This window comes from Pseudomonas sp. HPB0071 (assembly GCF_000478505.2).
GTDB classification, from domain to species: Bacteria; Pseudomonadota; Gammaproteobacteria; order Pseudomonadales; family Pseudomonadaceae; genus Chryseomonas; species Chryseomonas luteola.
On sequence record NZ_KI517367.1, the window covers coordinates 299973 to 760038 of the forward strand.

Annotated in this window: 445 protein-coding genes, 23 tRNA genes, 1 other RNA gene and 5 pseudogenes (1 of these 474 running past the window's edge); 220 read left to right on the top strand and 254 right to left on the bottom strand. The window is 55.4% G+C overall.

Annotation, left to right across the window (positions count from 1 at the left end):
• From HMPREF1487_RS01540 to HMPREF1487_RS01550, 3 genes are all read left to right on the top strand, one after another.
• The coding region (locus tag HMPREF1487_RS01540) for an IS5/IS1182 family transposase (RefSeq protein ID WP_010794836.1) at positions 1–233 on the top strand (233 nt) is incomplete at its 5' end.
• A gap of 184 nt (positions 234–417) precedes the next feature.
• Positions 418–714 (top strand): hypothetical protein, encoded by a 297-nt coding sequence (locus HMPREF1487_RS01545; RefSeq protein ID WP_154982400.1) that lies wholly within the window; start codon positions 418–420, stop codon positions 712–714.
• 539 nt (positions 715–1253) lie between these two features.
• A complete protein-coding gene (locus tag HMPREF1487_RS01550; RefSeq protein ID WP_010794839.1) occupies positions 1254–1673 on the top strand; it encodes a hypothetical protein in 420 nt (139 codons plus the stop codon).
• 176 nt (positions 1674–1849) lie between these two features.
• Here HMPREF1487_RS01550 and HMPREF1487_RS01555 read toward each other — a convergent pair whose 3' ends face one another.
• Positions 1850–2593, bottom strand: a complete 744-nt coding sequence (locus tag HMPREF1487_RS01555) for a class I SAM-dependent DNA methyltransferase (protein ID WP_010794840.1) — start codon at positions 2591–2593, stop codon at positions 1850–1852.
• A 328-nt stretch (positions 2594–2921) separates the two neighbouring features.
• On the opposite strand from HMPREF1487_RS01555, the gene HMPREF1487_RS01560 reads away from it, so the two are divergent.
• The 12 genes and pseudogenes from HMPREF1487_RS01560 to HMPREF1487_RS01605 all read left to right on the top strand — a co-directional run bounded on the left by HMPREF1487_RS01560 (position 2922) and on the right by HMPREF1487_RS01605 (position 11555).
• Positions 2922–3347, top strand: coding sequence for a hypothetical protein (locus tag HMPREF1487_RS01560; RefSeq protein ID WP_010794841.1), 426 nt, complete (start codon positions 2922–2924; stop codon positions 3345–3347).
• A 57-nt stretch (positions 3348–3404) separates the two neighbouring features.
• A complete protein-coding gene (locus HMPREF1487_RS01565; protein ID WP_010794842.1) occupies positions 3405–3875 on the top strand; it encodes an NUDIX hydrolase in 471 nt (156 codons plus the stop codon).
• Between the two features lie 213 nt (positions 3876–4088).
• Positions 4089–5507, top strand: coding sequence for a glycoside hydrolase family 28 protein (locus HMPREF1487_RS01570; protein ID WP_010794843.1), 1419 nt, complete (start codon positions 4089–4091; stop codon positions 5505–5507).
• 90 nt (positions 5508–5597) lie between these two features.
• Entirely contained in the window at positions 5598–6314 is a 717-nt protein-coding gene (locus tag HMPREF1487_RS01575; RefSeq protein ID WP_010794844.1) for an rRNA pseudouridine synthase, read from the top strand.
• Positions 6315–6360: 46 nt separating this feature from the next.
• Complete coding sequence (locus HMPREF1487_RS01580) at positions 6361–6822, top strand: YehS family protein (protein ID WP_010794845.1); 462 nt, start codon at positions 6361–6363, stop codon at positions 6820–6822.
• Between the two features lie 48 nt (positions 6823–6870).
• On the top strand, positions 6871–7911 hold the full coding sequence (locus tag HMPREF1487_RS01585; protein WP_010794846.1) for an RNA methyltransferase: 1041 nt from the start codon (positions 6871–6873) through the stop codon (positions 7909–7911).
• Between the two features lie 103 nt (positions 7912–8014).
• Positions 8015–8239, top strand: coding sequence for a hypothetical protein (locus tag HMPREF1487_RS26210; protein WP_010794847.1), 225 nt, complete (start codon positions 8015–8017; stop codon positions 8237–8239).
• 138 nt (positions 8240–8377) lie between these two features.
• Positions 8378–8623 (top strand): annotated as a pseudogene (locus HMPREF1487_RS26215) (hypothetical protein); the annotation flags it as partial.
• Positions 8595–8675: a hypothetical protein gene (locus HMPREF1487_RS28270; protein WP_371106367.1), complete on the top strand. Its 81-nt coding sequence runs from the start codon at positions 8595–8597 to the stop codon at positions 8673–8675. The pseudogene HMPREF1487_RS26215 and the gene HMPREF1487_RS28270, both read left to right, overlap by 29 nt.
• 128 nt (positions 8676–8803) lie before the next feature.
• Positions 8804–9208 carry a hypothetical protein gene (locus HMPREF1487_RS01595; protein ID WP_010794849.1) on the top strand — a complete coding sequence of 135 codons (405 nt, stop codon included), beginning with the start codon at positions 8804–8806 and terminating at the stop codon, positions 9206–9208.
• A 204-nt stretch (positions 9209–9412) separates the two neighbouring features.
• A complete protein-coding gene (locus HMPREF1487_RS01600) occupies positions 9413–11071 on the top strand; it encodes a nitrite/sulfite reductase (protein WP_010794850.1) in 1659 nt (552 codons plus the stop codon).
• The gene (locus HMPREF1487_RS01605; RefSeq protein ID WP_010794851.1) at positions 11055–11555 is read left to right on the top strand and encodes a DUF934 domain-containing protein; all 501 of its coding nucleotides are present in this window, start codon (positions 11055–11057) and stop codon (positions 11553–11555) included. Before HMPREF1487_RS01600 ends, HMPREF1487_RS01605 begins: the two co-directional genes overlap by 17 nt.
• A gap of 45 nt (positions 11556–11600) precedes the next feature.
• Here the strand turns inward: HMPREF1487_RS01605 and HMPREF1487_RS01610 are convergent, their stop codons facing one another.
• Positions 11601–12593: a YhdH/YhfP family quinone oxidoreductase gene (locus tag HMPREF1487_RS01610; RefSeq protein WP_010794852.1), complete on the bottom strand. Its 993-nt coding sequence runs from the start codon at positions 12591–12593 to the stop codon at positions 11601–11603.
• Between the two features lie 38 nt (positions 12594–12631).
• Complete coding sequence (gene sohB, locus HMPREF1487_RS01615; RefSeq protein ID WP_010794853.1) at positions 12632–13657, bottom strand: protease SohB; 1026 nt, start codon at positions 13655–13657, stop codon at positions 12632–12634.
• 243 nt (positions 13658–13900) lie between these two features.
• On the opposite strand from sohB, the gene HMPREF1487_RS01620 reads away from it, so the two are divergent.
• The 3 genes from HMPREF1487_RS01620 (at position 13901) to HMPREF1487_RS01630 (ending at position 15889) form a co-directional block, all read left to right on the top strand.
• Positions 13901–14212: an SCP2 sterol-binding domain-containing protein gene (locus HMPREF1487_RS01620; protein ID WP_010794854.1), complete on the top strand. Its 312-nt coding sequence runs from the start codon at positions 13901–13903 to the stop codon at positions 14210–14212.
• A gap of 50 nt (positions 14213–14262) precedes the next feature.
• Complete coding sequence (locus HMPREF1487_RS01625) at positions 14263–15027, top strand: SDR family oxidoreductase (protein ID WP_010794855.1); 765 nt, start codon at positions 14263–14265, stop codon at positions 15025–15027.
• Between the two features lie 82 nt (positions 15028–15109).
• A complete protein-coding gene (locus tag HMPREF1487_RS01630; RefSeq protein WP_010794856.1) occupies positions 15110–15889 on the top strand; it encodes a TSUP family transporter in 780 nt (259 codons plus the stop codon).
• Here the strand turns inward: HMPREF1487_RS01630 and nudC are convergent.
• The 6 genes from nudC to HMPREF1487_RS01660 form a co-directional block, all read right to left on the bottom strand.
• Positions 15857–16687, bottom strand: a complete 831-nt coding sequence (gene nudC / locus HMPREF1487_RS01635; RefSeq protein ID WP_010794857.1) for an NAD(+) diphosphatase — start codon at positions 16685–16687, stop codon at positions 15857–15859. The genes HMPREF1487_RS01630 and nudC overlap by 33 nt on opposite strands.
• Positions 16684–18372 (bottom strand): FimL-related protein, encoded by a 1689-nt coding sequence (locus tag HMPREF1487_RS01640; protein ID WP_010794858.1) that lies wholly within the window; start codon positions 18370–18372, stop codon positions 16684–16686. The genes nudC and HMPREF1487_RS01640 overlap by 4 nt, the downstream gene beginning before the upstream one ends.
• Positions 18373–18408: 36 nt before the next feature.
• Positions 18409–19221 (bottom strand): crotonase/enoyl-CoA hydratase family protein, encoded by an 813-nt coding sequence (locus HMPREF1487_RS01645; protein WP_010794859.1) that lies wholly within the window; start codon positions 19219–19221, stop codon positions 18409–18411.
• 280 nt (positions 19222–19501) lie between these two features.
• Positions 19502–20245, bottom strand: a complete 744-nt coding sequence (gene dnaQ, locus HMPREF1487_RS01650; protein WP_010794860.1) for a DNA polymerase III subunit epsilon — start codon at positions 20243–20245, stop codon at positions 19502–19504.
• Between the two features lie 13 nt (positions 20246–20258).
• Positions 20259–20711, bottom strand: coding sequence for a ribonuclease HI (rnhA, locus tag HMPREF1487_RS01655; RefSeq protein WP_010794861.1), 453 nt, complete (start codon positions 20709–20711; stop codon positions 20259–20261).
• Positions 20704–21471 (bottom strand): methyltransferase domain-containing protein, encoded by a 768-nt coding sequence (locus tag HMPREF1487_RS01660; RefSeq protein ID WP_010794862.1) that lies wholly within the window; start codon positions 21469–21471, stop codon positions 20704–20706. The genes rnhA and HMPREF1487_RS01660 overlap by 8 nt, the downstream gene beginning before the upstream one ends.
• 270 nt (positions 21472–21741) lie before the next feature.
• Here HMPREF1487_RS01660 and gloB point away from each other — a divergent pair, with 270 nt between their 5' ends.
• The 7 genes from gloB (at position 21742) to fabI (ending at position 30705) form a co-directional block, all read left to right on the top strand.
• Positions 21742–22518: a hydroxyacylglutathione hydrolase gene (gene gloB / locus HMPREF1487_RS01665; RefSeq protein WP_010794863.1), complete on the top strand. Its 777-nt coding sequence runs from the start codon at positions 21742–21744 to the stop codon at positions 22516–22518.
• Between the two features lie 74 nt (positions 22519–22592).
• Complete coding sequence (locus HMPREF1487_RS01670) at positions 22593–24176, top strand: LysM peptidoglycan-binding domain-containing protein (protein ID WP_010794864.1); 1584 nt, start codon at positions 22593–22595, stop codon at positions 24174–24176.
• A gap of 155 nt (positions 24177–24331) precedes the next feature.
• Positions 24332–26161 carry an extracellular solute-binding protein gene (locus HMPREF1487_RS01675; protein WP_010794865.1) on the top strand — a complete coding sequence of 610 codons (1830 nt, stop codon included), beginning with the start codon at positions 24332–24334 and terminating at the stop codon, positions 26159–26161.
• Positions 26161–27243 carry a microcin C ABC transporter permease YejB gene (locus tag HMPREF1487_RS01680; protein ID WP_010794866.1) on the top strand — a complete coding sequence of 361 codons (1083 nt, stop codon included), beginning with the start codon at positions 26161–26163 and terminating at the stop codon, positions 27241–27243. The genes HMPREF1487_RS01675 and HMPREF1487_RS01680 overlap by 1 nt, the downstream gene beginning before the upstream one ends.
• Complete coding sequence (locus tag HMPREF1487_RS01685) at positions 27243–28265, top strand: ABC transporter permease (protein WP_010794867.1); 1023 nt, start codon at positions 27243–27245, stop codon at positions 28263–28265. Before HMPREF1487_RS01680 ends, HMPREF1487_RS01685 begins: the two co-directional genes overlap by 1 nt.
• On the top strand, positions 28243–29892 hold the full coding sequence (locus HMPREF1487_RS01690) for an ABC transporter ATP-binding protein (RefSeq protein WP_010794868.1): 1650 nt from the start codon (positions 28243–28245) through the stop codon (positions 29890–29892). Before HMPREF1487_RS01685 ends, HMPREF1487_RS01690 begins: the two co-directional genes overlap by 23 nt.
• 18 nt (positions 29893–29910) lie before the next feature.
• Entirely contained in the window at positions 29911–30705 is a 795-nt protein-coding gene (fabI, locus tag HMPREF1487_RS01695; protein WP_010794869.1) for an enoyl-ACP reductase FabI, read from the top strand.
• Between the two features lie 43 nt (positions 30706–30748).
• On the opposite strand, the gene HMPREF1487_RS01700 is transcribed toward fabI, so the two are convergent.
• The 5 genes from HMPREF1487_RS01700 to pcsA all read right to left on the bottom strand — a co-directional run bounded on the left by HMPREF1487_RS01700 (position 30749) and on the right by pcsA (position 33599).
• The gene (locus tag HMPREF1487_RS01700; protein WP_010794870.1) at positions 30749–31579 is read right to left on the bottom strand and encodes a formate/nitrite transporter family protein; all 831 of its coding nucleotides are present in this window, start codon (positions 31577–31579) and stop codon (positions 30749–30751) included.
• 13 nt (positions 31580–31592) lie between these two features.
• Positions 31593–31838: a hypothetical protein gene (locus HMPREF1487_RS01705; RefSeq protein ID WP_010794871.1), complete on the bottom strand. Its 246-nt coding sequence runs from the start codon at positions 31836–31838 to the stop codon at positions 31593–31595.
• Between the two features lie 191 nt (positions 31839–32029).
• Entirely contained in the window at positions 32030–32404 is a 375-nt protein-coding gene (locus tag HMPREF1487_RS01710) for a response regulator (RefSeq protein ID WP_010794872.1), read from the bottom strand.
• A 92-nt stretch (positions 32405–32496) separates the two neighbouring features.
• The gene (locus HMPREF1487_RS01715) at positions 32497–32703 is read right to left on the bottom strand and encodes a hypothetical protein (protein WP_010794873.1); all 207 of its coding nucleotides are present in this window, start codon (positions 32701–32703) and stop codon (positions 32497–32499) included.
• Between the two features lie 188 nt (positions 32704–32891).
• Positions 32892–33599 carry a phosphatidylcholine synthase gene (gene pcsA, locus HMPREF1487_RS01720; protein ID WP_010794874.1) on the bottom strand — a complete coding sequence of 236 codons (708 nt, stop codon included), beginning with the start codon at positions 33597–33599 and terminating at the stop codon, positions 32892–32894.
• Positions 33600–33970: 371 nt separating this feature from the next.
• On the opposite strand from pcsA, the gene dusA reads away from it, so the two are divergent.
• The gene (gene dusA / locus HMPREF1487_RS01725) at positions 33971–34981 is read left to right on the top strand and encodes a tRNA dihydrouridine(20/20a) synthase DusA (protein WP_010794875.1); all 1011 of its coding nucleotides are present in this window, start codon (positions 33971–33973) and stop codon (positions 34979–34981) included.
• A 45-nt stretch (positions 34982–35026) separates the two neighbouring features.
• On the top strand, positions 35027–35950 hold the full coding sequence (gene tal, locus HMPREF1487_RS01730) for a transaldolase (protein ID WP_010794876.1): 924 nt from the start codon (positions 35027–35029) through the stop codon (positions 35948–35950).
• Between the two features lie 12 nt (positions 35951–35962).
• On the opposite strand, the gene rssC is transcribed toward tal, so the two are convergent.
• Entirely contained in the window at positions 35963–36445 is a 483-nt protein-coding gene (gene rssC, locus HMPREF1487_RS01735) for an anti-sigma factor antagonist RssC (RefSeq protein ID WP_010794877.1), read from the bottom strand.
• Complete coding sequence (rssB, locus tag HMPREF1487_RS01740) at positions 36442–37626, bottom strand: two-component system response regulator RssB (RefSeq protein ID WP_010794878.1); 1185 nt, start codon at positions 37624–37626, stop codon at positions 36442–36444. The genes rssC and rssB overlap by 4 nt, the downstream gene beginning before the upstream one ends.
• Positions 37627–37850: 224 nt before the next feature.
• Here rssB and HMPREF1487_RS01745 point away from each other — a divergent pair, with 224 nt between their 5' ends.
• Positions 37851–38150 (top strand): PilZ domain-containing protein, encoded by a 300-nt coding sequence (locus HMPREF1487_RS01745; protein WP_010794879.1) that lies wholly within the window; start codon positions 37851–37853, stop codon positions 38148–38150.
• A gap of 56 nt (positions 38151–38206) precedes the next feature.
• Here HMPREF1487_RS01745 and HMPREF1487_RS01750 read toward each other — a convergent pair whose 3' ends face one another.
• Positions 38207–38854: an MlaA family lipoprotein gene (locus tag HMPREF1487_RS01750; protein WP_037030381.1), complete on the bottom strand. Its 648-nt coding sequence runs from the start codon at positions 38852–38854 to the stop codon at positions 38207–38209.
• 215 nt (positions 38855–39069) lie between these two features.
• Here HMPREF1487_RS01750 and HMPREF1487_RS01755 point away from each other — a divergent pair, with 215 nt between their 5' ends.
• Positions 39070–39336, top strand: coding sequence for a DUF4404 family protein (locus tag HMPREF1487_RS01755; RefSeq protein ID WP_010794881.1), 267 nt, complete (start codon positions 39070–39072; stop codon positions 39334–39336).
• Between the two features lie 2 nt (positions 39337–39338).
• Here HMPREF1487_RS01755 and queF read toward each other — a convergent pair whose 3' ends face one another.
• The 3 genes from queF to HMPREF1487_RS01770 all read right to left on the bottom strand — a co-directional run bounded on the left by queF (position 39339) and on the right by HMPREF1487_RS01770 (position 41946).
• On the bottom strand, positions 39339–40172 hold the full coding sequence (gene queF / locus HMPREF1487_RS01760; protein WP_010794882.1) for an NADPH-dependent 7-cyano-7-deazaguanine reductase QueF: 834 nt from the start codon (positions 40170–40172) through the stop codon (positions 39339–39341).
• A gap of 65 nt (positions 40173–40237) precedes the next feature.
• Positions 40238–41017 (bottom strand): ABC transporter permease, encoded by a 780-nt coding sequence (locus tag HMPREF1487_RS01765; protein WP_010794883.1) that lies wholly within the window; start codon positions 41015–41017, stop codon positions 40238–40240.
• Positions 41014–41946: an ABC transporter ATP-binding protein gene (locus tag HMPREF1487_RS01770; RefSeq protein ID WP_010794884.1), complete on the bottom strand. Its 933-nt coding sequence runs from the start codon at positions 41944–41946 to the stop codon at positions 41014–41016. Before HMPREF1487_RS01770 ends, HMPREF1487_RS01765 begins: the two co-directional genes overlap by 4 nt.
• A 163-nt stretch (positions 41947–42109) precedes the next feature.
• Between HMPREF1487_RS01770 and HMPREF1487_RS01775 the strand changes: the two genes are divergently transcribed.
• Entirely contained in the window at positions 42110–42520 is a 411-nt protein-coding gene (locus tag HMPREF1487_RS01775) for a PA2817 family protein (protein WP_010794885.1), read from the top strand.
• A gap of 84 nt (positions 42521–42604) precedes the next feature.
• On the opposite strand, the gene HMPREF1487_RS01780 is transcribed toward HMPREF1487_RS01775, so the two are convergent.
• The 6 genes from HMPREF1487_RS01780 to HMPREF1487_RS01805 form a co-directional block, all read right to left on the bottom strand.
• Positions 42605–42680, bottom strand: a tRNA-Gly gene (locus HMPREF1487_RS01780).
• 3 nt (positions 42681–42683) lie between these two features.
• Positions 42684–42759 (bottom strand) — tRNA-Glu (locus HMPREF1487_RS01785).
• A 67-nt stretch (positions 42760–42826) separates the two neighbouring features.
• Positions 42827–42902 (bottom strand) — tRNA-Gly (locus tag HMPREF1487_RS01790).
• 3 nt (positions 42903–42905) lie between these two features.
• A tRNA-Glu gene (locus tag HMPREF1487_RS01795) sits at positions 42906–42981 on the bottom strand.
• Between the two features lie 67 nt (positions 42982–43048).
• A tRNA-Gly gene (locus HMPREF1487_RS01800) sits at positions 43049–43124 on the bottom strand.
• A gap of 3 nt (positions 43125–43127) precedes the next feature.
• Positions 43128–43203 (bottom strand) — tRNA-Glu (locus HMPREF1487_RS01805).
• A gap of 208 nt (positions 43204–43411) precedes the next feature.
• Between HMPREF1487_RS01805 and HMPREF1487_RS01810 the strand changes: the two genes are divergently transcribed.
• Positions 43412–44170: a hypothetical protein gene (locus tag HMPREF1487_RS01810; RefSeq protein WP_010794886.1), complete on the top strand. Its 759-nt coding sequence runs from the start codon at positions 43412–43414 to the stop codon at positions 44168–44170.
• A gap of 40 nt (positions 44171–44210) precedes the next feature.
• Here the strand turns inward: HMPREF1487_RS01810 and HMPREF1487_RS01815 are convergent, their stop codons facing one another.
• The 4 genes from HMPREF1487_RS01815 to msrB form a co-directional block, all read right to left on the bottom strand.
• Positions 44211–44693: a GAF domain-containing protein gene (locus tag HMPREF1487_RS01815; protein ID WP_010794887.1), complete on the bottom strand. Its 483-nt coding sequence runs from the start codon at positions 44691–44693 to the stop codon at positions 44211–44213.
• Positions 44686–45582: an ATP-binding protein gene (locus HMPREF1487_RS01820; RefSeq protein ID WP_019365804.1), complete on the bottom strand. Its 897-nt coding sequence runs from the start codon at positions 45580–45582 to the stop codon at positions 44686–44688. The genes HMPREF1487_RS01815 and HMPREF1487_RS01820 overlap by 8 nt, the downstream gene beginning before the upstream one ends.
• A 76-nt stretch (positions 45583–45658) precedes the next feature.
• Positions 45659–46174: a glutathione peroxidase gene (locus HMPREF1487_RS01825; protein WP_010794889.1), complete on the bottom strand. Its 516-nt coding sequence runs from the start codon at positions 46172–46174 to the stop codon at positions 45659–45661.
• Positions 46167–46565: a peptide-methionine (R)-S-oxide reductase MsrB gene (gene msrB / locus HMPREF1487_RS01830; RefSeq protein WP_010794890.1), complete on the bottom strand. Its 399-nt coding sequence runs from the start codon at positions 46563–46565 to the stop codon at positions 46167–46169. Before msrB ends, HMPREF1487_RS01825 begins: the two co-directional genes overlap by 8 nt.
• 196 nt (positions 46566–46761) lie before the next feature.
• Between msrB and HMPREF1487_RS01835 the strand changes: the two genes are divergently transcribed.
• The 24 genes and pseudogenes from HMPREF1487_RS01835 to nuoN all read left to right on the top strand — a co-directional run bounded on the left by HMPREF1487_RS01835 (position 46762) and on the right by nuoN (position 74229).
• The gene (locus tag HMPREF1487_RS01835) at positions 46762–47973 is read left to right on the top strand and encodes a pyridoxal phosphate-dependent aminotransferase (RefSeq protein ID WP_010794891.1); all 1212 of its coding nucleotides are present in this window, start codon (positions 46762–46764) and stop codon (positions 47971–47973) included.
• A 4-nt stretch (positions 47974–47977) separates the two neighbouring features.
• Positions 47978–48418 (top strand): hypothetical protein, encoded by a 441-nt coding sequence (locus HMPREF1487_RS01840; RefSeq protein ID WP_010794892.1) that lies wholly within the window; start codon positions 47978–47980, stop codon positions 48416–48418.
• A gap of 93 nt (positions 48419–48511) precedes the next feature.
• Positions 48512–49387: a protease HtpX gene (htpX, locus tag HMPREF1487_RS01845; protein ID WP_010794893.1), complete on the top strand. Its 876-nt coding sequence runs from the start codon at positions 48512–48514 to the stop codon at positions 49385–49387.
• Positions 49388–49885: 498 nt separating this feature from the next.
• Entirely contained in the window at positions 49886–52114 is a 2229-nt protein-coding gene (locus tag HMPREF1487_RS01850) for an NADP-dependent isocitrate dehydrogenase (RefSeq protein ID WP_010794894.1), read from the top strand.
• Between the two features lie 92 nt (positions 52115–52206).
• Entirely contained in the window at positions 52207–52647 is a 441-nt protein-coding gene (locus HMPREF1487_RS01855) for an NUDIX hydrolase (protein WP_010794895.1), read from the top strand.
• Between the two features lie 57 nt (positions 52648–52704).
• Positions 52705–53823 (top strand): tRNA 2-thiouridine(34) synthase MnmA, encoded by a 1119-nt coding sequence (gene mnmA / locus HMPREF1487_RS01860; RefSeq protein WP_010794896.1) that lies wholly within the window; start codon positions 52705–52707, stop codon positions 53821–53823.
• On the top strand, positions 53820–54440 hold the full coding sequence (gene hflD, locus HMPREF1487_RS01865; RefSeq protein WP_010794897.1) for a high frequency lysogenization protein HflD: 621 nt from the start codon (positions 53820–53822) through the stop codon (positions 54438–54440). The genes mnmA and hflD overlap by 4 nt, the downstream gene beginning before the upstream one ends.
• 89 nt (positions 54441–54529) lie before the next feature.
• Positions 54530–55900, top strand: a complete 1371-nt coding sequence (gene purB, locus HMPREF1487_RS01870; protein ID WP_010794898.1) for an adenylosuccinate lyase — start codon at positions 54530–54532, stop codon at positions 55898–55900.
• Between the two features lie 57 nt (positions 55901–55957).
• Positions 55958–57130, top strand: a complete 1173-nt coding sequence (locus HMPREF1487_RS01875; protein ID WP_010794899.1) for a ribosomal protein uL16 3-hydroxylase — start codon at positions 55958–55960, stop codon at positions 57128–57130.
• Positions 57123–57542 (top strand): annotated as a pseudogene (locus tag HMPREF1487_RS27840) (GNAT family N-acetyltransferase); the annotation flags it as partial. The gene HMPREF1487_RS01875 and the pseudogene HMPREF1487_RS27840, both read left to right, overlap by 8 nt.
• Positions 57543–58051: 509 nt before the next feature.
• Positions 58052–58840, top strand: a complete 789-nt coding sequence (locus HMPREF1487_RS01885; protein ID WP_010794901.1) for a secretin N-terminal domain-containing protein — start codon at positions 58052–58054, stop codon at positions 58838–58840.
• Between the two features lie 482 nt (positions 58841–59322).
• Positions 59323–59736 carry an NADH-quinone oxidoreductase subunit A gene (locus tag HMPREF1487_RS01890; RefSeq protein ID WP_010794902.1) on the top strand — a complete coding sequence of 138 codons (414 nt, stop codon included), beginning with the start codon at positions 59323–59325 and terminating at the stop codon, positions 59734–59736.
• 10 nt (positions 59737–59746) lie between these two features.
• Complete coding sequence (locus HMPREF1487_RS01895) at positions 59747–60421, top strand: NuoB/complex I 20 kDa subunit family protein (RefSeq protein WP_010794903.1); 675 nt, start codon at positions 59747–59749, stop codon at positions 60419–60421.
• Between the two features lie 45 nt (positions 60422–60466).
• Positions 60467–62248, top strand: a complete 1782-nt coding sequence (gene nuoC, locus HMPREF1487_RS01900) for an NADH-quinone oxidoreductase subunit C/D (RefSeq protein WP_010794904.1) — start codon at positions 60467–60469, stop codon at positions 62246–62248.
• Positions 62245–62745 carry an NADH-quinone oxidoreductase subunit NuoE gene (gene nuoE, locus HMPREF1487_RS01905; protein WP_173869050.1) on the top strand — a complete coding sequence of 167 codons (501 nt, stop codon included), beginning with the start codon at positions 62245–62247 and terminating at the stop codon, positions 62743–62745. The genes nuoC and nuoE overlap by 4 nt, the downstream gene beginning before the upstream one ends.
• A complete protein-coding gene (nuoF, locus tag HMPREF1487_RS01910) occupies positions 62742–64091 on the top strand; it encodes an NADH-quinone oxidoreductase subunit NuoF (protein WP_010794906.1) in 1350 nt (449 codons plus the stop codon). Before nuoE ends, nuoF begins: the two co-directional genes overlap by 4 nt.
• 151 nt (positions 64092–64242) lie before the next feature.
• Positions 64243–66960 (top strand): NADH-quinone oxidoreductase subunit NuoG, encoded by a 2718-nt coding sequence (gene nuoG, locus HMPREF1487_RS01915; RefSeq protein ID WP_010794907.1) that lies wholly within the window; start codon positions 64243–64245, stop codon positions 66958–66960.
• Positions 66957–67952: an NADH-quinone oxidoreductase subunit NuoH gene (nuoH, locus tag HMPREF1487_RS01920; protein WP_010794908.1), complete on the top strand. Its 996-nt coding sequence runs from the start codon at positions 66957–66959 to the stop codon at positions 67950–67952. Before nuoG ends, nuoH begins: the two co-directional genes overlap by 4 nt.
• Positions 67953–67963: 11 nt before the next feature.
• Entirely contained in the window at positions 67964–68512 is a 549-nt protein-coding gene (nuoI, locus tag HMPREF1487_RS01925; RefSeq protein WP_010794909.1) for an NADH-quinone oxidoreductase subunit NuoI, read from the top strand.
• 10 nt (positions 68513–68522) lie between these two features.
• The gene (gene nuoJ / locus HMPREF1487_RS01930; protein ID WP_010794910.1) at positions 68523–69035 is read left to right on the top strand and encodes an NADH-quinone oxidoreductase subunit J; all 513 of its coding nucleotides are present in this window, start codon (positions 68523–68525) and stop codon (positions 69033–69035) included.
• Positions 69036–69054: 19 nt separating this feature from the next.
• A complete protein-coding gene (nuoK, locus tag HMPREF1487_RS01935) occupies positions 69055–69363 on the top strand; it encodes an NADH-quinone oxidoreductase subunit NuoK (RefSeq protein WP_010794911.1) in 309 nt (102 codons plus the stop codon).
• A complete protein-coding gene (nuoL, locus tag HMPREF1487_RS01940) occupies positions 69360–71207 on the top strand; it encodes an NADH-quinone oxidoreductase subunit L (RefSeq protein ID WP_010794912.1) in 1848 nt (615 codons plus the stop codon). Before nuoK ends, nuoL begins: the two co-directional genes overlap by 4 nt.
• A gap of 30 nt (positions 71208–71237) precedes the next feature.
• Positions 71238–72770 (top strand): NADH-quinone oxidoreductase subunit M, encoded by a 1533-nt coding sequence (gene nuoM, locus HMPREF1487_RS01945; RefSeq protein WP_010794913.1) that lies wholly within the window; start codon positions 71238–71240, stop codon positions 72768–72770.
• A gap of 7 nt (positions 72771–72777) precedes the next feature.
• Positions 72778–74229 carry an NADH-quinone oxidoreductase subunit NuoN gene (gene nuoN, locus HMPREF1487_RS01950; RefSeq protein ID WP_010794914.1) on the top strand — a complete coding sequence of 484 codons (1452 nt, stop codon included), beginning with the start codon at positions 72778–72780 and terminating at the stop codon, positions 74227–74229.
• A gap of 53 nt (positions 74230–74282) precedes the next feature.
• On the opposite strand, the gene HMPREF1487_RS01955 is transcribed toward nuoN, so the two are convergent.
• The 7 genes and pseudogenes from HMPREF1487_RS01955 to HMPREF1487_RS01980 all read right to left on the bottom strand — a co-directional run bounded on the left by HMPREF1487_RS01955 (position 74283) and on the right by HMPREF1487_RS01980 (position 79826).
• Entirely contained in the window at positions 74283–75332 is a 1050-nt protein-coding gene (locus HMPREF1487_RS01955; RefSeq protein ID WP_010794915.1) for an AI-2E family transporter, read from the bottom strand.
• Between the two features lie 108 nt (positions 75333–75440).
• Complete coding sequence (locus HMPREF1487_RS28275; RefSeq protein ID WP_371106368.1) at positions 75441–76196, bottom strand: methyl-accepting chemotaxis protein; 756 nt, start codon at positions 76194–76196, stop codon at positions 75441–75443.
• Between the two features lie 102 nt (positions 76197–76298).
• Positions 76299–77114: pseudogene (locus tag HMPREF1487_RS28280) on the bottom strand (cache domain-containing protein); the annotation flags it as partial.
• Positions 77115–77204: 90 nt separating this feature from the next.
• Positions 77205–78542: a sensor histidine kinase gene (locus tag HMPREF1487_RS01965; RefSeq protein WP_010794917.1), complete on the bottom strand. Its 1338-nt coding sequence runs from the start codon at positions 78540–78542 to the stop codon at positions 77205–77207.
• The gene (locus tag HMPREF1487_RS01970) at positions 78539–79204 is read right to left on the bottom strand and encodes a response regulator transcription factor (RefSeq protein ID WP_010794918.1); all 666 of its coding nucleotides are present in this window, start codon (positions 79202–79204) and stop codon (positions 78539–78541) included. The genes HMPREF1487_RS01965 and HMPREF1487_RS01970 overlap by 4 nt, the downstream gene beginning before the upstream one ends.
• Positions 79204–79503: a PepSY domain-containing protein gene (locus HMPREF1487_RS01975; RefSeq protein ID WP_371106363.1), complete on the bottom strand. Its 300-nt coding sequence runs from the start codon at positions 79501–79503 to the stop codon at positions 79204–79206. The genes HMPREF1487_RS01970 and HMPREF1487_RS01975 overlap by 1 nt, the downstream gene beginning before the upstream one ends.
• A 14-nt stretch (positions 79504–79517) precedes the next feature.
• Entirely contained in the window at positions 79518–79826 is a 309-nt protein-coding gene (locus HMPREF1487_RS01980) for a PepSY domain-containing protein (protein ID WP_010794920.1), read from the bottom strand.
• Between the two features lie 173 nt (positions 79827–79999).
• Here HMPREF1487_RS01980 and HMPREF1487_RS01985 point away from each other — a divergent pair, with 173 nt between their 5' ends.
• Positions 80000–81082 carry a patatin-like phospholipase family protein gene (locus HMPREF1487_RS01985; RefSeq protein ID WP_010794921.1) on the top strand — a complete coding sequence of 361 codons (1083 nt, stop codon included), beginning with the start codon at positions 80000–80002 and terminating at the stop codon, positions 81080–81082.
• 62 nt (positions 81083–81144) lie between these two features.
• Positions 81145–82254, top strand: coding sequence for a DNA topoisomerase IB (locus HMPREF1487_RS01990; RefSeq protein WP_010794922.1), 1110 nt, complete (start codon positions 81145–81147; stop codon positions 82252–82254).
• 16 nt (positions 82255–82270) lie between these two features.
• Here HMPREF1487_RS01990 and prmB read toward each other — a convergent pair whose 3' ends face one another.
• The 4 genes from prmB to HMPREF1487_RS02010 all read right to left on the bottom strand — a co-directional run bounded on the left by prmB (position 82271) and on the right by HMPREF1487_RS02010 (position 85968).
• Positions 82271–83179: a 50S ribosomal protein L3 N(5)-glutamine methyltransferase gene (prmB, locus tag HMPREF1487_RS01995; RefSeq protein WP_010794923.1), complete on the bottom strand. Its 909-nt coding sequence runs from the start codon at positions 83177–83179 to the stop codon at positions 82271–82273.
• Between the two features lie 73 nt (positions 83180–83252).
• Positions 83253–84116 (bottom strand): rhomboid family intramembrane serine protease, encoded by an 864-nt coding sequence (locus HMPREF1487_RS02000; RefSeq protein ID WP_010794924.1) that lies wholly within the window; start codon positions 84114–84116, stop codon positions 83253–83255.
• On the bottom strand, positions 84113–85084 hold the full coding sequence (locus HMPREF1487_RS02005) for a metallophosphoesterase (RefSeq protein WP_010794925.1): 972 nt from the start codon (positions 85082–85084) through the stop codon (positions 84113–84115). Before HMPREF1487_RS02005 ends, HMPREF1487_RS02000 begins: the two co-directional genes overlap by 4 nt.
• Entirely contained in the window at positions 85084–85968 is an 885-nt protein-coding gene (locus HMPREF1487_RS02010; protein ID WP_010794926.1) for an NAD(+) kinase, read from the bottom strand. The genes HMPREF1487_RS02005 and HMPREF1487_RS02010 overlap by 1 nt, the downstream gene beginning before the upstream one ends.
• Positions 85969–86071: 103 nt before the next feature.
• On the opposite strand from HMPREF1487_RS02010, the gene HMPREF1487_RS02015 reads away from it, so the two are divergent.
• Positions 86072–86968, top strand: a complete 897-nt coding sequence (locus HMPREF1487_RS02015) for a DUF1853 family protein (protein WP_010794927.1) — start codon at positions 86072–86074, stop codon at positions 86966–86968.
• Between the two features lies 1 nt (position 86969).
• Here the strand turns inward: HMPREF1487_RS02015 and HMPREF1487_RS02020 are convergent, their stop codons facing one another.
• From HMPREF1487_RS02020 to HMPREF1487_RS02030, 3 genes are all read right to left on the bottom strand, one after another.
• Positions 86970–87875 (bottom strand): 1-aminocyclopropane-1-carboxylate deaminase/D-cysteine desulfhydrase, encoded by a 906-nt coding sequence (locus HMPREF1487_RS02020; protein WP_051370204.1) that lies wholly within the window; start codon positions 87873–87875, stop codon positions 86970–86972.
• Positions 87876–87904: 29 nt separating this feature from the next.
• Positions 87905–89245, bottom strand: a complete 1341-nt coding sequence (locus HMPREF1487_RS02025) for a hypothetical protein (protein WP_010794929.1) — start codon at positions 89243–89245, stop codon at positions 87905–87907.
• A gap of 221 nt (positions 89246–89466) precedes the next feature.
• Positions 89467–91500, bottom strand: a complete 2034-nt coding sequence (locus tag HMPREF1487_RS02030) for an NADPH-dependent 2,4-dienoyl-CoA reductase (RefSeq protein ID WP_010794930.1) — start codon at positions 91498–91500, stop codon at positions 89467–89469.
• Between the two features lie 217 nt (positions 91501–91717).
• Here HMPREF1487_RS02030 and HMPREF1487_RS02035 point away from each other — a divergent pair, with 217 nt between their 5' ends.
• Both HMPREF1487_RS02035 and HMPREF1487_RS02040 read left to right on the top strand, forming a co-directional pair.
• A complete protein-coding gene (locus tag HMPREF1487_RS02035; RefSeq protein ID WP_010794931.1) occupies positions 91718–92713 on the top strand; it encodes a carbon-nitrogen hydrolase family protein in 996 nt (331 codons plus the stop codon).
• Complete coding sequence (locus HMPREF1487_RS02040) at positions 92710–93747, top strand: AraC family transcriptional regulator (RefSeq protein ID WP_010794932.1); 1038 nt, start codon at positions 92710–92712, stop codon at positions 93745–93747. The genes HMPREF1487_RS02035 and HMPREF1487_RS02040 overlap by 4 nt, the downstream gene beginning before the upstream one ends.
• 140 nt (positions 93748–93887) lie before the next feature.
• Here HMPREF1487_RS02040 and HMPREF1487_RS02045 read toward each other — a convergent pair.
• From HMPREF1487_RS02045 to leuC, 17 genes are all read right to left on the bottom strand, one after another.
• A tRNA-Asp gene (locus HMPREF1487_RS02045) sits at positions 93888–93964 on the bottom strand.
• A gap of 100 nt (positions 93965–94064) precedes the next feature.
• The gene (locus HMPREF1487_RS02050) at positions 94065–94817 is read right to left on the bottom strand and encodes an SDR family oxidoreductase (RefSeq protein WP_010794933.1); all 753 of its coding nucleotides are present in this window, start codon (positions 94815–94817) and stop codon (positions 94065–94067) included.
• A gap of 14 nt (positions 94818–94831) precedes the next feature.
• A complete protein-coding gene (locus tag HMPREF1487_RS02055) occupies positions 94832–96043 on the bottom strand; it encodes an O-succinylhomoserine sulfhydrylase (RefSeq protein WP_010794934.1) in 1212 nt (403 codons plus the stop codon).
• Between the two features lie 11 nt (positions 96044–96054).
• Positions 96055–97560, bottom strand: coding sequence for an amidophosphoribosyltransferase (gene purF, locus HMPREF1487_RS02060; RefSeq protein ID WP_010794935.1), 1506 nt, complete (start codon positions 97558–97560; stop codon positions 96055–96057).
• 53 nt (positions 97561–97613) lie between these two features.
• Positions 97614–98153 carry a CvpA family protein gene (locus HMPREF1487_RS02065; RefSeq protein ID WP_037030388.1) on the bottom strand — a complete coding sequence of 180 codons (540 nt, stop codon included), beginning with the start codon at positions 98151–98153 and terminating at the stop codon, positions 97614–97616.
• Positions 98154–98208: 55 nt separating this feature from the next.
• Positions 98209–98871 (bottom strand): SPOR domain-containing protein, encoded by a 663-nt coding sequence (locus HMPREF1487_RS02070; RefSeq protein ID WP_010794937.1) that lies wholly within the window; start codon positions 98869–98871, stop codon positions 98209–98211.
• A gap of 3 nt (positions 98872–98874) precedes the next feature.
• Entirely contained in the window at positions 98875–100161 is a 1287-nt protein-coding gene (folC, locus tag HMPREF1487_RS02075) for a bifunctional tetrahydrofolate synthase/dihydrofolate synthase (RefSeq protein ID WP_010794938.1), read from the bottom strand.
• Positions 100161–101030 (bottom strand): acetyl-CoA carboxylase, carboxyltransferase subunit beta, encoded by an 870-nt coding sequence (gene accD / locus HMPREF1487_RS02080; RefSeq protein ID WP_010794939.1) that lies wholly within the window; start codon positions 101028–101030, stop codon positions 100161–100163. The genes folC and accD overlap by 1 nt, the downstream gene beginning before the upstream one ends.
• Positions 101031–101306: 276 nt before the next feature.
• Positions 101307–101927 carry a phosphoribosylanthranilate isomerase gene (locus HMPREF1487_RS02085; protein WP_037029594.1) on the bottom strand — a complete coding sequence of 207 codons (621 nt, stop codon included), beginning with the start codon at positions 101925–101927 and terminating at the stop codon, positions 101307–101309.
• 55 nt (positions 101928–101982) lie between these two features.
• Complete coding sequence (truA, locus tag HMPREF1487_RS02090) at positions 101983–102840, bottom strand: tRNA pseudouridine(38-40) synthase TruA (protein WP_010794941.1); 858 nt, start codon at positions 102838–102840, stop codon at positions 101983–101985.
• 2 nt (positions 102841–102842) lie between these two features.
• Positions 102843–105635, bottom strand: a complete 2793-nt coding sequence (locus HMPREF1487_RS02095; protein WP_010794942.1) for a motility hub landmark protein FimV — start codon at positions 105633–105635, stop codon at positions 102843–102845.
• A gap of 132 nt (positions 105636–105767) precedes the next feature.
• Positions 105768–106778: an aspartate-semialdehyde dehydrogenase gene (locus HMPREF1487_RS02100; protein ID WP_010794943.1), complete on the bottom strand. Its 1011-nt coding sequence runs from the start codon at positions 106776–106778 to the stop codon at positions 105768–105770.
• 110 nt (positions 106779–106888) lie between these two features.
• On the bottom strand, positions 106889–108001 hold the full coding sequence (asd, locus tag HMPREF1487_RS02105) for an aspartate-semialdehyde dehydrogenase (RefSeq protein ID WP_010794944.1): 1113 nt from the start codon (positions 107999–108001) through the stop codon (positions 106889–106891).
• 57 nt (positions 108002–108058) lie between these two features.
• Positions 108059–109141: a 3-isopropylmalate dehydrogenase gene (gene leuB / locus HMPREF1487_RS02110; protein ID WP_010794945.1), complete on the bottom strand. Its 1083-nt coding sequence runs from the start codon at positions 109139–109141 to the stop codon at positions 108059–108061.
• A gap of 54 nt (positions 109142–109195) precedes the next feature.
• On the bottom strand, positions 109196–109960 hold the full coding sequence (locus HMPREF1487_RS02115; RefSeq protein ID WP_010794946.1) for a class I SAM-dependent methyltransferase: 765 nt from the start codon (positions 109958–109960) through the stop codon (positions 109196–109198).
• A gap of 10 nt (positions 109961–109970) precedes the next feature.
• A complete protein-coding gene (gene leuD, locus HMPREF1487_RS02120) occupies positions 109971–110615 on the bottom strand; it encodes a 3-isopropylmalate dehydratase small subunit (RefSeq protein WP_010794947.1) in 645 nt (214 codons plus the stop codon).
• A gap of 10 nt (positions 110616–110625) precedes the next feature.
• Positions 110626–112050: a 3-isopropylmalate dehydratase large subunit gene (leuC, locus tag HMPREF1487_RS02125; RefSeq protein WP_010794948.1), complete on the bottom strand. Its 1425-nt coding sequence runs from the start codon at positions 112048–112050 to the stop codon at positions 110626–110628.
• A 124-nt stretch (positions 112051–112174) separates the two neighbouring features.
• Between leuC and HMPREF1487_RS02130 the strand changes: the two genes are divergently transcribed.
• Complete coding sequence (locus HMPREF1487_RS02130; RefSeq protein ID WP_010794949.1) at positions 112175–113047, top strand: LysR family transcriptional regulator; 873 nt, start codon at positions 112175–112177, stop codon at positions 113045–113047.
• Positions 113048–113103: 56 nt separating this feature from the next.
• Here HMPREF1487_RS02130 and HMPREF1487_RS02135 read toward each other — a convergent pair whose 3' ends face one another.
• The 23 genes from HMPREF1487_RS02135 to HMPREF1487_RS02245 all read right to left on the bottom strand — a co-directional run bounded on the left by HMPREF1487_RS02135 (position 113104) and on the right by HMPREF1487_RS02245 (position 134990).
• A complete protein-coding gene (locus tag HMPREF1487_RS02135; protein WP_010794950.1) occupies positions 113104–113574 on the bottom strand; it encodes an Hsp20 family protein in 471 nt (156 codons plus the stop codon).
• Positions 113575–113702: 128 nt separating this feature from the next.
• Entirely contained in the window at positions 113703–114668 is a 966-nt protein-coding gene (locus tag HMPREF1487_RS02140; protein WP_010794951.1) for a tRNA dihydrouridine synthase, read from the bottom strand.
• Positions 114669–114685: 17 nt separating this feature from the next.
• The gene (locus HMPREF1487_RS02145; protein ID WP_010794952.1) at positions 114686–115123 is read right to left on the bottom strand and encodes an acyl-CoA thioesterase; all 438 of its coding nucleotides are present in this window, start codon (positions 115121–115123) and stop codon (positions 114686–114688) included.
• Between the two features lie 82 nt (positions 115124–115205).
• Positions 115206–115282 (bottom strand) — tRNA-Arg (locus HMPREF1487_RS02150).
• Between the two features lie 68 nt (positions 115283–115350).
• Positions 115351–115427: transfer RNA gene (locus HMPREF1487_RS02155), tRNA-Arg, on the bottom strand.
• Positions 115428–115535: 108 nt separating this feature from the next.
• Positions 115536–115626 (bottom strand) — tRNA-Ser (locus HMPREF1487_RS02160).
• A gap of 59 nt (positions 115627–115685) precedes the next feature.
• Positions 115686–115871: a carbon storage regulator CsrA gene (gene csrA / locus HMPREF1487_RS02165; protein WP_010794953.1), complete on the bottom strand. Its 186-nt coding sequence runs from the start codon at positions 115869–115871 to the stop codon at positions 115686–115688.
• Between the two features lie 164 nt (positions 115872–116035).
• Positions 116036–117271 (bottom strand): aspartate kinase, encoded by a 1236-nt coding sequence (locus HMPREF1487_RS02170; RefSeq protein ID WP_010794954.1) that lies wholly within the window; start codon positions 117269–117271, stop codon positions 116036–116038.
• A gap of 97 nt (positions 117272–117368) precedes the next feature.
• Positions 117369–119993: an alanine--tRNA ligase gene (gene alaS, locus HMPREF1487_RS02175; RefSeq protein WP_010794955.1), complete on the bottom strand. Its 2625-nt coding sequence runs from the start codon at positions 119991–119993 to the stop codon at positions 117369–117371.
• A gap of 120 nt (positions 119994–120113) precedes the next feature.
• Positions 120114–121118 (bottom strand): low-specificity L-threonine aldolase, encoded by a 1005-nt coding sequence (gene ltaE, locus HMPREF1487_RS02180; RefSeq protein WP_010794956.1) that lies wholly within the window; start codon positions 121116–121118, stop codon positions 120114–120116.
• Between the two features lie 55 nt (positions 121119–121173).
• Positions 121174–122193 carry a succinylglutamate desuccinylase gene (astE, locus tag HMPREF1487_RS02185; RefSeq protein ID WP_010794957.1) on the bottom strand — a complete coding sequence of 340 codons (1020 nt, stop codon included), beginning with the start codon at positions 122191–122193 and terminating at the stop codon, positions 121174–121176.
• A gap of 28 nt (positions 122194–122221) precedes the next feature.
• Complete coding sequence (locus tag HMPREF1487_RS02190; RefSeq protein WP_010794958.1) at positions 122222–122506, bottom strand: hypothetical protein; 285 nt, start codon at positions 122504–122506, stop codon at positions 122222–122224.
• 8 nt (positions 122507–122514) lie between these two features.
• Positions 122515–123861 carry an N-succinylarginine dihydrolase gene (astB, locus tag HMPREF1487_RS02195; RefSeq protein ID WP_010794959.1) on the bottom strand — a complete coding sequence of 449 codons (1347 nt, stop codon included), beginning with the start codon at positions 123859–123861 and terminating at the stop codon, positions 122515–122517.
• Positions 123858–125321: a succinylglutamate-semialdehyde dehydrogenase gene (gene astD / locus HMPREF1487_RS02200; RefSeq protein WP_010794960.1), complete on the bottom strand. Its 1464-nt coding sequence runs from the start codon at positions 125319–125321 to the stop codon at positions 123858–123860. Before astD ends, astB begins: the two co-directional genes overlap by 4 nt.
• A gap of 11 nt (positions 125322–125332) precedes the next feature.
• Positions 125333–126343, bottom strand: a complete 1011-nt coding sequence (gene astA, locus HMPREF1487_RS02205) for an arginine N-succinyltransferase (protein ID WP_010794961.1) — start codon at positions 126341–126343, stop codon at positions 125333–125335.
• A 94-nt stretch (positions 126344–126437) separates the two neighbouring features.
• Positions 126438–127454: an arginine/ornithine succinyltransferase subunit alpha gene (gene aruF, locus HMPREF1487_RS02210; protein ID WP_010794962.1), complete on the bottom strand. Its 1017-nt coding sequence runs from the start codon at positions 127452–127454 to the stop codon at positions 126438–126440.
• Positions 127455–127529: 75 nt separating this feature from the next.
• Positions 127530–128750 carry an aspartate aminotransferase family protein gene (locus tag HMPREF1487_RS02215; RefSeq protein WP_010794963.1) on the bottom strand — a complete coding sequence of 407 codons (1221 nt, stop codon included), beginning with the start codon at positions 128748–128750 and terminating at the stop codon, positions 127530–127532.
• Positions 128751–129027: 277 nt separating this feature from the next.
• A complete protein-coding gene (locus HMPREF1487_RS02220) occupies positions 129028–129501 on the bottom strand; it encodes an outer membrane lipoprotein (RefSeq protein WP_010794964.1) in 474 nt (157 codons plus the stop codon).
• A 188-nt stretch (positions 129502–129689) separates the two neighbouring features.
• Positions 129690–130835: a glycerate kinase gene (locus HMPREF1487_RS02225; protein WP_010794965.1), complete on the bottom strand. Its 1146-nt coding sequence runs from the start codon at positions 130833–130835 to the stop codon at positions 129690–129692.
• 49 nt (positions 130836–130884) lie between these two features.
• Positions 130885–132243, bottom strand: a complete 1359-nt coding sequence (locus HMPREF1487_RS02230) for a GntP family permease (protein WP_010794966.1) — start codon at positions 132241–132243, stop codon at positions 130885–130887.
• Between the two features lie 134 nt (positions 132244–132377).
• Complete coding sequence (locus HMPREF1487_RS02235; RefSeq protein WP_010794967.1) at positions 132378–133481, bottom strand: sugar diacid recognition domain-containing protein; 1104 nt, start codon at positions 133479–133481, stop codon at positions 132378–132380.
• Between the two features lie 29 nt (positions 133482–133510).
• Positions 133511–134158 carry a pyridoxamine 5'-phosphate oxidase gene (pdxH, locus tag HMPREF1487_RS02240; RefSeq protein ID WP_010794968.1) on the bottom strand — a complete coding sequence of 216 codons (648 nt, stop codon included), beginning with the start codon at positions 134156–134158 and terminating at the stop codon, positions 133511–133513.
• A gap of 124 nt (positions 134159–134282) precedes the next feature.
• Positions 134283–134990: an OmpA family protein gene (locus tag HMPREF1487_RS02245; RefSeq protein ID WP_010794969.1), complete on the bottom strand. Its 708-nt coding sequence runs from the start codon at positions 134988–134990 to the stop codon at positions 134283–134285.
• 293 nt (positions 134991–135283) lie between these two features.
• Here HMPREF1487_RS02245 and HMPREF1487_RS02250 point away from each other — a divergent pair, with 293 nt between their 5' ends.
• Complete coding sequence (locus tag HMPREF1487_RS02250) at positions 135284–136141, top strand: formate/nitrite transporter family protein (protein ID WP_010794970.1); 858 nt, start codon at positions 135284–135286, stop codon at positions 136139–136141.
• A 63-nt stretch (positions 136142–136204) separates the two neighbouring features.
• Here the strand turns inward: HMPREF1487_RS02250 and HMPREF1487_RS02255 are convergent, their stop codons facing one another.
• Positions 136205–137362: a serine hydrolase domain-containing protein gene (locus HMPREF1487_RS02255; RefSeq protein WP_010794971.1), complete on the bottom strand. Its 1158-nt coding sequence runs from the start codon at positions 137360–137362 to the stop codon at positions 136205–136207.
• 56 nt (positions 137363–137418) lie between these two features.
• On the bottom strand, positions 137419–139566 hold the full coding sequence (gene dinG / locus HMPREF1487_RS02260; protein WP_010794972.1) for an ATP-dependent DNA helicase DinG: 2148 nt from the start codon (positions 139564–139566) through the stop codon (positions 137419–137421).
• A 226-nt stretch (positions 139567–139792) separates the two neighbouring features.
• Between dinG and HMPREF1487_RS02265 the strand changes: the two genes are divergently transcribed.
• Entirely contained in the window at positions 139793–140218 is a 426-nt protein-coding gene (locus HMPREF1487_RS02265; protein WP_010794973.1) for a CopD family protein, read from the top strand.
• Position 140219: 1 nt separating this feature from the next.
• On the opposite strand, the gene HMPREF1487_RS02270 is transcribed toward HMPREF1487_RS02265, so the two are convergent.
• A complete protein-coding gene (locus HMPREF1487_RS02270; protein WP_010794974.1) occupies positions 140220–140489 on the bottom strand; it encodes a DUF1145 domain-containing protein in 270 nt (89 codons plus the stop codon).
• Positions 140490–140580: 91 nt separating this feature from the next.
• Positions 140581–141222, bottom strand: coding sequence for an OmpA family protein (locus tag HMPREF1487_RS02275; protein ID WP_010794975.1), 642 nt, complete (start codon positions 141220–141222; stop codon positions 140581–140583).
• A gap of 142 nt (positions 141223–141364) precedes the next feature.
• On the opposite strand from HMPREF1487_RS02275, the gene HMPREF1487_RS02280 reads away from it, so the two are divergent.
• Both HMPREF1487_RS02280 and HMPREF1487_RS02285 read left to right on the top strand, forming a co-directional pair.
• Positions 141365–141862, top strand: coding sequence for a DUF6231 family protein (locus tag HMPREF1487_RS02280; RefSeq protein WP_010794976.1), 498 nt, complete (start codon positions 141365–141367; stop codon positions 141860–141862).
• Between the two features lie 2 nt (positions 141863–141864).
• Positions 141865–142338 (top strand): YchJ family protein, encoded by a 474-nt coding sequence (locus HMPREF1487_RS02285; RefSeq protein ID WP_037029600.1) that lies wholly within the window; start codon positions 141865–141867, stop codon positions 142336–142338.
• A 9-nt stretch (positions 142339–142347) separates the two neighbouring features.
• Here HMPREF1487_RS02285 and HMPREF1487_RS02290 read toward each other — a convergent pair whose 3' ends face one another.
• Positions 142348–142887 (bottom strand): hypothetical protein, encoded by a 540-nt coding sequence (locus HMPREF1487_RS02290; RefSeq protein WP_010794978.1) that lies wholly within the window; start codon positions 142885–142887, stop codon positions 142348–142350.
• A 257-nt stretch (positions 142888–143144) separates the two neighbouring features.
• On the opposite strand from HMPREF1487_RS02290, the gene HMPREF1487_RS02295 reads away from it, so the two are divergent.
• From HMPREF1487_RS02295 to HMPREF1487_RS02305, 3 genes are all read left to right on the top strand, one after another.
• Positions 143145–143639 (top strand): LEA/WHy family protein, encoded by a 495-nt coding sequence (locus HMPREF1487_RS02295; RefSeq protein ID WP_010794979.1) that lies wholly within the window; start codon positions 143145–143147, stop codon positions 143637–143639.
• Between the two features lie 3 nt (positions 143640–143642).
• Positions 143643–143840 carry an SEC-C metal-binding domain-containing protein gene (locus HMPREF1487_RS26660; protein ID WP_010794980.1) on the top strand — a complete coding sequence of 66 codons (198 nt, stop codon included), beginning with the start codon at positions 143643–143645 and terminating at the stop codon, positions 143838–143840.
• A gap of 110 nt (positions 143841–143950) precedes the next feature.
• Positions 143951–144598 carry a glutathione binding-like protein gene (locus HMPREF1487_RS02305; protein ID WP_010794981.1) on the top strand — a complete coding sequence of 216 codons (648 nt, stop codon included), beginning with the start codon at positions 143951–143953 and terminating at the stop codon, positions 144596–144598.
• 48 nt (positions 144599–144646) lie between these two features.
• Here the strand turns inward: HMPREF1487_RS02305 and HMPREF1487_RS02310 are convergent, their stop codons facing one another.
• Positions 144647–146260, bottom strand: a complete 1614-nt coding sequence (locus HMPREF1487_RS02310; protein WP_010794982.1) for an APC family permease — start codon at positions 146258–146260, stop codon at positions 144647–144649.
• A gap of 283 nt (positions 146261–146543) precedes the next feature.
• On the opposite strand from HMPREF1487_RS02310, the gene HMPREF1487_RS02315 reads away from it, so the two are divergent.
• The 3 genes from HMPREF1487_RS02315 to HMPREF1487_RS02325 all read left to right on the top strand — a co-directional run bounded on the left by HMPREF1487_RS02315 (position 146544) and on the right by HMPREF1487_RS02325 (position 150985).
• Entirely contained in the window at positions 146544–149021 is a 2478-nt protein-coding gene (locus HMPREF1487_RS02315) for a penicillin acylase family protein (protein WP_010794983.1), read from the top strand.
• Positions 149022–149184: 163 nt separating this feature from the next.
• Entirely contained in the window at positions 149185–150390 is a 1206-nt protein-coding gene (locus tag HMPREF1487_RS02320) for a CmpA/NrtA family ABC transporter substrate-binding protein (protein ID WP_010794984.1), read from the top strand.
• 19 nt (positions 150391–150409) lie between these two features.
• Positions 150410–150985 carry an ANTAR domain-containing response regulator gene (locus tag HMPREF1487_RS02325; RefSeq protein WP_010794985.1) on the top strand — a complete coding sequence of 192 codons (576 nt, stop codon included), beginning with the start codon at positions 150410–150412 and terminating at the stop codon, positions 150983–150985.
• 6 nt (positions 150986–150991) lie between these two features.
• Here HMPREF1487_RS02325 and HMPREF1487_RS26225 read toward each other — a convergent pair whose 3' ends face one another.
• On the bottom strand, positions 150992–152704 hold the full coding sequence (locus tag HMPREF1487_RS26225) for a diguanylate cyclase (protein WP_010794986.1): 1713 nt from the start codon (positions 152702–152704) through the stop codon (positions 150992–150994).
• Positions 152705–152923: 219 nt separating this feature from the next.
• Here HMPREF1487_RS26225 and HMPREF1487_RS02335 point away from each other — a divergent pair, with 219 nt between their 5' ends.
• The 4 genes from HMPREF1487_RS02335 (at position 152924) to HMPREF1487_RS02350 (ending at position 157218) form a co-directional block, all read left to right on the top strand.
• Positions 152924–153118: a hypothetical protein gene (locus HMPREF1487_RS02335; protein WP_037030397.1), complete on the top strand. Its 195-nt coding sequence runs from the start codon at positions 152924–152926 to the stop codon at positions 153116–153118.
• The gene (locus HMPREF1487_RS02340; protein WP_010794988.1) at positions 153119–153895 is read left to right on the top strand and encodes a hypothetical protein; all 777 of its coding nucleotides are present in this window, start codon (positions 153119–153121) and stop codon (positions 153893–153895) included. It abuts the gene before it with no gap.
• A gap of 376 nt (positions 153896–154271) precedes the next feature.
• Positions 154272–155483, top strand: a complete 1212-nt coding sequence (locus tag HMPREF1487_RS02345; RefSeq protein WP_010794989.1) for a nitrate/nitrite transporter — start codon at positions 154272–154274, stop codon at positions 155481–155483.
• Between the two features lie 64 nt (positions 155484–155547).
• Positions 155548–157218 (top strand): bifunctional protein-serine/threonine kinase/phosphatase, encoded by a 1671-nt coding sequence (locus HMPREF1487_RS02350; protein WP_010794990.1) that lies wholly within the window; start codon positions 155548–155550, stop codon positions 157216–157218.
• Positions 157219–157259: 41 nt separating this feature from the next.
• On the opposite strand, the gene HMPREF1487_RS02355 is transcribed toward HMPREF1487_RS02350, so the two are convergent.
• Positions 157260–158945, bottom strand: coding sequence for a phosphoethanolamine transferase (locus tag HMPREF1487_RS02355; protein WP_010794991.1), 1686 nt, complete (start codon positions 158943–158945; stop codon positions 157260–157262).
• A 207-nt stretch (positions 158946–159152) separates the two neighbouring features.
• Here HMPREF1487_RS02355 and HMPREF1487_RS02360 point away from each other — a divergent pair, with 207 nt between their 5' ends.
• The 7 genes from HMPREF1487_RS02360 (at position 159153) to HMPREF1487_RS02390 (ending at position 169548) form a co-directional block, all read left to right on the top strand.
• Positions 159153–159653: a thioesterase family protein gene (locus tag HMPREF1487_RS02360; protein WP_010794992.1), complete on the top strand. Its 501-nt coding sequence runs from the start codon at positions 159153–159155 to the stop codon at positions 159651–159653.
• A gap of 283 nt (positions 159654–159936) precedes the next feature.
• Positions 159937–162378, top strand: a complete 2442-nt coding sequence (gene nirB, locus HMPREF1487_RS02365; RefSeq protein WP_010794993.1) for a nitrite reductase large subunit NirB — start codon at positions 159937–159939, stop codon at positions 162376–162378.
• A gap of 95 nt (positions 162379–162473) precedes the next feature.
• The gene (gene nirD, locus HMPREF1487_RS02370; protein WP_010794994.1) at positions 162474–162827 is read left to right on the top strand and encodes a nitrite reductase small subunit NirD; all 354 of its coding nucleotides are present in this window, start codon (positions 162474–162476) and stop codon (positions 162825–162827) included.
• A 51-nt stretch (positions 162828–162878) separates the two neighbouring features.
• Positions 162879–165614 carry a nitrate reductase gene (locus HMPREF1487_RS02375; protein ID WP_010794995.1) on the top strand — a complete coding sequence of 912 codons (2736 nt, stop codon included), beginning with the start codon at positions 162879–162881 and terminating at the stop codon, positions 165612–165614.
• A gap of 293 nt (positions 165615–165907) precedes the next feature.
• Positions 165908–166666, top strand: coding sequence for a uroporphyrinogen-III C-methyltransferase (gene cobA, locus HMPREF1487_RS02380; RefSeq protein ID WP_010794996.1), 759 nt, complete (start codon positions 165908–165910; stop codon positions 166664–166666).
• Positions 166667–166851: 185 nt separating this feature from the next.
• A complete protein-coding gene (locus HMPREF1487_RS02385) occupies positions 166852–168438 on the top strand; it encodes a putative bifunctional diguanylate cyclase/phosphodiesterase (RefSeq protein ID WP_010794997.1) in 1587 nt (528 codons plus the stop codon).
• Between the two features lie 93 nt (positions 168439–168531).
• Positions 168532–169548: a ligase-associated DNA damage response exonuclease gene (locus tag HMPREF1487_RS02390; RefSeq protein ID WP_010794998.1), complete on the top strand. Its 1017-nt coding sequence runs from the start codon at positions 168532–168534 to the stop codon at positions 169546–169548.
• A gap of 39 nt (positions 169549–169587) precedes the next feature.
• Here HMPREF1487_RS02390 and HMPREF1487_RS02395 read toward each other — a convergent pair whose 3' ends face one another.
• Positions 169588–170829: a DUF2254 domain-containing protein gene (locus tag HMPREF1487_RS02395; RefSeq protein ID WP_010794999.1), complete on the bottom strand. Its 1242-nt coding sequence runs from the start codon at positions 170827–170829 to the stop codon at positions 169588–169590.
• Between the two features lie 222 nt (positions 170830–171051).
• Between HMPREF1487_RS02395 and HMPREF1487_RS02400 the strand changes: the two genes are divergently transcribed.
• Positions 171052–172770, top strand: a complete 1719-nt coding sequence (locus HMPREF1487_RS02400) for an ATP-dependent DNA ligase (RefSeq protein ID WP_010795000.1) — start codon at positions 171052–171054, stop codon at positions 172768–172770.
• A 26-nt stretch (positions 172771–172796) separates the two neighbouring features.
• Here the strand turns inward: HMPREF1487_RS02400 and fecA are convergent, their stop codons facing one another.
• The 7 genes from fecA to HMPREF1487_RS27845 all read right to left on the bottom strand — a co-directional run bounded on the left by fecA (position 172797) and on the right by HMPREF1487_RS27845 (position 178894).
• Positions 172797–175181 carry a TonB-dependent Fe(3+) dicitrate receptor FecA gene (fecA, locus tag HMPREF1487_RS02405; protein WP_010795001.1) on the bottom strand — a complete coding sequence of 795 codons (2385 nt, stop codon included), beginning with the start codon at positions 175179–175181 and terminating at the stop codon, positions 172797–172799.
• A gap of 83 nt (positions 175182–175264) precedes the next feature.
• Complete coding sequence (locus HMPREF1487_RS02410; RefSeq protein ID WP_010795002.1) at positions 175265–176230, bottom strand: FecR domain-containing protein; 966 nt, start codon at positions 176228–176230, stop codon at positions 175265–175267.
• Positions 176203–176715, bottom strand: a complete 513-nt coding sequence (locus HMPREF1487_RS02415) for a sigma-70 family RNA polymerase sigma factor (protein ID WP_010795003.1) — start codon at positions 176713–176715, stop codon at positions 176203–176205. Before HMPREF1487_RS02415 ends, HMPREF1487_RS02410 begins: the two co-directional genes overlap by 28 nt.
• A gap of 148 nt (positions 176716–176863) precedes the next feature.
• Complete coding sequence (locus HMPREF1487_RS02420) at positions 176864–177577, bottom strand: DUF2726 domain-containing protein (RefSeq protein ID WP_010795004.1); 714 nt, start codon at positions 177575–177577, stop codon at positions 176864–176866.
• 148 nt (positions 177578–177725) lie between these two features.
• A complete protein-coding gene (locus tag HMPREF1487_RS02425) occupies positions 177726–177983 on the bottom strand; it encodes a hypothetical protein (RefSeq protein WP_010795005.1) in 258 nt (85 codons plus the stop codon).
• Positions 177984–178057: 74 nt separating this feature from the next.
• Complete coding sequence (locus tag HMPREF1487_RS02430; protein ID WP_010795006.1) at positions 178058–178735, bottom strand: M15 family metallopeptidase; 678 nt, start codon at positions 178733–178735, stop codon at positions 178058–178060.
• 24 nt (positions 178736–178759) lie between these two features.
• Positions 178760–178894, bottom strand: a complete 135-nt coding sequence (locus HMPREF1487_RS27845) for a hypothetical protein (protein ID WP_256205441.1) — start codon at positions 178892–178894, stop codon at positions 178760–178762.
• Between the two features lie 251 nt (positions 178895–179145).
• On the opposite strand from HMPREF1487_RS27845, the gene HMPREF1487_RS02435 reads away from it, so the two are divergent.
• The 8 genes from HMPREF1487_RS02435 to pdeM all read left to right on the top strand — a co-directional run bounded on the left by HMPREF1487_RS02435 (position 179146) and on the right by pdeM (position 187854).
• The gene (locus HMPREF1487_RS02435; protein WP_010795007.1) at positions 179146–179925 is read left to right on the top strand and encodes a transporter substrate-binding domain-containing protein; all 780 of its coding nucleotides are present in this window, start codon (positions 179146–179148) and stop codon (positions 179923–179925) included.
• A gap of 77 nt (positions 179926–180002) precedes the next feature.
• Entirely contained in the window at positions 180003–180743 is a 741-nt protein-coding gene (locus HMPREF1487_RS02440) for an ABC transporter permease (protein ID WP_010795008.1), read from the top strand.
• On the top strand, positions 180740–181450 hold the full coding sequence (locus tag HMPREF1487_RS02445) for an ABC transporter permease (protein WP_010795009.1): 711 nt from the start codon (positions 180740–180742) through the stop codon (positions 181448–181450). Before HMPREF1487_RS02440 ends, HMPREF1487_RS02445 begins: the two co-directional genes overlap by 4 nt.
• Positions 181451–181510: 60 nt before the next feature.
• A complete protein-coding gene (locus HMPREF1487_RS02450) occupies positions 181511–182623 on the top strand; it encodes a succinylglutamate desuccinylase/aspartoacylase family protein (protein WP_010795010.1) in 1113 nt (370 codons plus the stop codon).
• 100 nt (positions 182624–182723) lie between these two features.
• The gene (locus HMPREF1487_RS02455) at positions 182724–183488 is read left to right on the top strand and encodes an ABC transporter ATP-binding protein (protein WP_010795011.1); all 765 of its coding nucleotides are present in this window, start codon (positions 182724–182726) and stop codon (positions 183486–183488) included.
• 108 nt (positions 183489–183596) lie between these two features.
• On the top strand, positions 183597–186236 hold the full coding sequence (locus HMPREF1487_RS02460; protein WP_112297855.1) for a ligase-associated DNA damage response DEXH box helicase: 2640 nt from the start codon (positions 183597–183599) through the stop codon (positions 186234–186236).
• Between the two features lie 91 nt (positions 186237–186327).
• Positions 186328–187110 (top strand): class D beta-lactamase, encoded by a 783-nt coding sequence (blaOXA, locus tag HMPREF1487_RS02465; protein WP_010795013.1) that lies wholly within the window; start codon positions 186328–186330, stop codon positions 187108–187110.
• 87 nt (positions 187111–187197) lie between these two features.
• A complete protein-coding gene (pdeM, locus tag HMPREF1487_RS02470; RefSeq protein ID WP_010795014.1) occupies positions 187198–187854 on the top strand; it encodes a ligase-associated DNA damage response endonuclease PdeM in 657 nt (218 codons plus the stop codon).
• Positions 187855–187894: 40 nt separating this feature from the next.
• Here the strand turns inward: pdeM and HMPREF1487_RS02475 are convergent, their stop codons facing one another.
• Both HMPREF1487_RS02475 and HMPREF1487_RS02480 read right to left on the bottom strand, forming a co-directional pair.
• Positions 187895–188119 (bottom strand): hypothetical protein, encoded by a 225-nt coding sequence (locus HMPREF1487_RS02475; RefSeq protein ID WP_010795015.1) that lies wholly within the window; start codon positions 188117–188119, stop codon positions 187895–187897.
• Positions 188120–188193: 74 nt separating this feature from the next.
• On the bottom strand, positions 188194–189087 hold the full coding sequence (locus HMPREF1487_RS02480) for a polyprenyl synthetase family protein (RefSeq protein WP_010795016.1): 894 nt from the start codon (positions 189085–189087) through the stop codon (positions 188194–188196).
• A 158-nt stretch (positions 189088–189245) separates the two neighbouring features.
• Here HMPREF1487_RS02480 and fni point away from each other — a divergent pair, with 158 nt between their 5' ends.
• The 6 genes from fni (at position 189246) to HMPREF1487_RS02510 (ending at position 195940) form a co-directional block, all read left to right on the top strand.
• Positions 189246–190295, top strand: a complete 1050-nt coding sequence (gene fni / locus HMPREF1487_RS02485; protein ID WP_010795017.1) for a type 2 isopentenyl-diphosphate Delta-isomerase — start codon at positions 189246–189248, stop codon at positions 190293–190295.
• Positions 190296–191573 (top strand): glycosyltransferase, encoded by a 1278-nt coding sequence (locus HMPREF1487_RS02490; RefSeq protein WP_010795018.1) that lies wholly within the window; start codon positions 190296–190298, stop codon positions 191571–191573.
• Entirely contained in the window at positions 191570–192751 is a 1182-nt protein-coding gene (crtY, locus tag HMPREF1487_RS02495; RefSeq protein WP_010795019.1) for a lycopene beta-cyclase CrtY, read from the top strand. The genes HMPREF1487_RS02490 and crtY overlap by 4 nt, the downstream gene beginning before the upstream one ends.
• On the top strand, positions 192748–194265 hold the full coding sequence (locus HMPREF1487_RS02500; protein WP_010795020.1) for a phytoene desaturase: 1518 nt from the start codon (positions 192748–192750) through the stop codon (positions 194263–194265). The genes crtY and HMPREF1487_RS02500 overlap by 4 nt, the downstream gene beginning before the upstream one ends.
• Positions 194262–195188 carry a 15-cis-phytoene synthase CrtB gene (gene crtB / locus HMPREF1487_RS02505; protein WP_010795021.1) on the top strand — a complete coding sequence of 309 codons (927 nt, stop codon included), beginning with the start codon at positions 194262–194264 and terminating at the stop codon, positions 195186–195188. The genes HMPREF1487_RS02500 and crtB overlap by 4 nt, the downstream gene beginning before the upstream one ends.
• Before the next feature lie 179 nt (positions 195189–195367).
• Entirely contained in the window at positions 195368–195940 is a 573-nt protein-coding gene (locus HMPREF1487_RS02510; RefSeq protein WP_010795022.1) for a gluconate 2-dehydrogenase subunit 3 family protein, read from the top strand.
• A gap of 55 nt (positions 195941–195995) precedes the next feature.
• Here the strand turns inward: HMPREF1487_RS02510 and HMPREF1487_RS02515 are convergent, their stop codons facing one another.
• The 4 genes from HMPREF1487_RS02515 to moaB form a co-directional block, all read right to left on the bottom strand.
• Complete coding sequence (locus HMPREF1487_RS02515) at positions 195996–196496, bottom strand: sterol desaturase family protein (RefSeq protein ID WP_010795023.1); 501 nt, start codon at positions 196494–196496, stop codon at positions 195996–195998.
• A 61-nt stretch (positions 196497–196557) separates the two neighbouring features.
• A complete protein-coding gene (gene yegS / locus HMPREF1487_RS02520) occupies positions 196558–197511 on the bottom strand; it encodes a lipid kinase YegS (protein WP_010795024.1) in 954 nt (317 codons plus the stop codon).
• Positions 197512–197652: 141 nt separating this feature from the next.
• Positions 197653–198849 (bottom strand): molybdopterin molybdotransferase MoeA, encoded by a 1197-nt coding sequence (gene glp / locus HMPREF1487_RS02525; RefSeq protein WP_010795025.1) that lies wholly within the window; start codon positions 198847–198849, stop codon positions 197653–197655.
• The gene (gene moaB / locus HMPREF1487_RS02530; RefSeq protein ID WP_010795026.1) at positions 198846–199385 is read right to left on the bottom strand and encodes a molybdenum cofactor biosynthesis protein B; all 540 of its coding nucleotides are present in this window, start codon (positions 199383–199385) and stop codon (positions 198846–198848) included. Before moaB ends, glp begins: the two co-directional genes overlap by 4 nt.
• 149 nt (positions 199386–199534) lie before the next feature.
• Here moaB and mobA point away from each other — a divergent pair, with 149 nt between their 5' ends.
• The 4 genes from mobA (at position 199535) to HMPREF1487_RS02550 (ending at position 201596) form a co-directional block, all read left to right on the top strand.
• A complete protein-coding gene (mobA, locus tag HMPREF1487_RS02535; RefSeq protein WP_010795027.1) occupies positions 199535–200137 on the top strand; it encodes a molybdenum cofactor guanylyltransferase MobA in 603 nt (200 codons plus the stop codon).
• Between the two features lie 44 nt (positions 200138–200181).
• On the top strand, positions 200182–200403 hold the full coding sequence (locus tag HMPREF1487_RS02540) for a YgdI/YgdR family lipoprotein (RefSeq protein ID WP_010795028.1): 222 nt from the start codon (positions 200182–200184) through the stop codon (positions 200401–200403).
• Positions 200404–200483: 80 nt separating this feature from the next.
• Positions 200484–200560 (top strand) — tRNA-Pro (locus tag HMPREF1487_RS02545).
• A 211-nt stretch (positions 200561–200771) separates the two neighbouring features.
• Complete coding sequence (locus HMPREF1487_RS02550; protein ID WP_010795029.1) at positions 200772–201596, top strand: molybdate ABC transporter substrate-binding protein; 825 nt, start codon at positions 200772–200774, stop codon at positions 201594–201596.
• Between the two features lie 35 nt (positions 201597–201631).
• Here HMPREF1487_RS02550 and HMPREF1487_RS02555 read toward each other — a convergent pair whose 3' ends face one another.
• The 4 genes from HMPREF1487_RS02555 to HMPREF1487_RS02570 all read right to left on the bottom strand — a co-directional run bounded on the left by HMPREF1487_RS02555 (position 201632) and on the right by HMPREF1487_RS02570 (position 204282).
• Positions 201632–201871, bottom strand: coding sequence for a hypothetical protein (locus HMPREF1487_RS02555; protein ID WP_010795030.1), 240 nt, complete (start codon positions 201869–201871; stop codon positions 201632–201634).
• 128 nt (positions 201872–201999) lie between these two features.
• Positions 202000–202314 (bottom strand): hypothetical protein, encoded by a 315-nt coding sequence (locus HMPREF1487_RS02560; protein ID WP_010795031.1) that lies wholly within the window; start codon positions 202312–202314, stop codon positions 202000–202002.
• A gap of 86 nt (positions 202315–202400) precedes the next feature.
• The gene (locus tag HMPREF1487_RS02565) at positions 202401–202616 is read right to left on the bottom strand and encodes a hypothetical protein (protein ID WP_010795032.1); all 216 of its coding nucleotides are present in this window, start codon (positions 202614–202616) and stop codon (positions 202401–202403) included.
• A gap of 856 nt (positions 202617–203472) precedes the next feature.
• Positions 203473–204282 (bottom strand): SDR family NAD(P)-dependent oxidoreductase, encoded by an 810-nt coding sequence (locus HMPREF1487_RS02570; RefSeq protein WP_010795033.1) that lies wholly within the window; start codon positions 204280–204282, stop codon positions 203473–203475.
• 296 nt (positions 204283–204578) lie between these two features.
• On the opposite strand from HMPREF1487_RS02570, the gene ssrA reads away from it, so the two are divergent.
• The 10 genes and pseudogenes from ssrA (at position 204579) to HMPREF1487_RS02605 (ending at position 210236) form a co-directional block, all read left to right on the top strand.
• Positions 204579–204932: a transfer-messenger RNA gene (gene ssrA / locus HMPREF1487_RS26665) on the top strand.
• Positions 204933–205386: 454 nt separating this feature from the next.
• Positions 205387–206181 (top strand): hypothetical protein, encoded by a 795-nt coding sequence (locus HMPREF1487_RS02575; protein ID WP_010795034.1) that lies wholly within the window; start codon positions 205387–205389, stop codon positions 206179–206181.
• A gap of 10 nt (positions 206182–206191) precedes the next feature.
• A complete protein-coding gene (locus HMPREF1487_RS27205; RefSeq protein ID WP_125912954.1) occupies positions 206192–206599 on the top strand; it encodes a hypothetical protein in 408 nt (135 codons plus the stop codon).
• Positions 206600–207036: 437 nt separating this feature from the next.
• Positions 207037–207321 carry a DUF4224 domain-containing protein gene (locus HMPREF1487_RS28285; protein ID WP_010795036.1) on the top strand — a complete coding sequence of 95 codons (285 nt, stop codon included), beginning with the start codon at positions 207037–207039 and terminating at the stop codon, positions 207319–207321.
• Positions 207308–207583, top strand: a complete 276-nt coding sequence (locus HMPREF1487_RS26230; RefSeq protein ID WP_051370155.1) for a hypothetical protein — start codon at positions 207308–207310, stop codon at positions 207581–207583. The genes HMPREF1487_RS28285 and HMPREF1487_RS26230 overlap by 14 nt, the downstream gene beginning before the upstream one ends.
• 158 nt (positions 207584–207741) lie before the next feature.
• Positions 207742–208029 (top strand): hypothetical protein, encoded by a 288-nt coding sequence (locus HMPREF1487_RS02590; protein ID WP_010795037.1) that lies wholly within the window; start codon positions 207742–207744, stop codon positions 208027–208029.
• A 64-nt stretch (positions 208030–208093) separates the two neighbouring features.
• Positions 208094–208249 (top strand): annotated as a pseudogene (locus HMPREF1487_RS27855) (site-specific integrase); the annotation flags it as partial.
• 42 nt (positions 208250–208291) lie between these two features.
• Positions 208292–209146: a hypothetical protein gene (locus HMPREF1487_RS02595; RefSeq protein WP_010795038.1), complete on the top strand. Its 855-nt coding sequence runs from the start codon at positions 208292–208294 to the stop codon at positions 209144–209146.
• 239 nt (positions 209147–209385) lie between these two features.
• A complete protein-coding gene (locus HMPREF1487_RS02600; RefSeq protein ID WP_010795039.1) occupies positions 209386–209874 on the top strand; it encodes a hypothetical protein in 489 nt (162 codons plus the stop codon).
• 158 nt (positions 209875–210032) lie between these two features.
• Complete coding sequence (locus HMPREF1487_RS02605; RefSeq protein WP_010795040.1) at positions 210033–210236, top strand: hypothetical protein; 204 nt, start codon at positions 210033–210035, stop codon at positions 210234–210236.
• Positions 210237–210435: 199 nt separating this feature from the next.
• Here HMPREF1487_RS02605 and HMPREF1487_RS02610 read toward each other — a convergent pair whose 3' ends face one another.
• Positions 210436–210906 carry an Hsp20 family protein gene (locus tag HMPREF1487_RS02610; RefSeq protein WP_010795042.1) on the bottom strand — a complete coding sequence of 157 codons (471 nt, stop codon included), beginning with the start codon at positions 210904–210906 and terminating at the stop codon, positions 210436–210438.
• Between the two features lie 376 nt (positions 210907–211282).
• On the opposite strand from HMPREF1487_RS02610, the gene HMPREF1487_RS02615 reads away from it, so the two are divergent.
• A complete protein-coding gene (locus HMPREF1487_RS02615) occupies positions 211283–212371 on the top strand; it encodes a hypothetical protein (protein ID WP_010795043.1) in 1089 nt (362 codons plus the stop codon).
• Positions 212372–212553: 182 nt separating this feature from the next.
• Complete coding sequence (locus HMPREF1487_RS02620) at positions 212554–212886, top strand: hypothetical protein (protein WP_010795044.1); 333 nt, start codon at positions 212554–212556, stop codon at positions 212884–212886.
• Positions 212887–213005: 119 nt separating this feature from the next.
• Here the strand turns inward: HMPREF1487_RS02620 and HMPREF1487_RS02625 are convergent, their stop codons facing one another.
• Together HMPREF1487_RS02625 and HMPREF1487_RS02630 are read right to left on the bottom strand one after the other, a co-directional pair.
• Positions 213006–214277, bottom strand: a complete 1272-nt coding sequence (locus tag HMPREF1487_RS02625) for a cytochrome P450 (protein WP_010795045.1) — start codon at positions 214275–214277, stop codon at positions 213006–213008.
• A 135-nt stretch (positions 214278–214412) separates the two neighbouring features.
• Positions 214413–214970 carry a DNA-3-methyladenine glycosylase gene (locus tag HMPREF1487_RS02630; RefSeq protein ID WP_230382093.1) on the bottom strand — a complete coding sequence of 186 codons (558 nt, stop codon included), beginning with the start codon at positions 214968–214970 and terminating at the stop codon, positions 214413–214415.
• A 216-nt stretch (positions 214971–215186) separates the two neighbouring features.
• Between HMPREF1487_RS02630 and HMPREF1487_RS02635 the strand changes: the two genes are divergently transcribed.
• The 3 genes from HMPREF1487_RS02635 to sstT all read left to right on the top strand — a co-directional run bounded on the left by HMPREF1487_RS02635 (position 215187) and on the right by sstT (position 221738).
• Entirely contained in the window at positions 215187–216971 is a 1785-nt protein-coding gene (locus HMPREF1487_RS02635) for a putative bifunctional diguanylate cyclase/phosphodiesterase (protein ID WP_010795047.1), read from the top strand.
• Between the two features lie 132 nt (positions 216972–217103).
• On the top strand, positions 217104–220166 hold the full coding sequence (locus tag HMPREF1487_RS02640) for a PAS domain S-box protein (protein WP_010795048.1): 3063 nt from the start codon (positions 217104–217106) through the stop codon (positions 220164–220166).
• Between the two features lie 357 nt (positions 220167–220523).
• Entirely contained in the window at positions 220524–221738 is a 1215-nt protein-coding gene (gene sstT, locus HMPREF1487_RS02645; RefSeq protein ID WP_010795049.1) for a serine/threonine transporter SstT, read from the top strand.
• 51 nt (positions 221739–221789) lie between these two features.
• Here the strand turns inward: sstT and HMPREF1487_RS02650 are convergent, their stop codons facing one another.
• The gene (locus HMPREF1487_RS02650; protein ID WP_010795050.1) at positions 221790–222116 is read right to left on the bottom strand and encodes a hypothetical protein; all 327 of its coding nucleotides are present in this window, start codon (positions 222114–222116) and stop codon (positions 221790–221792) included.
• 222 nt (positions 222117–222338) lie between these two features.
• On the bottom strand, positions 222339–222572 hold the full coding sequence (locus tag HMPREF1487_RS02655; protein WP_010795051.1) for a hypothetical protein: 234 nt from the start codon (positions 222570–222572) through the stop codon (positions 222339–222341).
• A gap of 158 nt (positions 222573–222730) precedes the next feature.
• Here HMPREF1487_RS02655 and HMPREF1487_RS02660 point away from each other — a divergent pair, with 158 nt between their 5' ends.
• The 3 genes from HMPREF1487_RS02660 to HMPREF1487_RS02665 all read left to right on the top strand — a co-directional run bounded on the left by HMPREF1487_RS02660 (position 222731) and on the right by HMPREF1487_RS02665 (position 226781).
• Positions 222731–223279, top strand: coding sequence for a hypothetical protein (locus HMPREF1487_RS02660; protein ID WP_010795052.1), 549 nt, complete (start codon positions 222731–222733; stop codon positions 223277–223279).
• 98 nt (positions 223280–223377) lie between these two features.
• On the top strand, positions 223378–224463 hold the full coding sequence (locus tag HMPREF1487_RS27775) for a hypothetical protein (RefSeq protein ID WP_051370157.1): 1086 nt from the start codon (positions 223378–223380) through the stop codon (positions 224461–224463).
• Entirely contained in the window at positions 224391–226781 is a 2391-nt protein-coding gene (locus HMPREF1487_RS02665) for an ATP-binding response regulator (RefSeq protein ID WP_051370159.1), read from the top strand. The genes HMPREF1487_RS27775 and HMPREF1487_RS02665 overlap by 73 nt, the downstream gene beginning before the upstream one ends.
• A gap of 231 nt (positions 226782–227012) precedes the next feature.
• On the opposite strand, the gene HMPREF1487_RS27210 is transcribed toward HMPREF1487_RS02665, so the two are convergent.
• The 3 genes from HMPREF1487_RS27210 to HMPREF1487_RS02680 all read right to left on the bottom strand — a co-directional run bounded on the left by HMPREF1487_RS27210 (position 227013) and on the right by HMPREF1487_RS02680 (position 230800).
• Positions 227013–227219 carry a hypothetical protein gene (locus tag HMPREF1487_RS27210; RefSeq protein WP_010795055.1) on the bottom strand — a complete coding sequence of 69 codons (207 nt, stop codon included), beginning with the start codon at positions 227217–227219 and terminating at the stop codon, positions 227013–227015.
• Positions 227220–227436: 217 nt separating this feature from the next.
• On the bottom strand, positions 227437–229848 hold the full coding sequence (locus HMPREF1487_RS02675; RefSeq protein WP_010795056.1) for a glycoside hydrolase family 65 protein: 2412 nt from the start codon (positions 229846–229848) through the stop codon (positions 227437–227439).
• The gene (locus HMPREF1487_RS02680) at positions 229841–230800 is read right to left on the bottom strand and encodes a PfkB family carbohydrate kinase (RefSeq protein ID WP_010795057.1); all 960 of its coding nucleotides are present in this window, start codon (positions 230798–230800) and stop codon (positions 229841–229843) included. Before HMPREF1487_RS02680 ends, HMPREF1487_RS02675 begins: the two co-directional genes overlap by 8 nt.
• Before the next feature lie 144 nt (positions 230801–230944).
• Here HMPREF1487_RS02680 and HMPREF1487_RS02685 point away from each other — a divergent pair, with 144 nt between their 5' ends.
• The 3 genes from HMPREF1487_RS02685 (at position 230945) to HMPREF1487_RS02695 (ending at position 232598) form a co-directional block, all read left to right on the top strand.
• Positions 230945–231616, top strand: a complete 672-nt coding sequence (locus HMPREF1487_RS02685; RefSeq protein ID WP_010795058.1) for a haloacid dehalogenase type II — start codon at positions 230945–230947, stop codon at positions 231614–231616.
• Positions 231617–231809: 193 nt separating this feature from the next.
• Positions 231810–232088 carry a DUF3509 domain-containing protein gene (locus HMPREF1487_RS02690; RefSeq protein WP_010795059.1) on the top strand — a complete coding sequence of 93 codons (279 nt, stop codon included), beginning with the start codon at positions 231810–231812 and terminating at the stop codon, positions 232086–232088.
• 15 nt (positions 232089–232103) lie between these two features.
• Entirely contained in the window at positions 232104–232598 is a 495-nt protein-coding gene (locus HMPREF1487_RS02695; protein ID WP_010795060.1) for a hypothetical protein, read from the top strand.
• Positions 232599–232755: 157 nt separating this feature from the next.
• Here HMPREF1487_RS02695 and HMPREF1487_RS02700 read toward each other — a convergent pair whose 3' ends face one another.
• Together HMPREF1487_RS02700 and HMPREF1487_RS02705 are read right to left on the bottom strand one after the other, a co-directional pair.
• On the bottom strand, positions 232756–233016 hold the full coding sequence (locus HMPREF1487_RS02700; RefSeq protein WP_169715110.1) for a DUF3509 domain-containing protein: 261 nt from the start codon (positions 233014–233016) through the stop codon (positions 232756–232758).
• Between the two features lie 251 nt (positions 233017–233267).
• Positions 233268–233510: a glutaredoxin family protein gene (locus HMPREF1487_RS02705; protein WP_010795062.1), complete on the bottom strand. Its 243-nt coding sequence runs from the start codon at positions 233508–233510 to the stop codon at positions 233268–233270.
• A 193-nt stretch (positions 233511–233703) separates the two neighbouring features.
• Here HMPREF1487_RS02705 and HMPREF1487_RS02710 point away from each other — a divergent pair, with 193 nt between their 5' ends.
• From HMPREF1487_RS02710 to HMPREF1487_RS02735, 6 genes are all read left to right on the top strand, one after another.
• Entirely contained in the window at positions 233704–235659 is a 1956-nt protein-coding gene (locus HMPREF1487_RS02710) for a monovalent cation:proton antiporter family protein (RefSeq protein WP_010795063.1), read from the top strand.
• Between the two features lie 96 nt (positions 235660–235755).
• On the top strand, positions 235756–236136 hold the full coding sequence (locus HMPREF1487_RS02715; protein WP_010795064.1) for an ElaB/YgaM/YqjD family protein: 381 nt from the start codon (positions 235756–235758) through the stop codon (positions 236134–236136).
• 16 nt (positions 236137–236152) lie between these two features.
• Entirely contained in the window at positions 236153–236548 is a 396-nt protein-coding gene (locus HMPREF1487_RS02720) for a phage holin family protein (RefSeq protein ID WP_010795065.1), read from the top strand.
• On the top strand, positions 236545–236898 hold the full coding sequence (locus HMPREF1487_RS02725) for a hypothetical protein (RefSeq protein WP_010795066.1): 354 nt from the start codon (positions 236545–236547) through the stop codon (positions 236896–236898). The genes HMPREF1487_RS02720 and HMPREF1487_RS02725 overlap by 4 nt, the downstream gene beginning before the upstream one ends.
• A gap of 134 nt (positions 236899–237032) precedes the next feature.
• Positions 237033–238211, top strand: a complete 1179-nt coding sequence (locus HMPREF1487_RS02730) for an EAL domain-containing protein (protein WP_010795067.1) — start codon at positions 237033–237035, stop codon at positions 238209–238211.
• Positions 238212–238321: 110 nt separating this feature from the next.
• On the top strand, positions 238322–239653 hold the full coding sequence (locus HMPREF1487_RS02735; RefSeq protein WP_010795068.1) for a deoxyguanosinetriphosphate triphosphohydrolase: 1332 nt from the start codon (positions 238322–238324) through the stop codon (positions 239651–239653).
• Between the two features lie 42 nt (positions 239654–239695).
• On the opposite strand, the gene HMPREF1487_RS02740 is transcribed toward HMPREF1487_RS02735, so the two are convergent.
• Genes HMPREF1487_RS02740 through HMPREF1487_RS02765 form a run of 6 tightly spaced genes read right to left on the bottom strand, consistent with a single transcriptional unit; the run spans position 239696 to position 250704 of the window.
• Complete coding sequence (locus HMPREF1487_RS02740) at positions 239696–240724, bottom strand: family 8 glycosyl hydrolase (RefSeq protein ID WP_037029628.1); 1029 nt, start codon at positions 240722–240724, stop codon at positions 239696–239698.
• Positions 240714–241175 carry a cellulose biosynthesis protein BcsD gene (bcsD, locus tag HMPREF1487_RS02745; RefSeq protein WP_010795070.1) on the bottom strand — a complete coding sequence of 154 codons (462 nt, stop codon included), beginning with the start codon at positions 241173–241175 and terminating at the stop codon, positions 240714–240716. The genes HMPREF1487_RS02740 and bcsD overlap by 11 nt, the downstream gene beginning before the upstream one ends.
• Positions 241175–245146: a cellulose biosynthesis protein BcsC gene (locus HMPREF1487_RS02750; RefSeq protein WP_010795071.1), complete on the bottom strand. Its 3972-nt coding sequence runs from the start codon at positions 245144–245146 to the stop codon at positions 241175–241177. Before HMPREF1487_RS02750 ends, bcsD begins: the two co-directional genes overlap by 1 nt.
• 2 nt (positions 245147–245148) lie before the next feature.
• Complete coding sequence (bcsA, locus tag HMPREF1487_RS02755; RefSeq protein WP_010795072.1) at positions 245149–249522, bottom strand: UDP-forming cellulose synthase catalytic subunit; 4374 nt, start codon at positions 249520–249522, stop codon at positions 245149–245151.
• A gap of 10 nt (positions 249523–249532) precedes the next feature.
• Positions 249533–250324 carry a cellulose biosynthesis protein BcsQ gene (gene bcsQ, locus HMPREF1487_RS02760; protein ID WP_010795073.1) on the bottom strand — a complete coding sequence of 264 codons (792 nt, stop codon included), beginning with the start codon at positions 250322–250324 and terminating at the stop codon, positions 249533–249535.
• Entirely contained in the window at positions 250315–250704 is a 390-nt protein-coding gene (locus tag HMPREF1487_RS02765; protein WP_010795074.1) for a hypothetical protein, read from the bottom strand. The genes bcsQ and HMPREF1487_RS02765 overlap by 10 nt, the downstream gene beginning before the upstream one ends.
• 268 nt (positions 250705–250972) lie before the next feature.
• Here HMPREF1487_RS02765 and dacB point away from each other — a divergent pair, with 268 nt between their 5' ends.
• The gene (gene dacB / locus HMPREF1487_RS02770; RefSeq protein WP_010795075.1) at positions 250973–252433 is read left to right on the top strand and encodes a D-alanyl-D-alanine carboxypeptidase/D-alanyl-D-alanine endopeptidase; all 1461 of its coding nucleotides are present in this window, start codon (positions 250973–250975) and stop codon (positions 252431–252433) included.
• 22 nt (positions 252434–252455) lie between these two features.
• Here the strand turns inward: dacB and HMPREF1487_RS02775 are convergent, their stop codons facing one another.
• The 12 genes from HMPREF1487_RS02775 to HMPREF1487_RS02835 form a co-directional block, all read right to left on the bottom strand.
• Positions 252456–252869, bottom strand: a complete 414-nt coding sequence (locus HMPREF1487_RS02775; RefSeq protein ID WP_010795076.1) for a hypothetical protein — start codon at positions 252867–252869, stop codon at positions 252456–252458.
• 350 nt (positions 252870–253219) lie between these two features.
• Entirely contained in the window at positions 253220–253378 is a 159-nt protein-coding gene (locus tag HMPREF1487_RS26675; protein ID WP_010795077.1) for a DUF3309 family protein, read from the bottom strand.
• A 174-nt stretch (positions 253379–253552) separates the two neighbouring features.
• Entirely contained in the window at positions 253553–254176 is a 624-nt protein-coding gene (locus tag HMPREF1487_RS02790) for a 3'-5' exonuclease (RefSeq protein ID WP_010795078.1), read from the bottom strand.
• Positions 254176–255975, bottom strand: a complete 1800-nt coding sequence (locus HMPREF1487_RS02795) for a DUF294 nucleotidyltransferase-like domain-containing protein (RefSeq protein ID WP_010795079.1) — start codon at positions 255973–255975, stop codon at positions 254176–254178. The genes HMPREF1487_RS02790 and HMPREF1487_RS02795 overlap by 1 nt, the downstream gene beginning before the upstream one ends.
• 61 nt (positions 255976–256036) lie before the next feature.
• Positions 256037–257695 carry a cation acetate symporter gene (locus HMPREF1487_RS02800; protein WP_010795080.1) on the bottom strand — a complete coding sequence of 553 codons (1659 nt, stop codon included), beginning with the start codon at positions 257693–257695 and terminating at the stop codon, positions 256037–256039.
• The gene (locus tag HMPREF1487_RS02805; protein WP_010795081.1) at positions 257695–258003 is read right to left on the bottom strand and encodes a DUF485 domain-containing protein; all 309 of its coding nucleotides are present in this window, start codon (positions 258001–258003) and stop codon (positions 257695–257697) included. Before HMPREF1487_RS02805 ends, HMPREF1487_RS02800 begins: the two co-directional genes overlap by 1 nt.
• A gap of 295 nt (positions 258004–258298) precedes the next feature.
• Positions 258299–259201 (bottom strand): efflux RND transporter periplasmic adaptor subunit, encoded by a 903-nt coding sequence (locus HMPREF1487_RS02810; RefSeq protein ID WP_010795082.1) that lies wholly within the window; start codon positions 259199–259201, stop codon positions 258299–258301.
• A gap of 42 nt (positions 259202–259243) precedes the next feature.
• A complete protein-coding gene (locus HMPREF1487_RS02815) occupies positions 259244–259447 on the bottom strand; it encodes a DUF1656 domain-containing protein (protein WP_010795083.1) in 204 nt (67 codons plus the stop codon).
• Positions 259434–261428 carry an FUSC family protein gene (locus HMPREF1487_RS02820; protein ID WP_010795084.1) on the bottom strand — a complete coding sequence of 665 codons (1995 nt, stop codon included), beginning with the start codon at positions 261426–261428 and terminating at the stop codon, positions 259434–259436. Before HMPREF1487_RS02820 ends, HMPREF1487_RS02815 begins: the two co-directional genes overlap by 14 nt.
• A 92-nt stretch (positions 261429–261520) precedes the next feature.
• A complete protein-coding gene (locus tag HMPREF1487_RS02825; RefSeq protein WP_010795085.1) occupies positions 261521–262663 on the bottom strand; it encodes an MFS transporter in 1143 nt (380 codons plus the stop codon).
• 118 nt (positions 262664–262781) lie between these two features.
• Positions 262782–263108 (bottom strand): Grx4 family monothiol glutaredoxin, encoded by a 327-nt coding sequence (gene grxD / locus HMPREF1487_RS02830; RefSeq protein ID WP_010795086.1) that lies wholly within the window; start codon positions 263106–263108, stop codon positions 262782–262784.
• A 230-nt stretch (positions 263109–263338) separates the two neighbouring features.
• Positions 263339–263770, bottom strand: a complete 432-nt coding sequence (locus HMPREF1487_RS02835; RefSeq protein WP_010795087.1) for a hypothetical protein — start codon at positions 263768–263770, stop codon at positions 263339–263341.
• Between the two features lie 331 nt (positions 263771–264101).
• Between HMPREF1487_RS02835 and argF the strand changes: the two genes are divergently transcribed.
• Both argF and HMPREF1487_RS02845 read left to right on the top strand, forming a co-directional pair.
• Positions 264102–265019 (top strand): ornithine carbamoyltransferase, encoded by a 918-nt coding sequence (argF, locus tag HMPREF1487_RS02840; protein ID WP_010795088.1) that lies wholly within the window; start codon positions 264102–264104, stop codon positions 265017–265019.
• Positions 265016–266050 carry an ABC transporter ATP-binding protein gene (locus tag HMPREF1487_RS02845; RefSeq protein WP_010795089.1) on the top strand — a complete coding sequence of 345 codons (1035 nt, stop codon included), beginning with the start codon at positions 265016–265018 and terminating at the stop codon, positions 266048–266050. Before argF ends, HMPREF1487_RS02845 begins: the two co-directional genes overlap by 4 nt.
• 2 nt (positions 266051–266052) lie before the next feature.
• On the opposite strand, the gene HMPREF1487_RS02850 is transcribed toward HMPREF1487_RS02845, so the two are convergent.
• Both HMPREF1487_RS02850 and ybaK read right to left on the bottom strand, forming a co-directional pair.
• Positions 266053–266838 (bottom strand): PhzF family phenazine biosynthesis protein, encoded by a 786-nt coding sequence (locus HMPREF1487_RS02850; protein WP_010795090.1) that lies wholly within the window; start codon positions 266836–266838, stop codon positions 266053–266055.
• 318 nt (positions 266839–267156) lie between these two features.
• Positions 267157–267627 carry a Cys-tRNA(Pro) deacylase gene (ybaK, locus tag HMPREF1487_RS02855; protein WP_010795091.1) on the bottom strand — a complete coding sequence of 157 codons (471 nt, stop codon included), beginning with the start codon at positions 267625–267627 and terminating at the stop codon, positions 267157–267159.
• Between the two features lie 303 nt (positions 267628–267930).
• Between ybaK and HMPREF1487_RS02860 the strand changes: the two genes are divergently transcribed.
• The 5 genes from HMPREF1487_RS02860 to metR all read left to right on the top strand — a co-directional run bounded on the left by HMPREF1487_RS02860 (position 267931) and on the right by metR (position 273950).
• Positions 267931–268824, top strand: a complete 894-nt coding sequence (locus HMPREF1487_RS02860; RefSeq protein WP_010795092.1) for an MIP/aquaporin family protein — start codon at positions 267931–267933, stop codon at positions 268822–268824.
• 14 nt (positions 268825–268838) lie between these two features.
• Entirely contained in the window at positions 268839–270344 is a 1506-nt protein-coding gene (glpK, locus tag HMPREF1487_RS02865) for a glycerol kinase GlpK (RefSeq protein WP_010795093.1), read from the top strand.
• Positions 270345–270472: 128 nt separating this feature from the next.
• Positions 270473–271228: a DeoR/GlpR family transcriptional regulator gene (locus HMPREF1487_RS02870; protein WP_010795094.1), complete on the top strand. Its 756-nt coding sequence runs from the start codon at positions 270473–270475 to the stop codon at positions 271226–271228.
• 153 nt (positions 271229–271381) lie between these two features.
• Positions 271382–272923 (top strand): glycerol-3-phosphate dehydrogenase, encoded by a 1542-nt coding sequence (glpD, locus tag HMPREF1487_RS02875; protein ID WP_010795095.1) that lies wholly within the window; start codon positions 271382–271384, stop codon positions 272921–272923.
• Positions 272924–273032: 109 nt separating this feature from the next.
• Positions 273033–273950: a transcriptional regulator MetR gene (gene metR / locus HMPREF1487_RS02880; protein WP_010795096.1), complete on the top strand. Its 918-nt coding sequence runs from the start codon at positions 273033–273035 to the stop codon at positions 273948–273950.
• Between the two features lie 3 nt (positions 273951–273953).
• Here metR and HMPREF1487_RS02885 read toward each other — a convergent pair whose 3' ends face one another.
• Positions 273954–274931: an SDR family oxidoreductase gene (locus HMPREF1487_RS02885; protein WP_010795097.1), complete on the bottom strand. Its 978-nt coding sequence runs from the start codon at positions 274929–274931 to the stop codon at positions 273954–273956.
• Positions 274932–275051: 120 nt separating this feature from the next.
• Positions 275052–275318, bottom strand: a complete 267-nt coding sequence (locus tag HMPREF1487_RS02890; RefSeq protein WP_010795098.1) for a type B 50S ribosomal protein L31 — start codon at positions 275316–275318, stop codon at positions 275052–275054.
• Positions 275319–275585: 267 nt separating this feature from the next.
• On the opposite strand from HMPREF1487_RS02890, the gene HMPREF1487_RS02895 reads away from it, so the two are divergent.
• The 4 genes from HMPREF1487_RS02895 to HMPREF1487_RS02910 all read left to right on the top strand — a co-directional run bounded on the left by HMPREF1487_RS02895 (position 275586) and on the right by HMPREF1487_RS02910 (position 280649).
• Positions 275586–277358, top strand: coding sequence for an N-acetylglutaminylglutamine amidotransferase (locus HMPREF1487_RS02895; protein WP_010795099.1), 1773 nt, complete (start codon positions 275586–275588; stop codon positions 277356–277358).
• 18 nt (positions 277359–277376) lie between these two features.
• Positions 277377–279119, top strand: a complete 1743-nt coding sequence (gene ngg / locus HMPREF1487_RS02900) for an N-acetylglutaminylglutamine synthetase (protein ID WP_010795100.1) — start codon at positions 277377–277379, stop codon at positions 279117–279119.
• On the top strand, positions 279116–280306 hold the full coding sequence (locus tag HMPREF1487_RS02905; protein WP_010795101.1) for an osmoprotectant NAGGN system M42 family peptidase: 1191 nt from the start codon (positions 279116–279118) through the stop codon (positions 280304–280306). Before ngg ends, HMPREF1487_RS02905 begins: the two co-directional genes overlap by 4 nt.
• A 91-nt stretch (positions 280307–280397) precedes the next feature.
• Positions 280398–280649: a YheU family protein gene (locus tag HMPREF1487_RS02910; RefSeq protein ID WP_010795102.1), complete on the top strand. Its 252-nt coding sequence runs from the start codon at positions 280398–280400 to the stop codon at positions 280647–280649.
• Positions 280650–280662: 13 nt separating this feature from the next.
• On the opposite strand, the gene HMPREF1487_RS02915 is transcribed toward HMPREF1487_RS02910, so the two are convergent.
• The 9 genes from HMPREF1487_RS02915 to HMPREF1487_RS02955 all read right to left on the bottom strand — a co-directional run bounded on the left by HMPREF1487_RS02915 (position 280663) and on the right by HMPREF1487_RS02955 (position 284401).
• Positions 280663–280995: a YnfA family protein gene (locus tag HMPREF1487_RS02915; protein WP_010795103.1), complete on the bottom strand. Its 333-nt coding sequence runs from the start codon at positions 280993–280995 to the stop codon at positions 280663–280665.
• Between the two features lie 11 nt (positions 280996–281006).
• Positions 281007–282134 (bottom strand): GNAT family N-acetyltransferase, encoded by a 1128-nt coding sequence (locus HMPREF1487_RS02920; protein ID WP_010795104.1) that lies wholly within the window; start codon positions 282132–282134, stop codon positions 281007–281009.
• A gap of 177 nt (positions 282135–282311) precedes the next feature.
• Positions 282312–282387 (bottom strand) — tRNA-Glu (locus HMPREF1487_RS02925).
• 42 nt (positions 282388–282429) lie between these two features.
• Positions 282430–282505, bottom strand: a tRNA-Ala gene (locus HMPREF1487_RS02930).
• Between the two features lie 35 nt (positions 282506–282540).
• Positions 282541–282616 (bottom strand) — tRNA-Glu (locus tag HMPREF1487_RS02935).
• Positions 282617–282658: 42 nt separating this feature from the next.
• Positions 282659–282734 (bottom strand) — tRNA-Ala (locus HMPREF1487_RS02940).
• A 35-nt stretch (positions 282735–282769) separates the two neighbouring features.
• Positions 282770–282845, bottom strand: a tRNA-Glu gene (locus tag HMPREF1487_RS02945).
• A 43-nt stretch (positions 282846–282888) separates the two neighbouring features.
• Positions 282889–282964: transfer RNA gene (locus tag HMPREF1487_RS02950), tRNA-Ala, on the bottom strand.
• Positions 282965–283279: 315 nt separating this feature from the next.
• Positions 283280–284401 (bottom strand): beta-ketoacyl-ACP synthase III, encoded by a 1122-nt coding sequence (locus tag HMPREF1487_RS02955; protein WP_010795105.1) that lies wholly within the window; start codon positions 284399–284401, stop codon positions 283280–283282.
• A gap of 354 nt (positions 284402–284755) precedes the next feature.
• Between HMPREF1487_RS02955 and HMPREF1487_RS02960 the strand changes: the two genes are divergently transcribed.
• Positions 284756–286030, top strand: coding sequence for a putative porin (locus HMPREF1487_RS02960; RefSeq protein WP_010795106.1), 1275 nt, complete (start codon positions 284756–284758; stop codon positions 286028–286030).
• A gap of 72 nt (positions 286031–286102) precedes the next feature.
• Here HMPREF1487_RS02960 and HMPREF1487_RS02965 read toward each other — a convergent pair whose 3' ends face one another.
• The 3 genes from HMPREF1487_RS02965 to HMPREF1487_RS27215 form a co-directional block, all read right to left on the bottom strand.
• Entirely contained in the window at positions 286103–286429 is a 327-nt protein-coding gene (locus HMPREF1487_RS02965) for a hypothetical protein (protein WP_010795107.1), read from the bottom strand.
• A gap of 120 nt (positions 286430–286549) precedes the next feature.
• The gene (locus tag HMPREF1487_RS02970) at positions 286550–287542 is read right to left on the bottom strand and encodes a TRAP transporter substrate-binding protein (protein ID WP_010795108.1); all 993 of its coding nucleotides are present in this window, start codon (positions 287540–287542) and stop codon (positions 286550–286552) included.
• 335 nt (positions 287543–287877) lie between these two features.
• Entirely contained in the window at positions 287878–288054 is a 177-nt protein-coding gene (locus HMPREF1487_RS27215) for a hypothetical protein (protein WP_010795109.1), read from the bottom strand.
• A gap of 140 nt (positions 288055–288194) precedes the next feature.
• On the opposite strand from HMPREF1487_RS27215, the gene HMPREF1487_RS02975 reads away from it, so the two are divergent.
• On the top strand, positions 288195–288974 hold the full coding sequence (locus tag HMPREF1487_RS02975) for a transporter substrate-binding domain-containing protein (RefSeq protein WP_010795110.1): 780 nt from the start codon (positions 288195–288197) through the stop codon (positions 288972–288974).
• Positions 288975–289028: 54 nt separating this feature from the next.
• Here HMPREF1487_RS02975 and HMPREF1487_RS02980 read toward each other — a convergent pair whose 3' ends face one another.
• Complete coding sequence (locus HMPREF1487_RS02980; protein WP_010795111.1) at positions 289029–289358, bottom strand: DnaJ family domain-containing protein; 330 nt, start codon at positions 289356–289358, stop codon at positions 289029–289031.
• A 173-nt stretch (positions 289359–289531) separates the two neighbouring features.
• On the opposite strand from HMPREF1487_RS02980, the gene HMPREF1487_RS02985 reads away from it, so the two are divergent.
• Positions 289532–290362 carry an AraC family transcriptional regulator gene (locus HMPREF1487_RS02985; protein WP_010795112.1) on the top strand — a complete coding sequence of 277 codons (831 nt, stop codon included), beginning with the start codon at positions 289532–289534 and terminating at the stop codon, positions 290360–290362.
• A gap of 15 nt (positions 290363–290377) precedes the next feature.
• Here the strand turns inward: HMPREF1487_RS02985 and HMPREF1487_RS02990 are convergent, their stop codons facing one another.
• Both HMPREF1487_RS02990 and HMPREF1487_RS02995 read right to left on the bottom strand, forming a co-directional pair.
• Positions 290378–290965 carry a LysE family translocator gene (locus HMPREF1487_RS02990; protein WP_010795113.1) on the bottom strand — a complete coding sequence of 196 codons (588 nt, stop codon included), beginning with the start codon at positions 290963–290965 and terminating at the stop codon, positions 290378–290380.
• 87 nt (positions 290966–291052) lie between these two features.
• Positions 291053–292372: an FAD-dependent oxidoreductase gene (locus HMPREF1487_RS02995; protein ID WP_010795114.1), complete on the bottom strand. Its 1320-nt coding sequence runs from the start codon at positions 292370–292372 to the stop codon at positions 291053–291055.
• 218 nt (positions 292373–292590) lie between these two features.
• Between HMPREF1487_RS02995 and HMPREF1487_RS03000 the strand changes: the two genes are divergently transcribed.
• On the top strand, positions 292591–292992 hold the full coding sequence (locus HMPREF1487_RS03000; protein ID WP_010795115.1) for a DUF4878 domain-containing protein: 402 nt from the start codon (positions 292591–292593) through the stop codon (positions 292990–292992).
• Positions 292993–293051: 59 nt separating this feature from the next.
• Positions 293052–293660, top strand: coding sequence for a YiiX/YebB-like N1pC/P60 family cysteine hydrolase (locus tag HMPREF1487_RS03005; RefSeq protein ID WP_244965925.1), 609 nt, complete (start codon positions 293052–293054; stop codon positions 293658–293660).
• Between the two features lie 47 nt (positions 293661–293707).
• Here the strand turns inward: HMPREF1487_RS03005 and hrpA are convergent, their stop codons facing one another.
• Positions 293708–297736, bottom strand: coding sequence for an ATP-dependent RNA helicase HrpA (gene hrpA / locus HMPREF1487_RS03010; RefSeq protein ID WP_010795117.1), 4029 nt, complete (start codon positions 297734–297736; stop codon positions 293708–293710).
• Positions 297737–297895: 159 nt separating this feature from the next.
• Positions 297896–299581 carry a long-chain-fatty-acid--CoA ligase FadD1 gene (gene fadD1 / locus HMPREF1487_RS03015; protein ID WP_010795118.1) on the bottom strand — a complete coding sequence of 562 codons (1686 nt, stop codon included), beginning with the start codon at positions 299579–299581 and terminating at the stop codon, positions 297896–297898.
• A gap of 325 nt (positions 299582–299906) precedes the next feature.
• Here fadD1 and HMPREF1487_RS03020 point away from each other — a divergent pair, with 325 nt between their 5' ends.
• A complete protein-coding gene (locus HMPREF1487_RS03020) occupies positions 299907–300371 on the top strand; it encodes a MaoC family dehydratase (RefSeq protein WP_010795119.1) in 465 nt (154 codons plus the stop codon).
• Positions 300372–300410: 39 nt separating this feature from the next.
• Here the strand turns inward: HMPREF1487_RS03020 and HMPREF1487_RS03025 are convergent, their stop codons facing one another.
• A complete protein-coding gene (locus HMPREF1487_RS03025; protein WP_026004140.1) occupies positions 300411–301259 on the bottom strand; it encodes a glycine betaine ABC transporter substrate-binding protein in 849 nt (282 codons plus the stop codon).
• A gap of 185 nt (positions 301260–301444) precedes the next feature.
• Here HMPREF1487_RS03025 and HMPREF1487_RS03030 point away from each other — a divergent pair, with 185 nt between their 5' ends.
• From HMPREF1487_RS03030 to HMPREF1487_RS03045, 4 genes are all read left to right on the top strand, one after another.
• On the top strand, positions 301445–301933 hold the full coding sequence (locus HMPREF1487_RS03030) for a GNAT family N-acetyltransferase (RefSeq protein ID WP_010795121.1): 489 nt from the start codon (positions 301445–301447) through the stop codon (positions 301931–301933).
• Between the two features lie 88 nt (positions 301934–302021).
• Positions 302022–303329 (top strand): alpha/beta fold hydrolase family protein, encoded by a 1308-nt coding sequence (locus tag HMPREF1487_RS03035; protein WP_010795122.1) that lies wholly within the window; start codon positions 302022–302024, stop codon positions 303327–303329.
• Positions 303322–304110: an MlaA family lipoprotein gene (locus HMPREF1487_RS03040; RefSeq protein WP_010795123.1), complete on the top strand. Its 789-nt coding sequence runs from the start codon at positions 303322–303324 to the stop codon at positions 304108–304110. Before HMPREF1487_RS03035 ends, HMPREF1487_RS03040 begins: the two co-directional genes overlap by 8 nt.
• Positions 304111–304269: 159 nt before the next feature.
• Positions 304270–305121 carry a pirin family protein gene (locus tag HMPREF1487_RS03045; protein ID WP_010795124.1) on the top strand — a complete coding sequence of 284 codons (852 nt, stop codon included), beginning with the start codon at positions 304270–304272 and terminating at the stop codon, positions 305119–305121.
• On the opposite strand, the gene HMPREF1487_RS03050 is transcribed toward HMPREF1487_RS03045, so the two are convergent.
• Both HMPREF1487_RS03050 and HMPREF1487_RS03055 read right to left on the bottom strand, forming a co-directional pair.
• The gene (locus HMPREF1487_RS03050) at positions 305115–306344 is read right to left on the bottom strand and encodes a patatin-like phospholipase family protein (RefSeq protein ID WP_010795125.1); all 1230 of its coding nucleotides are present in this window, start codon (positions 306342–306344) and stop codon (positions 305115–305117) included. The genes HMPREF1487_RS03045 and HMPREF1487_RS03050 overlap by 7 nt on opposite strands.
• 16 nt (positions 306345–306360) lie before the next feature.
• Positions 306361–307293 (bottom strand): lipid A biosynthesis lauroyl acyltransferase, encoded by a 933-nt coding sequence (locus HMPREF1487_RS03055; protein ID WP_010795126.1) that lies wholly within the window; start codon positions 307291–307293, stop codon positions 306361–306363.
• Positions 307294–307416: 123 nt separating this feature from the next.
• Here HMPREF1487_RS03055 and minC point away from each other — a divergent pair, with 123 nt between their 5' ends.
• The 4 genes from minC to HMPREF1487_RS03075 all read left to right on the top strand — a co-directional run bounded on the left by minC (position 307417) and on the right by HMPREF1487_RS03075 (position 310114).
• Positions 307417–308178 (top strand): septum site-determining protein MinC, encoded by a 762-nt coding sequence (gene minC, locus HMPREF1487_RS03060; RefSeq protein WP_010795127.1) that lies wholly within the window; start codon positions 307417–307419, stop codon positions 308176–308178.
• A 167-nt stretch (positions 308179–308345) separates the two neighbouring features.
• Positions 308346–309161 carry a septum site-determining protein MinD gene (gene minD / locus HMPREF1487_RS03065; protein ID WP_010795128.1) on the top strand — a complete coding sequence of 272 codons (816 nt, stop codon included), beginning with the start codon at positions 308346–308348 and terminating at the stop codon, positions 309159–309161.
• The gene (gene minE, locus HMPREF1487_RS03070; protein WP_010795129.1) at positions 309158–309418 is read left to right on the top strand and encodes a cell division topological specificity factor MinE; all 261 of its coding nucleotides are present in this window, start codon (positions 309158–309160) and stop codon (positions 309416–309418) included. Before minD ends, minE begins: the two co-directional genes overlap by 4 nt.
• Before the next feature lie 60 nt (positions 309419–309478).
• Positions 309479–310114, top strand: a complete 636-nt coding sequence (locus tag HMPREF1487_RS03075; protein WP_010795130.1) for an RluA family pseudouridine synthase — start codon at positions 309479–309481, stop codon at positions 310112–310114.
• 59 nt (positions 310115–310173) lie between these two features.
• Here HMPREF1487_RS03075 and HMPREF1487_RS27860 read toward each other — a convergent pair whose 3' ends face one another.
• Complete coding sequence (locus tag HMPREF1487_RS27860) at positions 310174–310347, bottom strand: hypothetical protein (protein ID WP_230382098.1); 174 nt, start codon at positions 310345–310347, stop codon at positions 310174–310176.
• On the opposite strand from HMPREF1487_RS27860, the gene HMPREF1487_RS27865 reads away from it, so the two are divergent.
• From HMPREF1487_RS27865 to lpcA, 3 genes are all read left to right on the top strand, one after another.
• Complete coding sequence (locus HMPREF1487_RS27865) at positions 310261–310545, top strand: hypothetical protein (protein ID WP_230382114.1); 285 nt, start codon at positions 310261–310263, stop codon at positions 310543–310545. The two genes, HMPREF1487_RS27860 and HMPREF1487_RS27865, sit on opposite strands and share 87 nt — an antisense overlap.
• A gap of 223 nt (positions 310546–310768) precedes the next feature.
• Entirely contained in the window at positions 310769–312055 is a 1287-nt protein-coding gene (locus HMPREF1487_RS03080; RefSeq protein ID WP_010795131.1) for a M18 family aminopeptidase, read from the top strand.
• A gap of 18 nt (positions 312056–312073) precedes the next feature.
• A complete protein-coding gene (lpcA, locus tag HMPREF1487_RS03085) occupies positions 312074–312661 on the top strand; it encodes a D-sedoheptulose 7-phosphate isomerase (protein WP_010795132.1) in 588 nt (195 codons plus the stop codon).
• A 44-nt stretch (positions 312662–312705) separates the two neighbouring features.
• Here the strand turns inward: lpcA and HMPREF1487_RS03090 are convergent, their stop codons facing one another.
• Positions 312706–313434: a UTRA domain-containing protein gene (locus HMPREF1487_RS03090; protein ID WP_037029642.1), complete on the bottom strand. Its 729-nt coding sequence runs from the start codon at positions 313432–313434 to the stop codon at positions 312706–312708.
• A 239-nt stretch (positions 313435–313673) separates the two neighbouring features.
• On the opposite strand from HMPREF1487_RS03090, the gene HMPREF1487_RS03095 reads away from it, so the two are divergent.
• From HMPREF1487_RS03095 to HMPREF1487_RS03120, 6 genes are read left to right on the top strand one after another with little or no spacing between them, the layout of a single operon-like run.
• Positions 313674–314732 (top strand): ABC transporter substrate-binding protein, encoded by a 1059-nt coding sequence (locus HMPREF1487_RS03095; protein WP_010795134.1) that lies wholly within the window; start codon positions 313674–313676, stop codon positions 314730–314732.
• Positions 314733–314736: 4 nt separating this feature from the next.
• A complete protein-coding gene (locus tag HMPREF1487_RS03100) occupies positions 314737–315534 on the top strand; it encodes an alkaline phosphatase family protein (RefSeq protein ID WP_010795135.1) in 798 nt (265 codons plus the stop codon).
• Positions 315531–316361 carry an ABC transporter permease gene (locus HMPREF1487_RS03105; RefSeq protein ID WP_010795136.1) on the top strand — a complete coding sequence of 277 codons (831 nt, stop codon included), beginning with the start codon at positions 315531–315533 and terminating at the stop codon, positions 316359–316361. The genes HMPREF1487_RS03100 and HMPREF1487_RS03105 overlap by 4 nt, the downstream gene beginning before the upstream one ends.
• A complete protein-coding gene (locus HMPREF1487_RS03110; RefSeq protein WP_010795137.1) occupies positions 316348–317142 on the top strand; it encodes an ABC transporter permease in 795 nt (264 codons plus the stop codon). Before HMPREF1487_RS03105 ends, HMPREF1487_RS03110 begins: the two co-directional genes overlap by 14 nt.
• On the top strand, positions 317139–318128 hold the full coding sequence (locus tag HMPREF1487_RS03115) for an ABC transporter ATP-binding protein (RefSeq protein WP_010795138.1): 990 nt from the start codon (positions 317139–317141) through the stop codon (positions 318126–318128). Before HMPREF1487_RS03110 ends, HMPREF1487_RS03115 begins: the two co-directional genes overlap by 4 nt.
• Entirely contained in the window at positions 318125–318775 is a 651-nt protein-coding gene (locus HMPREF1487_RS03120; RefSeq protein ID WP_010795139.1) for an HAD family hydrolase, read from the top strand. The genes HMPREF1487_RS03115 and HMPREF1487_RS03120 overlap by 4 nt, the downstream gene beginning before the upstream one ends.
• A gap of 41 nt (positions 318776–318816) precedes the next feature.
• Here the strand turns inward: HMPREF1487_RS03120 and HMPREF1487_RS03125 are convergent, their stop codons facing one another.
• Complete coding sequence (locus HMPREF1487_RS03125) at positions 318817–319779, bottom strand: NAD(P)H-quinone oxidoreductase (protein WP_010795140.1); 963 nt, start codon at positions 319777–319779, stop codon at positions 318817–318819.
• Positions 319780–319896: 117 nt separating this feature from the next.
• On the opposite strand from HMPREF1487_RS03125, the gene HMPREF1487_RS03130 reads away from it, so the two are divergent.
• Complete coding sequence (locus HMPREF1487_RS03130) at positions 319897–321987, top strand: carboxy terminal-processing peptidase (RefSeq protein WP_037029645.1); 2091 nt, start codon at positions 319897–319899, stop codon at positions 321985–321987.
• Positions 321988–322072: 85 nt separating this feature from the next.
• Positions 322073–323824 (top strand): bifunctional diguanylate cyclase/phosphodiesterase, encoded by a 1752-nt coding sequence (locus HMPREF1487_RS03135; protein ID WP_010795142.1) that lies wholly within the window; start codon positions 322073–322075, stop codon positions 323822–323824.
• 1 nt (position 323825) lies between these two features.
• Here the strand turns inward: HMPREF1487_RS03135 and HMPREF1487_RS03140 are convergent, their stop codons facing one another.
• From HMPREF1487_RS03140 to HMPREF1487_RS03170, 7 genes are all read right to left on the bottom strand, one after another.
• Positions 323826–324191: a hypothetical protein gene (locus HMPREF1487_RS03140; protein ID WP_010795143.1), complete on the bottom strand. Its 366-nt coding sequence runs from the start codon at positions 324189–324191 to the stop codon at positions 323826–323828.
• 85 nt (positions 324192–324276) lie between these two features.
• Positions 324277–324738: a YkvA family protein gene (locus tag HMPREF1487_RS03145; protein ID WP_010795144.1), complete on the bottom strand. Its 462-nt coding sequence runs from the start codon at positions 324736–324738 to the stop codon at positions 324277–324279.
• A gap of 146 nt (positions 324739–324884) precedes the next feature.
• Positions 324885–325664, bottom strand: a complete 780-nt coding sequence (locus tag HMPREF1487_RS03150; RefSeq protein WP_010795145.1) for a BamJ family beta-barrel-assembly machinery protein — start codon at positions 325662–325664, stop codon at positions 324885–324887.
• Positions 325665–326015: 351 nt separating this feature from the next.
• Positions 326016–326092, bottom strand: a tRNA-Asp gene (locus HMPREF1487_RS03155).
• A gap of 13 nt (positions 326093–326105) precedes the next feature.
• Positions 326106–326181: transfer RNA gene (locus HMPREF1487_RS03160), tRNA-Val, on the bottom strand.
• 80 nt (positions 326182–326261) lie between these two features.
• Positions 326262–326338, bottom strand: a tRNA-Asp gene (locus HMPREF1487_RS03165).
• A 15-nt stretch (positions 326339–326353) separates the two neighbouring features.
• Positions 326354–326429, bottom strand: a tRNA-Val gene (locus tag HMPREF1487_RS03170).
• 307 nt (positions 326430–326736) lie between these two features.
• On the opposite strand from HMPREF1487_RS03170, the gene rdgC reads away from it, so the two are divergent.
• From rdgC to sugE, 3 genes are all read left to right on the top strand, one after another.
• Positions 326737–327657: a recombination-associated protein RdgC gene (rdgC, locus tag HMPREF1487_RS03175; protein WP_010795146.1), complete on the top strand. Its 921-nt coding sequence runs from the start codon at positions 326737–326739 to the stop codon at positions 327655–327657.
• 62 nt (positions 327658–327719) lie between these two features.
• Positions 327720–328664, top strand: coding sequence for a bile acid:sodium symporter family protein (locus HMPREF1487_RS03180; protein ID WP_010795147.1), 945 nt, complete (start codon positions 327720–327722; stop codon positions 328662–328664).
• 118 nt (positions 328665–328782) lie between these two features.
• Positions 328783–329097 (top strand): quaternary ammonium compound efflux SMR transporter SugE, encoded by a 315-nt coding sequence (gene sugE / locus HMPREF1487_RS03185; protein WP_010795148.1) that lies wholly within the window; start codon positions 328783–328785, stop codon positions 329095–329097.
• 51 nt (positions 329098–329148) lie between these two features.
• Here sugE and HMPREF1487_RS03190 read toward each other — a convergent pair.
• Positions 329149–330435: pseudogene (locus tag HMPREF1487_RS03190) on the bottom strand (MFS transporter); the annotation flags it as partial.
• Positions 330436–330552: 117 nt separating this feature from the next.
• On the bottom strand, positions 330553–331119 hold the full coding sequence (locus HMPREF1487_RS03195) for a GNAT family N-acetyltransferase (protein WP_010795150.1): 567 nt from the start codon (positions 331117–331119) through the stop codon (positions 330553–330555).
• Positions 331120–331388: 269 nt separating this feature from the next.
• Between HMPREF1487_RS03195 and HMPREF1487_RS03200 the strand changes: the two genes are divergently transcribed.
• A complete protein-coding gene (locus HMPREF1487_RS03200) occupies positions 331389–334865 on the top strand; it encodes a hybrid sensor histidine kinase/response regulator (protein WP_010795151.1) in 3477 nt (1158 codons plus the stop codon).
• Positions 334866–335265: 400 nt separating this feature from the next.
• Here the strand turns inward: HMPREF1487_RS03200 and codA are convergent, their stop codons facing one another.
• Positions 335266–336507: a cytosine deaminase gene (gene codA, locus HMPREF1487_RS03205; protein ID WP_010795152.1), complete on the bottom strand. Its 1242-nt coding sequence runs from the start codon at positions 336505–336507 to the stop codon at positions 335266–335268.
• Positions 336508–336574: 67 nt separating this feature from the next.
• On the bottom strand, positions 336575–337849 hold the full coding sequence (codB, locus tag HMPREF1487_RS03210; protein WP_010795153.1) for a cytosine permease: 1275 nt from the start codon (positions 337847–337849) through the stop codon (positions 336575–336577).
• A gap of 349 nt (positions 337850–338198) precedes the next feature.
• Between codB and HMPREF1487_RS03215 the strand changes: the two genes are divergently transcribed.
• Positions 338199–338423, top strand: coding sequence for a hypothetical protein (locus HMPREF1487_RS03215; protein ID WP_010795154.1), 225 nt, complete (start codon positions 338199–338201; stop codon positions 338421–338423).
• A gap of 174 nt (positions 338424–338597) precedes the next feature.
• Here the strand turns inward: HMPREF1487_RS03215 and HMPREF1487_RS03220 are convergent, their stop codons facing one another.
• The 8 genes from HMPREF1487_RS03220 to HMPREF1487_RS03255 all read right to left on the bottom strand — a co-directional run bounded on the left by HMPREF1487_RS03220 (position 338598) and on the right by HMPREF1487_RS03255 (position 345436).
• Positions 338598–339344, bottom strand: coding sequence for a TerC family protein (locus HMPREF1487_RS03220; RefSeq protein ID WP_010795155.1), 747 nt, complete (start codon positions 339342–339344; stop codon positions 338598–338600).
• A 137-nt stretch (positions 339345–339481) separates the two neighbouring features.
• On the bottom strand, positions 339482–340312 hold the full coding sequence (locus HMPREF1487_RS03225; RefSeq protein WP_010795156.1) for a quaternary amine ABC transporter ATP-binding protein: 831 nt from the start codon (positions 340310–340312) through the stop codon (positions 339482–339484).
• Complete coding sequence (locus tag HMPREF1487_RS03230; protein ID WP_010795157.1) at positions 340309–341160, bottom strand: ABC transporter permease; 852 nt, start codon at positions 341158–341160, stop codon at positions 340309–340311. The genes HMPREF1487_RS03225 and HMPREF1487_RS03230 overlap by 4 nt, the downstream gene beginning before the upstream one ends.
• Before the next feature lie 66 nt (positions 341161–341226).
• Positions 341227–342174, bottom strand: a complete 948-nt coding sequence (locus HMPREF1487_RS03235) for an ABC transporter substrate-binding protein (RefSeq protein ID WP_010795158.1) — start codon at positions 342172–342174, stop codon at positions 341227–341229.
• Positions 342175–342309: 135 nt separating this feature from the next.
• Complete coding sequence (locus tag HMPREF1487_RS03240) at positions 342310–343098, bottom strand: phosphate/phosphite/phosphonate ABC transporter substrate-binding protein (protein WP_125912864.1); 789 nt, start codon at positions 343096–343098, stop codon at positions 342310–342312.
• Positions 343099–343108: 10 nt separating this feature from the next.
• The gene (locus HMPREF1487_RS03245) at positions 343109–344137 is read right to left on the bottom strand and encodes an ABC transporter substrate-binding protein (RefSeq protein WP_010795160.1); all 1029 of its coding nucleotides are present in this window, start codon (positions 344135–344137) and stop codon (positions 343109–343111) included.
• Between the two features lie 111 nt (positions 344138–344248).
• Positions 344249–345001 (bottom strand): carbon-nitrogen hydrolase family protein, encoded by a 753-nt coding sequence (locus tag HMPREF1487_RS03250; protein ID WP_010795161.1) that lies wholly within the window; start codon positions 344999–345001, stop codon positions 344249–344251.
• 123 nt (positions 345002–345124) lie between these two features.
• Positions 345125–345436, bottom strand: a complete 312-nt coding sequence (locus HMPREF1487_RS03255; RefSeq protein WP_010795162.1) for a hypothetical protein — start codon at positions 345434–345436, stop codon at positions 345125–345127.
• 223 nt (positions 345437–345659) lie between these two features.
• Between HMPREF1487_RS03255 and treA the strand changes: the two genes are divergently transcribed.
• Complete coding sequence (gene treA, locus HMPREF1487_RS03260) at positions 345660–347315, top strand: alpha,alpha-trehalase TreA (protein ID WP_037030426.1); 1656 nt, start codon at positions 345660–345662, stop codon at positions 347313–347315.
• Positions 347316–347444: 129 nt separating this feature from the next.
• Positions 347445–347681, top strand: coding sequence for a hypothetical protein (locus HMPREF1487_RS03265; protein ID WP_010795164.1), 237 nt, complete (start codon positions 347445–347447; stop codon positions 347679–347681).
• A gap of 51 nt (positions 347682–347732) precedes the next feature.
• Here the strand turns inward: HMPREF1487_RS03265 and HMPREF1487_RS03270 are convergent.
• The 5 genes from HMPREF1487_RS03270 to dapA form a co-directional block, all read right to left on the bottom strand.
• Positions 347733–347822 (bottom strand) — tRNA-Ser (locus tag HMPREF1487_RS03270).
• Between the two features lie 96 nt (positions 347823–347918).
• A complete protein-coding gene (gene purC / locus HMPREF1487_RS03275) occupies positions 347919–348629 on the bottom strand; it encodes a phosphoribosylaminoimidazolesuccinocarboxamide synthase (RefSeq protein ID WP_010795165.1) in 711 nt (236 codons plus the stop codon).
• A 29-nt stretch (positions 348630–348658) separates the two neighbouring features.
• Positions 348659–349417 carry an MBL fold metallo-hydrolase gene (locus HMPREF1487_RS03280; protein ID WP_010795166.1) on the bottom strand — a complete coding sequence of 253 codons (759 nt, stop codon included), beginning with the start codon at positions 349415–349417 and terminating at the stop codon, positions 348659–348661.
• A complete protein-coding gene (bamC, locus tag HMPREF1487_RS03285) occupies positions 349356–350537 on the bottom strand; it encodes an outer membrane protein assembly factor BamC (RefSeq protein ID WP_010795167.1) in 1182 nt (393 codons plus the stop codon). The genes HMPREF1487_RS03280 and bamC overlap by 62 nt, the downstream gene beginning before the upstream one ends.
• A 14-nt stretch (positions 350538–350551) precedes the next feature.
• Complete coding sequence (dapA, locus tag HMPREF1487_RS03290) at positions 350552–351430, bottom strand: 4-hydroxy-tetrahydrodipicolinate synthase (protein ID WP_010795168.1); 879 nt, start codon at positions 351428–351430, stop codon at positions 350552–350554.
• 153 nt (positions 351431–351583) lie between these two features.
• Between dapA and HMPREF1487_RS03295 the strand changes: the two genes are divergently transcribed.
• Positions 351584–352144 (top strand): glycine cleavage system transcriptional repressor, encoded by a 561-nt coding sequence (locus tag HMPREF1487_RS03295; RefSeq protein WP_010795170.1) that lies wholly within the window; start codon positions 351584–351586, stop codon positions 352142–352144.
• 27 nt (positions 352145–352171) lie between these two features.
• Positions 352172–352642 carry a peroxiredoxin gene (locus HMPREF1487_RS03300; RefSeq protein WP_010795171.1) on the top strand — a complete coding sequence of 157 codons (471 nt, stop codon included), beginning with the start codon at positions 352172–352174 and terminating at the stop codon, positions 352640–352642.
• A gap of 31 nt (positions 352643–352673) precedes the next feature.
• Here the strand turns inward: HMPREF1487_RS03300 and HMPREF1487_RS03305 are convergent, their stop codons facing one another.
• Positions 352674–352925: a sulfurtransferase TusA family protein gene (locus HMPREF1487_RS03305; protein ID WP_010795172.1), complete on the bottom strand. Its 252-nt coding sequence runs from the start codon at positions 352923–352925 to the stop codon at positions 352674–352676.
• Between the two features lie 104 nt (positions 352926–353029).
• On the opposite strand from HMPREF1487_RS03305, the gene HMPREF1487_RS03310 reads away from it, so the two are divergent.
• Positions 353030–354463: a M48 family metalloprotease gene (locus HMPREF1487_RS03310; RefSeq protein WP_010795173.1), complete on the top strand. Its 1434-nt coding sequence runs from the start codon at positions 353030–353032 to the stop codon at positions 354461–354463.
• Between the two features lie 25 nt (positions 354464–354488).
• Here HMPREF1487_RS03310 and nadA read toward each other — a convergent pair whose 3' ends face one another.
• The 16 genes from nadA to aspS form a co-directional block, all read right to left on the bottom strand.
• Positions 354489–355547 carry a quinolinate synthase NadA gene (gene nadA / locus HMPREF1487_RS03315; RefSeq protein WP_010795174.1) on the bottom strand — a complete coding sequence of 353 codons (1059 nt, stop codon included), beginning with the start codon at positions 355545–355547 and terminating at the stop codon, positions 354489–354491.
• An 84-nt stretch (positions 355548–355631) separates the two neighbouring features.
• Positions 355632–355707 (bottom strand) — tRNA-Lys (locus tag HMPREF1487_RS03320).
• 46 nt (positions 355708–355753) lie between these two features.
• Positions 355754–356443 (bottom strand): 7-cyano-7-deazaguanine synthase QueC, encoded by a 690-nt coding sequence (queC, locus tag HMPREF1487_RS03325; RefSeq protein ID WP_010795175.1) that lies wholly within the window; start codon positions 356441–356443, stop codon positions 355754–355756.
• A 1-nt stretch (position 356444) separates the two neighbouring features.
• Positions 356445–357095, bottom strand: a complete 651-nt coding sequence (gene queE / locus HMPREF1487_RS03330; RefSeq protein WP_010795176.1) for a 7-carboxy-7-deazaguanine synthase QueE — start codon at positions 357093–357095, stop codon at positions 356445–356447.
• Positions 357096–357179: 84 nt separating this feature from the next.
• Positions 357180–358001 carry a tol-pal system protein YbgF gene (ybgF, locus tag HMPREF1487_RS03335; RefSeq protein WP_010795177.1) on the bottom strand — a complete coding sequence of 274 codons (822 nt, stop codon included), beginning with the start codon at positions 357999–358001 and terminating at the stop codon, positions 357180–357182.
• 5 nt (positions 358002–358006) lie between these two features.
• Positions 358007–358522, bottom strand: a complete 516-nt coding sequence (gene pal / locus HMPREF1487_RS03340; RefSeq protein WP_010795178.1) for a peptidoglycan-associated lipoprotein Pal — start codon at positions 358520–358522, stop codon at positions 358007–358009.
• Positions 358523–358576: 54 nt separating this feature from the next.
• Positions 358577–359875 (bottom strand): Tol-Pal system beta propeller repeat protein TolB, encoded by a 1299-nt coding sequence (gene tolB / locus HMPREF1487_RS03345; RefSeq protein WP_010795179.1) that lies wholly within the window; start codon positions 359873–359875, stop codon positions 358577–358579.
• Positions 359872–360981, bottom strand: a complete 1110-nt coding sequence (tolA, locus tag HMPREF1487_RS03350; RefSeq protein ID WP_112297631.1) for a cell envelope integrity protein TolA — start codon at positions 360979–360981, stop codon at positions 359872–359874. Before tolA ends, tolB begins: the two co-directional genes overlap by 4 nt.
• Positions 360978–361427: a protein TolR gene (gene tolR, locus HMPREF1487_RS03355; RefSeq protein WP_010795181.1), complete on the bottom strand. Its 450-nt coding sequence runs from the start codon at positions 361425–361427 to the stop codon at positions 360978–360980. Before tolR ends, tolA begins: the two co-directional genes overlap by 4 nt.
• Before the next feature lie 12 nt (positions 361428–361439).
• A complete protein-coding gene (gene tolQ, locus HMPREF1487_RS03360) occupies positions 361440–362132 on the bottom strand; it encodes a protein TolQ (protein ID WP_010795182.1) in 693 nt (230 codons plus the stop codon).
• A gap of 14 nt (positions 362133–362146) precedes the next feature.
• The gene (ybgC, locus tag HMPREF1487_RS03365; RefSeq protein WP_010795183.1) at positions 362147–362581 is read right to left on the bottom strand and encodes a tol-pal system-associated acyl-CoA thioesterase; all 435 of its coding nucleotides are present in this window, start codon (positions 362579–362581) and stop codon (positions 362147–362149) included.
• A gap of 51 nt (positions 362582–362632) precedes the next feature.
• The gene (gene ruvB / locus HMPREF1487_RS03370) at positions 362633–363685 is read right to left on the bottom strand and encodes a Holliday junction branch migration DNA helicase RuvB (protein ID WP_010795184.1); all 1053 of its coding nucleotides are present in this window, start codon (positions 363683–363685) and stop codon (positions 362633–362635) included.
• 2 nt (positions 363686–363687) lie between these two features.
• Positions 363688–364293, bottom strand: coding sequence for a Holliday junction branch migration protein RuvA (gene ruvA / locus HMPREF1487_RS03375; RefSeq protein ID WP_010795185.1), 606 nt, complete (start codon positions 364291–364293; stop codon positions 363688–363690).
• Between the two features lie 11 nt (positions 364294–364304).
• Positions 364305–364829, bottom strand: a complete 525-nt coding sequence (gene ruvC, locus HMPREF1487_RS03380) for a crossover junction endodeoxyribonuclease RuvC (RefSeq protein ID WP_010795186.1) — start codon at positions 364827–364829, stop codon at positions 364305–364307.
• 114 nt (positions 364830–364943) lie between these two features.
• Positions 364944–365690: a YebC/PmpR family DNA-binding transcriptional regulator gene (locus HMPREF1487_RS03385; protein ID WP_010795187.1), complete on the bottom strand. Its 747-nt coding sequence runs from the start codon at positions 365688–365690 to the stop codon at positions 364944–364946.
• Between the two features lie 58 nt (positions 365691–365748).
• Entirely contained in the window at positions 365749–367524 is a 1776-nt protein-coding gene (gene aspS / locus HMPREF1487_RS03390) for an aspartate--tRNA ligase (protein WP_010795188.1), read from the bottom strand.
• A gap of 328 nt (positions 367525–367852) precedes the next feature.
• Here aspS and HMPREF1487_RS03395 point away from each other — a divergent pair, with 328 nt between their 5' ends.
• Complete coding sequence (locus tag HMPREF1487_RS03395; RefSeq protein ID WP_010795189.1) at positions 367853–368323, top strand: Dps family protein; 471 nt, start codon at positions 367853–367855, stop codon at positions 368321–368323.
• 193 nt (positions 368324–368516) lie between these two features.
• Entirely contained in the window at positions 368517–369143 is a 627-nt protein-coding gene (locus HMPREF1487_RS28290; protein ID WP_037029655.1) for a cold-shock protein, read from the top strand.
• 42 nt (positions 369144–369185) lie between these two features.
• Here HMPREF1487_RS28290 and HMPREF1487_RS03405 read toward each other — a convergent pair whose 3' ends face one another.
• Both HMPREF1487_RS03405 and HMPREF1487_RS03410 read right to left on the bottom strand, forming a co-directional pair.
• Positions 369186–369392, bottom strand: a complete 207-nt coding sequence (locus HMPREF1487_RS03405; RefSeq protein WP_010795191.1) for a SlyX family protein — start codon at positions 369390–369392, stop codon at positions 369186–369188.
• Entirely contained in the window at positions 369382–369813 is a 432-nt protein-coding gene (locus tag HMPREF1487_RS03410; protein ID WP_010795192.1) for an HIT domain-containing protein, read from the bottom strand. The genes HMPREF1487_RS03405 and HMPREF1487_RS03410 overlap by 11 nt, the downstream gene beginning before the upstream one ends.
• A 381-nt stretch (positions 369814–370194) precedes the next feature.
• Here HMPREF1487_RS03410 and HMPREF1487_RS03415 point away from each other — a divergent pair, with 381 nt between their 5' ends.
• The 3 genes from HMPREF1487_RS03415 to HMPREF1487_RS03425 all read left to right on the top strand — a co-directional run bounded on the left by HMPREF1487_RS03415 (position 370195) and on the right by HMPREF1487_RS03425 (position 374326).
• Complete coding sequence (locus tag HMPREF1487_RS03415; RefSeq protein ID WP_010795193.1) at positions 370195–371496, top strand: OprD family porin; 1302 nt, start codon at positions 370195–370197, stop codon at positions 371494–371496.
• Between the two features lie 158 nt (positions 371497–371654).
• Complete coding sequence (locus HMPREF1487_RS03420) at positions 371655–373370, top strand: proline--tRNA ligase (protein WP_010795194.1); 1716 nt, start codon at positions 371655–371657, stop codon at positions 373368–373370.
• Positions 373371–373378: 8 nt separating this feature from the next.
• Positions 373379–374326, top strand: coding sequence for a hypothetical protein (locus tag HMPREF1487_RS03425; RefSeq protein ID WP_010795195.1), 948 nt, complete (start codon positions 373379–373381; stop codon positions 374324–374326).
• 15 nt (positions 374327–374341) lie between these two features.
• Here HMPREF1487_RS03425 and HMPREF1487_RS03430 read toward each other — a convergent pair whose 3' ends face one another.
• Genes HMPREF1487_RS03430 through HMPREF1487_RS03440 form a run of 3 tightly spaced genes read right to left on the bottom strand, consistent with a single transcriptional unit; the run spans position 374342 to position 376325 of the window.
• Entirely contained in the window at positions 374342–374617 is a 276-nt protein-coding gene (locus tag HMPREF1487_RS03430; RefSeq protein WP_010795196.1) for an acylphosphatase, read from the bottom strand.
• Complete coding sequence (locus tag HMPREF1487_RS03435; RefSeq protein WP_010795197.1) at positions 374614–375078, bottom strand: TlpA family protein disulfide reductase; 465 nt, start codon at positions 375076–375078, stop codon at positions 374614–374616. The genes HMPREF1487_RS03430 and HMPREF1487_RS03435 overlap by 4 nt, the downstream gene beginning before the upstream one ends.
• A complete protein-coding gene (locus HMPREF1487_RS03440; RefSeq protein WP_010795198.1) occupies positions 375075–376325 on the bottom strand; it encodes a YihY family inner membrane protein in 1251 nt (416 codons plus the stop codon). The genes HMPREF1487_RS03435 and HMPREF1487_RS03440 overlap by 4 nt, the downstream gene beginning before the upstream one ends.
• A 118-nt stretch (positions 376326–376443) precedes the next feature.
• Between HMPREF1487_RS03440 and arsC the strand changes: the two genes are divergently transcribed.
• Together arsC and wrbA are read left to right on the top strand one after the other, a co-directional pair.
• A complete protein-coding gene (arsC, locus tag HMPREF1487_RS03445) occupies positions 376444–376797 on the top strand; it encodes an arsenate reductase (glutaredoxin) (protein ID WP_010795199.1) in 354 nt (117 codons plus the stop codon).
• Positions 376794–377396 (top strand): NAD(P)H:quinone oxidoreductase, encoded by a 603-nt coding sequence (gene wrbA / locus HMPREF1487_RS03450; protein WP_010795200.1) that lies wholly within the window; start codon positions 376794–376796, stop codon positions 377394–377396. The genes arsC and wrbA overlap by 4 nt, the downstream gene beginning before the upstream one ends.
• Before the next feature lie 35 nt (positions 377397–377431).
• Here the strand turns inward: wrbA and hda are convergent, their stop codons facing one another.
• From hda to HMPREF1487_RS03465, 3 genes are all read right to left on the bottom strand, one after another.
• A complete protein-coding gene (gene hda / locus HMPREF1487_RS03455) occupies positions 377432–378136 on the bottom strand; it encodes a DnaA regulatory inactivator Hda (RefSeq protein ID WP_010795201.1) in 705 nt (234 codons plus the stop codon).
• Positions 378133–379224, bottom strand: a complete 1092-nt coding sequence (locus tag HMPREF1487_RS03460; RefSeq protein WP_010795202.1) for an AI-2E family transporter — start codon at positions 379222–379224, stop codon at positions 378133–378135. Before HMPREF1487_RS03460 ends, hda begins: the two co-directional genes overlap by 4 nt.
• A 113-nt stretch (positions 379225–379337) precedes the next feature.
• Positions 379338–380402 (bottom strand): DUF2066 domain-containing protein, encoded by a 1065-nt coding sequence (locus HMPREF1487_RS03465; RefSeq protein WP_010795203.1) that lies wholly within the window; start codon positions 380400–380402, stop codon positions 379338–379340.
• A 293-nt stretch (positions 380403–380695) separates the two neighbouring features.
• On the opposite strand from HMPREF1487_RS03465, the gene purM reads away from it, so the two are divergent.
• The 4 genes from purM to HMPREF1487_RS27670 all read left to right on the top strand — a co-directional run bounded on the left by purM (position 380696) and on the right by HMPREF1487_RS27670 (position 383493).
• Positions 380696–381754 (top strand): phosphoribosylformylglycinamidine cyclo-ligase, encoded by a 1059-nt coding sequence (purM, locus tag HMPREF1487_RS03470; protein WP_010795204.1) that lies wholly within the window; start codon positions 380696–380698, stop codon positions 381752–381754.
• Positions 381754–382404, top strand: a complete 651-nt coding sequence (gene purN, locus HMPREF1487_RS03475; protein WP_010795205.1) for a phosphoribosylglycinamide formyltransferase — start codon at positions 381754–381756, stop codon at positions 382402–382404. Before purM ends, purN begins: the two co-directional genes overlap by 1 nt.
• Positions 382405–382416: 12 nt before the next feature.
• Positions 382417–383133 carry a DUF3108 domain-containing protein gene (locus HMPREF1487_RS03480; RefSeq protein ID WP_010795206.1) on the top strand — a complete coding sequence of 239 codons (717 nt, stop codon included), beginning with the start codon at positions 382417–382419 and terminating at the stop codon, positions 383131–383133.
• A gap of 222 nt (positions 383134–383355) precedes the next feature.
• Complete coding sequence (locus tag HMPREF1487_RS27670; RefSeq protein WP_010795207.1) at positions 383356–383493, top strand: hypothetical protein; 138 nt, start codon at positions 383356–383358, stop codon at positions 383491–383493.
• Between the two features lie 73 nt (positions 383494–383566).
• Here HMPREF1487_RS27670 and HMPREF1487_RS03485 read toward each other — a convergent pair whose 3' ends face one another.
• Genes HMPREF1487_RS03485 through HMPREF1487_RS03495 form a run of 3 tightly spaced genes read right to left on the bottom strand, consistent with a single transcriptional unit; the run spans position 383567 to position 387284 of the window.
• Positions 383567–385774, bottom strand: coding sequence for a xanthine dehydrogenase family protein molybdopterin-binding subunit (locus tag HMPREF1487_RS03485; RefSeq protein ID WP_010795208.1), 2208 nt, complete (start codon positions 385772–385774; stop codon positions 383567–383569).
• Positions 385771–386760, bottom strand: coding sequence for an FAD binding domain-containing protein (locus HMPREF1487_RS03490; RefSeq protein ID WP_010795209.1), 990 nt, complete (start codon positions 386758–386760; stop codon positions 385771–385773). The genes HMPREF1487_RS03485 and HMPREF1487_RS03490 overlap by 4 nt, the downstream gene beginning before the upstream one ends.
• A complete protein-coding gene (locus tag HMPREF1487_RS03495; protein ID WP_010795210.1) occupies positions 386757–387284 on the bottom strand; it encodes a (2Fe-2S)-binding protein in 528 nt (175 codons plus the stop codon). Before HMPREF1487_RS03495 ends, HMPREF1487_RS03490 begins: the two co-directional genes overlap by 4 nt.
• Positions 387285–387554: 270 nt before the next feature.
• On the opposite strand from HMPREF1487_RS03495, the gene HMPREF1487_RS03500 reads away from it, so the two are divergent.
• On the top strand, positions 387555–387875 hold the full coding sequence (locus HMPREF1487_RS03500; RefSeq protein WP_010795211.1) for a DUF3509 domain-containing protein: 321 nt from the start codon (positions 387555–387557) through the stop codon (positions 387873–387875).
• A 38-nt stretch (positions 387876–387913) separates the two neighbouring features.
• Here HMPREF1487_RS03500 and HMPREF1487_RS03505 read toward each other — a convergent pair whose 3' ends face one another.
• Together HMPREF1487_RS03505 and HMPREF1487_RS03510 are read right to left on the bottom strand one after the other, a co-directional pair.
• Positions 387914–388468, bottom strand: coding sequence for a DJ-1 family glyoxalase III (locus HMPREF1487_RS03505; RefSeq protein WP_010795212.1), 555 nt, complete (start codon positions 388466–388468; stop codon positions 387914–387916).
• 389 nt (positions 388469–388857) lie between these two features.
• Positions 388858–389091 carry a hypothetical protein gene (locus HMPREF1487_RS03510; protein WP_010795213.1) on the bottom strand — a complete coding sequence of 78 codons (234 nt, stop codon included), beginning with the start codon at positions 389089–389091 and terminating at the stop codon, positions 388858–388860.
• Between the two features lie 339 nt (positions 389092–389430).
• Between HMPREF1487_RS03510 and HMPREF1487_RS03515 the strand changes: the two genes are divergently transcribed.
• Positions 389431–390840 (top strand): DHA2 family efflux MFS transporter permease subunit, encoded by a 1410-nt coding sequence (locus HMPREF1487_RS03515; RefSeq protein ID WP_010795214.1) that lies wholly within the window; start codon positions 389431–389433, stop codon positions 390838–390840.
• A gap of 7 nt (positions 390841–390847) precedes the next feature.
• On the opposite strand, the gene HMPREF1487_RS03520 is transcribed toward HMPREF1487_RS03515, so the two are convergent.
• The 3 genes from HMPREF1487_RS03520 to HMPREF1487_RS03530 are packed head-to-tail and all read right to left on the bottom strand — an operon-like array spanning position 390848 to position 394643.
• Positions 390848–391528: a Fe2+-dependent dioxygenase gene (locus tag HMPREF1487_RS03520; protein ID WP_010795215.1), complete on the bottom strand. Its 681-nt coding sequence runs from the start codon at positions 391526–391528 to the stop codon at positions 390848–390850.
• 11 nt (positions 391529–391539) lie between these two features.
• Complete coding sequence (locus tag HMPREF1487_RS03525; protein WP_230382099.1) at positions 391540–392328, bottom strand: tetratricopeptide repeat protein; 789 nt, start codon at positions 392326–392328, stop codon at positions 391540–391542.
• 17 nt (positions 392329–392345) lie between these two features.
• Positions 392346–394643: a TonB-dependent receptor gene (locus tag HMPREF1487_RS03530; protein ID WP_010795217.1), complete on the bottom strand. Its 2298-nt coding sequence runs from the start codon at positions 394641–394643 to the stop codon at positions 392346–392348.
• 191 nt (positions 394644–394834) lie between these two features.
• Between HMPREF1487_RS03530 and HMPREF1487_RS03535 the strand changes: the two genes are divergently transcribed.
• Complete coding sequence (locus tag HMPREF1487_RS03535) at positions 394835–396130, top strand: NCS2 family permease (protein WP_010795218.1); 1296 nt, start codon at positions 394835–394837, stop codon at positions 396128–396130.
• Positions 396131–396347: 217 nt separating this feature from the next.
• On the top strand, positions 396348–397436 hold the full coding sequence (gene trmA / locus HMPREF1487_RS03540) for a tRNA (uridine(54)-C5)-methyltransferase TrmA (RefSeq protein WP_010795219.1): 1089 nt from the start codon (positions 396348–396350) through the stop codon (positions 397434–397436).
• A gap of 34 nt (positions 397437–397470) precedes the next feature.
• On the opposite strand, the gene HMPREF1487_RS03545 is transcribed toward trmA, so the two are convergent.
• Together HMPREF1487_RS03545 and HMPREF1487_RS03550 are read right to left on the bottom strand one after the other, a co-directional pair.
• Positions 397471–398400, bottom strand: a complete 930-nt coding sequence (locus HMPREF1487_RS03545) for a Gfo/Idh/MocA family protein (RefSeq protein ID WP_010795220.1) — start codon at positions 398398–398400, stop codon at positions 397471–397473.
• A 93-nt stretch (positions 398401–398493) separates the two neighbouring features.
• Complete coding sequence (locus HMPREF1487_RS03550) at positions 398494–399378, bottom strand: putrescine utilization regulator PtrR (RefSeq protein ID WP_010795221.1); 885 nt, start codon at positions 399376–399378, stop codon at positions 398494–398496.
• A 107-nt stretch (positions 399379–399485) separates the two neighbouring features.
• Here HMPREF1487_RS03550 and HMPREF1487_RS03555 point away from each other — a divergent pair, with 107 nt between their 5' ends.
• Positions 399486–400631 carry a YbfB/YjiJ family MFS transporter gene (locus HMPREF1487_RS03555; RefSeq protein WP_010795222.1) on the top strand — a complete coding sequence of 382 codons (1146 nt, stop codon included), beginning with the start codon at positions 399486–399488 and terminating at the stop codon, positions 400629–400631.
• A 3-nt stretch (positions 400632–400634) separates the two neighbouring features.
• Here HMPREF1487_RS03555 and HMPREF1487_RS03560 read toward each other — a convergent pair whose 3' ends face one another.
• Positions 400635–401072 (bottom strand): DUF4345 family protein, encoded by a 438-nt coding sequence (locus tag HMPREF1487_RS03560; protein ID WP_010795223.1) that lies wholly within the window; start codon positions 401070–401072, stop codon positions 400635–400637.
• 195 nt (positions 401073–401267) lie between these two features.
• Here HMPREF1487_RS03560 and HMPREF1487_RS03565 point away from each other — a divergent pair, with 195 nt between their 5' ends.
• Positions 401268–401693, top strand: coding sequence for a DUF411 domain-containing protein (locus HMPREF1487_RS03565; RefSeq protein WP_010795224.1), 426 nt, complete (start codon positions 401268–401270; stop codon positions 401691–401693).
• Between the two features lie 63 nt (positions 401694–401756).
• A complete protein-coding gene (gene pdxY / locus HMPREF1487_RS03570; protein WP_010795225.1) occupies positions 401757–402653 on the top strand; it encodes a pyridoxal kinase PdxY in 897 nt (298 codons plus the stop codon).
• Positions 402654–402707: 54 nt separating this feature from the next.
• On the opposite strand, the gene HMPREF1487_RS03575 is transcribed toward pdxY, so the two are convergent.
• Together HMPREF1487_RS03575 and HMPREF1487_RS03580 are read right to left on the bottom strand one after the other, a co-directional pair.
• Entirely contained in the window at positions 402708–403091 is a 384-nt protein-coding gene (locus tag HMPREF1487_RS03575; protein ID WP_010795226.1) for a hypothetical protein, read from the bottom strand.
• 82 nt (positions 403092–403173) lie between these two features.
• Entirely contained in the window at positions 403174–404232 is a 1059-nt protein-coding gene (locus HMPREF1487_RS03580; protein WP_218186941.1) for an SDR family oxidoreductase, read from the bottom strand.
• 133 nt (positions 404233–404365) lie between these two features.
• Between HMPREF1487_RS03580 and HMPREF1487_RS03585 the strand changes: the two genes are divergently transcribed.
• Together HMPREF1487_RS03585 and HMPREF1487_RS03590 are read left to right on the top strand one after the other, a co-directional pair.
• Entirely contained in the window at positions 404366–405271 is a 906-nt protein-coding gene (locus tag HMPREF1487_RS03585) for a PhzF family phenazine biosynthesis protein (RefSeq protein WP_010795228.1), read from the top strand.
• 65 nt (positions 405272–405336) lie between these two features.
• Positions 405337–406203 (top strand): KPN_02809 family neutral zinc metallopeptidase, encoded by an 867-nt coding sequence (locus tag HMPREF1487_RS03590; RefSeq protein WP_010795229.1) that lies wholly within the window; start codon positions 405337–405339, stop codon positions 406201–406203.
• Between the two features lie 45 nt (positions 406204–406248).
• Here HMPREF1487_RS03590 and HMPREF1487_RS03595 read toward each other — a convergent pair whose 3' ends face one another.
• Positions 406249–406845, bottom strand: coding sequence for an HAD family hydrolase (locus HMPREF1487_RS03595; protein WP_010795230.1), 597 nt, complete (start codon positions 406843–406845; stop codon positions 406249–406251).
• An 88-nt stretch (positions 406846–406933) separates the two neighbouring features.
• Between HMPREF1487_RS03595 and HMPREF1487_RS03600 the strand changes: the two genes are divergently transcribed.
• Both HMPREF1487_RS03600 and HMPREF1487_RS03605 read left to right on the top strand, forming a co-directional pair.
• Positions 406934–407671, top strand: coding sequence for a haloacid dehalogenase type II (locus HMPREF1487_RS03600; protein WP_010795231.1), 738 nt, complete (start codon positions 406934–406936; stop codon positions 407669–407671).
• A complete protein-coding gene (locus HMPREF1487_RS03605; RefSeq protein WP_010795232.1) occupies positions 407668–408507 on the top strand; it encodes an NAD(P)-dependent oxidoreductase in 840 nt (279 codons plus the stop codon). The genes HMPREF1487_RS03600 and HMPREF1487_RS03605 overlap by 4 nt, the downstream gene beginning before the upstream one ends.
• A gap of 31 nt (positions 408508–408538) precedes the next feature.
• Here the strand turns inward: HMPREF1487_RS03605 and HMPREF1487_RS03610 are convergent, their stop codons facing one another.
• The 8 genes from HMPREF1487_RS03610 to HMPREF1487_RS03645 form a co-directional block, all read right to left on the bottom strand.
• Complete coding sequence (locus tag HMPREF1487_RS03610; RefSeq protein ID WP_010795233.1) at positions 408539–408979, bottom strand: S24 family peptidase; 441 nt, start codon at positions 408977–408979, stop codon at positions 408539–408541.
• A gap of 68 nt (positions 408980–409047) precedes the next feature.
• Complete coding sequence (locus HMPREF1487_RS03615; protein WP_010795234.1) at positions 409048–410778, bottom strand: ABC transporter ATP-binding protein; 1731 nt, start codon at positions 410776–410778, stop codon at positions 409048–409050.
• Between the two features lie 9 nt (positions 410779–410787).
• On the bottom strand, positions 410788–411735 hold the full coding sequence (locus tag HMPREF1487_RS03620; RefSeq protein WP_010795235.1) for an acetamidase/formamidase family protein: 948 nt from the start codon (positions 411733–411735) through the stop codon (positions 410788–410790).
• On the bottom strand, positions 411736–413343 hold the full coding sequence (locus HMPREF1487_RS03625) for an ABC transporter substrate-binding protein (protein WP_010795236.1): 1608 nt from the start codon (positions 413341–413343) through the stop codon (positions 411736–411738).
• A gap of 24 nt (positions 413344–413367) precedes the next feature.
• A complete protein-coding gene (locus tag HMPREF1487_RS03630) occupies positions 413368–414294 on the bottom strand; it encodes an ABC transporter permease (RefSeq protein WP_010795237.1) in 927 nt (308 codons plus the stop codon).
• The gene (locus HMPREF1487_RS03635; RefSeq protein WP_010795238.1) at positions 414294–415142 is read right to left on the bottom strand and encodes an ABC transporter permease; all 849 of its coding nucleotides are present in this window, start codon (positions 415140–415142) and stop codon (positions 414294–414296) included. The genes HMPREF1487_RS03630 and HMPREF1487_RS03635 overlap by 1 nt, the downstream gene beginning before the upstream one ends.
• Positions 415139–415735 (bottom strand): ANTAR domain-containing response regulator, encoded by a 597-nt coding sequence (locus HMPREF1487_RS03640; RefSeq protein ID WP_010795239.1) that lies wholly within the window; start codon positions 415733–415735, stop codon positions 415139–415141. Before HMPREF1487_RS03640 ends, HMPREF1487_RS03635 begins: the two co-directional genes overlap by 4 nt.
• Positions 415732–416874, bottom strand: a complete 1143-nt coding sequence (locus tag HMPREF1487_RS03645; protein WP_010795240.1) for a transporter substrate-binding protein — start codon at positions 416872–416874, stop codon at positions 415732–415734. The genes HMPREF1487_RS03640 and HMPREF1487_RS03645 overlap by 4 nt, the downstream gene beginning before the upstream one ends.
• A gap of 496 nt (positions 416875–417370) precedes the next feature.
• On the opposite strand from HMPREF1487_RS03645, the gene HMPREF1487_RS03650 reads away from it, so the two are divergent.
• Positions 417371–417592, top strand: a complete 222-nt coding sequence (locus tag HMPREF1487_RS03650; RefSeq protein ID WP_037029664.1) for a hypothetical protein — start codon at positions 417371–417373, stop codon at positions 417590–417592.
• A gap of 222 nt (positions 417593–417814) precedes the next feature.
• On the opposite strand, the gene HMPREF1487_RS03655 is transcribed toward HMPREF1487_RS03650, so the two are convergent.
• Together HMPREF1487_RS03655 and HMPREF1487_RS03660 are read right to left on the bottom strand one after the other, a co-directional pair.
• Entirely contained in the window at positions 417815–418285 is a 471-nt protein-coding gene (locus HMPREF1487_RS03655) for a copper chaperone PCu(A)C (protein WP_010795242.1), read from the bottom strand.
• Between the two features lie 81 nt (positions 418286–418366).
• Positions 418367–418762: a DUF2946 domain-containing protein gene (locus tag HMPREF1487_RS03660; RefSeq protein ID WP_010795243.1), complete on the bottom strand. Its 396-nt coding sequence runs from the start codon at positions 418760–418762 to the stop codon at positions 418367–418369.
• Positions 418763–419181: 419 nt separating this feature from the next.
• Between HMPREF1487_RS03660 and leuA the strand changes: the two genes are divergently transcribed.
• The 5 genes from leuA to HMPREF1487_RS03685 all read left to right on the top strand — a co-directional run bounded on the left by leuA (position 419182) and on the right by HMPREF1487_RS03685 (position 425094).
• The gene (gene leuA, locus HMPREF1487_RS03665) at positions 419182–420840 is read left to right on the top strand and encodes a 2-isopropylmalate synthase (RefSeq protein ID WP_010795244.1); all 1659 of its coding nucleotides are present in this window, start codon (positions 419182–419184) and stop codon (positions 420838–420840) included.
• Positions 420841–420999: 159 nt separating this feature from the next.
• Positions 421000–421947, top strand: a complete 948-nt coding sequence (locus tag HMPREF1487_RS03670) for an aldo/keto reductase (RefSeq protein ID WP_010795245.1) — start codon at positions 421000–421002, stop codon at positions 421945–421947.
• A 282-nt stretch (positions 421948–422229) separates the two neighbouring features.
• Positions 422230–423345: an N-acetylglucosaminyl phosphatidylglycerol synthase gene (locus HMPREF1487_RS03675; RefSeq protein ID WP_010795246.1), complete on the top strand. Its 1116-nt coding sequence runs from the start codon at positions 422230–422232 to the stop codon at positions 423343–423345.
• Positions 423338–424102 carry an N-acetylglucosaminyl phosphatidylglycerol deacetylase gene (locus HMPREF1487_RS03680; protein WP_010795247.1) on the top strand — a complete coding sequence of 255 codons (765 nt, stop codon included), beginning with the start codon at positions 423338–423340 and terminating at the stop codon, positions 424100–424102. The genes HMPREF1487_RS03675 and HMPREF1487_RS03680 overlap by 8 nt, the downstream gene beginning before the upstream one ends.
• On the top strand, positions 424099–425094 hold the full coding sequence (locus HMPREF1487_RS03685) for a glucosaminyl phosphatidylglycerol flippase (RefSeq protein ID WP_010795248.1): 996 nt from the start codon (positions 424099–424101) through the stop codon (positions 425092–425094). The genes HMPREF1487_RS03680 and HMPREF1487_RS03685 overlap by 4 nt, the downstream gene beginning before the upstream one ends.
• Here HMPREF1487_RS03685 and HMPREF1487_RS03690 read toward each other — a convergent pair.
• A complete protein-coding gene (locus tag HMPREF1487_RS03690) occupies positions 425063–425245 on the bottom strand; it encodes a hypothetical protein (RefSeq protein ID WP_010795249.1) in 183 nt (60 codons plus the stop codon). The two genes, HMPREF1487_RS03685 and HMPREF1487_RS03690, sit on opposite strands and share 32 nt — an antisense overlap.
• A gap of 16 nt (positions 425246–425261) precedes the next feature.
• The gene (gene purU, locus HMPREF1487_RS03695; RefSeq protein WP_010795250.1) at positions 425262–426113 is read right to left on the bottom strand and encodes a formyltetrahydrofolate deformylase; all 852 of its coding nucleotides are present in this window, start codon (positions 426111–426113) and stop codon (positions 425262–425264) included.
• Between the two features lie 228 nt (positions 426114–426341).
• Here purU and mvaT point away from each other — a divergent pair, with 228 nt between their 5' ends.
• The gene (mvaT, locus tag HMPREF1487_RS03700) at positions 426342–426728 is read left to right on the top strand and encodes a histone-like nucleoid-structuring protein MvaT (protein WP_010795251.1); all 387 of its coding nucleotides are present in this window, start codon (positions 426342–426344) and stop codon (positions 426726–426728) included.
• Between the two features lie 63 nt (positions 426729–426791).
• Here the strand turns inward: mvaT and sbcB are convergent, their stop codons facing one another.
• The gene (gene sbcB / locus HMPREF1487_RS03705; protein ID WP_010795252.1) at positions 426792–428225 is read right to left on the bottom strand and encodes an exodeoxyribonuclease I; all 1434 of its coding nucleotides are present in this window, start codon (positions 428223–428225) and stop codon (positions 426792–426794) included.
• Positions 428226–428588: 363 nt separating this feature from the next.
• Between sbcB and HMPREF1487_RS03710 the strand changes: the two genes are divergently transcribed.
• The 6 genes from HMPREF1487_RS03710 to HMPREF1487_RS03735 are packed head-to-tail and all read left to right on the top strand — an operon-like array spanning position 428589 to position 435376.
• Positions 428589–429281 carry an RDD family protein gene (locus tag HMPREF1487_RS03710; RefSeq protein WP_010795253.1) on the top strand — a complete coding sequence of 231 codons (693 nt, stop codon included), beginning with the start codon at positions 428589–428591 and terminating at the stop codon, positions 429279–429281.
• Complete coding sequence (locus HMPREF1487_RS03715; protein ID WP_010795254.1) at positions 429278–430264, top strand: stage II sporulation protein M; 987 nt, start codon at positions 429278–429280, stop codon at positions 430262–430264. Before HMPREF1487_RS03710 ends, HMPREF1487_RS03715 begins: the two co-directional genes overlap by 4 nt.
• Entirely contained in the window at positions 430251–431813 is a 1563-nt protein-coding gene (locus HMPREF1487_RS03720) for a DUF4129 domain-containing protein (protein WP_010795255.1), read from the top strand. Before HMPREF1487_RS03715 ends, HMPREF1487_RS03720 begins: the two co-directional genes overlap by 14 nt.
• Entirely contained in the window at positions 431810–432988 is a 1179-nt protein-coding gene (locus HMPREF1487_RS03725) for a DUF4350 domain-containing protein (protein WP_010795256.1), read from the top strand. Before HMPREF1487_RS03720 ends, HMPREF1487_RS03725 begins: the two co-directional genes overlap by 4 nt.
• Positions 432989–433031: 43 nt before the next feature.
• Positions 433032–434033: an AAA family ATPase gene (locus tag HMPREF1487_RS03730; RefSeq protein ID WP_010795257.1), complete on the top strand. Its 1002-nt coding sequence runs from the start codon at positions 433032–433034 to the stop codon at positions 434031–434033.
• Between the two features lie 11 nt (positions 434034–434044).
• Positions 434045–435376 carry a DUF58 domain-containing protein gene (locus HMPREF1487_RS03735; protein WP_010795258.1) on the top strand — a complete coding sequence of 444 codons (1332 nt, stop codon included), beginning with the start codon at positions 434045–434047 and terminating at the stop codon, positions 435374–435376.
• A gap of 24 nt (positions 435377–435400) precedes the next feature.
• Here the strand turns inward: HMPREF1487_RS03735 and HMPREF1487_RS03740 are convergent, their stop codons facing one another.
• Positions 435401–435760, bottom strand: coding sequence for a PilZ domain-containing protein (locus tag HMPREF1487_RS03740; protein ID WP_010795259.1), 360 nt, complete (start codon positions 435758–435760; stop codon positions 435401–435403).
• Positions 435761–435852: 92 nt separating this feature from the next.
• Positions 435853–436242: a tetratricopeptide repeat protein gene (locus HMPREF1487_RS03745; protein ID WP_010795260.1), complete on the bottom strand. Its 390-nt coding sequence runs from the start codon at positions 436240–436242 to the stop codon at positions 435853–435855.
• 227 nt (positions 436243–436469) lie between these two features.
• On the opposite strand from HMPREF1487_RS03745, the gene pyk reads away from it, so the two are divergent.
• On the top strand, positions 436470–437921 hold the full coding sequence (gene pyk / locus HMPREF1487_RS03755; RefSeq protein WP_010795261.1) for a pyruvate kinase: 1452 nt from the start codon (positions 436470–436472) through the stop codon (positions 437919–437921).
• A gap of 42 nt (positions 437922–437963) precedes the next feature.
• On the opposite strand, the gene HMPREF1487_RS03760 is transcribed toward pyk, so the two are convergent.
• Together HMPREF1487_RS03760 and HMPREF1487_RS03765 are read right to left on the bottom strand one after the other, a co-directional pair.
• Positions 437964–438902 carry an iron-sulfur-binding ferredoxin reductase gene (locus tag HMPREF1487_RS03760; RefSeq protein WP_010795262.1) on the bottom strand — a complete coding sequence of 313 codons (939 nt, stop codon included), beginning with the start codon at positions 438900–438902 and terminating at the stop codon, positions 437964–437966.
• Position 438903: 1 nt separating this feature from the next.
• Positions 438904–440013: a GGDEF domain-containing protein gene (locus tag HMPREF1487_RS03765; protein ID WP_010795263.1), complete on the bottom strand. Its 1110-nt coding sequence runs from the start codon at positions 440011–440013 to the stop codon at positions 438904–438906.
• A 303-nt stretch (positions 440014–440316) separates the two neighbouring features.
• Between HMPREF1487_RS03765 and HMPREF1487_RS03770 the strand changes: the two genes are divergently transcribed.
• On the top strand, positions 440317–441840 hold the full coding sequence (locus HMPREF1487_RS03770; RefSeq protein ID WP_010795264.1) for a fumarate hydratase: 1524 nt from the start codon (positions 440317–440319) through the stop codon (positions 441838–441840).
• Between the two features lie 61 nt (positions 441841–441901).
• Here HMPREF1487_RS03770 and HMPREF1487_RS03775 read toward each other — a convergent pair whose 3' ends face one another.
• The 6 genes from HMPREF1487_RS03775 to HMPREF1487_RS03800 all read right to left on the bottom strand — a co-directional run bounded on the left by HMPREF1487_RS03775 (position 441902) and on the right by HMPREF1487_RS03800 (position 448916).
• Positions 441902–442486: a DJ-1/PfpI family protein gene (locus tag HMPREF1487_RS03775; RefSeq protein WP_010795265.1), complete on the bottom strand. Its 585-nt coding sequence runs from the start codon at positions 442484–442486 to the stop codon at positions 441902–441904.
• 96 nt (positions 442487–442582) lie between these two features.
• On the bottom strand, positions 442583–443860 hold the full coding sequence (locus HMPREF1487_RS03780; RefSeq protein ID WP_010795266.1) for an acyltransferase family protein: 1278 nt from the start codon (positions 443858–443860) through the stop codon (positions 442583–442585).
• A 65-nt stretch (positions 443861–443925) separates the two neighbouring features.
• Positions 443926–445086, bottom strand: coding sequence for a phospholipase D-like domain-containing protein (locus HMPREF1487_RS03785; RefSeq protein ID WP_010795267.1), 1161 nt, complete (start codon positions 445084–445086; stop codon positions 443926–443928).
• A gap of 26 nt (positions 445087–445112) precedes the next feature.
• The gene (locus HMPREF1487_RS03790; protein WP_010795268.1) at positions 445113–445697 is read right to left on the bottom strand and encodes a YceI family protein; all 585 of its coding nucleotides are present in this window, start codon (positions 445695–445697) and stop codon (positions 445113–445115) included.
• Positions 445698–445896: 199 nt separating this feature from the next.
• Positions 445897–448062 carry a putative bifunctional diguanylate cyclase/phosphodiesterase gene (locus tag HMPREF1487_RS03795; RefSeq protein WP_010795269.1) on the bottom strand — a complete coding sequence of 722 codons (2166 nt, stop codon included), beginning with the start codon at positions 448060–448062 and terminating at the stop codon, positions 445897–445899.
• Positions 448063–448235: 173 nt separating this feature from the next.
• Entirely contained in the window at positions 448236–448916 is a 681-nt protein-coding gene (locus HMPREF1487_RS03800) for a YiaD family glycine zipper/OmpA-like lipoprotein (protein WP_010795270.1), read from the bottom strand.
• 361 nt (positions 448917–449277) lie between these two features.
• Between HMPREF1487_RS03800 and HMPREF1487_RS03805 the strand changes: the two genes are divergently transcribed.
• From HMPREF1487_RS03805 to HMPREF1487_RS03815, 3 genes are read left to right on the top strand one after another with little or no spacing between them, the layout of a single operon-like run.
• Entirely contained in the window at positions 449278–449574 is a 297-nt protein-coding gene (locus HMPREF1487_RS03805; protein WP_010795272.1) for an ArsR/SmtB family transcription factor, read from the top strand.
• A gap of 28 nt (positions 449575–449602) precedes the next feature.
• Complete coding sequence (locus HMPREF1487_RS03810) at positions 449603–450766, top strand: MFS transporter (protein WP_010795273.1); 1164 nt, start codon at positions 449603–449605, stop codon at positions 450764–450766.
• Positions 450767–450787: 21 nt separating this feature from the next.
• Complete coding sequence (locus tag HMPREF1487_RS03815; protein WP_010795274.1) at positions 450788–451837, top strand: alkene reductase; 1050 nt, start codon at positions 450788–450790, stop codon at positions 451835–451837.
• A 44-nt stretch (positions 451838–451881) separates the two neighbouring features.
• Here the strand turns inward: HMPREF1487_RS03815 and HMPREF1487_RS03820 are convergent, their stop codons facing one another.
• From HMPREF1487_RS03820 to HMPREF1487_RS03830, 3 genes are all read right to left on the bottom strand, one after another.
• Positions 451882–452793 carry a hypothetical protein gene (locus tag HMPREF1487_RS03820; RefSeq protein WP_010795275.1) on the bottom strand — a complete coding sequence of 304 codons (912 nt, stop codon included), beginning with the start codon at positions 452791–452793 and terminating at the stop codon, positions 451882–451884.
• A 100-nt stretch (positions 452794–452893) separates the two neighbouring features.
• Positions 452894–453847 (bottom strand): NAD-dependent epimerase/dehydratase family protein, encoded by a 954-nt coding sequence (locus HMPREF1487_RS03825; RefSeq protein WP_010795276.1) that lies wholly within the window; start codon positions 453845–453847, stop codon positions 452894–452896.
• Between the two features lie 12 nt (positions 453848–453859).
• Entirely contained in the window at positions 453860–454750 is an 891-nt protein-coding gene (locus HMPREF1487_RS03830) for a LysR family transcriptional regulator ArgP (protein WP_010795277.1), read from the bottom strand.
• 87 nt (positions 454751–454837) lie between these two features.
• On the opposite strand from HMPREF1487_RS03830, the gene HMPREF1487_RS03835 reads away from it, so the two are divergent.
• The 5 genes from HMPREF1487_RS03835 to HMPREF1487_RS03855 all read left to right on the top strand — a co-directional run.
• Positions 454838–455236, top strand: coding sequence for an ACT domain-containing protein (locus tag HMPREF1487_RS03835; protein WP_010795278.1), 399 nt, complete (start codon positions 454838–454840; stop codon positions 455234–455236).
• Between the two features lies 1 nt (position 455237).
• A complete protein-coding gene (locus tag HMPREF1487_RS03840) occupies positions 455238–455840 on the top strand; it encodes a LysE/ArgO family amino acid transporter (protein ID WP_037029672.1) in 603 nt (200 codons plus the stop codon).
• Positions 455841–455999: 159 nt separating this feature from the next.
• Positions 456000–456581 (top strand): superoxide dismutase, encoded by a 582-nt coding sequence (locus HMPREF1487_RS03845; protein ID WP_010795280.1) that lies wholly within the window; start codon positions 456000–456002, stop codon positions 456579–456581.
• Positions 456582–456733: 152 nt separating this feature from the next.
• Positions 456734–458800, top strand: a complete 2067-nt coding sequence (locus HMPREF1487_RS03850; protein ID WP_010795281.1) for a putative bifunctional diguanylate cyclase/phosphodiesterase — start codon at positions 456734–456736, stop codon at positions 458798–458800.
• A gap of 104 nt (positions 458801–458904) precedes the next feature.
• Positions 458905–460066, top strand: partial view of an imelysin family protein gene (locus HMPREF1487_RS03855; RefSeq protein WP_010795282.1) — the 5' portion only. The gene runs 179 nt beyond the window's last position; the window shows 1162 of its 1341 coding nt (coding positions 1–1162); the start codon lies at positions 458905–458907; its stop codon lies off the right edge, out of view.

Below are 460066 nucleotides of genomic sequence, written 5' to 3' on the forward strand. Positions count from 1 at the left end.
ATAAACGCAGCGCCCTGTACAAAGCCAAGCGCAAGATCGAGAAGGCCAAGGCACAAGTGCGAGCGAAGGTCGAGCACCCGTTTCGAGTGATCAAGCGCCAGTTCGGTTACGTGAAGGTGCGCTTCCGTGGCCTGGCCAAGAACACCGCTCAGCTGGTGACGCTGTTCGCGCTGTCAAACCTATGGATGGCGCGCCGACATTTGCTGACTACCGCAGGAGAGGTACGCCTGTAATGCGGGAAATGGCTGCTGCGAGGTGCTCGCGGCGGCCAAAAACGGAGAACTGAGCGGGTTACCTGGTCGATTTTGATCGACGGCCCGCTTTCAAAAGCAGCGAGGGCTGAAGTCGACCGGAAATACAGGGCTACTTCAGACCTTCCTTAGTGATCTTGCAACGGCACTTAAGCCATCATCAAGTTTGTCCAAGCAAGCTATTTCCATACTTATTCAATTTGAAAACTCCAAGGCATCCAAGGCATCCAAGGCATCCAAGGCATCCAAGGCTTTAGAAATGAAAATGCTTGGCGGCTGCTTATATCAATTTCTAGATGGCGAAGGCGGACAAATTGATATAGATGAGCAACGCTTCGTAGAAGACGACTTCAAAACATTAGTAGAGCTCGGCCTACTGCGGCACGACTACAACAGCAAGGGCAGCAATCTATATATTTTTACGAGACAAGGTGCATCCCTTGTATCGGAGGTGAGCTTATAACTACTGGTTCAAACCGTTCGCTTCGCTCACTGGGACGGGCTAAAGCACGCCCCTTAACCAAACGTTAGGCCAATAATATGACAAACGCCGACGAAGACTGTATTTCCTACTTCATCGTCGTGGATGGAATAGAGGAAGAGACAACAAGTCTTATACGAGAGTATTTTCCAAATGTACGGAGCGGAGTAAGGCCTGACACCTTAATACCCTATCGTTCCATACCTTGCGAGATAAACGAAATTGAAAACACCTTAGCGTGGATCACCAAGAATCTAACGAATAGTCACTCGGAAACCTGCCTTATTATTAGTATTAATTCATTAAGAAACTGGGCAAATTTCTACGTGCCACACCAACTAATAGGGCTAGTTCAAAAATACCAAATCGATCTTAAAATTTCATTTCTTTCGCCAGCCCGAAAGAGAAACAGCGATAGTCCGGCCGAGGCCTAACTATCGGTTTAAGTCGTTCGCTTCGCTCACTTGGGACGGGCTAAAGCCCGCCCTTTAACCAAACGTTAGCCTAGGCTTATATCCGCTATGAAAAATTGGGTAGCCAATACAAAACTTAATACTCTACTAGACGACGGCTTCCGTAATCTAGATGGCGAGCAAGTCAGGCGGCTTCTAATAGAGTACTGCCAAAGATATCAAGAAATTTATCCTTTTGAGATTTTAGAAAAGCCACTTGCATATTTAACCCAGTACAAAGGTTCAAAAACAAGCTACGAGACAGCCCATGCAGAACTAAGCATTGCAGCTGGAGAGTATTGCTTCAGCCTTAATGAAGCTGCCGAAGCCCTTCTTGAGTTAATTGACACAAAGCATCTTACTGTGGCACAGGCAAAGAAAGTCATTAACCATATTTTCGAGGCATACTCCTGCAATGAAAGCCCTGAAGAGTTCATCGAAAGAGAAGACGCATATTTATGCGAAAAGCTATCTTCCATCACCGGCTAACAACTGGTTGAAACCGTTCGCTTCGCTCACTGCGCGAGCTAAAGCCTACTCCTTAGTTAGTCAGACTTGACTGAAGCCAGCATCTGACCGCTAATGCTGAGCAAAAGCATAGGCTTTTTTACTATCTCAACCACACAACAATTCCCTGTCATGAATAGCCGCTATCTCATACATCGTTAAGTCTTTACACAAACAAAAATCGCATTCCCAGAAGCCCCATCCCAAGGAATGATCTTCTCATAATCATGTTCCAGAACATGAACCTCAAAATACGGCTGCAATAGCGTCTGTAACTCGTCAAAACTTACAGCCACCATAGGGTGTTCGTCGTGCCATACCTGGCGCTCATCAGCTGTCGTTTTTTCGATGCGAAGTTTTAGCGATTGCTGCTCGCCCTCTCCCCTGTAATTCCAGCATGAGCTGAAATTAAATAAGCCGTCAGGGTGATTTGCGGTGTGCGATACAAATGAGTTGTTGTCGATAGTGTTCTTGTCGACCGCGTTGAAGCAGAAGATCCCATGATTGGCCAATGCGCCATATACGCTGGCGATACAGGCCTTCAGCCTTTCAACACTTGCGCTGTAATGAATGGAATACAAAAAGCAGGTAATGAGGTCGACCGGCTCCTCTATCATGAAGCCGCACATGTCTTGCAAGGAAAACTGAGCTTCCGGGCAGCGAGTGGATGCTCTATCCAGCATGGGCTGATTGATGTCGAGCCCTGCACTTTGATAGCCAGCATCAATAAAATGCCGAACATGCGGCCCTGTTCCGCAGGCCAGATCGAGATGCCTGCTTCCGCCATTTCCGAATAACTGATGCAACCGATGAACACAGTGGCTTTGCGCCTGATAGTTGATATCGGCGCACATGAGATCGTAGTAACCCGACAGATCGGTATAAAGGGCGTTGCCGGGCATGATGACCTGATTTGAGTACAGCGTTGAGGGGCGCGCATCATATCCGAAGCGGGTCATCGTAAGAATGGGCGCTGTGGAAGTAAATCGGCCTCTACGGGCCTATTGTGCGCGATAGCGAGCTTGACTCGCATCGCTTGGAGCGCTCAGAGCAGCATGCTAGATGCCTTGCTGGCTTAACGTTTAAAGAATCTGTCATCCACGCCCTATACCGTAACCCTGGTAAGCAGCGCGTCTCCAGATCGTGTTCAGGCAAAAAGTGTTGAGGCCCTCTCCTTCACTCAAGCTTTATATCACCCAGGAAACGCTCCGCCTCAACAGGAGAGCCAAGATGACAAGGAGCGCTGATGCCCCTTCGAAAGATCAGCTTATTCGTGACCTTACCAAGGCCCGTACCGGCCTGATCCACACCTATGTAATGCATGTTGTGTGGTTTGGGGTCATGTGTGTTTTCTTCTCGCTGCAATGGGAAAAGCACGGCATGCAGGCGTCAGTTCTGCTTACACTCGTCACGCTTCCACCTGTGCTGTTCTACACCGTGCGGGTTCACAGGCTCTGCCGCAGCATCGAGCCCAAGGCGCGTACGGTCGGGCTGATGACCGCGTTGATCACAACGTTTGTATTGAGCCCTTTTGAATCAGGATTGGTTCTTCCAGCCAAGAACCTGATGGCTGCAAACAAGATTCTCAAGGCTCATCAGCAGGTGACGACTCTGGCTCCTGTCGCCAAAACAGCCAAACAGCTGGGGCAAGCCTGAGCGGTCTACCTTTACCAGATACCATGCCCGGCTCTTACCCGACAAAGGCAATGACTCATGATCTCTGTCGATATTGACGGCTACCGCTTCCAGGTGCGTGCAGCGGCCGTTGTGGAACACGACAACCATATTCTGCTACACCGAGGCGTGAATGACTCATTCTGGGCATTACCTGGAGGCCGGGTTGAGCCAGGTGAAAACGCCCAGGCCACACTTGTTCGCGAAATGATGGAGGAGCTTGACGAGCCTATCGTTTGTGGCGAGCTACTATATTTGGTTGAAAACTTCTTTGATTACCTAAACCAGCCAAATCATGAAATCGGCTTGTACTTTCGCGCTCAGCTTCGCAGCCACTCTACCCTTCTCGATAAGTCGCGTACCCATAACGGCACAGAGGCTGGAACATCATTAGAGTTTCGATGGTTTCCCAGGGCATCCCTTCATGATGTAGATCTGCGCCCTGCCTTTTTGCGTGAATCGCTTTCCTTATCGACGCTTAACTTTCTGCATGTTGTGCAGCGAGGTTAAACCCTGCTTGGCTATACCCTTTCTCCCCTGAGCAACGTGTACGGTTGGTCTTGCACTCATTTGGCTTGCACGTTGAACCGTGCCACCCCATTTCACTACCTACCTTAGTAGCCTCATAGCCTCGCGCCGCTTCGATTGCGTCTATAGTGGAAGGGCCGCGTATCGCGGCATCACCTGAAGCAAACAACTCGAATAAGGAATTGCTGAGTGAGCATGTTTAGTCGACGTCGTATTCTGGCGTCCATGGCAGGAGGGGCTGCGGGCCTTGCGCTGATCAATCTTCAAGGGTGCTCGTCGTTCGGGTCAGGCGGTTCTGGCCAGACCAACGATTGGGCCATGGCCGATGCGATCCGCCGCAAGACCACCGTCCCCCGCTTTCCAAACGTAGACTTCGATATCCGCCGCTATGGCGCGGCAGGCGATGGTCGTACCGATAACTCCAAGGCTTTTGCCGCCGCCATTCAGGCCTGCTTCGCTGCTGGTGGTGGTCGGGTACTGGTAACCGGTGGCGATTACTTGACCGGCCCCATCCACCTCAAGTCCAACATCAACCTGCATATCGAAGAAGGCGCAAAGATTCGCTTCATCACCAATCCCAAGGCTTATTTGCCTGCGGTGTTTACCCGCTGGGAAGGCATGGAGCTGATGGGTTATTCCCCACTGATCTACGCGTACCGCCAAAAGAACATTGCCATTACCGGCAAGGGCGAACTGGACGGCCAGGCGGACCGCACTACGTGGTGGCCCTGGAAAGGCAACAAGGAGTGGGGTGTGGAGGGCTATCCTTCTCAGGATGCTGGCCGCGAAGCGTTGATGAAGGATGTGGAGGCTGGCGTACCGCCAGAGCAACGGCTGTATGCCGAAGGCTACTATTTCCGTCCACCTTTCGTGCAGCCTTACCTATGCGAGAACGTGCTGATCGAGGATGTGCGCATCATACGGGCACCCTTCTGGCTCTTGAATCCAGTGCTGTGCGAAAACGTGACCGTGCGCGGCGTGCACCTGGAAAGCCTGGGCCCGAACTCGGACGGCTGCGATCCTGAGTCCTGCCGCAACGTAGTGATCGAGAATTGCTTCTTCAATACCGGTGACGACTGCATTGCCATCAAGTCCGGACGTAATGCGGATGGACGCCGGATTAATCGACCTGCCGAGAATATTGTCATCGCCAACTGCAAGATGGAGGCAGGCCATGGCGGTGTCGTAATTGGCAGCGAGATCTCGGGCGGCGCACGAAACATCTTTGTCGAGCATTGCAGCATGAGCAGCCCCGATCTGGAGCGCGGTATCCGCTTCAAGACCAACTCCATACGCGGCGGCGTAATCGAGCATATTCGCTATCGGGATATCACCATTGGTGAGGTCCAGAATGCGATCGTCATAGACTTCCACTACGAGGAAGGCGATGCCGGGAAGTTCGACCCAACGGTGCGCGATATCGAGATTCGCAACCTCGTCTGCCAACGTGCCGATCAGGTGTTTCAGGTTCGCGGCTTCGAACGGGCACCTATAAAAGACCTACGACTGGTGGATGTTCATTTCCAGAAGGCAGGTGGCATTGGTGTGCTTGAGCACGTGGAGGGTCTGACTGCACAGAACGTCACCATCAACGGGCAACCGTTTACCAGATAGCGGCATAAGATCAGGGCGGGTCGGATAAGTCCCGCCCTTTTCGTGCATCCCAGGTAAACTAGTCTTCTTTTCTGACGTTTGCCTCTCCTCATGACTGACTCCATTCGCCTTTCCAAACGCCTCATTGAACTGCTGGGCTGCTCGCGCCGTGAGGCTGAGCTGTATATCGAAGGGGGTTGGGTTACGGTCGATGGCAATGTTATCGACGAGCCGCAATTTCAGGTTCACGCCGAAACGGTGGCATTGCTACCAGGCGCTTCGGCTACCCCGCTGGAGCCTGTAACGTTTCTGGTCTATCAGCCCGCTGGCATCACCTCACTGCCAGACGCTGACAAGCATCTGCTTAGCCGTGAAACGCACTGGGCGGAAGACCCAAGCGAGCGGCCGGTACTCAAGGGGCATTTTGCTCGCTTAAAGCCAGGGCTGGCATTGCAACCCGGCGCGGAAGGGTTGGCGGTTTATAGCCAGGACTGGCGGACGCTGCGCAAACTGACTGAGGATGCCGCCAAGCTTGAACAGGAATATGTCGTTGAAGTCAGCGGTGAGATAGCGCAGAACGGGCTGGAACGCCTCAAACGCGGTCATACCCATAAAGGCCAGACACTTCCTGCCTGCAAGGTCAGCTGGCAGAACGAGACACGCTTGCGTTTCGCCATGAAGAATCCCGCACCTGGAATCATTCAGCGCCTTTGTGAAAGCGTTGGGCTAAAGGTAGTCAGCATGAAGCGTCTGAGAATAGGCGGCGTTTCGATGGGCAAGCTCCCCTTGGGGCAGTGGCGCTACCTTTCACTTCAGGAACGCTTCTAACCGCGCTGCTCTTTACGTCTTTCACGCTTACCCAAGGATCACCCGCATGCTCAATAACGATGTATTACGTAGCGTTCGCTACATGTTGGATATCAATGACCGGAAGGTTGCCGATATCTTTAAATTGGCTGGCAAAACGGTCAGCTCAGATGACATTACCGCTTTTCTCAAGCGAGATGATGAGGCCGGGTTCGAGCTGTGCCCGGACGAGTTGATGGCCAGCTTTCTGGATGGTCTGGTCTTCCACCTACGCGGCAAGGACGAGAGCCGCCCTGCCCCTCCGCTTGAGCTGCCGGTTACGAACAACCTGGTAATGAAAAAGCTGCGCGTAGCTTTCGAACTCCGGGAAGAAGACATCCTGCAGATTTTGCAATCCGTAGACTTCACTATCACCAAGCCAGAGCTCAACGCAGTGTTTCGCAAGTTTGGACACAGCAACTACCGCACCTGTGGCGATCAGTTATTACGAAATTTCCTGAAGGGCCTGACGTTACGCGTGCGAGACTGATCCACCCGTAGCAACCGTATTCCGCCCTATGAATCAGTAGTCTATTTCATGCGCATCCACGACGTTCAAAACCGCCTTGCCGACCTCGGCGCCAAACCCATGCACATCGGACGCGTCAGTCGCGCCTGGCTGAAAGGCCTGCCACTCGACACCGGGACACGGCATCAGCAAACGGAAAACTTTCTGCCGCTGACCGTTCGTGAAGGGCTACCTGAGCTTGCCCGCACGCTCGACGGGCTTGCTCGATTGAAATCAGAGCACCCTGCTGCCGATGGCTCAGCGCGCCTGCTCGTAGAGCTGACCGACGGGCAGATGGTGGAAAGCGTACTGTTGCCTCGGGATGGTCTGTGCGTCTCTACACAAGTGGGATGTGCAGTGGGCTGTGTATTCTGCATGACGGGCAAGAGCGGTTTGCTGCGCCAGGTGGGTAGTGCTGAAATCGTGGCCCAGGTTGCGCTGGCTCGTCGTTTCCGGTCGGTCAAGAAAGTGGTCTTCATGGGGATGGGCGAGCCGGCCCATAATCTGGACAACGTACTGGAAGCGATCGATCTGCTCGGCACAGAGGGCGGCATCGGCCACAAGAACCTGGTGTTTTCAACCGTAGGAGACATGAGGGTATTTGAGCGTCTGCCTCAGCAAACTGTCCGTCCAGCCCTAGCGCTCTCGCTTCACACGACCCGTGCCGACCTGAGACAACAGCTGTTGCCTAAGGCCCCCCGGATAGATCCGGAAGAACTGGTCGAACTTGGCGAAGCCTATGCTCGCCAAACAGGTTATCCCATCCAGTATCAATGGACGCTCCTGGCCGGCATCAATGACAACCAGGAAGAGCTGGACGGCATCCTGCGCCTGCTCAAGGGCAAGTATGCCGTTATGAACATGATTCCCTACAACAGCCTGGAGGGTGATGATTACCAGCGGCCACGCGGTGAGCGTATCGTTGAGATCGTCCGCTATCTCCACAGCCGTGGTGTATTGACCAAAGTCCGTAATTCAGCCGGCCAGGATATCGAGGGTGGTTGCGGGCAACTTAGAGCGCGCGCCGTGCAGACCGTTGACAGCAAGCGGCTGATCAAGCGGGTCCGCTAAGCGCCACCCCGCCCTGGCGGCACTACCGTACCGCTTTACACATGGACACCCTTTTGCCTGAGGCCTGCTCACTGCGGACAGGCTCGCAGCAATAAGGATGTCCATGAAACTCTCGCCATACGATCATTGCCCCTTCTGCGTCCGTGCCGATATGGTTGCTAATTACAAGCAGGTCGAGCGCGAGAAGATCTACCTTTCCAATGATGACGAAGCTACCTGCTTCGAGCTGATCGGCGCAAAAAGGTGCCTATTCTCCAGCTCAACGATGGCAGCCGCATGGGTGAGCGTCTTGATAATGCCTGAAAGCTGGATGAGCTGGGCAACCTAGAGCGTGTCATACGCACCGGAGCCGATATCAGCGCCACTCTTGAATGCATCGACAGCACACGTCTCGCCATTAAAGGCCTGCTATTTCCGCGTAGTGTTGCGATTAGCCCGCCGGAACTCGTAACCATCGGCGCGTGATTATTTTCAGCTGCGCGAGGAAACGATGATTGAGCGCTCATTTGAGCAGGTCCTTGAGGAAATACCCCTCCACAAGCAAAGCGCAGAAAAAACGCTTGTAGGGCTAAAGGTTTTGCCCATACCGGCAGATAACGGTAACACCCTTAGCTGGGACGACGTACTGATCTATCCAACGCTGCCCAACGCTGCGCAACCTGACGATGGTCAAAGGCCTGGCTATGCCACCCCATGTAAGCCACTACGTTGAGTCCGTAGCCGCACTTACCGGCGCGTACACCTACTACGACAGCGCCTTGTAAGCAGTCGTTTAAGGCAAAGATGTTTCATCTGCCGGTGCGAAGAGATAGGCCTGTACACGTCCTGTGCAGGAAGGAAACCTGTTAGCTCAAAGGCCTCTGCCCTGGCAGACGCAAAAAGGATCTGTACGATGCCGGATATCGATATCCATCAAGACCCCTTCGTTCAAGGCCTGAAGGAGCGCTTGCCCAGCGACCTGAAAGAGTCGTTCACCGAGGAGCAACTCCAGGCGCTCAAGGTTGCGTTTGGCGCCCGCCAATGGGGAAAGCATGCGATTGACCTTCGCGCCACGTTCAAACTGTGGCGCTGGCGGTACTACTGTGTGTTCCTGGTTGGCCGCAACCGCCGTGATCTGTCCCGGCGCCAGCATGAGCTGTCCCAGATGGCTAAGGCGCTCGTGATTGCTGTTTTCCTGCTGTTTAGTGTCGCGGTTGGCTTGGTAATTCTCTATCTGATCAAATCGGCCCTGAACATCGATATCTTCCCCAACTTCTCGTTTGGTGTGTGGGACTGGTTCAAGAGCCAATTCAACTAGTACACCTCTGGTAAGACAGCGCTTCCCTGAACCCCAGGGCAAGCGCTGCCTTGCCATACCTGCTTGAATCACCTCTTATCGCCCAAATCGATTTTTATATAAAAAAACATCACTTTTAAGCATATACGGGTGCTGTTATCGTGGGCATATCTGATAAGAACGCGCAGTCGTGCGCGCACAGCCTTAGCCTGAGCAGGATTTTTAATGTACGTATACGACGAATACGACCAGAGGATCGTCGAGGAACGCGTCAAGCAGTTCCGCGATCAGACCCGCCGTTATCTGGCTGGTGAGCTTTCAGGCGAAGAGTATCGCCCACTCCGCCTGCAGAACGGCCTGTATATCCAGCGCTACGCCCCTATGCTGCGTATCGCAGTACCGTATGGCCTGCTCAACACCAAGCAAGTACGCAAACTGGCGCAGATCGCCCGCGACTACGACAAAGGGTATGCCCATGTCAGTACGCGCCAGAACTTTCAGTTCAACTGGCCTGAGCTTGAAGAGATTCCAGATATTCTGGCCGAGCTGGCTACGGTGCAGATGCATGCCATCCAGACCAGTGGCAACTGTATTCGTAACACAACAACCGACCAGTTCGCCGGTGTAGCGGCGGACGAGCTAGTCGACCCACGTCCCTGGTGTGAGATCATCCGCCAGTGGTCGACCTTCCATCCCGAATTCGCCCACCTGCCACGCAAGTTCAAGATTGCCGTGAACGGCGCCAAGATGGACCGTGCCGCCATCGAGGTTCATGACATTGGTCTTGAGGCAGTCAAGAACGAAGCGGGCGAGCTTGGCTTCCGCGTGTTGGTAGGTGGCGGACAAGGCCGTACGCCTTACGTAGGTGCGTTCATCAAGGACTTCCTGCCCTGGCAGCATCTACTGACCTATCTGGAAGCGATCCTGCGCGTCTATAACCGTTATGGTCGTCGGGATAACAAGTTCAAGGCACGCATCAAGATCCTGGTGAAGGCGCTGGGTGAAGAAGCTTTTGCCGAGAAGGTCGAAGCGGAATGGGCGCATCTTAAAGACGGCCCTAGCACCCTGATCGAAGCAGAAGTCGAGCGCGTGTCCAAGTTCTTTGTTGATCCGGCTTATGAAGCGCTCGAAAACCAAAGCGAGGCCTTGGCAAAGCTGGACGCCGAGAATCCGGGCTTTGCCCGCTGGAGAAGCCGCAACACCTTCCCGCACAAGAAGCCGGGTTACGTAGCGGTAACGCTATCCCTCAAGCCCACCGGCACAGCGCCTGGCGATGTCACTGACAAGCAGCTCGACACCGCTGCCGATCTGGCGGACCGCTATAGCTTTGGCGAGCTTCGTACGTCCCACACGCAAAACATCATCCTGGCAGATGTCCGTCAGGATCAGTTGTTCACGCTGTGGAACGAACTGCGCGAGAATGGTTTTGCGACACCAAATGTGGGCCTTCTAACGGATATGATCTGCTGCCCAGGCGGCGATTTCTGTTCGCTGGCGAATGCCAAGTCCATTCCGGTGGCCGAGTCGATCCAGCGCCGCTTCGATGATCTGGACTATCTGTTCGACATCGGTGATATCGACCTGAACATCTCCGGCTGCATGAACGCCTGCGGGCATCACCATGTAGGCCATATCGGTATTCTGGGCGTAGACAAGAAAGGCGAAGAGTTCTACCAGGTGTCGCTCGGCGGCTATGCCGGTCGTGACGCCAGCCTGGCAAAGATCCTGGGCCCCTCCTTTGCTCAGGACGAAATGCCGGATGTGATCGAGAAGATCATCAATGTCTACGTCGATCAGCGCACCGAAGATGAGCGTTTTATCGATACCTACCGCCGTATTGGCATCGACCCCTTCAAGGAGCGCGTCTATGCAAAGAATCATTAAGGGACGCGAGGTCGTTACCGATAACTGGCACCTGTTGCCAAAGGAAACCACCTTCGAGGAAATTCCCAACAGCGATAACGTCATCATTCCCGCTGCGCTCTGGCTTGAGCATGGTCATGCCTTGACGACACGCGACGGCGGGCTGGGCGTTTGGCTGGATAGCGATGAAGAGCCGGAAAGCATTGCTGATTCCCTGGAGCATTTTCAGGTAATCGCCATTAATTTTCCGGCCTTTACTGACGGTCGTGGCTTCAGCTACGCGCGTCTGCTGCGGGAGCGTTTTGGTTACAAGGGAGAGCTTCGCGCCATTGGCGATGTGCTCCAGGACCAGCTCTTTTTCATGCAGCGTTGTGGCTTTGATGCCTATGTGATCCGTGCAGATCGTGATCCAGAAGCAGCCCTGGCAGGCCTGGACGATTTCACGGTTGCCTACCAGAGCGGTGTAGATCAGCCCCAACCGCTTTTCCGGCGACGCTTGGCCTGATGAAAAAAGCCCCGTATTAGCGGGGCTTTTTTATAGGCTATGTATTCATTGAAGATTGACGAGTGCCCGTCCGATCATTTTACCTGCCAACATCTGATTGATAGTGCCTGGCAGATCATCAAGCGGTACTTCTCGTGTGATTTCATCCAGCCCCTCCAGCCTCCACTCTGCCGAAAGCTTTTCCCACATGGCTGCTTTTACAGATAGGGGCAACTCTACCGAGTCTACCCCCAGTAGATTGACACCACGCAGAATGAACGGAAAGACCGATGCCTTGAAACCACTGCCAGCCGTCAGGCCGCAGCTGGCAACGCTTGCGCCATAGCTCAGGGACTTCACGATATTGAACAGGATGTCACCGCCCACGGTGTCTACCGCGCCGGCCCATTGCTCTTTTAAAAGCGGCTTTTCAATACCATCTAATACCGTGGCACGATCCAGGATCTGTTGTGCGCCAAGGTGATGGAGAAACTCGGCCTGCTCCAGCTTGCCTGTGGAAGCCGCTACTCGATAGCCCAGCTTGCTCAACAACTTGATGGCAAGGCTTCCAACACCACCACAAGCACCCGTTACCAGAACAGTACCCGCTTCCGGTACCAGGCCTGCATGCTCAAGCTTGTCGATACACAACCCAGCCGTCAGGCCTGCTGTACCCAGCGTCATGGCCTCACGTAGCGACAAAGCCTCAGGCCGCTTGATCACCCAGGCAGCAGGAACACGAATGTATTGCCCGAAGCCTCCCGGCGTATCCATGCCAAGGTCATACCCCGTCACGATGACCTCGTCGCCTTCTTTAAACTCATCCGACTGAGATTCGACCACGATACCGGCCGCATCGATACCAGGGGTATGAGGATAACGCCGTGTAACACCGCGATTACCAATCGCCGACAGGGCATCCTTGTAATTGAGCGAGGAATAACAGACCTTGATCAGCACCTCGCCAGCGGGCAGTTCATCGATACGGCGCTGGATGAGCTCTTGCTGGAATGCCCCATGAGGGCCTTCCGTAATCCAGAGCGCCTTGAAAGTATCCATCTACCTTCTCCTAATCGTGATGCCTGAAAACCTGGGCATTACTGCCAAGGGCGATGCTGAGTGAATCTACCCCACCATGTCGTAACCAGTCGGTCGACAGTGGCGCTGGCAAACAGACCTACGCGCTCAGGCAATGTCTTTCTTTCAATAAAGCGAACCTGGAAAATCTCTGCCACTTTGGCTCGCTCGCATAGGTACTCGTCACTGGTCTTAAGTTCATCAACCAGACGTTTACCCAATGCCGACTCACCGAGCCATACCTCTCCTGTGGCCACCTCATCCATGATCAGTTGCGGGCGATACCGATTCACGAAGTTCTTGAAGAGCTCATGGGTTTTCTCCAGGTCTTCCTGGAATTTCTCGCGCCCTTTTTCCGTATTTTCACCGAATACCGTCAAGGTGCGCTTGTATTCGCCAGCCGTAAGAACCTCATAATCGACATCGTGCTTTTTCAGCAGCTTGTGAACGTTGGGTAGCTGGGCAACAACACCGATCGAGCCCAGAATGGCGAATGGCGCACTCAGGATGCGGTCACCGATACAGGCCATCATGTATCCGCCACTGGCAGCAACTTTGTCGACACAGATCGTCAACGGAACACCTGCCTGACGGATGCGTGCCAGTTGCGAGGCTGCCAGCCCATAGCCATGCACCATGCCTCCACCGCTCTCCAGACGAACAACCACTTCATCCTTGGAAGTTGCCATCGTTAATACGGCCGTCACCTCATGGCGCAGTTGCTCAGTGGCAGACGCCTTGATGTCGCCATCGAAATTCAGCACATAGACGTGGCTCTTGGCAGCCCCTTTCTTGCGATTGGCCTTTTCTGCTTTCGCCTCCTCCTTGCGCATCGTCTTGAAGCGTTCCTTGTCAAGGACGCTCTGCTGCAAGCGGAGCCTTAGCGATTTGTAGAAATCATTCAGTTTCTGGACTTCAAGGTGTCCTCCCGTGGCACGCTTGCCTTTACTGCGTAGGGCAGCGATAAAAATCAGCACCGCCATGATGGCAATGACAACCGTAACGGTCTTAATTAGAAAACTGGCGTAATCCGCAAAAAAATCCACATGCTCTCCTTACTGTCGACAAGCCTTCCGCTCATCCACGACTCTTGATCCACTAAGCATACTCATGGCTACGCTTGCCAGCCAGCGGGACACCCAGGCAACTATAGCGTATTCAAACAACCGTATGATTTTCCATTGACAGCGAACACTAGCCACCCTACTCTCGATTCATTGCCGCTGATGAGCGGCTGGGCTAACCGCGGACGCGTCCGCATTCATGTACGACCCCTAAGGATTCTGCATATGAGCAGTGCTGACATCATCGAAAACCTGAAAAGCAAGTTCAATCCTGATGCGGCCGCCGGCCTGGATCTCACTTATCAGTTTGACATCGAAGATGGTGAGAATTATCACCTGGTTGTGAAAGATCAGACTTGCGACGTCAAGGCAGGCAATGCTGACGAGCCGGATTGCACGCTCATCATGAATACCGACACGCTCAAAGGCATCGTTTCTGGCGAAACGGATGGCATGCAGGCCTTCATGGCTGGCAAGGTTCGCGCCGAAGGCAACATGATGCTGGCCATGAAGCTCAGCGAATTGTTCCCTAACTAAGCACGTGAAAGCCGGAGCATGCTCCGGCTTTTTTATAGCGGAGAAATGACATGAGCGCAGCGTTCGATCTTACCGGCAAGACAGCATTTGTCTCTGGCGCAAGCCGCGGCATAGGTGCTGCTATCGCCCATTTGCTCGCTGCGCAGGGTGCTCATGTCATCGTATCCAGCCGCAAGGCCGACGGCTGCCAATCGGTTGCAGACGCGATTAACCAAGCTGGCGGTCAGGCAACCGTCATACCCTGCCATATCGGGGACCTTGATCAAATCAGGCAGACGTTTATCCACATCGGTGAGCGCTTTGGCTCTTTAGATATCCTGGTTAACAATGCCGCTATCAATCCGCAGTTCGGGCATATTCTCGACACGGACGCCGAGGCATTTCAAAAGACGGTTGATGTCAATATCCGCGGATATCTGTTCATGTCCATCGAGGCGGGCAAATTGATGCGCCAAGCCGGCACGGGCGGAAGCATTATTAACATAGCCTCGGTCAACGGCGTTTCGCCGGGCCTCATGCAGGGTGTTTACTCCATCACAAAGGCGGCGGTTATCAACCTCACCAAAGTCTTTGCCAAGGAATGCGCCAGTTTTGGCATCCGCTGCAACGCCTTGCTTCCCGGCCTTACCGATACACGCTTTGCATCGGCACTGGTCAATAACCCCTCCATCCTCAATCTGGCGCTTCAGCAGATTCCGCTCAAGCGTGTCGCACAACCGGACGAGATGGCTGGCGCAGTGCTATACCTTGCCAGTGATGCGTCAAGCTATACCACCGGTACGATCTTAAACGTCGACGGTGGCCTCTTGGCATAACCGCCTGGGCTTTCTAACCCCTCCATTATTAGGCACTATACGGCCCGCCCCGCCGGGATAGCGGTCTTGTCGAGCTGTAGTTATGCCTTATGATTTTGCGCTTGAACCCATCACACTTATTATCCTCGCGGCCGTTGCCTTTCTTGCAGGCTTCATCGATGCCATTGCTGGCGGAGGCGGCCTGCTAACGGTTCCCGCCCTGCTCCTTGCTGGCGTGCCTCCTCACTTGGTACTGGGTACGAACAAGCTGAGTTCGACCTTTGGCAGCGCAACGGCAGCCTATACGTTCTATCGCAAGAAACTGTTTACGCCTCTCAAATGGAAAAATGCCCTGAGCGCTACCGCACTGGGCGCAGCCGTCGGTGCAATCGGCGCACATTATCTTCCTGCACATTGGCTGGACCGGCTACTTCCGCTCGCCGTATTCGGATGCGGTATCTACCTGCTGTTTGGTCGGTTGCCTGAAGCTCCGCTGGATGCTGATGCTCAGATCCCTCGGAAGCGGCAATGGCCACAAGGGCTGGGACTGGGGTTTTACGATGGTTTGATCGGACCAGGCACGGGCGCTTTCTGGACGATCAGCACACTCATTCTCTACCGGATCGATCTCGTCAGGGCCAGCGGCGTAGCGCGCACGATGAATTTTGTCAGCAATGGCGTAGCCCTGGCGGTGTTTATCTGCCTTGGCCAAGTAGTCTGGATGCTTGGACTGACCATGGGTATTTCGCTGATGTTTGGCGCCTACCTGGGCGCCCATACCGCCATAGCCGGAGGCGCAAAATTCATACGCCCCCTGTTTATTCTAGTCGTACTGGCACTGACGGCGCGTTTAGTCTGGCAACACTGGTTCGGGCATGCCTAGCCTGCGAGCGATATAAAGCTCTATGAGGAAACGGGCAATGGACTGTTTGGCTGGCAGCTGGGGCAGATTATCCAGCTTGAACCATTGGGCATCTTCAATTTCCTCCGGCTGGCAAACAATATCTCCGCCAGCATACTCGGCATGGAAGCCCAGCATTAATGAGTGAGGAAAGGGCCAGCTCTGACTTCCCAGGTAGTGCAGGTTCTTGACGTCGACGGCTACCTCTTCCTTGACCTCACGCGCCACGCACGCCTCGATGGTCTCACCTGGCTCTACAAACCCCGCCAAGGTACTGTAAACGCCCGGTGCAAAACGCGGAGAACGCGCCAGCAAGACTTCGTCACCCCGAGTGATCAGCACAATGATGCTGGGCGACAGGCGCGGATACTGGGTCAGCCCGCAGGCAGGACAGTTAAGCCCGCGCTGTCCTTTGATGATCGCAGTCGGCGTAGCGCAGCGGCCACAGTAACGATGGTCATTGGCCCAGGTGCCAATCTGTGCGGCATAACCCAACATCTTGAAGACGGCATGCTCGGCCTTGAGCATCAACGGGCGAAGAGGCTGCCACTCATGACCCTCAAGCTCGGGAGCAGACACGACTTCATACAGGGCAACAGCCTGGCCATCGAAATAGCCCAAGCCGTAGATACCGGATGTTGTCAGCTCTTTTAAAAACGGAGAACTCTGAGAAAACAGAACATTGTCTTCTCGGGTCAGAAAACCCATCGGACTATGGACAATGATCAAACTATCAACACTGCCTGACAGGTCCAGGCAACCCGGCTCCCAATGACTCATGCTGCGGCAACAGGCCTCCACCCTAGGGCACTTACACTCTCTGTAGCCAGCTCGAGGATATCGGGCTGCCCAGAACGGGACGCCATTGCACCGCTTTCAAGGAAGAACTCGATGCTGCTCAATGCATCCGCCAGTACTTCGAGTAGCGAAGCAGTCGGCATGTTCAAATTATTCACCATATGCGCCTGAATATACTGGGCGCAGATACCAGTCAGCTCCGCCGCACGGGCATGCTCCAGAAACAACAGAGCACCTCTCACGTTATGCAGCGTTGCAGGGACATTGGCCAGGTGTATGGCTTCACCCCTGGCGTCCAGATACGCCGAAATGGATTGCTTGGCATTGGAAAGCCCTGTCTTGGCTTCAGCCAGCAGCAGCATCTGGGCCTCGTTCAACAGGTGGTTGCCAAACGACTCGCCCTCCTGCCCTGGCGACGCGGGTACTGGGCAGGTTTCCTTGTCGGTTTCGTGCTCAAAACAGGAAACCAAGCTTTCCACATAAAGGATGGCATCGGCGAGATTGTCGAGCTGCACCTGTTCCACCGCTCCGGCTTTGGCCCACTGATTCAGCACGGGCAAATGTGCTTGCAGGGCTTGACCCGCGGAAGGCTGTCCTACCATGATCAATGTCTTCGCCAGAATACCCAGCTGGATATAGAGTCGGGCATACGCATCAGGCTCAGCCACACGCCGTTCTACAAGATCCAGCAGTTCCTTAACGGTTGCCAACTCTTCATGAATCGCTTGCGAAAGCGATTGCATAACCGCCTGGCTTGGTCCTGTCAGCCTGCGATATTCTCTGTCGAGCATCGCGTCGGTATAAGGCAGCGTATCGATGGAGAACGCTTCTCGCAGCTCTTCAGCGCGGGCACCCGAGCTTTCCGACAAGGCGATAAGGTACAGGAGATCCTTTAGGATACTACGAGGCGGTTCGTACTCCGGTACCATCAACAGCTGACGGAGCTCACGGTCAAGACGCGAAAACAGCTGCTTCCGGGTCCGGTGAAGTAGCAGGTCGCCCTCTCGAAAAGCTTCAATGGCAGCCGCACCGACCCAACACAGCCTTGCTCCCGCTTGATCACATAAAAGATGGTCGAGGCGCGTCAGTGCACGCTCCATCAAGTTGAGGCTCGCCTTGGGGTTCTGCTCCTTAAGCAGGCCCAGCAAGCCAATCTGATACATTTGCCGCATGCGACGCGCCAGACCGCGCTGCTCGCTGAGAGACAAGTCATCAGTACGTGAGACAGGGTTACGCGGCAGATCCAGCCGGACCGTGAAGAAATAGCATTCAGGTAACGCGGGTTGCCCCGTCACGCGACGCAACTCGTTAATAGCAGGCAGTAACAGCTCCGGCATTTCTTCATAACGGCTGCGGAACTGCTCAAGGTAACGACGCAACACATGCAGGGCGTGACAGAGCGCCATCAAATGGTCGTCACGTTCTGCGCCAGCACCTGCCGGAATGTCAGTCACCAGCTCAAATGTTTCGTGGGCGAGCAGCTCGGCTCCAGCCAGCTCAATAAGGGACAGGGCACCGCGAATCTGATGAATGCATTCGACGGCACGCTGGAGCAGACTACTGCAGTGCCGCTCCATAATGAAACGCTCTAAATTCTGTTCAGCCTGATCGATGGTCGCGAACAATTCGTCGCGCACCAGACTCAGTGCTCTCGCTCCGGTAACCATACCGTCAAACGCCTCCTGCGCTACATCCGCTTGCCATCAGTCCGGGAACTCCGGAGTTTGCCTGCTCATTTGCGCCGCCAATGCGATACGCAAATCGGTTGATTGCAGCATTGCCGCATTCCATGTGGCGATGTAATCCAACCCCTCATCTACCCGATGATCACGCATATAACCAATCATCGTCTTAGTACCGCGTATAGCCAGCGGTGATTTGGCAGCGATGGTATGCGCCAATGAAAATACGTCTTCCATCATCTGCTCAGCCGTTGCATAGATACGGTTGAGCAGCCCCATGGAATACGCTTCCTCACCACTGAAAGATCGCCCTGTGTAAGCCAGCTCTCGCAGCATGCCTTCACCGATCAGATGAGGCAGGCGTTGCAATGAGCCCAGGTCAGCCACCATGCCTAGATCAATTTCCTTCAAGGCAAATTGAGCTCCGGCTGTGGCATAACGCATGTCGCATGCGGCTATCAGGTCAACAGCGCCACCCAGGCAATATCCCTGGATAGCAGCCAGAACCGGCTTGCGACACTGATCGACTGCGTTGAAAGACGATTGAAGTTCAAGAATCTTGGAGCGTAATAACTCCGAATTGCGGCCTACGTCACGTCCAAGCTGACCGGCGGTCTCGCCAAGTAACGAAAGGTCTATACCGGAAGAAAAATGAGGACCTGCGCCTGACAGCACAACGGCCCGTACTGAACGTTCCTGATCGGCCCAATGAAAGAGACTGCGTATCTCCTGCCAGAACTCGGCGTTCATGGCATTGATCTTTTCGGGTCGATTGATAATCACATGAGCGACCTTATCGACACGCTCAAGACGGAACGCGCTGAATTCTTCCATCTGCTCCTCTTCCAAGCTGGAACGATTCTCGAAAACGGGGTAGCGGACAATCAAAAGCCGCCTTGCCTTGATAGCGATATGCCGCTACTCATACTGCGACTTTAGTCACATCATAAAGCAATACGGTTCAGTTGATAATTCGAAATATTTGCACTGATGTGCCAAACAGGCGTTTACGAGCGTCTGCGTGACATTTTGACAGGAACTGTTCAGCTGGAAAGGCATAGCGATAGGGAAACAACCTTGGCAGTTCACCTAAACCGCCAAGGTGTAAAAGAGGTTAATGCTGGGTGGCTTGCTCTTCCATCTGAGCCCATAACGCTGGGGCGCCTGCAGACTTCTCAATGGCAGCCAGACGCGCAGCATGATCAGCCAACTCAGCCTCACTTGCCGTGATGACTCGTGTCCTGGCACGGCCCACTGGCAGACGGCGAATCGGGCTGATACCGCTGTCATTTCCATCACCTTCCTGCCCCTGCCCAGCAAGAGAGAGGGAGGTTTGCCCGCCGGTCATGGCCAGATAAACATCGGCCAGGATCTCAGAGTCCAACAAGGCGCCGTGCAGCTCGCGGTTCGAGTTATCCACTCCATAACGCTTGCATAGCGCATCCAGGCTATTACGCTGACCTGGATGACGCCCACGCGCCATCATGAGGGTATCGAGTACCGTGCAATGATCTGTAATCTCTGCCCACTCAGGTCGATCACCTAGCAGACGAAACTCGTTATTGATAAAGCCGATGTCGAACGCGGCGTTATGAATGATCAGCTCAGCGCCCTTGATAAACTCAAAGAATTCTTCTGCAATGTCACGAAAGCGCGGCTTGTCCGCCAGGAACTCACTGGTGATGCCGTGAACGGCGATAGCACCTTCGTCAATCTCGCGATCAGGATTGAGGTAGACATGAAAATGCCGGCCCGTCAGTCGACGACCAATAACCTCAACACCACCAATCTCGATGATTCGGTGCCCGTCGGTAACGGGCATACCGGTTGTTTCCGTATCGAGTACTACGCTACGCATCTAAAGTCACCTATCACACTGTCCGCAGGGCACGGATTTCATCAACACCACGATTAGCCAGCTGGTCAGCCCGCTCGTTACCGTGATGCCCGGTATGTCCTCTTACCCACTCCCACTCGACTTCATGTCGAGCCACCTGGGCATCGAGGGCTTGCCACAAATCGGCATTCTTGACCGGCTGTTTGGCAGCGGTTTTCCAGCCGCGAGCCTTCCAGCCACGCAACCATTCTGTGATACCACGCATCACGTATTCGGAATCTGTCACGATTCGTACGTGACATGAACGCTTGAGCGCTTCAAGCGCGCGGATGGCGGCCATCAGCTCCATTCGATTGTTGGTCGTAACGGCCTCCCCGCCCCACAGTTCCCGCTCGTTGCCCTTGTAGACCAGCAAGGCACCCCAACCGCCAGGGCCAGGATTTCCCTTGCAGGCACCGTCCGTGTAGATCTCTACGATGTCACTCATTCGTTCCGCTCGTTTCGCGACGGCTCACCTTGGCAACCGGCATGGGAATCAGCTTTCCACGGGGTTCACGGCGGGTCTGTGGCAAGGGACGAAGCCCGACCATCAGCTTGCGAGCCGACAATAAATAGAAGCCTGCACCTGGCGAGGGCTCGCCTTCCCGATTGCGCTCCAACCAAGACAAACGATTCTGCCAAACCGGCGAAGAAAGCGGCGGACGATAACACCCGAACCGACGTTTCTCCAACGCGAATCCCAGCAATGCCAACCAATCAGCTACACGGCTGGCACCAATACAACGGGCCTTGCGAAACGCATCGCGGGCAAAATAATGCCTGACTCCCCAGGTACTCCAAGGGTTGATACCAAGAATCAGCAGATGCCCACCGGGCCTTACGCTAAGGGCAGCCTCTCTCAACAAGCGATGGGGTGAAAGACAGAAATCCAGACCGTGCTGGAGCAACACCACATCTGCTGCATTTTCACCCAGCGGCCAGGCACCTTCTTCGCAGGCGATATCGACACCTGGCAACGGCGGCCCGAGACGCACACCATGACGTAACTGGTCTGCGCCTGGCGGGATCTTCAAGGAGGGGCCATAGTGGACTAAATAACCTCCAAAGTGGCGCTTCAGCTCCTCGGAAAGCAGGCGCTCCTCTTCCTCAATCATTAACTGGCCCAACGGACCATCAAGCCACTGGCGAGCCGAGCGCATCAGCGTCAACCAACGCTCATCAGCCTGGGCGAATGCGTCATTTACCATATGCTTTTCCTCCAGAGGTGCTATAGAGCACCTGGATTTAGAGACGCTTGAGCACCAAGGCGGCACCCTCGATACCAAACAGCAAGTGTCCCCGACGATGGACAGCAATCTACAGACTTTAACCAGTTCTACACATGAAGACTGTATCTTTTCATAATTGCTTGCAGACTTCCGACAAGCGATAAACGCACGACACTGTTTTAGTGCTCGCTTCTGAAACTCATAAACGCCTAATATGCAATTTTGCACATCTAACGGTAGTTACCGCACATGATTCAGATAGACGCCCTTCCCGCCTTTTCCGACAACTACATCTGGTTGTTGCAGGATCCGTCTTCCAAACGTTGTGCCGTGGTAGATCCAGGCGATGCTGCCCCTGTCCTTGAATGGCTGGAACGGCATCCCGGATGGACGCTTACAGACATTCTTCTCACTCATCACCATCACGATCACGTAGGCGGTGTGCAGGCGCTCAAAGGAGCGACAGCGGCCCACGTCTACGGTCCGGCACTGGAAGGCGTACCCTGTCTGGACACCGCACTTAATGAAGGCGACAGCCTTGAAGTTTTTGAGCGCCCCTTTCACGTCCTGCATGTTCCTGGACATACCTTGGGCCATATTGCCTATGTTCGTACCGGCGCTCAGCCTTTGCTGTTCTGCGGCGATACTCTATTTGCAGGCGGCTGCGGCCGATTGTTTGAAGGGACACCTGCACAAATGCATGACTCGTTGCGTAAGTTTGCTCAGCTTGCGCCCACGACCAAAGTGTACTGTGCACATGAATATACGCTGAACAACTTGCGTTTTGCTCATGCCGTAGAACCGACTAATAACGAGCTGACCAAACGATACAGGCAGGTAGAGGCCATGCGCGAGCGAGGCGAAATGACGCTCCCCTCTACCCTAGAGCTAGAGCTTGCTACGAACCCGTTCATGCGCTGTTCAACCCCTTCTGTCAAACGCGCTGCGGACGAAAGAAATGGCTTTCCAACCCGCTCGGAAGTAGAGGTTTTTACTACCTTACGCGCATGGAAAGATCATTTCTGAGGACTAGTCAATCTTGACCCTGCGGAGCGGCATTCCTAGAATCGCGCAAATTTATCCGGGGATGCACTCAGCTAATGCCGCCACAGCCGCCACATAATGCCGACGTAGACGGACTGGCTCGCACCGCGAAACTTTCTGCTCTTTTCCTTGCTGTCTTCCTGGCGGGCTGTCAGGGAATGGCGCCTAAAGACCAGGAACGCTATCTCCCAGAAGACAGCCTGAGCAGCAATATCAATATGCATCGGGAGCCCGAGTGGATAAAGCTCGGCACCCAGAACAAGGCACCCAAGGATATCTGGGATCGCATGCGCAGTGGCTTTCAGCTGCAAAGCGAAATCGGCGTAAATCCCCGTATCGAGCAGCAGCGGCTCTGGTATGTCAGCAACCCGGCCAATATCGAAAAATCGGCTAACCGGGGCGGACTGTACCTGCACTATATTGTCGAAAGGCTTGAAGAGCGGAATATGCCCCTTGAGCTTGCCCTGCTTCCGATTGTAGAAAGCTCCTTCAACCCCTTTGCGCTTTCACGCAGCGAGGCGGCCGGGATCTGGCAATTCATTCCCACTACCGGGCGCTATTTCAACCTGCAACAGACTCGCTGGTACGATGGACGACTGGATATCACAGCGTCTACCAACGCAGCGCTCGATTATCTTTCCAAACTCCACGATATGTTCAATGGCGACTGGCTACTGGCACTGGCAGCCTATAACGCCGGCGAGGGTACTGTAGGTCGCGCCATTGAACGCAACCAAAAGCTTGGATTGCCTACTGACTACTGGAACCTGTCTTCGCTTCCACAGGAAACACAGGACTACGTACCCAAGCTGCTGGCCGTTTCCCAGCTGATCATGAACCCGGAATCATACGGCATCCAACTGGACTCGATTGCCAACGAGCCCTATTTCGAAGTCGTCAAGATCAAGCAGCATCTAGATCTTGCTAAAGTTGCCAAGCTGGCTGATCTCGATGAGGACGAACTATATCGCCTGAACCCGGCGTATACCCGTCGGGTTACCATGGACGGACCCAAACAGCTCTTGATTCCGGCAGAAAAAGCCGAGTTATTACTCGAAAACCTGGCGAACGAATCCTCTGAAGCGATCGTAAAATGGCAGGAATACACGGTGCGCCGTGGTGATAGCCTGGGCGCTATCGCCAATCGCTATAGCGTAAGCACTCAACAGATCCTGTCACTCAACAAGCTGAAGTCCAGCCGACTGGCTGCAGGCCAGAGACTGATGCTTCCTCGCGTATCAGGTAGTATTTCACCAGTCACTAGCCAGAAAGACGTTGCCGCCCTTGTTGAGGAGCCGGTGACTCGTACCTACCGGGTCAGAAGTGGCGATAATCTCTGGACCATCGCTCGCGACAACAAGGTCGAGCTGGGCGACCTGAAACGCTGGAACAATTTGGGCAAGCAGGGCCTTAGGGCAGGCCAGGTACTCAAGCTCTATGGCGCACCGGTGAAAGCAAGCAAGCTAGCCAACAGCAGCAAATCGCGCCAGAACGTGACGTACTATAGAGTCAAGCCCGGCGACTCCTTGTACATGATTGCTAAACATTTCAATGTACAACTGCAATCTATCCAGCAGTGGAATCCCAAGAGTGGAAAAAACCTCACGCCTGGCCAAACCTTGACTTTGTATCTCGATTGATGGGTCCTGGTGCGTCACAGGCACTCATATACGTCTCTTTTTCCTGCTGAAGCGAACTGGTACCGTTACTGCTCAACGCCTTACAGAAAGAGTTCTGCCTGGCCGTACAGCTTATGATCAAGCCAGCCTCTCCGACACATACAATGAGCGCTAAGATGGCCCTTCGTTTTTCTGCCTGGATTCATGGCGCTCTTTTCGCCGCCGCGCTAGGGCTGGTGTATGGTAACGCCCATGCTGCCCCTCAGCATGCAGTTACCTTGTATGATGAGGCCCCCAAGTATCCAGCAAACTTTAGTCATTTTGATTACACCAATCCAAATGCTCCTAAAGGCGGCAACCTACGCCTGTCCGGCTTCGGTAGTTTCGATACGCTCAATCCCTTCAACAACAAGGGAACGCCCCCTGCCCAGATCAGCCTGATTTATGAAACACTGACATTTCATGCTCAGGATGAGCCTTTCACCGAATACGGGTTGCTGGCCGAAAAGATCGAAAAAGCCTCTGACAACAGCTACGCTCGCTTTTACCTGCGTCCCCAGGCTCGATTCAATGATGGAACACCAGTCACGGCTGATGACGTAGTGTTCACCTTCAACGCTTTGGTCAATCAGGGCGATCCGCTCTACCGCAGCTATTACGCGGATGTAAAAGAAGTCAAAGCTGAGAGCCGGCTGGTGGTCCGTTTTGACTTCAAGACAACCCAAAATCGTGAGCTGCCTCTTATTCTGGGGCAGCTACCGGTTCTGCCTAAGGCATGGTGGGCCAGCCGGGACTTTGGGAAGTCTTCTCTGGAACCACCTCTTGGTAGCGGTCCTTACCGAATCGCCAGCCTGCAGGCCGGGCGCTCGCTTAGGCTTGAGCGTGTAAAAGACTGGTGGGGTAAGGATCTTGCCGTTAACAAGGGCTTCTACAACTTCGACACTATCACGGTTGACTACTACCGTGACCAGAACGTAGGACTGGAAGCGTTCAAGGCGAATCAGTTCGATATAAACCAGGAGATGTCCGCCAAGAATTGGGCAACCGCTTACGAAACGCCGGCTTTGAGAGAAGGACGCATCGTCAAGGCAGAAATACCTAATCATGAGCCTCAAGGCATGCAGGCTTTTATTTACAACCTGCGCCGTCCCATGTTTCAGGACAAGCGGGTACGCCAGGCTATTGCGCTCCTGTTCGACTTTGAATGGAGCAATCGTCAACTGTTCTACGGCGCCTATACACGCAACAATAGTTACTTCGAAAATTCCGAACTGGCTGCCAGGGGACTACCCGACCCAGAAGAGCTGAAGATTCTGGAACCTCTACGCGATCAACTGCCTCCACAAGTCTTTAGCCAATCGCTAGAGCCTTTCCGTACCGACGGAAGCGGAATTGTCCGACCGCAACAACGAGAGGCGTACCGGCTCTTGCTGGAAGCGGGCTATCACATCGAAAACGATCGCATGGTGGATACACAAGGAAATCCATTGCGCTTTGAGCTCATGTTGGCCCAACCCGCCTTTGAAAGAGTGCTGCTGCCCTACAAACGCAACCTCGCGGAAGTTGGTATCACCCTGGCTATTCGGCGGGTAGATGTATCCCAGTTCGTCAATCGTGTACGCTCCCGCGACTTCGATATGACAATTTTCAGCTGGCCACAGTCCAGCTCGCCCGGTAATGAACAGCGTGACTTCTGGCACTCAACCAGTGCAGATGACCCTGGAAGTCGTAATCTGCTCGGACTGAAGGACCCTGCCATCGATCGTCTCGTGGAGATGCTAATCGGCGCCGATACTCGTGCTTCACTAATTACCCATGCCAAAGCGCTAGATCGCGCCTTGCTTTGGGGGTATTACGTCGTTCCCAACTGGTATACCGACCGCTGGCGAGTTGCCTACTGGAACCGCTTCGGACGCCCCGCTAAGCAACCCGACTCCGATTTCGGCCTTATGACTTGGTGGCAAGTCAGCGATACGGCACGCAAAACGTCGCAGGTGAACCCCTGATGCTGTCCTACGCCCTGCGGCGATTGCTGCTGATTATTCCTACGCTGTTCGGCATTTTGCTCATCAACTTCATTATTATTCAGGCCTCTCCTGGCGGCCCTGTTGACCAGGCCATGGCTCGCCTGCAAGGTTTGGGCGCGGGTGGCGCAACAAGCCGCATTACGGGCAGCGGGAGCGAGTCGGCAGAGCATGGCAATACACATTATCGCGGTGCCCAGGGCCTGGATGAGGATCTGATCAAGCAGCTCGAAAAGCAATACGGCTTTGATAAACCTGCAACGCAGCGCTTCTGGCTGATGATAAAAAGCTATGCCCAACTGGATTTTGGCCAGAGCTTTTTCAGGGACGCCAAAGTAACTGACCTTATCCTGGAAAAGTTGCCGGTCTCAATTTCCCTTGGCCTGTGGAGCACACTGATTCTGTATCTGGTCAGCATTCCACTCGGCATTACCAAGGCTATCCGCCACGGCAGTACGTTCGATGTATGGACTAGCTCTGCCATCGTCATTGGCTATGCGATCCCGGCCTTTCTGTTCGGTATCCTGCTGATCGTACTGTTTGCGGGCGGCAGTTATCTGCAATGGTTTCCACTGCGCGGCCTGACGTCACCCAATTTCGAGGAACTGACGCTAGGTGGCAAGATCGTCGACTACTTCTGGCACCTGGCGCTCCCGGTAACCACCCTTGTGATCGGCGGCTTTGCAACGCTTACGTTATTGACCAAGAACAGCTTTCTGGACGAGATCAATAAGCAGTATGTCATCACCGCACGGGCCAAAGGTCTGACAGAGCGTCGCGTCCTTTATGGGCATGTTTTTCGAAACGCCATGCTTTTGGTCATATCAGGTGTCCCTGCGGCATTACTGGGCGTATTTTTCACCGGCTCATTATTGATTGAAGTGATCTTTTCCCTGGATGGCCTCGGGCTGCTTAGCTTCGAGTCAGTCATGAGCCGGGATTACCCAGTCGTATTCGGAACACTGTTTTTATTCACTCTGTTCGGGTTGGTGACCAAATTAATCAGCGACCTGACTTATATGCTGATCGATCCTCGCATTGACTTCGAAAGCCGAGACTACTGATGCCGCGTCTTTCCCCCCTCAATCAACGCCGCTGGAGTCGCTTTAAGGCTCATAAACGAGGCTGGTATTCGCTCTGGCTGTTTATCGTCCTGTTTGTTCTTTGTCTCTGCGCAGAGCTCATTGCCAATGACAAACCCTTGGTCATTCATGTCGATGATCAGTGGTATTTCCCTGCGTTGGTGCATTACAACGAAACCGACTTTGGCGGTGAGTTTCCTCTGGAGCCCAATTACAAAGGCCCCTACTTCGAAAAGCTGATGACTGAAAAAGCAGCCTCTATGGTATGGCCGCTCATTCCGTTCAGCTACGACAGCATCAATTACGACCTCAATATCCCAGCCCCCGCCCCACCCTCAGCACAAAATTGGCTGGGGACGGATGATCAGGCAAGAGACGTTCTGGCCCGTATCATCTATGGCTTTCGCATATCGGTCCTATTCGCCTTGATTCTAACCATCGGCAGCAGCCTGATTGGCGTGCTTGTAGGCGCGCTACAAGGTTATTTCGGCGGTTGGGTAGATCTTCTAGGGCAGCGCTTTCTGGAGATCTGGTCAGGTCTGCCCGTGCTGTTCCTACTGATCATCCTGTCCAGTTTTGTACAGCCTAACTTCTGGTGGCTGCTGGGCATCATGCTGCTGTTTTCATGGACGTCTCTGGTAGATGTTGTGCGCGCTGAATTCTTGCGTGGCCGTAACCTTGAATATGTACGTGCGGCACGCGCGCTCGGCATGAAAGATCCTGCGATCATGTTTCATCATATTTTGCCAAACGCCATGATCGCTACCATGACCTTTCTTCCCTTCCTGCTCACGGCAGCAATTGGAACCTTGACGTCCCTGGATTTTCTAGGGTTTGGGCTTCCGGCTGGTGCACCCTCCCTGGGCGAGCTGATCGCTCAGGGTAAAGAAAACCTGCAGGCGCCCTGGCTGGGCATCTCGGCCTTTGTGACATTGGCCTTGATGTTAAGCCTTCTAGTATTCATTGGCGAGGCGGCACGCGATGCATTCGACCCCCGAAAATAACGTGGCGTCTTCTGCCCAGCAGACCACCCGATTGCTTGAAGTGCGTGATCTGTGCGTCGAATTTCGCAACGGACAAGAGGTAGTTCGTGCAGTCGAGCAGGTATCGTTCGATATTTACCCTGGCGAGACCTTGGCTCTTGTCGGTGAAAGCGGCTCGGGCAAATCTGTAACAGCCCATTCGTTGCTGCGTTTATTACCAGCGTCCACCGCCCACTATCCTGCCGGCCGTATCCTGTACGGTGGCCAAGATCTGCTGAAGTTGCCTGAAAGGAAACTGTACGGAATACGCGGGAATCGCATCGCCATGATCTTTCAGGAGCCGATGACGTCCCTCAACCCACTGCATACGCTCGATAAGCAGCTAGGCGAAGTCCTGGCGCTGCATAAAGGCATGAAAGGTCCTCCCGCACGCAAGCGTATGATCGAACTTCTCGATCTGGTAGGCATTCCCGATCCAGCCAGCCGCCTTTCAGCTTACCCACATGAGCTTTCGGGCGGTCAGCGCCAGCGCGTCATGATTGCCATGGCGCTGGCATGCGAGCCGGATCTGCTCATTGCTGACGAGCCCACTACTGCACTGGATGTCACCGTTCAGCAAAAGGTTCTACACCTTTTGAAAGATCTGCAGAAGCGATTAGGCATGTCGATCCTGCTTATCAGCCATGACTTGAACCTGGTACGTCAGATTGCCGATCGGATATGTGTCATGCAACGTGGTCGCATCGTCGAACAGGAAACGTGCAAGACGCTGTTTCAACATCCACAGCATCCTTACACACAATTACTGCTGGCAGCGGAGCCGAGTGGCGATCCGATTCCCAGCCATCCTGCACCTGTAGAACTGGCTACTGAACATTTGAGCGTCTGGTTTCCGATTCGTAAAGGGCTGTTTCGTCGAACGGTTGATCACGTAAAAGCCGTTGACGACGTCTCACTAGCGGTTCCACGAGGTCAAACCTTGGGCATTGTGGGTGAGAGCGGCTCTGGTAAAACCACATTGGGCCTGGCCATTCTTCGTCTATTGGAAAGCCGCGGCCGCATACGCTTCGGCAATCAGGCGCTCGATCAGCTATCCTCTGCCCAAATTCGACCGTTGCGGCGACAGATGCAAGTGGTCTTTCAGGACCCTTACGGTAGTCTGAGTCCACGTATGTCCGTTAGCGACATCGTGGGAGAAGGACTGAGAATCCATCGCATAGGAACACCAGAAGAACAGGAGACAGCAATAATCGGGGCATTACGGGAGGTAGGACTCGATCCAGAGGTCCGCCATCGTTATCCTCACGAGTTTTCAGGTGGGCAACGGCAACGCATCGCCATTGCCCGGGCCCTGATAGTGAAACCTTCGTTGATCTTGCTGGATGAGCCTACCTCAGCGCTCGACAGGACAGTTCAGCGGCAGGTCGTGGACCTGCTTCGCGATCTGCAGGCCAAACACAATCTGACTTATCTGTTCATCAGCCATGACCTGGCTGTTGTAAGAGCGCTGAGTCACCAACTGCTGGTGATGAAAGCGGGCCAGGTTGTAGAACAAGGGAGTGCTGAAGATGTCTTTCAACGACCTCAGCACCCGTATACACGGCAGTTATTGGATGCGGCACTTGCATCGTCCGCCCCTGCCTATTAACCAAGAGGAAGAAAACACATGGGATTTCTCGCCGGTAAGCGCGTCCTGATCGTAGGCGTCGCCAGCAAATTGTCCATTGCCTCCGGTATCGCTGCTGCGATGCACCGTGAAGGTGCCGAACTGGCCTTTACCTATCAGAACGACAAGCTCAAGTCCCGCGTTGAAGAGTTCGCGGCTGGCTGGGGTTCCAATGCCGATTTGTGCTTCCCTTGCGATGTTGCCAAAGACGAAGAAATCGAAGCGGTGTTTACAGAGCTCTCCAAGAAGTGGGACGGCCTGGACATCATCGTTCATTCTGTTGGCTTTGCACCCGGCGATCAGCTGGACGGCGACTTTACTGAAGTGACAACCCGTGAAGGCTTCCGTATCGCTCACGACATCAGTGCCTACAGCTTTGTTGCGCTGGCCAAGGCGGGACGCGAAATGATGAAGGGCCGCAACGGCAGCTTATTGACCCTGTCCTATCTGGGTGCAGAGCGCACCATGCCCAACTACAATGTCATGGGCATGGCCAAGGCCAGCCTTGAGGCAGGTGTCCGCTATCTGGCAGGCAGCCTTGGCCCAGAAGGCACTCGCGTTAATGCTATCTCGGCTGGCCCCATTCGCACCCTAGCGGCCTCGGGCATCAAGAGCTTCCGCAAGATGCTTGCAGCTAACGAGCGCCAAACCCCTCTGCGTCGTAACGTGACCATTGAAGAGGTCGGCAACGCCGGTGCCTTCCTATGCTCGGACTTGGCGTCAGGCATCAGCGGCGAAATTCTTTATGTCGATGGCGGCTTCAACACTACCGCCATGGGTCAGATAGAAGAGTAACGTAAAAGCACTATGAATAAAAAAGGCCCCTCAAGGGCCTTTTTTATGGTGTATCGCTTCGTATCTGTGCATGGCTGAGAAGAGTAAAAATAAACGTTCCGCCTACAATATTACCCGCCAAGGTAGGCCCAACGAAGACAAGCCCGAACTCTGTCCATGAAAGCTCGCCGGAAAACACCAGATAAGCCACCTCAGCCGACCCCACAATAATATGGGTGAAGTCACCCAAAGCCATCAGGTAGGTGATCGCAATGATTATCCAAATCTTGGCATGCTCTGCTGACGATATCATCCAGACCATGGTTGCGATCATCCATCCAGAAATGATTCCCTTTGAAAACATTTCTGGTACGCCATTTTCCATTACTTTCCGGCCTATCTCCAGAAAGGCCGCATCGACTCTGGGTTCGAACAGAGGAAGGTAAAGCACGACATAGGAAATGAGCGATGTGCCGATCAAGTTACCTATAAGAACGATGCCCCATAACCGCAGCAATTGCCTGAACATATGCAATGACGGCTGCGTCATTACAGGAAGCACCGCCGTAATGGTGTTTTCGGTAAAGAGCTGCTGTCGAGCCAGAATTACGGCCAGAAAACCCACCGAATAACCAAAGCTCGAAATAAGCTTGCTTATCTCTCCCTTAGGGAGATGAGAATTCAAAAGCCCCATCGCTATCAGCGAAAGGCCCATGGTTAGTCCTGCGCCCAGAGCAGACCAGAAAAGCGCACTGCTACTTCTCTCAAGCTCCTGCTCGCCTTGCTTTCTGATAGTTTCATGGAGAACCGCCGCGCGAGGCGGCTGGTTCTCACTGACATCCTGCTCTTCCTCAGCGGTAAGACCAGGCGTTTTTCCCTTATCGACCGAATCCATAGAGCTTCCTCGCTCAGCGGGTACTTTCTTCCCAGATAAGACTGCCATCCTCAGCGACTTCAACTACCCGGCTAAGCGCTGCGTCAGCAGCTTCTTCAGCCTCGGATGCCAAGTCGAAATGCCGCTCAGTGGCTACTCGATGAAAATGAGGCTGACTTCCTTCCTCTCGGGCCTTAACGCCAATCACGGCTTCAAAGCCGTCTTGCGCAGGTACGGCGGATGAAATCGCTTCGAAATGTTCAAAATGCTTGATTGCCATAGATACAGTCCTCTCCACGTTAACGTTGGCGTCCACAAGCCAACCGGATACTTAGTAGACTGATAAGGCTAGGAAACGATCTGCCCGAGGTATAAAAGAATAAGTATCTGTTAGTACAACACAACAGATCGCCATACCATGGCAGGGCATCGACTGTTGTCGGCAGAAAGTTGGATCAACTAAAAGCGGCGTTAAGCCAGGAGCCGCTGGATGTAGTCCTGCAGCTTGTCCAAAGCAAAAGGCTTGGCCAATACTGGAGCTGTGCCAATCAGCGGACTGCCTGTATCCATAATTTCAGCTGGATAGCCACTGATAAACATTACTTTGAGGTCAGGACGTAGCTTAAGTGCCGGCTCGGCAATCATTACGCCCGACACGCCATCAGGCAATCTGTAGTCAGTGATCAGAAGATCGAGGTCAGGCTTTGTAGCCAGAATAAGAAAGGCTTCGGTCGATGAAGGCGCCTGAAGCACCTTGTAACCAAGCTCAGTAAGGTAATCAACGAGTATTAACAAGACCTGAGGTTCATCCTCTACGATTAATACTACTTTATCTGTAGAACTCATGAACCGTCTCACTCGATTAAACACGCAGCTTTGACCACGAAACAGGCTCAAGTTCCCCGTATTGGAAACTTGAGCTTTTAAATCTATATACCTTACTTATCGCTTTTATCGCCCTGCTCTTCTTTTGGTGAAGGCGTGACGTCACCCCCCACGTCAGCGCCGGCGCCTTTACCGGTGGATGATCCGTCAGGCGTCCCCATGCCGGCAGAGTTAGGGCTTGTCTTATCGTCAGCCAATGCCATGCCAGTTACAGACATCAGTCCCGTCAACGCCAATACAGCTAGTGCTTTGGTTTTCATAGCGGCCCCGTCTTAGATTAGTGGTCTTCTTTTCACTTCGAAGCATTGCCTCGTCAAAGATAGACCTGATCACTCGACAGGTGTTCAAGACCAATGATCTCTATCGACCGACACTTTCATTACCAAAACTCATGGGCAATAAAAAGCCCCGCGTGAGCGAGGCTCTTGGGCAAAGACGATTTTAGCGTTTAAGCGCGCAGGTGACCAAACCACTCAATGGCCGAACGCCAAATGCAGATTCCAATGAAGTATCCAGACATGGCAAACCAGATTGCCAACAAAGTTGGACTATGGTCAGGATGATTAAGAATCAGCAACATACTGCACAGCAGCCAGACGAACGTTACTGCAATATTGATAGGCATGAACTTGCGCACTCGGAAAGGGTGCAAGAATTTCATGCGCGTCAAAGTCAGCATCGCCAGCACAATAACGCCCAATAGCGTCAGCCACGGTGCTGGCGACAGGATATACAAATAAAGCGCCACCACATTCCAGGCTGCTGGAAAGCCTACAAAGTAGTTATCGCTGCTCTTCATGTTCACGTTACAGAAACAGAACAAGGAAGACACTAGAATCACTGAAACGGTAAAGAGCGCGGTGTAGCTTGGTAAAGGTATGTACTTGTAAATGAACAACGCCGGAATGAAGACATACGTAAGGTAGTCAATCGCCAGATCAAGTACTGAACCGTCGAAATGGGGCAGAACAGATTTGGTATTGAGCTTGCGCGCCAGGGTTCCGTCCAGACCATCTACAATCAGGGCAGCACCGAGCCACAGCAGGCATTCTTTGGGCTGATTATCAAACAGGGCAAGTGTTGCAAGCAACGCCAGGACAACACCCGTGGCGGTGACGCCATGGGCGCCCCAGGCTTTGAGCTTGTCTGAGGGCATGGTCAATATCACAGCGAATCTCTTCGTGGCATGAAATAAGGCTTATACAGTCGGCGCAAAGAAAAACAAACCGGCCATATGGTTAATAAATCAGATCTAGAATACAGGAGTTTGGAAAGGATACCGATACGAACATTCATGATGCTACCGACAAGACAAAGCGTACCCCTATAGAGTTCGCTGGAATATGAGGTATTTCGTCTTTTTGGCGTCTTCCAAATTAAAAAGCACGCGTAGCCAAGGATACGATACCGATCTTCGATTAGACGGGGGCTTTCCTGATAAGCTAGCGCTCAAGCTCGCCGAAGTTACTGACCTCTATTTCCGATGTCGTATTGGAATAGGCTGTAACGTAGTAACTGGAACACCCCATGACCGCCTCGAACACTCACCCAGCCTTGAACAAGCCTTCTACACTGTCACGCCGCTTCTCCGTTGCGCCAATGATGGACTGGACGGACAAACATTGCCGCTTTTTCATGCGCCTGCTTTCGAAGCGAACACTGCTTTACACCGAGATGGTAACAACAGGCGCCTTGCTTCGAGGCGATCCGGCACGCTTTTTAGCGTACGACCAAAGTGAGCATCCTATCGCGCTGCAGCTAGGCGGCAGTACTCCGCATGAGCTGGCAGCCTGTGCCCGCCTAGCCGAAGCAGCAGGTTACGATGAGGTCAACCTGAACGTTGGCTGCCCAAGCGATAGGGTACAGAATAACATGATTGGCGCCTGCCTGATGGCTCACCCTCAACTGGTGGCTGATTGCGTAATGGCAATGCGCGACGCGGTAAGTATTCCCGTTACGGTAAAACACCGTATTGGGATCAATGGCCGAGACAGCTATGATCAGCTGCAGGAGTTCATTACCACCGTCAACGAAGCGGGCTGCAATAGTTTTACCGTACACGCACGCATTGCCATTCTGGAAGGATTGTCTCCCAAGCAGAATCGTGAAGTCCCGCCGCTGCGTTATGACGTAGCCGCACAACTGATGAATGATTTTCCAGATCTTGAATTCATTCTGAATGGCGGCATTAAGACCTTGGAAGAAGCACAGACTCACCTGAAGACTTTCAATGGCGTCATGCTTGGCCGTGAGGCTTATCACAACCCGTATCTTCTGGCGTCTGTGGATCAATTAGTGTTCGGTGATGACCGTGCCATTACGACTCGGCACCAGGTGTTACAGTCGCTTCGTCCGTATATAGACAAGCATCTGGCGTCAGGCGGCGCCATGCATCACATAACCCGGCACATTCTGGGCCTTTCGCAGGGAATTAAGGGAGGGCGCCGCTTCAGGCAGCTACTCTCAGTAGATGTGCATAAAAGCTCAGAACCGCTACGTATATTTGACCAAGCCACTGAACTCTTGGAAGGTCATTGAATCTGGTCAAACACTCTAATCACTACGTGAGGATCGATAGCAAGCATGAACAAGCTAGAGCAACTCAAGCAATACACTACAGTAGTAGCCGATACAGGTGATCTGGACGCTATCACACGTCTGAAGCCTGTCGATGCTACGACCAACCCTTCCCTTCTGCTGAAAGCGGCAGCATTGCCCCGCTACGCTCAACTGCTAGGCGACGCTCTCAACGATACGGGTGACGACATCGGCCTGGCTTGCGACAAGTTTGCGGTTGCTGTTGGCAAGGAAATTCTTAATGTCATTCCGGGCCGCATTTCGACTGAAGTCGATGCCAGGCTTTCGTTTGATACAAATGCAACCCTGAGCCGTGCAGAGCGCTTGATTGACCTGTACGAGAAAGCCGGAATCAGCAAAGACCGAGTACTCATCAAAATTGCCTCCACATGGGAAGGCATTCGCGCTGCTGAAAAGCTCGAAAAAGATGGTATTCAAACTAATCTGACTTTGCTCTTTTCCTTTGCCCAGGCGGCAGCTTGCGCTGATGCTGGCGTTTTCCTGATCTCTCCATTCGTTGGTCGTATCTACGACTGGTACAAGAAAGCCGAAGGCCGTGACTTTACTGGAAAGGAAGACCCAGGCGTACAGTCAGTTTCCCGTATTTATCAGTACTACAAAGCCAACAAGTTCGAAACCGTGGTGATGGGTGCAAGCTTCCGTAACCTCAACCAAATCGAACAACTGGCAGGATGTGATCGCTTGACGATCAGCCCAGAGCTACTGCAGAGCCTGTCTGAAGATGAAGGCACGCTTGAGCGTAACCTGGTAGCAGGCGGCACAGCCGAGCCGTTGCATTCCCTTAACGAAAGTGCTTTCCGCTGGTCTTTGAATGAAGACGCCATGGCCACCGAGAAACTGGCGGAAGGCATCCGCCAATTCGCTCGTGATCAGGAAAAACTGGAAGGCCTGATTAGCGCCAAGAAGTAATGCCAGACCTGGTCAATGCTTTTCTAAAGCATTGACCAGGTCCTTGAATGCTTCACGATTGGATTCATTCAAACTCATCAGTATACGATGAGCCTCTAGCACCTTATCCCTGACGACTTCCTCAGACTCATCCTGCGGGGGGAGGTCATGCAGACAGTCCGAACATGGCACGGGCTGATTCACGATATTGAATACCTGATCAAAACCCATCGAATCCAACAGTCGTGTGATATCTGGATTGGTGGTGACCAATGCTGGCAAGAGGCCAATCTTTTGACGTGAAAGAATAGAGAGCTTTGCCAATAAGCCTAGCGTTGTACTATCGATACTTTTAGTGTCGATCAGATCGATTACGATTGATGAAAAATTCAACGCAGAAAAGATCTGTTCAATAGTGGCATCCAGCGCCGAGCATAATGTCAAGCGCACCTCGCCGATGAATTTGAGCACAAAGGTGCCATTCATTTCAGCGAACTGGATTTTACCGGTACTCATGCAAGGTTCCTGCTTAACACCAGCATGGCGATATCATCCGGCATCTCGCCCAAGTTGGCCAGTCCAAGCTGTTTCGAAATCCCACCTAGCGTCCCATTGGCCAGGCGGACCTGTTCAGGTAAAGAAGCCTCTTTCGCTTTCAAGTTCTCTCCAGGCAATAAATCAAAAATCCCATCGGAAAACAGCGCAAGGCTGAAACTGGCGGGTAACTCCAAAGTATGGTCTGAATAGCTGGCCTCTTCAAAAAGGCCAACCGGAAACCCCTTCCCCTGCAAAAAGCGTGTCTCTTCTGCAGTGTGCAACACAGGAAGCGGCAAGTGCCCACCAATACTGTAAGTAAGTACACCACTGTCTTCATCGATCACGCCACCCAACATGGTAACGTGTTTGCCCAGCTTACAGTTCAGCAAGCCACGATTGATATGCCCCAGCACATCGGAAGGCCTGAACTCAGGCAGAGTGCCATTACGACGAGATTCATACAACAGCCGCGTCGTCATAAACTTGAGCAACACCGTTACAAACGCTGACGACGCTCCATGTCCGGAAACATCTGCCAGATAAAAAGCGATACGGTGCTCATCAACGCGAAAATAATCGACAAAATCACCAGAGAGATACAAAGATGGAATGATCTGGTGAGCGAAATTCAAACCATTGGTTTCCCAGGGTGTTACCGGCAGCATATTCATTTGCACTTGCCGGCCGGCATTCTGGTCCTCCTGTAAAAGACTCAGGCTCGCCTGAAGCTCTCGATTGGCATTTTCCAGTTTGATGCGATAACGATCATTTTCAAGGCGAAGCCTTGCACGGTCGAGCGCCCGAATAACCGAATGTTCTAGAACAGCCAGATCCTCAAGAGGCTTGATGAGATAGTCGGCCGCGCCCAATCTCAGCGCCTCGACAACATCACTCATTACCCCTGCGCCCGAGAGGACTATGACAGGCGTATCGAGCGACATTTCCGAAATGCGCCGTAACAAGGAAAGCCCATCCAGCTGAGGCATTCTAAGGTCGCAGATAATGAGATCCGGCTGCTCACGCTCGAAGACCTGCAAACCCTGCATACCGTTCGAAGCCTGTAAGACCGTAAAGCCGCTATCTTCGAGATAGTCCGCCAGACTCAGGCGTACAACCTCATCATCATCGATAATCAAAAGTGTGGCGCTGGGATTAGGCATAAACTATCCAGGCATGCGTATCCCTATGAGGTGGTCTTTTGGATCAGGCCAGGGTGCACGCAATAGGTACTATTTTTAATACGGCGCAGACACTACTCCCATCAGCCGAGCCGTTCAAGCGCCCCTTCTATCCAAACGGCTGAGGCTAGCTTTACAAGGCCTTGAGGCTAAGGCTATATGGTTTCGTTTACTTGCGAAGTACCTTTATTGAGAGACTTGTTCCAATGAGCTTAAGCGATCGTTCGTACAGCGAAAAGCGCGACTTTATTAGAATGCAGATTGATTCCAAGGCTATTCTTCGGACAAATGGCGAAGAAATAGACGCAATTTGCCGTGATTTGTCGAGCACAGGGCTTCAGATCGAAGCTAAGAGTCACGTCAAGGAAGGAGACAAAGTGATCGTAGTGATCCCCTCTGAACACCCGGAGTTACAAGGGCTAGAAGCCGAAGCCGAAGTGATTCGCGTCACATCTTTGGAACAAGGCAATCAACTGCTAGGACTCAGCATCCTTTCCATGAATTAGATCACAGATCAGCATCACGTCAAGCAGAGACCTACTGCCTGACGTGATGAGTCCTCTTAAAAGTCGTCTACCACGTTACCGTCTTTAATCTTGTATTCGCGACTTTGTAAGTAAGCGTTACGGATAAAGATGTACTTGTCGCCTGTAATCATTTTCTCGGCATCAAGCAGGTTAGCGCGTGTATCTACTACACTCAGCGCAAATGCCGAATTCCTCGCCGCTACATCACCCATATAGGGGTATGGCGAGGCATAGGAATCAGGAATTCGGCCTAGTCCATCACGTACTGTGCTGGGACCCAGGAAAGGCAAGACGACATACGGGCCGCTACCAACGCCCCAATGACCTAATGTCTGACCGAAGTCTTCGTCATTTCTCGTCAGTCCCGCATGAGTCGCCACATCAAATATCCCCAATACACCCAGCGTGGTGTTCATGAGCAAACGTGCGGTATCTACACCGGCGGCATACGGTTTTGCCTGCAAAACGTCATTAGCTAAATTGCCAACATCACCAATGTTACGAAAAACATTACTGACTCCCGTTTGCACGACGTCAGGTGTGATCTTGTTATAACCCTGCGCGATAGGCTTCAGCGCATAGGTATCAAGCGTGTCATTAAAACGGAAAATACCTCGGTTGACCCCTTCCCATGGATCATCTTCCGAGGCAGCCAACACAGCGGTACTCGCGACAGTCAACATTGCGCCAAAGGCAATGCCGCCAATACGGGTACTCCATGCTCCTTTGTTAAACGGCATCATATTCTCCTGATGAGTTTGTCCAGTTTTACTGGCAGAGTGGCAAAATTATAACCGCGATGTCTTTGCAATTGGTTACGGATGAAACAACTTGCCTTATTGACCTTTGATCACTCAATTAGGTCTACAGGTGGGTACGCTTCAAAAGGAGAAAACGTATGCCCGCCTCTCGCCTGCAACAGGAGCTGATCGAACTACAGCACCAGCTCAAGACAAGCCCTCCTGAAAGCGAGGAAGATCGCGCCTCGCTAGAACTGTTAATCAGGGATATAGAACTGCAGCTTGCTCACGAAGACTCGACCAAGCCGGATTCCAATCTCGTCGATGGCGTAAATCTGGCAGTCGAGCGGTTTGAAGTCAGCCACCCCAGAGTAGCGAACACCCTCCGCTCGATCATGCAGAGCCTTGCGAGCATGGGTATCTGACATCACTGACGGGCCAAGCGCCCTGCTACCGGCAAATGTGCGGCATGAGTGCTTCGATAAGGATTGATATCAAGCCCTCCCCGCCGCACATACCGCGCATAAACAGTAAGCGATTCCGGCTCCAGCACGCTACGCAGATCAAGAAACATGCGCTCGACGCACTGCTCATGAAAATCTGCATGGCGTCTGAAGGAGATGATGTAAGCGAGCAATGACGCCCGATCAAGCACTGCTCTGCCCTCATACTCAATCACGACGCTTCCCCAGTCCGGCTGCCCCGTAACCGGGCAATTGGAGCGAAGCAGATGACTATAAAGCGACTCCTTCACAAGCTGACCAGGTAAGGCTTTTAATAAATCTGGTCTAGGCACATCGTAGTGCTGTACCTCAATATCCAGCTCATCAATACAGCTTCCGGGGGGCGTAACAAACCCTTCCCTGGCTACTAAATCTACTGGCTTTACCAAAACCCCAACGTGGTCTCCTGCTGCCTGAGACAAATCCCTTGTCAAAACCTCAGTGAGCGCCTCAGGACCTTCGAATGTTGTCTGATTGAGTGAGTTCAGATACAGCTTGAATGATTTGGATTCGATGATATTTGGCGAGTTGGCCGGTATGGAGAACTCGGCAATAGCAGCGACAGGCTTACCTTTTGAGTTCAGCCAGGACAACTCATAACACGTCCATATATCCATACCGCAGTAAGGTAACGTTTCTCTTGTAAGCCCCAATTCGGTCCATTTAGGGCTACGCGGTATGGGATACAGCAACGAAGGCGTATAGATATCCACGTACTCGCTCGTTTTACCGAGCGGAGAATGATCGACAGTTTGCATAGAATTTCTCAAGAATCCGAGGCGCGCTATGTCAGATGTACTCTCGCCATAGCGTCCTCAATATATCAATGACGCATGCCGCGCCCGCTCGTCAGCAGACGAATACAGCATATATAGAGAACAACGGCAGCGATCAGCATAAGACCAATCGCGACACCAATTTGGATGTCTGAAACGCCCAATATCCCATAGCGGAATGCATTGACCATATGCAGGATGGGATTAGCCATCGACATGCCCTGCCAGAACGGCGGTAGCAGATCGATCGAATAGAACACCCCACCAAGATAAGTCAATGGCGTCAGGATGAACGTGGGCACTATAGAGATATCGTCAAAGTTACGGGCATAGACCGCGTTTATGAAACCACCCAAGGAAAAAATGGCAGCAGTCAGGATGATCACAAGCAACGTGATTCCTAAATGATGCACCTGCACATGGGTAAAAAATAAAGAAAGAACCGTAACGATAGCCGCTACTGCCAGCCCTCTCAGGATACCGCCACACGCATAACCAATAAGAATGACATGAGGTGATACAGGCGAGACCAGCAACTCTTCAACAGAGCGTTGAAATTTACTACTGAAAAAGCTTGATACGACATTGCTATAGGAATTAGTAATAACGGACATCATGATCAAGCCCGGCACAATGTATTCCATATAGGAGAACCCGCCCATGCCTCCTATTCGGCTACCGATCAGATTGCCAAAGATAACGAAGTAAAGGGCCATAGTGATCGCAGGAGGCAACAAGGTCTGCGGCCAAATACGCGTAAAGCGTCGCACCTCCCGATGGACAATCGTTTGCAAGGCAACAAGGTTGGCTTTTATTTCAGTCTTCATCTCGCCACCTTTGCCAAGTTCTTTTCTACCAACGACACGAACAACTCCTCAAGCCTGTTAGCCTTGTTGCGCATACTGATGACGTCTATGCCTTGAGCATTCAACTGAGTGAACAGGCCATTGATTCCAACACTCTTATCGACTTGCACTTCAAGCGAGTGACTGGTGATAAGCCTGACCGGATAATCTTGAAGAGCGGGCGCAACTGATAGCGCCTGCTTTACATCAAGAACGAATGTCTCGACATGTAGCTTTTGAAGCAGCTCACGCATGCTGGTGTTTTCCACAATGGTGCCATGGTCAATAATGGCAATGTTGCGGCACAGCTGTTCTGCTTCTTCCAGATAGTGCGTCGTCAGAATGATGCTGACACCCTGCTGATTGAGAGTGGTCAAAAAGCTCCACATCGAACGGCGCAACTCAATATCCACACCAGCAGTAGGCTCGTCCAGTATGAGCAACCTTGGCTTGTGAATGAGCGCCCTGGCGATCATCAAACGCCGTTTCATCCCCCCAGACAACATACGGGACGGGGTATCTCGTTTGTCCCAGAGCCCTAGCTGAGTCAGGTATTCCTCGGCACGCTCCTTGGCCTGCCTGGCAGGTATTCCGTAATAGCCTGCCTGCGTAACCAGAATGTCGAATGCCTTTTCAAACTGATTGAAGTTGAACTCTTGGGGCACAACCCCAAGACAGCGCTTGAGCCCTGCCGGATTACGATCCAAATCGTGTCCGAAGACCGAAACCTGACCACTGCTTTTATTCACCAGCGTGGACAGAATGCCTATCGTGGTAGATTTTCCTGCACCATTAGGTCCGAGAAGCGCAAAAAAATCGCCTTCGTTGACATCAAGGTCCAACCCCTTGAGCGCCTGGAAACCATTTCCGTAGGTTTTAGTGAGTTGCCGTATGGACAGAGCTTCGTTCATCTCGCTCACAAATTTCAGAAAATTAGAGGGGCTAAATGAGGGTGCAATACCCGATTTACAACCTTTGACGAATGTAAGCCCACATCATTCCAAATCGGGTGAGAAAAGACAGTCTGGCCATCCGCCTTTATACTGCTCCACTGTATATGAATGGGACATACACATGGCCACTGACTATTTGGAACACAACATGGCGCTTTTGGCGCACCTGCGGACCATATTGGCCGCATTGGGTGAGTCAGAGCAGATTCCTGAGGATAACCACGGGCTATTCTTGGACCGCTTCGACGAGCTTTTGACTGAGCTGCCCAAACATCCGGAAGAAAACCATTATCTAGGGCAGGACCTGATCAGCCAGATTTTCCATCGCTATCCCCAGGTTGCCCATCTGGTACCCAGGGACCTGCTGTGGTTTTTTGGGGGTGATTGTCTTCACTTCATGCCTGACGAAGAAATCGCCCGCTACCAGGCACTGGATGAGCGCCGCTTCGAAGCAGAGGCTGCTGGAGAGCCCTTTGACTGGAATCAAGAGAAGCAATTGATGCTGCTTCCAGACAACGGACAAACTCATTAGATAAAGCGATGAGGGTCACAAAGGCCCTCATCAAAAACAAGATGCACAAACAAAAACACCGCCAAGAAGGCGGTGTTTTTAATTTGGAGCGGGAAACGAGACTCGAACTCGCGACCCCGACCTTGGCAAGGTCGTGCTCTACCAACTGAGCTATTCCCGCATATGGCGTCCCCTAGGGGACTCGAACCCCTGTTACCGCCGTGAAAGGGCGGTGTCCTAGGCCACTAGACGAAGGGGACAAACCCTTGAAACATGCAAAGCATATTTCTATTAACACAAGCACCGCGCATGCCATGCTTTAAAACTTGGAGCGGGAAACGAGACTCGAACTCGCGACCCCGACCTTGGCAAGGTCGTGCTCTACCAACTGAGCTATTCCCGCATATGGCGTCCCCTAGGGGACTCGAACCCCTGTTACCGCCGTGAAAGGGCGGTGTCCTAGGCCACTAGACGAAGGGGACAAACCCTTGAAACATGCAAAGCATATTTCTATTAACACAAGCACCGCGCATGCCATGCTTTAAAACTTGGAGCGGGAAACGAGACTCGAACTCGCGACCCCGACCTTGGCAAGGTCGTGCTCTACCAACTGAGCTATTCCCGCATATGGCGTCCCCTAGGGGACTCGAACCCCTGTTACCGCCGTGAAAGGGCGGTGTCCTAGGCCACTAGACGAAGGGGACGCAGCCTTGGAGCTTTAACAGTTCCTACCTCTTTCGCTTCGCTTTCAGCTTTGCGTCTGAAGTGGCGCGCATTCTAGAGAGACACTCGAGACCCGTCAACACCTATTTAAATTTTTTTAAATCAATGACTTTGCCATTAAAGAAGATGGCCGCGCTGCCAATATAGTAGTACTTGTTTTATTGACTCGCAGGCCAGCAGGAGGCCTTGATGTCTGTATCTATAATTGCCATTTTGGTTGTGACGGGAGCTGTGCTGTTGATTTTCATCAGCTTTCTCAACCAGAAGCTTGAAGCGCATCAGCTTGAAAAGACACGCTTGAAAGCGGAGCTGGTTAACCGCATCCGACGCTATGAGCAGCTGTCCGACACGTTACCGGGGCAATGGATGACCCCTGCCCTCAAGCTTTTACTATCAAGGCTTGAACTGACACTTCTTCAGCGCATGCCTAATAAGGAGAAGACTCCCGTATTGGCTGCACGCATGAATCATCTGGAAGCTGAGCTGGCCAAGGGTGATCAAATCGAGATCACAAACGCAGCCCAGGTTATCGCGAATGAAGCCAAGGCAAAGCAGGTTCGTGCGCAGCTTGAAAATTTACACGCACAAATCACCTACGCCATCCAGAATGGACTGATTGAGGCTAAAGAGGCTGGTTATTGGGACGAGGAAATAAGAGCGCTAATGACGCTACTTCACTTCGAATTCTTTGATCACCTGGGCCGTCAGTTTATTGATCAGGGACAACTGGCTCCTGCCAGACAGGCATTCGAGAAAGCCGCTCAATATATCCGCAAACAGCCTCACTCAGACAAGTTTAATGAACATCTTCAGTACCTTGATGAACAAGTCAGCGTCATCAAGGGAGAAATTGGTGCAGGGCAGCCGGTCCGCGAACCTACGCAACTATTAAAGGGGCTAGAGGAGATGGAGAAGGAAGATGCCCCTATGAAGTCACTCTACGACTAATAGCAATAAAAGCGCAGCCCCAAGGGCTGCGCTTTTATTATCAGCAATCACTTGCGGCTAGCAGTATTGCGGCCAATCGCTCGATACCTTTCTGATCATCCAGGCTGAACCTACCTAGCTTGGGGCTATCAAGATCCAGCACACCAATCAGACGTTCATTCTTTATCAATGGGATAACAAGTTCACTGTTTGACGCACTGTCACAAGCAATGTGCCCCGCGAATACATGTACATCCTCAACGCGCTGCGTCTCGCGCGTTTGCGCCGCTGTACCACAGACACCACGCCCAAAGGGTATGCGAACACAGGCAACCTTGCCCTGGAACGGACCAAGCACAAGCTCATTGTCTTTGCACAGATAAAAGCCCGCCCAGTTTAGGTCAGGCAACTCATGGAAAAGAAAGGCAGAACACTGCGAGGCGTTGGCGATGAAATCGTTTTCGCCAGAAAGAAGCGCTTCTAACTGTGCCGCTAGTAGCTCATAGCCACCCAGATCGTTTCCCACTTCACTCAAATCACGCATTTGCGACATCCAAAAGCTGTTTACCAACCCAATGACGGGCAAATTGATAGGCACAGCGGCCATTTCGATTACCTCGGCCGAGCGCCCAGCGAATAGCTTCCTTTTCAGTTTCCTCACTCCACTGCCACACAAGCTGCGCGCGGGTAGCCAATACCTCGACCCAGTGCTTGGTTACCTGAAGAAACTGATCCTGGGTAAAAGGATAAAAGGAAAGCCATAACCCAAATCGATCCGAGAGCGCGATCTTGTCTTCTACCGCCTCACTAGGGTGTAGCTCGCCATCCGCACTTCGCTCCCAGTCAGCGTTATCGCTTTGTCGCTCAGACACCAAATGCCGGCGATTTGAAGTTGCATAAAGCAGAACGTTATCAGGCGCCTGCTCAAGCGAGCCATCCAGTACGCTTTTCAGCACTCGATAGTCATCGTTGCTGGCATCAAACGACAAATCATCACAAAACAACACAAACCGCTGAGGCTGTTTACTGATTTGCGCAACCACACGTGGCAGATCTGTCAGATGATCACGCTCAATCTCTATTAGCCGCAATCCGCGCTGTGCATACTCAGCGAGCAATGCTCTGACCAGGGATGACTTGCCTGTACCGCGAGCGCCCCATAACAGAGCATGATTGGCGGGCATGCCGTCTACAAACTGCTGCGTATTCTGCCCAAGCAGGACCTGCTGTCTATCAACGCCCTGTAAATCAGATAATCGCAGATCCAGATTGACTTCAATAGGCTGCAGATAGCCTCCCTGCCCTTCACGACGCCAGCGAGCCGCAACGGTTTGAGACCAATCAATCGGCTCGCGCAGTGCTGGCAATAAAGGCTCCAAACGGGCCAGCACGCCTTCCGCACGTGCCAGAAATGTATCGAGTCTAGATTCCACGTACTTATCCTTACACAAAAACGGCGACTCACCTTTATATATAGCGAGAGCCGCAAGATTCAGCATGACATTCGAGTCACAGCGAGAGAAACCGCTCTACCTGTCCCTTTAGCGACGCAGGCTTCACTAGCGGCGCGAAGCGTTTGATCTTTTCACCATCACCACTAACCAGAAACTTTGTGAAGTTCCACTTTATACGCTGCGTACCTAGCACCCCCGGTGCCTTCGCCTTTAGTACCTCGAATAAAGGATGGGCATCGGCACCGTTGACCTCTATCTTTTGAGATACGTTAAAGGAGACACCAAAGCGGGCCTTGCAAAACTGTTCGATCTCACCATTGTCAGCAGGCTCCTGATGACCGAACTGATCACATGGAAAGGCCACAATTACTAGCCCTTGAGCCTTGTAAGCCTGCCACAACGTCTCAAGCCCCTCGTATTGAGGCGTGAATCCACAGCGACTGGCAGTGTTGACCAACAGATAGGCTTGTGCAGAAAGATCAGCCAGGCAGCACACTTTCCCATTCATCAATGTAAACGGAATCTGCAAAAGGCTTTTGCCTTCCGCAGCTTGAGCGTCTGTTTTATTCATCACGCGGGACAAGATCCAGCGCAACGGAGTTTATGCAGTAACGCAAACCCGTCGGTCGTGGACCATCCGGGAACACATGCCCCAGGTGCGCATCGCAACGCGAACAAAGCACCTCTATACGATGCATCCCATGACTAAAATCCTCTTCCTCTCGCAAAGCATCATTCGAGATAGGCTGATAAAAGCTGGGCCAGCCACAGCCTGAACTGTATTTGGTCTCCGAGTCGAAAAGCGCTTGCCCACAACAGACACACTGGTACACCCCAGGCGTCTTGGTATCACAGTACTTACCTGTATACGGCGCTTCCGTCGCCTTTAGTCTGCACACCCGAAACTGGTCATTATCCAGCTGGTCACGCCAAACATCTTCGGATTTGATGACTTTATCCATAGGATGAACACCTCCGCCATGGAAAAGGCCCCATCTGTCTCTTTTGAAAACGCAGGGGCAGTCGTATGATCTGCTTCCAGTCTGTCACTCGTTGAGGGCGCTGCCAAGCCGATAGGCACGCCTACCTACAGTCAGACATCGACCATGCACCTTTCGCAGGTCGCTCTTCGCTATTACCAACCGGGATCCGTTACACATGCAGGTCAGTAAATCGAACAAGCTAGCCAACGTCTGCTATGACATTCGTGGGCCAGTGTTAAAGCATGCCAAGCGTCTGGAGGAGGAAGGCCACCGCATCCTCAAACTCAACATTGGCAATCCCGCACCGTTCGGTTTCGAGGCACCTGAAGAAATCCTTCAGGATGTGATCCGCAACCTGCCTACCGCACAAGGTTACAGCGATTCCAAGGGCCTGTTCAGCGCGCGCAAGGCAGTCATGCAGTACTACCAGCAAAAGCAGGTAGAGGGCGTTGGCATTGAAGACATCTATTTGGGTAACGGTGTATCCGAGCTAATCGTCATGGCCATGCAGGCCCTGCTCAATAACGGTGATGAGGTTCTAATCCCGGCGCCAGATTATCCCCTCTGGACTGCAGCTGTCAGCCTGGCGGGCGGCAAACCTGTCCACTACCTATGCGATGAGCAGTCGGACTGGTTTCCGGACCTTTCAGACATGGCCAGCAAAATCACCTCCAATACCAAGGCCCTGGTGCTGATCAACCCGAACAATCCTACGGGTGCCGTGTACTCCAAAGAGGTGCTGGAAGATATCGTGGAGCTGGCGCGCCAGCATAACCTTGTCATTTTTTCGGACGAGATCTATGACAAGATCCTGTACGACGAAGCAGTGCATATTTCAACGGCTTCGCTTGCGCCCGATGTCCTGTGCCTGACGTTTAACGGCCTGTCGAAATCCTACCGCGTGGCAGGCTTCCGTTCGGGCTGGGTTGCCATTTCCGGTCCTAAACATAAAGCTCAGAGCTATATCGAAGGGCTTGATATCCTTGCCAACATGCGCCTATGTGCAAACGTGCCCAGCCAGCATGCCATTCAGACCGCCCTGGGCGGTTACCAGAGCATCAATGACCTGGTACTGCCCAACGGGCGCTTATTGGAACAGCGCAACCGTGCCTGGGCGCTATTGAACGACATCCCTGGCGTAAGCTGCGTAAAGCCTATGGGGGCGCTATATGCCTTCCCCAGGATCGATCCAAAGGTTTGCCCAATCCACAATGATGAAAAGTTTGTTCTGGATCTTCTGCTTTCGGAAAAACTGCTTATCGTTCAAGGCACCGCCTTCAACTGGCCTTGGCCTGACCACTTCCGTGTAGTGACCCTGCCACGCGTGGATGACCTTGAACAGGCTATTGGCCGAATTGGCAATTTCCTCAAACATTACCGGCAGTAGTCCCATGGACCTCCATATCGAAGACTTCTACAAGGATGCAGCGAAAGGCCTGCTGGCGCTTTATCAAAGCTTTCCACGCAAGGCGACGCTCTATGTCGAAGATCTGATTGGACGAGAGGAACCCGACCAGTTCGGGCTTCCCAGTGTTAGACATCAGAGCTGTTTTAGCGCGCTGCTCTGGCTGGCTGAAGAGGACTATCTGCGCTACACCACTAACCTTGGTTATGATGCACTTGACCAGGCCATCCTGACCGAAAAAGCGTTTCTACGTCTTTCAGCGAGTCACGCCCATTTACTCAAGGAAGCAGAAGCGCTTCCGCCTAGCGTGAGACGCCAACGTTCTACCCTAGCCCAGCATCTACGGGACGCTCTGGCAGAAAGCGATAGCGAACGAGTGGTGCTGTTGACGCGTCTTTTACTCAGGCCTGCCAACAAAACGACATAGTTTGAAATAGTCGATTGATTGAAACCCTAACAACCGGACCTTATATACGCCGCTAGGAAATAGTCTTCCGGTTGTTAGGAGAAGCTTTACACCATGATGCGAATTCTGCTGTTCCTTGGCACCAACTTGGCCGTACTGCTGATCGCCAGCATTACGCTTAAAGTGCTGGGAGTAGATCGTTTTACAGGCCAGAACTACGGAAGTCTTCTGATTTTCTGTGCCGTCTTCGGTTTTGCCGGCTCGCTATTCTCGCTATTCATTTCCAAGTGGATGGCCAAGATGAGTACCGGAACCGAAATCATCAGTCAGCCCCGGACTCGTCACGAGCAATGGCTACTGCAAACTGTTGAGGATCTGTCTCGCGAGGCGGGCATCCGGATGCCTGAGGTCGGCATCTTTCCTGCCTATGAAGCGAATGCCTTTGCAACGGGCTGGAACAAGAATGATGCACTGGTTGCGGTAAGCCAGGGTTTGCTTGAGCGCTTCTCACCTGAAGAAGTGCGCGCCGTCCTGGCGCACGAGATTGGTCACGTAGCCAACGGCGACATGGTGACACTGAGCCTGATCCAAGGCGTCGTGAACACCTTCGTCATGTTCTTTGCTCGCATATTCGGCAATTTCATCGACAAGGCCGTCTTCAAGACAGAGGAAGGTCATGGGCCCGCCTATTACATTACCAGTATCGTCGCTGAACTGGTTCTGGGCATCCTGGCGACTATCATCGTCATGTGGTTCTCGCGCTTTCGCGAATTCCGTGCCGACGAAGCAGGCGCACGCCTGGCAGGTACAAATGCAATGGTTTCTGCACTGCAGCGCTTGCGTGCGGAACAGAACATTCAAGGACAAATGCCAGACACCCTGACCGCTTTTGGTATCAAGAGCAGCAAGGGCCATGGCTTTGCTGGTCTATTCATGAGCCACCCTCCTTTGGAGGAGCGTATAGAGGCGCTACTGCGCCAACAACGCTAAATCAAATAAAAAGCCCCGACCTGCTCGGGGCTTTTTATTACGCAGCAGTTAAAAGACTTTATTCGTTTAAAAACTAATTTATTAAAACCAATAAATTAGCCAAGCCCCAAGCAGGAACTATGCTCTTTTAAAGAGCCAATTGTTCAGAAAATAAACATTTGAAAGGTAATCACTTCACTTATAAAGATTTGTGTAGTTATTCAAACAAACCCGGCAATGCGAAAGACCTCCCTAGCTGATATACTCCGTGACGATTTTTGGGCCCTAGAAGCCCGAGATCAATCCGGGACGGGTCCGGTCGGGCCTGCCTCAGTGTGTGCAGGCTTGAAACCCGGCGCGTCGTTAACGGCAAACCTTTCTGGCCTGCTCAAGTGCCCGGAATTGTTCTCAAATCTCGCGTTTTCATCTGCGTCTACCGGTGCCTTGTCGGTGAACTAGCTGGTTCGGTGCCATTCAAATAGGCGCAATCGCTATGATACAGAGAGGTTAACGTAACAAATGTCTACAACGTCGAAGATCATCTATACGCTTACAGACGAAGCACCTGCCCTTGCCACCTATTCCCTGCTTCCTATCGTCAAAGCGTTTACCGAATCATCAGGCATTGCTGTTGAAACCCGCGACATCTCTCTAGCTGGCCGCATCATCGCTACTTTTCCTGAATATCTAAGCGAAGACCAAAAGATTTCTGACCACTTGGCTGAACTGGGCCAACTGGCTACTACTCCCGAAGCCAACATCATCAAGCTGCCTAACATCAGCGCCTCGGTCCCTCAGCTGAAAGCAGCTATCAAGGAACTTCAGGATCAAGGCTACACACTACCGAACTACCCGGACGAGCCAAAAGACGACACGGAAAAAGACGTCAAATCTCGCTACGACAAGATCAAAGGCAGCGCTGTTAACCCGGTTCTCCGCGAGGGTAACTCTGACCGCCGCGCACCTCTTTCCGTCAAGAACTACGCCAAAAAGCATCCCCATAAAATGGGCGCCTGGAGCGCAGACTCCAAGACCAAGGTCGCGCACATGAATGAGGGCGACTTCTACGGCAGCGAAAAGTCTGCGCTGATCGAAGCATCAGGCACGGTCAAGATCGAGCTGACCACTAACGATGGCAGCACGCAGGTACTGAAGGAAAAAACATCCGTAACAGCTGGCGAGCTGATCGATGCATCAGTCATGAGCAAGAAGGCTCTGGCCAGCTTTATCGAAGCCGCTATTGCTGACGCAAAGAACAGCGACGTTCTGTTGTCCCTGCACCTCAAGGCAACCATGATGAAGGTCTCTGACCCCATCATGTTTGGTCACGTAGTTTCGGTGTTTTATGCTGATGCGCTCAAAAAGCACGCTGACACGTTGAATCAGTTGGGTGTTGATTTAAACAATGGTATTGGTGATCTGTACGCCAAGGTCAAAACCTTGCCGGAAGACAAGCAGGCAGAAATCGAAGCGGATATCAAAGCCGTTTACGAGCAGCGCCCCCAGTTGGCCATGGTGAACTCTGACAAGGGTATTACCAACCTGCACGTTCCAAGCGATGTGATTGTCGATGCCTCCATGCCCGCCATGATTCGTGAATCAGGCAAGATGTGGGGCGCCGATGGCAAGCTGTACGATACCCTGGCCATGATCCCTGATCGCTGCTATGCCGGTGTCTATCAAGCGGTTATCGAAGACTGCAAGCAAAACGGCGCTTTCGATCCGGCTACCATGGGTAGCGTACCTAACGTAGGTCTGATGGCTCAGAAGGCCGAGGAATACGGCTCCCACGACAAGACGTTCAAGATCCCCGCTGACGGCGTGGTTCGTGTTACTGACACCAACGGCAATGTTCTTCTTGAGCATACTGTCGAGGCAGGTGATATCTGGCGCATGTGCCAGACCAAGGATGCTCCGGTCCGCGACTGGGTAAAACTGGCAGTTAACCGCGCACGTGCCAGCAACACCCCGGCAGTGTTCTGGCTGGATCCTGCACGCGCCCATGATGCCCAATTGATCAAAAAGGTACAGACCTACCTGAAGGATCACGACACCGCTGGTCTGGACATTCAGATCCTCTCTCCGGTTGAGGCAACTCGCCTGTCCCTTAAGCGCATCCGTGCAGGCAAGGACACGATTTCCGTTACCGGTAACGTATTGCGTGACTACCTGACCGACCTGTTCCCCATTATGGAGCTTGGTACCAGTGCCAAGATGCTGTCCATCGTTCCGCTCATGAACGGTGGCGGTCTGTTCGAGACTGGCGCAGGCGGTTCTGCACCCAAGCACGTTCAGCAGTTCGTACAGGAAAACCATCTGCGTTGGGACTCTCTGGGTGAATTCCTGGCGCTCTCCGAATCGCTGGATCACTATGGCCATGCAACCAATAACGCCAAGGCTCGCCTGTTCGCCAAGACACTGGACCAGGCCAACGGTAAGTTCTTGGACAGCAACAAGTCGCCTTCACGCAAGGTAGGCGAACTGGACAACCGTGGCAGCCACTTCTACCTAGCCCTTTACTGGGCTCAGGCATTGGCTGAGCAAACCGAGGATGGTGAACTGCAGGCGAAGTTTTCCAAGCTGGCCAAGCAGCTTGCCGACAACGAAGCCAAGATCGTTGCCGAATTGAACGAAGTACAGGGCAAGCCTGTGGATATTGGGGGTTATTACCACCCGAGCGCAGAACTTGCCAGCAAGGCAATGCGCCCAAGCGCGACCCTCAACGAAGCCCTGGCCACGCTGTCCTAATATGACACGCTAGTGCTTACAGAACCCCGGCCCAGTGCCGGGGTTCTGCTTTCAGCCTTTACCTCTATGCTTCATTGAAAACAGGGCCTCTTATGAAATGGGAACCCCATATCACCGTCGCAACCGTTATTGAAGATCAGGGACGTTTTTTGTTTACTGAAGAACTGATTGATGGCCAGCCACGTCTCAATCAGCCGGCCGGGCACCTTGAGGCCAATGAAAGCCTGCTCGACGCCGCCCGTAGAGAAACCCTCGAAGAAACCGGCTGGGAAGTTGAGCTTACAGGTGTCACAGGCATTTACTTGTATACCGCTCCTAGCAATGGTGTGACCTACCAGCGCGTCTGCTTTTCAGCGCGTCCGCTTCGCCACCTACCCGAGCACCCACTCGACGAGGGCATTATCGGCCCTAAATGGATGACCCGGGAGGAACTGGTTGCAAATGAGGCCTCCTGGCGCAGTGAATTGGTCCTGCGCTGCGTTGATGATTATCTCAGCACTGGCTCCTTCCCCTTGGAAGTGATCCGTCTCTAGGTCGCCGTGCCCTGCCTTACCCTGTTAAACTGTGCTTTTTCCTGAATACTTCTGCATATGCATACGCCCTCTTCAACACGCGTCATTGTCGGCATGTCAGGCGGAGTGGACTCCTCTGTTTCAGCGCTGCTCCTGAAGGAACAGGGATACCAGGTCGAAGGCCTCTTCATGAAAAACTGGGAAGAGGATGACGGCACTGAATACTGTACAGCCAAAGAAGACCTGGCTGACGCCCAGGCAGTGTGCGACCGGCTTGGTATCAAGCTGCACACGGCCAACTTCGCAGCCGAATATTGGGATAACGTCTTCGAACACTTCCTGGAAGAGTACAAGGCAGGCCGAACGCCCAATCCGGACATCCTGTGTAACCGGGAAATCAAGTTCAAGGCATTTCTTGACTACGCCTTGATGCTGGGGGGCGATCTTATCGCCACGGGTCATTATGTTCGCCGTCGGGACGAAAACGACCAGACTCAGCTACTAAAAGGCCTGGATCCCAACAAGGACCAGAGCTATTTCCTCCACGCGGTGGGTGGCGAACAGCTGGCCAAGACATTGTTCCCGGTAGGCGAACTGGAAAAGCCCGAAGTTCGCTCGATTGCCGAAAAATACGGACTGGCCACAGCACGAAAAAAAGACTCTACCGGTATCTGCTTTATCGGCGAGCGCCGCTTTGCCGATTTTCTCAAGCAGTACCTGCCCGCTCAGCCCGGCAATATCGAAACCACCGAAGGCAAGATCATCGGCAAACATCATGGGCTGATGTATCACACCATTGGCCAGCGGCAGGGGCTGGGCATCGGTGGCATGAAGGATTCCGGAGATGACCCGTGGTACGTCCTGAGCAAAGACCTGAAGCGTAACGTTCTGATCGTTGGTCAGGGTAACGAACACCCCTGGCTGTATTCTCAAGCGTTGACCGTCAACACTATTTACTGGGTCAACCCGGTCGATTTGACGTCCCCTCTCAAGCTGAAAGCCAAAGTACGGTATCGCCAGCAGGACCAGGCCTGCCGCCTTGAAAGAACAGCCACCGGTTATCGTGCTGTCTTTGAAGTGCCACAAAGGGCTGTCACCCCAGGTCAATCTGTTGTTTTCTATGATGGAGAGATTTGCCTGGGTGGTGGTGTTATCGAAGACGCTGAGCCTGCATATAGGGAGAGCCCTGCAGCATGACGTCGATACATGAGCAACTGGTAGCACTGGGTGCTGTCTTCGAGGCCGCGTTTCTGGTCGATCGCCTGGCCAAGACGGGACAGATCAGCGAGGCGCCACTGGCCTGCATGTTGGGCAGCCTGCTGGCTACAAACCCACAAACCACACTTGAGGTCTATGGCGGAGACAGTATCGACCTGCGCGATGGCATGAGGGCGTTGTCCAGCGCCCTGGAGCGCAACCCCTCAAGCCTGCAGCGAGAGCCTCTTAAATACGCCTTGTCGATGATTGCTCTGGAACGACGGCTAGACCGGCGCGAAGACATGCTGGAACTGATTGGCAAGCGCCTTGATCAGGTGCAGCAGCAGGTTCAACACTTTGGTTTGACGCATGAAAACGTCATTGCCAGCTTTGGCAGCATTTATGAAGACACACTGAGTACATTTCGCCAGCGTATTCAGGTGCATGGCGAGATGCGTTACCTACAGATACCGGCCAACGCCGCCAAGGTGAGAGCATTGCTATTGGCCGGCATTCGTTCTGCCCGTCTCTGGCGACAACTGGGCGGACACCGCTGGCAGATGGTCTTTAGTCGACGCAAGATGCTTGATGAGCTCTATCCTCTCCTGAACAGCTGATCAGCCATCTCGCTCGCGCTCAGCCAAACATGGCGCTTTGGTGTATGCTATCGCGCCTTTTTCCTCTCATTGACTGTCGAGAATGCCCCATGCAGCTTTCCTCGCTTACCGCGGTTTCGCCTATTGACGGCCGCTATGCCAGCAAAACCCAAGCCCTGCGCCCGATTTTCAGCGAATACGGTCTGATCCGTTTCCGCGCCATGGTTGAAGTTCGCTGGCTCCAGCGCTTGGCCTCGCATGATGCCATCCCCGAAGTAGCGCCCTTCTCCACGCAGGCCAATGAGATTCTGGAAAAGCTGGTAACCAGTTTTAGCCTGGAGCAGGCAGAACGGGTAAAGGAAATCGAGCGCACGACCAACCACGACGTCAAGGCTATTGAGTATCTGCTGAAAGAGCAGGCTGCAGCACTGCCTGAGCTCAATGCCGTCAGCGAATTTATCCACTTCGCCTGCACATCAGAAGATATCAATAACCTTTCTCATGCACTCATGCTTCGCGAAGGTCGTGATACCGTTCTATTGCCACTGATGCGTAACATCTCGGGCGCCATCCGCGAGCTGGCGCACCGTTTTGCCGACGTCCCGATGCTGTCGCGCACTCACGGACAGCCAGCCTCCCCTACTACACTGGGTAAGGAACTGGCCAACGTGGTGTATCGCCTGGATCGCCAGATCAAGCAGATCGCTGGTATCGAGCTGCTTGGCAAGATCAACGGCGCCGTAGGTAACTACAACGCACACCTGTCGGCCTATTCCCAAATCAATTGGGAGGCGAACGCACAAGCCTTCGTCGAGAATGACCTGGGTCTTACCTGGAACCCCTACACTACGCAAATCGAGCCGCATGACTATATTGCGGAACTGTTCGATGCCATTGCTCGCTTCAACACCATCCTGATCGATTTTGACCGGGATATCTGGGGCTATATTTCGCTAGGCTACTTCAAGCAGAAAACCGTTGCGGGCGAAATCGGTTCTTCGACCATGCCACATAAGGTCAATCCGATCGACTTCGAGAACTCCGAAGGCAACCTTGGTATTGCCAATGCACTTCTGCAGCACCTTGCCAGCAAGTTGCCTATCTCTCGCTGGCAGCGCGACCTGACCGACTCGACGGTGCTTCGTAATCTGGGTGTCGGCTTCGCCCATAGTGTTATTGCCTATGAAGCCACGCTCAAGGGCATCAGCAAGCTGGAGCTGAATGCGCAGCGTATCGCTGACGATCTGGACAACTGCTGGGAAGTCTTGGCCGAGCCGGTTCAAACCGTCATGCGTCGTTACGGCGTAGCTAATCCGTATGAAAAGCTCAAGGAATTGACCCGCGGCAAAGGCATCAGCGCCGAAGCCCTGCAAACTTTTATTAAAGGGTTGGACATTCCTGCAGAGGCCAAGGCAGAACTCAAGGCGCTGACACCTGCCAACTATATTGGTAATGCTATAGAGCAAGCCAAGCGTATTTGAATACCGAGCCTATTCTTATGCCCGGCTGCGCCGGGCTTTTTTATTTCAGAGACAGACATGAACGCAGACACTCCTTTGCAACTGTTGGGCGGCCTGACGGCTCGAGAATTCCTGCGCGACTATTGGCAGCGCAAACCCCTGTTGATCCGTCAGGCCATCCCGGATTTCGAAACACCGCTATCTCCTGACGAACTGGCTGGCCTCGCTCTCGAAGAAGAAGTTGAGTCACGCATCATCGCGTCCGGAGAACAAGGCCCATGGCAGCTACGCCAAGGTCCCTTCAAGGAAGAAGACTTTTCTACCCTGCCTGAGCGTGAGTGGACACTGCTCGCTCAAGCGGTTGACCAGTTCGTTCCTGAAGTAGCCGAATTGGTCGAGCCATTCAAATTCCTGCCAAGCTGGCGCATCGACGACGTCATGATCAGCTATGCAGCACCAGGCGGCGGCGTTGGTCCCCACTACGACAACTACGACGTATTCCTTTTGCAAGGTTATGGTCGACGTCGCTGGAAGATCGGTCAGCGTTGCACCAGTGAAAGTCCTTTACAGGACAACCCGGATATCAAGATCCTGGCGGAATTTGAGCAGACCGATGAATGGGTGTTGGAACCCGGCGACATGTTGTATCTACCCCCTCAGCTTGCCCATGATGGCATTGCCGAGGATGAGTGCATGACCTATTCGATAGGTTTTCGCGCACCCAGTACCTCAGAGGTCTTGACGCACTTCACCGACTTTTTGACTCAGTTCATCCCGGAAGAAGAGCGCTATAGTGATGCAGGCACTGAACCTGTGCAGGCAGCAGACTCTGGCCAGATCAAGCAAGACGCTGTAGATCGCCTTAAAGCCCTTATACAAGAACACATCAATGATGAGCGGATGCTATTGGCCTGGTTTGGCCAATACATGACCGAGCCGCGCTACCCTGAACTGATCAGCGGCGAGTCTCTTCTAGAAGGTGATCTGGTCCAAGCTCTGGAAGATGGCGCCTGCCTTATACGCAACCCCAGCGCACGACTGGCCTGGTCACAAATGGGCGACGATGTGATGATTTTCGCGAGCGGTCAAAGCAGATTACTTTCCGGCCACCTTCAACCCTTGCTTGCGCTGGTATGCTCAGCTGACGCATTGCATCAAGAAAACCTGGGCAACTGGCTAGAGGATGAAGCCGGCCGGGAACTGATACGCGAACTCATTGAACAAGGCAGCCTGGTATTTGCTGATGAGTGATCTCTCTATCCGCGTCGCAGACTGGAAGCGTGACAACGAGGCCCTGAGACATATACGAGAAACCGTATTTGTCCAAGAGCAGGCTGTACCGCCAGAAATGGAATGGGACTCGGAAGATGAGCATGCCATACACTTTCTGGCTCAAGAGGGTCTTTATCCAGTAGGCACTGCTCGCCTACTGGAGGATGGCCGCATAGGTCGCGTTGCGGTTTTACGCGATTGGCGCGGCCTCAATGTTGGCTCAACCATCATGCATGCAGTGATATCCGAGGCCGAGCGACGCGGATTACATCGTCAGGTTTTGAGCGCACAAATCCAGGCCATTCCGTTTTATCAGCGCTTGGGGTTTACTGTCACCAGTGATGAATATCTGGAGGCGGGTATCGCCCATGTCGACATGACCAGACACTCTACGCTGGAGCAAACAGAGACCGTAGCTGCCGATGAAAAGCGTGAGATGCGCTTCGAGACTCCTGATGCTGCTGCTCTCCATATCGTTGAATTGCTTTCCCAGGCACGACGCAGCATCTGTATCTATAGTCCAGACTTTGAACCACAACTCTACAACCGCAGCGATGTAGAGCACGCTATTACACGTTTTTTACTGGCGCACCCTCGCAATCGCCTGCGTGTACTGCTCAAGGACTCAGGCCAAGCTGTACGTCAGAGCCATCGACTCATCAATCTGGCACGACGCCTGACCAGTAACTTTTTAATTCGCAGGCGCTCGCCTGATTATCCGGCAGACGACACCGCTTACGTACTGATAGACGATCAGGGCCTGGTGATTCGCAACAACCCACAGCTATATACCGGTACGGCCTATTACAACGCGAGAGCCACTGTTCGCTTGCAACAGAGCCGATTCGACAGCATCTGGCAAACCAGCCAATCGGACCCTAACGTGAGAAGCATGGTGTTATGAAGCCCTATCGCGCGTACTTGGCCTTATTTCTGTCCATGCTGATGACTGCTTTCGCAGCACAGGCGGCACCTCGTACTGAAGTGATTCCCCTTAATTACAGAACCGCCGATGAACTGCTGCCTATCGTGCAATCCACTTTGGGCTCAGAAGGCAAAGTCAGTACCTATGGCAATCAACTCATCGTTAATGCTGAGTCGAACAAAATCACAGAAATCAAAAGCCTGTTATCTCAATTGGATACAGAGCCGCATCGCCTTTTGATTACTGTCGATACACGCGATGCAGATGAGGGCGATGAGCAGGGTTACTCGGTTAACGGACGACTGGGTAATCATCCAGACACGCATGTTCGCATCATCAGTAACAGCACCGGTACACAGCAAGACGGCACACAGCAGGTACAGGCAACGGAAGGCTCCCCTGCCTTGGTCAAGATTGGTCAAAGCGTGCCTATTTCCACCACTGAAATCGACCCTTACGGTCGCCCTTATACCCGTACTGAGTATCGCGATCTCAACCGTGGCTTTTACGTTACTGCCAGCCTTACAGGCAATCTTGTACATTTGACAATAGATGGCGGCAACAACAGCCTGGACAGAAATCAGCCCAACACTATCAATACTCAATCCACCAGCACCCGCGTCAGCGGCCGGCTAGGCGAATGGATTACGCTGAGCGGTTTTTCACAGAATGCTTCACGCTCTGAAGACAGAATCCTGTATGAATATTCAACTCGGGGCAGTCAGGATACTCAACTCAGGGTCAAGGTGGACCTTCTCGACTAAAAACACCCTGGCGTATCAACCTTCAAGACGCACATATCTCACTAGCGTCCATGCATTGACTGCACTTCACAACACGCTTCATCTGTCGTATTCGAATCCAGGTGATATCAATAAGATATTACCTGGACCCTTCATATTAAAACGCTAAACTTACGCAGCTTATTTATAAAGAACAATACTTCTAGCAATTGGGAGTGAGCCTGCTACGCTAATAACAAGAGCGATTTGCACGTATAAAACCAACTAAATCACTCAATTATTAGAGCGTCCAAATAGCGAATTTAGTTGAGAATAAATCTTAATAAACAAAGATTTAATCCACTTTACTTGAATGCGATTGACGGAAATCATTTAAACAAATCTTTTTTCGTCAAAAATTTTACACACGCGTTATTCAGGAATAGAATTCCACCGCCGCTTGCGACGTCATGTCGCAGGATGAGGCAGGATTTTTACTAGCAAAAACGATAAGGACCATGAGCATGCCTGATACGACCGGTCTTCTAGCTCACAATTGGAGCTTTGCGATTTTCCTTTTGGGTGTAGTCGGTCTTATAGGATTCATGCTCGGCGTTTCCAGCCTGCTAGGCAGCCGTGCTGTTGGCCGTAGTAAAAACGATCCCTTCGAGTCGGGTATCGTTCCTACCGGTGGAGCGCGACTGCGCCTCTCCGCTAAATTCTATCTGGTCGCGATGCTGTTCGTGATCTTTGACGTCGAAGCGCTCTTTCTCTTCGCATGGTCCGTATCCGTCCGTGAATCAGGATGGGCTGGATTCATCGAAGTTACAGTTTTCATAGCAATTCTGTTGGCGGGTCTTGTTTACCTATGGCGGATCGGGGCGCTCGACTGGGCTCCTGAAGGCCGCCGTAAGCGGCAGGCGAAGCTAAAACAATGAGGCTTTGGCGATGCAATACAAACTTACCAGGATCGATCCCGATGCGGTCGTAGAACGCTATCCGGCCGGGACACGGGAAACCGTTTCCGATCCGACTGAAGGGCAAGTCCATAAGAACATCTTTATGGGCAAACTCGATGACGTCCTGCACAACACCGTCAACTGGGGGCGCAAGAACTCCCTCTGGCCTTACAACTTCGGTCTTTCGTGCTGCTATGTGGAAATGACCACAGCGTTTACCGCGCCGCACGATATCGCCCGCTTTGGTGCTGAAGTTATCCGGGCCTCACCGCGGCAGGCGGATTTCATGGTGGTGGCAGGTACCTGCTTTATAAAGATGGCTCCGGTCATTCAGCGTCTGTACGAACAGATGCTCGAACCCAAGTGGGTCATCTCAATGGGCGCCTGCGCTAATTCTGGTGGTATGTACGACGTGTACTCGGTAGTCCAGGGCGTGGACAAGTTCCTGCCTGTAGACGTCTATATTCCGGGCTGCCCTCCTCGTCCCGAGGCATTCCTCCAAGGCTTGATGCTCTTGCAGGACTCGATTGGCGAAGAGCGTCGTCCACTCTCATGGGTTGTTGGTGAGCAAGGTATTTATCGTGCCGAGATGCCAGCCCAACGAGAGCAGCGACGCGAACAGCGTATTCAGGTAACCAACCTGCGCAGCCCCGACGAAGTGTGAGCCCTCAGGCTCACACGTGACGTTGACCGATAGCGACGGATAATCATGACTGCAGACACTGTTCTGTCCGCACCCCTGCACGCTGCCCAAGATGAAGGCGTGGTGGGTGAACTCAAGGCACGCTTTAGCGCGGATGCGCTAACTGTTCAAACTACTCGTACGGGCATGCCCGTAGTGTGGGTGCCCCGTGAAAAGCTTAAAGAAGTACTGACCTACCTGCGTAACCTGCCGCGTCCGTACGTTATGCTGTACGACCTGCACGGCATGGATGAACGGCTGCGTACCCAGCGCCGCGGCCTGCCGCCGGCCGACTTCACTGTGTTCTATCAGTTGATGTCCATCGAGCGGAATAGCGATGTGATGATCAAGGTTGCGCTGTCGATGAACGACCTGACCTTGCCCACCGTGACTGATATTTGGCCGAACGCTAACTGGTACGAGCGTGAAGTCTGGGACATGTTCGGCATCCGGTTCGACGGCCATCCCCTGCTCAAGCGGATGCTGATGCCTGACAGCTGGCAAGGCCACCCGCTGCGCAAGGACTATCCAGCCCGCGCGACGGAATTCGACCCCTACGCCCTGAACGCGGCGAAGCAAGATCTGGAGCAGGAAACCCTGCGCTTCAAGCCTGAAGAATGGGGCATGAAGCAGCAGAGCGACACGTCTGACTTCATGTTCCTGAACCTGGGTCCGAACCACCCGTCCGCCCACGGTGCCTTCCGTATCATTCTTCAGCTGGACGGCGAAGAGATTGTCGACTGCGTTCCCGAGATCGGCTATCACCACCGCGCAGCCGAGAAAACTGGCGAACGTCAATCCTGGCACAGTTACATTCCTTATACCGACCGGGTTGACTACCTGGGCGGTGTCATGAACAACCTCCCCTACGTACTGGCCGTTGAAAAGCTTGCCGGAATTACAGTCCCTGCACGGGTTGAGGTGATTCGAATCATGATGTGTGAATACTTCCGCATCATGAGTCATCTCCTGTTCCTGGGTACCTATATTCAGGACGTGGGCGCCATGACACCGGTCTTCTTCGCCTTTACGGATCGTCAGCGCGCCTACAAGGTGGTAGAAGCCATTACCGGCTTCCGGATGCACCCAGCATGGTTCCGTATTGGCGGTGTGGCCCATGACCTGCCTCGAGGATGGGACAAGCTGGTCAAGGAGTTCGTTGACTGGCTACCCAAACGTCTGGATGAATACGAAAAATCAGCCATTCGGAACAGCATCCTAAAAGGTCGTACCGTAGGTGTAGCCCATTACAACACTGAAGAGGCGTTGCGCTGGGGCGTAACCGGTCCGAACTTGAGAGCCACCGGCCTGAACTTCGACATGCGCAAGGCACGGCCTTATTCGGGTTATCAGAACTTCGAATTCGAAGTCCCTATCGCGCACAACGGCGATGCCTATGATCGTTGCCTGGTCCGTATCGAAGAGATGCGTCAGAGCCTGCGCATTATCGATCAGTGTCTGAAAAACATGCCTGAAGGCCCCTTCAAGGCAGACCATCCGTTGACGACGCCGCCACCTAAAGAGCGAACGCTGCAACACATCGAGACCCTGATCACTCACTTCCTGCAAGTTTCCTGGGGACCGGTCATGCCGGCCAACGAATCCATGCAGATAATTGAGGCGACCAAAGGGTTGAACAGTTATTACCTGACGAGCGACGGCAGCACCATGAGCTACCGGACTCGCATTCGTACGCCCAGCTTCCCGCATCTGCAACAGATCCCCTCGGTGATCCGAGGCAGCATGGTGGCGGACCTGATCGCCTACCTGGGCAGTATCGATTTCGTCATGGCCGATGTGGACCGCTGATCATGAGTACACTGATTCAAACTGATCGTTTCGAGCTGAGTGAAACCGAACGCTCTGCCATCGAACATGAAATGCATCACTACGAGGATGCCCGTGCGGCATCTATCGAAGCACTGAAAATCGTTCAAACGGAACGTGGCTGGGTCCCGGATGGCGCTATCTATGCCATCGGTGAAATCCTCGGCATTCCTGCAAGCGATGTGGAAGGCGTAGCTACTTTCTATAGCCAGATTTTTCGTCAGCCCGTCGGCCGTCATATCATCCGCGTCTGCGACAGCATGGTTTGCTATATCGGTGGCCATGAATCCGTACTGGGACAGATCCAGGAGCAATTAGGTATCGGCCTGGGCCAGACAACCGCTGATGGTCGCTTTACCCTGCTCCCGACATGCTGCCTTGGCAACTGCGACAAAGCCCCCGCCCTGATGATCGATGAGGACACTTACGGCAATATCCAGCCGTCCGGTGTCGCCAAATTGCTGGAGGGTTATGTATGACGCTTACCTCCGTGGGTCCTGCGAACAAAATCGCTCGTACACCCGAAACTCATCCGCTTACCTGGCGTCTGCGTGACGATGCCGCGCCGGTCTGGCTTGAGGAATATACGTCCAAAGACGGCTATAGCGCTGCGCGCAAGGCGCTGGCTGACATGGCATCTACGGATATCGTTCAGACTGTCAAGGACTCGGGCCTCAAGGGCCGCGGTGGTGCGGGCTTCCCGACCGGCGTCAAATGGGGCCTGATGCCTGCTGATGAAAGTCTGAACATTCGTTATCTGCTGTGCAACGCTGACGAAATGGAACCTAACACCTGGAAGGACCGCCTGCTCATGGAGCAGCTGCCGCACCTCCTGGTAGAAGGCATGATCATCAGCGCACGGGCCTTGAAGGCCTACCGCGGTTATATCTTTCTTCGTGGTGAGTATGTCGATGCCGCACGCAACCTGAATCGCGCCATCGAGGAAGCCAAGGCCGCTGGCTACCTTGGCAAAAACATCTTTGGCAGTGGCTTTGACTTCGAGCTGTTTGTTCACACCGGTGCAGGCCGCTACATCTGCGGTGAAGAAACCGCCCTGATCAATTCGCTTGAAGGCCGCCGGGCCAACCCACGTTCCAAACCGCCTTTCCCTGCTGCTGTTGGCGTCTGGGGCAAGCCGACTTGCGTAAATAATGTCGAAACCCTGTGCAACGTGCCAGCCATCGTCGCCAATGGCGTCGATTGGTACAAATCATTGGCGCGCGAGGGAAGCGAAGACATGGGTACAAAACTCATGGGCTTCTCCGGCAAGGTCAAGAATCCCGGGGTGTGGGAGTTGCCGTTTGGCATACCCGCTCAAGAGCTATTCGAAGACTATGCTGGCGGTATGCGCGAAGGCTATACCCTGAAGGCCTGGCAGCCAGGTGGTGCAGGCACGGGCTTTCTGCTGCCGGAGCATCTTTCGGCACCTATGTTTGCTGGCGGTATCGCCAAAGTGGGTACCCGTATGGGGACCGGCCTCGCCATGGCGGTAGACCATACCGTTAATATGGTTTCGCTGCTGCGCAACATGGAAGAGTTCTTTGCCCGTGAGTCCTGTGGCTGGTGTACGCCCTGCCGCGACGGTCTGCCATGGAGCGTCAAGCTCTTGCGCGCGCTGGAAAAAGGCGAAGGTCAAAGCGGCGATATCGAGACGCTACTGCAGCTATGCACCTTCCTTGGCCCAGGCAAAACGTTCTGTGCTCATGCCCCTGGTGCGGTCGAGCCACTGGCCAGCTCAATCAAGTATTTCCGCAGCGAATTCGAGGCGGGCGTGAAGAAGGCTCCCAGCGAGCCCCAGCCTTCCGTTGTAGAAACAGTCATTTGATTTGTGTGCCGGCTCGCTGAGCTGGCCACTGTCGCCGCCTGAACGCATGTGTAAAGACGGCGACACCGTGATTCCAATAGCCACGCCGCGGTAAGGCTGTGGAAAGGCTCAAGCCTTTCCAGGTCCCCCGGCAAACGAAGACTGAAGAACCATGGCCACTATCCACGTAGACGGCAAAGAGTACGAAGTCGACGGTGCGGACAACCTTTTGGAGGCTTGCCTGTCCCTCGGTCTCGATATTCCCTATTTCTGCTGGCACCCGGCGCTCGGTAGCGTCGGTGCCTGCCGACAGTGTGCGGTCAAGCAGTTTGCTGATGAGAACGACACCCGTGGTCGCCTCGTCATGTCCTGCATGACGCCTTCGACGGACAAAACCTATATATCCATTGATGACCAGGAAGCCAAAGACTTCCGCAGTAGTGTCATTGAATGGCTGATGACCAACCATCCGCACGACTGCCCGGTTTGTGAGGAAGGCGGTCATTGCCACTTGCAAGACATGACCGTGATGACAGGCCATAACAAGCGCCGTTATCGCTTCACCAAGCGCACCCACCAGAACCAGGACCTGGGCCCGTTCATTTCCCATGAGATGAACCGCTGTATCGCCTGCTACCGCTGCGTGCGCTATTACAAGGATTACGCGGGCGGCACTGATCTGGGCGTTTATGGCGCCCATGACAATGTGTATTTTGGCCGCGTTGAGGAAGGCACACTGGAAAGCGAGTTTTCCGGAAACCTGACCGAAGTCTGCCCAACCGGTGTGTTTACCGACAAGACCCACTCCGAGCGCTACAACCGCAAGTGGGACATGCAGTTTGCACCAAGCATCTGTCATGGCTGCTCGTCTGGTTGCAACATCAGCCCCGGTGAGCGCTATGGCGAGCTTCGTCGTATCGAGAACCGTTACAACGGCTCGGTTAACCATTATTTCCTGTGCGACCGTGGCCGCTTCGGGTATGGCTATGTGAACCGCAAGGATCGCCCTCGCCAGGCACTGCTGCGTAACGGCTCGCTCAACGCAGGGGTAGATGCTGCACTGGATAAGGCTGCCGAGCTATTGCGTGGGCGCAGGGTAATCGGTATCGGCTCTCCCCGTGCTAGCCTGGAAAGCAACTATGCACTACGTGAACTGGTAGGTGCAGAAAACTATTACAGCGGCATGGCCAAGCATGAGCTTGAACATGTCCGCCTTGTATTGGATGTCTTGCGTAACAGCCCTTTTCCTGTACCCACCATCCGCGACATCGAGCACCATGACGCTGTGCTGGTGCTAGGCGAAGACCTGACCCAGACCGCAGCCCGTGTCGCCCTGGCAGTCCGTCAGGCAGCCAAAGGCAAGGCAACCGATATTGCAGCGGCAGCTCGTATTCCTGAGTGGCACAAGGCGGCTGTCCAGACCATCGGGCAGTCCAGCAAAAACCCCGTGTTTCTGGCCAGCCTGGCTGAGACACGTCTGGATGACATCGCTGCGCAGACTATCCACGGTGCGCCGGAAGATCTGGCTCGCTTCGGCTTTGCACTGGCCAACGCTCTCGACGCTTCCGCTCCGGCAGTAGAAGGTCTGAGCGATGAAGTAGCGCAGCAGGTCAAGTTGGTGGCCGACACCCTGCTCAATGCCAAGCGTCCGCTCATTATCTCGGGTACTTCACTGGGATCACGCGCGCTGATCGAGGCTGCTGCCAACATTGCCAAGGCACTGGCGCTGAAGGAAAAGAACGGCTCGCTGAGCCTTGTCGTTCCCGAAGCCAACAGCATGGGCCTGGCCATTTTTGGCGGCGAGTCGGTAGATGATGCGTTCGACGCGCTGACAGCGGGTAAAGCCGACGCGCTGGTCGTGCTGGAAAACGACCTGTTCCGTCGCGCCGACTCTGCACGCGTAGAAGAAGCACTCAAGGCAGCCAAAACGTTGATCGTACTGGACCATCAGCGTACAGCTACGGCAGAGCGTGCCGACCTGATCCTGCCAGCCGCAAGCTTTGCGGAAGGTGATGGCACCCTGGTAAGCCAGGAGGGCCGTGCCCAGCGTTTCTTCCAGGTGTACGAGTCTACTTATTACGATCCGAGTAGCCTGATTCGTGAAGGCTGGCGTTGGCTACATGCACTGCACAGCACCTTGCAGGGCAAGGCCGTGGACTGGACGCAGCTGGACCAGGTTACCGAGGCGTGTGCAGCAAGTCATCCGAGCCTGGCTGGCATTCGGGATGCAGCGCCCAGCGCGTCCTTCCGTATCAAGGGCCAGAAGCTTTCCCGTGAGCCTCACCGTTACAGCGGTCGTACTGCAATGCGCGCCAATATCAGCGTTCACGAGCCGCGTACGCCACAGGATATAGACTCTGCCTTCGCCTTCTCCATGGAAGGCTATTACGGCAGCGCCGAACCCCGTCAGCAGATCGCATTTGCCTGGTCTCCTGGCTGGAACTCGCCGCAAGCCTGGAACAAGTTCCAGGACGAGGTAGGCGGACATCTGCGTGCGGGCGATCCTGGTATTCGTCTGATCGAGTCTTCTGGCGATCGCCTGAGCTGGTTCAACGCCATTCCGGCAGCCTATTCCGCTCAGGCGAACCAGTGGAAAGCCGTACCGATCCATCATTTGTTCGGCAGCGAAGAGACCTCGGCTCGCTCGGAGACTTTCCAGGAGCGTATCCCCGAAGTTTACGTCGCGCTTGCAAAAGCTGATGCAGACCGTCTGGGCGTCAATCCTGGTGCCAAGGTCAGCGTTACGGTTGCTGGTCAGGCGCTGAGCCTGCCGCTGATGGTCAAACCTGGTCTGGCTGCTGGCTTGATCGGCTTGCCGGTGGGGTTTGAAGGCATCCCAGCCCGCCTGGCGGGTCTTACCATCGATCGCGTCCAGGAGGCTGCGCAATGAGTTGGTTAACCCCTTCCGTCATCGCCATTATCCTGGCCGTCGTGAAGGCCATCGTGATCCTGTTGGCCGTCGTTATCTGCGGCGCGCTGCTTAGCTGGGTCGAGCGCCGTCTGCTTGGCCTCTGGCAGGATCGTCACGGGCCAAACCGTGTCGGTCCTTTCGGTGCCTTCCAGCTGGGCGCCGACATGATCAAGATGTTCTTCAAGGAAGACTGGACGCCACCGTTCGCGGACAAGATGACGTTCATGCTGGCACCCGTCATTGCGATGAGCGCCTTGCTGATCGCGTTTGCCGTGGTACCGATCACACCTACCTGGGGTGTGGCGGACCTGAACATTGGTCTTCTGTTCTTCTTTGCGATGGCTGGCCTTGCAGTCTATGCAGTGCTGTTCGCAGGCTGGTCTAGCAACAATAAGTTCGCCTTGCTGGGTAGCATGCGCGCTTCAGCCCAAACCGTCTCCTACGAGGTGTTCATGGGGCTTTCGCTCATGGGCGTCGTCGCGGTGACCGGCTCTTTCAACATGCGAGATATTGTTGAAGCGCAGCATCAGGGCTTGTGGTTCATCATCCCTCAGTTTTTCGGCTTTTGTACCTTCCTGATCGCAGGCGTTGCGGTGACACACCGCCACCCCTTTGACCAGCCGGAGGCAGAGCAGGAGCTGGCAGATGGTTACCACGTTGAATATGCCGGCATGAAGTGGGGCATGTTCTTCGTAGGCGAATACATTGGCATCGTGCTGGTGTCTGCCCTGCTCGTCACGCTGTTCTTTGGTGGCTGGCATGGTCCGCTGTTGCCACCCTTCATCTGGTTCGCCCTGAAGACTGCGTTCTTTATCATGCTGTTCATTTTGCTGCGTGCGTCTATCCCACGTCCGCGCTATGACCAGGTGATGGCGTTCAGCTGGAAGGTGTGTCTGCCGCTGACCCTGATCAATCTGCTCGTTACCGGTGCGGTGGTTTTGTATAACGCCACCCCGGCCGTGGTTCACTGAGGAGAGCCGCCATGTTCAAAGAAATAGTCAATGTCGTGCATGGCACATGGACTCAGCTACGAAGCGTGCTGATGATCTTTTCCCATGCCTTTAGAAAGCGCGACACCCTGCAATACCCCGAGGAGCCGGTTTATCTGCCGCCTCGTTATCGAGGCCGGATTGTCCTGACCCGTGATCCCGATGGGCAGGAGCGCTGCGTGGCGTGCAACCTGTGTGCGGTAGCGTGCCCGGTAGGCTGTATTTCCCTGCAGAAAACCGAAGCAGAAGACGGTCGCTGGTATCCGGAGTTCTTCCGTATCAACTTCTCCCGCTGCATTTTCTGCGGCATGTGTGAAGAGGCTTGTCCTACCACCGCTATCCAGCTGACACCGGACTTTGAGATGTGCGAGTACGAGCGTCAGAACCTGGTGTACGAGAAGGAGCATCTGCTCATCTCCGGACCCGGCAAGTACCCGGACTACAACTTCTATCGCGTCGCCGGTATGTCCATTGCGGGCAAACCCAAGGGTGCTGCGAAGAACGAGGCCGAGCCAATCAACGTCAAGAGCCTGCTGCCGTAAGGACGGAAAGATGGAATTTGCTTTCTATTTCGCTGCCGGTGTCGCCGTACTGGCCACGTTCAGGGTGATTACCAACCGTAATCCGGTACATGCCCTGCTCTACCTCATCATCTCGCTGCTAGCGGTCTCGATGACCTTCTTCAGCCTTGGCGCTCCATTCGCCGGTGCGCTTGAGGTCATCGTATACGCTGGCGCCATCATGGTGCTGTTCGTATTTGTCGTGATGATGCTCAACCTCGGCCCTGCCGTGGTTGAGCAGGAACGCAAGTGGTTAACGCCTGGCATCTGGGTTGGCCCTTCGATTCTTTCCATCGCGTTGCTGGTCGAGTTGCTGCTGGTGCTGGGCAGAATGCCCGGCGGTGCAAGCATCGGTCATACCACGGTTGATGCAAAAGCGGTTGGTATCAGCCTGTTCGGCCCCTATCTGCTAGCGGTCGAACTGGCGTCGATGCTGCTCCTGGCTGCGCTGGTTGCGGCCTACCACCTGGGCCGGCAACAAGACGTCAAAGGCGTCGGCGAGTAACTCGTTAAGGAATGGACCTATGAATGCGATACCTCTGGAACATGGTCTGGCACTTGCCGGCGCGTTGTTCGCCCTGGGTCTGGTTGGCCTGATGGTACGGCGCAACATCCTGTTCATATTGATGAGTCTGGAAATCATGATGAATGCTTCCGCCCTGGCTTTTGTGGTCGGTGGCAGCCGTTGGGGGCAACCGGATGGTCAGGTGATGTTCATTCTGGTACTGAGCCTTGCTGCTGCCGAGGCGAGTATTGGCCTGGCGATCCTGCTGCAACTGTATCGCCGTTTCCAAACCCTCGATGTCGATGCTGCCAGCGAGATGCGCGGATGAACCTGTTACCTCTTACCTTCGTCTTTCCCCTTATCGGGTTTGTGCTGCTGGCGTTTTCCCGTAGCCGCTGGTCCGAAAACCTATCTGCCCTGATTGGAGTAGGCTCGATCGGGCTATCTGCGCTTACAGCCGCCTGGGTTAGCTGGCAGTTCCTGTCCAGCCCGCCGCCTTCCGGCGCTGTCACCCAGGTGCTGTGGAACTGGATGACCGTTGATGGCTTTGCACCCAATATCGCGTTGTACCTGGATGGTCTCTCGGTAACCATGCTGTGTGTGGTCACCGGTGTAGGCTTTCTGATTCACCTGTTTGCCTCCTGGTACATGCGCAGTGAAGCAGGCTATGCACGCTTTTTTGCCTATACCAACCTGTTCGTGGCAAGCATGTTGTTCCTGGTACTGGGCGATAACCTGCTCTTCCTCTACTTTGGTTGGGAAGGTGTAGGCCTGTGCAGTTACCTACTGATCGGGTTCTACTACAGCGAACGTGCCAACGGTAACGCCGCACTCAAGGCCTTTATCGTAACCCGCGTGGGCGACGTGTTCATGGCCTTCGGTCTGTTTATCCTGTTCATGACACTGGGCACGCTGGATATCCAGGAACTGCTGACTCGTGCGCCAGATGTGTTCACGATGAACGATCCGCTGCTGATGCTGGCTACGCTGATGCTGCTGGGTGGTGCGGTAGGTAAATCTGCCCAGCTGCCTTTGCAAACCTGGCTGGCCGATGCGATGGCAGGCCCGACCCCAGTATCGGCGCTGATCCACGCAGCGACCATGGTGACTGCCGGCGTATACCTGATCGCCCGTTGTCATGGATTGTTCGAGCTGACGCCTTCGATTTTGCATCTAGTGGGTATCGTGGGTGCGGTTACGCTGGTTCTGGCAGGCTTTGCAGCACTGGTACAGACCGACATCAAGCGTATCCTTGCTTACTCCACCATGAGTCAGATCGGCTACATGTTCCTAGCCCTGGGTGTAGGCGCCTGGAGCGGTGCGATCTTCCACCTGATGACCCATGCGTTCTTCAAGGCGCTTCTGTTCCTTGCATCCGGCTCGGTCATCCTGGCCTGCCATCACGAGCAGAATATCTTCAAGATGGGCGGTCTTTGGAAAAAGATTCCGCTGGCCTATGCAAGCTTCCTGGTTGGTGGTTCAGCGCTGGCAGCGCTACCGCTGATTACGGCTGGCTTCTACTCAAAAGACGAGATCCTCTGGGAAGCCTTTGCCAGCGGTCATCAGAATCTGCTGATTGCAGGCCTAGTAGGTGCCTTCCTGACCTCGATCTACACCTTCCGCCTGATCTTTATCGTGTTCCACGGTGAAGCCAAGACTGAGGCCCATGGTGGTCATGGGATCGCACATCACTTGCCACTAATCGTACTGATCGTATTGTCCACCTTTATCGGCGCCTGGATCACACCACCGCTGGCGGGTGTACTGCCTCAGTCGGCTGGCCATGCAGGTGGCGAAGCCAAGCACAGTCTGGAAATTGCCTCAGGCGCCATTGCATTGGCCGGCATCCTGTTGGCGGCCCTGCTCTTCCTGGGCAAGCGTCGCTTTGTCAGTGCACTTGCCAAGAGTGCTCCGGGTCGATTCTTTGGTACCTGGTGGTATCACGCCTGGGGCTTCGACTGGCTCTACAACTGGATCTTCGTGAAGCCTTACCTGGCGATTACCCGACTGCTGCGTAGCGATCCGATCGACAAGGCGATCCTGATTGTCCCGATCCTCGCGCGTGCCGGTAACCTCACGCTGAGCCTTACAGAGAACGGCCGCCTGCGTTGGTATGCTGCCTCCATCGTGGGTGGTGCAGTGCTGCTTCTGGCCGCACTGCTTCTGGCCTGACTTGAATCTACGAAAGGAATTGAGCCCGTCATGATTCTGCCTTGGCTAATCCTGATCCCCTTCATAGGCGGTCTGCTGTGCTGGCTGGGAGATCGCTCCGGCAATCTTCTGCCACGCTGGATTGCTTTATTAACCATGCTGCTGGAGCTGGTGCTTGGCCTGTGGGTCTGGTGGCACGGTGACTTCAGCCTGGCCCCCGCTCCGGGTAGCGAGCAGAACTGGACCGTCGAATTTCAGTATCCCTGGATTGAGCGCTTCGGTATCAGTCTGCACTTTGCCATGGACGGCTTGTCGCTGCTTATGGTGTTGCTGACAGGTCTGTTGGGTCTTTTGGCTGTTGTCTGCTCCTGGCGCGAGATCCAGAAGCATGTTGGCTTCTTCCACCTGAACCTGCTATGGATTCTAGGTGGTGTGGTTGGTGTGTTCCTGGCTGTCGACCTGTTCCTGTTCTTCTTCTTCTGGGAGATGATGCTGGTGCCGATGTATTTCCTCATCGCACTCTGGGGTCATAGCTCCGCCGACGGCAAGAAGAGCCGAATTACCGCTGCTACCAAGTTCTTCATTTTCACCCAGGCCAGCGGCTTGATTATGCTGGTGGCCATCGTGGCCCTAGTGCTGGTGCACTACAGCGCAACTGGTGTGCTGACCTTTGAATATGAAGACCTGCTGAAAACGCAGATGGATCCAACGACTGAATACCTGCTGATGCTGGGCTTCTTCATTGCCTTTGCCGTGAAGCTGCCTGCCGTGCCGGTTCACTCCTGGCTTCCCGATGCACACGCACAGGCACCAACAGCCGGTTCCGTAGACCTTGCCGGTATTCTGTTGAAAACAGCCGCTTACGGTCTTCTACGCTTTGCCGTACCGCTGTTTCCCAATGCCTCGGCCGAGTTTGCGCCCATTGCCATGTGGCTCGGGATCATCGGAATCTTCTACGGTGCGTTCCTGTCCTTCGCACAGACTGACATCAAGCGTCTTGTGGCCTACTCCAGCGTTTCGCACATGGGCTTCGTCTTAATCGGTATCTACTCCGGCAGCCAGCATGCACTGCAGGGTGTCGTGGTACAGATGATCGCCCATGGTCTTTCGGCAGCAGGCTTGTTCATCCTGTGCGGTCAGCTCTATGAGCGCCTGCATACACGCGACATGCGTGAGATGGGTGGACTCTGGGGTCGCCTCCCCTACCTGCCGGCCCTCAGCCTGTTCTTCGCTTCGGCGTCTCTGGGCCTGCCGGGTACCGGTAACTTCGTAGGCGAGTTCCTGATTCTGATGGGTGCGTTCCCGATGGTGCCGCTGACCGTTGTGATAGCTACATTCGGTCTGGTTGCGGCTTCGGTGTACTCATTGATCATGATCCACCGTGCGTACTTCGGTCCTGCGAAGTCTGAAGGGGAATTGCCGGGGCTCAATGCACGCGAGCTGTCCATGGTACTGCTTCTGGTCGGTCTGCTGATCCTCCTGGGTGTTTATCCGCAGCCCATTCTGGATACGTCGGCAGCCAGCATGAGTGGTGTACACCAGTGGCTGGGTACAGCTTTCTCTTCCATTGTTTCTGCCCGGTAGTAGCGCCATGACCTTTACAACGGAACATCTCATCGCACTTCTGCCGCTCCTCATCACCGGTCTGACCGCCGTTGTGGTGATGCTGGCGATAGCCTGGCGGCGCAACCACACCGTGATTCCGACACTGTCGGTAATCGGTTTGAACCTGGCCCTGCTGTCCATTGTGTACTCGATGCGGGTCGTCGATATCGACGTCACCAGCCTCATGCGCATGGATGGCTACACCTACTTCTATACCGCACTGATCCTGATTACCACATTGGCATGCATGACGCTGTCGCATGCTTACATGGAGGGATACTCCAGCAATCGTGAAGAGCTTTACCTACTGCTTTTACTGTCCTGTACGGGCGGTATCGTGTTGGTAAGCTCACAGCACCTGGCTTCGCTGTTCATTGGCCTTGAGCTGCTGTCCGTACCGGTGTATGGCCTGGTGGCCTATTCCTACTTCAATCGCCGCTCCCTTGAGGCTGGCATGAAGTATCTGGTGCTATCTGCTGCCGGCTCGGCCATTCTGCTGTTTGGCATGGCCCTGCTGTATGCACAGTCCGGCACCCTGAGTTTTAGCGGAATCGGTGCGCAGCTGACTCAGCAAGCCTCGGCCGGCCTGCTGCTGGAACTCGGTATCGGCATGATGATCGTAGGTCTGGGCTTCAAACTGTCGCTGGTACCCTTCCATTTGTGGACGCCAGATGTCTATGAAGGCGCACCGGCACCGGTGGGCGCTTACCTGGCTACTGCGAGCAAGGTTGCCGTTTTCGCTGTCGTGGTTCGTCTGTTCCAGACCATGCCGGCTGCGTTGAACGATACATGGCTGCACAACCTGATCGCTTTCATCGCCATCATCTCCATTCTGGTCGGCAACCTTTTGGCCTTGATGCAGAGCAACCTCAAGCGTCTGCTGGGCTACTCTTCCATCTCACACTTTGGATACCTGCTCGTAGCCCTCGCTGCCAGCAATGGTATTGCGGTAGAGGCTATTGGGGTGTACTTGGCGACTTATGTCGTTACCAGCCTGGGAGCCTTTGGCGTGATCGTGCTTATGTCCAGCCCAAGCAATGGCACACGTGATGCCGATGCGCTGTTTGAGTACCGCGGACTGTTCTGGAGACGCCCGTATCTGACCGCCGTTCTAACAGTGATGATGCTGTCGCTTGCAGGTATTCCGCTGACGGCGGGCTTTATCGGCAAGTTCTACATTATTACGGTAGGTGTCGAGTCCCATCTGTGGTGGCAGACCGCGGCGGTCGTTATTGGTAGCGCCATCGGCCTGTTCTATTACCTGCGTGTCATGGTAACGATGTATCTGGTACAACCAGGTCTGAGCCGTCACGATGCACCCATGAACTGGGGTGAGCGTGCCGGCGGTATCATGCTTATCGCCATTGCAGCCCTGACGCTGCTGTTGGGTGTTTACCCGCAGCCCTTGTTGCAAGTGCTTCAACATACAGGCCTGTAAGGGTCTCTCATAAAAAAGCCCCAGTGATGGGGCTTTTTTATTGCCTGAACTTTTTATTCCTCTTCACGGTGCATGAAGAGGTCCCATACCGACATGAAGAGCGCCGCCACCAATGGGCCAATGACGAACCCGTTGAGACCAAACAGTGCCATTCCGCCTAGTGTGGAAATCAGTACCACGTAGTCGGGTAGCTTGGTGTCCTTGCCTACCAAGATAGGACGCAGAATGTTATCTACCAGGCCGATGACGATAACGCCGAACAGAATCAATACAACCCCTTGCCATATCGAGCCTGTCAGCAGGAAGTAAACCGCAACCGGCCCCCAGATCAGCCCAGCGCCTACTGCCGGCAACAACGACAGGAACGCCATTATTACGCCCCAGAGAACAGCAGCCTCAACACCGAGTACTCCCAAGATAAATCCACCCAACGCACCCTGAACAACGGCCACGATAATGTTGCCTTTGACAGTGGCCCGGATAACGGCCGTGAACTTGCGTAGCAGGCTGCGCTTGTGAATCTCGCTCAAGGGAATGGCTTTGCGGATCAGCCCTACGAGGTATTGCCCGTCTCGAAGCAGGAAAAACAGCAGGTACAGCATGATGCCAAAGCTGATGACTAACTGAAACGTCCCCTGTCCTACCAACAAGGCCCTGCTTGCCAATGCCTGACTACCTTGGGCAACGCTTTGCGTCAGGCGCTCGCGAATACTTTCTGGGTCAGTGATATCGAATCGGTGCAGTACACTTTTGATACCGTTCGGTAGTGCCTGCCACATGTGCTGAAAATATTCGCCGAAATTCAGCTGGCCGCTGTTGATTCGCTGATACAGCGCACTGCCTTCCTGAACAAGAGAAATACTAATCGCTGTGACCGGCAGAATCACGATGAGTAAACAAACACCCAAGCTGCTCAGCGCGGCAAGGTTTTTACGATTGTTGTAGCGCCTGAGAAACCAGCGCTGCATAGGGGCGAAAATAATCGCCAGGATCGCTCCCCAAAATACCGCGCCGTAATAGGGCAACAGAATCCAGGCAAATGCGATCGAGACAATAATCAGAAGAAAGATAAATGTTCTATTTTCAAGTCGCGTGCTTTTCATCAGGGTTCCAAAGTCCATTCAAGAGCAACGAGCGTCGCTTTTGGTTAGAACACTGGATACCACGCACTTGTTCCTGAGGGCTCAGCCAGAGCCCTCAGGAATGTCGATTTAAACGCGGAACTGCTTGACTAGGCCGTGGAGGCGATCCCCTAGCGAGACTAGCCCCTGGGTAGTGGTCGCACTCTGCTCAGCCCCTGCCGTCATGGTTTCAACCGCGCCAGCAATCTCGTGGACGCTACGGTTGATTTCCTCGGAGACCGCCGTCTGCTCTTCGGCTGCACTGGCTATCTGGGCGTTCATGGCATTAATCGTACCGATCAGCTGGCTGATGGTATCGAGCGAGGCGCCTGCCTGACTGGCCTGGACAGTCGTACTTTCACCTGCCGCACCAGAGCGACGCATCGACTCAACCGCCTTTTGCGTACCCTGTTGCAGGCGATCGATCATTCCCTGGATCTCCTGGGTACTCTGCTGAGTACGGCTTGCCAGGGCACGAACTTCGTCGGCCACGACCGCAAAACCACGACCCGCCTCACCAGCCCGAGCCGCCTCGATAGCAGCGTTCAAGGCCAGCAGGTTGGTTTGCTCGGCAATGGAACGGATAACATCCAGTACGCTGACAATAGACTGTACGTCCTGCTGCAGACTGTCGAGCGACGTGCCGCTGTCACGCACTTCATCGACCAGAGAATGGATGCCTGCCACACTACCCTCAACCACACGCTTGGCTACACGCCCTTGCTCATCGGTCTCACGGGCAGCTTCTGCCGCTTGCTGGGCACTTTGCGCTACTTCATGAGCCGCTGCGGACATCTCGTTGATAGCCGTGGCAACCTGATCGGTTTCGCTACGCTGGCGCTGCATGGCCTGCTCGGTACGACGAGCCTGGGCAGCCACCTCATCCAGCAAACCGGTGAGCTGCTGAGTGATGTCGATTACCTGCTGTACGGTTCCATGAATCTTGCCAACGAATCGATTGAACGAGCCAGCAAGCCGGCCCAACTCGTCGTTACTCTGCACCGGCAGTCGACGTGTCAGATCGCCTTCGCCATCAGCAATGTCATCAAGGTTTGCACGCATGAGCTCAAGCGGACGCAACACTCGCATGGCAAATAGATGAGCCGCAATGGCGATGATGACCAGCACTACCAGCGAGACGCCGATGATAGATAACAGCTGCGTCAGGGTCTGCGCACGTACATCGGCCTCGATCTTGCCCAGCCGCTCCTCAACGCCATCCAGGTTGATGGCAGAGCCCAGGACCAGGTCCCACTTGGGCAGGTACTCGGTATAGCTCAACTTGGGAACCAAGGTAGTTTTGCCAGGCAATGTAGAGGAATAGCGGACATAATGAGTGCCATCCTTACCTGCCCGGACCAGTTCCTGGTTCAGGTAAACGCCGTTCGGATCCTTGTTATCACGAAAGCTCTTGCCTATGCCTTCAGCGTCGTTTCCCTTGAAAAGGCGGATGACATTTGAGTCATAGCCAAACATATAGCCATCTTTGCCATAGGTGATGCCAGATAAAATCCTGATTGCCTCGGCGCGGGCCGCCTGATCACCGTCGGCTGAAGCATCGTAGAGCGGCTTGACCGCTGTCAGGGCAACCTGCACGTAATTCTTCAGGGTTACGTTGCTTTGCTCCATCAAGCGATCACGCGTTGTCTGTATATCGCGCTCGGCTTTATTGCTCAGCATCACATAGGAAATACCGCTGATGATAAGGGTAGTAATCACAACAGGTAGGAGCGCCAGCAGGAGCACCTTGGCTTTTAAACTCATCACTGAGACCTCTTAGGTTGTTATCTAAGTAGGTTTTCGGCCAAGCGAAACGAAAATGAAGGTCGATCGATAGGCTCTATCCGTATGGTCTCAATCACCGGGAGCGGATCGGGAGGCTCGGAGCGGCAGCCGGACCAAAACTTTCAGCCCGCCCAGGGAACTGCTTTCCAGGCTGAGCGTACCTGCGCAACTGTCCACAATGTCACGCGCAATACCAAGGCCCAAGCCATGTCCCCTGACTCGCTCATCCAGACGCGCACCTCGCTCGAGAATATCCTGCCTGGATTCAGGCGCGATACCTGGCCCATCATCATCAATACTGATCTCATAACAGGCATCTTTCTTCAGTACCGTCAGCTCTACCTGGCTGCTCGCCCATTTACAGGCGTTATCCAACAGCGTACCCAGCAATTCAAGCAGGTCTTCGCGATCCCAGGGCAGTTTCAAACCGGAAGGCACATGACAGGAGATCGTCAGGTCGTTGTCATGGATCTGCTTGAGCATGGCGCAGAGCGAAGGCAATTCAGCCTCGCAGTCCAGATAGACGCCGGGAAGCTGGTCACCGGCCAGTCGAGCACGGCGCAGCTCCCGCTCAAGACGCTGCTGGATCTGCTCAAGCTGATCGCGCAGGATGCTCTGCAGTTCAGGATGCGCACTCAGTTCTTGCCGCTCCGCAAGGCTTACCAGCACGGCCAGAGGCGTTTTTAGCGCATGCCCCAGATTACCGATGCCATGGCGGGCACGCTTGAGATTATCCTCGGTATGACGCAGCAGATGATTGATCTGCTCCACCAGCAGCTCAAGCTCTTGGGGAACCTGCGTATCCAGCTGGCTGCGCTGCCCCTGTTGCAGTTGAGCCACTTGTTGCCGGACCCGTTCAAGTGGCTTTAAGGCGCGCCTTACCGTAATCCGTTGTAGAAAAAGGATTACGATTAACGCAACCAGCCCAATACCGGCACCTATACGTAGCATTCGACTGAAACTGGTCAGGAGCGGGTTGTAATCCTGTGCAACGACAATGCTGAGCTTTTGCCCCAACCGCTGATAATCCGCGCGATAGACCAGGAGGCGCTGATCTCCGGGGCCATTGACGAGATGTCCGGTCAGCCCTACGTGCGTAGGTCTCTCAAGCACATGATCCCATAGCGACCGGGAGCGCCAGCGAGGTTCTCCTATGTCGATCTCGAAATAACGCCCGGAAAATGGCCGTTGATAGGCGGGATTAAGGCGCTGCTCATCCAGCTGCAGCCCGTTTGGCCCCCGCGCAATAGCCACCAGGAGGTTTTCGCTCTCTGTCTGAAGTCCGCTTCCCAGATAATCCCGTAGCGCCGTATCAACCAGCCAGCGTGCGCCCAGTATCAATAAAAGTCCGGATATCAGCAGAGCGGAGGCCAAGCCAATGCCCAATCGCTGCTGAATGGACTTCATGCAGATTTCCCGAAGCGGTAGCCCTGTCCTCGCCGTGTCTCGATAATATCGCGCCCCAATTTACGCCTGAGATGGTTCACGTGCACCTCGATGACATTGGAGTCACGCTCGCTTTCACCGTCGTAGAGATGTTCACCCAAATGACTTTTGGACAGGATCTGCCCTGCATGCAGCATGAAATACCGCAGCAGCCTGAACTCTGCGGCGGTCAGCTCGATGCTTTCATCCCCGCGATTAACACATTGCCGTGACTCATCCAGACTCAGACCGGAAGCCTGCAATGTCGGCTGATTCACCAGCCCGCGGGCACGCCGCAATAATCCTTGAATCCGCAAGGAAAGCTCTTCAGGGTGGAACGGCTTGGTCAGGTAATCATCGGCGCCAGCCTTGAGCCCATCGATACGCTCGGCCCAACCACTGCGCGCCGTCAGAATCAGTACCGGCGTAGAAAGTCCCTGCGTGCGCCACTCCCTGAGCACATCCAGCCCAGAACGCCCCGGCAGTCCCAGATCAAGTACGATAAGGTCATAAGGTTCGACTGCCCCCTGGTATGCCGCATCACGGCCATCAGCCAGCCAGTCTACGGCATAGCCTTGTCGTGTCAGGCTGGCCATTAACTCATCCGCCAGGGGAACACTGTCCTCTACCAACAACAGACGCATCAGTCGTCTACCTCGTCCTTCAAAATCGTACCGTCAGTGGCGCTGATTTCCAGCTCGCGCACAACGCCCTTGTCTACCAGAAACTCGATCTCATAGACATAAACACCATCTTCCTCCTCAAGCTCCGCCTCCAGCAATGTTGCCTTTGGATAGCGCGCATAAGCCTGGTTGATAAGCTGCTCAAGAGGGCGAATTCTTCCTTCCTGACGAAGCCGCAACGCCTCATCCTGGTCAAGGTCGCGAGCGCTTGAAAGCCCGCTGGCTGACAGCAATGTCAATACCAGCAGGCCTTTCATCATGCTGCTACCCAGGCTCAATCGTCCTGTACATCCTTGAGCACTTCGCCCGTTGCGGCATCGAGTTCCAGATCCCATGTCACACCTTTCTGGTCACGTAACTCAACCTGATAGATATAGCGTCCATATTCTTCTTCCAGCTCAGTGTCGTGAGTCGTCGAGCCAGGATGCTTGGCGATAGCCGCCTTGTTCAATACGTCGAAGGATTTGATGGTACCTGCCTCACGCAGCTTGAGCGCTTCGTCAGGTCCCAGGTCGCGGGCTTGGGCCGCACCGGCCAGGGCGGTCAGGCTGGCAGCGGCAATCAATGTAGTCAGTGCTTTCATGTGTATGTCCTCACGGGTTATTCAGTGAGTTCACCTTAACGAGGCAGCCTTAATTCAGCCTTAATCTCATTTTGGAACTACATGGTCAGCCCAACGGTCTTTCGCAATCAATGCCATACCTGCTCCGCATCGCGGCGGTGCGTTTGTATACTGGCTGTCCGTATGGAGTCCTCATGACAGCTATTCACATCAAATCTCCTTCCCTCATTATCCGCGCGGGCACGCAAGCGCTGGCGCATATTCGCCAACAGGGCCTGTCACCTGCGGACGTAGGTATTATCCCGGGCGCAGCAGGCGGCCCGAAAGCACTAGGCTTGCAAGGGCTGGACATCGCGCTGTTTGGTGAATGGCTGCCTCGCTCACCACGGGTGCGCGCATTGGTTGGCGCATCCATTGGGGCCTGGCGCTCCGCATGTGTCTGCCTACCGGATCCGGCAGACTCATTACGCCGGCTGGGCGACCTCTATAACGGATTGCATTTTCCCAAAGGTATTGGAATCAGGCAGATCAGTCAGATTTGCGAAAGCATGCTGGATGAACTGCTGGGTGGGCGTGACGAGGCGATTCTGACCGCCCCAGGCTATCGCCTGAACATCATGATTGTTCAGGCATTGGGCCCTCTGGCCAGTGACCAGCGCCGAACATTAAGCCTTGGCCTGGGCGCAGTGATCCGCGACAACCTGATAGCACGGTCTCGTCTGACTCGCCATTTCAGCCGTATCGTGGCCCATGATTTGCGCCAGGCGCCGCCGCTGGATGAACTGAATGATTTCCCAACGCAGTACCATGCGCTTCGCCCCGACAACCTTCGCCAGTCGCTGCTGGCGTCAGGCTCCATTCCACTGGTCATGGAGGGCGTAACAGATATCCCTGGCTTTGGCTCCGGCACTTACCGTGACGGGGGACTGCTCGATTACCATCTGGATCTTCCCTATCGCGGCAATGACATTGTGCTCTATCCACATTTTATCGATCGCATCATTCCTGGGTGGTTCGACAAGGGCATCTTCTGGCGCAAGGCCAATACACATAACCTGCGAAATGTGGTGCTACTGGCACCCTCACGGTCTTACCTTGAGCGGCTACCTGGTCGAAAGCTTCCCGACCGCAAGGATTTCACCCGTTATGCAACCGACCCTGCCACACGGCAACGTCACTGGCATACAGCGATGGCGGAAAGCCAGCGACTGGGTGATGAGTTTCTGAAGCTTGCCGAAAGCGGCCGGTTAAAAGATCAGATATTGCCTCTCGTCTAGAGCGACGAACCGGCTACTAGCCCTGCGGTCTTCATAGAAAGCAGTCCACAGCCGGTGTTTTCATGTCAGAGAGTGCCTCATTTATTCCCCCGACCGCCGAGGGTACGCTGCCCGCCCCTGGAGACGAGCGCGACGATACAGGTACAGCCCTGTGCCCCCCGCTACCCTCGGACCTTCACTATGTGGATGACACGCAGCCGGGCCTGCGGCGAAAAAAGCTGCGCGGGAAGTTTATCTACCTGGATGCCCAAGGCGAACGTATTCGCGATCAGGCTGAAATTGACCGCATCAACAAACTGGCCATTCCACCCGCCTATACGGATGTCTGGATCTGTGCCGATCCCTGTGGCCATTTACAAGCAACGGGGCGGGACGCCCGGGGGCGCAAGCAATACCGATATCACCCACGTTGGCGCGAAATCAGAGACACTGACAAATACGAACGGATGCTGGAATTCGGCAATGCCCTTCCCAAACTGCGCAAGCGGATAGAAGAGCATCTGGCGCAACGCAAGCTGAACCGGGAAAAGGTCATGGCGACCGTTATCAGCCTGCTGGACGCCACCTTGATTCGCGTAGGCAATCAGCAATATGCCAAAAGCAATAAATCGTACGGCCTGACAACCCTGCGTAACCGACATGCAGACGTTACCGGCAATACGATTCGCTTTCACTTCCGCGGCAAAAGCGGCGTTGAGCACAACATCAAGCTGACAGATCCGAGGCTTTCACGTACCGTCAAGCGCTGCCTTGAGCTACCCGGCCAACACTTGTTTCAGTATCTGGATGAAGATGGCGATCGGCATACAGTCACTTCGTCAGACGTAAACGCCTACCTGCACGAACTCAGTGGTGCTGATTTTACTGCCAAGGATTACCGCACCTGGGCAGGCAGTGCCTTGGCTCTGTCTACGCTCAAGTCACTGCGCTACGAAACTCAAACTGAAGCCAAAAAGCACCTTCAGGAGATGGTCAAGCAAGTATCCAGTATGCTGGGCAACACACCAGCAGTATGCCGCAAGTGTTATATCCACCCGGGCGTCATGGATGCATTTATAGCTGGCGAACTCGGCTCGCTACCCAAGCCGCGCAAACGCAAGGGACTTCGCGAAGAGGAAGTCGCCCTGCTCATGTTTTTGGAGCGCCTGGTCGAGAAGACGCAGGCAGCTTAGGTATTCGAGCCGCCTACTAGAGGCGGCTCTGGAACAGCGATTGATGCTCCTGGCACTGCTTGGCAGACAGCAGAAAGACCCCGTGACCGCCCCGCTCGAACTCGAGCCACGTAAAGTCGACTTCAGGATAAAGCGCTTCGACGTGTACCTGACTATTGCCCACCTCAACGATCAACGTGCCGGTGTCAGTGAGGTGATCCGCGGCTTCAGCCAACATTCGGCGCACCAGATCCAGCCCGTCTGAGCCACAGGCAAGGCCCATTTCCGGCTCGTGGTGATATTCAGCCGGCATATCGGCAAAATCTTCTGCGTCCACATAAGGTGGATTTGACACGATCAGGTCGAAACGCTGCCCTGGCAATCCAGTAAACCCATCCCCCTGCACGGTATAAACCCGGTCTTCAAGGTCATGCCGCTCTATGTTCTGCCAGGCGACCTCCAATGCATCAAAGGAGAGATCGGCCAGCGCTACCTCTGCATTAGGGAACGCATAAGCACAGGCAATACCAATGCATCCCGAGCCGGTACAGAGGTCCAGGATTCGAGCAGGCTCATGGGGTAGCCAAGGCGCAAAGCGGGCATCGATCAATTCGGCAATCGGTGACCTTGGCACCAACACACGTTCATCAACCATAAACAGCAGCCCACAAAACCAGGCTTCGCCTAACAGATAAGCCGTCGGAATGCGCTCCTGAATCCGTCGGTGAAGCAGGACGCTCAAGTCGTAGCGTTCATCATCTTCCAACCGACAATCCAGGTAGCTGTCAGACATTTCCCAAGGCAGATGCAAGGCGCCTAACACCAGCTGCCTGGCTTCATCCCACGCATTGTCGGTGCCATGGCCAAAATAAAGCCCTTCGGCGTGGAAGCGGCTCACCGCCCAACGGATATAGTCACGAAGAGTGCGTAAACGGGATTCGGTCATCTAGGGCTCCTTTTCAGCGGCATAGTGTAGCCTTGCAGCTCTGCCCACGAAACGTCAGATGCACTCCTCCAGTCTAGCGGCGCGTCCTGGCAATCAGGCCACCCAGAACGCCCGTTACACAGCCGGCCAGCAGACCTCCTACATGAGCGCCATTGGCAATGGCACCAAAGCCAAGCACATCAATGGCGCCGGTCAGACATATACCCAGCCAGGCAAGCATCATGATGACAACGCCCTTTGGCATTCGATACGCCGGGGTGGGTGCCAACAGCTGGAATAACCAGCAATGGCCCAGCAGGCCATAGAGCACACCTGACAATCCGCCAAACAGTGCCGGGCCACTCCACCAGTACTGCACAAGGTTGGCTGCCAGTGAAAAGAGGAAGGTTAACGCCAATAGCATCCACCCCTTTTGACGAAACTCAATGCGGCGCCCCAGCTCCCAATACCACAGGGAATTCATGGCCAGATGCAAAACACCAAAGTGCAGAAACATGGGTGAAACAAACCGCCACCACTGATTTTGCTCAAGAGTATAGGAGACGGGATAGAACTCGATGTACGTATCGTAAAGCCGAAAGTCTAGAAAGGTAAGCCAGCGAACAGCCTCATAACGATCGCCCAACAAGGTAATCGCAGCCACGATCAGTGTGATGAGCAGGACGCCTGCAGTTACAGGACTTGCCCGTAGCTGCTCCTTGAAGCCAGGCCGAGTTACAGCAGGCCGAACATCAGAGATCTCACCGGCCGTGTCCCCTTGCGGATAGCGTGCATACAGGTTACGCACCTCGTCTACCAGTCCCGGATCAGTAACCCACACCACTTGTGCATCGCGTTCTTCAGTCACTCGGTGAGGAATATGCAGACGACGGAGTAATTGCGTAAACCCTAGCAGGTCCGTTTCGAGTCCTACACGTAACGCAGGCTGTGAATTCATTCCGCCCCTCCTGTTGACGGCACATCGACCCAGACGAATTTCTTTGGATCCAGACGATGCTCCTCATCCAGCCGATACGCCACCAGCTTTCCGTTGTTCACGGCACTGTAATCCAGACAGGCGAGATTAGGCCGTATCGGTTCAGGATGACCGTCGAGCCAGTAATGCCCTACAAACAGCAGCGGCTCATCGATGCCATAACACATCAAGCTGGACTTCTCGGTTTCACTCAGCCGCTCGCAGGCCACATCATCCGGCAAACCATCTGGCTGAAAGACAATATCGCCGTATGTCTGCGGGTCTTCCTCCCAGAATTTGGTTCGGAACCGACCGCGTGTGAAGCCATCACGCCCCGTCATTTTCATGCCGTTGGGCAGCGGCAGGGAAACGCCATTGAGCAGCCGAGAGCAGGCGCGATTAGCCAGGCTCCCCGGAATGGCCGACTGCTGAATGAATCGCTCATCGATATACCCACCCGGATAGACCTCATCAATGGCAGCAATCAGGGACGAATCCCAATAGGCATGTACCAGCCTGAAACGTCCAGCATCGATATACAAGGGCAACTCATACAGCCATGTGAGAAAGTCATTCCACTCCGTAGAATGGTGATCGAACTGCACCAAGGTCGTCTGGATCACCCGCTCGTAACGAGAGGTATGCTCACGAACGTATCGCTTGTGACTTTCTGGCGGCGCCGGCGTGTGCCAGCTCAAGGCATTGATTTCATGGTTACCCAGCAGGCACATTGCCTGGCCTGCCTCCACCATGTCACGAATGCAATGCAGCGACTCTCGCACATGAGGCCCACGATCAAGGATGTCCCCTAGAAAGAGCGCCATCCTTCGCGGATGCTGCCAGACACCGTTGTGTCGGCGATAGCCCATTTGGTCCAGCAAACGTTCAAGCACATGAGCGCAGCCGTGAATATCGCCTATCAGGTCATAGCCACGATCAGGGTCAAGCATCAATCATTCCCCAGACGGCTGCTCCAGCCGAGCTTCGTCCGGCAAACCTCGTAATAGTTATGATCCAGTGGGTGGATGAGTCGCAGTTTGTGCGGCTTTTTCTGGATGGTTACGACGTCACCAGGCGCGCAATTAAGATGATTCTGTCCATCACATGAGACCTGCGGATAGATCTGCATGTTCGGCGAGACCACGATTTTCAGCTCGCTGTCGCCACTGACTACAATGGGGCGGCTGGACAAGGTATGTGGGTACATCGGCACGATGACAATTGCATCCAGTTTGGGATGCATGATGGGCCCTCCGGCTGACAGCGAGTAGGCTGTCGAGCCTGTGGGTGTCGCGACGATAAGCCCATCGGCCTTCTGAGCGCAGACGAACTTGCCATCGATATGCAGGGCAAACTCGATCATGCGGGTCGATTTGCCCGGATGCAGGACAACATCATTCAGGGCATCGGCCTGACCAATCGTTTCTCCCTCGCGACAAACAAAGGCGTCCAGAAGAAAGCGTGTCTCGACGATATATTGTCCCTCAAGCACCTCGGCCACCTTGGTCTCAAGCTCATCGGGACGAATATCGGTCAGGAAACCCAGATTGCCACGGTTAATACCCAGAACAGGTACACGCGGGCGCGCCAGTACACGTGCCGCCCCCAGCAGACTGCCATCGCCTCCTACCACAATAACCAGATCGCAGACCTCGCCCATGGTTTTACGAGAGCAGGTTTCCAGGCCGTGACCGGGCATGACCTCGGCGATGATGTCTTCTAAGATCACATGCAGGCGCCGCGCCAATAAGAATGTTTTGAGCCGGCGAATGGTATCCAGCACTTGAGTGCTGCCCAGACGGCCGATAATGCCGATTTTCTGAAAAGAGTCCATACGCGGCCGTAGCCCTTCTATGGCAGGAATGTCGATAAATTATGCGGGCAAGCGGCAAGGCACAGCAAACCGTACACCCTTGTCCAACTCGGCGTATGCTTGAATGATGAGCAATCCATTCCAAGCACTGGCCGTACTGCCTTACACGCTTCGCCACCCAGCGGTGCGTGATCTGGCCTGGGTAATCACCTCTCCGCCCATCCTGGACCGAGCGGAACAACGTCACCCCTTGGCTGCAAGCAATTGGACAGCAAAACCTGACAAATTAGCCGATTGGCTCCATGAGCTTGATCGAAGTCCTGCATTGCTGACAGGCTGGCTTACCCAGGGAAGCGACCGCCGCCTTGGGCGGTACTACGAATTGCTCTGGCAATTTGCCCTCACCCATGCCCCTGGGGTTGAGTTGCTGGGAGCCAATCTACCGCTCCGTACGGCGACTCATACGCTGGGCGAGCTTGATCTCCTGATCCGAGATGATGAAGGCGTTCATCACCTTGAAGTAGCGGTTAAATATTATCTGGCAACGGGCCTTCCGCAATCACCGGAATGGTTGGGCCCAGGTGGCGAAGATCGACTCGAACGCAAGCTGAGTCATTTTCTAAACCGGCAGTTACCCTTGTCGCAGTCTCCGGAAGCACGCGTTCTGTTTAAAACACTCGGTATCGTCTCTGTCCAGCCTTGGCTATGGATGGGCGGTTATCTGTTTTATCCACCCGCGGGTGCCACACCATTTCCCAGCTGCTCCCCACATCATTTGCGGGGTTTGTGGCAACGCTTTGATAAAGCGAAGCCTGAAGAGGAAGGCGCATGGAAACTACTTCCCAAGCAGCGCTGGCTTGCGCCTGCACACCGACACGATGGACATGCTCTATTCGACTTCAACGTCGAGCCACATTGGCCTCGGTTACTTGTGCACTTTGACGAGGAAGGTCAGGAAGACCACCGTTTATTCTGGATACCTGAGACATGGCCTTTTATACCAGAAAGGGCCGAACACTGATCTATGACTTCAGCAGCTTTAACAGGTTGTCCTGCATCGCCCGACGCCCCTGTAGACCGCCCGTATGCAGCGCTATAATGCGCTGTCCGGCTGGAATATCTCCCGCCTCAACCGTACGGCGAAGCGCCAGCAATAGCTTGCCTGTATAAAGTGGCTCGAGTGGTATTTGTGTTTCGGTCTCGAACGAGGCCATAAAGCTGGCCAATTCGGCATCAATACGTGCAAATCCTCCTAAACTCGCATCGAGCCAACGGATATCTGCATCAGGTTGACCCGCCTCGCGCACCCAACGCGCCACCTGATCGGGAACGTTGTAGCGCAGCGGGACAGATAGCGTCCCGATGACAGGATGTCTGCCAGCCTCTCCTACAGCCAGACCGGCCAGTGTCGTTCCCGTACCAGCAGCCACCCACAGCGCATCATAATCAGACCAGCCAATCGTGTTCAGCTGCGTCTTAATATAAGCAACCAGAGGTATACACCCCTGCATGCCCAGCGAGCCACCGCCCCCTTCGGGAATAGGCAAATAGCCTGGGTAACGTGCCAGCCATTCACCCCAGAACTCGTCATCGCGTCGGGCCCGATAACCTCCGTAACCCAACCAGTGCAACTCCATTTTCCATTTGCGCAGGTCATCAACTGTTGGCGTACTCTGCGGCTCGCCTCTCAGGAGCCCTACAGTTTTCAAGCCGAGCCGTTGTCCAGTAGCTGCAAGTGCATGCAGATGATTGGAGTGCGGGCCACCGAGGCTAATCAACCCTGAAGCCCGTTCGATATGCGCCTGCTGGAGGTAAGCCGCCAGCTTATAACTCTTGTTGCCGGAAACCAGAGGGTCCACTTCATCAAGGCGAAGCAGTGCCAATCGGACTCCCGCCTTGCTCAGCCATGTGGTTGCAACTTCTTCCAGCGGTGGACTTTTTAACAACAAGTCCAATGTTAACCTGCCTGGTTTTTCAAAAACGCCGCTGTTTGATGCTGAAGACAGCAGTCAGACTCGCCTCGAATGAACTGGCGAGGTGAGTCAACACGTTGGAGCGGCTTACTACACGGCATGCCACCCGGTAATGCCCTTTGGCAAACAGGATGCTTGTAATGAGAAAGCCATTGCTCGTAATGCGGTTGTGTCACCCGGCAGTGCATAGCTGTGTAAGCCAATGGGCTTTCAACAAACCGCATGACATCCGCGCGTGACAGTGTCATGTGCCCTGCACCAGGCTGGTAAGTCACGAATATGACGCCACTGTCTGCCATTCTTTCAAGCAGCTTGCTGCTACTCCCCGCTTCAAGCCGTGCACATTTCGCCTTGAGCTGCTCGAGCTCTTCTTCCAATTGCGAATCCAGCTCCTCCCGATAAGCCAGCTCAACTTCCCGGATGGCCAATTGTTCCTTGTAGTCGGCTACTGCCGTTTCGATACGGGCCTGCTGCTCGGCCTCGAATTGAATCTTGAACGCCTCGAGCTTGTATTCGCTGTTTTTCTCCAGGGCTCGCAATTGCTGAGTCAGCTCATTTCGAGTCGAACGATACTGACTGGCCTCCTGCTCCAGCTTTTTCATCAGCATACCGTTCATCCGCTCCTGCTCAGCCAAGGCAGTCTGCAGGTGCTCGGCTTCCTGCTTGAGCTGAACCAGCTCCTCTTCATGCTTGCGCGTCAGGGCGAGGATACGCAGCCGCTGCTGGCGCACAAGGTGATCCATCTTTGCCTGATGCTCTTGTTCGAGATTGGCCAGATCAACATGTACAGTCGACGCAGAGGGCTCTTGAACATACCACTGATGCTCTTCTGCCATATGAAGCTGTTCAGGTTTGACTTCGTCAACGACAGCCTCGGTACGGGCCAGCCCAAGCTGATTACGCTTGATGCATTCTCGAAGCTCAATCAGGTCATTTCGACCTGCGACAAGTTCAGGGTCCCACAGGCTGGGCTGATGCCAGGAAATCGGACACTGACTGCGACAGGCAAGCCTGATAGGTCCTGCACCCAGATCCGGGCCACGCCCGGCGCGCTCGGCCATTTCGCGTAGCGGAATGTTCCAATTGGGGTCTGCAGCCCCCGTACGGGTGAAATCCAGATAGAAAAATACACCTGATCGGATGCACAGCTGTAGATCGATCGTCACATAGGCCAGCCGAACTCGCCGCTGGGCGAATTGGGGCAATGCAAAGAAGGCATCCAGCAATGCTTCGAATTCGTGATAGAGCATTTCTTTGATGACTGATCCTTCTTCATCAAAGAACAGCACCGCTTCGGCTCGTTGAGCCTTATTCAATGTATTCATGGGGCAGTCCTCGACCCATTGGAAAAGCGCATGACTCATAGGCGCCTTGGCACCGGACGTACAACCGGACAGCACAACACTTTTATTTAAGGCACATCGGCCCTAAACCCATTGCTACAGTCTAGGGCCTTTCAGTTAAAAGACTAGGTGGCTTATGTGAACGACTCAGCACCTATGCACATTATTGTTTGGCAAGCTGTTTCAGTGCATGCAGTCAGGTTTCATAACATCGCTGCCAGGCGGGCACCCTGATTGATGGCCCGCTTGGCATCAAGCTCTGCAGCCACATCCGCCCCTCCAATAACATGCACACGCTGTCCCGCCGAAGACAGGGCATCCATCAGGTCTCGCTTGGGCTCCTGCCCAGCGCAGACAATGATGGTATCAACGGCCAGAACCCGAACGTCTTCACCAATTCGGATATGCAACCCTTGATCATCAATACGGAGATACTCCACCCCGTTCAGCATTCTTACCTGACGGTGTTTCAAGCTGGTGCGGTGAATCCAACCTGTTGTCTTGCCCAAGCCTTCGCCCATCTTGGTCGCTTTACGCTGCAACAGATAAACCTCTCGAGCAGGGGGTGTAGGCTCAGGCGAAATACCTGTAACTCCCCCTCTGGCCTGTAGGGTCGTGTCGATTCCCCACTCTCGCCAGAAGGCTGTCGGACTCAAGGTATCCAGATGCGCCTGATGAGTGACAAATTCAGCCACATCAAATCCTATTCCTCCCGCACCAATAACCGCTACCCGTGCACCAATGTCCTTATGTCCGTATATGGCGTCCAGATAGTTGATGACAGACGGATGCTCAATACCCGGGATGGATGGCGTACGCGGTACGATTCCTGTCGCTAAAACGATATCGTCATAGCCTCCCTGAATCAGCTCTTCAGCCCGTACCTCGTGCCCCAGCCTTACGGTAACGCCTGTAAGCTCAAGACGTTTACCAAAGTAGCGAAGCGTCTCGTTGAACTCCTCCTTGCCCGGTATACGCCTGGCAACATTGAACTGCCCTCCGATAATTTCGGAGCGCTCAAACAGAGTCACTGAATGGCCCCGCTGTGCTGCTATGGTGGCTGCCGCCAAACCCGCCGGTCCTGCACCAATGACTGCGATACGCTTGGTCTTACTGACAGGGCTGTAGTTGAGCTCGGTTTCATGGCACGCCCTTGGATTGACTAGACAGCTGGTCAGTTTGCCCGCAAAGGTATGATCCAGGCAGGCCTGGTTACAGGCGATGCACGTGTTGATCTCATCTGCCCGTCCTGTAGCAGCCTTTATAACGAACTCAGGATCAGCCAGGAACGGGCGCGCCATGGAGACCATGTCCGCCTGCCCTTCTGCCAGTATGCGCTCTGCCATATCCGGCATATTGATGCGGTTGGTAGCTATCAAGGGGATATTCACTCTACCCTTCAGCTGAGCAGTTACCTGACTGAATGCTCCCCTTGGCACCAGTGTCGCAATCGTGGGAATGCGCGCCTCATGCCAGCCAATGCCGGTATTGATCAGCGTGGCGCCAGCCCGCTCGATCGCCTGGGCCAGTTGCACAATTTCTTCCGGACCACTGCCGTCCTCTACCAGATCCAGCATAGACAGACGGAAGATTACGATAAACGCCTCACCCACTGCTTCTCGAATCTGCCGTACCACTTCTACAGCCAGGCGGATACGGTTCTCATAGCATCCGCCCCACTCATCCTCACGGTGGTTGGTTCGCGCCACGATAAACTGATTGATGAAGTATCCTTCCGACCCCATCACCTCTACACCGTCGTAACCCGCGAGTTGAGCCAATCGGGCACACCGGACGTAGTCATCGACCTGCTTGTAGACTTCCTCGGTAGTCAGTGCCTTTGGCTTGAAAGGGTTGATAGGTGCCTGAAGAGCCGAAGGGGCGACAAGCTTTGGGGTATAGGCATAACGTCCTGCATGAAGAATCTGCAGGCAGATCTTTCCATCACAGTCATGAACCGCCTGAGTGACTGTTTTGTGGCGGTAAGCCTCTTCCTCAGTAGTAAGCTTGGCCGCACCGCTATACACCGCACCCTCCTCGTTGGGCGCAATCCCTCCAGTCACGATCAGACCAACTCCACCGCGGGCACGCTCGGCAAAATAAGCCGCCATGCGCTCAAAGCCATCCGGCCGCTCCTCAAGCCCTGTATGCATGGATCCCATTAGTGTTCGGTTTCGCAGCTGGGTGAAACCCAGGTCTAGCGGCTCAAGCAAGTGAGGGTAATGAATAGCAGTCACGGGAATCTCCAAGGCCAATGGCTAAAAGCCTGTTATGGACGTTATGGGAAAAACATAAGCTGCCTGTCCCGCAGACTCAATCACCGTAAATGACAACTCATTAACCATGGTGCACACCCCCGGCTTGGCTTTTAAAGGCATTTTCCCTACCCTGACGTGGAATTTTCAGCCAGAGTGTTCAAGCCCTTGGGCACGCCTGGTTCAACGCGGAGCTTTAATGCGCAAGTTTGTATTTCTATTCATCATCTGCATCTTCGCTGCAGTCGCAGGCTGGATAGCCCAACGGCCGACCTTTCATTATTTATCGGATTTGCGAAGCGAGCTGGCAATCAATGCAGGCGAAGCCAAGGGCCACGGCAACCTGCTGGCGATTCAGCCGGAGCTGTTTGCACTCGACTACCAGACCCCTGAGCGTCTGCGACTGAAGCTTGAAGGCTACCTCGCCAAAGCCCAGCGCGAGGGATTGCTCAATGACAAGACGATTGTGGTATTCCCCGAGCATATTGGAACAGGGCTTATGCTTACTGGCGAGAAACCTATCGTTTACAACACTGCCCAGCTAAACGAAGCTCGCCAGTGGCTAGCCCTCAGCAACCCCGTCAAGTTCACCCGTGCCTGGCTTGCATCAAAAAGCGATCAGCGATTCGATGAAGCCCTGCTGAGAATGAAAGCCTGGGATATGGCAGGAAATTATCAGATCCTGTTTGGCGGGCTGGCTCGCCAGTTTTCGGTTACTGTTGTGGCGGGCTCGATCGTTCTACCCTCTCCACGCATGAAGGAAGGCCTGTTACGGGTTGGCACAGGTAAGCTCTACAACACCTGCGTAGTGTTTGATCCAACGGGCCATCCACTGGCAAAACCGTATCGCAGCCCCTGGCTATCCGGCAAAGAACATCCTGGCATCACGCCACAAGTCATCGAAACTGCTGCCGGTAAGCTAGGCGTCATCCTAGGCAGCGACTCAATTGACATGCAGGCGAACGTAAAGACGGACCTTTTGGTCATACCCGCCCTGAGCGAGCGCAGCACGCTGGACATACGCCAGGCACTTCAGGCTACCGGGGCGCATGCTGGCGTTCAGGTGTTTGCCAGCGGTCAAGCATGGGGGCTTCGCTCAACGCCTCAGAGCAAGCTTATGCTCAAGGAGCAACCGATTCTCACGCCACTCGATACCCCACAGGGCGGCGCCAAGTTGCTAAACCTCTGGCTATGAATCGAAAGCGCCTGCGCCTGGGTGATTTATCAGTAGGATTTGTCCACGCCCTGGCCAACGCGGTACGTGCCAGAGGCCACGATCCAACGACGCTGTTGCTCCGCTTCGGCATTGATGACTCGACGTTTGCAACACCAAATGCACGCCTGTCCATTCCCCGATACATGCGACTGGGACATGCTGCCATTCAACTTACCCAGGAGCCTGCTCTAGGACTGGATATCGGCCAGCAGAGCCTGCCTGTCCATCTGGGCCTTGCCGGCATAGCCAGCCTGCATGCACCAACACTGGGAGACGCCGCTCGTACGCTGCTGGATTATGAATTGTTGTACGGCAGCAATTACCGTGGACAGTCTCGCTTCACTCGCCAAGACAGCCATGCCTGGATGCATTTCTACTCCATCAGTCCTTACAACGATTACAACCGATTCGTGGTAGACCAAGTACTGTCTGGATGGATCGCAATGCTAGGAAACATCACAGGTAATCCTGTAAGGCCAACCAGGGTCCTGATCGAATATCCCCGCCCCTCCTGCACGGCATCTTACGACGAACGCTTTGGCTGCATGGTGGAGTTCGGTGCAGAAACCAATGCAATCATGCTTGATGCCAAGACGTTGGCCTTTCCAGGTCTTAGTTATTTTCCAGGCACCTGGAAAGCGCTTCTGGACATCTGCAGAACTGAGCTGCAGCAGATTACACGGCAACACAGTCTAACCGAGCGTATCGTATCTATACTCGGCCCTCTGCTAAAAAACGGAGAGCCTTCGCTTGAAGAAATTGCAAAGCGTCTACAGATGCCTGCCTGGACACTGCGACGAAAGCTGGCAGATGAGGGAACACGTTATCTGGATATTTTGAACGATACGCGTCGAGAGCTTGCTATAAGCTATATTCGCGATACAGATTTAAGCTTTGGAGAAGTGGCGTACGTGCTTGGCTTTGCCTCTGCCGCTGCGTTTCAGCGAGCGTTCAAGCGTTGGACACTCCTGACTCCAGGAGATTTCCGCAAAGCTATTCGCAAGGAAGGTTAAGCGTTTATGTTTGCAGTAGTGCTTGCTCACTAAACCTGACAGTTAACGAAGCAAGCTTTTGAGATAATCATCCAAGTGGCATGTCATGCTTCGAGTTGCTCGGAGATGGCACAAGGATGTTAATGAGAGCAAAGATAAAATGGCGCAGCGGACGGGACTCGAACCCGCGACCCCCGGCGTGACAGGCCGGTATTCTAACCGACTGAACTACCGCTGCGCGTCGGTCGGGCTAACGCCCGGAAGAATCAAGAGGTCACCCTCTTGGATGGCGCGCATTTTGCGCATACCTCTTTGATCCGTCAAGATTTATTTATCATTTAATCCAAATAAATCATTTTCTTGGTCATTCCACCGTCAACGGTAAATTCCTGACCGGTAACAAATTCAGCTTCCTCTGATGCAAGCCAGGCTACCAGCGCTGCCACATCTTCTACGGTGCCTACCCTTCCTACCGGATGCTGCTCATGATCCAGCTCCGTCAACGGCTCAGCCTGTTGCTGAGAAAGATCCCGGGAATCAATCCAGCCAGGGCTGACAGCGTTCACACGAATATCTGGTCCAAGGCTCATGGCCAGCGCATGGGTAAGTGCAACAAGACCTCCTTTGCTGGCAGCATAGGCTTCGGTGGATATTTCTGACTGCTGCGCGCGCGTCGATGCCACATTGACGATGGAACCACGATTGGCACGAAGATAGGGAGCGGCATACTTGGCTGTCAGCATAGCGCCCGTCAGATTAACCGATAGCACCTGATTCCAGCGTGCCAATGTCAGTGTTTCCAACGGCTCGTTATGGGGGTCGGAGAGGCCAGCATTATTCACCAGAAGGTCAAATCGGCCAAACTGACCCACCACCTCGGCAATGACGGCCTCCACCTGACTTTCGTTCGCCACGTCCATTTCCATGAACCAGGCACGATTGCCAAGCGCTTCCACCACACGCGTCCCACGGCTACGGTCGATATCAGCCAGAACCACCTGCCATCCTTCGGTAATGAGCCAAGCCGAGACACCCAGCCCTATACCACGCGCCGCCCCTGTAACCAGCGCTACCTTGCTACCGGTCAACATTTGATATGCCTCATTCACAACGCTGCTATACCTCGAGCCAAATCGGTCTTGATATCCTCAATGTCTTCCAGCCCAACGGCAATGCGAATCAAGCTGTCGCTGATACCCGCATTGGCCCGCTCAGCTGGTGATAAACGACCATGCGACGTGGTAGCAGGATGAGCAATGGTCGTTTTGGTGTCGCCCAAGTTAGTGGTTATGGAGATTATGCGCGTAGCATCAATGACACGCCATGCGGCCTCTTTGCCACCTGCTACCTCGAAGCTGACCACGGCACCAAAGCCGCTTTGCTGGCGCTTGGCGAGCTCATGCTGTGGATGACTTTCCAGGCCAGCGTAAAACACTCGCTCAATACCGGGCTGCGCTTCCAACCAGCGCGCCAGCTGCAGTGCTGACTGACTGTGCGCCTGCATGCGAATCTTCAGCGTTTCAAGTCCCTTGAGGAACAGCCATGCATTGAAAGGACTCAGCGTGGGGCCTGCTGTACGCAAAAAGCCCACCAGCTCCTTCATGTGCTCGGCACGTCCTGCGACCACCCCCCCCATGCTACGACCCTGTCCGTCGATATACTTGGTTGCTGAATGCACCACGATATCAGCGCCCAACGCCAACGGCTGCTGCAGTACGGGCGTACAGAAACAGTTATCGACCGCTAATAGTGCACCCTGGGCATGGGCTACTTCAGCGAGCGCTGCGATGTCGACCAACTCGGCAAGCGGGTTAGAAGGTGACTCGACAAAGAAAAGCCTAGTGTTCGGCTTGCAGGCACCACGCCATGCCTCGATATCTGATAACGGCGGATAATCCACCTCAACACCAAAACGCTTGAGGTACTTCTCGAACAGGCTGATGGTGGAGCCAAACACGCTGCGCGAGACCAGCACGTGATCACCTGCACTGCACAGACTCATCACCAACGCCAGAATGGCCGACATACCGGAAGCGGTAGCCACTGCCTGCTCTGCCCCTTCAAGCGCTGCAATTCGCGTTTCAAAGGTCCGTACCGTAGGGTTGGTGTAACGCGAGTAAACGTTACCCGGTACTTCGCCAGCGAAACGTTTGGCCGCATCGGCTGCACTTCGGAAGACATAACTCGATGTCAAAAACAGCGCCTCACCATGCTCACCCTCAGGCGAGCGGTTGTAGCCTGCGCGAACGGCAAGGGTATCGAAACCTACACCGTCCAGGTCGCTATCAAGCCGCCCGGCGTCCCAGTCATGACTCATGCAAAAGCTCCTCAGTCGTTGTACAGGTCGATGATGGCATGCACCGCATGTGACGTGGTTTTAGCGGCATCATTACGGGCCTGCTCGATATTGAGCAGGTATGCCTCATCGACATCGCCTGTAATGTACTGACCATCAAACACTGCGCAGTCGAAGTTTTCGATACTTGGATTGCCACCACGAACGGCATCGACCAGATCATTGAGATCCTGATAGATGAGCCAATCCGTACCGATCAGGCGCGCAACATCTTCTGTAGAGCGACCGTGTGCGATCAGCTCATGGACGCTGGGCATATCGATACCATAAACATTGGGATACCGCACCGCAGGCGCCGCTGAACAGAAATATACATTCTTTGCGCCAGCTTCACGGGCCATCTGAATAATCTGCTTGCAAGTAGTACCCCGAACGATGGAGTCATCAACCAGCATGACATTCTTGCCTCGAAACTCCAGCTCAATGGCGTTCAGCTTCTGGCGAACCGACTTCTTGCGCGCAGCCTGCCCCGGCATGATAAACGTGCGGCCGATATAGCGATTCTTGACGAAGCCTTCACGAAATTTGACGCCCAGGTGATTCGCCAGCTCCAGTGCTGCAGTGCGGCTTGTATCCGGAATGGGAATAACTACATCGATATCATGATCAGGGCGTTCCCGCTGAATCTTCTCAGCCAGTTTTTCACCCATGCGCAACCGTGCCTTGTACACAGAAATACCATCGATAATGGAGTCCGGACGAGCCAGGTAAACATGCTCGAAAATGCACGGCGCATATTTGGGATTTGCCGCGCACTGGCGCGTGAACAAGCGACCGTCTTCAGTAATGTAAACCGCCTCGCCAGGAGCCAGGTCACGAATGAGGGTGAACCCCAGTACATTCAGCGATACGCTTTCCGAGGCGATCATGTACTCGACGCCTTTTTCGGTATGACGCTGCCCAAACACGATTGGCCGAATGGCATGGGGGTCCCGGAAACCTACCATGCCATACCCGGTTATCATGGCGATAACGGCATACCCTCCCCGGCACCGCTCATGTACGCCAGAGACGGCAGCAAATACATCATCTTCAGTGGGTTGCAGCTTGTTACGCACTGCCAGCTCATGTGCAAAAACATTGAGCAGCACTTCCGAGTCGGAATTGGTGTTTACGTGACGCAAATCCGACTCATAGATCTCTTGAGAGAGCTGAGCCACATTGGTCAGGTTGCCATTATGCGCCAGTGTAATACCGTAGGGCGAATTGACGTAAAACGGCTGGGCCTCAGCAGAGGATGAACTGCCGGCAGTGGGATAACGGACGTGGCCGATACCGATGTTGCCAACTAGACGCTGCATATGTCGCTGTTGAAACACATCCCGAACCAGCCCGTTGTCCTTACGCAGATAGAGCTTTCCGTCCAGGCTGGTCACTATGCCAGCTGCATCCTGACCACGATGTTGTAGGACGGTGAGCGCGTCATACAACGCCTGGTTGACGTTTGATTTGCCCACAATGCCAACGATGCCACACATGTGACGGAACCCCACTGTTAAGACTAGTTCGATTGGATGCGTGAACGCATCGTTTACTTGGCAATACCACCCAGCTCATTAAGCGTGTGCGGCACGGCTGCCTGAGTCATCCAGTTCCCTGCAAACCCCAACATGAAGTTCTTGGACCAGTCAGCCACCAAAAGAAAATGGGGAAGCAATACGGATTGCTTCCACCAGGGATCCTGCTGTACTGGAGCCAGGCTCAGCAGCCCTACCAGTACCACGATCAACAAGCCGCCACGTGCGGCCCCGAAAGCCATTCCGAGAAAACGGTCAGTACCTGAAAGCCCGGTGACCCGAATCAGCTCTCCCAACAGGAAATTGACCAGAGCACCGACCATCAACGTAGCAATGAATAGCAGCGCGCATGCAGCAATGATACGCCCTGAAGGAATCTGGATATAGTCGTTGAAGTATTGAGACAGCGCACCGCCGAACAGCCATGCTACAGCACCTGCCACTATCCATGTCAGCAATGAAAGCGCTTCCTTTACAAAGCCACGCTTCAAGCTAATCAAACTGGAAATAGCGATAACGCCAATGATCGCCCAATCCGCCCAGGTGAAGCCCACGGTGAGACCCACAACTAAAAAAGGCCCTGCATATTAGCAGAGCCTTTCGATTTGGTTAACCGCGTTCCGGCTGGAAACGCACTACAAAGCCATTTACCTTTTGCTGACGGCTTAACTGGTCGCGTAAGCGGTCTGCCTCCCCTCGGTCAACGACAGGACCTACAAACACGCGATTCATCCCATCCACACTGCGTACATACGCATTGTAACCCTGACTGCGCAGCGTGTTTTGCAGCTCACTTGCACGAGCCTTGTTAGACAGGCTGGCTAATTGCACGGACCAGCTTACAGGCAGATCATTGTTGTCCAGCCGCTTCTCCTGCTGAGCGGCGGGCGCTGGCTGCGTAGACGGAGGCGCCGCTGGTGCAGCCTTGGCCTGGGGCGCCTGCGCTACAGCAGGTGCGCTGGTCTGAGAGGCAGGAGCAGTGGGTTGTGAAGATTGAGCAACTGGCGCATCAGCATTGGAAATCTCCGGCACGGATGCAATTGGCGCACTGGGTAACGAAGCTGCATTTTCAGGCTTGTCCGGTATCACCTCTGGCGTCTCTACCGGCTTTACAGCTACTTCAGGCATTGCAGGGGCCTGGGGTCGAGGTGCCGGCTCTACAACCACCTGGCGGGTCTCATCCTGACGAGTAAAAAGCATTGGTATGAATACAATGGCCAGGGCAACCAGCACCAAGGCACCAACGATACGCTGCTTGAGCACTCGATCCATTTTTTATTCCCCTTGTGCTTGGCTATGCAACCAGCCTAGCGCCTCTGCCACGCTGTAGAAAGAACCCAATACGATGATTTCATCGTCTTCCGTAGCCATTTCAGCCGCTGCACTTAATGCATTTCTTATAGTGTCGTGACAATGCACGGCCTGCCCCTGATTGCGCAACGCAGCATGTAGCTCTTGCGCAGAACGGCTCCGAGGCGTTGGCAGCTCAGCCACAAACCATTCGCCGATCACTGCAAGCAGTGGTGTAATAACGCCGTGCAAATCCTTGTCAGAAAGCAGGCCAAATACAGCCAGGCGACGCCCGCTGGGTTTGCGTACAGATAATCGCCGAGCCAAATACTCTGCTGCGTGGGGGTTATGCCCCACATCCAGAAGCAAGTGAATTTGCTTGTTATCGATACTTACCTGACGGCGATCCAGCCGCCCTACTACGGCTGTGTCCACAAGAGCCTGGACTATCTTTTCAGGCACCCACTCGATATCTAGCAACGCATACGCCTGCAAAGCCAGCGCAGCGTTTTCCATAGGAAGATCAAGGAAAGGGATGCCGGGCAACGTCAACACCTCGCCATCAGCGGCTACGCCCTTCCAAAACCAACTATGGGACTCCATAAGAAGATCAAAGTCTTTACCCCGGCAAAACAGCGGAGCATTCAGACGCTCCGCCTGCTCCAGCAGTGGAACAGGCGGATCAAGGTCGCCACAGAGGGCAGGTTTTCCCGAACGAAAAATACCCGCCTTTTCAAACGCAACGCTTTCTCGCGTGTTACCGAGCCATTCGGCGTGATCCAACCCAATGCTGGTGACAAGGGCCAAGTCAGCGTCGACCAGATTAACTGCGTCCAGGCGACCGCCAAGCCCAACCTCGAGAATGACCGCATCGAGCTCCGCACGCGCGAACAGCCAGAAGGCAGCAAGCGTGCCCATTTCAAAATACGTTAGCGAAGTGTCTTGACGTGCCGCCTCAACGGCAGCAAATGCCTCACATAACGTCTGATCGTCTACGTCCTGCCCATCAATGGAGACACGCTCGTTATAGCGCAACAGATGCGGCGAACTGTAAACCCCGACACGCAACCCCGAGGCACGTAACAGTCGAGCCAGGAACGCACATGTCGATCCCTTGCCGTTTGTTCCTGTAACCGTAACGACTCGAGGCGCCAGATGCCCCAGCGCAAGTGCCTGAGCCACCTTGCGCGAGCGGTCCAAGCCCATGTCAATGGCAGTGGGATGCAGTTGTTCGAGGTAACTCAGCCAATCGGCCAGGGACTTGTTGTTCATCAGGCCGCCGGGCTAGGAACGTTCTGCAGGGTAGCCAGTAACTTGGAGAGACGACTGCGCAGCTCAGCGCGCGGCACAATGATATCCACCGCACCATGCTCAAGCAGGAACTCACTGCGCTGGAAACCTTCCGGAAGCTTTTCACGCACAGTCTGTTCAATGACGCGAGGGCCTGCAAATCCGATAAGTGCCTTGGGCTCAGCAACAATCACATCACCCAACATGGCAAGACTTGCCGAAACACCACCATATACAGGGTCTGTCAAGACGGAGATAAAAGGAATCCCCTCTTCACGCAAGCGCGCCAATACTGCAGATGTCTTGGCCATCTGCATCAGCGATATCAGCGCTTCCTGCATACGAGCTCCACCCGACGCCGAAAAACAGACCAGCGGACAACGCTGTTCCAGAGCTACATTGGCGGCGCGTACAAAGCGCTCACCCACGACCGCGCCCATGGAACCGCCCATGAACGAAAATTCAAATGCGCAGGCCGCCACCGGCATACCCATCAGCGAGCCCTTCATAGCAATCAGGGCATCTTTTTCGCCAGTCTCCTTTTGAGCAGCCGTCAGACGATCCTTATATTTCTTGCTGTCGCGAAATTTCAGGCGATCAACAGGCTCCAGCTCAGCGCCAAGCTCCTCGCGCCCGTCCGCATCCAAAAAGATGTCCAGACGACGACGAGCATTGATGCGCATGTGATGACCACACTTCATGCAGACATCCAGATTCTTTTCCAGCTCCGGGCGGTAAAGCACCGACTCGCAAGAAGGACACTTGTGCCACAGCCCTTCAGGTACAGAACTGCGTTTCACTTCGGAACGCATGATCGAAGGAATCAGTTTATCTACCAGCCAATTGCTCATGCATTACTCTCCACTTGCATGGGCTCGCATGTATCAAGTCCTGAGCTCGACACACAATCCCTGAGCGAATTATGAATTGATGGTGAACGGAGATTGAACAGCATGTCCAACTCAACGCCACCAGGCTCCACCCTAACGGGCTAGCCCAACCTAAACTCTGCTAGTAATTATCAAGCAGAAAAATCATTGATGACCCGAAACGGTTCGGGCCCGACTTAGCCTGTTGACGGTCTTAATTCAATTGCCGTCACATGGCCTCAGTTGATCCTTTTAATCCTAACCACGCCGTACGGCATCAACGAATGCACGAACCTTTTCGTGATCCTTTATACCCTTGGTTGACTCTACCCCGCCGCTGACATCAACAGCGTAAGGACGCACTCTGGCAATGGCATCGGCTACATTTTCAATCCCAAGCCCACCTGCCAGCACGATAGGCCTGGATAATCCCTGCGGTATTTGCGCCCAGTCAAATGCCTGCCCTGTTCCACCGGGAACACCTTGAACATAGGTATCTAGCAAGATGGCATTTGCACTAGCGTATTCCTGACAACGAGCAGCAATGTCTTCACCCGGCTTCATACGCAGCGCTTTCATGTAGGGCCGACGATACCGCGCACAATCGGCTGCCGTCTCCTCACCATGAAACTGCAACAGATCAAGCGGCAAGGCATCCAGTGTTTCGTCAATCTCACAGCGGGACGCATCGACGAAAAGCCCTACCGTTGTCACGAATGGAGGCAAAGCAGAAATGATGCGCTTGGCCTGGGGGATCGATACGGAACGAGGGCTTTTCCTATAAAAGACGAGCCCGATAGCATCGGCGCCAGCATGAGCGGCGGCCAATGCATCCTCGACGCATGTGATTCCACAGATTTTCACACGGACCGCTGACACGTCTTTTTACCCGGACTGAAAAATCAGACGATGGTATCAGAAGGCGGAGGCTTAGTCAGTTCGCCATATCAGGGAGAGCCGACAGGAAATGCGGCCCCAGGTAGCGCTTAGGCAAATCAAACTCTTCAGGGTATTCGACCCTGACCAGATAAAGCCCATAGGGATGCGCCGTCACGCCTCCCGCTTTACGATCGCAGGCGTCCAGCACTTGGGCAGCCCACTCGACAGGCCGCTCGCCTGCGCCGATCGTCATCAATACGCCTGCTATGTTCCGCACCATATGGTGCAAGAAAGCATTGGCCCTGATATCGAGCACAATAAAGCAGCCGAACACCTGCACATGCAGATGATGAACAGTCTTGATGGGAGATTTGGCCTGGCACTGTTGCGCACGGAACGATGTAAAATCATGCGTCCCAACCAAAAGGGCCGCAGCACTTCGCATTCGCTCAACATCTAGCGGACGGTGATTCCAGGTAACTTGCTCGGCCAGATGAGCAGGTCGAATAGGATCGTTGTAAATCACGTAGCGGTATCGACGCGCGACGGCTGAAAAACGCGCATTAAAATGATGAGGCATGGGCTTGGCCCACGCTACGCTAATATCCTTAGGCAGGTTGGCATTTGCCCCTAGCACCCAGGCATGAAGCGGACGATCAACCGCCGTATCAAAATGCACGACCTGACCGCTGGCATGCACAGCCGCATCGGTACGACCCGCGCAGGAAACCGTCACAGGCTGAGCTGCCACCCGGCTCAATGCTTTCTCAAGGGCTTCCTGCACGGATATCACGCCAGCCTGCTGCCTTTGCCAGCCGCGGTAGCGAGCCCCCATGTATTCTACACCAAGGGCTATTCTTGAAACGCCAACGGCAGCCTCCTCGGCTGCCGCTGTGTTAACACTTTCAGTCATATTCAACTCAATTGGGCCAACATCTCGCGAGCCTCATTACGCTGGGCATCACTACCTTCGGCCAGAATCTCATCAAGGATATCTCTAGCCCCATCCGCGTCGCCCATATCGATATAGGCTCGAGCCAGATCAAGCTTGGTTGCCGTCTCATCTTCACCCGAAAGGAAGTCGAAATCGTCATCAAGACCTGAACCACTCTCTGCAGAAAAACTGCCGAAGTCAGTACTGGCTTCGTCTTTGCGCTCCTCAGCTACAGTCTCTTCCCTCAGATCAGGACTGCTCTGCTCCAGGTCAGCATTGGCGCGCTGAAGCTCAGCTTCGAAGCTGTGTGCTTGTGGGTCAGCCGCTTCAGGCGTTTCACGCTCAGCAATAGGCTCTGGCTCTGCTCCTGGCTCGTCAATGGAAAGATCGAAGTCATCCGACAGATCATTCACGTCCGAAGGCTTCGTTTCATTATCTGGCAGATCGAGACTGAAGTCATCCTCAGGAGCATGAACCGCAGGCTCGCTAAAGGCCATCGGCTCAGCGTTGCGATCCGACTCGTCCAGATCCAGAGAGAACTCGTCATTTAACGCCGTATGCTCGGGTGCTACCGGACGCTCCGAATCACTCGACAGATCGAAGTCAAAGTCAAAATCGTCATCCTTGGCAGTCTGAGCAGTGGTTTCTTCTGCGGTAAAATCGAATGTATTCGTATCTTCGCGCACCACCGCTGGCTCTTCAGTGTCATCCAGCTTGAAGTCATCGAAATTCAGATCGAAATCGTCATCGAGCTTCTCAGTAGTCTCGGGCTCATCAAGGCGATGCTCCTCGGACTCACTGACCTCGTGCGCAGCAGCCAGCGCTGCCGCACCCAAGACTGTTGCAGCCGCCGCGGCAGCCATGGCAGGGTAACGGGACTTGAGCTGCTCGACTTCCGGCTGGGATCCACCAATTTCACGCAACTCATTTTCCTGGCGAATGAAGCCCTCACGGTCGCCCATCTCGGCATACACTTCCATGAGTTTCAAACGCAAGTCAGCGCGATGCGGCTCCTCATCACTGGCTTTCTGCAGAACATCAGCAGCCTGATTGAAGCGCCCATAGGCCATATAGATATCAGCCTGACCTAGCGCGTCAGACGGCTGCTTGGCATCGGTGTTCTGATTATCCAGATTGCTTTCGGACAGGTCACTTATATCCAAGCCGTCCAGACTGCTTTCATGAATATCGGGATCGACACGATAGGCACCAATGGACTGCTCCTCTTCCAAGGCGGCCTCACGCTCGGCTTCACGCATGGCGTTGCGGCGAGAGATGACCATCAGAAGAACCAGCAGCGCCAACAGCGCACTGCCACCAATTACACCCAACCAGAGGGTGTTTCCAAATATCTGATCAAGGAAACTGGCGGGCTCTTCGGCAACAGGTTCAACAGGCTGAGCCGGAGCTGCAGTGGCGGGCATGGCAGGCGTAGTAGCCGAAGGCGCCGCAGGTGTTTCGGCCGGCACTTCTGGAGCACTGGCCGAATCGGGCGCCGTATCCTCTGGCGTAGCGGGAGGCGCTGTTTCAGCCTGTTCAGACGCGCTTTGGTCAGCCGTAGGTTGAGCAGGCTCACCCTCTGGCGTTGTGGCCGGCGGAGTGATTACCGGAGCCGACGCCTCAGGGGATTCTGGAGCAACGCCCTGATTGGCAGCCGAAGCCTGCAGCTGAGCTAGCTGGGCATCCTTGAGTTGCATCAGCTTTTGCAACTTGTCCAGCTGACTTTGCAAATCGCTCATGCGACTCTTGAGTTCTTCGTTTTCGCGACGAGTCGAATCCAGACTTTCTTGCGTTACGGCCAGCTTGTCTGCCAGCGCCTGGTTATTACCGCTATTTCCCTGGTCGCTACCAGAGGCTGATTTGCCCTGCTGACCGGAAAGCAGGCGCAGATTGTCCTGCTGCTCGGCCGCCCCCGGTGCACTCTCCGGGCCTTGCCTGTTGGTAGCATCAAGTTGTCGAGGCGAACCTGGCACGTTGGCGGCATCAGCGGCCTGCAGACCACCACGCCAGGCTCGGTTCTGAGCAGCCACTTCTTCCAATGCTTGGCGCTGGGAACGCACTCTGATCTGCTCATCATTGGGGAGACGAAGAACCTGCCCACTCTTCATCAAATTGATGTTATTGCTCAAAAACGCACTAGGGTTACGATCCTGGATAGCCAGCATCATCTGGTGTACAGAGACGTTGTCGTTGGGACGAGTACGGTCTGCCACTTCCCACAGGGTATCTTTCGGGCTGGTCGTGTACTCACCATTCATGGTGACAGGCACACCCGCTGCACCTGAAGGTACCGGGGTTGCCGCTGGACGCGCAGGTCTTGATGGTGCAGGCGCCGTAACAGGCGCTACGGGTGCTGCCGCCATTTGAGGCGTGTAAAGCGGTGGGTCCAGTAGAACGGTGTACTCGCGAAGCACGCGACCGCTTGGCCAGCTCACTTCCAGCAGGAAGTTCAAGTAGGGCTCACGTACCGGCTTGGATGACGTAATACGAATAACACTACGCCCGTCCGCTCGGACTTCAGGCGTAAATTTAAGATCGGTCAGAAAATAGTTTCTATCGACGCCGGCTTTACTGAAGTCTTCAGGGGAAGCCAGAACGGGGCGCAATTCTTCTGCTGAAAGGTCGCGAACATCCTTGAGGTCAATGACCGCATTGAATGGCTGATTCAGCGATGAATTCAGATGAATATCACCGAGGCCAAGGCCATACGTCGCTCCTGACGCAAAGGCGGATGCCGCCGCGATTGCTAGCACTAATTTTCGAACCCGAACCATAGCTTTCCCTTATGATTTCTGTCGGCAGCAGATTTGCTTACCTAGGTACCGTTCAAGATGACCGGCCAGTTTGAACGGTACGCCTAGCCAATTATTTACTGATAAGTCTGCCCTAACTTAAATCAGTATCTTTTACAGATAATGTTTTATCAATAATTCAGCCGTTTGCACGGCATTAAGCGCAGCCGCCTTTCGAACATTATCTGAAACGATCCACATTTCAATCAGATGTGGATCTTCTGGATTATGTCTGACGCGCCCAATCAATATTTCATCACGTCCGATCGCATCATCCACGACCGTTGGATATTCTTCTGCATCAAACAATTCCAAGCCTTCATGCTTAGAATAGGCCAAATTCAGATCTTTTATAGCCAAAATATCACGTGTTTTAACGGTTACCGAAAGACTATCGCCAAAGAACACTGGCACTTGAATACAACTGACCGCCAATGTTCCGAGACTGTTGCCCAACACTTCTTTACACTCGCCCATGACTCTATGCTCAATCGCAGTATAGCCATCTGACTGTGGTTCACCGGTCTGTGCTAGCACATTGAATGCCAACTGCTTGCCAAATACCTTTGGCTCCAGTGGACGCGCATTTAGCAGCTCGGTTGTTTGCCGCGCCAACTCTCGAACACCGGCCCTACCCCGACTAGAGGCAGCGAGACAAGCGGTAACAGTTGCCTGCTCAATAGCACTTTGATGGCAAATGGGAGCCAGTGTACTAATGAGTACTGCGGCAGGTGCACTCGGCACTGACAGCAGACAAGGCCTTTGCTGCTGGCCAATGAGTTCGCTGCTGACGTCCGGCATCACACGCGGCGAACGTAAGCTATCCAAAGAGCCAGTCAGGTCAATAACCGAACATCCCGCCTCGAACGCTTTTTCTGCCAACGTCCCGGCCGATACCGTATCAGCTGCCATAAAGGCCAGTTGAGCCTTGCCAAAATCAAAGTCATCAGCTGCCGTTATGCGCAGGTTTCTGCCGCGAAAGGCAATAGACTGACCAACAGAGTCAGCTGACGCTACCAAATAAAGGTGGACGAGCGGGAAATCACGCTCCTCCAGCAATGTCACGATAGCTTCGCCAACGTTGCCTGTTGCACCAACGACAACGACCGAAAGGGATGTGTTCATGTGCAGGGGCCCAGAATGAAAAAAGGCGGCACTGTAGCGGCCGCCTTTAAGACTTTCAATTGCCGTGAATCATGGAGAAGCATGATCTCAACGGAATGAGGAGTAATACCTCAACGCTCAAGCAAAATACGCAGCATACGGCGCAGCGGCTCAGCCGCTCCCCATAGCAACTGATCGCCGACAGTGAATGCGCCCAGGTATTGGGAGCCCATGTTCAGCTTACGCAGACGACCTACCGGCACGTTAAGCGTGCCTGTTACCGCAGCAGGGGTCAGCTCACGCATGCTGACTTCACGGTGGTTCGGCACCAGCTTGACCCATGGATTGTGCTGACTGATCAAACCTTCGATATCGGAAATCGGCACGTCCTTGTTAAGTTTGAGGGTCAATGCCTGGCTGTGGCAACGCATGGCGCCCACGCGGACACAGATACCATCGACAGGAATCGGGTTTTTGAAGCGGGCCAAGATCTTGTTCGTCTCCGCTTGCGCCTTCCATTCCTCTCGGCTCTGTCCATTAGGCAGCTCCTTGTCGATCCAGGGAATAAGGCTCCCTGCAAGCGGCACACCGAACTGCTCTACCGGGAAAGACTCGCCCCGTAGCGTTTCCGCCACCTTACGATCAATATCCAGAATCGCACTGGCAGGATCTGCCAGATCGTCAGCAACGCTTGCATGTGTCGCGCCCATTTGGCGAATCAGCTCACGCATGTTTTGAGCACCGGCACCTGACGCTGCCTGATAGGTCATTGCGCTCATCCACTCAACCAGGCCAGCCTCGAACAGCCCGCCCAGAGACATCAACATCAGGCTAACGGTGCAATTGCCACCGATGTAGTTCTTGGTGCCCTCGTTAAGCGCCTGGTCGATCACTCGACGGTTTACGGGATCCAGAACGATCACGGCATCGTCATGCATACGCAAGGTAGACGCAGCGTCAATCCAGTAACCGTTCCAACCGGCTTCCCGCAGCTTCGGGAAAACTTCGCTGGTGTAATCGCCGCCCTGGCACGTGATGATGACGTCCAGGCCCTTGAGTTCGTCAATGCTGTAGGCATCTTTCAGCGGAGCGATATCTTTTCCAATGGAAGGACCTTCGCCCCCTACATTGGAGGTGGTAAAGAACACCGGCTCGATCAAGTCGAAATCACGTTCATCCAGCATACGCTGCATGAGCACGGATCCCACCATACCGCGCCATCCGATTAAACCTACACGCTTCATTGCTACTGCACCTTTTTTGGAAGTGGCGGCCGGAAGCGCTCCGGCCGGCCGTACAGATTACTCACTTGCGAGCGCCGCGACTACTGCCTCGCCCATTTCGCGAGTACCTACTTTTTGACAGCCCGCTGACCAGATATCGCCTGTACGCAAGTTCTGGTCCAGAACACGGCTTACCGCCTGCTCAATCGCCTCAGCGGCCTTTGATTGGTTGAAGCTGTAGCGAAGCATCATGGAAACGGAAAGAATCGTAGCCAACGGGTTGGCAATGCCCTGTCCGGCGATATCCGGCGCCGAACCATGACAGGGCTCGTACATGCCTTTGTTGTTGGCATCCAGCGAAGCGGAAGGCAGCATGCCAATCGAACCGGTCAGCATTGAGGCCTCATCCGACAGAATGTCGCCAAACATGTTGTCCGTCACCATCACGTCGAACTGCTTGGGCGCGCGCACCAACTGCATGGCCGCATTATCGACATACATATGACTCAGCTCGACATCGGGATAATCCTTGGCGACCTCTTCCACAACCTCTCGCCATAGCTGACTGGACTCCATGACGTTAGCCTTGTCTACCGAGCAGAGTTTCCTGCCGCGGACACGAGCCATTTCAAAACCGACACGTGCGATCCGGCGAATTTCGCTTTCGCTGTAGGGAAGCGTATTAAAACCCTCACGCTCACCGTTATCGAGCGTGCGGATACCGCGAGGGCCACCAAAGTAGATCCCGCCGGTCAGCTCGCGCACGATCAGAATGTCCAGACCTGACACCACTTCTGGCTTGAGGGTAGAGGCCTCCGCCAATTGCGGATAGAGAATGGCCGGACGCAGATTGGCAAACAGACCTAGCGCAGAACGAATCTTGAGCAAACCCTTTTCAGGACGAATTGCACGATCAAGCTTGTCCCACTTGGGACCACCCACCGCACCCAGCAGAACAGCATCTGCTGCCTGAGCCTTTTCAAGCGTCTCATCAGCCAACGGAACGCCATGCTTGTCGATGGCTGCACCGCCGATCACATCTTCGGTCAGCTCGAAATCCAATGCGAACATGTCGTTGACGCGATTCAGAACCTTAACAGCCTCAGCCATGATTTCAGGGCCAATGCCATCGCCTGGCAGAATGAGGATCTGTTTGCTCATTGTTATCTCACTTATCCATGGAAAAGTAGAGGTGGTGCAAGGGCACCACCCAGATCATATAGGCTGGGCCCAAAGGACCATCACATCGACGGTAAAGGAGCCGTCCTTGTCAATTTCAAAATAATGACGGACTTCCTGACCAATCCGGCCTTGTACTGTGCGTATGGCCTGACGCATGGGCTCAGGCGTATTCATCCGCTCGGCCCACTCCAGGAAGTTCAAGCGCAGCCGCTGGCGAACACAGCGGGTTACTCCCAGACGAGCAACACCCAGCATCTGGAGCCACTCAGCCATGGAGTAGTCTCTGACGTGACTGTTATCACGCAGGATTTCTACGGTCTGAAGATAGGTATCAAGACGGGGGTTGGCAGGCGAGATGACATCTACAAACGCAGCCTGACCATTGAAACGCAGCACACGCCGCACCTCGCTCAGAGCTGAGCCGATGTCACGCCAATGATGCGCGGAATACCGACTAAGAACGAAATCAAAGCTGGCATCCCCAAACGGCAGACGCTCAGCCATCCCGGGTTGCACACTGATATTGTCGATGCCGCGCTCATTGGCCGTACGCTTGACGATGGCCAGCATCTCTTCTGACAGATCCAATGCCACCACCGAGCCCGCCACAGGCGCAATGTTGTAGCTGACATGGCCGGCCCCACACCCTAGATCCAGAACCTTTGCCTGCTCGCGTTTGGCTACCTGCTCCCGCATCTCCTGCAGTTCAGAGCCTTGAGCATGGACGTTACTCCCCAGGTACGACTCAGCCATCGTACCGAATTGGGATTGGACAATTTGTTCGTGATCACCAGCCATGTTGCCTACCTCATGCGTTTTGAAACAACCAGGGATTGGCCTGTTGGTATGTCTTTTCGAATGCCCTGACGGCATCCGCATCCTGCAGGGTCAGACCAATGTCATCCAACCCATTAAGCAAACAGTGCTTGCGGAACGCGTCGATTTCGAAGGGAATGGCTTTGCCATCAGGACGTTTCACAACCTGCGAGGCCAAATCGATTTCAAGGGTATACCCTTCTGTCGACTCAACCTGAGCAAAGAGTTCACTCACTTCCTGTTCTGGCAGGACGATTGGTAATAAACCGTTCTTGAAACTGTTGTTGAAAAAGATATCAGCAAAGCTTGGAGCAATCACAGCGCGAAAGCCGTATCCATCCAGCGCCCAAGGCGCGTGTTCACGGGATGATCCACATCCGAAATTTTCCCGCGCCAGAAGAATGCTGGCCCCCTGGTAACGGGACTGATTAAGCACGAAATCCGGATTGAGTGGACGCTGGCTATTGTCCTGCCCAGGTTGCCCTACATCCAGATAACGCCACTCGTCAAACAGGTTGGGGCCAAAGCCGGTCCGCTTAATGGATTTAAGAAACTGCTTTGGAATGATCTGATCCGTATCGACATTAGCGCGATCCAATGGAGCAACCACGCCTGTATGCTGAGTAAATGCCTGCATGAGATGCTCCTTAAACGCGACCGAATTCACGAACGTCAACAAAATGCCCTGCGATCGCTGCCGCAGCGGCCATGGCGGGACTTACCAGATGCGTACGACCACCGGCACCCTGACGCCCTTCGAAGTTGCGGTTGGATGTGGATGCGCAGTGCTCACCGCTTTCAAGGCGATCCGCGTTCATTGCCAGGCACATCGAGCAGCCCGGTTCACGCCATTCGAAACCTGCATCGATAAAGACCTTATCCAGACCTTCCTTTTCAGCCTGGGCCTTTACCAGGCCAGACCCAGGCACCACCAGCGCCTGCTTGATGGAACTCGCCACCTTACGGCCTTTGGCGACAGCCGCCGCGGCACGAAGGTCTTCAATGCGAGAGTTGGTACAGGAGCCAATGAACACTCGATCCAGACGGATATCAGTAATAGGCTGACTGGCCTGCAATCCCATGTATTTCAATGCGCGCTCAATAGAGCCACGCTTCACGGCGTCTCGCTCCTGGGCCGGATCAGGAACGGCTTGATCTACCGCAACCACCATTTCAGGGGAAGTCCCCCAGCTAACCTGAGGCTTGATCTTGGTCGCGTCCAACTCGACGACGGTATCAAAGACAGCGTCTTCATCAGAGACCAGCCCGCGCCATACTGCTACGGCTTGCTCCCAATACTCGGGCGCAGGGGCAAAAGGGCGTCCTTTTACGTAATCGATTGTGGTCTGATCGACCGCCACCATGCCTACGCGTGCGCCCGCCTCAATTGACATGTTGCAGATTGTCATTCGGCCTTCCATCGACAAGGCGCGAATGGCACTGCCCGCAAACTCGATAGCGTGCCCATTACCTCCCGCCGTACCGATCTTGCCGATCACAGCCAGAATGATGTCTTTGGCGGTTACGCCGAAAGGTAATTCACCCTCGACGCGTACCAACATGTTTTTCATTTTCTTCGCGACCAGGCACTGGGTCGCAAGTACGTGCTCAACCTCGGACGTCCCGATACCATGAGCCAAGGCCCCAAGCGCACCGTTGGTGGACGTATGAGAGTCACCACATACCACAGTCATGCCGGGCAGGATGGCGCCCTGCTCTGGGCCTATGACATGCACGATGCCCTGGCGCACGTCATTCATCTTGAATTGAGTAATACCGAAGTCATCGCAGTTTTCGTCGAGCGTACGAACCTGAATGCGAGACGTCTCATCCTTGATGGAAGCAATACCTTCCTTACGATCCGGCGTGGTTGGCACGTTGTGGTCTGGCGTTGCCAGATTGGCGCCTAGACGCCAAGGCTTGCGCCCAGCCAACCGCAGGCCTTCGAATGCCTGAGGTGAGGTCACCTCATGAATGATATGACGATCAATGTACAGCAGTGCCGAACCATCATCGCGCTGCTTGACCAAGTGCATATCCCAGAGCTTGTCGTAAAGGGTCTTGCCAGCCATCACTAACGTCCTCATCGGCGTGTTTCTATGCCCTTAGGGCTTGTAAGGTGATCCTAACGCTTGATGCTCTCATAAAACAAATTCATAATTTTCATGATCTTCATAACCATTAGGAATCCATCTTTTGGATCTGAATAACCTCAATGCGTTTATAGCAGTTGCTGAGAGTGGAAGTTTTTCCGAGGCAGGCGAACGGCTGCATTTGACACAACCTGCCGTCAGCAAACGAATTGCCAGCCTTGAACAGCAACTGGAAACACGTCTCTTCGATCGTATTGGGCGGGAAATCAGCCTGACCGAATCAGGTCGAGCACTTTTACCTAGGGCTTATCAGGTAAAAGACGCCTTGGCTGACACCCGAAGAGCACTGGCCAATCTCAATGGCGAGATTGCCGGCAAACTGATTTTAGCCACTAGTCATCACATCGGATTACATCGGCTACCGCCGATACTCAGGAACTTTACACGCCTATACCCAAAAGTTTCTCTGGATATTCGCTTTCTTGACTCAGAAGCGGCATATGAGGAAGTGCTACAGGGGCGTGTGGAGCTTGGCATTATCACCTTGGCGCCAGAAGCATCACCGCTTATCCAGGCCTCACCTGTCTGGGATGACCCCCTCGATTTTGTCGCAGCGCCTGAGCACCCCCTGGCCATGTCAGAGCAAATCAGCCTGGCTGACGTTGCTGCGCACCCTGCCGTTTTCCCAGGCGGAAATACCTTTACCCATCACATCGTGCGGGGCTTGTTCGAGGCACAGCAGCTCACACCCAATATTGCAATGAGCACAAACTATCTGGAGACCATCAAAATGATGGTCTCTATCGGCATTGCCTGGAGTGTCCTGCCGCGAACAATGCTTGATGACCAAGTCGTGAGACTTCCCTTGCCGGGAATACACCTCAAACGTCGCCTGGGCTATATCGTTCACACAGAACGAACGCATTCCAATGCAGCCAAGGCCTTTATGAAGCTATTGAACGATTTGCATGTATGAATAAAAAAGGGGCCGCACATGGCGCCCCCTTTTCTATTGTTTGATGGCCGCTGTACTTAGGCACTCTGACCTTCCAGCGCAGGCTTTTCATCGGCACTCAACTGACCGTTGATGGCGATGCGTTTGGGCTTGGCCTCTTCCGGTACTTCACGTACCAGATCGATGTTGAGCAGGCCATTCTTCAAGCTCGCACCCTTCACCTCAATGTGATCAGCCAGGCGGAAGGACAGCTTGAAGGCACGCTGGGCGATGCCCTGGTGCAAGTAGGTCACGCTGTCGGCGCTCTTCTCACGGCGGCCGCTCTTCACGGTCAACACGCCCCGCTCCACTTCGAGCTCAAGGTCGTCTTCGGCAAGGCCGGCAGCCGCGATCACGATGCGATAGCGATCGTCGCCGTGCTTTTCCACGTTATAGGGTGGGTAGGAGCTACCCGACTCGTTGCGCAGCGCGGATTCGAACAGGTCATTGAAGCGGTCAAATCCAACGGAATGGCGGAACAAGGGAGCAAGAGAGAATGCAGTGTTCATATAGGGAATCTCCTGAGTCATCAGCAAGTTTCAACGCAAGGCCCGACTTCGGCGCCCTGCAGGATTCGATATAGGAACCCGCTCGCTTTTTTCAAGTAGCACACCCGATGAACGGTAACTGAACTGGACTATGCAACCGAAGGAATTGAGGGCTGCAAGCCAAGCAGCGTATCGATCCGCTCGCATTCTGTCTCACGGCGTATTTCGCCAAACAACGTCAGCGCCTCCTCATAATTACGAGAAAGCATACCCAACCACTGCTTGAAACGTCCCGGCGCATAGCGTGGCGCCATCTTCTGGCGCGCTTTGAGCCAGAAAATCTGTAGCAGCGCGAACAGCTCTTCCCACTGCATAGGCTCAACATGCTCACCCTTGACGCTGGCCGCTATCTGTCGCGCCAGGTCAGGCCGGGAAACCAATCCACGCCCCAACATAACTTCCGCGATACCGCACACCTCACGGCACCGCCAGTAATCCTCCAGCGTCCAGATCTCGCCGTTAGCCAGTACAGGAACGTCGACGACTTCCGCAACCCTGGCAATCCACTCCCAGTGAGCTGGCGGTTTATAGCCATCTTTTTTGGTGCGGGCATGCACAACCAACTGTTGCGCCCCGCCAGAAACCAACGCTTGAGCGCACTCCAGCGCGCCTTCAGGGCTGTCATAGCCCAACCGCATCTTGGCTGTCACCGGGATAGACGAAGGCACGGCACGACGAACATGCGAGACAATCGAGTGCAACAGCTCTGGCTCGTTAAGGAGGATGGCACCGCCCTTGGAGTTGTTAACAGTCTTGGCAGGACAACCAAAATTCAGATCAATGACCGGAGCACCCAGCGTACAGGCGTACGCCGCATTCTCTGCCAGGCAGACAGGGTCCGATCCTAGGAACTGAACTCGCATGGGTACTCCCGCTCGCGTCATCGAGCCGCTTGCCAACTCCGGAGCGTATTTTTCATACGTTGCTAGAGGCAATAGCCGGTTGGTAATGCGAATAAACTCCGTGACACACCAGTCGATGCCACCTACCTGCGTTAGCAGATCACGCAGAATCTCATCAACCAGCCCCTCCATGGGCGCCAAAGCGATTTGCATATAGACCTCTGGAACACTTAAAGCGAATCAGGCAGCGCCTGACCGTAACCCTGAATGAAAGCCTCAGGCATACGCCGCGGCTTACCTGAAGAGAGCTCTATACATACGAAAGTCGTGACTGCACGCAGCAAGGTCATACCATCGGACGGGCGCATCAGTTGAAAACGACGTGTCATACGTAGCCGCCTGTCCCAATCAGTCAACCATGTTCCCAGCAGCAACTGATCACCGTCGAAAGCACTTGCGAGATAGTCGATCTCGTGCCGAACTACCGCCATGGCGCGGTCCAACCGGTGAAACTCGTTAACACCAAGTCCTAAGCTACTTGAATGCTGCCAGGCACACTGTTCTAGCCAGGCGACGTAAACAGCATTATTGGCATGCCCAAGCGCATCGATGTCAGTCATTGATACCTGCAACGATATGACGAACGGATTTTCAAGTTCCCAGTTCATATAGCCTCGCCGGAACATGTCTGCGTAAGTTTTTCAGGGCACAAAAACAAAGGGCTTGCATTTCTGCAAGCCCTTTGGGGTATGGCGCGCTCGAGAGGATTCGAACCTCTGACCGCTCGGTTCGTAGCCGAGTACTCTATCCAGCTGAGCTACGAGCGCGCAACTTGGTGCTTTTATATCCAGACCACCACTGGTAAAACCGGGTGTTTTTTAAACACCCTTCAAAATGGCGCGCTCGAGAGGATTCGAACCTCTGACCGCTCGGTTCGTAGCCGAGTACTCTATCCAGCTGAGCTACGAGCGCGCTGAGGGTGCACATTATAGGCTCATATCTTTTTAAGTCAAGCGAATTTCTTAATAGAATCAGAGGGATAGAACTCTGAATCGCTTTTCCCGAAGCCTGTAACGTAAATGGCGGTGAGGGAGGGATTCGAACCCTCGACACCCTTTTGAGGTGTACTCCCTTAGCAGGGGAGCGCCTTCGGCCTCTCGGCCACCTCACCGCGACGGGGCGTAATATACGCGATTTTTTCCCGTATGCAAGCAAAAAGTTAAATAAAAATCAGATGTTAGGTTCTTGGTCCTTTTCCTTTTGAATTCGCTGGTAGATTTCCTCACGGTGAACCGCCACTTCTTTAGGAGCATTCACCCCAATGCGCACCTGATTTCCCTTAACTCCCAAGACCGTTACGGTCACTTCATCACCTACCATAAGGGTTTCTCCAACCCGTCGAGTTAGAATAAGCATTCCTTTTCTCCTTTCGTTCAGGACCACAGTCTGCAAAAAATCAGGATCAATTCCGGGAACCCGCGATCCTTACTGATCTATTGACCAATACCGCCAGAAAGAAAGTTCCGGCGGCATGATCAAATCGATGGAAGGCATCCAAAAACGCCCTCCAGAGAGATTGGCTATTCGCTTACCCGAGCAGGCGCATCGAGTTCGAAAGCCGTGTGAAGGGCACGCACAGCCAATTCCAGGTATTTCTCTTCGATAACGACCGACACCTTGATCTCAGACGTCGAAATCATTTGTATATTGATACTTTCTTTAGCCAGCGCTTCGAACATTTGACTCGCTACCCCGGCATGAGAACGCATACCCACCCCAACGATTGATACCTTGGCGATCTTGGTATCACCGGTTGCCTCACGTGCGCCGATGGTCGCTGCCGTCTGCTTTAGGATTTCAAGCGCATTCTGGTAGTCGTTACGGTGTACCGTAAACGTGAAGTCCGTGGTGTTATCGTGCGAAACATTCTGCACGATCATGTCGACCTCAATATTGGCCGCACTGATGGGACCCAGGATCTTGAATGCAACGCCCGGGGTGTCTGGAACACCGCGGATGGTCAGCTTGGCTTCGTCACGATTAAAGGCGATGCCGGAGATGATCGGCTGTTCCATGGATTCCTCGTCATCAAGAGTAATTAGGGTGCCTGGACCCTCTTTAAAACTATGAAGTACGCGCAGAGGCACGTTGTATTTGCCTGCAAACTCAACCGAGCGAATCTGCAGAACCTTCGAGCCGAGACTAGCCATTTCCAGCATCTCCTCGAAGGTGATCTTTTCAAGACGACGTGCATGAGGCACTACGCGCGGATCAGTAGTATACACACCGTCCACATCGGTATAGATCTGGCATTCATCTGCTTTGAGCGCAGCTGCAAGCGCGACACCCGTGGTGTCAGAGCCGCCCCGGCCCAAGGTAGTGATATTGCCCTGCTCATCCACGCCTTGGAAACCTGCCACAACCACGACTCGCCCTGCCTTGAGTTCGGCACGGATACGATGTTCGTCAATGCTGACGATACGCGCCTTGGTAAAAGCGCTATCGGTCAGGATCCGGACTTGTCCACCGGTGAAGGACACGGCCGGAACACCCCGCTTGGTCAATGCCATGGCAAGCATGGCGATGGTCACCTGCTCACCTGTTGACACCATTACATCCAACTCGCGCGGGTTTGGCTGCGGCATGATTTGCTTAGCCAGGTCGATCAGACGATTGGTCTCGCCACTCATGGCAGAAACCACTACTACGATATCGTCACCGGCTTCGCGAAACTTCTTGACCTTTTCGGCCACCTGTTCGATGCGCTCGACAGTACCCACCGAGGTGCCGCCGAACTTCTGTACGATCAATGCCATTTGATTGCTGCCTAACGCGAGGGCGCTCATTTAACAATTCAGGTATACACCTGCCAAGGGCTCACAGAGCGCGATGCGAGCCCCATCGCTTATTCAATCACAATCCCGCTTCGGCAAAGCTGCGGGCCAACTCAAGTGCGCCTTCCAGCGCAGCCGGATCGGTACCGCCACCCTGAGCCATATCAGGGCGACCACCACCCTTCCCGCCTACATGCGCAGCAGCCTGCCTCATCAGATCGCCCGCTTTCAGTCGACCGGTCAGATCCTGGGTCACGCCCGCGACCAGCACGACCTTACCGTCTTGCTCGCCACCCAGCAGAATCACGGCAGAGCCCAGCTTGTTCTTGAGCTGATCGACCATGGCCATCAGCGCCTTGCTATCCAGCCCATCAAGGCGAGCAGCCAGCACCTTAACGCCCTTGACCTCGACGGCAGATCCCGCCAGGTCATTACCAGCTGCGCTGGCGGCCTTGGCCTTGAGCTGCTCAAGTTCCTTTTCTAGTTGACGGTTACGTTCAAGCACACCGGAGAGCTTATCGAGAACATTTTCACGACTGCCTTTGAGCAGGCCTGCCGCTTCCTTGAGCTGCTCTTCCGCCTTGTTCAGGTACGCCAGCGCACCAGCACCAGTTACCGCCTCGATACGGCGTACACCTGATGCCACACCGCCTTCACTGATGATCTTGAACACACCAATATCACCGGTGCGGGCAACGTGAGTGCCGCCACAGAGTTCAATGGAGAAGCCGTCACCCATAGTCAGTACGCGCACGGTATCGCCATACTTCTCACCGAACAGCGCCATGGCACCTTTGCGCTTGGCGCTTTCGATGTCCATTAGCTCGATTTGAACCGTCGTGTTCCGGCGAACCTCGGTATTGACGATTTCCTCCAGCTCCTTGAGCTGTTCAGGTTTGATGGCTTCGAAGTGACTAAAGTCGAACCGCAGACGCTGACTATCAACCAGGGAGCCCTTTTGCTGGACGTGATCGCCCAGCACCTGACGCAGTGCGGCATGCAGGAGGTGCGTCGCCGAGTGGTTAAGTGCCGTAGCCTGGCGCACAGAGGCGTCGACTTGTGTTTCCAGCGTCTCGCCTACCTTGAGCGTACCAGCGGCAACCAGGCCATGATGCAGGAACGCACCGCCTGCCTTGGTAGTGTCACGCACATCGAAACGCTGGCCGTCAGCGAACAGATAACCGCTGTCACCCACCTGACCGCCCGACTCGGCATAGAAAGGTGTCTGATCAAGCACCACGACACCTTCGTCACCTTCAACCAGTTGAGGCACCGGGCTGCCCGCCTTGAACAGCGCAACGATCTTGCCATTACCGGCGTGACTGTCATAACCCGTGAAGAGCGTCTCGCCCTCGACTTTGACCAGACTGTTATAGTCCACACCAAACGAGCTGGCCGAGCGGGCCCGCTCACGCTGAGCTTCCATTTCACGTTCAAACCCTTCCTCATCCAGGGTCAGGTTGCGCTCACGTGCGATGTCGTTTGTTAAATCAACGGGGAAGCCGTAGGTGTCATACAGCTTGAACACCACATCACCCGGGATCACATCGCCTTCAAGGCCAGCCAGATCCTGCTCCAGAATCTTGAGGCCCTGCTCCAAGGTTTTGGCAAATTGCTCTTCCTCGGTACGTAGAACGCGCTCGATATGTGCCTGCTGATCCTTTAGCTCAGGGAATGCCTGGCCCATTTCAGCCACCAGGGCCGCCACGATCTTGTGAAAGAACGTACCCTTGGCGCCGAGCTTATTACCGTGACGGCAGGCACGACGGACGATACGACGTAGTACATAGCCGCGACCTTCGTTGGAAGGCAGTACACCATCGGCAATCAGGAAGCCGCAGGAGCGAATGTGGTCGGCTACAACCTTGAGCGAAGGCGCGTCATCATTGGCGCAGCCGATTGCCTGTGCAGAAGCCGCCAAAAGATTCTTGAACAGATCAATTTCGTAGTTGGAGTGAACGTGCTGCAGAACGGCACTGATACGCTCAAGCCCCATCCCCGTATCCACACTGGGCGCCGGTAACGGGTGAAGAACCCCGTCAGCCGTACGGTTGAACTGCATGAATACGTTGTTCCAGATCTCGATATAACGATCACCGTCTTCTTCTGGCGAGCCGGGTGGACCGCCCCAGATGCCTTCACCATGGTCGAAGAAGATTTCTGTGCAAGGGCCGCAGGGACCTGTATCGCCCATTGCCCAGAAATTATCCGAGGCGTAGGGAGCGCCCTTGTTATCACCGATACGAACCATGCGCTCGGCAGGCACGCCAACGTCCTTGGTCCAAATGTCGTAGGCTTCATCATCGGTGGCATAGACGGTAACCCAGAGCTTTTCCTGCGGCAGACCCAGCCACTTGGGTGAGGTCAGGAATTCCCACGCATAACTGATGGCGTCACGCTTGAAATAGTCGCCAAAGCTGAAGTTACCCAGCATCTCGAAAAAGGTGTGGTGACGTGCTGTATAGCCGACGTTTTCCAGGTCGTTATGTTTACCGCCGGCACGTACGCATTTCTGACTGCTGGTCGCACGGGTATAGGTGCGCTTTTCAAGGCCGAGGAAACAATCCTTGAACTGGTTCATGCCTGCATTGGTGAACAGCAGGGTTGGGTCGTTCGCGGGGATCAGCGAACTTGAGGCCACTCGAGTGTGCCCCTTCTCTTCAAAGAAGCGGAGGAAGGCTTCACGGATTTCTGCGCTTTTCATAAATTCTTCCAGACAGATACAGGGCTACAGCGCGCCAGCAAAGTCTTGCAGTATATCGGGACGGAGCGCCGGCTGTCGTCAATTTGCGATATAGGCGTTGCCTATTTGATTCAAGTGGATTCAGGCCTTGCGATAGGCGGCGAATGCCTCCAGCACGGTTTCAATGTTTGCGCTGGATACATCCAGATGCGTCACCAACCTTAACCGTGCGGCCGGGCTGACTACAATGCCTCTTTCTCGCAGAAAAGAAGCGAGTTTGGGAGCCTTGTCGCCCGCGGCAAGGTAAACCATATTGGTCTGCACCGGCTCGACAGTGTAGCCCAGCTTTTCAAGTCCTTCAGCGAGGCGTGCTGCGTTGGCATGGTCTTCTGCCAGTCGGGTCACGTTGTGCTGAAGCGCGTAAAGTCCTGCTGCCGCCAGGACGCCCGCCTGGCGCATGCCGCCGCCAACGACCTTACGCCAGCGAATGGCCTTATCGATCAATCCCTGGCTGCCACACAGAACCGATCCTACTGGCGCGCCAAGACCTTTTGAGAGGCACACCGATACAGAGTCGAAGTGACGTGTAATGTCTTTTGGTGGAACGCCCAGCTTGACGACCGCATTGTAGAGACGGGCGCCATCCAGATGGAGTGCCAATTCATGCTCGTGGGTAAAGCGGCGTGCATCCGCAAGATAGCTCAGGGGAAGCACCTTGCCATGCATGGTGTTTTCCAGCGCCAGAAGGCGGGTACGTGCAAAATGAAAATCCCTGGGCTTGATGTAGGACGCTACGCGATCCAGATCCAGGCTTCCGTCAGCCTCCATCTCGACTGGCTGTGGCTGGATCGAGCCCAGAACAGCGGCCCCACCGCCTTCATATTTGTAGGTATGCGCCAGCTGCCCTACTAGGTATTCATCACCTCGCTCGCAGTGCCCCATCAGCCCCAGCAGGTTGCTCATGGTCCCACTCGGCACAAACAAACCAGCCTCGAAACCCAGCTCATCTGCCAGATAATGCTGCAACTTGAGAACGGTAGGGTCCTCACCGTAGACGTCGTCCCCCACCTCAGCCTTCGCCATGATGTCGCGCATCGCTGGCGTAGGCTGGGTGACGGTATCACTTCTCAAATCGATGAGGCTCATGCAAACAGCTCCGGAAAGAGAAAATCCCGATGCTAATGCAAAGCCGCCTCGAAAATCACGAATTGTCTAAAGCTTTGGTTGGAACGATCAAAATCCCTGCGCGCAGACCGGGCCTTACGTTGGGATTTGGAAAGATGATCCTGGCGTCCGTTTCAGTGACTATCCACTTTTGAGAACCATCCTCTGCAAGCAGATAGCCTTCGGGCAGTGGACTGAAATTCGCGACATCGTCAGCCAGATGCAGGCGAAACGCTTCACTCTGCTTGATGATTTCTCGCGAGACGTGAAACACCTTGAGCCGCTCCAGTGTTTGCGGCAACTCGGGCTCGCACTGCTCAATGATAGCCTTGAGTCGGGACTCGAGCTGACTGACATCGACTCCGGCATTCTGACCGAATGGACGAGCCTTTCCCAACTCAAGCGTAAAGGCTTCAGCCTGATGGGCCGCGTAGCTGTAGGCGCTGAAGGTGATACCAGGCTTGCTCTGCAATAGCACAGCGTCAATACCGGCGGCTTCGAGCCTGGCCATCTCAGCCTGCGAGTGCTCTCGCCCCTCGCTCCAGGGATACAGCGCAAACCGCTCAATGGCCGAACCACGGATCGCCGTATGCAGATCGTAATGCAGTCGAGCCCTGTCCGGCTCGCTGAAAAAGTGTGCGACCAAGCGCTCCAGCTGATCGGCCCGCTGAGCTTCGAATCCTGACGTCAGCACATGCTTACCGTTGAACAGGCGATTCATATCCTGTTCGACAAAGCGAACATTGCGCCGCATGGCTTCGGGATTGCCCAGAAGAAAGAGAATGCGAACACGAGGCTTTATCTCACCTCTCGCAATGCGTTTGAGCAGCCGATCCAGCATTTCAATAGGTGCTGTCTCGTTGCCGTGGATACCGGCTGAAAGCAGGAGGTCGATCCCTGCATCCGTTCCGTTGGCCGGCTTGACGAGCAAGGCACCCTCACTCAACCATTGCAAGCGAATACCGCTGGAGGTGACCTGGATTTTTTCGGCTGGCTCTCGGCCAGCCAGTGTGAGTTCAAGCAGTTTGCCCAGAGAAAGACCGTACTGTTCCGTCATGATGATCCTGGCTGGCAAGTAGTGTTAGTCAGTGATCATGCCCACAACCACAATCTGGACCATGCTCATGGTCCTCTTCGACCGGCTCCAGACTGAGCGCCAGTCCAAACTGGTTCACTGCCTGCGGGCGTAACCCCAGTACCGGGGTCTCAGCCTCATCTTCAAAGGACTCGGCATAGATCGTAAGCCCACCCTGTCCGTCTGGCTCCAGCCAGAGGTCACGGCCATTGATTTGAACAGCAACGCGGGCAGCTCGCGCTTCGCGGCGCTCGCCTTGGGTGTCTTCGAGAATAAGGGACAAGCTTTCGATCATGTCTGTACTCAATCGATCTGGAATGGATAAACCGAACCCAGCTTCAAGATTTGTGTAAGCTCATCCAGGGCTGTTCGGCACTCAAGTAGTAGCTGCGGATCAGCCAGATCAGATACGTTAAGGCGATCCCGGTAGTGAGTATCTACCCAGGTTACCAGTCGTGTATAGAGCTCGGACGTCATCAGCATACCAGGATTGACGGCTTCAAGCTCTGTCTGCTTCAGCGCTACACGTAGCCGTAGACAGGCTGGCCCCCCACCGTTCTGCATGCTCTGTTTGAGGTCGAATACCTTGACTTCGCGGATAGGCCCATCACTTTTGACGAGCTGATCCAGATATGTCCACACCTGAGCATTCTGGCGGCACTCTTCAGGCACGATCAGTAATGTCTGGCCATCCGGCTTGAGCAGCAATTGGCTATTGAACAGGTAAGACCGTACCGCGTCATTGACGCTTACCTGACTACGGGGTACGCATACGGCGCGCAGCGTTCCGCCACGTCGAGCCAGCTTGTCGGTCAACTCCTTGAGCACGCGATCGCTTTCGAGGAAAGCATCCTCGTGATAGAACAATACTTCAGCATTGCCCACCGCGATCACGTCATTGTGGAAGACCCCCTGGTCGATGACTTCAGGATTCTGCTGAGCATAGACCACACCCTCTTCCGTCAGTCCATGCAGCCGCGCTATGGCCTGGGAGGCTTCCAGGGTTTGACGCGCCGGATAACGCTGCGGCGCCGGGTAGCGGTTGTCGAAAGCACTCCGACCAAACACGAAGAACTCTACGCCAGCCTCGTCATAGTCGCGGCAGAAACGTGTGTGGTTGGCAGCCCCTTCATCACCAAACTGGTTTACGGCAGGCAAGGCCGGATGATGCGCAAAATGCGTTTCATCACGAAACATGGCCGCCAGTACACGACTGGTCGTAGGATGCTCGATGCTACGATGAAACTTACTGTTCAGGTTGGCTGCCGTGAAGTGCACCCGTCCATCCGCCGTATCTGCGCTAGGACTGATGGTAGCGGCATTGGCCGTCCACATTGAAGAAGCAGAGCTGACCGAGGCAAGCAGCGGCAAGGCTTCCCTGGCGGCGCGTTCTATGACCTGAGCATCTGTCCCGGTGAAGCCCAGCTGGCGCAACGCAGCAACGTGGGGACGCTCCTGAGGCGCGAATACGCCCTGTTTGAAGCCGAGCTCCATCAACGCTTTCATTTTGGCCAGCCCCTGGCGAGCGGCTTCGCGAGGATTCGAAGTGAGCTGCCCATTGCTTTGAGAGGCTACGTTTCCATAGGAAAGCCCACCATAGTTATGGGTCGGGCCGACCAATCCGTCAAAATTGACTTCATAAGCGTTCATAGATGGACTCCAGGCAACAGTGTTGCCGGTAAATCAAGCGTGTCGGCTTCCAGCGAGGCGACCGGATAAGCGCAGTAGTCCGCCGCATAATAAGCGCTGGGACGATGATTGCCGGAAGCGCCTATACCGCCAAAGGGAGCACTGCTGGCAGCGCCTGTCAAAGGCCTGTTCCAATTGACAATGCCCGCGCGCGACTCGATCAGGAATTGTTCGTACCTCGCGCTGGATGACGAGAGCAAGCCTGCCGCCAGGCCAAAGCGGGTAGTGTTAGCCTCGCGTACAGCTTCGTCGAAGCTCTCATAGCGAATGACTTGCAGCAACGGCCCGAAGAACTCCTCGTCAGGGCGATCGGCAACGCTGGTCACATCCAGAATGCCAGGCGTGAGCAAAGCGCTCTCAGCATGAGGCTGAGTCATGGTCAGCAGTGGCACTGCACCCTTGGCCAGGAAACGCTCTTGCGCTTCAAGTAGCTGGCGGGCAGCGTCCAGAGAGATCACAGCCCCCAGGAAAGGAGCCGGCTCCTCATCAAACCGCCCTACCTGCAACCTGGCCGCTGCCTGTACCAGACGCTCCAGGATGATATCGCCCTGCTCCGTATTCGGTACTAACAGACGGCGTGCACAGGTGCAGCGTTGCCCGGCTGAAATGAAGGCAGACTGTACAATCGTGTAGACCGCTGCATCGATCTGATCGACCATGTCGACCACCAGCGGATTATTCCCTCCCATTTCAAGCGCCAGGATCTTGTGGGGGGCACCGGCAAACTGTTGATGGAGCAAGGCGCCCGTCCGGCTTGACCCCGTAAAGAACAGCCCATCGAGGTCAGGCTGCGCAGCCAAGGTGACACCAGTAGCGCGAGCCCCTTGCACCAGGTTGAGTACACCTTCCGGTAACCCCGCCTCGATCCAGCACTTGACCGTCAGCTCAGCGACAGCAGGCGTCATCTCACTGGGCTTGAAAACAACAGTATTTCCTGCCAGCAAAGCCGGCACGATATGCCCGTTGGGTAAGTGGCCTGGGAAGTTATAAGGACCAAATACCGCAACAACACCATGGGGCTTGTGTCGTAGCCGCGTTCTAGCCTCGCCCAAGACGCCCGCCTTTTCACCCGTGCGCTCATGGTAGGCCTGAACCGAGATGGCCACCTTGTTTATCATACTGGTGACTTCTGTCGCAGCTTCCCAAAGAGGCTTGCCGGTTTCCACACCAATGGTATTGGCCAGTTCCTGGCTACGCGTCCTGAGTGTTGCTGCAAAGGCTTCGAGCACCTTGATACGCTCGTCCAGCGGCTTGCGAGCCCATGCAGGAAAAGCGGCGCGAGCAGCGGCTATAGCGTCCGATACCTGCTTGTCAGAGGCTTCGTTTCCACGCCAGATCACGGTTTGCCCGACAGGGTTGAGCGAAGTGAATTCGGCGCCTTCGCCAGCCAGCCATTGACCGCCAATGTAATGCGTACTCATGTCGTTTTCTCCTAGGGCGCTACTGACACTGCGCGGACCTGAGCGCCAGCAGACAGCTGCAGCCTTCTCGCCGTAACAGGGTCAACCACCAGTGTTCCAGAGGCTACCCGTGCAGGTGCAGCGGTAATCCGGCAGCCTTCTCGCTTACGGTTGTGAATTACATAGGGCTGGGCATCTTCGCCCGGCGTGCCGATGGACAAAACGAGTATCTGGCTATCCCGAATGGCACGAACCTTGTCGGTTTCGCATTCAATTGCCGGGCCCGCGTCGAAGATGTCCACATATCCTTGGTAGGCAAACCCTTCTGCATTGAGCATGCGAAGTGCAGGCTCGGTATCAGGATGGACGCGACCAATGACAGCCCGTGCTTGCTCTGAAAGGAAACACGTGTAAAGCGGAAACTTGGGCATGAGTTCGGCAATGAATGACTTATTGCCCACACCGGTCAGGTAATCCGCTTGAGAAAACTCCATCTTGAAGAAGTTACGCCCCAGGTTTTCCCAGAAAGGCGAAAGTCCTCGGCTGTCCGACACCCCACGCATTTCTGCGATCAGCTTATCTGAGAACAACGAGCGGAACTCGGCAATGAACAGAAAGCGCGCCTTGGACAACAGACGGCCGTTCAATCCGTTACGATGGCCTGCGTGCAGAAATAACGAGCAGAGCTCCGAATTACCGGTCAGGTCATTGGCCATGAACAGCGTGGGAATCTGCTGGTGGATATTGAGTTCGCGAGAGGCACTGACTGTCAGCCCCACCCGGTAGTTGTACCAGGGCTCACGTAGACCTACGGCGCCGGCAATACCGGAAATACCGATAACGGTGCCATCGTCCTGCTCGAGTACGAAGAGATAATCCGCATCGGCACGCTCGACGTCGCCGCGGAAGGTTTTTTCAGCCCATTCCACCCGATGAGCCAGACGCTCTTCACTGGCAGGCAAAGTGGTAAGCCCGGCGCCTGTAGTGCGCGCAAGCTCGATTAGCGCGGGCAGATCCGCGCGGGTGACAGGACGAATGATCATATTCCCTCCGATGACCCAGGCCGGCGCTTCGCCGCGCCTGCGTCTGACGTGCCCTGGGCACGCACTACTCTCATGACGACAGCACGTATCATGGTTAAACAGCGACGAGCCGTACGGTATCGCCAGCCTTGACGTTGAGCGCGGCGGCGGCGGCACTCGACAGAACTGCCGGCGCTCCTGGCTCCCAATCGAGCTCGTGAACAATGGCACGGAAGTCCTGTAGCAGATCATTGCTGATCAGATAGGCACGGTTGCCGTCGACCGCATCCTGCACCTCCACCGCGACCACATGACTCCCTGCCATCGAACGGATGTTGTTGGTACGCGCATGCAACGTCGGACCGCCATCGAAAATATCGACGTAATTGTCAGTTTCGAAGCCTTCGCGGGTCAGGATATCGAAAGTGATCTGCGCACGTGGATGAACCTGGCCAATGGCCTCTTGGGCGGCATCTGTCAACAACGGCACATAGATCGGATAGATCGGCATCAGCTCGGCCAAAAAAGTGCGACTCTTGGCACCGCAGATGCGCTCCGCTTCGGCATAGCTCACATCAAAGAAGTGACGGCCTACTGAGTCCCAGAACGGCGAATCGCCCTGCTCGTCACTCATGCCTACGATTTCGACCACGACAGACTCGGCAAATCGCTCGGGATGGCCAGCCATGAACATCAATCGACCCCGAGAATTGAGCTCGGCTATAGGGGTATCCAGAAAATCACGATCGATGTAGAAGCTGCTCAGCACACTGTTGCCCGTCAGGTCGTGGCAGAGTGAAAGCACATGCGTCTTATTGTGAATCTTGAGCTCACGCGAGGCATGGATAAAGGTCTCGTTGCGAAAGCTGTAAAACGGTTCGGAAAAGCCAGCCGTGGCAATGATGGCTGAACAGCCAACCAGACGCCCCGTGTCTGAATCCTCCAGAACGAAGAAATAACTTTCCTCGCCATTGAAGCTTACTTCGGCGGCAAAAGAGGCTTCTGAAACCCGGATCTTTTCCTTGAGCCGCTCGATGTCATCCGGCAAAGAGGTGACACCTACCGGACTGTCCGCGGCCAGATGCTGCACATGGGGCAAATCAGCTGCCCGAGCAGGTCGCATCACCAGCATGAAGTCACTCCTTCTAATTTTTCTAATTGAAATCGCTCTTGAATACCGTGGCGCCTCCCTGCGCCACGTTCAGGCTCAAGCCTGGGTAATGCGGGCCACAGCGCGCTCTAGTCGCGCCAGGCCTTCATCAATGTCAGCCTCGCTGATGACCAGACTGGGAGCAAAGCGGATGACATCCGGACCGGCCTGAAGCACCATCAGCGACTCCTCGTTGGCTGCCGTCAGCACTTCCTTCGCCCGACCTTTCCAGGGCTCGCTCAGCGGAGCGCCAATCAGCAGGCCCATCCCGCGAACACCGGAAAAGATGCCGTACTTGCTGCCCATGGCCTCAAGCGCGGTACGGAAACGGTTATGGCGAGTCTTCACACCCTCTAAAACCTCAGGCGTGTTGACTACGTCCAGCAGGGCGGAACCGATAGCACAGCCGAGAGGGTTACCACCGTAGGTGCTGCCGTGAGTGCCTACCGAAAGATGTGCCGCCAGCTTGTCAGTTGTCAGCATTGCCGCCAACGGGAAACCGCCACCAATGCTCTTGGCTGTAGTCAGTACATCAGGTGTGATGCCGTAGTGCATGTAGGCATAAAGGTGGCCGGTACGGCCTACCCCACTCTGCACCTCATCGAATACAAGCAGTGCGCCATATTGGTCGCACAGGTCACGTGCGCCTTGCAGATACGCCTGGTCACACGGCAGTACTCCACCCTCGCCCTGGATGGGCTCGAGCACGACCGCACAGGTCTTTTCGGAGATGGCCGCCTTGAGTGCGTCCAGATCGTTATAAGGCACATGGGTGATACCTTCGATCTTTGGACCAAATCCTTCCGAATACTTGGGCTGCCCGCCCACGCTTACCGTGAACAGTGTGCGGCCATGAAAGCTGTTGGTTGCAGCAATGATTTCATAACGGCTTCCGCCACTGACGTCATGCCCATAACGACGGGCCAGCTTGAACGCAGCCTCGTTGGCTTCTGCGCCGGAGTTGGCAAAAAACACCCGGTCGGCAAAGGTAGCGTCAACCAGCTTGCGAGCCATGCGTAATGCAGGCTCGTTGGTGTAAATGTTGGATACATGCCAGAGCTTGTTAGCCTGCTCCATTAAGGCCTGCATCAGGGCGGGATGACCGTGCCCCAGTGCGTTAACCGCAATGCCGCCAGAGAAGTCGATCAGCTCACGCCCGGCCTGGTCCCAGATGCGTGAACCTTCGCCTCGGACGGGAATGAATGCGGCGGGCGCATAGTTGGGCACCATGATCTGGTCGAAGTCGGTGCGTTGCACCGAGAACTGCGGAGCAGACATCGAAAATTCTCCTGCCTGTTGTGAGCTAGCGATGGAAGGATTGTAGGGAGTAGATCACGCCGGGCATTGCCGCTATGCGACAACTATTTACAGCGCACAACCAGCCAGCGGAGCGGCTTACAGATATGCGACAGAAAACATCGGCAATACGCAGTCTAGGGTGTACGGAGAGATGCGGGAAGCATCAGTAGATGCTCATCTTTAATGCACAGCTAGGCAACAATGAGTGAAACGCTGAAATAGTGGCCGCAGAAACGCTTTCTGCGGCCACTGGATCTTACTGGGCAGAATTAGGTGCTACACGGCTGGTGCCGTTTACCGTCACGATGCGTACGCGCTCGCCTACCCGGAATACCTCTCCCTTGCTGACTTCCTGTACATAGGCACGTGTACTGCCGTCGTCTTCACGTACCGTCACCTCTACACCGTTGGCGCGAGTAAAACCTTCTTCAGTGGCGGCACCAAGCAGGCCACCCGCTACGGCGCCCACGATAGCGGCGACATAGCTACCCCGACCGCCACCTACGCCACTGCCGGCGATACCACCTACCGCCGCACCGGCACCTGCGCCGATGGGGGTCTTGGTTCCTTCAATCTTAACGGGGCGCAAGGCTGTGATGGTCCCCATGCGTACGGTCTGAACCTGACGAGCCTCATCGCGTGAGTACACGTCACCGGTCTGGCTGGATACGCACCCGGCCAGCAGCGCGGAGGCGGTCAGTGCAGTAATAATTTGAGTGGTCTTGTTCATCATTCAACTCCAGTTCCTACAGGGCTGTTCTCGGCGGAACCCTATGGTGGACCCTCCGCCTTACAGGAATGTTCAGCTTTTATCATCCTCTCATATGGCCTCAAGGCAAACGGTTGAATCTTTTGATCCAGACAGCTTTCGTTCATCCGCTTCGCTTGCTTTACCTGAAATAGGACGACTCATCCTGTTCAACCCTCGCGTGATTGCCGGGCCAGACGCCAGACACGAGCAAGGTCGGTTGCGCGCGCGCGCAGCTCCTGTGCGGCGGTCCGACAGGCCTGCTCCAGCGTGACAGGGCCAGGCACCAGACTGAATGCCGCCTCAATTCCTGCCTCATATACCTGCTGGTAGTGCGCACCCAAGCTACCCACCAATGCAATGACAGGCACATCAGCCTCACGGGCGACCCTGGCAACTCCTATGGGCGTCTTGCCATGCAGGCTTTGGTAATCCAGTTGCCCCTCTCCGGTAATGACCAGATCCGCGTCCCGGAGCGCCTCTGCCAGCCCGGAAACTTCTGCAACCAGCTCGACACCCGATCGAAAATGCGCCTGAAGAAAGGCCCTAGCAGCAAAACCCAGCCCCCCTGCCGCTCCCACTCCTGGAAAGCAACTGTGATCTTCCCCAAGTACTTGAGCTGCAACCTGAGCGTAATGCCCAAGTGCTGCATCCAGCACAGCGACATCCTCAGGCGTTGCGCCCTTCTGAGGGCCAAAGACATGGGAGGCACCATGAGAGCCACACAAGGGGTTATCGACATCGGCAGCCACATCGATCTGAACGGTAGCAAGACGCTTATCCAGGCCGTTCAGCTCAATACGGGCAAGTTCGGCTAACGCAGCGCCCCCTGGCGGCAAAGGTTGACCATGTTTATCCAGGAACTTGACTCCCAAGGCGTTCAGCAACCCCGCACCGCCATCATTCGTAGCGCTGCCACCCAACCCCAGGATAATTCGTCGAGCTCCAGCATCCAGCGCAGCGCGGATCAACTCACCGGTACCGTAGCTACTGGCCCGTCTGGCATCCCGCTGCGCTTTTGGCACCCAGTGCAAGCCGCTGGCAGCCGCCATCTCGATCACGGCTGTCCCCTCGCCCAGCCATCCCCAGTGAGCCAATACCGGCTGCCCCAGCGGCCCCTGCACGGTCAGCTCACGACGCTCTCCTCCGGTTGCAGCCAGCAAGGCCTCGACCGTGCCCTCTCCTCCGTCGGCCATGGGTTTGAGTTCGATAGTGGCGGAGGGAAAAACCGCTCTCCAACCCTCTGCAATAGCCTGGGCAACCTCGGGTGCGCTCAGGCTTTCCTTGAACGAATCAGGTGCGATCACGAGTTTCATCAATGTTCTCCCGGCTGACGGTTCGCCTGTCGATGGGTATGGCTGCTCGTTACAGCAGGAAAAGACTTAAAAGCCATACTGTGGTCATCCCGGTAAGCCCTTGAACCAAGGTAGCGAGTGTCTGGGCACGGTATGCCGTGGCTACGCTCATACGGCTGAATTGAGTCACAACCCAGAAAAAGCTGTCGTTGGCATGTGAAACCGTCATCGCTCCAGCGCCGATCGCCATTACGGTCAATACACGCCCCATCTCACTGTCGAGCCCCAGCTGCCCCAGCAGCGGTGCTACCAAGGCAGACGTTGTCACCAGCGCAACCGTAGTCGAACCCTGGGCTGTTTTCAGGGCGGCGGACACTACGAATGGCATAAACAGCCCAATCCCCAAGGCGGAAAGCGTGCTACCAAGGTAATCGCCCAGTGGAGTGACTTTGAGCACGGCACCAAACGCCCCACCAGCGCCGGTAATAAGCAAGATGGGAGCCGCTGACAAGATGCCTTCGGCCACATGATTCTGAAACTCCTGGCGCTTGTCATTGCTCTTGAGCAGCGAACAGGCCAGCACTAGGCCTACCAGCAGCGCCGGGACGGGTTGCCCAATAAAACCCAACAGCGTCAACACCGCCCCTTCTCCGAAAGGCTTGCTGGGAAAGGCAGCTATTGACCCCAGGCAAATCAATCCAATGGGAGCAAAAATCGGGGCAAAGGCCTGCCAGGCACTGGGAAGCACACCATAACTTTCCCGTAATGCTGTGAAATCTTCCTGGGAAGGCATCGGCGTACCATCATCAACCAGCGGGATGTCCTTACCCAGGAAGCGGTTGGCCCACCACAGCCCCGCCATGGCCGTTACGAATGACACGATAAGGCCAACACCGATAACCAGTCCGAGACTTGCATCGAGCCCTAGATTACCCGCAGCCGCAATCGGCCCCGGTGTAGGTGGCACAAAGGTATGCGTAGCATAGAGGCCAGTCGCCAGGGCTACACTCATGGAGATCAGGGAGACCTTCATACGAGCAGCCAGCGCATTTTTCAGCGAATTGAGGATCACATAACCGGAATCGCAGAATACGGGTATCGAAACCAAGTAACCGATGATGGACAACGTCAGGGTGGGAAAACGCTCGCCGAGTACACGAATCACGGTTTCCGCCATGGTTATGGCCGCGCCGCTACGCTCCAGAATTACACCAATGATCGTGCCCAGCACAATGACAATACCGATGTATCCCAGGATGCTGCCAAAACCTGTTGTAAGGGTCTTAGTGATATCGCCGACGGGCACCTGATAGGCGAAACCGGCGAGAAAAGCCGCCAGGAGCAAGGCCAGAAATGGATGAAGCTTGAAGCGTGTGGTGGTCACGACGATGAATGCTATCAACGCCACCAGAATAAGGACGAGGCTCATGACAGGCTCCGGTTGTTATTGTGATCGGATAACTGTGGATGAGCTTATTGTGCTATCAGTTCAATGAGTTCCGCTTGGTACACAAGCACAAGATAAGCACCTGACTTCACCGTATATATTGTGCATCTGCACAATCAGGCGCATTCCAGCAGACTGATTCCCAGCGACAGGTAAAGCCACTGCCCCAGCATATCGTGGCTGAGTCCAGTCAGCTCACAGATACGCTCGAGACGATAGCGCAACGTATTCCGATGGATATTCAAGGACGCGGCACAAGCAGATGCCTGCCCATGGTGCTCGCACCACGCCTGCAAGGTTTCTCGTAACACGCCATTTTCATCCTGCGCAAACAGCCGCTTCAAGGGATCGAGCCACCCCTGTAAAAGCCAGCTCTGCCGCTGGCTGTAAAGCAGTGCCGTCAGCCGGTGCTCATCCAGCTTGAGTAGCCGCACATCAGGCAGGCACGCACGGGCATAGGCTTGCAGCAAGCGCAGTGATTGGCAGGCCTCTCGCAAGTCAACCAGACTTTCCAGCGGACCCGATGCTGTAACGCGTAATACGTTCAGCCCCTTGGCCTTTGCCTGATCAAGCCAGAGTTGTTCTTCATGAGGCCGCCCGAGCGGACGACACCAGAACCATTCCTGCATACCGACGGGGGCGCAAAAACTCTCCAGATTGGCAGACAACATGGCGCTCAACGCCTTGGCCGAACGGGAGTCTGAGGCTTCATTCAGCTCGATAAGGCATACCTGACGTGGCCAGCTCAGGGGTACCTGCTGTCGCTCAGCCTCAACAGAAAGCGTGTTCAGGCTTACCGAAGGGTCCAGCAATTGGCCGATCCAGCTGTCCAGTCGATGCCGCTGCCAATGACGCTCCAGATGCGATTGTCGCTGCTCCACCAACATTTCGGCCGCCATGCGGACCAGCTCGGCATATGGCCTGACAACCTCGGGCGTACCCGTGATACCGAGGACCCCGATCAACCGCTCGGCATAAAGCAGTGGCATGTTGACCCCCGGCTTCACACCTCGCAGGCAAGAGGCGGCCTGATCGTCGATCTCGACGACTCGACTGTTGGCCAACACCAGCTGAGCGCCTTCGTGACGGGTATGCAATCGCAAGGGATCACCGCTGCCGATAATCATGCCCTGCGCATCCATCACATTGACGTTGTAGGGAAGGATTGCCATGGAGCGATCCACAATGTGTTGCGCAAGGGTTGAATCAAGTTCAATCACGGCAATCCCTTCCTTTACCTGAGCACGATTTAAGGAGCCAAACGCTGGCGCTTCCAGCCCTCTCCTTCACGGCGGTAATCGAGTCGATCATGCAAACGGCTAGAGCGGCCCTGCCAGAACTCGACCCGCTCGGGAATCAGCCGATAGCCTCCCCAATGTGGCGGGCGCGGTGGCTCCTCATGGGCAAAGCGTGCCTGCACTTCAGCCACTTTCGCCTCAAGCTCTTCCCGACCGCCCAGCACCTGGCTCTGCGGCGAAGCCCAGGCGCCCAACCGACTACCCAACGGACGGACACGGTAGTATGCGTCGGACTCTTCAGGGCTTACGCGCTCGACCACACCCTCGATTCGCACCTGACGCTCAAGTGTGGGCCAGAAAAAGGTCATGGCGGCCCTGGGCTGCCCAGCGAGCTGCTGCCCCTTGGCACTTTCGTAATTGGTGTAAAACACGAACCCCTTGGCGTCTACACCCTTGAGTAGAAGTACACGACAATGGGGTTGCTGCTCGGCATCAACCGTTGCCAGTACCATGGCATTGGCTTCTACAGGGGGCTGCTCGGTTTTAACAGCATCCTCAAACCATTGGCCAAATAAGGCAAATGGCTCGGCGGGCGCCTGCGCTTCGGTCAATCCGTCGCGGGTGTAATCACGACGCATGTCAGCCAGCGTCTGGGTCATGGCAAGCTCCTGATTGGGAATGGAACTTACAGCTTACCCAGTCATGCGCCAGGTTGCTTGACTCATGCCAGGTATATGGCGAATTGGCATCCGAAACCAAACGGTTCCGGATGCCTTTACTGACTCAGCGCTTGCTTTGCAGAGAGGCCAATACCACTGTACGTGGCTGGATAAGGACCTCAACACGACGGTTCTGAGCGCGCCCTTCGGCATTGTCGTTTGCTGCACGCGGCTGGGTATCGCTCAGACCACGAACGACCAGACGATTGCCATTAAGCCCGCTCAGACGAAAGATGGAGGCTACCGCCTTGGCGCGGCCGAGACTGAGCTGGTCATTAACCGCCTTGGAACCAGTGCTATCCGTGTGTCCCAGCACAATGACGGCGCTCTGGTCATCCTTGAATACCAGCTTGGCGGTACGGCCCAGCGGGCCGAGCATGGATGGCAGAAGCATCTCAGCACGATCAGGGTTGAAGGAGTCGTCAACGTTGGCGATCAGCAGTAAGCCGTCCTCTCTACGCTCCATTTGCATCTTGCTACCGGCGATGGCTTCGCGGATCGTTTTTTCATGCTGATCCAGCCAGTCCTTGCTGACTGTTATCTCTTGGGCTTTCGCTTGAGCCTTTGCCTCGGTTACAGTCTTGTCGCTCTTGCCAAACGGCCACCACCAATGTCCGCCGTCCGCTTTCGCCTGGGTTTCGGTCTTTTGCGTTTCTACCTTCGCCTGGGGGACTGGCTCCTTGGCAGTGGCAACGTCGCTTTCCTTGTGAAAATAACTGCAGGCGGAAACGCTCATGCAGAGAACGACAGTAGTAGTCTTGAGCAGCTTCATGCGTTTTTATCCCATCAGGCGCAAGCCCGCCGAATCGGCACCGACAGGCAAAGTTAAAGTGGTTTCTTAGATTGTGTCTTTAACTGATTATTTCGCAAGGGGTGTACGTTGTCCTTTTGTATCAACCGACAAGCGGTTGAGTAGACTCGGTGGCGAAACGGTCAGGTGAACGAGGGCGGCAAGGGTATCACGTCATAGACGGTGCTTATCAAACGATAGATAGCTCGCTATTGAAATTGCCATTGGCCATCACTACGCTGGGCGCGTCAATTTGTCCTCCCTTGCGTACACTCATGTCTATAAATACACCTAAAGAAATCGCAACACTGGCGATACAGGCTGGTATTGCCAAAAATCGGCTTTCCATTCCTACCCTATTCATTCTTGGCGTTATGGCCGGCGCGTTCATTGCGACTGGTTTTCTTCTCGATATTCACGTTATTGGCACCATGCCCGCCGAATGGGGCTCGTTTGCAGGCTTCGTTGGCGCAGCGGTTTTCCCGGTCGGCCTGATCATGACCGTGCTGGCAGGCGGTGAGTTACTGACGGGCAATATGCTGCTGCTTCCTCTGGCACGTTTTGCAGGCGGTATCAGCACGATGGGGGTGATTCGCAACTGGCTATGGGTCACGCTTGCCAACTTTGTCGGCAGCCTGGCTGTCGCGTACTTCTTCGGTCATATGCTGGGTCTCACCGAGGGTGCATTCCTGGGCAAGACCGTTGCCATTGCGCAGGCAAAGATGAACGCCGACTTCCTTCACGCCTTCGTTTCCGGTATCGGATGCAACTGGCTCGTCTGTCTGGGCGTCTGGATCGCGTTTGCCAGCAAGGATGTGGTAGGTAAAGTCGTGGGCATGTGGTTTCCCGTCATGGCCTTTGTTGCCATCGGTTTTCAGCATGTGGTTGCCAACATGTTTATCATTCCAGCCGCTATCTTTGCAGGCCAGGCTACCTGGGCCCAATGTCTGCCCAACCTGGTAGCGGTTTTCCTGGGTAATGCTGTGGGTGGCGCCGGCTTTGTAGGGTTGGCCTATTTTCTGGCCTATCGCCCTGCATCTGCGCAAGCGACGGCCGATCTGGCGTCAGCGCTACAAAAGACCCAGGCGGATCTTGCACCCACAACACCCACACTCAAGGCCGTGAACGACTGATAAGTTGAAGTGCATAGCGGATTGACCGGCCACCCCTGCCGGTCAATCCATCCTATCCTGATGTCAGAGGCATTGCCCAACGGCTTCTGCCAGCTGCTGAGCTCGCGGGTCCATGAGAATATAAGGTCCCAATGTGTTGGTGGCGAAACCAAATGCTACCCTGCGCTCAGGGTCGGCGAACCCGATAGACCCACCCGCCCCTGGATGACCAAAGGCCTGCACGCCCAGGCCATAGGTTGCGTTGGCGTGGTCAGGCTGGTCCAGCATGAATCCCAGGCCGAAGCGTGTCGAGGTCATTAGCGTCCTGTCGTCACCCCGACTATGTTCCGTGAGCATGTGCTGCAAGACCGTCTGGTCCAGCAATCGACCGTCGAGCAGCCCCGCATAAAACCCTGCCAGTGAGCGCGCATTGCCATGACCGTTGGCGGCAGGCTGCTCGAAACGGCGCCACTCCGGTTTATTGGTGCTGGTCAGAATGCCCGGCGGGTTGGCAAAAGCACGGGTACTCAAGGCTTGGGGGTCGGTCATGGTGGTCTTCAAGAGACGCTGGGCGGCAGCATCCCCCATGTCGCCCTTGCCTCGAGCAATATGCGCAACCCGATGCTCTTCGCTCTCGGGCAGACCGATATGAAAATCCAGCCCAAGCGGCTTGGCCGTTCGGGCAACAATAGCTTCTCCTGGTGAGCGGCCATCAATGCGGCGAATCAGTTCTCCCATCAGCCAGCCATAGGTCATCGGTGAATAGCCGTGGCTCTCGCCTGGCGTCCACCAAGGCGTTTCGGCGGCAAGGGCAGCCGTCATGGTGTCCCAGTCATACAGCGCACTGGCAGGCAATGGAGCACGCAAGGCAGCCAGTCCTGCCTGATGGCACAGTAACTGGCGCACCGTAATGGCGCCCTTGCCTGCAGCTGCAAACTCTGGCCAGTAATGTTGTACTGGTTTATCCAGTTCAAGCCTGCCCTCTTGAACCAACTGCATGGCAGCCACGGCAGTAAAGGCTTTGGTGCAGGAAAACAGATTCAGTATCGTGTCCGTCTGCCAGGCGCTCTGCGCATCCTTGTCCGCCGTGCCTGCCCAGAGATCCAGAACGGTTTCGCCGTCCACCTGAACGCACAGGGCTGCACCGCGGGTATGCACGCCTCGCCCCGGCTCGTCGAACAGAGCACTGAAGCGGTCCCTGACGGTTTCAAAGGCCAGATCGAAATAACCTTGGATCTGCACAGCTGTCTCCTCATCGTGGTCATATTCAAGTCTCTCACACTGACGAGAAGAGACCTCTACTGCTGCACTTCCAGCCGGAACGGCGGTAAGGTGCTCAGGATGGCCTTGCCATAACGCTGCGTAACGACACGACGATCCAGCAGGCTGATCGTGCCGCTGTCCGACTCGGTGCGTAGGAGACGTCCACAAGCCTGGATCAGGCGCAGCGAGGCATCGGGCACAGCGATTTCCATGAACGGATTGCCACCCCGTGCCTCGATCCATTCGGCCAAAGCAGCCTCGACAGGATCATCCGGCACCGCAAAGGGAATCTTGGCAATTACGACGTGCTCACAATAGGCCCCGGGCAGGTCGACCCCTTCGGCAAAGCTGGCCAGACCGAACAATACGCTGGGCTCGCCATCATCCACACGGGAGCGGTGCTTATTGAGCGTCTCCTGCTTGGACAGGTTACCCTGGATCAGTACACGGCGGCGCCAGTCACGCTCCAGCCCATCGAAGACATCCTGCATCTGTCGCCGGGAAGAAAACAGCACCAATGCCCCCTTGGCCCCTTCCAGCATATCGGGCAGCTCTCGCACGATAGCCGCCGTATGGGCCGCAGAGTCTCTCGGATCCGCCTGCAGATTAGGTACGCGCAATAACCCTGCCTCGGCATATTTGAAGGGACTGGGCACAATTGCCGTGTTGGCGCTTTGAGGCAGGCCTGCCCGCATCCGAAAACGATCGAATGTCCCCAGCGCCGTCAAGGTGGCGGAAGTTACCAGCGCGCCATAAGCCACGTTCCATAGCGTACGCCGTAGCGTTTCCGCAGCCAGGATGGGACTGGCATTGACCTCGATATCATGGAATGCACCGGACTCTACCAATGTCAGCCAGCGCGCCATGGGTGGTGAGTCGGTCGGATCTTCCAGCGTAAAGGCCGTCCACAGCTCCCAATTACCCTGGGACCGAGCCAGCAGGCTGCCAAACAACGGATACCATTCCTCAGCCTGATAGCTTGCAATGCCAATGCTTTTCTCCCCGTCCATGGCTTCTTTCAAGAGGTCCGTAAGACGAGTGAACAGGTCGGACAGCTGGGCAAAGCCCTTTTTGAGCTCAGCTCCCATTTCCCTTAAATCCGCTGGGACGAGGCCACCAACGAACCGATGGCGAGGCCGATCACGCCCCTCCATGTCTTCGCCGGCGCGAAACTCGGCCAGCTGCTCACAGGCTGTAAACATGAACTGCTGCTGGGTACGAATCTGTCTGGCCAGTTCGGGTACTTGCTCAACCAGCCGTCCCAGCTCGCCCGGCAAGGGATGTTGAGCCAGCAGCTTGGTCAGATTCTTGGCGATTTGCTCCAGCCACTCGGCCGTGGAGCGCAGGCGGGTAAAGTGAGCGAAGTGATTGATCGCCTTGTCCGGCAGGTGATGGCCTTCGTCAAACACATAAATGGTATCGCGCGGGTCGGGCAGAATAGCCCCGCCACCGAGCGCAAGGTCAGCCAGTACAAGATCATGGTTGGTAACGATCACGTCTACCTTGGTCATGCCTTCACGGGCACGGAAAAAGGCGCACTGCTGAAAATTCGGGCAGTGCCGATTGGTGCACTGCGTATGGTCAGTGGTTATTCGTGACCAGTGTTGGTCATTAATGGCTTCTGGCCAGCTGTCACGGTCACCGTCCCAGCGATTACTGGCCAAGCGCTCGATCATCTTCGTAAACAGCTTCTGACCAGCCTCATCGACGTCGATCGTAAAGCCATCATCCGCAAACAGCTGAGCGGTCGTATTCTGGGCTTCGCTTTCCTGCAGCATGAGATCCAGGCGCGACAGGCACAGGTAGCGCCCTCGCCCCTTTGCCAGGGCAAAATTGAACGACAGACCACTGTTACGCAGGATATCTGGAAGGTCCTTGTTGACGATCTGCTCCTGCAGAGCCACTGTTGCCGTCGCAATGACCAGACGCTTGCCGGCCGCCTTGGCCGCAGGAATGGCGGCGAGACTATAGGCAACGGTCTTGCCGGTACCGGTTCCGGCTTCCACAGCCACGACGGCAGGATCGCCAACGCGACGCCCTTCGTCATCCTGCTTGATCGCACCGAGCCCTTTAGCCGTCTCGGCAATCATCAGCCGCTGACCATAGCGCGGCTTGAGCGACTTGGCTTCGAGAAAGCGGGTATAAGCCTCCTGAATCTGGGACTTGAGTTCGGCACTAAGCATGGGGTTCCTCGACAGGGAAGCGTCATACGCTTCCAGCAGGCACCGCGGGTAGGCGGCCCTATCAGACACACAGGACTGTATAAATTATCAGTACTTGAACAGAAGCGCTATGATAACGCGCCTTCACGCCGGTGCCGAACGTATCATCCGATTTCGGCACCGATTTATCAGGAATGTTTGAATGACACCCTCTACCTAGCTCTATACCATCCATGTTCTTGCTGCCGTGCTTTGGGTAGGCGGCCTCTTTTTCGCCTGGGTCATTCTGCATCCGGTAGTTACTGCAATACTGGATACCCCGTCACGCGCCCGCTTCTGGAATACGCTATTTCCACGATTCTTTCGCTGGGTGTGGGGAGTCGTTATTGTACTACCGGCTACAGGAATTGGGATTCTTCACCTTAATTTCAATGGCTTCGAAACCGCGCCCCGCTATATCCAGATCATGATGGGATTATATCTGGCCATGGTGGCGCTGTTTCTCAAGATCCAGGCCGTTCAGCTGCCTCAGCTCAAACGGAGCGTATCAGATCAGGATTGGCCGACGGCCGCCCAGACGCTGAAGCGAATCCGTACACTGGCAGGCTTTAACCTTTTGCTTGGCGTCATTGTGCTGATTGTCGCGGCGGCCCGTCTTAATACCTTTAGCTGAATCAATTTGCTGCAGCTACCGTAATCGGCAGGCGATACCAGTGGAAGACGCCAAACAGCAGCACCTGAAGCCGATCCAACCATGGGCTCGGTCGGTTTCTGACGCGTGCACCCACAGCAAGCACTTCGATGACATGCAAAATCAACAATGCCACTGCAGCGCCATTGATCAATAGCTGAAAGGGATAAGCGAAAGGTTCAAGAAGATTGGCTAGGACTGCCAACCAAAACACCAGAAACGCCACTTTGCCCACAATACTCAACAGCCTCATCACCGCCTCCTTTGTTTCAGACGATGACCATACCTGAGTTTGCTCCAGGTGCAAGCCTCTGGCAGGCACCTGGAATAGGCCTCAAGACAGGTTACTGACGCTCGACTAAGATCTCTACGCGCCGGTTGGTAGCACGACCTTCTGCCGTTTCGTTGGTAGCCACGGGCTGGCTTTCCCCAAGGCCTTGGACAGAGACGATACTGGCCGCCGGAACGCCCGACTGAACCAGGTAATTACGCACGGCTGCTGCACGACGCTCAGACAGGCGCTGGTTGTACTTTTCAGTACCCTTGCTGTCAGTATGTCCGTTAATTGTCAGCCGTGTCGTGGACGCTTCGTTTCTTAACCGGGAGGCTACGGTATCGAGCTGCGCACGGTCCGCCGGACTGATTTCGGCCGAATCGAAGGCAAAGTGCAGATCACGTACAACAATGGTCTCTTGGCGAGGAAGCGGCTCGGGTGCAGGCGTGGGAGCCGGCGCAGGCGTTACCGGTTCGACAGCAGCTACCTGCTCTTCACCCTGCCCATGAACATAGCAGTAAGCCCCCGCCGTGGCGCCGGCAACCAGCCCGCCCCACCCAGCATAGCTACTGCTTTCAATGGCGCCGACGGCCGCACCCGTGGCACCACCAATGGCGGCACACGCAGGCCAGTCCGTTTTCTTTACACCAGCGCAACCTGTTAAAACACTGCCCACCAGAATGAGGGGTAAAGCGGTCCTTATAATCGTCATTGTTGTCTCCTATTAAGGACTAGAAAAGCGACCTCGAAAAAGGAATTGGACATCGATTTCTCCGCTCCGTCAGACTGGCGGTACAGGCCTGATCTTGACAGTGCCGCTTGATTAGTCTCCACAACAACCGCCGAGGTTCCACATGACCGCGACATTATCGTCACGTACTCCGCAACAGGCCTTGGCCGCGCTATTGGATCACTACACCCCTACTCGCCTGCTGATGGTCAGTGCCAGCGAGATACCTGCCGTGCAGGCTTTCAAGGCAGCTCACCCTGACTGCGAGTTGACGCAGTCCCCTGCCGGATCATTACAGGAACCGGTATCCCACCAACGCTATGACCTGGCTATCCTGGCTGACTGTCTGGAACACCTGTCCGTACGTGAAGGTCAGCAACTACTGGGCGGAATCCGCAACCTCAACGCCAGTCGGCTGGCTGTCCTGGTCGATCTGGCCGCCAGCCAATGGCAGCCCAGGGACTTCTATGCCCTGGCCATGCAACAGAGCGAGCGCTTTCAGCGTGATCAGCAAACCCTGACGTTGTTCACGTATGATTTGCATGATTACAAGCAGGTACCGGACTGGCTAAACGCCCGCTTCTGGGCCCATCCTGAACTCTTTGGAAAATATTGGTGGTAACGATGGCATCTGCTCCTTGCCCATGCGGCAGCGACGAGCTACTCGACAACTGCTGCGGCCGCTATCATTCAGGTGCCTCAGCCCCTACAGCGGAGGCGCTGATGCGCTCGCGTTACAGCGCCTATGTGCTGGGGTTGATCGACTACCTGATCGAGACGACCTTGCCTGCACAACAGGCAGGACTGGACAGGGCAGCCATAAGCGCCTGGAGTGCCCAGAGCACCTGGCTTGGGCTTGAGGTTGAAAGCCATGAGCCTCTGGGAGGCGTGCCTGAGCACGCCTGGGTCATCTTTGTGGCCCGCTGGCACGATGCGCAGGGTGACCATGCCCACCGTGAGCGCTCGGCGTTTGTTCAACAGCAGGGGCGCTGGTATTTCCTGGATCCGACCGTGGCCATGGCGGCAGGCCGCAACGACCCCTGCCCATGTGGCAGCACGACCAAATTCAAGAAATGTTGCGGCCCTTTCCTGCCATGAGTAGAGCCGCTACACCAGTTTAAGATGGGACGTATCGGGCACCTGGACGGCTGCCTGTGGCCTTTCCTCGCCCATGTCGCTTCCTACCGGTGCCAGTGTGAACTTGCCCAGATCAACCTGGGGCGGAGCGACCTCGGCCTTCTGGTCCTGCAGATCCGCTCCAACCGGTGCCAAGCCAAAGTCCGGAGCATCCACATTGACGAACGCTGCCATGACCTCATCGCGCGGCGCGACGGATACACGACGCGGTACAGACGATGCGCCCGACTCCGCCTTTTCAGCATTGACTGGAGCTGGTGCAAGGTCGATCTCTTCGGCAATCGCCATTGACACGACTTCAACCCTAGCACCGGCATGGGTCAGCGCAGCCCGATATTTTTCAGCAGCGGCTGCATCCAGTCTATTCTTGATAATGACGCGGCGCCCGGAAAACAGCTGAGCGATACGCTTCTCGTCCGTCTGGAACAACCGAGCCAGGTTGGCACGTACTTGCGCTTCGTCAGCACCTGTCACTACCTCACCGGAAAAGGCAATCTCGAAAAGGCTCATGTTCATCATCCTGTCTAGCTTGAGGGCTATAAGTTCTGTAGATTGCTTACCGCCTGAGGAGCGGCTAGCCCGTTTTTCAACCTGTATAAGTACAACATAATGGCCCAGGCACTTGCCGACTTCAGAATAAAATGAGCATGGCTCGCGTTTGGGTAAGGTCCAGCTTATGCCAGGCACGCCTGTGCAACAATCGGACCGAGCTATTTTTCAATGCGCCGACGCGCTGTAACCGCTGCCCTTCGTTATGGAGTCGTCACATGTTTTTTCGGGCATTCAACAGGAGAGTCCTAGGTCTCTCGCTAGGCATCCTGATCCTGTTTGGAATCAGTGGCTGTACGTGGTTCTCCAGGGATTATGAAGACCCTGAAATACAGCTGACCCAGGTAGACCTGCTCAAAGCCAAATTATGGGGACAGGAATTCCTGTTGCACTTCAAGGTGGACAACCCCAACGATATCGATCTGCCCATTCGTGGCATGACGTATGCGATCTACCTGGAAGATGTTCCCCTTGCCGAAGGCGAAACGGGGCGTAACTTCACGATCCCAGCCTCTGGCAGCACGGAGTTTACCCTCCCCGTGCAGACCAATATGTGGCGGTACGTCAAAGACATCGTCAAACTGATCAAACGGACCGACAAGCCCGTTCATTATCGTCTCGTTGGCGAAGTGAAGACCGGCTTGATGTTTGGCCGCAGCGTCTATATATCGCGCAGCGGCGAGATCGTCCCGAACAATTTTTTACCGGAGTAATCAATGAACCAGCAACCCCACGTCCACGGCCCTGACTGCAATCATGACCACGATCACGGCCATCATCACCATGTTCATGGGCCGCATTGCAATCATGGTCCAGCTACCCCTGTTCGCAACCCACTCAAAGAGATCGGTCGCAACGATCCCTGCCCGTGCGGAAGCGAGAAAAAGTACAAGAAGTGCCACGGCGCTTCATGAATAAATGACGGCCCACTAATGTGGGCCGTTCTCGTTCATCGTTCCTTTCGAACTGTAAGCGTCCAGCCCGGTCACTCCTTTGGCAGTACCCTTTGCCCCGGAGAGCCTTGATGATCGATCTTTATTACTGGACTACCCCCAACGGCCACAAAGTAACGCTGTTTCTTGAGGAAGCCGAACTGCCCTACCGCATTCATCCCATCAACATCATGAAGGATGAACAGTTTGCGCCAGACTTTCTGAAGATTTCGCCCAACAACAAGATTCCTGCCATTGTCGATCAGAACCCGGCAGATAATGGCAGCCCCGTGACGCTGTTCGAGTCTGGCGCCATCCTGCTCTATCTGGCAGAAAAAACCGGCAAATTCATCCCGCTGAATATCCGCGGACGTCAGGAGGTCATGCAGTGGCTATTCTGGCAAATGGGCGGTCTGGGCCCTATGGCCGGTCAGAACCACCATTTCGGGCGTTTCGCCAAAGAGAAGATTCCTTATGCGATTGATCGCTACGTGAGCGAGACCGCGCGCCTTTACAGCGTACTGAACAAGCGACTGGAAGATCGGGACTTTGTGGCAGGTGGGGAATACACCATTGCCGACATGGCCATTTATCCGTGGATTGTGCCCTACGAATGGCAACAGCAAAAGCTGGAAGACTATCCCAATATCAAGCGGTGGTTTGAGACGATCAGCATGCGAACCGCTACTGTCCGCGCCTATGACCTCGTCAACAAGGTAAACCCGCCAACGGCGAGCTGACTACCGGAGCAGGCGTCGGCAGCTTATAGCGTCCGACGCCTGTCATGATCACGTCAGCGGCTGACCGTCATCATCGTGGAAGCGGGCCTTTTCAACCGCTGGCGTACGCCACCCAGCCGACACACCCCACAGGAAAAATACCAGACCAATCACCGCGACCACCGCCAGATCCCATCCGTACGGCAGATAACCCTGGCCACCGAAACGGTCGCTTCCCGCCCAGGAGACCGCTGCCAACACCGGCAGGAAACACAGCAGCCACAGCGAGCCGCGGAAATGACGGCTGAAACCCTTCCACCCCTGCTTGGCCTGGTAGTAGATGTATATGGGCAACGCCGCCACGATCAGCAGCATGATTTCACCTGTCCGAGGCCACTTGGCCCAGTAGAGAAGCTCAGTGGCGAAAATAAACGCCAGTGCGGCTAAAACAGACAGCCCTCGGATTCGCAAGGGGCGATAGAGCTCAGGCGCCGTCCGCCGCAATGCCATGACACTTACCGGCCCGGTCAGGTAGGAAATGATCGTGGCAACAGAAATAACTGCCGCCAGTGTGCCCCAGCCCCGGAAAAAAAACAGGAAGATGAAGGACACCGCAAGGTTCAGCCACATGGCCGGGCGGGGAATCCCGAACTTGGGATGTACATGCCCGAACATGGCCGGCAGGCTGCCGTTGCGCTGGATACCATAGATCATCCGCGCAGTGGTGGCGGTATAGGTAGCGCCTGTTCCGCTCGGGCTGACAAAGGCGTCCGCATAGAGCAGAAAGGCCAGCCAGTTCAAGTTCAAGGCCAGCGCCAGTTGGGCAAAAGGTGAGCTGTATTCAAGACCTGCCCATCCCTCGTGCAGATGCTCAGGAGGAACGGCGCCTAGAAAGGCAACCTGGAGGAGAAGGTAGATCACCGTGGCGATAATGATCGAACCGATTACCCCAAAGGGTACGCTACGGCCGGGATTATGCGCCTCGCCTGCAAGATTTACCGGACTTTGGAAACCATTGAAACTGAACACAATGCCGCTGATGGCTACTGCTGTCAGAACGGCCGAAATACTGATGGAGTGGTCTTCGCCGGTGATGCCAACGGTAAAATTCTCACTGTGAAAACCTGACAGCATGAGCGCTATGGCGGTCAGTGCCGGTACCACTAACTTGAATATTGTGATTGCGCTGTTACTGCGGGCATAGAGCTTGACGCCCCAAAAGTTGAGCAGGAAGTAGACGACTACCAGGAGCGCGGCCAGTATCAGACCGGTTGTACTCAACTCGCCATGACCGCTGCTGACACTGTAAAGGTCCTGCGCCCATTGCCAGGGCCAGGACGCCATATACTGAACAGAAGCCTCTGCCTCGACCGGGATGACCGATACAATCGCGATCCAATTGGCCCATCCGCCAATGAACCCTACCAGAGAGCCGTGCGAGTAGTGCCCATAGCGCACCATGCCGCCCGACTCTGGAAACATGGCACCCAGCTCGGCATAGGTCAGCGCGATGAAAAGAATGATCACTGCACCTAATAACCACGCATAGATAGCCCCAGGGCCTGCCAGCTGGGCAGCATGCCAGGCACCAAACAACCAGCCGGATCCGATGATCGACCCCAGCCCAGTAAACATTAAAGCCAGAGGCCCTAAATCGCGACGGATCGCGCGCTCATTCGACATCGTGTACTCCTTGGTCAGCGCCTTAAAAGACGGACTCAAGGCCGATGAACAGAGCAACAACGGGCCAAAAGTCGCCCGTCCAATTGGCGAAGCGACAAATCATGTCAGAATGTTTCTGTCGTGATAAGGATTAAATGTCGTTTTTAAACAAGTGTGATCCGCTTCACTGGTCAGAAAAATCACACCCGCTGGCGGAATGGACTGGACAGTGCTTGCCTGGATAACAACGCCTCACTAACGTAGCGCGCTTTTGAAACCCTGCTCCTCTGGAGACTATCCGTTCATGGATTTTCCTGCTTACCGGCGCCATCTAGGTCGTCTTGGTCTTGTTTCAGTACTGGGGCTTGCGGGCTGCCAGACAACGTTTGATCAACGTGACACGGATAGCCTTCCACCCAGCTCGGGCGTTCAGCCTATCAAGGGACTTGCAGAAAACGCGTCGATTCGGCGAAGCGAACTGGGCGTGCCCCTGATCGAAACATCGACCTTTCACGATGCGCTGTTCACGTTGGGTTATGTCCACGCATCGGATCGACTGAGCCAAATGATTACCTTGCGCCTGCTGGCGCAAGGACGGCTGGCAGAAATGGCAGGGCCGGACGCATTGGACACCGATCGCCTTATGCGTGCGGTCAATCTTAGGAAAACGGCAGAAACTGCCTACAAGAATGCATCGCCACGCCTGAAGAAATTCCTAGAGGTCTACGCTCGCGGCGTTAACGCCTACCTGTTCCGTTACCGGAACAAGCTTCCAGCAGATCTGGCCGCCACCGGTTATCAGCCTGAATATTGGAAGCCTGAGGACTCCGCCCTGCTCTTTGCTCTGCTCGATTTCAGTCTGTCCGTCAATCTGAACGAGGAACTGGCCAGTCTGGCGTTGGCACAAAAGGTCAGCGCCGATACCTTGGCCTGGTTGCTGCCCAGCTATCCCGATGAGCCGATTCCCGTCGACGAAGCTGCCAAACTCAAGGGTTTGTCCTTGGCGGGACAAATCCCAGGGCTGGAGGCGTTGAACACAGCCTCAACACGCCTCGCCCAGGTAAACGGATTGACGGTTCCCGCCGGAAGCAGCTGGGCCATTGCTCCGCAGCGCAGTCGCAGCGGCAAGAGCCTGTTGGCAGGTGACCTCAGCCAATCGCTAGCCCTGTCATCAGCCTGGAGCTACGTACAGGTTCGTGCGCCCCGTTATCAGGCGGCAGGATTGTCCCTGGCGGGAACGCCGTTCATTCTTTCCGGCTACAACGGCAAGCTGGCCTGGTCGTTTTCTCCAGCCATGGGCGACACTCAGGATCTATATCTTGAACGTGTACGCACCCAGGGCAGCGGCTTGAACTACGAGGTCAATGGACAATGGACACCTGCAGCGGCCCGTTCCGAGACTTTTTTCATCAAAGGCCAGCGGCCGGTACGAGAGACTGTCTTCGAAACCCGGCATGGCCCGCTGATCAATCATCAAATCGGCCAGCAAAGCGGTTATGGTCTGGCCTTGCGCAGGGCTACGCTCGATACGGACAAATCCATGGATGCAGTATTCGACCTGAGCCGGGCTAAGGATGTTGACCGCGCGTTCGAGATAACCCGAGACATCCGAGCGCTTGCGCTGAATATAGTCTTTGCCGACGCCGAACATGTTGCGTGGCAGGTGACCGGCCTGTACCCCAACCGCCGAGAAGGACGCGGGCTGCTGCCCTCACCCGGGTGGACCGATCGTTATGAATGGGATGGTTTTGCCGACCCGATGTTGCATCCCTATGACCAGGACCCTTCCCAAGGGTGGCTTGGCAATGCTGGCAACCGTACGGTGCCGCTGGGGTATGGCATGCAGCTGTCGAGCTCGTGGCAGGCTCCCGAGCGGGCCGAACGTATCGCTCGGCTTGCAGGCTCGCAGACACGGCTGGAAGCTCGCAACCTGATGGCCATGCAGGCAGACCAGACCTCACCGTTGGTCGCCAAGGTCCAGGCCATGCTGAGCGCACCGGGCATGGCTCAGCCCCTCAAATCGGCCATCGAGGCCCTACCGGCTGAGCAACGCGCACATGCCAGCGAGGCCTTGCGCCGAATCGGCACGTTCGATGGGCGCCTATTGGCCACGTCAGCCGATGCGGCCGTCTATGAAGCATTTCTGCAGGCTACCGCTCGACTGACTTTTGCCGATGAACTGGGAGGAAGCAACAGCCCGGCGATGCAGGCCCTCAACCGGATCGCCCCGCTCTCTTACTCAGCTCAAATCGATCATCTTCTGACCCGGGACGATAGTCCTTTCTGGAATGATACCCAGACGACAGCCGGACACGACAAGCCGGCCATTCTTGCCCAGGCGCTTGCCTCAGCCATTGCCGAATGCGAGCAGGTCATGGGTAATGACCGAAACAGCTGGCAATGGGGGCGTCTGCACACGTATGACTGGCAGGGCGAAACCGAACAGGCGGCCGCCCGGCCAGGTACCAGTACACGCTATCCCGCTCGCCGGGCATATCCAGCAGGCGGAGACTTCTCGACACTGGATCGCTCGGCCTATGGCTGGGGCAACGGCTTTGGGGCACACAGTGCCAACAGCTTGCGCATGGTCGTGGATTTTGGTCAGCCGGAACCATTCATGGCCATTGATGGCAAGGGGCAGTCGGATAATCCGGCCAGCCCTTACTACGGCAAGGGCATCGAACCCTGGCTGAAAGGTCAGTACTCCAGCTTCCCCTTCCAGCCGCACAATCTGGATCGTGTTTATGGCACGCGTCGTCTGACGCTAACGCCTGCCCAATAAGCGAGCCGGCCCTGGCATATCACTTGCTTTATGTCTCTTCAGAAGCAAGTGCCAACGGCGGCATTTGCTGACCGTATATTCGACAATGGCGTCGTTCTGCGCCGATAACCCTTGTTATCGGCCTTAACGGCGCTTTTTTGTTTATGTTTTGCCAAGGCTTGCCATGACGACGATTAACGCCCTCGCCTGGGTATCAGGCTCGGATGCACCAGAACGGAGCATTGTAAATCTGGGCTTCATGCCCCTGACCGATTCTGCCTCGCTGATCGTGGCAGCCACTCAAGGATTTGCTCAACCCTACGGATTGACCCTGCACCTACATCGTCAGCCGTCCTGGTCAGCCCTGAGGGATCGTCTACTCAATGGCGAGCTGGATGCGGCGCACAGCCTGTACAGCATGATCTATGGCCTGCAATTGGGGCTGGGCAGCTCGTCACCTACCGACATGGCTGTCCTGATGGGCTTGGCCCAGAATGGGCAAAGCATCAACCTCTCAGCCTCGCTCGCGACCGAAGGTGTCACTACAGCTGAAGCACTGGCACACCGTATTCAGCAGTCTTCGCAGGCTCCGCTTGTGCTGGCGCATACCCTACCCACCGGGACTCATGCGCTCTGGCTGTACTACTGGCTGGCCGCCAAAGGCATCCATCCGCTGGAAGATGTGAGCACCGCTGTGGTGCCTCCACCGATGATGGTGGAGCATTTACGCGCCGGCCGAATCGATGGGTATTGTGTAGGCGAGCCCTGGGGCGCCTCGGCCATTGAGCAAGGCCTGGGCGTGACCCTGGCTACAACGCAATCCATCTGGCCGGATCATCCAGAAAAGGTGTTGGCCTGTACCCGTGCGTTTGCCGAGCAGAACCCCAACACGGCCCGTGCCTTGATCTGTGCCCTGCTCGATGCCAGTCGGTTCATCGAGGAAAGCCTCGAGAACCGCCGCAGCACTGCACAACTCATCAGCGGCGCCGCTTATATCAACGCACCGGTAAGCGCCATCGAGCCGCGCATGCTGGGTCAGTATACAGATGGACTGGGGCAGCGCTGGCAGGATGAGCACCCCCTGCGCTTCTTTCATAAGGGCGCAGTCAATATGCCCTATCTATCAGATGGCATGTGGTTCATGACTCAATTCCGCCGCTGGGGTCTTTTACGTAATGATCCTGATTACGTGGGAGTGGCCCGTCAGGTACAGCAGCTCTCGCTTTACGGCGAGGCGGCAGCGCGTGTAGGCGTGGAGGTTCCTGGTCAGCCCCTGCGCAGCGCTACGCTCATTGACGGCCGGGTATGGGATGGACAGGATCCGGCAGGCTACGCCCGCAGCTTTACCCTGCATGCCCTGGCTGACGCCATGCTTAATCCACTGACTTGACTTCGAGGCGACAAGCACCATGCGCATTCTGCTTATCGACGACACCCCGAAGAAGGTAGGCCGCCTGAAGGCCGCCCTGCTGGAAGCCGGCTTTGACGTAATCGAAGAGTCCGGCCTGACCATAGACCTGCCCGCCCGCATCGAAGCGATCCGCCCCGATGTCATCCTGTTCGACACCCAGTCGCCCAGCCGTGACGTTATGGATCAGGTATGCCTGGTGACGCGAGACCGCCCTCGGCCAATCGTCATGTTTACCGACGAGCACGATCCGGATGTCATGCGCCAGGCCATTCAGTCAGGCGTCAGCGCCTATATTGTGGAAGGCATTCATGCCCAACGATTGCAACCGATCCTCGACGTGGCCATGGCACGCTTCGAAACCGATCAGGCTCTGCGCGCCCAGCTGCAGGCACGGGAACAGCAACTAGCCGAGCGCAAGCGAATCGAGCTGGCGAAAGGCATGTTGATGAAAATGCGGGACTGCAACGAGGAGCAGGCCTACACCCTGATGCGCCGCCAGGCCATGAGCAAACAGCAGAAGCTCGTTCAGGTCGCCGAGCAGATCATTTCCATGAACGAGCTGCTCGGCATGTAAAGCCCCTCATTGACGTTGTTGCACGGCGTGCGCTGGCGAGGTTGGCAGCGCAGTGACCGTCTGACTCAAGCAGACCCGGTTGCGGCCCTGCCGCTTGGCTTCGTAGAGCGCCTTGTCAGCGGCCTGCAGCAGTTCCTCGGCTTTCTGGCCGCTCTGTGGATACATGGCAATACCCAGCGAAATGGTGACCGGGCCCAGAGGTGCACCGCCATAGACCAGTTGCATGTGACTGACCGCCTCACGTAGCGCCTCGCAACGCGCCAGGGCGCCTGCCTGGGTGCACTCGGGCAATACCAGGGCAAACTCCTCTCCACCGAAGCGGCAGGCCAGATCACTGGCCCTGACCAGGCGTTTAACCTCCACGGCCAAATGCCTTAAGACCGCATCGCCAGCCTCATGGCCGTGAGTATCGTTAAACCGTTTGAAGTGATCCACGTCGAACAGCACGACAGCCGTTGTCGTCTGGTTGCGACTGGCACGCAGCAGTTCGCGGCTCAGAGTCTCATCGAGGAAACGGCGGTTGTGCAGTCCGGTCAGCGCATCCACGATGGACTGATGACGCAGGCTGTCACGCAGGGCCAGGTTCGCCACGCCCAGGGATACCTGCTCGGCAAAGGCTTCGGCCAGCTTGAGTCCTGAGGTGGGATGCTCGCACAGCGTCAACACACCGATAGGCTCACCCTGCGCCATCAGTGGCACACAGACGTAGCCGCCTTGCGCCTGGACGACATTGACCAGATGGGGACAGACCAGATCCTTGGTTACGTCCTGGACATCATGGGTCTGCCCACGACGCACCGACCAACACTGGTGAGGCTCGAACATGGTCTTCTGCTCAACCCAGCCATTCCAGGCTCCTGCGAGTTCCAGGACATCCCGCGAGGGGTGATACAGATGAATACACCCTGGGGCGGATCCGAACAGCTGGCTGGCGAACCGGGTGATGATGTCGTAGCACTCGGCAAAGTCCGTAGTTGAATGCAAAGCGCTGGCCATACGGCTCATGAGCTCCGTTTCACGGTTGCGCAGTTCGAGCTGTTGCATGCCGTCGCTTAATTGCTCTGAGAGTTCAAGCAGGCGTTTTTCGCTTGTCTTGGTCTCATTTAGTACGCGGAACGTGAACTTATAAAGAATCGCAACGAGGACCAGATCGAGCATGGCAATAAGCAGGAGCGCAATACGGATGATCTGACGACGCCATTCCACCTGCTGAGATAGCAATATGCTCTCTTGCGACATACGATTTTCAATCGTGGCGACTTCCTGTCGAATGGTATCCATGAGCCGTTTTCCCTCCCCCGTGCTGACCCGTGCTACTGCCTCGGACAGCCCCCGCTCACGGCGCAGCTGAATAGTGCCATTCCAATAAGCTCGCTGCTGACCGATCATATCCTGAAGGGCAGCAAACTCAGGGTACTGCTTCGCATCCATTGCTTGCCGCAAGGGAATCACAAGATGGTCGACCTCGGCATATCCTTGAAACAGAGGCGTCAGATAATCTTCACGGCCTGTAATGATGAACCCACGCTGGCCGGTTTCACCATCCTTGATTGCTGAAAATAAGCGCTGCAGCTGTTGGAGGCGCATTTCAGCTGCTTCGTAGTTATCCAGGCCGCTGCGAATCCAGCTGGTGCTGCTAAGAGGCACAATCACATTGAGAACCAGCATGGCGATGATTAGGCTGAATCGGCTACGCAACTGCGAAGCAGTCTTGGTCATTGCTTGTTTCCAGGAGATGCATCTATCGGATTAGAAGTCTAGCCGCTGCTGATCAATCCATAAGCAGTGTTTGCAGGAAGCAATCGAGCAAAAAGGCAGAACAACGGTCATACCGGTAAGTCTGCCTGTTTTTTCCGGCAGGCGGCAGGTTTGTTCGATCTCTCTTGAAGGCGGCCCCTATCTAGGCTATAAGCCCGGAAACCCCGTATGGACATCATCATGCTCAAACACTTGATCGGTCTGTTCAGAGCGCCTTCGGAAGAAGAGCGGAAATTGGCGCAAACGATCAACAACTCGTACAAGTCCCTTCGGGTCGTGGGCCGCGGTACCATCCGGATTGATCCTGAAGAAGTGTTCGACTCGCCGGAGTTCAAGCAGGATCTCGACCGAGCCAAGCGCCTTATCAACGGCTAAATGTTTCTTCTCCTTCTTCTGCCTATCCTGGTTAGCGGGTTTCTCGTCTGTCACAAGCACCCGCTTTTCTACTATCGCCTGCATCGCTACGAGGGACAGTATCTCTATTTGCAGAGCGCCCGACTGGGTCTGTTTTGCGCGCTTCTTTCGCTGACCCTCAACCTCATCCTGTTTCTGCTCGTGGCCCAGCATGACTGGACGGTGGCAGGCCGTACCTTTTCGCTCGATTACTTTTCCGGCCTGGCAAGCCTGATCCTGCGGACCCATGCCATTGAGGATGCGAGCCAGGCCGCCCAGCTCTCCTGGATTCTTATCCTTACCGTGACCGCACTCATGATCCCAAGGCCCTGGGCATTTCTGGCCAAGGCTTACATCAAGCGGCGGCATGGGTTGAAGGAAGAGAACTATGCGATGTTTCTCATGGCCGGCATTCTCAAGGACAGCCCGTTGGATGACCTGCTATTCAATGCCACGATCAACCGTGAAACCCTGATGCTCTCCCTGGAGGAGCGCAAGGTCTATGTAGGCAAGATCACGACTCTGGGCGAACCCAGCGAAACGGAAGGTGCCGATCAGGAGGTCTGCATCAAGCCGATCATGAGTGGCTATCGGGACAAGGACAAACTCTGGGTAACGTTCACGACCCACTATGCCGATGCGGACAAGGATATTTACCTCACGCTGAAGCAGAGCCAGATCCTGTCTGCGACCAAGTTCGACTTTGATGCCTACGAGCGCTTTGTCCGCAGTAAAAAGCCGGACCATGTAACGTCTTAACAAGACGATGCCTGTGCCCCATATCCGGGCATGTCTATCCACGATGCGCTGTAATGATTCAGACGGGCGGATGGTCTGACGTTAAAACCGCAGGCTAGAGCGCTTTGCTGACTTGGCGTGGCGTTTGCTAATCCATCCGTAACGGTAGCCAACGGCGGTTACCCACCTACGACAAAGGCGTCGCGTTGCTCCTGCTCCGGCAGAGGGCAACGTGGCGCCTTTGTCGTTTCTGCCCCAATGCCCGGGGCGGGTGGACGCTCCGCGGTTGTGCTGAATGCCTGGCATTTCACAACGCACATCAGGCGCGTTCGCCTTGTGATGTTCGAACTGAGGCCCTGCCGCGTGGCGGGTACATCGTTGATTACGAGGTGCACGAATGAACACGAGTTTCTGGAAAGCCGGCCATGCGCCGACCCTGTTCGCCGCGTTTCTATATTTCGATCTGAGTTTCATGGTCTGGTACGTGCTTGGCCCGCTGGCCGTGCAGATCGCGGCCGACCTGCAACTGACGACTCAGCAACGCAGCATGATGGTCGCCACGCCCATTCTGGCAGGCGCCGTGCTGCGTCTGATCCTCGGCTTTGTGGCTGACACGCTCTCGCCCAAGACCGCAGGCATTATTGGCCAGATCGCCGTCATCGCGGCGCTATTCGTGGCGTGGCAGATGGGTATCGACAGTTACGAGCAGGCTCTGCTGCTAGGACTCTTCCTGGGTTTTGCCGGCGCTTCCTTTGCCGTCGCCCTACCGCTGGCCTCGCAATGGTATCCGCCGCAGCATCAGGGCAAGGCCATGGGCATTGCAGGTGCCGGCAACTCGGGAACGGTCTTCGCGGCGCTGTTCGCTCCTGGTCTTGCAAAACTGTTCGGCTGGACCAACGTCTTTGGCTGGGCGTTGATTCCGTTGGTCGCTACGCTCGTCTTCTTCGTATTGTTTGCACGCAATGCACCGCAGCGGCCTGCGCCGAAGAAACTAGCCGACTATGCCAAGGCCCTGGGTGACCAGGACAGCTGGTGGTTCATGTTTTTCTATAGCGTGACCTTTGGTGGTTTTCTCGGGCTTGCCAGTACCCTGCCGGGTTACTTTCATGACCAATATGGCCTGGAGCCCGTCGTTGCCGGCTATTACACCGCTGCCTGCGTCTTTGGCGGTAGCCTGATGCGGCCGCTGGGTGGCGCGCTGGCTGATCGGATTGGCGGTATCCGCTGCCTGTTGGGCATGTATACCGTGGCAGCTGTTTGTATTGCCGCAGTAGGCTTCCATCTACCCAGTGCAACGGCCGCCCTGGGGCTGTTCGTAGTCGCCATGCTGAGCCTGGGCGCAGGCAATGGCTCGGTTTTCCAGCTGGTGCCGCAGCGCTTTCGCAAGGAGATCGGCGTCATGACTGGCTTGATCGGTATGGCGGGCGGTATCGGAGGCTTTGTCCTGACGGCGGGCCTTGGTGCCATCAAGCAATCCACCGGTGATTATCAGCTGGGCCTCTGGCTATTCGCCTGCCTGGGCGTACTGGCCTGGTTTGGTCTGCTGAGTGTGAAGCGGCGTTGGAGAACCACCTGGGGATCGGCGGCCGTGTCTGCTGCACGCGTTTAACTCGAAGCGCCCGTCAAACGACGGGCATTTCGCTTCTAAACCTCTCTACTTCCTGACCGAATCCATGCCCCTTACCTTGAGCATCGGTGAAGCCACGGCCACCGGTCCACGACCGGAAAACCAGGACGCCCTGCGTAGCGTCACGCCGGCTCCCGCTCTGGCACTCAGCAAGGGGCATCTGTTTACCCTGGCCGATGGAGTAAGCCACTGCGCCGACGGCGGATTGGCTGCCCGCTCAACCGTACAGGCGGTGGCGATGGATTATTACTCAACGCCCGAAACCTGGCCTATTGCACAGTCACTGGATCGTCTGCTCCTGGCACAGAACCGCTGGCTACAAGCCGGGGCCCAAGGCCAGCCGTTACTGACGACGCTGACGGCCCTTGTGCTCAGAGGGCACCGCTACACCCTTGCCCATGTAGGCGATTGTCGGGCCTATCACCTTAGAGGCCAGACACTCTCCTGTCTGACAGAAGACCACGTCTGGCAACAGCCCGGCATGCAACATGTTCTGACACGTGCTCTGGGGCTGGAAGCTCATCTGATCGTGGACTTTCATGAAGGTGATCTGCAAATCGGTGATTGCTTCCTGCTGGTCAGTGATGGGGTCTGGGCCTGCCTGGGTGATGCGGCTATACGACGTATATTGCTGGATGAAGCCAACCCCATGTCAGTGGCCCATGCCTTGATCCACGCAGCCCATTTGGCGGGCAGTCAGGACAATGCCAGTGCATTACTGTTACGTGTTGACGCCCTGCCTGACAAACCCTTGGCGGATGCCCTCGCCGAGGTAGCGGGCTGGCCTGTTCCACCACGACTCAAAGAGGGCCAGATGTTCGAGGGCTGGCAGGTCGAACAACGCCTGGCGATCTCTCAGCAGTCCTGGCTGTATCGCGTGCGTGACAGCGCCGGGCGGCCCTGGCTGCTCAAGACTCTCGCCCCAGGTCAGCAAGGTGATACCCAGGCCATGCAGGCGCTCCTGATGGAGGAGTGGTTTCTGCGCCGGGTCGCCGGAAGGGCTTTTGTCGAACTGCATCCACTGCCTCAACGTCAGCACCTGTATTACGTACAGCGTGAATACCCGGGCCGCACGCTGGCTATCCAATTCAAACAGGCCGGTCCATTTCCGCTTGGCGAATGGCTGGATACCGCAACCCGCCTCTTGCGCGCTCTGGGTCAACTGCATCGGCGCAATATTCTGCACCGGGATATCAAACCCGAGAATCTGCACCGGGGCAATGATGGCGAACTCAGGCTACTGGACTTTGGCCTTGCCTATTGCCCTGGCCTTTCCCATGAATGCGAGGGCGCAGTACCGGGTACGCCCAGCTATCTGGCGCCCGAAACGTTCGAAGGTGCCGCACCAGGGCCGCAGCAGGATCTCTTTGCAGTAGGCGTTACGCTCTATTACCTGCTGACAGGTCATTATCCCTACGGAGAAATAGAGGCCTTCCAGCGACCGCGTTTTCAACAGCCGGAACGTGTGCTGCGCTATCGGCACGACGTACCGCTCTGGCTGAACGACTGGTTACTGCGCGGTGTAGCGGTCGATCCAGCCCAGCGTTTCGAGACGGCAGAGGAAGCCTTATTACTTTTGGAGCAAGGCGAGCGGCAACCTGTATTACCGCCCAAGGCATTGCTAGAGCGCGAGCCACTGAAATTCTGGCGTACAGTGGCCTGCGTTTCGTTACTGATCAACCTCGCCGCTGTGCTGCTCTGGTTGTATCGCCATTGATCGATCTGACGAGCCAGCCAGCCAAGGCCAGCTCGCCTGTTTCAGTTGAGCTTGTTCGCGGGCGGTTGCGTTGACGGGCTCGTACTGGCCACGGTTGCCCCTGAGAGCTGACGGCAGCTGGCAAACAAATCCAGCTCTGCGTTATAGACCTGGGTATGGACACGCAGGAGACCCAACATGGAATGGAACAGGTTGTCCTGGCTGAGCGAGTCATTCCGGTGGACCGCTACACACTGGCTATTCATCCCCATCGACTGCTGATACGGCTGAGAAAACCACGCTACGCTGGCGATATGCTTCTGCTGATCCGGCGCTACGGCGTACGGCATGCCATGAAGAAATACATTGTACTCACCCAATGACTCACCATGATCGGACAGGTAGAACATGGCGGTACTCACCTTGTCCTGGTTGTTACGCAGGGTATTGATCAGGCTCGCCAGGACATGATCAGTGTAGCGAATGGTGTTGTCATATCCATTCACGATACTTTCCCGTGAGCACTGGCTCAGCTCGTTGTTCTTGCATACCGGGGTGAAGTGCTCGAAGGCCGCCGGGTAGCGTTTGAAGTAGGCCGGGCCGTGGCTGCCCATCTGGTGGAGCACCAGCACGGTGTCGCGCTGCATGTGATCGATGATGCCCTGTATATCCTTGAGCAGGATTTCATCATGACACTCGCCATCGCTGCAGAATGCCGGGTCCTGAGCCTTTGTCAGGCTTTCGAAGGCCACACGGTTACAGGTTTCCTTGCAGCCGGCCTGATTGTCGCGCCAGATCACGTCATATCCAGCCCGCTTAAGCACATCAAGCAGGTTCTCCTGACTTTTGGCCACACTGTCACTGTAATGCGCGCGGGTCAGATTGGAGAACATGCAGGGTACGGATACTGCCGTCTCGGTGCCGCAGGAATGCATATCGGTAAAGCTGATCACGCCCTCCTCCTGGCGCAGCTCGGGCGTTGTATCGCGGCCATAGCCATCCAGGCCAAAGTTGTCGGCACGTGCGCTTTCCCCAACGACCAGAACAGTCAATGTCTTGTGCGCACCGGCGCTGACGGGCGCCAGGCGTACAGCATCCGTACCGATCTCGCGCAGCGGACCCTTGGGTTTGGCCGTCGCGTCATGAACATAGCTGATCAAGGCACCCACAGAATTGCTGGGCGTCAGCTGCATATGGATCTCATGATGGTTACGGAACAGGGAAGACAGACTTTGATAGTTGAGCATGGCCACGCCGACTATAACCGCGGCGGTTAGGCCGCTGGCAATGGATTTGTTCAACAGCTCGCGCGGCCACCGGCGATACTGAACCGGTGTCCTCCAGAGCAGCCAGACCGGCAGCGCGCCGAGCAGAAGCAGATAGGCAGCCAGCTTGAATGACAGCAGATCCACCACTTCAGCCGTGTCAGTCTCCAGCGTGTTACGGAGCATCTCGGTATCGATCATGACACCGTACTGGTTCATGAAATAGGCAACCCCTGCGGCACTCAGAAAGAGCACACTTAGCAGCGGCTTGAAAACCCAGCGAAAGGCAAAAAAGGTCAGAATCAGGTTGAACGCTGCCAAGAACAGAACAGCCACTGCGCCCAAGGTGAGCACACCTTTCATATCGAGAGGTGTCACCACGTCGAACAGGTGAGTCCACAGTGGGACGTTGTAAAAAATCAGGAAAGCCGCACTCACGATCAGCGTGAGCCACTCGGGACGAACCGGTCTCAACTTCAGCATCTCGTACAACTCTTGAAATAAGATGACAAAAGTGTGGTGAGGGGCTCGTCAACGTTTCGTGAAGAAAGCCTTGTAAAAACGTTTCACTTAATTGCTTCTCAAACTGCCCCTCAAGGGTGTAAAAGAGAGAAGGAACCGTGATTCCAGACGGCATGCTTGCTAAGCTCCAAGCATAACCCTCAATAAGAAGATCATAGGGAGCTCCTCATGGCCCGCATCGAACTCAATCTTCCAAGCGACCAGTTTTATTTTACTACCCATCAAACGGTCCGCAGTACCGACATCAATGCCGGTGGCCACTTGAGTAACGAGTCGATGATTTCCATGATTTCAGAAGCTCGTACACGCTTCATGTTTTACTACGGTATCCGGGATGGTGCCGAGGATGGCATTGGTACCATGGTGACGGATCTTGCGACCGTTTATCTGGCTGAAGCCTTTGCAAGGGACAAGCTGCAATTTGACATTGGGGTCATGGACTTCAATAAATACGGGGGCGATATCATCTTCCGCATTACTCGGCCGGATACCGACACCACCATTGCGCTCGCCAAGTGCGGTTTTGTCTTTTACAACTATCGCGAAAAGCACATCGAGCCTATGCCCAAACCTTTCCACCGTATTTTCCCCAAGGTTAATTGGGTCAGTGATCGGCCAACGTCCAGTACGCAGAACGTCACGCCTATCAAGGAAAGTTCGCACGGATAGTGTGCAATGCGCTTCAAAGTGGTGCACAAAAGCTCAGAATAATCAGGATCTCCTGACAAAAAATAGAGCGCGGTCAGGCAGTTACATTCTTGGCACGTCCCCTGCTTAGTTTCTAGGCAGACATCAAGCGCAGCCTTCAACGGCGAACGGCAGCGCTCCCCCGACAGGCCTATGCAGGCCGATAACGGGACCGGACAAAGGCGTCCTCGCATTCATGTGCGGGACGCCTTTTTTGTTGCCTCGATTTCAAGCACGCCCGGTGGGCAGCTTGCGGAGACGCCTGATGAAAAAGCTCAAGCTGGTACTGATCGGTAATGGCATGGCTGGGGTACGCACCCTGGAAGAACTGTTCAAACTCGCCCCTGACCTGTATGACGTAACGGTCTTTGGCGCAGAACCACACCCGAACTACAACCGCATCCTGCTATCCCCCGTTCTGGCTGGCGAGCAGACCTTTGAGGAGATCGTCCTGAACGATCTCAACTGGTACGCCGAGCACGCTATCGAGCTGCATCTCAATCGCAGGGTTACGGAAATCGATCGCCAGAACCGCCGCGTCATAGCCGAAGACGGCACCGTGGCAGAGTATGATCGACTCATCATTGCCACCGGCTCCAACCCCTTCATTCTGCCCATTCCGGGCAAGGATCTGGAGGGTGTGATTGGTTATCGTGACATTGCCGATACCCAAGCCATGATCGATACGGCAGCCACGCATCGCCACGCAGTGGTTATCGGCGGTGGCCTCCTGGGTCTGGAAGCGGCCAACGGCCTCAAGCTACGCGGCATGGATGTCACCGTCGTTCATATCGGTGACTGGTTGATGGAGCGCCAGCTGGACAAGACGGCTGGCAACCTTTTGCAGACCGCCCTGGAAAGCCGTGGCCTCAACTTTCTGCTGCCCAAGCAGACCGCCGAGCTGCTCGATGACGGCAACGGTCGTGTCTGCGCCGTTCGTTTCGCCGATGGTGATCAAATACCTGCTGATCTGGTCGTGATGGCTGCCGGCATTCGTCCCAACTATACGCTGGCCGAATCGGCCGGATTGACCTGTAACCGCGGCCTGACCGTCGACGATACGATGCGCACCTCAGATCCAGACATCTTCGCCGTAGGAGAATGCGCAGCGCACCGAGGCATTGCCTATGGCCTGGTAGCCCCCTTGTTCGAACAGGCCAAGGTGTGTGCCAATCATCTGGCCCTTCAGGGCACCGCCGAATATCACGGCTCGGTGACGTCTACCAAACTCAAGGTTACGGGCATCGACCTGTTTTCTGCCGGGGACTTCATGGGCGGTGAAGGCTGTGAGGAGATCACCCTCTCCGATCCTATCGGCGGTATCTACAAGAAACTGGTGATAAGAGACGACATTCTCGTCGGCGCGTGCCTGTACGGCGATACGGCAGATGGCGGCTGGTACTTCCGCCAGATTCGTGAGAATCACAACGTTAGCGAAATCCGTGACCTGCTCATGTTTGGCGAGCATGCCATAGGCGATGCGGGCCATCAGGGGCAGGACAAGGCCATGCTGATGAGCGACGAAATGGAGGTCTGCGGATGCAACGGCGTCTGCAAGGGCACTATCGTCAAGGCCATCACTGAAAACAACCTGCTCTCCGTGGATGAGGTGAAAAAGCACACCAAGGCGGCCAGTTCCTGCGGCTCCTGCACCGGTCTGGTGGAGCAGATCCTGATCAATACGGTGGGCGGTGCGGCCGATGTAAAGCCCAAGAGCGAAAAACCGGTATGTAACTGCACTGACCATACCCATGGCTTCGTTCGTCAGGCCATCCGTGAGCAGCACCTGACGACCATTCCCGAAGCCATGACGGCCCTGGGCTGGAAAACGCCTAATGGCTGCGCCACCTGCCGCCCGGCACTCAATTACTACCTGATCTCCACGTGGCCGAGCGAAGCCAAGGACGATCCGCAGTCCCGCTTCATCAACGAACGCGCACACGCCAACATTCAGAAAGACGGCACCTATTCGGTTATTCCCCGTATGTGGGGCGGCGTAACCAGCGCAGCGGAACTGCGTCGTATTGCGGACGTGGCCGACAAATACAAGGTGCCCATGGTGAAAGTCACCGGAGGCCAGCGCATCGACCTGCTGGGTATCAAGAAGCAGGATTTGCCCGGGGTCTGGAAGGATCTGGACATGCCGTGCGGCCATGCCTATGGCAAATCCATCCGCACCGTGAAGACTTGCGTGGGCAGCGAGTTCTGCCGCTTTGGCACCCAGAACTCGACCCAGATGGGAATTGATCTGGAACATGCCCTGTTCGGCATGTGGTCACCGCACAAGGTCAAGCTGGCCGTCTCCGGGTGCCCGCGCAACTGCGCCGAATCCGGTATCAAGGACGTGGGCATCATTGGTGTGGACTCCGGCTGGGAGCTGTATATCGGTGGTAATGGCGGCATCAAGACCGAAGCTGGCGAATTCTTTACCAAGGTGAAAACGGCTGAAGAGGTCATGGAGTACAGCCTGGCCTTTATCGAGCTGTACCGCCAGGAGGCCTTCTACCTCGAACGGACCGTGCACTACATGCAGCGCGTGGGCCTTGAGCACATCAAGACTGCCATTCTGGACGATGCCGAGCGGCGCAAAGGCCTCTATCAGCAGCTGATGTTCGCCCTGTCGCTGGAACAGGACCCCTGGAAGGCGCGCATCGAACAGACGGCGCTCAAGAAGGAATTCGAACGGATTCCGGTGGCGGCGCTATAGACGTCTCTTGATCGATGGGTATCGCTTCGCTCACCACCCTCCTACGGAGCGGCCCATCGCGTATCCCTTTTACGCGACTTGAACAGGATTACCTCATGAACTGGCTGAACATCTGCGCATTGACCGATATCCCTCAACTGGGCGCCCGGGTCATCGAAGGTCCCAAAGGCGACATTGCTCTCTTCCGCACGTCTTCTGACGATGTCTTTGCCCTGGATGATCGTTGCCCGCACAAGCACGGCCCGCTGTCTCAGGGCATCGTCTTTGGCAAGACCGTGGCCTGCCCATTGCACAACTGGCAGATCGCTCTCGACTCCGGTGAAGCCCTGGCCCCGGATGTAGGGTGTGCCCACCGTTATCCGGTCAGGGTAGAAGACGGACGCGTCTATCTCGCTCTGGAGAAGACGCGCCGCAGCGCTCACATCATTGCCAGCACGACTGCCGCCTAATCGTTTGACCTGGCTCGCCGCCGGGCCCACGTGAACAGAATGGAGCACCCCATGACCATCCATCCTCACGAGCCGCGTGATGGCGCTGCTACCCAGATCACTGCTTCAACCTGCTGTTATTGCGGCGTAGGGTGTGGCGTGCTGATCGAACATGACGGTACTCGCATCCTGAATGTGACGGGCGATCCGGCTCATCCAGCCAATTACGGGAGGCTCTGTAGCAAAGGCGCTACGCTGCACCTGACCGGCGATCTGGATGCACGTGCGCTCTATCCCGAACTACGCCTGGGCAAGACGCTGGCACGCAGCCGGACCGATTGGGACAGCGCGCTTGACCACGCTGCCACCGTCTTTGCCGACACCCTCCGCGAGCATGGCCCGGACAGCGTGGCCTTCTATATCTCCGGCCAGCTGCTGACCGAGGACTACTATGCCTTCAACAAGCTGGCCCGTGCCCTGATCGGTACCAACAACATCGACAGCAACTCCCGGCTATGCATGTCGTCCGCGGTGGTCGGTTACAAGCGCAGCCTGGGAGCCGATGCGCCACCCTGCTCTTATGAGGATATCGAACACGCACAGACCCTGCTGATTGCAGGCAGCAACATGGCCTATGCCCATCCAGTCCTGTTCAGACGCCTGGAAGAAGCAAAGGCCCAGCGACCCGACATGAAAATCATTGTGGTCGATCCGCGCCGTACCGACACCTGTGAGTTGGCCGACCTGCACCTGGCCATTCAGCCGGGCACCGATGTTGCGCTCTTCCACGGCATCCTGCACCTGCTGCTCTGGGAGGGTTGGACCGACCGTCGCTATATCGATGCCCATACCGAGGGATTTGATGCCCTGAAAGCGTTGGTGCGAGACTATAACCCCAGCATGGTGGCAGAGCTGTGCGGCATTACCGTAGAAGCATTGACGACCTGCGCCCGATGGATTGGCGAATCGCCCGCGTTTCTGTCGCTCTGGTGCATGGGGCTGAATCAGTCCACTGCAGGCGTGGCCAAGAACTCAGCCTTGATCAACCTGCACCTGGCAACAGGCCAGATCGGCAAACCCGGTGCCGGTCCCTTCTCGCTGACCGGCCAGCCCAACGCCATGGGAGGACGTGAGACCGGCAGCCTGTCGAACCTGCTTCCTGGTCATCGTGAGGTAGCCGATCCTGTTCACCGTAGCGAAGTCGCGGCTTACTGGGGTATCGACGCGCTGCCTGAAACGCCCGGCCTTTCGGCTATCGAACTGTTCGATGCGGTGCACAGCGGCAAAATCAAGGCACTCTGGATTGCCTGTACCAACCCGGCTCAGTCCGTACCGGATCAGGCCAAAATTCATGAAGCCCTGGCCCGCTGTCCGTTCGTAGTGGTTCAGGAAGCCTTTTTCACGACCGAAACCTGTCGCTATGCCGACCTGCTGCTTCCTGCGGCCAGTTGGGGCGAGAAGGAAGGAACGGTAACCAACTCCGAGCGACGCATCAGCCATGTGCGCCGCGCCATCTCCGCACCGGGTGAAGCACGCTCGGACTGGGCCATCACGCTTGACTTTGCCCGCCGGCTGGAAAGCCGCCTGTACCCTGAGCAAAGCAGCCGATTCGCCTTCCCGACACCTGAAGCGCTCTTTGAGGAATACAAGCACCTGACGACAGGACGTGACCTGGACCTTTCCGGTATCAGCTATTCGCTGATCGATGCCCATGGGCCCCAACAATGGCCGTTTTCCACCGGCGCCAGCCAGGGCACGCCCCGCCTGTATGAAAACGGTGTGTTTCCCACAACGTCGGGGCGGGCACGCTTTGTTGCCGACGAGTACGCCGCGCCGAAAGAGAAGCGTGATGCCCGCTATTCGCTGACCCTCAATACTGGCCGCCTACGCGACCAGTGGCATGGCATGAGCCGTACCGGCACGGCGGCGCGGTTATTCAGCCATGTGGAGGAGCCACTTCTCTCCCTGCACCCGGACGACATGCGCCGCCGTCGGCTGATGAGCGGCCAGCTGACCCGTGTCAAAAGCCGTCGCGGCAGTCTTCTGGTCCGTGTCGAGTCGGACGAGAACATCAGACCGGGTCAAGCGTTCCTGCCCATGCACTGGGGGGATCGCTTTCTCAAAGGGCTCGGTATCAATGCCCTCACCCTCTCGGAATTCGATCCGCTCTCCAAGCAACCGGAGCTCAAACATGCCGGCATTGAAGTGGAAAAAGTAGAACTCCCCTGGGAGCTGTACGCACTGGTAGAAGGCCATGTACAAATGCGCTTCGAAACCCTGCGCCCACTGTTTGAAACCTTTAGCCATGCCAGTCTTACCCTGACTGGCCGTGACCGTCCGGCCCTGCTTATTCGCGCTGCACATGGGGAGTCACCGGACAAGGCCCTGCTTGCACAAATCTATAACAGTCTTAACCTGCTGGACGGACCGGTCATGGCCTATGACGATGCACGCCGCCAGGTGGGTAAGCGGGTTCGTATCGAGGCGGGCCGTATTACCGCGCTCTGCCTGACAGGTGAAACAGCAGCACGGCGCTGGCTCAAGAGCCTGTGGGAAGAAGGTCGAGCGGATCAGGACCTGCGCCGTTGGTTGTTGGCGCCCCTCAGCACGCCCCCTGGCAGCCAGACCGGGGTTAGTTGCAAAACGCTTTGCAACTGCATGAATGTCAGCGAAGCCGCCATTCGCGGCGGTATCGCTGAAGGACTTGACCTGAACGGGCTGAAGGCGTCGCTGGGCTGTGGTACGCAGTGCGGCTCCTGTGTTCCGGAGATCAAGCGCTTGCTGGCACGTACACCTGTCCATACCTGAAACGTCGGCAATAAGGCGCACCGTTTAGGTGCGCTAGTACCTAAACCTGTGCAAGAACACGGTAATGGACACTCATGATCATGATGAAAAGTGCTCTACACACCCACTTTCAATACTTGGCATAATCACTGCACTGATTTGTCTGACATAGGATGCGGCGCTCAACGGCGAGTGCGGCATTTTCTGAAGAGGCCTTCAAGGCCCGAACAGAACCGGACAAAGGCGTCCCTGCTGGTTACAGCGGGTGCGCCTTTTTTGTTTGTCCTGATTGAGTAGAACACGAGGGTATGTTCATGAATGCAAAAGTCTGGCTGATCGGCGCAGGCCCAGGTGATCCAGAGCTCTTGACCCTCAAAGCCGTTCGCGCATTGGGCGAGGCACAGGTAGTCCTGATTGACGACCTGGTCAATCCTGCCGTGCTGGAGCATTGCCCGCATGCACACATCATCAAGGTAGGCAAACGGGGCGGCTGCCGCTCAACGCCTCAAGCGTTCATTCATCGCCTCATGCTGCGTTATGCACGCCAGGGTAAGGTCGTGGCGCGCCTCAAAGGCGGCGATCCGTGCATTTTTGGCCGAGGCGGTGAAGAAGCCGAATGGCTGGCGAACCATGGCATTCAAAGCGAAATCGTCAACGGCATCACTGCCGGTCTTGCAGGTGCGACGAACTGCGGCATTTCACTGACTCATCGCGGCATTGCCCGTGGCGTTACGCTGGTCACAGCCCATACCCAGGACGACAGCTCATTGAATTGGGACGCCCTGGCCCGAAGTGGCACGACCCTTGTCATCTATATGGGCGTTTCGCGACTGAACGATGTACAGCAGGGGCTTCTGGCAGGTCAGATGGCTGCCTCTACCCCGGTCGCCATGATCGAAAACGCCTCCCTGCCGGAACAGCGGGAATGCCGAAGCACATTGGGAACCCTGTTAGCCGACGCAGCCCTCTTTCAGCTCAAGAGCCCAGCCATTCTTGTGATTGGCGAGGTCGCGTCTGCTGCCGAATCGCTTCGCCTGCCGCTTGAGCCTGTTCAGAAAACGCTTGTAGGATGACCAGAAAGCGCCTGCTCGTCACTGAGCGGGCGAGCCTTTAACTTCAAGTCACTTTATACATTCAAAGACTATATTCGTAGCATAATGCTACTATCAACTTTGCCAGCCTGCCGTCGATAACACGACAAGGACTTCACCTCAGTCCCAGGCCCTGCCCCTTGTTCGATCTTGCTACCGAGCTGCTCATGTCTCTGAAGACCTTTTTCTACTCACTGCATAAAAGGCATTTCAGAGACGTTGCCAGCATCATTGCCTTAGGTGTCTTACTGCTTGTCGTGATGATCGAATGTGATTTCTTCGAGCATCTTGTAGCCTTTAGCGCCAGACACGAAAGCTGGCAAGTCGACGAATGCATAACGGCATTCATCATCATTGGGTGGTGCGGCTTCTTCTTCGGATTCCGTCGCATCGCGGATATGCGTAAGGAAATCGAAGCACGCAAGCAGGCGCAGGAGGAAGCCTATCACCTGGCCAATCATGACAACCTCACGCACCTGCCGAATCGCCGCGCGTTGAATGAGCATTTCGCAAAAGCGATACGCGGCACGCGAGAGCCCTTCTTCCTAGCCATTTTCGACTTGGATGGATTCAAGGCCATCAACGATATATACGGCCATATTACGGGCGACCGGTTGCTCGAAGAGATTTCGCAGCGTGTGGCTACGGCTCTACCTAAAGGAGATTTTATTTGCCGCCTGGGTGGAGACGAGTTTGCTGTTCTGCTGCATTCCGCCAAGAGCGAGACCGCAGCCCACGCCATTCTGAAAGGACTGGCGGGTCTGGTTGCAACCCCGATGGTCCATGGTTCGACTGCACTGATGACGGCGGCCACATTTGGCGTTTCCCATTACCCCAATGATGGGCAGGACATCAGTACGTTGCTTCGTCGCGCCGATGTTGCGCTCTACCAGGGCAAACGCAACGGCAAGAACATCATTCGCTTCTTCGACATGGCCCAGGATCATATGCTGGAACAGCAATCCATGATTGCTCAGGCATTGCGCGAGGCCATCGAACACGGCTACGTCCGGCCCGAGTACCAGCCAATCGTTGCCTTGGATGGAATGACCATTGCCGGTTTTGAAGCGCTGGCCCGGCTTGATCATCCGATTCATGGATCCATCGTTCCCGACAAGTTCATTCCGGCGGCCGAGGAAAGCGGCCTGATGACTGAGTTGACGGATTATCTCCTGCGAAAAGCCTGTATCGATGCCAAATACTGGCCTACAGGCATTTATCTGTCCTTCAACCTGAGCGCGATCGATCTGCGCGATCCTCTGCTGCCGGACCGCATTGAACGTGTTCTGCTTGAGACCGGCTTTGCGGCCTCGCAGCTGGAAATCGAAATCACCGAAACCGCCATCGTCAAGGATATCCGGCAGGCCAAGCTCAACCTGGATCTGCTACGGGAGCTGGGCGTACGGGTCGCTGTCGATGACTTTGGCACGGGTTATTCCAGCATGGCGCAGATCAGCCGCTTTACCTTTGATAAGTTGAAAATCGATCGCGAGTTCATTGACTCCATGGCCATCAATGACAAAGATGACAAGATCGTGCGCTGCATGCTCGGGCTGGGACATGGTCTGAACATGCCATCCATTGCCGAAGGGATCGAACATGACTATCAAGTCCAGTGGCTACGCGAGGCAGGATGTGAATTCGGTCAGGGGTTCCTCTTCAGCAGGGCGGTGCCCAATTCCGAGGTTCCTGAGCTGCTGGAACGCCACGGTTGCTATAGGTCGGACGCCTCCCGCGCAGAGCCGGTGATTTAGGCCTACCCTTTCAGGTCACAAGGCGAGCGCAGCCCGCTCGAACTGATCCGCCCCGTTCCGCTCTTATTAGATAAGCCCATCAAGAGCGACACCATGGATCTTGTCATCGCCCGACCCGAAGGTCTCTATTGCCCTCCAGGGGATTTCTATATCGATCCCTGGCGCCCCGTCGAACGCTCCGTCATTACCCATGCCCATGGCGATCATGCGCGTGGGGGGAATCAACATTACCTGGCGTCAGCGCCCAGCGAAGGCATTCTTCGCTCCCGATTGGGGCAAGACATCAATCTGCAAACGCTGCACTACGGCGAAGTCATCGATCACCATGGCGTCAAAATCAGCCTTCACCCGGCTGGGCATGTTCTGGGCTCAGCCCAGGTCCGCTTGGAATACCAGGGTGAGGTCTGGGTAGCGTCGGGGGATTACAAGGTAGAACCGGACGGCACCTGTGACGCCTTCGAACCCGTGCACTGCCACACCTTCATTACCGAATCCACATTTGGCCTGCCTATTTATACCTGGCAGCCGCAGGCAGAGATTTTTGCGCAGATCAATGCCTGGTGGCGGCAGAATGCAGCGGAAGACCGCGCCAGCGTGCTGTATTGCTACGCCTTCGGCAAGGCACAGCGCATCCTGCACGGAATCGATGCGAGTATCGGCCCTATCCTGACCCACGGCGCTGTGGAACCGCTCAACCGGGTCTACCGTGAAGGGGGTGTGTACATCCCGGATACCCAGTATGCAGGGGACTTCAAGAAGAACGACCCTCTTCTGCGTAAGGCCCTGATCATTGCGCCGCCCTCGGCTGGCGGAAGCACCTGGATTCGCCGATTCGGCGAGCATAGCGATGCCTTCGCCAGCGGCTGGATGATGCTGCGTGGAACGCGTCGGCGTCGTGGCGTGGACCGTGGCTTTGTGCTCTCCGACCACGCCGACTGGCCTGGCCTGCTCTGGGCCATTGAGCAGACAGGGGCTGAACGGGTCATGGTGACCCATGGCTCTGTGGGAGTGTTGGTGCGCTACCTTCGTGAACAGGGACTGGATGCCCAAGGCTTTACCACGGAATACGGTGATGAAGACAACGAGCCCAACAACGAGAAGTCCGCCTAAGTGAAAAGAATATGCCCGTGCGCCTTTTGCTCGTACCAATCAATGCTTCAGCGCAATGTCATCAGGCAAGCGACTGTATCGAATCAAGGCGACCCGTTCATCATGCGGAACCCGCTTTATCAATGCATTCACCGAGTCGGCCAGCTTTTTGAGCACGGAAGGATTGGTCTGGCCAAAGTGATGAATCTGCTCGAATGCTAGCCCTACTGCCAACTCGAATGTCAGAGGGCGCTCGATCAACCGGATCTTTCCGTCGTCACCGCAATGTGTCCAGCAAGGCTTACGCTGCCCCAGGAACGTCAGTGTTTCACAAAGCCGGTCAATGGCTCGAAATGCCGTAGTAGGATCATTGATGGAAGGCGATAACGCCTTGATCGCGATATCTGCCATTTCTATCAGCCAATACTCGATATCCTGCTCGGGCGTACGATCCGATCCAAGAATGAACCTCTTTCTCAGCTCCGCCATGACAGTTGCATCAACCGCCTCGGCAGGCCAGATAGAGGCAATTGGATCACCGGGCAGGATAAAACTGCCGGTGCGGTGTTCCACACGAACCACCAGGCTCTGATTGTGCGCCAGCCTGAGCAGCCCCTTGCGGTCGATAGCCTGCAGGTATCCTCCCCGCTGCGTACACAAAGGATACCCGTTCTTATCCAGCGCCTCGCTCACATACGCATCGGGTTCGGCCCGGGGCTCATCGAGAGGTGCGAAGGCCTGTTCAATCTGTTCGTTGGCGCGGTGAGTCACCTGCTGCAGGATGACGGCAATCTGCATGGAGCGGGAGGCGTGATCGATGAAGTAGATGATCAAACCAACGCTGATCAACGCCAGCACTATGCCCAGCGCGATAGCGATCTGTGGAACGAAGGGGGCGGATGAGGGCGAGGCTGAGCGGATCATGCTCATGACAATCAAGGTGTACGTGAAGGTCCCGATCAGCAGGCCCAAGACCACTTGATTGGCTCGATCAGAAGTGAAGTTTCTGAGTTGACGCGGCGAGAACTGACTGCTGGACAGCTGAAGTGCAACGATCATGATGGAAAAGACCGTGCCCGTGACCGTCACCACACTGGTTCCAATCGCCGATAGCACTGAACGAGCCCCCTCCCCTGTACTACCCGCCAGCCACACCAGCCGATCACCTGCATTGATGATGCCCAGGCGCTCCAGGGACACGAGCGCCACGGCCAATCCGGCCGCCAGGAGCGCTATCACCATCGGGATAAACCAGAGACTGTCCCGGCAGGCGATCCAGATGAAGCGGATATGTTGGCCCATCTACTGCAACCTCATTGTCAGACAATCACTTAGAAGGCTGCAGTGGTCCTCCTGTTCCACGTCGCCTGATAAACCGGACAGGGGAACAGGAACACACCACATCACGAACTCCTTTCCCCATAACAGGCTCATAACAACAGCGAAGCGATATCGGATTAACAGAGGCTCGCGAGCGGCCCGTTACTGATTGCTTCTGAACGCTGTGTAGAAAGCGAGACCACGATGAAAGCCTTCGCCGACCTCTATGCCCGCCTGGATGCAACGACCTCAAGCAATGCCAAGCTTCAGGCCATGCAGGATTACTTCAACCAGGCCGAGCCTGCCGATGCAGCCTGGGCCGTTTACTTCCTGGCCGGCGGACGCCCGCGGCGAACGGTGCCCACGCGCCAGCTTCGAGAGCTGACGATTGCCGCCTCGAACCTTCCGGAATGGCTGTTCGAGGAGAGCTATCAGGCGGTAGGCGATCTGGCAGAAACGATGTCGCTGCTTATTCCTACCGCCAAGCATCTTTCGGATGAGGGTCTGGCGGTCTGGATGGAGGAGCGGCTTCTGCCCTTACGTGGCCTTGCGCCGGAAGAACTGGCTGAGCGCCTGCCGCAGCTGTGGTCGCAACTGGACCGGCCCAGTCTCATGGTCAGCCTTAAGCTTATTACCGGCGAGTTTCGGGTTGGCGTATCCAAGCTGCTGGTTACGCGCGCGCTCGCAACCATGGCAGGCCTGGATGCCAAGCGCGTAGCCCAGCGTCTGGTGGGCTATACGGACCTGTCCCATCGTCCGACTGTTGAAGCTTACCTTGCGCTGATCGCTCCCGAGTCGGACGATGAACATGCGCAGCGTGGCGGGCAGCCTTATCCGTTTTTCCTGGCGCATGCCCTCCAGCTACCCGTCGATCAATTCGATGCCCAGCTGGGGCCTGTCGAGAACTGGCAGGTGGAGTGGAAATGGGACGGCATCCGCTCGCAGTTGGTCAAACGCGACGGGCGCCTGTGGATCTGGTCTCGGGGCGAGGATCTGGTCACCGATCGTTTTCCCGAACTGCACGCGCTCGCCACCTGCCTGCCGGACGGCACTGTCATTGACGGTGAAATTGTCGTCTGGAAAGACGAGGAAAGCCCCGACCTGCTGATGAGCAGCAAAGAGGTCACCCACCAGCAGGCCGAACACGCGCCCGGCGAGCCTATTCCGTTTGGCGTCAAACCCTTTGCGCTCTTACAGCAGCGCATCGGTCGTAAAACCCTGAGCAAGAAGCTGCTCGACGATGTACCTGTAGTCATCCTGGCCTATGACCTGCTGGAATGGCAAGGCCATGACTGGCGCAGCCGCCCGCAGCATGAGCGTCGGGCGCAACTCGAAGCGGTCACCGCACAGTGCAACAGCCCTCTTTTACGCCCCTCCCCCCTTCTTGCCGGTGAAAGCTGGCAGGACCTTGCCCACCAGCGGGAGGGCTCCCGCACGCTCGGGGTGGAAGGCATGATGCTCAAGGCCCGGGACTCGCTTTATGGGGTGGGACGCACCAAAGACATGGGCGTCTGGTGGAAATGGAAGGTCGACCCGTTCTCGGTGGATGCGGTACTGATTTATGCCCAGCGCGGCCATGGCAGACGCGCCAGCCTATACACCGACTACACCTTTGCCGTCTGGGATGGCCCGCCGGGCACCGAGCGTACCCTGGTACCTTTCGCCAAGGCTTATTCGGGTCTGACCGACGAAGAAATGCGCAAGGTGGATGCCATTGTGCGCAAGACTACTGTCGAGAAATTCGGCCCTGTACGCAGCGTCCAGCCAACACTGGTATTCGAACTGGGTTTTGAAGGCATAGCCCTGTCCACGCGGCACAAGAGCGGCGTTGCCGTGCGCTTCCCGCGCATGCTGCGCTGGCGTCACGACAAGCCTGTTGAAGAAGCAGATACGCTGGACATCCTGCAAGGCCTGCTGGTTTAACCAGACAGGCCTCCTTTACAGACGTCTCAGAATGCGACCGATGTCTGTAGATAGACGGTACGCGGCTGCCCCAGGTATTTGCCCTTGTTGTTGTCGTCAAAGGAGCGGGTGTAATACTCGGTATTGAAGATATTCTTCACCCCGACCGCTACTTTCAGGTTGGACAGTTGCGGACCAAAGTCATAAGCCGCACGACTGTTCCAAGTCATGTAGCCAGGGATACGGCCGTTGCTGCCATCGGCGCTCTCCTCCACCGTATTGGCATTATCGGCGTACTGGCTGGATTGGAAGGCGCTGTCCAGATCCAGGCGCCAGGCATTGTGGGTGTAACCTACGCCCAGCGTACCCTTGTGTTTGGACGAGAACGGTACACGGTTACCCTTGTTTGGCCCCTCTTCACGAATGGTGGCATCCACGTAGGCGTAGGTTGCGTAGACATCAAATCCGGCCAGGCTCGGACTCAGGTCTTCCAGCTGATAAGCCACGCTGGCCTCAAGACCGCGGTGGCGTGTTTTACCACGGGCGATAACCGTATCCAGCGTCTGACTGCTGTCGTACTGGTTATCAAAATTGATAAGAAAGGCTCCCAACTCCGCCTTCAAGATCCCGTTATCGTAACGAGTACCCACTTCCCAGGTGCGTGCCTTTTCCGGCTTTACTTCACCAGCAGCAACCCGGTTCGGCATCTGGCTGTACTGGACCGAACCAAACGAGCCCTCTGTGTTGGCATACAGGTTCCAGGTGTCGGTTACGTGATACATCACGTTCAGCGCGGGCAGCGAGGCGTGGTAGTCACCTTTATAAGGCGTATTGTTGAGCTTGTTGACCTGCTCGGAATCGATCAGCTCGTAACGAATACCTGGGGTAAACGTCCATTTGCCGATGTCGATACGGTCGTCGATATAGAACGCATTGGCCTCGGTGCTGCCGCGGGTGTCGCGATCGTTGCGGCTGGACGTGGATGGCCGCTCCGTGGAGGTTATCGGTACCCGATATCGCAGCTCGTGACTGGCCTCGTTGACATAGCGGTAGCCGATGCCCACCTCATGCCAGCTTTCGCCTAGGGAAAAGCCCTGGGAGAACCGGGTTTCCACCCCACGCACCCAGTACTCGCGGGGGGATAGCGACTGGAATGTACCTTGATTCAGATAACCGCTGCGTAGGGTCTTGGTGAAGAACGTATTCACAGTGAACTTCCGCGCGTCTTCTTCATACTGATACCCCAGGCCGACCAGGGTACGACGGCCCCAGAATTTATCCAGGGGACGTGTGGACTGGTACGGATTGCTGTCGAAATCGGCAACTGACAAGCCACCCGGCATCTCTGCCTCGCCCTCGTAGTACTGGCCGATCGCCGTAAAGCTGTTGGCGTCATCGAGCTGGTATTTACCCTTGAGGATCAGATCATCAATCTGCGTATCACTGTGCTCACGGTAGTCACCGCCCCGTACGCCTGAATACAGCAAGGCGCCACCCAGACCGTTTTCCCCCGTACCGCCAATGAGCAGGTTGCCACTGGTCTTGATACCGTCATGACTTGAAGACGGGCTGAGTTCGTTCTGGATGCCGCCCTTGACGGTAAAGTCGTCAGGAATGGCACGGGTCACGAAGTTGACGATACCGCCCACGTTCTGCGGGCCATAGCGGACTGCACCACCACCGCGCACCACATCGACTGCATCCATGTTGCCCATGGAAATGGGTGCAAAGGACAACTGTGGCTGGCCATAGGGTGCAAACGGGACCGGGATGCCATCCATCAACACCGTCGAACGGGATGCGAGACGCGGATTGAGGCCTCGGATACCAAAGTTGAGTGCCATGTCATGACTGCCGGTTCCGTTGTTTTCCGGCGCATTCACACCGGGAATTCGGTTGAGCACTTCGCGCGCCGTGGAGGCGCCGACCCGCTCGAACTCATCGCGGCGGATCACATCCCGTGCCCCTGGATGCTCGAATACATCCTGCTGCTGCGCATCACCCAGCCAGTCACCTACCACGGTCAGGGTTTCCAGGTTGGCTGCTGCCCTCTCATCGTTAGTGGCGGATGCCGAAACAGCAGCGGGTTGCAGGCTATAGCCACCCTTCTGCGCGACGGCCTCAAGCCCACTTCCCTCCAACAGATGGCTCAACCCTTCGAAAATACCGAATTCACCCTCCAGCCCTTGAGTGGTGCGGTTCGTCGTCAGATCGGGACTGAACGCCACCATGATATTCGCCGTCTGGCCGAACTGGTTGAGGGCGGCCTCCAGCGGACCGGGGGCAATATGAAATGTTCGGCTCACCTCAGCCTGAGTAACCGTTTGCGCCGTTGCCATCAGCGGCACGCTGCCAAGCAGCACAGCTGTACCGAACACGACATGGCGAAGCGCCCGGCTTAAAGGGGTCAACATAAATGTAGAGGAAGACATGAGATCAGCCTGCAGTAAGGGTATCTGCCTTACTTGTCACGCAAGAAGTGGAAAAGGCTCACCGCTGACTGAAAATATTCAACTCACGCTGTGCGAGGCTGAATGCTGATCCAGTAGCGCGTCCGCCGCTGGATGCGCACCGGCTGGGTGACTTCCAGCATGGCCAGGATGGCTTCTATGTCCTTGAGTGGATACGTTCCTGAAACCAGCAGACTCTCAACGTGCTCGTCGCACTTCAGCCAACCGGGCTGATAGCGAGATAGCTCCTGGATGAACTGCCCAAGCGGCATATGGGCTGCCACCAGCAGACCGTCACGCCAGGCATCCAGACCACTATCGAGCGGTACTACCTTACCCAGGTGATGCGCGCTAAAGCGTACCTGTTGCCCCGCCGTCAGGGTCGTGGATAGATCCGGCCGCTCGGCACAACGCATCTGAACGCTGCCAGCAAAAACACTCAACCGGCAGCCATCGTCGAACTTGCGAAGATTGAAACGCCCCTGGGTTGTTGAGACCATGCCTGCCTGGCTCTGTACCGAAAATGGCAGGGCTGAATGGGCAGCGTGTAACAGTATCTCGCCACGAATCAGCATGAGCTGACGCTGCGTAGCCGTGATGCTGACATTCACAGCACTGTCGGTATTCAGATCAAGGCGGCTGCCATCGGTCAGGGTAACCGTTCGCTGTTCCCCAATCCGGGTGTGGTAGTCCGCCAACCAGGGCTCGGCACGCTCCTTTAAGAGCCAGGCGGCCGGGCCCAGGAGGGCAAACACCCCCATGAGCTTCAGCGCCTCGCGGCGACCGTATGCGGGCTTGCTCAATACAGCCTGACGCGCAGCCTTTGAGGGCAACCCCTGCAGCCGCTGGTTGATGGTCTCGATCCGCTGCCAGGCACGCTCGTGCTCAGGATCAGCGGCCCGCCATTGTTGCCAGGCCCGATGCTCTTCCTCGCCTGCCCCCGCCTGCAGCTCTACCAGCCACTGCACGGCCTGCTCGGCGATCTGGGGAGAGATGGGCGCTGTCACGCCATGCACTCCGCGAAATAACATTGCTGAGCAGCCTTGGCGATGTACCGCTTGACGGTTGCCAGCGAAATACCGAGGTGTGCGGCGATATCGGCGTATGGCATTCCGTCCAGCTGTGCCAATAGAAAAGCCTGTTTGATCGGTTCAGCCAATCCATCCAATACGCGAGCCAGCTCCAGAAGTGTTTCCAGAGCGATAGCACGAACTTCCTCGCTGGGAACCTCCTGCTCAGGCAAGGCCGCCAAGGCATCCAGGTAGGCCCGCTCGATATCCTGACGTCGGTAATGATTGAATAGGACACGCTTGGCAACAGTAATGAGAAAAGCCCGAGGTTCAGCAAGCCGGCCCAGCTCCTGACTTCCCAGGAGGCGAATGAACGTATCGTGGGTCAAGTCATCTGCACTATCGGAGCACCCCAGACGCCGGCGCAACCATCCAAATACCCAGGAGCGATGCTCATGATAGAGCTGGCCAAGATCCCCCTGTGGTGAAGTACTGCTGGCGTGCACACCGATATCCTTGCGCTAGAATCCTAGGCATTCACTTAATGATAATTGTTCTCATTATATGCAAGCCTGGATGATTACAACAAGGGTTAAGCTTAGCTTGCCACTATAAATGGGCTGGTATTACATAAAACGTTAGCGTCAGCGGACACTACTCCTCAATGCGTACGATGTTGCGGCAATCTGGAAAGGCGCTGCAGCCCCAGAAATAGGCGCCAGCATTGCTTCCTTGCCTGGCCTTGCGCATGACCATGGGCGAGCCGCATTTCGAGCATATCGGAGACGCTGCCTCGCTCGCCGCCTCCCCTTTGCTGGAGCGCCGGGCTGCTGTGCGTTTGCGCGAGGTCAAGGCCCCGCCCTTCTGTAAGACAGCCATGATCTCTTCCCGCACCTGCGCAGTCGAATAAGCCCCTTGTACCGGAATCTGGATAAGCGGCAAGGCAATCGCCCGACAGACGCCCGCCACAAAGAGGTCCCGCGCCTGCCGATCAGGCCGCTGGTGGGAGCTGTCATCCAGCTCGATAACCGCCACGAACGACAGGTCATCGCGGTTGCAGAGGACGTAGTCGAAATGCTTGGCGCTGATCTTGTTGAAGGCTCTGTACCAACTCTTTTGGTCCCGAATGGCTTTCACGCTAGCCACATCTGCAATGCGGACCTTGCCAAAGATGCGGTAGTCCTCACCAATCGCCTCATCGAGTACGGTTAAAAAGGCGCGTTCAGCAGGTGTAAACAGCGCTTCGTTAAGCACATAGGGAAACGCTCGCTGGGTATCACGCGAACGCAGCGCGATGACGATACAAAGAAAAACAACGACGCCAAGCCCGACATAAAGCCAGGGATGCGCTGACAACAGATGAACCATGAGATGACCAATAGCAGGAAAGGCGGATAAAAACAGATGCGTTATACGCCGGCAGCCTATAACGATGCGGTGTTCAGGATGAGTGATAGTACAGGCAAGCCGATGAACTCTTGCGCTTCCATCGGCTTAACAGGGATCAGCTAAGGGCTCAGCGCTTGCCAGCAGACTCGTATGCGGCCTTGAGCAGACTGCGCAGCCGAAAGCTTTCCGCCATTTTTATGAAAAAGGCCAGAATCCAGACGATGAGCGGCAATCCGTACTGCTGAGTACCGCGAGCGAACTCAACACACATGGCGATGGTACCGAAGAGTGCCAGAATGAGCGCAAGCACGAACAGCGCGACCGACTTACCATCATGTGCAGGAAGATCACCCACATGAGAGGCATTTGCCCGAGGCTCTTTCACCGTCAACTCCAGAAAACAATAAACCTTCGAATAGCTTAGCCTGAACAAGGTATCAGGGGTAGCACATCCAGAAGCTAGCGCTCGCAGATCATACGGACGTGTCGCTCGTACAGGTCCGGCAAGCGTTCTAGAACGGCCTCCCGCCCCAACATGGATGACTCGGCAACAACCTGCTCCAGCAGATCCAACGTCAGCCATTCGAGCGCAAGGGTTGCCAGCGGCTCATAACTGAGGTGCCAGGGCTCTTCATACATACCGCCCCGGTATTCCCGATAAGGTCGAAAAAAGCCGAACTGTTCGATGTGCGCATCGAGCCAGAGATGCAGCTCATGAAACACACCGCCGGGCTGCGTCTCCTCGGGTAGCAGCTGAACGACATACCCTGGCGGAGCCTGGGTCAGGTCAACCACATCGATTTCGGTGCCCCAGTGATGGCGGCTTGCGCCTGGCAGAGCTGACCAATTCAGAATGCAGTCGATGCGCTCATCCACGGCAAGAGCAGACTGATCACGCACCTGGCCGTTGCGGTCATACAACGGCTTTTCACCGGCAAACTTACGGTTCCAGATTCTGAGCTGCGTCTTGTAGTCACGAAAGGCACTGAATGGATGCAAGGTAAATCCATCCCTCCGTGCAGCCTCCTGCATTGCCTTGAACGGCGCATAGACCTCACGATGGATCGCATAGCGTGGGTTATCGATCTGCAACAGATGCGTTCGCGCCCTGCCTGTCAGCTCCCATTCGTCAAGCATTGCCCGCTCCCGTATACGTCTTGATCAATCCAGAAAGATCATGTCATCCAATCGTTTCGAATCCACCCACCGTTTCGCTGCGTTGCTACAAAGCGCACCTCCCTTGGGTGACACTTCCCAAATGGCATACCAGGCCATATGCACATCAATCAGTTTCAAGATGCCATCACCCTTTCGCACCAAAGCTGTGCAATCTCCTGCTCTCTTAGGGAGTTATGCACATTTTAGGTGCAGGATAGTGAATAAAGGCTGACTTATTCTTCCCGGACGAGACGCCTGGCCTACTCTGTGTTTATGGACATGACCTCAATATAGTGGCAGTTGGTTCGGTTATTGCTGCGAACAGCCCGTCATCTGCAGCGCGACCTCTGGTACGCACTCTATTGCAATTATCCGTATTAGGACGACCCATGAAAAAGAAATGGCTGACCCTCTCCGCAATTGCGCTGTGCCTTTCCGCGGGCTCTGCGCTGGCGAAGGACATCAAGGAGATTCGTTTCGGTGTAGACACCACCTATCCTCCTTTTGAATACAAGGCACCGGACGGAAGCTTTGCAGGATTCGACGTAGAACTGGGCAATGCCATTTGTGAAAAGCTGGCGGTGAAATGCCGCTGGATCGTCAGCGACTTCGACGGACTGATCCCAGGCCTGCGGGCACGAAAGTTCGATGGCATCCTCTCCTCGCTGACCGTAACGCCTCAGCGAGCCGAGCAGATCGACTTCACAGACCGCATGTGGTCAGGCAACTCGTCCATGATTATGAAGAAAGGTGCCAATCTAGAGCCTACGGCCGAGTCACTCAAGGGTAAGGTCGTTGGTGTTCAGCAGGGCACCATTCAGGAAAACTTTGCCAAGACCAAGCTAGCCACTGCCGGTGTCAAGGTACAGAGCTATCAGGACCAGGATCAGGTTTATGCTGACCTGACCTCGGGCCGCATCGATGTATCCATGCAGGACATGTTGCAGGCCGAAGGAGATTTCATGAAATCTCCTCAAGGCAAGGATTATGTCAACCAGTCGATTCGTGACGAGCTGCTGCCTGCCGATACCGCCATTGGCGTACGCAAGGGCAACGACGAAATGAAGGCCCTGCTGAACAAGGGAATCGCGGCCATCCATGCCGACGGCACCTACGAGAAGATTCAGAAAAAGTACTTTGGCGATCTGGATATCTATAACAACAAGTAAGATCCGCCTTAACGTCAGCGCCTCCCGCTTGTGGAGGCGTTGGCATTTCAAGACCTATAAGAACAGCGCGATCAAACATGCCGCAGACTTCGTTCGACACCTTTCTTGAAAACCTGGGGTTGGGCGCCTTCGCACTCCACGGTTACGGTCCTCTACTGCTGGAAGGCACCTGGATGACCATGAAGCTGGCTGTCCTGTCGCTGGTGGTGTCAGTCATCTTGGGCCTGCTCGGCGCCACGGCCAAACTATCCCCCATCAAGGCCTTTCGCCTGCCCGCCGCCCTGTATACCACGCTGATTCGGGGCGTCCCTGATCTTGTGCTCATGCTTCTGATCTTTTATAGCCTGCAGAGCTGGCTGGGTGAGTTCACTGATTACATGGATTGGGACTATATCGAAATTGATCCGCTTTCCGCCGGGGTACTGACCCTGGGTTTCATTTATGGCGCGTACTTCACCGAAACATTTCGTGGGGCGATCCTGGCGGTACCGCGGGGGCAAATCGAGGCCGCTACCGCATATGGCATGACACGTACGCAAACCTTTTTCCGGATTACCTTTCCGCAAATGATGCGCTTTGCCCTGCCTGGCATTGGTAACAATTGGCAGGTGTTGCTCAAGGCCACAGCGCTAGTCTCCATCATCGGCCTGAGCGATATCGTCACCGCGACTCAGGAAGCCGGCAAGACCACCTACAAGATGTTCTACTTCCTGATCCTGGGCGGCGTGATCTATCTGCTGATTACTGCACTGACCAACCAGGTCCTGAACTGGCTGGAACGTCGTTATTCTGCGGGTGTTCGGGAGGCTGTACGATGATCGAAATCCTGCAGGAGTACTGGCGCGCCTTCCTCTGGACGGATGGTTATGGTTTGTCGGGTCTTGCGATGACCCTGTGGTTGCTGACGGCCTCGATCGCTATCGGCTTCGTGGCATCGCTTCCGCTTTCCGTTGCGCGACTATCGCGCCACCGTCTCATTCGCTGGCCGATACAGTTCTATACGTATGTGTTCCGAGGCACTCCGCTCTATCTCCAGCTGCTGATCTGCTATACCGGGATCTACAGCATCGAAGCTGTACGCAACCAGCCACTGATGAACGAGTTCTTCAGGGATGCACTGAATTGCACCATTCTGGCTTTTGCTCTCAACACCTGCGCCTATACCACCGAGATCTTTGCAGGTGCGATCCGCAATATTCCCCATGGTGAGATCGAGGCAGCCAAGGCCTACGGCCTGACAGGTTGGCGGATGTACATTCACGTCATCATGCCGTCTGCGCTACGCCGCGCCCTTCCCTACTACAGCAACGAAGTCATTCTGATGCTGCATTCTACGACGCTGGCGTTCACGGCTACCGTGCCGGATATTCTCAAGGTTGCTCGTGATGCCAACACTGCGACATTCCTGACTTTTCAATCCTTTGGTATTGCGGCGATTCTGTACCTCATCCTGTCCTTCACGCTCATTGGCCTGTTTCGTCTGGCCGAGCGCCGCTGGTTGGCCTTTCTCGGCCCGGCCCGCTGACCCTTCATGCAGGATGCCACGACCCGCAGGGATGCGGGCTGATTCATTAGGAGTTACCTCATGCGTCACGCCACACACGACCTGATTTCTCCGGTGCCCGGCACCGATCGCAAGATCCACAGCTTTCATTTCGGACCGCAGGACAGCGGCCGCAAGATCTACATCCAGTCCTCGCTGCATGCTGACGAACTGCCCGGCATGCTGGTCGCCTGGAAACTCAAGAATCAACTCCGCACACTTGAAGACGCAGGCCGTCTGAAGGCCGAGATTGTGCTGGTTCCGGTTGCCAACCCTATCGGGCAGGATCAGCAGGTCATGGATATTCACCTGGGCCGCTATGAGCTGGAATCCGGGCAGAACTTCAACCGTCGCTTCTTAGACATGACCAGCAAGGTCATTGCTGAAATCGAAGGCACCCTGACCGACGACCCCGCACAAAATCAGGCGTTGGTGCGCAAGGCCTTCAAGGCAACACTTGAGCGTGAGACCGCGAATAATCAGCTAACGTCTCAGCGGCTGGTTCAACAGCGACTGGCCTGTGACGCCGAGATGGTGCTCGACCTGCACTGCGATTTCGATGCGGTAGAGCATCTCTACACCACGCCGGAAGCCTGGGATCAGGTAGAGCCCCTGGCCCGTTACCTGGGCTCCAAGGCCAGCCTGCTGGCCACCGACTCTGGCGGTCAGTCATTTGATGAGTGCTTTACGCTTCTGTGGTGGAAGCTGAATCAGCAGTTCGGTGAGCGCATTCCCATGGGCAGCTTTTCCGTCACGATCGAGCTGCGGGGCCAAATGGATGTGTCCCATGATCTGGCTGAACAGGATGCCCAAGCCATTCTCGACTACCTGACCCACTACGGCGTCATCTCCGGCGAAGCGCCGGCACTGCCGGAGCTGCCGTTCCCTGCCACGCCACTGGCGGCCGTAGAGCCGATTGAAAGCCCTATAGGGGGTGTTCTGGTCCTGATGGCAAAGCCAGGCGATGTAATCGAAGCCGGACAGGTCATCGCCGAAGTGATCGACCCGATTGCCGATCGTGTAGAGCCTATCCGCAGCTCGGTGTCAGGTGTCCTGTATGCCTGCGCCAACCGCCGTATGGCCACAGCCGGCATGGCGGTCGCACGCGTGGCAGGCACCGAAGCCTATCGCAGCGGCTATCTGCTTTCGCCGTAAGGCTCGTTTCTGGCACACGGCGAGCCCGCGCAGACGGGCCGCCTTGTGGCCGTGCTCCGATGTCTAGAGCACGGCCGTTTGATTGGAACAAGGACTTCATATGTACAAGCTGACCGTCGAAGGGCTGCATAAGCGTTACGGCGATATCGAAGTGCTCAAAGGTGTCTCGCTACAGGCCCGGACGGGCGATGTGATCAGCCTGATCGGTGCCAGTGGCTCGGGCAAGAGTACCTTTCTGCGGTGCCTCAACTTTCTCGAAATGCCGGATGCCGGTGTCATGACGCTGGATGGGAATCCCATTCGCCTAGAGCGGCACGGGAATGGGCTGCGCGTAGCGGATCAGGCTCAACTGCAACGCTTGCGCACCCGGCTGGCCATGGTGTTCCAGCATTTCAACCTGTGGAGCCATATGACCGTGCTGGAAAACATTACCCTGGCACCTCGCCGCGTGCTCGGCCTGGGCAAGCAGGAAGCCGAAGCGCGCGCTCGCGCTTACCTTGACAAGGTAGGTCTTCCTCAACGCGCCGCCGATCAGTATCCGTCGTTTCTCTCAGGCGGCCAGCAGCAGCGTGTAGCCATTGCGCGAGCCTTGGCCATGGAACCGGAAGTCATGCTGTTCGACGAACCCACGTCTGCACTCGATCCAGAATTGGTAGGCGAAGTGCTCAAGGTCATCCAGGCGCTGGCCGAGGAAGGCCGTACCATGCTGATGGTGACGCACGAGATGGGCTTTGCGCGACAGGTGTCCTCACAGGTTGTGTTTTTGCACCAAGGCCGCGTCGAAGAAGCGGGGGCACCCGCTGAGGTACTGGTCAAGCCACAAAGCGAACGCCTGAAGCAGTTCTTGAGCGGCAATCTGAAATAGACCCTATGTCCTTGAGTGGCGGCTTTCTCTCTGCCGTTCAAGGACGTCAAAAAGGGAACCTGCCTACCGCTTGATACTCCGAAGCATAAGCATGACGGAGTCCATCAGTTGCCTGACGATACGATTTCTTCCCCCCGCCTGGGTGCCGCCTGGTTCGCTCAACGTGGCTGGTCGCCCTTCCCCTTTCAGGATGAAGTCTGGCGCGCGGTCGAGCATGGCGAATCGGGCCTGCTCCATGCGACCACCGGATCCGGCAAAACCTACGCCGTATGGCTCGCGGCACTCAACAGCTTTGCCAAGGACAAACCGCTAACGGCCAAGGGTGAACCCAGCAAACGCAAGCAGGCGGCAGAGCCACTGAGCGTACTGTGGCTGACCCCCATGCGAGCCTTGGCCGCAGACACAACGCGTGCATTGGAAGCCCCCGTCAATGATCTGGAACTCAACTGGACGGTCGGCCTGCGCACAGGAGATACCAGCAGTGCTGAGCGGGCCCGGCAGAGCCGCCGTCAGCCTACCGCGCTGGTCACCACGCCGGAAAGCCTCTCGTTGATGCTCAGCCGTGAAGACAGCCGCGAGATTTTTTCCAGCCTGCGCATGATCGTGGTTGATGAGTGGCATGAGCTGCTCGGCAACAAGCGTGGCACACAAGTCCAGCTGGCCCTTGCACGGCTGCGCCAGTGGAACCCTGCACTGGTGATCTGGGGGTTGTCGGCCACGCTGGGTAATCTTCCCCATGCGCAGGAAGTGCTGTTGGCCGGTCATCCAGGCCGGCTGGTTCAGGGCAAGCTAGCCAAGGACCTTCTGGTAGACACGCTGTTGCCCAAGCGAGGTGTGGAGCGCTTTCCCTGGGCTGGGCACCTAGGAGTACGAATGGTGCCCCACGTTGCAGACGAGATCGAGCACAGCGCAACCACGCTTATATTTACGAACACCCGAGCGCAGGCCGAAATCTGGTATCAGGCACTGCTTGAGGCCCGTCCCGAGTGGGCGGGACTGATTGCCTTGCACCATGGTTCTCTGGACCGCGAAGTGCGTGACTGGGTTGAACTGGGACTTAAGGAAGGCAAGCTCCGGGCCGTAATCTGTACCTCCAGCCTCGACCTGGGTGTGGATTTTCTGCCAGTGGAGCGCGTACTACAGGTCGGCTCGCCCAAAGGCGTTGCACGTCTGCTGCAGCGCGCCGGGCGAAGCGGCCATGCCCCGGGACGTCCCTCCCGCGTCACGCTGGTGCCTACGCATAGCCTGGAACTGGTCGAGGCGGCAGCGGCCCAGAAAGCCGTGGCCGCCCGGCGAATCGAATCCCGCAGCGCGCCGCCCAAGCCATTGGATGTACTGGTACAACACCTCGTCACCATTGCGTTGGGCGGCGGTTTCGATCCGCAGGCCTTGCTCAAGGAGGTCCGTACAGCCTGGGCTTATCGCGAACTGACGGACGAGGAATGGGCATGGTCCCTGGCCTTTGTTCGTCACGGCGGTCACTCGCTCACGGCCTATCCCGACTACCGCCGTGTAGAGCCAGATGAGCACGGTATCTGGCGCGTACCGGACCGCCAACTGGCCCGCCGGCATCGCATGGGTATTGGCACTATTGTCAGCGAGTCGGCCCTACGGGTGCAGTTCTGGACCAAGGGCGGCGGTGGCGGCAAGTTGGGCAGCATTGAGGAGGGTTTTATCGCCCGCCTGAAGCCCGGTGATCATTTTCTGTTTGCTGGCCGCGTGCTGGAGCTGGTGCGTGTGGAAAACATGACAGTGTATGTACGACGGGCCAGCAGCAAGAAAGCGGCCATTCCACGGTGGAGCGGAATGCGTATGCCGCTGTCGGACGAGATGGCCGAAGCCGTCATTGATGAGCTTACCGAGGCGGATCAGGCGCGGTTCGCTTCTCCCGAAATGCAACTGGTCAAACCGCTGCTGGAGGTCCAGAAGCAGTGGTCTGCCCTGCCGACCCGCAATCATTTGTTGGGGGAAACGATGAAATCCCGAGAGGGCTGGCACCTGTTTCTCTATCCGTTTGCAGGACGACATGCACACCTGGGCTTGGCGAGCCTTCTGGCCTGGCGCATCGCCCAGAAACGACCGATCAGCTTTTCCATTGCCATCAATGATTACGGCTTTGAGCTGCTGTCGCCTAGCAAGGTGAACTGGGAAGAGGAGCTGAACGCCGAGCTGTTTTCCACCGCGACGCTTCTTGCCGATGTCATTGCCAGTCTGAACGCCAGTGAACTGGCGCAGCGACGGTTCCGCGAAATCGCCCGCATCTCAGGGCTTATCTTTACCGGCTACCCGGGCGCGCAAAAAAGTACCCGGCAGCTACAGGCCAGCAGCAGTCTTTTTTTCCAGGTGTTCCAGCAATACGACCCTGAGAACTTGCTGATTACCCAGGCTGAGCAGGAAGTACTGCGCCAGGAGTTGGATGTACGAAGGCTGGAAAAAGCCCTGAATCGCATGCAGGCACTTGAACTTAACCTGCACGCCATTGAGCGGCCTACTCCCTTCAGCTTTCCGCTTCTGGTCGAGCGTTATCGCGAAAGCATGAGTTCAGAGAAACTGGCGGACCGGATTGCACGTATGGTTCAAGACCTGGAAAATGCCGCCGGACCCGGTGATTACGAGCTGCCCGGCGAAGGAAATGACTTCATGGGATTAGGTGCAGGAGAGTCAGACCTGCCCGCTCGCCGCAAGGGACGTGCTCCGCGTCAGACCAAAACCGGGGTTCCTCGTACAAAACGGCAAAAGACTGTGTAGCAATTCACGCTTTATCAGCATAAAGGATGAGTGCAATATCACACAATTAATTGGCGCGGTAAAATTGACAGCTGCTTCATAAGTAGTTGATATGAAAAATCTTTTTAGTGCCTTACTGCTATTGTTGTCGGCCAAGGCGCGTGCGCCCGAATGGCAGGAAAGTCCCACGTTGGCCCAGTTATTCAAGCGAGCCAACCTCAAGGGTACATTCGTGCTTTACGATGTCTCGGCAGATACGTTTACCGGGTATGACCGGACACGTGCAGACACCCGTTTTGTTCCCGATTCCACCTTCAAGATCGTCAACAGCCTGATCGGTCTTTCCACCGCAACCATTCGTAACGTGAGTGAGGTACTGCCCTATGGAGGGCAGCCGCAGCCCTTTCCTGAATGGCAGCGTGACCTGGGGCTACGTGATGCAATCAAAGTTTCCAGCGTACCGGTTTATCAAGAGCTGGCACGACGTATCGGCCTTGAACGCATGCAGGACTTTGTGCGCAGGCTCGAATATGGCAATGCGCAGGTAGGCGACAGTGTGGACGATTTCTGGCTGGCCGGACCGATCAAGATCAGCGCCCTGGAGCAGGTACGCTTTTTGGCACGCCTGGCACAGGAACGCTTGCCTCTGCCCGAAACCGTACAGGCAACGGTACGCGACCTGATTTGTCTGGAGCAGGGAAAAGACTGGACGCTGTACGGTAAAACCGGTTGGGTTCAGAACCAAGACCCTGACCTTGGCTGGTGGGTCGGCTGGATTGAAAAACAGGGGCTGGTCTATACCTTTGCGCTCAATATCGACATGCCCAACCCTCAGGAACGGCACTTGCGCATTGATCTGGGTAGGGATTGCCTCAGATCGCTGGGCATCCTGTAGACGCCGGGCAGCCTGTTGTCTGCCCAGGCTACGTTCCCAGGAACGAGGCTGTTAAAGTGGCAGGCTTTCCGCTGTTCTTGCATGTGCATGCGTACCCATATTCCCGTATCCCTTGCCGGCACTGAGGTGTGGTTGCTGGCTGACAAGGCCGTCTACTGGCCCGAGCAGAAGGCGCTGCTGATTGCCGATATCCATTTTGGCAAGGCCGCTGCCTTTCGTGCCCTTGGGCAGCCAGTACCCCATGGAACCACCGCTACCAACCTGGCTCGCCTGGATGCACTGCTGGAAGCCTACCCGACCGAGCGCCTGTACTTTCTTGGCGACTTCCTGCATGCACCGGAATCCCATGCTCCGACCACGCTCAACGCGTTGGCGCGATGGCGTAACGCAAACCCATCGCTGCTCATCACCCTGATTCGGGGTAATCATGATCTACGTGCTGGGGACCCGCCCGCCTCGCTCAAGATCAACGTAGTGCCCGAGCCGCTTTTGATCGGTCCATTGGCGTTACAGCATGAGCCGGAATCGCACCCCAGCCACGTTGTGCTGGCGGGCCATATCCATCCGGCGTTCAGTCTGAGCGGCCGGGGACGCCAGCGTCTGCGCCTGCCCTGCTTCTGTCTGGATAATGATGTGCTGTTGCTGCCGGCCTTTGGTGACTTTACCGGCGGATGGGAGATCAAGGCCTTGCCGGGCCGAAGGATCTTTGTGGTAGGCGATGGTGGGATCTGGCCATTGGGCTGATCCTGGGAACGCTGCTACTGCAGCGTTCAACAGAGGTTCTTCAATCCATTTGGGCAATGCCAGAAATCATGATGCCGTAACGTTCCAGCAGCGCTACCGTGGGGGCCTCATAGTCCTGGGGCAAATCGGAACTGTCATAACTGTCGAGCGCCTGGTCCCGTACCAGTTGAGCGGCTTGCTCCATATCCGGTTTCTGTTCGGCTTCAGTTTCCACGACGGACGTGTTGCCATCATTGTTGGTATAGGTAATTTTCCACTTTGGCATCGCGCAAACTCCAGTAGCTTACTGAACTGTATCTTTAGACGCCGGATTGCGCCGCAGTTCTCTACAAAGCGCCTTTACCTGATGGGCTGCCCGAACAGCGCGTCCAGCATATGATCCAGCCCACCCCCCGTCAGCCCCATGCCTGCCAGCGACTTACGCGCTGTGTCCAGATGGTTCTCGAGCTGCGCCTGTACCGACTCGCGGCCCAGCAGCGCAACCAGTGTGGACTTGCCGTCATCCTGATGGGCATCTTTTCCCAGGCCGTGGCCGTCTTGCAGGTCATCGAGCAGCTGGAAAGCCAGCCCCAATTCGGTAGCAAAACGATGCATCCCCTCCCGGACCGACGGCTTGGCACTGACGGCCAGAGTCGTCATGTCCAGCGCTGTCGTGAACAGGAGTCCGGTCTTGAGGTGATTGGTACTGTTAATAGCCTCCGCGCTGCGGCTTTTGGCTCCTTCGCGCAGGTCACGGTATTGCCCCCGCACCAGTCCTTGCGAGCCTACAGCGGATGTCAGCATGCACACCATCTGATTACGCAGGACAGGCGCAACACCTGATGTACTGGCGACGACGCAAAAGGCATGGCTGAGCAGCGCTACTGCTCCCAGAACGGCGACATCCTCACCAAACTGCACATGAATGGTAGGCCGACCGCGTCTGAGCGTGGCGTTATCCATGCACGGCATATCATCCAGAAACAGCGAGGCGGCATGCACCATCTCGACCGCGCAGCCCAGATCCAAAATAGCCGGCGAAAAGGCATCCAGATCCCGGGAAGCCAACAGCATGAGCAATGGCCGTATACGCTTGCCGGGCGCCAGCGCACCCTCACGCATGGCGGCTGCGATCAGATCATCATTCTCGACAGGCGGAAGCAGCTCCTCTAGTCGGGTATCGATACGGGCACGCTCTGTTACAAGCTCGAAAGCGCATTCCTTCGGAAGTTTTGGCACTAATACCGTTGCCATGAGTCGAGATACTCCAGCACATGTAAGCGAGCCGACGAATGGTCGACACCAGCGACTCAACAATTTCCCTGATCCGATCTTGCAGATCAGAGCCGCTTGACGTACTCATGACCACAATAGCCGACGAAAGGTCGATGGCAACAGGAAAAAGGTAACTCATGGTTGATTGGGAATTGGCAAGTCGCAAGAACGATCACTTGGATATCGTCCTTGATCCTGCACGTGCCTTGAGCAGTATCACGACCGGGTTCGAGCAGATTCAATTCCAGCACTGTGCCCTACCAGAGCTGCACCTGAACCAAATCGATCTTGCCACCACGCTGCTGGGCAAGCCGCTCAAGGCACCTGTTCTCATCAGTTCCATGACAGGCGGGCCGGAACGTGCACAGACCATCAACCGGCACCTTGCCGAAGCGGCGGAAACGCTAGGCTTGGCGCTGGCAGTGGGCTCGCAGCGCATTGCCCTGCAGAACGGTGGGGACAAGGGGCTGACCGGTCAATTGCGGCAACTGGCTCCGTCCATTCCCCTTCTCGCCAATATTGGTGCAGCTCAATTAGTGGCGGGTTATGGCGTGACCGAGGCCCGTCGGGCAGTCGACATGATCCAGGCCGACGCCTTGATCATTCACCTCAACCCACTCCAGGAGGCGGTACAGTCCGGCGGCGATCGCAACTGGCAGGGCGTCCTGGCTGCCATCGAACATCTGGTTACACATTTGGGCGTTCCGATCGTCATCAAGGAAGTAGGCGCAGGCATTTCTGCCGATGTCGCCCAGCAACTGACAGAGGTGGGTGTCGCCGTGATCGATATAGCTGGCGCAGGAGGAACCAGCTGGGCAGCGGTCGAAGCCGAGCGTGCCCATAACGACCTTGATCGTCAGGTTGCTCAGGCCTTCATCAACTGGGGCATTCCAACCGCCCAGGCGATTGCTCAGGTCCGCGAGCAATGCCCGTACACGCCACTCATTGCCTCGGGCGGTATCCGCAACGGCGTCGATGCGGCCAAAGCCATTCGCCTGGGCGCCGATGTGGTCGGCCAGGCTGCCGCCGTGCTGCATAGCGCAACCCTGTCTCCAGAAGCCGTTCTGAACCATTTCGAAGTCATGATCCGGCAACTGAAGGTAGCCTGCTTCTGCACCGGCTCGGCAAATCTGGCCGAGCTGCGCAAGGCCCGCCTGTTAAGACCCGTTTCGCTCGCGGAGACCTGAATGCCTCATTTCGCCCTCATCGCCCCTGCATTTTCTAGCCATCTTCGCGCAATGGAAGCGATTGCCGAAACCCTGGTGGCGCGAGGGCACACGGTCAGCCTGCTCCATCAGGCGGATGTCGGCGAGCGGCTTCGTAGCAACGCCATCCGCTTTTACCCGATAGGCCTTGAGTCTCATGCGCCTGGCTCGCTGGACGCCATGATTCGCCGGGCCGGTAATCCAGGCGGCCCGCTTGGGCTGATGCGCGTTATTCATGATATGGCTCGCAGCACCGAGTTGTTTTGCCGCGAGGCACCGAAGATCCTGCATGACCAGGCCGTTGATGCCGTAATCTCCGATCAGATGGAAGCCGCTGGGGGGCTTATAGCCGAGCATTTGCGCCTGCCCTACGTCTCGGTAGCCTGTGCCTTGCCGGTCAACCGGGACCCGCTTGTGCCTCTTCCCGTCATGCCATGGGGATACGACACCTCACCACGAGGCCGCCATCTCAATCAGGGCAGTGCCCAGGTCTATGACCTCCTGATGCACGAGCATGCCCGTGTCATCCAGCGATACGCAAAAACCTTTGGTCTTGAGCCTCGGTCAACATTGGCCGACTGCCTGTCGCCTTACGCTCAAATCAGCCAGTGCGTACCGGGATTCGATTTTCCCCGTACCGAGCTACCAGCCAGCTTTCACGAAGTCGGCCCGCTACGCCTACCCGCAACGCAAGACCCTGCCCTGAGCTATCCGATCCGCACCGACAAACCGTTTGTGTTCGCATCGCTAGGGACATTGCAAGGCGGACGTTTCACCTTGTTCGAACGGATCGCACGCGCCTGCAAAACGCTTGATGTGCAATTACTCATCGCCCACTGCGGTGGCCTCAACCTGCAGCAATGCGATGCCTTGAGGCAGGCTGGCGCTCACTGGGTTACAGACTTTGCACCGCAGCGAGCCACGTTGGCGCGGGCCGATGCGGTCATTACCCATGCCGGTCTCAACACTGTGCTCGATGCGCTGGAAGCAGGAACGCCCATGCTGGCGTTGCCAATTGCCTTCGATCAACCCGGCGTGGCCGCACGCATCGAGCATGCCGGCGTCGGCCTTCGCCTGAGCCCTAAGAGACTGACCTCCGGCAAATTGGCCCTTGCTCTGCAACGCCTTCTGACCGAACCGCATTTTCGTTGGAAAGCCCAGGCCTTTCAGCCTCGGGTTCAGGCAGCTGGCGGCGTACAAAAAGCCGCTGACCTTATTGAGGACGTACTCAGCAAGGTTGCCCTGGAGAGACCCGCATGAATACCTATGACCTGATCCTGGCGGGAGGTGGACTGGCCAACGGGCTGATTGCCCTGAAACTGCGCCAGACACGTCCAGAGCTCCGCATCCTGCTCATCGAGCAAGGCGACCGACTGGGCGGTAATCACACCTGGTCCTTTCATGAGCCGGACCTGACAACGGAGCAGCACGCCTGGATCGAGCCGCTGGTAGCCCATCGCTGGGCGAGGTATCAGGTATTTTTTCCTGGGCTTGAGCGGACACTGAGCAGTGGTTACGCCTCTATCAGCGCCGAGCGCTTTCATGATGTTCTGATGGAGCGCCTGAGCGATTCGGTACGTCTGAACGCTACGGTCAGCGCGCTTGGCCCCACAGAGGTCAGGTTTGCCAACGGCGAAGCGTTTCAGGCGGCTGCAGTTCTGGATGGCCGAGGTCATCGCCCCAGCCCGCACATGGGATTGGGTTTTCAAAAGTTTCTGGGTCAGGAGTTACAGCTCGCGCAGCCCCACGGGCTTTCCGGTCCGATCATCATGGATGCCACCGTTCCACAAACGGAAGGTTACCGTTTCATCTACGTCCTGCCGCTTACTCAGGACCGGGTTCTGATCGAAGACACCTACTATGCCGATGGACAGAACCTTGACCCTGATCGATTGCGTGACCATATCGCCCGCTACGCCGCGGATCACGGCTGGACGATTCAATCCCTGATCAGGGAAGAGCATGGCGTGCTCCCCATTACGCTGAGCGGTGACATAGAGGCGTTCTGGGCTGAAGCGGGAGACATCCCGCCCACTGGCCTCGCTGCCGGCCTCTTCCATGCCACCACAGGATACTCATTACCTGAGGCGGTACGACTGGCGGAACTTATTGCCGGCTGTCCCCGTCTGGATACCTCTACCCTTGTTGATACGGTTCGCCGGCATGCGCTGCAACGCTGGCGAACCTATGGATTTTTCCGCCTGCTCAACCGCATGCTATTTCTGGCCGGCAAGCCTGAGCATCGCTATCGAGTGATGCGTCGCTTTTACGGTCTTCCGGAACCCTTGATCCAGCGTTTCTATGCCGGACAGTTGAAGCCCAGCGATAAGCTGCGCATTCTGACAGGCAAGCCACCGGTTCCATTACGCGAGGCACTGACGGCGGCACTGGCCAGCCGCACCGGTCAAACAGGCGGACCGATTAAGGACATCTCATGAATACAGACGTCGTTTCCAATTCCAGGCAGGCTGTTGTCGTTGGTGCCGGTTTTGGCGGACTGGCCCTGGCCATACGCCTGCAGGCCTCCGGGATTCGTACCACGCTACTCGAAAAGCGGGACAAACCCGGCGGGCGCGCCTATGTCTATGAGGACAAAGGCTTTACCTTCGATGCCGGCCCCACGGTCATTACCGATCCCTCGTCCCTGGAAGAGCTCTTTACTGTGGCAGGGCGCAAACTGTCGGACTATGTCGAGCTGCTGCCCGTCGATCCGTTCTACCAGCTGTGCTGGGAAGACGGCACCCGCTTCGACTATGTCAACGATCAAGCCACGCTCGATGCCCAAATCAAGTCACTTGACCCTGCCGACGTGGAGGGCTACCAGCGCTTTTTAGCGTATTCCCGCGCAGTCTATGAAGAAGGGTATGTAAAGCTGGGTAGTGTGCCGTTTCTAAGCTTTCGCGACATGGTTCGTGCCGGGCCACAGCTACTGAAGCTTCAAGCCTGGCGCAGTGTATACGATCAGGTCTCCAAGTTCGTTCGCAACGACAAGCTTCGTCAGGCACTCTCCTTTCATACGCTGCTGGTCGGTGGCAACCCGTTCGCTACCTCGTCCATCTATGCGTTGATTCATGCTCTGGAGCGCCAGGGTGGCGTGTGGTTTCCCCGTGGCGGTACAGGCGCTCTGGTCCAGGGTCTGGCCAAGCTGTTTCAGGACATTGGCGGCACATTGGAACTTAACACGCCTGTCGAGCGCATCCTGGTCGACAATTGTCGTGTAACAGGTGTCATTACCGCCCAAGGCAAGCAGATCAATACTGACCTGGTTGCATCCAATGCCGATGTAATCCACACCTACAAGAAGATGCTGGGTCACCATGTGCACGGTATCGTCGAGGCGAACCGTCTCAAGAAGAAGCGTCACAGCATGTCGCTGTTCGTGGTGTATTTTGGCCTGCACCAGCGCCCTGAAGAACAGAAGCTTCAACATCATACGATCTGTTTTGGTAACCGTTACCAGGGCCTGATCGAGGAGCTATTTTCCGGCCCAGGCGTTCCTGAAGATTTCTCACTCTACCTGCACTCCCCGTGCGTGACCGACCCCTCCCTGGCACCAGAGGGCTGCAGTGCTCACTATGTGCTGTCGCCTGTCCCGCACCTAGGCAATGCACCGGTAGACTGGTCGGTTGAGGGCCCGAAGTACCGGGACCGAATTCTGGCCTACCTGGAAAAGCATTACATTCCAAACCTGAATCGCGATCTGGTCACCAGCCGAATTTTTACACCCGAAGATTTCCGCACCGAACTCAATGCGTATGTCGGTTCAGCCTTCTCCCTGGAGCCAATCCTGACCCAGAGCGCCTGGTTCCGGCCGCATAACCGAGACGCCGCTATTCCCAACCTTTATCTGGTCGGTGCCGGCACCCACCCGGGAGCAGGCATTCCTGGTGTAGTCGGCTCGGCCAAAGCGACCGCAAGCGTGATTCTGGGAGACCTTGGAGCAGCCATATGAATACGGCAGTCGTCGAACACGCAACGCAGTCCATCAATGTCGGCTCCAAGAGCTTTGCCGCTGCGGCCAAACTGTTCGACGAACAAACCCGTCAAAGCGCCGTGATGCTTTACGCCTGGTGCCGCCATTGTGACGATGTGGTGGACGGCCAGGACTACGGTCATGGACAGGTTGAAGGCGACCGGACGGCAAGCGAAGCCCGTCTTCAGGAACTTGAAGATCTGACGCGCCGCGCCTATGCAGGTGAGCCTATGAGCGAGCCGGCTTTTGCCGCCTTCCAGCAGGTCATCCAGCGCCATGCTATTCCCGAGCGCTATCCTCTTGAGCATCTGGCGGGTTTCCGCATGGATGTTGAAGAGCGGGTCTACTACCGCCTCGACGATACCCTCCAATACTGCTACCACGTCGCCGGCGTGGTAGGCGTCATGATGGCAATGCTCATGGGTGCGCGCGACGAAGACACGCTCGACCGCGCCTGTGATTTAGGCATGGCGTTTCAGCTGACCAATATCGCACGGGACATTGTGGAAGACGCCCGCATAGGCCGAATCTACCTTCCTAGAGAATGGCTCGATGAGGCTGGCATTCCCGTCGCCGAACTGGCTGATCCCGCGCATCGTGTCCGCCTAGCCACCCTGGCGCAGCGTCTGGTCGCGCTGGCTGAACCCTACTATGACTCAGCCGCTACCGGTATTGCCGACCTGCCTCTGCGTTCAGCCTGGTCGATTGCGACCGCTCGTGCCGTTTATCGGGAAATTGGTCTGAAAGTTAACGCACGAGGCCCTAGCGCCTGGTACAGTCGGGTATCAACTAGCACCGTTGATAAGCTTCGCCTGGTGATAAGAGGAGCCCTACGTGCACTGGCTTCACGGGCGGGCCGCTCTAGTCCGCGCCCCGCCGATCTATGGACCCGCCCGCGGTAAGTGAACGCACCGGGCGGTAGTGTCTCGTTACGAAATGAACACTTGCGTCTTTTGCTGAAATTGGTCACAAACAAGGCGTCGCACGGCGACACTAAACCTAAACTTTTCAGTGGTATAGCAGGTCAGACATAAGCGACTACTTTAAGTCGCTCTACAGTAGTCAAGTACGGGATATATTTATGCACAAGACGGAATCGGCTGTTCCAAGAGATTTACAAAACGCACCGACCTCGCTCTTCTCGATCATCCCGCTTGTGCCGAGTGCACACACTACGGCCAGTCCGGACAGATCGCATACCTACAAACCGGAATTTTTCAACGAGAGCGAATGGGCGCTGCTCAAGGCAGCTTGCGAACGCCTGACTGCCACGACCAATCAAGGCACCAGTGAATCCCTGGTCGATCTGCCTATTTTCATTGATCAGCATATGTTGTCGCCTTATGCGCACGGCGACCTGGATTGTCTGCAAGACCCTTTCACCGATGCACCTGCCAAACTTCCTCAGGGTCGTCAGCCGCTACGTGATCTGGTACGTGCCGGGCTTGCGGATCTGAATCGCTACAGTCAACAAACGCATCAGCAGCTTTTTACGGCACTGTCAGCCGAAGAGCAGCAGCATGTTTTGAACAATGCCGAAGCCGGTCTTCTGGGCACGCAAGCCCAGGAATTCATTTCCCTGCTTCGCACTGAAATCGATCACAGTCGCTTCGCCCACTCGTTGTTTCCGGCATACGAACCCCTGTCTGCCTGAACCCTCTGAACCGAATAAAAAAAGCGCGCCTTCTGGCGCGCTTTTGCGTGGTGCTTTACTCCTGATCGAACCGCCGCCTCTTGAGCGGGCCGTCATGCAGATCACGCAGCTGCTTCTTGAGCACGGTCACTGATGGCGCATACAGGAAGCCAAACGAGACACATCCCTCCTTTCCATCCACGGCATGATGCATGCGATGGGCCTGATAGAGCCGCTTCAGGTATCCGCGACGCGGGACATATCTGAAAGGCCAGCGCTGATGGACAAGGCCGTCGTGAGCGATGAAATACAACAGCCCGTACGCCGTCATGCCGGCACCAATCCACTCGATCCGGCCATAACCGGACGTGCCGAAATAAATCAGGGCGATAGCAAGGCCGGCGAATACAACGGCATAAAGGTCGTTTTTCTCGAACCAACCGGTGCGCGGCTCATGATGGGACTTGTGCCAGCCCCATCCCCAGCCGTGCATGATGTACTTGTGTGCGTACCAGGCAAACCACTCCATAAAGGCCACGGTGCCCAGCACGATTGAGGTATTGATTAAGATATCCATGTTCGGCTCCAGGATCGTCCTTCCACCTTACTGCCTGAAACCCATTTGCGCACGATCTGGATCAGGAAACCGGGTCGGACGTCAGCAGCAGAGTCGATGGATTCCCGAGTAGAACGGAATCCGTTGGCAGGTGGACACTCAGTGCGGCAGAGCGCACCACAAAACGTACCTTTGTACTGTGCATGGGTTCGCCGTCCAGATTCATATCGACCCCTTCGCTGGCGGAAACCTCAACCCAGGGTAACCGGGTACGAATGAACAGATCCTCGCTAGCGAACCCGCCTGAAAACCAGGAGCCCAACGTTCCCATCAGATCCTGTGGCGTGGGCAGAATAGTCAGATCAAGCATGCCATCGTTGACGACTGCATTCGGGCACAGCACATGGCCGCCGCCGGCCTGACGACCATTGCCAATCCCCATGGCCAGAAACTCGCCTTCCCATTCAAAATCCGGCCCTTCGAAACGACCATAGGCGGAGCGCACTTCCGCAAAGCGCGTAAGGCCTGTCAATAGATAAGCCGTGCCACCCAATACGCGCTTGAGTTCCGAGGACGTATTCGCCGTCACTTGTGAACCAAACCCGCCGGTGGCCATATTGAGGAACATTTCGCCGTCTGCTTCGATCAGATCGATGGGTTGCGCTGGCGTATCCAGTAGCGCCAGTGCCTCGGCAGGATCAGCTGGAATACCTGCCGCCCGGGCAAAGTCATTGGCGGTTCCCAAGGGCATCAGGGCCAACGACGCATCGGAGCGCGTACGAGCCAAGGCTTCGGCCACCAGCTTGAGCGTACCGTCGCCTCCGCCTGCTACCAGATGCGTATAACCCGCAGCGGCTGCTTCCTCAACAAAACGGGCCGCATCGCCATTCTCCCAAGTGACCCGGACATCGACCGTTTTGCCGGTCGCACGTCGCGCCTCAACCGCTGCGCGGACATCGTCATTGGTGGCCTGATTACCATTGAGAATCAGCAGTGTTTTTTGATTGGAATCGGAGACGGTGACAGGAACATTCATGAACAGAGCACCCAGCAAAGTCGAGTGTCAGTAGGACTACGTCAACGGGTCCACGTTCCTTGGGAGCGACTTGATTTGTGATGAAGCAACCGCTCTGAAACCGATCTGGGAAAGCCGATGCGTTCCCAGGTCGGCAAGACTTCAGCCAATCAGCTCACTCATGGGAATGAAGCCCACAAGATCACCTTCGGCGATGGTTCTTCCTTCACGTACCTCTACCAACCCGTCAGCCCATGCCGCCGTACGCAGGACATTGGACCCCTGGTCGCGATGAGGCACGACCCGGCCATTTTCAAGCCGCGCCCGCTGGTACTCGCGTCGCTCGCCCACGCGCGTCCAATTAAAACCTGCTGCCACTTCCAGCTTGAGAGGTTCAACATCCTGAACGCCCATCCGACGCAGCAGATAAGGACGCGCCAGCAGCCCGAACGTCACCAATGTAGACGCTGGGTTGCCTGGCAGCCCGATAACCGGCACGCCGTTATAACGACCACAAGTGAGCGGCTTGCCTGGCTTGAGCGCCAGCTTCCAGAGGGTCAGCTCACCCGCCTCACGCAAGGCCTGGCCCAGGAAGTCCGCCTCGCCTACCGACACACCGCCGGTCGACAGGATCAAATCCGCCAAGTGCAGCTGCGCTAATTGCTCACGGGTGCGCTCCAGATCATCCGGGAGGATGCCCGCATCAATCACCTCGCAGCCCAGACGCTTGAGCCAGGACGCCAGCACCGTCCGGTTACTGTTGTAAATCTGTCCTGGCCCCAATGGCTTACCCGGCTCGACCAGCTCATCGCCGGTCGACAGGATCGCTACCCGGGGGCGCCTGAACACATCAAGAGCTGCGCAGCCCAACGACGCCGCAATACCCAGCTCGATCGGTCCCAGTCGCTTGCCAGCGTCCAGTACCGTATCGCCCTGGCGCGTCTCGTTACCCTTCAGGCGAACGTTTTTGCCTGCCTTGAGCGTCTCTACAAAGCGAATGCGGCCGTCATCCAAGACCTCGGTGTTCTCCTGCATCTCCACCGTATCGGCACCTTCGGGCATGGGCGCCCCGGTAAAGATGCGTGCACAGGTGCCCGGCGTGAGCGGCTGCGGGCTTTGCCCTGCAAAGATACGCTGACTGACAGGCAGCGGTTCGCCCTGAAGATCCTCAAAGCGCAGCGCGTACCCGTCCATGGCACTGTTGGACCATGGCGGCAGGTCGAGCTCCGCTATCACGGACCGGGCCAGAACGCGCCCCTCGGCCTCCGCCAGAGACACACGTTGCGTTTCGGTGATCGCGTCGGCATCAGCCATCGACAGGAGACGGGCCAATGCCTCTTCAATAGGTAACAGACTCATCCGCGCGGCCCGCAGGGTTCGGCCTTCTTCAGATGCGGCACAAAATTGCAGGGACGATGACGGTTGTCCAGCTGCTCAGCCAGAATGCCGTCCCAACCTGTACGGCAGGCACCCGTCGAACCCGGCAGGCAGCAGACCAGCGTACCGTTGGCCAAACCTGCCAGCGCACGGGACTGAACCGTGGACGTACCGATGTCTGTCGCAGAGATCTGACGGAAATATTCACCAAAACCATCGACCTGCTTGTCCAGCAGGCAGGCTACCGCTTCCGGTGTGCTGTCGCGGCCGGTAAAACCGGTACCCCCGGTGATGACAACGACCTGGACGGTATCATCGGCAATCCAGTTGGCTACCTGAGCGCGGATTTTGTAGAGATCATCCTTGAGCAGTACGCGTGCAGCCAGAAAATGTCCCGCCTCGGTCAGACGGTCAACCAGCAACTGTCCCGATGTATCGGTTTCGAAGGTACGGGTATCACTGACAGTCAGAACGGCAATATTCAGCGGTACAAAGACCGCATCGGCCTTAGAGCTCATAACAATCATCCAAAACGGCAGGTAAGAGACATTTTTATATCACAGGCAGGACCACCACGTAGCGATCCAGACAGAGACAAACCGTCGCCCCGTCACATAGAGCCAAGCCGCGCTACACTGACAGCCCGTATCCGAGCCTGGACGTTCCCATGACCACACGCCTTTCCGACTGCTCCATTCTTCTGCTTGCCGGTGGCCGTGGTCAGCGTATGGGTGGAAGGGATAAAGGCCTGGTGGAATGGCATGGCCTTCCGCTGATCGAGCATATGCACAAGGTGGTCCGCCCCCTGACCGATGACCTCATTATTTCCTGTAACCGTAATGCCGAGCGCTACGCCCGGTACGCCGATCAGATCGTCAATGATGCCGAGCCCGACTTTCCCGGCCCGCTGGCCGGTATCCGTGCAGGGCTCAAGGCAGCTCGTCATCGCTGGCTGATCCTTCTGCCGTGCGATGCTCCGCGCATTGATCGTGACCTGCTTGCCCAGCTACACCGCTGCGCACAGGAGGCACCTGATGCTCCGGTCATGGTGCATCAGGGAAATTTCTGGGAGCCCTTGTTTTCACTTATTCCTACCCGCTTGAAAGATCGAGTGGAAGAAGCCTGGCAGGCAGGCGAGCGCAGCCCCCGGGGTGTATTCATTCCATTGGGTGCCCGGGCGCTCATGATTGCAGAGCATGATCAGCGTCTCGCCAATGTAAATGATGAACACAGCCTGCTTGCCCTTTCATCGGAACCTGGCGGGAAGTGACAGGTCAGAATGTCGTTAAACGTGCGTTTAAAAGGAGACTGCACATGAGAACCCGGATTCTACCTGCCTGCTTGCTGGCTTTTGGTTTTACCGTCCTGGCCGGTTGCTCTACGCCTTCAGTAATCACGTTGAACGACGGGCGTGAGATCCAGGCGGTAGATACACCCAAGTACGACGATGACTCGGGCTTCTATGAGTTCGAACAACTGGACGGCAAGCCTGCCCGCATCAATAAAGATCAGGTCCGCACCATCAAGGAACTGTAAAGGTTTGCAGAGGGTACGCAAAAAATTTCACCTAAATCCTTGTCTCTAAAAAGTTTTTAGGTAAAATGCGCGCCATCTTTCGGAGCGTAGCGCAGCTTGGTAGCGCGTCTCGTTCGGGACGAGAAGGTCGCTGGTTCGAATCCAGTCGCTCCGACCAGTATCCCGGTCTAACTCTGTTTAGACCAGCAAAGCCCGCCTTGTGCGGGTTTTGTTGTTTATGGCCTTAATGTTTTTGTCAGCATTTTGCCGTACACCTCGTCCTTTGCCTCCCACATAAGCGCCCTGTTCACGTAATATCCCGCCTCCGGTTGTGTTTACCTGTAAAAGGAAGCGATCCTGCCCTGTGCTCGGCGGGGTCAGCTCGGCTTATGAAAAATATCTTTTCCGCTTTCCTGCTCGCCCTGACCGCGGCGAGCCTTTCTGTGCATGCGGCCGCTCGCCCTGTGCCGCAACCTCCCCCTGCACTTCAGTTGTTTTGCGCTAAAGGCGCTCTGGACGTTGTCGAAAAAATCGGCCCTGTTTATGCAGAAACCTTTGGCAGAACGCTTGTCAGCCATGTAGCGCCGGCACGTGGCAACGATGCCACCACCATTCCTAGTCGACTGGCCGAAGGTGAGCGGGCCGATGTCTTTTTGCTGGACCGCATGGCCATTTCCAAACTGCAACAGCAGGGTCATATCGATCCAGACAGCTGCGCTGATTTCGGAAAGTCCTATATTGCGCTTGCTGTCCCCCACGGCCAAGGCCATCCGGCCATGACAAGCATGGAAGAATTCAAACAGATTCTGCTGGATGCCAAATCAATTGCATACTCCGAGAGTGCCAGCGGTTTGTATCTGGAAAATGTTCTGTTCAACCTCATGGGTATCAAGGAGCGAATTGCGCCCAAGTTGAAAAGAATCACGAACGAGTCAGTGGGCGACGCCATTGCCCGGGGTGAGGCGGAAATCGGTCTGGAACAGGTCAGCGAGCTGAGTCCTTTGCAGGGCGTCGATATCGTAGGACTCATACCCGATCAGGCGCAGAAGATGACGCTATACACCGCCTGCATGGCACCTGACACGCCCCATCCTGAAGAGGCCCGCCAGTTCATCAAGTACATCAGCTCCAATGCTTCATTCGAGCTGATCAAAGCCAGTGGATTGCAGCCCCTTGTCGATCCTGACTACGAGCTGCACTTCAAGAAAGGCTGATCATCCATTGTCGGGGCGTTTACAAAAGCCCCGCCTCATTCTGCCTGGATGGTAAACAAGCGCTCACCTTTAGCTGTTACCGCTGTGCCTTCGTCAATGTCTGCCAGGTAATTGTCGTCCATGTCATACACCTGTTCGCCCTCGATGCGGTAGATCAACCTACCCTGATCATCCGAAGCGCGTACAAAGCCGTCATTGTCAATCAGACCAATCTGAACGGCTTTGTCGCCGTATCCAAATACCAGGTAGCGCCCTTGACTGTAATCGGCAGCCATCTCGTTTCCTCCAAGCATTAGGGTTGTCCGATGGACAACCTCTATCCAACATCTGTCGCCCTGTATGAACAACAGTACGTTCTGAAGGTTGGAGTCACGCTCCAGGCAAGAGTGCCGAAAAGTCCCGATCAGAACGAGCTGACTACCAGAGTCATGACAGGCCGACTATCCGATAATGGATGGACCTTGAGCCGAGCGCCGGTGCTACAGGTGATGATTGAATGGTGGCTGCCCAGCATTGGCTTATGTTTGACGACTTCAGGGCAATCAAAGCCAAATGTCTTGCTAGCATGCCAGGCAAGATCGGCCTTGCTCAGATTCTGGCTCGTATTGGCCTTTTGAGGCTGGGTGTTGTAAAGCGACTGATCCGCGCGTGTAAGCTCGGCATGAACAGACCAGGATAACGACGATGCCAGCAATAGAACTGCAAACTCTTTGCGCATGAGAACTCTCTTGAACTGCCCGTGCAGCTTTGAACGTTCACTCCTTAATAAATAGCCAGCTATCACCTGAGGCACACCAGAAGCGTTTAGCGCTTGCGACCTACAACCTTCGCAACGACTAACGCATCCTCGATGGCCATCTGCACATCCCCGACAAGATCAGCCGAAACCCACTTGTCTGAGCTGATGACATCGAGCTTGGCCTGCTCTGCAATGGTGTCGGTATCAACACCTAGCTTCAGGGCTGCTCCAAACACAGAGGCCAGGGCCTGGCTATACACAACCAATATCCTGTCAGTCATGAATACTTACCTATCATCTTGAGCATCTAGGTGAACGTTCAGCACAACCTCAGTGACACTCCTTTGTCAGCACTGCGAACGGGCGGGGCAAAGCCTGCACCTTTCAAGTAATAGCTGATAAATTCAAGGACTTCCCGAGAATTTCAAACCATCCATCAGCTTGGCTTAAAGCACGCCGGAAAAGCTCCGATAACCTTTTAGCAAGCAGTTCACCCCTACTTCTGCTTGTCTCCATGGTCTTTAAGCCTCGACTCGTCGAGGCTTTTTTCTTTCAGCGCCAGTGCCTGCTCATCCTTACATTGGTATAGCAAGCACCATGCCTGAAAAAACGCCTGATTTCCGGCACTCGGCCGCTTCTAGCCATAAAAACGTCTATCAGAACCATTTCACGCTAGCGGCCTGAACTAATTTTGCGTTTACGGTCATACCAGAACGCACTGTCAGCGTGTCCGTCCCCACATGGAAGTAGCGGCAATCCTATGAACACTCTCGCCCTCTGGCTTACCTCCCTTGGCTTGGTTGCCCTGGCACTGCCCTACGAAGGGCTTTACGCCTGCAGTACCTATACGTGGTGTTATACCCAGAACCCTATATGGCTCCCGCTCTGCATCGTTGTGACATTGATGTCGTTCTGGATTTACAAAAGAGAGGGCGCATCCGGTAAGCCTCGGCGACAGAACACGGATCGATCATCCAGCAGTCTTCAGGCTTGGCCATCTGCGCCAAAAGACCTCACCTAATAGGATGCTATCTGCTCATCGTCTGCTCGTGCTATTACCTTGCGCAACGGCAGTGTGGCTCAGACACCGCCTGGAAAGGTTCTCGGACAAGGCGGGACGGCTACTGAGCTAAACGGCTAAGCCGAGCCTGGCTCAGACATCTGGCGATGACGCTCAGCTTTTTCCTGCTCAGACTCGGTGCGATTGGGACCTTCGCCTTCCTGCTCAACTTCCGGCCCGCCCCCATAGACCTCGGCTTGCCCGGCCATCAAGGCATTGAATCCCTGCTGCGCCACCAATGCGGGATCATTCTTCTTGCCTGAGCCGACCTGAGTATCATCCTCACCGGCCCGGTGGAAAAAGTTGGTTTCGGTCGGTCCCGGCATCAATACCGTTACGCTCACACCGGTTCCCTTCATCTCATTGCCAATGGCATTCCCAAACGACCGCACAAAGGCCTTGGACGCTCCGTATACCGCCTCGAACGGAACAGGTGAGGTTCCCGAAATCGAAGAGGTTAAAAGCATACGACCTCGCCCTTGAGCCACCATGTCCCGACTAAATAACTTGGCAAGGTGTACTACAGACACCACATTGATCTGAATGAGGTTAAGTTCGCTCTCCAGCGTCGTCTCCGCCTCGGTACCCGGTACGAAACTGCCGCCAACGCCTACACCCGCATTGATGGCAATCGCATCAACTGGGCGGTTCAATGCACGAAACGCCGAATAGAGCTGCTCCACTCCTTCATAGGTTGCGAGGTCAACCGCCGCATATTCGACCTGAGCGCCTAGGGCCTGCAATGTCTGCTGGGCCTCATCCAGGCCTTTGCCCCGCGACGCGATAAGCAGGTCGAAGCCGTTCTGAGCGAATTGCCGTGCCAGCTCCAGCCCTATGCCATTCGAGGCACCTGTTACCACCGCCAGAGGTTTGTTCGTCTGAGTCATGCGGGTTACTCCATAAGGGTCATAGGCGTTATGACCTACTGGAGGCCGGGGCGACTCCCTAACCAACCGTATAAAACTAGCCTGTCGCCACTACAAAACAGTTCTGGCAGCGAGTCGGTAGCCACACTAAACCATAGGGTGAAAATAAAACTTCACCTGCCCTTGAACAAACGAATCGCCTCCCCCATCTATGTAAATGCCGAAAGAGGAAAGCCCGCTTTCTTCAGATTCTGCCTTTTACTATCAGGCACTTGACAACTCGGCTGTTCATTTATACAGTGAGCAGTACTCATCAAGGGGGCGATTAGGATTCGACGCCGGTAACAAAACTTGAGGAGCATGCCGAGCTGGTAGCAGACCTCGTAAATTAGCTGCTGCAAACTTATAGTTGCCAACGACGACAACTACGCTCTAGCTGCTTAACGCGGCTAGCAGTCGCTAGGGGATGCCTGTAAACCCGAAACGACTGTCAGACAGAACAGGATCGCCGCCAAGTTCGCTGTAGACGTAACGGCTAAAACTTATACAGATCGCCCCAAGCGCCCTGCCCATCGGGCCGCTAAGGGTTAACTCTAGTAGATTGGGCTAAGCATGTAGCGCCAAGAGCGGAGAGCTGGCGGACGGGGGTTCAAATCCCCCCGCCTCCACCAAACAAGCCTTACAAATCAAGCACTTAGCCTAACCAGCAAGTGCTTTTTTTGTGCTTTTTGGGTGCATTTCGGCTCGGTAATGACAACAGAATGACAACTGTCACTAACCGTCTACTGGTAAGGCTAAAAGATCTTCAGGGGAACGGTATTGCTCTTAATCAAGAGGCATTAATAGGTTATCTAAAGGTTACCTATTGGAAGCCGATAACCTAGCCTAGCAAGGGAACCCTGCCCAATCGATTGCATCTACTAATCGTCAGGAAATAAAGCATTTGCTTGAAACCTCAATACCTGTCGACTAGTCTATGCACCATTGATCAGCGTAACGGTCACGCTATTGGATGGCATAAGCTGCTAATCCTACGAATAGGGATGCTACTGAACAGTAGCTCAGCCCTGCTGACCTTACCTGCTAATGTTTATTGCATGGAAAGCTTACTGGTTTGGAGAAACTATGCCTTTACCGCAAACGGTAAGTAACTCAGTCGTCGATATGATCAACGCTTTGGGTGACAAGGCCAAGCCGGAAGACATACGCGTTCCTCGTATACGTCGTGAAATTGAGTCTTTAAAAAAAGTTGATGCAGCTAAAGCTTTCATGCTTAGCGGCATGCTTAATGCGACATTGTATGATTATAAAGCCTCAATTGAAGATCACGAAGCATCTATAAGAAGAGCGCCAGGCAATTATATTTATCTGACTAACTATGCGATTTCGTTGAAGAAATTTAACTGCTTCAACGAAAGCTTAGACAAGTTGTTAGAAGCTTTCAAAGCTAACTATGGATCTATAGAAATACTGGAAACAGCGATTTCCATGGTGTTCGTTTCTGGAGGCTTTGAACAGATCAACTACATGCTTGAGGCTTGTATAAAAGCGCATCCAGAAAAAGATATTCGTGCTACACGCGATGTTTTACGAATGTATGAGTATTTCCTTGCATCTTTATCAAAGCTAGAAATAACTCAAGAAAAATATCAAATCGCCACGGAACATGTTATCTCCATTCTTAATAGAAATAAAGGAGTGGCATTTGATATCGGCTCAGTTGCTGAGCATTTTTTTGATGAAGACTCATATCTTTTCGTCGAGTTATCAGTAGATGTACCGGGCAATATGCTTGCAGAGATGAATGAGCAGCTAGCTGAATTAATCATTACTGACGAGCGGTTGAACAGCTGCTGGGATAAAATAATATTTAATTTTTGCGCCTCAGATAAACAAGGCGTTAACAAGTTTGCAGCGTAGGGATCTGCTGATGACTGTTTGCTATAGAGATATATTGCAGGAAGGTAGTCGAGTATTAAACTCAGCTTCAAGCAGTGAAGCAGCATATAGAACAGTAATTGGTAGAAGCTATTATGCTCTTTATCATGCAGCTCTGGCTTTTGCAGATACCCACTATGTTCCGCCCGTAAGCTCTACTAGTGGACATACTCACTCAAAACTTAGTGGATGTTTTATGGGTGACTATTCGCATGATCCAAGCAAACGCCTAGCTATGCGAAAAATTGGATACAACCTCAAGCGCCTACATGGGGTGCGGGTTAAAGCTGACTACTATATTGAAGAAACAATACAGAAATCAGATGCTGAAGCCACACTTTCCTCTTGTGAATTAAATATCAAAGCCGTAGAAGATTTAGCTCAAGAGGCAGCGGCTTAACTATTTAGCCTCTATTGATAAAGCCCAGCTTAGTGGGCTTTATCGTTTTAATTAGAAAAACTATGTCTTTTGCCTCTCACATGTGGCACTTCAGATAAAGACCTTATCGACCATTCCAAGTACATCATCGCTCCGCAGTTCAGATAATCCCTATCGGCATGACTGGTCTGCCACCGATAAAGTATATAGCCCGTTGCACCGTCATAGACAGCCAATTCCTAGCTGAAAAGTTTTAGCACAATCTTGTGCTTTAATTAGCTTGCAAGATTGTAGATCACGCAGAGCAATTACATTAATAACGATAGCCGGACACCATATAGCGTGGCTATCAACATGGCTAACTCCCAGACGACCCTCCTCCCTAGAATAGTTCGAGCAAGAGATGCTCAGCTACCTAAGAAGGTTTTACCTAAGAGCAAAGCAAGGAGGAGGTAGGTATGCCAGTTGAGTTTCTTACTCATGCTGAGGTTTGCGAGCTTACTGGAGCACGTACGAGAGCAGGTCAGATCAGAGTCTTAGCCAAAAATGGAATCAGACACACAATTAAAATGAATGGCTGGCCATGTGTAACCGCAGCAGCAGTAATTGGCTCTGTTCATCAGGTACCTGTAGACATTCCGAAATGGTCCCCCGTATCAGAAATGACTAACTCAACGGCGGCACTCATTCGAGAATTATTCGCGCTCGAGATGCCCATGATACCTTGGCATGAATCGGGATGAATTCAATAAAACTGTTCGCCCTTACGTTCGGGAGTTTCCGATAGGTCAGAGAGGTATTGGATTCGATCGCCAAGAATTAGATGCCTGGGCTGATGATTACATAAAGCGTAACGCTATACAAAAGGTCTCACCAAGCCGGATGGCATCTCAAATAAATCCTGGCAAAAGAAAGACTGAAGCTCAAATTGAAGAAGCGGTAGCGGCAGTCCTTTCTAAGCGAAAGAAGGCCCAAGCGAAACCTACTCACGCAACAAAGCAATAGCCAATCTGACCTGTATTAATCCAATACCTAAAAATCATCAAAGAAAGTTAGTGCTCCGACAATCGGCATATTCTCTACGCTCAAGAGCTAACGTAACCTTTGCTCCAGGACAGCCGATGGCTGGTTTCTTTTAGCAGTAGAAACTTAGGACTAGCTTTATGGGATATGGCAAGAAGAAAGACGGGCTTGTTGAATTGTTATTTGAGGCGTCAGGTCTGTTTTGGCAATTCGGAGCTGCTGTTACAGTTGGGCTAGTTATCGCCGCAGGTTTCGCCTTTTTGTTTGTGCATGACCACATTGTAGCTGCTGAAGCCAACCCCATGCTTGCGCCGGCCGCGCACGCTTATGGTTGGCTCTGCTACCTTCTGCCAATCATTCTTTTAGCGCTTGCTGCGATTTTTGGCAGAAAAACATTAGCCACTTACTTACAGCAAAATCGCTATTAGTCGCGCTCTTGGTTGGGGTGCTATTACACCTATAGAACCTCATCCACTAAGGTGCATCCAGTAACAGATGGGACACAAGGACTGGACGATGATCGCCCGCATCTATGGTCGCTGGATGCCGGCGGCGGATAGCAGTGCTGGGGGTAAAGCAGAACAGGCCTTTGGACAAATGCCCTCAGTGTCCGGAGTAGATAGCGGGATAAATCTCTCCAGCTCATAATAGTAAATTGATTAATCAAGACCACAAGGATGTTCGCAGAGCATGGAAAATAAAGAAATACAGGTACATTCAGATCACGAATTCATTGAAAACCTGGAAGCCCAGATGGAGCAGGCTTATTCTAAGTTTATATTTATAAATGAAGAATTCGACAGGTGCGAGCCGGATAGCCAAACAAGTAGAGCCAGCCGAATCGTAACATTGGAGCTCATAGCCTCAATCAAAAATATTCTCGACCAGATAACGTTCGAAGTATGGAGCTCAATATTTGGCGAAGACGGCAACGAGAAAGTAGCAAAGGACGTTTACTACCCTTATGCAGCTGACGAACAAATGTTTCGATCTGCTCTGGGGAAAATTACCAAGAACCTAGCAGTATCCAATTCATCGGAAAACGTAGAGAAATTTACCGATTGGTTAAGATCAACTCAGCCATTTGGAGGAATTGACTGGAGCCTCGTAACAGTTGGGAAATTGTCCAGACTGCATCATAGAAAACTGATAGATCAAAAGAAAACTAGATGCTATACGGTTGAAGCATACAGCCCTGGAGGTGGTGGAGCTAGCATGACTTTTCACAGCAAGCCAGGCCCCTTTACAATCTGGACATATACCGGACGTGCTGGGGTATCTACTGGAATGGGTAAATACCCGATAGTAAATAAAGAGGAAGACCCTGACGGCAAAGTTGTTGTCCACCGCTTTAACCCAGAAACTATGGACTTTGCGCACGTTGAAGGCGCTAGAACATCTGTAAGTGAGTTTATGGAGTGCAATGTAGAAGATATGCATTTCGATGCCTTGGATCTGTTCCAGAGATCGCTTGCAGCTGTAGGAGAAATCGTTGAGATCAGTCGTGATGGTGGCTATTTAGGTACGGCATCGTCCGATGCATAAATTATTGGAATGACAGCTTTATGCCAGCTTTCGACGTGAAGGCCGCGCCTGATGCGCCCTAGACGGGGGTTCAAATCCCCCCGCCTCCACCAAGCATAAAGGGCTAGCCAAACGGCTAGCCCTTTTTTATTGCCTAAAATCAGCTACTGTTAGAAATAAGGCGATACAATGGCATTTTGATATTTTTAATGTTCCACAGTCTGCACCATGGCAGGCGCTACTAACGACATGGTTGGATAATGAAATACAAGGCTTGGTTACTCGCCATAGCTGGATGCCTGGCTTCCCTGGCCGTCCATGCAGGTGAGCTGACGGATGAGAATGACGAGTTCAGAGAGCGGCGCTCCGTAATCTGGACGGGTGATAAATCTGCCAACGATCTGGTGTTTACCGTATCGGCTAGCCAGGCGACAACAAGCTCAGGCGGTAAGATCACAACATACATTGCCAAGCTGTCCAGCATTGGCAACGAAGCCCGCTTTGGCGATTGCCGCTTTGCTCGCTGGACGATTGACGGCAAGGTCTTCTATGAAATGGAAGGCAAATACAAGCTCAACACCTTTCGTGACATCTACGGCGAAGACTTCACGACGCCCGTGACCCGGGAAGCGCTCGAGTACGTTGCGTCCGGCCAGCGCGTGGAATACAGGGCCTGCGATGTTAAAGGCAAGCTATCTGACGATGATCTCGAAGGGCTTCAGCGCCTCTTGGATGTTACCGAAGGCTGACCTTTCCATCAGCAACTGGGCATTATTCGCACTATGCAATTACCGCTCATTTCAGACTAAAGGCTAACCGGAGTTAGCCGATACCGTAGATACCAGGCAGCAACGTGAGCTGCCGCACTCATTCGTGAGTAGTCTAAGACGCTGCTAAGGATAGAAAAGTGTTCTACTGTCTCGGCCTGATACTCTTTGCTGCAGGATCCTTCTGCCTGTTTTTTGCGCCAGAGGACCTTCAAATCGTTATCGAGAGTGTATTGCTGATGGCTATCGGCTTTACTTACATTCTTGAAGGCAAACGCAGCCAGCGCAAGCTAAAGGCACTGGCATCCTGCCGCTATTCAAGTCTGCATATTCCCGGTCGATAATAAGGCGGGTCTGGCAGTTTCCCTCTCTTTCTGCCCGACCCTAAGCCCCGAGCAATCGGGGCTTTTTATTGCCTGCGTCTATCGCGGCTGAGCATGCCGATAAAGACGCACCAAATGGAAACAGGGTCTTTTAAGAAGCCCCATACAAAAGGGGATGTTCATGACATCCCCTTTCTCTAGTGCCTTATCGCCGCTGTGCTTAGGCGGCTTGCCCTTCCAGCGCAGGCTTTTCATCGGCACTCAACTGACCGTTGATAGCGATGCGCTTGGGCTTGGCCTCTTCCGGTACTTCACGTACCAGATCGATGTTGAGCAGGCCATTCTTCAAGCTCGCACCCTTCACCTCAATGTGATCGGCCAGGCGGAAGGACAGCTTGAAGGCACGCTGGGCGATGCCCTGGTGCAAGTAGGTCACGCTGTCGGCGCTCTTCTCACGGCGGCCGCTCTTCACGGTCAACACGCCCCGCTCTACTTCGAGATCAAGGTCGTCTTCGGCAAGGCCGGCAGCCGCGATCACGATGCGATAGCGATCGTCGCCGTGCTTTTCCACGTTATAGGGTGGGTAGGAGCTACCCGACTCGTTGCGCAGCGCGGATTCGAACAGGTCATTGAAGCGGTCGAATCCAACGGAATGGCGGAACAAGGGAGCAAGAGAGAATGCGGTATTCATATAGGGAATCTCCTGAGTCATCAGCAAGTTTCAACGCAGGGCCCGACTTCGGCGCCCTGCAGGATTCGATATAGGAACCCGCTCGCTTTTTTCAAGTAGCACACCCGATGAACGGTAAATCATGGATCTATAGTCGGACTGATCGAACCAGATAAATCAAACAGAATGGAGCAGGATTTAATCCTGATAGACGACGTTGGCGACCAATAAACCATCTTTTGGGCGATAGCCTATTCACGACCAGCCATAGAGACTTGGCCCGTTTTGCCTGATTGCCATGAGCGTTAGGGCGAAACTCCAGGCTGGCGTCCCGAGGGGGCAGGCAGTGCGGGCGATCCGTGCATGGACGTTATCAACGATCAAGGAGAGAGTCTCTATGTTCAGTTTGAAACCTCTTGTACTGGCGGTATCTGCTCTGACCAGCTTTTCGGCCATGGCAGCATTCGATTCGGCCACACTAACTCAGGAAGGCAATAACAACGAGGTAACCCTCAACCAAAGCGCCGGAACCTACAACACGGCGACGCAGACGCAAACTGGCGATGACAATCAGGCTATTGCCGAACAGACAAACAGTAACAACAGCACGATAGAGCAGGTTCAAGCTGGCAACGCCAACCTAAGCCGAGCAACTCAGGCCTATGCCGAAGAGAGCAGCATCACCACTGACCAGAACGGCAGCAATAACACGGTACTGGCAGGACAGGATGACGTTTCAACCAGTACGATTACCGTCACTCAAGGCGGTGATGCCCACACGGTAGCTGTCCAGCAGATCGGTACGACCGACTCTACCGTTACGGTTTATCAGGAGGGCACTGGACATACCGCATCCATTACCCAGGCGGGCTCAAACCATCTGGCTGAAGCCTATACCTACGGCAGCAACAACACGGTGAATGCCAGTCAGCAAGGCGCTTTCATGGGCGGTCAATACGGCTCGGATCTGACGATGTTTTTTGGGCAGAGCGGTGATTCGAACGTGGTGAATGCCAGCCAGCAGGGATTCGATAATGAACTCTGGACCGGCCAGTATGATGCGAATAACACCATAACGGTTGAGCAGTCCGGCTTTGGTAACGGTCTTCGACTCGCTCAAGATGAAAACAATAACGTCATGACCAGCGAGCAGGCTGGAAGGAGCAATACGCAGGCCATGACTCAGTCCGGCAACAACAACGAATTGAATATCAGCCAGGACGGCATGGACCAGCGCGCAACCTTGATCAGCCAGGGAGACAACAACGAAGTCAACATCACCCAGAACGGTACGATTGGAGGGGTAGATATCACGCAGACAGGGAATGACAACCTCGTCAGTACCACCCAGAGCGGAGACTTCCTGCTCTCTACCATCACCCAGACCGGCGATATAAACCAAATTCAGCTCAACCAGACCAACGCCTGGAGCCAGGCCTATATCCAGCAAACAGGAACAGGCAACTCCGCAACAGTTAGCCAGTAATCGTGTCTTTCAGGTGGTTGGCCAAACGGCGCCAGCCGCCTGAGTTTCATAACCAACCGTTTATCTGTCAGTAACCGGCCTTACACAACCTTTACCTTCCTCCTCTTTTTCTTTACAGCGCTTCGTTGTTTTATTGAATGGCCGGCTTTTCATACAGCCGGGCTCCTGAGGAGGAGACATTCATGATTCGCCAGTTACCCAAGATTGCGCTTTTGGTAGGTTGCCTCGCTGCGGCTGGCCAAGCTTCCGCTCACGGTGGGCACGGCCCAGGGCCTGCCATTTTCGGGGCCGTGGTCGGGGCAGTCGTTGGCGGAGCGATTGTGGCTAACTCACGCGCAGCTGAAGCGCCTGTCTACGTACAGGCGGCCCCACCGCCGCCCCCGCCACAGGTGGTTTACTACCCGGCGCAGCCTGTCTATTACGAGACCCAGGTTGTACGCGTAGCTCCTGCTCCGCCGCCACATTATTACTATGGCCCGCCACCTGGCTATTACGGCCCCCCGCCGCGCTGGTAGCTGAAAGAAGCCTCGCTTGATGCGAGGCTTCTTTTTATGAGGCCAAGGCGCTGCTGATCCACAGCCGTTGCAATGACGCACAAGCGCTAAAGGTTCGAATGCTGAGCCTTAGCCTTCGCTCATTGAACCCTCTCCGCAGACTCACGTACCACCGACCGCACATGGCTGATCACAAAACGACTTTCCGGGAGAGCTGGAATACGCGTGATATCGATCGAAAGATCCTGCGGGGGTACGTCATAACGCATCCACTGCGTAAGCGCCTTGATTGCCACCTTTAGCAGCTCGATCGTAATCCACTCACCGGGGCAGCGATGGTTCTGATGATGGTCGCCACCGCCTTGAGTGACAAAACCGAACGGGTTTTCATCCCAAGTCAGAAACCGCTCAGGATCAAATCGCTCAGGGTCCTTCCAGATTCTCGCATCGTGATTGATGCCATAGAGATCCAGCAGAACGCGAGTTCCCTTGGTAAAGGGATAGCCTTTCCATTCGAAGTTCTTGCGAACACGCGCCACTGTAAAGGGAAAGAACGAAAAGACGCGCCGCACTTCTTGTACAAAGGGTTCCAGCATGCTCGGCTCGTCGCGCAGCCGTTGTTGCCACTCGGGGTGCTTGTTCAGGACCCAGGCAGCAAAGACTACAAAGCGTGCAACCGCTACGGTAGGCCTCAGCACATTGAGAATTTCGACCGCAGCCGTTTTAGGATCAAGCCGGTTACCATCACTGTCCTTATGGTGGCTGAAGACGTACAAGGCCGTTTGCGGAGCCGGATTCAACGCACCCTGACGCACCTGCGCGACGAGATCTGCAATCCAGGCTTCAGCTTCTTTGCGGGCCTTTCGGCCATTGAGGTGCCGAAGCCCTATCCCACCCGCGCCATCGATCAGAGCGGTGAGCTGTGAACGGCGCTTGGCTACATCACCCTCGGGCAGCGGCACGCCGGACCACTCACAAACGACCCGGCAGAGCTGAAACTGGGCTGCATAGAGCAGGATAACTTCGTGATTACCGGTCCAGGCGGAAATGTCTCGCTGCCATTGCTCGGCGTACCGGGCCGTCAGTCGTTGGATATTGTCGGGCGTCATCAATGACATGAACATCTGCTTGCGCACGCGGTGCGCCTGCCCGTCCAGCCCTTGAATGGAGCCAAAGCCAAACAGGGTCTTTTTCAACATACGGGGGGCGGCCGCTTCCCGCATGAAAAGCGACTCGTCGTAAAATAGCCTGGCCCCCTCCTCCCCGGACAGACAGATAGTGTTCTGCATGAGCAGGCGCGCCTGAAAGACATCGCTCTGGTAACGACGGCAGCGCTCAGGGATGTAGCGGTATCCCTCCTTGAGCAAGGTGATAGAGCTGTCCAGATGGGGGTCTTTAGGGATCGCTGACATAAACGACGGCACTCCAATTGATCGACTTGCACATTGTCGTAACGCTCTGCCGATGGGCAGGCGAACGCACGCGTGATGCCTTAATCGACCCTGCAGACACGCCAAAGGTGCTGTATGTAGCGACCAGCCGTCAGACTAGCGAAAGCTGCGGCTTAGAAAAGGGGACCCTTTCAAACCAAACCGCCAGGGCACATCGCGCGCCTTGGTAATACCGATCCGTGGCCCTGAAATCGTCTCAAAAGGCACTGTCGGTGCGGCCAATTCGAGGCCTGGCGACTCCAGTACAAGCCCGTCGTGCTCTCCGGTAATTCCCAGAGCCTGACACACACGCCCCGGGCCTGCACATAGCAGGCGTAGCGTATCAAGTCCGCGGCGCTCACGCATGATGTCAATTCCTTCCAGGGGCTCCAATGCGCGGATCAGCACACCCGCACCATGCCCCGTGTCGCAGCAGACGATGTTCAGGCACCAGTGGATGCCATAGGAGCGATAGACATAGAGATGGCCTGGCGGACCAAACATGGTGGCGTTACGCCGCGTAAGCCCGGAAAAGCTATGGGAGGCTGGGTCTTCGCGATCATAGGCCTCGGTCTCAACGATCCGCCCGCCTACACCATTAACGGTAAAAACCCAGCCAATTAGTTGATGCGCCACTTCATGGGCAGGAGATGCAAAATCAATCGGTAAAGTCATGGTCATATTGCCTATACAGTCATAGAGACACATGACACTCCTGAGGACATCAGGTGCCGTTGAATGATCATTCCAGATTGAACGTGTGCAACCTTATCGGCCGATCTTGATGTTGCTTTAACAGATATTTTCTAAAGATCTGGTAGGAATTTTTAATATCTGACATGCCTCACAAAAACCATATGATCCAAAAATAGCCCACGTCTGATAATAATCATGAACAACTTAGTGCCCACTCCCGCGAATGAGTCCGAGCGGATTGCAGAAATTCGGCAGCTATGCCTGATCAATCCGGAGCCGGATCGCGCTTTCGACAAGATCGTTGCGCTGGCTGCTGAGTTGTTTCAGGTCCCGATTGCCCTGATCTCGATTATCGATACTCACCGGCAATGGTTCAGTGCAAGCGTTGGGCTTACCATCAGCGAAACGCCGCGTGAGCACTCCTTTTGCAGTCATGCCATCTTGAGTGATGAGCTTTTCATGGTCAGCGATGCTACCCAGGATCATCGCTTTAGGGACAATCCGCTGGTTACCGGGGAACCTCACATCCGCTTTTACGCAGGCGCTCCCCTGCTGACTCAACAGGGCCTTGGGCTGGGCAGTTTGTGCATCATTGACACGAAGCCACGGCCTTCCCTGGATAAGCATCAGGTAAAGCTGCTGAGTCAGCTTGCCGAGCTGGTCATGACGCGTGTGGAAACGCTGCGCAACCTCAACTTCATTGATCTACCGACCGGCCTGTTCAATCGCCCTCGCCTGGAGAGAGATGTCTCGACCTTTTTCTCGGACCAGGATCTTCCGATCACGCTGGTGGCAGTCGATGTGATTGCGCCTCGCATCCTCAACGACATCGTCAAAGCGTTGGGCTATACGTTTTCAGAACGGCTCATGCTTCTGATCAGGGACCGCCTACAGGCTGTTGTACCCAGGGATCTTGCACTTTACAGGATCAGTCCTACACGCATTGCCTTTATGTTGGCGAACATCGAAACGGAGGCAACTGAAACGCTTTACAGGCATATCCTCGAGTCCTTTGAGGCACCGCTGGTTTGCGACACCATTCCCATCCAGACGCAGATAGGTCTGGGCATTCTGGTCCTTAACAAGGAAAAGGCACGCTCAACGGACTGGATACGTTCGCTCGTCAGCGCAGCAGACGATGCACGGGAAAACAATGCTGGCTGGGAGATGTACAGCCCGCGCCGCGACCATGCGCAGCAGCGCGCCTTTCGCCTGCTGAGCGCACTGACGATAGCACTTCAGGCGGACGATCAGCTCAGGCTCTACTTCCAGCCTAAAATCCAGCTGGCTACCAGTGAGTGTACGTCTGTGGAAGCCTTGCTCCGCTGGCGTCATCCTACACTGGGCGATATCAGCCCAGGCGAATTCATACCGCTGGCTGAAAAGACCTTCCTGATTCGCTCAGTCAGCCTGTGGGTACTCAAGGCTGCAGTCAAACAGGCGAAGGCGTGGCAACAACAGGGGCTGAACCTGACGGTGGCCATCAATGTATCCGCGGCCGATCTGGACGATGAGGTATTTACCGATACGCTGACTGCCCTCCTCAGAGAATATGATCTGCCGGCGCAGCGGCTGGAGGTGGAGTTTACCGAGGGCGCCCTGATCCGGCAGACCGAGGTCGTGCAGCGCCAACTAGAGCGCATCCATGATCTCGGGATCGTCATCGCTATCGATGACTTTGGTACGGGCTACAGCAACTGGTCGTATCTGCGGGATATTCCGGCGTCTGTGGTCAAGCTTGACCAGTCCTTCATCCGCAATACGCTTCGGCAGGAAAAGGATAAACGCATCGTCAGGGCCATGATCAAACTGGCCAAGGAGATGGACTACCGGGTAGTGGCTGAAGGCATCGAGACCGAGGAGATCTACAAGCTGATGCGAAACTGGGGATGCGATGAAGGTCAGGGCTACCTCATGGCTCGTCCCATGCCGGCCCTTGCCCTGCTTGAATGGCTCGAGAGCAGACCGCTTCGCTATTAAAGTTCCTCCTGAGTCCTATCGAACAACAAAGCCGTCTAGCAATTCTCAGCCTCTTAAGGCGGTTTTCTTATCAATGGGATAAACCCTTACTTTTTCTGTCACATCATGAACCGATAGAAAAAAGTATTACTTATGGAATCCGGTAGATCCTCCCTCAGCGCCTTGAGCCCTGGTGAACTGGCCCAACTGGTATTGGCCAATACCTCTGACTATGCCGTGGTCGTGTCCGACCTGTCAGGGACCATCGTGGACTGGAACCCCAGCGCGGAAAAGGTCCTGGGCTGGACGGCAGCCGAAGCCATTGGCCAGCCGATATCTATTTTCTTTACACCAGAAGATTGTGCACAGGATCGGCCTAACGTTGAGATGACGGAAGCCGCCCAATGCGGTTGCGCTAAGGATGAGCGGTGGCATATCAAGCAGGATGGCACACGCTTCTGGGCCAGCGGCGAGATGAGTGCGCTGCGCAGGGATGGCGTGCTGATGGGCTATTCCAAGATCCTGCGTGATCGCACACCCGAGCGTCTTGCTGCAGAGCGCCTTCGACTGGCTCAACAGGTAGGAGAGATCGGAACGTTCGAATTGCACCCGGCTCAAGGACGCATAACCGTGTCTCGGGAGATGTGCCAGCTTTGGGGGCTGCCTGAGCAGGAGAGCTTTCAGATCGAGGAGCTGATTGCACTCATCCATCCTGAAGATCGCGCACGTGTTATCACTAACAGTCATGAGTTTTTAGAGGGTGCGTTGGATTACGTCGAGTATCGTATCCGCAGGCCTGACAACGGAGAGGAACGCTGGATGGCTCGTCGAGGCGAGCCTATCTTGGTCAATACTCGTGAAGGCATGCGTTATTTTGGCGTGTGCTACGACATCACCGATCGCAAACGGGCTGAACAGGCACGGTTGGAAAGCGATGCTCGCTTGCGCAACCTTACCCAAGAGATGCAGGAAGGCTTTTTCGTCGCAGAGCCCATCCTGAACGCAACAGGCCATATGGTTGACTTCCGTTTTATCGAGGTCAACCCAGCCTTTAGCCAGCTGACAGGACTTCCGCCCGAGCAGGTGCAAGGCCGAACCCTCCATGAAGCGCTACCTCATATCGATGACACGCTGATAGAGAGTTATGCACGCTTCATACGTCATAACGATCCCGTACATTTTGAACTGCAGCTGCAGGCGTTGGAAGGTCGTTGGTTCGAGTCCTGGTTAAGGCGTCTGGACCCTACCCGCTTTGTTGTGCTCTTTCTGGATGTCACCGCACGCAAGCAAGCTGAAGCCGCCTTGTCGGAAAGCGAAGCACGCTTCAAGGCCATCACGAACTCCATTGACCAGATGGTCTGGGCCAGTCGCCCGGATGGTCATCATTACTACTTCAACGAGCGCTGGTACGAATTCACCGGATCGGTGCCAGAACATACCGATGGTGACAAGTGGATTGAGATAGTTCACCCCGATGATCGGGAGATTACTTGGGCGTCTTGGCAGCAATGCCTCACAAGTGGTGAGCCCTACCGCACAGAGTTTCGGCTTCGCCATCGCTCCGGCCAATACCGCTGGGTGCTCGGGCGGGCTCAGCCGGTACGTAATGAGCGTGGTACAGTCGAGGGCTGGTTTGGGACATCGACCGATATTCAGGACATCATCGATGCTCGCGAGGTCCTTTCCCGTTCACGGGAGGAGCTTGAAAAGCAAATTGAGCTACGCACGCGCGAGCGTGATCGAATCTGGCGTTTAAGTAACGATCTGATGAAGGTCTGCCAACTAGATGGCCGACTCATTTCGGTGAACGAGGCCTGGTACGAGACGCTAGGCTGGTCGGAAAACGATCTGCTTGGCAGAAACTATCTTGAATTCATTCATCCTGATGATGTTGACCGCGTCACGCATGGGCTCAGCATCATCGATCAGGAACGGCGGGCCCGTTCCTACGAGGTACGCCTGCTCCACCAGAATGGCAACTATAGGTTGACCTCCTGGACAGCCGTACCCGAGGAAGGATTGATCTATTCGGTTGGTCGGGATATTACCGAGCAGCGTCAGCTTGAGGATCAACTTCGTCAATCCCAGAAAATGGAAGCTGTCGGTCAGCTCACCGGCGGTATCGCCCATGACTTCAACAATCTGCTGACGGGCATTATCGGCTCGCTGGACCTGATGCAGCGCCGTTATGAATCGGGGCGCGCCCAGGATCTGGAACGCTATATGAGCGCTGCCGTCACGTCGGCGCAGCGTGCAGCCGCCCTCACCCAACGCCTTCTGGCTTTTTCGCGGCGCCAGGCCTTGGATCTCAAACCGGTCAACCTGAACACCCTGGTTGCGTCGATGGAGGAGCTGCTCAGACGCACCATTGGTGAAAAGATAGTCCTCGATACGACGCTTGCAGCAGGATTATGGCCAGCGCTTACCGATACGAATCAGCTGGAAAGCGCGCTGCTTAACCTTGTGATCAATGCCCGTGATGCCATGCCGGAGGGCGGAACGATCACTATTGCCACCTCCTCGGCGCACTTTGATGAGCACACTGACGATCCACACCTGACATTGGCGCCAGGTGACTATGTCGTACTGTGTGTAAACGATACCGGGACGGGCATGAGTCCAGAGGTTATCGAGCGCGCCTTTGATCCGTTTTTCACCACCAAACCCATCGGTCAGGGTACCGGCCTTGGCTTGTCCATGATTTATGGCTACGCCAAACAATCCAAGGGACAGGTCCGTATCTTCTCCACACAGGGCAAAGGTACAAGCGTCAGGCTATATCTACCTCGATACCGTGGCGCGCTGGATGAGCACGCGATCAATACCGAAAGACAATTGCTTAAAGGCTCCGGAGAGACTGTATTGGTGGTGGAGGACGAAACCATTGTCCGCTCGCTGATCGTCGAAGTGCTCGATGAGCTGGGCTATAGCTCGCTTGAAGCGGTCGATGCGCAGCAGGCGATTCCTCTGCTACAAAATGGTCAACAGATCGATCTGATGATCTCGGATGTGGGGCTGCCGGGAATGAACGGCCGTCAGCTGGCCGATGTAGCCAGAACCCTGCGACCGGAGCTGAAGATCCTGTTTGCGACAGGCTATGCCGAAGGTGCCCAGGTCGAAGGCTACCTGGGCGAAAACATGGAGATCATTACCAAGCCGTTCAATGTGGATGCCCTGGCCAGCAAGATTCAAGAGATGATCAAGGCTCAAGATTGATGCGCGTCAGGAGACTGAAAATCATGCCCCTCTCCCGAAGGGCATGACTCATATCACGAGGCGCCTGCATAAGCCCGTATAAGGCAAGATTGTCAGGGTTGCGCTCCACAAACGCAGTCAACAACCCTGTGTCAATAGGCCACTACGCCTTGCTGGCGATCGGCTTTTGCGCTTTTAGTGTCCAAAAGCAGGCAAATACCTTTAAAATCCGTCGCTTCGCTCAATGGCCGTACGTGAAAAACGAACCTTTAGCGGGACAGACTGATCATGTACGGCGTGTATTCAACTCGCGTGAAGGGAACGCACGAACCCCGTCTTTGCCAACATCGCCCCGCTTCCTTATAAGTTGATCTTGCCATGACCCAAGCTACAAACCCCTTTCTGAACTGGCTGATGCGCTCCAGTCTGGTGATGCAGATTCTCATCGGACTGATCGCCGGCATCGTGCTTGCGCTCGTTGCGCCCTCTGCGGCCCAGGCCACAGGTTTCATCGGCTCCGTGTTCGTCACAGCCCTGAAAGCGGTTGCGCCGATCCTGGTATTTGTTCTGGTAGCGTCCTCCATTGCCAATCACAAGCAGGGACAACCTACCCATATCAAACCCATCCTGTGGTTATATGTAATCGGGACGCTGTCTGCATCGGTAATTGCTGTACTAGCCAGCTTTCTCTTCCCATCGACCTTGACGCTGGTCGCCCATACCAGCGATATCAGCCCGCCGGAAGGGATCAGCAGCGTATTGCAAACATTGCTGCTGAGCATCGTCGATAACCCGGTCAACGCGCTCATCAATGCCAATTTCATGGGTATTCTGGCCTGGGCCATTGGCCTGGGTATTGCCTTCCGTCATGCCAGCGAGACGACCCGTACCGTGTTCACTGATCTGGCGGATGGCGTTTCGAGTATTGTCCGCTTCGTGATTCGCTTTGCGCCGCTCGGTATTTTCGGTCTTGTATCCTCGACCCTGGCAACGTCCGGGTTTGATGCCTTGGCGGGTTACCTGCATCTTTTGGTCGTATTGATTGGTTGCATGCTGCTGGTGGCCTTTGTGGTTAACCCGCTAATCGTGTACTGGAAAACACGACGCAACCCCTACCCCCTTGTCCTGACCTGCCTGCGTGAGAGTGGCATCACAGCGTTCTTCACCCGTAGCTCGGCTGCAAACGTACCGGTCAACCTGGGCTTGTGCGAACGGTTGGGCCTGCATGAGGACACCTATTCGGTTTCGATTCCGCTAGGCGCCACGATTAATATGGCTGGCGCAGCCATTACCATTACTGTGCTAACACTGGCTGCAGTCGAAACACTGGGTATTTCCGTTGATATTCCGACGGCTCTTCTGCTCAGCATAGTGGCCGCGGTTTGTGCCTGCGGTGCGTCAGGCGTCGCGGGCGGTTCGCTGCTGCTGATCCCACTGGCCTGCAGCCTGTTCGGGATTCCCAGTGAAATCGCCATGCAAGTGGTAGCGGTAGGCTTCATTATCGGGGTGGTTCAGGACTCGGCAGAAACCGCCCTGAACTCTTCCACCGATGTGATCTTTACGGCAGCGGCCTGTCAGGCCAAGGAAGCCTGACAGTTAGGCAGCGGAAAGGAACCTCCCTTTCCGCTGCCCTACTCCCTACAGTCAGGCAGGCTCCACTGTAATCTTTGGCGTGCCGTTCTGGGTCTGCACCTTGACCCTTCCAGGGGTGTATTCGACGAGGTGGCCCCCGTCAAAGATAAAGGAATAATCCGAGCGATCGGCTGACATGCTGAGCAACCGGTCCCTGTAAACAAGGACGGTCAGCGACCCTTCCTTCTGTACATGATCCGGTTTACCCATCGAGCCTACGAGTTGCTGCTCGGTCATGTACCGCTCAATCTGCACATCCTGAGCGGTCTGGTCATTCTTGTTCCCATGGGTGCACGCTGCCAGGAGCGCCAGGGAAAGCATCACGATTGTCTTGCGCATGAATCTTCATCCTTTTCCGGCCCGGCAGCACTCACGGCTGCACGCCATGCCGAACCCTGATTGACATCGCTACGCTCAAGGCCCGGTCATCCTTAAAGGACTTCAACCCAGTCGTAACGATTCCTTCCGACTCGCTTTCTGTGATTTCGTTCGCAGCGATTGGAAGCTCAGACAGGATGGAGCCAAGAAACAGATGAGATGGCTATATGACCTCAAGGGAAATCAGCGCTTTCCTGGCTGCTTACGTCCACGGAAACGGTTGCGATTGAGCAGTACATAACCGATGAACTGGACAACTGCTGACAGGACCAGGGGCGTCAGGTGACCCGCGTCACGAGGCGCTCTTTCAGGACCGATCAGCGGCACCAGAGCCGTTACCAGCCCCACTACTCCGCCTACGAACAGCACCAGGCCGATCCAGGTTAATGGGCGTACTTTGGATTTGGAGTCGTTCATTCGATTACTCAGCGAGTTTCTAGGCTCGGCTATTCTATAGGATCGCCCGCCTGACTGCCCCCGGTCGGTTGTGCTGAACCGAAACGGTTTCTTACCTTCAAACCTGTATGTTGCCTTCGCAACCCAATCCCATCCGATTCCAACCGCGAGTATTCAGCATGCGTATTGCTTGTCTTGCCTGGGGCTCCCTGATCTGGAAGCCCGGCCCGCTTCCATTGGCTTCTGCCTGGATGAACGATGGTCCAAGGTTGCCGGTAGAGCTCTGCCGCACCTGTGACGGTGGAGAATTAGCGGTTGCCTTGTCTTCAAGCGCACCGGATAGCCCTACGTTCTGGGCACTGTTGAATGTTCAGGACATTGATATCGCCCGTGAATTGCTACGTGATCGCGAGCAGATCAACCGTGAACGCCCTGAATACGTAGGCAGTATTCCAGGCGAATACGAAGGTCCCTATGGTGAACGCATTCGAGCCTGGGCTGACCACAGGGAGCTGGATGCCGTGGTCTGGACGGCTTTGCCTCCCAAGTCGAGGGACGAAGAGGACCGTATGCCTTCTGTTGATGAAGCCATTGCTTATCTCGATGGGCTTGAAGGGGATATTCGAGATCATGCCTGCAACTATGTCAGGCAGCTTCCGCTTGAAATCAGAACGCCTTATCGCACCGCGGTCGAGCAGCGCCTGGGCTGGATGCCTGTTGATCAATGACTGATTCCTAACAGCGGACAGTTGAGTTCATCGGCGAAGCATGGATTTAATACACTTTGTGTCCCGGATAATCCGGGAGCCGCCTGTTATCCTGTCACATGACCTCACATAACGCTTCTGCTCTAACTCTGTTTCGTGGCCCTGGTGAGATACGTGCCCTGGCAAGGGACCTTGATTGGTCGAAAACACCACTAGGCGCCGTATCCACCTGGCCACAGAGCCTTCGCTCAACGGTCCGTACCCTTCTTTCGTCTCAGTACCCCATGATCCTTACCTGGGGTAGTGCATTTACGCAGATCTACAATGATGCCTACGCCAAGCTGATCGGCGATAAACATCCCCGAGCGCTGGGCGAGGATATCCGCATTACCATGGCGGAAAACTGGGATACCCTTGGTCCTATGATCGAACGGGTCATGGAAAGTGGACAGGCGAACTGGACCGCAGCCCTTCCTCTGCTGATGGACCGCGCAGGCTACCGCGAAGAAGCCTATTTCAGCGTCTCCCATGCACCAGCCGAAAATGACGAAGGAAGCATTGTCGGCATGCTGGCTGTGTGTAGCGAAGTCACTCTGCAGGTTGTAGGCGAGCGCCGATTGAAGCTGCTGAGCGATCTCTCCACACAGGCCGGTGAAATTCGAAGTGTCGAAACCACCGGCAGGGACATTGGAGCCGCACTGGCCAGTGATCCGCTGGATCTGCCTTTTGCACTGCTTTATCTAAAAGGCCCTGAAGAGACGCTGAATCTGGTTGCCGCGACGCCCATAGACCCGGGGGCTCATGTGCCCTCTACCGTGTCTGTGGGCAGCACCGCGACTGAGCCGCTGTGGCCCTTCAAACAGGTCTTGGCTGGGCAAGCCCAAACCATTACCGGGCTTTCAGATGCGCTGGGGCTTCATGGTGGCCTCTGGCAGGACCCTGTCGATTCGGCGCATATCATGCCGATCGCTGGCGAAAGTGATGCCGAGCCGCTAGGGGTCCTGATCGTGGGGATCAGTCCAAGCCGTGCGCTGGATGATGCCTATGCCACATTCATCACACTGGTCGCAGGGCAGGTTTCGACGGCCTGCGCAATGCCCGTGCGTATGAACAGGCACAGCAGAGAGCCGAGATGCTGGCTGAGCTGGACCGTGCCAAGACTCAGTTCTTCTCCAACGTATCCCATGAGTTCAGAACCCCCCTGACACTCATGCTGGGTCCGCTTGAAGATCTACTTGGAACACAAACCCTGACGCCCGAGGTTCGGGGTGAGTTGACCATAGCGCACCGCAATGCCCTCCGCCTACTGCGGCTGGTCAACACATTGCTGGACTTCTCCCGTGTCGAAGCAGGCCGCTCGCAAGCCCGGTTCGTGCCTACGGATCTGGCATCTTTTACAGCAGATCTAGCAAGCAGTTTTCGCTCGGCTATCGAGCGGGCGGGTCTTCGTTTCGATGTCTTCTGCCCCACCCTCCCCGAGCCCGTCTTTGTCGACCGGGAGATGTGGGAAAAGGTGGTCCTCAATCTATTATCCAATGCGTTCAAGTTTACGTTCAGCGGCCAGATCCGCCTGGAACTGAGCTCGACCGATACCCATGTTCAGCTGACCGTAGCTGACACCGGGGTCGGCATTGCTGCAGAGCACCTTCCCCGTCTTTTTGAGCGCTTCCACCGAATCGAAGACACCAAGAGCCGTTCCTATGAAGGTTCAGGTATTGGCCTGGCCCTGGTGAATGAGCTGGTTTCACTGCATGGTGGCTCGGTATCCGTGAACAGCGAGCTGAACCACGGCACCACGTTCACCTTGAGAATTCCCTTTGGCAGCCGTCATCTCCCGGACGAATCGCTTCAGGATGGTGCATCCGGTGCGAGCGAAAGCCCTGGAGCGGCACCGTTTGTAGAGGAGGCCTTGCGCTGGCTGGTTGATGACCCCGTGACTCCGCGGCTGGAAACCCAGGCGGCTGGAGCGGTGATGGTCGCAGCAAGGGATCCCATGAAGCGGCGTGCCCGTATTGTGCTAGCCGATGACAACGCGGATATGCGCGCCTACATCCAGCGCCTGCTTGAGCCTGATCATGACGTTGTTGCGGTCGCAGACGGAGCCGCCGCGCTTGAGGTTCTGCAGCAGTACGGAGCAGACCTGTTATTGACCGACGTGATGATGCCCCAACTGGATGGATTCGGCCTGGTACGCAAGCTACGGGAAGATCCGCTGCTTAACACCCTGCCCATCATTATGCTCTCGGCACGTGCCGGTGAAGAGGCCAGTGTGGATGGGTTGGCAGCCGGTGCAGATGACTACCTTGTCAAACCCTTTTCCGCCCGGGAGCTCAAGGCCAGGGTTCAATCTACCCTTGAGCTGGCGCACCTGCGCCAGGAAGCCGAGGAGCAGCTGGCCCAGTCGCGAAAGATGGATGCGATCGGTCAGCTGACAGCGGGCGTGGCTCACGACTTCAACAACCTGCTTGCCGTCGTAATCGCCTCGCTGGATTTGCTGGAGCGGCGTACTCACGACGAGCGTACGAGTCGCTTGCTGAAAAATGCACAGCAGGCCGCCAATCGAGGCGCTAGGCTGACCGCGCAGCTGCTTGCTTTCTCGCGTAAGCAGCGACTCAATGCCCGCCCCGTTGACCTCAACTCGACCCTACAAGGTATGCAGGCCCTGTTGCACGCCACCCTTGGCGGCACCGTAGAACTGGTGATGAACCTTCAAGCAGGCCTCTGGCCCGCGCAAAGCGATTCTGACCAGTTTGAATTGGCTATCGTAAACCTGGCGGTGAATGCGCGGGACGCCATGCCCAGCGGCGGAAGCCTGACCATTCAGACACAGAACATAAGCGCCTCGGATAGTCGCCCGGCCTCCCTGGGACGAGGCGAGTTCATACGTATCAGCCTTACCGACACCGGTGAAGGTATGTCTCAGGAGGTGCTCAGCCACGTGTTCGAGCCCTTTTTCACCACCAAAGCACAGGGCAAAGGGACAGGATTGGGCTTGGCCCAGGTCTATGGCACGGTTCGTCAGTTTGGGGGAGACGTTGAAATACAAAGCCAGCCAGGTCACGGCACGTGTATCTCTCTTTACCTGCCCCGTACTTCAGAGCCGGTACAGGCAATGAGCGAGCCGGTCAACGTAGACCTTTCCTCTCCAATCCCGCTAAGGATTCTGCTGGTGGATGACGACGCGCAGGTACGTCACTCAACGTCTGCCATGCTATCGGAGCTAGGCTATGAACACATCGAGGCGGCAAATGGGCAGGAAGCGATACAGCAGTTACATGATGGAGACGGGATAGATCTGCTTCTGACCGACTATGCCATGCCCGGCATGACAGGCATGGAGCTGTGCAAGCAGGGTCTGGCCATCAAACCGGAACTCAGGATTGTGCTGATGACGGGATATGCGGACTCAGCTGCGCTCTCTGCGGGCAATCTTACAGTATTGAGCAAGCCGTTTACTTTGAGCCAACTTGCCAGCGTCATTATTAATGTTGCAAGCCGCGAGCAAACTATCAAACTTAATTGACATAAGTACATTGGTATAAATAAAACCCTCAAGACAGGCTCTATCTTGAGGGTTTCAGAAATACTTTATTGTTGAGCAAACCGCATGGAAACATTGAATCCATTTAAAATAACGGTTCAATACTCTTTTCAAAGGCAAATAAATACCCCTGATCCGCTAAGCAGGATCCTATGAAGTAGTTTTGCTTTTATTCTTATGCGGTAAAAGCTACAGGGCTTGAAAGAAGCGTGATCAGGTCAGCAGCGGCGTTTCTTGGGCAGCACGGCTGATGTCTTCGATGATCTGTTCTTTTTGCACTTCGGTCAGTGAATTCCACTGCTTCTGTGCGAAAACGGTGAGACTGAATACGATATAAACCGAGAGGACGCCAATAACCAGCCATTCCATAATCGATACGCCCTCTCGACGACGTTTCGATGCACCTTCTTTAGTTCTCACGTTACCTCCATACAAGATATTAAAAAATCGATTCAGCTGCCTGAAGACGCAAGCTTAATATCCAGCGGTCACATCAAAAGGCAGCAAGCTAACTAATAGGGGCCAAATACCTGACGAGCGGTTATCAACCAGTCAAATGACTGCAACCGTTAATTCTTGTCGTTAGGTATCGGTTTAAAAGACTACTTCTTGATAGTCGTAGCGACTTATTCTTGACCTAGCGGCATGTCAAATGGATGACTTGGCCGGGTTTCAGGGAGAACCGGTTGTCCCAGTACTCGATACAAGCGTCGTGGCTGTTTCGAGGGTCAGAAGATAAGGACAATATCCGGTCTTTCAACGCGACACTCAGCCGCACCCCTTTGTACTCGATATCCAACGAAACATTGTCCAGCGCAGCAGGAGGCGCAGGCATCACCTGTAAACAGGCCACACTGGGCACTATCCCCAGGTAATGCCGCTGCAGGACATCCAGCGACCCGGCCATGGCGCCCAGATGAATCCCTTCCTGAATGCCGCTATCAGAAGGTGCATCCAGGTCGGTACGCAAGCTCTGCCTGAAGTAGTCCCAAGAGCGCTCCGCATCCAGACGAGCCAACGCACCCGCACAAACCACTTTTGACAGACTGGATTCATGCGTGATACGTGCCAGGTAGTAGTCAGCCGTTCGCCGAATCTCAGCCAAATGCTCGATATAGCCCAAGCGCGCAAGAAGCCGCTCCAATTCCCGGGGCGGAAACAGGTAAAGTAGCATCAGCACATCGGCTTGCTTGGTCAGCTGATAATTGTCGGTCTTGTCACCTTGAGCCTCCAGCATCCAGTCCAGGCGCGGCCGCCCATCTTGACGAAATTTTGGGGGCGGTGACTCCAGCCGGTCAAAGCCTTCAAACTGGCTGATTACGCCATCTCCCTGCACAGGGACATACAGCGTACGGCTGATCCGATCCCAATCCACTCGCTCCAGTGGCGTAACACCAAGCCGCTGTTGAAGTGCATCGGCTTCCTCGTCAGGTAGTAGATCAAGTAATTCCAGAGCCAGGGCCAACACCCAGGACGCCATGACATTGGTATAGGCATTGTTATCGAGCCCCGGCACATCGGTATTGGGATACGCGTTGTGATACTCGTCGGGACCAATAACGCCTTCAATTACATAGCGCCCCCGCTCTGGATTAAAACGCACCATGCTGGCCCAGAAGCGAGCAATTTCCAGAATCAGCTCGCCGCCGTTGTGGCTCAACAGGGAGCGATCTCCTGTAGCGAGATACAGCTGCCAGACATCATAGGCAATGGCTGAACCCACGTGCCGTTGCAGACAGGTATGGTCGGGCACCCAGTGATGGGACAGTGGATTACACTGATAAGGAGGGGTTTCCTCCCCTCCGGTTCGCCCGCTTCTCCAGGGGAACATCGCTCCGCGATACCCGCTCCTGCGCGCCAACGCCCGTGCCATGTCGAGGCGGGCATAGCGGTAGTTCACTACCGTATGAGCAAGCTCTGGAAAGTGAGTGGCTAGAAAGGGCATGGCAAAAATCTCATCCCAGAAGATCTGCCCAAAATATCCTTCCTGCCAACCTCTGGCAGGCCACCCCATGTCCTGACCAAGACTGTTGGGCGAAAGCGCCTGAAGCACATGGAAACGATGCAGGCGCAGGGGCAAGGCGAGATGATGCTCGGTCATCTGCATGGCCATGCGGCCCCATAACCTGTGCCAATGGGCGGCGTGCCGCTGCAGGACGCTATCAAAATCGGAGCGCCGACGGAGTTGGTCGCGCATAATCGAAAGCGTTACCCCACTGTCCTCATGACGCGGGATTTCACCCTCGACCCTGACCGTTACATATTTCTCGATGATCAGCGTTCTGCCTTCAGGCAGATCACAGGTAGCCTCAAGGCACAGGCAGTCGCCCATCACGGCCTGTTGCCAGGGACCAGCCGGCATACTTAGCCGGGTATGTGCCGCAACTGCTACCTCGCGGGACCGGTCATGCAGGGATGCCAACACAGCGGCGCCACCGTCAGCTTCGCTATGGAATCCAATGGTTTGCAGGCGTCGCCCCTCATAGGCTGCATCACGCTTGACCCCGGCATTTCTGACCCCGGCGTTGAGCGTCGAGCGCACCCGGATGCAGCCTCCATCGGGTACGTACACCTCCCAGCGCAGTACGCACAGATCAGGGTCGGCCATGCTGACCAGACGCGTCTCGCTCAGCCGCACTTCACGCGTCGGCCCCATCATGAAAGTCATGTCGCGCCGCAGCGTGCCACGGTCCAGTGAAAGTACCTGGCGATAACGCTGAAGCTTGACAGAGGCTAGGTTGAACCACAGGTCATCATCCAGCGCGAACGTGAGTCCGAACGGATCAGGCAGGTTGACCAAGGCCGTCATGGCGATGCGCGTCCCATTCACCCTGCGTGGCGCATCGTCATACCAACCCGCACGATAAAAACCGGGGTAGTGCTGGTCGTCCCCCTGGCTCAGACGGCTTGCGCTAAGTTCCGGTGCACTGGCCCGCATACTGAGCACACCATTGCCCAGTGCCAGAAGTGCTTCACGGCGACGTTCGTCCGAGGGCTTGTACTCATTGAATATGATCTCGGTGCGAGTTGTGTTGAACGCATCATTCATGGAGATTGCGTACCCCTGCTCTCAGCCGGTCCGCCTGCTGCTCCACCTCCTCGCGCGAAGGATAGGCAGGTTGCGAGCCGTATCCTCTTACTGCCAGGTTGGCAGCAGCAACGCCTCGCAAAGCGGCTTCCAGCGGTGCGAGGCCTTCCAGCAGGGCAATCGACAGAACGCCTGTGAACGCATCACCGGCCCCCGTGCTGTCCACTATATCAGCCTCTCCTGCCGGGATAAGCGCTGCGCCCTCCTCGGTTACCAGCACACAACCGCCATCCTCCAGCTTGATGCACACAATCGAGACGCCCCACTTATGAAGCGTTCGAGCCGCTTCCAAGGCCGATTCGGGAGAGTCGATCGTGATGCCGGTGACTCCCTCGGCTTCGGAGGCATTGGGCGATACCGCCAGAACCTTGCTCAGCAATGCCTTTTCAACGCGGTCGGGAAAGGACAAGTCCATTACGACAGGAACGGTACGCTGGTCTGCCGCCTCGACAGCCTTACGCACTACCCAGGCAGGTATCTCATAGTCCACTGTCAGCAACGCCGGCGGAGCGGTCTGCCTGATCGCCTCAACCATGGCCTGGGCAGATGCCTCATCCCATTGATCGTTGGCGTTGGTTGCCAAAACGATCTGTTTCTTGCCTTTGGGCGGGACCATAATGATGGAAACCCCGGTAGTCGCTCCGCGCGCCGTGCAAACCGAACCTATATCGACCCCTGCAGCCTGCAGAGGCGACAGGGCTTGTCTTGCCAGATCATCGTCTCCCACGCAGCCCAGCAGCCGAGACGTACATCCGAATACCGCACCCAAATAGGCTACGTTGGCCGCTTTGCCTCCCGAAAGGCGCACGTGGTCATGGGCGAGCAAGGTTTCGGCACTACCTGGCTCCTCATCGAGCCGCATTTGAAAGTCTGCATTGATGCTGCCCAGGGATAGCAATGTAGAGCGGGTCAAGGCGTTTCTCCCATGAGAATAAGAGCACTAAGGAGGACTCGCCCCGATTGTTCAGGTTCGCTGAAAGCTCGTTTTTACCGATCGATTGCGCAACCAGGTGTAACAACAGGCTGTCCACCTTAGACTCATACGTAAGGAACGCCCATGACCTGTTGCCTGTTCGATATCAATGAAACACTGCTGGATCTGGCAGGGTTGGATTCGGTCTTTTTCCAGACCTTTGGTTCATCCACAGCGCGTAGTGCCTGGTTTGCCCAGACGCTGCAGAACGCCATGACCGCTACGATTACTGGCCCTAGCATTTCATTCGAGGAAGCTGGGCAGGCTGCGCTGACCATGCTGGCGCAACGTGAACAGGTTCAGCTGTCAGAAGCCGATCGCCACCACGTTAAAACCGCCATGCGTATGCTGCCAGCGCACCCCGATGTCGAGCCAGCGCTTGAGCAGTTGCGCAAGTCAGGGGCTCGAATAGTCGCCCTGTCCAATAATGCACGCGAGCTGGTTGATGCCCAATTATCCGCCGCTGGACTGCGTGGCTATTTTGATGAAGTGCTTTCGGCAGAAGATGCTCAGACTCTAAAGCCGGATGCGCCTGCGTATCTCCAGGCTGCCAAAACCCTGAATACAGACCCAAAACGGCTGTGGCTGATTGCCGTGCATGCCTGGGACATCGCCGGCGCCCAACGCGCAGGCTTCAAGACCGCACTGGTTTCACGCACTGCTCAACAGGTACCCAGCCCATTGGCGCCACCTACAGTTCAGGGTTCTGACCTGACGGCAGTCGTCGAACAGATACTGACCCTGGAGTCAGCCTGAATAGATGTTTCTGTATGTTACTGATTCCTGAGCCCATCAGTGACTAATGCCGCGGCCTCCACGGCAGGCAGAGATCACAGCCAAACTGTATACCCATGCGCATCTGTCGCAGACAGAAAAAAAACGTAGAACTTTGCGGACCTGACCTATGTCAATGAAACCGTAACGTTGGTGTGGCTATCAGGTGAGGCATATGGATAATCCTTTTCAAGTTATCGCTGCGGCTTTCGAAGCTGATTACCGCGTCAATTTCCGTATTGAGCGCATGGATGGAAGCGTCACGCTGACCCTTTCGGACGATACCGGCACCAAGGCTCGTCGTCTGATTACCAAAGAGCAACTGCACACGCCGAAAAAGCTGGACCGCGTCATCGATGGCATTCGCCTGGGCATGGCGATCGACAGTGGCTGTGGTGTACCGGAGCTGTTGGCCTCCCTGTCGCCCTACAAGACGTATTCGATCTCCCGCTGAGCAAGTAGTAGCTGCATGTCTTCACCCAACGGCCTTGGTGGTGTCTCGATGACTTATGATCATGGTGAGTCGATCGGCGCGCCCTCCTCTTTTAATACGGTAATTCCGCTAGCTGACGCGACGAACCTGTCGTCCAAAGAAAATACGGTCGTTACCGACGCGATCATGGCGACACGCTATGCGTTGGCATGTGATGAGCTGGCAGACGCATTGGCCCCGCTCAAGGTGTGGCCAACACTGACTGACCTGCAGGGAACATTTTCCTTTAGCGTGCTTGATCTCTACGGACGCGTCGCCTACCGCTCAACACGCATTCGTCAGGTGCAATACAGCGAACCCGGCTCGCTGAAAGGTACTGTCTCGGCAGCCCGACGCGCGTTGGCTGCGCAGGGCCTGGGTTTTCCAGTCTGGGATACAGGTCTTGAAAAACCGGACACCTGTCCGGAGGAAACGACAGCCCCTGCAGATCTGCCTTGCAAGGGCTGTCGCTTGATGGGGTGTAAGTACTAGCGTCAATGGCCAGCCCTACTTTTTAGCGCAACAGCAACACCCGCTAGTGGCGGGTTTTTTGTTCTAAATCAACACGCATGACATCCAACAGGCAAAGCCTGCTGGATGTCGATTGAGCAAGCGCAATAACACGCTGTCATAGACAGACGCCTATGCCTCAATCAGCATAACGCATTACGGTAGCGCCCGTGGCTCGCAAGGTAGCCAACGATTGCGGTGCCAACGCCCCCGCGCGAAGCGAGACGTCTTTGCGCATATCGTCGATCACGATTTGCAGCGCGCGGTCATCGCTTAGCTGGCGAGCGGAAATCACACGCGTAACTCGCGCATCGCTGCCCAAATCCTGTACGCAGAACACAACGCTTCCGTCAGGACGAGGCTCAGTTACCGAGCATTCGTAAGTTGGAAAGGCAGTCATCAGTTTTTCAGTTGCGCTATTCATCATTCCCCCATTCATTAAATAGTTTTACGTTTTATGAATGCGATGAGAAAGACAGTGACTTGGAAGCCAGAGTTCACAACAAAAACTTGAAATTCACGAAAAAATGCAATAGAAGTCGCGATCCTGCTGCTATCAATGCGCCATCTACCGGCAAAATGGGCGGTTTAAAGACGAAGCAGTGTCATACAACTCCCTTCCTTGCCTCCATCAACAGTAATAACTCTGGCCTAATCCTGCATTAAAAAGGTGGCGATCTGTTCGCAACTGAACGGCCAATCCAGCTCCCGTCCACTTTCCAAGTGACGCAGTACCGGAATTCGCATGCCGTACCGCTCCACGCCTCCGTCCAATTCCACAATATCAACGGTTTCGACCAGCAGACCATGCTCAACGAAGGGCATCAGGACCGTTTCAGCGTCATGACAGAGGTGGCAGGCTGCGGTAACCAACAACTGACAATGTGGGCTCATGGCCACCTCCTAAACGTGCAACATCTTTCAGTATGGTACGGCTTGAGCAAGCCAAGCATTGATATACCTCAATGGAGTTTACGCTGGCTCATTTAGACTTTTGCTCATCATCACGGGGCTTGGCGTATTCGAAGGGGAGATAACCCCTCATTACGTGGTCGACTTAGTGACGTAACCTGACTGTGAGGCCTACGTGTTCATTGATCTTCTCTTGCTGTTGGCGGCGTCCCTGGTGGTCATCTCGCTAATACGCCGAGTCGGACTGCCGCCCTTGCTGGGCTATCTGTTCGTAGGTCTGGTCCTGGGCCCCAATGCCTTGGGCTGGGTTCAGCCGGATCAGTCTCTTCCCCTGATTGCCGAGATGGGCGTCGTGTTTTTGCTTTTCATGCTAGGCCTGGAATTTTCCCTGCCTCGCATGCTGGCGTTGCGTCGGGTCGTCTTCGGGTTGGGCAGTTTCCAGATTCTGCTATGCAGCATTCCGCTGGCACTGCTCCTGAATCTGCTGGGCGCCTCGCCCGGAACTGCCGCGTTGTTAGGGGTTGGACTGTCACTGTCCTCAACCGCCATCGTGACGCGAGAGCTTTCCACCTTGGGCGAAGTGCTGACGCCCCATGGTCAGAACACCATAGGCGTCCTGCTTTTTCAGGATGTGGTCGCGGTACTGCTTTTGACCCTGATTCCGGTCTTCAGCGGGCATGCCGATACCGTGTGGTATTGGGCCCTTCCCCTTACTTTGGGCAAGACGGCCGTCCTGTTCATCACCCTATTGGCGGCCAGCCGCTGGCTCTTGCCTCCCCTGTTTCGTGAAATCGGCAGCTCCCGCTCCGCCGAGCTGTTTCTGCTGCTGGCATTGCTGATCGTCCTGCTCACCGCCTGGCTCACGCACCTGATGGGCCTTTCCATGGGCTTTGGCGCATTTCTGGCAGGGATGCTGCTGGGCGAGAGCCATTATCGGCATCAGGTCGAAGCGGATTTGCGTCCTTTCCGAGATGTGCTTCTAGGCCTGTTCTTTATCAGTGTCGGCATGCTGATCGATATACAGGTCGTCATACGCCAACCTGGTTTCGTACTGCTCCTGGTCCTAGCACTGGTCGTCCTGAAGGCACTCATCGTGGCACTGGTCGTTCGAAACCGCTTTGGCGATAACGCCACCGGCTGGCGCACGGGCGTGGCGCTGGCCCAGGGCAGCGAGTTCTGCTTTGCACTGGTGGCGCAGGCCAGGCAGGAAGGACTGGTGGAAGAAATGTTCTCCGGTGCGCTGTTGACGGCTGTTTTCATTTCCATGGCCATTGCGCCTGTACTGCTGCGCAATGCTTCGCGGCTGGCCCGATCATTGGGGCTGGTCAGCCCAACACCCGTCTCGGACATTGCCAGTGCCAGCGAGGGTCTCGCCGGGCATGTGATCATCTGCGGCTTCGGCCGGGTCGGGCAGTCGATCGCCCGCCTGCTGAGTCTGGAGAAAATACCGTTCACAGCGCTGGATAACGATCCTGTTCGGGTCCAGGAAGCCGTGGCTATCGAGGCAAGCGTTCATTATGGAGACTCTAGTCGTACCGAGCTCCTGGAGGCCGTAGGCATTGCCCATGCTCGTCTATTGGTTGTTGCGGTAGACGACCCATCCCGGGCGCTGGCCATTGTTCGCCTGGCCCGTCAGCAACGGGCGGATCTACCTATCCTGGTGCGCACACGAGACAGCAGCCTCAACGCCGACCTGCGCGCTGCAGGTGCCAGTGCCGTTGTTCCCGAACTGCTTGAGTCAAGCCTGATGCTGGGATCTCAGGCGCTACTTCTCCTGGGGTTATCAGAGCGCCACGTCCAGGAGCGTATCGACACTATTCGGCGGGAGCGCTACAGCCTGCTGCAAGGTTATTACCAAGGCGCACAAGCCGATGTGCTGGATGCTCACCGCAACAGCCGCATCATGCTGCATGCCATCTATCTTCCCGATAATGCCCATGCGGTCGGGCGGCCCCTGGGCTCTCTGGAGCTGGAGGCGCTGGGACTTAGTCTGGAAACCATCCGCCGTGATGGCGCGGAGCTGATCATCACGCCGGAGCTACTCCTTAAAGCCCATGACACCGTGCTGCTCAAAGGGCCGGTCGCGGCTTTGGAGCAGGCCGAGGCCCGCTTGTTGGCCGGTATGTCATGAAAGAGCGACAAACGGAACCTTTGCGACCCAGACAGGTTCGAACCCGCTGAAGCAAATGAAATTCAATCTTTCACGATCTTTGCAAGGAGTATCGATATGACGATGGAAAGCGTTCTTCCACCCTCGCAGGAAGACCAGACCGATTCCAGCACTCAAAAGCAGACTCACCGTGAAAACCTGCGTAATGTTCAGAATGCAATTACTGCCGAGTTTTCTGCACTGATTGCAGATGCCGAGCGCCTGCTCAAAGGTTCGACATCGTCTTCGGGCGAGCAGATGGATGAAGCCCGCAACCGCCTGACTGATACCTTGGCCCGCGCTCGCGAAACCCTGAAAGCCCAGCAGGCCTCCGTGTACGATCAAAGCCGTGCGGCTGTTCAAACCACTGAAGAATACGTTATCGAGCACCCGCTGAAGTCCGTAGGCATCGCAGCCGGTATCGGCTTTGTAGTAGGCCTGTTATTCACCCGTCGCTGATAAAGGAGTGGGATGAATGGACATGACACCGCCGAATCCCCATGAAATACCAGACGAAGTACCCAAGCCGTCCCTGAAGCGGATGGCAGGTGCGGCAGTCGGTCTGGTCCAGAGTCACCTCGAGCTGCTGGGTATCGAGGTTCAGGAAGAGAAGGTTCGCACCTTCAAGCTGTTCCTGCTGACCGGCCTGAGCCTGATTTTCGGTTTGCTAGTCCTGGTGGGGCTATCGGCGGCCGTCATCATTGCGTTCTGGGATACTCACCGTTTGCTGGCAACCCTTCTGCTTTCCGCCGCTTACGCCGTCGCGATGGCGCTGTGTGTCTGGAAGGCCATGAGCCTGATAAAGGGGAATCCTCCGTTCCATGCCACGCTTGAAGAGCTGGCCCGTAATCGGGAGCGCCTACTGCCATGAACCAACCTCTAACGGCGGCTGTTGGCCGTCAGAAGCGTAAGGAAATGGTACGGCTGCGCATGGAGCTGTACCGTCAGCAGATCGTTTACAACGCCGAGCCCTTGCACAATCCGCTCGGGACCTTGAAGGAGATGGTTCGTCCCAAGGACGTGGTCACTCAGTCCAAGGGGCCGTTGGTGATTGGTGCGACGCTGCTTCTATCGTTGTTTGGTAAGCGCCTGGGGCCCATTGGACGCCTGGCGCGGATAGGTCTTGCCGTGTATCCCTTCGTCAAGCGTTACCAGACCGTGCGTCATAATCAGCACGCGCAGCACGCGGCGCAACAGGGTACTCATCACCCTTACCCTTAGGAATACTGGCGCACGGATGCGCCATATGCCTGCTCTATCCTAGCGAATATTGGCCGCATTCTTGCGAGAGAAAAGAGACCCTCTTTTCAACCTCAGGTCAGCTCACGGCAGACCTAATCCGCAGGAAGGACCCCGTGCTCACAGGATACCCTCTCGCCTTTTTTCAACCCTTCATCGATACCGCAACCGGACAGATCGCCGGCGTAGAAGCCTTGGGCCGCCTGCGTCAGGCAGACGGTAGCTGTCAGTCGGTAGGCCCACTGTTCGCGTCCCGTACGGTTTCACCCATAGACCTGCGCCAGCTGGATCGAGACATCCGTGATAATGCCCTGAGCCGCTTCCGCGACGCGCCACCAGACTGGTTTCTGAGCTTGAATATTTCCCCCCGCTGGATCAGCCACGCCCGTGCGGATCACCCATTGCCGAGCCTGAAGCAGGTCGAACGCCAGGGGATTGACCCTCGGCGTATCGTGTTTGAGATCACCGAGTTGGCAGGTAATCAACAACGCTTACTGGACGTGGTTCATCGCTACCGTACCGCCGGTGCCAGAATCGCCATTGATGACTTTGGTGCAGGCTATTCACAGCTGGATCGCGTCATGGACCTGGCACCGGATATCCTCAAGCTCGACATGCGCCTGTTCCAAGCCGCGGCCAGGGGTGGACCCAGTGGTGAAGTCGTCAGAGCCATGGCCCTGATGGCTGAGAAGATTGGCTGCTGGATCATTGCCGAAGGGGTTGAGACGGAAGAAGAGCTTGATTTCGCACTGGAATGTGGCGCTCGCTACATACAAGGCTTTCTTTTTGCGCAAGCGGCTGAGCAGTTTCAACCAACCGGGACCCATGTCGAGCGCTTTGCAGCCCTGCGAACACGTTATGTGCAGCGCAAGCTACGAGAGCGTACAAGGCTCATGATGTTGCGCCAGCAACTGGCCCGTTTTATCCAGGAGGTGCGTCCCTGGGCAGAAAACAGGTCAATGATCAGCGCACTTCCCCTTCCCCATGACCTGCCCTGGCTGCTGCGCCTGTATCAGTGCGATCGACATGGCACCCAGATAAGCCCGAATCTGGAATGGAACGGCATGTTCTGGCAGGAAAATCGTCGCTACCTGAACCACAACTGGTCATGGCGCCCATACTTTTACAGCCTGCTTGCCGAGGGCGTGGATGAGCGCCGCCTGAATCTCTCCACTACCTACCGGGACGCCACTACCAACCAGTACTGCATGACGGCAGGCCAGTTCATTGCCCAGGGGCAGCGGCTTCTGCTGATCGACATTGACGCCTCGCTTTTGACGGAGCCCCAGATCTGAAAACCTGCCTGATCGAGAACGGTCTATCGTGTAAGCATTGCCCCAGTATCGCCTACAGGCACAAGCCTGCTAGGGTACGCCACACGAAAACCGTTGTTGCGAGGTAGGCCTTGGACTGGCAAACACTTCTAACCCGCGAGCGCCTCGGCAAGGCTGTGCACAGCACCGCCGAACTGGGCCGCAGCCCGTTTCACAAAGATCACGACCGTATCATTTTCTCAGGCGCCTTTCGCCGCCTGGGACGTAAGACGCAGGTGCATCCGGTCAGCAGCAACGACCATATCCATACCCGACTGACCCACAGTCTTGAAGTCGCCTGTGTAGGCCGCTCGCTCGGTATGCGCGTAGGCGAAAGCCTGCGTCATCAGTTGCCGGACTGGTGCGAACCCAGCGATCTGGGGGTAATCGTGCAGTCAGCGTGCCTGGCGCACGACATCGGCAATCCTCCCTTCGGACACTCGGGGGAAGATGCGATTCGCCACTGGTTCGCCCAAGCGGCCGGCCGTGGCTGGCTGGATGACATGAGCGACATCGAGCGCGACGATTTCCTGCACTTCGAAGGCAATGCCCAAGGCTTTCGTGTCCTGACACAGCTGGAGTACCACCAGTTCGATGGAGGCACACGCCTCACGTATGCCACATTGGGGACTTACTTGAAGTACCCCTGGACGTCCCGCTATGCCGAGGCACCCGGCTACAAGAAACACAAGTTTGGCTGCTACCAGAGCGAGCTGCCGCTGCTTGAACAGATTGCCAGCAAATTGGGTATTCCTCTGCTTGGCGAGGAGCGTTGGGCGCGGCATCCGCTGGTCTATCTGATGGAAGCGGCCGATGACATTTGCTATGCGCTGATCGACCTGGAAGATGGGTTGGAAATGGATCTGCTTACCTATGCCGAAGTGGAAGCCCTGCTGCTGGGCCTCGTAGGCGATGATCTGCCCGAAACCTATCGCCAGCTCGGCCCACAGGACTCGCGTCGGCGCAAGCTGGCCATCTTGCGTGGCAAGGCCATCGAACACCTGACCAATGCCACGGCACGCGCCTTTGTCGAACAACAGGACGCCCTGCTGGCCGGTACCCTGAAGGACGATCTGGTCGAACACATGGATGGTCCCGCCAAGCTGTGCGTGCAGCGCGCCAAAGCCATGGCCCGGGAAAAGATCTTCCAGGACAAGCGCAAGACACTGCATGAAATCGGTGCCTATACCACGCTTGAAATTCTGCTCAATGCGTTTTGTGGCGCAGCGCTTGAACAGCATCGCGGCCGTGAGCCATCCTTCAAGCACCGGCGCATTCTGGACCTGTTAGGCAACAGCGCGCCGGACCCGAACTGGCCGCTGCACCGCTCGTTCATGCGGGTAATCGACTTTATCGCCGGCATGACGGACAGCTACGCCACCGAAATGGCTCGCGAGATGACAGGACGCTCAAGCCCTGTTTGACCATGCTCTTCAGCCGCTCATGAAAACGAGCGGCTGAAGAGTTCAGCGAGCCTTGCCGCAGTTACCCTGCGCTATCTGGCTGAGCATCAGCAGGGACGAGGAATAATAATCCTCCTGCTTCAACACTTCCGCCTGCAAGGATTGCGGCTGACCATCGAGCAGCGCGCGAATACCCAGCACTCCCCAGGAGGCCGCATAGGGTGCAACCTCACCAGAGGCCAGATCGACCCAGGCAGGCGGTGAAGCCGGATCCTTGCTGTGCCAGAACGTACTGACTGCGCGCCACTCACCGCGCTTGCCAAGTTCTGCCCAGGCGCCATACAGCGGCACGCGGACGGCATCGAATCCAAAGCGTGACGGCCAGCCTTCGGCAGGCTTCAGGGTGCCGTCAGCTCCCAGGGCGATCCAGTCAGATGGTAATTTGGCCTCACCAAACTGCGCGGCTTGAAGCAATTGCGTGCCGCTCTGGAAAAGCGCCGTCCAGGGACCTTCCGGTTCGATCCGCGCAAAGGCTTGCAAGGCAGGAAAGATCCAGTACGACAGGTTGATAACGGTTCCGTCTGGACGCTTGAACCCTTCCAGACCTGGCAGCAGCAGCGTATAGCCCTGGTCGCGCTGGATCAGATGCGCTGCAATGGCGTCACGAATCTGTTTCGAAGCCTTTGCATAGGCAGGGTTCTGCCAACGCTCACCTGCTTGCTGCAAGGCCCAGGCGATAAGGAGGTCCCCATCGGATGCGTTATTGCGATCGGTGACGGCAGGATTTGCCTTTGGGTCGTACCTCCACGAGAACAATCGGTCCTCACGCTGCAGGGTCTGCTTCGTCCAGCTCCAAAGACGGTCAAACGCCCTGCGATCACCATTGGCCTCCGCAATCAGCATCGCGTAGCCCTGGCCTTCGGAATGGCTGATGCCCTGGTTACCCGTATCGGTAACACGTCCTTGCACCGTCACGAACCGCTGCTGATAGATGTCCCAACCCTGCTGGCAGCTCAAGGGCTCACCTGAGGCAAGGGCTGAGGCCAGACAAAGCACAGCCAGGAGGACACATCGCCATGTTCTAACCTGCACAGCGAAACACCAGCGCGCCTTCGGGCGATTCCAGCAGACGAACCTGCAGCCGATGCTCCTCTCCCTGCGCCTGGAATATGTACTCATATAGACCCTCCAATACGGCAGCCAGGCTCCGGGTCCAGCGCTCGGAAGACTCAAGTATTGGATAGCCACCGTGCACGATCTCGATGGCCTTGCCCTGCACGCCAAAGCGTACCCAGCCCCAATCCATGGCCTTCCAGCGCTCGTTGACAACCCTCTCCAATGCCTCAAGTGTAGGCTGCTCGCTTAACGCCATGGATTCGCCCAGGCGAGCCCCTACCAGTCGCAGAAAACCCAGCGCATCGGTACTGCCAGCCGACTCATACATCTGGTTGATCAGCGTCAGAATAAGGCTGCCCCACCGCCCCCGCTCTTCTCGCGTGGACAAATAGGCAAGCGTCGCCTGTTCAATATCCTTGGACTGCATTACGGCAGGTTCTCCAGGTTGTGTTTCAAGTAGAGTTGTCCTGTGGTTTCGGAGTAATCACCAAAGGTATCGTAACTCAGCGCGCCGCCTACCTTGGTCTGCTTGCCCAGGCTGTATTCGAGTTTAGCGCCCGCATTCAGCGCAAGCCCGCTGTCACTGCTGCCCTTGTATCGGGCGCTGCTGACATAGCCCTGCCCTGCAAGGAACTCCATGCTCGACTGCAAGGCCTTGTCGGTCGGGAAGTAGTCCTCACTCTTCTGATTGAACGCCTGAAATCCGGGCGCCACGTTGAATTTCATGTCCCATTTGTCGTTGTACTTGGCGGTGTATTCGATCGGGAACGAGACGCCTACGTAATTTTGTGGGCTGAAATACCCGCCATGCCCGACGGTATAGCCGCTCAGATTCTTGTCAAAGCTATTCCAGCCGAGGTGAATCCCTGTCTTGAGTTCACGGTCAGTCTCATGGATGGGGCGAACGTAGGCACCGGCGTGGACTCCCAGGGCCTGGTTATCGGCAACGCCCTCTCCCCGATAGATAAAGTAGTCGCCACCATAGTAAGCCCCCACATCGCCATCGTCGTAACTGTACTCAGCCGCTATACCGGTCTTGGTGACGCCACCCCAGCGCTTACCCGTCAGCGGGTCCTTGGCACCTGCATAGGACAAGACACTGTCTGTTACTGCGCGCCGTTCGACGGCCAGGGACAACTTGCCGTTATCCCCGACCTTGGGCGTCCATTTGAACCCTCCTACCAGGTTTTGCTTCTCAAACCCGAGCGGGGTCGTGCCGACATCTGCCTGGAATTGTTCATGCCTGATTGCGGCGCTAAGCGCTACCCCGGAGTCGGACTGCGAACCCGGCTCGTAGGGCGCCATCACGGCGCTGGCGCGGTTATTGACAAGGCTTTCGAGCAAAGCGCGACCTTTTCCACCCAGCGCATTGCCGGTATCCGCGTTCAACAGCTCATTACGCACACTTTGCGCAGCGGTTTGCCGGTCAGCCGCCGTCATGTTGGTTCGGCTGTAATTGACGCTTTCGAGAAAATGCGTCGTAACCTTCTGCTCGAAGTTAAACGCCATCTGCCGATAGAGACTACCGGAGCCAAACCGGTTGGCGCTGTCGCCCTCCACCGACCCTGCGCTGACAGAAACAGGCATGGCGGTAAGCTCCAGCCGGGTATTACCGAACGGCACCAGCGAGACCGTCAACGGCGCATTGACTTCAGTCAGCCTGCTCAGGCCGGTATCGCCATCCCGTGCACGAATGTTCATGCCTCCTTGGATGAAGGGCATCCGCGCCTGTTGAAGATCCGCCAAGGTTCGCTGAATATCGGTCATCAATGGATCAGCTGGTAGACCTGAAGAGGCTCGCTGCGTGTGCAGATAGCCTGGAACAGCAAAATCAGCGCCTGCATCGGCCAGTATCAAAGGCGAGCCAGCCACCGCATACTCCTTGCGGAATGGATTGCCTTGCCCCAAGGCGGCCAACTCGGCAGACGAACCAGACGCCTGGGGGACCACGCCCTGTTGCTTGCGCTGAGCCGCTTTCAGAAGCTCGATGGCGGTGTCTGTCTTACCCTGAGCCTGGGCGATACGGGCTGAGAGGTAAAGCGAGGTGGCATCGTCAGTACGCCCGGCTTTCTTGAGAATGGCCGATGCGCGTGCCGGATCGTTCAATGCCAGGGCGGCATTCACACTACCCTTTATGGCGTCCTCGTTGGCAGGGGTCTGCGCCAGTACGTATTCGTACACACCCAGCGCCTCCTTGGGCATGTGTCCGCCATCATAGAGGCGTCCCATCGCTAACAGCAGGTCCGGGTCGCGCGGCGACTGTGCCAATGCAGCCATCAGCAGGTCATACGCTCCGGCGTTGTCGCCGCGCTTGCGCATCCAGTCTGCCTGATTGACAGCAATCCCCCGGCGCAAGCCGACCAGGCTGGCCTCATCCACTGCCGACAATCGCCCGCGACGCTCCAGCTGGTGCAGCAGCAGATCGGCTTCAGTCGTTTGACCGGCCTGACTCAACACTGAAACGACAGGCACATAATGGGTGACTGGCTGCTGGCCATCGTCACGCTCGAATGCTCTGACCAGCGACAATGCCCAGGCCGTTTGCCCCATATCTGCCAGCGCCTGAGCTACAGCGCCGCGTCCACCAAGGTCCGAAGGCGCATTATCGTAGAGTTCGCGCAGGGCCTGGCGCGCCTGGATCGGATTACCACCGGCGACGATCCTGCGTACGCGGGCGATACGGCTGTTTATTTCGGTACGCGCGATCAACTGAAGCATGTCCGGGGTACGAGCCGGCAAAGGAACACGCTCGATATAGCGCTGGGCATCCTCCCAGCGCGCCTGCTCAATGGCGAATACGGCGGCGGCGTGCAAGGCTTCCGGATCGTTGCGGCGCGTATCCGGCTCCATAAGCGCCTGGGCCTGTACCGGGTCGGAACCGTGCAACAGCCGTGCATAGGCCAAGCGGATCCAGGGACTGTTTGGCGCAATGGCCAGGGCCTGCGCATAGAGTTTCAGCGCCTGTTCATTATTACCGGCCACGGATGCCTTGCGGGCACGCTCGCTCAAGGCCTGCGCTTCTACCTGCTCAAGGCTGCCTGCTGCCTGTTTGGCCACGGCAGGGTGCGCCTTGAGCAACGCCAACGCCTCGGCACTGCGTTGTTGCATGAGATAGCTGTTGTACAGCCCCAACCCCGCGGCAGTGTCATCCGGGCGCGCGCTCAATAGAGGTTTATAAACGGCTTCCGCCTCGACTGCCTTGCTATTACGCAGCAGAATGTCGCCATAAAGCAGCTTGCCCGAGCGCCCCTGCTCACCTGTTGCCTGCGCCAGCGCCCGGGCCTGCTGCTCGGCCTCCATCAGGCGGCCCCGGTCACGTAAAGCGCGCACGGCGGTGAGTTGGCCGTAAAAATCGGCGTTACCTATGGCCTCCGCCCAACGAGCACGTTGCGTCGGATCAAGACGACTGGCCCGCTCAAGGCTGCGCTTGGCCGCTTCGTAATCCTGGGCGCGCAATTGGATGATCCCCAGGCCGCCCCAGGCCTCGGCATCCTGTGGATCTTCCTGAAGCGCCTGTTGGAATTTACGGGCAGCCACATCGAGCCGACCTGCGTTCAAATCCTTGAAGGCTGCTGCCCTTGCCTGCCCTTGGGCGCTCTCGGCCTGAGCGTTGACCACCGTCATGAAGTGCTGAACGACCTCGGCATCATTCGGATTGACCTGGGCGTAGCGCTCATACAGCGCCTGATCGGAAGATTCCGCACCCAACCACAGCAGCGCCTGTCGCCAGGATTGCCGCGCCTCAGGCACCGAGCCTGACAGTTCGGCCAGCTGATGGATTCCCTCCCGCCGCGTCTCGTCCCGGTAGGTCAGCGCCTCGGCAAGCGCCAGACGCGCCTTGAGGTCGGCTGGATTGCGGCGAACCTGCTGCTCCAACCCCTCGCGCCCCTGCACCCAACCGTTTTTTGTGCCTGCAAGCGTCTGGTAGTACTCAAGCGCCAAGTCATCTGGCGGAGGATTGCCGTTGAAGAGCGTTCTGTAGCGCAGGGCAGCCTCGTCAGCTTTACCTTGGCTTGCCAGCTGACGTATTTGCGGCAACTCGCTGCGATCAATCGTCTTGGCCTGCGCCTGGTTTTGCAGGGTCTCGATGCGGGCGCTGTCCGGGTGCAGTTGTTTGAGTTTCTGCAACCAGCCTTCGTAGGCCGCCCTGTCAGTACCCAGGGCAAGCTGAGCCTGGCGGTACAGGACCTTCTCGGATGCCGGATCAACCTGTAAAGCACGGTCGAGCGCCTGACGAGCCATGTCCGGCCGGTTGCGGCTCTGCCAAAAGCTGGCTTGCTGCAGCAAAACGTCTATACCCTGATTTGCAATCGCCGTATCAGGCAGATTGGCATAGGTCATTCCGCTGAGCGCGCACAGCATCGCGACCGATAAGGTTTTCAGCGCATACTTCGGCATGATCAATTCCTTTTGCCCAGTCGCTTGTGGGCCTGGAGCCTGAGCAATGTGTGAAGCCCAAATGCCGCCAGCACTGCTGCAAGCAACAACAACCCCATCAGGACCAGGGGCCGCTCACTGAACAGCCAGCGCACATACATGAACCAAGGCAACTCGCCATAGGTAAAGCGCAGCCCGGTACGAAAGCTCTCCACCTGACCATCACGGCCAAACAAGGCGATATCGCCTCTGATCTCGGCGCTGTGTTCCGGGCTGTTCAAATAGGTAATGACATTAGGCAGGCGTTCTGGCTGGCTAGCCAATGCCATCACTACGACGCGCTTGTTGTTGAGGGGTGACTGGCGGCTGACAAACCCCTGAAAATCCCGATAGCCCGCCAGCGTGCGGTCGGCTGCATCTATCTGGCGATCCCAGTCGCCCAGCAATACTGTTTCAAGCATGCCGGTTGGCGTGAGCGGCTGGATACGAAGCCGGTTCTGGGTGAGTGTGAAGGACGAGCCCTGGAACAGCGTCTTGAAATCCAGCCGATCACTGATCTGGCCAACCACCAGCCAGTCGCGGTCCGCGACTTCAGGCAGATGTGTGGTTCCCAAGAGCACGGTTGCGTTAAGGGCAGGATAGCCCGTGGCATCACCGAAACGCCCCATCAGCGTCAATAAGGCCTCAATCTCACTGGCGCGGGGTGAATGAGGCAGAATGAGCGCCGTCTGGGAAAGATCGGCCATACGTGTAAAGGGAAAGCCGGCGCCAACGAAGAAAGACAGGTTGGGCAGCTGTGAAAAGTGCTTGGCTCCACTCAGGTCAATCACTGAGTCGCCGTCGATGTAGCTATGCGCTGACTCCGGCAGCACAAGGTTGCAGTCTTCGGTGCTGGTGACCTGCTGGTTGTAGTAAAACCCTAGCTGGTTATCGCCATAGATCAGATACGGCGGCACCTCGATCACTGCATCTTCCTGGCGGCTGGGGTAGCCCAGCAGTGACTTTACCTTTTCATACAGGCCCGGCTTGAGTACCGATACTGAACTCAGGTATTGCCCGTTAAGTGAGACATCCAGTCGGGAGCGTGCGGCGTCGTACCAATCCCCTTCGGGGAAGCGAAACCGTATGCGCATCGGCACATTGTCGCCTTCCCAGAGAAAGTTATCGGGTGCAGCGCGAAAACCTATCTTGATGACACCTGGAAAGAGATTGTCGCTGGTCAGCGCCTCAGGCTTTGCCAGATCAGCGAAGCGGGTAACCTGATTGGAGATCCAGCGCGGCGCATCGTAAGGCCGGCGGGCCGGGATCGAAAACGGCGCTAAATTAGCAGCTTCCCCTTTCAGACGATCCGACCTTAGTACCAGATTCTGAGCGGCGACGCGGACTTCCGATGCATCACGCCCCAGCACCAGCAGGAGCTTGCCCAGGGAATCACGGGGGTTATCGACCACGGCCAGCATGGGACCCTCAATCGCTGGCAGGGTTAAACCTGTAAAGGATTCGCGTGCCGTGCCAATGAGAACGGCATTCCCCATCGGCAGCTCATTGAAGCTGACCGGAAATTCAGCGCCACGAAAGCGGGACTGCATACCAAACCAAGAGGCGACCATCGCAGCGCTTTCTATCTCACCCGCTTCAGGTTGATCGGGCAGTACCACAGGCAGGCGCAGGCGGCTCATGTCCGCCTCATCGAAAAAGGGTGCCGGCAGCAGCGCCAGATCGCGCGTAATAGGCAGCCGCTCCAGAGCCAGCTCCAACGTGGAGGCAGGGTCTATTCTGGCCCACAGCGCAGGATGTAACGGGTTCTCACATTGTTGTGAATAATGCGCATCAAGGCGCAGGTTCAGCCGATTATAAGGCAGGAGAAGTAGCGGATTGATGGGCAGGTCGACGTCCAGTCCCGAGGCGGTAGCAGGTACCAATGGAATGTTCTGAATCAGCTCATCGTTGACCGATACCTGCAGGACGCTGCTCTCGGCTAAAAGCTTGTCGGAATAGCTGAGGCGCAGGTGCAGCGTCGCGCCTGTAACCACCTGCTGGCGGTTGATGGAAAAAGCTACGCCCGCCTCCCCTCGCCGCCCCTTCAAGATCAGTGCATCGGACACGCCCAACCGGCTAAGGCTGATCGATTCAACCCTGCCGGGCATAGCAGGCATGCCAGCAGAGGTTATTGTACTGACGGGTGGCGGCAAGGCCGGGAGCGGCGGAAGGGGCTGTTCATCAGCCTTGGACGGCAAGGAAATAATACACAGCACGGCAACAACCACCAGGGCGGCGGCAGGCATCAGCGCCCTGGCAAATCCCCGTGGCTTGCGAGCCTTGGTTGCGTTGCCGGGCAAGCGTCTGGTCGGCCGCCTGACCAGTAGCGCGCCCGATCGGATCACATTCCACAATGAGCGCAGCGGGTTATCTTCCTGTGTTGGGTGCGTCTTGAGCCAGGCATCTGGCCGCCCCATGACGATAGCCACCAAATCGCGGCGTTGGGCAATTGAGAGGGGTTTGTAACGCAACTGCACATAGCCATCGCGGGCATTGACCATGTCTGTGCCCAGGATCAGAGGCGACTCGCCATACTGGATCTCGATCTCCTCGACTGGCGCGGACAACTCACCGCCCTTATAACGAAGCCGCGCGCCACCCATGGAAATATCCACCGACTCGCTGCGCACCACACGGCCATCGGCCAGGTACATGAGAATCGGCAGATTGACAGCGAGCCGCACGGTCTGGCGCACCTGCCGGGTCTCGAGTGCCGCTGCAATGGCCGCCAACAGGATCAACATGTTGAAGACTGTCCAGCCAATGTTGAGCATCAGCGTGAACAGATCCGGCCGAATTGCTTCGATCCAGAAATACTTGGCAATACCAAACAGGATGCCAGCACACAAAAAGCCCACCGTAATCAGGTGCGGCTTCACCACAGGAAAATCGAAGAAGCCCCGGTCCAGCAGATCGCCCTTGTCCGTCACGTTGAACTTGCCCTTCCTGGGGTTGAACAGCGTATAGAGCGTGGGCTTGATCAGGTGAAAGGCCAGCACCGTCTCGTAGATTTCCCCCCAGAAGGAATGACGGTGTTTACCCTGGATACGGGCGTTTGTCAGGATCGACAGCACCAGATGCGGCAACGCATAGGCAAAAATGGTCTGCGCCGAGGCAGCGATGATGTTCTGCCCCAGCAGCAGGAAGGCCAGCGGCGATGTCAGGAAGACAAAGCGCGGCAGGGCAAACTGGAAATGCAGCATGGCGTTCAGATAGCAGAGCCGCTGAGGCAATGCTAGGCCCCGCCCGAGCAGCGGGTTATCCAGCCGGAAGATCTGCGTCATGCCTCGCGCCCAGCGCATACGCTGACCGACATGCAAGGCCAGGCGCTCTGTTGAAAGGCCTGCCGCCATGGGGACGCTGATAAAGGCTGTGTTCCATCCCTTGCGCTGCAGCTTGAGCGCCGTATGCGCATCTTCGGTTACGGTCTCGACGGCAAATCCGTTCGTATCCTCCAGGGCCTTGCGGCGGATGATAGCGCAAGAACCGCAAAAGAACGTGGCATTCCACAGGTCGTTGCCCTTCTGAATCGGGCCATAGAACAGCTCATCCTCACTGGGAACCTTACCCTGGGTACTGAGGTTGCGGGCAAACGGGTCTGGCGAATAGAAGTGATGTGGCGTCTGCACCAAGGCGAGTTTGGGGTCATCGAGGAATTGCCCGACCGTGGCCTGCAGGAAAACCCGGGTCGTGACATGATCGCAGTCGAAGATGCAGATCAGGTCGCCGTGGGTCTTGGTCATCGCATGGTTGAGATTACCGGCCTTCGCATGATTGTTGTCCGGCCGAACGATATACCCCACGCCTGCGGCAGCGGCATATGCACCAAATTCGGGTCGACGACCATCATCGAGTACATAGATCCTGAGCTTGTCGGCCGGGTAATTCAGATTCTGGGCAGCCAGGATCGTATCCTGTACTACGCTCAGGCTCTCGTTATAGGTCGGAATGTAGACATCCACGCTTGGCCACACCGAGGTATCGGCTGGCAGACGGCTGGGCCTGCGCTCAAGCGGCCAGGCACTCTGGAAGTAGCCCAACAGCAGGATGATCCAGGCATAGACCTCGGCCAGGTACAGACCGATGCCCAGAACCCACTCCACGCCATTGCTGAAATGCAGCGTCTCGGTGGTACGCCAGTAGAGATAGCGTGTCGAAAGCGTGATCGAAATGACCACCAGCGTCAAAGTGATTCGGGAAGAAGGGTTGCGCTTGAGCACCATCGTAAACAGGATGGCAGCCACGCTCAGCAGCAGCTGCATCTCGATACTCATCGGCACCATGATGATCAGTGCAAGGACAGGCAACGCCAGAACAACAAGCCCGCTGGCTGCGAGCTTTCCGACTCCAGAATTCATCCTTGATTCCTCAGGAATACTGCCGTTGACGCGTATCAGATACAGGTGTGGTCTGCTGCTCAAGCGCGGCCAGCAATCGCTGCGCAAGCATATCGAGGTCATGGGCGGCGGCCGATGCCGAATCGAATGCGAAAACCGATTGCTGACTTGCCAGCGCCTCAGGCAGTGACTCGTCACGATGAATCATGCCCAGCAATGCACCACCGCAGCGCGCCTGCAGAAACACCGAGACGTCTCGATTGAGGCGCCGCCGCCGATCCACCTGATTGACTACATAGCGCACGGTTTCCGTTCCAGCACTGCCAAAGAACTCACCGGACTCGATGTCCGGCAGCAATGCAACCGAGCCTGCATCGGCCAACAGTACCGCTATGCAGAGATCCGCCTGATGGATAAGTGCGCTCAGAGAAGCGCTTGGGCCAGGCGGCGTATCTGCCAATACAATCACATTGGGAATCGTGAGCAGATCTGCCAGCCCTTCCTTCAGAAAAGAAGGATCATTGAGCAGGCGGTGCTCGAACGCCAGACGCGTCGTTGCGCTAACCCGTCCGTATGGCAGCACCTGAATATTGCTTGGAGAGGTTACCTTTAGCTGCCGCCAGTCTGCGCCCGCCAGAGCGCTTTCAACAAATCCCTGACTCAGCCCGAGCGGCAACCCAAAATGCAGGCGCAAAGCGTTCTGCACGTCGAAGTCAACCAACACTACTGGACGCCCTAGACGCTGAAGTGCATACCCCAGGCTGGCCGTCACGGTCGTCTTGCCTACACCGCCCTTGGGAGAGGCAACACAGATTAACGGCATGTGGCAATACTCTTGAGTAGCGCTTTCAGAGAGCCCTGAGGTTGAAGGTCTACCTCGTCCACTGCCGGTTTAATTTTGAAGATATTGCCAAACGGGTGAGCGCCTGAGGCAGGCTTGGCCTGGACATCCACCGGAGGAGCGATGCCTGACGAGGGCTCACGCGCCTCTTGTAAGGGATTGCTCGTCACCACTGGAATGGCCTCGGTAGAGACCGCAGAAGAAGAATGGATAACAGGTAATGGCTGATCAACAGGCGAGGCAGTGGCCTCGAGAAGTGCCCACCCTAGCGTATCCCCTGCTTGAGCCGATGCCCCAGACTGCCGGCTCAGGTTTTCTTCATTAAGGCTGTTAATGTAGTCCCGGATGTCCCGCTCGCTCATGATAGCAATCGTCTGTATGGCAATTTGCTATCATTTTAATACCTAATGCACAATCGATCATTATCTTTTGCGATATTTGTCACATTATGGAGATCCGCCAGATAAATGGCTGTTTAATCCCTACAGGCGGAAAGCTGACAACGCGTGCTAGTCATTTCACAGGCTGTATTGGCTATAAACCGGTTTGCTGCATAATGTCTGTTTCTTGTAACAGATCGCTCGGCTATCACCTTTTCATCTCGGCCCAGCCTTCTTTTGGGGTTTGTTAATGCTGAAATTCTTCCGCTCCGTTTCACTTGCGCTAGGCCTTCTGCCTCTGGGCTTACCCGCTCTGACCTATGCTGACACTGCCGTGCTGCCACCTAAAGTGCAGCAGCTCATGCAAAAGAACAAACTGGCCAATGACGAGCTGTCCCTGGTCATGATTCCGCTGGATGCTGCCGGAAGCGCTGACTTTTACAATGCCGATGTTTCCGTAAACCCTGCTTCTACCATGAAGCTCATTACGACATTTGCGGCGTTGGAACTGCTAGGTCCTACCTATCAGTGGAAGACGGAGTTCTATACCGATGGCCAGCTCCACAACGGAGTGCTCAACGGCAACCTCTATCTCAAGGGCGGTGGCGATCCAAAGCTGAACATGGAAAAGCTGTGGCTGATGATGCGTGATCTGCGCGCCAATGGCGTCACCCAGGTCAACGGGGATCTGGTTCTGGATCGCGGCCGCTTCATCAAACCCGAACTTCCTGTTTTCAACGATGACGGCAACGATGAGAACAAGCCGTTCCTGGTTGGCCCGGATGCCTTGATGGTCAATCTGAAGTCGGTCCGCATGGTCATTCGTGCCGATGATGGCAAGGCCAGCGTCTCGATGGACCCGCCGTTGACCAATGTGCGGGTTGAGAATCAGGTCAAGGCCGTAGGCAAGGGCAAATGCCCGGCTTGGCCTGAAATACGGTTCAACCCAGTCACGGAAACGGACGGTACAGCCCTCATCGTGACGGGCAACCTGCCTAGCGGTTGTAGCGCTCAGAGCTACCTGTCACTGCTGGATCACCCAAGCTATACCGCAGGTGCCGTACGCGCCATCTGGAAGGAACTGGGCGGCACCATCATGGGCAAGGACCGGGAGGGTACAGTACCCAAGAGCGCAGAGCTGCTGGCTCGCTCCTTTTCGCCTGATCTGGTCGAGATCATTCGTGATATTAACAAATACAGTAACAACACCATGGCGCGACAGCTGTTCCTGTCCATTGGTGCCCAATACCGCACCAGCGCGGACGCGAATGATGGCGTAGCGGCGCAGCGTGTGATTCGTCAGTGGCTGGCCCGCAAAGGTATCACCGCCACGCACCTAGTCATGGAAAACGGCTCGGGACTGTCCCGCGATGAGCGCATCAGCGCGCGGGAAATGGGCCTGATTCTTCAGGCAGCCTGGCGAAGCCCCTATGCCTACGAATACATCTCTTCCCTGCCCATTGCAGGCATGGACGGCACGCTGCGCAAGCGCCTGAAGAATACACCCCTGCTCGGACAGGCCCACATGAAGACGGGAACGCTCAATAACGTACGTGCCCTGGCCGGCTTCAGCCGGGATGCCAATGGCAGGACGTGGGCGGTGGTTGCGATTCTGAACAGCAGCCGTCTCTGGGGTGCGTCCAGCGTACTGGATCAGGTTATGGTGGATCTGTACAACCGTACCAAGCAGGACAGCACTGCTGCTCGCTGAGAACAGCGGCTACGGGAGGGCTTCAGCCCTCCCGCTCCCAGGCACACCGTGCCCGCAAGTCATCTTCCTGTGGGCTATGGAAGCCTTTCTCAGATTCCCAACGGAACGTATGAGTACCGCTCAAGGCAGTTTCCAGATGCACCACGGCGCTGGCCCAGTAGAGGCGTTTGAGCAGGGCCTCGAACTCTTCGACCCATAATTTCCACTCATACTCGACGCCTTCGTAACTTGCGCCAAAGTGAATGACTTGGGTTTTATAAAGACCTGCGCCGGCCTGCTCGCACTGGCTGAACATCTCCCGCCCCAGAAATGCCCAGGAATCATGAGGGAGATTGGCCAGGACACGACGATTCAAAGCCCGGCGCATCCGGCGCTCCATGGAGTCGCTCGTCGGCCAATCCTTGATGCAGCCATACACTATGGATTCCGAATCCACGGAACACTCCCTCTTTGCTACTCCTTGGGCTTTTATCACAGCCGCCTGGCCGATTAAACGCCGCGCAACACCTGAATGATCGCTCCGTGATGCAAGGCACTGAGACGAGTGAAATAAGAAGAGGTAGCGCAGAAAAGACAAAACCAGAGCAAGCAACGCTTGGCTCTGGTTTTGTCTCACAACTGACATCGGCAAGGCAGGCCGGTGAAGAGAACCCTACTCTCTTGCACCTCTTTGGGCAAGAATTTTCTCCTACGCACCAAGCAGGGGCAAAAAGCGGGGAGCAGTCGGTCTCTATCGATTCGTAAACACTTGATTAGGAAAGACTTTTCATCTTTAAGCCGTCGACGCTAGATCATTCCCAGCAACACCAGCACGAGCAGTACGACCAGCAACACGCCCACGATTCCAGACGGGCCATATCCCCAGCTGCGCGAATGCGGAAACACGGGCAATCCACCAATCAACAGAACAAGCAGGACCAGAACCAATATGGTAGTCAGCGACATGATGCATCTCCTTATAACCGCTACGGGAATCCACAGCACAGGTCACTTCCCATCACCGAGACCGGAAAAGCTCGGGGAGTAAGAAGAAAGCGTACCTGTACTATCGGACTGCTACCCCTGCGGAAAAGTCCTGTAACCGTTTCGCTTGTTGACGAGAAGCACACTATTTTCTGTTTAGTACGGCTTGGGCACAGGCCCCTTCAATAATTTAAGAAACATCAGCGAAACCGTTTGTGCGTCCCCAAGCGCGGTATGCCGCCCCGTCACCGGTATGTCCAATGCCCGCGACAAGGTGTCAAAGCGCAAATCCAGGTGCACATCAGGAAACAAGCGGCTGACCTTGCGATGATAGAGAGCCGACACTTCTATCCGGGGATTCGTCAGTCTAGGCATCCCGTAACGGCGGAAATGACGACTGAGCACGGCGATATCAAAGGACACGTAATAACCCAGCAGCGGGCGATTTCCGATGAAGTCTTGCAGTTGTCTCAGGGCATCCTGGATATTGAGCTGCCCCTCCAGATCCATCCGACGTAGCTTGTGAATGCGGATCGATTCGGCGTCCAGACTGGGTGGCGGCTCGACGTACAGCTCAAGACGTTCCCCTACCTGCATCTTCCCCTGTCGAATGAGTATGGCACCCACACTGAGAATATCGGCCCGACGTGGATCAAGGCTGGTCGTTTCCAAATCCAGCGAAACGATCTCATCGGCGTCCATCGGGTCATGCCACCACCAATGCAGGCGTTGCCGCCAAAGGGGCCAATGCAAATCAGGTCTTGAGATGTAGGCAGCCATCAACGCGTATCCAGATGAAACAGACGTCCCAGGGTTTGCTTGAATTTTTTAACTACATGGAGGCTGAAGCGCAGCAGGTCTCGCTCGGCCCGGCTCAGGATCGACACATCGATACCTTGCGTTAATCCACTCCTGTCGCCTGCCAATTGCTGTGACAGCCGTAGCTGCATGAACAGCTCGAAAGCCTCAGCGAGGTTATCAGCCATGTTTCGATCCAGAACGCCCCGCTCACCCAGCATCTGCAGTCTGCCCAAGGTGCCACGCACCATCAACCCGTCTCGCAGGGCCAGTATTCGGGTCCCATGAACGATCGGAAAAAGACCTCCACGCTTGATGTCCAGGCGTTCACCGGATGTTTTAAGTCCGCCAAACAAGGTCAACGGCGTATCGAACTGCAAAGCAGCCAGCGCCATATCGCTCAGCCATCGCTCCCCCGGGCCAGACCACACGCTCAGCTGAGCCTGCACAGCCATAAACCAATGCTCATTTCCGGCTACAGGGTGGGCATCCATTAGAATGGACAGACGCAGCAGCTGCTCAGGATGCCCCTCGCGGGCGGCCGTCAGTAGCTCATGCCGCCACTCACTGACAGGTTTGCACCACACCGTATTCGAGGCCATTACCCTTCCTGGGCATTGAGGATAACCAAACCCCATGAGTGCCTCGTTGAAGCGGGCCATCCAGGCCAGAGCTTCCTCGTTTGCAATGTCGTCTGCATGGATCAGCGCATTATCCTGATCGGTCTTGAGCAGTTGCTCTCCTCGCCCCTCACTTCCCATGACCACCAGGCAACAACGGGAGCGATACGCTACAGGAACACACTGCTCGAAGACGCGCGCCAGCAACTGCTCATTCAGCGCGCTGACCAACTGCATGATAAAGCGCAGCCGGATGCCATTACCCTCCAGGGTAGCAATCAACGTATCCAGGGTTTCGGCGGCTCGCTGCAATTCATCGAGCGTTTCGGCGCGGGCGATCCGCAGCGCCAGAACATGAGAGTGGGTGGAAAAGAGACTCAGCACCTGGGTCAGATGCAACAGGCCGATTGCCTGATTGCCGCGCCTGACCACGACCCGTTCGATGCGTTGGCGGGTCATGAGAATCATGGCATCAAACAGAAAGTCGCCCAGCTCTATAGAGGCCAGCGGCTGATGCGCCAGCGTCCCGATAGGTGTCTCGTCGCCCAGCCCCTGCTGGAAATGAGCAACCATCAGGTCCGTTCTGGTCACAATACCCAGCCCTTCAAAGCCGTCTTCCAGCCGGACCAGCAACGCATCGGCGCCGACCTTTAGCTGCGTACGGGCAGCCTCGCCCAATGACAGATCGGCACCGACTTCCACCGCAGGCAGCAGATGCTCACGGGCAATGCGGGTCAGAATGAACTCCGCCAGATTCTGCCCGTCCCGGCGTGCCAGTTGCCGCTTGGTGGCAAGGCTTGCCTGGAAATAAGAAGCAAACGAGGTATTTCGCTCGCACAGTTCATGAAACATCTTGGCGTTGAGTTCGTAGACAATGCTCTCTTCAACAGCTCGATAGGCATGCCGGGTCTGCCCATCAAAAAGCCCCCGCACATCAAAGAGATCGTCCGGCCCATAGTGTGCAAATAGCTGGTCGTCCTTGCCACGCTCCTCAATGACACCCTTCAGCACGATATAGAGTGCAAGCGTGACGCTACCCGGCTCGATCAGTATCTCGCCAGGCACGTAGTATCCGACCGATAGCGCCGAGCGAAGCAGGTTGCGTTCATACTCACTGAGTGAGTCGAACGGGGCTGCCTCGAAGTTGAAATTATCCGGCATGACGCGAATTCGCCTGAAATGAAAACGGCAGGCCCTGACGAGCCTGCCGATTCAGTACGACTTAGTGAGCCACTGCGCCGGAAGCGCCAAGACCCGTCTGAGAGCGAACGAACTGCGGGAAGAATCGAGCACGCTCTTCATCGGCTGCGGTAGATTTGTCCGTAATCGAGAAGAACCAGATCCCGACGAACGCTACGAGCATGGAGAACAGTGCTGGATACTCATAAGGGTAGATCGCCTTTTCATGACCCAGGATAGTGACCCAGATGGTCGGACCCAGAATCATCAGAGCTACCGCTGTGATCAGCCCCAACCAGCCACCAATCATGGCACCTCGCGTGGTCAGTTTCTTCCAGTACATGGAGAGCAGCAGTACCGGGAAGTTACAGCTGGCCGCGATCGAGAAAGCCAGACCCACCATGAAGGCAATGTTCTGCTTCTCGAACAGAATACCCAAGCCGATCGCAACCACGCCCAGCGTCACAGTGGTGATCTTAGAGACACGCAGCTCATCCTTTTCGTTGGCATTGCCTTTCTTGATCACGCTGGCATAGAGGTCATGGGACACCGCCGAGGCACCCGCCAGGGTCAGACCTGCTACCACCGCCAGGATGGTTGCAAACGCTACCGCCGAGATGAACCCCAGGAAGATGCTGCCACCCACCGCGTTGGCCAGGTGCACCGCCGCCATGTTGTTGCCACCAATCAGGCCACCGGCAGCATCCTTGAACGCAGGATTGGTGCTGACGAGCAGGATCGCGCCGAAACCGATGATAAAGGTCAGGATGTAGAAATAACCGATGAAACCGGTAGCGTAGAACACGCTCTTGCGAGCTTCTTTGGCATCACTCACCGTGAAGAAGCGCATAAGAATGTGCGGCAGACCTGCTGTACCAAACATCAACGCCAGCCCCAGAGAAAAGGCTGAGATCGGGTCTTTTACCAGACCACCAGGACTCATAATGGCTTCACCCTTAGGGTGAACGGCAATTGCCTGGGAAAACAGCGCACTGAAGTCGAAGTTGACGGACTTCATTACCATGATAGCCATGAAGCTTGCGCCCGAAAGCAGCAGCACCGCCTTGATGATCTGCACCCAGGTAGTGGCCAGCATGCCGCCAAACAATACGTACATGACCATGAGGATGCCGACCAGGATCACCGCCACGTGGTAGTCAAGGCCGAATAGCAGCTGAATCAGCTTGCCGGCACCTACCATCTGAGCGATCAGGTACAACGCCACCACCACCAGCGAACCGCAGGCAGACAGGGTACGGATTTCCTTCTGCTTGAGACGGTAGGAGGCAACGTCGGCAAAGGTGTATTTGCCCAGGTTACGCAAGCGCTCGGCAATCAGGAACAGAATGATCGGCCATCCGACCAGAAAGCCGATGGAGTAGATCAGGCCGTCATAACCCGACGTAAATACCAGCGCGGAAATACCCAGAAAGGAGGCGGCAGACATATAGTCGCCTGCGATTGCCAAACCATTCTGAAAGCCCGTGATGCGACCGCCAGCAGCGTAGTAATCTGCCGCTGAACGGTTGCGTTTGGAAGCCCAATAAGTGATCCCCAATGTCCCCGCCACGAAAGCAACGAACATTACGATAGCGGCCACGTTCAAAGGTTGCCGTTGAACGGCACCGGTCAACGCATCGGCAGCCCAGGCAGCCGGAGCGAACAGAGCCAGTCCCATTACTGCAGAGAGAGGCGCTTTCATTATTGAACCTCCTTCAAAATGGCACGGTTAAGCTGGTCGAATTCACCATTGGCACGGCGAACGTACACACCTGTCAGGATAAAAGCAGAGAGAATCAGACCGACACCGATCGGAATTCCCCAGGTAATCGGACTATCCGGGTTGATCCGAGCACCTAACACATGTGGCGCAAAGGCGATAAGCAGGATGAAGGCGACGTAGAGTCCTAACATGATCAGGGAAAGCAGCCAGGCAAAACGCTCACGCTTGGCAACCAGTTCTTTGAATTGCGGATTTTGTTCTATCCGCCGGTAGATGCTGTCGTTCATTATTGTTGTCCTCACAGCGTGACGGGGATCGTCGATTTGTACTCTAGGCTACCGGCACCTGACAGCCAGACGACTTTAGTCGTAACCGGGATAAAGGGGCTGTTTCGCGGGATAAAGGGTAAAGGCTTAAAAGTGCGACCCTACAGCCCCGCTGACGCGGCGGGACTGGAGCGGTCGGCATATGGCTCGGATGCCGAATACGCTTATGGCGGCAACAGCAACGTGGGCTATCCGGCCTGATCAACCATAGCTATTTGTGTGACGGCATGTGTCTCGAGAGTTGTCGGCGGGCCCGCTAGTAATCCCACAGACTGCGCCACCCTTCCAGCGGATGATGCCCTTCGGCATCGAGCACCGAGACGCTAGCAGTCATCCCGGCACTCAACTGCACCTCTGGCGGCACATCCAAAAGCTCTACGCGGACCGGAATACGTTGCGCCAGTCGTACCCAATTGAACGTGGGCTGAACTTCCGCCAATAGCTGCTCGTCCGGGCTTGCGTTGCGGTCGGTGATTCCGCTACTGATGCTGGCCACACGCCCCTTGAGAATCCCCTTGTGGCTCATCAGGCGGATATTGACGGCATCCCCTACTGCAATATGCGGGATCTTGGTTTCCTCGAAATAGGCCATGACGTAGAAAGAGCGCGTATCAACCAGCGCCATGACAGCTTCACCGGTACGCACGTAATTACCTTCGGCAAATCGCAGGTTCGTGATGCGCCCTTCACGAGGCGCCAGCACTTGGCTACGCGCCAGGTTAAGCTCCGCCAGCCGGATATCCGTCAGCGCTTCCTGATACTGACTCCGTGCCACAGCAGCGTTGATCTGCGCATTTTCCCTGTCTTCGGCACTGATGGCGCTGACACCCAGACGATTACGGCGCTCAGCCTCGCTCTCACGCAAACGCAGCTGCTGTTTGCGTGTATCGGCAACGGCGCGGGCGTGGTTGAGGGTAGCCTGATAGCGCTCCCGGTCGATCTGCATGATCAGATCACCTTTCTTGACCAGCTGATTATCCTTGACGGGCAGACGGGTCACCCAACCAGCCACATCGGGCGAGACGACCACGACATCGGCTCGAACACGCGCATCACGCGTCCAGGGCGAGAGCATGTAAAACCGCCACAGCCATAGGCCAGCCAGCACCGCCACCATCACCACGACCACTGTAATCGCTACACGGGCCACCTTGCGCATCATGCCCTCCTCATCCAAGCGTTCATATTCACCTTGACCACGTCACGTTGCGGCAACCCAGGTAATGGCTGCGAGCAGCAGCAGAAACAGTGCGCACCCAAATAGCGCCTCATGCCAGATCCAGCGACTCGCATGAAATTTATGCATGACCAGCCGAATCACACCTGTCAGTAATAAAGCCGCTACCGCATAAAGAAACAGCGGGCTCAGGTAAACGCCGCCGATAGCCCATTCATGCAGGTCCATGGTGATCCTCAAGCGATTGGCACCACATCGTCCAGGTTCGCTGCAACTGGCGAACCGCTCCATGAGCCAGGCGCTTGGGCTCATCCGGCTCTGGTATGGCTTCTAATACAGAGCGTAATCGGTTCGCGGGTTCATCCAGCTGCTCCGGCCGTACATGCTCCAGACCATTTGCCAGGGCTGCCGAAAACGCCTGTAGGAAACGATCGCGCTCCGCCGCCAGTGAGCCGGTCGCCCCGTCAAGGCAGGCGCGCAGGTGCAACAGCTCGTTACCCAGATCCAATGCCAGCAGGCCATCGTGCCAGCGACGACGTTCATGAAGCGGCATGAGGTTGATATTGCGTGCCAGTTGCAGCAATCGATCGGCCATCCGCCCTCCAAACCAGGTTTCAGCAATACCAAGAGGGCGCTCTGTCAGACGCTGCAGGTCATAGGTCGTGGCTGAAAGAATTCTTCGGACCAGCCGCCGCGGGTGACGCAGCGTAATCAAACGAAAAATCACGACGGCAAAGCCAACTCCAATGACCAGCGCCTGGGCTTGATTGAGCAGGTTCGCCATGTCCATGCGGGTATGGTTGTTTGGCGAAACCAGCACAATGAAGTGCAACGCAAACGCAGTAGCCGTACCTACCACCGCTGGCGGCCCCGCCATTCCAAGCGCGGCAAAAAACAGCGGAACCCCCATACCCAGGCATAGTAACGGGAAGCCGGACCATGACGGCAATACGGCCTGGCTGACAACAATGGCCACCACGATGGCGTAGGCAATACCACGAAGAAAACTTAGGCCGATCTGAACGGCGTTATCGCGGTTGGCGAACAGGCTGCATAAAACAGCACCCAACAGCATGGCACCGGTTGCGGCAGGCCAGGCGGTGTTCAACCAGAAGATCGCAAGTCCGAGCAATGCCAACGCGCTGCGCATTCCATACAACAGCGCCGTCTGGATGTCGCGGTGCCAGGACAGTGCCGAAGGAGCACTGTCATCAGCCACGCCACGGGCAACCGCCCGTTCGGCCTGTTCAGCCGTTAGCGCCTTGCCGAGCAGAATGCCCAGGCGAGCCAGAAAGTAGCGCTGGTCATTGCTGTAACGTGGATCATTGAGCTCGTCATGGAGCCGGTTGAGCAATGCCTCAATGGCCGTTGGCTCGAACGGATCCAGATGCTGGATAACCTCTTCACGCCAGGGCGCGACCGCCTCTTGCTCATTCGTTTCAAGGTTACGCCATTGGCGAACCACGCCCCGCGAGGTACGCAACAGGCTCAGCAGATCTCGACAGAACAATCGCAACGCACGGGCACGCTGACGTCCTCGATGGCCCTCGAACCATGTGTGGTCGCGCTGCGCATCAACAGCCACGATCTGGCCAAACACCCCAAGCAGTCCGGTCGCTGCGGTTTCATCTTCAGCCACCTCAGCGCGTGCTGCCTGCAGACCCGCCTGCCAGACTTTGCTGGCCTGTTGACTCAGGTTCTGCTCTACACGTTGCGGCCAGATCACCGAGCTGACGATAGACGCCACAATGATGCCCATGCAGATTTCCGTGCAGCGAGCGACTGCCTGATCAAAGACGCCGAGCGGCTGAGCGATGGCTGGCAGACCAATGATCGCTACGGTGTAGCCGGCCAGAACGAAGGCATAGGACACATGATTGCGCAGCAAGGTCGACGCAGCGGTGCACAACCCGAGCCAGAGCGCCATGGCCAGAAGAAAAGCCCAGGGCGTCTGTGCAAACAGGCCAATCAACACCACAGACATGATCGTCCCGGCTACGGTCCCGATCAGACGAAACAGACCCTTGGCTACCACCATGCCGGACAACGGCTGCGAGACGATAAAGACCGTCATCATCGACCATGTGGGTTGTTCAAGATCGAATCGAAACGCAAGCCATAGGGCCAGACACGCCGCAAAAAGCGTCTTGACCGCAAACTTGAGCGCCAACGGGCTCGGCGCAAGGAAGACCTGCCAGGGAATACGCACGTGCTTATTATCGTCGAGTGATGACCGATAGGCTCACGAAGGCGTCAGGAAGTTCCTTGCATCAGCCTGGACAATACCAGGCTGGTGGCTCGCTAGCCTCTTCGAACGATGCCGGCGCGCAGACACAGCGCAGCACATAACGCCACAATGGACAGCAAGGCCAGCTTGAGTCCTACTGCCTGGGCCAACAGACCGATCAGCGGAGGCCCCATGAGCAGCCCGCCATAGCCCAGGGTAGCAACAGCAGCAACGCCAACCCCCGGGTCAATGCCCGGGCGATTGCCTGCAGCACTGAAAAGGATCGGCACAATGATCGACAGTCCCAGACCGGCCAGAGCAAACCCAATGATCGAAATGATCGCATCAGGCGCCAGCAGCGCTACAACCATCCCCAGTGTTGCCAACCCTCCAAGCGCACGAACCAGTGAGTGATCCTGAAAGCGAACACGCAGGCGATCACCAAAGAGTCGGCCAAATACCATCGTGGCGGAAAAGGCGGCATATCCCAAGGCGGATAACCCTTCGCTGGCACTTTTCACATCATGCAGAAGCAAGGCGCTCCAGTCAGCGATAGCGCCTTCGGATACAAACGAACACAACGCCATGAGACCCAGCCCTACGACTGCCATGGGTGGCAAACGCAGCCCCGAACCTTTATGGGTACGCGCAGGCATGTGCTCATCAGGCAAAAGTCGTTTACCGCCAGGCAGCAGAAAGATAAGGGCAATCACTGCCAGTAAGAGGAAATGCCAGACAGGTGACAATGCCACCAGCGCAGCCGCCCCTAGCGCACCGACCAGGCCGCCAAGACTGTACATCCCGTGAAGAAGCGAAAGCGTCGGACGCCGAAGGGCTCGTTCGACTTCTACAGACTGCGTGTTGACCGCAACATCCATTGCGCCACTGGCCAAACCAATAAGGTACATCGCCAAGGCAAAGCTGAGCCATTGATGGGCCAGTCCGACCAAGGGAAAGGCAAACAGGAGCAGTAGCCCTCCACCAATTACAATCCGGCGGCTACCCAGCCAGCGCTGGAGAATTCCTGTCAGGGGGAACGCTGTCAAGGCACCCAGCCCCAGGCACAGCAACGCTTGTCCAAGCGTACCTTCGTCGAGTCCGGCCTGCATTTTCAAGGCCGGTATCCGCGCCATCAGACTGCCGTGTACCAGTCCATTGATAGCAAAGAAATAAGCGCAAGCCCAACGCGCAGAGCCTGCCAATGTCTTCTCAGCCATAACCACTCCAGCAAAACGAAGCCCCGCCGAAGCGGGGCTTTGTTGAATCCGGTTGACTACTAGACAACCCAGGCAGTCAGAGCAGAAGCGGTTACCAGAAGTTCATCTGGCCATCCGATCAGGCCTCGGTTTTACCCGCAGCGCCTTTGACCAGCTGCTGTAGCTCACCTTTTTCGTGCAGCTCCAGCAGAATATCGCTACCGCCTACCAGCTCACCGTTTACCCACAACTGGGGGAACGTTGGCCAATTGGCATACTTAGGCAGATTGGCCCGGATCTCAGGATTTTGCAGAATGTCCACATAGGCGAACTTCTCACCACACGCCATCAACGCTTGCGAGGCACGGGCAGAGAAACCGCACTGCGGAGCATTGGGGGAGCCTTTCATGTAAAGAAGAACAGGATTATTGGCGATCTGTTCTTTGATCGTTTCGATGATATCCACGGTGCACCTCGCTGAATTTCAGTGCTGACCAGTGTAACGGAAAACCCAGTGAAACGCTCGGTTTTGCCTCTGGCCACCCGTCCATACAGATAAGGACAACAGGAACAATTTACAAGCCTGATAACGGCGTGACTTGACGCAGGAGGAGAAATTGGCGGGAGGAAGAAAGAACGCGGCAGTCGTTTCTCTTCGAACCGGCGAACTCCATGTCCGCCGGTTCGAGCTCATCCTTAATGGATAGAGCTGATGGTGCCTTTCTGGCCAGTCACTTTGACGTTGACGGCCTTGTACACCAGGTAGTCTTGAACATCGACTTCATAACGCGGGGCAACGATTACGTCAGCGCCTGAAGCCTTGACAGCCTTGTAAGCTGCAGCAGCTTTAGCCGAGGAAACTGGATCCAGTCCCAGAGCAAAACCACCTTCGCCACCACCATAGGTAACGCCGTCTGCAAACTTGCTATCACCACCCAGCTTCAGCATACCGAACAGAACGTTTACGGAAGACTGACCTGTGATGGTTTCACCTACTTTGACATCCGCTTTCAGACCGGTATCAACGGCGCCACCCAGAGGCAGAGCTGGCTGACTTACGTTCTGGCTGGCACAGCCAGTGAGCAGGGCCAAGGTAGAGAAGGCAGCGGCATACACTACGCGTTTCATGCAATACTCCTTTGCATACAATTTTCCAATAACCCCGTTGCGGGGTAATAACGTCGCCTCGAAAGGCGGGCGGCATAGTAGTCATTTAACAAAAATGTAACAACCGTAGCGGAACAATTTTCCAATCTTTGTGAAGTTTTACCTTTTGCGTAATAACCGGTTGCAATCTCATCTTTTCTGCAGCCTCGCCAGGGATTTGCGCAAATATATAAATTACTTATAAGATCCGGCCCTTCCCTTTCCTCCGCATAGGTGCGGCAGTAGCTTTGGGTGTAGCCTGTTTTTCCTGAAGCCGGCCGGCACCCCTGGCCTGTATTCATAGGTATTGATGATGAGCGCTCGGCATTTTCTTTCGTTCATGGATTGCACACCCGATGAGCTGTTGCAGCTGATCCGCCGTGGCATCGAGCTGAAAGAACTGCGTAGTCGAGGCGTCAGCCACGAACCGTTGAAAAATCGTGTTCTTGGCATGATTTTCGAAAAGGCCTCGACCCGTACGCGTCTGTCCTTCGAGGCAGGCATGATCCAGCTAGGTGGCCAAGCCATTTTCCTATCCCCGCGCGACACTCAGTTAGGCCGCGGTGAGCCGGTAGATGACTGTGCCCGCGTCATGTCCCGTATGCTCGATGGTGTCATGATCCGTACCTATGCCCACAGCACCCTGACGACCTTTGCGGCAAACTCCAACGTTCCGGTTATCAATGGACTGTCTGATGACCTTCATCCCTGTCAGCTGCTGGCTGATATGCAGACATTCTTCGAACACCGCGGCAGCATTCAGGGCAAGGTTGTGGCCTGGATCGGCGACGGGAACAACATGTGCAACAGCTATATAGAAGCTGCCGAACAACTGGACTTCACCTTGCGCGTGGCCTGCCCTGAAGGCTTTGAGCCAAACGCCCGCTTCGTTGAGCGCGCCGGTGCCCGCATTCAGATTGTTCGTGATCCAACGGAGGCCGTAGAAGGCGCTCATCTGGTCAGCACTGACGTTTGGACATCCATGGGCCAGGAAGAGGAATCGAAAATCCGTCTGGAAACGTTCAAGGCGTATCAGGTCTCGCGTGAGCTCTTGGACAAAGCCAGCCGGGACGTCGTTTTCATGCACTGCCTTCCAGCCCACCGCGGAGAAGAGATCAGTCACGACCTGCTGGAAGATCCACGCTCGGTCGTATGGGATGAAGCAGAAAACCGCCTGCATGCGCAAAAGGCATTGATGGAGTTTCTGATCCCACATACACGCAACGCATGAGCATTCTCACGCTCAGCCATCTGGCCTGCGGCTACGGTGGCAGCACGATCGTAAGCGACCTGAGCCTGTCTCTTGAGTCAGGAGAGATTGGCTGTCTGCTTGGTCCATCGGGATGCGGGAAAACCACGACGCTGCGCGCCATCGCCGGATTCGAGCCTGTCATGCAGGGCGAAATCCGTCTCGCCGATCAGGTCATTTCCCGAGCGGGGTTTACCCTGGCGCCAGAGCGGCGCGAGATCGGCATGGTCTTTCAGGACTATGCTCTTTTTCCTCACCTGAACGTAGGTGACAACATCGCCTTTGGTATTCGCAAGCATCCCGAGCGCGAGCGCATCGTGGGTGAGCTGATGGCCCTGGTCAAACTGGAGCAGCTGGCTAAACGCTATCCTCATGAGCTGTCAGGTGGTCAACAGCAGCGTGTTGCCTTGGCTCGCGCCTTGGCACCGTCGCCTCGCCTGTTATTGATGGATGAACCTTTTTCCAACCTGGACGTAGAGCTTCGTCGATCGCTCAGCAGCGAAGTCCGGGATATTCTAAAAGCTCGAGGCACCAGCGCCATCCTGGTGACTCATGACCAGGAAGAAGCGTTTGCGGTAAGTGACAAGGTGGGGGTTTTTCAGCATGGCCATCTTGAGCAATGGGATACACCTGGGCACCTCTATCAGACCCCTGCCACGCCCTTTGTGGCAACGTTTGTAGGCCAGGGATTTTTCATTCCAGGTCGTGCCGCCGACTCAGAATCGATACAAACGGAGCTTGGGGTTGTCAAGGCCAGGAACAAAGCGTTCAAGGAAGGCGATGAGCTTCGCGTTCTCCTTCGGCCTGACGACATCCTCTATAGCCCCGCGAGCACGTTGACCGCGCAGGTGGTCAGCCAGGTATTTCTAGGTGCAAGCACCCGCTATCAACTGGCGCTTGCGTCAGGAGCACGCCTCGAAGCGTCCTTCCCAGGTTTTATTGAGCACAGCATCGGTGAACGGATCGGAATTGCGCTCAAGAAAACGGCGCTGACAACCTTCAGCGCCACATAACGTCAATCCAACAATAGACGCCCACTGGCGACGCGGCGAGCGTGACCCGCAATGCTCACGCGCTCGCCATCCAGACGGCACCAGAGTTCCCCGCCCCGCTCCGAGCACTGGTAGGCTCGCAGCATCCGCTTCGCCAGGCGACGAGACCAATAGGGAATGAGGCTACAGTGAGCCGAGCCAGTCACAGGGTCCTCATTGATGCCAATACCAGGCGCAAAGAAACGGGACACGAAATCATACCGCTCACCTCGAGCGGTAATGATAACACCCGGCCAACGCAGGCGCGCCAGAGCCGCAAAGTCAGGCTTGCAGTTGCGCACCGACTCTTCCGACTCCAGGAGAACCAGTAGCTTATCTGCGCCCAGTACATCGACCGGACTAACGCCTAATGCACGCTCCAGCTCTGGTGTGGAACCGATCTCACTTGGAATCTGTGCGGGAAAATCCAGCGCCAGAAGCCCATCGTCTTCCTTATAGGCACGCAAGGTGCCGGAGCGGGAAATAAACTCGATCTTTTCTCCCGCTTCCTCATAAACAGTAAACAGTACATGAGCCGCTGCCAGCGTCGCATGGCCACACAACGGTATTTCAACCTTTGGGGTAAACCACCGAATGCGCCAGACATCACCCTCCCGACGGATAAAGGCCGTTTCCGCCAGATTATGCTCAGCGGCAATCTTCTGCATCAGATCGTCCGGCAACCATGCATCGAGACGGTAGACCATCGCTGGATTACCCGCGAACGGACGATCAGCGAAGGCATCGATTTGGTGAAAGTCGAGTTGCATGGTTTGCTCCATCTTTTCTTTTGAGTTCTTCGTACAGCATGAGCGAAACGTGCCTACGTCACAATGTACAGTTCACCAGCTATGACAGTTAAACTGGTCCGGCAACTCGCTCTGTGTAGGATCTCTCGGATCATCGGCACTCTTGTCACCAACCGCTACGGGCACACTCAAAGCCCGCTGTAATTGCGAGCAGCCAGATAGCGATCAAGGGAAAACACCAGAGCGGCAATAATTGACCATAGCGCAGTGAATCGATTGGTCAACTCAGTTGAAAGGACTTCATTTGCCCGCTACCCGTACGAGCAGAGAACCTGCACATTACTCCCGTGCAATCTCGGCAAACTGCCCTGCGGTCAGGCTAGCCAGCGCCTGGGCAGACAGCTCCACTTCAAGGCCACGTCTGCCTGCACTGACATAAATGGTAGGAAACCGCTCGGCACTGCTGTCAATGAACGTTCTCAAGCGTTTCTTCTGCCCCAACGGGCTGATTCCGCCTACCAGGTAGCCGGTAGCACGTTGGGCTACCTGAGGATTCGCCATGTCTGCCTTTTTGACAGACGCCGCATGGGCCAAGGCTTTCAGGTCAAGACTGCCACCTACCGGAACGATAGCCACCAGCAACTCTTCCTTCTCGGTAGCTGCCAACAATGTTTTGAACACCCGGACGGGTTCAAGTCCAAGCTTGTCTGCCGCCTCAAGTCCATACGAAGCGGCTTTGGGATCGTGTACATAACTGAGCACGCGATGCTCTATCTTGTACTTTTTAAGCAGGTTTATCGCTGGTGTCATGCCATTATCCTTGTGGCTTTATGATCCAGTTTGTCTCTGCCTTTGCAGCGTGTAAAGCCTTGTAACGCCTTACTTGGGGCGTCCCGCAAGCGTGACCTGAAACACGCCTTATAAAGTTCCCTTTCAAACAAGTGTTTTGCCTGTCATAAAATATCCTGCTTCGCTCATCACAATTTTCTATGGGGATGAAAGAAGAACCTTTGACAACGTTCGATTTTGAAACTAACTTTTCGTTTCCGAAAGGATGTAGTTTCACTTTTTTTCTACTACCGCAATAAATACAACAATCAAGAGGCTCCTCGTATGAGTACTCCACTAATGCCCACCCTACGTGGGCAATGCATTGCCGAGTTTTTGGGAACAGGATTATTCATTTTCTTCGGAACCGGTTGCGTCGCTGCCATGAAGGTTGGCGGAGCCACTCTAGGGCTCTGGGAAATCAGCATCATATGGGGCATTGCGGTCAGCATGGGGGTTTACTTGAGCGCTGGCGTGTCGGGTGCACATCTGAGCCCTGCCGTTACCATTGCGCTTTGGCTGTTTGGCGGCTTCGAACGTAGAAAAGTCCCGCTCTACATCATTTCGCAGATCGCAGGCGCTTTTTGTGGCGCCGCGCTGGTATACGGCCTGTATAACAGCCTCTTTTTCGAATACGAACAGGCTCACAATATGGTACGCGGTAGCGTAGCCAGCCTTGAGCTTGCGGGTGTGTTCTCCACCTATCCGAACGCAGCCCTGTCTGTTGGTCAGGCGTTCCTGGTCGAGATGGTCATTACCGCCATCCTGCTAGCCGTGATCATGGCCTTGACCGACGATGGCAATGGTCTTCCGCGCGGCCCGCTGGCCCCGCTTCTAATTGGTTTGCTTGTCGCTGTGATCGGTGGATCCATGGGCCCGCTGACAGGCTTCGCCATGAACCCGGCTCGTGACCTGGGTCCTAAACTTATGACCTTCCTGGCTGGCTGGGGTGATGTAGCCCTGACCGGTGGCCGCGATATACCCTACTTCCTGGTACCGATCTTCGCGCCCATCCTGGGTGCCTGCCTGGGTGCCGCTGCTTACAAGGCACTCATCTGCCGTCACCTGCCCAGTCTTGGCTCAGCAGCGTGCGACATTCCAGTCAAAGAAACCTCAGTTGAAACGAATAAGAAAGACGCCGCCGCTCAGCCCAAGATCAGCGCGTCACAGGCTCAATAATAAGGATTTCCATCATGTCTAATAACAAGCATTACATCGTGGCCCTGGACCAGGGCACCACCAGCTCCCGCGCCATCGTGCTGGATCGTAACGCCAATGTGGTGAGCATTGCTCAGCGTGAATTCGCACAGATCTATCCGCAAGCCGGCTGGGTCGAGCATGACCCGATGGAAATCTGGGCCACCCAGAGTGCTACCTTCGTGGAGGCCCTGGCTCATGCAGGCATTAGCCATGACGATGTAGCCGCCATCGGTATTACCAACCAGCGCGAAACCGCCATCGTCTGGGACAAGACCACAGGCCGCCCGATTTACAATGCCATCGTATGGCAGAGCCGCCAAAGCACAGAGATCTGCAATCAGCTCAAGCGTGACGGCATGGAAGAGCATATCCGCCGCACGACCGGACTGGTCATCGACCCCTACTTTTCCGGTACCAAGATCAAGTGGATCCTGGACCACGTAGAGGGCAGCCGTGAGCGCGCCCGCCGTGGCGAGCTGCTGTTCGGCACTGTCGATACGTGGCTGATCTGGAAGATGACCCAGGGCAAGGTCCATGTCACCGACTACACCAATGCCTCGCGCACCCTGATTTTTGATATCCATAAGCGTGACTGGGATCCCGTGATGCTTGAAGCACTGGATATCCCCCGCGAAATGCTGCCGGAGGTTCGCTCCTCCTCCGAAGTCTACGGCTATGCCACTCTGGGCAGCAGCCAGGAAACCGGCATTCCGATCGCAGGGATTGCAGGTGACCAGCAAGCCGCCCTGTTTGGCCAAATGTGTGTAGAGCCGGGCCAAGCCAAGAATACCTATGGCACCGGCTGCTTCCTGCTGATGAACACTGGTGAGAAAGCAGTGCAGTCCCAGCATGGTTTGCTAACCACTATTGCCTGCGGACCGCGTGGTGAAGTGAATTACGCACTGGAAGGCGCCATCTTTAATGGTGGCTCTACCGTTCAGTGGCTGCGCGATGAGCTCAAGGTCATTAACGAATCCCTGGATTCCGAGTACTTCGCCACCAAGGTGAAGGACAGCAATGGTATCTATCTGGTACCGGCCTTTACCGGCTTGGGCGCTCCCTACTGGGATCCCTATGCCCGCGGAGCCATGTTTGGCCTGACCCGCGGCGTCAAGGTTGAGCATCTGATTCGTGCAGCCCTGGAGTCGATTGCCTATCAGACTCGCGACGTACTGGATGCCATGCAGCAGGATGCCGGCGAGCGTCTACGCTCGCTACGTGTGGATGGCGGTGCCGTCGCAAACAACTTCCTCATGCAGTTCCAGGCCGACCTTCTGGGCACCTGCGTAGAGCGCCCCGAAATGAAGGAAACCACTGCCCTTGGTGCAGCGTATCTGGCTGGCTTGGCCACCGGCTTCTGGAGCAGCCTGGACGAACTACGCAACAAGAGCACCATCGAGCGCGTGTTCGAGCCCACCTGTGATGGCGACCATCGCGAGGAGCTTTACAAGGGCTGGAAGAAAGCTGTCGAGCGTACTCGCGGCTGGGCGCAGGACTGATGTCATTGGACGGGGCGACTGGGAAGTCGCCCTTTTCACATCAGAATGATGAAGTTGATGCACTGAACTGGCGCCCGGCGCCTCGCTACGGCATTCTTCCTGTCAAACCACCGTTGAAGGAAGATTGCATGAGCCTGGCGCCCCGTCAGCAGAACATCCTGGACCTTGTCCGCGAGCGTGGCTATGTCAGCATCGAGGAGCTTGCCCAGCATTTCACCGTAACCCCCCAGACGATTCGTCGAGACATCAACCAGCTGGCCGAAAGCGGTTTGCTGCGTCGTTATCACGGTGGTGCCGCCCATGACTCCAGCGTGGAAAACACGGCTTACACCATGCGTGCTGGACAAATGCGTGATGAGAAGCGTCGTATCGCGGAGGCCGTTGCAGCACAGGTCCCGGATCATGCCTCATTGTTCATTAACATCGGTACGACGACCGAAGCGATCGCTCACGCGCTGCTCAATCACCGTAGCCTGAAGATCATTACGAACAACCTCCATGTTGCGAACATCCTTAGCGCGAAAGAGGACTTCGAAGTCCTGATTGCAGGTGGCAGCGTGCGCAGTGACGGCGGCGTGGTAGGCCAGGCGACGGCTGACTTCATCAAGCAATTCAAAGTGGACTACGCGCTGGTTGGCATCAGCGGCATCGATGAAGACGGCACTCTGCTGGATTTCAATTATCAGGAGGTTCGCGTTTCACAGGCCATTTTCGAAAACGCACGCAAGGTCTTTCTGGCAGCCGACTCCAGTAAATTCGGACGCAGCGCCATGATTCGCCTGGGCTCGCTTGAGCAGATCGATGTGCTCTTTACCGAGTCTCAACCAGACGAAGCCTTTACCCGGCTGCTCTCTCAATTCAAAGTCCGTCTTGAAATCGCCTGACCAGAGTGTCAGGCCTTTCACATTTAATTCATTTAAGTTCGTTTATTTTCCTTTTAGAGTTTTTTTATCGGTTTGCGACTGGCGCAAGACAACTATTTTGTCTACGATTGTTCGAATACGAACATTGATGTTCGTTTATAACAGGAGACGCCCATGCCTCAGTCCACTTTGCTCGGGACGCCGCCCCTTTCCGAGATCTACGACATCGCCGTGATCGGCGGTGGTATCAATGGTGTTGGTATTGCAGCCGATGCCGCAGGCCGTAACTTGTCCGTCTTTCTCTGCGAACGTGACGACCTGGCGAGACATACCTCCTCGGCCAGCAGCAAGCTGATTCATGGTGGCCTGCGTTATCTCGAACATTACGAATTTCGACTGGTACGCGAAGCGTTGGCCGAACGCGAGGTACTGCTGGCCAAGGCTCCGCATATCGTCAAGCCCATGCGCTTCGTCCTGCCGCACCGGCCACATCTGCGTCCGGCCTGGATGATTCGCGCAGGTCTCTTCCTTTATGACCACCTGGGCAAGCGTGAAAAGCTCCCCGCCTCCCGTGGTCTTCGGTTCGGTTCCGATAGCCCTCTGGTCAGTGATATCAACCAGGGTTTCGAGTATTCGGACTGCTGGGTAGACGATGCACGCCTCGTTGTACTCAACGCCATGGCTGCCCGCGAGCGTGGCGCCCATATTCATACCCGCACCACCTGCACAAGCGCCCATCGCGCTAACAAACTGTGGCACCTGACCCTTCAGCGTGAAGACGGCAGCACCTTCTCGATTAAGGCAAAAGCCCTGGTCAATGCGGCAGGTCCATGGGTTGCCCAGATCGTTCGCGAAAACATCAAAGAGCGCTCGCCCTATGGTATTCGACTGATTCAAGGCAGCCACATCGTCGTGCCCAAGCTATATGAAGGCGATCATGCCTACATCATGCAGAACGAAGATCGTCGGATTGTCTTTGCGATTCCGTACCTGGGTCGTTACACCATGATTGGTACCACGGATCGTGAGTACAAAGGTGATCCAGCCAACGTACAAATTACAGAGCAGGAAACTGACTACATCCTGGGTGTGGCAAACGCACACTTCCGCCACAAGCTGACCCGCAGTGACGTCCTGCATACGTTCTCGGGCGTACGCCCCCTGTGTGATGACGAGTCAGACAATCCTTCAGCCATTACTCGTGACTACACCCTGTCACTGTCGGCTCCTGAAAACGATGCGCCTTTGCTGTCGGTCTTTGGTGGAAAACTGACCACGTACCGCAAGCTGGCCGAGTCGGCCATGCAGCAGTTGCAGCCGTTCTTCAAGACGATGGGACAGCCTTGGACAGCCAAGGCTACGCTACCGGGCGGAGAAGACATGACGACGCCTGAAGCACTGGCCAAACAGTTACAGGCACAGGTCAAGGATTTGCCAGCAGCACTTGCCCAGCGCTGGTCAACCACCTATGGCAACCGCACACGCAAGCTATTGGAAGGCGTTACGCAAATGGCCGACCTAGGCGAATGCCTGGGGGCGGACCTGTATGCGCGTGAAGTGGATTATCTCCATGCTTACGAATGGGCCAACGCGGCAGACGACATACTCTGGCGCCGGACCAAGCTGGGCCTTGAGTTTACCCCTGGTGACAAGACCAAGCTGGAAACCTATCTAGGCAGTCTGGATATCCGCAAGGCCAGTCACGCAGCAGCATAATGGATACGTGAATGAAACTGACCGAATCATGAGCCAGTTTCATTCATGCCCTCCTTGGCTTGGAAATCATTCATAATGGATACCTGCTGCACTCATCAGGATCCAGGCCATGCTCGAACTTCGTCACTTGAAAACGCTACACGCACTGCGTGAGGCTGACAGCCTTGTCGAAGCTGCCGAACGTCTTCATCTGACCCAATCTGCACTGTCTCATCAGTTCAAGGAGCTTGAAGAGCGCCTTGGTCTGAGCCTGTTCGTCCGCAAGACCAAGCCAGTGCGCTTTACCAGTGCCGGCCTGCGCCTCCTGCAATTGGCCGATGCGGTATTGCCTCAGCTTCGCAGTGCGGAACGTGACCTGTCACGCTTTGCTGGCGGCACTGCCGGGCGCCTCAACATTGCCATTGAATGCCATAGCTGCTTTCAGTGGCTGATGCCTACCATTGATCAGTTTCGTGATTCCTGGGCTGAAGTGGAGATGGATCTCGCCTCGGGCTTTTCATTCGCCCCGCTACCAGCCCTGGCACGTGGCGATCTTGACCTTGTCGTCACGTCAGACCCGATTGATCTCACCGGCATCACTTACATTCCGCTTTTTACTTATGAAGCGCAGCTAGCTATGGCCAACCAGCATCCCTTAGCTGGCAAGCCTTACATCGTGCCTGAGGATCTGGCTGAAGAAACGCAGATCACCTATCCGGTCGACCGTGAGCGTCTGGATATCTTCAGGCAATTTCTCGACCCGGCCGGCGTCGAGCCTGCCGGCATACGTACGGCAGAGCTGACGGTCATGATGCTGCAGTTGGTAGCATCCGGCCGGGGCGTATGTTGTCTTCCTAACTGGGCGCTCCATGAGTACAGCTCGCGCGGCTACGTGACCGCGAAGCGTCTGGGTGAGAAAGGCTTGTATGCCACACTGTATGCCGGTATTCGAGAGGACATGCTGGAAGCTCCCTTCATGCAGGACTTTTTACTAACAGCCAAGGACACATCCTTCGCTACGCTTGAAGGCGTCAGTGCGGCACGTTAGGGATCAATCTGACCGCTCCGTCAGTCGCCGGTACAGGTACGCCCCAAACACTAGCGCCGCAGCACTGGTTGCTGCCACGACCATGCGCTCATCAGGACGACGCCATCCTCCATCGACACTGCGATTGCCACTGGGAGGGCTGAACAGATTGCCCGAGGAGTGCTCTACCGGCTCCATTCGACTCAAGGCGCGATCCATAAAGATCCGGGACAGCCGAGCATAACCAGGCACCAGCGCATGGGCTGCACGAAGTACCGTGGCGGCTTGCCCTACTGTCGTAGACTTGCGTGGATAACGCGCCATGGAGAGGATGGCTCTGGCGACCTTTCGAGCATCATAAACAGGTGGCGTCGGCTTTATTGTCCTTCTACTGTAATTACCGCCGTCTCGCAGCCCTGGCGTATCGATGAACGCAGGGTAAACATCGCAGACATGAATATCGGACCAGCGCGTAAGCTCGCCTCTCAAGGCTTCGGTAAACCCTCTCAGGCCTGACTTGGCAGCCGAATAGGCCACTGCATAGGGAAGCGGTACCCAGCTGCCTACCGATAAGGTATTGATCAAAACCCCTGACCCTTGCCGTTTGAAAACCGGCACAACGGCGTAGGCGCCACGCAGATAGCCTAGAAGGTCGGTCTGCACGACGCGTTCATGCGCCTCAAAAGGCGTCTCATCAAACTTGCCTACCGCACCGATACCCGCATTGTTGACCCAGATATCAATCCGTCCGTGTCCAAATTCCAGCGCACGCTCGGCCAATTGCGAGACTGACTCCATCAACGTGACATCCGTAGGCACACCAATCGCCCGGCCTCCCAGGAGAAGACACTCGGCAACCGTATCGTCTAATGCCGCCTTATCTCGAGCAGCCAATACCAGGCAAGCCCCCTGTTGTGCAAACGCCTGAGCGGTGGCCCGACCAATCCCGCTGGAAGCGCCAGTAATGACCACAATGGCGCTATCTAGATTGCGTGCTTTCATCAGGTATCCCCTTTTGCTTTCAAGCTGATTAAAAGAGGACCCCGCTTACCGCCAGCCATTCCTTCATTCAGACATAAAAAAGCCCTCAAAATCATGAGGGCTTTTTTCAGTGAGGCCGGATTACTGGGAAGACTTGCTTCCGCCCGGAAACCCTGCGAAACGCTTGTTGAAGCTAGAGACGCGACCCTCGCTTTTCAACTGGCGCTGCTCACCGGTATAGATTGGATGCGAAGCACTGGACACGTCCAATGCCACATAGGGATAGGTCTTGCCTTCAAATTCCTGGGTACGATCAGTCTGTGCCGTAGAGCCGATCAGGAAGTAATGATCTGCTGTGGTGTCATGGAAAAGCACTGGCCGATAGTTAGGATGAATATTCGGTTTCATGGTACCTCCTGGATACTCGGTTGGACTCTACATCGAGCCGCTTCGTTACATTATAACGATACATTACCAATATAAGGTCTTGGCGGTGGCTTTCAACCCTTACCAGCAGATTAATTTCACTAAGGTCTGAAAACGGTACCCAGTCCCCGTAATAGCCTGTTGCCTTGAGTCATTCGGGCGGAAAAATGCAACTTACCCCCACAAATGCTTGTCGTTTCCCTGTGGAGCAATACCTCCCCACCCCAACGGAGCAACCGGTAAGGAACTATGTGCGGTATAGCTGGAGAATTACGTTTCGATAATCGTCCCGTCACCCTGGCCACGCTGGAACGGGTCACCCATCGCCTCGCTCAACGCGGCCCCGACGCCTGGGGCTTTCATAGCCAAGGCCCTGTTGCGCTAGGCCACCGACGCCTGAAAATCATGGATCTGGCAGAAGCCTCTGGTCAGCCCATGATTGACTCGGACACGGGCCTGTCGATGGTTTTCAACGGCGCCATCTACAACTACCCAGAGCTACGCAGCGAGCTGGAGGCCAAGGGTTATCGCTTCCATTCTGGCGGCGATACCGAAATTCTGCTCAAGGCCTATCACGCCTGGGGCAAGGAGATGCTGCCCAAACTCAACGGCATGTTCGTCTTCGCTATTTGGGATCGCGATAAGCAGCAAATGTTCACTGCACGCGATCGCCTGGGCATCAAGCCCTTGTACCTGAGTCAGACCAATGAGCGCCTGCGCTTTGCTTCAAGCCTGCCCGCCCTGCTTGAAGCAGATGATATCGATACCTCTCTCGATCCCGTCGCGCTGAACTACTACCTCAACTTCCATGCTGTTGTACCAGCGCCCCGCACCATCCTGAACGGCGTAAAAAAGATGCCGCCAGCCACCTGGATGGTCATTGACGCCAACGGCAAAACCGAACAGCAAACCTGGTGGACGCTGAATTACGGCCCAACTGCCGATGAAGCCAACTACACCATGGAAGACTGGAGCGGCGAAGTCCTGAACAGCTTGCGCGATGCTGTCTCGATTCGACAGCGGGCAGCCCGCGATGTAGGTGTGCTGCTGTCTGGCGGTGTGGACTCAAGCCTGCTGGTCGGCTTGCTGCACGAGTCCGGCGTACGCGATCTGCTGACCTTCTCCATCGGGTTTGAAGATGCAGGTGGAGAGCGTGGGGATGAGTTTCAGTATTCAGACCTGATCGCTCAGCGCTACGGTACACGGCATCACAGGCTGCGCATCAACGAATCTGAAATCATTGAGCAATTGCCCGCCGCGTTCAGAGCCATGAGCGAGCCGATGGTAAGCCATGACTGTATCGCCTTCTATCTCCTGTCGCGTGAAGTGTCCAAGCATTGCAAGGTTGTACAGAGCGGCCAGGGTGCGGACGAGCTTTTTGCAGGCTACCACTGGTATCCACAGGTTGATGGTGCGGCAGATCCGTTTACAGCTTACCGAGCCGCCTTCTTCGATCGTGACTATGCCGAATACGCAGCTACTGTTCAGGACAGCCGCCGTCTGGATCATGACGCTGCAGGTGATTTCGTTCGTCAGCACTTTGCACAACCCGGCGCAGTAGCTGGCGTTGATAAGGCGCTACGCCTGGACAGCACTGTGATGCTGGTAGACGACCCGGTCAAACGAGTCGACAACATGACCATGGCATGGGGCCTGGAAGCGCGTGTTCCTTTCCTTGACTATAAGCTGGCGGAACTGTCTGCCCGTATTCCGGCGCAGTTCAAGCTGGGAGACGGCGGCAAGCACGTCCTCAAGGAAGCAGCTCGCAAGGTGATTCCGGCAGAAGTCATTGACCGCCCCAAAGGCTATTTTCCGGTACCGGGCCTGAAGCATCTGCAAGGTAATACCCTGACCTGGGTACGTGAGTTGCTGCTTGATCCCAGCCAGGATCGCCAGCTATTCAATACTGCAGAAATCGATCGACTCCTGAAGAACCCTGACGACCAGATTACACCGCTACGGGGCTCCAAGCTCTGGCAGCTCGCCGCCCTTAATTTGTGGCTGAGTGAACATGGCCTATAAGTGTTGGAGTATTGCACGATGAAAGCCGCCTACTATAACAATCAGCGTCTTCAAAGGGCTCAGACGCCCAATTATGAGCGTCTACAGGCCCAGATGACTGGGGCTGAACGGGCTACGTGCCAATCCGTTTGCCTGCATTGCGGATGGGGTCGGATTCTAATCGGCCATACGTTCTCCGACGCATCGGTATTGGCTAAGGAACTTCTCAAGGAAGAGGCCGGCGAGCGAGACATCGCCCTATACGTGGCTGCGCCTCAGCAGGTACTGGCCTATGCACCGCAACAGCTTTTCCTGGATCCATCCGACACGTTGCGGCTGTGGTTCACCGACTACCGCCCCGCCCATGCGCCCTTCCGCGGCTTTCGTATTCGCCGGGCCTTTAGTGAAAGCGACTGGAGCGAGATCAATCGTCTCTACCAAACGCGCCATATGCTGCCCGTGGATATCAAAAAACTCACGCCCCGGCACAAAGGTGGCCCGGTCTACTGGCTGGCAGAAGATCAGGACACGGGCGCCATTATCGGCTCGGTCATGGGGCTGAACCACGCTAAGGCATTCAACGATCCCGAAGGCGGCTCAAGTCTCTGGTGTCTGGCTGTCGCGCCTGACTGCCCTCGCCCAGGTGTGGGAGAGGCTCTGGTTCGTCATCTGATTGAGCACTACGCCAGCCGCGGCCTGGCGTTCCTGGACCTATCGGTCATGCATGACAACAGTCAAGCCAAGCGTCTTTACGACAAGCTGGGCTTTTGGGAACTCCAGACCTTTACCGTCAAGCGCAAGAACGCAATCAACCAGACCCTTTTCCTCGGCCCTGGCCCTGAGGCAGGGCTTAATCCCTATGCCAAGATCATTGTAGATGAGGCTCAACGCCGCGGGATCGATGTACAAGTAGATAATGCCCAGGCGGGTCTTTTTACCCTCATACAGGGGGGCCGCCGAATCCGCTGCCGCGAATCACTGTCGGACCTGACCAGCGCTGTCACCATGACACTTTGTCAGGACAAGACCCTCACAATCCGGACACTCAAGGAAGCAGGATTACGGGTTCCTGATCAGTGTCTAGCCAGTGAAGATGAAGAAAACGAAACGTTTCTTGCCAAGCACGGCGCCCTGGTTGTAAAGCCGGTCAACGGTGAGCAGGGCAAGGGCGTCGCCGTGGATGTACGTGATCCTGAGCACCTGAAAGCCGCGATTGCCCAAGCTCGTCGCTACGACGATAACGTGCTGCTCGAAAGCTACCATGCAGGTCTTGACCTGCGCATTGTTGTCATTGGTCATGAAGTCGTGGCGGCCGCTATACGGCGTCCTGCCGAGGTCATTGGTGACGGCCGTCGAAACATTCATGAGTTGATCGAACACCAGAGCCGCCGCCGCCAGGCAGCAACCGGAGGCGAAAGTCGGATACCTCTGGATGAAGAAACCGAGCGCGCGATCAAGTCTGCCGGCTACAGTTATGACACGGTCCTACCAGAAGGCACCCGCCTGTTTGTCCGCAAGACAGCAAATCTTCATACCGGGGGCACGCTGGAAGATGTTACCGATATTCTTCACCCAGAACTGGCGCAGGCCGCGGTAGCCGCTGCCAAGGCCTTGGATATCCCAGTGACAGGCATGGATCTATTGGTACCGGCTGCTGATCAAAGTGAATACGTAATCATTGAAGCCAATGAGCGGCCAGGCTTGGCCAACCATGAACCCCGCCCTACGGCGGAGCGCTTCATTGATCTGTTGTTTCCCCTGTCTCGAGAGGTGCCCGCTTGAATAAGCTGCCGACACCGGATCTGGATTATCTGCGCCGTGTCCTGCTGGAAATGCTCGCCATTCCAAGCCCGACAGGCTTTACAGACACAATCGTCATGTACGTGGCCGAGCGCTTGAGTGAAATCGGCATTCCCTACGAGCTGACACGACGAGGAACGATTCGCGCCACACTAAAAGGACGTAAGGAAAGCCCCGACCGAGCGGTTTCCGCTCACTTGGATACGATCGGTGCCATCGTCAGGGAAATCAAGGATAACGGCCGTCTGAGCCTGGCGGCGGTAGGCCATTGGTCCAGCCGTTTTGCCGAAGGAAGTCGGGTCAGTATCTTTACCGACAACGGAACCCTACGTGGCAGCGTACTACCCCTGCTCGCCTCTGGGCATGCCTTCAATACCGAAGTCGACAAGATGCCCGTCAGCTGGGATCACATCGAGCTACGTCTAGACGCTACCACCAAAAGCCGTTCAGAGACGGAATACCTGGGTGTACGCGTAGGAGATTTCGTAGCTTTTGATCCGCTACCGGAGTTCACGGAGAGCGGCTACATCAGCGCTCGTCACCTGGACGACAAGGCAGGTGTAGCCGCTCTGCTAACGGCGCTCAAGATGATTCAGGAAGCCGGTATTGTTCCCCCCATAGACTGCCACCCTCTCTTTACCATCACGGAAGAAGTAGGGTCTGGCGCGGCGGGTGCATTGCCTTGGGATGTCAGTGAGTTTGTCGGTATCGATATCGCTCCGGTTGCTCCCGGGCAACAGTCCGATGAGCATCGGGTCAGTGTCGCACTGCAGGACTCAAGCGGCCCTTACGATTATCACCTGTCACGCCATCTGCTGCGTATCGCAGAGCGAAACAGCATTCCGGTCAGGCGTGACCTGTTCCGCTACTACTACAGCGATGCCCACTCTGCTATCAATGCAGGGCACGACATCCGGATTGCGCTTCTGGCGTTTGGCTGTGATGCCACCCACGGCTATGAGCGGACGCACATTGTCAGTCTGGCAGCACTAAGCCAGCTCTTGGTGGGTTATATGACCAGCCCGCCCGTGTTCGATAGCGACGCAGCGCCAGCAGATAATTCCGTTGACCGCTTTACGCATCAGCTCGATTTGGAAGAGACGCATCAGGACAACCAGACGCATCTGCCTCACATTGAAGAATTAATCAAAGAGGGCGGGAAAACATAGGGACCGATAACGCAGCCCCGCTGGGCGGCGTCCTCTCGCCAACTGGCCAAGCTGTACGTTAGCATCGCTGCCCGCTTCAGGAACTGCCGCCATGCTCATACCCTACGACATGCTCAACCCCGATACGCTAGGCAACCTTCTCGAAGACTTTGTTACGCGAGAAGGAACGGATAACGGTGATGAGACACCTCTGGAGACGCGTGTAGCACGTGCACGTCGGGCGCTGGAAAATGGGGAAGCCGTTATCGTATTCGAGCCGGACAGCGGCCAGTGCCAGCTGATGCTCAGACGGGACGTTCCCAAGGAGTGGCTAAACACTCCAGATGAAGAGACACTTTCCTGACAGGCCTGAATATTCAGTGCACTGACAATTTCGGCCCTATTACCAATACCGTCACGCCCAGCAGACACAGTGCAGCCCCTGCCAGATCGGTCCAGGCGGGTCTGGTTTTTTCAACCAGGCCCAACCAGGCCAGCGATGCCACGATATAGATCCCACCGTAAGCAGCATAGGCTCTGCCAGCGTAAGCCGCCTCCACACGTGTCAACACAAGCGCAAACAGGGTAAGCGATAAAAGTCCTGGGAGCAGCCACAGCGGACTCTTGCCCAGTCTGAGCCATAACCAGAATGTGTAGCAGCCGGCGATCTCAAAACAGGCAGCCAAGGCGAACCAGAAATAATTAAGCATGATATTTACACTTAGCCATCCTGGCGGAACGGCAATGCGTCTGTAGCAGCCTGCGCATAACGCTTGATGCCTTCGCGCTCCTGATCCAGGAACCCGCTCACGGCCTCACGAAGCCCAGGGTGTACCAGATAGTGCCATGAATGGGTAAAGACCGGCTCAAACCCTCGAACCAGCTTGTGCTCTCCCTGCGCGCCCGCATCAAAGCGGGTCAGCCCTTCACTAATGGCATGATCAATCCCTTGATAGAAACATGTCTCAAAATGCAGCCGGTCAAACTCGGCCAGACAGCCCCAGTAACGTCCGTAAAGGGTCTTTTCATCGCACAGGTAAAATGCCATAGCCACAGGTCGGTTCTCCTGACGAGCCAGGACAACGCGAATGGCCTCAGGCATGCGCTCAGCCAATTCGCTGAAGAACTCACGGGTCAGGTAGGGATCCTGCCCTCTTACGGCGTACGTATTGGCATAACAGGCATAGACAAAATCCCACTCCTGTTCAGTAAGCGACCCGCCCTCTCGCCATTCAAAATCGATACCCTGCCCTGCAACTTGCTCACGCTCCTTGCGAAGCTGCTTGCGCTTACGTGACGCCAGCGCATCCAGGAAGTCCTGAAAATCCCGATACCCTCTGTTGTGCCAATGAAACTGACACCCAAGCCGTTCGAGCCAGCCTTCTCGATCAGTCAACAAGTGATCTGTCGCTTCGTTGGTAAAATTGACATGCAGACTCGAAAGTCCGCGGCCCTCCAGCTTGCTGGTCACTACATGCAGTAGCTCCTCACAAGCTGTACGCTCCCCTAGCAGACGAGCGCCTCCTACCGGGGAAAAGGGAACAGCGGCAAGAAGCTTCGGGTAATAATCAATACCCGCACGGTGGCAGGCATCAGCCCAGGCCCAATCAAATACGTACTCTCCATAGGAGTGGTACTTTATGTAGGCAGGCATGGCCGCTCTCAACGTACCCTCTAGATCACGCACAATATAGTGCGCAGGCTTCCAGCCTGTACGACGCCCTACGCTTCCACTGATCTCCAGAGCATGTAGAAATTCATGCCGCATAAACGGCTGGTTATCCGGTAACAGCGCATTCCACGCCTGCGCAGGCAGCTCGGACAGGTTATCTAGCCGCTCGATAATCACTGATATCCCCTGTTGATTCACTGGCCTATCGGGCAAGACCTGATTCGAATAGTGACCTATTGTTTAGTCTGCTTAAACAGGTTTATTCGTCAGTCAGCCTCGTACGGCTGATATGACCGCTAAAAGGACAAAATTGCAGGCGAAAAAAAACCGCCTATAAAGGCGGTTTTATAAAGATGGCGTCCCCTAGGGGACTCGAACCCCTGTTACCGCCGTGAAAGGGCGGTGTCCTAGGCCACTAGACGAAGGGGACAAAACCTTCGATTGAAACCAGCACTTGCTGGCCCTAGAAATTTGGTGGAGCTAGACGGGATCGAACCGTCGACCTCTTGCATGCCATGCAAGCGCTCTCCCAGCTGAGCTATAGCCCCGTAACACAGTGCCACTTTAAACAAGTAGCTATATATGGCGTCCCCTAGGGGACTCGAACCCCTGTTACCGCCGTGAAAGGGCGGTGTCCTAGGCCACTAGACGAAGGGGACAAAACCTTCGATTGAAACCAGCACTTGCTGGCCCTAGAAATTTGGTGGAGCTAGACGGGATCGAACCGTCGACCTCTTGCATGCCATGCAAGCGCTCTCCCAGCTGAGCTATAGCCCCGTAACACAGTGCCACTTTAAACAAGTAGCTATATATGGCGTCCCCTAGGGGACTCGAACCCCTGTTACCGCCGTGAAAGGGCGGTGTCCTAGGCCACTAGACGAAGGGGACGAAACCTTCGATTAAAACCAGCCACTGGCTGATTCTGGGAATTTGGTGGAGCTAGACGGGATCGAACCGTCGACCTCTTGCATGCCATGCAAGCGCTCTCCCAGCTGAGCTATAGCCCCGTCGCTAAGACGGTGCGAATCTTAAGAGGCCTCGGTGTTTGTGTCAACGATATTTATGCATTCTTTTAAAATATTTTGCTGAATACACAAATACTTATGATTGAACCGGCTCTTTACAAAGCTCGCCCTGTCTATGCGTATATCCATATAGATCGGACAGAAACGGCATTTCTTTAGCTCATAAAAAAGCCCCGACAAGCGGGGCAAAAAGAACTAATGAACTTGCGCTAGCCCGTCAGCAGCGCGCTGACAGTCAGGTGAGCTATTTACCTCAGCTGCATGACAGGCTGATGACGCCGCCTGCCGCGCTGATGCTCAGCGCTTGCGTAGCACCACGGAGCCAATGGAGTAACCAGCGCCAAAGGAACTGAGTACCCCAAGGTCACCTGCCGTCAGGTCATCCTGATTCAGGTGAAGCGCAATCACCGAGCCCGCAGAGCTGGTATTGGCATAGGTATCCAGAATGACAGGCGCTTCATCTGGCTTAGCGTCACGCCCAAGCAGCTTTCGGACGATCAACTGATTCATATTCAGATTGGCCTGGTGTAACCAAAACCGCCGCACCTGCTCGACCGGAATGTTCAGTTCGGCCAGATGCTCGGCGACCAAATCGGCCACCATGGGGCATACTTCCTTGAATACCTTGCGCCCTTCCTGAACAAACAACTTATCTGGATTACTCATCCCCTCTTCCGCAGCGCGGTTGAGAAAACCAAAATTGTTACGGATATTGTTGGAGAACTGAGTCAGCAGCTTGGTCCCCAGAATATCGAACTGATGAGGAGACGCTGCCAGATCAGCCCGCTCGATGATCATGGCGGTAGCCGCATCGCCAAAAATGAAGTGACTATCTCGGTCTCTGAAATTCAAATGACCGGTACAGATTTCGGGATCCACCAGCAAAATCGCGCGAGCCTGCCCGAGTTGTACGCTATTGGCAGCTGCCTGCAGTCCAAACGTAGCCGATGAGCATGCCACGTTCATATCAAAACCAAATCCATTGATGCCAAGCGCCGCCTGCACTTCAATGGCGACCGCAGGATAAGGTCGTTGCAGGTTGGAGCAGGCTACGATAACCCCATCAATGTCTGCTGGCGTCTTCCCTGCTCGCTCCAAGGCTTCCCGCGCCGCGCTCACGCTCATCTCACACAGTACAGACCATTGATCATTACTGCGCTCAGGAATACGAGGCACCATGCGGACAGGATCTAGAATCCCATCCTTGTCAATGACATAACGGCTCTTGATTCCTGACGCCTTTTCAATAAAGGCCGAGCTGGATTCCTGCTTGGCCTCTTGCTCGCCTCGTGCTATCGCGTCGGCATGTTCCGTATTGTACTGATGAACATAGGCATTGAAGGAAGCGACCAACTCGTCATTGGAGATGCTGTTCGGCGGGGTATACAGGCCGGTACCGCTAATGACTGCCTGATGCACGATCATTCCTCTGATTTTTTATAAAATAAGCCGCTATTGTGCCGTAAATCTAGGCCAAACCCTATTGGCTTATCAGGCTGCCTAAATAGATGTTTTTTGCTGACTTTCCGCCTCAGCACCTATCTCCCTCACAAGTCGGCTTCCTCACCAGAGAGAACATGAAGAGCGCTAAAGATATTTAGTTTTTCATTTTTTCTTCATCGCTCTAAAACCAATCTGTAACCGATCCGTCATGAGCGACGGTAATACTGGCGCCGCTTTCGAATCGACCTGAGTCGATCACTGGAGCGGCCGTAAAAGCCGACTCGTTCAGCGGTGACGCACGTCGCCCTTATAAAATATGGAGATTGAGATATGCGTCTTTTTTCAGTAGGAACAGCCTCAGGTCTTTGTGGTGGCCTTCTATTGGCTATGAGCATTCCTGCCCATGCGGCGGTTGACGCCAAGCTACTGGATATGTTGAGAGCCAACGGCTCGATTACTCCGGCTCAGTACACTGAATTGAAAGCCGATCTGGATAACGAGACGCGCGCAGAACAGGCGAAGGTTGCTCAGCAGCAGAAACTATCCTCGTTTGAAGAAAAACTGGCCTGGGCAGCGAAAACCCAGATCAAAGGCGACGTACGCGTACGTCACGAGAATATCGATATCGATGGCGAACCGGACAATGGTCGTGATCGGGATCGTCAGCGAATCCGCGCTCGACTTGGTGTCTACAGCCAGATCAATCCTCAGGTCGATGCTGGTATTCGCGTAGCATCAGGCGGTGGCGATGATGCACGCTCCACAAACCAGGACATGACTAACTACTTCAACAAGAAGCAGATATGGATGGACCTGGCGTATATCGACTTTCATCCCACAGCTGTCCCCAATCTGCACGTCATTGGTGGCAAGATGCTCCAGCCCTGGGTAAGCATGGGTGATGTCATCTGGGATGGTGACATCAACCCTGAAGGCTTGGCCGCAACCTACAAGTATCCCCTGGGTGGATCAACCGAGCTGTTTGGCAGCGCCGGCTACTACGTCCTGAAAGATAACGTTGATGGCGAAGGGTACGAGTTCAAGCATGATTTGCGCCTGTATGCCGGTCAGCTGGGTGCCCGCTTTGCACCTACTGACAACCTGAAGGTAACTGTCGGTGGGAGTATCTACGGTTACGACAAGGACAAGGACAGCACGTGCGGCAACAGCACAACGACGCCCTGTGCCCTTCAAGCGAACGGCAACACGACCAACGAATTCAACCTGTATGAAGGCTTTGGTCAAGTCGATATTGGTGGCTTGGCCATTCCATTGTCGCTATACGGCCAGTATGTTGTTAACAGCGAGGCCGACGATAACGACACCGCTTGGTTGGCAGGCCTGAAAACCAAGGCTTACGGTATTGGCTTCGATTACAACTATCGCGACGTTCAGCGTAACGCCGTAGTGGGTGCGTTTACCGACTCCGACTTTGCTAATGGCTATGTCGGCTCTCGTGGGCACAAGTTCAAGGTCAGCTACGATATCGACAAGAACTTTGGCCTTGGCGCGACCTATTTTATGGCCGAATCTGACTTTGCTAGCCGCACCAAGCGTGATGCTGACGTTGATACCTTGCAGTTGGATCTTGAAGCCAAGTTCTAAGCCATCAGCTTCTGGCTTTTCGTAGCAAACAAGCGCCTGAAAATGGCGCTTGTTTTTTATAATGAGAAAAAATTACTGCTTGCGACATACCAGCTTGGCCTTGGTCGGCGTCTCGGCAGACTTGCCCGGCATACGCAGTGTTGCCGACTTGCCCGGCACAATTACAGGCTCTTCCTGTTCGCTGTCCTTAGGCCCATGTGCCTGTAACCAGCATTTGACTGGTGTCTTTTCGTTATTGGTTAACGTGATGGTCTGAGGCGCATCATTAGGTAATTCCTGACTGGAAGATTCAGCCAGAATATTGAGATCCCCTACATCCTGGTCAAGCTCAAGGCCTTGAGCCAGGCACACTGCTGGCATTATCGAGGCAGCGAAAACGAACGAAATAATTTTACGCATAGTGTTTCCCCATAAGGACCTATACGTTTGGGCACCGAAGTGAGCGCACTGTTCATTTTTGAAGCCTCCCAACCCTGCCTGCTGCAAGGTTGGGAGATACAGCTAACTATGTGTCGGGTATCACCGATTGACGAGCTGTGCCGCTCGAATGACATCGGCTCCAATCTCAGGCTCGTATTTCTTCACCAATGGCTGCATCGCCTCCCTCCATGCCTGCCGCTCGGATGGCGTCAACGTAACCAGCTTGCTGGTACCTGAGCCCAAAATGTTGTCACGATCCTTGTTATTAATCGCCTCAGCTTCCTTATTAACAAACTGCGTCACTTCGTCAGAAATCTGCTCAAGCTGAGTGCGGACGCCAAAGGGCAGCGAGTTCCAGAACTTCGAGTTAGTGATCAGCATATACACCAGCACGCCATGATTGCTTTCAGTAATGTATGGCTGAACGGTGTTGAGCTTTTGGCTGTAAAGGTTAGACCAAGTGTTTTCCGTACCCTGTACCTGCCCACTCTGCAGAGCCTTAAAGGACTGGCTGAATGGCAGTTTCAGTGCCGATGCTCCGATCTGTTTGAACTGATCCTCCAGCAGAGTGGAAGCCTGAATTCGGAACGCCAGTCCGTGCGCGTCTGCTGGCTTGCGCAGCTCGCGATTGGCAGAAAACTGCTTCATGCCGTTATTCCAGAACGCCAGCCCATAAATGCCCTGGCCGGCCATGGAGCCTAGAAGCTCACGACTTTTGTCCCGCTTCTCGAAGCGCTTGACGGCCTCAAGGTCATCGAACAGGAACGGCATATCAAAAATTTCGAGCTGCTTGGTGTACTGGTCGAATTTGGAGACCGAAGGCGCCAGCATCTGAACTTCGTTACGCTGCAGGGCGTCGAGCTCATCGGCATCGCCGTACAATGTCGAGTTCGGATAGACCTCGATTTTCACTTTGCCTGCCAGACGCTCCTGAACAAGCTTCTGGAATAGACGAGCACCCTTCCCTTTAGGCGTATCGTCCGTTACGACATGCGAAAATTTGATAACAATGGGCTCTTCGGCTACTGCCGGAGTGACATAAGCAACAGCGAGTGATGCCGCAAACAGTGTCGTAGCGACAAACTTGAACATAGTCTTCCCTTCTAACTCCGTGAAAGGGGCATGTTTCTTATTACGCAAGGATGGGTAATCGGCATAAAAGATCCAAAATCTGTTCACTGACATTTATTTTTCTTTTGTGACCGTTTTGGTCTTGTTTACCCGTGGCCTGTCGCGACAAAAAGCTCCCCAATGATTAAGCAGACCGTTCCGATCCCTAGTCGATAACCGTCTGCCAATCACGATGCAAAAAGCTGGCCTTATCGTAATGACTCATGCATCTGATAGTGGCCCCTATAAGAAAAGAAACTGAAGACTGTGCGAAACGTCCTCAACAGCTCGACTCGAAATGTTGAGGACGATGGGCTTTAGCGCTCTTCCTCACTCTCGTCCATTTGACTTTCATCGCCCACTGACTCGATGAAATCTTCATCCACGTCATAACTGCCACCAGGCACATTTTCTATCGAGGTGCCGTCTTCCTTTCCGGCGAAGTGAAAAGGCATGGCGCGTGTTGCGAATACATTTGACTCAATAAGATGCATGGTCATGTCCTCATAAGTATGCCTACCAACGGTGGACCTGCCTCATACCGGCCAGTTCGACACAGGAAACCCTTGTGAATCGGTTTGTCGCTCGGGTAGCGTGAGCGGTATCAAAAACGACAATAAAAAGGATCGTGACCATGAAGGCATTTGCGGTAGCAGGACTGCTTATGGCGGCCACCAGCGTCTACGCAGCAGACAGCACCTCGCACCTTGATACGGTTATACAAAAAAAGACACTTCGCGTTTGCACCACAGGCGACTACAAGCCGTACACCTTTCTCCGTGACGATGGCGTGTACGAAGGAATTGAGATCACGATGGCCGAGGCACTGGCCAAAAGCCTTGGCGCTGACGTTGAGTGGGTAAAAACCAGTTGGAAGACGTTAATGCCAGACTTTCTGGAGGGCCGCTGCGATATATCGGTAGGAGGCGTATCGATTTCCCTCGAGCGTCAGAAAAAAGCCTTTTTCAGTGACGCCATTACGGTGGATGGAAAGATCCCTCTGGTTCGCTGTGATGATGCCAAACGCTTTGAAACCATTGAGCAGATCAACCAGCCCTCGGTCCGCTTGATAGAGCCGCCAGGTGGTACCAACGAAGCGTTTGCTCACCGCGAGTTACCGCAAGCCCAATTGAGCCTCTTCAAGGATAACGTCACGATTTTTGAAAAACTTGTCAGCAAGGAAGCCGACGTCATGATTACTGACGCCTCGGAGGCATTGTTTCAACAGAAACGCTACCCCTCCCTGTGCGCAGTTAATCCAGATAAGCCCATGCAGTACAGTGAAAAGGCTTTTCTGCTGCCCAGGGATGATGTCGCCTGGAAAGCCTATATCGATCAGTGGCTTCACCTCTACAAAGCAACTGGTGAATATCAGAAAACCGTAGATCATTGGCTGGCCAAGCCTGACGCCTAAAATATTGTGGAGCAGTACGCTATCGGCCGGCCTGCTCCACAGCCTCTGGAGACTTCAACCTCTTCCCATTTGCCTGAGCTTTTCCAGGCGAAAGGCAAGCACCTGCTCCAATGCACTGAGCTTTTTTAATAGTTGCGTTCGCAGGGCTGTATCCTGGGTATTGCTGATTTCCTCCTTCAAACGGGCACGCTGATTAAAGAGCTCAATCTCTTGAGGGGGAATGCCCGCATTCTTCAGGACACGAAACGGCATTCGAAGCCCTTCAGGTGTTTGTAGCCATCCTTCATCGATTTTGGTTGGCTCGCCCTTGCCCTTCACCTGTTTCTGCCAGGCTGCCACCTCTCGCGCAATCCTGCGTTCGATTTCTTGCTCCAGTGTGCTCATAACGACTCCTGGATTAAACTGCCATACCTCTATAGAGCGATTAGGCGCCTCCGATGCTTAATGCTCGGCAGTACAGCCGACAGAATGAAGTTCTTTAGTTGCTCTAACAGAACCTCATAGCATTACCAGAAGCGCTATAGTCATAAGCTGCCGACTACCGCCTGAGGTCCCGCGTGAATTTTGCAGCCGCACAATGCCTAAACTCCCGATTCTGGCGCGACGACGCACTGCCGTTCATCGAGATTCGTACAGTCAATGATGGTCGTCAGGTAAGTCATGCCAAGCATACGCATGACACCTTCTCCATCGGGGCCATTACGGCGGGTCGAAGTCACTACCTCAATGCCCGAAGCCAAACCCAGATAAGCCAGGGCTCCGTTGTGATAGTGAATCCTGAGACGGTACATGCCTGTAATCCCGTCAAGGGCGAACACTGGGCCTATCAGATGTTTTATATCGATACGCAGTGGCTGGGCAGGCTACAGACGGAGTCGGGATATAGCACGCAGGACTCATTCGTGCCGTTTGATGTCATCCATACGCGCGTACCTGCCCTACACACAGGACTCGTCAGGCTGCATGAAACACTGACATCACCATGTAACGACAGGCTTTACAAGCACAGCGCAACCCTCGACTTTTTTCTCCAGCTGCAACGATCGCTTTCGACGCGCCCCGCTAAAGCTCCAGAAATACCCCATGTACACCTTAAGCGAGCCGCCGACTTTATCCGTGAGCACTGCGCTGAACCGCTGACCCTGGATGACATCGCCACCGCGGCGGAATTATCGGCGTCCTATCTCATCAGGGCGTTCAAGGATCACTATGGCTTGACGCCCCATGCCTACTTGATCAACCGACGTATCCAGCTCAGCCGCCAATGGCTTCGGCAAGGACACAGTCTTGCTGACGTGGCGATGGCAACCGGTTTCGCTGACCAGGCTCACTTCCAGCGCACTTTCAAACGGCACCTGGCTGCTACGCCTGGGCACTATCGCGGCTGACATTTGCCTTCCTCATTAACCTTGTAAAAGGTAAAAGGCACTGGCGACCAGCAACCCTGCCATCATCCGATTCAGGAACCGAACACGACTTGGTTTTTGCACATAACGGCGCAGAAAACTACCGGTAAATGCCCAGCAGGCAACCGAGCCATAGCAAACCACGAAGTAGAGGATGGCAAACGTCCAGACCATGACCGTATTGCCATCGGCAACGAAAAGCCCCATACCTGCCAACGAGGCCAGCCAGGCTTTAGGGTTCAGCCATTGCATCAGCGCGCCGCGCATCATTGAGGGGCCAGAACCTTCCTCTTTTATATCCAGCACCCCATCATCCATTGCAAGCTGGTAGGCCATATAAAAAAGAAAGGCAACGCCACTCCATTGAATGAGCTTGATCAGTTCCGGGATGCGGGCCAGCACTTCGTACAATCCCAGACCAATAAGCAAAAGAAGTGCTGTAAAGCCGGTCGTTGCTCCTGTGACGTGCCTAAGGCTCTTACGAAAGCCATAACAGGCTCCCGAACTTAGGGCTACAAGATTGACGGGACCAGGTGAAATAGAAGAAGCCAGAGCGAAGCCGGCCATGGAAAACAACACGTCCATTGATGTCTGCTCATGTGTTCAAGGAACAGACACCATATTTCTCCAGCCTCATGTGGTATTGAATAAAATTACCCTTCTACTGAAGACCTAGTGAATCAATTCAGAGCCGGATATTTCATTATTACTCCAGCCCCAAGTCTTATCTTGCTGGCCGTCCCAGTGATAAAGCGTCTCTTCTCGTCTAGTCGACAGTAGCCATCCTGTTCGAGCGCCTACCAAGGTAGTAACCGCATGCCTGCGTCCAAATACATTGTGACGGGCTAAAAACAAGGCACTGTCACGCAACCAACCAAGGGCCTTGCTATGCGACTGAAACAGTGGAGTCAGAAAACGGCTGGCTTGCCGGTAATAACGTAAATGCTCACGGCGGGCGACACTATAGGCCTCAAAGACAGTTGGCCAGTGGTCTCGGGAGGGCATCGACATATCTACGGCATCGGCCAGCGCAGCGGCATCGACCAACGCCATGTTTGCACCCTGACCCAATTGAGGACTCATTGCATGTGCGCAATCACCGATAGCCAGTACTCGCCCATCACTCCAGCGTTGCATCCAGACATCTGCGTAAGCGGCAAATGCTAGTTGCTCTGATTGATTAATGTGTTGCAAGAAAGGCCTTGCGGTTTCGCCAGCCAATTTCACAACCTGCCTTTTCCAGCTATCCAGACCCGCTGTCTGCCATTGGGGATAATCGATGACGGGCAGACTCCAGAACAGGCTGCTCAGCTGGGCATCGCGTTTTTGATGCGTACAGCCTGTAGGCATGATTCCGAACATCTCAGAACAGTGTCTGTACCATTGGCGTAACTCTGTAGAGTCCGCGTGTGCTGGCGTCGAGACCATGCTCCACAACGCACCCCATGGGTAGGGTTTGACATGTTGTTTAACAGCCATCTGCCCACGTAATGCCGAACGTGTTCCGTCTGCCAGAATCAACGCAGCAAAATCACCTAACAAGCTCTCGTTGCCCTGTGCGTCTCGATGAAAAAGCTGGACGTGACTTGATGTTTGATGAAAACGGGTGATGTCACTGCTGGTTTCTATACTGACGCCTGCATATCGCGCAGCGTTCAGTAAGGAAGTCATCAGGACGCCGCGGTGAATACCCAATCCAAAACTACCTGGCCTCCAAGCATCATAACGGGTATCCAGAACGACGCGTTTGCCCTGCATGGATGTTCCGTAGAGGCGGCTGACTGGCGCACCTAGAGCAGTACATTCGGTCAGCACGCCCAACGTGTGTAACACTGCCAACCCCGAAGGTTGCAATAGAATGCCTGCACCAACCGTCCGCAACTCAGGTACACGTTCGAACAGCCTGACCTGATAACCCCTGCGGGCCAGGAAAGTAGCCGTAGCCAAACCTGCGGTACCTGCCCCAACGATCCCTATTGCCACCTTCTCCATAGCCATACTCCTGTTATTGGCTGAGGTACATTCTACGTCTCTCGAATAGCGACGAGTGAGCAGGCTGGCAGCCTTGATTGTCCGCAAATCGCTTTTTATGTATCCACACATTGGTGGAGCACGGCTAAATCACGATTAGCTCTCACCTAATACAGATGTGATTAAGTAAAATCCGCCGCCCTGGATTTCCCGCTACTGATTTACGAAAAGGATTTCATATGTTTCTTATCAAGAAATGGTTCGCCCTGATTTTTGTTGCCTCCTTCCTGGTCGCCTGCTCTGGTGCCAACACCCCGGAAAGCGTTGCGGAGCGCTTCATAAAAGCGGCTTACACCCAAGACCTCGACACCATGATGGATCTGATCGATGTACCCAAGGATGCGGATGCGAACGCAAAGGACTTTGTACGTGGCAAGTTTCAGATGCTGCTTACGGAAAGGGCTAAACAGGCCGAATCACTGGGTGGCGTCAAGAGTATAAAAGCCGAAAAAACAACCTATAACGATGACAAGACACGCGCCGATGTCAGCGTAACGGTTACTTTCAAAAAAGACGGCGAAACCCGTACTGAACACACTCATCTAATTCAGAGCGACGGCGACTGGAAGATCAAGATCTGATTGGACGAGGGCTTTGTCCACATCGGATAAAGCCTTTTGCTATTCGACAGATGAACAGTTTGTGTCGTTGGGCTCTAACAGCCCTGCTGTGCATGGGCCTGGCAATAACGGCCTACGAAGGCCGCCAGCCTCAGGCATTACCTACCCTACCTGGGCAGCGCCTGAGCCCGTCGTCACTGGCAGTTGGCGACTGGCTGTTTCGACTGGGAACATCAACAGACAGTCGAATCGTAGAACAGGTAAGTGGTAGCAGGTTTTCCCACGTAGGCATGGTTGTCGCCACAACACCTACGGTCCTGATCGTTCATGCCACAACAGACGATGATCCTGCACATCCAAACCAAGTCCTGCTTACGCCTTTAGATGAGTTTCTAAAGCCAGACATGGCAAGGCATTTCGCAGTAGCACGGCCGACTTTTTTGAATCCTGAACAAAAGGAACGCATTGCGCAGTATCTGAAAAGTACTTTGGGACGAACCTTTGTGCTCGAACCGCGCGACAAGCCCCATCTTTATTGCACAACACTATTGGCTGAAGCGATTGCTACTCAACTACCCTCTTTCGCGCCCCGCTGGACAAGTCTGGATGTCCCAGTTTTCCGAGGTGACTATCTTTTTCCTCAGGCATTCGCGGATTATCCCGGACTTGAATGGATTTACCGCCAATAACAGGCAAGCAGGGTTGAGCAACTCAACCCTACTCTTACCGTAAGCCCTTATGCCTCTACGGACTGCCATTGCTTGCTGAGGCGCTTGTCGGAGACAGGCATCTGCGTACCCAGCTGCTGAGCAAACAGCGACACTCGATACTCCTCCAGCATCCATCGATACAAGACCAGATTCTCATCATGCTTGCCCTCTTGAGCATGCTTGGTTGCCCTAGCCTTGTATTGCTCCCAGTAACCCGTTAATTCGCTCGTCCAGACCCGATCCCGCTGAACCTGAGACCCCACCTTGTCCAGACGCTGATCGACAGCCTTGAGATAGCGCGGATACTCCTTAAGCCATTGCAGAGGCGTTTCACGAACAAATCCAGGGTAAACCAGAGCACTGAGCTGTTGCTTGATATCGTTGAGCGCCATGGCCTGAGCCAGATCGATCTTGCCTTTGAATCGCTTTTGCAGGGCATGCCACTGCTTGAGAATCTCCAACACCAATCGTGCCGTACGCTCGGCATGCTCGGCCAGCCCGCCTCGCTTTTTCTCGGCCAGCGACGCCAAAGCAGCCCCCTCTCGAGGCAACGGCTGTTCACCGTCCAGAATGCAGCTATCAAGGCTGGCCAGAAGGATATCCTCAACCAGTGAGTCGATACGTCCCAAGTCTCGATAAAGCAATCCTAGCTCGGTCAGCCCAGGCAGCTTATTGCGCAGGAACTTGACCTGATCGCTCAACTGCTGCAACAAAAGCCGCTGTAGTGCCCGGCGATGCTGGAACTCCGCTTCCGACTGGGTAGAGAACCGGCCCTCCTTGACTACACCGTTCTCCTCCACCAGCGCCGGATACACTGTCATGGAGAGACCTGCAATCTTTTGCTGGGCCTGCTGTGGGACGATTGCAAAAGCTTTAGCCTCAACAGGCTTTTGCTGTTCGGCCTTTTGCTGAGGAACGGCCAGAGCGGCCTGGCTGGCTTCGGCAAAACGGGCTGTCAGCTCTGTGAGGTCACGGCCTTCACCCAAGTACTTGCCGCTGGCATCGACAACCTCGATGTTCATTCGAAGATGTCTATCAAGCAGATTGGCAGCCTCCGGCCAGGCATCTTCAGGTATCCGCGCCCCGGTCATGCGTAACAGCTCACGTCCCAGGCTTTCGTATAGTGATCCTTGTCCAAAGGTGATCTTGCTCAATGCTGCCTTGACGAAATCCGGAACCGGAACAAAATTCTTGCGAATTGCCTTGGGCAGGTTGCGCACCAACGCAACGGCCTTGTCGTATAACAACCCTGGCACGAGCCATTCCAGTCGCTCCGGTGGCAATTGTGACAACAGGGGCGCCGGTACACGCAGGGTAACACCATCGCGTGGCTGGGCGGGGTCAAACTCGTAAGTCAGCGGTAGCTGCAGATCGCCGATACGTAACGTATCTGGATACTGCGCTGCGGTAACCTCGCTGGCCTCACGGGCAAGCACATCCTCCTCGCGCATGATCAGCAGCTGCGGGTTCTTAGCGCTTTCCCGCTTGTACCAGCTGTCAAAGGTTGCTGTCTGGTAAATATCGGCAGGCAAACGAGCCGAGTAATACTCGAACAGTGTCTCTTCATCGGCAAGAATGTCACGCCGACGCGCTTTGGCCTCCAACTCATCAAGTCGCTCCAGCAGTTGGCGATTGGCGCTCAGGCACTTTGCGCGCGACTGGATCTCGCCTCTCACCAAGCCTTCACGAATAAACAACTCACGAGAAACGGCAGGGTCGATAGGCCCATAATGCACGGGCCGTTTGGCTACAATGATCAGCCCATACAGCGTAATCTGCTCGTAAGCAATTACCTGTCCTCGACGCTTCTCCCAATGTGGTTCGAAGTAATTAGCCTTGGTGAGATGGCGCGCCAGCGGCTCGATCCAATCCGCGTCGATCTTGGCTACCATGCGTGCAAACAGTTTGGTCGTTTCAACCAGCTCGGCCGCCATTACCCAGTTTGGCTTCTTGCGGCCAATAACGCTGGATGGATGAATCCAGAAGCGTCGCTGGCGGGCCCCCTGAAAGTCGCCCTCTTCAGTCTTGTTACCAATTTGGCTTAAGAGACCTGACAGAATGGCCTTGTGCACCGAGGCATAACTTTTCGCCCGCTGTGCAGCCTCGGCCGCTTCGGCCTGCAGGGCAGCTTTGGTGTTGACTTTCTTGTCAGTCGAAGGCGTGCTTTCTTCGATTACAGGCGCCTGAACAACAGGCTGTGCGTCGGCAGGCTTACTCTTGAGCTTGAGCTCCCGGCAGATCAAGGTCAGCTGACGGTGCGCATCTCGCCATTCACGCAGGCGCAAGTAATTGAGAAAATTTCTGCGACACCAGCTACGAAGCGCATTCGAGCCAAGCGCCTGGCGCTGCTCCTCGAAGCCATGCCACAGCTTGATTAGCGCACCGAAGTCCGAGTCTGGATCTTTCCACTGGGCATGAGCCTGATCGGCAGCCTGCTGACGCTCCGCCGGGCGATCACGGGGATCCTGCACAGACAATGCACTGGCTACAATCAGAACGTCGGAAAGACTGCCCTGCTCTGCCGCCTCCAGCAGCATGCGGCCTAGGCGAGGATCGATTGGCAGGCGTGCCAGTTGCCGTCCTAATGCTGTCAGTTGTCCCTGATTCGTTACCGCCGACAGCTCTTGAAGCAGCGTAAAACCATCCTTGATCGCCTTGCCATCCGGTGGCTCGATGAAGGGAAAGTCCTCAATCCGACCGAGCCGCAGGTGCAGCATCTGAAGAATGACCGCGGCCAGATTGGTCCGCAGAATCTCAGGGTCCGTAAAAGCTGGACGTGAAAGAAAATCTTCTTCGCTATACAAACGAATGCAGATACCGGGCTCCACCCGTCCACAGCGCCCCTTACGCTGATTGGCACTGGCTTGGGAAACCGCCTCGATAGGCAGCCGCTGAACCTTCGCTCTATAGCTGTAGCGGCTGATACGAGCCGTGCCGCTGTCGATCACGTAACGAATGCCCGGGACGGTCAATGATGTTTCTGCCACGTTGGTAGCCAGCACGACACGCCGTCCGGGGTGAGATTGAAAGATTTTCTGCTGCTCGGCGGGTGTCAGTCGAGCATACAGTGGCAAGATTTCCGTATGCTTGAGGTTGGCTTTACGCAGCACCTCGGCCGCATCACGGATTTCACGCTCTCCTGGCAAAAAGACCAGTACGTCACCAGGACGCTTATGCTCACTGCGCTCATAGGCCTCTAACTCATCCAGCGCCGCCAGGATGCCTTGATCAACGCTCAGATCGTCTTCCAGGCGTTCGCCATCTTCATCCGTTTCTGCGGCCAAAGGACGATACCAAGTCTCGACCGGATAGGTCCGTCCCGACACTTCGACGATGGGGGCATCGCCGAAATGTTTGGAGAAGCGCTCCAGATCAATGGTCGCTGACGTGATGATCAGCTTGAGATCCGGGCGCCGCGGCAGCAGGGTCTTCAGAAAGCCCAGCAGAAAATCGATGTTCAGACTGCGCTCATGCGCCTCATCGACAATGATCGTGTCATAGCGCTCAAGGTAACGGTCATGCTGGGTTTCAGCCAGGAGAATGCCGTCAGTCATCAGCTTTATCAGGCTGCGCTCATTGGACTGATCCTCAAAGCGCACCTGATAACCTACCAGCTCCCCCAAGGGAGTACCGATTTCTTCAGCAACACGGCTGGCTACACTACGCGCCGCCAGGCGACGCGGCTGAGTATGACCGATCAGGCCGTGTATACCTCGGCCGATCTCCAGACAGATCTTGGGCAACTGCGTGGTCTTGCCTGAGCCGGTTTCACCGGCGATCACGACTACTTGATGCTTTTCAAGCGCCGCCTTGATCTCTTCGCGCTTGGCGGCGATGGGCAGGTTGTCGTCATAGCGCATGATCGGCACACTGGCACGACGCGCCTCCACTTTGGCGCAGGAGGCCTGAAAGCGCTCTGTCCACTGTGCAAGCCGGGCATCATCAGGCTTCTTGCGCAGGTCACCCAATTGGCGACGCAAGCGGTGCCGATCGGCAGTAAGGGCTTGGTCCAGACGCTTGGAAAGTTGTTCGAAAGACGATGTTTGCTCAGTCATTGAATGCTATATGGCAACCATTTCAAGTAGGAACCTGAAAGGCTGGCTCGGTTCGCCAGTTCAGGCACCTTATAAAGAGAGAGATGGGCATTGTCGCAGGCTTGCCCAAACGAAAACGACAAAGCCCCGAAAGTCGGGGCTCTGTGCAGGAAAAGCCGATCAGGCCTTGAGCTTTTTCAGCTCGGCATCACGCAATTCGCGGCGCAGAATCTTGCCGACATTTGTCGTAGGCAGACTGTCTCGGAACTCGACCTGCCTGGGTCGTTTATAGCCTGTCAAATTATCGTGCATGTGCTTGAGCACCTGCTCGGTCGTCAGGGAGGCACCAGGCTTAGGTACAACGAATACCTTGATCTGCTCGCCCGCCTTTTCATCCGGCACGCCAATCGCGGCACACTGCAGGACGCCTGGTAGCTGAGCCAGTACATCCTCCAGTTCATTCGGATACACGTTGAATCCGGAAACCAGAATCATATCCTTTTTACGATCCACGATTCGGATATATCCGTCTGGATCGATTACTGCGATATCACCGGTACGCAGCCAACCCTCCGGACTCAACACCTCGGCAGTCGCCTCGGGGCGGTTCCAGTACCCCTTCATGACCTGAGGGCCCTGGACACAGAGCTCACCAGGCTGCCCGAACGGCTGGGCAACGCCATCCTCATCCACTACCTTACAGTCCGTAGAGGGTACCGGGATACCGATGGTGCCAATGCGTCGATGCTGGATAGGGTTTACACTGACGACAGGACTGGTCTCGGTCATGCCGTACCCTTCACAGACGCCACATCCGGTTACCTGCTCCCAGCGCTCGGCAACCGCGTGCTGCAAGGCCATACCGCCAGAAAGAGTTACCTTCAGAGCAGAAAAATCCAAGGCTCGGAAGGCCTCATTATTACACAACGCCACAAATAGCGTATTGAGCCCGACGAACCCCGTGAACTTCCACTTGGACAGGTCCTTGATCATTGTAGGCAAGTCACGTGGATTAGTGATCAGCACGTTGTGGTTGCCCAGAAGCATCATCGCCATGCAATGAAAAGTGAACGCATAGATGTGATACAGCGGCAGCGGCGCGATTACAATCTCGCGGCCTTCTTTCATATTCGAGGCCATCAGAACCTGACACTGCAGCATATTGGCCAGCAGGTTCCGGTGCGTCAGCATGGCGCCTTTGGCAATACCTGTAGTACCTCCGGTGTATTGCAGCACAGCGACATCATCTCCGTGCGGCTGGCTTTCCTTGAGAGCACCCTGGCGCCCCTTGGCAAGTGCAGTCGTGAACTTCACAGCCTGAGGCAACCGGTAGGCCGGGACCATTTTCTTTACGTATTTGACTACGCTATTGACCACCAGGCGCTTGAGCGGAGGCAGCATGTCACCTACTTCCGTAATGATGACATGGCGAATCTGCGTATTGGACAAGACCTGCTCGGCAAGGTGAGCCATGTTGGCCAGACACACCAGCGCCAGCGCACCGGCGTCCTTGAATTGGTGCTGCATCTCACGCGCGGTATACAGCGGGTTCGTATTGACGACGATCAGCCCCGCACGCATGGCACCAAAGACGGCAATCGGGTATTGCAGAACATTGGGAAGCTGTATGGCGATCCTGTCGCCCGGCTTGAGATCGGTATGATTCTGAAGATAAGCCGCAAACTGCCCAGACAGGCTATACAGCTCACGATACGTGAGGGTCTGCCCTAAATTGCTGAAGGCAATCTTGTCGGCGAAACGCTCGCAGGACTCCCTGAGGACCGTCTGGACATTAGGATAACGATCAGGGTCGATCTCGGAAGCGATACCGTCCGGATATTTGTCCTTCCAGAAATTCGGGGTCATGGAAGCCCACTCCTAAGCGACAACGTGATCTTGTTGTGATTGTATCGCCTACTCATACGATGAAGGCGAGCCGAGATTATCAGCTTTGACAGGTCTCCACCAGCACCGAAAAGCGGACTCTTGGTAACGAAAATGACTAAAAAAAGATTTATGGTCACGAGTGGTATTTAGACAAACTTATAATACTCCGTCATAACCTACTGAAATAGCAGAGAACGTGCCGTATCGCCGTAACCTGGCGTCCTTGGATTTAACGTTGAGTGCCGACTACGTCAGCATCGTCTTCCCTTTACCGTAACAACAGAGTACGAGATTTCTTTCAAGCATGACCGACAATATCCCATACGAAGCCCTGCAAGTAGGCCAAAAGGCCTCTGTCATCCGTACCATCAAAGAACGTGATCTGCTCTTATTTGCCGAGGTTTCCGGTGACCGAAATCCAATACACCTGGACGCCGAGTATGCCGCCAAGAGTGTCTTTCGTGAGCAGATTGCCCATGGCATGTTGAGCGGTGCGCTGATCAGTGCTGCCATTGCCTGTGAGCTGCCTGGGCCAGGTTCCATCTATCTGGGACAAACTTTGAGCTTTAACAAGCCGGTCAAGTTAGGCGACACGCTAAAGGTCGAGATCGAGGTGTTGGAAAAGCTGCCGAAAAATCGAGTGCGCCTGGCTACACGGGTCTTCAATCAGAACGATGAGCAAGTGGTTGATGGGGAAGCTGAGGTGCTCGCCCCCAAAAAAGCATTGAGCATCGAATTGAGCACGCTTCCGCCAGTAACCATTGGCTAAAGTAAAAGCCCCGCAAACGCGGGGCTTTTACTTTATCGTCTAGAGCCAGCTCTTGACCCGGTCAGGATGGGCTTTCAACCAGTCTTTTGCAGCCTGCTCAGGCTTTTTTCCCTCCTCAATGGCCAGCATGACTTCATTGACCTCTCCCGGCTGCCAGGAGAATTTTTTCAGGAAATCCCATACCGGCTTGGCCTTTTTTTCCAGTCCTGGATTAGCCATGGTACGTACCTGCTCGGAGCCGCCATAGACGCCCTTGGGGTCATCCAGAAACTTGAGCTTCCACTTGGCAAACATCCAATGAGGAATCCAGCCCGTGACTGCAACCGGCTTCTGGTCTCGCTCCGCACGTATCAGCTCGGCAATCATTCCACTGCCGGAGCTTGCAACCAGCTTGTAATCCAGATCATAGGCCTTGATCGCCTCCTCGGTCTTGATCATGACGCCCGCCCCGGCATCAATGCCTACGATGCGCCCACCAAAATCGCTTTTCTGGGCGGCCAGATCGGCAATACTGGAGGCTTTTACGTACTCAGGAACGATCAGGCCGATCTTGGCGTCCGGTGTGTTCACGTTCAGGTCGGCAACATCATTCTTCATCTTTTCATAATAGGAACCATGGGTCCCAGGCAACCATGCCGAGAGCATGGCGTCCAGCTTGCCCCGTGCAACGCCTTGCCACATGATCCCTGCTGCAACCGGCATCAGCTTGACTTCGTACCCCAGCTGCTGACGAATGACTTCGGCCGCCGTGAAGGTGGTCGCAACGCTGTCGGCCCATCCATCTACATAGCCAATGGTTACCGTTGGCTTGGCCGCCATAGCCAGATTGGCCATTGCTGACAGGAAGAGCACCATACCCAGGCCTACTACCTTTCGAAACATTCGCATCCTCTGTCCCCTTTTTGAAAACGGCATCACTGCGCCATCCTTATCTTCAAGGGCGACGAAAACGGGACTGCCCTGAGAGCGACCTGAGCAACCGCCATATGCGACACCCGCAATGAAATGGCACCTCTATTGCCTCTAGGAAATAGCCTCGGCATGCTTAGCGCTTTCGATGTCGAGGTTTTTACATGTCCCGCCTGAATATACGCCCAGCTACTGACGCTGACGTTTCGCACATCCTGACTTTCATCAAAGAGCTGGCCGACTACGAGAAAATGCCTGAGCAGGTCATGGCGACTGAAGACAGCTTGCGCGCGACACTTTTTGGTGAGCGCCGTTACGCCGAGGTGCTCATTGGGGAAATAGACGGGACGCCTGCTGGCTTTGCCCTGTTCTTTCACAATTACTCAACATGGCTCGCCAAGCCAGGTATCTATCTGGAAGATCTCTATGTCAGCCCTGCCGCGCGTGGTGAAGGCCTCGGAAAGGCACTGCTTATCAGCCTGGCACGGCTGGCAGTAGAGCGTAATTGCGGGCGTCTGGAATGGTCCGTGCTGGACTGGAACGAGCCTGCGATCCAGTTCTATCGCAGCCTGGGCGCCATCTCAATGGATGAATGGACAGTCAATCGAGTAACAGGCGAAACCCTGACCAATCTGGCCGAACGCACAATTTGATAGAGAGCCAACAAGCACAGCGCACCTTATTATCAGGCTGTGGTCATAGGCTTATTCCAATAAGCAACCCTGCGAAAGGACTCTCCTTATGCTTAGCCCGTTGCGCATCACAGCTCTCCTGGGTGCGCTCTTGCTTGGTCTTTCCGGTCGTGGTGTCGCAGCTGATATTGACGCTGCCACCTATGGCTACCCATTGACCAACCCCTTCGAAGCCACTATCACCTCCACGCCGCTGGAATTGCAGCCACTGCTGCCTACTGATCTGGAAATCGACCAGAAAGACTACAGCATCAACTTGCGGCCTGAACGGGAGTACGAACTTCCGGATAACTTCTGGCCGGTCAAGAAGCTGCACTATCGTCTGGCGATGCAGGATCATCCGGCGCCGCTGATCTTCATCATTGCCGGAACCGGCGCCAACTACTCATCCAGCACACCGGAGTACCTCAAGCGCCTGTATTACAGCGCGGGTTACCATGTCGTTCAGCTTTCCTCACCCACCAGCTACGACTTTATGGCAGCGGCTTCCCGGCAGGCTACGCCCGGCTACACCCCTGGCGATGCAGAAGACCTCTATCGCGTCATGCAGGCCGTTCGCGCGCAGCACCCCAAACTGCCTGTAACCAAGTACTTTCTTACCGGTTACAGCCTGGGCGCACTGGATGCAGCGTTCGTCAGCAAGCTCGACGAGAGCCAGCGCAGCTTCAACTTCTCTCGTGTCTTGCTGCTCAACCCGCCGGTCAATCTGTTGACCTCAGTGCGCAACCTCGATCGACTGGTTCAGACCCAAGTCAATGGGATAACCAACAACCGGACGTTTTACGAGCTAGTCCTGGCAAAGCTGACCCGTTACTTCCAGCAGAAAGGCCATGTTGATCTCAATGAAGCCCTGCTTTTCGATTTTCAGCAGTCGCCCCAACGCTTGAGCAATGAAGAAATGGCGATGCTGATTGGTACATCGTTCCGCTTTTCAGCGGCAGACATTGCCTTTACATCCGATTTGATCAACCGTCGTGGCTTGATCACACCGCCCGACTACCCGATCGATCAGGGAACCAGCCTGTCGCGCTTCTTTGCTCGCGCCCTGCAATGCGATTTTGACTGCTACATGTATGACCAGCTCTTACCCTTCTGGGAACGGACGACCAAGGGCACCAGCCTGGCTGAACTGGCTAGGCAATCCAGCCTGACGGCATTGGAAGGTTACCTCAAGGAGAGCGACAAGATCGGCGTGATGCACAACGCAGATGACTTGATTCTTGGTCCTGGTGATATCGGCTTCCTACGTCGTACGTTCGGTAAACGCCTGACCCTTTACCCGCTGGGCGGGCATTGCGGCAATCTTAATTATCGCGTCAACGCCGACGCCATGCTGGAGTTCTTCGCCCGTGGCTAAATTCCTCTGCCTGCTTCCCTTACTGGCTAGCGCTTACGCTTTCGCCGATACGGATTCGTCAACTTTATCACCTTCACCCGTAGGCGCAGATGGGTTTACCAACCCCTTGTCCACGCTGAAATTCAACCCTGGCCTGGATCAGCGCGAGTTCGAGCGGGCGTCGCTCAATGCGCTGGATGTCTATGACCCACTGGAGTCCTGGAACCGCCGCGTCTACCACTTCAACTACCGCCTGGATGAATGGGTACTATTACCTGTCGTCAATGGCTATCGTCGGGTCACGCCGGGCTTCGTGCGAAGTGGCGTTAGCAATTTCTTCAGCAACCTGGGTGACATCAGCAATCTGCTGAACAGCACGCTGCAACTCAAGGGTAAAAGGGCTCTGAATACCACGGGGCGTCTGCTGCTAAATACTACTATCGGCGTCTTTGGCCTATGGGACCCCGCTACGCGCATGGGACTAGCCAAGCAATCTGAAGATTTTGGCCAGACGCTGGGTTTTTATGGTGTTCCCAGCGGCCCTTATCTGGTATTGCCGTTACTGGGTCCGTCCAATCTGCGTGATGCCAGCGGTTTTGCGGTAGATACCTTGGCCGAGAATCAGATCAACTATCTGAATGTAAATGAGGAAAGCGGCCGTCACCCGGAGATTCTACTGTTACGCGGTATCAACCTACGTTACATCACCAACTTCCGGTATGGGCAGCTCAACTCGCCGTTTGAGTACGAGAAGGTCCGTTACGTCTATACCGAAGCACGTAAGCTTCAAATAAAGGAATAAGAAAGAAGCCGGCCTCATGCCGGCTTCTTTCCAACCAAAAGCATCATATTATTAGATATGAAATACATATAATATGGATAAATAGATTAAAATAAATGAAGTATTATGATCTCATCTAGAGATCAGACACCTTGTCTGGCCGCTTGGAGAGCACGAATCATGTACCGCAACGTTCTTGAATTGCATACAGGCCAGCCCGCCTCTGATGGCGCGGGCGTACGCATGACGCGAGTATTTGCCGGCCAGGGCGTTGAGCGCTTCGATCCTTTTCTCATGCTGGACCAGTTTGATACAGCCAATGCAGATGACTATATCGGTGGTTTTCCAGCCCACCCTCACCGCGGCTTCGAGACCGTCACCTACATGCTCGAAGGTCGTATGCGCCACGAGGATCACCTGGGCAACCAAGGTCTTCTGAAGCCTGGTGGCCTGCAGTGGATGACGGCTGCTCGCGGTATCATTCACAGCGAAATGCCCGAGCAACAGGAAGGCCTGATGCGAGGCTTCCAGTTGTGGCTGAACCTGCCCGGCAAAACCAAAATGGGACCCGCCAGCTACCGTGACTATGAGCCTGCAGAAGTACCTCGCCTGACTACCTCACAGGGTGTTGAAGTTGTCGTGCTTGCCGGCCATTTTGATGACGGGGAACACCAGCAGCTGGGCGCCGTGCAGCGGCCGGATACGGACCCTTATTATTTCGACTTCATCATGCCGGCACAAAGCGCTATCAGTCCGCGCCTTCCCGAAGGGCATCGCGCCCTACTCTATGTGTATGAAGGACAGATTGAAGTCGAAGGCGATACCGTGGCGCCTGTAACGACCAATCGGCTGGTTCGCCTGAGCGATGAAGGGCAGCTGCGGATTCGATCCGCCCAAGGTGCTCGCGTGTTGTTGATTGCAGGCGCGCCGCTGAATGAGCCCATTGTTCAATATGGCCCCTTCGTGATGAATACACGTGAGCAGATTGAACAAGCCTTGCGTGACTATCAGCGCGGCGAGTTCGGTCAGTGAGCAGCGGCCAGTTCCAGCCCTAGGAACTGAATGAGTTGATCACGCTGGGCCAAGGCATCCCGCCGCCCAAGTGCGATCAACTCAGAACAGTAACCTGCCTCGAACAGCAGGTAGCTCAATACGGCAGACCCGCTTTTCTTTGTTGCACCAGGCCCACGAAGAAACAAACGCAGGGACGCTGGCATCTCATGTCGAAAGCGGGCCGCAATCTCAGCCAAGGGCTCGCTCGGTGCGATCACCAGCGTTTCAACCGGTTTTACACCAAGACGCTTCTGCTGCTCCGAGGGCGGAATCATTCGGCTCATCAAGTTGATACGCTCAAGCACCTCGGTGTCGCTTTCCAGACTATCGATAAACGTACTGTTCAGCAGATGCCCGCCTATCTGCGCCAGTGTAGGCGCCTTACCGGTTGCGGCAGAGGCGTCCTCCGAACGGGAGGCATCGGCGTGAGGGTTGTTGCTGACGCCCACGATCAATACCCGGTTAGCCCCCAGGTGCAATGCCGGACTGATAGGTGCCGCCTGACGCACCGAGCCATCGCCCAGGTATTCACGCCCCAGTTTGACTGCCGGGAAGATAAGCGGAATGGCCGAACTGGCCATTAGATGCTCGACATTCAGACGAGTGGGAAACCCAACCCGGCGATGACGCAGCCAGGGATCAATCGCACCGTGCCCCTGGTAAAAGGTCATCGAGTGGCCGGAGTCATACCCAAATGCAGTAATAGCTATGGCCCGCAGATGCCGGGCCTTAACTGCGGCTGTAATACCTGAAAAGTCCAGCTCCCGAGTTAGCAGTGCGCGTAACGGTGCATTATCCAGCAATGCCGCCGGCGTCTTGCCACGTATACCAAAGACATTCTGTCCAATGAAGTGACTGGCCTGCCGGATCACGCCGGGCCAGTCACTGCGGTAGACCTGATCAATATGAAAATTCTGCCAGACCTGGGTCAGGCGCTGACAGGCCAGTTGGAACTGCAGCGCACCACAGGCTAATACCGTTGCATTGATGGCACCCGCCGATGTTCCCACGATGACAGGAAAAGGATTGCGCGCACCCGCAGGCAGCAGCTCAGCAATGGCAGAAAGCACCCCTACCTGATACGCCGCCCGAGCGCCACCGCCAGACAGGATCAGCCCTGTAACAGGAACAGCCGAAGTAACGTCCAACACCCTTTCCTTGAGTCCGAGGTTAAACACATCGCCTTGAGCATAGCGTGTCATAGGTGCGCGACGGAACTCAGTCGCTTTTGGCGTACAGTTTGGGTTCGCCAGCTGGCCGCGTCTTGAAGCGACGGTGTGCCCATAAGTACTGCTCGGGCAGCTTACTGACTTCTTTTTCCACCCACTGGTTGATTCTTAGGCAGTCAGTCTCCTCCGTCTCACCCGGGAAGTCCTCCAGCGGCGGATGGATAACCAGGCGGTACCCTGACCCATCGGCCAGCCGCTCTTGAGTAAAGGGCATGACAAGTGCCCGGCCCAGGCGTGCAAATTTGGTGGTAGCAGTAACCGTAGCGGCCTGAATTCCGAATAACGGCACGAAGATACTTTGCTTAGCGCCATAGTCCTGATCAGGTGCGTACCAGATGGCGCGGCCGCCTCTGAGCACCTTCAACATGGCTCGTACATCTTCGCGCTCGATGGCAGTGGCATCCAGATTATGTCGCTCACGCCCCTTGCGCTGCACGTAATCGAACACTGCGTTTTTGTGTTCGCGGTACATTCCGTCGATGGTATGCCGCTGCCCAAGCAGCGCAGCGCCGATTTCGAGCGTCGTAAAATGCAACGCCATCAGGATGACCCCCTTGCCCTCTTGTTGGGCTCGCTGGAGGTGCTCGATTCCCTCGATATGAGCGAGCCGACTCAGGCGTGATCTGGGCCACCACCAGCTCATGGCCATCTCGATCAAGGCGATACCGTTCGATGCGAAATTTTCCCTGAGCACACGCTTACGTTCGGCCTCGCTCCATTGAGGAAAGCACAGGTCGAGATTGCGCATCGCAATATGGCGTCGACTGGCAGAAACGTGCAGTATGACCCAGCCTATTGCGCGACCCAGGCGAAGCAGTACGCAATAGGGTAGCTGGACGATCAGCCAGAGTACGCCCAATCCCAGCCAGAGCAGCCAATAACGGGGATGAAGAAAAGCAAGTCGAAAACGAGGGCGTTCCATCAAACATCCTGGTAAACATTAAACGGTGCATTCTACATTCCTGACCGTTAGCAAGCAGCCATGCTTGCGACATGCTTGTCATCTCGTTATAAGTCCTCGGCATCTGACGCACGCGGTCCCAACATGAGCCAGGTTGATCTTCTCGATAACGATTCCGTATTCCAGCTAAAGGGCAACATGCTTGCCGTTACCGTGCTGGAACTCTCCCGCAACGATCTTTCACGCCTCGACCGTCAATTGGCACAGAAGGTGGCACAGGCGCCCAATTTCTTTCACGACACCCCGCTCATTCTATCGCTCGACAAGCTCGAGGAAGACGATGAAGCGCTTGACCTGGGTGCCCTGCTCGATCTCTGTCGCCGCCACGGCCTGCGAACCCTGGCGCTTCGAGCCAGGCGGCCTCTGGACATCCGGGCTGCCAACGATTTCGATCTGCCGGTGCTTCCTCCGGCAAGCGGTGCAGGGCGCGAGCGTGCCCTTGAGCTGCGCGAGCGGGAACCGGCAAAAGCGGCAGACCCTGCACCTGAACCGGAGAAGCCTGCCGAACCTGCCGTGAACCCCACCAAAGTCATTACGGCACCCGTACGCGGCGGCATGCAGCTTTATGCACCCGGTGGTGACCTGGTGGTGTTATCCTCGGTCAGTCCGGGAGCTGAATTGCTCGCCGACGGCAATATTCATGTGTATGGGCCAATGCGAGGTCGTGCCCTTGCAGGTGTGAAGGGCGACACAAAAGCAAGAATTTTTTGCCAGCAACTCACCGCCGAACTGGTCTCGATTGCTGGACAATACAAAGTAGCGGAAGACTTGCGCAGACATCCCCAGTGGGGAAATCCTGTTCAGATCAGTCTGTCTGGAGATGTGTTGAACATCACACGTCTTTAACGGATACTGCCGCGAATTTTTTACGAAGCGGTAGCGTCATCGATACCGCTTTCAGACCCGAATGGCGTCTGGAGTCCAGCCGAGTATTGTGTAGTGTTCCGGCGGCCATTTTTTGGTACTCCAGCCGTTCATTCCGTGAGCTTATTTCGAATTTAGGGTGAATCAGCTTGGCCAAAGTACTCGTAGTCACCTCCGGTAAAGGCGGTGTCGGCAAAACAACCACAAGCGCGGCCATCGGCACTGGTCTGGCCCTGCGCGGGCATAAGACCGTTATCGTCGACTTCGACGTGGGTTTACGTAACCTTGATCTGATCATGGGGTGCGAGCGTCGTGTTGTGTATGACTTTGTAAACGTCATCAACAACGAAGCCACGCTCACCCAGGCGCTTATCAAAGACAAGCGTCTCGAGAATCTGTATGTGCTGGCAGCCAGCCAGACGCGTGACAAGGATGCCCTTACGCTGGAAGGTGTCGGCAAGGTAATCGAAGAACTTAAGGGTAACTTCGAATATATTGTCTGCGACTCCCCTGCCGGGATCGAGAAAGGCGCCCATCTGGCCATGTACTATGCCGATGAAGCCATTGTCGTGACCAACCCGGAAGTCTCTTCCGTACGTGACTCGGATCGTATGCTTGGCCTGCTCGCCAGCAAATCCAAGCGCGCCGAGAACGGCGAGGATGCGATCAAGGAGCACCTGCTTCTGACCCGCTACAACCCAGAGCGCGTCAACAAGGGTGAAATGTTGGGCGTAGAGGATGTGGAAGAGATTCTGGCTATCCGTCTACTCGGCGTCATTCCTGAGTCTCAGGCTGTCCTGAAGGCATCGAACCAGGGTATTCCGGTCATTCTCGACGAACAGAGCGACGCCGGCCAGGCTTACAGCGACGCGGTAGAGCGGCTGCTGGGCAAGGAAATGCCTCATCGCTTCCTCGATGTGAAGAAGAAAGGCTTCCTACAACGACTATTTGGGGGGAGTGAATGAGCCTCTTTGCTTTCTTTCGCGATCGGAGGAAGCAAAACAGCGCTTCCATCGCCAAAGAGCGGCTGCAGATCATCGTCGCTCACGAACGCGGACGTCACTCCCAGCCTGACTACCTGCCTCAGCTGCAGAAAGATCTGCTGGAAGTCATCCGCAAATATGTACCGATCGAGCAGGACCAGATCCAGGTGGAATTGGAAAACCAGGGTAGCTGCTCGATTCTGGAACTGAACATCACTCTGCCAGACCGGGATCGTTGATCCCTGGCTGGTCATTCATCGGCGGCTCATACCGCCGATGGGCTCTTTTCTGAACGTGACATGCCTCTCTCAAATATCCGTTTCATCCACCAGGACGATGCGTTACTGGTAGTAGACAAGCCGACCCTGCTGCTCTCGGTTCCCGGTCGAGCCGAAGATAACAGGGATTGCCTGGTAACCCGCCTCCAGGAGAACGGCTACCCCGAGGCACGTATCGTGCACCGTCTGGACTGGGAAACCTCCGGGATCATGGTGCTTGCGCGCGACGCAGACAGCCACCGTGAACTCTCTCGCCAGTTCCATGACCGCGAGACTGAAAAGGCCTATACCGCTCTTTGCTGGGGTGAGCCTGAGGCCGACAGTGGCCGCATCGAATTACCGCTGCGGTATGACCCACCGACCAAGCCACGGCATGTCGTCGATCACGAGTTGGGGCGCCACGCGCTGACTTTCTGGCGCGTCATAGAACGTTGCGGTCATTACAGCCGAGTCGAGTTGACGCCTATTACGGGACGCTCCCACCAGCTCCGTGTGCACATGCTGTCCATTGGTCATCCGCTATTAGGTGATCGGCTTTATGCTCATGAAGACGCCTTGAATGCGCATCCCCGGTTGTGCCTGCATGCCAGCCTTCTGGCACTGACCCATCCCAAAACAGGTGAGCGCATGCGCTTTGAAAGCGCAGCACCATTTTAAAAAGGCCCAAATGGACCGGCTATTACGACGCCATAGGTGACGAGCCGACCCGCTCTACACTACTGCGTGCGCTGGATCATTGGAACGGTCCCACTGGAGCAGCGCTTGATCTTGGCTGTGGTACAGCTCGTGACACGCTCGAACTCCTGGCGCGCGGCTGGGATGTCATTGCCGTTGATGCACAGGCAGAGGCGCTTGAGCGCCTGAGCATTCGTGTCTCGGAAGGCCAGCATCAGCGCTTTACTACACTGCCGCAAATGCGCTTCGAGACACTGGAGCTGCCCAAATGTCAGTTGATCAATGCGAGTTTCTCGCTTTCCTTTCGCGAGCCCTCGTCCTTCAAAACCTTATGGCACCCAATTTCCACGGCGTTACGGCCAAACGGGCTGTTCGCCGGTCAATTGTTCGGACAAAGAGAAAGAGACAGTTAGGCTGCCTCAGGCATCACAGTGCTGGACAGGGCCTCTGTTCTGGCGCTGCCCTCGGATTGGACGTTGATTCATTTTGACGAAACTGAGGGGGGCCGGGAAAACGGCAAAGGGAGCCAACAAGCATTGGCACCTTTTCGACCTTGTGGCGCGTTAATCGACTAACTGAGTTAGCCCCCTAACAGCATAAATGGATAGACTAGGGGCATATTGTAAGGAGTACCGCATGCGCGACACACTCAATCAAGGTTTGATCGACTTTCTCGCTTCGTCCCCTACCCCTTTTCATGCTACCGCCACGATGAGTCGCCGTCTTGAGCAGGCCGGCTTCCAGCGGCTGGATGAGCGGGATACCTGGCATCTTCGTCCGGGTGGACGTTACTACGTTACACGTAATGACTCCTCATTGATCGCATTTCGCCTGGGTGATGATCCGCTACGCAACGGCCTGCGGATGGTTGGAGCTCATACCGATAGCCCCTGCCTGCGCGTAAAGCCCAACCCAGAGCTCTACAAGCAAGGGTTTTGGCAACTGGGTGTGGAAGTTTACGGCGGTATGCTGATGGCGCCCTGGTTCGATCGGGATCTGTCCCTGGCAGGTCGTGTCACCTTTCGCCAGACCGGCACTCAGCATAGCCGCCTGATCGACTTCAAACGTCCGATCGCTATCATTCCGAATCTGGCTATTCATTTGAATCGTGAGGCCAATCAAGGCTGGCCCATTAATGCCCAGAACGAGCTTCCCCCCATTGTGGCGCAGGTACCGGCCAGTGAGCGACGCGATTTCCGTGCGCTGCTGACCGAGCAACTGGAGCGGGAGCATGGCATCCTGGCCGAGTCGGTACTGGACTTCGAACTATCGTTCTATGACGTGCAGAAAGCCGCTGTGGTGGGTCTGGATGAAGACTTCATTGCTGGCGCCCGCCTGGATAACCTGCTGTCCTGTTATGCCGGTCTGGAAGCGCTGCTGTCGGCAGATGGCAATGAAAGCTGCGTGCTGGTATGCACAGACCACGAAGAGGTGGGCTCGAGCTCTCACTGTGGCGCGGACGGCCCGTTCCTTGAGCAAGTCATGCGCCGTGCCCTGCCGGAAGGTGAGGACTTTACCCGGATCATCGCCCGTTCACTGTTGATCTCGGCCGACAATGCTCATGGTGTACACCCGAACTATGCCGAGAAGCATGATGGCAATCATGGCCCTAAACTCAATGCCGGGCCGGTCATCAAGATCAATAACAATCAGCGCTACGCGACCAACAGCGAAACCGGTGGATTTTTCCGTCATCTCTGCCTGGAAAATGAAATACCGGTTCAAAGCTTTGTGACCCGCAGCGATATGGGTTGTGGCTCGACTATCGGCCCGATTACTGCCAGCCAACTGGGCGTTCGCACAGTCGATATCGGCCTGCCGACGTTTGCCATGCATTCGATCCGCGAACTCGCTGGCAGCCATGACCTGAATTATCTGGTGAAAGTCCTTAAAGCCTTCTATTCCAGCCATGTACTGCCATAAGGCAGAGGGAACCGCACGATGATCACGCATATCCGCAACAGTCTGCTTGAAGCCAAGACAGCACTGGACAACTTTTTGGCTGACGAACAGGCGCTACGGAATATCGAGCGTGCGGCAGAACTGCTGGTTGAAAGCTTCGAGCACAAGGGCAAGGCCTTCTCCTGTGGTAACGGCGGCTCCATGTGTGACGCCATGCATTTCGCTGAAGAGCTGACCGGCCGTTACCGCAAAAACCGCCCGGGCATTGCTGCCGTCTCCATAAGCGACGCCAGCCACATCAGCTGTGTGGCAAATGACTTTGGCTACGACTACATCTTTTCTCGCTATATCGAGTCCCATGGGCGCGAAGGAGATGTCTTGCTGGCCATCAGCACCAGCGGCAAGAGTCCCAATGTGCTCAAGGCCGCTGAGGCAGCAAAAGCGTTGGGTATCAAGGTCATTGCACTAACCGGCAAACCAGGCTCCCTGCTCGAAACCATGGCCGATGTCTGCATCTGTGCGCCTGGCGGCCACTATGCCGATCGTATCCAGGAGCTGCATATCAAGGTCATCCATATCCTTATGGAGCTGATCGAGCGTAAGTTGAACCCGGAAAACTACGCCTGACTTAACCATTCGGAGGCGGTGCCAACCATGGCGCCGCACTCACCTTACTCTGGCACGTCTACGCTGACATGAATGGCGTCGTGCCGCCAGTATTCCAGATCGCAATCGATCAGACGCCCCTGCTGATCGCGGTTGATACGTGTGATATGCAGCGCCGGGCTTCCCATGCTGACCTTAAGTGCCTGCGCAGCGTCCGCATGCAACGCTGTAGGCCGCATTTCGAAACGAACACGCCCATACCGGATACCGTATTCACTGGCATAGAGATCGGTTAGCGAATGGGTCAGGTCAAATTGCAGGATATTGGGAAAATAGATCGGGTTGAGATAGTGCTCCACATAGAGCACCAGACGGCCGTCGATACGCCTGGCTCGCCGTATCTGATAGACGCCTGTACGCTCGGGAAGCTCGAGAAGCCCACACACCGTTGCATTAGCAGACACCAACCGAGCCGAGAGGACTTCGGTAGCCGGAACACGGCCCTGCCCTGCCACCATGGCATGAAAATGCGAGCGTACTAGCGGGTTGTAGGCCACTCTGGGGGGCGAAACAAACCAGCCACGTCGCTCTTCCCGATAAATCAGCCCCTGCGACTCCAACTGCCCAAGCGCTTCACGCAATGTAATCCGGGTCGTTGAAAACGACTCGCTCAAACGTCGTTCTGCAGGCAGCTTGGTGGAGGGCGCAAGCGCACCACACATAATCTGCTCCTCCAATGAGCGGCAGATGGCTGTGACGGTTTTTGGTGCGTCATCGTGCGGGCTTGCTCTCATTTGGACTAGTCCAGCCGGTAAAGCTCAGGGATGCATGAGCCAGAAAGAAATAGTGGCAGCTTAGATTATCTAGATGACCGCCCCGTTAAGCTGCGAGTTAGCTCATGATTCGTCGTTAGGGCAACCCTCTGCATAGATGCCATCAGGGTGGAAATCAAATCGTCATCCTTCGGCGGTAGATTGGCTTGCGTCTTGCTGATCTAGACCAGCCAATCGACCACGCCTCGAAGGAGCGCTCAATGAAACGCTTGCTTGCTTCACTGTTGGGTAGCGCACTTGCGCTGAATGGCACCCTGGCCCTGGCCGCCACGGATATGAACACACTCGAGCAGGCTGCCCGCCAGGAAGGCCAGGTTGATAGCGTAGGCATGCCTGACACCTGGGCCAACTGGAAGGACACTTGGGCCGATCTGCAGAAAAAGTACGGCCTCAAGCACATGGATACAGACATGAGCTCAGCCCAGGAAATAGCCAAATTCGCAGCCGAGGGTGAAAACGCCACCGCCGATATGGGTGACGTGGGCGCCTCGTTTGGTCCCATTGCCGTGGAGAAAGGCGTAACTCAACCATACAAGCCCACCACCTGGGAGCAGATTCCCGACTGGGCCAAGGACAAGGACGGTCACTGGATGCTGGCGTATACCGGCACCATCGCGTTTATCGTCAACAAGCAGCTGGTAGCTGATGTACCCTATAGCTGGGCTGACCTGCTGCAGGGCAAATACAAGGTTGCCATTGGTGATGTAAGCGCTGCCTCACAGGCAGTGAGTGGGGTCCTGGCGGCTACCTACGCTAACGGCGGTGACGAAAAAAACATCAAGCCCGGCCTGGAATACTTTGGCAAGCTGGCGCAGCAGGGCCGTTTGTCCATGACCAACCCGGTCGTCTCGACCCTGGAGAAAGGCGAAGTCGAAGTGGGTATCGTTTGGGACTTCAACGGATTGAACTATCGCGATCAGATCGATACTTCACGCTTTGAAGTGCTCATCCCTTCAGACGGCTCGATTACGTCCGGCTACACCACGATTCTGAACAAGTATGCCAAGCATCCGAATGCAGCCAAGCTGGCACGTGAATACATTCTTTCCGATGCTGGCCAGATCAACCTGGCTCGCGGTTATGCCCGCCCCATCCGTGCTGACCATATCCAGCTACCCGAGGATGTAAAAGCCAAACTGTTACCAAGCGAGCAATATGCCAGTGCCAAGCCCATCGCGGATGCCAAGGCCTGGGAAGAAACAGCCAAGCGTCTGCCACGTCTCTGGCAGGAAAACGTGATCATGCAGATGAAGCAGTGATCCAATGAAGACGATCCTGGTTGTGCTGGACGGTCTGGCCTATGGAGTCGCCCGTGACTGCATGGGCTACCTCCAAGGTATCTGTCAGGCAGGGCGCGGACGGCTCTATACCATGCAGTGTGAATTGCCGTCGCTCTCCCGCCCGCTCTACGAGTGCATTCTCACAGGGGTACGCCCTGTCGACAGCGGCATTACGCACAATCAGATCGTCCGGCTTTCGAGCCAGCGCAGTGTGTTTCATTATGCGTGCGAGGCCTACCTCACGACGGCGGCTGCGGCCTATCACTGGATCAGCGAACTTTATAACCGTTCGCCCTTTGATGCCGCACGGGACCGTCATATCTGTGCCCCGGACCTGCCTATCCAGTACGGCCATTTCTATTACGCCGATCACTATCCAGACTCTCACCTCTTCGACGACGCAGAAAGCTTGAGACGACGTCATTCCCTTGATTTTCTGCTGGCTCACTCGATGAATATCGATGATGCTGGCCACAAATACGGACTTTCCAGCAGCCAATATCGAAACGCCGCACGTGTGGCAGATATATGCCTGTCCGGCCATTTACCGGTATGGCTGGAGGCGGGCTATCAGGTGATGGTGACAGCCGATCATGGCATGAATGATGACCGCAGCCATGGGGGGCTGCTGCCTGAAGAGCGTGAAGTCCCGTTATTCGTGTTCGGGACAGGCTTCAGCCTGCAAGAGGCAAGCCCTGTACAAACTGACCTATGCGGTACACTTTGTGAGCTTTTAGGTGTCGCCCATGACAAGCCGGTTTGTCGGGAACTCCTGGCATGAAAGGCAAATGGCTCGCCGCATTGTGCCTTCTGCCCTTTCTAGTTTTCTTTTGTGCATTTCAGATAGCCCCATTGATCTGGATCGCTATCAACAGCCTCAAGCACCTGGATGGCTGGGGCCTGGGTAACTTCACCGAAATCCTTGAATCACCCTTCTATCGCCAGGCTATACGCTTTTCACTGGAGATTTCGGTCTGGTCCAGCCTGTTAGGCCTGCTAATCGCCATTCTGGGCAGTTACTCGCTACGCCAGGTCGACTCGAAGCTAAGAGATTTCGTGACAGCCTTTGCCAACATGACGAGCAATTTTGCCGGTGTTCCCCTGGCGTTCGCCTTCATCATCCTGCTTGGCATCAATGGGTGCCTGACCCTGCTGCTCAAGCAGACCGGACTGATCGAGGACTTTAACCTGTATTCCAAAAGCGGATTGATCCTGATCTATACCTACTTCCAGATCCCGCTAGGCGTTCTGTTGCTCTACCCTGCCTTTGATGCCCTGCACGAAGACTGGCATGAAGCTGCCTCACTGCTTGGCGCCAATACCTGGCATTTCTGGCGTCATATCGGGCTGCCGGTGCTGACTCCGGCGCTGCTAGGTACATTCATCATTCTACTGGCCAATGCGCTGGGGGCCTACGCAACCGTATATGCCCTGACGACGGGCAATTTCAATGTGGTTCCGGTCCGTATAGCGGCATTGGTCTCTGGCGACATCTTTCTGGATCCGAACCTCGCAAGCGCCCTTGCCATGCTGCTGGTGATGCTCATGGCCGTGATTACCCTCGCTCACCAATGGCTGCTACGCCGGAGCTACCATGTCAAACGCTAACCGGTCGGTTTCACTCTACCATCGCCTGGTCGTCTGGCTGCTCTTTCTGATTCTTCTACTGCCGCTCGCTGCCACCCTGCTGTATTCATTGGCAACACAATGGTCCGCCACGCTTCTTCCCAGCGGGCTGACCTTGAAGTGGTACGTAGCGCTCTGGAGCGACTCACGCTTTCTCATCGCCTTCGGGCATTCATTGATCGTCTGCGTGGGCGCGCTGTTACTGGCCGTCTTCCTCGTACTTCCTCTCATGTTCGTCATCGCCTACCACTTCCCCAGGCTCGATGCACTCATGAACGTGTTCATCCTGCTGCCGTTCGCCGTGCCGCCTGTGGTGTCTTCCGTAGGATTGCTGCAACTCTATGCTGGCGGCCCCTTGCCGTTGATAGGCACACCATGGATTCTGATCGGCTGTTATTTCACCATCGCCCTGCCGTTCATGTACCGAGCCATCAGCAATAATCTGCAGGCACTGAATATTCATGACCTGATGGATGCGGCTCACCTGCTGGGCGCCAGCACCTTCCGGGCGGCCCTCCTGGTGGTACTGCCCAACCTGCGCAAGGGTCTTATGGTGGCGCTGTTTCTGTCATTTTCGTTTCTGATTGGCGAATTCGTTTTTGCCAACATTCTTGTTGGAGCGCGTTACGAAACCTTGCAGGTCTATCTGTACAACATGCGCAATGGCAGCGGCCATTTCACGAGCGCACTAGTCATCTCGTACTTTCTGGTCGTCCTGACCGTAACGTGGGCCGCCAGTGGTTTGAGCCGGGATAAATCATGAGCTTTCTAAGCGTTGAACATCTGCACAAGAGCTACGGCTCGAACATGATCTTTCAGGACATCGATTTCTCTGCAGAACAAGGTGAGCTGGTTACGCTTTTAGGACCTTCCGGCTGCGGCAAATCCACCTTGCTACGCTGCCTGGCAGGCTTAACCTCGGTAAACGGTGGACGCATCCTGCTCGACGGTCAGGATATTGCGACCCTGCCGCCGCAAAAGCGCGGCATTGCCATGGTGTTTCAGAGCTATGCGCTGTTTCCTAACATGACGGTCGCGCAAAATGTAGCGTTCGGCCTGAAGATGCAAAAAGTGGATCGCCAAACTTTACACCTGCGCACCGCCGAAGTGATCGAACTGGTAGAACTCAAGGGGTTCGAAGACCGCTACCCTCATCAGCTGTCGGGAGGGCAATGTCAGCGTGTCGCCCTGGCGCGATCACTGGTCACTCGTCCACGTCTGCTGCTACTCGACGAGCCGCTATCGGCACTGGATGCGCGCATCCGCAAGCATCTACGAGAACAGATACGCAGCCTTCAGCAAGCGCTCAACCTGACTACCCTGTTTGTCACGCATGATCAGGAAGAAGCCTTGACAATGTCCGACCGCATCGTGTTGATGCAAGCGGGCCGCATCGTACAAAGTGGCGATGCGGAAACCCTCTATACTGCGCCAGCCACGCTGTTTGCAGCAGGCTTCATGGGTAACTACAACATTCTGGATCCCGCTCAGGCCTTTACCCTGTTAGGGCGAAACTTCACTCAACAGGTAGCGATCCGCCCCGAATCGATCAGGATCAACGCATCGGAAGGCCCCAGTGCCGAGATTGTCGGACATACGCTGCTAGGCAATGTCATTCGCTACCGCGTGCAGTCATTGGGGATCGAATTACTGGTAGATGTCCTCAATCAGGATGCCTCTGCCTTGCACCCGTGCGGCTCACGCGTCACATTGGGGATCGATTCATCAGCCGCAAGAGAAGTCGCATGACCCTCGCTATTTTCGACCTTGACGAAACCCTGATCGACGGTGACTGCTCCAGTCTGTGGTGCCAGCGAATGGCCCAACTCGGCTGGGTTGACGAGTCCTTCATCCAGCGTGATGCCGCCCTGATGAAGGCATACGCCGAAGGCGCCCTGGCCATGGAAGAATACATGGCATTCGCCTTGGAGCCGCTCATAGGTCGAGCGCCTGAGGAGCTGGAGCCGGAGATCGACGCCTATGTCGAAGACGTGATCGAGCCTCTGATCTTCAGCGATGCCTGCCGCTGCATTGCGGAACATCGCGCCAGAGGCGACCGGATCGTATTGATTTCGGCGTCCGGCGCTCATCTGGTCGAACCGATTGCCGGTAGGCTGGGGATCAGCGAAATACTGGCCATCGACCTGGAACTGGCCCATGGGGTCTACACTGGCCGTACTCAAGGTGTTCTGACCTATCGAGAAGGCAAACTGACGCGCCTTCTCGAGCTGATAGATCATCAGGAGGTCGAGCTTGCAGATGCCAGTTTCTACTCTGACTCACGTAACGATCTACCCTTGCTAGAACGCGTTGGGCATCCGCACGCCGTGAATCCCGATCCCCGTCTGCGCGAGCAGGCCAGTCGGCGGGGTTGGCCAATCCTTGAGTGGAAATAGCCAAACAAAGGCTGGCCATGCCGGCATGGCCAGCCTCGACATCAGATCAGGCTGTCATCGAGGATCATCACGACCTTACCGTTCACCTTGTTGCTCGACAGTGCCGCAAACGCCGCCTCGGCATCCTTGGCAGCAAATTTTCGCTCCAGGTTCGGCTTGAGCTTGCCTTCTGTAAACAACGGCCAGACCCTTGCAGCCAGCTCTGCCATCAATCGGGCCTTGAACGCCGTATCGCGGTTACGCAGCGTAGAACCGATCAGGCTAATGCGCTTGCTCAACACCTTTGCCAGATCGAACTGCGCCTCTCGACCACTCATCAGGCCAATCAGTACCCACCGCCCGTCACGGCGCAGCACATCCAGATTAAGTTCGGCGTAGCTTGCGCCTACCGGATCAAGGATCACGTCGAATGGCCCGAAGTCACGCAGTCCTTCCAGCCCCTGGTGCCGATCAACGCCCCCTTCGGCACCCAGCGAAATGCAATAGTCCAGCCGCTCGGCCGAACCTACGCTGACCCAGCAAGGATTATCAAAAGCCTTACAGAGTTGAATGGCGGCAGAACCTACGCCGCTGGCCCCTGCATGCAAGAGTACTTTCTCGCCAGGTCGCAAGGCTGCCAATTCGAAAAGATTGCACCAGGCTGTTGCCCAGACCTCAGGTAGCGCTGCTGCCTCAGCCATCGACAGCCCTTCGGGAACCGGAATCGCATGCTGAGCATTCACCACGACTTCGCTGGCCATACCACCACCGGCCAGCAGAGCACAGACACGATCCCCGACGTTCCAATTGACTCCCTCACCAACTTCGACCACAACACCGGAACACTCCAGACCCAGGGTTTGCGGCGCTCCAGGCGGTGGCGGATAGTTACCGGCCAATTGAAGAAGATCGGCGCGATTAAGCCCGGCCGCGGCGACCTGGATGCGAATTTCACCTGCGGAAAGAGCAGGACTTGTCAGCTGTTGCCACTCAAGCTGACCTTCAATACCTTGCAATGCGTTCACGGTGCCTCCATAGTGAGCTAGCTTTTGACCTTTAACAGCGTACTTGACTGTTGCGGGGAACCGGAACGGTCAAGTACGGCCTATAGCGTTATTACCCGTACTCTAGTCGAATCAAGCATGAAGCAGCTTCTCCCCCGTACCGCCCTCCTGTTCATCCTCGGTGTCAGCGCTCTTCCGCTGGCGGCCAAAACAGCGAGCCCAAACGTCTGGGACGGTCTCAAACCAGACCGCGATCAAGTCGTGGCAAGTCTCAATGTGGTAGAGCTGCTCAAGCGCCATCACTACAGCAAGCCGCCGCTTAACGATGAACGCTCGATAAAGATCTATGACAGCTATCTCAAGATGCTTGATCCCAATCGACTGTATTTCAACGCAGCCGATATCGCCGAGTTTGACGCATGGCGGACTCGCTTCGACGATCTGCTCAAGCAGGGCGACCTGAATCCAGGCTTCACGATCTACAAGCGTTACCTGGACCGTGTGAAGGAACGCCTCGACTACACACTAGGCCTGCTGGACAAAGGCATTCCCCAGCTGAATTTTGCGGCAGACGAAACGTTTGACGTCAACCGCGAAAAGGCGCCCTGGCCGACCAATACTGCCGCACTGGATGATCTGTGGCACAAGAAGCTCAAAGATGAAGTGCTGCGTCTGAAACTGGGTGGCAAGGACGATGCTGCCATCAAGGAGCAGCTGCAGAAGCGCTATCGTAATCAGTTGGCGCGCCTGAAACAGACTCGCAGCGAAGACATCTTCCAGGCCTACATCAACGCCTTCGCCCAAACATACGATCCGCACACGCAGTACCTCTCGCCTGAAAGCGCAGAGAACTTCGACATCAACATGAGCCTTTCCCTTGAAGGCATCGGTGCGGTACTGCAAAGCGATAACGATTACGTACAGATCGTTCGTCTGGTACCGGCCGGTCCCGCCGACAAGAGCAAGCAGCTCGCACCCGCTGACAAGATCGTGGGGGTAGCGCAAGGCAAAGACGGCGAAATGGTCGACGTCGTCGGCTGGCGTCTGGACGAGGTCGTCAAGAAGATCCGCGGCGCCAAGGGCTCCGTTGTTCGCCTGGAAGTCATCCCCTCGAGCAATCCGCCGAATGACCAGACCACAAAGGTCGTCTCGATTACACGTGAAGCGGTAAAGCTTGAAGAACAGGCAGCCCAGAAACACATCATTGACGTGCCTCACAACGGCAAGACCTACAAGCTGGGTGTAGTCGATGTGCCCGCTTTCTACTTGGACTTCAAGGCGTATCGCGCCGGCGACCCAAATTACAAGAGCACTACCCGTGACGTGCGCAAGCTGATCGGTGAGCTGAAAAACGAGAAAGTCGACGGTATTGTCATCGACCTACGCAACAATGGTGGAGGCTCCCTGCAGGAAGCAACCGAACTGACTGGGCTCTTCATCGATCAAGGCCCAACGGTGTTGGTGCGTAACAGCGACGGCAAGGTAGACGTGTTGGCTGACGATGAAGGCGATGCTTTCTACACAGGTCCCATGACCGTGCTGGTCAACCGCCTCTCGGCCTCGGCTTCGGAAATCTTTGCAGGTGCCATGCAGGATTATCATCGTGCCTTGATCGTGGGCGGACAGACCTTCGGCAAAGGCACTGTTCAAACCATACAGCCTCTAAATCACGGTGAACTGAAGCTGACCCTGGCCAAGTTCTATCGCGTTTCAGGACAAAGTACCCAGCATCAGGGCGTTATCCCAGATATTAGCTATCCGGATATCGTAGATAACAAGGAGATCGGCGAAAGCGCGCTACCCAACTCCATGCCATGGGACACGATCCGTCCGGTTCTAGAGGTAGAGAACAATCCGTTCAAGCCGTATCTGCCTGAGCTGATCAACCGTCACGATACCCGCACCAAGACCAACCCGGACTTTGTCTTTGCTCGTGAACGCCTTCAGTTTGCACAGGATGTCATGAAGGATACGACGGTCAGCCTGAACGAGCAGAAGCGTCGTGCCGAGCAGGACGCCCTCGATAAGCGCCAGCTGGCAATTGAGAACGAGCGTCGGGTAGCTAAAGGTGAGGAACCCCTCAAGGAACTGAAAAAAGTTGATGACGACGCTATTGCTGCCGCCAACAACGACGAAAAGACCAAACCTCAAGACGATGCCTACCTGATGGAGAGTGGTCAGATCCTGCTCGACTATCTGGACTTGAGTCACGGCGGTCCGTCTCACTGATTGCCGTCATCAAATAGTCATCGAACTGTCGTGAAATGAACAAGGCCAGCTTATCGCTGGCTTTGTTTATTCAGGACCAAGATAGATGACCGTCAACGAACAGTTGAGCGCGCTTGAGCAGATACTGGCTCGAAGTGATATACACAGCCTTTTCCAACCTATCGTTTCCTTGAGCGAACGCCGCATCATTGGCTATGAAGCACTTAGCCGCGGGCCTTCCAACAGTCCTCTGCACTCCCCGCTTCCGCTGTTCGCCATTGCTCGTACGGCACAGCGTCTGTCCGAGCTGGAAATGGCGTGTCGCACCCAGGCATGTACCGGTTTCCGTGATCTGGGCCTTGAAGGTAAGCTCTTCCTTAACATTTCCCCCGAATCACTGCTTGAGAATAGTCACGAGCAGGGCCGCACCCTGAAACTGCTACAGCGTCTGGGTATCCCTGCTAACCGAATCGTCATCGAGCTGACCGAACAGGCCCCAACCGACGATCTGGGCCTGCTTGATACCGCCTTGCACTACTATCGCGCAATGGGATTTTCGATTGCTCTGGATGACCTGGGGGCCGGATATTCCAGCCTGCGCCTGTGGTCCGAGCTGCGCCCGGACTATGTGAAGATCGATCGTCATTTCATCGATGGTATCCATCGTGATAGCGTCAAACGGGAGTTTGTAGGCTCCATCCTTCAAATGGCCAGGGCGTCCAACGCCGTCGTGGTTGCTGAAGGCATTGAACTGCATGAGGAACTGGTCGTGCTGGCCGAAATGGGCATAGATCTGGTTCAGGGCTACCTTCTGAGTCGTCCTGAAGCGAATCCCCCGCGGGAAGCACGCGAGATCATGCCTCGCCTGGAGACACGCCCCAAAAGCCTTACAGAGGGCGGTACAGGCCTGATATCCATGTTACTTGAGCGGCCTGCCATTCAGGAGCAGACGCTGATACCTGCCGTCATGCAGCTTTTCCACGACAAACCCAGCTTTAACTCCCTGGCCGTGCTTGATGAACACGGTGCGCCTGTCGGCATAGTCCACCATTATGCCCTTGCAGAAGCCCTGCGTAAGCCCTTTGCGCCGGACCTATTTGGTCGCAAGCCCATTACGCGACTTATGCATCTGGATTTTCTATGTGTGGAGAAGAGCCAATCTCCTCTTCACGTCAGCCGACTACTCACCCAGCGCGCCAAGCAACGGGTAGAAGAAGACTTCGTTATTGTTGATCAAGGCCAATATGTCGGCATGGGTCGTGTGGTTGATCTTCTCCAACTGATTACTGAGCAGAAGATTCAGGAAGCACGGCATGCCAATCCTCTGACAGGCCTGCCCGGCAGCGTGCCGATTCATCATTGTCTAAGCCAGTTACTGGAGCACAACCAAAACGCCACCCTGTGTCACCTTGATATCGACAGCTTTACGCCCTTCAATGAGATTTATGGATATGCCAAGGGAGACGAAGTACTGCTGTGCCTGGCACAGGCCTTGGCAGAAAGCATGGATCGCACCCAGGACTTCATCGGTCACTACGGCGATGACAACTTTATAATCGTCCTGCGCTCCATGGACTGGCGAGCACGGCTGACTCGACTCATGGAGACTTTCCAGAGTCGCTGCCGTCGCTTTTACGCACCGGAGCACCTGGATGCAGGCTGCCTGATAGCAGAAGATCATGAAGGCTACCGACGCGAGTATCCGCTGCTCTCTCTATCTCTTGGGGTTGTAAGGGTTACGGCAGAAAGTCGAACGTCACGCGATGCCCGCCAACTGCTTAAACTGGCGGAAAGCGCCAAGGCCCAGGCCAAAACCATTCCCGGCTATAGCTTGCACCTGATGGCCGAAACGGCCTGAGTTACCTATCTGAGGAAAAGTTGTACTCGAATACGCGCGTGACTTCAGATGCATGCCAGGCAGCCGCCTCTATACCATCCACCTCGCCGTTGAAGCGCCCGACTCGCTGGGCGCATTCAAAGAAACCAGGACGCGGCAGCCGGCTCGCACCCTGGCTGACCACCAATGCGCTGCGCAACGGCACACCCTGACGGGCATCCAGCGCTATCAGGTGTTCAAGGGCAGCAGTCAGTATCGCCATAGCGGGCGTCGGTAACTGTAGACGCTCAATCAGCGAGCGATAGGTTACCAAGTGCCGCTGGCAACGAGCTTCTTCCAACTCAGCCAGCAATGCCTGCCAATGGGTACGACTGATCTGTAACGCCACAATACAAACCTGAATTCACCGAAAGGTTACTATAACAGCACAGCTTATCCTGTTCCGATGTGCAAGCACCTCTCGCCACCCAGGCTCATGCCCGCTCAACCACTATAACGCCCTCAGCGGGTTTCTCATTGGGAAGCGGCGGAGCCGATAGCGACTTTTGCACCGCTACGGGTTGGGCATCTCTCCAGGCGCGAAAGGCATCAAGCTCGCTCTGCCAGGTTTTGCTCACCCACGCCAGCACTGCCAGATCATCAATGAAGCCAAAGGTAAGCATCCAGTCAGGGATCAGATCAACAGGCGAAAGGAAATAAGCAAGTGCTGCGACTACCGACAAGAGTGCCTGCCGACTGATACCCCGATATTCTCCACGCCACCAGGCCAGTAGCAGGGAATGGAAGAGCCCCAAGGTATCCTTGGCGGCACCCAACCGAAAATCTCGCTTGGCCAGCTTACGCCCGACGGCCAATAACAATGCCGGTAAGCGCCCCCGAACAAGAAAACGTTGGGCAAGCCTCAGATAACGATCAAATCCAACGGGTGGCTTCATGAGATCTCCCCGCCTCGCAAAGGCAGTCTGATAGAGCGTTTGGCGAATAGGTAAATAATTACCTAGATTAGAGCATCGTCCTCACAAACAGGTTTCCTAAAACAAAAAAGCCCCGTATGAACGGGGCTTTTTAATAGAGCGGCGTGTTACTTCTTGGAAGTATCCTGCTCTTGTGCAGCGTCCGACTCGTCGGATGGCTCTTGCGTCAGGCCATTGTCGCCCTGAGCGCTTGGATCCTTGATACCTAGCAGCTCTAGGTCAAAGACAAGCACGGAGTTGGCAGGAATGGCAGGGCTTGGGCTCTGCGCGCCGTAGGCCAGTTCGCTGGGAATGTACAGCTTGTACTTTTCACCTACATGCATGAGCTGAAGCGCTTCAACCCAACCCGGAATCACGCCACTCACCGGCAAATCAATCGGGCTGCCACGCTTGATGGAACTGTCGAATACAGTACCGTCAACAAGACGGCCTTCGTAGTGAACTGTCACTACATCATTCGGCTTGGGCTGCGGACCATCTGCCTTCTTGACCACTTCATACTGCAAACCGGAAGCCGTTGTGACAACACCCTCGCGCTTGCCATTTTTTTCCAGGAAATCCTTGCCTGCTTTGGCATTGTCTTCGCTGAGCTTGGTCATGCGCTCTTCTGCACGCTTCTGCAGATCGGCAAACGCATCTCTTAGCTGATCATCGGTAAGCTTCTGCTCTTTCTTGCCCACAGCATCTTCAATACCCAAAGCCACTGCTTTTGAATCCAGGTCATCGATGCCTTCCTGAGCAAGGCTTTTACCCATGTTCAAGCCGATGCCGTAGGACGCTTTCTGAGCTGGAGTTTCAAGATTAACCTTGGATTGTGATTGTGAGTCGCAGCCGCTGAGAACCAGGCCAACGAGGGCCACTGCTGCTGCCAACCGGTGCTGTTTCATGCTGTTTCCTTGTCCGTGCGCGAAGCGCGTTCGATAAAACCGCGAGCTTATCAGGGCCTAACTGCCACTGGCTACGGCATGATAAGAATAGTTAGTAGCTTATAAGTTCAGCGCTGAATAGTGACTGAATACAAAGCAGTCTGTGTCCGTGACGTATCAAACAACCCTGAACATACAGACTAGACATCTTTAAAAAGAAACTAACTGTACAAAGAACTTCCAGCAAAGAATGCTTAATAGAAACGGAAAACAGCCGCTAGAAAGGGAATAAACCTGTAGAAACGAAAAAAGCGGCGCAAGGCCGCTTTTCCGTAGTTTATCGGGAGTTCAGTAGGCCCGATAAACTTAATATGGCGCAGCGGACGGGACTCGAACCCGCGACCCCCGGCGTGACAGGCCGGTATTCTAACCGACTGAACTACCGCTGCGTATATCGCAAAATGGTGGGTGATGACGGGATCGAACCGCCGACCCTCTGCTTGTAAGGCAGATGCTCTCCCAGCTGAGCTAATCACCCACGTAGCTTTCGCTAGTGTTCTTCCTGGGTTCATCAAGAGGATTTAAAACCCAATCAAGCAACCCAAGATGAAGCAAAAATGGCGCAGCGGACGGGACTCGAACCCGCGACCCCCGGCGTGACAGGCCGGTATTCTAACCGACTGAACTACCGCTGCGCGTAACTTCAAGAGTGGTGGGTGATGACGGGATCGAACCGCCGACCCTCTGCTTGTAAGGCAGATGCTCTCCCAGCTGAGCTAATCACCCACTTAACTTTCGTAAGCGTTTGCTCTCGAAGTGGGGCGCATTCTACGGACGGTTTTAGAGGCTGGCAAGCCCCCAAGTGAAAAAAATTTCAAATGATCCAAAGGCTTAGGTTCTTTTCCTTTATTTCCAAGCCTTTGGATCATTTCCCGGGTCTGCCCTTGCAGGCAGGACCGTATCGTTACATCCCAAAAAGCGGCCTGTTTGTCATTAAAGCCCCTTAATCGTTGCCAATGATCAATTGGGGGTTGGCCTTGGAAGCATGGCAGCGGAATAATGCGCGCTTCGTTTTTTGGGGAATCGTCACGCCATGTGGTTTCGTAATCTTCTTATTTATCGTCTTACCCAGGATTTATCACTCGAAGCCGAGGCCCTGGAAACCGCGTTGGCCAGCAAACCTGCACGTCCCTGCGCCAGCCAGGAACTGACCACTTACGGTTTCGTAGCTCCTTTTGGCAAGGGAGAAGACGCTCCTCTGGTACATGTCAGCCAGGATTTCTTTCTGATCGCAGCTCGCAAGGAAGAGCGCATTCTGCCCGGCAGCGTAGTAAAAGACGCCGTGCAGGAAAAAGTTGATGAAATCGAAGCACAGCAGATGCGCAAGGTTTACAAAAAGGAGCGTGACCAGATAAAGGACGAAATTGTCATGAGTCTGCTGCCACGGGCCTTCATTCGCCGCCAGACTACCTTTGCAGCAATCGCGCCCAAGCAGGGTTGGATTCTGGTAGATGCCTCCAGTGCAAAGCGCGCAGAAGATTTGCTTTCCATCCTTCGTGAAGCGCTGGGCTCCCTTCCGGTTCGTCCGATGTCGGTCAAGCAGGCACCGACTGCAACCTTTACAGATTGGGTCAAGTCTCAGGCAGCCACAAATGATTTCCATCTGCTGGATGAGTGCGAGCTACGCGATAGTTACGAGGATGGCGGTGTTGTCCGCTGTAAAGGGCAAGACTTGACCAGTGAAGAAATCCAGAATCATCTGGGCGCAGGCAAGCTGGTGACCAAGCTGGCCCTGGCTTGGCAGGACAAGCTGTCGCTGTTAATCGATGACAAGGTCGCGCTCAAGCGGCTGCGCTTTGAGGACTTGCTTCAAGAGCAGGCCGAGCAGGATGGCGGCGATGATGCCATGGCGCAGCTGGATGCTACCTTTACTCTAATGATGATGACCTTTGCCGAATTTATTCCGTCGCTGGTCGAAGCGCTGGGTGGAGAAGAAATTCCGCAGGGGCTCTAATCAGGTGCGGCGCCCCGGGGCGCCGCCCAACTTCCAAGGCTCATATTTTTATAAGGATAATCATGGGCGCTCTCGCAGCTTTAAGCCGCTTTGCAGGCAATACCTTTGCCTTGTGGGTCCTGCTGGCGGCTGTTCTAGCCTTTATATGGCCTGAAGGGTTTCGCTCCTTAACGCCAGCTATCGTCCCCTTATTGGGCCTGATCATGTTCGGCATGGGGCTCACGCTCAAAGCTGAGGATTTCAAGGAGGTCTTTCGCAAACCTCTTAGGGTTCTTCTAGGTGTAATCGCTCAATTTATCATTATGCCCGGCATGGCGTGGCTGCTTTGTCTTGTCATGCAATTGCCGCCGGAAATTGCAGTAGGCGTTATTCTTGTGGGTTGTTGCCCTGGCGGTACGGCGTCCAATGTCATCACCTGGTTTTCACGCGGGGACGTCGCACTGTCTGTTGGCATCACTGCCGTTACTACCCTTCTGGCCCCGTTGGTGACCCCTACACTGATCTGGCTATTGGCTTCGGCCTGGCTACCAGTCAAGTTCTCAGCCCTTTTTCTATCCATCGTCCAGGTCGTTATCCTCCCGATTGTGCTGGGGCTAGTTGCCCAACGCTTCCTGGGGTCAAAGGTACGGGCAGCGGTTGAGGTGTTGCCTCTGGTCTCGGTTATCAGCATCGTGCTGATTGTGGCGGCCGTTGTGGCTGTCAGCCAGGCGAAAATTGCAGAGTCAGGATTTTTGATTATGGCTGTGGTCGTACTGCATAACACATTGGGACTGATGCTTGGCTATCTGGCCGGAAAAGTGTTTGGGCTACCTCTGGCGCAGCGCAAGACGTTGGCTATCGAGGTCGGTATGCAGAATTCGGGACTGGGCGCAGCACTGGCAACAGCACATTTCTCCCCTCTTGCGGCTGTGCCCAGTGCCTTGTTCAGCGTCTGGCATAATATTTCTGGAGCGCTGCTGGCCACATGGTTCCGTCGCTTGAATGACGAGTCCTCTGCAAAAGAGTGAGCATGTAACGAAACCGGCGCGCTCGGGCTTGGCAAGAGCGCATCGGTTCGCGAAGGGGACGACCTCATCGCCTGAAACTATCCGGGGACGGCCCCGCTTTACCAACCCTGGAATCTTTATGTCCTGGATTATTCTTTTTCTGGCTGGCTTGTTTGAAATAGGCTGGGCTATAGGCCTCAAATACACCGAAGGCTTTACCCGCCCTCTTCCTACTGTCCTGACGGCAGCCGCCATGCTGACCAGCATAAGCCTCTTGGGCATGGCCGTTAAGCAGCTTCCTCTTGGTACAGCCTATGCCATATGGACGGGTATTGGCGCAGTAGGAACGGTGATTGCTGGCATCATTCTATTTGGCGAAAGCGTCAGTCCGATCCGGCTGCTCAGTGTGCTGCTTATTTTATGTGGCTTGATCGGGCTTAAACTGAGCCATTAGGGCCTAGTCACGGATGCTGCGCGTAGGGTCTCCACCGCCTATCACGGCGCGAAAGCGCATCAGGAATTCTGGCACGCTTGCAAACAGGAAGGCATTGACGCCTATATTCATCAACGCAACCGCCAGAAACAGCTCCGGAACTGTCATCTCGAATACAGACAAAAGCAGCATAGTGATAAGGGCCGAGCAGACCATTAGGAGCGCATTGAGAATATTGGTGGCAGCGATAACCCGAGAGCGCTCCTCCTGTGGCGTGCGTGCCTGAATCAGCGCATAGAGCGGAACGATATAAAATCCGCCAGAGATCCCCAGTCCCAGAATGCACCCAAGCGCTGGCCACATGGAAAATTCTTTCAGCGCTGCCCATCCGCCATAAGACCCTGTGATAGCGGCCATGTCAGGCGTGACGGCATAGAGCAAGACGCTGAAGATAGATAACCCCAGCGCACCCAGCGGAACAATACCTGCCTCAACATGCCCCTTGGACAACCGGCCACATAGAAGAGAGCCCAGCGCAATGCCTACCGAGAACAAGGTAAGGATCAGCGAAACCATGCTTTCCTGACCGTGCAGGTAGTCCTTGGCATAGGCTGGTATCTGGGTAAGGTATACCGCACCCACAAACCAGAACCAGGAATTGCCCAGCAGAGAACGAGAGACCGAGGGCGCCTGCCCCAGCCCCATACGTAAGATCACCCATGTTTGCCGGAAAATGTTCCAGTCCAACCTCAGGTGCGAGATGACGGCCGGCGCGGATGGAATACCCAGGCTGGCCAGAAAACCAGCCAGAGCGATCAATACGACGCTTATGGCTACGGCCTGGGAATAATCCGGGAGAGAGAGCAAGGCCCCTGCCCCTATCGTCCCGCCCAAAATGGCCAGGAATGTGCCCATCTCCACCAACGCGTTACCGCCCATTAACTCTCGAGACTCGAGATGCTGGGGCAAAATTGAGTACTTGGAAGGTCCGAAGAGCGCCGAGCGTGTACCCATGGCAAACAGGACAAATAACAACAGTGGCAGGCTGTTAAGCCAAAAGCCTAGACTGCCTAACAGCAACATGACGATTTCCGAGCCTTTTAGCCATCGCATGAGCCGCGCCTTGTCATATTTTTCGCCTAATTGTCCGCCTAACGCTGAAAACAGCAGGAACGGAAGAATAAACAGCAAGGCGCACAAGTTGACCAGCAACAGCCTGTCACCGGTAACGCTCAAGTGAAACAGCACCGCCAGAATCAATGACTGCTTATAGACGTTGTCATTAAAGGCGCTAAGGGACTGTGTTACGAAAAACGGTAGGAAGCGCCGTTTTTTCAACAGAGCGAACTGTGAGGACATCGAACGAGGTCCTATTCGAAGAAGGGAAACCGGAACGGGCCACAGCCATCCTTGCAGCCCGAGATAACAACCGCGTTACATCGTACGTCAGTCAAACATCGTTATATCCGGATAGCCTTAGGAAAAAGAAGCTTCCAGGCTGGCTTTTACCGTCGGCCACTCACGGTCGGTAATACTGTACATGACGGTATCATCAAGCCGACCGTCGGCCAAACGTCGATGGTTACGTAACAGCCCTTCACGTACAGCCCCTAGCTTTTCAATAGCGCGTTGCGCACGCAGATTACTGGCTGCCGTCTTGAGTTGTACACGTACCAGATGCCAGTTCTCGAACGCATGACGCAGCAGGAGGTATTTGATGTTGGCATTCAATCCACTGCCATGCTGCTCCCGATCCAGCCAGGTCCAGCCAATTTCAGCGGCAGGTAGCGCAGGCAGAAACTCTGAAAAGCGAGTGGTACCCACCAGCTTGTCAGCCAGCCTGATGGTAAAAGGGATAGTTTTGCCTTCACGCTGCTCGGCAATGGCGTGCCTATACCAGTCCGGTCGTAGTGGACCGCTCAGGTAATGCAACTCGTCCCGGTTGAGATCAGCCAGGCTGACCAGTTCCAGTACGTCGCTTTCCACCATAGGCTCTAAACGAAGAGCACCTCGCTGCAAGGTAATGGGATGCGCTTCGAACATGGCGCCACTCTCCTTGATAACACTGCGACACGCTAACAGGCTGAAGCCCTTGGCTCAACCAAACCTGCGACATTGGTCTCAGTGACCTTGGAGTAGTCGCTTTGATGAGACACTTATAAAGCCTGCCATGCTCCCCAACGAGCGCATTAGAATAGTCCCTAGGTATTCCCACTACTCGAGACGAGCTCTTTCTAATCTATCTGGCAGCGGAAGGCCTAGGGCCAACCACCTATAAAAGGCCCTGCACAACAAAATTCACAGGAGTTCGCATGACCCTATCCAGCGGACTGATCGCCGCCGTTGCTCTGCTGTACATGGCGGTGCTCTTTGCGATTGCCTTTTATGGCGACAGACGAAAAACGCCGTTGCCACCCAAGTTACGCGCCTGGGTTTACAGCCTGTCGCTTGCGGTATACTGCACCAGCTGGACATTCTTTGGCGCCGTTGGACAGGCGGCCGACCAACTCTGGTCCTTTCTGCCGATTTACCTAGGACCTATCCTGCTCCTGCTATTCATGCCACGTCTGATCAAGAAAATGATCATGATCAGCAAGCAGGAAAACATTACTTCCATTGCCGACTTCATTGCCTCCCGTTATGGAAAATCGCGGGCGCTGGCGGTTGTGGTTACGCTGATCTGCCTGGTAGGCGTGCTGCCTTATATCTCCCTGCAGCTCAAAGGCATTGTCATGGGCGTCAATCTGCTCACCGGTGCAGGGGCCGAGTCAATAGGCATGCGTGCACAGGATACCGCCTTGATCGTCTCGCTGGCATTAGCGGTATTTACCATCCTGTTCGGCACTCGCAACCTTGATGTTACCGAGCATCACCGGGGCATGATGCTCGCAATTGCCTTTGAGTCGCTGATCAAACTCCTGGCATTTCTGTCCGTAGGGATTTTTGTGACCTATGGACTTTATGATGGATTCGATGACCTCTTCGATCAGGCACGCATTGCGCCCGAGCTGTCCAAATACTGGCAGGAAACCTTCGACTGGCCCGCACTGCTGGTGCAAACCGGAGTAGCGTTCACGGCCGTCATGTGTCTGCCACGACAGTTTCATGTCACGGTGGTTGAAAACACGGATGCGCGTGACCTGAACCTGGCCCGCTGGGTATTTCCTTGCTACTTGGCCTTGGCGGCGCTGTTTGTTGTTCCCATCGCCCTGGCAGGGCAGATGCATCTGCCCAAAGGGGTCGTACCTGACTCCTTTGTTATAAGCCTGCCCATGGCACAGGCACATCCCGGCCTGGCGCTCCTGGCTTTCATTGGTGGCGCTTCGGCCGCTACCAGTATGGTGATCGTCGCCAGCGTGGCCTTATCCACCATGCTATCCAATGATATTTTGCTGCCTCTCTTATTCCGTAAGCAGAAGGTAGAACGCCCCTATGAGGTGTTCAGCCACTGGCTGGTAACCATTCGGCGTGTTGCGATCGTGGCGATCCTGCTGTTGGCGTATCTCTGCTATCGCCTGCTGGGCTCTACGGCAAGCCTGGCTACCATCGGGCAGATCGCCTTTGCAGCTATCGCTCAACTGGGCCCGGCCATGGTAGGGGCACTCTACTGGAAGCAGGCGAACCGGAGAGGTGTATTTGCAGGACTTGCAGCGGGCGCCTTTCTTTGGGCTTATACCCTGGTTCTGCCAGTCATGGCAGAAAGTCTGAACTGGCCACTCGACCGTTTTCCTGGGCTAGCCTGGCTAGCAGCCAATCCGTTTGGCCTGCCCTTCAAACCCCTGACTCAAGGCGTACTGCTGTCCTTGGCAGGAAATTTTCTCCTCTTCTTTCTGGTTTCCAATCAGGCCAGGACCCGGGTATCCGAGCACTGGCAGGCCGGCCGTTTCATTGGGCAAATGACCTCGGCGCGCCTGAATACCCGGTCGCTATTGGCAGTGCAGCTGGAGGATCTTCGCGCACTCGCTGCCCGCTTCGTAGGCGATGAACGTGCTCGGCAGAGCTTTATTCGCTTCGCTGACCAGACGGGCCTGACTTTTCATCCGGCCCAGAATGCCAACGGAGAATGGATTGCCCATACCGAGCGCCTGTTAGCCGGCGTGATCGGAGCCTCCTCTGCGCGGGCGGTGGTAAAGGCTGCCATCGAAGGCCGTGACATGCATGTGGAGGATGTCGTACGCATTGCCGACGAAGCGTCCGAAGTACTCGAATTCAACCGCGCGCTTTTGCAGGGCGCTATCGAAAATATTTCTCAAGGTATCAGCGTTGTCGATCAATCTCTTCGGTTGGTGGCTTGGAACCAACGTTACCTGGAGTTGTTTGACTACCCGGACGGCATGATCCAGGTTGGGCGTCCAATCGCCGAAATCATCCGCTATAACGCAGAACGGGGCCTCTGTGGCCCAGGCGATCCTGACGAGCACGTAGCACGACGTGTCGATCGAATGCGGCAAGGGATTGCCCACACATCTGAGCGACAATTCCCCAATGGTCGGGTAATCGAACTCAGTGGCAAACCCATGCCGGGACGCGGCTTTGTCATGAGCTTTACCGACATCACCGCGTTTCGCGAAGCAGAGCGCGCCCTTCGTGAAGCCAACGAAGGGCTGGAGCAGCGCGTTGAAGAGCGAACCCGGGAGCTCTCCCAGCTTAACCAGGCGCTGACAGAGGCCAAAGCCCATGCAGAAGCAGCAAACCAGTCCAAAACACGCTTTCTCGCTGCCGTCAGCCATGATCTGATGCAACCGCTAAACGCAGCCCGCCTGTTTACGGCCGCCCTCGCCCACCACGATGCGTTACCAAAGGATGCTCGCGAGCTGGTTAACAACATGGATTCGTCCCTGCGCTCCGTGGAAGACCTGATTGCCGACCTGCTGGATATCTCGCGTCTGGAGAGCGGACGGGTTCATACGGAAGTCGGCAAGTTCGCAATCAATACGCTATTCGATACGCTGGGCGTAGAGTTTCGTGCCCTGGCGCGAGAACAAGGCATAGATTTCCACCTAAGCGGAAGTCGCCTGAGAGTAGAAAGCGACGTCAAGCTTCTGCGCCGAGTCCTGCAGAACTTTCTGACCAATGCTTTCCGCTATGCCAGAGGGCATGTATTGCTAGGTGTCCGCCGCCATGGTGATCATGTGACACTGGAGGTATGGGACCGTGGCCCAGGTATCCCGGAAGATAAGCGGCAGGTCATTTTTGAGGAGTTCAAGCGACTCGATAGCCATCAGACGCGCGCAGAGAAGGGGTTGGGCCTGGGACTGGCTATTGCTGATCGTCTTTGCAAGGTACTGGGCCATCGTATCGAGGTACGCTCCTGGCTAGGCAAAGGCAGTGTATTCAGCGTCTCGGTGCCCGTCGCGACTCAAATTCTATCCGAGCCTGTCCTGCAGCCTACACGCGAACACACCAGCGAACCGCTACGAGGCGCACCGGTATTTTGCGTTGATAACGAGGAAAGCATCCTGACGGGTATGCAGAGCCTTCTTAGCCGCTGGGGCTGCGAGGTTCATACGGCACGCAATCAGCAGGAGTGCGAGGCGTTATTGGCGCAAGGCATTCAGCCACAGATAGCGCTGGTGGATTTCCATCTGGATGACGGCAATACCGGACCTCAACTGATGGCATGGCTTCGCACGCGGCTTGATAAGCCGTTGCCTGGCATTGTGATCAGTGCAGATGCACATCAGGATCGTGTCAGTGAAGTGCATTCGGCTGGGCTGGATTTTCTACCTAAACCCGTAAAGCCAGCCGCCTTACGCGCATTGCTTAGCCGTTATCTGAATTTAAGATGACTTGGCGGCGCCCGTGTCGATAGGTCATAAAAACCCAATCGAAATAATGCAAAAAAATTCTTGCATTTTGATGAAGCCAAGCGTGATGCGGTCTACAGGGTTAATCCACAGAACCTGTGGATAACTCTGTAGAAAAGTTGGTGGAAATGTCCTGTAAGCTAGATGAAATGGGGGGTTCCGTTAAACTGTCCATTTTTTAACCAATCAAAAAAATCCTTATAAATCATATATTTATGCCTAAATAACCGTCCTAAATATTTTTATGCCTGTTTAAACGAAGCGCTTGACAAGCGCATTAGTGCTTGTGCACAAGTCCTGAACATTGCCCTTTGACTCAGGGTGTATTTTTGAGCATAGCCCTTCGCCTGAGTTAGAAAATGTAGTGAATTCGTATGTTTTATCACTCTGCCAGACTGACCTCGGCAGGACGACGACTCATTAACACCCTGCCCTCACGGACAGAAAACAGTGGAAGGCCCTGGCTTCTTATCATTTCGTAGTCCGAATCGGCTGACAGGATCAGCAGATTGGCCGGGCGCCCTGCTTTCAGCCCATATCGGTCACCCAGCTGCATGGCGTTGGCGCTATTTACCGTCACCAGATCCAAGGCATGCTGCAGGCGCTCATAACCGAGCATGTGACAGATATGCAGGCCGGCCTCCAGTACCCTGAGAATGTTGCCGTTACCCAGCGGATACCATGGATCAACAATGGAGTCCTGCCCGAAGCACACATTCATACCGGCCTCCAGCAGTTCGTTCACACGCGTTACGCCACGCCGCTTGGGAAAAGTGTCGAAGCGACCTTGCAGGTGAATGCTCTCGGTGGGGCACGATATAAAGCTGATACCCGAACGACTCAGCAGACGAAACAGCTTTGAACAGTAGGCATTGTCATAAGAACCCATGGCAGTAGTATGGCTGGCAGTGACACGTGAGCCCATGCCACGACTACGCGCCTCCTCTGCCAACACTTCCAGAAAGCGGGAATGGGGATCGTCTGTCTCATCGCAGTGAACATCCACCAGACAACCTGTGCGCTCAGCCAGATCCATCAGAAATTTGACGGAACTGACCCCTTGCTCACGGGTATATTCGAAGTGAGGGATTCCGCCAACCACGTCGGCTCCCAGCCGAATGGCCTCCTCCATCAGTTCTCGGCCCTGAGGATAGGATTCGATTCCTTCCTGGGGAAACGCCACAATTTGCATGTCAACTAAATGGCTTGTTTCTTCCCGAATTTCCAACATGGCCTTCAAAGCCGCCAGACTGGCATCGGTTACATCCACATGGGTACGAACATGCTGGATACCGTGGACCGCCAGGGCATTAATGGTCTGCTTGGCCCGCGCCTTGGTATCTTCGTGGGTAATAGTCGCCTTTCGCTCTCCCCAGCACTCAATGCCTTCGAATAACGTGCCGCTCATGTTCCACCGCGGTTCCCCAGCTGTCAGGGCGGCATCCAGATGGATATGCGGTTCGACGAAAGGCGGAATAACCAGATTGCCACGCGCATCCAGTATTTCAGCGCTGGTTGGGCTCACAAAAGCGACCTGTGATTCGATTGCAGCGATCCGGTCGCCTTGCAAACGCACGGTAAACAGCCCTTCCTGACCACGCAGCCGCGCATTGATGACATTCATCGACAGACTCCTCAAGCAAAGGACTACTTACTCTTTATAACAGTAGGTGACCTGGAACATTTCCAGCCTATGCCTCTGCGCGAGCGACAACCGATAGCCGGGCCCCCACCAGGCCACACAGCATTACGTACCCCAGCGCGGCAGTACCAACGCCGACAAGAGGCGCCAACCAAGGGGAGAAAAAGGCTGCCAGAACACCCAGGCCATAGGCCGCAAGCCCAACCCAATTGAATTTAGGTAAATGAACAGTCGCCAAGAGGGGGTAACGCCCTCTATGACGATAAAAGAAATCAGCTGCAATCACGCCGCCGATAGGAGGGATAATGGTTCCCAATATAATCAGGTAGGGGACCAGCAGATCGTACATGCCCAGCACTGCCAGCAATGTACCTATTGCTGCGCCAACCAGCGTAACGGTTCGCCGACGATCTGTTCGAACCAGATTACAACCCGCCACAGCGAAGTTATAGATAGTATTGTCCTGCGTGCTCCAAAGATTAAGCATGAGCATGGCTATCGCTGCCAGCGAGAAACCCTGAAGCAGCAAGACCTCCACCACGTCCGGTTGCTGGTACACAATGGCGCCATAGGCGCCGATCAGCACCATCAGGCCATTGCCGATAAAAAAACCAGCCAGGCTGGCCAGAATGGCAACTCTCCCAGTCCGAGCAAAACGTGTCCAATTGGTAGCCTGTGTCGCCCCGCTGACAAATGTGCCAAACACTAATGTCAGCGCTGTGCTATACTCCATCGTGTTGACTGGTTGTATGGCCAGCAGGCCTTCCAGCCCACCGATCTTTCGTGTTGCAACCCACATGGGTAATGCCAGCAGGCCACACATGGCGGGTACAGCAACATAAGACAGGATCTCTAAGCCTCGGTAGCCAATATAGGCTGTGGCACAAAAGCCAAAACCGAAGATCACCATCAGCAACAGCACAATGCCTTCGGGCAATCCCAGAAACTTACCCAGCACGACTGCCGCCGTCGCCGTGCCCCAGGCATACCAGCCAATCTGCGTGAATCCCAACACCAGATCAGACAACTTGCTTCCTACTTCGCCAAAGCAGAACCGGCCCATCAGAACAGAATTAAGGCCGCTTCGATACGCGATATATCCCAGCAAGGCGGCATAAAGACCAAGCAGCAGATTACCTACCATAATCACGCTCAGCAGGGTCTTGAAATCGAACGCCGTGCCGATCTTACCGCCTGCAAACATCGTCGCGGTAAAGAAGGTAAAGCCCAGCAGCACCAACGTTGTCGACCAGATGCCCCGACGGGCTGACATAGGCACTTCACTTAACGGATAGTCGTTCGCGCTTGCGTTCGTCTCGCTCATTTCGCTATTCCCGCTTGGTCATGGACCTGAGAGCAAGTGCGAAGCGCATGCCAAACGCTGTAACGCTCTGGTGCAACCCAATGACTGCGGCAGGAAGGTGCTAAACAAGAGGCCAACGCACAAAAGCGGCTCATTGTCCTTTAGCTTTGCCTTGAAATGGTTCACTGCAGCGGCAAACACAACACTGTGCTGAAGTAATTTGAAGCACATGAAAAAGAGACATTTTCCATTCAGCGACTTAGCTTAATGGGAAAAGTTGGCAAAAAACTTGCTAAAGCAGGTTATCAATGCAGCAAATTGACGCCGCTGCTGTCATAAGCGCGTCACGTGATTCAACTAAAAGAAGATTATGAATACACATCAGCAAACTCAAACCGCAATCCAAATGCTTTCCTCTGCTTTCGCTCCGTTCGATTGTGTAATCGCTGCGCCCAGCAAGAAAGGCTTTTCATTCATCATCGTCAATGAATTCGGCGTTGCGCGCCATACTCAGCGACTTTACCGTGAGGAATACAGCTGCCCGACTCGTCTGCAGTCCGTTATCGAACGTGCACGTAAAGCCATCAGCGCCTGATCCATTCCCGCCTTACTTTTCCTAATACGATGCCCGACACGCGCCTGACAGGCAGCGTGCAACGGTGCATGCGTGCCAGCGGAATCCTCCCCTTTCCGGCAGGCACAAAAAACCCGTAGCGGTCACAGACGCACTACGGGAAGACGAGGAAACTCTCGCGCGGTTCTACAGGATCTAACGCTTGCGCTTTGCGCGGCGAGCCAGCATGTTCAGGCCTTCGATAACGGCCGAGAATGCCATGGCAGCATAGATATATCCCTTGGGCACATGAGCGCCAAAGCCTTCAGCGATCAGGGTCATGCCGATCATGATCAGAAAGCCCAGCGCCAGCATGACAACCGTGGGATTGTTATTGATGAAGCGCGCCAGCGGATCAGCGGCGACCAACATGACGGTCACCGCGACGATAACGGCGATGATCATAATGGGCACATGCTCGGTCATCCCGACAGCCGTAATAATGCTGTCGATGGAGAAAACCAGATCGAGCATGAGAATCTGGACGATGGCCGAGGTAAACCCGAGGGTAACGGCCTTTTCGCCGCTTTTACCTTCGAATAGGTCGCCTTCTGGGTCAGGATCCACGTTGTGATGGATCTCCTTGGTTGCTTTCCAGAGCAGGAAGAGACCACCTGCTATCAGGATGATATCTTTCCATGAGAAGCCCTTGCCAAAGAGTTCGATCACCGGCTCGGTGAGCTGAACGATCCAGGCAACCGTTCCCAAAAGGCCCAGTCGCATGACCAGCGCCAGGCCTATTCCAATACGCCTGGCCTTTTGCCGATGCTGCTCGGGCAGCTTGTTGGTCAGAATGGAAATAAAGATAAGGTTATCAATACCAAGCACCACTTCCATGGCGATCAGCGTTGCCAAGGCAACCCAGGCGGTAGGATCCGAAATCAACTGCTGGAGGTAATCCATGAACCTTTTTCTCAGAAATAGGAGAGTTAAGGCGCCTATGAGTTACCAAAGGCACCCGGTTACCCTGAACTATAGCCAAAAGAAAGATGTGAAATTTTTGTCGTATCGCTGATTTGTTTTTGTTTCAAATCATTGAGCTAGACATCTGCCCCGGAGATACTCCGGTTTCGATATCGTCGAACGAAACGATCAACATACTCGTCTGCCGGTTCGTTGAGAATGTGCTGCGAGCTTCCCACCTGAATCAGCTGGCCGTCCCGCATGATTGCAATCCGGTTTCCCAGCCTGACCGCCTCGTCCAGATCGTGGGTAATGAACACGATGGTCTTATGCAGGCGCTGCTGTAACTCCAGCAACTGATCTTGCATCTCGGCACGAATCAGTGGATCGAGCGCCGAGAACGCTTCGTCCATGAGGATGATTTCTGTGTCAGCTGCCAACGCCCTGGCCAGCCCGACTCGCTGGCGCATACCGCCTGACAGCTGATGGGGCCATTTGCGCTCATACCCTTTGAGCCCTACCGCTTCAATCCAGTGCTGTGCATGCGTTTCTCGTGCAGTCCGGCTTTCGCCACGCAGTTTCAAGCCGTAGGCCACATTACCCAGTACGGTTTTATGGGGTAACAGCCCGAAGCCCTGGAAAACCATGCTGATCTTGTGGCGCCGGAAATGCCTGAGCTGCTGCATGTCATAGGCCAGTATGTTTTCGCCATCGACTCGGATAGAACCGCTGGTGGGATCAATCAGGCGATTCAAATGCCGAACCAGCGTTGATTTGCCCGAGCCTGACAGCCCCATAATCACAAATATTTCGCCCGCTTCGATGGACAGCGATAGCCCATTGACTCCGACGACACACCCGGTTTCCGCCAGCACCTGATCCTTATCCCGGCCCTGGCGGACCAGCTCAAGCGCTGCGGCTTCGCGACGGCCGAATATCTTATAGACGTTATCGAGCTGAATTTTCATCGCTCGCCCTCATAGCGTGAACGACCATACGCCTGAGTAATGCGATCAATCACGACCGCCAAGATAACAATCGCCAGACCTGCTTCGAGCCCCTTGCCTACGTTGAGCGTCTGGATACCGACCAGAACTTCTTCACCCAAGCCACGTGCACCGATCATCGAAGCGATTACAACCATAGACAATGCCATCATAGTGGTCTGGTTGATACCTGCCATGATGCTAGGCAAGGCCAATGGGAGCTGTACGCCAAACAGCTGTTGCCAGCGATTGGCACCAAAAGCATTGACGGCCTCCATGATTTCCTTGTCGACCTGTCGGATTCCCAGATCGGTCAGACGAATCAGCGGTGGCGCTGCATAAATGACAGTGGCAAAGATAGCCGGCACTTTACCCAAACCAAACAGCATTAGGACAGGAATGAGATACACAAAGCTAGGCATGGTCTGCATGATGTCCAGCAGTGGCAGCAACACCGTACGCAGCCGGTTACTGCGTGCACACAGAATGCCCAAGGGAATGCCGATCAGTACCGCAATCAGTGTCGCGACCAGCATCAGCGCCAAGGTCTGCATGAGCTTGTCCCATAACCCCATGGCGCCCACGAGAAATAGCAGCCCGGTAATGACCGCAGCCGGTATCACACGTCGCGTGGCGTGGTAGGACACAACGGCCACGACCAGCAGAATCAACCACCACGGTGTTGTCCGGAGAGCGCCTTCAAGCCGGACGATTGCCAGTAGAAGCACATCGGAGATCTGGCGGAACATATCGCCATAATTGGCGACCAGAGCGTCTACCCAGCCATTGACCCAGTCAGCAATAGAAAACGTGAGATTGTCAGGAAACATAGACATGCCCGTTTGGTAAAGGTAGGCCCTTCAAACAGGGCCTACCCTCACATGACCTGCGAAAGCCTACAAAGAGGCCTCGATTTCTTGTGCAGCGGCAGCATCAACCCATTCATGCCAGACATCGGGGTGCGCCTTCAGAAAAGCTCTGGCAGCGGTAGGCGCGTCCTGCTTATACTCGGCCTGTTCTGCCAACGCCTTGTTCAACAGGTCAATCGGCACGTTGACCTTTTCCAGAACGGCAACAAGCTCCGGGGCGTTTTCATAAAAAGGTTTGGACAATCCAGCCTGCACCGTTATGGCTTTCTCATCTCCCGGTTTGCTGGCCAGCTTGATGAGATCCGCTCGCCCCAATAGTGGCGTAGGCGACCAGTAATAGGTCAAGATGGGCTGCTTGCGCTTCACGGCCGATAGGATTGCGGCATCCAGTGCCGGCCCTGTGCCAGGGCGAAAATTGGTAAATGTGTCGGCCAATCCATAGCGTTCGAGCATCTCGGTATTTTCCAGCTCGCATGTCCAGCCGGCTGGGCAATTATAAAACCGTCCTTTCCCAGGCTCCTCTGGATCGCGAAACAGCATGGCATATTTAGGCAGATCACTGATGGACTTGAGATCTGGAGCCTTGGCATTCTTGCCCTCCACCAGATAGCGCGGCACGTACCAGCCTTCCGTCGCACCTTTGATGGGTGTACCAACGCCTACTACCTTGCCTGCATCAGCAGCTTTATTCCAGACGTCACTACGACCGATCCACTCTTCAGCAAAAACCTGAATATCATTAGAGGAAAGTGCAGCCTCTAACGTAATCGAGTTACCTGGAATACTATCGGTCTTACAGTCGTAGCCTTCCCTCAAGACTGTCGACATCAGCTCGGTGAGAAGCATCCCGCTTTCCCAGTTCACACCGGCGAACTTGACTGGCTTACCAGACTCACACCAACCGGCTGCCTGCGCGTTGCCTATAACCAGCCCCAGCGCCAAAAGGCCTACCGCCAGGCCATTTCTTGCGTTCATGATCTGCGTCCTTAGCATCCATACGCCTGCCCGGCGCGAAAAGTCGTTACCTATCGAAGCGGCTGTTTTGAGCCTGGATGCCCTCTGCAGTTTCATAAAAACTACAGCGAAACAGGAAAAAGCCTGTCCGGCTACTCATGCAATAATGGGATATCCAGCAGCCATTGCTCGATCACGCTGGGCAAGAATCACCCGATAATCGTCAAGGGAGGCCGGTACAAACGAGCGAATAGCCAGTGTTTCAGCCAGCGCAGGCTGCTCCTGCAGGATTTCGTTCAGCACGTGCTGCATCTGCTGTACCTCTTCCAGACTACGTGACGCTGCGGTAATGATCGGCAACGCAGGCGTCAGCTCCGTGCGGGCAAGAACTCGTGTGCGGGCTAACGTGTCAGGCGCATAACGCTCAAGGTACCCCCAGGTGACGCAATCAATAGCTGTCAATTCCGTCTCGCCGCGGCTGAGTAACTCCAGGCTTGTCACATGGGCACCGCTGGCCTTGACCTCACCAAAGAATCGCCCCTTTTCAGCCATGGGCGCGACCGTCACCCTTAATAAATTCATGCCGCTATTGGAGTCCAGCGCGTTGATGACCACACGCGCACCTCGAAAGGCCTCCAGGGTACTGCGCTCATCATCTGCGTGGATCACGATAAAACTGCGGTGCTGAGCACCTTCACAGCCGCTCAGCTCATAACAAGGCGTTGCTACGATCTGAACCTTGTCGCGCAGGCGCGTCATCACCGGATAGCCGCAGCTCTGAGATAACAACAGGCTCGGTGATGACCATTGCGCCATGAGATCAGCGGGCGCTTCCTCACATTGTTGAATACCCAGATGCGCCAGGACCCGCTCGATAAAGATCTGACCGGCCTCGCGTACCGGTTCAGGCGTAACGTACATGGGCCATGTAGCTAACGATGTCACGGATAAATACTCACTGTGCGTTCAAGGCGGCATCCACCCGCGCCGCGGCATCAGCCGAAAGCCAGGCAGACCATATATCGCGATGTTCCTTGAAGAACGCCAGGCTCATCGCATCGGCATCCTTATGTTTCTCCGACATTTCGGCCAATATGTTGTTGAATAATGGAAGCGGTATTTGCACCTTTTCAAACAGCTGTACAAGCTCAGGTGCCTGGTCATGCAGATCTTTCGAGATGCCGATCGTAATCTTCGCAGGGAGCGAGCGGGACGGTAGAGGACTGGGATTCTTGGAGTCGGAAAGTGTTTCCCAGGCTTGCTGACTGAACGGTGGCTCCTCAAGCTGTATCAGCTTGAAGCGGCCCATCAACGGCGTAGGCGACCAGTAGTAAAACACGATCGGCTCGCCTCTGCGGATAGCCGTACTGATGGCTGCGTCCAGGGCTGGACCGGTTCCAGTACGGAAATTCGTAAAACTGTCAGTTAACTTGTAGGCCTTGAGCTTTTGCGTATTGACGATTTCACAGGTCCAGCCAGTCGGGCAATTATAGAAACGGCCTTTGTCGGGTGATTCAGGATCCTTGAACAGATCCTTGTATCGCGACAAATCCGTTACAGACCTCAGCTCAGGCGCCTTGGCCTCAATCCCACGAGCCGAATCGCCCTTAACCAGATATTCTGGAACCCACCATCCCTCCGTAGCACCCTTGACCGTTTCTCCAACCGAGAACACCTTGCCGGCCTTCTCCGCCTCACGCCAAAAAGGGCTACGGCCAGCCCACTGCTCGCCTGTTACCTGAATATCGTTTTGCGCCAGCGCATTTTCCATCGTTACTGTATTGCCGGGAATCGCATCGGTCTTGCAGCCATAGCCCTTTTCCACCAGAAAGCGCAGCACTTCAGTGGCGAACATGCCGCTCTCCCAGTTGAGACCTGCAAATATCACAGGCTTATCATAGGGACATTTCACCTCATCAGCGTAGGTGTAATGTGTCATACCCAGACTTGTGACAATCGCAAGAATGGACAAAGAGATACGCATGGAAGCTCCTTCATGCTTGGCAACAAGGTCTTCGCCTGTCGCTAAATTGCTCATGCAGCTCGTACTGAGCGGCTACCTCACAGTATTTCAACAATCCGTAACGGTGTAGTCTCAACTCAGCAGTACCACCCGCCCCTGCCAGGTATAACCATTACGGGACGCGATTACGAGCGCTTCACGGTCATGTGGCGCCTGGATAACAATTTCACCATCAGGCAGCCAGAACGTACTACGTCCGGTCGCAAGCCAGCCACCGGTTTCGCCTACATGGTTAGCCAACAGGACAGGAAAGCCATGAATCTGCGCATATGACCTTAGCTGCGCAGTATCAGCTTCAAAACCACCTGGCGTAATCAGAGCGCTGGTGACATAAAGAGAAGCACCCGCCTGAGCCGCACTCGCAGCATGCTCGGGGTGACTTGTGTCGGCACATATGGCCAAGGCTATGCGCTCGTTCTCAAGAAGTAGCAGTGGCCCACCGCTTCCCGCCTGAAATGCCTGGTCTTCACCTTCGTGCAGGTATCGCTTGGTATATAGCACGTCGTCCCGCCCCGCACCTATTACCAGCGCCGCAATAAGCGGCTTCCCTGTCGAACTTAACGGCATGCCTGCCAGGATTGATATGCCTGTCTGAGCAGTAGCCTTACGCAACGGCACCAAGCGAGAGTCATTGGGCAACAACGCATTCTGGCTAGCCGTCTTCCGCTCATACCCTGTCAGTGACAACTCAGGAAAAACAAGAAAGTCGACGCCTTGCCGAGCAGCCTGTTCGATTACACGGACATGGCGCTCGACATTGGCTTGAATGTCATGACCAACCGGCGTGATCTGTGCAGCAGCGATTACGATACCTGTAGAACTCATCGGCACATCCCGGCAAGGTTGGAAGGCCAGAGGATGCCATATAACAAACCCATGACGTCAACATAACGTCCGAGCCATACCCGACAAGACAGGTAGTAAAGGGGTAGAAAGTGATGGGTGCAGTCAGTCCCAAGGCAAGGGCAACAGAATGACTTCTACCCAGTTTTCATAATCCATGCAGATTTCAAGTGTCTCGATAGTTGAGACCATATGAGTCGTCTTGATCTCAGGATCGAAGCGCTTGTTCTGGATAACAGCCTTCCCACCATTGTTGAGCATCATGGCCACAATGATTGGTTCGCTTTCAAAATTGACCAAATGACGAAAAACAGCCTCGTAAATATCCTGAGTGCGACCAGAAGCAGGCGAGTCAATTTCTACCTGGTAAATAGTACCGGCCTTCAAATAGCGATAACTCACAGTAGAGAAATGCATCGGTCAAGCACACCGAAAGACAAGGTTTCTTATCTTACCTGATAGCAATTGGCCATTTATCAAAAAAGCGTAAATCTCCGCAAAAGAAAAAGGCTATTTGCGGGCAAAACTTCAAAATGAACCTGACCGTTTTCAATAGCCGAACAAAAAACAAAGCTTGACTGGACGAACTTGCCGGATAATCAGCTGGTCGATGGTTGAGAATGATCAGAATGGGTTTTCCATGACATTTCCTCTCGTCCGCCACGCTTATCGATCCACTCGGCTTCTAGCCTTTTCCGCTTCGGTTGTTCTGTTGGGTGCCTGTGCCACCGCTACAGACAGATCCGAGATGTGGAGCTATCAAACGGTCCAACAGCATCAGGCGCTTCCACCAGATCAGGCGTACCCAGAATTATTTACAGCAGTACAGCAGCAATGGTTATTCGACGATCAAAAGCATTTTGTCGATGCCCTTCCGCTGAAGCCTCCTGCTACTATCCGGGCGGACTACTTGGCGCAACGAGCCAATCCAGGCTTTGATCTCAAACGCTTTGTGGCGGACAACTTCGAACCATCAGGAGCTGCTGAAACCCAAAAGCCTCAGACAGGTACCGATATCCGTGAACATATCGATAACCTCTGGCCTGTACTCACACGACATTATGAGAAGGTACCGGCATATAGCAGTATGCTGCCACTACCCTACCCCTATGTTGTTCCGGGAGGTCGCTTTCGCGAGCTGTACTATTGGGACTCCTACTTCACCATGCTTGGCCTGGTAGAGAGTGGACAAACGAAGTTGGCACGTCAGATGCTGGATAACTTCGCCTACCTGATCGATACCTATGGCCATATCCCCAATGGCAATCGCACCTACTATCTGAGCCGCTCCCAGCCACCCTTCTTCTCTTATATGGTTGAGCTGGAGGCAAAGACGGAGGGGGATGAAGTCTATCGCCGTTACCTTCCGCAATTGCAAAAGGAATACGCTTATTGGATGGAAGGTTCGCAAACGCTAAAGCCCGGCGAGGCTGCCCAGCACGTTGTTCGTCTGGCTGACGGTACGCTATTCAACCGCTACTGGGATGCCAGCGATACACCTCGCCAGGAATCCTACATGCAAGACAAGGAAACGGCAGCCAAGGCTGCTAATCGCCCGGTCAATGAGGTTTACCGAGACCTGCGAGCCGGGGCAGAAAGCGGCTGGGACTACACGTCACGCTGGCTGGGTGATGGGAAAACTCTCGCGACTATCCGTACAACCGCAATCGTTCCGGTAGACCTCAACAGCCTTCTCTATCATTTGGAAACCACAATTGCTGTTGCTTGTGAAAAGAACGCCATGTCGACTTGTACGCAACGCTACAGCCAGCGTGCAGAAGCGCGAAAGGCTGCCATAGAGAAACACCTGTGGAACAACAAGGGCTATTACGCTGACTACGATTGGCAGAAGAATCAACTCAGCGATCAGATCACAGCCGCTACGCTCTATCCTCTTTATGCAGGGATCGCCAATTCCGATAGAGCCCGGCAAACCGCATTGACTGTTGAAAAGAATCTGGTCAAAACCGGTGGGCTTGTCACTACGCAAATCCATAACGGACAGCAGTGGGACTCTCCCAATGGCTGGGCTCCGCTTCAATGGATCGCCGTAGAAGGCTTGCGCCGCTATGACCAGCAGGATCTAGCCAGAACCATCGGCCAGGGTTTCCTTGATCAGGTGCAGACGCTGTTCACCAAAGAGCACAAATTGGTCGAGAAATATGATGTGGAGGGTTCAAGCCAGGGAGGTGGCGGTGGTGAGTACAAACTGCAGGATGGCTTTGGCTGGACCAACGGTGTCACGCTGAAACTACTCGACCTCTATCAGCAACCACCAGCTAATGCGCAACCCTGACACCATTAACCAAAGGGCAAGTCTATCTCTTTGCCCTTTGGTTGCCTCGCTAGGCATGGACGTCCTGGCTTTTCACAGCTTTCGTTCCTATCGCCTAGGCTGAGCAATACACCCGTTACCGGAGCGCCCATGATCGACACGACTTCCCACAATATCGCTGACCTGAAACAACACCTTTCTAATGCGTTGGACGAAGGTGTAAATGAAATCAAAGCGCATCAGGAGGAAGGTCTCGATATCCCGGAGGCCATGCATGAGCGCCTGATCCGTATCCGCTCAATGCAAGAATCCCTTGAAAAAGGAGAAGACATACGTCTTGAGCTCGAACACTTCGAGGCGTGGAAAAAAGAAAATAATTTGATTTGAGCTGTATAGAAATAAAAAAGCCCCGCAGCATAACTGCGGGGCTTTTTAGTATGGCGGAGAGATAGGGATTTGAACCCTAGGAGCCATTGCTGACTCAACGGATTTCGAATCCGTCCCGTTCGGCCACTCCGGCACCTCTCCAATGCAGCGCATGATAACAGCTGAAATGCATCAGGCGAAGCCTTGAATGCAAAATTTCTACCATTATCAGGCGTTTGCAAAAGTCGCCTGCCAACCTTAGAGCGGTACGCCTAGGCGGTTAGCCACTTCTTCATAGGCCTCGATAACGTCCCCCAGCCCTTGGCGAAAGCGATCCTTGTCCATCTTCTTACGGGTTTCCTTATCCCATAGACGGCAGCCATCAGGGCTGAATTCATCGCCCAGCACAATCTGGCCATGGTGCACACCAAACTCCAGCTTGAAATCCACCAGCAGCAGCCCTGCGTCATCGAACAGCTTTTTCAGCACGTCGTTCACCTGGAACGTCAGCTCTTTCATGCGAGACAGCTGTTCAGGCGTAGCCCAACCAAATGCATAGACATGGGTTTCGTTGATAAAGGGATCGTGCAACGCATCATTCTTGAGGAACAGCTCAAACGTGGGCGGGGAAAGCTCCAGCCCTTCCTCAACACCCAGACGACGCACTAGGCTACCAGCAGCATAGTTACGAACCACACACTCCACAGGAATCATGTCGAGCTTTTTAACCAGACATTCATTGTCCGCAAGCAACGCATCGAATTGGGTTGGAATCCCTGCGGCCTCAAGCTTTTGCATGATGAAGGCGTTGAACTTGTTGTTCACCATGCCTTTACGATCAAGCTGCTCTACCTTTTGACCGTCGAACGCAGACGTATCATTGCGAAAGAGAAGAATGAGACGGTCCGGGTTGTCCGTCGTGAACACAGACTTGGCTTTGCCGCGGTAGAGTTCGGTGCGTTTTTCCATGATGGCTCCGCTTTTAAATAATCGAAGGTTCAGGCAATGAGCTGCCAACCAAGACCTTCGTGCTGATCGGCGACCTGCAGCCAGTCCGCATCGCACCCCAGGGTGTCGACGAACGTTTGCCGAGCCAGATGCGGCCGATTGTTCTTTTCACTCAGATGCGCCAACACAAGATGCTGCAGGGCATCGCATTGCAAGCGGCAAACCAGCGAGGCCGCCTGCTGATTACTTAAATGACCGTGTGATCCACTGACCCGCGCTTTCAGAAAATAGGGATACAAACCTTCATCCAGCATTTGCCGGTCGTGGTTCGCCTCGATCACTAGGGCGTCCAGATCACGATAACACTCCAGTACTGTCGTTGTAGCCTCGCCCAGATCGGTAAGTACACCCAAGCGACGCCGGCCATCAAAGAAGACGAACTGTGTCGGATCGTATGCATCATGAGACACAGGAACGCTTTTGATCTCAATGGCTTCTAACTCGAGCGTATCGCCTGCTGCCAGTACCGTTGTAGCAGCAATAGGCTTGCGTAAGCCGCGCACTGTACCCTCGGTCAGATAAACCGGAATCCCATAACGACGCGATAACAGCTCGACCCCATGAACATGGTCGGAATGCTCATGGGTAACGAGAATGGCATCAAGTTGTGTAGGTTCGACGCCCAGGCGAGCCAGGCGTCTTATCGTTTCACGTAGCGGAAAACCGCAATCGATCAGTATGTAGGTGTTATGGCTGTGAACCAGGGTTGAATTCCCCCGACTCCCGCTGCCTAGGACCGCGAAGCGCATATTGCATGCTCGTCTGTAGCTTTTTCAGCACCGTCTCGGCCATATCGGCTGGCGCTACGGTGTTGATGTCTTTATCCAGCGTGACTTGAACAGCATCGCCTACATTGGTCAGACGAACCTGATAACGCTCGGCACGAGCGTTTTCTTCTTCCTTGGAGGGCTCATGACCAAACAGGCGCTTGAAGAACCCAGGTTTGTCCTCGTTGGGCTTGCGTGCACCCTCAGCCAGATTGATGTAGTACACCCCCAAGCTACGGTCCATATCGTCAACGCGTATGTTAGCGCCTTCCAGGGCACGACCGACACTGGACCAGGCACGATCAAAGTCGCTCGTCAGGCTCAGCATCGGGTCGCCATTGCCATCTCTCGTATAGGAGACCCGCTCAGGCGTATCGTAGGAACCAGCAGCCAACAGAGATACTGAACCACCTTGGGTATCGGCACTTGCCAGACTGGTTACCATTTCATTCAGCAGGGCTGCATCGAAGGCCGATGTATCAGAGCGAGAAGACCAGTTCGGCTCACTGCTGCTGCCAGTCTTGCGCGTCTGGCTTTGTACAAAGATTTCACTGGTGTTGCTGGAAACCCCTGGCTCGATCCGCACCCGAATACGTGTTTCGGAGCCCGGCTCGATATCACCACCTGTGCTCAAGCTGCGAGCCAACGGTGTCGTCAGGTCGGTCAAAGGTTGCCAGCGTGTCGTGAACTCACCGGTCTGCGGACGTGCCTCACCAATCACGAAGCCATTATCGGTAAAGAACTGATTGGCCACCGGCCAGATCTCGGCAGGCTGCTTTTGAGCGACAACCCAGCGGGCCTTACCATTGCGCTGCAGGCTATAGCTACCCGTATCAGCCTGGACAGCCAATGCTTGAGGCCGTGGAGCCTCGAACTCTGCAGGATGGTCCTGGGTATCCGCTACGTTAGCGGGAATGGGTAGCAGGGGCTGCAAGGACTTGGCCTGAACATCAGTCGGAACCTGCATCGGAGCCGTTTGACGCGACTCCAGATAATCATTACTGCGATCACGAAAATACCCGTGCTCGCCCCATAGCCAGCCACACCCACTGGTCGTGCTGATTACTACGGCAAGTGTTGTTAGTCCAGCCAGTCGCTTCATGCGTAAATTCTCCATCAGGCCAGCACACCGGACTGACGCATTGCCTGGCGAAGCGGCTCATGACAGCGCGGACTCAACCAGGTCAGAGGAAGACGGATACCCTCAGGCATCATTCCCATTTCATGCAACGCCCACTTGACCGGGATCGGATTGGACTCAATGAACAGGTTCTTGTGCAGAGGCATCAATTTTTCATTAAGCGCACGAGCAGTCTCGGCGTCGCCACGCAGGGCAGCCGCGCAAAGTTCGCTCATGTCACGGGGCGCCACGTTGGCTGTAACAGAAATATTGCCTTTGCCGCCCATCAACATCAGTTCAACAGCCGTGGCATCATCACCGGAGTACAGCATGAAATCGCTGCTCACACGATCCAGAATGTCACGGGCGCGCTGCAAATCGCCTGTCGCTTCCTTGATACCAACGATATTCGGCACTGTCGAAAGCCGTTCTACCGTCTCGGCCAACATGTCACAGGCCGTACGCCCGGGCACATTGTAAAGGATCTGGGGAATCGCTACGGATTCGGCGATATGCCGGAAATGCTGATAGAGGCCTTCCTGAGTAGGCTTGTTGTAGTAAGGCGTAACCAGCAGGCAAGCGTCCGCACCTGCATCCTTGGCCGCCTGCGTCAGATCAACCGCCTCACGCGTGGAATTGCCGCCCGTCCCTGCAATGACGGGAATACGGCCAGCCACCTGTTTGACTACACGGCGAATGACCTCGGTGTGTTCTTCTACATCCAGAGTGGCGGACTCGCCAGTTGTTCCGACCGCAACGATGGCATTGGTGCCTTCGGTCAGATGAAAATCAACCAGCTTGGTCAGGCTGGACCAGTCCAGATGCCCCTGTGCATCCATGGGCGTGACCAGCGCCACCATACTGCCTGTGATCATGCAACCGCTCCTGCCGAGAAAAGAGAGCCGTAATGGTACTGACGCTACCAGCCTTGCACAAGCCAAGCTCCGGTAAGGCATTCCCCAACAACGCGCTTTTCGCTACCCTTCGGTTTTGGCCGGTCTACCGGTTTCATCATCAGGAAACACTGAATGTCTGCTACACCACCGCCTCGTGAGCAATTTCTAGTTATCAGTGCGCTGGGCTCCAACCCTATGGAGCTAACCAATGTGCTCTATCGCACGTGTTTGGAAAGCCGCTGCGCGGTCGTCAGCAGCCGCCTGAGCCGACACGGCGAATTCAGCGCACTGATCCTTCAAGTGTCCGGCAACTGGGACGGCCTGGCTCGACTGGAGTCCAGTTTACCTGCTCTGGCAAAGCGACAAGGTTTCACGATTGGTGTAACACGTAGCGCAGCGTTGGAAAACCGAGCGCAAGCCCTACCGTACGTCGTTTATGTCAGTGCGGCCTATCGCTCGGATATTCTCAATGAACTCTGCCAGTTCTTTACCGACCATCGCATAGAGGTAGAAAGCCTGGTTTGCGATACTTATCAGGCGCCCCAGACAGGCGGCACCATGCTGACAGCGACCATTACGGTCATTCTGCCAGCCGGTACTCAGATCAGTTGGCTACGGGATCAATTCTTGGACTTTGCGGACGCACTGAACCTTGACGCGCTGATCGAGCCCTGGCGACCTCAGAACCCGTAATCCAGTAAGCTAAGTGAAGAAACGAACATGACAGTTACCGTTGATCAACCCGTTCCCGATTTCATAGCGGCTGCTACTGGCGGAAAGGACCTGTCGCTTGACACGTTCAGGGGTCGGCAGGTTGTATTGTATTTTTATCCCAAAGACAGCACGCCGGGCTGCACAACCCAAGGCCAGGGGTTTCGCGATCATTACGAAGCATTCCAGGCTGCCAATACCGTAATAATTGGTGTCTCCCGCGACGGCATCAAGTCCCATGAAAACTTCAAAGCCAAGCAGGCATTTCCATTCGATCTGATCAGTGACAAATCAGAAGCGTTGTGTACGCTGTTTGATGTGATCAAATTGAAGAAGCTGTACGGCAAGGAGTATATGGGAGTCGACCGCAGTACCTTCCTGATCGACAAGGAAGGGATTCTTCGCCGGGAATGGCGTGGGGTAAAGGTCCCGGGACACGTGGAAGACGTTCTAGCAGAGGCCCAGGCCCTGAACAGTTGATTTCCAAGGGAGGCTTCTGCCTCCCTGCACTTCATGCCTTGCGCAACCAATAATGAAATACGTTTTCCTGTGCCTGCTCGCCGATCAATGCATGCCCTGACAACTGGGCAAAGGTCCTGAAATCACGCTGCGAGCCGGCATCCGTTGCCGTGACCTTCAATACCGAGCCAGAGGCCAAGCGGTTCAGTTCCATTTTGGCTTTCAGCAATGGCAGTGGGCAACTTAATCCACTGGCATCCAGCTCCGCATCACACGGCCCTGTATAAGTACTGGATTCACTCATAAGAAAACTCCATAAATCCCAAGGATAACGTTCACGGCCTTTCATCGCTAGGCAGCAGCTGTGGGGACAGATAAAGTAAGGGTTTTGCAGTCATGAGCGCCCCTATGAAATTTTTGCGCCCTGCCCTTCTTGGTCTGTCCTGCCTGATAGCTGTACCCGCTCCCGCAGCCACTGATCTACCGTCGCTAGGGGATGCAAGCTCTTCAGTTGTCTCTCCTGAACAGGAGTTTCAGCTTGGCCGCACCTGGTTGAGTATGCTCAGGGGGCAAGTCACGACACTGACCGACCCACAACTCAAGCAGTTCGTGGAAAGCAGTGTTTATAGACTGGCCGAGACGAGCCAGATTCAAGATCACCGCCTCGTATTCATCCTGATCAAAGACCCACAAATTAACGCATTTGCTGCCCCCGGTGGGGTCGTAGGCGTCAATGGGGGGCTATTCCTGTATGCCCAGACCGAAGCTGAGTATGCAGGCGTCCTCGCGCACGAATTAGCCCACCTGAGCCAGCGGCACTTTGCACGAGGCGTCGAAAATCAGAAGCGCATGCAACTACCGTTGATGGCAGCCATGCTGGCCGGCATTGTGGCCGCTGCTGCTGGCGGTGGTGATGCCGGTATCGCAGCGATTGCCTCTACACAGGCAGCCGCCATACAAAGTCAACTCCGCTTCTCTCGTCAGAACGAGCAGGAAGCGGACCGGGTAGGCCTGATCAACTTGGCTAAGGCTGGCTATGACCCACGAGGCATGCCCAATATGTTTAGCCGATTGGCTAGGCAATACCGTTACGATCAGCGACCACCCGAGTTTCTCCTCACCCACCCGGTAACAGAGGATCGCGTTGCAGATACTCGTAACCGTGCAGATCAGTATCCCGCAGGAGGACGAGAAGACAGCCTGCAGTATCAACTGATGCGCGCAAGGGTTCAGCTGCTTTTCGAGGAAACTCCAGGCATAGCCGTCAAGCGCTTTCGTGCCATGTTGGATGAAAACCCAAAGTTGGAAGCAGCACGTTATGGCCTTGCTGTTGGCTTGACTCGCCTCGGCCAGCTCAATGAAGCACGCGAAACGCTTAAGCCTTTACTGGATGCCTCTCCAAACGATGTCACGTACAACCTGGCCCAGATCGAGCTCGACATTACCAATAACCGGCTGCCTGACGCACAAAAGCGCGTAGCGAGAATGATGGAAATGTATCCCGATAACTTCGCGGTCAACATGCTACAAGCCGATCTACTGGTTAAGCTCGATAAGCCCAAGGATGCCAGCGCTTTACTGGACAAGGTAATCAAAGCGCGCCCACTGGACCCTGATGTATGGTACCGGGCTGCAGAGGTGCGCGGCCAAGCGGGTCAGCTGATAGAGGTCCATCAGGCCCGTGCCGAATACTTTGCCCTGACAGGTGATTATGATCAGGCCATACAGCAGCTGGGATTTGCAAAACAGCGTGCTTCAAATAATTTTCAGTTAGCGGCGCGGATAGATGCACGTCAGCAGGAAATAATTACGCAAAAGCGAACTGCTGAAGAAATTATGTGATAGGAAACAGGACAGGAAACGCCCATCAGGCGTTTCCTGTCTGCCTTAATCTTGCTGCCTGGGTAAAGTCCAGCATGCGCTTGAGTGGTTTTACTGCCCTAGGTATCAGGGAAGGATCAACCAGAACCTCACCGCTACCCTCCTGCAAACAGGCCAGCGTACGCTCCAAGGTATTCATGGCCATCCAAGGGCAATGCGCACAACTACGACAAGCAGCACCATTACCCGCCGTAGGCGCCTCAATGAATACTTTGTCAGGACACAACTGCTGCATTTTGTAAAAAATGCCTTTATCCGTTGCGACAATAAACGTCGAGTTGGGCATCGTCTGTGCAGCCTTGATCATTTGACTGGTTGAACCAACCATGTCTGCCAGCTCGATCACAGCCTCAGGAGATTCGGGATGCACCAGAACCGCAGCATCAGGATAGAGCGATTTGATATCAGTCAGCTGAGAAGACTTGAACTCCTCATGAACGATGCAGGCGCCATCCCAAAGCAGCATATCGGCACCTGTTTCCCGCTGAATGTAGCGGCCTAGATGACGGTCCGGTGCCCAAAGAATAGGTTCGCCGTTATCCATCAGGTGCTCAACGATATCCAGGGCACAGCCAGAGGTTACAACCCAATCTGCCCTGGCTTTTACGGCAGCTGAAGTATTGGCATAAACTACTACCGTCCGCTCGGGATGCTTATCGCAGAACGCAGCGAACTCCTGAGCTCCGCACCCGATATCCAGCGAACAAGTAGCCTCCAGCGTAGGCATGAGCACTCGCTTCTCGGGATTGAGAATCTTGGCAGTTTCTCCCATGAAACGCACCCCTGCCACCACGACGGTAGAGGCCTTATGCTGGTTACCAAAGCGTGCCATTTCGAGCGAGTCTGCCACGCACCCGCCCGTTTCCTCGGCAAGCGCTTGCAGAATGGGATCGGTGTAGTAATGCGCAAGTAGAACAGCGTCACGCGCCTTGAGCTCAGCTGCAATGGCATGGCTAAAATGCTCTGTTTCAGCTGCACTTAAAATTTTAGGCTGCTTAGCCGCGAGATGGGCTTGAACCAGAAGTCGTTCCGAGATTTGCGACATGCTCGCTACACCCAAACGCTAAAGGGACAGAAGGAGTGTATCGCCAGGAAGCGGCGATCTAAGGAAACAACAAGGGGAGGAAAATGGTGGGTCGTGTAGGATTCGAACCTACGACCAATTGGTTAAAAGCCAACTGCTCTACCGACTGAGCTAACGACCCCGAAAGCGAGTGCTATAATAATGATTTCTTCTGGATAATCAATACCCTAGCGCAACTTTTTTAAAAAATATCGCGTTGGATCTTCAAGGTGTGCCGCACGGAATCCTTCTGCACGCAAGCGGCAACTGTCACATCGCCCACAGGCACGCCCTTCGTCGTCAGCCTTGTAGCAGGAGACGGTTAGGGAGTAGTCCACCCCATTCGCGACGCCCCACTGGATAATCTCAGCCTTCGACATGAACTGGAGCGGTGCTATGATTTTAAAGCCATTGCCCTCAACGCCCGCCTTGGTGGCAAGATTAGCCATACGCTCAAAGGACTCAACAAATTCAGGGCGGCAATCTGGATAGCCTGAGTAATCCACCGCATTAACACCAATAAAGATATGCTGAGCCTCGAGCACCTCAGCCCAACCCAAGGCAAGCGAAAGAAAAACGGTATTACGGGCAGGTACATAGGTGACAGGAATACCCTCGGTAGGTGCTTCCGGCACATCGATAGTGCTATCGGTCAACGCCGAGCCGCCAATACCATTCAGGTTCAGACCGATCACTTTGTGTTCGACCACACCCAACTGAGTTGCCACACGTTCAGCGGCCTTGAGCTCGGCTCTATGACGTTGCCCATAATCAAAGCTCATGGTGTAGCAGGCAAAGCCCTCAGCCCGAGCCATGGCGACAACCGTGGCAGAATCCAGACCACCAGACAGCAAGATAACGGCTTTTTTCTGGTTCATATCAATGTCCTGGCTCGTCATTCCAAAGAATTTTATGCAGCTGCAACTGAAAGCGTACCGGCAGATTGTCTTCTACAATCCACTCAGCCAACTGACGCGGGGTAACCTGCTGATGGCTAGGGGAAAACAACACCTCATCCACCCGCTCATCAAGGCGATACTGAATCAGCTTAGACACAGCCCACTCGTAATCTTCACGTGAGCAAATCACGAACTTCACCTGATCGTTTGGCGTAAGATGATCAATGTTGTCGTACAGATTGCGAGAGACCTCAGCAGAGCCGGGCGTCTTCAGATCGACGACCTTGACGACTCGCCGATCTACAGGCGCGACGTCGAGCGCACCACTGGTTTCAAGTGACACCTCATAGCCAGCGTCACATAGGCGCTCTAGCAGGGGTAAGCAGTTTGGCTGGGCAAGCGGCTCGCCTCCTGTTACACACACATAGCGAGGCTTATACTGAGCGACACGCTCAACGATTTCGTCCAGCGACATGATCTGGCCGCCGCTGAAGGCATAAGCCGTATCGCAATATTGGCAACGCAAGGGACAGCCTGTAAGGCGCACGAAAACAGTTGGCAAGCCAGCTGTTCGTGTTTCCCCCTGCAGCGAGTAGAAAATCTCGGTAATACGCAGAGTATTTTGTTGCATGTAGGCCACGGGCGTGACAGCGATACAGGCCGTCCGCCTCCGTTGCGAAAAAAGGGAGGCGGATTCTAACGAAAAAACCTGCCGTTAGGGCAGGTTTTTGAGATCACGCTGGGCTAATTGTGCGGCAGACGATCCAGGATACTGCGCAATGACCTGTTGGTACATTGCTTTAGCCTTGTCTCGATTTCCAAGCCGCTGCTCAACATCAGCCAGCTTGTAAAGAGAGTCTGGAACCTTGGGATGATTTGGGTAAGCCTGACTTACGCGTGCAAACGCCTGTCCTGCGGCTTGTAAATCCCCGGAAGCCATATTGACTTCGCCTAACCAATATTGGGCATTTCCCGCATACTGGCTATTGGGATACTTACGCAGAAACGCTGTAAAGGCTTGGCTTGCCTTGGCAAAATCCTTTGCCTTGATCAGATCAAAAGCCGCATCGTAATACAGCTTTTCCTTTGCGGGATCACCAGGCTCGCTGTTGGCCTGAGAAGCTGGCGGAACAGGTGCGGCGTTCGCATTGATGGCCCCTGCAGACGAACCAGCATCATTACCACCAGTGGCATTCGCTGGCGCTCCAGAAGAAGCACTTGCAGAAATTCGCCGATCAAGGTCCTGGTAACGTTCCAGTCCTTGCTGTTTTAGCTGATTGATTTCATTTTGCTGCTCTTCAACCTGACCACGCAGGCGCGCAATATCATCCTGCATCTGCTGCAATTGCATGAAGAGCTGCCCCTGTGCAGAGACAGGGGCGCTAGCGCCCCCATCCCCTGCATAGGGAGCGCCTTGGGTGCTATAGCCGGGAGTAGAACCGCTCCCACCATATCCCCCTTCCTGAACCGGTACCTGTGCCCATACAAAGGAAGTGCACAGAGCCAACGATGTCAGTACAAACAGGCGCTTCGGCATAGATCTTACTTCTTCAGCTCAACGCGACGGTTCTGAGCCCAGGACTGCTCGTCATGACCGATAGCAGCAGGACGCTCTTTACCATAGGAAACGAGTTCCAGCTGAGCCGGAGAAACGCCCTGCAGTACGAGGTAACGCTGAACAGCCTTGGCACGACGCTCGCCCAGAGCCAGGTTGTACTCACGAGTACCGCGCTCGTCAGTATGGCCTTCCAGTACAACGCGCTGACCACTAGTTTTCAGGTCACGAGCATGAACGTCCAGAGCGCGCATGGCTTCCGGCTTCAGATCGGAGCTGTCGTATTCGAAATAGAATGTAGTGATAGCACGCAGAGCGGCTTCGTCGCTCATGCTGCCATCAACGGCACCGGCGTTAGCGCCATAGCCTGCGTTTGGATCGACAGCACCGGCGCCAGCGCCAGCACCTTCACCAGAAGCATCACCACCCTTGGAAGAACAACCTACTGCAACGGCCATGGCCAAAGCCAGAGCAGCGAACTTGCCGAATTTCAGCATTTCCATCGTTAACTCCTAAAGAACCGCAAAGTGTTTTGTATAGAACAGATTATATTGCCGTCAGTTCAGGTAAGGGGACCAAGAAGGCTCGCGAACATCGCCTTGGGTGGTGGGTAGCGTAATACGCACACGTCCGTTGATGGATACAAGCATCAGTACGCCTCGGTCCTGCTGGCGGGACGCGTAGATTACCATGGTGCCATTTGGCGCAACAGTAGGCGAATCGTTAAGACTGGTGTTGGAGAGCACCCGGACGCTGCCACGCTGAAGATCCTGGGCACCAATCTGGAAGTTGGTGAAACCTTCCTGACGATGCACCATTACCAGCGTTTTTTCATCGGCAGATAGTTTAGGGTTCGCATTGTAATTGCCTACGAATGTAACGCGCTCTGCCCCACCGCCGCTAACACTGGTTTTATAGATCTGTGGTTTTCCGGAACGATCTGAAGTGAAATAGATAGTCTGCCCATCACGTCCCCAGAACGGCTCGGTATCAATCGCAGAGTCGTTGGTAACGCGACGAATCTGACGCGAATTCAGGTCCATCACATAAATCTCAGGGTTTCCATCGCGCGACAGCACGAACGCCAGGCGGTTACCGTCCGGAGAAAAAGCCGGAGCGCCATTCAGTCCTTCGAAATTGGTGAGCTGCTCACGACGACCTGTATCTACGTACTGCAGAAAGATACGTGGGCGCTGCTGTTCAAAGGAAACATAGGCGATACGCTTGCCATCAGGAGCAAAACGAGGCGACAGGATTGGTTCACGAGACTGTAGGAGTGTCACGGAACGAGCACCGTCATAGTCTGCACGCTGCAGGGTATAACGAGTGTTGTTCTGGGAAAAACGCTCGGCAGTGACGTACAGGAGCTTCGTAGAGAACGCGCCCTTGATACCGGTCAGCTTTTCGAATGACTGATCGGAAATATAGTGAGCCATGTCGCGCAGCTGATCAGTACCCCCGCCTACGCTACCCGTCATGACCTGCTGCTGTGTAGCGATGTTGAACAGTGCATATTGGATTTGCAGACGACCACCGCTGGGCACGATATTGCCGATCAGCACATAGCTGACCCCCAGTGCCTGCCAATCCTTGTAGGACACTTCGCTTGCCTGAGTCGGCAGGCTAAGCATGTTCTGCCGGTCGATGGGAGCAAAAGAGCCGGAATTGCGCAGATCGTTACCAATGATATTGGCCATATCATCGGGCAGTGGTTGACCACCCTGCCAGCCAAAAGGCACGACTGCAATCGGGATGGCCTTGTCATTGCCACTGGATACCACCAGGGGGTCGGCAGCATGGGCAGCGCCTACCAGGAACATGAATCCCAGCAGAACGATACGAATCAGGTTATTCACAGACTCAAATCCTCCGGTTTGAAGATAATGCGACGCTTGCGATAAAGCTGGTCGAACGTCGCGCGATCAAGCTGTTGCATTTCAGGTATGCGTCCCACATTGCGCACGGCAGCCACTGCCGAGCTATCGAAAGCAGAATCACCGCTAGACCGGGTTACACTGGCATTGGTTACCGTTCCGTCAGGTAGCATTTCAATTTGCACTTCCACACTCATACCGTTGCGGGCAGATGGCGGGCGGCGCCATTGCTCACTGACCAGACGCACGATAAGGTCATCAAAGTTCGACGCTACCTCATCGCCTACCTCATCAGCCATTGCCTGCTGTCGCTGCGTATCATCGGAAAGAAGCTCAGCCAACGCCTGTGCTTTCTTATCCTCTGCTGCCTTGCGTGCGGCAGCCTGAGCTGCCTTTTTCTTGGCGTCCTCAGCAGCTTTGGCTTTCGCCTGCTCGGCCGCTTTTTTCTTGGCCTCTTCAGCTGCTTTCTTTTTAGCTTCTTCAGCGGCTGCTTTTTTCTCTACCGCTTCAGCCGCTTTCTTTTGTGCGTCTTCCGCTGCTTTCTTCTTAGCTTCTTCAGCTGCTGCCTTTTTCTGAGCAGCCTCCTCAGCCTGTTTTTTTGCCAATTCAGATTTGCGCTGCTGCTCTGCGGCGGCTTTTTCCTGCGCTGCCTTTTCAGCCTTTGCTGCGGCCTCAGCTTTTGCCGCTTCGGCCTTGGCTTCAGCGGCTTTCTGGGCAGCTTCTACCTGCTGCGCCTTTCGAGCGTCCTCAGCTTTCTTTTGTTCCGCAGCTTTGGCGGCTGCCGCCGCTGCAGCAGCGGCCTGGGCCTGTTGCTCTGCTTTCTTCTGCTCCATCTGCTCGACTTCATACTGGCGAGAAGACGTTTTTTTGGCCTCTCCAGCCAGCTTCTGCTCTGTCTGCACCTGAGCAGGGCTTTTGGATTTCAACTGGACCAGAGTCGCCTGAACAATTGGCTTGGACTGTGGCAGCTCCGGTGCCATTGCCCAGCTCACAAACAGAGCGGCAAAAATGACAACATGGAGAGCCACAGCCCAAACGATAGGCCAGAAATAGCTCTCTGAAGGAGAACGCTCACGGTCTTGCATCAAGGCGCCTCGGTGATCAACCCGACATTGGGTACACCTGCCTGCTGCAGGCCGCCCATGGCTGCTGCCACTATCCCATAGTTAACAGCCTTGTCACCCCGGATGAAAACCTGGGTATCAGGTCTTGCACGCATGATCTTGGTAACCTGCTCCGTCAACTGAGGCAGGGCAACAGCGCTGGCACTGTCACGCTGCTGGTCCGTCTCGACTTCCTTACCTGTATTCCAGTAGTAAGTACCGTCCGCCTTGATAGAAATAGTCAGGATCTGCTTGTTGTTATCCTGCGGCATGGGCTGGCTGTCCGCATTAGGCAAGTCGACCTTGACCCCTTGATTGATCATTGGCGCAGTTACCATGAAAATGACCAGCAGTACCAGCATCACATCGATGTAAGGTACGACGTTCATTTCGGCAACCGGCTTACGCTTATGTCTACCCCTGGAGGACATGGTTGATACCTATTACTCGTCGCTGGTGTGGACTTTGCGATGCAGGATGGACTGGAACTCATCAGCAAAGGTGTAATAACGTCCGATCAGTGTCTCTGAGCGCGCAGCAAACCGGTTGTACGCCACTACGGCCGGAATCGCTGCAAACAAACCGATCGCGGTTGCAATCAATGCTTCTGCAATACCAGGCGCAACGGTAGCCAGCGTAGCCTGCTGTACCGTAGCCAGACCGCGGAATGAGTTCATGATGCCCCATACGGTACCGAACAGACCTACATACGGACTGGTGGAGCCGACGGTAGCCAGGAACGGCAGGCTTTGCTCAAGCTTCTCTTCTTCGCGAGAAATGGCGACCCGCATGGCACGCTGAACGCCTTCCATCACCGCGTCAGGGTCTACCCCCGCCTGCTGACGCAGCCTGGAAAACTCTTTGAAGCCAGCACGGAAGATCTGCTCGACACCTGAATCGGGGTCAGGATTGCTGCCTGCCTGACGGTAAAGCTTGGACAGGTCGATACCCGACCAGAAACGCTCCTCGAAAGTCTCCAGTGCACGTTTGGCTGCACGGATGGCATTAGCACGCTGGATAATCATGACCCATGATGTTACCGAAGCCGCTACCAGCGTCAGCATGACCAGCTGAACTACCAGGCTGGCATTGCTCACAAGGCTCCACATGGAGGAATGGTCGACAGTTGGTTCCACGCTAAATCTCCTGCTTAAATTGAGTCCGAATCGCTCGCGAATACTGTTCGCATGGCCTCAGGAATGGCCCTGGGCCTGAAGTTGTCTGAACGTACACACGCAACCGTCACATACCCTTCGCATAACAGAACACCATCGTCTCGCCGAGTCACCTGCTGATGAAAGCGCAGGCTGGCCCGGTTCAGTTCAATAACCCGAGCGCTGACCTCCAACTCGTCATCCAACCGAGCCGGTGCATGGTAACGTGCCTCACATGAATGCACGACAAATAGGATGTTTTCTTCCGCCAGGCGAGATTGAACAAAGCCTAACGCCCGCAACCGTTCGGTACGAGCACGTTCCATGAATTTGAGATAGTTGACGTAGTAGACGATGCCTCCTGCGTCGGTGTCTTCGTAATACACTCGACACCGCAGCGAATACGGCTGAGTCACATGTTGCGCGCGCATACTCTAGAACCAAGCCTTCAATTTGCCAATCAGAAATACTTGCAGTTGCAATTAATTATTATCTTCCTCAAAAAGATCAGGCACGGTTCCTGGCCCCATACGCTTGGGCACGTTCAAACCAAAGTGAAGATAAGCATGGCGGGTTACCATCCGACCCCTTGGCGTACGCATGATATAGCCCTGCTGAATCAAATACGGTTCCAAGACATCTTCAATGGTGTGACGCTCCTCACTGATTGCAGCCGCCAGGCTATCTACCCCTACCGGCCCGCCGTCGAACTTGTCGATGAGCGTCAGTAGAAGTCTTCGGTCCAGGTGATCAAAGCCGCGTGCATCCACATCCAGCAGATCCAGAGCCTGGCTTGCAATCGTATGACTGATTCGTCCCTGCCCTCTCACCTCTGCAAAATCGCGTACACGTCTTAACAACCGGTTCGCAATACGGGGAGTACCGCGGGCACGGCGAGCGATTTCCACAGCGCCTTCGGCCTCAATTGTCAGATTCAGGATTTTGGCAGAACGCGTAACGATGCTGGCAAGGTCCTCTACGCTATAAAACTCAAGCCGCTGAATAATTCCGAATCGGTCCCTTAATGGGTTCGTCAGCATTCCGGCACGCGTAGTGGCTCCCACCAATGTAAACGGTGGCAAATCCAGCTTGATTGATCGCGCGGCAGGGCCTTCGCCAATCATAATATCGAGCTGATAATCCTCCATCGCTGGATAGAGGACCTCTTCTACAACCGGCGAAAGGCGATGGATTTCGTCTACGAAAAGAACGTCTCCAGCCTCGAGACTGGTCAGCAGAGCAGCAAGATCTCCTGGCCGCTCAATTACCGGTCCAGATGTGCTTTTGATGGCAACACCCATTTCCTCAGCAATAATATTGGCAAGCGTGGTTTTGCCTAGCCCTGGCGGCCCGAAAATAAGCGTATGGTCTAGTGCCTCGCCCCGCCCCTTTGCCGCCTGGATGAAAAGACTCATCTGCTCGCGCACGACCGGCTGACCAATGTACTCGGTCAGTCTCAGAGGACGGATAGCACGATCCTGCTGTTCTTCACGATCTCGGCCCGCGGCAGAAATCAAACGATCCGGTTCAATCATGGTTACACCATGCCTTTAAGGGCACGACGAATAAGGTCTTCACTGCTGAGGCCTTCTTCAGCGATGGCAGATACTGCACGACTGGCTTCCTGCGGCTTGAATCCGAGCGACACTAACGCACTGACCGCATCAGTTTCAGCTGTTACGACAGGCTTGCCGGCAGCCGTTTCCATCATGAGCGGTGCGATAGACGGAAGGCTTTCCCATGCCTTGAAGCGATCCTTGAGCTCGACTAGCAGACGTTCAGCCGTCTTTTTGCCGACGCCGGGAATCTTAACCAGCGCAGACGCATCCTGGGCCTGAACGCAGCGCACCAGCTCGTCCACCTCAAAGCCAGACATCAGCGCCAGTGCCAGCTTTGGCCCTACTCCATTCAAGCGAATCAACTCACGAAAGAGTTCTCGCTCGCGCTTTTCAAAAAAGCCGTAAAGCAGATGAGCATCCTCACGCACGACCAGATGCGTATGCAAGGTAACTGGCTCATCCAACAACGGAAGGCGATACAACGTTGTCATGGGGACTTCCAGCTCGTAGCCCACGCCATTGACATCGATGATTACATGCGGCGGCTGTTTTTCAGCCAGAGAACCGCGGAGACGTCCAATCACAGAAATACCTATTAAAGACGCAGGCGACCACCGCGCCGGCGAGCCCCTAGAAGCCCATGAGGGGTCAGACTTTGCCGTGTATGCGCATGACAAATAGCAATCCCGAGGGCATCGGAAGCATCTATTTGGGGCTTCTCCTTTAGTTTCAACAAATGCATGACCATCATCATGACCTGTTGCTTATCGGCAGCACCTGAGCCCACGATGGCTTGTTTGACCTGGGTAGCCGTGTATTCAGCTATTTCAAGCCCCGCTTCCGCACAGGCCACAATGGCTGCACCTCGAGCTTGTCCCAGTTTTAAAGCAGAGTCGGCATTGCGCGCCATGAATACCTGTTCAATGCCCATGGTGACTGGCTCATAAAGCCCAATGACTTCCCGCACCCCTCTGTAGACGATTTGCAAACGCTCATACAAAGGGCCATTACCTGTACGAATACAGCCAGAGGCTACGTATTCGCACCCTTTACCCGTGTCCCGGATTACGCCGAATCCAGTGATTCGCGAACCAGGGTCAATGCCTAGTACCAGGGTCATCTCTATATCCTTCCCAGACCAGGCGGGAAAAAGGTGACTGCTTTAAGGAGGCTTGTACCTTTCCAGTAGCAGCCACCCCTGTTGCGCGCTGACACTATAGGGGTATCAGGCCCGTTAGCCTAGCTGCGCCATAACATCATCTGGAATTTCCGCATTGGAGTACACATTCTGGACATCATCCAGATCCTCCAGCATATCAATAAGCTTGAGCACTTTCTGGGCCGTATCCAGATCCAACGGCGTTGTCGTAGACGGAATCATGGAAATCTCGGCAGCTTCGGATTTGAAGCCAGCTTCCGTCAATGCCTCGTTTACGGCAATAAAGTCACTAAATGAGGTAAAGACGTCAACAGACCCATCATCATTGGTGACTACATCATCAGCACCTGCTTCAAGCGCCGCTTCCATGAGTGCATCTTCGTCGACGCCCGGTGCAAAGCTGATCTGCCCCTTGCGCTCGAACATGTACGCTACCGAGCCATCAGTGCCCAGGTTACCGCCGCACTTGCTAAAGGCATGACGCACCTCAGCGGCCGTACGGTTACGGTTATCCGTCATGGCCTCTACGATCAAGGCGACACCACTCGGGGCATAGCCCTCATAGGTCAGCTCTTCAACGTTATCCCCTTCGTTGGCACCTGCCCCTCGTGCAATGGCGCGATCGATGGTGTCACGTGTCATATTGGCAGTAAGCGCCTTATCTACTGCCAGGCGAAGACGCGGGTTATCCGCCGGAACGCCACCACCCTGACGGGCAGCTACGGTCAGCTCACGGATGATCTTGGTAAAGATCTTACCCTTCTTGGCGTCCTGTCGCTCTTTGCGGTGCTTAATGTTGGCCCATTTGGAATGACCCGCCATAACGAACTCCAAATCACTTTTTGACAAAGGGCAGCCTTGCGGCTGCCCGGTTGATCAATTACTCAGCTTTTGGCTGCTCACGCAAACGAATGTGCAGCTCGCGCAACGCCTTGGCATCCACTGCGCCAGGTGCCTGAGTCATGACATCGGCAGCACTCTGGGTTTTCGGGAAGGCAATAACTTCACGAATAGACTGTGCGCCGGTCATCAGCATTACCAGACGATCCAGGCCGAAGGCCAAACCACCATGCGGTGGCGCGCCAAACTTGAGTGCGTCGAGCAGGAAGCCGAACTTCTCTTCCTGTTCCGCCGCGTCAATGCCCAGCAAGCGGAACACAGCCTGCTGCATTTCCTTGCGGTGGATACGGATGGAACCACCACCCAGCTCGGTGCCGTTGAGGACCATGTCATAGGCGCGAGACAATGCATTCGCCGGATTCGCCTCGAGCTCTTCCGGTGTGCACTTGGGCGATGTGAAGGGGTGATGCAGTGCAGAGAAACTACCATCATCGTTTTCTTCGAACATCGGGAAGTCAACGACCCAGAGCGGCGCCCACTCACAGGTCAGCAGGTTCAGATCATGCCCCAGCTTGATACGCAGACCGCCCAACGCATCACTGACGATCTTGGCCTTGTCTGCGCCAAAGAAGACGATATCGCCGTCTACCGCACCCACGCGATCAAGAATGGCGTTGAGGTTCGACTCAGCAATGTTTTTGACGATAGGTGACTGCAAGCCTTCAACACCTTGGGCGCGGTTGTTGACCTTGATATAGGCCAGGCCCTTAGCGCCAAAGATACCCACATACTTGGTGTAATCATCGATCTGCTTACGGGGCATGCTGGCACCACCCGGTACGCGCAGTGCAGTTACACGGCACTTGGGATCGTTAGCCGGACCGGCAAACACCTTGAAATCGACATCCTTGAGCAGATCAGCTACATCCACCAGCTCCAGCGGAATGCGCAGGTCCGGCTTGTCTGAACCATAACGGCGCATGGCCTCCTCGAAGGTCATGTGCGGGAACTCGCCGAACTCCAGATCCAGCACTTCCTTGAACAAGGAACGGATCATGCCCTCGGTGATACCCATGATGTCTTTCTCATCGAGGAAGCTGGTCTCGATGTCAATCTGGGTAAATTCGGGCTGACGGTCTGCACGCAGGTCTTCGTCGCGGAAGCATTTGGCAATTTGGTAATAGCGATCAAAGCCCGCCACCATCAACAGCTGCTTGAACAGCTGGGGTGACTGCGGCAGAGCAAAAAAGCTGCCAGGATGGGTACGGCTAGGCACCAGATAGTCACGAGCGCCCTCGGGTGTCGCACGGGTCAGGATAGGCGTCTCCACATCCATGAAGCCCTGCTCGTCCAGATAACGGCGAATGCTGGAAGTTATGCGCGAACGCAGCTTGAGCTTGGCAGCCATCTCGGGGCGGCGCAGATCAATGAAACGGTAGCGCAGGCGTGTTTCTTCGCCCACATCGGAATATTCGTCCAGCGGGAACGGCGGCGTCTCGGCCTGGTTCAGCACTTCAAGGTCATAACCCAGCACCTCGATAGCACCTGAGGCCATATTCGGGTTGACCGCACCCGCAGGACGCAAACGGACCTTACCCGTTACCTTGACGACATATTCACTGCGTACACGGTCGGCCTTGGCAAACGTCTCTGCCCGATCCGGGTCGAACACGACCTGAGCGAGGCCTTCACGGTCGCGTATATCCAGGAAGATAACGCCTCCATGGTCGCGACGGCGGTGAACCCAGCCGCAAAGGGTGATTTCCTGGCCGTCCAGGCTCTCGTTCAATTGGCCGCAATAATGGCTGCGCATCATGGTTGTGTTTCGCTTCTCTTGAGTCCGGAATTAAGAGATGGGGAGCAAGCATCATTAACAGGCACGTCTCGCAGAACTGCTGCAACGTAAAGCCAGCCAAAGATTGTATTCCCATCTGGTTTCTCTTGGTCAGTGGGCGATTCTATAACAATTACCAAGCCTGACGCAGCCGACCTATGACAAGCCGGCTGCCTTTTAAGAGCCTAGACTGACTTTTATAGAACCCAAGCGATTAGGCCCTCCTTGACCGGTGCTTGCGAGCATTCCATTTCCAAGGGCCTGTGTTAGGCTCCGTTTCAAATAAACATCACTGCCAAAGGAGAGCGGTATGGAAATCAATATCGGAATTGCCGAGCAAGATCGTGCGGCCATTGCAGATGGGCTCTCTCGTCTGCTTGCAGATACCTACACGCTGTATCTGAAGACCCATAACTTTCACTGGAACGTGACAGGGCCGATGTTCAACACGCTGCATACCATGTTCGAAACCCAGTACACCGAACTGGCTACCGCAGTTGATGATATTGCCGAGCGCATCCGCGCATTGGGATTCGCTGCACCAGGCACCTACTCGGCCTATGCCAAGCTATCCAGTATCAAGGAAGAGGAAGGCATTCCAGAGGCGCAGGAGATGATTCGCCTGCTTGTACAAGGCCAGGAAGCAGTCGTTCGTACCGCTCGTGGAATTTTCCCGATTGTAGATAAGGTCAGCGACGAGCCGACAGCCGATCTGCTGACTCAACGCATGCAAACGCATGAGAAGACAGCCTGGATGCTACGCAGCCTCCTGGCCAACTGATAGAAGCCCGGCAGACGCCGGGCTTTTTCATTTTTTCCTCTCATTCTGATGGCATCATCGGGCCATTGATTGAGTAGCCTTCACCTTTACGGTTAAATAACGCTGTGCGTATCTGCGCATAGGTCGATCATTCATAGCCACGCGTTTCAGGCAACAACAGCGATCGACTTGCTATTTCTCCAAGGTGACATCATTGAATACGCTTACACTTGTTCACATTGCGTCTGGTGCGATTGCACTTTCGATAGCCGTGGTTTCCTCTTTACAAGCAGATAAACCCAGCTTTTTTCATCATCATGAAGCCTTGCACATGGCTTTTCTTGGTCTTCTCTTGCTGATTACGACCCCTTCCGTCAGCAGCAAAAATAAGGGAGCTACGCAAACCATCACCTCAACGCTGCTGATAGCAGCTGCATGCCTTCAAGCCCTGGAACTCTTGGTTCCTGATGCCTTTCCTGGCCTACCGCCCCTGGTCAGCATCAGCCTGCCGATTGCGATGATTGCAACGCTAGTCAAGCTGTTTGCAGCTTTTAAATCGTCCAAGACAGGCAGCTACAACAAGCACAGGAAGATACGACACAACGCCCAGGATGCACTTCCTGCAGAGGGCCGTGAAATAGGCACTGTAAAGTGGTTCAACACCTCGAAGGGATTCGGGTTCATTTCACGCGATCAGGGGGACGATATTTTCGTTCACTTTCGAGCTATTCGGGGCGAAGGTCATCGCGTCCTGGTAGAGGGCCAGCGTGTCGAGTTTTCCGTTATTCAGCGTGACAAGGGGCTTCAGGCAGAAGACGTGACAGTATCGTTTGCACGTTGACCCGCTCAAAGGCGGCTCCTTTGGGAGCCGCCTTTATCAACATCAATAATGAGGTGGCGGAGCATCGTCCTCGACCGCCCCTTGCGAAACCGCGATTTCAGCCTGCCTTCTCGCAAGCTCTTCGATCTGCAGCTTCATTCGATCCAGCACTCTCTGCTGCTCGACAATAATATCGTTCAAGGTCTGGATCAGATCGTCCTGAAACGCTTGTCGCATTTCCAACTCGTTGATTCGCTCTTCAACCGTCATGCTTGTCACCCTCCCATTTTTCAGCAAAAAGGGACTTGAGGTCGTTCAGGCATTTTTCAAGCTCGCTTTCACTATAGGCTTTTGCAGGTCCTTTACCCCATACAGGGCCCGGCCACGCTAAATCCTCTTCAAAACGAGCCACTACATGAATATGAAGTTGCTTAACTATGTTTCCCAATGTGGCGACATTTATCTTTGCCGCATGGGTGTAGTCTTTCAAACGCTGTGCAACGTATGAAGATTCCTTCATCAGTTGTATCTGATCCTCTAACGACAACTCAAATACTTCACTGATATTGGATCGCTGGGGAACAAGGATCAGCCATGGATAGTTGGCATCCTTCATTAAAAGCAACTTGCACAACGGTAAATCGCTTACCTCTACAGTATCCGCCCCAAGGCGCTCATCAAGATCAAACATAGTTACCTTCCTAACTAAAAACGGGACGGACATTGACGTCCTTGCACCAAAGCAGTTCAGCTACGCCTTTCATCTGAAAGAGTGCGCCTCAAAAGCGTGCATGCACCGAGTGCAAGTCATTGATTATCTACCCGATAACGTGCTGATGGCACTTTGTGCACACTCCTTGCTTAGCGTTCAAGCATCTTATCAGGGGAACTCTTATCAATCCGGATGAGGTTGATAAGGCATCTTTCTGATTCTAAAAAATTATAGAAAGAGCCCATAAAAATTCGATGGGAACTTTCAAGCCTGACACTAGAGTGCTATAAGTTGGCACCAACAAGAACAACCAGTCACGTTTAACGATGACTGATATTTCAATCCAAAGGAGCAATCATAATGCAAGTGATGAAGTGGAGCGTCATCGCCCTCGCCGTAGCGGCAGGGACGACCCAGATGGCATTCGCCAGTCAGCAGTCTGAGTCCAAAGGCTTTATTGAAGACAGCAGCCTGACGCTGACCAACCGCAACTACTACTTCAATCATGATGGCAAGAACGGCACAGGTGATGGTCGTGACTGGTCACATGCACTTTTGACTAACTTCCAATCCGGCTTTACACAGGGGACAGTCGGCTTTGGTGTCGATCTCTTCGCTAATATTGGTTTGAAACTCGACAAACGCTTTGGTGGCGCAGGTAACGTTCCGGTTCACGACGACGGCAAATCGCCTGACGATTGGGAGCATGTAGGCGGGGCGGTTAAGCTGCGTGTATCCAACACCGTATTGAAATATGGTCAGATGGCACCGACCGCTCCGGTATTTGCTATCGGCGGCTCTCGGATTTTCCCGCAAACAGCCACAGGCTTTAACCTGCTGAGCAGTGAAATCGAAGGTCTTAAGCTTGAAGCGGGACACTTTACTTCAGGGACAGGTCCTCGAGGACAAAGCAACCGTGAGCCTCTAAGAACGGCTTATACAGGTCTTGATGCTAATAGCGTCGACTATCTTGGCGGCAGCTATGATTTAGCTGACGGGCTAACCCTCAGCCTGTATGGTTCTGAATTTGAAGATATCTGGCGCCAGTATTACGGTAACGTAAACTATGCCCTTCCGCTAAGCGATCAACAGGCGCTGACGTTTGACTTCAATATCTATCGAACCCTGGATGAAGGTCGCGCTGACGCCGGCGCTATTAACAATACCACATGGTCATTGGCTGCAGCCTATTCACTAGGCGCTCATACGTTTACGCTGGCCTATCAAAAGGTGCATGGCGATACACCATTTGATTACGTAGGTGTCGGCGAAGAGAACAGCGGCGGTGACTCGATTTTCCTGGCAAACTCGATTCATGTTTCTGACTTCAACGGCCCTGGCGAAAAATCCTGGCAAGCCCGCTACGACATAAATATGGCTTCCTATGGCGTTCCCGGCCTGAGCTTTATGACTCGTTATGTCAAAGGTTATGACGCTGACGGCACCAATACTGCTAACGGCTCCGCCTACGCAGGCCAGTACGGGGAAGATGGCAAGCACCACGAGTGGAACCTAGAGGCCAAATACGTTGTTCAAAGCGGTCCTGCCAAGGACCTCTCGATTCGCGCACGTCAAGCTTTCCACCGAGCCAACAGCGACTATGCTGATCCTGACACCAACCAGTTCCGCCTGATGGTGGAGTACCCGCTGAGCATTCTGTAATACAGAACTCATTAGCAACACCTAAAATGCCCGGCCTGCCGGGCATTTTACTTTTCCCGTCACATCTACTTCTCTCTAATGCTTGCCCCTCTCGCCTGTACGGCTAGGAAAGCCCACCGTACAATGCAGTTTTCGCTGATCAGAAAAGACCTGCCCTCATGCGTACTAGTCAGTATCTTCTCTCTACTCTGAAAGAAACGCCTTCTGATGCCACTGTCATCAGTCATCAACTCCTGCTACGCGCCGGCATGATCCGCAAGCTGGCGTCCGGCCTCTATACCTGGCTGCCGCTGGGCCTGCGTGTATTACGCAAGGTCGAGACTGTTGTACGCGAAGAGATGAATGCGGCCGGCGCTCTGGAAGTACTCATGCCAGCCATTCAGCCCGCCGAGCTGTGGCAGGAATCAGGCCGCTGGGAACAATATGGCCCCGAACTGCTCCGCCTCAAGGATCGTCATGAGCGCGACTTTTGCGTAGGCCCAACCCATGAGGAAGTGATTACAGATCTGGCGCGCAACGAGCTCAACAGCTATAAGCAGCTTCCGATCAACATGTACCAAATCCAGACCAAGTTTCGCGATGAAATTCGCCCTCGCTTTGGCCTGATGCGTGGACGTGAGTTCGTCATGAAGGATGCCTACTCCTTTCATATGACTCAGGAATCGCTACAGGAGACCTATGATCGGATGTATCAAGCCTACTGCAACGTATTCACCCGACTCGGGTTGAACTTCCGTCCTGTTCAGGCTGATAACGGCTCCATTGGCGGCAGCGGCTCCCATGAATTCCATGTACTGGCCAGCTCCGGCGAAGACGATATCGTTTTCAGTGACAGTTCCGATTACGCAGCCAATATTGAAAAGGCTGAGGCGCTACCCCGTGAAACTTCACGCGGCGCGGCTACTGAAGAGCTTCGCCTGGTTGATACACCAGACACCAAAACCATCGCGGCGCTGGTAGAGAACTTCAATCTGCCGATTGAGAAGACGATCAAGACATTGATCGTACATGGCGCAGAAGAAGGCACGCTCGTTGCGCTCATCATTCGTGGCGATCATGAGCTGAACGAAATCAAGGCCTCCAATCTCGAACTTGTTGCCTCCCCTCTCGAATTTGCTACTGAGGCGGAAGTTCGTGCAGCCATTGGCGCAGGTCCTGGCTCCCTAGGCCCGTTGAACCTTCCAATGCCTTGCGTCATCGATCGCTCGGTTGCCATGATGAGCGACTTCGCAGCAGGTGCAAATATTGATGACAAACACTATTTTGGAGTGAATTGGGAGCGTGACCTGCCGCTGCCTGAGGTCGCTGATCTGCGCAATGTGGTGGCAGGCGATCCCAGCCCCGACGGCAAGGGCAACCTGGTCATCAAACGCGGCATCGAGGTCGGTCATATTTTCCAGCTTGGCACCAAGTACAGTGAAGCAATGAACCTGACCGTCCTGAGCGAACAAGGAAAGCCCGTCAAGCTCACTATGGGCTGCTATGGCATCGGCGTGTCTCGTGTCGTCGCGGCAGCCATCGAGCAGAATCATGATGAACGCGGCATCCTATGGCCCGATGCGCTTACTCCCTTCCACATTGCGCTGGTTCCTCTGAAATATGAAAACGAGCGCGTACGGGAAGTAACGGATCAACTGTATCAGGCGCTAACTGCTGCCGGTTATGAAGTCCTGTTGGATGATCGTGACAAAAAGACAAGTCCCGGCGTCAAATTTGCAGATATGGAGTTGATCGGCATTCCTCACCGGATCGTAGTAGGTGATCGCGGCCTTGCTGAAGGTACTTACGAGTACAAAGGACGCCGCGAGCAGGACAACCAGAATGTGCCGATCAATGAATTGCTGCCATTTTTGGAAGCACGCATTAATCGTTGAGCCAAGCCATGCCTGTAAGAAGCCCTTCTTTTCTCCTTTCCGTCACGCTTGCCAGTGTGACGGTGCTTTCTGGGTGCGCCAATCACTTACCGCAGCGCAGCGAGCACGAGGAGCGCGTCGATCGCAAATTGATCGAACACAGCCTGCAGATCAATGCTGGCGAAAAAGAAGTGCTCGAACTGCCACAGCGACGAATCAAGGTACTCGATCAACATCGTTATGAAGTGACTGATTTCGAAGTAACACGTCATTACGACCGGTATACGCCTTATCAGCCCTGGCGGGAGCTTTATGAGGTTCCGCTGGGAGCTGTAACACTCGTGGCAGGCATAGGCGCCAATATTCTCAATGTGCCTCTTCTTGGCAGTCTTCCTGAAAGCGCAACACATGGACTGGTCGTCTATGGGCTGGACGGCCTTAACCCGTTCATGAACGTGGCGTCCAATGGGCGCTCCGAGCAGAACCTGGCCAGCATTGATGAAAAGCAGCTCGATAAACGCGTCGAATACACCAGCCTTCCCTGGACTGAGCGCCCCGTTGAAGTCAAGGCGGGCAAGGCTCGACATGAGCTGCTGACCGACCAAAACGGCTTTTTGCGTCTGAACCTGCTGGAAGACCCTTTTGCAGGTCATGATATCAGCGGCGTTGGCAAGCTGAACATCACGGTTATCGACCCTGAAGACCAGACCAAAGCCGAGCGCACGTTAACGGTAAGCCGCAGCCTGCGTAGCAAACTTCTGGAGGCCCATGAGCTTATTTACGATGACCTTGAAGAGGACGATGTGACTCGCTGGGTTCATCGTGTAAAGCGCTTGTCTGAACTAGGCCTGGAGGAAGAATCCAGCGAACTGGAACAGAACCTGATCGAGCTGACCCACAATGATCCGGAGCTGCAAAATGAGTTTGTCACTGCATTAGCCAAAGCAACCGGAACACCCAAAACCATCAGCCAGTAAGCATCTATATGGCTATTAGCGCCATACTGTAAAGTTACCAAGCCCCAATAGCGCATGATCCTGAACCAGGACTTGATTGACATTCGCCTGTGCGGGGCCATGACGAAGCCATGCCAGAAACTGCTCCACCGCTTCTGGCTCGCCTTCACATTTTATCTCGACACGCCCATCGTCCAGGTTTCTTACCCACCCTGTGATACCTAAGCGCTCTGCCTCTTCCCGGGCACTTTCTCGATAACGGACGCCCTGTACCCGTCCGTCGACGTGGATATGCCTTGCCTGACTGCTCATGGTGACTGCTTCTCCAGCTCAGCGATACGTGCCTGTATGACCGCAGCCGTTTGCTCCCCTACAAGCTTTTCCCTGAAACGGCCTTGGGGGTCAACAAGATAGGTGGCTGGCAGGACATTGCTGACCGGCAGATCAAAATGCTTGGCAGGATCCTTTTGGAAGACGGCGTATTGAATACCCATCGTTTCTGCACTCTTACGCAGTGCATCGTCCTGCTGATGATCGTAGTTAACGCCTAGCACCCTTATCTCAGCATTGGCTTTGGCCAAGGCATTGAGCTGGGGGATTTCCTTGTGACAGGGTCCGCACCACTCTGCCCAATAATTAATGACCAACCACCGCCCGTCCAGCTGAGCGTTATCGATTTTATGGCCATACTGGTCATTTCCGTAATCCGGCGTACAGGCTGCCAACAAGAAACTGACGGCAAGCAGGCCGCCACGTAACGCTTTAGTAATCATGCTGACTCCATGGAAGATACTGGTTTGGCTTCAGGTTTCAGCCACTTGGCGAGACTGCCGCCCAGAAGTTGCTCACGTTGCTCATGAAGCTGTTTAAGCGCTTCAATCAGAGGAGGATACCAGTCACCTGTACAGCGCTCGACCTCAGGAAGACGATCGATCTCTGGTAGATGCCATGGGCTCTTTTCCATCAATTGCGTCAGGGTGAATGTGTTGAGATCCCGGCAGAGCACCCATCTTCCACTACTGGTGTGGCACACCAGTTTCTCTTTCTTGAGAAAATCCAGAATGGGTTGCCATTGATCCTCAGGCAACTTCCAGCCGCTTTTCTGGAGCTCGACAAGATCGAGCGAGGCGCCTGTCTGTTGCCGATCCAGAAAGACACGAAGTACGCCCAGCAAGACAAGAAACGTAGGGATTGGCTGTCGGCGCCACTGCTTGGAGGAAGAAAGGTTGCACACCAACTCCGCGCCAAAAAGAACGATCAGCCAGGAGACGTAAATCCAGACCAGAAAAAGCGGAATGGTCGCAAAAGCGCCGTAGATCAGCTTGTAGCCCGGAAAAAACATGACATACAAGCCAAACAATGACTTGGCCGCTTCGAATAGCACTGACGTAAAGATGCCTCCAACCAATGCATGCTTGAGCGGAACACGCGTGTTTGGTACCGCGGCATAGAGCAAGGTGAAGGCAGCCATACTGAAAAATAATGGCATGAACTTGAGCAGCACGGCTGTTCCCATGACTGCGTATCGACCTGACATCAGGGACAGCGACGCGATATAGGTGCTGATCGCAAAGCCTGCGCCTAGCAAAAGAGGCCCCAGACTGAGGATTGCCCAATACAGGAGAAAACTGGACATGCCTCGACGAGGTTGGGAAACCCGCCAAATGTCATTGAAGGTTTTTTCAATGGTCACCAGCATGGTGAGGGACGTTACTGCCAGCAGCGCGACGCCTAGCCATGTCAAGTGGCGGGCCTGCTCGATAAATCCACGCAGGTGCTCCTCCAAGGTCTCGCCGGTCGAAGGGACGAAGTTATGGAAGATGAATATCTGAATCTGCTCTTCTGTTCCCTGAAAGGCGGGAATGGCAGAGAGCATGGCAAAGGTCACCGTCATGATGGGAACGACGGCAAACAGGGTGGTGTAGGTCAAGGCCGCCGCGTTGTTGGGCGCTCGATCGCCAAGAAAGCGTTTGACCAGGAAACGGCCCCATTCAAATGTGTCGCTCAGGCGCTGACGCATTCTATTTCCTCAACCATGCGTGAATCGTCTTGAATCCAATTACCCGGCACAATGCTCGTTCAGACCACCGGAGGCCCGTTAGAATAGCTGTCACCTCCACAACGATGCGACCTTTTCAATGAGCGAATCGATACTCTTCCACAATCCTCGTTGCTCCAAGTCCCGCAGCGCACTCGAATTGTTGCAGGAAAAAAAGCTGGACCTGCATGTGGTTCGCTACCTTGAAACGCCCCCTACCGCCGCAGACCTCAAGGGTATTCTGCTTAAACTGGGCATCCCGGCTCGTCAGCTTCTGCGTACCGGCGAAGAGGAATACAAAGCGCTAGGCTTGGCGGATGAAACTCTTTCTGAAGACAGACTGATTGAAGCCATGGCGAGTCATCCGAAACTGATTGAACGCCCCATTTTCATCGTAGGCGACAAGGCGGTCGTTGGCCGCCCGCCAGAAAAGGTTCTGGAGATACTGCCATGAGTGCTTCCTATATCCTGGTGCTTTATTACAGCCGACATGGTGCTACAGCCCAGATGGCTCAGCAGATTGCCCGCGGTGTGGAAATGGGTGGCCTGGAGGCACGTATCAGGACCGTTCCGGGTGTGTCGACAGTATGTGAAGCAACCGCACCGGAAATTCCAGAGGAAGGCGCGCTATATGCCAGCCTTGATGATCTGCGGCATTGTAACGGCCTGGCCTTGGGCAGCCCTACGCGGTACGGCAACATGGCGGCGGCGCTGAAGTACTTTTTGGATGGCACGAACAGCTTGTGGCTGACAGGCGAATTGGTAGGAAAGCCGGCCGCGGTCTTCACTTCCACTGCAAGTCTGCACGGTGGTCAGGAAAGCACGCTGCTCTCCATGCTGCTGCCTCTGCTCCATCACGGCATGCTGGTAACCGGATTGCCGTACAGCGAAAGCGCCCTGCTTGAAACCAAAGGCGGCGGCACACCTTATGGTGCCAGCCACTTTGCCGGAACCGATGGCAAGCGGGCCTTGGATGAACATGAGATCACGCTGTGCCGTGCGCTAGGCAAGCGCCTTGCAACCACAGCCCTGCAACTGGAGTCGCGCCGCTGAAGTGCTTAGCTACAGCGCCGTAAACAGGTAGCGGCTCACCAATCCATGATTTCCTTGACGAACGGAATGGTGAGCTTGCGCCGCGCCTGCAAGGAGGCGTGATCCAGACGCTCAAGCACATCAAACAAGGAGTTCATGCTCCGTGAGCCACGCGTCAGGATATAGCGTCCCACTTCTTCGTTCAGATGCAGACCCCGTCGAGAGGCGCGCAGCTGCAGCGCGCGCAGCTTGTCTTCATCAGACAGCGGCTGAAGCTGGAAGACCAATGCCATGGTAAGCCGTGATTTGAGATCCGGAAGCTTGATAGGCAATGACCGTGGAGGCTTGGAGCCAGACAGCAAGAGCCGCTTTCCGGCATCCCGCACACGATTGAAGAGATGAAACATCGCCTCTTCCCATTCTCGCTTGCCTGCCAGGGCATCCAGATCGTCCAGGCAAACCAGCTCGCACTGTTCGAGATTTTCAAACAGCGCGGTTCCATACCCGGAAAGCTCGGCCATTGGCAGATAAACGGCTTGCTCACCCATCTGATAAAACCGCAGGCAGGCAGCCTGCATCAAATGGCTACGCCCGGCGCCTTCCGTTCCCCAGAGGTAGATAAGGCTTTCAGCCCAACCTGCGTCCAGCTCGCATAGGCGCTCGACATAACCCAGCGCCGCCGCATTTGCGCCGGGATAATAATTGGCAAAGGTAGCGTCATCGCGTAGACGCACACCCAAGGGTAACTGTATCGGTTTCATGCCGTGTCTGGCGGCTCGCTGGATTCAGGTCGACCGGGTTTGGAGTAAAGGTCGGAAAGTTTATACAAATCATGGATATGACGCAGCAGAACCATCAAGACGGCGGCTACGGGTAATGCGAGAAGAATACCGCTGAAACCAAACAGTTGACCACCCGCCAGAACGGCAAAGATGACCGCAACGGGATGTAGGCCAATACGATCACCCACCAGAAGCGGTGTCAGCACCATGCCTTCGATCATTTGTCCGAAGACAAATACCGCGAGAATGCCCAGCAGCGGATACCAATCAAGGCCAAACTGGAAGAATCCAGCAGCCATGGCTGCAGTGATGCCAACCGCAAATCCCATATACGGGACAATGCTGGCCAGTCCCGCCAGCAGACCAATCAACAGGCCCAGCTCAAGCCCTACCAGCATCAGCCCACCGGCATAGATGATTCCAAGGCCAAGCATGACCATCAACTGTCCGCGCAGGAAGGCGCCCAGTACCTCATGACAGTCACCCAGCAGCCGAGTCACCAAACCTTCGTGTCGACGCGGGAGCAGGCCCCTGAGCTTGCCAACCATGACATCCCAGTCGCGTAACAGATAAAAGCTTACGACCGGGATCAACAACGTGTTTCCGATCCAGGCCAGTAAAGCAAGACTGGAAGACGTTGCCTGGGCGAGAACGATACCGACGATATCACCGGTACGATCCAGATGGCTGGTCAGCACCGCCTTGATACGATCGAAGCGCCAGAAGCTGTCTGCAAGACCGAATTTGATCTGAATCCATGGCAATGCGGTGAACTGGAGCCAGTCGAGTATGGCAGGCATCAACTCGTAGAAACGGATGAACTGCCTGACCAGCATGGGCACGATGACAAGCAGCATGCCCAGCAGAACCAGCAGGAAGGCCAGATATACCGTAAGCACGGCCAATGTGCGGGAGAGCCCCAGCCGCTCCAGCCGATCTACCAATGGATCACCCAGGTAGGCCAGTAACATGCTGATCAGAAAGGGAGACAGAATAGGCTGCACCGAGTGCAGCAGCCACAGCAAAACGGCCAGCCCGCCAATGACATACCAGCGGCGTGTCGTCATGTTCGTTTCTCGCTAAATAATTTGTGCATAAAGAAAGCCGCTAGGCGAAGGCCAGGCGGCTTGGGAGTGTCTGATGATCGGCCTGCGGTAAGGTCTCTCTTTAGCGGACCCGATCAATGCCAGCGATAATAGAGTACCTGTTGTGCTGGCGCAGGTGCGGGCGGCTGTGAAGCGCCTGGTGCAGCTTGGGTGTCCGGTGCCGCAACGGGCGCGTTGGCATCGACCGGTGCAGAAGATTGCTCCAGATCGGCCAGGCCTAACTGTGCATGAAGTTGATCCGGGTTAGCGGTCAGCTGATAGCGAAGCTGTCCATTCTCTGCCTTGAGCAACCGAGCACCCATGGGCTCCAGCAGCTTTTGCAGCTGAGAGTAGCGCTCGAAATTGGCCCCATCTACTACCAGTGTCAGAGCTTGTGTAGAACCTGGCTTGGTAATGAACTGCTTGGCCAGACGTGTACTTAGCTCATGCATGATGGTATTGGCCAGGGCATCCAGATCGGCTCCCTGCGCATTGCCCTGTGCCGAGTTGGTCCCCTGCCACATCCGCCATTGAGCCTGCCAGGAACTACCCGATTGCCTGGCATGAACCGCCAGCAATACATCACTGCTATAACGCTTGGAAGCCTCACGCAGGGCATCTGGCTTGCCAGAATCAATATTTTCGGCAGTACCGACCAGCTGTTCACTGAGGTCTGCCAAGGGCAGGACGAGCGGCAGGCCACTGTCCTGAGCGGCCCTTTGCAAAGGAGCTGCCGCTGGTTGGCTGTCACCCACCAGGGCACTACCACCATCAGAATCGTTCAACCACCACGTCATCACAGAGGGGCGATTGGCTCCCCAGATAGGCAGCCCCGCCTGCGTCAGGGTACGGTTGACGGATGCAGGATCGAAATTGACGACCAGCACGGCTGGCGGGCCGGCATCGTAACTGTACTGGGTAATTAGTTGCTGAGGGCTTTTTACCGACTCGGATAAGGCAGGGCTCTGAGCGGCATTCGCATCGCCAGTCAAACGAACCACCAGATCCTGCAGGGCACGCCCCAGCGCAGCGTCGCGCTCTGAGGGCTGCTGGGAGGCAACGGGCTCGCGCACCTGATAAAGGCCTTCCACCAAGGCTGCTGAAGCAGACTGGCTCAGCAAGGGTAGGCAGAGCGTAAGCAGAAAGGCAAAACGACGCATGTAGAGTCTCGGCAAGCAGGAACGAAGAGGCATACCTTAAAAGGCGCCATGCCCGGCGGCAAGCCTGAGGGCAGGTTATGTGCAGCATCACGGTGAAATCAGACCGCGCTTTATGCCAAAAGGCTCCTTTATGACTGAATAAAAGCTGAATAAGCCTGACAAGGCCATTCGATGACCAACAGTGCCTCGTCAGGAAGCGCCGTTTCCCGATTGCTTCTGGTAAAATCGCCGCCTCTCAAAAGCTGTGCCCGCGGCATAGCCTGTTTCGCAGCATTTTTAAAAGGCCTGGATTCATGAGCAAGCAACCCTCGTTGAGCTACAAGGACGCCGGAGTGGATATCGACGCAGGCGAAGCCCTGGTTGAACGTATCAAAGGCGTCGCCAAGCGTACTGCCCGCCCGGAAGTCATGGGCGGCCTCGGTGGTTTTGGCGCCCTCTGTGAAATCCCGGCCGGTTACAAGCAGCCGGTTCTGGTTTCAGGTACGGACGGTGTCGGCACCAAGCTTCGTCTGGCAATGAATCTGAAAAAGCATGACAGCATTGGTATCGACCTTGTTGCCATGTGTGTAAATGACCTGGTTGTCTGTGGCGCCGAGCCACTCTTCTTCTTGGACTACTATGCCACCGGCAAACTGAACGTTGATGTCGCGGCTCAGGTAGTGACCGGTATCGGCGAAGGCTGTGAGCAGGCCGGATGCTCGCTGGTAGGGGGTGAGACCGCCGAAATGCCCGGCATGTACGAGGGCGAAGACTACGATCTGGCTGGTTTCTGCGTAGGCGTGGTGGAAAAGGCCGAGATCATCGACGGCTCCAAGGTATCGACCGGCGATGCGCTGATCGCGCTGCCCTCCTCCGGCCCGCACTCCAATGGTTACTCCCTGATCCGCAAGATCATCGAGGTTGCAGGCGCGGATATCGAAAGCATCCAGCTCGACGGCAAACCTTTGACCGACCTTCTGATGGCGCCGACGCGTATCTATGTCAAACCCCTGCTCAAGCTGATCAAGGACACCGGCGCCGTGAAAGCGATGGCCCACATTACTGGTGGCGGCCTGCTCGAAAACATTCCGCGCGTTCTGCCTGAAAACGCGCAGGCAGTCATCGACGTGGAGAGCTGGACACGTCCGGTCGTATTCGACTGGCTGCAACAGCAGGGCAACGTTGACGAGACAGAAATGCATCGCGTGCTGAATTGCGGTGTTGGCATGGTCATCTGCGTCGCGCAGGAGCACGTTGAGAAGGCGCTGAACACGTTGCGCGATGCGGGCGAGCAGCCTTGGGTAATCGGTCAGATCGCCGCCTGCGATGAAAGCGCTCCTCGCGTTGTACTGAATAATCTGAAGACGCATTGATGCCTGCACGTTGTAATGTCGTGGTATTGATCTCAGGTGCCGGTAGCAACCTGCAGGCACTGATCGATGCCTCGACCAGCCCGGAGGCGCCCATCCAGATCCGCGCGGTGGTTTCCAACCGTGCGGATGCCTACGGATTGGAGCGTGCTCGCCAAGCGGGCATCGAGGCGCAGGTTCTTGACCATACACAGTTCGCTGATCGGGAGGCGTTCGACGCTGCCCTCGTCGAGCTGGTTGATCGCTTTGAACCGGACCTCTTGGTCCTGGCCGGCTTCATGCGTATCCTGACGGAGCGCTTCGTGACCCATTACCGAGGCCGGCTGCTCAATATTCACCCCTCCCTGTTGCCACGCTATACCGGTCTGCGTACGCATCAACGTGCGCTGGATGCAGGCGATCTGGAGCATGGCTGCAGTGTTCACTTTGTTACGGAAGAGCTTGATGGCGGCCCGGTTGTTGTACAGGCCGTCGTTCCCATTCATCCTGGTGACACAGCGGAAACCCTGGCCCAGCGCGTTCACGGACAGGAACACGTAATTTATCCTCTGGCTGTCAGCTGGTTCGCCCAAGGGCGCTTACGGCTGACTGAGCGAGGCGCTGAACTGGATGCCCAGCCGTTGTCGGCTACCGGACATGTCATTCGATCCTAGGAGAAATATCCCATGCGACGATTGTTGTGCCTGATCGCATTTGCGCTGGCCCTGCCCGCCCATGCGTTCGACCTTAAACCCTTTGATGCCAGCTACACCGCCGACTGGAAGCAGATGCCCATGAGTGGCTCAGCTGAGCGGCACCTGACAAAACAGCAGGATGGCAATTGGAAACTTGAATTCAGTGCCTCCATGCTGGTGGCGGGCCTGACCGAAGCCAGTACGTTCCGCTATGAAGGCGACACGTTCCTGCCCACGAGCTATAGCTATTCACGCCATGGCCTGGGTAAAAGCCGTGAAAGCAAGCTGACCTTTGACTGGACCGCGAAGAAAGTCACCGGCACTGAAAAAGGCGACTCGGTCAACCTGCCGCTGGACCGTGGTCTGGTGGACAAGTCCACTTACCAGCTGCTCCTGCAGCATGATGTGGCAGACGGCAAGAAAAGCATGAGCTACCAGGTGGTCGACGGTGATGAGATCGATACTTACGATTTTCGCGTAATTGGCGAGGAGCGCGTGCGCACCAAGGTGGGTCTGGTTGATGCCATCAAGGTCGAGCGCGTTCGAGATCCCACCAAGAGCAACCGTAAGACTGAACTGTGGTTTGCGAAGAACTGGGATTACCTGCTGGTCCGCCTGTATCAGATGGAAACCGATGGCAAGGAATACCAGATCATGCTGGAAGACGGCTCCGTTGACGGCAAGCCGGTGAAAGGTCAGCAAGGCTAAATCGCCTAGTACCCCTAAAAACGCGTCTTATCGAGAGGTAAGGCGCGTTTTTTATTGACTGCGTTTTTTTGCAGAATGACGTGTTGCCTGTTGAGCCTGCGACATATTGTCGCTATAAATGTAACAGATTATTGCAAACAATCAGCTTGGTCTCTTTTCCTGATTGATCAATGATCGAGTTGTTAGCTGCCTTGCGTGCCCTTTTAACCAAGGAGAAAGACAATGACCGTTACAGTGACTGAACGCGACGAAAACCATATGTCTCAAGAAGCCCGTTCACTGGGTTTATCTGTCTGGGACGTTCACCAGGAAGGCCATTTAGTCGGTATTTATCATTCCGAGGCCGATGCGGTCGCGTAAAGTCAGCGTTGATTTAAAGCAGTATCCATAAAAAAGCCCACCTGTTAGAGGCGGGCTTTTTTGATCAGTCGTTTTATTCGAAAACCTTATCCAGGGTAATTGGCAGATCACGAATACGCTTGCCTGTTGCGTGATAAACCGCGTTGGCGATGGCCGCCGCAACCCCTACAATACCGATCTCGCCTATCCCTTTTGCGCCGAGCGGATTGACAATCTCGTCGTGCTCTTCGACAAAGATGACATCCAGATCATGCACATCGGCGTTTACCGGAAAATGGTATTCGGCAATGTTGTGGTTCATCCAGCGGGCCAGATCCTTATCAAGCATCCCCTCTTCCTGCATGGCCATGCCAATCCCCCAGACCATTCCGCCCAGGATCTGGTTTCGTCCTGGCTTGAGACTTAAGACGCGCCCCGCTGCAATGGCACTGACCATCCGGCTGACCTGAATCGTACCGAAGTCTTCGTCGACCTTGACCTCCACAAACACTGCAGAGTGGGTAGCCGTTGTGTAATCGTCCCGCTCCTTCTTAGGCGAGGCACTGGCGGAAGCCTCCATGCTTGGTGTCCCCCCCTTTTTCAAGAGATCAGCGATCTTGATTCGCTCGGCAGGTGCGGCCTTGATGCAAATTTCACCATTTTCGAAAACGACGTCGGTCAACTCAAGGTTGCTGAAGGGCGATTGATCCTCTTCCTTGGCTTGATCGAGCAGTTGCTGTTGAAGGGTTTCGCATGCCTGCTTAACGGCGGAGCCAACAGAAGAAACGGTAAACGATCCCCCTTCCAGGGGCGCCTTGGGCAAAGTCGAGTCGCCCAATCTGAATGTGACCTTTTCCAGAGGCAGGCCGAAGAGTTCCGCTGCGATCTGGGTCATGACGGTATAGGTACCCGTACCGATATCAGCTGTAGCGCTGGAGACGACCAAGCTACCGTCGATGTTGATCACTGCCTTGGCACTGGCGGGATTCTGCATGGCCTCCCAGACACCGGTTGCCATTCCCCACCCTACCAGCTGCTTGCCATCGCGCATTGAACGTGGTTCGTGACTACGCTTGGACCAGCCAAACCGTTCGGCACCCTGGCGGTAGCATTCGAGCAACTCCTTGCTTGAGTAAGGCTTGTTGGAGGCAGGATCGACATCCGTGAAGTTGCGGATACGAAACTCCAATGGATCAATGTTGGCCGCGTAGGCCAGCTCGTCCATCGCGGATTCAAGGCCATAGACACCTAGCACAGCGCCCGGTGCACGCATGTCCAGCGGTGTATAGAGGTCAAGGGGAGCCAGCTTGTAATCCAGCCGCACATTGGGGCATCCATAGAGCGAAGCGGACCAGACCACGACCATCTCAGTGAAGTCCTCAAAGCTTGAAGTCTCGCCTACTACTTCGTGGATAGTCGAAACCAGCTTGCCTTCCTGATCACACGCCAGCCGGAAATGCTGGATGGTTTCCGGGCGATGACCGAACGAGAACATTTGCTCGCGGGACAGCACTACACGAACGGAACGCTTGAGCTTAAGCGCCGCCATGGTCGCCAGTACCAGTTGATACTGTGGACGCAAACCAGAACCAAAGGCGCCACCCACAAAGGGTGTTACGACACGTACATCTCCATCAGGCAGGCCGAAGATGTTGGAAATGAACTGAGCGCTGTTCTGTACGCCCTGCGTCTTGTCATGGACGGTCAACTTGCCATCTGTGTTGTAAATGACCGTAGAGGCATGCATCTCCATCGGATTATGAAACTCGGCGGCCGAATGGTATTCCGCCTCGATCTTCACTGGTGCACTCGCCCAGGCGCTATCGGCATCGCCGCGATCTGGCGGCATGGGCGTAGGCGCCTTATGGGCATTGCCACGCTGAGCGTAGATGTCAGCCTGATGCGGCTCGGCTTCGTAATCCACTCGAATCAGCGAAGCCGCATAGTGAGCAGTTTCGAAGCTTTCTGCCACCACCAGCGCAACCGGCTGCATGTTGAACAGGACTCGGTCGTTATAGAGAGGACGAAAGTGCTTGCCATCTGCGGCGTCCATATCGGTGTAGCTTTCGTTATACGATGCCACCTCGGGACGGTTTTCATGGGTAATGACATCCAGAACACCCGGAACATTGAGCGCTGCCTGGGTATCGATGCTCAGGATGCGGCCCTTGGCTACCGAGCTGTTGACGACATAGCCGGTGCAGAGGTCGGCTGTACCGAACTCACCGGCATAAAGGGCTTTGCCAGTTACCTTGAGTGGCCCATCGACCCGAGAAACGGCCTTTCCTAGATAAGCTGTCATTTGGCATTTACTCCTGAAGCAGCCTCGCTCAAGGCACGCACAATGGCGCGCTTGGCCAGTTCAATCTTGAAGCTGTTGTGCTCGAACCCCTGGGCTCCCTGCATGAGCAATTCTGCAGCTGCCCGAAAGTTCTCTTCGGTAGCCGGCTTGCCTGCCAGCAATGCTTCAGCCTCAGGTTTACGCCAGGGTTTATGGGCCACACCTCCCAAGGCAATACGGGCTGTGCCTATGTTGTCGCCGTTGAGCTCCAGCGCCGCGGCAACCGAGACGAGCGCAAAAGCATAGGACGCTCGGTCACGGATCTTGACGTAGGCGTAGTTCTCGGCAAATCCTCTGGGAGGCAGCTCAACAGCAGTAATGAGTTCATGCTGCCCTAGATTGGTGTCCAGATGCGGTGTATCACCAGGCAGACGGTGAAACTCGCTCATCGGAATCACGCGGTCACCCTCAGGCCCTGACACATGAACCGAGGCCTCCAACGCAGCCAACGCAACGGCCATGTCAGATGGATGGACGGCGATACACTGATCGTTGTGCCCCAGAACGGCATGGATGCGGTTCTGGCCATTGAGCGCCCCGCAGCCTGAGCCCGGCTCGCGCTTATTGCAGGGCGTGCCGATATCGTAGAAGTAATAACAACGCGTGCGCTGGAGCAGATTGCCCCCGGTGGACGCCATGTTGCGCAGCTGGGCCGAGGCACCCGCCAGAATGGCTTGAGAAAGCAAGGGATACACCCGCTCGACATCAGGATGGTAGGCAACCGTCGAGTTCTTGACCAATGCCCCGATATGCAAGCCCCCGGCCTGCGTCGTTTCGATCTCGCGCAAGGGCAACGCATTGATATCGACCAGCTGGTCGGGGCGTGCCACGTTTTCCTTCATCAGGTCGAGCAGGTTGGTCCCACCGGCGATGAACCGCCCCGTGTCACTTAACTGCTGGATGGCATCGGTGACTTGCTGGGGTTTTGAATAACTAAAGCGATTCATTCCCGTGGCCCTCCCTTGCAGGCAGGCATGGCCTGCTCGATAGCCGCCAGAATGTTGTTGTAAGCACCGCAACGGCACAGGTTTCCGCTCATTTGCTCACGAATCTCATCACGCGTCTGCGCCTTGCCTTCCTTGATCATGCCAATGGCAGAACAGATCTGCCCCGGTGTGCAATAACCGCACTGGAAGGCATCTTGCTCAACGAAGGCTGCCTGCATGGGATGTAACTCATCGCCGTTGGCAAGGCCTTCGATAGTTGTGATTTCAGCGCCGTCCTGCATGACGGCCAGACTCAGGCAGGAGTTGATGCGGGTTCCGTTGACCAACACAGTACAGGCACCACACTGTCCATGGTCGCATCCTTTCTTCGTACCGGTCATGTCCAGGTGTTCGCGTAGCAGATCAAGCAATGTCGTCCACGGCTCGACTGCCAGCTCATGCTGTTTACCGTTGATGATCAGGGAAATCGTATGGGTATCAGCACCGGCGTCGGGCCGAAGCTGGCGAGCAGGAGTCGCATTCATAAAGGCCTCACGGTCGTAAAGGGGAGTGATCTGAGGTCACTCTTTTTTTCATGAAAGGCATCGATTGGATGTCTATTTCAGGAATACGACTGAAAGCTTCCGTCAAGGGTTCAGCACAAACCCATGGCAAGATGTGATGGAGGACTCAGTGCGATGCTCGATCAGAAACCGTTATTCACTACAGATATAAAAGGCTTCGCCTGAAGGCTCGGTTTTTGCACAGCCTTCATGGTGTTTGAGCGGTACGTGAAGGCAGTGAGGAAAAGCACTATGGCAATGAGTCCCTTGCAATCCATTGCACAAGCGTTCGAGGCGGATTTCAGTATCAATTTTCTGATCGAAAATCTGGAAGGCAGCGTCACGCTGGTACTGACCGACCAGAAAGGCTCGAAAATCCGCCGAATCATCACAGCGGAACAACTGGCAGACCCGGCAAGGGTTCAGCGCGTAATCGACACCATACGGTTTGGGCTGGCCATTGACGCAGGCCAAGGGATTTCGGTGATGAAAGCGCTTTCGGAGCCGGCCAATGATCAGGCACTTACGCCATCAATTGGCCGGCAAGGTGCGGCTTCCGATGGCACTGCCTAGGTGCGCCGTTGACCCACGACGGCGCACGGAACGTGCTATCAAAAGGGTGTCAGCAACGCCTCTGCAACGGTGTCGCGCTGTTCCTTACCCACAAGCTGATTGACCAGCTCAAGAGCAAACAGCTGGGCTGTACCGGGGCCTTGGCTAGTGACACAACGGCCATCCACTACGACGGGCTCGTTGACATATTGCCCTTGCTCGAGTTGCTCGATAAAGCTTGGGTAGCAGGATATACGCTTATCCTCGACCAACCCCCAGGGTTCGAGAATGACAGCAGGCGCAGCGCAAATCGCTCCGTAGAGTCTGCCCTGCTCTACATGCCGTCGCATGAAATGGCGCAGCGCCGTGCAATCGGCCAACCGTTGAGCGCCTGGCATGCCGCCAGGCAAGACAATAAGATCAAAGCTCATGGCCTGCACTTCCAGTAAGGTCACATCGCTCATCAAGCGGGTACCTCTGGCCAGCGTAATCTGGCGACGCGCCTCGATACTGGTTACCAGTACCTCGATGCCAGCACGACGCAGTACATCGATCAGCGTAACGGTTTCGATATCCTCATTACCGTCCGCAACGGCAAGCAAAGCGCGAATCATGGAACCTCCTGCTGTCAGACACGCATACCTTAGTGCAAAGCATAGGTTCTAAAAACAACAAACGGTTCAGTTTGTTACCTTCGTTGAGGAGATCGGCAGGAATAGAATCAATCGCTGCCATTCATAATGCAGCTAAACTCGCCATTCCAGAGCGTCCGGCAAAAGTCGAGCCTTGTTTGTACTACTCGCAAGATAAGTCGGCCCACTGCAACGACATACTCCTTCCTGCTCGCCTGTCATAAGCAAAGTTTGTAAATATCATTGTGCCTTAATATTATGGGCTGGTATTACTTTGTTTTAAGAGAAAAGGCGTCGCAGGCTCTGCCGTGACGCCCCAGCTCAACAGGTAGGTTGGTTATTTATGGTGACCCTGTAGGTTACAAGGTCACTTAAACGCCGGCTTGATGCAGCGTTCTGGATGTTTTACGACCACGCAAGCTGGGCGACCATAGCCCCAGACGCGCCTGAAGTTGCTCGATACGTGCCAGCGCCTCAGCGTATGACTCGTTCAGTCCTTCGATAGTGTGCTTCTGCTGCTCAAGCTCTTTACGCAGCAGTTCATTTTCCTGGCGCAGGTTCAGTTCAAGCAGGATTTCATCAGAGTGGAAAAGATCATTCTGCATTACGAACACCCTTGATACTGTACACGCATACAGTAACTCAAAACTCCTCCTTGACAAATCAAAACCCGACCAAATGCACCTGTTTTTGAAGGGCAAAACCTCAGCAATGGCGCGGCCTCCAGCCCTCCTGGCAACCCCAGTTGACTGAACGAGCAAACAAACCGAAAAAGAGGCATTTGAAATCAAGCAGATAGCTATATTTTCTCGGAATTTCATTAACACTTATCAGCCGCTTCGCTGAAATTAACCATTTTCTCTTCTTTTCCAACCTTATTGGCTATACCCCACCCTTAACGATATCTGTAGGATGCTGTTGATCCACTTCCTGATGTCTCTCTCATGTCTTATTCCAAACGCCAGTCGACTTCTGTAGCCCTGCTGGTAGCTGCCACCTTTTTCATGGAAAACCTGGACGCTACCGTGATCGCAACAGCACTTCCACAAATGGGAGAGTCCTTTCGGCGTTCGGCTGTCGATCTTAACGTTGGGATCAGTGCCTACATTCTGGCGCTTGCTGTGTTCATTCCTATCAGCGGATGGATTGCGGACCGCTTTGGTGCCCGCCGTGTCTTTGCGAGCGCTATAGGCTTCTTCACACTGGCCTCGCTGCTATGCGGCATTGCTCAGACACTTGAGCAATTCATTGCCGCCCGGGTGTTGCAAGGCATTGGCGGTGCCATGATGGTGCCCGTAGGCCGTCTGGTAGTGTTGCGCATCACTGAAAAGAAAGATCTGGTCAGAGCCATTGCCTTTATTACCTGGCCTGGCTTGATCGCACCTGTACTAGGTCCTCCGCTAGGTGGACTGATTACCACCTATACGTCTTGGCGCTGGATTTTCTACCTTAACCTGCCCCTGGGGCTGATCGCCCTTATTCTGGCTCTACGAATGATTCCGACCGGCACCGAAACGCGCCGGGCACCACTTGATTGGTTTGGCTTTCTATTAGTAAGCGGTGCCTGCCTTACGCTTATGTTCGGCATGGAGCAAATCGGTCAAGGTCACGATACGCTGGGCAGTAATCTGGTATGGATACTGGCAGGCCTCATGCTGGGTGGATTGGCCGTCTGGCATATGCGCCAGCAGGAACATCCACTGATCGACCTTTCGAACCTCAGCATTCAGACCTACCGCGTGTCGCTGTATGGCGGTACTCTGTTTCGTATCAGCATCAACACCGCACCCTTTCTGCTGCCATTGATGTTCCAGCTGTGCTTTGGCTTCAATGCGTTTCATGCTGGTCTGATTCTACTAGCGCTGTTTGCCGGAAACCTTTTCATGAAGGTATTTACCACACCGGTCATGCGTCTGTTCGGTCTGCGGCGAACCCTGATCGTCAACGGTCTGGTTTGCGCCGTGACGCTTCTGCTCTGCGCTCTGCTGTCCGAGCGCTGGCCCCTGCCCGCTATTCTGCTCCTGCTATTCGTAAGCGGCATGGCGCGCTCACTGCAATTTACCGCCAATAATACACTTGCCTTTGCCGACGTCCCCAAGCCCAGGATGAGCGACGCCTCCACCCTGTTCAGTACGGTATTTCAACTCTCGACCGGTATTGGCGTGGCCATTGGCGCATTGGCGCTCAGGGCCTCCATGGAGTGGAACGATCATGCCACAGCGCAGCTTACCGATTTCCACACGGCCTTCATCGTCATTGGCGTAATAGGCTTGTTAAGCGTGATAGACAGCCTTGGACTGGCCCGCAATGCAGGGGATGCCGTTACGGGACATCAACCACGCCACGTCCGCTAAACAGGCGTTAGACGTCAGCCCATTGCCGGAGCAGGTTGTGATAGGTTCCGGTCAGTGCAAGCAGGGCCTCGTGATCAGGCACATCGCGGGTAAGACGCTGTATGGCCTTATCCAGGTCATACAACAAGCGGCGATGACCATCATCACGCACTAGGCTTTGAGTCCAGAAAAAACTGGCGATACGTGCGCCGCGTGTCACTGGCGCAACCCGATGAAGACTCGTAGCAGGATAGATGACCATGTCACCTGCAGGAAGCTTGACCTGCTGCTCGCCATAGGTGTCCTGAATAATCAGCTCACCGCCATCGTAGGTATCGGGCGAAGAGAAGAAAAGTGTCGCAGAGACATCCGTACGGACCCGCTCAGGATGCCCTTTCAATGCGCGGATGGCGTTATCGATATGAAATCCGAAAGACCCGCCTTCTCTATAACAGTTGAACAACGGAGGAAACACCTTTCGTGGCAAGACTGCCGACACGAAAACAGGGTGGTGGCTCAGACGCTGAACGATCTGATTGCCCAGCTCGATAGAGACCGGGTCATCCTCGGGTAATTGAATATTGTGCTTGGCTCTGGCGGACTGATGACCTGCCGTTACCTTTCCGTCTCCCCATTTCGCCTGCCGCAACACATGTTCGATGTCACATGCCTCTTCGGGCGAAAATACGCCGGGGATATGTACGAGCATAAACGTTTCCTTTAGGTGGCAGGGCACAGCGAAAGTAACGATGAAAAGCCTTCCTTGCCGGAAGACATTGCTGGCAAAGGTTCCTGCATTCGGGCGTAGCGGCTATTGATTTCAGCTGCCAGCGCACGCAATGGCTCACTGTCGGAGACCGCCAGTGCCTCGGCTATTTTTTGTAGAAAGCCGGGTGTGGCCGTTCGCATGGCCTGCCTTAGCCACGATACCGCTTCATCCACCCGCCCCTGTCGGGTCAGTAGGGCTGCATGACTGCACTGTCCTCGAAAGTCGCCAGCCTGTGCGGCAGACAGATACCAGCGTGCAGCCTCTTCCATGTCCACGGGTACGCCCCAGCCTTCTTCATAAAAGCGTCCCACCAGGTTCATTGATTTGGCGTGGCCTTGTCTGGCTGCCTGGCGGTACAGCTCCAATGCGGCGGCGCGATCCCTGGGTACACCACGCCCCTGCGCCAGCAGGTTGGCATAATTGTAGAATCCCCAGTCGAGCCCAAGCTGCGCGGCTTGGGCATACGCCCGTGCGGCAGCTGCCAGATCTACAGCCGTCCCCCAGCCATTTTCCAGACAACGCCCCACCATGTTCATGGCATCCGCATGACCATGGTGGGCTGCAATACGGAACCACCGCAACGCCAACGCCTGGTCGCGCTGAATGCCGTTACCATCAAGCAGGATCTGCCCGAGACGCGCCTGCGCCTCGGGCAAACCACGTTCGGCCCCCTGCAGGAGGAACCGAGCAAGTCGCCGCGGATCCTCCAGCCCGTAACGCAGCAGGGAGTCAGTGCCCAACGAGGGGTGCCGCCCTGTCAAAAGCTGTACTCGGCTGTTAACTGAGCACCGCGTCCTTCCCCTGGAACACCGAAGCCACGGCCGTTGTACTGACGCCAGTAGTGCTTGTCGAACAGGTTGACGATGTTGAGGCGCAGGGCCAGATCAGAGGTCGCCTGCCAGTCCACCGCCGCGTTATGCACCACATAATCCGGCACCTTTACACGCTGTTCGCTGGTAATCGCCTGCGCACGGCCCAAGGCAATGTAGCGCTCCCCTACATAGTTGACGCCATAGCTGACCGTCACGTCATGCGGCAGAGCATAGCTGGTCCAGAGGCTGGCTGAATGGCGCGGCGTGTTGGGCAGCGAAATTCCCTCCTCACTGGCGTTGGGGTTGGCAAAGTCGGTGCTACTGTTAACCGAACTGTAGCTGCGGATCTTGCTCTTCATATACGCGTATCCACCGAACACCGACCATTTGTCTGTGATGTTGCCGGAGGCACCCAGCTCAAGACCGTCAACACGATATTTTGAGCTGAAAGCATTACCCAGCTCGTCGTCACTGTCATATTGCGTGCTTTCCAGATCCGTACGGAACAGGGCAGCCGTCAGTGACAGTCGCTCGTGCATCAAATCCCACTTGGTCCCTACCTCATACGTCTTGCCCTTGGTAGGTGAAAGCCCCTCCTCTCCCAAGCTTCCAGTTGTGGCGATCTGAATAGAACCGGGCTGCTTGGCATTTCCATAGCTGACGTAGAACGTCCCGTTATCCACGGGCTTGTAACTCAGGGCGCCACGGTAGCTGAAGAGCTTTTCCTTCTGGCTGACGTTTGCTGCGTCCGTCCAGTTGCTCAGCGTACCGGTAGTCGTGTTCAGGGTGCGAGTGCGGTCACGTGTGGTACGTGCCTTCCAGTGATCCTGACGGGCCGAAACATCCAACTGCCATTGCGGTGAGAACTTCAGGGTATCAATCAGGTAATAGGCTTTGGTTTCCGACTCGGCGTTGATCTCGCCGGTGTAGGCGATCTCACGAGAACCAACGAACTTGGACGGCGGGTTGGCCGGATCAACGGCAAAGATGTTGCCCTGGGCACCATAGCGCAGGCTGCCCGTCTTGTACCGAAGGTCTTCCCGCGTATATTCCAGGCCTGTGACCAGAATATGCTCGATACCCGCCGTATCGAAGCGCCATGTCACGTTCGCTTGGTCACTCAGTGTCTGGTTGTCGGTATGCCGCGCCGGACCGCGCAAACGACGCAGGGAGCCATTTCCGCCAGCTTGAAGCGATAGATCGCCTCCTGGAGTCGTTACCACGTAACTACGCTGGAGCTGGTTGAACGAGAGCTGGTTACTGAAGGAGACGTTGCTGTTGATGTCATGCTCGAACCGCCAGGTCGCGCGATCGATGCGGTTGTCTTCCTTATCCAGGTTGCGGTAGCCAAAATATCCATCCCACTTGACGCCCGGAACCCGGCTTGGGTGACCGCCACTCTGCCGGGGGCTCTTTCCGTCGTGCAGCGTTGGAATTCCGTAATCGTAATTACCGGTGTCTTCCAGATGTTCATACGTGAAGATATTGCGCGTGTCGGTATTGAGACCAAAAGCAAGCGAAGGCGCAATCCCCCAGCGATCCCGTTCGATCCAGTCGCGCCCGTTGATACCCGATTCATGCCCAACCAGATTCAACCGGAACGCAGTGCCGCTCTCCTCGTCGAGTACATGGTTGGTATCTAGGGTAAGCCGCTTGTAATCCGCTGTTCCAACACCCGCCGTTACGCGGTTGAACTCATGAAGGCTAGGGGTCTTGGTGACCATGTTGATCGCGCCCCCAATGACGCCCGCGCCCCAGGCCGAGGAGCTGGAGCCCTTGACGACTTCAACCTGCTCGGTATTGAACATTTCGGAGCGGGTGTAAAAGGCAGAGTCACGCACGCCATCCAGATAGACGTTCGACCCACCGTAGTTGCCGCTATTGAAGCCGCGGATATTGATGCTGTCCCCTACGCCACCTGCGCCTTCACCGGAGCTGAACGTAATACCAGGCACATTGGAGAGCACCTGCTCAAGCGTTTGGGCGTTCTGCTGCTCGATAACCGCCTGCGGCACGACCGTGATGCTTTGTGGGACGTCACGCAAGGGTTGCGTGTACTTGTCGGAGGACAGCGTTTGCGTCTGGTACTCCCCTTCAGCATCAGCTGTGACGGTCAGACTGTCCAGCTCCTGCGGCGCCTGCTCTGCGGTTTGTCCATGAGTCAGCCCTGATAAGGACGCTAGGGCCAAGCCAATGGACGTCTTGTAGGGAAGGCCGATTACCGAAGTATCTCTTTCTCGCATGACGAGCCCTTTTTCACGTTATTTTCACAAATGTCAAAATTTCGTGAAATGATAATGATTATCAAGCGTTCACGCCAGTGCGGCTTCGTCTGCTTATCGCTTTCAGAAAGATTATGAACGGAAACATCGGCTTGGGGACCTGCTATCATGCGCGCCCTTCGCTGACTTCAACTTATTCGGAGCCTTTTCCCATGCTGGAAAAACTCTTCCAACTCAAGGCCCATGGCACGAATGTGCGTACGGAACTGCTGGCAGGGGTTACGACCTTTCTAGCCATGGCCTATATCCTGTTCGTCAACCCGAGCATCCTCGGCGAGACCGGCATGGATAAAGGCGCGGTATTTGTTGCGACCTGCCTGGCAGCCGCCATTGGCTCGGCCATCATGGGCATGATTGCCAACTATCCCATCGCCCTGGCGCCAGGGATGGGCCTCAACGCCTTCTTTACCTATACCGTCGTGCTTCACATGGGGCATACCTGGCAGGCAGCACTGGGGGCGGTATTCCTGTCTGCACTGATGTTTTTCATCCTGTCGGTCTTTCGCATCCGCGAATGGATCATCAACAGCATCCCACTGGCGCTACGCTCAGGAATTGCAGCCGGTATTGGCCTGTTCCTGGCACTGATTGCCCTTCAAGGTGCGGGTATCGTTGTAGATAACCCTGCCACCCTGGTAGGCCTGGGTGATCTGACGAAACCCGGTCCGATCCTGGCGGTCCTGGGCTTTTTCCTGATCGTGGCGCTGGAAGCCCGTGGGGTCACAGGTGCCGTCCTGATCGGTATTCTGGCCGTCACGCTCGTGGCTATCGGTATTGGTGCGACGCCGTTTGGCGGCGTGCTGTCCATGCCGCCCTCGCTGGCGCCAACCTTCCTACAGCTGGATATCAAGGGCGCGCTGGATATCGGTCTGGTGAGCGTGATATTCGCCTTCCTGTTCGTAGACTTGTTTGACAACTCCGGCACCTTGATCGGAGTGGCCAAGCGCGCTGGTCTGATGGGCCCGGACGGTCATCTGCCCAAGATGGGTCGCGCTCTGATCGCGGACAGCAGCGCGGCCATGTTTGGCTCGTTGCTGGGCACCTCTACGACAACCAGCTACATCGAATCGGCTGCAGGCGTCAGCGCTGGCGGTCGTACAGGTCTAACGGCGGTCGTGGTAGCCGGTCTGTTCCTGCTCGCCCTGTTCTTTGCACCGCTGGCAGGCAGCGTTCCGGCCTTTGCGACTGCACCAGCGCTGTTCTTCATCGCCGTGCTGATGGCCTCGGGGTTGGCCGAGATTGAATGGGATGATCTGACCACTGCTGCGCCCGTTCTGATCACGGCGCTGGCCATGCCACTAACGTATTCCATTGCCAATGGCATCGCGTTCGGCTTCATCTCCTGGACAGTTATCAAGCTATTTTCGGGTCGCACACGTGACCTGAACATTGCCTTGGTCATCCTATCCATTCTCTTCGTCATCAAATTAGGCTGGTTCAACGCCTGATGTTGAGCACCGAGGGTGGGCCTGGCCCACCCTTTTTTACGCTGTGAGGCAGTGGTACTGCCTGATCAGTCTGGACGATGCGTAGCGACAAGCCGTTGCCCTAGGATTTTTCCCTATGGTTTCGGCCCGAGAAAATTCTCAGACTAATGGCATTGGCTGAATAGCAGCCTTTGCCTCCACCCTAGCTGAAAAGCCCACTACGTTCACTGAGCTGACCATGAATGTTCCCTCCTTCGAGCCTGCGGATTACGCAACGCAGTTAATGGCGAAAAAGAATCGCCTCATCGAACTGCTGGCTCCATTCGATGCACCTGAACCTGAAGTATTCGACTCGCCTCTTGCTAATTACCGACTGCGCACCGAGTTTCGTCTATGGCGTGAAGAAGGCGAACGGCATTACGCCATGTTCGAACAGGGCGACAAACATACCCCTATCCTGATCGAACGCTTTCCCATCGCAAGCCCGCTCATCAATGAGCTTATGCCCCGCCTCAAGGCTGCCTGGCAGGTGAGCGAGACGCTGTCATTCAAGCTTTTTCAGGTGGAGTTCCTGACCACCTTGTCCGGGGAAGCGCTGATCACTCTGGCCTATCATCGGCCATTAGACGATGCCTGGGAAACTGCTGCGGAATGCCTGGCCGCCGAGCTGAACGTCAATATCGTCGGGCGTTCCCGTGGCAAACGGATCGTGGTCGGGCGGGATTACGTCAGCGAAACGCTGACTATTGCAGGTCGCGAATATCACTATCGCCAGCCAGAGGGTGCCTTCACTCAACCCAATGGGACGGTGAATCAGAAGATGCTGGGCTGGGCCTACGATGTACTTGGCGAGCGGGACGATGATCTGCTTGAACTGTACTGTGGGAACGGTAACTTCACCCTGCCGCTGTCTACCCGCGTTCGCAAGGTACTGGCCACCGAGATCAGCAAGTCATCGGTGAATGCTGCACTGGCAAACCTGGCAGATAATGGCATCGACAACGTGACCCTGGTGCGCTTGTCTGCCGAAGAGCTGACCCAGGCCCTCAATGAGGTGCGTCCGTTCCGTCGCTTGGCGGGTATTGATCTTAAAAGCTACGCCTTTGGAAGCGTGTTTGTAGATCCGCCTCGTGCGGGGATGGACCCGGACACCTGTGAGCTAACACGTCGCTTCGACCGTATCCTCTATATCTCCTGCAATCCGGAAACGCTGGCTCAGAATATCGCCCAGCTACAGGATACTCACCGTATCGTGCGTTGCGCCCTGTTCGATCAATTTCCCTGGACGCACCACATGGAAAGCGGCGTCCTGCTTGAGCGCCGCTAAGGTTTGACCGGGCGGTTATTCCGCCCGGCTACTATCACTGCTTATCTTCGTGGAACGGCTCGATGGTCTCACGTCGGCCGTACATGAATGCATCCGCCACATGCCGCAACGGCGCGACGTCCACATCGGACTGACCGCTTTTGACCAGCTCGGCAAAGCGGGCATACAGGCCGGGATACTCTTCATCCGGACCTTCTTTTTCAAGCTGATCATTGATGTAGATTTGGCTGCCGCCCTTGGACAGGGTCAGTTTGCCTTGATCGGTCTCGACATGAATGTCCCATGTCTGCGGTCCCGTTTGCAGGAAATCCAGGTCGGCCTGAATGGCTGCACCGCGCTCATAACTGAATTCCAGCTGCGCACGAATCGGCGTCTGGCAATTCTCTGGAACCTGCAACGCTGCCTGCTTAAGAAAGAACGGCTTGGGCAGGATTTCGGTCACGATGGACAAGGCATTAATGGCCGGGTCAAAAATGCCCATACCACCCGGCTCCCAGATCCAGGTTTGCCCCGGGTGCCAGACGCGTACATCTTCTTTCCAGTTGACCTGCACGGCTTTGATGGTTTTGTCGGCCAGCCAGGCTTTGGCCGGTGCCACTCCTTGAGCATAACGGGAGTGCCAGCTGGCAAACAGGGTCTTGCCCGCGGCCTTGGCCTGCTCCGACAGTGCCTCGACCTCACTGAGGGTTGCCCCTGGCGGCTTTTCAAGAAATACATGCTTGCCATGGGCAAGGGCCAGTTGAGCCTGTGCATAGCGTACGGCTGGCGGTGCGCAGAGGGAGACGGCGTCCAAATCCGGCACGGCGTCGAGCAGCTCTTCAAGGGTCTTGTAGTGAGCTACGCCATCAAGAGAAGCATTACGGCTGGCGACAGCAACGAGCTGATAGTCAGGATTTTTTTGCAAGGCAGGCAAGTGTTGATCCTGGGCAATCTTGCCGAATCCGACGATGGCGATTTTGATCATATGATTTTCTCAATCCTTTTTTCAAAGCGCATGAGAAAGCGCGCCTTTATTCTTGTTCACGGCCTGTGCAGTTTCGCATTCGTCATACGAATTTCAAGCACCAAAAGACTTAACCGCCACATTTGACACGTCACTCTGCAAGGCAATCCACGCTTTGAGATTTGCACCCTGGCGTCCCTTGCGCCACATGAGCCATGTAGTGGCCGTGGCGAAACGGGCCTCGAGCGGATGGCACGCAACGCGGTCGCGCCCGGGCAAGCTATCCAGCATGGCCTTGGGCATCATGGCAACGCCACCGGCAATCACGCAGGCCAGCATGCTGTGATAGGACTCGATTTCCATGATAGGCCCCATGGCACCGCCTGTCGCCGCAAACCAGGCCTCCAGCCTCAACCGGTAAGAGCAACCGGTTCGGAACGTAAATACAGGACGCCCGGCCACATCGGCTGCTGAATGTACCGGAGGATGATCAGCTCCGGTCACGAGCACCATGGGCTCCTCGAACAGCGGAACGCCTTCCAGGCCGTCATGCCGGGCAGGCCCGTCAACCAACGCAGCATCCAGCCGTCCTTGCAGCAATCCATCGATGAGCTCGCCGCTGGGACCCGTCTGCAGTTGCAGCTCTACACTGGGATACTGCTGATGGTAGGCCGCAATCATGGCCGGAAGATGAATAGCGGCAGTACTGTACATCGACCCCAACACAAAGGCGCCCGCCGGTGCACCATCCTGCACGGCCGCTCGGGCCTCGTCCGCCAAGGCGAATAATCGCTGGCTGTATCCCAACAGCACCGTACCTGCCGGAGACAAATGCAGCCGCTGACGCTCGCGCTCAAACAAATCCACGCCCAGCTTGTCTTCAAGCTGACGCAGGCGCGTCGACAGATTGGAAGGCACCCGATTTAACAGCTCCGCTGCACGGGCAATGGATCCTGTTTCAGCCACCGCCTGAAAAATGCGCAGTTCAGCCAGTTCCATAATCATTCTCTTTAAGTGAACAACCCATTCTTATTTATTCAGTTTTAGAGAACCTTAACAAGCCCTACCCTATATACATCAATCAAGAACCTACATAGGGACCACTCATGACCGCCCTGCACCGCCTGCTTGCCTGCCTGGTCGCCCTGTCCGTTGCGATGGGCATTGGCCGCTTCGCATTGACGCCTCAGCTTCCGCACTTGATTGCGGAAGGCCAGATAGACCTGACAGCCGCAGGCCTGCTGGCTGCTGCCAATTACCTGGGTTATCTGGTAGGTGCATTGGACGCCTTCTTTGCTCGCCAGACCCGCTTTCGGCTCGGTGCCGGCCTGTGGTTATGTGTAGGGCTGACCCTTCTCTCGGTGTGGGCCGAAGGGTTCTTGCCCCATGCCCTGCTCCGCTTTGGCGCGGGCCTGGCCAGTGCCTGGGTGCTGGTGATGGTTACCGGGCTCAGCCAGGGCGTAGCGGCACAGGCAAACATGCCGAAACTGGGCGCACTGGTTTTTGCTGGTCCTGGCGTAGGGATCGTACTGAGCGGCCTGCTGGCCCTGGTCACCAATCTGAACGGCCAGGGTTCGGCAACCCTGTGGCTGATCTATGCAGCGGTGGCGCTGGTGATGACCATCGCTGTACTGCCAGCCCTGCCGCGGGCGACTACTGCTCATGCAGTTACATCAACCAAGCCGATCTCGCCACGCATGGTCCGCCTGACAGCCGCCTATGCCCTGGTTGGCATGGGCTATATCGTTCCGGCTACATTTCTTTCCCAGATGGCTACGGCGCGCTTCCACGGCGAATGGGTAGCTGATCTGTTCTGGCCTGCCTTCGGTTTGGCGGCCGCGCTGGGTGTGGTGCTGGCCAGCTTTCGTCGCCAGCGGCCCGGTGCCACAAGACGTTGGCTCATCGCGACTCTATGGCTGCAGGCCGCTGGCGTCTTGCTATGCCTGCTGCCCGGCATGAGCGCGCTGTTTCTGGGTGTGCTGCTGTGTGGGGGACCGTTCCTGGCCTCCATGCAACTGGTGATGCAGCATAGCCGTGAGCTGGCTCCAGAAACGCCTCACCGCAATGCCGGTCTGCTAACCGCTGCGTTCGCAGGCGGCCAACTATTGGGTCCTCTGCTGGCGGCTGTCAGCAGCCATTTCGGTGGTGGGCTTGGCCCGGCACTCTGGATGGCGGGTGCCGGACTGATCATGGCCGGAGGGCTGATGCTGCAACCAGCCCCTCAGGCCGCAACGCAGCCCTCCGCCAGCTGAGTTTCAATCGTCTTCGTAATCTCCGTAGCGCTCGTCCAGCATGCGATTCCAGCGATCCAAAAGGCGCAGCGCTACAATCGCCAGGATGGCAATGACAATCTTGTAAAGCTGGCTGTACCAGTCGAAGTTGGCCTCGCCCGCATCTGCCAACAGGGCGCCAATAAGCCGAACGCTGGCAGTCGACAACTGCAAAAAGACGATTAACAGCAAGGCAGCCCGTACCAGTTGAGGGCGGAACACTGCAAAGCCGGTGAACAATGCCAGACCGAATTGCAGGCCGCCATAGAAGACCTGGGTTTCGGTAACCGAGGCGGAGTCCATGAGCAGCACTCCGCTGGCATTGGTCATTTCATAGGGCCTGAACCAATAGGCCAGCGCCAGACCCGCCCAGACCAGTGTCTGAACGATCAGAACCGCACGAGCAAAACGCGTGTAAAACATCCCCTGTTCTCCCTTGGGGTGTAGCCGCATGGGCCAAACCAGACAGATCCATTCAAAAAGCCAGAGAGCAACGAGCCTTTCGAACAGTCCTTAACAAGTGGAAGCACTTTGCACAGCGAAAGACCCAATGCCTCCTGCTCTTCGAGCGGCCGTGAGTTTATGCTGCCTGTATGCCAACCCGAAAGAGACCTTTACATGCGCCGCCTAGTTCTACTCGCCGCTTTGCTCGGCAGCACAGTTCACGCAGCCGAAGCCTTGACGATTGACGTATACCGCGATCCCAACTGTAGCTGCTGTAGCCAGTGGATCAAGCATCTGGAGGCAAACGGCTTTGCCGTTCACGATCACATGGAACCCAACATGAGCGAACTCAAGGCCCGGCTGGGTGTACCGCCACGATTTTCGTCCTGCCATACTGGTGTGATCGACGGAAAGTTTGTTGAAGGACACGTACCAGCCCACGACATTCTGACTCTTCGCCAGCGCCCTGACCTGCTTGGCGTAGCCGTACCCGGCATGCCCCTGGGTTCTCCCGGTATGGAGATGGGTAATCGGAAGGACGCCTATGAAGTGCTGGGGCTCAAAACGGATGGCAAGGATGAAGTGGTGTCACGGCACTAACGGCCCATGTCCCTTTCATAAACAGTACAACGCCTCCTTTATTGGATAAGGATCTGCAACCCTATGGCTTCCGAGACGCTCGGCTCTCCTCCTCTGGTACTTTCCATCCAGTCCCATGTTGCCTATGGCCATGTGGGCAATGCGGCGGCAACCCTGCCGCTACAATTGCTCGGCATTCAACCGGTCGTCGTCAACACCGTGCAGTTTTCCAACCATACGGGGTATGGCGAGTTCAAGGGGCAGGTCTTTCCCCCTGAGCATATCCATGATGTGCTTGACGGGCTGAGAGCACGCGGCATTCTCGCGCGCTGTGATGCGGTCCTGTCGGGCTATCTGGGCGACGCCGCCATTGGTGAGGTCATCCTGTCCGTGGTACAGGAGATCCGAAAGAACAAGCCGGGCGTGCACTACCTTTGCGATCCGGTGATGGGCGACGTAGGCCGCGGCGTCTTCGTACGACCGGGGATCCCTGAGTTTTTGCGTCGACGGGCCATTGAACAGGCCAGCCTGATTACACCCAACCATTACGAGTTCGAGCTGCTGTATGGATCATCGCTGGCGTCGACAGAACATGCTATCCAGGCCGCTCGCGAGTTACTCGGCACGCCTGAATGCCCCGGCCCGGACACCATTGTTATAACGAGTCTGCGAACGCCGGATCTTCCACTCGACAAGCTCAGTACGTTAGCGGTGACCACCCGAAGTGCATGGATGGTACAGACCCCCTACGTTGAGCTGCAGCCACTGCCTAATGGCATGGGCGATGTGTTTTCGTCCGTACTGCTGGGGCATCTGCTGGGTGGGGTCAGTACGCCTGAAGCCGTGGCCAATGCCGTTAGTACGCTTTATGCCCTGGTGGCCCGCACTACACCGGGTAGCCGCGACCTGCCCTTGATCGCAGCACGCGATCAGATCATGTCCCCAAGCGAGCACTTTGAGGCAATACGCCTGACCACCTGAGCCCTCTCATGATAAAACCCGCGTCAGGCGGGCTTTATCGGCGCAACGCTATGATCAGGGATTTTTGCCCGTGTTGGCAGCCGGCCCCATGCCCGGCGTTGAGCCTGCACCTGTACCGTTAGTGTTGCTGTCCATTCCCATACCCGCCCCAGTGCCGGTATGGCTACCCTGGCTACGGTGCGTGCCATGATCCATGGTGTCAGGCCCTGTCTTCGAACCGGTGCTGTGATTCATGCCATCCGGTGTTGTAGTCCTCGCGCCTTTGCCATTGTTGGGTGAACTGCCTGAGTCGGCGCTTGGCGTCACATCATTGCTGTTCACGCTAGGGCCGGGTGTTACCGGCTCGGTCGGGGATGTCGGATCGGTCGGGCCGGTTTGAGCAAAGGCAGACGTGGAAAGCAGACTTGCCAACGCCGCTATAGCGAGTTTCTTGTTCATCGGGCACCTCCTGGCTCTTGTATGTGTGTGCCTAGGGTTTGGCATCAAGAGACTCGGGAGGTGCAGGTGCAGTGACCAGCGGTCAGGGAATGATCCGCTCGGCCCGCAGGCGATTGAACAGGTCGATGAAGGATGCCCGGCTGTCGTGGTATCCCAGGAAGCCCAGATCTCGGCTCTTAGTCATGTCGTTCAGGCATTCGATTTCACGTCCCAGGTCTGCATCGCTGTGCCACCAGGAGGCCAGCTTGCCTATGTCGGATTCGACGAGTTCATAGCGACGCGCCATCTCCTCCCATACCGGTCCGATGTCCTTCATCTGCTCTTCCAGCGGTTGACGCTCGTCTGGGCAGGGCGCAGCCTCCAGCTCGAAAAAGTCCGCGATCTGTGTCCACATCCAGCGCCAGCGGAATACATCGCCATTGACGGTATTGAGCGCCTGGTTCTGCCCGCTGGGCGACAACGCTGCCCACTCCATCTGGCGCGCCAAAAGACCGGCATCGGTGATATCCGTCAGGCCATTCCATTGCACCTTCGAGCCTGGGAATACGAAGGGACGTCCGGTCTCCTTGCAGATGCTTGCATAGATAGCCAGGGTCACGCCCATGTTCATGGCATTACTGCCACGCGCCATGCCGATCATGCTGTGAGAACGGTGCACGCTCCAGCTGAAGCCGCGGCGCTCAGCATGTTCAAAAAGGATGTCTTCCAGCGTGTAATAAAAGTTCTCGCCCGGCAGACGCGGGTGCTCCTCGCGGAATGGCGTCTCGGCGGCATTCTGACCATAGCTTTCGAATGGGCCCAGGTAGTGCTTGGTTCCTGTTACCAGCGCCATATGCTGAAGAGGCGCGTTTTCCACCGCCTTGCAGAGGTTGCGCATCATGGCACCGTTGGCCTCGACATTCTCTTTCTCGGTGTCGCGGCGGGTCCATGTACAGAAGAAGGCATGGGTAATGGGGAGATCCTTCAACGCGGCGGTCAGCGACTGCTCATCCAGCAGATCACCGGTCACGGGAATGACACCTTCCTGGCTTGAGGGCGTGCGAGCCAGGCCATACACCGTCCAGCCACTGGATATCAACACATTGGCCAGGTTGTAGCCGGAAATTCCTGTCACACCAACAATGAGCGCTGTACCTTTCAACATGAATATTCTCCACGATGGGGATGCCGGGCATCCGCATGAAACAAAGATGAGTCGCGCCGATTACCGGCTTGGCATGAGCCGTTGCGTACACGTAGCCTTGTGGACTCACCAACCCTTGTTAGGAGCCCCTATGTCGCCATTGGTTTACTGGCATGTGGATGTTTTTGCGAATCGTCCGCTTGCGGGTAATGGGCTAGCCATCTTCCCGGATGCCTCGGGCCTGCCTGTCAGTACGCAGCAGAAACTGACCCAGGAGCTGCGCCAGTATGAATCCATCTTTCTTGAGCCACGGGCGCAGGCAAATACCTTTGGTGCACGTATTTTCACGATAGAGGAAGAGCTGCCTTTTGCCGGCCATCCGCTAATTGGGGCTGCCGCCCTGCTCCACCATCAGCACGGGCAGGCCGAGCAGGAGACCTGGCGGATCGAGCTTTCGGAAAAAACGGTTACCCTGATGACTCACCGCGCCGCAACAGGCTATTACGCCGAGATGGACCAAGGCCTTGTCCAATGGGGATGCCAGTTGGATCAGGCGCAGAGCCAGTGGTTTGCCCACGCCTTTTCACTACGACTACGAGACCTTGATGCTGATTACCCGCCCATGGTTGTCAGTACCGGGCTTCCCTATCTGATCCTGCCGGTCAAAGGTAGCCAACTGGGCCGTGCGCGGATCGCAGCGCAGGATCTGGAGGCGCGTTTGCACGGTATTGGCGCGGCATTCGTATATGTGCTGGATGTAGAACGTGGCGAAGGTCGCAGCTGGGATAATGCCGGCCTGGTAGAAGACATTGCGACAGGTAGCGCAGCGGGTGCAGCAGCGGCCTATCTGGTCCGCCATGGCTGCCAAGGCGCTGGAAAGCCCTTCGTTATTCATCAAGGCGGTTTCACCGGGCGCCCCAGCCAGATGGATGTTTCTGTAGATGAACAAGGTGCCGTACGGGTAGGTGGACATGTTCACCTACTGTCTCGCTCCGAGTGTGTGGTCGAACTGCGAGTTCGCCAAACGGCTGAGGGCTCGAGTCACCACGTTTCGTAACATTTTGGCGCACTCTGCCAAACGCCCGTGGTCTCACCCACAAAGCGTTCAAGCGAGGCGATGAGATGGATTGGGGTAAAGGGCGGCGTAGCGACAACGTTGAACAGGCCACCGGTGGTGGTGGCCGTGGGCTGCAAATCGGCGGTGGCCTCGGTGTTGGCGGGGTTCTGCTGGTCGTGGTGTTCAGCCTGGTGACAGGCCAGGACCCGCTCCAAGTCCTGAGCATGGTGACAGGTTCAGGCGGCGGAGCGCAGGTAGCCCAGCAAACCCAGGCGCCGGACGCCAACTCCAAACAGGTGGATTTTGTCCGCGCCATCCTGGGCGACACCGAAGACACATGGGGCGAAATCTTTGCGGCCCATGGAGAACACTATCAACAGCCCAAGCTGATTCTTTTCAACGGTCATGTGCAATCGGCCTGCGGCTCCGCCAGTGCCGCAACCGGCCCGTTCTATTGTCCGGCTGACCAGCAGGTTTATCTGGACCTTTCCTTCTTCGATGAGATGGAGCGCCGCTTCTCGGCAGCCGGGGATTTCGCCCGTGCCTATGTCATTGCCCATGAAATCGGTCACCACGTGCAGGACCTGGTCGGCACTACGGAAAAAATGCAGGCTGCTGAGCGCCTTGGCATGCCTGCCCAAGGTGCGCAGGGGTTATCCGTTCGCCTGGAACTGCAAGCCGACTGTTACGCCGGCGTTTGGGCAAATCATGCCCAGAAACGCCTACACTGGCTGGAGCCCGGTGATCTTGAAGAAGCCATCAACGCAGCCCATGCCATTGGTGACGACCGTCTCCAGGAGCAGGCTCAAGGGCGCGCCGTTCCCGACTCGTTTACCCACGGCACCTCCGAACAACGGGCCCGCTGGTTCAGGACCGGATTCGACAATGGTGCGGTAGAGCGCTGCGATACGTTTACAGCGTCTCGTTTATAACCTTGCAAAGGCGGGTACCCGATCGATCGGATCGGTACCCCTCTCTCAAGCCCGCGCGATGCGCTGCGCCAGTGCGAAACAGTCCACGGCATGATCATCAGCCAGCTCTGGCCAGGTATTCTCCGGTGCGTTGACCAATACCGTACGCGTACCGGCTGCGCGGCCACACTCCAGATCAATTCGATGATCGCCGACCATGACCACGTCGCTCGGCTGCACCTGCCAGCGCTCGATAAAATGCTGCAGCCCACCTGGATGCGGCTTGGGTGGCGCCTCGTCTCGCCCAAGCACTTCCGCCCGATTGAAACATTCGGCAATACCAATAGCTTCCAGCGTTACATAGGCCAACTCCTGAGCATTACGGGTCAGGATACCGATCCGGCAGTTGCGCGCACATAACGCCCTGATCAGCTCAACCGCCCCTGGGGCAGGCTTGGAACCCATAGCCAGCTCCCGCTCATGCTCAAGCAGCCAGGCATGCTTGGCCTTGCTGTCCGCCTCGGGCAAGGCGGCCAGGTAATGGAGGATATCAGCCTCAGGTGGTATCTCCAGGGCACGCCGAATGGCTGCGAAATCATGCACGGCAACCGTCAAGGTACCGTCCATATCAAATACCCAATGGGTGTAGTCACAAAGGTTCATGGTCTTCCTAAGTCAGAGATTGGGGAACTGCGCCGCACCTCTTTCCGTCAAGACAGTAGGTACTTCTTACGCAGGCGATGAATTCGCAATGAAGACGACAGTACACGCACTTTTGTTCGATGTGTTCGGCACCGTAGTTAACTGGCGGGGCAGTTTAATCGCCTCACTTGAGTCCTTTGGGGAGAAAAACGGCCTTAAAGCCGACTGGCCTGCCCTTGTCGATGCCTGGCGAGCTGAGGCCTACGGCCCGCTGATGGATGAGATTCGCGAGCGAACACTACCTTGGACGCCGCTTGACGATCTGCACCGTGTGGCGCTTGAGGAACTGCTGCCCCAATACGGACTGGTTGGCCTGACCAAGGCTGAAGTGGACTGGATTCATCGCCTCTGGCACCGGCTCGATCCCTGGCCGGATGCCGTCCCCGGTCTGACTCGACTCAAGCAGGGCTATAGCATCAGCGCCTTGTCCAATGGCAACGTTGCCATGCTGGTCAATATGGCACGCCACGGCGGTCTTCCCTGGGACATGGTCTTCGGCGCGGATCTGTTCAATCACTACAAGCCTGATGCCGAATGTTATCTCGGCGCCTGCACCCTGCTGGGCCTTGAACCTGAACGAGTCATGCTGTGTGCGGCTCATAACAATGACCTTCAGGCAGCCAGTGAGCTGGGTCTGCGGACGGCCTTTATTCAGCGCCCTCTGGAAAAAGGACCAAAAGGTCCGATCGAACAGCCAGCCGACGGCTGGGATCTGGTTGCCAGTGACTTGCAGGATCTGGCCGATCAGCTAGGAATGAAAACAACAACCCACGAGGATGAACCATGACGCTGACTGTTGCCCTGATCGCCCCAGGCTCCATGGGCGCTGCTGTGGGCCGCTATTTGCGCGATCACGGCCTGGATGTCTGTACCACCCTGGCCGGCCGCAGCGTGGCTACCCGCGAGCGCGCCGCAGCGGCAGGGTTGCGTGAGGTCGAACAGGAACAGCTGGGTGAAGCCGATATTCTGCTCTCCATTGTGCCGCCGTCCGAAGCCTTACCGTTGGCGCAAGAGCTGGCCCCCCTATTGGGCCGCATGAAAAAGACCGTTTATGTGGACTGTAACGCCATTGCTCCAGCCACCGTCGAGCAGGTCGGCCAGACCCTTACCGATGCAGGATGTGCCTTCGTCGACGCGGCCATCTTTGGCACGCCTCCTTCGCCTGAACGAACGTGCCCCTCGTTCTATGCCTCAGGCGAGCATGCCGCGCGATTTGCCCAGCTCAACGACTATGGCCTTCCGGTGAAGGTACTGGAAGCACCCATCGGTGCCGCGTCAGGACTTAAGATGAGTTATGCCGGTATTACCAAGGGGCTGACCGGCCTTATCGCTGCCATGGTGCAGGCTGCCGAGCGCAGTGGTTCCGGCCAGGCATTGCGCGATGAACTCAAATGCAGCCAGCCGATGCTTTACGAGTGGGCTAACGAGAAACTGCCCGACATGTACCCCAAAGCCTACCGTTGGGTAGCAGAAATGGAAGAGATCGCTGCCTTTGCGCAAAAAGACCGTCCCAGCGAGGCACTGTACCTTGCCATGGCACAACTCTATTGGCGCCTGGCCGAAAACCGGGCAGCCGGCGCCGGAAACGATGTGGCAGAACTGGAAAAGTGGCTGGCGCGTTGAAGCAGTGGATTAACGGCAGCGCTGACGCTGATTACGTTGCCGGTTGTGCCACATAGCTAAGCACAAAGGTTACGACGCCACACGCATCCAGAGGCTCATCGCGACCGTAATTGATTGGGCGCGCCTGACGATGCCCACCCAACAGCAGGCGACCGCCCTGGTTATCATGCGTGAGTCGGCGTATTTCATACTGGCCGTTCACATCCATGATAACCAGATGCCCCGGTCGGCATTCTACTGCCCGATCGATAATTAGCCGATCTCCCGGATAGATCCCGAACTCAAGCAGGCTTTCATCATCCACCATCACCACCCAGATTGGTGACTCGCCCAACCCCACCAGCCTATCCAGCGAGATGGCGTTTTCTTCCCATTGACCCGCCGCAGACTGAAAGCCGCTGATCCGCAGAGAGTCCGCCTCGGGCAATAAATGGCGAAGCCGCTCGCTTCGCCCTAGTACGGTAATCGACATACCTGATGACCCAGATAACTGTATATGCGTACAGATACCAGAGCAGCAACCTCAGGTCAATCAAAGACTTAAACCGCAACCCAATGATCCAGATCTACCGCGCGATAACGTTGCAAGGGAGCCTGATAACCACGTGGCTTGATAGGGTCAGGCGTTTCGACTTCCTTGAGCAGGCTTTTAAAGTCCTTGCGGTGATCCACATCCGGCATGGGCACAGCAGCCAATAGCCGCCGCGTATAAGCATGTTGCGGATTTCCAAGCACCTGATCACACTGACCGATTTCAACGATCTGACCGCAAAACATGACCGCCACACGATGACAGATACGCTCGACCACTGCCATGTCGTGGGAAATAAAGACGTAGCTCAGCTGATATTCCCTCTGCAAGCGCTCCAGCAGATCGAGCACCTGTGCTTGTACGGACACATCGAGCGCCGATACGGACTCATCCGCAATGATGACCTTGGGGTTGAGCGCCAGCGCACGGGCAATACAGATACGCTGCCGCTGTCCGCCCGAAAACATATGCGGGTAGCGCTCCATTGCCTCAGCCGGTAAGCCAACCTGATCCAGCAATTGGGCGACACGCCTCTTACGGGCCGCAAGATCGCCTTGTCCATGAATAAGCAAAGGCTCGCCTACGAGATCCAGGATTGTCTTGCGCGGATTGAGGGAGGCGTACGGATCCTGAAAGATCATCTGGATATCTTGCCGCACCGGCTTGAGCGCATTGCCGACAAGCCCATTCAACTCCCGCCCCATGAGCTTCACGCTGCCCTGGTAACTCAGCATGTTCATGAGCGCTCTGCCGGTCGTGGACTTGCCGCAGCCGCTCTCCCCTACGATTCCCAAGGTTTCGCCCTGGTGCAGAGTGAAGCTTACGTTTTCCACCGCGTGAACGTTGCGAGCTTCCTCGAACCAGCCGCCCCGCAGCGGAAAACGCACGGTGAGGTCTTGAATCTCCAGCACTACTGGCTGCATTGCTCGCGATTCAGGTTTGGCGGCTGTTCCCAGTACCGGCACGGCCGCCAGAAGCTTTTGCGTATACGCTGCCTTGGGCGTCCTGAAAAGCTCGCGTACCGGTGCCCGCTCCTCCATCACGCCCTGATTCATCACCACGACCTCATCGGCCATTTCCGCCACCACGCCCATGTCATGGGTGATCATTAACAGCGTGGTGCCAAACTCGCCCTGTAACTCGCGCATGAGTTCAAGGATCTGGGCCTGAATGGTGACGTCCAGGGCTGTGGTAGGCTCATCAGCAATCAGCACCCGCGGACGGCAGAGCATCGCCATGGCGATCATTACCCGTTGCCGCATCCCGCCGGACAACTCGTGGGGATATTGCGTAAGGCGCTTTTCCACCTGGGGTACACGCACCGCGTCGAGCATTTCACGGGTACGCTGCCGCGCTTGACCACGACTCACCGCCTCGTGCCGACGTACCGTCTCCTCCAGTTGCTGGCCGACGGTCATCAATGGGTTGAGCGACGTCATGGGCTCCTGAAAGATCATGCCGATGTCCTTACCCCGGAGCGCCTGCATCTGCCGCTCGGGCAGATCCAGCAGATTCTGTCCCTCGAAAAGGATAACGCCGCTGGGCAATCGCGCCATCTTGGGCAGCAACCCCATGATGGCCAGCGAGGTGAGGGATTTACCACTGCCGGACTCTCCGGCGATACACAGGGTCTTGCCACTGTGCAGGGCAAAGCTGAGGTCATTCACGACGCGCCTGCTGCCAAACTCGATGGACAGGTGCTCGACCGACAGCAAAGGCCGGGGTGTCTCGGCAGTCATGGCATTACCTCAGTTGAAGACTACTTTGGGGAAGTAGAACGAGACCACCCAGTTCGGCATGTCCACCACTTCACTGATTCGCAGATCACCGCAGACCGAGCACAGCATGTAGGCTTGCTCGGCCGGCATGCCGTGTTCACGGCAGAGCCAGTCGATTGTGCTACTCACCGCCTGGCGAGCCGCATCCATCAGGTCAGACGCGACACCGGTAAAGGCCTCGTACCCCATGGCATCCAGGTGACGGGTTACCGGCCCTGGCGTACTGAAGCGCGGTGCGGCCAAGGGAGTGGACTTGATAAGGTCCAGCTTCACCACCACGTCCATGGCGCTCTCGATGGCCGTCCCGCAGACCTCACCGTCACCTTGGGCTGCATGGGTATCCCCTATTGAAAACAACGCCCCCTCCACTTCCACGGGCAGGTACAGGGTAGTGCCGGCGGCCAGATCGCGGATGTCCAGGTTACCTCCCACGCGACGGGGCGGGACGATCGAATGCGGCCCTGGCGCAGCCGGAGCAACGCCAAGGGTGCCTGCAAACGGCTTGAGCGGGACTTTGCCGAACTGGCCGAACGCAGCGGGTGCCAGGCTCTCCTTGTCGTAATGCCACAAGGCCAACGCCGGTTCCTTGAACTGATCGGCCAACAGACCAAAGCCTGGAATGTTCGCGGTCCAGCCAAAGCCGCAAGGCTTGAAGCTGTCGATCGTCACCTTGAGTACATCACCCGGTTGGGCCCCTTCGACAAAGATCGGCCCGGTAACCGGATTAATCTTGTCGAACGGCATCGTGGACACATCGGCGGCGACCGACTGTGCGTTGAAGTAGCCGTTGGAGGAGTCATGGCACTGAAACTCCAGCTCGGTTCCGGGCGCAACCCGGGCCGTTGGTTCGAAGCTGTTGTCCCAGCCGAAATGGCTGTTGATGCTATGGATCGTTTTAACCAAGCAGTTCTGGCACATTCACTTCACCCAGATGTAGTCGTAGTTGACGGGGACGTGGACAGGGTCGACATACAGCGCATCGTCACCTCCCATGCGAGCAGATCGCACGGTAAAGCGCTGCTCGTTGAAGATCGGCACCCACGGCGCATCGGCCATGACATCGGTAAAGATCTTTTTCCATAAGGCAATCCGCTCGGCCTGCTGTTCGGGTTTGGCCATCGAATCAGCCCTTTTCGCTTCGGCATCCAGCGCCTTGTTGCAGTACAAGGCCCAGTTCCAGCCACCCGCTACCGCCCCCTCGCACCCCAGGATCGGGCCGTAGAAATTCGATGGATCGGGGAAGTCGGCGATCCAGGCCATACCGCCCGACCACACCATAGGTGCCTTGTCTTTCTCGCTACCTGCCGCAATCACGTTGGCCTGCGCCAGGGACTTGATCTGTGCACGAATACCCACCTTGGCCAGGTCCTGTTGGATGGACTGGGCGATACGTGGCTGCGGGTCGGTATTCATCACATACAGCTCGGTATCGAAACCGTTGGGAAAGCCTGCATCGGCCAGGAGCTTCTTGGCGCCCTCCACATCGTAAGCATAGCCCTTGAACGCAGCGTCATATCCGGGCATGGCAGGCGGCAGTGGCTGGTTGGCTGGCTTGGCGCGACCATTGATGATGCGAACGATCCGGTCCTTGCTGATCGCCATGTTTACGGCCTTTCGAACCTCAAGTTTGTCGAACGGAGGCAGCGTGGTCTTCAGCGTGAGGTATCCCGTTTGTAACTGGTCACCGATGACCATCAGCTCCTTCTGCTGCGGGTTATTCTTGAATTGCAGAAATTGCGCGGGGGGCACACCATCCCCGGCGATGTCCACTTCACCCTTTTGCAGGCGCATCAGGGAGACCGTCGGGTCCTGGCCGATCTCGAACTTGATGCTATCCAGATACGGTACGCCAGCATGGAAGTAGTTCGGGTTCTTCTTGAAGACCAGCTGCTGGCCCAGTTTCCACTCGGCCAGCTCGAAGGCACCGGAACCTACCGGATGCTTGCCGAAGTCAGCGCCCCACTGTTCGACCGCCTCTTTCGGAACGACCGAGGCGAAGTTGATCGCCATGATGTGCAGGAAGGTAGCGTTAGGCTGATTCAGCTTTATCTTGACGGTGTATTCATCAGGCGTCGTGACCCCGCTCAGCGTCTGGCTCTTGCCAGAGGTCATGTCTTCATAGCCCTGGATGGACGAGAAAAATCCGGCGCCCGGACTCTGGGTTTTCGGGTTGACGGCCCGCTCCAAGGAATATTTCACGTCGCTGGCCTTCAACTCGCGACCATTATGGAATTTGACGCCTTTCTTCAGCGTAAAGGTGTACTCGGTGCCGTCATCAGAGACGGTGTACTGCTCGGCCAGTGACGGGATCAGCTCCGTCGTGCCGGGCTTGTAGTCGACGAGCCTGTCAAACAGGCTTTTGATCATGGACCAGTTTTGCCAGTCGTAGCCAATAGCTGGATCCAGCGTCGCCACATCGTTCTGATAGGTGATGACCGCCTCGCCGCCCGTCTTGGGTTCGGCCGCCAGCAGGTTGCCAGCGAACAGCGTAGCCGCAATGGCCAGGGATAAAGCGTTCCTTCTCATGCTCCTGCCTCTTTTTAGATGTCGTTAGTGCTTTTTCACATCGATACGCGGATCAACCAGCGGAATCACCAGATCAGCCAGCAGATTGCCCACGACAATCGCCACGGCCGAGACGGTCGTAACGCCAACAATGACGGGAATGTCCACTTGCTGAATGGCCTGCCAGGCGAGCTGACCGATGCCAGGCCAGCCGAACACGGACTCCACGACCACCAGCCCACCCATAAAAATGCCGATATCGATTCCGATCATCGGAATGATTGGAACGATGGCGTTAGGCAGCACATGGCGGAACACCACACGCAGACGACTCAGCCCCTTGGCCCGCGCCGTCCGAATAAAGTCCTGATGTAAGGCCTCGATCATGGAGGACCGCACCATCCGCGAGTACCAACCGCTCCCCAGGAGCCCCAGTGTCAGAGCAGGCAACAGAATGTGGTGAAACTCGCCATACCCCCCCATGGGAAACCAGCCAAGCTTTACGGCAAAGAAGTACAGAAAAAGCATGGCGGCGATGAACTGGGGGGACGACACGCCTATGAAGGAAAAGGCCATGAGCAGGCGGTCGGCAAACGAATCCCGCTTGAGCGCGGCGATAATGCCCAGGCCGATCCCGATGATCAGCTCGAACAGGATGCCCATCCCCATGAGCTGCAGCGAAGGCACAAGACGTGAGCCGATCAGCTCAGAGACCTCCGAGCGCTGGATAAAGGAGCGCCCCAGGTCGCCGTGTAACAGCCCTTTCAGGTAGTTGAAGTATTGCTGGTAGAACGGTAGATCCAGCCCCAACTGATGGCGAATGTTCTCGACCACCTCGGGTGTCGCGCTGCGCCCGGCGATCTGTCGCGCCGGATCGGCTGGCAGCATGAACAGGAGCAGATAGGTAATCAGCGTAACCCCTAGCAGGATCAGCAATGCGTACGCCACTCGGCGGGTTATGAAGGTCAACATCAGCCTCTCCCCTTCAGCGTCGGATCAAGGGCATCGCGCAACGCGTCACCGACCAGATTGAACGACAGCGACAGCAGTACGATGGCCGCCCCGGGAAACAGCACCAGCCAGGGCGCTGACGTAAAGTAGGTCTGGCTTTCAAAAATGATGTTGCCCCAGCTGGGTGTTGGCGGTTGAACCCCCACCCCCAGAAACGACAACGTAGCTTCCAGCAATACGGTAGTGGAGATGCCCAGCGTGGCCCAGACCAGAATCGTAGGTACCAGATGTGGCAATAGGTGGGAAAACAGAATGCGCATGGAGCTTGCACCCAGGGTACGCTCGACCTCAACGAAATCCCGCGCAGACAGCGCCACGGTTTCCGAATAGATCACCCGGGCGATCTGCACCCAGTTCACCATGGCGATGACCAGCGCCACAATCCACACGCTGGGCTGAAAGATGGCCGCCAAGGCGATGGCCAGCAGTAACGCTGGAAAGGCCATCATGAGGTCGGTAAACCGCATCAGGGTCGTTCCGAGCCAACCGCGTATGAAGCCCGCCGCAAGACCAACCAGCGTGCCGATCAATACGGCGATTCCATTGGCCAGCACGCCGATGAATAACGAAGTTCGTGCGCCATAGAGCAGACGCGACAGCAGATCACGGCCCAGCAGATCCGTTCCCAGGTGATACGTCGCGTCCGGCGGTAATGGCGCACCTTCCAGGGTCAGCCCCTCGATGAACTGCTCAGAAGGATCATAGGGCGCCACCCAGGGTGCCAGTACAGCCAGCAGCACGATTGCCACAATGAACAGCAATGCGATCACGACGGAGGGCCGACGGTACAAAGTGGCTACGCCCGTCATGAGCGAGCCTCCCTTGCATCCTGCCGATGCGCCTGAGTCAGATCCAGGCAGATCTCTTCCAGGCTCCGGTTGGTTTGCATCGAAAGGTGACGGATACGCTCGTAGGCCTGGGTTTCGGTGATCTCCAGCTCGACCATCAGCCAGGCCAGCGCCTGAGCCACGAGAGGGCGGCTGTCCACCTTGTCTTGCAGACCTACGACTTTCTGCTGCTCATCACGCAGCCGGTCGCGCAGCCCGATGGCCATCATCAGCGTGGTGTAAACCGAGCCCTGCGTGATGGGCTTGTTCAACATGGCAGTCGCACCTAACTCCAGCGCACGCTGAATCTGTGACAGCGTCTCGTGCTGGGTCAGTGCGATGATCGGCAGAGCGCGCCTATTCGCCTCGGCCAACAGCACGGGGCTGGCGAACTGATCCAGTTCCACGACCAGCGCCAATACATCATTCAGGCCGGTTTCGGCATCCTGCGCCACGACCGATGCCGCAACACCCAGACGCTGCAGGCTTTTTTGCAGACTCGCCTGGGCGCGTTCATCACAATCCACCAGCAGCAAACGGGTATTCTCGAAATCGGGACGCTTAAGCAGAGTCATTTGACGATCCTCAAATGGCGGGACGGTACGGCATGCCGCCGGGTACGAAATACGCTGAGGTCAGTTGCCGTCAGGTACGGGTCCGCCTCACACAATGCGGGCTCGACATGCCGGATCACGAATCGCTCGTCTTCAAGCTCGGCGATGTAGCACGGCAGACTGGTGTGGTTATTGCGGGGCGATACCTGTAGGTCGCCCAACGCTGTTTTCACCGGTGCGGCATACAGGGCTTTACAGACTTCGGCTGGTTTATCGTTGCCGCCTCTCTGGCAGGCCTCCGCCAGCAGATACACTCCGGCGTAGGTACAGGCGTAATAGTGTGAATAAGGGTGCGGCCCATGCCGACGGCGTTGGCGCAAGCTGAACACCGGGTCCACTGCCTCGAAGTAAGGACCGCAGGAAAACAGCCGCAAGGCCTGCATGCGTCCGAGCTCGGCCAGCTCCCCTTCGGTAAAGTTGCAGCTGAGCACCGGCAGGCGCATATCACGCTCGACGCACACCTGGTCCAGCTGCTGCAAAAAGGCATAAGAAGATTCGCCAACCAAGTTGTTCAGTACGAACGTTGGCCGACTGGTGAGTAAACTCTCGATCACCTCGCCGAACGCAGTGATGCCCAAGTGGAAATACTTCTCACCACAAGTGACGCCACCCGCTGCCTCCATGATTTCGCGGGCAATACGGTTGCTTTCCCAGCCCCATACGTAGTTGGAGCCAATCAGCATGGCTCGGCCGCCAAATGCCTCGATGGCAAAACGCAGCAGGGGAATCAACGTCTGGTTAGGACAGCCCCCGAGGTATAAGACGTTTTCGCTGCTTTCGAACCCTTCATAAGGGCATGGAAACCAGAGCAGACTGTTGCGCTGCTCAAGATCAGGGATGATGTCCTTACGGCTGGCCGAAGTGATAGGCCCGAAAATGTGTCGGACTCCCCGTGCATGCAGCTCAGCCAGCCCCTCACTGTAGCGCTCTGGTCTACCTTCGGGGTTGAAATGATGCAGACGAAGCTCAAAGTCCAGGTGACCGCTTCCATTAAGCTCGGCAATGGCATGCTCTGCACCCGCTAACGCATTTCGGCCCATACGCCGGTAAGTGCCGTCGGTAGAGAATAAAGCGCCAATCGATACCACCTTACCGTGCATTTTTTCGCTCCAAAAAAAAGCCCGAACAGGTGTCGTGAAACACGTGTTCAGGCTTCGTTACCCGGGCGCATCGGGGCGCATAAAGAGTCAAGGCTTACAGGCACATCGCCATGCTTTGTGAAATAGACAAGAAAAAATGATGCCAACTCTCCCTCTATCAGGGAACAAGGGCTCTAGCTCGCGCTCTAACCGCTTACCTCCTCTGATGATGTGCACCACTTTCAGGCATGATCAGACGGGAAGGCCCTGTTTCGGAGCGTTTCCATACTTGGAAAGTGTTTCGAAAGGCCCCATTCATTAGGGCTGAAAAATAACGCAATACATTAAGAATAGGTGACAAGACCGTTTAGGCCTTATATAAATAGGGCTTAGCCTGATGGCCGTTCAGTAATCTTTTCAACTTGGCCATCGACTCGTGCGGTCAGTAGCAATACACGCTCGCCCTGAGCGTGTATCAACCGCCTTGACTACAACAAATAGTGAAGATTTAAATAAAGTGACGAAAGAAGAACTTCGCGCCGAACTGGAACGCCAGGCCCAGCGCTTTCAAAACATCTATGGTGGTGAAATCACCACATACGCGGCTCAATCGACTCCTGACCGTAAACCCTGGCGGAAACGTCCCAGCGTCATGGACAAGGTCTACGAAGCGGAAGTGCAGAAGATCGCTGAACAAAAAGCTCATTCCGAGCAGGACGTTCATGAACAGGAAGCCTGACCGGCACCTGTTGTCTACCAAGACTACGAAGGCGCTCGCCGTCAGGTGATCACCTCACTTAATGATAAAAGAGGCATTGTCATGCCTCTTTTATCATTGCCTTCACACTAATCCTTTTGCCGACATACCACTTGAGCTGACGGCTACTCGACCTATTTCTATTTCCTTTAACCCGCCTGAATTCCCTGTCAGGGCTATCCAGGCAGACTCGAAGGAAAAGAATCAGTGCTGATGATGATGCTCATGGGCGTCAGGCGCGTCATCCTGAACAGCCACTTGTACTTCAATATTGCCTGCCTTCTCGAAATGCAGCGTCAGCGGAAAACGCTGCCCTGCAACCAGAGGCTGCTTGAGCCCGACCAACATCAGGTGATTACCCTGAGGCTCCAGGCGCAACTCGGCACCGGACACGATCTCGGCCCCCTGCTCCATATGGCGCATACCCATCATCCCATCCTTGTTGATAGTGGTGTGCAGTTCAGCACTAGCCGCGACAGGCGAATCAGCGCTTAACAGCCGATCCGCCTGCTTACCATGATTGTGCACGACAAAGTAAACCGCTCCGGTGGGCACCCCGGGAGGCGTAGCGCGTGACCAAGGATGATCAATATGCAGCTGACCCATTTCATACTCATGTGCCATGGCATAGGGCGTGAGAAGCAGTGCAGCAACAAGACTCAACAAAATACGCATAAAAATACCTTACAGGCGTCAGACGCCAGCGTGAACAAACAGAATTACCGTGCCGTCGAGGCACCTAAAATATCGAGTTGCTCAAACACCTGCAGGCGGCGCCCGGGTCATGGCCCCTATAAAAACGGGCAGCCGCGCAAAGCCCCGTGCAGCCAGGCCCAGGTACACCGGGCTGTCATACAGTGTGCGTGGCGGACGCATGACGAATTCAGATGAAAGCGGCGGATTATTGAACAGCAGATCGCAATAGCCGCATTTCTCCCAGACATACACCCAGTGTGGTGTCTGTGTAATCTGCAAGGTATTCGATACAGACGGCTGCTTGTCCAGAGAATGGGTCATGCCATCGTGATGATGCTCATGTCTGTGGACGTGATGGGCTGCCAGAGCCTGGGACACCACCGGTGCGACAAAGGCCATGGCCATGGCAAACAAGCCAAGCCAGGCAAAACGTCGCGGGCGCCTCTGCGGTATCACGTATCAGCTTCCAGTTTCAGTGAGTCCTTATGGTCGCATGTTTGATATTCCCAAGCGACCAGACATCCGAACCATCGCTCGGACACCCTTTACGCGCATCAAAAAATAATCCAACAAACCTCTATTTTTTAAATTTTTATTGCTTTAAAAAGCGTCTGACGATGATTTATACCAATTTTTTAAACATGCTTGCCATTCAAGGCATTCCTCACTAGTGTTGAGGGTATGACTACTTCACATACCCTCATCCTGCTACGGCAACACGCCTGCCTGCGTCTGGTCAGTCCGCGACTGCGACCCTGAACTCGACACACATCGAATTCACTTGCCGCAGTGCTTTCTAGCGCCATGACCGGCAATTCAACTATGGCGCCGCTCTTACGGTCGCGGAAAGAAACAAGAACTAAAGGATTATTCTCATGGCCATGCTCAAAGATCCGTCCAAGAAATACCGTGCATTTCCCACTATCGACCTGCCCAACCGCACCTGGCCGTCCAAGACCATTACCGAAGCGCCCATCTGGCTAAGTTCGGACCTGCGTGATGGAAACCAGTCTCTGATCGAGCCAATGGACAGCGAGAAGAAAATGCGTTTCTTCAAGACGCTGGTGCAGGTAGGCGTAAAGGAAATCGAGGTAGGCTTCCCATCAGCCTCGCAGACCGATTTTGATTTTGTCCGTGAGCTGATCGAAAACGGCCACATTCCGGATGACGTTACCATTCAGGTATTGACCCAGGCGCGGGAGGACTTGATCGAGCGCACCTTCGAGTCGTTGAAAGGTGCCAAGCAGGCAATCGTGCACTACTACAATGCCTGCGCGCCCAGCTTCCGTCGCATCGTCTTCAACCAGGACAAGGAAGGCGTCAAGGCGATTGCCGTCAATGCTGGTCGTGTCATCAAGCGCCTAGCTGATGCCAATCCGCAGACGCAATGGCGTTTCGAGTACTCACCTGAGGTATTCAGCTCCACGGAAACGGATTTTGCCGTCGAAGTATGCAATGCCGTGATCGACGTTTTCCAGCCGACCCCACAGAACCGCCTGATCCTCAACCTGCCCGCCACCATCGAGGCGGCCACGCCAAATGTCTATGCGGATCAGATCGAGTGGTTCTGCCGTCATGTCAATCGTCGCGACAGCGTGCTTGTCAGCCTCCATACTCATAACGACCGCGGTACTGGCGTTGCAGCCAGCGAGCTGGGCCTGATGGCAGGCGCTGATCGTGTCGAGGGCTGCCTGTTCGGCAATGGCGAGCGCACCGGCAACGTGGACCTTGTGACACTGGCTTTGAATCTTTATACCCAGGGAGTCGATCCCAAACTGGATTTCTCCGACATCGATGCCGTACGCAAGGTGGTCGAGGAATGCAATCAGTTGCCGGTTCATCCCCGCCATCCCTACGTGGGTGATCTGGTGCACACCGCGTTTTCGGGCTCACACCAGGATGCCATCCGCAAAGGTTTCGTCCAGCAGAAGCCGGACACCCTATGGGAAGTGCCCTACCTGCCGATCGACCCCGCCGACATTGGTCGCAGCTACGAGGCGGTCATCCGGGTTAACAGCCAGTCCGGCAAGGGTGGTATCACCTATCTGCTTGAGCAGGAATATGGCATTACCTTGCCGCGTCGGATGCAGATCGAATTCAGCCAGGTCGTTCAGAAGGAAACCGATCGCCTGGGGCTGGAAATGACGGCACAGCAGATTTACGACTTGCTTGATAACGAGTATCTGAAGGCCGTTTCGCCTTACCAGCTCAAGCGTCACCGTTTGCAGGAAGAGAACGGTATCAGCGCGGTCAACGTTGAAGTCATGGCCAAGGGTGAAACCCAGCATTGGCAAGGCACCGGCAATGGCTCACTGGAGGCGCTGGTGTCAGCTCTACCGGTCCAGATCGAAGTCATGGATTATCATGAGCACGCTATTGGTGCAGGCGCCAATGCCAAGGCGGCGGCTTATATCGAGGTTCGCCTGGACGGTGGCCGCCCGTTGCATGGCATCGGCATCGACGAAAACCTGACAACCGCCAGCTTCCGCGCACTTTTTAGTGCCCTGAACCGCGCCGTTTCCCAGACACAGTAACGCCTTTGGCCCCGGTCAATGACCGGGGCCCCACCCTTTCGCTCCTCCTTCCTTACGCCCGCGTCCAGAACGATCCCTGCTCACTCTAGTCACACCTCCTTTGAGGTCTGTTCGCCGCTTGGCAGCGGACGGTCCTATCGTCGTTAAAAGGAGAACACCATGAGCACACGTCAACTCGGTCAATCCGGCCTGCACGTTTCTCCACTTGCCTTGGGTGGGAACGTATTCGGCTGGACGCTTGATGAAGCCAAGTCGTTCACTCTACTTGATGGGCTGGTCGACCACGGGCTCAACTTCATCGATACGGCTGACGTCTACGAGCGCTGGGTACCCGGCAATCAGGGCGGTGAGTCGGAAACCATCATTGGCAACTGGTTGAAGAAGAGCGGTAAACGCGACCAGATCGTTCTGGCTACCAAGGTCGGTATGGATATGGGGAACGGTAAGAAAGGTTTACGCGCCGACTATATTCAGCGGGCCGTAGAGGACTCCCTCAAGCGCCTGCAAACCGATCATATCGACCTGTATCAGGCCCATATCGACGATTCTGATACGCCTCTGGAAGAAACCCTGCAGGCCTTGGCCAAACTGGTCGAGCAAGGCAAGGTCCGCGCTATCGGCGCATCCAACTACAGTGCCGAACGCCTACGCGAAGCGCATCAGATCGCCCAGCGTCTTGGGATTCCGGGCTATATCAGTCTTCAGCCGCACTACAACCTCTACGATCGCGAGGACTATGAAAAGAATCTTGAGCCTGTGGTACAGGAATTGGGGCTGGGTGTGATCAGCTACTACTCATTGGCCAGCGGCTTTCTGACCGGTAAGTACCGCACCAAGGATGATATCAAGGGTGCCCGCAGCGATTCCGTGAAGAAATACATGACCGAGCGAGGCGTTACGATTCTGTCAGCTCTGGACGAAGTGGCCGAGGAGTATGACGCGACCCCAGCTCGTGTGGCCCTTGCCTGGCTCATGGCACGTCCCAGCGTCACGGCCCCCATTGCCAGCGCCACCTCGCTTGACCAGCTCAAGGAGTTGGCAGAGGCCACCCGCCTTCAGTTGAGTGCCGAAGATATCAGCACGCTGGATCACGCCAGCGCGTACTGATATTTGGCGCTTCGAAAGACGTCGCGTTCTATTTCCTGGCTCAGGTCTCCCTGCGGTAGCGCCGCAGGGAGACCCTGTCGTGTCTGTTCTTTAGCTAACGAAGCGAAAGCTTTCGCTCTAGAACAAGGTCTTAGCGAACGTCTTTTTACTGTAATGGTCCATTCATGGGCACAGGGAGAGAACATCTGAACGCATGAGCCTGCATTATCCTTTTTACCCACAATGCTCATGTCGGTGGTTTCAGACGGTTCTTATAAGAAGCCGAACGGAGGAAGCTCCATCGTGCATATTGCTGATATGACCATGTTTTATGCACCTGCCAGCGGCGGTGTGCGCACCTATATTGATGCCAAACACCGCCGTCTACGTCGTTATCCTGGGGTTCAGCACAGTGTGCTTGTTCCAGGAGAAAGCTATCGACAAAACGGCGGAATCTACGAGATTCCATCGCCCCCCCTACCCTTTGGAAAGGGCTACCGCTTTCCAGTCCGACGCGGCCCGTGGCGCAACGTACTGCACGAGCTGCAACCTGATCTGATTGAAGTGGGCGACCCCTATATGACAGCCTGGGCAGCACTGGACGCAGGTCGCCGGCTGGACGTGCCCGTTATCGGTTTCTATCACTCCGACCTTCCGCTTCTGGCCAGTAACCGGCTCGGCACCTGGTTCGGCAGCAACATGAGCACCTACATCGCGCGCCTGTACCGCAGCTTTGATCGTGTCCTGGCACCCAGCAAGGTCATGGTCGAAAAGCTTGAGCGCATGGGCGTGAGCAATGTATATGTGCAGCCGTTAGGGGTGGATCTTGAAACGTTCCATCCATCCTTGCGAGACCCACATCTCAAGCGCGAGCTCGGATTGGATGAGTCTACTCGTCTGATGGTGTTTGCCGGTCGCGGTTCACGGGAAAAGAATCTGCCCATCCTGCTGGAAACTGCTCGTCAGTTGGGCAAGCCCTATCACCTGCTGTTAGTGGGCTCGAATATGCCCAGCCATGTACCGGACAACGTTACGGTCATGAATGGCTTTCGCCCGGCATCCGAAGTTGCACGCCTGGTCGCCAGTTGCGACGTGCTGCTGCACGCAGGGCATCAGGAGACTTTTGGCCTGGTGGCGCTCGAGGCCATGGCCTGTGGTATTCCGGTTGTTGCCGTCAAGGCAGGTGCCCTGGCAGAAATCGTTCCCTTCAATACCGGACGCCTTTGCCAACCCCATGATCCAGCTTCCATGGCGGCCACCGTACGCGAGCTCTTCGAGGACGACGCTCGTCTCGTGGGCCGTCAGGCCCGCCAACATGTAGAGGCCCATCATGCCTGGGATACAGTAGTCGCGGGTCTGCTCTCTCACTATCATGCCGTGCTGGGTACGTCTGAAATGCCGGTAGCTGCACATGGTTGAACGCAATGTCATGCTGGTGCTACATGATGTGGCACCAGAAACCTGGAAAGATTATCAGCCCTTTGTGGAGGCGGTAGACGCACTGGGCAATGTGCCCATGACGCTGTTGGTCGTTCCCGATTTCCATCATCGTAACCCGATCGATCAGCATCCAGCCTTCATCAAAGTCATGGATCAGCGTCTGGCTCGCGGCGATGAACTGGCACTTCATGGCCACTTCCACTGTGATGATGCCCCAGCGCCCACGAATCCGCGTGACTGGTTCATGCGCAGGGTTTACACCTACGAGGGTGAGTTCTACACCCTCGATGAAGCACAGGCCCGTGAGCGTCTTGAGAAAGGCATTGCGCTGTTTGAGCGCTTTGGCTGGTCTCTGCATGGGTTTGTGGCGCCAGCCTGGTTGATGAGCGAAGGAACACGTCGTGCCCTGAGCCAGACCGACTTACGGTATACCAGCGATCCTCAGCATTTTTATCTGCTGCCTGACCATCGCCAGGTAGAAGCGCCTGGGTTGGTATGGAGTGCCAGAAGCCCATGGCGAAGAGGCATGTCCTGGCTTATGAGCGAGCAAGCCGCTCGCCGTCATCGATCAGCGCCCCTGCTTCGCCTGGGGCTACACCCTGTCGATATGCGACATGAATTTTCCAGAGCCTATTGGCTGGGGCTACTTAAACGCCTGATGGCAGAAGGACGCACCCCCATCAATAAAATCGATTGGCTCAACCGGCATTATTTCAACGAGCGTCTCGCGGCATGAGCCGTGGTGTATGGCTGCTGCTCAGTGCATTGCTGGCAGCAGCACTCATTCCCCTTCTATTAGGCGGCACCGGGCTACTAGGCAAGCTACGGGACTTTCCACTTGATCTGCTGCTGCTCATGCTGGGCATGATAGTGCTGTGCTGGAACGTCAATGCGGTTCGCCTGCGCCTGCTACTCAGACGCCTGCATCGCACTACTCACCTTCGCTCCCTGGGCATTGTGATGGCAACCGAATTTGCCATTTGCGCCACGCCTGGCGGTGCAGGCGGTCCGTTTACCATGATGGCGCTTCTTGCACGCCGCGGCGTACGACCGGCACAAGCCACCGCAGTCTTTGCAGTGGACCATATCAGCGATCTACTGTTTTTCGTCTGTGCGCTGATCGGCATCCTGATTTATGCCCTCTTCCATGCGCTGAATCCCCACGTAGGTTTGCTGCTGGGAGGCACGGCTGCCCTGATGACAGGAATTATCGTCCTGCTGTTCGGATTGGCACGCTTTCATCGCGCCGTTTTGCGCAGCAATGGACGAATCATGAAGCGCCTGGGCGTAAAACAGTCACGACGCCTGCGCTGGGGACGCAAGGTACTGCGCTTTCGCAATGCCTTGAAGGAAAGCTTGCGGATGCCTCACTCCACTCTGGCGGCGGTGTTTGGCCTGACAGCCCTGCATTGGTTGCTACGTAACAGCATCTTGTATATCACGCTGGTCGGTCTGGGAGCCGTCATTCCTTGGGCGTGGACCTTTCTGATACAGATGCTGGCCCTGACCGCTGGACAGGCAAGCCTGCTGCCCGGCGGCGCTGGAGGTGCGGAGTTGGCATCAGGTGCGCTGCTTACACCCATGGTGGGCAAGTCGACAGCAGCGGCAGCTATTCTGATCTGGCGAGCCGTGACGTACTACTTCTATCTCATAGCAGGCGCCCCGGTGTTCATTCACCTGGCGGGACGTCCCTTGCTTAATCGCCTGATTCGCTTTCGCCAGACGTAGAGCCAGCCAAGAGATTCTGCCAGAGCTCAGCGGCACCCGGAAAATCGGTGCCGCTGTCTTCATTGAGCGCATCCGGGTCGTAGCGCTGCGTACATCCCTCCCCCAGGACGGGAGGAGGAAAAGCCACTGCACGCTCGAAAGGATCGCTCATAAGACCTCAGGACCTATCAGTTGAAGACGACCGTCTTGTTGCCATGTACCAGCACACGGTCTTCCAGGTGATAGCGCAGACCACGCGACAGCACCATCTTTTCAACATCCTTGCCCAGACGCACCATGTCCTCGACATTGTCACGATGGGTGATACGCACCACATCTTGCTCGATGATCGGACCAGCATCCAGCTCCTCAGTCACGAAGTGACAGGTTGCCCCGATCAGTTTTACGCCCCGCTTGGCGGCCTGGTGGTAAGGCTTGGCCCCCACGAAGGACGGCAGAAAGCTGTGATGGATATTGATGACCTGATGCGCATAGCGCTGGCACAGATCCGGCGGCAGGATCTGCATGTAACGCGCCAGCACCACAGTATCGGCCTGATGCTCATCGATCAGCCGGGAGACCTCGGCAAAGGCGGGCTGCTTGTCAGTCGGGTCGACCGGCACATGGAAATAAGGAATACCATGCCATTCGACCATGCTGCGCAATGCATCATGATTGGAAATAACACAGGGAATTTCACAATCCAGTTCGCCACTGTGCCAGCGATGAAGCAAGTCTGCCAAACAATGGGATTCGCGGCTGGCCATAAGTACCACACGCTTTTTAACCGCAGAGTCGGTAATGCGCCACTGCATGGAGAACTCTTTGGCTATTGGCGCAAACGCCTGATAAAAACCCTTTAAATCGAAGGGTAAAGAATCGGCGCGTATTTCGTGACGCATAAAGAACCAGCCACTCTCGGTATCAGAGTGGTGGCTGGCTTCACTAATCCAACCATTGTAAGTCGCCAGGAAGTTACTTACCTTGGCCACTATACCTACGCCGTCCGGGCAGGCAATCACCAGACGAAAAGTGCGCATAGAACAACCTCGAAAAAACGGAGGCCGCCATTCTAGCCTTGCGCACGGAAAACTTCAGCTTCCATCGACTTGCGGCGACGAATATCGCGCCTGAGTTTTAATGTTAGTTGAACATTATCAACCTTATTAACTTGTTTTATGCTTGCAAAAAGTTAATAGTAGGTTTACTTGTTGTTACGCCAACACTATCATTAAAAAAAGACCAGCCCTTGCATTGCAGGTAAATGTATGTCCCTTATCAATGAATACCGTGCCACTGAAGAAGCTATTAAAGAGCTGCAGGAGCGCCTGCGTAATCTTTCCCAAGACGATAAACTGAAAAAAGAACTGGAATTCGAAGAAAAGCTGCGCGCATTGATGGGTGAATACTCCAAGTCCCTGCGTGACATCATCGCTATTCTTGACACTGATGCCAAAAACACTCGTGGCACTCGCGGTAATGCCAAGAGCACTCAAGGCAGCGGTACCAAACGTGCACGTAAAGTAAAGCAATACAAGAACCCGCATACGGGTGAAGTTATCGAAACCAAAGGCGGCAACCACAAGACTCTGAAAGAGTGGAAAGCCAAGTGGGGCGCCGATGATGTCGAGAGCTGGGCCACCCTGCTCGACTGATATCCGTCAGTTAGATAAAAAACGCCAGCAATGCTGGCGTTTTTTATAGGTGTTTAAAAGGTTTTAAACTCCGAATCGAGTTCTCAACTGCTGCGCATGTACCCGCCATGTATTGAGCAGGGCTTGCTGTGATTCGCTGGCAGTCTGCACCAGTGCATGCAAGGCTTCCTCAAAAGAGGACAGTGTATTGGGTGCGCCCAATTCACTATTGATCAAACGATCACGGCAGAATGAATGCCAACGCCCTTGCTCCTCAGCCGTCAAAGTATGGGAAAAGTTTCGGGCCCGATAACGGAAGTAAAGTTCGGGCAAACGTTCGTCTGTGAATAACCACCTTTTATCTACCAACTTAATAGGGTCACAGCTTCGAATCTCATCACATAAGCGTCTATCGCTCTCACATATAAAGCCATTGTACAGCTGCTGTTCAGGATCAAAGACTGCATTCTCAGCCTTTATTTGATAAAGCTGCGACAATTTGTCTCGCCATATTTTTGCCTTACTTTGTAAAAGAGCTGCACGTTGCTTGTACATCTGCATATTTATTTGCAGTCTTTCCTGATCCTGCTCTCTTAGAACAGCCAAAGGTGCCAACACCGGGCATCGGTTTATCTGGATAAGTTTAAGCGGTACTGGCAGTTCGTCATTGGCCAACAAGTCCTCACGCCGGGTATAGAGTTTTTGATGTAGCGTTTGAACGTCCAGCTCTAATATAGGGTTTGGGTCAAAGTGAAGATCACAGACAACTAAGGCATTACGGTTATGAGGATGCCAGCAAAGCGGCAATACAATGGAAAGAAAATTACGCTCGGCTGAAAACCGTCCCGAAACGTGGACTAGCGGTTTAAGTAGCTTAATGTGCTCCAACACTGAACGTTTGTGTCTGAGCTGATACAAGAAATGATACAGCCGTGGCTGCCGGTCACGTACCAGCCGAGCGAGCTGTATCGTAGCGTGTACATCCGACAGAGCATCATGTGCCTGACCATGCTCTAAGTCGTTGGCCTGGGAAAGACGCTCAAGCTTCAAGGTCACCCGCCCCTCATCCTGAGGCCACTCGATGCCCTCCGGCCGCAAGGCATAGGCCGCACGTAGCAAATCGATCAGATCCCAGCGGGTATTGCCGCCCTGCCATTCCCGCGCATACGGATCGTAGAAATTTCGATACAGGCTATGCCGTGTCACTTCATCATCAAAGCGCAGCGTGTTGTAACCAGCCGTACATGTACCCGGCTGGCTTATATGAGCATGCAGGTGGGCCATAAAGGTGGCCTCGGGAAGCCCCTCGCGTTCGAGGCGCTCAGGCGTAATGCCGGTAATCAGGCAGGCAGCCGGATGCGGCAGGATATCGTCGCCCAAGCGGCAATACAGGTTGAGCGGCTCGCCAACAATGTTAAGGTCCTCATCCGTTCGCAAGCCGGCCACCTGTAGCGGGCGATCGCAGCGTGGATTGGTTCCTGTGGTTTCGAAGTCATACCAGAATATGGTGCGGCTCACGACAAAGCTCTCCTAGCTATCAGCGCCTCGAGTCGAGCACTCTGGATTTTTCAGTTGCCTATACGCCTGATGGGTCGCTAGGCTTATCATGTCGCAGGCTGCGACCGTATGTATGTCATTGAATTCATGATACCCATGGATTCCAAGCCGTGCGTCAGGATAGCCAAGCTGCGTTAACGTGCACAGACGCACCAAGCGTGGGTGATGACCTTATCAAAGGAGTGATAATGTGCTGAAGCGCTTGCCTGCCGACTGGTTATTTTTGTCGTTCCAGTCTGCGTAGGGGTTCTCATCCAATGACACTGTGTGAACACCGAGCAACCTCTTGTGCCGACCCACACTAGAGAAGGCTCACCTGTACCCATGCCACTTCCACTCGATACGCTGTTACGCGTCGAAACCCCGGAAGCCATCGACCTGATGTTGCGTCCTGCCAGCGTCATACCTCGCGCCCTGGCGTATGCCATCGACCTGGCTATTCGAGGCGCTATCATGGCGCTTGCCTACCTTGTGCTCGGCTTTCTGGGCCATGTCGGGGTTGGCTTGATCGCGCTGCTGACTTTTCTGATCAGCTGGTGGTACATGGTGCTGTTTGAAGTGCTCAACCAGGGCCGCTCACCAGGCAAGCAGCTCATGAAACTGCGCGTTTTGAATGATGATGGCACCCCGGTGGGCTGGTCCGGCTCGCTGCTACGCAATCTGTTGCGTGTCGTGGATCTTCTCCCCTTCGGCTATGCCATGGGTATCCTGAGCAGCCTGCTGCATCCCAGCTTCAAACGCTTGGGAGATCTGGTGGCAGGCACCCTGGTCGTTCACCAAGAGCAACCACACGAGCGCTTTACCTTACAGGGCGTCATTCCATTGTCCCCCCCGTTTGCGCTGGGGTTAATAGAGCAGCAGGCCATTCTCTCGTTTGCCGAGCGTCAGAACGGGTTGTCTCTATCCCGTCGAGACGAGCTGGCCGCACTACTGGCAGAGCCTCTGGGGGTAGACCGCAGCGAAGCCACTGAGCGCCTGAACCGAATTGCACAAGCCCTGCTAGGGGCTCACGTATGAGGCAGACGCCTTTCGAACAGCGCTACCAGGCTGAGTGGGCTCGCTTCAGTGAGCAGTTGTCTGCGCTGGAAAAACGCACCCCGACTTCAACGCTCGAACACAGCAAGGCATTTGTTGCTAGCTACCGTCGTCTGTGCCAGCACTTGGCACTTGCTCAGGCACGTGGCTACAGCCCCCAGCTGATTGAGCACCTGCATCAACTGACGCTGCGTGGCCACCAGCTCATCTATCGCCATCCGGGCAATATTCGGCAGCGATTGCTCGGCTTCCTGCTGGCAGACTTTCCTCAACTGGTCCGGGCAGAATGGCGCCTGGTCGCTGTAGCAAGCGCCCTCTTCTATGGCAGCCTTCTGGTAATGGGTTTGCTGGTCTACTACACCCCTGATCTGGTCTATAGCCTGCTAGACCCTGCCCAAGTTGCCAATATGGAAAGCATGTACAGGCCGGATGCCGAGCGCATAGGAGCCTTGCCCGAGCGGGCCAGCAGTCAGGACTGGCAAATGTTCGGCTATTACATTCGCAACAATATAGGAATCGCCTTTCAGACATTTGCAGGCGGGTTGCTGTATGGCCTGGGGACACTGTTCTTTCTGCTGTTCAATGGGCTTAACATCGGTGCGGTGGCAGGTTACCTGACGCAACTGGGCTCAGGCTCTACCTTCTGGCCCTTCGTGGTAGGGCACGGCGCATTTGAGCTGACAGCGATTACGCTGGCCGGCTCGGCAGGCCTGAAGCTGGGCTGGGCGCTGGTGGCGCCGGGCCGGCTGCGCCGCAGCGATGCCCTGCGACATGCTGCCAAACCCTGTGTTGGCATGATTGCCGGTGTCTTTGTACTGTTAACGTTGGCCGCCTTTGTCGAGGCCTATTGGTCCTCAAGCGCTGCACTCAGCCCTACCCTCAAGTACAGCGCAGGTGCGCTGTTGTGGCTGGCCGTTGGAGGTTATTTCGGGCTGGCAGGAAGAAATCGACATGCGCCTGAGTGAAAGCCAGGCGGTTATCCGCCCCCGTAGCCCTTGGGAAGCTCTGGATCTTGGCGTGAGACTCGCCCGTGAACACCTGCATATCTTGATGACCAGCTGGGCACTGCTCACCCTTCCTGTTCTGGCCCTGTTGAGCGCCGCCCTCTGGAATTATCCGTCTATCGTCATGCTGGTTTTCTGGTGGTTGAAGCCACTGTTCGAGCGGCTACCCCTGCATATTCTGTCCCGTGCGCTCTTTGGCGAAACGATTACGGCCAGACAAGCGCTGATGGCTTATCCACGGTTGCTGAGTGTACAGCTGCTGCCCAGCCTTCTATGGAGACGTTTTACGCCCAAGCGCAGCTTTCTATTACCCGTACAGCAGCTTGAAGGCCTGTCCGGCGCATCACGTCAGGCTCGTGTTCGGGTCCTGACGCAACAAGATACACGGGCCGCCTTCTGGTTGACCCTTACCGGTGCGCACATTGAAATGGCCCTTTATCTCGGTCTTCTGGGCCTGATTTATCTCTTCATTCCCCCGCAGATCGTCGAGCAACTCGATTGGCTCAAACTGATCGATGTTGAGGCTCATGGCCTGCTCTGGGTGGAGCACCTTACAAATTTGCTATATGCACTGGTTCTGCTTGTATGGGAGCCCGTGTATGTGGCGTGCGGCTTCAGTCTTTATCTGAACCGGCGTACAGCGCTGGAAGCCTGGGACATTGAGCTGGCCTTTCGACGCCTGCGCCAGCGCCTGACAGGTGCGATACCCATGCTGCTTGTGATCGGAGCCATGAGCGCTTTGCTTTCGCCGCCGCCCGTCCTGGCAGATGAGCCGTCAGCTGCAGCGATCTGCCCACTGCCACCTCAGGAAGCAGCCGGCCCGGATGCGCCTCGCCTGCTGAACCAGCCCCTGAACAGTCAGGTTGCCCGGCAGCACATCGGCGTCATACTGGCGAGCCCGCCCTTCAGGAATGAGCGCACCCAGTTGGAATGGCACGTCGGCCAGCAGGACAAAAACAAGGCCTCGGTGACGTCATCCAATGGCCTCCACTGGCGGGACCTCGAAACACTTATTGCTCATGCGGCCCGCTTCATTGAGATCCTGTTATGGACGTTACTGATTGCAGGGCTTGGCGTGCTACTCTGCCGTTACCGCGTCTGGCTAACCCTCTTTACCCGGCGAATCGCCACCAAACCTGCCAGACCTGTCGACACGCCTCGTCAGCTGTTTGGTCTGGAAGTCGCCCCGATCAGTTTACCTTCCGATATCCCTGGCGAAGCCGAGCGCCTCTGGCAACACGACCCTCGCAGCGCACTGGGGTTGCTTTATCGAGGCCTGCTGAGCCGTCTTTTGCATGACTTTCATCTGCCCTTGAAGGAGGCGCATACCGAAGGCGAAATCCTTGAGCTTGGCAGATCAATACCCAACGCCGATGTGGTCGGTTATCTGCATGATGTGACGACCCAATGGCAGGCGCTTGCCTATGGCCATCGCATGCCTTCCCAGAAAACGCTTCAGGCGTTCTGTCACCAATGGCGTCATCTGTTTGGTCCGCAGGTGTCTGCATGACGCGTCGGCATTCGCTGTGGATTATTCTGATGGTGGCCGTCCTGCTGCTGACCGGGTTGTGGGCCTGGAAGTACATCACCTTGGCAGAGACCCTGAAAGATGCAGGGCCCAGTCCGGAAGCCCGGAACAACCCCTATCTGGCTGCAGAGCGCTTTCTAAAGGAACGGTCCATTATCGTTCAGCACAGTGACTCCTTTTCGGTGCTGAATGGGCTGCCTTCGACAGGCCACACGTTGCTGCTGCTCGCAGAGCGAGACCGTATGTCACCTGCCCAAAGTCAGCAGGTTCTGGACTGGGCCAGCCGAGGCGGACATGTCGTCTTTGTAGCCGAGCAACTGTGGGATGAGCAGAGCAAGAAAAGTGGTGACTTCCTGCTTGACGCCATCGGAGTGCAGCAGTTGCTGACGCGCGACCTGGAGGATGAGGAGACGGATCAGCAGGACGCTGAACCCGCTCCTGCCGAAAAGTGGGCGCCGTTGACCAAGCTTTATCTGGAAAACGAACAGGAGCCAGCCTATATCGGTTTCGATGACGAGTTTCATCTGTACGACTCCAGGAATCTGGCCCAGTCCTGGGCCAACAGCGAAGCCGCTACGCACATGATGCAGCTGCCATGGGGCAACGGTTTGATTACCGTCATGACGGACCCCTGGATCTGGCAAAACGCCCATATAGGCGAATATGACAATGCCTGGCTGCTCTGGTATATCACCCAGGACAGTGACGTCACGCTGCTATACCGCGCCGACAAGGAAAGCCTTGTTACGCTCATGGCACGCTACTTTCCTGAAACGCTGGCCGCCGCAGCCCTGCTTCTGGCGCTCTGGCTGTGGCAGTCAGCGCAGCGCCTGGGACCCCAGCTACCAAGTCCCGCCACCGGGCGCCGTCAGCTGAGTGAGCACCTGCGAGCCAGCGCCGAATTCATTCGCCGACATGCTGGGCTGGCCAGCCTGATCACGTTGTTGCAGAAAGATATTCAGCAGCACGCCCGACGCCGTCATCCCGGCTTCGAACGCCTCCCTGTTGCCGAGCAATGGCAGCTTCTAGGCCGCCTGGCTCGTTTGTCTGCGCATGAGATCAGCCAGAGCATGCGTCCGCTGGCATCAGAGAAACTGTCTCCAATCGACTTCACGCGCCGCGTTGCACATCTGCAACGCATCAGGAAGGCACTATGACTCGCGGTGCACTCCCCTCGCGGCCTACTCAAGGAAATACGCCATGACCGAGCCTACTGCGACTCCCACGCCCCCTGATCATACGGCACAGCGTCAACGCGCCAGCAGCCTCGCTCAATCGCTGCGGCAAGCCCTCAACAAGGCATTGATAGGCCAGAGCACAGTAATTGATGATGTCCTGACCGCCCTGCTGGCTGGGGGGCATGTCTTGATCGAAGGTGCACCCGGACTGGGCAAAACCCTGCTGGTTCGCGCGCTGGCTCGCTGTTTCGAAGGCAGTTTTGCACGTATTCAGTTCACGCCGGACCTCATGCCCAGCGACATCACAGGTCATGCCATCTATGACCTAGCGACGGAGCAGTTCAAGCTGCGCAAGGGACCTGCCTTTACCAACCTTTTGCTGGCCGACGAGATCAACCGTGCGCCAGCAAAAACCCAGGCGGCACTGCTTGAAGTCATGCAGGAGCGGCAAATTACATTGGAAGGCCGAGCGCTGCCGGTTCCTCAACCCTTCATGGTATTAGCCACCCAAAACCCGATAGAACAGGAAGGCACTTATCCGCTGCCAGAGGCGGAACTGGACCGTTTCATGTTCAAGCTCTATATCGACTATCCCGGCGAAGAAGACGAACGTGCCCTGGTCAGACAGGTCACTCGCTCCACACGCAGCGACATGTTGGATGTCACGCCTCTGCGTCCAATACTGCAAGCCAAGGAAATCATGGCCATGCAAAAGATTGCAGCGGACCTGCCGGTGGACGACCAAGTGCTGGATTATGCCGTGCGGCTGGCGCGCTCAACCCGTAACTGGCCCGGCATCATGCTGGGCGCCGGGCCACGTGCCTCTATCGCCCTGCTCCGCGGCGCGCGTGCGCGAGCCCTGCTGCGGGGTGGCGAGTTCGTTCTGCCCGATGACGTGAAGCAGTGTGCCCTGCCCGTTTTGCGCCACCGGATTAGACTGTCGGCAGAACTTGAAATCGACGGCATTACGGTTGATCAGGTGCTGCGGCAGATCATTGATCAATCCCCAGCCCCTCGCCTCTAATTCGCGCCTTTATGAAGCCCTCCAGACGTTTTCTGCTGATCCTGACCGGACTGCTTGGGACAGCACTGATCCTCGGTACGCTCGAGGCGCTGGGCCTCTCCGTGGCTGACACGCTACATACCGTCTGGTGGGGCGCTTTGCTGGCGCTTTTGCTGATGGCCGGAGGCGATGCTGTCAGTACCTATCGACGCGCCCCTCCCATCCTGAAGCGTACGCTGCCCGGGCAGTTATCATTGGGACGCTGGAGCGACGTTCAGCTTACGCTGTATCATTCCTATCCCCGCGAATGCTCCGTCACGCTGTTCGACCATATTCCCGCCTCCGTGGCCTACGAGCATCTACCGCTGGAGATGACTCTAAAGCCCGGCCAGCAGACCGAGGCGCACTACCGAATCAGGCCTCTGGAGCGAGGGCATATCCGCTTTCCGGCCTGTGATTGTATCCTGCCCAGCCCACTGGGATTCTGGCAGCGCCGTTACCGGCTGGAGCACCCTGGAGACGCACGGGTCTACCCGGACTTTGCCCGTCTTTATAGCTCATCGCCTCTGGCGGGCGAGCAATGGCTAGGTCAACTGGGTGTCAGGCAGAAACCTCGACGAGGCCTGGGGCTCGAGTTTCATCAGCTGCGAGAGTTTCGCCAGGGCGATACGTTGCGGCAGATGGACTGGAAAGCCACGGCACGCAAGAAAATGCCCATCGCCCGCGAATATCAGGAGGAACGGGACCAGCAGATCCTGCTGCTCCTGGACTGCGGCAGGCGTATGCGTAGCCAGGACGGTGAGCTGTCGCATTTCGACCAGGCTCTGGATGCGTGCCTGCTTCTGGCCCACGTTGCCCTTCGCCAGGGCGATGCCGTAGGTATCAGCACCTTTGCTCATGAGCAACCACGGCACGTGGCGCCTGCCAAAGGCCATGGGCAGCTGGGCCGGCTGCTCAATGCCGTTTATGATCTCAAGCCTACACTGACCCCTGCCGATTACAGTTCAGCCGCCCAGCAGCTTCTCAGCCGCCAGCGTCGCCGTGCACTGATCGTTCTGGTCACCAACCTGCGTGATGAAGACGACGATGATCTAAGGCTTGCCCTTGGCCATCTCGGTCGCCAGCACCGCATGCTGATTGCCAGCCTGCGTGAAGATATCCTGGATACGAAGATGCAGCAGGCGGTAGAAACCTACGAGGAGGCGCTGGAATATTGTGGGGCCATGGATTACCGCCAGGCCAGGGAGTCGCTGCACGAGCGCCTGTCGGCCCAGAGTGTTGCGCTCATCGATACACGTCCGGCCGCCGTGGGCCCTGAGCTGGTCAATCAGTATCTCACCTGGAAACGTGCCGGAACCCTCTGACTAAGCCTTGCAGCGTTCGTCTGCCTAAACGGACTGCTGCATGGGGTGAAAGCTGAAATAGTTACGCAGCGATTCCACCAGCTCGGTGAACTCATGCGGTGGCGCCGAGATCGAGAAGCCTGAATCGTAATACCCTGGCGTTACGTCTTCCCGGCTCCACTGACAGTTGGCATCAAAGTCAATGAAGTGCAACTGCCCGTCCTGACCCGGCACCTTCAAACGCAATTCGAATCTGGCCCCAACCAGCAGCGGTAGCTGGCTAATGAGCAACATCCCGTCCAGGGAAATATTACCCAGATAGCCCATGGGCCTGTCAGTGAAACGATTGAACACCTTCAGAAAGTACGGTAACTGATGGCGCTCGATATGACGATTCTGTTTCATGGACCCATCCCGGAAGTCACTGCAGTCTGATGCCGCTCCAGTCGGCACCCATCAGACCACAAGCATAACCAGAAGCATGCGAAAGGGCATCTTTACTTGGCCAGCACCGGCTTGAGCGGCTGTGGCTGAACGATTACCGGTCTGGAACCATCGAGCCCCAGTTGGGTGAGCGTATCGATTCTGGCCCGGGCCCGGTACGCATACTCGCTGCTGGGGTAACGCCTCTCGATGAAGCGATAGGTTTCCACCGCATCGACATACAAACGCTGCCGCTCAAGGCATTGACCACGCAGCATGGAAATCTCCGGCTGAACCCACGGGCGAGCCCGGCTCTTGCGTTCGGCCTGGGACAGCTCCAGCATGACCTGATCGCAGTCACCTTCAGTATAGGCATCGTAAGCCTTGTCCATGTGACGATTCATGGACGCACCCGTACAGCCGGCCAGCGACACGACGACGAGCGAAAATAAGATATGACGCATGATTGATCCTCCGTTGCCGGGTTATCGGCAGGCTCGTCCAGGCCTGAAGCGCAGCTCACCGGTTAATTCAAGCATTACTTTTTCAGGATTGCCGCACGGAGATGAAACCTTTCATGTGCCTGGACGCTCAGCAAGGCTACAATGCACAGTAGCCTTTGAAGCCAAACGTCAGATTCGGCCCGTTTCATTGCCGATCACGGTTGAAACCATCTGAAAGGAAAACCTGAATGATTTATCGCCGTACCAAAATCGTTGCCACCCTTGGCCCAGCCAGCAATTCGCCTGAGGTGCTCGAGCAGCTCATCATTGCTGGTATCGATGTGGCCCGCCTGAACTTTTCTCACGGAACCCCGGATGAACACCGTGCACGGGGTCAGCTGGTACGCGAACTGGCTGCCAAGCATGGCCGTCATGTGGCCTTGCTGGGCGATCTTCAGGGTCCCAAGATCCGTATCGCCAAATTCACTGACAAGCGCATCCAGCTCAAGGAAGGCGACACCTTCCGTCTGTCCACGGCCCATCCACGTGATGCTGGCACCCAGGAGGTCGTTGGTATCGACTATCCGGGCCTCGTGACCGATTGCCATGTCGGCGATGAGCTGCTGCTCGATGATGGCCGCGTGGTACTACGCGTCGAAGGCGTAACGGCCAATGAATTACACACCGTCGTTTTGATCGGCGGCCCGCTGTCGGACCACAAGGGCATCAACCGTCGCGGCGGCGGTCTGACCGCACCGGCCCTGACTGACAAGGATCGCGAAGACATCAAGCTTGCCAGCTCCATGGAAGTAGACTACCTGGCGGTGTCCTTCCCACGTGATGCGGCAGATATGCACGAAGCCCGTCGCCTGTTGGAAGAAGCCGGTGGCAAGGCCTGGCTGGTGGCCAAGATCGAGCGCGCCGAAGCTGTAGCCAATGACGAAGCACTGGACGGTCTGATTCAGGCCAGTGACGCAGTCATGGTGGCCCGTGGTGACCTGGGCGTCGAGATCGGCGATGCCGAACTTGTAGGCATCCAGAAACGCATCATTTCCCATGCCCGTCGCTTTAACAAAGCGGTTATCACGGCTACGCAAATGATGGAGTCGATGATTACCAACCCGATGCCGACACGCGCCGAAGTGTCTGACGTTGCCAACGCCGTACTCGATAACACCGACGCCGTGATGCTGTCCGCCGAGACGGCTGCCGGTGCGTACCCGGTTGAGGCCGTCAAGGCGATGGCCCGCATCTGTATCGGTGCTGAAAAGCAGCCTACCAGCAAGCTGTCCAGCCATCGCCTGGGGCAAACCTTTACCCGTTGGGACGAAAGTATCGCACTGGCGTCCATCTATGTGGCTAACCACTTCCCGGGCGTGAAGGCCATCATCAGCCTGACCGACAGCGGTTATACCCCGTTGATCATGTCTCGCCTACGATCCTCCGTTCCAATCTTCTCGTTTGCTTCATCCCGCATAACACAGGCGCGCACCGTACTATTCCGCAACGTCTATACCATTCCGTTCGATCCCAAGTCGATGCCGGCTGACAAAGTCAGCCAGAATGCCGTAGACGAACTGCTCAAGCGCGGCATCGTGGAGCGTGGCGATTGGGTCATCCTGACCAAGGGCGACAGCTACACCAAGCGTGACGGCACCAACACCATGAAGATGTACCGTGTCGGTGATCTGCTCGTCTGATTATTGCTCACAAAAAAGCCGCCTTCGGGCGGCTTTTTAATGCTAGAGAGCCTTGGACACAAAGGTCTCTGTCAGCAGTTGTCCCCGCGGAAGCCCTGCCATGAATAATCGACGGGACACAGCCTCAACAAATGCCGGACTGCCACAAGCCAACGCGACCGTACGCCGACTGGATAGCCGCAAAGTCTTGAGCCACGGCTCCCACCCCTTTTCATCCAGGTACTCGACATTCAGAGTGCGTTGCTCGGCGGCCAATCTATCCAATGCTGGCCTTAGGTAATGCCCAGACGCCGCGCGCGCGCGGTGTACTACCGTGATCGGCCCAGCATGCTCCTGATCCAGCGCTTCACGAAGAATGCCCCAAAGCGGCGCCAATCCTGAGCCGGAGCCAAGTAGCAGCAACGGAGAATCGGGTTGTTCCGCCGGATAGTGCAGCGCACTGGGATTCAATGCCCCCAGGCACAATCGATCACCCGGCTTTATTACGCGTGCGGCAGTGCTGAACTGGCCCGGACGGCTGCAATCGATGTGAAACTCAAGCCAAGGTACCTCGCCAGGCAAACTGGCTATGGAATAGGAGCGAGCAATACCGTTGAGCCAGAGCCCTACGGACTGCCCCGGTCGATAACGTACGGACCGCTCCGGCTGCATACGTAAACGAACCACATCTGCACCTAGCCAATCGACAGCCGTCAGCGTCGCAGGAATCCCATCTTCCTCAGGGTTGAAGATCGATACCCGAACATCACCTACAATACGGCATTGGCAGGCCAGCCGCCATCCTTCGGCTCGCCGTTCAGGAGGCAGCGCTTCCGGCTGCGCGTCTGCAACATGCCCCTCAAGGCACCGAACCAGACATGCGTGACAACTGCCCGCCCGACAGCTGAAAGGCACCGCCAGGCCTACGTCGAGCAGGCTGTCGAGCAGAGTGCGATCCGACTCGACTGTCCAGACCGATGCCCCTACCTCAAGCTTAGGCATGTCAGCTCTCCCATGAAACCTCACAGCGATTACGCCCATTACGCTTGGCACGATACAACGCCTGATCAGCCAGCAGTAACGACTCCTCAAGGGTACGTCCGGTCATGATGAGACTCATGCCGATCGAAACGGTCAAGGTGCCCAGATCAGCGTGCTCGAACACCGTCCTTGAAAAGGCTTCACGTAAACGCTCACAGCAGACTACCAGCTGCTGCGGATCGCTAAAGGGCAGCAGGAGGACGAACTCTTCTCCGCCATAACGCGCCAGGACGTCCTGCTCTCGCAAACAGGCCTCGCCTACCTCGGCAAACGTTTTAAGCACCAGATCGCCTATTCCGTGCCCAAACTGATCATTGATCTGCTTGAAAAAATCCATGTCGATCAATGCCAGCCCGTGCATTCGGCCATGCCCCAACCGATGAAGCGCCTCACTGGCTATTTGCAGAAAATAACGGCGATTACGCAGCCCCGTCAGCTCGTCCGTAATCACCTGAGCTTCCAACTGACGCATCACATGGCGCAGGTTGTCCTGATGCCGCTCCAGATCGGCCCGCCGAGCGTTGAGCTGGTAGCGGATACGGTGGTGGTAGCGTGCAAACAGCACCATGGAAACCAGAACAATGGCTAATATGATGCTCTGGACAATCATCATTCTGACGGTCCGGCTGTCCTGTGGCTCAAGGTTTATCCATAGGCACAACCCTACATAGGCACCGTAGGCCAGCAGCGCACAGCGTACAAACGCCGCCAGTCGTATCTGAAATATACCCAGCATCAATACAAGCACATAGGACACCAGAAAGGTGCCACGCAAATGCACGATATGGGTCAGGGAATACGTTAGAAACAGAATCGAGACGATGATATAGGGCTCGAGCGGCAAGGCCTTCAGATGCTTGCCTCCGCCCCAGGCAATCACTCCCGTCATTACGGCGACCCCCGCCAGAAAGCCTAGCGTGTCGGCAAAAAACGAGGCAATGGAAGATGAATAGAATCCCACAGCCGTAGACAGCAGCAATGGGAGCAACGCCAGCACAACCACGGCTAGAGGCAATACCTGATGACCGATGGCAGACGCATTGATGCTGCGCGTGACAGTAAGATCCCGCATGGTGACGACACCTGATCCATGGCATAGCAATTAGCCAGCAGTTTACTCTGTTTCTGTGACGTATTTCCTTATCAGCTGGTCGGCTTCGCTCAAGCGTCTCATAGCGCTATACTGCCCCGCCTTTGTCGTGTCGGCTACACCCTAGACGTGGTGTCTGGACTTCTTTTCTCAGTGTTGGAAGCCGGACCTGCGCGCCCGGACGCTGCTTTTCGTGATCAGACGACTTTCGCCTGCTTCCAAAACGACGCCACGGACGAGACACGAGAACCGCGCAGTACTGATAGCCTAATAAGGAGCGCGTACATGACCGTGATCAAGCAGGATGACCTGATCCAGAGCGTTGCTGATGCCCTGCAGTTCATCTCCTATTACCATCCCGTGGATTTCATCCAGGCCATGCACGAGGCCTACCTGCGTGAGGAATCCCCTGCCGCACGCGACTCCATGGCCCAGATCCTGATCAACTCGCGCATGTGTGCGACCGGCCACCGTCCGATCTGCCAGGACACGGGTATCGTGACCGTATTCGTCAAGGTTGGCATGGACGTGCGCTGGGACGGCGCCACAATGAGCCTGGACGACATGATCAACGAAGGCGTTCGCCGCGCCTATAACCTGCCGGAAAACGTTCTGCGTGCATCCATCCTGGCCGACCCGGCCGGTGCGCGCAAAAACACCAAGGACAACACCCCAGCTGTCATCCACTACAGCATCGTTCCTGGTGACAAGGTTGAGGTTGATGTTGCAGCCAAGGGCGGCGGCTCCGAAAATAAATCCAAGATGGCCATGCTTAACCCGTCCGACTCTATCGTCGACTGGGTTTTGAAAACCGTTCCGACCATGGGTGCAGGCTGGTGCCCGCCCGGCATGCTGGGTATCGGCATCGGTGGTACGGCCGAAAAGGCAGCGGTTCTGGCCAAGGAATCGCTCATGGAGGAAATCGATATCCATGAGCTGAAAGCCCGCGGCCCGCAGAACCGTATCGAAGAGCTGCGCCTGGAGCTATTCGAAAAGGTCAACCAGCTGGGTATTGGCGCTCAGGGCCTGGGCGGCTTGACCACAGTTCTGGACGTCAAGATCAAGGACTATCCGACTCACGCGGCCTCGCTGCCGGTGTGCATGATTCCGAACTGTGCAGCGACACGCCATGCCCATTTCATTCTGGATGGCTCTGGCCCCGCTGCCCTGGAAGCTCCGCCGCTGGATGCCTATCCGGAAATTGTCTGGGAAGCTGGCCCTTCTGCACGTCGCGTCAACCTGGATACGGTAACCCCGGAAGAAGTATTGACCTGGAAACCAGGCGAGACCTTGTTGCTCAACGGCAAGATGCTGACCGGCCGCGATGCTGCGCATAAGCGCATGGTCGATATGTTGAACAAGGGCGAGACGCTCCCCGTAGACCTCAAGGGTCGCTTCATTTACTACGTTGGCCCGGTCGACCCGGTTGGCGACGAAGTCGTAGGTCCGGCAGGCCCCACCACGGCTACCCGCATGGACAAGTTCACCCGTCAGATTCTTGAGCAAACGGGTCTACTCGGCATGATCGGCAAATCCGAGCGCGGCCCAATCGCCATTGAAGCGATCAAGGACAACAAGGCGGTTTACCTCATGGCCGTAGGCGGTGCAGCGTATCTGGTGGCCCAGGCGATCAAGGCCTCCAAGACCCTGGCCTTCCCTGAGCTGGGCATGGAAGCGATTTACGAGTTCGAGGTCAAGGACATGCCGGTCACCGTTGCGGTCGATAGCAATGGTGAGTCCGTGCATAATACCGGCCCGCAAATCTGGCAGAAGAAAATCGCTGAAAGTCTGGCGGTTGAAGTTTCCTAAGCCCGTAGGATGAACAATAAAGCCCGGTACAGCCGGGCTTTATTGCATCTGCACCACTGACTCAAGGCTCGATACGTGTACCGAGCACTTCCAGAAACTTGCGCAACCACTCCACATGAGCGGTCCACACCGGACCGGTTACCAGCTTGCCGCTGACATGAGCACCGTCCATGGGTAATTCAATATAGGTCCCACCGCCCCCTTTGACATCAGGCGCACACGCCGGATAGGCATTGCACTCAACGCCATCCCTGAGCACGCCGGCCGCTGCCAGGATCAGGGGACCATGACACAGTGCAGCAACGGGCTTGTCAGCCTTGAAAAATCCTCTTACCAGCTCAAGCACCTGTTCGTTGACGCGCAAATACTCGGGTGCCCGCCCTCCAGGAATGACCAGAGCGTCATAGTCGTCTACACGTGCCTTGGCAAAGTCCCCATTGAGCGTAAAGCGATGGCCCGGCTTTTCACTGTAGGTCTGCTCACCAGTGAAGTCATGTATGGCGGTTTGCACAGTATCGCCGGGTGCCTTGCCTGGACAGACAGCATCCACCTGGTGTCCGGCAATCTGTAGCGCCTGGAAAGGCACCATCACTTCATAGTCTTCGATGAAGTCACCTACCAGCATGAGAATTTTCTTTGCCGCCATAGCAGTCTCCTTCCAAAGGTGGGTTCGACTGTTCTTCGAGCAGAGGGTCCACCTGCAGTTCCCTGGCAGACCCGGCGCCTGAATATTTCCTGTGCGCTATGTAGGCAGTTGCCTGGTCTTTTCTACCTTGGGCAACAAATGCCTGATCAACCATCGCCGGGTAGGTGCCACGGCCTGCTCCTGGAAAATCACACAGATGAAAATCACAAACAGCAGGAAGAGTCCGTAAACCTCAATGGCGTTCTCTACGTGACCGGCAGCCTCGATACACGCGCTCCAGTTGCTAAAGCACAACGGGAAGTCACCCATAATCCATTTCTCGAGCGTCATGAACAGTCCTGACAATGGCACATGCAGTGCGAACATGGACAGTGATGCCGCACCCAGCCGGGGCGACCAGTGTTTAAGCCATTCGCTCTTTGGTTCCTGCGCCAATGCGCTGAGATAGACCAGTATCAATTGAGACGGCAGTAACAGACCGTTATGAAGAAGGAAGTACCAGAGTTTGGGACCATGGGTAAACAGCGCGGTGGCCACTGCAAAACTCAATAGCAGATAGCCGGTCATCACCAGGCGGATGGCCCGGCTTGGCTGCGCGCCTCGCTCACTTTGCTGACGGAAGAGGCCATACGCCACGATGCCAGCCAGAAACTCCGGCAGGCGCAGCAATGGGACTCGTTGCAGCAAACCGGTATACGGCATGCCGTAATCCTGGCTCCAGATCACCAGAACAGGAGGAATCAGGTAGCACAGGCCTATGATGGCAAGCACACCCCATTTGTTGCGCGCACGCATCAGGCGCGGCGCCGCATAGGGAAAGACCAGATAGAAAAAGAATAACGCCGAAATGGACCAGAGCGGCGCATTGAAGGTGAGGTAGTAGGGATTCCAGGCCTGCAGCATCGTAATCTGCAGCAGCCCATTGAATGCAAGCTCCAGATTGGTCATGTAGTGCTGGAACAGTTCCGGATTGGTTCGGGCCAGCACCTCGTTGGTGTCGTAAACCACGAACCGGACGCTGGCCTTGGCTCCATCAGGCGGTATGGCCATGAAGCCGATCCAGGTTACGACGACTATGGAAAACAGCAGCGCGAATATATGAATCGGATACAGATTGGAGAATCGCTTAACCCAGAAACTCCTGGCAGGCTCTCGCATCTGATTATCAGTGAGATAGACGTGCGCCAGCAAGAACCCGGACAGAACAAAGAAGGTACTGGTCGCAAAAAAACCCATACTGGTCAGTTCGTCCAGCAACGGAACGGTTTTGCGTTCGGGATAAAAATGAATGGTGTGGTAGATGACCACATAAAGACCCATCAGGAAGCGAAGCCACTCAAGCCCAATGAATCGTTGTTTTTCTATTTTGAGCATTACGCTCACTCCTTACTGCAAGGCGCGTAGTGTATCGCCTTAAAAAAATGCAAGGCTTGCTTTACTCAAGACTTACGCTTGCTCAGAACGGTCAGCACCAGACGGTCCAGCGTACCCCAGAGACGCTCACGCAGGCGTTTCCACCAAGGGCGGTTGCGCCAATCCTTTAGCGTGATTTCGCGGCTTTGCTGGAAGTCCGCTAGAAAGCACTCACTGACGGCCTGACTCAGCGTCGGGTCAATGGCTTCCAGGTTGGCGTCAAGGTTGAACCGAAGATTCCAGTAATCAAAATTGCATGAGCCTACGCTGACCCAGTCATCGACCTGAACCATCTTGAGGTGGGAAAAACGCGGCTGATATTCATAGATCTTCACGCCTGCCCGGAGCAAGCGCGGATAATAGCGCTGCCCGGCAAAACGGACGGGGGGATTATCCGTATGCCGGCCCGTCAGAATCAGCCTCACGTCGACGCCTCGCTGAGCGGCCTTGCGCAAGGCTCGCCTGACCCGCCACGACGGTAGAAAATATGGCGTAGCAAACCAGATACGCTTCTTGGCAACAATCAGGGCTCGAACCAGGGACAGTACAATGTCCCGATGCTGGCGAGCATCAGCATAGGCCACCCGCCCAAGACCCGAAGTTGCCTGCGGCGGTCTTGGAACCAGAATACGACCACGGCTGGCCTCAGGCTTCCAAGCATGCCGCTGATGGCAGGCTTGCCATTGGCGCTGGAACAAGCTCATCCAGTCGGACACCAACGGCCCGCGCATGCTCACCATCACTTCATGCCACTGGCAAAGCTCCTCCCCTGGCGTCCAGAAGTCATTGGTTGCCCCGCTTCCACCCACAAAGGCCTGCGACTCGTCCACAATCAGGAGCTTGCGATGGTCACGGTATAGGTTGCGCCAGCCACGCCAGAGACCTACCGGATTATAGATACGCACCTGACCGCCCGCTTCGCTCAACTGGGTCCGGTGCATGTCGTCCATCTTGAGCGTACCAAAACCATCGAAAAGACAACGCACCTGTATTCCCCGATGCGCCGCCTCAATCAAGGCCTCCATCAGGGCAGTTGCACACGAGCCCTTTTCTACCAGATAGAGTTCGATGTCGATGCTATACCGGGCTTTGGATATGGCTTCCAGCATGGCAGGAAAAAAACACCCGCCATCAACCAGCAGCTCATATTCATTTTGTTCGCGCCATGGATACACCGCACCTGGCATGATGACGCTCCTGAAAAGCCCGCCACTCAGGTAGGGGTAGGCACGTGGCGAAGGGTTAACAGCACAGAAACGGGCACCTCAGGTGTAATCGAGGGGACACTGGCAATTTCCTTGAGCTTGTCCAGCCCTTCCAACAGGCTGAAGTCAATCGCCTTGATCAACACCGGCTGCAAAGTACTGACCTGAACCAATGTTTCCCCGATTCGGGTAACCGAAACATCCGCTTTCAAGCGCTGCTTCTGGCCGTTGATTTCAAGCTCGAAGTCCAGCTTTTCCTGGCGAATGCTTCCTACCGGCATTTGCTCCCAGGTAGGCAGATCGATCTGACTGGTAATGACCGCTTCCGGATACTGATCTGCCTTGAACAGAGTTTCTCTCATCCGCTCGGTTTGTAGCGCCAGGGTGTTGTCCAGTGACTCGTATGGAAGCGCCAATCGAGCACTACCATGCTGATCGATCACGCCCGTTACGGTGGAAAAAAATTGAACGTCAGCCATGTTGCCGCGCTTCACGGTTACAAAGCTGACACGAGAGTAGCTTGACTCAACCTGCCAATCCGCGAAGACAAAAGGACTGAAGGCCACTGTGAGGGCTAGGATAAATGCGCGCATGAGCTCTCCTGAGAGTTTGTCCGGCTCACCAGGACCTTGCCGCACAGTATTGACATGAGCCTCTTGCGAGCGCCTTCTATCCAACAGACTGAGCAGCGATAGACCCGACCGGACCTGATCCAATCACGGTATGGCTTATACGGCACCCATCACAACGGCGAGTTCCCTGCCCACATGAGGAGTGTGAGCAAGGACACTTCTATAGCGGGTAGTCGGGACGACGACTGCTCCAGTCCACGCGATCAGGAAAATGCTGGGTCACATCGGAATTGAGCTGCTTGGAAACCAGAAAGCCCTGCATGATCTCGCAGCCGTGCTCAAGCAGCCACTCCCGCTGCTCAAGTGTTTCGACACCTTCTGCCACCACCTCAAGCCCCAGGTTACGTCCCAACTCAAGAATAGTGCTGACGATTGCAGCATCACGTGGCGAGTCGAGCATATTGGCAATGAACAACTGGTCGATCTTCAAGGTATCGAGCTCGAAGTGACGCAGGTAGGCCAGTGAAGAATACCCCGTACCAAAATCATCCACGGCTGTTCGAACACCAAGCGCGCGCAGTTGTGCCAGTTGAGCACGGGTGTAATCAATGTCATGCATCAGAGCCGTCTCGGTTACCTCAATCTCGAGCTGATCGGGTCGCAAACCATAACTGTCGATGATCTGCCGAAGGCTTTCAGCCAACTGCGGCATGCCGAACTGGACAGGACTCAAATTGATGCTCAGCAAAAGCCCGTTGCCGTAGACTTCGGACAGGCTTTGCAGCTTCATAGCGCCTTCGCGAAAGATCCAATCACCGATGCGATTGATCAGCCGAGTCTCTTCCAGCAGCGGGATAAAGACGTTCGGTGAAACCTTGCCCGCCACGTTGTGCTCCCACCGCAACAAGGCCTCAAAGCCGCGCAGCTTGCCGTTTTTCAGGTATACCTGAGGCTGATAAGCCAGCACGAAATCCTTGTTATCGATGGCATTGCGGACGCTCTCCTCCAACATGAGGCGCGAGCGTGCACGGCCATTCATCTCCGGTGAGAAGAAGCGGTATTGCTGGCGGCCACCTCGCTTGGCTTCATACATGGCGATATCGGCCGAGCGCAGCAATCCGTCGACACTATGACCACACTCGGGATAGCTCGCGATCCCGATGCTTGCGCCCAAGCTGACCTCTACACCGTCAACAGTGTGCGTTTTGGTCATCAGCTCAAGCAGCTTTTCGGCGACCCGGGCGGCATCCTCGGGATGATCCAAGGTATCAAGCAACGCGGTGAATTCGTCACCGCCCATACGCGCCAGTACATCGTAAGGACGCATACAGGTTTTGAGCTGTTCGGCAATCATGCACAACACACGGTCGCCAGCCTCATGACCAAGCGAGTCGTTCACCTTCTTGAAGCCATCCAGATCAATGTAGAGAACGGCCATGCGCTTGCCGTTACGCCCCGTACGAGCCAGTGCTGCCTCCAGGGTCTGGTTGAAGCCCCGCCGGTTGAGCAAACCGGTCAAGGCATCGGTAACCGCCTGCGATTCCAGTTGATCCTGCAGCTCGCGCATCATGGACATGTCGAGTGCAATCATCACCATGGCGCGCTGCATCCGCGGCAGAGGCGCACAGGAAAGAGTCACCGGCAATATGCCGCCTCGGGATGTGCACAGACTGGCATCATGCAGGCGATAGGTTTCACGTCTTTCATAGTGCTCCATGAACGTCGAGTCGGCCCAGCTATCCCCTAGATCAGGATTGCTCAAGTGAGCCATGAACTCGGAATTCACGAGATCGCTGATATGACGCTTGAGCATGCGGGCAATCGCCGCATTGGCAAATGTGATCAGGCCATGCTCATTAACGACCAGAATGCCTTCCGCCGCATTATCGAGCAGGGAGTCACTAAATGCCTTGGCAAGCTCCAGCTGCTGACTCAGCTGCAGGAGTTCGCGACGATTGCGCTCATGTTCGAGAAGGGAGCGCACCTTGTGCCGTAGAATGTTGGGATCGACCGGCTTGAGCAGGTAATCCACCGCACCGGTAGCATAGCCTCGTAGAACAGCCTCGTAAGAGTGAGCCTCGGCAGAGACGAATATGATTGGTGTAAAGCGGGTGCGCAGATTGCCGCGTATCATCCGAGCGACTTCGAAGCCGTCCATGATGGGCATTTGCACATCCAGCAGTACGAGATCTATAGGCTCATCGAGCAAGTATCTCAAGGCACGCTCACCCGAGTTGGCGGTCAAGACACGCCAGTCCTCTATTTCAAGCAGTGCCTGCATGGCCATGAGGTTTTCTACCCGGTCATCGACAACGAGCAGTACAGGCCCCTGATTGATACTAGGAACTGGACTTTCCGTGTCGCCTCCTTTCAGTTCGTACTGCACTGAATACAACTCCTCCCTTCGAGCACTCGGCAAGGCTCTACTGCATGCCACTAATAGAACCGAGGTTTGGCGATAAGGTTATTATCCAGAACAACAAAAATACAGCGCCATTTTCTTGACCAAACCGTGACGCTACCAGATTCCGCTAAACGGTAGCATCACGGAGGGTGCACTTACTGGGTCACTGCACCAGGCAACGGCCTTAGATTGACCTCGACACGACGGTTCTGAGCACGACCATCAGCGGTCGCATTGGTCGCGATCGGTTGGTCCGGCCCGGCACCACGCGTACTAACACGTGAAGCATCGACACCCTGAGCGACGAGGTAGTTCGCTACACTCTGGGCACGTCGATTGGACAGATCCATGTTGTGCGCACGGCTACCTGTACTATCGGTATAGCCCACAATTTCGACACTGTTCTGATCGAACTGCTTAAAGGATGTCGCCAGATCGTTTAACGGCTTGTAGAAATTGCCAGCGATATCGGCCGAATCCGTTGCAAACGTGATGTTGCCCGGCATGATCAGCTTGATGTCATCACCCTGGCGCTGTACTTCTACGCCAGTGTTCTGCATTTGACGACGCAGCTCGGCTTCCTGACGATCCGCATAGTAACCATAGCCCGCTGCCGCTGCGCCTACCGCCGCTGCGCCAATCAAAGCGCCCTTGCCACGATGGTTATGATCGATGGCTGCGCCGGCGACAGCACCCGCCAATGCGCCCAGGCCGCCATAGGTCGCGGTACGGGATCCGCCACTACCGCCCTGGTTTTCGTAAGGATTACTGGATGCACACCCTGCAAGTAGCGCACCGGCCAGTGCCAGAATCAAAGGACGCTTCATAGACGCCATGAACTTCTCCAACTTCTAACGGACCTGTGAAAACAGCTCTTTTCACAGAAAGAATAGCCATGAGCAGTCATGCTTTCGCATGAAAGTCCTAATGAACCCATGGCGAAAGAGCGGTTTACCGGTATCAGGACGAATAATCAATTCGCTTCAGCGAAACGGCTGAACGACCGCACAAGACTAGTCGATAAACGTGCCCCTCTCTGGACGAAACCGCTAAACGGTAGTGTACGACCAGATGCCGAAGCACCTTCTTGAACAATCAGCGTATCTGCATCAGACATTAGGTAGCTAAACAACATTGTATATCGTGTCATTTCGATATAAGGTTCGCCTTATCCCGATAAACCGATATGTGAACATTATGGATATCGATGATCTGATCAAGGCGATAGCCAGCCCCGTCCGACGAGACATTCTGGCCTGGCTGCGTGAACCGGAAAAACACTTCATCCAACAGGACCACCCGTTGGAGATTGGCGTGTGCGCAGGCCTTATCGATCAGAAAACGGGACTTTCCCAATCCACAGTCTCGGCTCATCTAGCCACGCTTCAGCGTGCCGGCCTCGTTACAACCCGGCGTGTTGGCCAATGGGTCTTCTACAAGCGTAACGAAGCAGTGATCAATGCCTTCGTCGAGCAGCTGGGCCGAGAGCTCTGATTCTTCCGCCTTACCATAGAGAGATGCGATGCCCGCTTCATTGTTAGTGCTGGCGCTTAGCGCCTTTGCCATCGGCACCACCGAGTTTGTGATCATGGGGCTTTTGCCCAATGTAGCTAATGACCTTCATGTCAGCATCCCATCAGCTGGCTGGCTCGTCAGTGGGTATGCATTAGGTGTTGCAATCGGTGCGCCCTTCATGGCGATGGTGACGGCCAACTGGCCACGCAAGATGGCCCTGCTCGTGCTGATGGGCATCTTTATCATTGGCAATGTGCTCTGCGTCTTAGCCGGAGACTACAACGTCCTGATGCTGGCTCGCGTCATCACGGCGCTCTGCCACGGCGCATTCTTTGGTATCGGCTCGGTGGTAGCGGCCAGTCTGGTGCCAGCGAACCGCCGAGCCTCTGCCGTCGCGCTCATGTTCACAGGCCTTACGCTGGCGAACGTTCTTGGCGTACCGCTAGGTACAGCACTAGGACAGGCAACCGGTTGGCGTTCAACCTTTGCGGCCGTATCCCTCATCGGTGTCCTCGCGCTGGCAGGTCTCTGGCTTGTTCTGCCCGGCAAGGCGCCACAGGAAAAAACCGACCTGCGCCGTGAATTGGCGGCGCTGAAGGGGGCCGGCTTCTGGCTGTCCCTCTCGATGACAGTGATGTTCTCTGCCTCGATGTTTGCCCTCTTCACCTACATCACACCGCTGCTTACTGATGTAACAGGTCTGTCAGAGTATGGCGTAACCAGCACGCTGCTATTGATCGGTGTAGGCCTTACCCTCGGCAACATCCTGGGTGGACGCCTTGCAGACTGGCGTCTGTCCACAACGCTCATAGGTATCTTCATCGCGATGGCCGTCGTGTCATCCCTTTTGGCCTGGACCAGTCATAGCATGGTCGCTACCGAGATCACCCTGTTCCTGTGGGCAGCCTGCGCCTTTGCAGCGGTTCCCGCACTTCAAATCAACGTGGTCACCTTTGGCAAGGACGCACCCAACCTCGTTTCCACCTTGAACATTGGCGCTTTCAACGTCGGCAACGCGCTGGGTGCCTGGGTAGGAGGAAGCGTTATCGCCCATGGACTGGGCCTGACCAGCGTTCCGCTGGCTGCCGGGGGACTGGCCCTGATTGCCTTGATTCTGACCCTACTGACCTTTAGCCATGCCCGGAAAAGCGGCTTGGCTGTCAGCCAATGATTCACCTACGGAGTCGTTACCATGCCCAACCTGTTTGATCCGATCAAAATCGGCGCACTGGAATTGCCGAACCGCTTCGTCATGGCACCGCTGACTCGTTGTCGCGCAGATGATAATCGCGTCCCTACCGACCTTATGGCCGAGTACTACGCGCAGCGTGCGTCGGCTGGTCTGATTTTAAGCGAGGCCACCTCCGTCGACCCAATGGGCGTGGGTTATCCAAATACCCCGGGCATCTGGTCCGACGAACAAGTGGAGGGCTGGAAAAAGATCACTTCAGCCGTGCACAAGTCAGGCGGTCGCATCATGCTGCAACTCTGGCACGTAGGACGTATTTCCGCACCGCTTTACCTCCAGGGCGAAAAGCCGGTGGCTCCAAGCGCCATCGCCGCCAACGGTCATGTGAGCCTGGTCCGTCCCAAGCAGGAATACGTCATCCCGCGTGCCCTGGAAACCGAAGAGATTGCCAGTATCGTCGAGGCTTACCGCAAGGGTGCCGAGAACGCCAGAAAAGCGGGTTTCGATGGCGTAGAAATTCACGGGGCCAATGGTTATCTGCTGGACCAGTTCCTGCAAACCAGCACCAACCAGCGTACCGATCAATATGGTGGCTCCATTGAAAACCGGGCTCGCCTGATGCTTGAAGTGACCGATGCCTGTATCGATGTCTGGGGCGCCGATCGTGTAGGCGTTCACCTTTCGCCTCGGTGTGACCTGCATGACATGGGCGACGAAAATCCGGCCGAGACCTTCGGCTATCTGGCCCGTGAGCTGGGCAAGCGCGGCATTGCCTTTATCTGCGCCCGTGAGGCTGAAGCTGATGACAGCCTTAGTCCACAACTTAAGGACGCTTTTGGCGGCGTTTTTATCGCCAATGAACGCTTCACCCATGACAGCGCCAATGCCTGGCTGGAAAGTAGAACCGCCGACGCTGTAGCGTTTGGTGTTCCGTTTATCGCCAACCCTGACCTGCCGGAGCGCTTTGCCCGTCAGGCCATGTTGAACGAGCCTCACCCGGAAACCTTTTACGTGCCTGGCCCTGTAGGTTATATCGACTACCCCCGGCTGTAATAAAAAAGCCCCGCTCTGGCGGGGCTTTTCATGTCTGAAGAATGTCAGCGGCGGGTGTTAATCTGCTGCTGAAGGTTCTGCAGCTGGGTCTGAATCGTACTGATATTGCGCACGGTCTGGGCCCTGAACGCATCGAACGAAGCGGAATCCGGTCCACTGTTGTTGCTATGTGAGTCCAGCTCACTGCGTAGTACAAGAAGATCCTGCTGCAGGTTTTCGATAGCACCAGAAGGGTCGCCCCGTTTCTTGAGCGCGGCGATATCTGCCTGCAAACTCTTGTTTTGTGCCGTGAGCGAATCGATCTGATCACTGAAACGTTTCAAATCCCCTTGCGCCGCTTTCAGGCCAGCCTGCTCATCAGCCAACGCCGTTACACGGCCATTCAGATCTGAAGCGTTGCCCTGCTGCGTCTTGAAGTCAGCGGCCAGCTGGTCGATTCGCTTGTCTAGGGCACTTTGCGCATCCACTGCCGCCTGTTGCTGGCGGGCTACGTCTGCTACCTTGGTCTCGATATTTTTCAGCCGCAACAATAAGGACTCACGACTGGACGTCCCGCTTGACTCGCTGGCAACCAGCTTGCCCGAGATATCCTGAAGCCGACCGGCAGCCTCTTCACTGATTCGTGCAAAATTCTCCTGGGTCGCGACAACCTGCTCCTGCATGAGCTGAATTTGCTGATGACTCCACCAACCCAGCCCCGCCAACGCAATGATCATGGCCGCAATCAATGCCCATAGAGGACCTGTGCTCGGAACGCGGGCCGGCTTGGCTCCACGCGAAGCCCGTAATGGCTCTTGGGGATTAGCCGCGACATGGGCCTCGACTTCCCGCCCCTGTTCCACAGGCGCATGGCGATGATGCCTACCGTGGCTGGCACGCCCAAAGTCTTCGCTAAGGTCCTTGTCAGGCGTCAGGCTGGGTACATTGTCGAGTTCATCAAATGAATCGTTTCGCATGGCGGACCTTCATTGGTGAAAAAAGCATGAGCCGACAGGCACGGGGCTTGCTCTCAAAAAGCTAGTATACAAATGCCATCACAGCGCTGGCAGTCTGGCGTTATCGCCTTGCGGAGCGGTTTTCAATATATTCATCCAAAGCTTTCCAGACCGTGGTCTGGGGTTGAAAACCCAGGATATCGCGGGCCCGATTGATATCCAGTGTAAAATTGCGATCCATCAGGTGCAGAGGATCGGGTTCACGTTCTTTTCTGGCGGATTTGATTGCAGCAAGCATATCTTGCAGCAGAACCTTTGGCTGAATGCGAGCCGTGGCCTGCCCCAGAACCGGTAGTTTCAGACGGCGCATCAGATAATTCACCACGTCCCATACCGGCTGAGATTGCCCCTCGCTCAAGTTGAAAGCCTTATTCAGCGCGTCTGGATGCTCGGTCATAAGTGCTACACCCAGAGCCGTGCAAAGGCTGTTCATGCTGGTGAAGTCCCAGCGATTGAGACCGTTACCCAATTGACGCAGGCGTTTTTGACGGTTGAGCTGAACAAGCTTTGGCGCCCAAGCGTTATCAGGCAGCCCAATAATCTGCGCAGGGCGCAACACAATGACGTCCAACCCGAACTCTGCTGCTGTAAAAACCAGGCGCTCGATCTGCAAGCGCCGCTGCGCCTCGGCTGTCCGCGGCTTGGCAGGTACAGCATCCTCCTTGAGCGCCTCCCCTCCCGCTTCGTAAACATGGCTGGAAGATAGATAGACCAGGCGCGAGACCCGCATATGCAGGCAGGCCTCGATAAAGGAAAAACTGGCGTCCATGGCCTGCGCCGAAAGATCGCCTACGCCATCGGTACAATGTGCAACGGCATCGATATCATCACACAGGCGCCGCGCCTGCTCCGTGTCGGTCAGGGTCCCCGGGATATATTCAGCGCCCTGCTTTACCAACGCATCGAGCATAGCTCCCGGCTGACCGTGAATACGCACCAAATGCTTGTCCGCCAATAGATCCAGGGCGAGGCGTGCACCAATGTAGTCACTCGCGCCCGTCACCAGAATTCGCATCAGATCTCCCCGTCAAGTCGCTACCAGCCAACAGGCTGCCTGGCTCTCCAGATGTCGAGTCAAGGCCGTCAGCAAATCACCACCGTTACGCCAGGAATGCCAGTACAGCGGCACATCGATCACCTGCCCCGGCACCAGATCAATTAATTCGCCTCGCTCGCGCTCCGCCTGGGTTTGCAGCTCGGGAAGCAACCCCCAGCCAAGCCCGTTGGCGACCATTTTCACGAAGCCCTCCGAAGAAGGACATAGATGATGATCGAAATGACCAGTAAAGCCCAGCCGTGCCAGGAAATGATGCTGAAGCTGATCATCCGGCCCATAGACGACTGCAGGCACCTGAGCGAGGCGCTCAGCCGTTACGTCCTCGGACAAGTAATGTGCATGAAAGGCGGGGCTGGCGACTGCCCGGTAACGCATGGCGCCCAGCAATACCGCCCGGGCACCGGCGACCGGACGTGCACTGGCACAGACGCAGGCGGCTACCTCCCCGGCCTGCATACGCTTGAGTCCCACCTCCTGATCCTCGACAACCAGATCCAGCAGGATCCCCTGTCTGGTACAGAAGGGGCCGATACTGGCCGCCCACCAGGTAGCCAGACTGTCGGCATTGATGGCGACCCGCAAACGCTCCACCGTCCTGGCTTCATCAAGCCCCGGCACCTGACCATGGAGGTCGCGTTCAAGCAATCGCACCTGCTGAACATGGTTTAGAAGCCTTTGCCCTACATCAGTAGAGGTGGGTGGTGATGTACGCACAATGACAGGCTGTCCAATGCGGGCCTCCAGCAGCTTGATTCGCTGTGAGACCGCAGACTGGGACAATCCCAGTACATGTGCCGCGCGCTCAAAACCGCCCTGCTCTACGACAGCGGCGAGCGCAGCCAAAAGTTTATAATCAAACATCAGTTCTCCTAATGACTGATCAGCACTATTTGTTTTTCTTATACAGGCTTTCTCTCCAGACTGGCCATCCCTTTCTGGAGAACACTGATGTCTCACGCCATTCATGATCTTTCGCTTCTGCTGAGCCAGATGCAGCCTGTGCTCAATCCAGGCCAATACGTGTTTTGCTCGTTGCATGAACAGACGTTGCCACAGGACGTAATCCCCCTGGCAACCTTCAGGGAGCAGGAAGGCCTGACCGTTGTACTGACCAGGCAAGATGCTGACCGCTTAGCGCTCTCCTATAACTATGTAGCTGCCTGGATTACCCTGAACGTTCACTCCGCACTGGAGGCTGTTGGTTTGACTGCCGCGTTTTCGAACGCCTTGGCACAGCAGGGCATCAGCTGCAATGTAGTCGCCGGCTTTTACCATGATCACCTCTTCGTCGCAGAGGCGGACCAAGCACGCGCCATGGCTGCCCTACTCACGCTGGCGGGCCAATAAGATGTGGCAGAGCTATCTGACAGGACTCATGACCATGGGCGGTCTGATCATAGCCATCGGTGCGCAGAACACATTCATCCTTGCCCAAGGATTGCGCAGGGAACATCACCTGCCTGTGGCCGCGCTTTGTCTGTTCTTCGATATCAGCCTGGTAACCATTGGCGTGTTTGGCCTGGCCACCTTACTGGCCGGGGATGCCTGGCTGATGGGCGTCTTCAAATGGGCTGGTATTATCTTTTTGCTCTATTACAGCATCTGTGCCTACAGACGAGCACTTACGTCACAGTCACTGCATAGCGCAGCGGCGGCACCCCGCTCATTGGGCAAGACGCTGGGCATTGCGCTAGCCGTTACGCTACTCAATCCCCATGTCTATCTGGATACCGTTCTGGTTCTCGGAGCGTTAGGTAACCAGCAGCCGGCACCACTGGCTTTTACGGTCGGTGCAGGCTGCGCGTCTGCTCTCTGGTTCTTCACATTGGCAATCGGCTCGGCGCAGCTGGCACCCTACCTGACCCGACCGCGCGTATGGCGCATGATCGATATGGCGATTGGAACCGTCATGCTGATCACGGCCATACAGCTCATCCTTTACAAGCCATAAGACCTTCTGTCGGGTTTGTTACATGGCGAGCTAACGAAGCGAGTGCTATGATCCCCCGCCGCGGTATTGAGCCTAATGCCTTACCGCAGGTTAGGCCGGCGCCTGATCGGTCGACCATTGCCGTGCAATGCCCTGACGAAACATTATGGAGAGATAACCATGGCTTTCGAATTGCCGCCGCTGCCCTATGAGAAGAACGCCCTCGAGCCGCATATTTCCGCCGAGACGCTGGAGTTCCATCACGGCAAGCACCACCAGACCTATGTCACCGCACTGAACAACCTGGTGCCCGGCACTGAGTACGAAGGCAAAAGCCTGGAAGACATCATCAAGACGTCCTCTGGCGCGATCTTCAACAACGCTGCCCAGGTATGGAACCACACGTTCTACTGGAACTGCATGACGCCTAACGGTGGCGGCCAGCCTACGGGCGCCCTGGCAGATGCCATCGCAACGGCATTTGGTTCCTTTGACAAATTCAAGGAAGAGCTGACCAAGACGGCCATCGGCACATTTGGTTCCGGCTGGGCCTGGCTGGTCAAGAAGGCGGATGGTTCCCTGGCGCTGGCCAGCACCATCGGTGCTGGCAACCCCATCACTTCGGGTGATAAGCCCTTGCTGACCATCGACGTGTGGGAACATGCCTACTACATCGATTATCGCAACCTGCGTCCAAAGTACCTCGAGTCCTTCTGGAATACGGTGAACTGGGACTTCGTAGCGAAAAACTTCGCCGCCTGATCCTGGTATCTCTCGACAAAACCCGGCTTTTCGCCGGGTTTTGTTTTTAAGTCATGCCTACTTTTGCGAAGAGACAGCTAGACTCGGTTATTACACATTTCATCCTGTAGTAGACATAGGATGGCAAAGCCATCCATGGAAAGGAGCACGGAGTGAAACTGAGCATTCGGCATAGCCTGTCGTTGAAGCTGCTGCTTGTAGCATTACCAACGGCCTTGCTCGTCGGACTGCTGTTAGGCATCGTACAGATTGCCTATGAGGCCAGACAGGTACGTGATCAGATTCAGACGGACGCACGCCAGACGCTGTCCATGTTCAGGGACCCTGCCACCCAGGCCATGTATCGCCTGGATGACACCATGGCCGAACATGTTACCCGTGGCTTATTCAAGCATCCCTCCATTCGTGAAGCTTACATTGGCACTCCCGGCGAGCAGCCCTTATCAGAGCACGCTCGCCCACTGCTCAGCGGCTCGACACGCCTGCTTACTGATAGGCTCTTTGACAAAGAGCAGCGCTTCAGCATCCGTCTTACAGGCGAGCCACCGGTTGAGGAGTATTATGGCGACTTGCGCATCGCTGTGGACACAGCCCCTTACGGGCAGAAATTTTTAAAGAACTCAGCCTTTATTCTCGTCTCGTTACTGGTTCGCGTCCTGATTCTGGTGCTGGCGCTTTATCTGGTCTATCACTGGATTCTGACGCGCCCCCTTTCCCGACTGCTCAACCATCTGGCGGCGATCAAACCCGGTCTGCCAGGCCACAAACCTCTCCCCCTCCTCAAAGGACATGAGCAGAACGAACTGGGCCGCTGGATAAACACTGCCAACCAGCTACTTGCCTCGATCGAGCAAAACACAGCGCTTCGTGAAGAGGCCATCAGCAACCTTCAACGGATCAGTCAGCATGACCTGCTGACCGGCCTTTCCAATCGACAAGCCTTTCATGGTCAGCTTGAGTGGACCCTTTCCGAGGCGGATCGACAAAACCTGAGCGTAGCCGTGCTGTGCCTGGGCCTTGATGATTTCAAAAGCATTAACGAGCAATACGGTTATCAGGTAGGCGACAGGCTTCTGCTCAAACTGGTAACCCGGCTGCGGGCGGGCTGCCCGGGAGTAGACGGTTTTGGGCGGCTGGGAGGGGATCGCTTTGCGCTCATCAAACTGATCAGGCAACCCGACGAAGCCGCTGAACTGGCCCATGCTGCTCTGGATGCACTCGATTCGCCATTCAGTGTCGAACAGTATCAAGCCCACCTGAGCGCTTCGATCGGCATCACGCTATACCCGGAGGATGGCCAGACCGCCGACCAGTTGATGCAGCGTGCCGAGCAGACGATGGCCCTGGTAAAAACCCAGGGTCATAGCGGCTACAAGTTCTACGTGGCCAGTGTAGATCAGGACATCCGCTTCAGGCGCGGGTTGGCAAAGGACCTTCGTGAAGCCCTGAGACGCCAGGAGCTTTATCTGGTCTACCAACCTCAGATTGACTATGCGAGCCAACGGATTAGTGGAGTGGAAGCCCTATTGCGCTGGAATCATCCTGTCCACGGATTCATTCCACCCGATGTATTCATTCCCCTGGCCGAGCGCACTGGCAGCATCGTAGCTCTCGGAGAATGGGTGCTTGAGCAGGCCTGCAGTCAACTGCATACCTGGTACGCAAGCGGTTACACCTCCCTGCGCATGGCCATCAATCTGTCGGCTGTGCAGCTACAACAGGAAAATCTGCCTGCGTTTATACAATCGCTCCTGTTACGCCACGGGATTCCGCCCAAGCGGCTGGAGCTTGAGGTTACTGAAACGGCACTGATGGAAGATGTGGACACTGCCGTGCAAACGCTGCGTCGTCTCAGGGAAGTCGGCGCGCTGATAGCACTGGATGATTTCGGCACCGGTTATAGCTCTCTGGCTTATCTGAAGCGACTGCCTCTGGACAAAATCAAAATCGACAAGAGTTTCGTGCAGGATCTGAGCGACGAAAAAGACGACGCCCCCCTGGTACGCGCCATCATCCAACTAGGCAAAAGCCTCAACAAAGAGCTTATCGCGGAAGGTGTGGAAACCGACCTGCAGGAGGCCTACATTGTGGAGCAAGGCTGTGACGAGGGTCAGGGTTATTTCTACAGCAAGCCAATCCCCGCTGATCAGATCCCCGCGGTTATCGAGGCGCGTACTCAAGGTCTGCCCATTTCACGGGTTATGCCAGTAAAGCACTGACCCCTGGCGAAAAGGGTTTTCAAAAATGAAAATCTTTCGCATTATTATCCGGCTTTTCTCCAGGCTCATGTAATGAGCACCCTATTTTAGAAAAGGATTCCGGAATGACCCGTATGCACTGGGCGAGCGTAAGCCTCCTCGCTATCGCCATTTCCCTGGCAGGCTGTGGTGACGACAAGAAAGAACAGGCACCCGCCAATCAAGCAGCAGCCCCTGCAGCCACCTCAGCGACAACGTCACAGGCGGCGAAACCGGATGAAGCCGCGGCCAAGGCCGTGATCAAGAATTACGCTGACATTGCCGAGGCTGTGTTCAGCGACGCCTTTACAGCGGGTCAGAATCTGCAGAAAGCCGTCGATGCCTTCCTGGCCTCCCCTTCCGACGCCACACTAAAAGCGGCTCGAGAGGCCTGGATGGCAGCGCGCACGCCCTATTCCCAGTCAGAAGCCTTCCGCTTTGGCAACCCTGTTGTGGATGACTGGGAAGGTCAGCTCAACGCATGGCCTCTGGATGAAGGCCTGATCGACTATGTTGCATCCGATTATCAACATGCGACCGGTAACCCGGCTGCTACTGCCAACATCATTGCCAACGAAGAGATTCAGATTGGTGAAGACAAGGTTGACGTCAAGGACATTACTGGTGAAAAGCTGGCCAGTCTGAATGAGCTGGCCGGCTCGGAAGCCAACGTGGCGACGGGTTACCATGCAATCGAATTTCTGCTGTGGGGTCAGGACCTTAACGGGACAGGCCCCGGTGCAGGCAACCGCCCCGCAACGGATTATCTTGCAGGGGATGGCTGCACGGGTGGTCACTGCGATCGCCGTCGCGCGTACCTGAAAGCGGTAACTGATCTCCTGGTTAACGACCTTGAGTACATGGCTGGTCAGTGGAAGCCGGGCGTACCTGATAACTACCGCGCGACGCTAGAACAGGAAAGTGCAGACTCCGGTATTCGCAAGATGCTGTTTGGCATGGGCAGTCTGTCGCTGGGAGAACTGGCCGGCGAGCGTATGAAGGTATCTCTAGAAGCTAACTCGACTGAAGACGAGCATGACTGCTTCAGCGACGATACCCATCACACCCTTTATTACGATGCACTGGGCATTCGCAATGTTTATCTGGGTCAGTACAAGCGTATCGACGGTACAGAAGTGAAAGGCCCAAGCCTTTCCGAACTGGTTGCCAAGGCTGACCCGCAAGCCGATGCCACGCTCAAGGCTGATCTCGACGATACCCAGGCCAAGATGCAGGCCATTGTTGATC

Bases quoted from the DNA above. Each gene is read 5' to 3' on its own strand.
- HMPREF1487_RS03150 (WP_010795145.1), bottom strand. From the start codon at position 325,664: ATGAAACAGCACCGGTTGGCAGCAGCAGTGGCCCTCGTTGGCCTGGTT.
- HMPREF1487_RS02575 (WP_010795034.1), top strand. From the start codon at position 205,387: ATGCCTTTACCGCAAACGGTAAGTAACTCAGTCGTCGATATGATCAAC.
- HMPREF1487_RS03485 (WP_010795208.1), bottom strand. From the start codon at position 385,774: ATGACAGCTTATCTAGGAAAGGCCGTTTCTCGGGTCGATGGGCCACTC.
- glpK (WP_010795093.1), top strand. From the start codon at position 268,839: ATGTCTAATAACAAGCATTACATCGTGGCCCTGGACCAGGGCACCACC.
- HMPREF1487_RS02640 (WP_010795048.1), top strand. From the start codon at position 217,104: ATGGAATCCGGTAGATCCTCCCTCAGCGCCTTGAGCCCTGGTGAACTG.
- HMPREF1487_RS03760 (WP_010795262.1), bottom strand. From the start codon at position 438,902: ATGCCTAAGCTTGAGGTAGGGGCATCGGTCTGGACAGTCGAGTCGGAT.
- HMPREF1487_RS02400 (WP_010795000.1), top strand. From the start codon at position 171,052: ATGAAAGCCTTCGCCGACCTCTATGCCCGCCTGGATGCAACGACCTCA.
- HMPREF1487_RS03735 (WP_010795258.1), top strand. From the start codon at position 434,045: ATGAAGCCCTCCAGACGTTTTCTGCTGATCCTGACCGGACTGCTTGGG.
- HMPREF1487_RS02560 (WP_010795031.1), bottom strand. From the start codon at position 202,314: ATGCGCAAAGAGTTTGCAGTTCTATTGCTGGCATCGTCGTTATCCTGG.
- HMPREF1487_RS02790 (WP_010795078.1), bottom strand. From the start codon at position 254,176: ATGGCTGCCTACATCTCAAGACCTGATTTGCATTGGCCCCTTTGGCGG.
- rssC (WP_010794877.1), bottom strand. From the start codon at position 36,445: ATGAGTACCGGTAAAATCCAGTTCGCTGAAATGAATGGCACCTTTGTG.
- HMPREF1487_RS03030 (WP_010795121.1), top strand. From the start codon at position 301,445: ATGTCCCGCCTGAATATACGCCCAGCTACTGACGCTGACGTTTCGCAC.
- HMPREF1487_RS26225 (WP_010794986.1), bottom strand. From the start codon at position 152,704: ATGACCAAGACTGCTTCGCAGTTGCGTAGCCGATTCAGCCTAATCATC.
- HMPREF1487_RS03550 (WP_010795221.1), bottom strand. From the start codon at position 399,378: ATGGAACTGGCTGAACTGCGCATTTTTCAGGCGGTGGCTGAAACAGGA.
- HMPREF1487_RS03605 (WP_010795232.1), top strand. From the start codon at position 407,668: ATGACGCTGACTGTTGCCCTGATCGCCCCAGGCTCCATGGGCGCTGCT.
- HMPREF1487_RS01560 (WP_010794841.1), top strand. From the start codon at position 2,922: ATGACAAGGAGCGCTGATGCCCCTTCGAAAGATCAGCTTATTCGTGAC.
- alaS (WP_010794955.1), bottom strand. From the start codon at position 119,993: ATGAAAAGCGCAGAAATCCGTGAAGCCTTCCTCCGCTTCTTTGAAGAG.
- HMPREF1487_RS02675 (WP_010795056.1), bottom strand. From the start codon at position 229,848: ATGAATGATGCGTTCAACACAACTCGCACCGAGATCATATTCAATGAG.
- HMPREF1487_RS02660 (WP_010795052.1), top strand. From the start codon at position 222,731: ATGCGTATTGCTTGTCTTGCCTGGGGCTCCCTGATCTGGAAGCCCGGC.
- HMPREF1487_RS02515 (WP_010795023.1), bottom strand. From the start codon at position 196,496: ATGGATATCTTAATCAATACCTCAATCGTGCTGGGCACCGTGGCCTTT.
- HMPREF1487_RS03080 (WP_010795131.1), top strand. From the start codon at position 310,769: ATGCGCGACACACTCAATCAAGGTTTGATCGACTTTCTCGCTTCGTCC.
- HMPREF1487_RS02685 (WP_010795058.1), top strand. From the start codon at position 230,945: ATGACCTGTTGCCTGTTCGATATCAATGAAACACTGCTGGATCTGGCA.
- sstT (WP_010795049.1), top strand. From the start codon at position 220,524: ATGACCCAAGCTACAAACCCCTTTCTGAACTGGCTGATGCGCTCCAGT.
- HMPREF1487_RS01850 (WP_010794894.1), top strand. From the start codon at position 49,886: ATGTCTACAACGTCGAAGATCATCTATACGCTTACAGACGAAGCACCT.
- HMPREF1487_RS03545 (WP_010795220.1), bottom strand. From the start codon at position 398,400: ATGATCAAAATCGCCATCGTCGGATTCGGCAAGATTGCCCAGGATCAA.
- HMPREF1487_RS02070 (WP_010794937.1), bottom strand. From the start codon at position 98,871: ATGGATCGAGTGCTCAAGCAGCGTATCGTTGGTGCCTTGGTGCTGGTT.
- HMPREF1487_RS01585 (WP_010794846.1), top strand. From the start codon at position 6,871: ATGCGCATCCACGACGTTCAAAACCGCCTTGCCGACCTCGGCGCCAAA.
- HMPREF1487_RS03025 (WP_026004140.1), bottom strand. From the start codon at position 301,259: ATGCGAATGTTTCGAAAGGTAGTAGGCCTGGGTATGGTGCTCTTCCTG.
- HMPREF1487_RS03715 (WP_010795254.1), top strand. From the start codon at position 429,278: ATGAGGCAGACGCCTTTCGAACAGCGCTACCAGGCTGAGTGGGCTCGC.
- HMPREF1487_RS02570 (WP_010795033.1), bottom strand. From the start codon at position 204,282: ATGACTCAGACGAACAAACCTCTGGCGGTGGTAACAGGTGCCTCGAAT.
- fadD1 (WP_010795118.1), bottom strand. From the start codon at position 299,581: ATGACCCCGAATTTCTGGAAGGACAAATATCCGGACGGTATCGCTTCC.
- HMPREF1487_RS01975 (WP_371106363.1), bottom strand. From the start codon at position 79,503: ATGATGAAAGGCCTGCTGGTATTGACATTGCTGTCAGCCAGCGGGCTT.
- HMPREF1487_RS03420 (WP_010795194.1), top strand. From the start codon at position 371,655: ATGCGTACTAGTCAGTATCTTCTCTCTACTCTGAAAGAAACGCCTTCT.
- HMPREF1487_RS03655 (WP_010795242.1), bottom strand. From the start codon at position 418,285: ATGCGTATTTTGTTGAGTCTTGTTGCTGCACTGCTTCTCACGCCCTAT.
- HMPREF1487_RS03195 (WP_010795150.1), bottom strand. From the start codon at position 331,119: ATGTTCGAAGCGCATCCCATTACCTTGCAGCGAGGTGCTCTTCGTTTA.
- HMPREF1487_RS02695 (WP_010795060.1), top strand. From the start codon at position 232,104: ATGTCTTCACCCAACGGCCTTGGTGGTGTCTCGATGACTTATGATCAT.
- HMPREF1487_RS02845 (WP_010795089.1), top strand. From the start codon at position 265,016: ATGAGCATTCTCACGCTCAGCCATCTGGCCTGCGGCTACGGTGGCAGC.
- HMPREF1487_RS02850 (WP_010795090.1), bottom strand. From the start codon at position 266,838: ATGCAACTCGACTTTCACCAAATCGATGCCTTCGCTGATCGTCCGTTC.
- HMPREF1487_RS03765 (WP_010795263.1), bottom strand. From the start codon at position 440,013: ATGCGGGATCTTACTGTCACGCGCAGCATCAATGCGTCTGCCATCGGT.
- HMPREF1487_RS02055 (WP_010794934.1), bottom strand. From the start codon at position 96,043: ATGAGTCATGACTGGGACGCCGGGCGGCTTGATAGCGACCTGGACGGT.
- HMPREF1487_RS03245 (WP_010795160.1), bottom strand. From the start codon at position 344,137: ATGCGTATCTCTTTGTCCATTCTTGCGATTGTCACAAGTCTGGGTATG.
- ybgC (WP_010795183.1), bottom strand. From the start codon at position 362,581: ATGCGCGCGCAACATGTGACTCAGCCGTATTCGCTGCGGTGTCGAGTG.
- HMPREF1487_RS01985 (WP_010794921.1), top strand. From the start codon at position 80,000: ATGACAGCTATTCACATCAAATCTCCTTCCCTCATTATCCGCGCGGGC.
- HMPREF1487_RS02540 (WP_010795028.1), top strand. From the start codon at position 200,182: ATGAGAACCCGGATTCTACCTGCCTGCTTGCTGGCTTTTGGTTTTACC.
- HMPREF1487_RS03295 (WP_010795170.1), top strand. From the start codon at position 351,584: ATGTCTGCTACACCACCGCCTCGTGAGCAATTTCTAGTTATCAGTGCG.
- HMPREF1487_RS02305 (WP_010794981.1), top strand. From the start codon at position 143,951: ATGATCGATCTTTATTACTGGACTACCCCCAACGGCCACAAAGTAACG.
- folC (WP_010794938.1), bottom strand. From the start codon at position 100,161: ATGAACAACAAGTCCCTGGCCGATTGGCTGAGTTACCTCGAACAACTG.
- dacB (WP_010795075.1), top strand. From the start codon at position 250,973: ATGCTGAAATTCTTCCGCTCCGTTTCACTTGCGCTAGGCCTTCTGCCT.
- pcsA (WP_010794874.1), bottom strand. From the start codon at position 33,599: ATGCCCTCAGACAAGCTCAAAGCCTGGGGCGCCCATGGCGTCACCGCC.
- HMPREF1487_RS01565 (WP_010794842.1), top strand. From the start codon at position 3,405: ATGATCTCTGTCGATATTGACGGCTACCGCTTCCAGGTGCGTGCAGCG.
- nuoK (WP_010794911.1), top strand. From the start codon at position 69,055: ATGAATGCGATACCTCTGGAACATGGTCTGGCACTTGCCGGCGCGTTG.
- HMPREF1487_RS03180 (WP_010795147.1), top strand. From the start codon at position 327,720: ATGGGCGCTCTCGCAGCTTTAAGCCGCTTTGCAGGCAATACCTTTGCC.
- queC (WP_010795175.1), bottom strand. From the start codon at position 356,443: ATGAACCAGAAAAAAGCCGTTATCTTGCTGTCTGGTGGTCTGGATTCT.
- HMPREF1487_RS03645 (WP_010795240.1), bottom strand. From the start codon at position 416,874: ATGCACGGTAAGGTGGTATCGATTGGCGCTTTATTCTCTACCGACGGC.
- arsC (WP_010795199.1), top strand. From the start codon at position 376,444: ATGAGCGAATCGATACTCTTCCACAATCCTCGTTGCTCCAAGTCCCGC.
- HMPREF1487_RS02435 (WP_010795007.1), top strand. From the start codon at position 179,146: ATGAAAAAGAAATGGCTGACCCTCTCCGCAATTGCGCTGTGCCTTTCC.
- nudC (WP_010794857.1), bottom strand. From the start codon at position 16,687: ATGAGTCATTGGGAGCCGGGTTGCCTGGACCTGTCAGGCAGTGTTGAT.
- HMPREF1487_RS03585 (WP_010795228.1), top strand. From the start codon at position 404,366: ATGTCGCCATTGGTTTACTGGCATGTGGATGTTTTTGCGAATCGTCCG.
- leuC (WP_010794948.1), bottom strand. From the start codon at position 112,050: ATGGCTGGCAAGACCCTTTACGACAAGCTCTGGGATATGCACTTGGTC.
- HMPREF1487_RS03105 (WP_010795136.1), top strand. From the start codon at position 315,531: ATGAAAGGCAAATGGCTCGCCGCATTGTGCCTTCTGCCCTTTCTAGTT.
- nuoF (WP_010794906.1), top strand. From the start codon at position 62,742: ATGACGCTTACCTCCGTGGGTCCTGCGAACAAAATCGCTCGTACACCC.
- HMPREF1487_RS02325 (WP_010794985.1), top strand. From the start codon at position 150,410: ATGCGCATTCTGCTTATCGACGACACCCCGAAGAAGGTAGGCCGCCTG.
- HMPREF1487_RS03145 (WP_010795144.1), bottom strand. From the start codon at position 324,738: ATGAAGCCACCCGTTGGATTTGATCGTTATCTGAGGCTTGCCCAACGT.
- queF (WP_010794882.1), bottom strand. From the start codon at position 40,172: ATGCAAACTGTCGATCATTCTCCGCTCGGTAAAACGAGCGAGTACGTG.
- HMPREF1487_RS27205 (WP_125912954.1), top strand. From the start codon at position 206,192: ATGACTGTTTGCTATAGAGATATATTGCAGGAAGGTAGTCGAGTATTA.
- astD (WP_010794960.1), bottom strand. From the start codon at position 125,321: ATGAGTACGCATTACATTGGCGGTCAATGGCTGGCTGGCGAAGGCGCC.
- HMPREF1487_RS01685 (WP_010794867.1), top strand. From the start codon at position 27,243: ATGCCGCGTCTTTCCCCCCTCAATCAACGCCGCTGGAGTCGCTTTAAG.
- HMPREF1487_RS02765 (WP_010795074.1), bottom strand. From the start codon at position 250,704: ATGAGCGAGCGGGACATCCGGGACTACATTAACAGCCTTAATGAAGAA.
- HMPREF1487_RS01990 (WP_010794922.1), top strand. From the start codon at position 81,145: ATGTCAGAGAGTGCCTCATTTATTCCCCCGACCGCCGAGGGTACGCTG.
- HMPREF1487_RS02190 (WP_010794958.1), bottom strand. From the start codon at position 122,506: ATGATCGAAAGCTTGTCCCTTATTCTCGAAGACACCCAAGGCGAGCGC.
- HMPREF1487_RS02440 (WP_010795008.1), top strand. From the start codon at position 180,003: ATGCCGCAGACTTCGTTCGACACCTTTCTTGAAAACCTGGGGTTGGGC.
- rnhA (WP_010794861.1), bottom strand. From the start codon at position 20,711: ATGAGTGACATCGTAGAGATCTACACGGACGGTGCCTGCAAGGGAAAT.
- HMPREF1487_RS03440 (WP_010795198.1), bottom strand. From the start codon at position 376,325: ATGCGTCAGCGCCTGAGCGACACATTTGAATGGGGCCGTTTCCTGGTC.
- lpcA (WP_010795132.1), top strand. From the start codon at position 312,074: ATGATCACGCATATCCGCAACAGTCTGCTTGAAGCCAAGACAGCACTG.
- HMPREF1487_RS02995 (WP_010795114.1), bottom strand. From the start codon at position 292,372: ATGGAGAAGGTGGCAATAGGGATCGTTGGGGCAGGTACCGCAGGTTTG.
- HMPREF1487_RS02885 (WP_010795097.1), bottom strand. From the start codon at position 274,931: ATGAAAGCACGCAATCTAGATAGCGCCATTGTGGTCATTACTGGCGCT.
- HMPREF1487_RS03595 (WP_010795230.1), bottom strand. From the start codon at position 406,845: ATGAACCTTTGTGACTACACCCATTGGGTATTTGATATGGACGGTACC.
- dnaQ (WP_010794860.1), bottom strand. From the start codon at position 20,245: ATGCGTAGCGTAGTACTCGATACGGAAACAACCGGTATGCCCGTTACC.
- rssB (WP_010794878.1), bottom strand. From the start codon at position 37,626: ATGCCTAATCCCAGCGCCACACTTTTGATTATCGATGATGATGAGGTT.
- HMPREF1487_RS02025 (WP_010794929.1), bottom strand. From the start codon at position 89,245: ATGAATACATTGAATAAGGCTCAACGAGCCGAAGCGGTGCTGTTCTTT.
- HMPREF1487_RS03590 (WP_010795229.1), top strand. From the start codon at position 405,337: ATGGATTGGGGTAAAGGGCGGCGTAGCGACAACGTTGAACAGGCCACC.
- HMPREF1487_RS02835 (WP_010795087.1), bottom strand. From the start codon at position 263,770: ATGAAACGCGTAGTGTATGCCGCTGCCTTCTCTACCTTGGCCCTGCTC.
- HMPREF1487_RS03730 (WP_010795257.1), top strand. From the start codon at position 433,032: ATGACCGAGCCTACTGCGACTCCCACGCCCCCTGATCATACGGCACAG.
- crtB (WP_010795021.1), top strand. From the start codon at position 194,262: ATGAATACGGCAGTCGTCGAACACGCAACGCAGTCCATCAATGTCGGC.
- HMPREF1487_RS01835 (WP_010794891.1), top strand. From the start codon at position 46,762: ATGCAGGTCAGTAAATCGAACAAGCTAGCCAACGTCTGCTATGACATT.
- HMPREF1487_RS01630 (WP_010794856.1), top strand. From the start codon at position 15,110: ATGCCTTATGATTTTGCGCTTGAACCCATCACACTTATTATCCTCGCG.
- HMPREF1487_RS02910 (WP_010795102.1), top strand. From the start codon at position 280,398: ATGCTCATACCCTACGACATGCTCAACCCCGATACGCTAGGCAACCTT.
- HMPREF1487_RS03775 (WP_010795265.1), bottom strand. From the start codon at position 442,486: ATGGCGGCAAAGAAAATTCTCATGCTGGTAGGTGACTTCATCGAAGAC.
- HMPREF1487_RS02170 (WP_010794954.1), bottom strand. From the start codon at position 117,271: ATGGCATTGATCGTACAGAAGTTCGGCGGCACCTCGGTGGGTACTGTC.
- HMPREF1487_RS02015 (WP_010794927.1), top strand. From the start codon at position 86,072: ATGATGAGCAATCCATTCCAAGCACTGGCCGTACTGCCTTACACGCTT.
- HMPREF1487_RS03725 (WP_010795256.1), top strand. From the start codon at position 431,810: ATGACGCGTCGGCATTCGCTGTGGATTATTCTGATGGTGGCCGTCCTG.
- HMPREF1487_RS01595 (WP_010794849.1), top strand. From the start codon at position 8,804: ATGCCGGATATCGATATCCATCAAGACCCCTTCGTTCAAGGCCTGAAG.
- HMPREF1487_RS02135 (WP_010794950.1), bottom strand. From the start codon at position 113,574: ATGAACACTGCATTCTCTCTTGCTCCCTTGTTCCGCCATTCCGTTGGA.
- HMPREF1487_RS02295 (WP_010794979.1), top strand. From the start codon at position 143,145: ATGTTTTTTCGGGCATTCAACAGGAGAGTCCTAGGTCTCTCGCTAGGC.
- HMPREF1487_RS03800 (WP_010795270.1), bottom strand. From the start codon at position 448,916: ATGGCGTCTATGAAGCGTCCTTTGATTCTGGCACTGGCCGGTGCGCTA.
- HMPREF1487_RS03395 (WP_010795189.1), top strand. From the start codon at position 367,853: ATGGAAATCAATATCGGAATTGCCGAGCAAGATCGTGCGGCCATTGCA.
- leuD (WP_010794947.1), bottom strand. From the start codon at position 110,615: ATGCAGGCATTTACTCAGCATACAGGCGTGGTTGCTCCATTGGATCGC.
- HMPREF1487_RS03000 (WP_010795115.1), top strand. From the start codon at position 292,591: ATGTTTCTTATCAAGAAATGGTTCGCCCTGATTTTTGTTGCCTCCTTC.
- leuB (WP_010794945.1), bottom strand. From the start codon at position 109,141: ATGAGCAAACAGATCCTCATTCTGCCAGGCGATGGCATTGGCCCTGAA.
- pal (WP_010795178.1), bottom strand. From the start codon at position 358,522: ATGGAAATGCTGAAATTCGGCAAGTTCGCTGCTCTGGCTTTGGCCATG.
- nadA (WP_010795174.1), bottom strand. From the start codon at position 355,547: ATGTCGCAAATCTCGGAACGACTTCTGGTTCAAGCCCATCTCGCGGCT.
- ltaE (WP_010794956.1), bottom strand. From the start codon at position 121,118: ATGAGCCTCATCGATTTGAGAAGTGATACCGTCACCCAGCCTACGCCA.
- HMPREF1487_RS01745 (WP_010794879.1), top strand. From the start codon at position 37,851: ATGAGCTTAAGCGATCGTTCGTACAGCGAAAAGCGCGACTTTATTAGA.
- HMPREF1487_RS03500 (WP_010795211.1), top strand. From the start codon at position 387,555: ATGGCAATGAGTCCCTTGCAATCCATTGCACAAGCGTTCGAGGCGGAT.
- argF (WP_010795088.1), top strand. From the start codon at position 264,102: ATGAGCGCTCGGCATTTTCTTTCGTTCATGGATTGCACACCCGATGAG.
- HMPREF1487_RS02355 (WP_010794991.1), bottom strand. From the start codon at position 158,945: ATGCTGAAGTTGAGACCGGTTCGTCCCGAGTGGCTCACGCTGATCGTG.
- HMPREF1487_RS02430 (WP_010795006.1), bottom strand. From the start codon at position 178,735: ATGCTTGACGAATGGGAGCTGACAGGCAGGGCGCGAACGCATCTGTTG.
- HMPREF1487_RS03770 (WP_010795264.1), top strand. From the start codon at position 440,317: ATGACCGTGATCAAGCAGGATGACCTGATCCAGAGCGTTGCTGATGCC.
- HMPREF1487_RS02220 (WP_010794964.1), bottom strand. From the start codon at position 129,501: ATGAACAAGACCACTCAAATTATTACTGCACTGACCGCCTCCGCGCTG.
- HMPREF1487_RS02565 (WP_010795032.1), bottom strand. From the start codon at position 202,616: ATGACTGACAGGATATTGGTTGTGTATAGCCAGGCCCTGGCCTCTGTG.
- HMPREF1487_RS02480 (WP_010795016.1), bottom strand. From the start codon at position 189,087: ATGGCAACGGTATTAGTGCCAAAACTTCCGAAGGAATGCGCTTTCGAG.
- queE (WP_010795176.1), bottom strand. From the start codon at position 357,095: ATGCAACAAAATACTCTGCGTATTACCGAGATTTTCTACTCGCTGCAG.
- minC (WP_010795127.1), top strand. From the start codon at position 307,417: ATGAGCCAGGTTGATCTTCTCGATAACGATTCCGTATTCCAGCTAAAG.
- accD (WP_010794939.1), bottom strand. From the start codon at position 101,030: ATGAGCAATTGGCTGGTAGATAAACTGATTCCTTCGATCATGCGTTCC.
- purN (WP_010795205.1), top strand. From the start codon at position 381,754: ATGCCTGCACGTTGTAATGTCGTGGTATTGATCTCAGGTGCCGGTAGC.
- HMPREF1487_RS02665 (WP_051370159.1), top strand. From the start codon at position 224,391: ATGCTGGCTGAGCTGGACCGTGCCAAGACTCAGTTCTTCTCCAACGTA.
- HMPREF1487_RS02550 (WP_010795029.1), top strand. From the start codon at position 200,772: ATGAAAAATATCTTTTCCGCTTTCCTGCTCGCCCTGACCGCGGCGAGC.
- pdeM (WP_010795014.1), top strand. From the start codon at position 187,198: ATGCGTACCCATATTCCCGTATCCCTTGCCGGCACTGAGGTGTGGTTG.
- purB (WP_010794898.1), top strand. From the start codon at position 54,530: ATGCAGCTTTCCTCGCTTACCGCGGTTTCGCCTATTGACGGCCGCTAT.
- HMPREF1487_RS02040 (WP_010794932.1), top strand. From the start codon at position 92,710: ATGAATCGAAAGCGCCTGCGCCTGGGTGATTTATCAGTAGGATTTGTC.
- HMPREF1487_RS27215 (WP_010795109.1), bottom strand. From the start codon at position 288,054: ATGCATCTTATTGAGTCAAATGTATTCGCAACACGCGCCATGCCTTTT.
- HMPREF1487_RS03635 (WP_010795238.1), bottom strand. From the start codon at position 415,142: ATGACGGGCGTAGCCACTTTGTACCGTCGGCCCTCCGTCGTGATCGCA.
- leuA (WP_010795244.1), top strand. From the start codon at position 419,182: ATGGCCATGCTCAAAGATCCGTCCAAGAAATACCGTGCATTTCCCACT.
- HMPREF1487_RS01810 (WP_010794886.1), top strand. From the start codon at position 43,412: ATGTCTGTATCTATAATTGCCATTTTGGTTGTGACGGGAGCTGTGCTG.
- HMPREF1487_RS02115 (WP_010794946.1), bottom strand. From the start codon at position 109,960: ATGGCTGGTGATCACGAACAAATTGTCCAATCCCAATTCGGTACGATG.
- HMPREF1487_RS03690 (WP_010795249.1), bottom strand. From the start codon at position 425,245: ATGAGCGATCCTTTCGAGCGTGCAGTGGCTTTTCCTCCTCCCGTCCTG.
- HMPREF1487_RS03575 (WP_010795226.1), bottom strand. From the start codon at position 403,091: ATGAACAAGAAACTCGCTATAGCGGCGTTGGCAAGTCTGCTTTCCACG.
- bamC (WP_010795167.1), bottom strand. From the start codon at position 350,537: ATGAAGCGACTGGCTGGACTAACAACACTTGCCGTAGTAATCAGCACG.
- HMPREF1487_RS03265 (WP_010795164.1), top strand. From the start codon at position 347,445: ATGATCGACACGACTTCCCACAATATCGCTGACCTGAAACAACACCTT.
- HMPREF1487_RS02975 (WP_010795110.1), top strand. From the start codon at position 288,195: ATGAAGGCATTTGCGGTAGCAGGACTGCTTATGGCGGCCACCAGCGTC.
- HMPREF1487_RS03110 (WP_010795137.1), top strand. From the start codon at position 316,348: ATGTCAAACGCTAACCGGTCGGTTTCACTCTACCATCGCCTGGTCGTC.
- HMPREF1487_RS02870 (WP_010795094.1), top strand. From the start codon at position 270,473: ATGAGCCTGGCGCCCCGTCAGCAGAACATCCTGGACCTTGTCCGCGAG.
- HMPREF1487_RS01690 (WP_010794868.1), top strand. From the start codon at position 28,243: ATGCATTCGACCCCCGAAAATAACGTGGCGTCTTCTGCCCAGCAGACC.
- HMPREF1487_RS02455 (WP_010795011.1), top strand. From the start codon at position 182,724: ATGTACAAGCTGACCGTCGAAGGGCTGCATAAGCGTTACGGCGATATC.
- purU (WP_010795250.1), bottom strand. From the start codon at position 426,113: ATGCGCACTTTTCGTCTGGTGATTGCCTGCCCGGACGGCGTAGGTATA.
- HMPREF1487_RS01895 (WP_010794903.1), top strand. From the start codon at position 59,747: ATGCAATACAAACTTACCAGGATCGATCCCGATGCGGTCGTAGAACGC.
- HMPREF1487_RS02890 (WP_010795098.1), bottom strand. From the start codon at position 275,318: ATGAAACCGAATATTCATCCTAACTATCGGCCAGTGCTTTTCCATGAC.
- nirB (WP_010794993.1), top strand. From the start codon at position 159,937: ATGAAAAAGCTCAAGCTGGTACTGATCGGTAATGGCATGGCTGGGGTA.
- nuoG (WP_010794907.1), top strand. From the start codon at position 64,243: ATGGCCACTATCCACGTAGACGGCAAAGAGTACGAAGTCGACGGTGCG.
- HMPREF1487_RS03310 (WP_010795173.1), top strand. From the start codon at position 353,030: ATGAAATTTTTGCGCCCTGCCCTTCTTGGTCTGTCCTGCCTGATAGCT.
- HMPREF1487_RS02095 (WP_010794942.1), bottom strand. From the start codon at position 105,635: ATGGTTCGGGTTCGAAAATTAGTGCTAGCAATCGCGGCGGCATCCGCC.
- astA (WP_010794961.1), bottom strand. From the start codon at position 126,343: ATGATCATTCGTCCTGTCACCCGCGCGGATCTGCCCGCGCTAATCGAG.
- hrpA (WP_010795117.1), bottom strand. From the start codon at position 297,736: ATGACTGAGCAAACATCGTCTTTCGAACAACTTTCCAAGCGTCTGGAC.
- HMPREF1487_RS03120 (WP_010795139.1), top strand. From the start codon at position 318,125: ATGACCCTCGCTATTTTCGACCTTGACGAAACCCTGATCGACGGTGAC.
- HMPREF1487_RS03745 (WP_010795260.1), bottom strand. From the start codon at position 436,242: ATGCGTCATATCTTATTTTCGCTCGTCGTCGTGTCGCTGGCCGGCTGT.
- HMPREF1487_RS02915 (WP_010795103.1), bottom strand. From the start codon at position 280,995: ATGCTTAATTATTTCTGGTTCGCCTTGGCTGCCTGTTTTGAGATCGCC.
- wrbA (WP_010795200.1), top strand. From the start codon at position 376,794: ATGAGTGCTTCCTATATCCTGGTGCTTTATTACAGCCGACATGGTGCT.
- crtY (WP_010795019.1), top strand. From the start codon at position 191,570: ATGAATACCTATGACCTGATCCTGGCGGGAGGTGGACTGGCCAACGGG.
- HMPREF1487_RS03555 (WP_010795222.1), top strand. From the start codon at position 399,486: ATGACCGCCCTGCACCGCCTGCTTGCCTGCCTGGTCGCCCTGTCCGTT.
- HMPREF1487_RS03825 (WP_010795276.1), bottom strand. From the start codon at position 453,847: ATGCGAATTCTGGTGACGGGCGCGAGTGACTACATTGGTGCACGCCTC.
- HMPREF1487_RS02650 (WP_010795050.1), bottom strand. From the start codon at position 222,116: ATGCGCAAGACAATCGTGATGCTTTCCCTGGCGCTCCTGGCAGCGTGC.
- HMPREF1487_RS03505 (WP_010795212.1), bottom strand. From the start codon at position 388,468: ATGATTCGCGCTTTGCTTGCCGTTGCGGACGGTAATGAGGATATCGAA.
- HMPREF1487_RS27860 (WP_230382098.1), bottom strand. From the start codon at position 310,347: ATGCTGGCCTTCCGAGACACGAATGCTCAGGCGCTCAAGCGCCTCTGC.
- HMPREF1487_RS03200 (WP_010795151.1), top strand. From the start codon at position 331,389: ATGACCCTATCCAGCGGACTGATCGCCGCCGTTGCTCTGCTGTACATG.
- treA (WP_037030426.1), top strand. From the start codon at position 345,660: ATGACATTTCCTCTCGTCCGCCACGCTTATCGATCCACTCGGCTTCTA.
- HMPREF1487_RS01775 (WP_010794885.1), top strand. From the start codon at position 42,110: ATGGCCACTGACTATTTGGAACACAACATGGCGCTTTTGGCGCACCTG.
- HMPREF1487_RS01550 (WP_010794839.1), top strand. From the start codon at position 1,254: ATGAAAAATTGGGTAGCCAATACAAAACTTAATACTCTACTAGACGAC.
- HMPREF1487_RS03215 (WP_010795154.1), top strand. From the start codon at position 338,199: ATGAATACACATCAGCAAACTCAAACCGCAATCCAAATGCTTTCCTCT.
- HMPREF1487_RS02035 (WP_010794931.1), top strand. From the start codon at position 91,718: ATGCGCAAGTTTGTATTTCTATTCATCATCTGCATCTTCGCTGCAGTC.
- aspS (WP_010795188.1), bottom strand. From the start codon at position 367,524: ATGATGCGCAGCCATTATTGCGGCCAATTGAACGAGAGCCTGGACGGC.
- HMPREF1487_RS03835 (WP_010795278.1), top strand. From the start codon at position 454,838: ATGTCTCACGCCATTCATGATCTTTCGCTTCTGCTGAGCCAGATGCAG.
- HMPREF1487_RS01660 (WP_010794862.1), bottom strand. From the start codon at position 21,471: ATGGTAAATGACGCATTCGCCCAGGCTGATGAGCGTTGGTTGACGCTG.
- pdxH (WP_010794968.1), bottom strand. From the start codon at position 134,158: ATGACCCAGACGCTGGCTGACATGCGTCGTGATTACACCCGCGACGGA.
- HMPREF1487_RS26675 (WP_010795077.1), bottom strand. From the start codon at position 253,378: ATGTCGCTGACTACCATATTGGTTCTGGTCCTGCTTGTTCTGTTGATT.
- HMPREF1487_RS01955 (WP_010794915.1), bottom strand. From the start codon at position 75,332: ATGAAAAGCACGCGACTTGAAAATAGAACATTTATCTTTCTTCTGATT.
- HMPREF1487_RS02630 (WP_230382093.1), bottom strand. From the start codon at position 214,970: ATGACTTTACCGATTGATTTTGCATCTCCTGCCCATGAAGTGGCGCAT.
- bcsA (WP_010795072.1), bottom strand. From the start codon at position 249,522: ATGAATTCTGGAGTCGGAAAGCTCGCAGCCAGCGGGCTTGTTGTTCTG.
- HMPREF1487_RS03300 (WP_010795171.1), top strand. From the start codon at position 352,172: ATGACAGTTACCGTTGATCAACCCGTTCCCGATTTCATAGCGGCTGCT.
- HMPREF1487_RS01980 (WP_010794920.1), bottom strand. From the start codon at position 79,826: ATGAAAGCACTGACTACATTGATTGCCGCTGCCAGCCTGACCGCCCTG.
- nuoI (WP_010794909.1), top strand. From the start codon at position 67,964: ATGTTCAAAGAAATAGTCAATGTCGTGCATGGCACATGGACTCAGCTA.
- HMPREF1487_RS02620 (WP_010795044.1), top strand. From the start codon at position 212,554: ATGATTCGCCAGTTACCCAAGATTGCGCTTTTGGTAGGTTGCCTCGCT.
- HMPREF1487_RS02800 (WP_010795080.1), bottom strand. From the start codon at position 257,695: ATGAAAGCGCCTCTCTCTGCAGTAATGGGACTGGCTCTGTTCGCTCCG.
- HMPREF1487_RS02310 (WP_010794982.1), bottom strand. From the start codon at position 146,260: ATGTCGAATGAGCGCGCGATCCGTCGCGATTTAGGGCCTCTGGCTTTA.
- HMPREF1487_RS03055 (WP_010795126.1), bottom strand. From the start codon at position 307,293: ATGGAACGCCCTCGTTTTCGACTTGCTTTTCTTCATCCCCGTTATTGG.
- HMPREF1487_RS01890 (WP_010794902.1), top strand. From the start codon at position 59,323: ATGCCTGATACGACCGGTCTTCTAGCTCACAATTGGAGCTTTGCGATT.
- HMPREF1487_RS03230 (WP_010795157.1), bottom strand. From the start codon at position 341,160: ATGTTTCCTGACAATCTCACGTTTTCTATTGCTGACTGGGTCAATGGC.
- HMPREF1487_RS02555 (WP_010795030.1), bottom strand. From the start codon at position 201,871: ATGGCTGCCGATTACAGTCAAGGGCGCTACCTGGTATTTGGATACGGC.
- HMPREF1487_RS02690 (WP_010795059.1), top strand. From the start codon at position 231,810: ATGGATAATCCTTTTCAAGTTATCGCTGCGGCTTTCGAAGCTGATTAC.
- HMPREF1487_RS02795 (WP_010795079.1), bottom strand. From the start codon at position 255,975: ATGCCGGATAATTTCAACTTCGAGGCAGCCCCGTTCGACTCACTCAGT.
- HMPREF1487_RS01675 (WP_010794865.1), top strand. From the start codon at position 24,332: ATGGCCCTTCGTTTTTCTGCCTGGATTCATGGCGCTCTTTTCGCCGCC.
- HMPREF1487_RS02230 (WP_010794966.1), bottom strand. From the start codon at position 132,243: ATGAGCCTCGTCCTTATTCTGGTGGCGTTGATAGCATTCATCGTCGTG.
- HMPREF1487_RS03430 (WP_010795196.1), bottom strand. From the start codon at position 374,617: ATGAGCAGTCAGGCAAGGCATATCCACGTCGACGGACGGGTACAGGGC.
- HMPREF1487_RS01750 (WP_037030381.1), bottom strand. From the start codon at position 38,854: ATGTTGACTGTCGCGAGTACCGCTGTGTTGGCTGCCTCGGAAGATGAT.
- HMPREF1487_RS02395 (WP_010794999.1), bottom strand. From the start codon at position 170,829: ATGGGCCAACATATCCGCTTCATCTGGATCGCCTGCCGGGACAGTCTC.
- HMPREF1487_RS02410 (WP_010795002.1), bottom strand. From the start codon at position 176,230: ATGTTATTTCGCGGAGTGCATGGCGTGACAGCGCCCATCTCTCCCCAG.
- codB (WP_010795153.1), bottom strand. From the start codon at position 337,849: ATGAGCGAGACGAACGCAAGCGCGAACGACTATCCGTTAAGTGAAGTG.
- HMPREF1487_RS03685 (WP_010795248.1), top strand. From the start codon at position 424,099: ATGAGCCGTGGTGTATGGCTGCTGCTCAGTGCATTGCTGGCAGCAGCA.
- HMPREF1487_RS01710 (WP_010794872.1), bottom strand. From the start codon at position 32,404: ATGAGTTCTACAGATAAAGTAGTATTAATCGTAGAGGATGAACCTCAG.
- HMPREF1487_RS03515 (WP_010795214.1), top strand. From the start codon at position 389,431: ATGTCTTATTCCAAACGCCAGTCGACTTCTGTAGCCCTGCTGGTAGCT.
- yegS (WP_010795024.1), bottom strand. From the start codon at position 197,511: ATGAATGTTCCTGTCACCGTCTCCGATTCCAATCAAAAAACACTGCTG.
- glp (WP_010795025.1), bottom strand. From the start codon at position 198,849: ATGAGTCTGTTACCTATTGAAGAGGCATTGGCCCGTCTCCTGTCGATG.
- HMPREF1487_RS01610 (WP_010794852.1), bottom strand. From the start codon at position 12,593: ATGGATACTTTCAAGGCGCTCTGGATTACGGAAGGCCCTCATGGGGCA.
- sugE (WP_010795148.1), top strand. From the start codon at position 328,783: ATGTCCTGGATTATTCTTTTTCTGGCTGGCTTGTTTGAAATAGGCTGG.
- mnmA (WP_010794896.1), top strand. From the start codon at position 52,705: ATGCATACGCCCTCTTCAACACGCGTCATTGTCGGCATGTCAGGCGGA.
- HMPREF1487_RS03640 (WP_010795239.1), bottom strand. From the start codon at position 415,735: ATGACTCTGCTTAAGCGTCCCGATTTCGAGAATACCCGTTTGCTGCTG.
- HMPREF1487_RS02315 (WP_010794983.1), top strand. From the start codon at position 146,544: ATGGATTTTCCTGCTTACCGGCGCCATCTAGGTCGTCTTGGTCTTGTT.
- HMPREF1487_RS02970 (WP_010795108.1), bottom strand. From the start codon at position 287,542: ATGTTCAAGTTTGTCGCTACGACACTGTTTGCGGCATCACTCGCTGTT.
- tolR (WP_010795181.1), bottom strand. From the start codon at position 361,427: ATGTCCTCCAGGGGTAGACATAAGCGTAAGCCGGTTGCCGAAATGAAC.
- HMPREF1487_RS01705 (WP_010794871.1), bottom strand. From the start codon at position 31,838: ATGGCAATCAAGCATTTTGAACATTTCGAAGCGATTTCATCCGCCGTA.
- HMPREF1487_RS03780 (WP_010795266.1), bottom strand. From the start codon at position 443,860: ATGCTCAAAATAGAAAAACAACGATTCATTGGGCTTGAGTGGCTTCGC.
- HMPREF1487_RS02340 (WP_010794988.1), top strand. From the start codon at position 153,119: ATGTTTCTTCTCCTTCTTCTGCCTATCCTGGTTAGCGGGTTTCTCGTC.
- nuoH (WP_010794908.1), top strand. From the start codon at position 66,957: ATGAGTTGGTTAACCCCTTCCGTCATCGCCATTATCCTGGCCGTCGTG.
- HMPREF1487_RS02140 (WP_010794951.1), bottom strand. From the start codon at position 114,668: ATGCAAATCGCTTTGGCGCCCATGGAGGGGCTGGTTGATGAGATTCTG.
- HMPREF1487_RS02610 (WP_010795042.1), bottom strand. From the start codon at position 210,906: ATGAATACCGCATTCTCTCTTGCTCCCTTGTTCCGCCATTCCGTTGGA.
- HMPREF1487_RS03840 (WP_037029672.1), top strand. From the start codon at position 455,238: ATGTGGCAGAGCTATCTGACAGGACTCATGACCATGGGCGGTCTGATC.
- HMPREF1487_RS02290 (WP_010794978.1), bottom strand. From the start codon at position 142,887: ATGAGCCTTTTCGAGATTGCCTTTTCCGGTGAGGTAGTGACAGGTGCT.
- HMPREF1487_RS03620 (WP_010795235.1), bottom strand. From the start codon at position 411,735: ATGTGCCAGAACTGCTTGGTTAAAACGATCCATAGCATCAACAGCCAT.
- trmA (WP_010795219.1), top strand. From the start codon at position 396,348: ATGAATGTTCCCTCCTTCGAGCCTGCGGATTACGCAACGCAGTTAATG.
- ybaK (WP_010795091.1), bottom strand. From the start codon at position 267,627: ATGACACCAGCGATAAACCTGCTTAAAAAGTACAAGATAGAGCATCGC.
- HMPREF1487_RS02285 (WP_037029600.1), top strand. From the start codon at position 141,865: ATGGCATCTGCTCCTTGCCCATGCGGCAGCGACGAGCTACTCGACAAC.
- aruF (WP_010794962.1), bottom strand. From the start codon at position 127,454: ATGCTGGTGATGCGACCTGCTCGGGCAGCTGATTTGCCCCATGTGCAG.
- HMPREF1487_RS03490 (WP_010795209.1), bottom strand. From the start codon at position 386,760: ATGAATCGCTTTAGTTATTCAAAACCCCAGCAAGTCACCGATGCCATC.
- HMPREF1487_RS03020 (WP_010795119.1), top strand. From the start codon at position 299,907: ATGACCGACAATATCCCATACGAAGCCCTGCAAGTAGGCCAAAAGGCC.
- HMPREF1487_RS02335 (WP_037030397.1), top strand. From the start codon at position 152,924: ATGCTCAAACACTTGATCGGTCTGTTCAGAGCGCCTTCGGAAGAAGAG.
- HMPREF1487_RS03830 (WP_010795277.1), bottom strand. From the start codon at position 454,750: ATGTTTGATTATAAACTTTTGGCTGCGCTCGCCGCTGTCGTAGAGCAG.
- HMPREF1487_RS03075 (WP_010795130.1), top strand. From the start codon at position 309,479: ATGCCTCTCTCAAATATCCGTTTCATCCACCAGGACGATGCGTTACTG.
- HMPREF1487_RS03415 (WP_010795193.1), top strand. From the start codon at position 370,195: ATGCAAGTGATGAAGTGGAGCGTCATCGCCCTCGCCGTAGCGGCAGGG.
- HMPREF1487_RS02990 (WP_010795113.1), bottom strand. From the start codon at position 290,965: ATGGACGTGTTGTTTTCCATGGCCGGCTTCGCTCTGGCTTCTTCTATT.
- HMPREF1487_RS03410 (WP_010795192.1), bottom strand. From the start codon at position 369,813: ATGTTTGATCTTGATGAGCGCCTTGGGGCGGATACTGTAGAGGTAAGC.
- HMPREF1487_RS02750 (WP_010795071.1), bottom strand. From the start codon at position 245,146: ATGCCGAAGTATGCGCTGAAAACCTTATCGGTCGCGATGCTGTGCGCG.
- HMPREF1487_RS03600 (WP_010795231.1), top strand. From the start codon at position 406,934: ATGAAGACGACAGTACACGCACTTTTGTTCGATGTGTTCGGCACCGTA.
- HMPREF1487_RS02345 (WP_010794989.1), top strand. From the start codon at position 154,272: ATGAACACGAGTTTCTGGAAAGCCGGCCATGCGCCGACCCTGTTCGCC.
- dinG (WP_010794972.1), bottom strand. From the start codon at position 139,566: ATGCTTAGTGCCGAACTCAAGTCCCAGATTCAGGAGGCTTATACCCGC.
- nuoM (WP_010794913.1), top strand. From the start codon at position 71,238: ATGATTCTGCCTTGGCTAATCCTGATCCCCTTCATAGGCGGTCTGCTG.
- HMPREF1487_RS03820 (WP_010795275.1), bottom strand. From the start codon at position 452,793: ATGCGAAACGATTCATTTGATGAACTCGACAATGTACCCAGCCTGACG.
- HMPREF1487_RS03305 (WP_010795172.1), bottom strand. From the start codon at position 352,925: ATGAGTGAATCCAGTACTTATACAGGGCCGTGTGATGCGGAGCTGGAT.
- HMPREF1487_RS03520 (WP_010795215.1), bottom strand. From the start codon at position 391,528: ATGCTCGTACATATCCCCGGCGTATTTTCGCCCGAAGAGGCATGTGAC.
- HMPREF1487_RS02810 (WP_010795082.1), bottom strand. From the start codon at position 259,201: ATGCGCAAGGTGGCCCGTGTAGCGATTACAGTGGTCGTGGTGATGGTG.
- HMPREF1487_RS02720 (WP_010795065.1), top strand. From the start codon at position 236,153: ATGGACATGACACCGCCGAATCCCCATGAAATACCAGACGAAGTACCC.
- nirD (WP_010794994.1), top strand. From the start codon at position 162,474: ATGAACTGGCTGAACATCTGCGCATTGACCGATATCCCTCAACTGGGC.
- HMPREF1487_RS28275 (WP_371106368.1), bottom strand. From the start codon at position 76,196: ATGCAGCGCCAGCGTAGCGAAACCGATCAGGTTGCCACGGCTATCAAC.
- HMPREF1487_RS01645 (WP_010794859.1), bottom strand. From the start codon at position 19,221: ATGGAAGAATTCAGCGCGTTCCGTCTTGAGCGTGTCGATAAGGTCGCT.
- HMPREF1487_RS27670 (WP_010795207.1), top strand. From the start codon at position 383,356: ATGACCGTTACAGTGACTGAACGCGACGAAAACCATATGTCTCAAGAA.
- HMPREF1487_RS03535 (WP_010795218.1), top strand. From the start codon at position 394,835: ATGCTGGAAAAACTCTTCCAACTCAAGGCCCATGGCACGAATGTGCGT.
- gloB (WP_010794863.1), top strand. From the start codon at position 21,742: ATGATTCAGATAGACGCCCTTCCCGCCTTTTCCGACAACTACATCTGG.
- HMPREF1487_RS03255 (WP_010795162.1), bottom strand. From the start codon at position 345,436: ATGCATTTCTCTACTGTGAGTTATCGCTATTTGAAGGCCGGTACTATT.
- HMPREF1487_RS03135 (WP_010795142.1), top strand. From the start codon at position 322,073: ATGACCGTCAACGAACAGTTGAGCGCGCTTGAGCAGATACTGGCTCGA.
- HMPREF1487_RS03565 (WP_010795224.1), top strand. From the start codon at position 401,268: ATGCGCCGCCTAGTTCTACTCGCCGCTTTGCTCGGCAGCACAGTTCAC.
- HMPREF1487_RS26210 (WP_010794847.1), top strand. From the start codon at position 8,015: ATGAAACTCTCGCCATACGATCATTGCCCCTTCTGCGTCCGTGCCGAT.
- HMPREF1487_RS03805 (WP_010795272.1), top strand. From the start codon at position 449,278: ATGGATATCGATGATCTGATCAAGGCGATAGCCAGCCCCGTCCGACGA.
- HMPREF1487_RS01555 (WP_010794840.1), bottom strand. From the start codon at position 2,593: ATGCCCGGCAACGCCCTTTATACCGATCTGTCGGGTTACTACGATCTC.
- HMPREF1487_RS03615 (WP_010795234.1), bottom strand. From the start codon at position 410,778: ATGACTGCCGAGACACCCCGGCCTTTGCTGTCGGTCGAGCACCTGTCC.
- HMPREF1487_RS03785 (WP_010795267.1), bottom strand. From the start codon at position 445,086: ATGCCAGGTGCGGTGTATCCATGGCGCGAACAAAATGAATATGAGCTG.
- HMPREF1487_RS03220 (WP_010795155.1), bottom strand. From the start codon at position 339,344: ATGGATTACCTCCAGCAGTTGATTTCGGATCCTACCGCCTGGGTTGCC.
- dusA (WP_010794875.1), top strand. From the start codon at position 33,971: ATGACCGCCTCGAACACTCACCCAGCCTTGAACAAGCCTTCTACACTG.
- HMPREF1487_RS02895 (WP_010795099.1), top strand. From the start codon at position 275,586: ATGTGCGGTATAGCTGGAGAATTACGTTTCGATAATCGTCCCGTCACC.
- HMPREF1487_RS02825 (WP_010795085.1), bottom strand. From the start codon at position 262,663: ATGGCTGAGAAGACATTGGCAGGCTCTGCGCGTTGGGCTTGCGCTTAT.
- fni (WP_010795017.1), top strand. From the start codon at position 189,246: ATGGTTGATTGGGAATTGGCAAGTCGCAAGAACGATCACTTGGATATC.
- HMPREF1487_RS03405 (WP_010795191.1), bottom strand. From the start codon at position 369,392: ATGACGGTTGAAGAGCGAATCAACGAGTTGGAAATGCGACAAGCGTTT.
- HMPREF1487_RS01670 (WP_010794864.1), top strand. From the start codon at position 22,593: ATGCCGCCACAGCCGCCACATAATGCCGACGTAGACGGACTGGCTCGC.
- HMPREF1487_RS03100 (WP_010795135.1), top strand. From the start codon at position 314,737: ATGAAGACGATCCTGGTTGTGCTGGACGGTCTGGCCTATGGAGTCGCC.
- HMPREF1487_RS02100 (WP_010794943.1), bottom strand. From the start codon at position 106,778: ATGAACACATCCCTTTCGGTCGTTGTCGTTGGTGCAACAGGCAACGTT.
- HMPREF1487_RS02980 (WP_010795111.1), bottom strand. From the start codon at position 289,358: ATGAGCACACTGGAGCAAGAAATCGAACGCAGGATTGCGCGAGAGGTG.
- HMPREF1487_RS01770 (WP_010794884.1), bottom strand. From the start codon at position 41,946: ATGAACGAAGCTCTGTCCATACGGCAACTCACTAAAACCTACGGAAAT.
- HMPREF1487_RS02275 (WP_010794975.1), bottom strand. From the start codon at position 141,222: ATGACGATTATAAGGACCGCTTTACCCCTCATTCTGGTGGGCAGTGTT.
- HMPREF1487_RS01575 (WP_010794844.1), top strand. From the start codon at position 5,598: ATGACTGACTCCATTCGCCTTTCCAAACGCCTCATTGAACTGCTGGGC.
- HMPREF1487_RS02225 (WP_010794965.1), bottom strand. From the start codon at position 130,835: ATGAAACTCGTGATCGCACCTGATTCGTTCAAGGAAAGCCTGAGCGCA.
- HMPREF1487_RS02270 (WP_010794974.1), bottom strand. From the start codon at position 140,489: ATGAGGCTGTTGAGTATTGTGGGCAAAGTGGCGTTTCTGGTGTTTTGG.
- HMPREF1487_RS02655 (WP_010795051.1), bottom strand. From the start codon at position 222,572: ATGAACGACTCCAAATCCAAAGTACGCCCATTAACCTGGATCGGCCTG.
- HMPREF1487_RS02490 (WP_010795018.1), top strand. From the start codon at position 190,296: ATGCCTCATTTCGCCCTCATCGCCCCTGCATTTTCTAGCCATCTTCGC.
- purC (WP_010795165.1), bottom strand. From the start codon at position 348,629: ATGGAAAAACGCACCGAACTCTACCGCGGCAAAGCCAAGTCTGTGTTC.
- HMPREF1487_RS02375 (WP_010794995.1), top strand. From the start codon at position 162,879: ATGACCATCCATCCTCACGAGCCGCGTGATGGCGCTGCTACCCAGATC.
- HMPREF1487_RS28285 (WP_010795036.1), top strand. From the start codon at position 207,037: ATGCCAGTTGAGTTTCTTACTCATGCTGAGGTTTGCGAGCTTACTGGA.
- HMPREF1487_RS03670 (WP_010795245.1), top strand. From the start codon at position 421,000: ATGAGCACACGTCAACTCGGTCAATCCGGCCTGCACGTTTCTCCACTT.
- truA (WP_010794941.1), bottom strand. From the start codon at position 102,840: ATGACTGAAAGTGTTAACACAGCGGCAGCCGAGGAGGCTGCCGTTGGC.
- blaOXA (WP_010795013.1), top strand. From the start codon at position 186,328: ATGAAAAATCTTTTTAGTGCCTTACTGCTATTGTTGTCGGCCAAGGCG.
- HMPREF1487_RS02625 (WP_010795045.1), bottom strand. From the start codon at position 214,277: ATGTCAGCGATCCCTAAAGACCCCCATCTGGACAGCTCTATCACCTTG.
- HMPREF1487_RS03720 (WP_010795255.1), top strand. From the start codon at position 430,251: ATGCGCCTGAGTGAAAGCCAGGCGGTTATCCGCCCCCGTAGCCCTTGG.
- astB (WP_010794959.1), bottom strand. From the start codon at position 123,861: ATGAACGCTTATGAAGTCAATTTTGACGGATTGGTCGGCCCGACCCAT.
- HMPREF1487_RS03115 (WP_010795138.1), top strand. From the start codon at position 317,139: ATGAGCTTTCTAAGCGTTGAACATCTGCACAAGAGCTACGGCTCGAAC.
- HMPREF1487_RS26660 (WP_010794980.1), top strand. From the start codon at position 143,643: ATGAACCAGCAACCCCACGTCCACGGCCCTGACTGCAATCATGACCAC.
- HMPREF1487_RS01825 (WP_010794889.1), bottom strand. From the start codon at position 46,174: ATGAATAAAACAGACGCTCAAGCTGCGGAAGGCAAAAGCCTTTTGCAG.
- moaB (WP_010795026.1), bottom strand. From the start codon at position 199,385: ATGAGCTCTAAGGCCGATGCGGTCTTTGTACCGCTGAATATTGCCGTT.
- HMPREF1487_RS01840 (WP_010794892.1), top strand. From the start codon at position 47,978: ATGGACCTCCATATCGAAGACTTCTACAAGGATGCAGCGAAAGGCCTG.
- HMPREF1487_RS02805 (WP_010795081.1), bottom strand. From the start codon at position 258,003: ATGAACGACAGCATCTACCGGCGGATAGAACAAAATCCGCAATTCAAA.
- HMPREF1487_RS02475 (WP_010795015.1), bottom strand. From the start codon at position 188,119: ATGCCAAAGTGGAAAATTACCTATACCAACAATGATGGCAACACGTCC.
- HMPREF1487_RS02960 (WP_010795106.1), top strand. From the start codon at position 284,756: ATGCGTCTTTTTTCAGTAGGAACAGCCTCAGGTCTTTGTGGTGGCCTT.
- tal (WP_010794876.1), top strand. From the start codon at position 35,027: ATGAACAAGCTAGAGCAACTCAAGCAATACACTACAGTAGTAGCCGAT.
- HMPREF1487_RS03130 (WP_037029645.1), top strand. From the start codon at position 319,897: ATGAAGCAGCTTCTCCCCCGTACCGCCCTCCTGTTCATCCTCGGTGTC.
- astE (WP_010794957.1), bottom strand. From the start codon at position 122,193: ATGACGGAACAGTACGGTCTTTCTCTGGGCAAACTGCTTGAACTCACA.
- HMPREF1487_RS01570 (WP_010794843.1), top strand. From the start codon at position 4,089: ATGTTTAGTCGACGTCGTATTCTGGCGTCCATGGCAGGAGGGGCTGCG.
- mvaT (WP_010795251.1), top strand. From the start codon at position 426,342: ATGTCCCTTATCAATGAATACCGTGCCACTGAAGAAGCTATTAAAGAG.
- HMPREF1487_RS01765 (WP_010794883.1), bottom strand. From the start codon at position 41,017: ATGAAGACTGAAATAAAAGCCAACCTTGTTGCCTTGCAAACGATTGTC.
- HMPREF1487_RS02510 (WP_010795022.1), top strand. From the start codon at position 195,368: ATGCACAAGACGGAATCGGCTGTTCCAAGAGATTTACAAAACGCACCG.
- HMPREF1487_RS01755 (WP_010794881.1), top strand. From the start codon at position 39,070: ATGCCCGCCTCTCGCCTGCAACAGGAGCTGATCGAACTACAGCACCAG.
- HMPREF1487_RS03630 (WP_010795237.1), bottom strand. From the start codon at position 414,294: ATGTTGACCTTCATAACCCGCCGAGTGGCGTACGCATTGCTGATCCTG.
- HMPREF1487_RS02360 (WP_010794992.1), top strand. From the start codon at position 159,153: ATGGCCCGCATCGAACTCAATCTTCCAAGCGACCAGTTTTATTTTACT.
- metR (WP_010795096.1), top strand. From the start codon at position 273,033: ATGCTCGAACTTCGTCACTTGAAAACGCTACACGCACTGCGTGAGGCT.
- glpD (WP_010795095.1), top strand. From the start codon at position 271,382: ATGCCTCAGTCCACTTTGCTCGGGACGCCGCCCCTTTCCGAGATCTAC.
- HMPREF1487_RS03680 (WP_010795247.1), top strand. From the start codon at position 423,338: ATGGTTGAACGCAATGTCATGCTGGTGCTACATGATGTGGCACCAGAA.
- HMPREF1487_RS02590 (WP_010795037.1), top strand. From the start codon at position 207,742: ATGGGATATGGCAAGAAGAAAGACGGGCTTGTTGAATTGTTATTTGAG.
- HMPREF1487_RS03460 (WP_010795202.1), bottom strand. From the start codon at position 379,224: ATGACGACACGCCGCTGGTATGTCATTGGCGGGCTGGCCGTTTTGCTG.
- HMPREF1487_RS02250 (WP_010794970.1), top strand. From the start codon at position 135,284: ATGTCTATAAATACACCTAAAGAAATCGCAACACTGGCGATACAGGCT.
- purF (WP_010794935.1), bottom strand. From the start codon at position 97,560: ATGTGTGGCATCGTTGGCATTGTGGGCAAATCAAACGTCAACCAGGCG.
- ruvC (WP_010795186.1), bottom strand. From the start codon at position 364,829: ATGACCCTGGTACTAGGCATTGACCCTGGTTCGCGAATCACTGGATTC.
- HMPREF1487_RS02715 (WP_010795064.1), top strand. From the start codon at position 235,756: ATGACGATGGAAAGCGTTCTTCCACCCTCGCAGGAAGACCAGACCGAT.
- HMPREF1487_RS02280 (WP_010794976.1), top strand. From the start codon at position 141,365: ATGACCGCGACATTATCGTCACGTACTCCGCAACAGGCCTTGGCCGCG.
- asd (WP_010794944.1), bottom strand. From the start codon at position 108,001: ATGAAGCGTGTAGGTTTAATCGGATGGCGCGGTATGGTGGGATCCGTG.
- HMPREF1487_RS03560 (WP_010795223.1), bottom strand. From the start codon at position 401,072: ATGTTTTACACGCGTTTTGCTCGTGCGGTTCTGATCGTTCAGACACTG.
- HMPREF1487_RS01715 (WP_010794873.1), bottom strand. From the start codon at position 32,703: ATGAAAACCAAAGCACTAGCTGTATTGGCGTTGACGGGACTGATGTCT.
- bcsQ (WP_010795073.1), bottom strand. From the start codon at position 250,324: ATGCCGTTAATCTGTGTTGCCTCTCCCAAGGGCGGTGTAGGCAAGACG.
- msrB (WP_010794890.1), bottom strand. From the start codon at position 46,565: ATGGATAAAGTCATCAAATCCGAAGATGTTTGGCGTGACCAGCTGGAT.
- HMPREF1487_RS28270 (WP_371106367.1), top strand. From the start codon at position 8,595: ATGCCACCCCATGTAAGCCACTACGTTGAGTCCGTAGCCGCACTTACC.
- prmB (WP_010794923.1), bottom strand. From the start codon at position 83,179: ATGACCGAATCCCGTTTACGCACTCTTCGTGACTATATCCGTTGGGCG.
- purM (WP_010795204.1), top strand. From the start codon at position 380,696: ATGAGCAAGCAACCCTCGTTGAGCTACAAGGACGCCGGAGTGGATATC.
- HMPREF1487_RS03495 (WP_010795210.1), bottom strand. From the start codon at position 387,284: ATGAATGCGACTCCTGCTCGCCAGCTTCGGCCCGACGCCGGTGCTGAT.
- HMPREF1487_RS02445 (WP_010795009.1), top strand. From the start codon at position 180,740: ATGATCGAAATCCTGCAGGAGTACTGGCGCGCCTTCCTCTGGACGGAT.
- fabI (WP_010794869.1), top strand. From the start codon at position 29,911: ATGGGATTTCTCGCCGGTAAGCGCGTCCTGATCGTAGGCGTCGCCAGC.
- cobA (WP_010794996.1), top strand. From the start codon at position 165,908: ATGAATGCAAAAGTCTGGCTGATCGGCGCAGGCCCAGGTGATCCAGAG.
- HMPREF1487_RS03095 (WP_010795134.1), top strand. From the start codon at position 313,674: ATGAAACGCTTGCTTGCTTCACTGTTGGGTAGCGCACTTGCGCTGAAT.
- HMPREF1487_RS02320 (WP_010794984.1), top strand. From the start codon at position 149,185: ATGACGACGATTAACGCCCTCGCCTGGGTATCAGGCTCGGATGCACCA.
- ybgF (WP_010795177.1), bottom strand. From the start codon at position 358,001: ATGCCGAAGCGCCTGTTTGTACTGACATCGTTGGCTCTGTGCACTTCC.
- HMPREF1487_RS01580 (WP_010794845.1), top strand. From the start codon at position 6,361: ATGCTCAATAACGATGTATTACGTAGCGTTCGCTACATGTTGGATATC.
- HMPREF1487_RS02390 (WP_010794998.1), top strand. From the start codon at position 168,532: ATGGATCTTGTCATCGCCCGACCCGAAGGTCTCTATTGCCCTCCAGGG.
- HMPREF1487_RS02245 (WP_010794969.1), bottom strand. From the start codon at position 134,990: ATGAAGCTGCTCAAGACTACTACTGTCGTTCTCTGCATGAGCGTTTCC.
- HMPREF1487_RS03480 (WP_010795206.1), top strand. From the start codon at position 382,417: ATGCGACGATTGTTGTGCCTGATCGCATTTGCGCTGGCCCTGCCCGCC.
- HMPREF1487_RS01965 (WP_010794917.1), bottom strand. From the start codon at position 78,542: ATGAAGTCCATTCAGCAGCGATTGGGCATTGGCTTGGCCTCCGCTCTG.
- HMPREF1487_RS03810 (WP_010795273.1), top strand. From the start codon at position 449,603: ATGCCCGCTTCATTGTTAGTGCTGGCGCTTAGCGCCTTTGCCATCGGC.
- hflD (WP_010794897.1), top strand. From the start codon at position 53,820: ATGACGTCGATACATGAGCAACTGGTAGCACTGGGTGCTGTCTTCGAG.
- HMPREF1487_RS02965 (WP_010795107.1), bottom strand. From the start codon at position 286,429: ATGCGTAAAATTATTTCGTTCGTTTTCGCTGCCTCGATAATGCCAGCA.
- codA (WP_010795152.1), bottom strand. From the start codon at position 336,507: ATGAATGTCATCAATGCGCGGCTGCGTGGTCAGGAAGGGCTGTTTACC.
- HMPREF1487_RS02005 (WP_010794925.1), bottom strand. From the start codon at position 85,084: ATGCTTGACCCTGATCGTGGCTATGACCTGATAGGCGATATTCACGGC.
- hda (WP_010795201.1), bottom strand. From the start codon at position 378,136: ATGAAACCGATACAGTTACCCTTGGGTGTGCGTCTACGCGATGACGCT.
- HMPREF1487_RS03625 (WP_010795236.1), bottom strand. From the start codon at position 413,343: ATGAGAAGGAACGCTTTATCCCTGGCCATTGCGGCTACGCTGTTCGCT.
- rdgC (WP_010795146.1), top strand. From the start codon at position 326,737: ATGTGGTTTCGTAATCTTCTTATTTATCGTCTTACCCAGGATTTATCA.
- HMPREF1487_RS02595 (WP_010795038.1), top strand. From the start codon at position 208,292: ATGGAAAATAAAGAAATACAGGTACATTCAGATCACGAATTCATTGAA.
- HMPREF1487_RS03425 (WP_010795195.1), top strand. From the start codon at position 373,379: ATGCCTGTAAGAAGCCCTTCTTTTCTCCTTTCCGTCACGCTTGCCAGT.
- HMPREF1487_RS02600 (WP_010795039.1), top strand. From the start codon at position 209,386: ATGAAATACAAGGCTTGGTTACTCGCCATAGCTGGATGCCTGGCTTCC.
- htpX (WP_010794893.1), top strand. From the start codon at position 48,512: ATGATGCGAATTCTGCTGTTCCTTGGCACCAACTTGGCCGTACTGCTG.
- pdxY (WP_010795225.1), top strand. From the start codon at position 401,757: ATGGCTTCCGAGACGCTCGGCTCTCCTCCTCTGGTACTTTCCATCCAG.
- HMPREF1487_RS03235 (WP_010795158.1), bottom strand. From the start codon at position 342,174: ATGAACGCAAGAAATGGCCTGGCGGTAGGCCTTTTGGCGCTGGGGCTG.
- HMPREF1487_RS02500 (WP_010795020.1), top strand. From the start codon at position 192,748: ATGAATACAGACGTCGTTTCCAATTCCAGGCAGGCTGTTGTCGTTGGT.
- HMPREF1487_RS02815 (WP_010795083.1), bottom strand. From the start codon at position 259,447: ATGGACCTGCATGAATGGGCTATCGGCGGCGTTTACCTGAGCCCGCTG.
- bcsD (WP_010795070.1), bottom strand. From the start codon at position 241,175: ATGCAGTCCAAGGATATTGAACAGGCGACGCTTGCCTATTTGTCCACG.
- HMPREF1487_RS01875 (WP_010794899.1), top strand. From the start codon at position 55,958: ATGAACGCAGACACTCCTTTGCAACTGTTGGGCGGCCTGACGGCTCGA.
- ngg (WP_010795100.1), top strand. From the start codon at position 277,377: ATGAAAGCCGCCTACTATAACAATCAGCGTCTTCAAAGGGCTCAGACG.
- HMPREF1487_RS03250 (WP_010795161.1), bottom strand. From the start codon at position 345,001: ATGAGTTCTACAGGTATCGTAATCGCTGCTGCACAGATCACGCCGGTT.
- HMPREF1487_RS02450 (WP_010795010.1), top strand. From the start codon at position 181,511: ATGCGTCACGCCACACACGACCTGATTTCTCCGGTGCCCGGCACCGAT.
- HMPREF1487_RS03435 (WP_010795197.1), bottom strand. From the start codon at position 375,078: ATGATTACTAAAGCGTTACGTGGCGGCCTGCTTGCCGTCAGTTTCTTG.
- HMPREF1487_RS02705 (WP_010795062.1), bottom strand. From the start codon at position 233,510: ATGAGCCCACATTGTCAGTTGTTGGTTACCGCAGCCTGCCACCTCTGT.
- ruvB (WP_010795184.1), bottom strand. From the start codon at position 363,685: ATGATTGAACCGGATCGTTTGATTTCTGCCGCGGGCCGAGATCGTGAA.
- HMPREF1487_RS01620 (WP_010794854.1), top strand. From the start codon at position 13,901: ATGAGCAGTGCTGACATCATCGAAAACCTGAAAAGCAAGTTCAATCCT.
- HMPREF1487_RS02010 (WP_010794926.1), bottom strand. From the start codon at position 85,968: ATGGACTCTTTTCAGAAAATCGGCATTATCGGCCGTCTGGGCAGCACT.
- HMPREF1487_RS01815 (WP_010794887.1), bottom strand. From the start codon at position 44,693: ATGCGTGATTTGAGTGAAGTGGGAAACGATCTGGGTGGCTATGAGCTA.
- HMPREF1487_RS03090 (WP_037029642.1), bottom strand. From the start codon at position 313,434: ATGAGAGCAAGCCCGCACGATGACGCACCAAAAACCGTCACAGCCATC.
- HMPREF1487_RS03510 (WP_010795213.1), bottom strand. From the start codon at position 389,091: ATGCAGAATGATCTTTTCCACTCTGATGAAATCCTGCTTGAACTGAAC.
- HMPREF1487_RS02615 (WP_010795043.1), top strand. From the start codon at position 211,283: ATGTTCAGTTTGAAACCTCTTGTACTGGCGGTATCTGCTCTGACCAGC.
- HMPREF1487_RS03845 (WP_010795280.1), top strand. From the start codon at position 456,000: ATGGCTTTCGAATTGCCGCCGCTGCCCTATGAGAAGAACGCCCTCGAG.
- HMPREF1487_RS03815 (WP_010795274.1), top strand. From the start codon at position 450,788: ATGCCCAACCTGTTTGATCCGATCAAAATCGGCGCACTGGAATTGCCG.
- HMPREF1487_RS03225 (WP_010795156.1), bottom strand. From the start codon at position 340,312: ATGAAAATTCAGCTCGATAACGTCTATAAGATATTCGGCCGTCGCGAA.
- nuoL (WP_010794912.1), top strand. From the start codon at position 69,360: ATGAACCTGTTACCTCTTACCTTCGTCTTTCCCCTTATCGGGTTTGTG.
- HMPREF1487_RS27775 (WP_051370157.1), top strand. From the start codon at position 223,378: ATGACCTCACATAACGCTTCTGCTCTAACTCTGTTTCGTGGCCCTGGT.
- csrA (WP_010794953.1), bottom strand. From the start codon at position 115,871: ATGCTTATTCTAACTCGACGGGTTGGAGAAACCCTTATGGTAGGTGAT.
- HMPREF1487_RS26230 (WP_051370155.1), top strand. From the start codon at position 207,308: ATGAATCGGGATGAATTCAATAAAACTGTTCGCCCTTACGTTCGGGAG.
- HMPREF1487_RS03740 (WP_010795259.1), bottom strand. From the start codon at position 435,760: ATGAAACAGAATCGTCATATCGAGCGCCATCAGTTACCGTACTTTCTG.
- nuoJ (WP_010794910.1), top strand. From the start codon at position 68,523: ATGGAATTTGCTTTCTATTTCGCTGCCGGTGTCGCCGTACTGGCCACG.
- pyk (WP_010795261.1), top strand. From the start codon at position 436,470: ATGATTTATCGCCGTACCAAAATCGTTGCCACCCTTGGCCCAGCCAGC.
- HMPREF1487_RS02050 (WP_010794933.1), bottom strand. From the start codon at position 94,817: ATGTTGACCGGTAGCAAGGTAGCGCTGGTTACAGGGGCGGCGCGTGGT.
- dapA (WP_010795168.1), bottom strand. From the start codon at position 351,430: ATGATCACAGGCAGTATGGTGGCGCTGGTCACGCCCATGGATGCACAG.
- HMPREF1487_RS01600 (WP_010794850.1), top strand. From the start codon at position 9,413: ATGTACGTATACGACGAATACGACCAGAGGATCGTCGAGGAACGCGTC.
- HMPREF1487_RS01700 (WP_010794870.1), bottom strand. From the start codon at position 31,579: ATGGATTCGGTCGATAAGGGAAAAACGCCTGGTCTTACCGCTGAGGAA.
- HMPREF1487_RS02725 (WP_010795066.1), top strand. From the start codon at position 236,545: ATGAACCAACCTCTAACGGCGGCTGTTGGCCGTCAGAAGCGTAAGGAA.
- HMPREF1487_RS01640 (WP_010794858.1), bottom strand. From the start codon at position 18,372: ATGGTTACCGGAGCGAGAGCACTGAGTCTGGTGCGCGACGAATTGTTC.
- HMPREF1487_RS02700 (WP_169715110.1), bottom strand. From the start codon at position 233,016: ATGACTGCCTTTCCAACTTACGAATGCTCGGTAACTGAGCCTCGTCCT.
- HMPREF1487_RS02635 (WP_010795047.1), top strand. From the start codon at position 215,187: ATGAACAACTTAGTGCCCACTCCCGCGAATGAGTCCGAGCGGATTGCA.
- mobA (WP_010795027.1), top strand. From the start codon at position 199,535: ATGACCACACGCCTTTCCGACTGCTCCATTCTTCTGCTTGCCGGTGGC.
- nuoN (WP_010794914.1), top strand. From the start codon at position 72,778: ATGACCTTTACAACGGAACATCTCATCGCACTTCTGCCGCTCCTCATC.
- nuoC (WP_010794904.1), top strand. From the start codon at position 60,467: ATGACTGCAGACACTGTTCTGTCCGCACCCCTGCACGCTGCCCAAGAT.
- HMPREF1487_RS03280 (WP_010795166.1), bottom strand. From the start codon at position 349,417: ATGCGCTTCGCGGTCCTAGGCAGCGGGAGTCGGGGGAATTCAACCCTG.
- HMPREF1487_RS01605 (WP_010794851.1), top strand. From the start codon at position 11,055: ATGCAAAGAATCATTAAGGGACGCGAGGTCGTTACCGATAACTGGCAC.
- HMPREF1487_RS02420 (WP_010795004.1), bottom strand. From the start codon at position 177,577: ATGGTTCATCTGTTGTCAGCGCATCCCTGGCTTTATGTCGGGCTTGGC.
- HMPREF1487_RS03465 (WP_010795203.1), bottom strand. From the start codon at position 380,402: ATGCGTCGTTTTGCCTTTCTGCTTACGCTCTGCCTACCCTTGCTGAGC.
- HMPREF1487_RS02385 (WP_010794997.1), top strand. From the start codon at position 166,852: ATGTCTCTGAAGACCTTTTTCTACTCACTGCATAAAAGGCATTTCAGA.
- HMPREF1487_RS01625 (WP_010794855.1), top strand. From the start codon at position 14,263: ATGAGCGCAGCGTTCGATCTTACCGGCAAGACAGCATTTGTCTCTGGC.
- HMPREF1487_RS03790 (WP_010795268.1), bottom strand. From the start codon at position 445,697: ATGCGCGCATTTATCCTAGCCCTCACAGTGGCCTTCAGTCCTTTTGTC.
- HMPREF1487_RS02000 (WP_010794924.1), bottom strand. From the start codon at position 84,116: ATGAATTCACAGCCTGCGTTACGTGTAGGACTCGAAACGGACCTGCTA.
- HMPREF1487_RS01885 (WP_010794901.1), top strand. From the start codon at position 58,052: ATGAAGCCCTATCGCGCGTACTTGGCCTTATTTCTGTCCATGCTGATG.
- HMPREF1487_RS03035 (WP_010795122.1), top strand. From the start codon at position 302,022: ATGCTTAGCCCGTTGCGCATCACAGCTCTCCTGGGTGCGCTCTTGCTT.
- HMPREF1487_RS03710 (WP_010795253.1), top strand. From the start codon at position 428,589: ATGCCACTTCCACTCGATACGCTGTTACGCGTCGAAACCCCGGAAGCC.
- HMPREF1487_RS02215 (WP_010794963.1), bottom strand. From the start codon at position 128,750: ATGTCTGCTCCGCAGTTCTCGGTGCAACGCACCGACTTCGACCAGATC.
- HMPREF1487_RS03610 (WP_010795233.1), bottom strand. From the start codon at position 408,979: ATGTCGATTACCGTACTAGGGCGAAGCGAGCGGCTTCGCCATTTATTG.
- HMPREF1487_RS01855 (WP_010794895.1), top strand. From the start codon at position 52,207: ATGAAATGGGAACCCCATATCACCGTCGCAACCGTTATTGAAGATCAG.
- minE (WP_010795129.1), top strand. From the start codon at position 309,158: ATGAGCCTCTTTGCTTTCTTTCGCGATCGGAGGAAGCAAAACAGCGCT.
- HMPREF1487_RS02145 (WP_010794952.1), bottom strand. From the start codon at position 115,123: ATGAACTGGGAACTTGAAAATCCGTTCGTCATATCGTTGCAGGTATCA.
- HMPREF1487_RS03045 (WP_010795124.1), top strand. From the start codon at position 304,270: ATGTACCGCAACGTTCTTGAATTGCATACAGGCCAGCCCGCCTCTGAT.
- HMPREF1487_RS03385 (WP_010795187.1), bottom strand. From the start codon at position 365,690: ATGGCGGGTCATTCCAAATGGGCCAACATTAAGCACCGCAAAGAGCGA.
- fecA (WP_010795001.1), bottom strand. From the start codon at position 175,181: ATGTCTTCCTCTACATTTATGTTGACCCCTTTAAGCCGGGCGCTTCGC.
- HMPREF1487_RS02350 (WP_010794990.1), top strand. From the start codon at position 155,548: ATGCCCCTTACCTTGAGCATCGGTGAAGCCACGGCCACCGGTCCACGA.
- HMPREF1487_RS03050 (WP_010795125.1), bottom strand. From the start codon at position 306,344: ATGACACGCTATGCTCAAGGCGATGTGTTTAACCTCGGACTCAAGGAA.
- HMPREF1487_RS02860 (WP_010795092.1), top strand. From the start codon at position 267,931: ATGAGTACTCCACTAATGCCCACCCTACGTGGGCAATGCATTGCCGAG.
- HMPREF1487_RS03530 (WP_010795217.1), bottom strand. From the start codon at position 394,643: ATGCGAGAAAGAGATACTTCGGTAATCGGCCTTCCCTACAAGACGTCC.
- HMPREF1487_RS01970 (WP_010794918.1), bottom strand. From the start codon at position 79,204: ATGCGTCTGTTGTTGGTAGAGGACAGTGTTCCCCTGGCGGATGAGTTA.
- HMPREF1487_RS01680 (WP_010794866.1), top strand. From the start codon at position 26,161: ATGCTGTCCTACGCCCTGCGGCGATTGCTGCTGATTATTCCTACGCTG.